Genomic DNA, 461,373 nt, shown 5'->3' with positions numbered 1-461,373 from the left:
TATGTGGGTGCTAAGCTTGCAAGTATTCAATACAAGATGGAAATTCATGATGAGTTTCGGGAAGAGTATGATTACCGCAAGCGTTATCATAAGGTTGAGGAAGTCAGAACTGTAGATAGAAGCAGGGGAGCGAGATAATCGCTCCTGAGCTTTATGGGGAAAGAATAAATGATAAGATTTCAGATTGTGAACAGAAGATGTTATGTTATAATAAGTGTGAATGTGTGAGAATTTATGCTTAACTTGAAGTTTCGTGATTGTATGGGAGGAAAAAGAAATGACTATAGAAGAATTCAGAGAGAATGCTAAGGATGAAGAATATGCACCTGGATGGGATGCCATTGAGGAAGCATTTGCTAAATGTTATCCTGGTCAGGAGCCAAATCATTATGGCTCTAATTTTGAGGCAAGAGCAATGTTTGGCGGTTCGGAATATATTGATGGATATTCAATTTACAAGTCGCCACATGGACACAGGCATATTGTAACATTTGGTATGACAGAGCTTTATGCTGATGAGGAAGCTTTCGGTGGAGAATATAGCCGATGGGGATACGAGATGACTTTTAAGCTGAAAGCTGATAATGCTGATGATTGTATGTGGGCGATAAATTTTCTTGGAAATCTTGGAAGATACACCTATACAAAGGAAAGCTGGTTTGAGCCCGGACATTTTATGTCCAATATGGGAAAATCTATAAAAACAGATGCAGACTCAATGATTACCGCCATCCTAGCAGTGGAGGATACAGAGGTGCCGGGAATTGATACAATATATGGTCGCGTTGATTTCCTGCAATTCGTAGGTATAACCAGTGAAGAGTATGAAATGCTTAAGGCAGATCCGACTAAAGTTAAGCCGCTTGTTGATGCCATGAAAAAGGATAATCCTTATCTTGTGACAGATTTAGGAAGAAAGAAATCTTACCTGGTGTAATTTTGTATATGATAGATCTGCTGTGAAAATGATGTGAATATTATGAAACGTGCAATAGCAGGTCATTTATGAAAAGTTATCGGTAAATGAAAGGGGTACATTATGTCTGCTGATTATGAAAGAAAACTACATAGAGCAGTTGCTCAATTTGTCAAAGAAGCAGATAAAAAATATCCCAACTGGAGCGAAAGAAATGATAACGGGGAATGGGAAATCGGATTAGATAAATTTGATGATATGTATAAGGTTATTCTCGAAATAATAGAATATACATCCTGCGATGAGGCTACGGAGCAAATGCTTGATGATATCTTGTTTGGAATTGCTAGAGATAATGAATGCAGTCGTATTATAGAGGTGTTATTAAAATATCCTGATTGGTATGCTTTACTGTGTGAAAAGGTGCTGTTTACTGAATATATAAATGCAAAGTGGCAGTTTGCAGAGAGTCTAAAGGATTATCATGGCAAGGATGAAATAAAAGATTTGATATTCGATTTTCTACAGGTTGATGATGAATATACACAGCGTATGGCACTAAAATCATTAGCATATATTCATCCGGACAAAGCGGAAGAGTATGCAATAGAATTTTGGTGGAGAGATAAATATAAGGATAATGCTTTTGGGCATGAGTATCAGAAAATAATGGTGCTTCATGTACTGCATATGATTCATTCAACCAAGTTGGAAAAGTACCTGGATTTGGCGGATGAAAGCGAATATTACTATTTGAAGGAAAATGCAAGGGAAATACGCAAGAGTATGGAACATGGGGAAGTGAAATGTCAATAAATATGATTCGAAGCAAATCCAGAGGACAGCAGAGAAAATTTAAGGCAACACCGCACAATTTTTGAAGAATGTGAAGAAGATCAACAGGGAGCAGGCGGCGGAGGTCTGCTTGCCGGAATCTATTATCTCGGCTGTGAAACCGAATTTGATATTTTAAACACATTTTTCGGGGCGATGCACAATAAAGACCGAGAAAAGCTTGAAACTATATTTTCCGATGAATAATTATAGCTCAGAACTGGAGGTAGAACTGGTGAAAAAAAACGCTGTGTTATGTATATTAGTATTATTTATATTAACCGGATGTACGACAAGTGAAATTGAATATGAAACAAGTAGAGATGAAGTTATATATTCTCCTAGTGGTAACTATTCTATAACTCTACGATATGACTATGTAAGTCGTCCATATATTTTTAAAGATGATACATTGGTTTTCGAAACAAATAAACCAGGATATAATGAAACAGTATACTTTAAGGTTGAATGGAAATCCGAAGATGAAATTTTTTTGTATATCGAATCGGATAACGACAAATATAGTAATGAAAAATATTTTATAAAAATTGATTAAAATAATATCTTAGTTAATGTATTAGTCGAACTTGAAAAATACTTGGATCTGGCAGATAAAAGTGAATATTACTATTTGAAGGATAATGCAATCGTGACAAAGTTACCAGAGATAGGATATATGGAAGAGCTTCATAATGAAGATTGGTATGAGAAATCATATATATGGTTTTATGGAGAATGGTTAGGTTCAGAGGAGGCAAATGTGGAATCAAATCTAAAGACTATGGCAATGCGAATAAGAGATTTGTTAAAGGAGAGTAATCATGCTCAATGGAAGGAAGTAGATGATTTTCTGAAACAATATGAGCATATGCATGTGTGTGATGAGAAACTTATACGTAGAATGGTATGTAACTGTCATATTCGGGCATGGGGAGATTTATATATTGCCGGCATTGAATATGGCGACTGGATAAATCTATTAGAGGATTTTTCAGAAGCATTAAAAAACATGTAGACGAAAATGTACTGTGACTAGATGGTTGAAATGAAAGAAAATGAATGCCGGATTATTAAGCTTGGCAGGGATGCGTTGTCTGAATTGATATACGAGTATTTTATAGATAGTTGTAATAGAACTGTCTTAATGTTGGTGTTAAAATACTAAGGAGAAGAAGATGGAAGATATGTTAAATGTTGCAGAAGCAAAAACAAGATTAATTCAGGAGCTGTCGGAGATAACTGGTTTCAAGTATCTTAAAAGTGGTGTGTTAAAGAAGACCGTGAAAGATATTGTGTTTGAAATTTATTTCTTTTCTTCAAAATGGAATGAATCCGGTCAAAGCATCGAGATAAATGCAGAGTTGAGACTTATCTATAAAACGTATGGAAAATTACCAGTCGATAATGTTGTGGCATCTATGAGTTACCAGCCAGAGAATGGATATTGGTATGATATATCAACGGAAAGCAGGTTGCTTGAAACAAGGAATATATTAGAAAAACGATTTCAAGAGACAGCAATGGACTTAGTACATAGATTTGAAAATAATTATCATTCGGCTGTACAATATCTCTTCTTTGAAGGGTTTGAAAAGTATGATGTACATCTTGATTTTATAGCAGAACATTTAGGACAGGAAGCAATTAAGGATAAAGCACATCAAATATATGTTGGACTGTCAGATGAGGTAAAAGAGCAGATTGTTCAATATCAAAATGGAGCAAGGAATAAGAAGTGGATGCTAAATCGGTGTAATTTGAAGTATATTGTGGATAATGATATTTACCTTCAATGAATAGGTTGGCAATAAAAAAGTAGGTGGTGGTTGATAAAGATGTCTGTATTGGATAGAAATGTTGTAGATTTTGGTCATGAAGACGATGACAAAGTTACAGTAAGGGAATTAAGTAGGAGGAATGCGTATGGATATGAATGGAATCTATCAGAAAGATAATAAATTTGAGGGCGAGGAGAGCTTGTATTATGTCCTTGCTGGAAACGGTGGTTCTTCACGTTTGAGCAAGAATGAAAAGTATCATATTATTACATGTTCTGCTGTTGCAATATATGATATAAATGCTGATTGTGTGGTAAAGAAGATAAAGATTATGACATGGCCTATATCAAATCAGGAGTATGAGGCACAGAATGAAAACAGCGAATATTTTAACAGATTTAAAGATGGTGTGATTTATAAGGTTTTGGGAAGATTACAGTATAGTACCTTTGGGGAACTTGCATTTTTGTATGTAAAAGAGGTATTAGAAGAAAATGTATCCGGAACAAAGCTTGATAAAAAGCAGGAAAAATATCTGGCACCGATTGTTTTAGAAGATGATGTTTTGGGGAAATTGGTGTTAGAGAAATCAGAAGGGCTGTTTGAAGGAACGTATCATTTTTTAGGTAATGATATTACGATTTATATTGAGGTAGAGTGGAGCAGTAAAGCAACCTGGAAAAAGCCTTTGGCTGTTGCAAGAGATTTTGTGGAGCATATTGTGTCAAGAGATGAAGCATTTAGAGAATATATTGCAGCTGATGAAGCATTGTATGACGCTGCTTTGGAGTGCTTGGAAGACTATGAAGATGAATGTGAAATCCATTTTTCTACACCGGAAGAATTTGCAAACGCATTAAAAGGACGCATGAAATACATCTTTGTGAATCAAAATGGTTCCTATACTATAGGATATGATGATGGCTATGTATTTGGCGGACATGAGATTGATGTAGATGTGGATTCTAAGGGCAAAATGGTGTGTGCGGATATGAGATAGATAACAGCCTTGGCAATCTGTACAACAATCGGCTTTAGAAAATAACTTGCACAGGAAATTCGCAAAAGTATAGATTGCTTTTTTGAAGCACAGAAATGTCCAAATGGTATTGGAAATCCGTTTATTTGTGTAAGAATTGGTGAGTTTTTTTGAACAGAATAATGATAGGAAGGAGGTAAGTGAGATTATGAACACAATTAACAAGAGTATAAAAGAAACCCTGTTTAGAGCCTATAACACAAGAAACAGAAACAACAAAAATCAGAAACGTTTTGATGTGATATTTGGAACAATATTTTGTTTGTGTATTATTATGACTATAGCTGCATTTGGCTTGATGGGAGCGAACGTAAAAGCAGGAGTTATCATGCTCCTTATAATTCTTTTATGCTTTGGAGCAGCTGTTACATATGCTTTGCTAAGGAAAAGACGTATTATGAAGCTGCTGTTTTCGGTGCCTGTGGGAGCGGAAAATATAGAAAAGATAGATGTTAAACAGGTAGAGATTCTGAATCAACTGTACGAGGAATCTGCACTTACTATTGGAATGGAAGCTATTCCGGATGAAGAATTTTTCAATATTCTGTACAACTGGTTAATCGGCATGAATGCATTGCCGGAAGGCAAACTTAAACTGTATTACCTTACAGGAAAGATGTGGAATCAGCGATTTGCCTGCAAAGTAAATGATGATACGCAGATTTTATGTATCGCCATGGGTGACCTGAACATCAATGCAGAAAATACGGAGCAGTTTTCGTATGAGCATATGGTGTTTGGAAGATATCTGGACGACATAGTTACAGGGGGTTAAATCTATCAATTTGAATATTCATTATTCAGCACCCGATTGGGTGTGGGATAAGTTGTCATAGGTATATTGGAGTGGAAAGGAATTTAAGTATAGAATGAAATTCATAAAAAAGCATCCGTATTTATTTTGGCAATGCATTGGTTTTTTCATATTGGCGGTTGATTGTCTGTATGTTTGGTTTAATTTGGAAAATGAGCAGGAAAGCTATGCATTTATTGTACTTTCAGCAATGCTTGCCTTTGCGATTATAACTCTGTCGCCTTTTGTAATTAAATGCAGGAAAAAAATGAAAGAACCTGCAGAGATAGAAGAATCCTATCGGTACAAATACATCGAAGAATGGTATATACATATATATGGCTCGGCAAAAGGTGTGGCTGTTATTATAACTATGATCGTTTTGTTTATTGGTGGTACGTGTGTCCTGACATACTTCGGTTTACCTTTTTTGGCATTTTTATTGTTTTATGTCGATGTCTGGATTTACTGTCTGTGGAAAAACCACGTGAAGCGCACATTTTACAAAGTACCAGATGGTGCAAAACGGTGTGAGCTTATTTATGTGAATGATATAGCATTTCTTGATTTGCTCGATTCCCAGACTGCACTTTGCTACTTTTCAAAGCCAAGTGACGAGATGCTTGATTTTTTATATAACCGATTTTATAGTGAAACATTAAATCAGAAGCGTCTGCTTATGAATGAACATCTGAAAATTTATGTGGTAAATGGCAGGGTTTTTAATGAAAAGTACGGCATTTCCAAATATGACTTACCGATGTCGGATGAAGAATGTCTGCTTTGTATTTTGCCTGACGAACTGAATCCTGAGGTTATGAGTTGCAAGGAAGTTGCATTAAGAGATTATGAGATTCGTGGGGGTCTGTTTTCTGAGTATGTATAGAACTGTCCTGAGTTGATGTAGTTGTGAAGATGAAGAGGATACAAAAATGAATGATAATTCTGAACATGTTGTTTGGTTGACGATTACGAGCCTCTTTGCTATAATTTATACGGAAGTAAATGACCCGCATTATTGGAATGCAGAATATGATGACAAAGAGAATAGACTTTGCCTTGCTTGGTAAGGGAATTAAGTAGGAGGAATGTTTTATGCCATATTTAATTGGAGTAGTTGTAGTAGTTATTTTTATTGTCGTGGTTTTTATAGTGGCAGGAAAAGACAGTAAAGAACGCAAAGAAATGGTTTCTAAATTAACAGAGGAGCAGAGAAATATTTTAATGTCAACAGAAGTGAATTTTGTTGAGAAAAATGCATGGGTACAAAAAGCAATGGTAGCGAAAATGAAGGATAAAGGAAATAAAATAGACATAAGGCTATTATGGTTTAATGAGGTACTGCAAAATAATGAATATAATACAATTACAATTGCGGATGTAGCAATAACAAAATCGGAACAGGAAGAACACAACGTAAAGGAAGGCGATTTTGTAAAATTCTATTTTGCACCGGAAAAAAGTATAGGCAGGACAAAAATAATATGGGAGTAGGCTTTCATTTATACGAAAGTGAATGCTCCGCATTATTGGAATACAGAATATGATGACAAAGGGAACAGACTTTGTCTTGCTTGGTAAGGGAAAGCTGAAATTCTAAATTTGATGAAGGGGTAAATTATGATTTTTGAAGATGCATTTACAGAAAAACAATCAGAAATAATATCAATGTTTTTAGAGGTTATAGGTGATAATGTAGATACAATATATGTTTTCATTCAATCGGATGAATGGTCAGCAATGGAAACGTGTGCCTTCGGAGTAAAAGGCTCAATACTTGGTAATCTTGAAGCGGGTATATCGGATAAAGATATATTAGAGATATTTGATGTGATAGAGGATGAAATTATACCTGAACTTGAAGATATATGTAAAGAATACGATATGCCTATGCCTCAAGAATTTAGGTATGTATATAATGTTGCTTCCGGTGCATTTGATTCAAATTATAGATATGGGGAAGAATTGAGTGCACTTGAAGATTATAATTCAGGAATAGAAGCTCAGAAGTGGATAGATTCGTTTAAGGTATGATTAAATAAGCACGCATTTATTTGAGGTTGATAAATCGTGGGAAATTGAAAGATACAGAGAAATAAGGTGGTTTGTCCTAAATTGTGATTGTGGGGCAAACCACCTTTCAAATTATTGCGAATCCGTAATCTTTTCCAGGGTTCCAAGAGCCATCTGGTCAAGTGACAGCCATACTGTATCATCCTCAGTTCTCGCACCATCTTCCAGTCTTAAAAGAGCCTGTGCACGAAGCTCCCGTTTTAATAGTGTGCGTGAGGTGGCTTCGGTAGCTTCTTCCTCCGGCACATCAGCATCCGGTTCAGGATAAGTAGTCATTTCCAATTCAATTTCTGCAAGTGCAGCCTGTTCGATGGCTCGTGCCTGTTCCAGTTCATCCATATACATAAGTTCATCAGAGGCTATACTATCTTCGATTTCGACATTTGCGACGCTGCTTCTTTGTGAAAAGTCAGTGTACACTTGATATTTTTTTAAATACATGGCATACTACATAAAGAAGTAGCGACGAATACGACGCAAGTACGAGGTGAAATTATGATAAATAGAGATTTATATCTGCAAAAATTGATTCATAATATGTGGAACGGAGAAATAAAGGTTATTACCGGTATCCGCCGATGCGGCAAATCTGTGCTTCTTTTTGATTTGTTCTATAACTATCTTTTAGAAAAAGGAACAAATGATGAGAATATCATCAAAATTGAACTTGATCAAAGACGATATTATAAGTACAGAAATCCAATAACACTTTGTGAATACGTGGAATCCATTGTTCTTGAAAACAAAAATGAAAAATTCTATCTTTTTGTTGATGAAGTTCAGCTTACCAAAAAGGTAACGGATCATGAAAACGGTGATATTGATGTTACTATTTATGATATGCTGAACGAATTGAAAGCATACAAAAACCTTGATGTGTATGTTACCGGAAGCAACTCTAAAGGACTGTCGAACGATATAGCTACTGAATTTCGTGGAAGAGCAACTCAGATTCACGTGTTCCCAATGTCGTTTGAGGAATATTATTCATTTATTGGCGGAGATGAAAGAAAAGCCTTAGACAGCTACATGCTTTATGGTGGTATGCCAAGGGTTTTGACCATTGCTGATGAAACAGAAAAGAAGGAATACTTGGCATCGTTATACAGTGAACTTTATGTCAAAGATATTGTAGAGAGAAACAGAATAGAGCGTGAAGATATTTTAAATGATATTTTAAACTTTTTGGCATCTCAGATTGGCTCACTTACAAATCCTACGAACATTGCCAACTCTATAACTGGCATCAAGAATGAAAAAATAACCGCATCAATGGTGTCAAACTATGTAAAACATATTATAGATTCATTCCTTATTTCTGAGGCAAAGAGGTTTGATGTTAAGGGTAAAACATATTTCAAGTATCCATACAAGTATTACTATACGGATATAGGACTAAGAAATGTACGTCTTAACTTTAGACAATATGATCCTGGCCACATTATGGAAAACATTATATACAATGATTTGCTGAGACGTGGATATAATGTTGATGTAGGGGTTATATCGGATAGAACAGGTGGCAAAAACTTGCAGAGAGAAATTGACTTTGTTGTAAATCAGGCGGATAAGAAAATATATATTCAATCTGCTTTACGTATGGACAACGAGGAGAAAGAAACGTCGGAGCTTGCATCCCTGATGCTTGCAAAAGATTTCTTTAAGAAAGTAGTTGTCAGGATGGATATATCACACAATTATTATGATGATGACGGAATTTTCCATTGTAATCTGATTGATTTCTTATTAGGTAAAGTGGAACTGTTCTAAAATTAAATATTAGAAATAAAGTATCGGCTCTTAATGGAGTTGGTGCTTTTGAAGTGTCATAGTAGCCGAGAGGCGTTCCCTATTGGGACAGGAATGCTGCAATTTTTTATATCGTATGACAGAAACTATGGTCTGTCCATGCAGGAAAGTGGCTATCCAAATCATACCTATCAGGTTGTGTACCATGAGAAAATAGATGAAAGTATTACCGAGGCGCATATATGAATGACTGTGATATAAGGTGTGATGGATTGCTGCATAAAATTGCAGACGAGCTTGGTATTGCGATCTACGATAATGGACCTGGGGAAGTGTATTTGGGATATAATGCAAAAGGAATTAGAACGATTAAAAATGGATATAAAGGCAAGCAAAAAAGCAGTATATGCATGGGTGGCAGCCATATTGATTTTGATTGCTCTTTTGTTGGTGATAAGCGGTTGCGGTGCCAATAATAGTACAGACGATACAACTGAGGCCATCAGCTTAAATCAGGTTGGGGAATATAGCGGCGCACCATATGTATATTTAAATAATAATATGCCTTATTTTACCGATGAAGAAAAAGAAAATACCAAACCGTTTGAAAATTACAGCAGTCTGGATGATTTAGGCAGATGCGGGGTGGCATTTGCCAATATATACAAGGAACTAATGCCAACAGAAGAACGGGGACCGATCGGACAGATAAAGCCATCCGGCTGGCATACGGTAAAATATAACGGAATCATAGATGGAAATTACCTATATAATCGTTGCCATTTGATCGGCTATCAGCTGACAGGAGAAAATGCGAACGAATTAAATTTGATTACTGGAACAAGATATTTGAATACAGAAGGGATGGAAGGCTTTGAAAATACTGTAGGTGATTATGTTGCGGAAACGGAAAATCACGTTTTATATCGGGTAACTCCGCTTTTTGAGGGAGCGGATCTTGTGGCGAAGGGTGTTGAGATAGAAGCGTGGTCTGTGGAGGATAAAGGCGCAGGAATCTGTTTCAATGTTTTTTGTTATAATGTGCAACCAGGTATTGAAATAGATTATGCGACCGGTGAGAGCCGGATTGCAGACAGCACTTCCAAGCAAGCCAGTTTATTTGCAAGTGATAGTGAGCCCGGAAGAGAAGAAACGAATAACGATGCACAAACGGAAGAAGTAAGAACATACATACTCAACGTGAATACGAAAAAATTTCACCTGCCAACCTGCTCTAGTGTTGATTGTATGTCCGACAAAAATAAAAGAGAAGTAGAAAGTACAATCAATGAAATAAAAGCACAGGGATATACACCGTGCTCACGTTGTTTGGGAAGATAGAAAACTATGAACTACGAAAACATTTTACAATTTAAAGGAACATGGCGTGTGTATCAGGCGCGGGTGCTGGATCGGGCAGAGAATTATGCGCGGGATGGAAAGATCCATATCGTAGCAGCTCCGGGTTCGGGAAAGACTACACTTGGTATTGAGCTGATACGCAGGCTGCAGGGAACGGCACTCGTGCTTGTGCCGACCATTACGATCCGGGAGCAGTGGATCGCACGGATCAAAGAGGCATTTTTGTGTGACGGTGTGGACGCGGAAGCGTATCTGTCACAAAGCCTGAAAAATCCGCGTGCAATCACAGTGACTACATATCAGGCATTGCACAGTGCCATGACGCAGATACAGGATGGAGAAGAGGATTATCAGGGGTTTTCTCTGTTTCAGGTCTTGCAGGATGCAAAGGTAGATACGCTTTGTCTTGACGAATGCCATCATCTGCGAAGCGAGTGGTGGAAATCTCTGGAAAGCTTGAAGGAGAAGCTGATCGATGTAACGACGATTGCGCTTACAGCGACACCGCCATATGATTCGACACCTGCCATGTGGAACCGCTATATCGCGATGTGCGGCGAGATTGATGAGGAGATCACGACACCGGAGCTGGTGAAGGAGGGAAGTCTCTGCCCGCATCAGGATTATGTGTATTTCAATTATCCGACAAAACAGGAAGAAGCGGAAGTGATGCGGTATATGCAGGTACATCCGGACTGTGAGGAGTTAGATCCGGAGATAGAGAAGCATCTGACGAATTCCCTTGGGAAGATCGAAAGCATCCGCCAGATTACACAGCACGAATATGCATCACTTCATGGAAGGCTGCATATGCTGATCCTTACAGATTATATACGGAAGGAACATGAAAAATCAATCGGAAACCGGGAAGCAGATGTGAATCTGCTCGGGGTGTTGCCGCTCTTTGAGAATCTTCGGCGGGATGCGCAGGATATGTGGTCGGACATGCGGCTTGGTGTGTTATGTGGAAGTATCATTGTGATACCCGCCGAGGCGAAGGATGCACTATTAAAAACTGTGGGTGATTCAGGCACGGTGACATTCTCGAAGCTTGGAAGTCTGCCGGAGACTGAGTATGTGAAGGTATCTGCGGTTGGAGACTCACATTTTCTGATACCGGCGGTGACACAGTTGTTTGCAGATGGATATATACAGGTGTTGATCGGTACGAAATCACTGCTTGGCGAAGGCTGGGATTCCCCATGCATCAATTCCCTAATCCTTGCAAGTACGGTTGGCTCGTTTATGCTCAGTAACCAGATGCGTGGCAGAGCCATCCGCACATGGAACAGGGAACCGGATAAGACAAGCAATATCTGGCATCTGGTTTGCTTAAAACCGTGGTATGAGAGTTCGTTCGGGACGAAACCGGAGACGAGCGAGGATTACCGGATGCTCACCAGACGAATGGAACATTTCTTAGGTCTGCACTACACGGAGGATGTGATTGAAAATGGTCTGGCACGTCTGTCAATCATACAGAAACCATTTACAAAGGCGAATGTAGCGAATATGAATGCGACGATGCTCGCCTTATCTAAGGAGCGGAGCCGCTTGCGGGAGCGCTGGAACCGTTCGCTCACAATCTATCCGAAGATGGAGGTCGTGACAGAGGTGAAGGTGCGGGATAAAGCAGTGCCAAGGGCGGCGTTTCATGATGCGGTAGCAAAGATGATATTCTCGATATTCCTGTTGTGTGCTGCGTGGTATATGGCGGCGCAGACAGGTGCGAAAACCGGGAGTGCGTGGTTTGGAACGCTAGCCGGAATATTTACGCTGGCGGGACTGGGGATGCTTTCTTACTGCTTCCCGAAGATGTTTATGCTTGGAAGTCCGTACGAACGGTTGAAGACATTTGGCAGGGGAATCCGGAAAGCACTGGAGAAGCAGAAGCTTTTGGATATGCCAGACAGTACGGTTGTGACGGAGACGCCGGAGGCGTATAAACATGTCGTATATCTGCAGGGCGGAAGCGGGAGAGATGGCGCGCTTTTTTCCCGGTGTGTGAATGAGTTTTTTGCACCGGTTGAGAATCAGAAATACATCTTAGTCAAGCATGGAAGACAAAGAGGCAATGACTGTTTCTTTGCAGTGCCGGATTGTTTTTCGGCGAAGAAGGAACAGGCGGAGCAGTTTACAGAGTGCATGCGCCCATATATCGGTGCATATGATTGTGTTTATACGCGGGCAGGACAGGGGAATGTTTTGCTGCAGGAGGCACAGAAGGCTGCCTATGCGAATCAGGAAGCACGCTGCAGTATGCGGCGGAAGGTAACAGGAAGAAAGTAGAAAGCAGATGAAATGGCAGAAAAATTGAAAAAACACGCATCAAAGCTTATACTTGGAATCCGAGGGGAGGATATCAAATTTGACCCTCAGAATATTGATGTATATAAGGATAATAAGATGCATTTCTTCGATTGCGAGATAGAAGAATTGATTGAATTATAGGAGGACTTTGAATGAATAAATTAAAGAAAGCGGAAGAGTTTGTAAATGTTCATAGAGTCAAAAAAGAACAATTCCCAGCGTTTCATGTAACACCGCCGTGTGGGTGGATGAATGACCCAAATGGTTTTTCTTCTTATCATGGAAAAATTCATTTGTTCTATCAGTTCCATCCATATAATGAGGCGTGGGGACCGATGCATTGGGGACATTCGGAGACAACAGATTTTGTAAAATGGACGGAACTTCCCATCACACTTGCACCAGACCAAAGTTACGATGATGCAGGGTGTTTCTCAGGATCTGCCATTGAGACAGAAAAAGGACATCTGCTTGTATATACCGGTGTGACAGAGCAGGAAGAAAATGGAGTAAAAAACGTATATCAGGACCAATGCCTTGCGATTGGAAACGGAGAAACATATACTAAGCTTGCGCAAAATCCGGTTGTAACAGGAGATATGATGCCGGAACATTTCAGCCGGGAACATTTCCGGGATCCTAAGATCTGGAAAGAGGAAGATGGCTATTATATGGTTGTTGGAAATAAGACGGATGATGGAAAACCGCATGTTGTTTTGTTCCATTCAGAGGACGCAATTAGCTGGGAGTATGTGTCTGTTCTTGCAAAAGACGATACAGGTATGCTTGGAACGATGTGGGAGTGTCCGGATTTCTTCTGCCTGGATGGTGCATATGTATTAATTACATCTCCGCAGAATCTAAGTGCGGATGAAGAATTTCATAATGGAAACAATTCGGTTTATTATATGGGAAGCTATGATAAAAACCAGCATATGTTCCATTATGACGCAGTTTACTCGCTTGATGACGGATTGGATTTTTACGCACCGCAGACGATGCTTGCGGACGATGGAAGAAGAATTATGATTGCATGGATGCAGTCATGGGATTCGAATATCCGTCCCGAAGGTCAGAAATGGTCCGGCATGATGATATTACCGAGGGAACTCAAGGTAAAAGATGGAAAGATTCTGCAAAGCCCGGTGCGTGAAATCGAAAACTATCATAGAAATGGTGTCAGGTATGAGAAGCAGGAAGTACAGGGAACATGCAGATTCGATGGTATTAAAGGACGTGTACTTGATATGACCGTGGAGATTGCCGGTGGCAATTTCAGGGAGTTTACAATCTCGGTCGCACAAAATGAACAGTTCCACACAGACTTTTCTATATTGCAGCATAAAAACAGGATAGAAATTGACCGAACATATTCCGGTATGGTGCGTGACGCGAATGCAATCCGGAGAGTAAAAGTAAAATCACCTTGTAAAAAATGGAAGCTTCGTATAATCTTAGATAAGTATTCAATGGAAGTTTTTCTGAATGATGGACAACAGGTATTCAGTACAACATTTTATACATCGCTCGAAGCGGATCAGATCAGTTTTGCGTGCGATGGAAAAGCCATTGTAAATCTTGAAAAATATGATATCGTTGTGGCGTAGAGTATGCAAGGAGGAACCGATATGAAAAAGTTTGATGTAACAGCACTTGGAGAATTGTTGGTAGATTTTACAGAAAATGGAATGAGTGCGCAGGGAAATCCTTTGCTTGAAGCAAATCCGGGCGGTGCTCCGTGTAATGTACTTTCCATGTTGCAGAATCTTGGAAAAAAGACTGCATTTATTGGGAAAGTAGGAGCAGACATGTTTGGTACAATGTTGACGCAGGCGGTGAAAGACCAGGGAATCAATATAGATAATCTGGTGACAGATGATACTGTGCATACGACGCTTGCGTTTGTACATACTGGTGTGGATGGTGACCGCGACTTTTCTTTTTACCGTAATCCTGGAGCAGATATGATGCTTAGGGAGGAAGAAATCCAGCAGGAGATTTTTGCTGATACAAAGATTTTTCATTTTGGAACGTTGTCAATGACGGATTTACGGATGGAGCAGGTAACGAAACATGCAGTGAAAAAAGCAAAAGAGCAGGGAGCTGTCATTTCCTTTGATCCGAATTTAAGACCGCCATTATGGAAAAAACTTGGAGACGCAGCTGATAAAATGTGGTATGGAATCAGTCAATGTGACATTCTGAAGATTTCGGATGATGAGATATCTTTCTTAACAGGTACTGCAGATATCGATCAGGGAATTGGGAAAATCATGGAGCAATATTGTCCGGCACTGATTTGTGCAACGATGGGAAAAGATGGAAGCAAGGCATATTACAAAGGAAAAAGTGTATATGCGGAACCGTTTTTGCAGAAAAATACGATTGAAACAACCGGTGCTGGCGATACATTTATGGCATGTATCTTAAATACAGTACTTGACAAGGGAATCAATGGATTGTCTGAAAATGATATGTATGAGATGCTCCGGTTTGCAAATGCAGCCGCTTCGATCATCACAACACGTAAGGGTGCTTTAAAGGTGATGCCACAGAATCAGGAAATCAGAGATATGTTACAGGAGGGATAAGTATGCGTGAAATCGGAATTATGCTAAGCTCCATTGAGGATGTGAAGCATTTTGTACAGACAATCACCATGTTTGATGGCGAATTTGAATTAGTCAGCGGAAAATATATTGTGGATGCAAAATATATTGAAAATCTCCGATGATGAGATTACATTTGTTACGGGAAAAGACGCAGTGGAAGGAATATTAAAATATAAGAATGAATTATAGATTGACGATCAGCTACGATGGCACGCGCTATCATGGCTGGGAAAGTAAAAAAGAAGTGGATACGATCGAGGGAAAGTTGGAAGCGGTCTTCGCGAGGATGACGGAACAGGACGTGAAGATTCATGGTGCAGGAAGAACCGATGCAGGTGTGCATGCGATGGGCATGGTTGCAAACGGCTTCTTAGATACCATGCTTACGCCGGAAGAGATCAAAGCCTATGCGAATCATTATCTGCCGGATGATATCTGTGTCATGGATGTAAGCGAGGCAACGGAACGGTTTCATGCGAGGTTAAACGCCAAAGGAAAGGTGTATCAGTATACCTGTTATATCGGGGACGAAAAGCCGGTATTTGACCGGATGTATACATGGGTGTTGCCGGAATGGGTTACGAATGGGACACCTGACCGGATGCCGGATATAGAAGCGATGCAAAAGGCAGCAGGATACCTGATTGGCACGCATGATTTCAAGAGCTTCTGTGGGAATAATAAGATGAAGAAATCCACGGTACGGACAATCTATGATATTACAATCGCAGAGGAGAGAGGATATCTGCGGATGACATTTCATGGAAATGGTTTTTTGCAGAACATGGTCCGGATACTGACCGGGACGCTGTTAGAGGTTGGCTATGGACGGATGCACGCGGAAGATATGGAGACGGTGCTTGCGTCACGGGACAGACAGAAGGCAGGTCCTACAGCACCGCCACATGGACTTACACTTCTGGAAGTGGAATATGGAGTATAGTATTGAGCAAGACGAAAGGAAGGATACGAGATGTCAGGCTATTTGATCAAGGATACAACAAGGGAAGAACGTGAGCAGATTGTAGCAGAATCGCTTGGAAATATTGAGGCAACCTGTGATGGCTGTATGAGCGGCTTAGCGGAGATGTATCAGGATTACATCGATGGGAAGAAGGAACTGCGCGAGATTAATATGGAATTTAATGCCCGCTATGTGAAGGGCGAGGATATGCCACAGCGGAGCCGATGCCCGATGTAAGAAAGAAGATCTATATGAGACAGGGGACACTTTTCAGGACAAAAACAACGTCCCCAAGACCGGTGCAGAGATGTGCCGGTTTTTTCTTGACAAGGAAAAATCAAAGTGATATTATTTTGATATCAAAATAAGATATGCATCGATTCAAAGGGAGGAATTGGTTATGGAAGAGAAAATTTATACTACGAAGCGAAAAGGTATGGCAGTACTGGTGACTGTTTTATTCGTTTATCTGATTGCGATTGCAGGGATTGTATTTGGAGCAGTCAGATATGAGGATTCCGCAGAAACAGGCTATCTGGTACTCATGGTTGTTTCCATCGTTGTGTTATCACTTGGATGGTTTCCACTGATTGGACTTCGGGTGTTGAAGCCACAGGAAGCATTGGTTTTGACGTTGTTCGGGAAGTATGTTGGTACAATCCGGGAAGCTGGTTTTTACTTCGTGAATCCATTTTGTACAGCCATCAATCCGGCAGCAACAACGAAGCTTGCACAGAGTGGGGATATTCAGCAGACAGCAGCGAAGAGTGCATTTTCTATCTCTGCGGATGGTACATCTGTATCGGTCGATGGTTCTACATCAGGAAAGAAGATTTCATTAAAGGCGATGACACTGAGCAATGGCAGACAGAAGATCAACGACTGTCTCGGTAACCCGGTTGAGATCGGAATTGCAGTTATCTGGCGTGTAATGGATACAGCAAAGGCGGTTTTCAATGTCGATAACTATAAGGAATATTTATCCCTGCAGTGTGATAGTGCACTTCGTAATATTGTGCGTGTCTATCCATATGATGTCGCACCGAATGTTGACACAACCGGTGACGGTGTAGCCGATGAAGGTAGCCTGCGAGGATCGGCAGAGGTCGTAGCCGGAAGAATCCGTGATGAGATCCAGAGCAAGGTCAATGAGGCAGGACTTGAGATCGTGGAAGCAAGAATTACATATCTTGCATATGCGCCGGAAATTGCATCCGTGATGTTGCAGCGGCAGCAGGCATCTGCTATTATAGATGCCAGAAAGATGATCGTAGACGGAGCGGTTGGAATGGTAGAAATGGCATTAGAAGAATTAAATAAAAAACAGGTCGTTGACTTGGACGAGGAGCGAAAGGCAGCTATGGTTTCAAATCTCTTGGTAGTTTTGTGCGGCAACCATGATGCGCAGCCAATCGTGAACTCAGGAAGCTTATACTAGATGGCAGCGAAAAAACAGATTCCGCTCCGCTTATCGGAAAAACTGTATGCCGATATTGCCGCATGGGCAGAAGATGACTTTCGATCCGTCAACGGACAGATTGAATATCTCCTATCCGAGTGCGTGAGACAACGGAAGAAAGATGGAAAATATGTCTCTGAGGAGATTGACGTTCCACCGGAACTGGATATCAAATAATATGAGACAGGGGACACTCTCCGGGACAAATAAAATGTCCCCAAAAAGACAGGGGGACACTCTTCATGACAAAAACAACGTCCCCAAGGTAAGGAGGAGTTGAGATGAAAAACCACATTACACTCAAGCAGAAGATTGTTGAGATACTCGCCTATGTTTTGATGTGGGCATCGATTGTGATTGGAATTATATGGTCTGCAAAGCTGCCGAAGGAAGTGGCAACACACTTTGATGCGGCTGGAAATGCAGATGGATATGGATCTCCGTATTCCTTTCTGTTTTTACCAATTATTATGCTGATTAGCTGTGGCATCAGCAGTCTGGTTTTACATTTTATGCCACCCGATCTGTGGAGCATGCCAGTAAAAGTAAAACCGGAACATGCGGTGCGTGTGTACAGAGACGTTGTCTGGATGATGGTGGGGATGGAATTTTGTTTTGGTGTATTTACGCTCTATAGCACGATAACCGCTTATATGCAGAAGATGGATGGCATGCTTGCAGCAACGTTTATATTCCTGGCAGTTTTATTTGGAATTATTATATGGTGTATTGTCGCGTGTGTGCGGCATAACCGGTAGGAAAACAGGAGATGAATCATATGAAGCTATCATTGGCGCATACATTACGGCACTATGATAAAAAGAATATAGGGAAAGATATCTTGGCGGGACTCATCATCATGGCTGTTTCTATTCCGATTTCGATGGGATATGCCCTGATTGCGGGACTCCCTGCGGTGTATGGTCTGTATGGGTCGGTGTTTCCGATTCTGGCGTTTGCGCTTCTTTCAACGTCACCGCAATTCATATTCGGCGTGGATGCGGCTCCGGCAGCACTGATTGGTTCCGCACTTTTAACCTTGCATGTTGAGGCAGGGAGTGAAGAAGCCATGGCGGTTGTTCCGGTGCTTACGTTCTTTGCCGCGGTGTGGCTGCTTGCATTTTCTTTTATGAAGGCGGGAAAGCTCGTCAATTACATATCGGCTCCGGTGATGGGCGGATTTATCACAGGTATCTGCTCGACGATCATTCTTATGCAGGTGCCGAAGATTCTTGGTGGTACGGCAGGAACCGGAGAGCTTTTTGAACTGGCAAAGCATATCGGACAGACCGCAAAGCATGTGAATGTGCCATCCATCCTCTTAGGCGTGGCATCACTTGTAATCCTGCTTGTTGCGAAAAAACTGGTTCCGAAATTCCCGATGGCAGTTGTATTGATGGTTGCGGGTGCCTGCTATACGCGGTTTGGAAATGTGCAGGAGCTTGGAATCCAGACACTCTCAAAGGTGGAGACGGGACTTCCGAAGTGGCAGATGCCGGATTTTTCAGTTGTCTCAATCCGAGAGGCTGTGACAGTCAGCCTGTCGGTTGCAGTTGTAATTATGGCGGAGACGTTGCTCGCAGAGAATAATTTTGCACAGAAAAACGGCTACCGTATCGACGATAATCAGGAAATCTTTGCATTCTCCATCGGAAATTTTCTTGCAGCATTTACCGGGTGCTGTCCGATCAATGGTTCCGTATCCCGTACGGCAATGGGCGAACAATATCAGGGCAGGACACAGCTTACCTCACTTGTGGCAGGACTTTCCATGATCGTGCTTTTGCTGTGTGGAACGGGATTTATTGCCTATTTGCCGGTTCCGGTGCTTACCGCGATTGTGATATCGGCATTGATTGGGGCGACGGAGTTTGATCTGATGGCACGGCTCTGGAAGGTCAGCCGGACGGAATGTATGATCTTTGCCGGCGCATTTTTCGGTGTACTCCTGCTTGGCACGATCAATGGTGTTTTGATCGGTATTTTGCTTTCCTTTGCGGAGGTGATCATCCGGACAGCAAAGCCATCTACCTGCTTTCTTGGGATTCAGCCGGGACATAAGCATTTCCGGGATCTGAAGGAGAGCAGCCAGATCCACGCACTGTCCGGTGTGCTTATTTACCGGTTCAGCAGCAATCTGTTCTTTGCAAATGTGCAGGTGCTGAAAAATGATATTGAGGATCATATAAAACCGGATACGAAAGCTGTAATCCTTGATGCGGGCGGAATCGGAAGTCTGGATATTACTGCGGCAGACTGCCTGAAGCGTCTGCATCAGTTATTAAAAGAAAAGGGCATCCGGTTCTATATGACAGAACATATTTCGGATGTGAACGAACAGTTAAGGAAGCTTGGACTCGGATATCTGATTGAGGAGGGGTGCGTGCGCAGAACCATCCATATCGCATTGAAGGATATGGGAATCAACCGTCCATATCCGCTGGAGGATGGCGTGGATAATGAGGAGCGCAGTGCATCAAGAAAGCGGGCGGATAACCGGGTGCAGGAATTCGTGTGGGCGTTTGGCTCCGATGCGGAAAAACAGATCGAGCGTCAGATTGAAAAGCAGATTGTACAGTTAAAAGAAAGTGGGGATATCGAGGATCTGCTACATGGACGATGGGCGCATATGGAGGAGCTTGACGAAGATGAGTGGCTGGAACACCTGGAGGAACATCTGAAGGAGATTGTCAATATATCCGGTAAGGATGAACATACCCTTGCGATGCAGATTGAGGAACATAGAAAACAGGTGCATGACCGGATTGCAAAGAATCATCCGGAACTTGCAGAACGTTTCAAGGAGCGCAGACATGTACTCGATGTACATCTGAAAGAACGCCATCCAAAGGTATATGAGCTTGTACTGCAGTCGCGCGAGAAGAATGAACGGAATCGCTGAGTACATCTGCGATAGAAGTGAAAATTCCCCGTTTATGATTGCGCAAAACTGATTGAAACAAACAGGTAACTATGCTAGAATATATACAATTATGTGGCGTATAGAGAAATCTATGGCAGACATGAATCTACATGCGAGAATGTCGTTTGTTGCTGCCGACAGCCCGAAAAACAGGAGGATTTATACAACATGGAACAGTATAAAGAGCAGTTTATTGAATTTATGATTGATTGTAACGTATTGAAGTTTGGCGATTTCGTGACAAAGAGCGGAAGAAAGACACCATTTTTTGTGAATACAGGTTTTTACAGAACAGGTTCCCAGTTAGCACGTCTGGGTGAGTATTATGCGGAGGCAATCAAGGACAAGTTCGGCTTTGATTTTGATGTGCTGTTTGGACCGGCATATAAGGGAATCCCGCTTTCCGTAGCTACAACAATGGCGATTGCCAACAAGTATGATGCAGACATCCGTTACTGCTCAAACCGTAAGGAGATCAAGGACCACGGGGATAAGGGAATCCTGCTTGGAAGTCCGATCAACGATGGTGACAAGGTTGTGATCATCGAGGATGTAACAACCGCAGGTACTTCGATCCAGGAGACACTCCCGATCGTGAAGGCGCAGGGCGATGTTGATCTCCTTGGACTCGTTGTATCGGTTGACCGTATGGAGCGTGGTCAGGGCGAGAAGAGTGCACTGATGGAGATCGAAGAAAACTATGGATTAAAGACGACTGCAATCGTAACGATGGCAGAGGTGGTAGAGCATCTGTACAACAAGCCGTACAAGGGAAAGGTCGTGATTGATGACACCTTGAAGGCAGCGATTGACGCATATTATGAGCAGTATGGAGTAAAATAGTTTTATTGCAAGTATGGGAGGTCTAAAGCATGGAGAAGTTATATCATAAGCTCAATACAATCGGAATCAGCAATCTGGTTATGGGAATCGTGACAATTATTGTAGGCGTTGGTGCTGGTGTGACGATGATCGTGAATGGTGCCCGCCTGATTACAGGCAAGAAAGACATCACGTTTTAGTGAGATTGTGAAAAATAAGTGAACTTACGGAATTAGATTGACAGGACTTTTAAGAGTATGGTACAGTTACCATACTCTTTTTTTAACAACAAAATTACATCTTTTTTCATTGACGGTAGACATAGAAGATGGAATCCATCAGATTTCTGCATATGGTAAGGTATGGAGGAATTAATATGTTTATTTCGTTATGTAAAAAAATCAAGCAGCAATTAAAGGCAAAGAAAGCATGGAGACAGGTGCTCGCATATGGGATACTTGCGTTTTTGATCATGCAGTGTTATGTGCTTCCGTTTGCATCGGAAAATACAGAAGCGTGGGAATCTGTCGCGACGATTGGCGATGCGACATGGACAAATGCGCTTCCGCAGGATATACAGGCGGACGCAGAGGAATCTGCATTCACAGAATCGGAAGAGACTGTACAGAGTGTATCTCCGAGTGCGTATTATCAGGCACCGGATACATCCAATGCATTTGTCGCATACGCGATGACGATTCCGAAGGGAAGCGGAAAAAACAGCGATAATATGTGTGCGATTTATGTAGCACAGGCGTTATCTGGTTTTTATGGAGACAAGGCATCGGTACAGGGAAGTACGCTCGTCTCGCAGATCTCGGATACATTGGAAGTAAGTGAGAATTGGGAGCGCGTCTATGCTGATGCAAACTGTTTTCCAAAGGATAAGACGGAGGCGGAATATGATGCAATTTACGACCAGCTGACAAATGCAGGCGATGTCATCTGTTTTGTAAATGGAAAACTGGACGGCTATGTCCATTGCGCAATTTCCGGTGGAGGAACCGCTTTGATCGGACATTTGTACAGCTCTGGCTGGGATTCCCTTCGCGCATGCTATTATCTGGATAACGCGGTGGACGTGCGGAAACAATGCTCCGGAATGATTGTATATCGTCCGAAAGAACGTCTGAAGACTGGAACCTTGCGGATTTGTAAAAGCTATAATGAGGACGTCTACAAGACGAATCCGAAGTTGTATGATGTGGCGGGAGCCAATTATGCAGTGTATGCTAGCTATGAGGATGCGAAACGAAGCCGGAATGTGAAGGGATATTGTTATATTGAGCCGGGGGAAAATGGTGCACTGGCAGAGGATAACGTCTCTTGTTCTGCACGCACAAAGCCGGATGAACAGGGTACGATTGTACAGTTTGCCGAGGGTACATATTATATCCGGGAATGGAATGTGCCAACAAATGGAGGCTGGAAGTTAGATCCGAATATTTATAGTACGAAAATCTATGCAGGAAGACGGACAACCCTTGGCTTGCCAAGAGATGCGGTGGCGAAGCCTCTGGAGCTGAAATCAGAGGGAGATTATTTTGATACGCGTGTGGTTGGACCGGAAGAGGAGTATCTTGGAAAACTCAGACTGACAAAGAAGGTGGAGGAAAATTATGAAGCCTTTCTTTCAGAACACCCGGAGTATAGCTTTGATGGGATTGAATACGCGGTCTATGCTGTTTCCGCAAACGGAAGTAAGGACACCACTAAGCGTGTGGGACTGTTTCGGATGGATAAAAAAGGTACGGGTTTTGTGCAGGAATGTGCGCACGATACAGACTGTGTGGGTGATACAGAAATGCAGCTTCGGATCGGCTGGTATATGATTCAGGAAGAAAAAGCAAACGACTATATGTTGTTAGATGATACGCCAGTCTGGGTACAGATCAAAAAAGATCAGACAACTCCAATGGAGGTTGTTGTAAAAGATGCAGTGAATATTCTTCATTTCCGTGGGGATCTCAGTTTTACAAAAGTGGATGAAAATGGAACCCCGCTTGCAAATATTGCGTTTTCTATTTCGGATACAAAGGGAGAATCCCACATCGTCTGGACAGATGAAAATGGGTATTACTCGACGGCAGCTTCCTATATTCCACATTCGTATCATACGAATCAGGAAGAGGCAGGTGCGGGTATCTGGTTTGGACAGGCAGACGTGGATGATACGAAGGGCGCATTGCCGTATGGAACGTATTACATCGAAGAGGTTCGCTGTGAGGCAAATAAAAATAAGTATCGAAATGCTGAGAAAATCGAAGTATCTATACAGGAGGATGGCGCGCATGTTGAGTTAGGAACGATTACAAATGAGCTATTTCCGCAGATTAAAACGAAGGCAGGCTTTGAAAATCCAATTGTTGATATACGTGCAAAGGGGACACTTGTGCCATGTAAGGATATTGTTTCATTTGAGAATCTGGAGATTGGACACACCTATACCATTTCAGGGGAAGCACGATGGAAAAAGGATGGTACGGTTTTGGAAAAACCATATATGGCAAAGAATGAGCCTGTGACATTTGTCGCGGAAAAGGTAAATATGGATATCGAAGTGAAGTATGAGATTCGGTTTCTGGATGCGCTGTGTGGACAGGAAGTGGTGTTCTATGAGACGGTAAAAGATACGGCATATCCGGGCGAGATCGTTGCTTCACATACAGATCTTTCGGATCTCGCACAGACAATCCGTTTTCCCGAAGAGCCGTCGACCACAACGACCGAAACGACAGAAACGACAGAAACCACCGAAACATCGGAAACATCGGAAACGACTGTTGCCGGGACAAGCACACAGGTGATACCGCCTAAGGAGCAGGCGGTAAAGACCGGAGATGAAGCAAATCTGTTTCTGACGATTCTTGTTCTGTGTACAAGTGCAGTTGGAATCGGAATGGGTTTGATAGGAAGAAAGAGGAGTCATAAACAGAAATAAAAAATGTCCCCATCTGTTTGATGGGGACGCCTTTTTAGTCATGTAAAGTTTTATGTTTGCTTAAAAGCTCAATAAAATCGGTAGAATTTAAAGGCTTGGAGAAGAGATAGCCCTGCAGGGTGTCACAGAACTGGTTCTGCAGAATCTGCAGCTGTTCATTATCCTCCACACCTTCTGCCACAACAGAGATATCCATCTTGTGTGCCAGATCAATGATGGAGTCTGCGATGCAGCGGTCTTTTTCGTTACTGCAGATACCATCGATAAAGGATTTGTCAATCTTTAACGTATCGATTGGAATCTGTGTCAGGTAGTTGAAGGAAGAGTAGCCAGTTCCGAAATCGTCTAAGGCGATGGAACAACCAAGCTCTTTCATCTGATTGATCAGCTTTAAGTTGTGTTCAAACGAATTCATCAGGACACTTTCTGTGATCTCGATTTCGAGATGTTTCAGATCCATACCTGTTTTTTCCGGAATGCTTTTAATGATATCGATCAGATGATCATCCTTTAACTGGGTGGTTGATACATTGACAGATACACGGAGTGGACCGAATCCGCTCTTGATCAGTACCTGATTGAAGTTGCAGGCTTCAATCAATGCCCATTCCCCAAGGATGTTGATAATACCGGTTTCTTCTGCAATCGGAATAAATTCTGCAGGAGAGATAAAACCAACCAGCTCAGACTCAATACGCATCAGCGCTTCATAGCCGGTAACCTGACCGCTTTCCACATTGACCTGTGGCTGGTACTGTAAGTAAATTTCGTTCTTATCAATAACATGAGATAGAATATCTGCAAGATCATTTTTCCGGTTGACATCGTCCTCCATGTAGCTGTCGAAGAAGCGGTAGCTGTTTTTGCCAGAGTTTTTCGCATTGTACATCGCGATGTCTGCGTTCTTGATCAACTCGCTTACCGTCAGACCGTTGTTTGGGAAGACTGCGATACCGACACTCATGGAAACCACAGCGGTTTCATCGTTTAAGATGAATGGATGATGTACGACATTGACAAGCTGGCTTGCAAAGTTTTCCAGATCATCCACGGTATCGAAGCGATTCTTTAAGATCAGGAACTCGTCACCGCCGTTACGTGCCAGAATATCATCGGAAGCGATACAGGAAAGCATCCGGTCGGAGACATCCTTTAACAGAAGGTCACCATAGTCGTGTCCGAGTGTATCGTTGATATTTTTAAAGTTATCTAAGTCGATAAAGAAAATGGCATGCTTGCTGGCACCGACGCTTGCGTCATGGAAGATCTTGTAAGCGTATTTCATGAAAGCAACACGGTTATAAAGTCCGGTTAAGCCATCGTGATAGGCAAGCTGCTCGATATGGGCATAGTTCTTTTTCAGTTCCTGTTCGCTGACCTCTAATGCAGCTTTGGAAGCAGATAATTCCTTGTAGTTGTTGGAGATGATATCCATCATGCTGTTGAACATGCGGGAGAGATCTCCGAATTCATCATCAGAGGCAACATCACATTTGACATCCAGATTACCAGAGGAGGCGTCCGTCATGTTGTCGCGCAGGGTAAAGATTGGTTCTGTGTATTTCGCGGATAAGATCCGGCTCACCCAGATAGCAATCATTAAAATGATGATGAGTGTGATACTCATGGTAATCGGGAGGGTTGCCAATATCTGCTGGTATTGAGTTCCCTGCTGTTTGATCAGATACAGCCAGTTGGAGTCGGAAAGCTTGCAAAATCCATAGATATTTTTGAAGGAGGAAGCTTTCAGATGTCCATAGTCCTTCGCGTTGTCCGCGCCGTTCAGACAATTAAACGCCTGTGTTTCCAGTTCCCGTTGTCCGGTTAGCCCGGTCGAAGTAAAGAGGTAGCCGCCATCATTTGTCATGATGAATGCAGAGCCATCTTCCGGGATAAAGGAGCCGAAATACCGGGAGGTGATATTGGCACGGATCAGACCAACGATCTGGCTTTTAATAATGATCGGGGATACAACATCAATGCTCTCGATTTCATCGAGTGGTGAACACTGTAAGATTTTTGTTTCTGTGATATCCTCGACCGGAATTGCCATATGTTCCTGCCAGTCATCCGTATTGGTGTTGTCAGAACTAGTAATGTAGTATCCGTTTACATCATAGAGATAGTAATTCACGTTGTTGCCGGCATAATCAGAAGCAGTTGCAAACAGATCTGTGACATTCGTATAGTAAGGAGAATCATTTCCAAGCGTAACACCATTGTAATTCTCCAGTACAAGATTCTGGATGTTTGTACCATTTGCAAGTCCCTCTACTTCGGCGATCTGTGAGTTAAGCTGGGACTGGAAGCCCATGCCGTAGTTCTTCGCAAGTTCCACTGTGGACTGTGTTGCAAGATCCATGTATTTTTTATAAGATAAATTGTATGTAAAGATTGTCAGAAATATAAGTGGCAGACACGCCATTAAAACAAGCGACAATCGCAAAGACTTTTGTATAGACATAACCCGTTCACCTCAAAGTAAAGTATGTATCATAAATGTAATAAATATATTATATAGGAAAAGAATAGAATATTCAATCATGAAAGCTCATTTTTTGCATTTGCCCGACAGTTGCTTTTTGGCTGGAGATTGTGTATAATAATCAATAAATTATGACTTCTTGACTGAAGAGAAGAGTTACATGAAGGAGGGGCGTTATGTTTGGAGTTTATTTTGGAAAATATCTCGAAGATGTTGGTGTGTTGACACATGAGCAATATATGGAAATCGTAGAGGCGAGTCGTACAGCACGTGTGAAGATGGGATTGCTTGCAGTCAGCGAAGGACTTATGACGAAGGAACAGGCGGATGAAGTCAATCAGCTGCAGGCGATGAAGGATGCCAGATTCGGAGATATTGCTGTGGAGAAGGGTTATCTGACAGACGAGCAGGTTGGGAAGCTTCTGAAAAAACAGGGTGATTCCTATCTTTTATTCGTACAGGCACTTGTAGAGCGCAAGCTGCTTACTTTGGAGGATATTCAGAAGTATCTGAATCATTATAAAAAGTCAGAGCGATATACAGCACTTGAAATCGATGCGTTGAAGAGTTCGGATATTGACAAGATCATTCAGATCTTTTTAAAGGATAACCAGGTTCCGGCAGCCGTGAAGGATTATCTTGCATTGCTCGCCAGAAATATGGTTCGTTTTGTTGATAACAAGATTCGTTTTGAGCGGATTGAACGAATCCATACATATACAAGTAAATACATTGCCAGCCAGTGCTTTACCGGCGATTACAATTTGTTTATTGGTATCTGTAATGTTGGAACAAAGCCAATTGCAACCGAGTTTGCGAAGGAAGAGTTCGAAGTGATCGATGAGGACAGTCTCGATGCAGTTTGCGAGTTTATCAATGTATGTAACGGATTGTTTGCTTCGAAGGAATCTCTTGAAGGTGTGCATATTGATATGCTTCCTCCAGAGATGTATACCGATATCACAACCATCAGTTCAGAGGGTATGATGTTCCTGCTTCCATGTTATGTGCATGGCGAGCGTGCAGATATTGTGATCTGTATGGAGACAAAGTGGAATATCAGCTAATACAGGAAAGAATAAGATAAATAAGGAGAATGATTGATCATGGCAAATATATTGATTGTAGATGATTCCAGAACATCCCGTAAAATCTTAAGAGGACTTTTGGAAGCAAACGGATATGTAGTTGTTGGTGAGGCGAAAAATGGACAGGAAGGGTATGATATGTACGCACAGTACAAACCAGATCTTGTAACCATGGATATTACAATGCCAGTGATGTCTGGTGTCGATAGCCTGAAGAAAATCAAGGCTGATTTCCCAGACGCAAAGGTTGTTATGGTATCTGCAGCCGGTCAGCAACACAATATGTTAGAGGCAGTACAGAGTGGTGCCGCAGAGTTTATTGCAAAGCCATTTGATGTAGAGACGATTAAGAACGTGTTAAAGACCGTACTCGAAGGTTAAATATAAATAAAAACAAGCATGAAATGGTCGTATATACCCGATACGTATATATGACCATTTGTATTGTTTGAATCAAGTTAATGGAGTCGTTATAAATGATAGAGACAGTTGTATCCGTAGATCTGATGGTGGAAGAAGAACTGAAGGTGAAGAAAAATCATCTGGCACCGGATTTTCCTACGGGAGAAGAAAAGAGAATCTGTATCGTATCCGGATTGTACGGGGATGAGCTGCAGGGACAGTATATCTGCTATGAGGTAATTCGCCGGATCAAGCTGGAGTATGAAAATCTGATCGGAATTGTGGATGTGTATCCGGCATTAAATCCGATGGGACTGGATTCGAAAACAAGAGAGATTCCGGGTTCCGGTATTGACATGAATTCCATATTTCCAGGATCAAAGCTAGGCGCATTGGGGGAATATACGGCGTCCTGCATTTTCGATGATATCAAGGGTGCGGATGTGTGTATTGATCTGCATGCAAGTAACCTGTATGTACATGAGGTACCGCAGGTGCGTATGAATGATGACCGGGTGGATGAACTGATGCCGATCGCTAAATGTCTGAATGTTGACATGATCTGGATTCATCCAAGTAATTCTGTATTAAATGGCAGTCTTGCGTATTCCTTAAATGAAGTTGGCGTGCGCTCGGTTGTGATCGAGTCCGGCGTAGCCTATCGGATCAATCAGCAGTATTGCAATGCAATCGTGGACGGTTTGTTTGCACTGATGAAGGAGATGGAAATCTGGAAGGGAAACACGGTGACTCCAAAGAAGGTTCCGATCACAAACGATAAGGATATCCGGTATATCAATGCAGAGAGCAGTGGTATCTTTATTCCGGGAGTACAGTTATTTGCACAGGTAAAAAAGGGGGACGAGCTTGGAACGGTTGTCAACGTGATCACTGGAGCCGTGGAAGAGGTCGTGTATGCCACAGGAGATGGCATGATCTGTTCATTACGTGATTATCCGGTCATTGAGGAAGGTTCCCTGCTTGCAAGAATCGTGGGAGGAAACGCCTATGAATAAAGAAATTATCTTTTCCATGAACACAGCGTTTCGTGGAGAGTTTAACATTCATGGATATTCATATGGACGCGGAGATAAGGCAGCGTGTATTGTTGGATCTATGCGTGGAAATGAATACCAGCAGTTATATATGTGCTCACTTCTGGCACAGAGACTGGCAGAGATTGAAGCACAGGGGGATGTGGTAGCCGGAAAGGAAATCCTGCTGATCCCGACACTCAATTACAGTTCAATGAACGCAGAAAAGAAAAAATGGATCTCGGATGATTCGGATATCAACCGTTCATTTCCGGGAAATATCGAGGGTACTGCGACAAGCCGGATTGCGGCGACGCTGATGGACCGCGTGAAGGATTATACATACGGTATCCAGTTTGCAAGCTTTTATCTGCAGGGAATCTCGATCCCACATGTGCGGATGATGGAGACCGGTACGGAGAGTACCAGTCTGGCAAATCTGTTCGGAATGCCATATGTATTAACGGGCGATACCCGTTCGTTTGATACAGCGACACTCAATTATAACTGGCAGAAGATGGGAACACAGGCCTTTTCGGTTTATTCTGCGACCACCGATACGTTGGATGGCGAGAGTGCGAAGATGGCAGTCAGTGCAGTGCTCCGGTTCCTGACGCGAATGGGAATCATCCGCTATGAGAGCCATGGAGGATATATCTCAACGACATTAAAAGAGAAAGATCTCGTGTCGGTACGTGCCGATGAGGCGGGATTTTTCCGCTGCATCGTCGGGGTAAATCAGGAGGTAAAACGCGGGCAGGTGCTTGCGGAGATCATTAACCCGATGGATGGTAATATTAAGGCTGAAGTTTTGGCACCGACGGATGGAATTGTATTTTTTGTACAAAATTCTCCACTCGTGTTCCAAAATGTGGTAATATACAAAATTGTAAGACGTATGCACCAGTAAGATGCAGAAAGTAAATTACAAAATTCAGGAGGAAAGTCATGAGCAAGGTTAGACGAATCTATGTAGAAAAGAAAGATGCTTATGCGGTTAAGGCAAAAGACTTAAAGAAGCAGTTCAAGGATTACCTTGGAATCAAAGCTGACAATGTCCGCGTCCTGACACGGTATGACATGGAAGGTGTATCAGAGGATACCTACAACAAAGCGAAGGTTACCATCTTCTCAGAGCCGCCAATCGATGTCGTATATGAAGAATCATTCCCTATGAATGAGAAGGAAAAATGCTTCTCACAGGAATTCCTTCCGGGACAGTTCGATCAGCGTGCGGATTCTGCAGAGCAGTGTGTCAAGCTTCTGAACGAGGAGGAGACACCAGTTATCAAGACAGCTACTACTTATGTGGTAGAAGGTGATGTGACAGAAGAGCAGATGCAGACAATCCGGGAGTATGTTGTAAACCCGGTGGATTCCCGTATCACAGATGAGACAAAGCCGGAGACTTTGGTTACAAACTTTGAGGAACCTGCAGATGTGAAGATCTTCGATGGCTTCAAGGATATGCCAGAGGCAGAATTAAAGGCACTGTATGATTCCCTCGGACTTGCTATGACAATCAAGGATTTTGAGCATATACAGAACTATTTCAAGAACGAAGAACACAGAGATCCATCTATGACAGAGATCCGTGTGCTTGATACATACTGGTCTGACCATTGCCGTCATACAACATTTTCAACAGAGCTTACAAATGTTGCATTCGACGATGGTTATTACAAGGATGTGATCGCCGAGACATATGATCGTTATGTTGGAGCAACAAAGGAAATGTACAAGGGCAGAGACGATAAGTTTGTCTGTCTGATGGATATCGCCCTTATGGCAATGAAGGAACTGAAGAAGGCTGGCAAGCTTGACGATCAGGAAGAGTCAGACGAGATCAATGCATGTTCGATCGTTGTTCCAGTTAAGGTCGATGGAGTCGAAGAAGAGTGGCTGGTAAGCTTTAAGAACGAGACACATAACCATCCAACAGAGATTGAGCCGTTTGGTGGTGCTGCAACTTGTCTGGGTGGTGCAATCCGTGATCCGCTGTCAGGACGTTCTTACGTATATCAGGCAATGCGTGTGACAGGAGCTGCAGATCCGACGGTATCTTTGAAGGATACGATGCATGGTAAGCTCCCACAGAGAAAGATTGTGAAGGTTGCTGCCGAAGGTTACAGCTCCTATGGTAACCAGATTGGACTTGCAACCGGACTTGTAAAGGAAGTATATCATCCAAATTACGTGGCAAAGCGTATGGAAATTGGTGCTGTTATGGGTGCTGCTCCAAGAAGATGTGTGAAGCGTCTGAATTCTGATCCGGGCGATATCATCATCCTGCTCGGTGGACGTACCGGACGTGATGGCTGTGGTGGAGCAACCGGTTCTTCCAAGGCACATACAGAAAGCTCCATCGAGACATGTGGTGCTGAGGTACAGAAGGGTAATGCACCAACGGAGCGTAAGATTCAGCGTCTGTTCCGTCGGGAAGAGGTTGCAAGCTTAATCAAGAAATGTAACGATTTCGGTGCAGGTGGTGTATCTGTTGCAATCGGTGAGCTTGCCGATGGTTTACAGATCGATCTGGATAAGGTTCCAAAGAAATACGCTGGCCTTGACGGCACAGAGCTTGCGATTTCCGAGTCTCAGGAGCGTATGGCAGTCGTTGTTGATCCAAAGGATGTTGACAAGATGATGCAGTACGTCGCTGAGGAGAACTTAGAGGCAGTTGCTGTTGCTGTTGTAACAGAAGAGAAGCGTCTCGTACTTTCATGGAGAGGCAAGGAGATTGTGAATCTGTCCCGTGCATTCCTTGATACAAACGGTGCTCATCAGGAGACAGATGTCAAGGTTGCTATGCCAGATGCATCTGCAAAATATTTTGACGAGAAGAAGGATGCTTCTGATGTGAAGAAGCTCTGGTTAGATACACTTTCTGATCTGAATGTCGCTTCCCAGAAGGGACTTGTGGAGATGTTCGATTCCTCCATCGGTGCAGGTACGGTTACAATGCCATATGGTGGTAAGTACCAGCTCTCCGAGACACAGACGATGATCGCAAAGCTCCCAGTACTGAAGGGAAAGACCGATACGGTTACAATGATGAGCTACGGCTTTGATCCATATCTGTCAAGCTGGAGTCCATATCATGGAGCCATCTATGCGGTACTGACTTCCGTTGCAAAGATTGCTGCAGCCGGTGGTGATGTAAGCAAGGTAAGACTGACATTCCAGGAGTATTTTGAGAGACTTGGTACCGATCCATATCGTTGGGGTCTTCCACTTTCTGCATTGCTTGGTGCATATGATGTACAGATGGGACTTGGACTTCCTTCTATCGGAGGTAAGGATTCCATGTCTGGTTCCTTCAATGATATTGATGTTCCACCAACTCTGGTCAGCTTCGCAGTTGATGTTGCAAGCTATCAGGATGTAGTGACACCAGAATTGAAGAAGGCAGGCAATCAGCTTGTATGCTTCGATATCAAGCGCGATGCTTACGACAAGCCGGATTATCAGGATGCAATGGATAAATACGAGAAGCTGCATCAGGCAATTACAGAGGGTAAGGTTGTATCTGCTTATGCAATCGGCTTTGGCGGTATGATCGAGGCAATCTCAAAGATGGCATTTGGTAATAAGCTTGGTGTAAAACTTGCGAAGACCGTTGATGCAGATGATCTTACAGCGAAGAAATATGGTTCTATCATTCTTGAAGTGGAGAAGGACAATGTGACAGAGCTTGGTATTCCATGTACAGTCATCGGTGAAGTACAGGATACACCAGAGTTCGTATATGGCGATGCTGTGATCACAATGGATGAGGCATTAGATGCATGGACAAAGAAGCTTGAGAAGGTATTCCCGACAGAGTCCGGTGTAGAACAGAATGATAAGATCAACGATACATTGAAGATTGTAGATGGAAAGGTAAGTACAGGACTGTACGATGCCGGTTCGATCTATGTGGCAAAGAATAAAGTAGCAAAACCAAAGGTATTTATTCCAGTATTCCCTGGTACAAACTGCGAATACGATTCAGCCAAGGCATTTGAGAATGCGGGTGCTGAGGTTCAGACAATCGTATTCCGTAATCTGGATGCACAGGGTATCCGTGATTCTGTAGATGCATTTACAAAGGCAATCAGTGAGAGCCAGATTATTATGTTCCCAGGTGGTTTCTCCGCTGGTGATGAGCCGGATGGTTCTGGTAAGTTCATCGCAACTGCATTCCGGAATGCAAAGATCGCAGATGAGGTTATGAAGCTTCTGCATGAGCGTGACGGACTGGCACTTGGTATCTGTAACGGATTCCAGGCACTCATCAAGCTCGGACTTGTTCCTTATGGCGAGATCCGTCCACAGGAGAATGATTCACCGACACTGACAATCAACAGCATCGGCCGTCATCAGTCCAAGATGGTTTACACAAAGGTTGTTACAAACAAGAGCCCATGGTTGCAGAAGGCAAAGCTTGGCAGTGTGTATACCGTGCCAATCTCACATGGTGAGGGACGTTTTGTTGCAAGCAAGGAGTGGACAGAGAAGCTCTTCGCAAATGGACAGGTTGCAACCCAGTATGTTGATATGGATGGAAATCCAACAATGGATGAGTATTACAATGTCAATGGTTCTTACTACGCAATCGAGGGTATCACAAGTCCGGATGGCCGTGTACTTGGTAAGATGGCTCACTCAGAGCGTAAGGGAACAGCAGTGGCAGTCAATATCTACGGAGATCAGGATCAGAAGATCTTTGAGTCCGGTGTTGCTTATTTCTCATAAATAAAGGTTACGATTGCGGCATGGACACATGTCACGGAAAGGGGATGTGTGTTCATGCCACATTTTATTTCTATACAGAATTTACAGGATGCAGGTTTGGATATCTATGCCAGACTTTCAGAGGTACAGCTCCTTCGTTACCGGGAGCCGAAGCCGGGTATCTTTATCGCGGAAAGCCCGATCGTCGTGGAGCGGGCACTTGCTGCCGGATATCGTCCAATTTCTGTCCTGATGGATGAAGCGGGGGTACCAAAACAGCAGGGATTGCTTGAGGTGTGTGGAGAGATTCCGGTCTATACTGCAAGGTTTGATGTACTGACGCAGATTACCGGGTTTAAGCTGACGCGTGGAATGTTATGTGCGATGGAACGAAATGAGCTTCCACAGGCGGACATCTTATGCCGTGATATGTACCGGATTGCAGTGTTAGAAGACGTGATGAACCCGACGAATGTCGGAGCAATCTTTCGGTCTGCTGCGGCACTTGGCATGGATGCAGTGCTTCTGACACATGGATGCGCCGATCCGCTATACCGGAGAGCAATTCGGGTCAGTATGGGTACGGTATTCCAGATTCCGTGGACGTATCTGCCGAAGTCAGAAGAAGATACCGCGCAGGCACTTCATACGCTGGGATTTCCGTGTGTAGCGATGGCTCTGCGGGATGATTCGTGCGAGATCTGTGATCCGCGGTTTGCGAAGCTTGATAAGCTCGCTGTGATCCTTGGAACGGAAGGAGAAGGATTGCGGCAGGAGACGATCACGCACAGCGATTATACGGTGAAGATACCGATGACACATGGTGTGGATTCGCTGAATGTGGCGGCTGCGAGTGCAGTGGCGTTCTGGGAATTGTCGAAAAGAGAAACCGTTTAAGAGCGGTTTCTTTTTATTTATAAAAAAATCAAAAAAGTGATTGACAAATGGTTATATCGTGTTATAATACACTCAAATCCTACTTAACGGGTAGGAATATAGGGAAATAGAAAAACGATAGAAAAATATAAGAAAATCTGGAGGTAGACATTATGAGTAAAGTAATTAAAAGTGCGTTGGAATTGATCGGTAATACACCATTGCTTCAGGCAGACCGTTATGCGAAGAAGGCAGGCGTGACAGATGCAAATCTGTATGTAAAGCTGGAGTACCTGAACCCATCCGGTTCTGTAAAGGATCGTATTGCACTTGCAATGATCGAGGATGCTGAGGAAAAGGGAGAGTTGAAGCCGGGCGCAACAATCATCGAGCCAACATCCGGAAATACAGGTATCGGTATTGCAGCCGTTGCAACCGCAAAGGGCTATCGTGCGATCCTGACATTGCCAGAGACCATGAGTGTAGAGCGTAGAAATCTTCTGAAGGCATATGGCGCAGAGCTTGTGTTGACAGACGGTTCTAAGGGTATGAAAGGTGCCATCGCAAAGGCAGAAGAATTGAAGGAGTCTATCCCGGGTGCAATCATCCTTGGACAGTTTGATAACCCGGCCAACTCTGAGATGCACAAGAAGACAACCGGACCAGAGATCTGGGAGCAGACAGAGGGTAAGGTGGATATCTTCGTAGCCGGTGTTGGTACAGGCGGAACACTGACAGGTGTTGGTGAATATCTGAAGTCTAAGAATCCAGATGTGAAGATTGTAGCAGTAGAGCCTGCAACAAGTGCAGTTCTCTCAACCGGTCAGGCCGGATCCCACAAGATTCAGGGTATCGGAGCCGGATTCGTACCAAAGGTACTGAATACAAAGATCTACGATGAGATCATTACAATCGAGAACGATGATGCATTTGAAGAGGGAAGAGCGTTTGCAAGAGCGGAAGGTGTTCTGGTTGGCATCTCTTCCGGTGCAGCATTGAAAGCTGCAGATATCCTTGCAAAAAGACCAGAGAACAAGGGCAAGACAATCGTTGCATTGCTTCCAGATTCTGGTGACAGATATCTTTCAACTGCATTGTTTGCAGAACAGTAAAAAGAAGAAAATGAACGGATAAAATATAGTTTGTTATCTTGACTTATGTTAGTGCCGATTATATAATTTTTGGTATCTGCGGAAAGCGACGAGACCGAAATTATATAATCGGTTACTTTATGGAGGAACTTGCATGAAAATATCAACAAAGGGAAGGTATGCACTTCGCCTGATGCTGGATCTTGCAGTCTATAACACGGGAGAACCGATCAGTTTAAAAGACGTTGCAAAGAGGCAGAATATATCTGAAAAATATATGGAGCAGATTATTTCTGTATTGAACAAGGCGGGATTTGTGCGCGGAATCCGAGGTGCGCAGGGGGGATATCTGCTTTCGCGTGCACCGAAGGATTATACAGTCGGTATGATCTTACGATTGACGGAAGGCGAGCTTGCCCCGGTTGCCTGTGTTGGACAAAATCCAATTGACTGTGACAGAAGAAGCAGCTGCGTAACGGTTCGTATCTGGGAGAAACTGTACGATGCGATATCGGAAGTCGTAGACAATATTACCTTGCAGGATCTGGTCGATTGGCACAACGAGCAATCAGATCAATACATGATATAATAATTCCGTCATGCAAATAAGCAGCGAGGCTGCTTGCAGACGGAGCTGCTTATTTATATGACGGATAAACAGACATAAGCATGAAGGACGATAGTCCGGAATGCGCATGGCTGTTACGATTTCGGGAGTTCGAAGAACGGAGAAATCGTGATTATTATATGTAATGTATAATGATAATCACGAGTTCGAAGAACGGAGAAATCGTGATTATTATGAATAAGACGGAATCGTGTTCAATGATGCATCGGCATAAAAAAATTATATATGGAATATTGATCATCTGTATGGTGTTTTTTGGTATTTTCGGTTCGGGAAATCTTCTCCGGGATGGAGAACGTACTTCATCGGAACCGGGGGATACGGAAGAAACAGCTACGACACAAGTCCCTGTGATCACAGAGCAGACGGCAGGCGAAGAGACACACACGACTTCAGATGCACAAATGACGGTGCTTGATGTGCGGATACAGGACAAGATCCAGACGATGAGTCTGGAAGAAAAGGTCGGACAGATGTTCTTTGTAAAAAATGATGGACGCTTCGGACCGGATGAGCTAACGCAATATCCGGTTGGGGGCATTATTTTGTTTGCGGGAGATTTGGCTGGGGAGACGGCAGATTCCCTGACGGAGAAGATCCAGTCCTTTCAGGAGGCTTCTGATATCCCTTTGCTAATTGGAACGGACGAAGAAGGCGGTACGGTGACGCGTGTCAGCCGTTACAGTGCACTGGCAGATCACACCTTTGCATCACCGAGATCCATCTATGCGTCGGGCGGTATGGATGCAATCAGAAAGGATACGGAAGAAAAAACAAAGCTGCTTCTATCGTATGGCATCAATGTGAACTTCGCACCAGTCTGTGATCTGTCCGGAGATGCGAGTGATTTTATCTATCCCCGCGCGTTTGGAGATGATCCGCAGGAGACGGCAGAGTACGTCGATACCGTTGTCACGACGATGCGGAAGGCACAGATTGGAACGGTGTTGAAGCATTTCCCGGGGTACGGTAGTAATGGAGACACGCATGTGAACCAGATCGAGGATACGCGAACGTATGAGCAGTTTGTGACGCGGGATTATATACCGTTTGAGGCGGGCGTAAATGCTGGCGCGGACTGTATTTTAGTCAGCCACAATGTAGTTGCAGCAATCGATGATGAATATCCGGCATCGCTATCGGAGAAGGTGCACGAGGAGATACGGAACGTGCTGCAGTTTGATGGTGTGGTAATCACCGATGATCTGATGATGAGTGGCGTATCTGCGGGATATGATCTGGACGAGGCGGCGGTGCAGGCGGTCAAAGCCGGAAATGATATGCTGCTTTCCACGAATTATCAGGAGCAGATTAAAGCCGTCATACAGGCAGTCAGAGATGGAGAAATTGACGAGGCACAGATTGATGCGGCAGTTGCGCGCGTGCTGAAATGGAAGAATCAGTTAGGATTTGAGATATTTTAGGAAATGACAGAAAGGGGTAACGGATGAAGTTAATACATTGTGCGGATATTCATTTGAATTCCTCTCTGTCTACACATCTGGATGGAGATAAGCAGAAGCAGCGGAGAACCGAGATTCTGCATACGTTTCTGCGTATGGTGGACTACGCCGCAGAACAATCGGTCGATGGGATTCTCATCGCCGGAGATCTGTTTGATACGAAGAAGGTTGACCGGGCAACTGGAAACGCGGTGCTGTCTGCAATTACCGGACACCCGGAGATCTTGTTTTTCTATCTGCGTGGAAATCACGATGCAGATGGGTTCCTGCAGTCGTTGGATGAAATCCCGGATAACCTGAAGTTGTTTGGTGATACATGGCGTTACTATGCGTGGGAAGAAGATGGTGCGACAATCGTGATTACCGGTGCGGAAAGCTCTGCACGGAATGCACAGACGTTATATACATCATTAAGGCTTAATCCAAAGCATATTAACCTTGTGATGCTGCATGGGCAGGAGACGCCATACGCAAGTGGGGCAGGACGGGATGCGGAACAGATTCCACTTGCTTTATTACAAAATAAAGGAATCGATTATCTGGCACTCGGACACATCCATACATATAAGCGTGAGCAGCTCGATGCAAGGGGCATCTACGTGTATCCGGGTTGTTTGGAGGGCAGAGGCTTTGATGAATGTGGCATACATGGATTCTGCCTGCTCGAGGTTGATGTGGCACATCATAAGATTCAGGATACATTTGTGCCATTTGCAAGCCGCAGACTGTGGGAGGCATCTGTCGATGTAAGCGTGTGTGCATCCGGAGTGGATATTTTAGATGCTATTAAAGAGACATTACAGGAAATGCAGGTGCAGACTGCCGATCTGGTGAAGGTCTGTCTGACTGGCAGCCTGCCTGTGGGCGTGGAAGTAGATACAGACCTGCTTGCGATGCAGTTGTCACAAATCTATTTCTATGCGAAGGTCGTAGATTATACTGTGCCGGAGATCGACTATGCCGCATATACGTATGATGCGTCGTTAAAGGGTGAATTCGTGCGTCTGGTTCAGGCACAGACTGACCTTTCGGATGAGGAGAAAGCGAAAATCATTCAGACGGGAATATTGGCGCTTGCCGGGGAGGCGTTCATATGAGACTACTGACATGTCATATTGAAAACTTTGGAATGCTTTCGGATTTCTCCTATGATTTTGCAGATGGCTACAATGCTTTTGTGCTGCCGAATGGCGCAGGAAAAAGTACATTTGCAGCATTTATCCGCGTGATGTTCTATGGCTTTGCCGGGGAGACGAAGCGGACGGAACTGGAGAAGGAACGGAAGCGTTATCAGCCGTGGCAGGGCGGCACCTATGGCGGACAGCTTACTTTTACAGCGGATGGGAAATATTATCTGCTGTCGCGTGTCTTCGGGAAGACGGCAAAGGGAGATTCCTTCCGGTTACAGGATGCGAATACGCTGCTTGACAGTACAGATTTCACCGAACAGATCGGACAGGAGTTATTCGGAATCAATGCGGAGTCTTTTATGCGGACCATCTATATCGGACAGGCGGAATGTGCGGCATTTGCAGCGACAGACAGCGTGAGTGCGAAGCTCGGCGATCAGATGGAAGAGACCGAAGATATGGCAAGTTATGACGTGGCAAATAAAAAGCTTGCCGATGCGATCAACCAGATGTCGGATAAACGGAGCACCGGAAAACTTGCGAAGCTTGAACGGGAAGCACACGTGCTTGCACAGGAATTACGGGCAAAAACGGTAGTGCAGGAAGCGTTAGATACGGTTTCAAGCCAGTTGACGGCGGTCAAAGTGCGTTGGAATGCGTGCTTGGCGGGGAAGCTACCGGAGGAAACCGAAGAGAAAGAAGCTGCAAGCCCATCCGGGCAGGAACTGGCAGATACCTTGCAGCAAAGAAGAAATGAAAAAAACGAACAGCGGAAATATAAAGGAATCACAGGTATCGTCTTAGGATTGCTTGTGATTATATATGCGCTGCTTGCGGCAGGCAAAGGGTATCGTATGTTAATCCTTATCTGTGGTGGATTCAGTATGATTGCAGGCGCATGTATGCTGCTTGGGTATGCAATTGGCAGGAAGAAACGCCAGCCAGAGTCAAAACCTGTACAGCCAAAGTCGCTTTCGGAGGAACAGCAGAAACAGCGGGCATCGGAGATGGAGACGCTGTCGAGACAGATCCTGCAATACAGCCGGAGACTTGATGAGTTGGAGAGCGAGTTTGACACACTGACGGAAAAGGAAAGAAAATTGCAATCTCTTAATGAAGAATTGATTACGCTTCGGGAAAAATGTGATATAATACAAAAGACTAAGGCTTTTTTGACACAGGCAAAGGAAAATTACGGTGCACGTTATCAGGAACCGGTTATGGATGCATTCCGGAGGTATTACCGGATGTTATCAGGTGAAGACGGAACAGCGTATGGACTTACGGCGACGTTTGAGATGGAGAGACAGGAGCAGGGAATGTACCGTGATATGGGATATTTCAGCCGGGGATATCAGGATATGACCGGTTTGTGTATGCGTCTTGCATTTGCGGATGCGATGTATCGGGAGAAAAAGCCGTTTCTGATTCTGGATGATCCGTTCGTGAATCTCGATGAGGAAAAAATAGAGCATGGAAAAGCATTTATAAGAGAAATCGCAAAGGAATATCAGGTGATTTATTTTACCTGCCACGAAAGCCGTGCGTGATAAAGGGGTATACTATGTACACATATAATAAAAAAGTTCTTTTTTCAGATGTCGATGCAACAAGACGGATGTCGTTTGGAAGTCTGATGGATGCCATGCAGGATTGTGTCAACATCAATTCCGAATCGGTAGGCAGAGGCATCGACTATATGCTCGCGCATAAGCGGACCTGGTTCGCAATCAGCTGGAATATTGAGATCCGCCGTATACCGAAGATGTTCGAGGAGATAAGCGTGAAGACGTGGGCGTATGAATTTGCGACGTCAATCGGCTATCGTAATGTTATTGTGACGGATGAAAACGGCGAGGATATTGTCTGTGCAGATTCGATGTGGACCCTCATGGATATGGAGACGAAGCATCCGGTACGGATCGAGGAAGAGGATGCGAAGGGATATGAGATCAGACCGCGGTATCCGATGGAAAGATGCGGCAGAAAGATCCGTCTGCCGAAGGAATTCGAAGTTGTTGACACTGTAGTTGTGCCGAAGGCGGACATCGATTACAACGGACATATGAGTAACGCAAAATATATCCTGCTTGCAAATGAGTATGTCGAGGATATCACATGTGTCAACCGGATTCGCGTGGAGTATAAGAGTCAGGCGCGGTACAAGGAAGCACTTGTGATCGAGCGGGCAATACAGGAGATCGAAGCGGAAGCCGGAACGGAAACACATGTGATCATCAAGATGAGCGGCAAAGAAGCGGGTGACGTGAAGGCAGTTGTTGATTACCGGCTGACAGAAGCGTAGGAGTGGCGTACCGCGAATCATAATTTACAAAATACAGGATAAGGCAGTATATGAAATTAGAAAAGAAAAAGATACAAAATCTGATCCGGATTGCAGCGGATGCACGGAAGTTTTCGTATGCACCGTATTCGCACTTTGCAGTTGGGGCGGCACTGCTTGGGGCAGATGCGAAGATATACACCGGATGTAATATTGAGAATGCAGCATTTACACCGGGAAACTGTGCAGAGCGGACAGCAGTGTTTAAGGCTGTGAGTGAAGGCTGCAGGGAATTTACGGCAATCGCGATTGTAGGCGGGAAACTTGACGAAGATGCGCTTGCGCAGACCGGATACACTGCACCATGCGGTGTGTGCAGACAGGTGCTGCGGGAGTTCGTTAATCCGTCCGCATTTGCCGTGATTTTAGCACGCACAATGGAGGCGTATAAGGTATATACATTGGAAGAACTGCTTCCGGAAAGCTTTGGACCGGAGAATTTGAAATAGATGATGGAGGATGAATCGTTTGAGTAAATTAGAGAATCTGACCGCATATACGGTAGTGGAAAAGAAGGAATTGAAGGAAGTCAACGGATACGGGTATATCTTGTCCCATAATAAGACAAAGGCACGGGTGGCTGTGATTGAGAATGATGATACGAACAAAGTATTTACGATTGGGTTTCGGACACCGCCAGCCGACGATACCGGTGTGCCGCATATTACAGAACATTCGGTTCTTTGCGGTTCCAGAAAATTCCCGGTCAAGGATCCGTTTGTGGAGCTTTGCAAGGGCAGTCTGAATACATTCTTAAATGCAATGACTTATTCGGACAAGACAGTATATCCGCTTGCAAGTCTGAACGAGAAGGATTTTCATAATCTGATGCATGTTTATATGGATGCCGTTTTTTATCCGGATATGTATGAGAAGAAAGAGATCATGATGCAGGAGGGCTGGCATTATGAGATCGATGAGGAGACCGGGGAGCTCACGTATAACGGTGTTGTATTTAACGAGATGAAGGGCGTGTATTCTTCTCCGGAACAGCAGCTTTACCGAATTATTGAGAAGTCGCTGCTTCCACATACTGCATATGGCTTTGAATCCGGCGGAGATCCGGAGGCAATCCCGAATCTGACACAGGAGGATTTTATTGCGTTTCATAAGCGGTATTATCATCCGAGCAACAGTTATATCTATCTGTATGGAGATATGGATGCCGCAGAGGAGCTTACATTTATTGATGAGGAATATTTACAGAATTTTGATTATGCGGAGATTGATTCGGCATTGACCGATGAGCCAGCGTTTGAGAAGCCGGTAGAGGTACGGGAATATTATTCCATCGCAGAGAATGAATCCGAGCAGGACAACACTTATCTGACATACAACACAGTTGTTGGAACAAGTGCGGATAAAAAGTTATGTACTGCATTTTCGATTCTTGAATATGCCTTGTTATCGGCACCAGGCGCACCGCTCAAAAAGGCATTGATTGATGCCGGGCTTGGCAAGGATATTCTGTCATCCTTTGATGACGGTATCAAACAGCCGAACTTCTCAATCATTGCAAAGAATGCGAATGCAGAAGATTTAGAACGATTTATACAGGTGCTTGAGGATACGCTTGCTTCCATTGTGGAGCAGGGTATGGATAAGAAATCGCTGCTTGCGGCAATCAATTATTTTGAATTTAAGCATAAGGAAGGAAACTTTGGACGATTCCCGAAGGGATTGATGCTCGGATTAAATGCATTTTCTACATGGCTTTATGATGATGCGGCAGCGCTTGATCTGTTCAGCCTGAACGATGTGTATGATGCGTTGAAGCAGGATGTGGAGACCGGATATTTTGAAGCTCTGATCAAGCAGTATATTTTACAGAATACGCACAAGTCATATTGTCTGCTGATGCCAAAGAAGGGGCTTAATAATGAGATTGTAGAGCGTGAGAAGGCACGGCTTGCGGCATATAAGGAGACACTTTCTGCAGCGGATATCGAGGAGATCCGTGCGAACATGATGCATCTGAAGGAGTACCAGAGCTCCGGTGATGCGGAGGAAGACTTGAAGAAGATTCCGATGCTTGCGATCGATGATATCGAGAAGCATGCCAAGAAAATAAATAACCGTATTCTGGAGATTGAACATGTCAAGGTACTAAGCCATGATATTTTTACAAACGGAATCACGTATCTCAGCCTGAACTTCTGTATGGATGATATCGACTATGATAAGTTTCCGGTAATTGCACTTTTGACGGAGATTTTTAAGTATGTGGATACAGAGCATTTCAGTTACAGTGAGTTATCGAACGAGATCAATCTGTATACTGGTGGCATTGGATTCAGTACAACGGTCACCAATAAGAAAGAATATGGCGGTTATGTTACACATTTTGTCGTCAGTGCAAAGATGTTGGATGCACAGCTCGATAAGGCAATGGAATTGATTGAGGAGATTTTGTTCACCTCGAAGCTTTCGGATAAGAAGCGATTGAAGGAGATTATTGCAGAGACGCGTGCGGCAATGAAAGACGATCTGCTTGCGAACGGACATACAACAGCGGCGGGACGCGCAACGGCATATATTTCTAAAATAGGTGTTGTGAAAGAACTGACAGAGGGTGTAGATTATTATATGTATCTGTCAGATCTGGATGATCATTTTGAAGAACGCTATGAGGGACTGGCTGCTGATCTTCAGGAGACGCTCGGTCAGCTTCTGCGCAGAGATTCCCTGCTCGTGAACTTTACTTCCGATAAGAAGCCGGAGGATACGCTGACTGAGAGTCTGACGGGATTTTCCTGCAAGCTTTCGACAAGACTGGCGTTTGAGAATGTGAAGGAAATTCCGGTAGTAAAAAAGAACGAGGGCTTTAAGACGGCAAGTCAGGTACAGTATGTAGCGACGGCCGGTAATTTCTGTGAACGTGGATATGAGTATACCGGCGCTTTGAATGTATTGCAGTGTATCTTCTCATACGATTATCTGTGGATCAATGTGCGTGTGAAGGGTGGTGCTTATGGCTGTATGTGCAGCTTCAATCGAAGCGGTAACGCATATTTTACATCCTACCGTGATCCAAATCTGCTGGAGACATATGAGATTTATAAGAAGGCACCGGAGTATGTGAGAAGCTTTGAAGCAGATGAACGTGATATGACGAAATATATTATCGGTGCGATCAGCAGGATGGATGCACCGCTTACACCATCCGCAGATGGCAATTTCAGTCTGATCTGTTATCTGATGGGAATTGACGATGCAGACCTGCAGCGGACAAGAGATGAAGTGCTTGGTGCGACACCGGAGGTAATCCGTGGACTTGCCGGATATGTGGAAGCGGCTGTCGATGGAGGTGTAATCTGTGCAATCGGTGATGAAGCGCGGATCGAAGATGCGAAGGATGCATTTACAGAAGTAAAGAGCGTATTTTAGGTAGAACATACAGGGAGAAACATATGGATAACTTATCGACATACAAATCCGGTTTTGTTGCAATCATCGGACGTCCGAATGTGGGAAAGTCCACATTGATGAATCATCTGATTGGACAGAAGATTGCGATTACAAGCAGCAAAGCGCAGACGACGAGGAACCGGATCCAGACAGTATATACGGATGACGAAGGACAGATTGTGTTCCTGGATACACCGGGTATCAACAAGGCGAAAAATAAGCTTGGCGAGTATATGATGAATGTTGCGTACTCCACATTGAATGAGGTGGATATCGTCATGTGGATCGTGGAGCCGACGACATTTATCGGCGCGGGCGAGCGTCATATCATTGATGTGCTAAGTAAGGTAAATACGCCGGTGGTGCTTGTTATCAATAAGACGGATACTGTGGATAAACAGGCAGTTGCAGATGCTATAAACACATACAAAGAGGTACATGATTTTGATGCGATTGTTCCTGTTTCTGCACTGCGCGGACACAATCAGGCGGAGCTTATTAAGACGTTAAAACGGCTGCTTCCGTTTGGACCACAGTTTTACGATGAGGATACGATTACCGATCAGCCGGAACGCCAGATTGTAGCGGAGATGATCCGTGAACAGGCACTCAGGCAGTTGGACAAGGAGATTCCGCATGGCATCGCCGTTGTAATTGACCGGATGAAGGAACGTCCGGATGGCAGCTGCATGGATATTGAGGCAACGATCATCTGTGAGCGGGATTCCCACAAGGGGATTATTATCGGAAAGCAGGGTGCAATGCTAAAAAAGATTGGTACGAAAGCACGGATCAGTATGGAAAATCTGCTGGATATGAAAGTAAATTTAAAGCTATGGGTAAAGGTAAAAAAGGACTGGAGAGACAGCGATACCTTACTTCGTAATTACGGTTATCGGGAGGAAAATTAAGATGAAGATCGGTTTTGACAACCAAAAGTACTTAGAGATGCAGTCACAGCATATACGTGACCGGATCGCACAGTTTGATAATAAATTATATCTGGAGTTTGGCGGCAAGCTGTTTGATGACTATCATGCGTCACGTGTGCTTCCGGGATTTCAGCCGGATTCGAAGCTGCAGATGTTATTACAGTTAAAAGACCAGGCTGAAATCGTGATCGTGATCAGTGCAGAGGATATCGAGAATAACAAGGTACGTGATGATTATGGAATTACATATGATATGGATGTGCTGCGCCTGATCGACGAATTCCAGGCAGTAGGACTGTATGTTGGCAGTGTGTGTCTGACAAAGTATGCCGGGCAGGCATCGGCAGAGCTTTTCCGCAAGAAGCTTGCAGAGCTTGGAATCAAGTCTTACCGTCACTATAAGATTGTTGGATACCCAAGTGATATTGCCCATATCGTGAGTGATGAGGGGTATGGAAAGAATGAATATATCGAGACAGAGCGCCCGCTTGTTGTCATCACGGCACCGGGACCGGGTAGTGGAAAGATGGCGACCTGCCTGTCTCAGCTTTACCATGAATATAAGCGTGGCGTGAAGGCCGGGTATGCAAAGTTTGAGACATTCCCGATCTGGAATCTGCCACTCAAGCATCCGGTCAATCTTGCTTATGAGGCAGCAACAGCGGACTTAAACGATGTCAATATGATCGATCCGTTTCATCTGGAAGCATATGGTGAGACAACCGTTAATTACAACCGCGATATCGAGATATTCCCGGTTGTTGCGACAATGTTTGAACTGATTGCCGGAAGCAGCCCATATAAGTCTCCAACGGATATGGGTGTCAATATGGCTGGAAATTGTATCATTGACGATCAGGTATGCCGCGATGCATCGGCACAGGAGATCATCCGCCGGTATTATCGGTGCCTGTGTGACAGAAAGCGTTACGGACAGTCGAAGGATGACAAGAATAAGTTAGAGCTTTTACTGCGGCAGGCGGGTGTCTCTATGGAGGACCGCCTGGTGGCAAAGAAAGCATTGGCAAGGGAAGAGGAGACCGGGCATCCGGCGATGGCAATCGAGCTTGCAGACGGCACGATCGTAACCGGAAAAACCGGAGATCTGCTCGGTGCATCGGCAGCTGCGATCTTGAATGCGCTTAAAGTACTTGCCGGAATTCCGCATGAAGTACAGTTAGTATCCAAGGAAGCCATCGAGCCGATCCAGCGACTCAAAATCCAATATCTTGGAAGCCACAATCCAAGATTGCATACCGATGAGATTCTGATTGCGCTTTCCACGACGGCGGCACAGGATGAAAAAGCAAAGCTTGCAATTGAGCAGCTCTCAAAATTGAAGAATTGTCAGGCACATTCGACGGTATTGCTTTCATCGGTGGATGAGCAGCTTCTGAAGAAAATAGGTGTCCAGCTTACGTGCTCCCCGAAGTATGAAGAGGAAGACAGAAAATATCACAGACGTTAAAAAATTGATTGTAAATAGAATATGAATCTGATAAAATATGCTTGTTTTTGTAAGAAAAAACAGGCATATTTTTATGCATTTTCGTAGAGAATACGAAAGAAAAATCTGGCCTGCATCCGCCAATGCCATGGATAAGGATGTCAGGAACACAAGGAGGATGAGAGTTTATTGGAAAACAACACTAGTTCAACAAACATTATTGAGCTAAAGCACATCACAAAAACATTTGAGGATGGGTTTGTCGCTGTAGAGGATTTTAACCTTACGGTAAAAAGGGGCGAATTCGTAACGTTTTTAGGGCCTTCGGGCTGTGGTAAAACCACAACACTCCGCATGATTGCGGGCTTTGAAATTCCTACAGAGGGAGAAATACTGCTAGATGGTAAAGAGATTGGAAATCTACCACCAAACAAACGCCCGATCAACACAGTATTTCAACGGTATGCATTGTTTCCACATTTAAACATTTTTGACAATATTGCCTTTGGATTAAAGCTTAAGAAGCTGTCGAAGGACGAGATTAAGCGGAAGGTAAAGAAAGTTCTGGAGATGGTAGACTTAGAAGGGTTTGAGACGCGGAAGGTAGCAACCTTGTCCGGTGGACAGCAGCAGCGAATCGCAATCGCGCGTGCACTGGTCAATGAGCCGCAGATCCTGCTTCTCGATGAGCCGCTCGGTGCGCTCGACTTAAAGATGCGCAAGGAGATGCAGCTTGAACTGAAAAGTATGCATGAAAGACTTGGAATTACCTTTATCTATGTAACACATGACCAGGAGGAGGCACTTACGATGTCGGACAAGATCGTTGTCATGTCCGAAGGACGTATGCAGCAGATCGGAACTCCTGAGGATATATATAATGAGCCGAAAAATGCATTCGTTGCAGACTTTATCGGCGAGAGTAATATTTTTACTGGCATCATGACAGACAAGCTCAAGGTGCGTTTCTGCGGGGCGGAATTTGCCTGTGTGGATGATGTCGAGCATGGACGGCTGGTGGAAGTCGTTGTGCGTCCGGAAGATGTGGAGATCACAACGCCTGAGAATGGTGCAATCACAGGAACGGTTACATCAGTTGTATTCAAGGGTGTCCACTATGAGATCACAGTGGAATCCGGCAAGAATGAGATCGTGATCCAGTCGACAAAAACCGCAGCGGTTGGAAGCCAGGTTGGACTGAATGTGGAACCGGATGGTATTCACATCATGATTCCGGAACACACACTGAATAAGATCGAGAGTGATGTAGACAAGAATTATGAGCTTACAATCTTTGATGGAAAGATCCAGTGTGATCTGACGAAGATCATACCGGGTTCTAAGTTTAACGACGCGCATGAGCTTTTAGATGCACATGGTGACGTGATTGATTATGAGAAACTGAAGGTCGTGCTTGCAATCAAGCCACGGCATATTTCTATGAGCGATAATGAGGAAGAGGGTATCGTCTGCGGACATATCATCAACCTGATCTACAAGGGTGATCATTACAGCTACGTGGTCCGTACGGATATGGATGAAGATTTCATCGTTAACGATGAATACCTGTGGAATATGGATGACTATGTAAGTCTGGTTATTCCGGAGGAGCATATCCAGTTTTCCATCAAGAAATAGAAAAGGAGTGATATTGTATGCGTTCTTCACGTTTTGCAAAGAGCGGACTGGGTATACCTTATGCACTTTTTCTATTGCTGTTTGTAGTAGCCCCATTGTTTGTTCTTTTATATTATGCGTTTACAAACGGACAAGGTCAGTTTACCGTGCAGAATCTGGCGGCATTTTTTACGAGCCCGAATACGATCGGTACACTTGCGTACAGCTTTGCGCTGGCGGTTGTGACGACCTGCGTCTGTGTACTGCTTGCATATCCGATTGCGTATATCTTAGCGCGCAGCAATATGCGGCATAAGAGTGTGATCTTAGTTGCATTTGTGATGCCGATGTGGATCAATTTCACATTGCGTATCACTGCATTAAAAGAGATACTTACGGTGTTAGAGGGAAATCTTGCCCTGCATCCGTTTTTAAATTCTGTCATCGGTATGACGTATGATTTTCTTCCATTCATGATTCTGCCGATGTACACGACGCTGATGAAGTTAGACACGAGTCTGATAGAGGCGGCAGGTGACCTTGGCGCGAATCCGGTACAGACATTTCTGAAGGTGACACTGCCACTTTCCGTGCCTGGCATTATCAGCGGAATCACGATGGTATTTCTGCCATCTATGACAAACTATGTTGTGCTGGATATGCTTTATAACAGCACGTATATTATGGGTAGTCTGATCGGAAGCTATTTTGCATCCTACGACTGGCACAATGGATCCATGATCGCACTGATCCTGCTTTTGATCATATTGATCTTCACCCTCTTTACGAACAAATACTCGGATGAGGACGAGGGAAGAGGAGGTGCACTGATCTGATGAGAAAGACGATTGGAAAACTATTTTTGATTCTTATGCTGCTCGTTATCTATGCACCGATTCTGATTCTGGCGGTATACAGCTTTACGGATTCCGGGAATATCGGTTCGATCCACGGATTTTCTATGCAGAATTATGTGACACTGTTCACAAAGGGCGAGCTTCGGGATATGATCGTCGGGACGGTTCTTCTGGCACTTGTTTCATCTCTGCTTGCTACAATCCTTGGAACGATGGGTGCGATTGGTGCGTTTTATTCGAAGAAACTTGCGAAGAACTTTATTAACACAGCCAACCAGATTCCGGTTGTCAATGCAGATGTTGTAACCGGTTTTTCCATCTGCGTGCTGCTGATCGTTGCATTTGGCATGAATAAGGAAAGCTATGTGCCGCTGCTGATCGGTCATGTAGTGTTATCTGCTCCATTTGTGTATCTGTCTGTGGTTCCGAAATTAAAGCAGATGGATGCAAGTCTGTATGAGGCGGCAATGGATCTTGGTGCGTCTCCGTCGATGGCACTCCGTAAGGTTGTGATCCCGCAGATCATGCCGGGTATCGTATCCGGATTTGCGCTGGCAATCACACTTTCGCTTGATGATTATTTCATCGCAAGCTATACAAAACCGGCAACGTTTAACACGATCAGTACGTATGTTGTCAATGCAACCAAGGGTTCACAGACAGAGATTAAAACTGCACTCTGGGCTCTTTCGACAGTGATCTTCCTGATCGTTATTCTGGCAGTGGTTGTCATGAATGTGGCTGGCAGAAAGACAACCTCTGAAAAAGGAGGTGTCCGCAATGAGAAATAAGATGTTAAAACGTGTGACAGCCGTTGCGGCGGCAACTATGATGACATTTCTGGCGATGGTGCCGGGAACAAAGATCACACACGCACAGGGAAATGACGACGTGATCAAGCTGCGTGTCTGCAACTGGGAGGAATATATCGATCTTGGTGCCTGGGACGAAGAAGAACGCATGGAGCTTGAAAATGGTGCGGAGATCTTCGGTGAGAATTCGATGGTCGATGATTTCACCGAGTGGTATTACGAGACGTACGGCAAGCGCGTGGAGGTTGAGTATTCGTGCTTCGGTACGAACGAGGATCTGTATAACCAGCTGACACTCGGCGATGTGTATGACCTTGTCTGTCCGTCTGATTATATGATCATGAAGCTGATGGCAGAGAAGAAGCTGGTGCCGTTTTCAGAAGATTTTTATGATACGGACAATCCGGATAATTACTATGTGCGCGGGGTATCCGATTATATTAAGGATACGTTTGATGAAAATGAGATCGGCGGTGAGTCGTGGAGTAAATATGCGGCAGGCTATATGTGGGGCGTCACCGGTGTTCTCTACAATCCGGAGAAGATGACAGAAGAGGAAGCATCTACCTGGGATGTGTTTCTAAATGACAAGTTTAAGCGCCAGGTTACAATCAAGGATAATGTCCGGGATTCTTATTTTGCGGCACTTGGTTCTTACAGAAAAGACGAACTAATGGATGAATCGCTCCGCAATGCACCGGATTATCAGGAACGATTGATGCAGATCATGAATGATGTGGATTCCGATACGATTGAGAATGTGGAGGACATCCTGCAGGATATGCAGGGCAATGTTTATTCGTTTGAGACCGACAGCGGTAAAGCAGACATGATCAGCGGAAAGGTCGTTGCAAACTACCAGTGGTCCGGAGATGCTGTCTATGCGATGGATCAGGCAGAAGAGGATGATTTCTATCTGGATTTTGCGGTGCCGGAGGAGTCGACGAACTTGTGGTTTGACGGCTGGGTTATGCTGCAAAGCGGAATCGGACAGGATGCGGAAAAACAGCAGGCCGCTGAGGCATTTGTAAACTTTGTGTCTCGTCCGGATAATGCGGTGCGTAACATGTATTACATTGGTTATACATCGGTGATCAGTGGCGGTGACGATGATACAGTCTATGATTATCTGAAATGGAATTATGAGGCAGAGGATGATGAAGAGGATACAACAGAGTATCCGGTTGGTTTCTTCTTCTGTGGGGATGATTCCAATGAAGATTATATTATGACTGTGCCGGAAGAACAGACGCGCAGACAGTTGTTTGCACAGTATCCGACGCAGGAGGTACTGCAACGGAGTGCAGTCATGCAGTATTTTGATGATACGGCGAATAAGGAAATCAATCAGATGTGGATCAATGTCCGGTGTTATAATATTGAGGATGTGCCGGTACAGATATGGATTTTCGTTGGTGTGGCCATCGTACTTGTGATTTATATTACCATACGTATCCGGATGAGTCATTACCGGGAAAAGAAATAGAGAGATAACAAAAAATGCGTGAGGAAATACAGGTAACGGGTATAATTTTATATGCAACACTTGTGAAGGAGTACGATAAACGGTTGGTCATACTGACCAAGGAACGCGGAAAGATCACAGTGTTTGCAAATGGTGCCAGAAAGGCGGTAAGCCAGCTCCGGGCGGCGAGCCAGAGCTTCGTGATGGGTACTTTTACCGTATTTCCGGGAAGAGATTCCTATACGTTAGTCAAAGCGGAGGTCCGGGAATATTTTTCCGGACTTCCTTTGGATATGGAGAAGTTGTGCTATGCATCGTATGTGTGTGAATTTATGTCATATTATACGAGAGAGGGCTGCTATTGTGTGAATGAGCTCAATCTGCTCTATGTGACACTCAAGGCACTTGAACAGGGAACCGTGGACAATCAGCTGATCCGCTATGCGTTCGAAGTACGGCTGATGGATATCGAAGGACAGGGGATTCATGCATATACATGCGTACGCTGCAATAAGAAGGAACTGAAATATTTCAATGCGAAGGCAGGCGGGCTTCTGTGTGAGGCATGCGGAAAAGAGCTGAAGCTTACACGGACGGTATCCGAGACCCTTATTTATACTCTGCAATATATCCAGTCGGCAGATCTTACGAAGCTGTATGCGTTTCAGTTAAGTGAAGAGGCGATGGCAGAATTAAAGTACGTGGCAGACCGTTTTCGGGAAGCGTATGTTGACCGCGAATTCAAATCACTGGAAATACTATCATCCCTGTAAAAGCCCGACGCATAAAAATGCATGGTGTATGATGAATTTCAAAAATATGGTTGCAATCTGAACCATTAGCCTGTAAAATGTTGTATGTTTCATATGGTGAAGAAAGTCACACCGAAAAATAATAAGAATCCGCACACTCCGGTGCGAGAGGAAGGAAGGTTTACAAAATATGGAAAAGACTTTAGACAAAATCGTAGCACTTGCAAAGAACAGAGGATTTGTATATCCGGGTTCTGAAATCTATGGCGGACTTGCCAATACATGGGATTACGGAAACCTTGGAGTTGAGCTCAAAAACAATGTGAAGAAGGCATGGTGGAAGAAGTTCATTCAGGAGAATCCTTACAACGTAGGTGTGGATTGTGCCATTCTTATGAATCCACAGACATGGGTGGCATCCGGTCACCTGGGTGGATTTGCAGATCCTCTGATGGACTGTAAAGAGTGTCACGAGCGTTTTCGTGCAGATAAATTGATTGAAGATTATATGACTGACAACGGAATCGAGATCGAGGGTTCCATTGACGGCTGGACAAATGAGCAGATGGAACAGTATGTGGAAGAGAAGCATATCTGCTGTCCAAGCTGCGGCAAGCATAACTTTACCGGTATCCGTCAGTTTAACCTGATGTTCAAGACATTCCAGGGTGTAACCGAGGATGCAAAGAATACAGTTTACTTAAGACCGGAGACCGCACAGGGTATCTTTGTAAACTTCAAGAATGTACAGCGTACATCCCGTAAGAAGATTCCTTTTGGTATCGGTCAGATCGGAAAGTCCTTCCGTAACGAGATCACACCGGGTAACTTCACATTCCGTACAAGAGAGTTTGAGCAGATGGAGCTGGAGTTCTTCTGCGAGCCTGGTACAGATATGGAATGGTTCCGTTACTGGAGAGAATTCTGTATTAACTGGCTGAAGGATCTTGGCATCAAGGATGATGAGATGCGTGCACGTGACCATTCTCCGGAGGAGCTTTGCTTCTACAGCAAGGGTACAACGGATATTGAGTTCCTGTTCCCATTTGGCTGGGGCGAGCTGTGGGGAATTGCAGACCGTACCGATTACGATCTGAAACAGCATCAGAATACATCCGGTGAGCCAATGGAATATTTCGATGATGAGAAGAAGGAAAAGTATATTCCATATGTTGTTGAGCCATCATTAGGTGCAGACCGTGTGACACTTGCATTCCTCTGTGCCGCTTATGACGAGGAGAATATCGGAACCGAGGAGAAGCCGGATATGAGAACCGTACTTCATTTCCATCCGGCATTAGCACCGGTTAAGATCGGTGTGCTTCCGCTTTCTAAGAAGCTGAACGAAGGTGCAGAGAAGATCTATGCAGAGCTTGCAAAGACATATAACTGTGAGTTCGATGACAGAGGAAACATCGGTAAGCGTTACAGAAGACAGGATGAGATTGGTACTCCGTTCTGTGTGACTTATGATTTTGAGTCTGAGACAGACGGCGCTGTAACTGTCCGTGATCGTGATACGATGGAGCAGGAGCGTGTGAAGATCGAAGATCTGAAGGCTTACTTCGAGAAGAAATTTGAATACTAAAAGAAGATAAGAGACAGGGATGCTTGTCGGCATCCCTTTTCTTTTAATCAGATTACTTTAATACAGTAAAGCGTTACGCAATAACGCAATGGAGAAACGAAGGGATAAATCGAGCGGGATTTACAATCACCAGACAGAAGAAAAAGGAGAGAGAAAATGGCGATTAAAATTATCATGTTAGTAATATTTTTTGGAGTGATGATCGGTGTCGGCGTCTACTGCCGGAAGCATGCGACCGATGTCAATGGATTTGTATTAGGTGGAAGAAATGTTGGACCATGGCTGACTGCATTTGCATACGGAACTTCATACTTTTCGGCGGTTATCTTCATCGGATATGCTGGACAGTTCGGATGGAAGTTCGGTCTTGCTTCCACATGGATCGGTCTTGGAAATGCATTTATCGGTTCCCTGCTTGCATGGAATGTACTTGGCAGACGGACGAGAACAATGAGCCAGCATTTAGAGAGTAAGACAATGCCGGAATTCTTCGGTGTCCGGTTTGATTCGAAGATGCTTAAGATCTTAGCATCCTTGATTGTATTTGTATTCCTGATTCCGTATACAGCATCGCTTTATAACGGACTTTCAAGATTGTTTGGGATGGCGTTTCATCTGGATTATACGGTCTGCATCGTCGTGATGGCAGTGCTTACCGGAATCTATGTGATCGCAGGCGGTTACATGGCAACAGCCATCAATGATTTTATTCAGGGATGTATCATGATCATCGGAATCATCGCGGTCATTGCATCAGTATTAAAATCAAATGGTGGATTCATGCAGGCAATCGATGCATTGGCACGAGTAGAGGACGCGCAGGCAACATCCACACCGGGTGCATTTGCATCGTTCTTCGGACCGGATCCTTTTGGACTTCTGTGTGTTGTGATCCTGACATCACTTGGCACATGGGGACTTCCTCAGATGGTACAGAAGTTCTATGCGATCAAGGATGAGAAGTCAATCGGAAAAGGAACCTTAATATCCACAATCTTCGCAATCATTGTAGCTGGTGGCTGTTATTTCCTCGGTGGTTTCGGCAGACTGTATGATATCGACATCGCGGCACAGGGCTATGATGCGATTATCCCGGCGATGATCGAGAAGCTGTCTCCGTTTTTGATCGCGGTTGTTGTAATCCTGGTACTTTCTGCATCCATGTCGACATTATCGTCACTGGTGCTCGCATCTTCTTCGACACTGACGCTGGATATGATCCGTGGCACGATCGTGAAGGAGATGACAGAGAAGAAACAGGTATTTATCATGCGTATCTTCATCGTTGTATTTATCGCAATCTCCGCAGTGATCGCGGTTGTACAGTATAAGAGCGGCGTGACATTTATCGCACAGCTTATGGGTATTTCATGGGGCGCGCTTGCAGGCGCATTCCTTGCACCATTTATCTACAGCCTGTACTGGAAGGGCGTGACGAAGGCCGCCGTGCTTGTGAACTTCCTGTTCGGCAGTGGCATCATGGTAGCGAATATGCTTGCAAGAGCATCATTCCCAACCGTGTTGCAGTCGCCGATCAACTGTGGTGCATTTGCAATGCTTGCCGGACTTATCATCGTTCCGGTTGTGAGCCTTATCACACCAAAGCTTTCCGATGAGAAGAAACAGGCGGTATTTTCCTGCTATGAAAAATAAGTTCTAAACAGAGGATTTGCGCATAGGCTATATAGAAACCAAGTTGTACGAGAGGACGGCAACATGAGAACACGACAAACGGCGCTTCGCATGATCGTACTTTCATTTTTACTTGTGGGATGCATGTGTATCTTCGCGGCCTGTGCAAAATCAGAGAAGAAGGCTTCGGCTGCGGGGGTATACCATCTGTATTCCATGGAGTCGGACGGGGACAGCTATTCTCACGACGATATCGTGTCATATGGGCTGGATTCCATGGCACTTACGTTGTATGCGGATGGCACGGCAAGCCTTGGCTTCGGGGAGGAGACAGAGCAGTTTCAATGGAAGGAAGGCATGCTTTATTCGGATGATGAGGAAATTGCTTTTACCGTGGAAAATGGAATGCTCACCGTATCAATGGATACAGAAAGCATGGTTTTCGAGAGGGTGAAAGATGCACCGGAGAAGATGGAAGTCCAGAACCCGGAAGAAACAACCGGCACCCCGACAGACGATACGGAAGTGTCCGGAACAGATTTGCCGCAGCAGTAGATATGAGCAGCCCGGACTGAAAAGAAAATAAAAAAGGCAGTTGATTTCCGCGTAAAATACGTCCGGAAAACCAATTGCCTTTCTTTTTATGTTTTTTTATGGCGATTTTACTAAATATTTATAAAAATGCCTTTATCAATTGTGAAAATTATGTTATAATTTCTTGCAGTGTGATGGGGACGTGCCATAGTCTGCTATCGCAGAAATTTGATTACTTAGGAGGTATATGACAAATGGCAAACAAGTGGGTTTATATGTTTAGCGAAGGCGACATGACCATGCGTAATCTTCTTGGTGGTAAGGGTGCCAACCTTGCAGAGATGACAACAATTGGTCTTCCGGTACCACAGGGATTCACAATTACAACAGAAGCTTGTACACAGTACTATGAGGATGGTCGTAAGATTAATGATGAGATCATGGCTCAGGCTATGAAAGGTGTTAAGAAGATGGAGGAGATCAACGGCAAGAAGTTTGGCGATCTCAAGAATCCATTGCTTGTTTCTGTACGTTCAGGTGCCAGAGCTTCTATGCCTGGTATGATGGATACAATCTTGAACCTCGGTTTGAACGACGAGGTAGTTGCAGCTATGATCGCTGGTAACCCAGATCCAGCATTTGAGCGTTTCGTATATGATTCTTACAGACGTTTCATCCAGATGTTCTCAGACGTTGTTATGGAAGTTGGTAAGAAGTACTTCGAGCAGCTGATCGACAAGATGAAGGAAGAGAAGGGTGTTAAGTTCGACGTTGAGCTTACAGCAGCAGATCTTAAGACTCTTGCAGAGCAGTTCAAGGCTGAGTACAAGAATCAGCTTGGTACAGACTTCCCTTCAGATCCTGTAGAGCAGTTGAAGCTTGCTATCGAGGCAGTATTCCGTTCATGGGATAACCCTCGTGCAAACGTATACAGAAGAGATAACGATATCCCTTATTCATGGGGTACAGCCGTTAACGTAATGCCTATGGTATTCGGTAACCTGAACAACGAGTCTGGTACAGGTGTTGCATTTACTCGTGACCCTGCAACAGGTGAGAAGAAGCTTATGGGTGAGTTCCTTATCAACGCACAGGGCGAGGACGTAGTTGCCGGTGTTCGTACACCAATGCCAATCGCTCAGATGGAGCAGGAATTCCCAGAAGCATATGCAGAGTTCATTCAGGTATGTGAGACACTTGAGAATCACTACCATGATATGCAGGATATGGAGTTCACAGTTGAGAATAAGAAGCTTTACATGCTTCAGTGTAGAAATGGTAAGAGAACAGCTCAGGCAGCTCTTCAGATCGCTTGTGACCTTGTAGATGAGGGACATAAGACAGAGGAAGAAGCAGTTGCTATGATCGATCCTCGTAACCTTGATACACTTCTTCACCCACAGTTTGATGCAGCAGCTCTTAAGGCAGCTACACCTATGGGTAAGGGTCTTGGTGCTTCTCCTGGTGCTGCATGTGGTAAGGTTGTATTTACAGCTGACGATGCAGAGGCATGGGCAGCAAGAGGCGAGAAGGTAGTTCTTGTTCGTCTTGAGACATCTCCAGAAGATATCACAGGTATGAAGTCTGCTCAGGGTATCCTGACAGTTCGTGGTGGTATGACATCTCACGCAGCCGTAGTTGCTCGTGGTATGGGTACATGTTGTGTATCTGGTTGTGGCGACATCATCATGGATGAGGAAAACAAGCAGTTCACACTTGCAGGTAAGACATTTAAGGAAGGTGACTTCATTTCAATCGATGGTACAACAGGTAACATCTATGATGGAGTTATCAAGACAGTTGATGCTTCTATCGCTGGTACATTCGGTAGAGTTATGGCATGGGCTGATAAGTATAGAACATTGAAGGTTAGAACAAATGCTGATACACCGGCAGATGCTAAGAAGGCTCGTGAGCTTGGTGCAGAAGGTATCGGTCTTTGCCGTACAGAGCATATGTTCTTCGATCCAGAGAGAATCGCAGCATTCCGTGAGATGATCTGCTCTGATACAGTAGAAGAGAGAGAAGAAGCTCTGGACAAGATCCTTCCATATCAGCAGAATGACTTCAAGGCACTCTATGAGGCACTTGAAGGAAATCCTGTTACAATCAGATTCTTGGATCCACCTCTTCATGAGTTCGTTCCTACAGAGGATGCTGATATCGAGAAGCTTGCTAAGGCTAAGAATAAGACAGTTGATGAGATCAAGGCTCTTTGCAACTCACTTCATGAGTTCAACCCTATGATGGGTCACAGAGGATGCCGTCTTGCTGTTACTTATCCGGAAATCGCTAAGATGCAGACAAAGGCAGTTATCCGTGCAGCTATCGAAGTTCAGAAGGCACATCCGGATTGGAATGTTGAGCCAGAGATCATGATCCCACTTGTATGTGAGGTTAAGGAGCTTAAGTATGTTAAGAAGACAGTTGTTGAGACTGCTGATGCTGAGATCGCTGCTGCAGGCGTAGATCTGAAGTACGAAGTTGGTACAATGATCGAGATTCCTAGAGCTGCTCTTACAGCTGATGACATCGCTAAGGAAGCTGACTTCTTCTGCTTCGGTACAAACGATCTGACTCAGATGACATTCGGTTTCTCAAGAGATGATGCTGGTAAGTTCCTCAATGCTTACTATGATGCTAAGATCTTCGAGAACGATCCATTTGCTAAGCTTGACCAGACAGGTGTTGGTAAGCTCATGGATATGGCAGTTAAGCTTGGTAAGCCAGTAAATCCAAAGCTTCATATCGGTATCTGTGGTGAGCACGGTGGAGATCCTTCATCTGTTGAGTTCTGCCACAAGATTGGTCTTGATTATGTATCATGTTCACCATTCCGTGTACCTATCGCTAGACTTGCTGCTGCTCAGGCTGCAATCGCTAATAAGTAATACACCGCATATGGTAGACATTTTGATTTGGTAATCAAATAAAAGAATCCCCTATACTTCATAATGGAGTGTAGGGGATTTTTTTGCTTGACTCCATTTTGTGAATGACAAGTATATGTATTTTGTGTATACTTGATATGGTTACAAAAATTGAAATAAAGTAAAAGAACGAAAACAGGGGGGGAGTATAATGCTGGAAGATGAACAGAAGAAAATAATCACATATCACAGAATCTGGTTTGTACGTCTGATTGCAATGATTGTGGCATGTCAGGCATTGAAACAGTTAATTGGTGCATCACCATTGTGGAGAGAAGAATATCCATTTGGGCTTGCTTTTTACACGAAGTATGCCAGACTTTGCAATCTGGATGATTTTGTTAAAGTGTATGGTGCAAATTTCTGGCTAGGACTGAAAGTGTTATTTACCTGCGCATTGGTGTGCTATGTTCTGGCATGGATTATGCAGAAGGTAAATGAAAAAACTTCGGCGCGTCTGGATTTGTTCGCGGATGTGACAATAATTGTAGTTTTGATTGTCGATTTTATAAGCAATCTGTATTGTTTTAAGGCACATGTTTATGCAGAACAAAGTACAGTTTTGTATTTTGTGCGAATAGCAGTGATGATAATTGTTTTGCTTATCCACATATACGAGTATCGACGAAATAAGAATTTGTTTGATAAGGAGAGCAAAGCGGTTCATATATCGTCTCTGGTTGTGGGAATTGCGTTCGTATGTGTGTCCGCATTTTTTGTTGGAAAGAATTTTGTTATTTACAATAATTACAAATCATTCTATGGTGCATATGCGAAAGAAGAACACGGCCCGGATGCAGCATATGAGGATAAAGTAATGAATTACAACGAGCGTGCAGTGGCAAATGGGGATGAACTGTTTTTCTTCCATAAAACTGAGAATGCAATCTGCAAGGTTGGTGAAGAAGGCGACATGTCGACAATCATTACACTCGATGACATCAGGAAGGCATGGATGATGGATGACAGTGAGGAAACCGGCTGGCTCATCCGGTTAGATTATTATGATGGATATGTATATTTTACATATTATTTACAGGATGCTTATTTCTTAAGCCGGATAAATGTGGAAAATGGAAATGTAGATGAACCATATACAGATTCAGCTTTTTATTGCGCAATAAAAGATGGATATCTCTATTATGAGACTCCTGTAGACGATGATTATGAGTATTTTGATGTATATAGGGTAAAAATAGAGAGTCAGATAAATATAGATAAGAAGGAATTATATCTGGGAAAATTTATTGGCCAAGCTTATAGTCGTGCAAAGGATTTTTATGCTGAGATTATCTATGATGATGATAGTTATTATCTGGAAGCTGTCTATAATGAATATGGTGAAAAAAGTATCAGGAAAAATGGAAACAGATATCTGTTATGTACAGATGAGAATGGGATGTATACGTTAAAAAAGTGTGAGAAAACAGACCAGAAACAAGAGTCCGATGAAACACAGTATACGACAATATCGGAACATGTTCTGGAGTATAATTCCTATGGTGATAAACTGTTTTATCTGAAACAGGAAAATGGAAATACAGAATTGATACAGACGGATTTGAATGGCAATAATGAAAAAGTTCTAAAGCGATATGCGGATTGCTATGAATCGGTTGCATATACTGATCCGACCTACATCTTTTCAATTATGGTATGTGAGGACAAGCTTGTTGTCATGTATGAGGATCAGGAGAGCAATCCGAAGTATGATGTGGTTGGGTATTGAGAATTAAATATATATGATTATTTACGGCATAGCTGTGAAACTGGCTGATGGCCTTATGAAAGGCGTGTGGTATGCAAGGGTGAAAAGCCGGAAAACCAGATGGTTTACATGTACACATTTGCTGTCACAAACATGGATTCATTACCAGAGTATCTCATCAAATTTTACTACAAAAGAGGACTGATGGAAAACTTCATAGGAGTCCTTTGCCATTTTATGTTGCAGTGACAGGGGCTCCGTTTCATTTTGAAGAGTTAAGAGAAACGCCGACTATTAAGAGGAGGAAAAAGGATGTTGTATATAGGATCCAGAATACAGGAATATCGTAAGAAAGCCGAACTGAGTCAGGAAGAATTTGCTGATAAGATAGGTGTAAGCAGACAGGCAGTGTCCAAATGGGAGAGAGATAAGGCATATCCGGATCTTGACAGACTTGTGTGTATATGTGAGATACTTGATGTTCAGATGGATGAGCTTATATATGGAGAAGAAAGAAAAAAACAGGGTGAACTGACTCAGGAGAATCTAGCATCAAACAATATAGTGCACATGAAAAATCTTCGAGGCAGGAACCGGTTCATGAGGCTTAAAGTAATATTTGGAATTATGACAGTTATATGTATATTTTCCATTGTTATGATGGCAGTGTTGTTTGTCAGGAATGAGTGGAGCAACCATAAAGATAAAAACGATAATGTACGTGTTGAGAAGGTGTACCAGCAGTATACAAAGGCTGATCTGTGTTATTTTGATGATGATGGAAGAAAGATAATGAATACTGTATGGCTTGATGTGCCTGGAATACGGGATGGAGATTATATACAGTGTTACACAGGAAATGATAATTCAGGATTGTTTTTGAACTACAGCCTGTCGACGCTGATTTTTGTTGCGGTTTTTGTGATTGTAATGATTATCCTTCTGATACTTACAGGATCCGAGATGCAAAGAATAAAGAAAGAGGAAATACTTCAGATAATACTTGAGGATGAAAAAGCGGATGAAGAAATTTAAAAAGGTATTATATGTGATTATATCTGTCGTTATATTTGCAGGTGCAATAGCTGCTGCTTTGGATTTTATGGGCGTAATCAATCTGAAAAACCATGATCAGACAGAAGATGAGACGTTGTACTCTGAACTGTGGCATATCGTATTTAAGGGATATGCTTTTTCCGTAAAACCAGCAGGAATAGCTATTATACATGAAAGTGGCTGTCTCAACATAAGAAGTACCGACGAGTATCTGGTACAGATAGATGTTGAGGATGATTCTGCTGATGATTTTTGGAATGACAGAGACGGACGTGTACAACATATGAAGGAATCCGGCTATACGATGGAACAGTATCCCGAGAAGATTCGTGTGGATGACAGGGAGTATATAAGATATATAGTGAGCATGAAGGAGGAACGTGGCGCTGAATATGACAGTTCATATTTCTGTGTGCTCATTTCAGATGCAGGAGATGATAAACGGTTTCTCACAGTGGTAAGATTTGATGGAACAGATATAGCTGCCATGGATACTGCATCGAGAAATGATATGTATGAAAAGGCCATTGATGAGGCAGCTTGTGTTACTTCCAGTGCAGTTCCTACGGATGAGACAAATGATATGGCAGGCTCATACTGGCAGGCAGATGGGTATTCAGGCACATTCAGTTCAGATGTCGTGAAAGAAGAATATACTGATGCAGAGCTTGTGGACAGCATTGCAAATGAAGATATATATGTATCCTATGAAATTCCAGAGAATTTCATACTTCTAAGAGATGATCAGACTGGGAAATCTTATTATTCTGAGGCTGATAAATCACAGGTGATAGTGTCTGTTATTCCGTATACATGGAAGAGTGCAGCTGATATGGCAGAAGACAGCAACTCTGCCGGGATTTCCAAGGTTACAGCCGAAGGACAGTATGAGGAAAAGGGAAAAATTTACTATTATTATGCCTATTCCATATTGCGTATACGGAACGGCACAAGGAAGACTTCGTATTACTTTAATGCGTATACAGATCTTGAAGATGGCAATATATACAGCATAAATGGATTTGCTGATGATTCTCCGGAGATAATGAACCCTAAGACATATACAAGGTTTATGAGCATCACTGAGGAGTGAGAAAATTAAAAAATATATATTGATTGATAAAAAGTGATAAAAATTGCAAAAATCAATCATTGCTACCACTGGTTGCATGGATGCTACTGATTTAACCTCGACAGATTTCGGGTGATAAGTGATAATAAATCCGAAAACATATTTTTATCAAGGAGGAACATACTATATGAAAAACAGAAGGATGCTGCAGCTGGGACTTGTCACAGTAGTACTTGGAATGTCTCTTGTTGGCTGTGGGACAGACGAGTCGGACAACAAAACAGAGAAGACAGAGGCAACAGAACAGGTAACTGTAACGGAGGAAAATACTACAGGAGAAGATGCTGCTGATATATCGGCAGATGATACGGAGGATATTGCTGATACATATGATGAATCAACGGAGTTTACGCTTCCGGTATATGATGATTTCACATTGGAGCAGGGACTCAGCGAGAAATATGCAGATATGGACAACAGATCATTTGTGTACAATGGTACGAAGCTCATATTAGGAGAATCAACACTCAAGGATCTTATAGATGCAGGTATTCCATTTGATGAGAGTGACCTTAACAACAGTGGCAACAATGTAAATGTAAATTATGAAACTGAGAGGTATCAGGCATCTATCAACGATTATGTAACAATGCAGTTTAAATTTGGTAATTTCACTGACAGCGAGCAGAAGGCTGAGGACTGTGTGCTTTCATATGTGAGATATTCGCACCTCTATGTACCACAGCCGGATTATGATGCTTCCATGAATGCTGAAATCAGTGAATATATGATAGATGGAGCAAAAAAGGTACATTTTTCATTCCCTACTACCCTTACAAAGGATGAGCTGCTGGAAAATAGCAGTGAAAATGCTGAAGAGGATGGGAAAAATGTAAAGTATATGATAGAATCAGAAGTGTATATGGGTGACAGTGGATATGAGTTCGAGTTTAATGATGTAACCGGACAGCTGAAAGAGGTTCGTATAAGCTGGCTTCCATAAGTAATGATTTACTTGTGTATGTTATAAAAAAATAAAGCAATCCCGTTTGGTATATTTTCCAAACGGGATTTTTATGTTATAGTAAAAGGCGAGAATGGGAAGAGGAAAATATATATGAAGAAAGATAAGTTGAAGATAGAGAAGAAGATATTACGATTATCTTTTCTGGGAAGCCTTTTATTTATTATAGCGGAAGGAGTTATGGCGTGGATCACGCATTCGCATTCGCTGCTTACGGACTGTTTGTTTGATGCAGCAGATCTGGTAATGATTGGACCGTTTCTTGTGTTGGTGCCACTTCTGTATAAGCCGGTTACGGAGAAACACCCATATGGGTATTCACAGGTAGAATCGTTATTCCTGCTTGTAAAGTATAGCGTCCTGCTGGCACTCACTTGTAATCTGCTGGTGGAGAACGTAAAGCTGCTCATGCATGGCGGACATGAGGTAAATGCTGGGAAGATTGCGGTGTTTGAGTTCCTTGTCTGCATAGGATGTGCAGCGATGTATCTCATACTGAATCATTACAGTAAGAAATACGAGTCAGAGACGATCAAAGCAGAGCTCTATATGTGGAAGCTGGATGTTGTGAGCAGTCTGGGTGTGGCGGTTGCATTTGTGGTACAGGTGCTGTTGCTTCATACGAAGCTTCATTTCCTGACACCATATATTGATCCGGCAGTAGCGGCAGTGATGGCGATTTTGCTGATCCGGGAGCCGGTCGTTGTGATCTTTCAGAGTATCAAGAATCTGGTTTTGTTTGCACCGGAGGAAGAGGTGTTGAGCCAGATCCGCTCCATCGTAGATAAGCATATGAAGGATTATCCATACGAAGTGACATTCCTTGATGTAATCCAGACGGGACGGAAGATCTGGGTGGAAGTCTATATTGGCAACCAGACAGATGTGATACATATCAGCATCCTGCATCAGGTACGGGATGAGATCAAGCAGGAATTAAAGCACAAATATGATCAGGTATATATCGAGATTATTCCAGATTAGAAGACATCCTTGTGGTTTCGTAAGAAACCATATCAATTCGATGAATTCCGGAAAAAAATAAGACGTATACAATTATGAAATGATTGTATACGTCCTTGTTGATGCATTAGTCGAAATACCCGATATAGTCAACCTTGTAGGATCCGTTTGGAAACAGGTAGTTGTACAGATCAATAAAATAATCATCGGTCATGCTTGCCATGAAATCAACGACAATTTCATTCGGATCCTGACTCAGGTAGTGCTCCATGTATTTATCAATATTAAAATAATGACTATATTGGTTGGCACTTCGGATATAATTAATATGATGTTTGTAAAGGATGGATGATTGGTCCATCCTTTTTGCCTGTGTGAGAAGTGCTTCATACATATCGTGGAACATCGGACGGATATTGTTGTTGTACATATCATTTAACTGCGGATTGTTATATATTGTCTGATAGTTTTCTGTTTTCGCCTTTGAAAAAGTTTCGTATACATCTTTATCCATACTGATATAAGGTTTTCCATAGCTGTGCTCTATGATGCTGACTGTCATATTATTGATAATCTGTGCATTGGTTGTGCCAAGCGTACCGGAAGTAAAGTGGTTATTATTTTCAATCAGACCAATCTTTAATGCGTCCTGCCGGTCCTTGCCAAGATATGCAATAATGTCACTGATCCGCATGATACAGCCCTCCAGTGTGCCGGGAATCTGTCGTTTGTTCGCAGAAGGATCGGTGTAGCAGTCTTCGAGATTGGTATCAAATTCTCCCCATGGATCCGTGGCAGAAAAGCGCTTTGGTTTATATTCCTGCTGCTCAAGCTCACCATTATGGCAGATGACACCGTCTAATACCTGCAGGCTTACATTCCGGAAAATCAGATGATCCAGGACACGTGCACTGTGAATATTATGATTGAACAATCGTCCGGTATGCCCGTTATAAAGTGCATTTAAGAAACGCTCCCCGGCATGTCCGAACGGAGTGTGACCGATATCATGTCCAAGGGAAATCGCTTCAATCAGATCCAGGTTTAAGCCAAGTGTCATGCCGATAGTACGTGCGATACGGGAGACGAGCTGCACATGTAACGCACGCCTGGAGATATCGTCATTTTTATAGCAGGAGATAACCTGCGTTTTATCCGAATATCGGTTATAATAATTGTTGTGCAGGATTTTCTCGACATCCATAACGAAAGCAGGACGCCAGAGATGTGGCTTGTCATGATCGTCAAAACGACGGATGATGGCAGAATCCGGGCAGGCATATGGATTGACCCAGTGATTCGCGCGATCCTGTTCGATACGTTCTGATAAATCTTTGGATAATGTATGGTAACCGTTATTTTTATTTACAGGCATGGGACATTCCTTTCTTATATATGTGTTTTTTAACTGGAAATATCTTAGCATTTTGAAGGGAAAAAGGCAACTGCGGGGCGTATGTATCATGACATAAAATTGTAGAAAAATGGAATTAAAAGATGAAAATAATCCGGTGACATGATATAATGAAGCACGCTGATATGCACAGGTCATCACGTCGGTGTGTGATGAAGTATGATACAATAAGCATTATGGATTAAGATGATATAGGGAGCTATCGTATGGAAACATGGTATTATGAAGTAGTAAGCATAGATGGAGATTATGCAAATCTCAAACGGACGGATATTGAGTCCGATGATCTGAAACTGGTTGCAAGAGCGTTGTTGCCGGAGAATATTGGGGAAGGCTCGAAATTAAAGTATGAATTTCTACAGTATGAGTTGATCGGATGAGAGCAGGAAAGGAATGACAGCATGGAAGAGCAAATAAAAGAAAAACGGGTTGCGGATTCTCTGACAGAACAGTTTCATGAGATTCGTCCGGAACATTTAAATGGCGCAGATGTGATGTTTGGTGGAATACTGATGGGCTGGATTGACGAGGTGGCAGGTCTTACGGCTATGCGGCATTCTGAGGGACATGTGCTCACAGCATCGGTAGATAATCTGACTTTTCTGCGTAGCCTTCGTCAGCATGATATTGTCGTATTGATCGGACGCGTAACCTATGTCGGAAATTCGTCGATGGAAATCCGCGTGGATTCCTATTTAGAGAAGATAGATGGGATGCGTTATCCGGTGAACCGTGCATATCTGACACTGGTTGCATTGGATGAGGATAATAAGCCGCGGCGGGTACCAAGATTGAAATTAGAGACAGTTGTGGAAGAAGCGGAATGGGAGACCGGAAAGAAACGCAGCGAGCTTCGGAAACAGCGAAAGAAGGAAGGCTTTTAGAATAGGAGTTTATCAATGTTAGAAAAAGTAGACGCAGTCAATAGTGTGATCAATAATTTTATCTGGGGCGTCCCGGCGATGATCTGTATTATCGGTGTTGGGTTATATTTGAGCTTTCGTACCCGGTTTTTACAGATACGGAAGTTTCCGTATGCCATGAAGGTGACATTCGGACGAATGTTCAAGAAGAAGGAAGCGGGCGACGGTGCGCTCACACCGTTTCAGGCAGTCTGTACGGCACTTGCGGCAACGGTTGGAACCGGAAATGTAGCCGGAGTAGCCGGAGCTATCGCCATCGGAGGTCCTGGTGCGATTTTCTGGATGTGGATATCTGCACTGCTCGGTATGTGTACGAAGTTTGCAGAGGTTACACTTGCGGTGCATTTTCGCGAGAAAAATAAAGATGGCGATTATGTCGGTGGACCGATGTATTATATTAAGAATGGATTGAAGAAGCACTGGCAATGGCTGGCATATCTGTTCTCTGCATTTGGCGTATTGACGGTATTTGGTACGGGAAATGCAACGCAGGTCAATACGATCACAACGGCGATTGACTCAGCATTGTTTAATTATAATGTAATTTCCGAGAATCAGGTTTCTACCCTGAATCTCATTATCGGAATTGTGCTTGCAATCCTGATTGCGCTCATTCTGCTCGGCGGAATTAAGCGGATCGGACAGGTAACAGAGAAACTGGTACCGTTTATGGCAGTAATGTATATTGTGCTTGCAATCGGAGTTGTGCTGCTGAATGTCAAGAACGTGCCAACGGTATTTGCATCCATCTTTGAAGGCGCATTTAACCCGGCATCTGTGACTGGTGGCGTCGTTGGAAGCTTCTTCATGAGTATGAAGAAAGGTGTTTCCCGTGGTATCTTCTCGAACGAGGCTGGTCTTGGTACCGGTTCAATCGCACATGCATGTGCAGATACAAGAAAACCGGTAAAGCAGGGATTCTTCGGAATCTTCGAAGTATTTGTTGATACGATAGTGATCTGTACATTGACCGCACTTGTAATCTTATGCAGTAAAGTTCCGATTGGATATGGAGAGGCGGCAGGCGCAGAGCTTACAATCAGTGGATTCACTGCGACTTATGGTGGCTGGGTATCCATCTTCACAGCGATTGCAATGTGTTGTTTTGCATTTTCAACAATCATCGGCTGGGGACTTTACGGTGTCCGATGTATTGAATTTCTGTTTGGTACACGGGTAAATAAACCGTTCATGCTTGTGTATTCCCTGGTTGCAATCGTTGGTGCAACGATGAATCTCGGGCTCCTCTGGAGCATCGCGGAGACATTTAATGGTTTGATGGTAATCCCGAACCTGATTGCGGTATTCCTGTTGTCGGGTGTCGTGGTGAAGATGGTAAAAGATTATTTTAATGGTATTGAAACATATTAGTGAAAGATGAGGAGTAAAGTGGATGCAGGATACGTTGAATTGGGCAGTGCTTGGTACCGGCGTGATCGCAAATGAGATGGCACAGGCATTGCAGAAGATGGGAAAATCGTTATATGCAGTTGGAAACCGGACGCATGAGAAGGCGGTTGCATTTGCTGAAAAATATGGTGTTTCCAAAGTATATGATACGATCGATGATATGTTTTTGGATGCGGATGTAGATATCATCTATATTACGAGTCCGCATAATACACATTATGCATTTATGAAGCAGGCGCTGATGTATGGAAAGCATCTGCTTGTTGAAAAATCAATTACGCTTAACAGCAGAGAATTGGATGATATGATCGCGCTTGCGAAAGAAAAAAAGCTTGTGCTTGCAGAAGCAATGACGATCTGGCATATGCCAATCTACAAGAAGCTGTGGGATATCGTGCAAAGTGGTGAGCTTGGAAAGGTGCAGATCATCACGATGAATTTCGGAAGCTTCAAGGAATATGATATGTCTAACCGGTTCTTCAATATGAATCTTGCCGGTGGCGCGATGCTTGATATCGGCGTATATGCATTGTCAATCGTCCGGAGTTTTCTGGACGAACAGCCGGATGAGATCGTGAGCCAGTGGAAGCCTTCTCCGACCGGTTCGGATGAGCAGGCAACAATTCTGCTCAAGAATGCCCAGGGGCAGATGGCAACGGTTGCACTCTCGATGCATTCAAAACAGCCAAAGCGTGCGATGATCAGTCTGGAAAAAGGATATATCGAGATCATGGAATATCCGCGCGCGGATAAGGCAGTCATCGTGGATGCCGAAAGTGGCGCGCAGACGGAGATTACAGCCGGAGATACTGCGGATGCGCTGTACTATGAGATGCAGGATATGGAACAGGCAGTAAAAAGCGGGGATGCATCCGCGATGCAGCTTGCGTATTCCAGGGATGTAATGGAAATCATGACGAAGCTTCGGAAAGACTGGGGCATGAAATATCCGGGTGAAGCGTGGTAGCGTGATTAAAAGGAAGCAGCAAAGGGTAACATAAATCAAAAGATAAGGAGTGAATGAAAATGGCAGAAGTAATTTTAAATAACGATAATTTTAAGGCAGAAGTACTCGATGCAAAGGGACTCGTGCTCGTAGATTTCTGGGCAACATGGTGTGGCCCGTGTAAGATGCTGGCACCAACGGTTTCTGAGATTGCGGACGAGTATGAAGGAAAGGTCAAGGTCTGCAAGCTCGATGTCGATCAGGCGATGGATATTGCGATGTCTTATGGCGTGGCAAGCATCCCGACTTTGATTCTGTTCAAAGATGGCGAGATCGTGAAGAAAAGTGTCGGTGTGGTATCCAAGACTGAGATCGAGGCAATGTGGAGCTAGAACAATCCAAATACAGATTTTAAATCTTATTTCCTGTCCTTTGATGATGGTACAAAATAGACAATATATGATCTGTTTTGTACCATTTTTGCTTAAATTGATAATATTTTATCTATAGAAAATCTCATTTTGCACATACTATCGGAAACAAAATCAGATAGGAGATGTGGAAGATGGAACGGACAGCAACACAGTGTATTACCTATGGATTATACATGTTATCGACGGTGTGGGAGAAAAAAGCAAATGGCTGTATCATTGATACATGTATGCAGATCAGCCACGAGCCGGTACAGATTGCAATTGCGGTTTCCAATCAGAGTTATACATGTGAGTTACTCAAAAAGAGTGGGATATTTGCAGTCAGTATCTTAGATGAGACATGCACCTTCGAGACAATCAAGCATTTTGGATATCAGTCTGGAAGAGATGTTGATAAAATGAAAACACTGGAGCTTCCGGTCAATGAACAGGGAATCCCGTATCTCGGATGGCAGAGCGTGGCGATGCTTGGAGCGACGGTGACAGAGAAGATATCTTGTGGTTCCCATACGTTATTTATCGGAACTGTGATTAAATCAAAGATACTGAGTGAGAAAGCACCGCTCACGTATGCAGAGTATCAGAGAAGAGTGAAGATGTACACATAACAAAGGGGAGTGGCTTTACAGCCATTCCCCTTTTGTCAGGTATTGATTTCGTTCCGCACCGACTGAGATAAATTGTATCTCGTGATCAAGCAGTTTTTCAATCGTTTCTATATATCGTTTTGCATTGTCCGGCAGTTCATCATAAGAACGGCAATGCGAGATATCCTGTTGCCAGCCAGGAACGATATCGATGACAGGCAGGAGATTATCCATATTATCTGTTGGGTCAAAATCCATAATATGTTTCGTGTGCTGCAGGTATTCTGTGATAATCGGAATTTCCTTCATGGAGCTTAATACATCCAGTTTTGTCAGGGCAATCCGGTCTGCGTTCTGACATTGGAGTCCGTAACGGCTGGCAACGGCATCAAAAGGACCAACACGTCTTGGACGTCCGGTTGCAGCACCGTATTCATTGCCGGCACGGCGAAGATCATCTTTCCATGATTCGGACATTGCTTTCTCTGCGGTAAATGGACCGGCACCGACACAGGTCGAGTATGCTTTCAGAACACCGACGACATGGGAGAGCGGAGCACCGGGGATTCCGGCACCGATCGGACCATAGGCTGAGATCGTGGATGAGCTGGATGTATATGGGAATATGCCATAGTCAATATCACGCATGGCACCAAGCTGTGCCTCCAAAAGCACTTTTTTATGGTCTGCTAGGGCATTTCTTAAGAATGCGCCGGTATCGCAGATATATGCGGAGAATGCTGCCGCCTGTTTCTCACACCAGGAGAGCAGTGCCGGATAGGACATTGGCTCCTGATGATAACAGCCGGAAAGCTCCATGTTTTTGGCATCCAGCATCATGTGCAGCCGGTTGTGTATATAGCCCTCGTTCAGATGAAGCAGATCACCAAGCCGGAGCGTTTTCTTTCTATATTTGTCGCTGTAAGCATAGGCGATACCGCGACGTGTGGAACCGAAGGCGGAACCATCCTTTTCCAGCCGGGCTTCTTCTAGTTCATCCTGCACCCGGTGCCAAGGCATAGAGATCGTGGCACGCTTGGAAAGCTTTAGATTTTCTGGTGTGATAGGAATACCTTTTCCTCGCAGAGCCTCGATTTCCTTCGTGAGATGCTCTAAGTCAATGACCATTCCATCCCCTAAAACACATGTGACATCCGGATGCAGAATCCCGGATGGAAGCAGATTTAATACATATTTATCACGACCAACAACGACGGTGTGACCGGCGTTATTTCCGCCTTGATAGCGGACGACGATATCCGCCTGCTCTGCTAATAGATCGATGACACGACCTTTTCCTTCGTCACCCCAGTTGATACCTGTTACGGCTGTAAGCATTTGTTTGTCCTCCTTTGTTTGGTAAGGTAATTTGTGTTATGTGCAGTACCGGAATGTACGGTCAGTCAGAATTCTTGCAAAGATCAGACCGAGTGGAAGTGCAATGATAATCATGATTGCAGATGTAAACCACGAGACCGCTTCGGTAAGAGACATAATGCCAAAGTTATAAATTGCACGATATAAGTAAAGTCCCGGAACCATAATAACGATGGAAGGAACCGTAAGTGAAATTCTTGGATATCCATGATTCTGTTTTATAAAGGATGCAAGAAGTCCTGCTGTCAGTGCCCCAAGAAATGCAGCTACAGCGGCAGGAATTCCACAATGGTCTACGAGCTCCAGACGGAGTGTATTTGCGACAGCACCAATCATTGCAGCCGTACATGCCATTGAAACAGAACTGTTGAACATCAGGGAAAATCCGAATACACCACAGAAGCTTGTAATTATCCGGAGTATAAAATGTACCCATACATTGATATGCATGTCTGCGAAAGACAGTGGCTGCAAATGTAACAGCAAAGCCATGATCCATGCAGACATGGTTGCAACCAAAACGATAATAATGGAATAAGTCAGTCGTTCCAGTCCGGAACGGAGATCCAGCTTTGCAAGGTCAATGCCGCTTGTAATAAATGGAAATCCTGGGATGATAAACAGGATAGAGCATATATAACCCGCTTCGTTCACCGCGGCTACATGGAACAGCATTTCGGCAAGCTTTAGACAGATCGTGTAGATCAGACAGGCAGCCGAGATAGAAGCAGCAATGTTTAGAAATAAGGTAAAATGATGCTTGATCAGTTTTGTTCGTATGATATTGCCAACACCTGCAGCAATAAATGCAAGAATCATTTCCACGGGACCGCCGCCGAGCAGAAATGTAAATGCACAGCAGGCGAGTGCTGCCGCCAGTCCTAATTTGACAGGAGAGTAAAGCGCATGGATTCTCTCGATTTCATCAAGCCTTTTATGGATTTCTTCACCAGTCAGATGGGCTTCGATATTCGGAAAGCTGTCGACGAAACGCTCCATTCGGTAAAGCTTGGATGTGTTTACGCCTGTATTTGCAATACTTAAGGATTGGGACACACAATCATTTCCATCAAAACAGTTAAACTCAATGGACATCAGACCGACATCGACCGTGCATGTTACACCGAGTTCTTTGGAAAGCTTATTCATGGATGTACGGACACGCCATGCTCCGGTTCCACAGGAAAGCAGGATCAGACCGACACGACCGATAACGGAAGCTTTTTCAATCAATCCCGCATCGGAGATAAGCACGTTGCTGTCATCACCGGTATAATCATGCCAGGGGATTTCCATATGATTTTTTTCCATAATATCAACATAGGAAGTTGAGATCGGATCAGTGTTCTTCTTCATATAATATCGCCTCTGCTTTTGTAATATGCCGTTTTAGATTATTCAAAAAAACGGAATTTGGCAGGAAGATTCCAAGCTCGTCAAAATGCTCATTGTGTTCGAGCAGAGTATCCTGTCCGTAAAATACAAATGCCATCGGGAGTTCCTTCTCCAGCTTTACCATCAGATCCCAGACTGCGGAATAGGCTTCTGCTTCGGTTTCTTTTTGCTTGATCGTGTCTGGAAGCTCGCGAATCAGGAGAACGCCGGTGCAGGATTCCAGATTTTTCTGCTTGATGTCCATAGAATCAGATGTATATGCGTGGCTGTACCGATAAGCCTGTGCTAAGAACATATTTTGTGTTGAACCGATTTCTTTGCATACGTTCTGAAAATGATGATATTCTTTCTCATGAACTGTTTTTTTATATTCGGATAACAGATTTCCTTCTGTATCTGTCATGATAATCGGGTTTTGCTTCCCATCTGCATTGAACCGGTATGGAATCAGATAAGAATTCCGCAGCAGATCAAACAGTGTATTCTGACAGATTACCATCAGAAATGCAGACAAATCCCGGTTGTGGTATGCATCAAACAGGACATTGGCAAATGTGGATGCAGAAGGGGAATTATCTGTATCGTCATTCAGCGCGAGAGAATTACAAAAGGTCTCCTGCAGTTTTTCACATGCCCATGGATCATTTAATATTTTCTGGAACAAAACATCTGCATGTTCTTCTCTTGGAAACATCGTTGTATTTTTCATAATATGCACATCCCTTCTTGCTTTTTCTTTTCGGACAGATTATACTATGCATGCAGAAATAAGTAAAAACTATAATTGATATATTGAAGATACTGCTTTGATATATCAGGATGAGGAGAGGCATGAACGTAAATTTTGAATATTACAAAATCTTTTATTATGTGGCAAAATATGAGAATTTTACAAAGGCGGCCCGTGTATTAGGAAACAGCCAGCCGAATATCACACGTGCGATGAATAGCTTAGAACAGCAGATTCATAGTACGTTGTTTGTTAGAACGAACCGAGGTGTGCAGCTGACACCGGAGGGACAGCGCCTGTATACGCATGTATCTGCGGCAATGCTGCAGTTATGGGCGGCAGAGGAGGAGCTGACCGACAGTACGGGACTGACACATGGAAGTATTGCAATCGGCGCGAGTGAAACCGCCTTGAATATCTATCTGCTGGATAAGCTGAAAGAGTTTCATATGAAATATCCGGGTATACGTCTGAAAATCTATAATCACTCAACTCCACAGGCAATCGAGGCAGTGAAAAGTGGAATGATTGATTTTGCGGTCGTGTCAACCCCGGCGGCGGTGGAAGCCCCGCTCAAGGAAATTGTATTGGAGTCTTTTCAGGAGGTATTAGTCGGAGGAAGAACATTCATGGCACTTGGAAGCCAGGAAATATCGCTGTGGGAATTAAAAAATTATCCGCTGATATGTCTTGGACGTGAGACGATGACATTTCAATTTTATAATCAGTTGTTTTTATCATATGGACTGGAACTGTCCCCGGATACGGAGGTTGCAACGACCGATCAGATCCTGCCGCTGGTACGGCATGAACTTGGACTTGCCTTCGTTCCTAAATCGATGGCAAGAGAAGCTATAATGAAAAGAGAAATCGTGCAGATTCCGTTAAAAGAAGAAATTCCGAAACGGGATATCTGTATGGTGTTTGATAACCAACATCCACTCAGCGCTGCCGCAAGACAGCTTAAGAACATGATATTGCAGACAGTGGAGGAAGAGAAAGGGGAGTAAACGATGACACTACAACAGCTAAGATATGCAACGATGGTTGCACAGACCGGAACAATCACAGAAGCAGCGAAGAAGCTGTATATCACGCAGCCAAGCCTGACGAATGCGATTCATGATCTGGAAAAGGAAATGAATATTGTGATCTTCAACCGGACGAACAAAGGCATCACCTTATCCAAGGAGGGGGAGGATTTCCTTGGATATGCACGACAGGTGCTGGAGCAGGCAGATATTCTGGAGGATAAATATAAGAACGGCACAGGTGGAAAGAAGCAGTTTTGTATCTCCACGCAGCATTATTCCTTTGCGGTTAATGCATTTGTTGATCTGATCAAGGAATATGGACAGGATGAATATGATTTCAGCATCCGGGAGACACAGACGTATGAGATTATCGAGGATGTGGCGCGTATGCGGAGTGAGATCGGAATCCTGTTTTTCAATGATTTCAATGAGGTTGTGCTCACGAAGATCCTGAAGTCCTACGATCTGGAGTTTCATCAGCTCTTTGTGGCAAAACCGCATGTTTTTATCAGCCGGAAGCATCCGCTTGCGGAAAATAAAGTCATCACGAACGAAGAACTGCAAAGCTATCCGTATCTGTCATTTGAGCAGGGTGAGCATAATTCGTTTTATTTCTCTGAGGAGATCTTCTCTGAGACGGAACGGAAAAAGAATATCCGTGTGCGTGACCGGGCAACCTTGTTCAATCTTCTGATTGGCTTGAATGGTTACACTGTATGCAGCGGTGTGATCGATAAGAAATTAAATGGCAAAGATATCATTTCCGTGCCACTTGCGGATGAAGGTGATATGCGGATCGGCTATATCACGCACAAGAAAGAAATGCTGAGTCATCTGGCTCAGACGTATCTGACTGCAATAAAGAAATACTTATCCTAGAATAGTTGAAATAGCTTCAAACTATATCAAACACAAAAAAATAGATATTATACAAACCCATTTTGTCCGATTATAATGTGAGCAAATCACAGAACACGGAGGAAATAAAATGAGTATAGGAAAGACACCATTTCGTTATGATTATGTAGGAAGCTTTTTGAGACCGGAGGCGCTTAAGAAAGCAAGATGCCAGTTTGATGAAGGTAAGATTGGATATGAGGAGTTAAAGGTTGTTGAGGAAGCAGCAATCACAGAACTTGTTCAGAAGGTAAAGGCACTTGGATATCATGTAATTACAGATGGAGAGTTCCGTCGTGCAACATGGCATCTGGATTTTATGTGGGGCTTTGATGGCATCGGTCATACACCGACCAAAACAGGACTTCCATTCCATGGAGAGGCCGCAATGGTCGATGATACATATCTGGTAGGCAAGGTTGGATTGTCCGGCAGGCATCCGTTTGTTGAGCATTTCACATTTGTAAAGCAGTTTGAAGATGAAAATACCGTTGCAAAGCAGACAATGCCATCACCGGCACAGTTTCTGGCACAGTTTACAATGCCGTTTAACCGTGTGGAGACAGAGAAGTATTATGTAAATACAGAGGATCTTGTAACAGACATTGCAAATGCATACGGAAAGGTACTTCAGGATCTGTATGACGCAGGTTGCCGGAATGTACAGTTTGATGATTGTACATGGGGCATGATGGCAGATAAGATGGGACATCTGGCATATGGAACGACTGCAGAGGGACTGAAGGAGATTCAGAAAAACCACAAGGATATCAATAATCTGGTTATCGCAAATGCACCGAAGGATATGGTGATCAATACACATGTATGCCGTGGTAATTTCCATTCCACATATGCAAACAGTGGCGCGTATGATCCAGTGGCAGACATCCTGTTTGGAGAAGAGAATGTAAATGCTTACTATCTGGAGTTTGATGATGAGCGTTCTGGTGGATTTGCACCACTTGTGAAGGTAAGCGGCGATAAGAAGGTTGTACTTGGTTTGATCACAACAAAGTCTCCAGTGCTTGAGAATAAGGATCAGGTCATTGCCAGAATCCATGAGGCAGAAAAATACATTCCGCTAGATCGCCTGTATTTAAGCCCACAGTGCGGATTTGCATCCTGCGAGATCGGCAACAAACTGACAGAGGAGGAGCAGTGGGCAAAGCTGAAGCTTGTAAAAGAAGTGGCTGAGGAAGTCTGGGGAAAAGACGCTTAAGTTCATATAGATCATATAGATAGAAGAAAATGCCGGGCTGTCTGTCCCGGCATTTCGTGTTACTTTGTTTAGTTTTTGCTGCTTGTATCTGCGTTGCCTGCAGCAGATGTTTCATTCGGTAGATCCTTATCCTTTCTGTGATCTACCCAGAAGCCCCAGACTCCGGCGAGAATTGCAATTGCAGCCATAATACCAACAAGAATATTCATAAACATAGATTAAGTCCTCCATTTTTCAATTTTTAAGTATGCAAAGAAAACTATGTGCATCCATAGTCTCATGTTTAGTCGTGATTAAACTGAAAAATAGTTGGATTTTTGCCCGTCCTGTGCATGGATATAGCATAGGATCTTCTGTTGACTGATAATTGTTTTCGACAGAATTGGTTCTGAAAAAATAGCATACCGGGAGGAAGAAAGCTCTCGTGTATCTGGAAGTGCTGCAATAAAACGGACAGATGTTTCCGCCTGTGCAGGTCCCTGTTTTACTTCTTTTATATAGGAGGTTCTCGAAGCAAGGAGAAGCTCGCTTGTATTGATCTGTGTATTTGCAGAGATTGGAAGCTCGACACTGCTGACCGTCGACTGGGCGGCAGGTTTTGCCGCATCAAAAAAAGCATCTGCTTCCGTATGGTTAAAGTACAGACCAGAAAACAGAATTACGATGGAAATAATGAAATTAAGCAATCTGCGATATGATTTTTGACAGTTCATATAAGTCCCATCCATTCTTACAAATACATCCAATAATTCTGTAGTTCATCATAGCAGATATGTGATAAAATGTGAAGTATGTAATTGCAGTTGATAGAGGGAAAAATAAACATGGTGAATCATTTTAATAAAAGTAATAGTCAGAAAAAAATCGTCGTGGCGATGGATTCGTTCAAGGGAAGTCTTACGTCATTGGAGGCAGGAAATGCAGTCAGAGACGGAATCTTAGAGCGGTACCCGGACGTTGATGTGCAGATCTTTCCGGTTGCCGATGGCGGCGAAGGCACGGTGGAAGCACTTACCTTCGGAAAGGAGCATGTGCAGACACGGACAATCCCTGTGACCGGACCGGTCGGAACGGAAGTTTCGGCGAGATACACAATCTACGAGCAGGCAGGAGAAAAGACGGCAGTTTTGGAGATGGCGCAGGCAGCCGGGTTACCGCTTGTACCGGAAGAAAGAAGAAATCCGATGCATACAACGACCTATGGAGTTGGCGAGATGATACGTGATGCCATTACATGTGGCTGTCAGAAATTCATCCTTGGAATCGGCGGAAGTGCGACAAATGACGCAGGAATCGGAATGTTGCAGGCACTTGGATTTCATTTTATGGACGAAGCAGGAAGAGAAGTTGGCTATGGCGCGGAAGGGCTGGCGCAGGTGCGGTCGATTACAACAGAGAAAGTAATGCCGGAGCTTGCTTCGTGTACATTCCAGATTGCGTGCGATGTGACGAATCCGCTGGTCGGTGCACAGGGATGCAGTGCCGTCTTCGCGCCACAAAAGGGTGCGGATGCGAAGATGGTACAGGCGATGGATGTGGCGATGAACCGGTATGCCGATATTGTGGAAAATACGTACCGGAAAAATCCTGCTTTGATGGAAAATCAGCTGACCGGTTATGATGAAGCAGACAGGAATGTTGAAAAAAACGACAGGCAGAGTTACGACAAAAACCGCATGACACCCGGTGCCGGTGCGGCTGGAGGTCTAGGGTATGCGTGTCTGATGTTCTTACATGCAGCCTTAAAGCCGGGTATTGACATCGTATTAGATGAGATACAGATCGCGCAGGCAATTCAAACAGCAGACGCAGTTATCACCGGAGAGGGAAGATTCGATGCGCAGACGCTGATGGGGAAGACACCGATCGGCGTAGCGCGGATTGCGAAGTCGTATGAAGTGCCTGTCTATGCATTTGCCGGGTGCTTCGGTGCAGATGTACAAGTGTGTATCGACAGTGGTGTATTTGCCGGGTGCTATGCGGCAAGCGCTGCCAGCACGGAGGAAGAAAAGCGGCTTGCAATGGAGAAAAGACATGCGTATGCGAATTTGAAAGCATGTGTAAAGTCGCATTTTTGCACAGAAAATAATTAACAAAAGCTACACACTTTCTACGGTGCAGGCAGGTATGCCGGTAGAGTGGGTGATTGATGCACCGGAGGGAAGCCAGTTTGCGATTGACCAGATCGGCGAAAGCGGTGGTGGTTGCAATCCGATTCCGATTTCTTCCTCTGATTATACACAGACGGATGATGAAATCCAGATTCCGTATACATATCTGAGCAATTATGAGAGTGCGTTTTCTAATTGGAAATGAGTAAATACAAATAATTCCCCGTAAAAATCTGTAATAATACAAAAATATTGTATTTCGACAATTCATTGGGTATAATTAACATAATTTCTTGAGTGAATAAAAGGATGGGGAGGCAGATAAAATGGCAGATAAAAACACTGCGGATATTGGATTTGAAAAGCAGATTTGGAATGCGGCATGTGTATTAATGGGAAATCTGGACGCATCTGAATATAAAAGTGTAGTATTAGGTCTTATTTTCTTAAAATATATTTCCAATCGATTTGATGAAAAATATAAAGCATTGCTTGCAGAAGGGGATGGATTTGAAGAGGATATTGATGAGTATACATCTGAAGGTATCTTCTTCGTTCCTGCTGATGCAAGATGGAGTGAAATTGCGCGACAGGCACATACACCAGAAATTGGAACAGTGATTGATAATGCTATGCGTGCGATAGAAAAGGAAAATAAACGTCTGAAAGATATATTACCTAAGAATTTTGCACGCCCCAAGTTGGATAAACGTAGATTGGGGGATGTTGTTGACCTCTTCACAAATATCCAGATGATTGAGCATGGAGATGAAAAGGATATACTTGGACGTACATATGAATATTGTCTTTCTATGTTTGCGGAGCAGGAAGGTAAACGTGGTGGAGAATTCTTCACTCCATCCTGTGTTGTAAGGACGCTGGTTGAGGTACTGAAACCTTTTAAAGGACGTGTCTATGATGGCATCATCCTTGAAATGATGCAACCGTTATAAAAGGGCAATAAACAAATCGGAATTTGTATTATTGAATAAAATGGAGATTTTGATATGAAAGACAAGGCAAACAAGGGTTATTGGCAACGACTTGCAAAAATATATGCACCTTTGATGGAGTCAGATAAGAAATTTTATAATGCAATCTGCGGATATATTAGAGATTATCTCAAATCTGATATGAATGTATTAGAATTAGCTTGTGGAACAGGGCAGCTATCTTTCCCATTGTCTGATTGTACTAATAGCTGGACGGCAACCGATTTTTCGGAAAATATGATTAAGCAAGCGAAAAGGAGAGGTACAACAGAAAAACTTAGTTTTTGCGTAGCCGATGCAACGGCACTTTCATATGAGAATGAAAATTTTGATTGTGTAGTAATTTCAAATGCACTGCACATTATGCCAGAGCCTGAAAAAGCAATGCAGGAAATTCGTAGAGTATTAAAAAAAGATGGTATTTTGTACGCACCAACCTTCTTATGGGCAGAGAAAAAATCAAGTGGTTTACGAAAGCGATTGATGTCTATTACAGGATTTAAAGCATATAAAGAATGGAACAAGGAAAATTTTTGTGAGTTTATTACGGATTATGGCTTTACAGTCGTCAAAGTGAATTTGGTGGATGGCGGTTTAGCTCCTGTTGGAGTTTTGATTGCGAAAAAAACTAATTATTAAATTCCAGTTTCTGTTGCTTAAATAATGGGAATATGGCGTAAAGCAAGGGACGCAACTTAAGGTTGCGTAAATGCAAAAGTAGGTTGGTGGAAGGAAAACATAAATTGAGCTATAATATTTCCTCATAAAGATGAGCCAGAGTATGTTTTATTGGAAATTGACAAAGTGACTTTTTGGGGAGAACACACAACAATACTTGGTTGGTATGAAACATTAGAAAATATTGAAAAAGAAATTAGAGAGATAGCGGGAGCCATTAACAATGGCGATGGTGCATATAGTCTTAAATATAATGCGGAGATAGAACTGGGTGGATTCTTTGGCTCGTCCAAGATAAAGAAATAAGAATGTTATTATGAAAAGCCGTATGCGAGAAAGTCGCACGTACGGTTTTGTGCGGGGCTAGTGTCGTGAGGCACTGGTCTACTCGACTGCGGAGGATGATTATGAGTAGCAAGGAAATTTTTATTATGGCAATAATATTGCTTGTTTCATCGCCAGCTTGGTTTTTAGCAGAACATACTGCGCTGGCTATTATATGGCTATGTGCCGGAGTTGCAGACTTAATCATTGCATTAGTAAAACGCAACAAAGAGAAGAAAAGTAAGTAAAATTCAGCTTGTTGAGAGATTGGAAAGAAGCGTAAGCTTTGAATTTTCCAAATTGTTTAATACATTTTTGAACTGAAAAACTTGATTGAAACCGTTGGTTGACAAATTTCCAAGCATAGGTGGTGGTAATGCAACCTAAAATATTGCTATGATTTTGTCAAGTCAAAAGGAAAGGAGAACTGACAATGAATATAGCAGACAGAATACAATATTTACGAAAACAAAAAGGATATTCGCAGGAGGAACTTGCTGATAAGGTTGGCGTATCAAGACAGGCAGTATCAAAATGGGAAAGTGAACAAACCACACCCGATTTAGAAAAAGTAATCGCTATGAGCGAACTTTTTGAAGTCACAACGGATTATATTCTTAAAGGAATAGAACCAGTATCAACAACGAATAGAAAGACTGTTAAGACGTTGTACTTAGGGTTTGTTTTAATATTTGCAACCATAGCAGGAATATGGTCTTTTGCTGCAAACCGATTTGATTATGATGAAATTATTATGATTATTTTAGCAGGCGGCGTAGTTGGTTTAGGAACGGCTCTAATTGTTCAGGTAATCGGCAGTATAGTTTCAAACAAGAAACAATAATAAAAGTGAAACTTTCAGTAATACGCTCTGTTGAAGTGTTGATTTTTCTACGATATACTCCTACAAAAAAAGGAGTGTTTCATTATGGGAAAGGAAATCTATAACATTATCAATGATATGGCAGAGGTATTGAATGCATCGCAGATGCAGAAACTACAGGAAGTGTTGGTTAATCGTTTGTCGGAAAATCGTGTGCCTGATTATTTACAAACTCGTAATGAGGAATTCCTGGATATGTTTCTAACGGCTAAACATTTAGAAGGCTGTTCGGATAAGACGATATGTTATTATAGGTGTAATATCCAGAGAATGTTGGAAACAGTAGATGTTCCGGTTATAAAAATATCTACAGAAATGCTACGAAAGTACCTGTTAGAGTATCAATCGATTAATAATTGTGGAAAGGTTACTATAGATAATGTTCGCAGGAGCCTTTCCACATTTTTTTCATGGTTAGAGGAGGAAGATTATATTATTAAAAGCCCGATGAAGAGAATCCATAAGGTAAAAACGGCGGTTGTGGTTAATCAAAACAATGTGAAGCTATCGCATCGAAAGTATATTTCACGTCAATTGTAATCTGAGATTCCATACCCGCCATCTCAGACTTCTTTAAAAGTTAATAGTAGTAAGTGTAAAGGAAGGGTATGGATTTTCCTTTACAAATTCAAGAGACTGACTGGATTGTTGGTCTCTTTTTTGTTATGCTTTGATTTCTGGCGGCTGGAAAGGAGCTACCATGTCAAAGTTTTTAACATATGAAGATCGATTAGTTATTGCACAACTCCTTCAGGAGAATGTCTCTTTTGGAGTTATAGGAAAGAAGTTAGGCAAGGATCGTACCACGATTGCAAAGGAAATAAAAAAGCATTCCTATGATAAGAAAAGTGGTCGCCCAGGATATCCTTACAATCCATGTAAACATCGCAGTACATGCAAAGCTAAAAAGCTGTGCGGAAACAGTTGTACGCATCAATCAGCGTATAAATGCAGTCTGTGTTCCGAGTGTACATTACATTGTCCGGATTTTGCAGAGGATATCTGTTCCGTTAAAACCAAACCTCCATATGTATGTAATGGTTGCAGCCAGCTTCCCAAATGTACCTTGTTAAAACGCATTTATGACCCGGCAGATGCTCATGAAATGGCACATCAGTCTATTTCGGAATCCAGGACAGGTATTTTATCCAATGAGGATGATATAGCAAGAATCAACGGAATCATCAGCCCCTTGGTTAAAAATGGACAGTCTCTTCATCAGATTTATATAGAGCATGTTGATGAAATCATGTGCAGTGAAAAAACATTGTATAACTATGTTGATGCCCAGCTTTTTGATATCCGTAACATTGATCTGCCTCGTAAAGTAAAGTATCGCCCGCGATACAAACAGCCTGAATTCAAGGTAGACAGAGGATGTCGTATTGGTAGAAGCTATACTGATTTCCAGAAGTTTCTTGAAACAAAGCCGGAGTCTGCTGTTGTACAGATGGATAGTGTTATCGGACGTGTGGGAGGCAAATGCCTGCTTACTATACATTTCGTTGAAACAAGTTTAATGCTTGCATTTCTACGAGATTCAAATACTTCAGCATCTGTCATACAGATTATAAATCTGTTGGATAAAGTCCTTGGAAATGAAGATTTTTCACGGTTGTTTCCGGTTATTCTTACGGATAATGGAAGTGAGTTTTCAAATCCAAAAGCAATTGAAAAACGAGATACGATTCCATGCAGCAGAACGAATGTATTTTACTGCGATCCAAGTGCACCTTACCAAAAGGGAGCCTGTGAAGTGAATCATGAGCTGATACGTCGTATCCTGCCAAAGGGAAGCAGCTTTGATGATTTGACACAGAAGGATATTTTTCTGATGATGGATCATATCAATTCTTATAAAAGAAAAAAGCTGAACAACCGTAGCCCATACGAAACGTTCAGCTTTTATTACGGAGAAGATATACTTAAGAAACTTGGATGTAAACCGGTTGCCGCCGAAAACATCATCTTAAAGCCTAAACTTCTCAAAAAGTAACAGATAAATTTGCAAAGTGCCGCCAGAACAAAGACAGCAGAATGACTTCAAAACAGGGATGGATTCTCCGAATACAAAAATTTCGAGCGGGAATTGATCTCTTATTGTCGTGTGCAAATTTATTGCTGAACGTATTATAACATGTCAATGTACAAATGAAAATCCGGGAAATTCGCTTACAAAACGGGATTTTCGTTTACAAAGTGGGAATCTCGTTTACAAAATGAGATTTTCATTTACAAAGAGGGACTCTTGCGTTACAAACGGGACTCTCATTCTACATTTCACCGAAAGTATATTTCATAGATTGATTTGTAACGCAAAAAGCGTTACAATAAAGAAAAATGGAGGTGTATTCTATGGGAAAAACAGCAACATTAAATTTGAGAGTAAATCCAGATGTAAAAGAAAATGCAGAAAGTGTACTAGAGCAATTAGGGATACCGATGGCTACTGCGATAGATATGTATTTAAAACAAATATCATTAGTAGGAGGAATTCCCTTTTCTGTTGTATTGCCAAAAGCAGCTAGTTCAGTAAATGCAGATATGATGTCTGTTACGCAGATTCATCAAAAGTTAGAAAAAGGATATGCAGATATAGAAAAAGGAAATGTTGAGGATGCAGCTAGTGCTTTTGCGGCATTTAGAGAGAGGCATTAATGAAGCAATATAAAGTAGAGATTACAGAAGAAGCTTTGCAGGATATGGAAGATATATACAATTATATTGCTATAGATTTGCTGGCTTCTGAAAATGCAATGGGACAATATGATCGTATTGCGGATGAAATACTTACATTAGACACTTTCCCGGAACGATTTAGGATTATGGATTCGGAGCCGGAAAAGAGAATGGAGTTGCGTAGAATGCTCGTTGATAATTATTCAGTGATTTACACAATTTGTGACGAAAGAGTAATTGTAACGGATGTTTTATACACGGCATCTGATATAGAAGCACGTTTGAGAGGCGAGATATAAAAGCTCGTGTTTATTTGAAGTTGAAGGAGGAACAAGTATGGAAGGCAAGATGACAAAAATTGAAAAAATAATGGCTATTTGTTCATTGTTAATCCTAATCACTGCGATTATTGTAAGAGGTGTTATAGGAGTTAATGATTCAGGAGTTTTAGTTATTCTCTCTTTTACAGGACTCCTTATGTGGTTAATTTTTCTGATATGTGCTTTTTTTCCATCAGACTGGAGGATGACTGAAAAACAAAAGGCTAAAATCATGAATCGAGTGGAATATCAAAATAAATATAGGAGAACTCTTATTATTATTGACACGATTTTAGCAGTAATTTTTGCTGTTATGATAATGACATTAGGATAGGTGAGAATTTCAGTTTGCAACTCAGTAATAACAAAAGCAGACCGTGTCCATGAGCACAGCAGTAGCTAGTTTTATTGCAGCCAAACGATTAGAAGGATATGGTTGCGGATGATGGTATGTTATATGAGACAACGAAAAAGTAGCAAATCGATGTAGAATGAAGAAAGGTACAAGGGCAGGGGTTATGAACATATGGACAATACTTGGAATCGGTCAGACAGACGATAAGGGTGCAATCAAGCAGGCGTATCGTGAGCGGTTAAAATCTGTGAATCCGGAGGAGGATGCAGATGGTTTCATGGAGCTTCGGAATGCCTATGAGGAGGCGATTGCAAGCTGTGAAAGGCAGGAGGCGTTGCCGGAGGATATGGATGACGAAGCTTCGGAAGGCTTACAGCCGCCGAGGACGGAGCTTACCGATAAATTAGAACAACTATACAACGATTATCCGAACCGTATCCGTGTGGATGCGTGGAGAGAGCTTTTTCGTGAGGATGCATTTGTATCGCTTGACACAGAGGCAGAAGCATTAGAGGAGCTGCTTGTATTCATGATGGGTCATTACCGGATGCCGGATGCGGTTTTTCGTGAGATTGTGGACCGGTTTGATATCGCCCTGCGCAAAGAAGATCTGCTGGTGAAATTCCCGGAGGATTATATTTCTTATATTCTTGGGGTAGCGGCGCGGAAACAGGACGGCTTTGCTTATGAATATCTGACCGGAGATTATACATATGCCGATGATTATATTGAGCAGTATATGAAGATTGAGCGGATGGACAAGCAAGACGAGCCGACACCAGAGAACCGGACAGCACTCCACAAGGAATTAGAACGACTGAAACAACTTCCTCTTACACATCCACATGGTGATGTGCTGGAGATCTATGTGCAGATGCGGGATACGCATTTGCAGGAAAAGGATGTGGAACAACCACTACCAAGGGCGGAAGCAGAGGCTGTATATGAGGCGCTTTTAAGCAGGATCAATGCGAACCTTGAGCGATACCCAAAGGACGAGATGACGCAGTTTATCAAGAGCGAGATGTTGTACCGTCTGGAACGATATGAGGAGGCGAAGCAGACCGCAGAAGAGATTCTTGCGGAGAATCCGGATTATGAAGACGCACAGTATTGCTTAGGGGATATATATTATGCGATGGGGGATCTGGAGAAGGCAAAGGATATCTTCGAGGAGCTGATGCATAACAATTATGGGGATATGGCGTACCTTACCCGGCTGCAGCAGGTAAATGAAGCAATCATTGAGAAATGGAAGCAGGATGTGGCAGAGCATCCGGAAGATCATCAGAAAAAGTTAGATCTGGCATGGTGCTATTATCAGAATCAGCGGGAGCCGGAAGCGTTGGAGGTGTTCGATACATTTGAACCGGAGGGCGATGAGATCTTCTTCTATTGTAATGCGAAGGGCAGATGTTATCTGGCAACCGGACAGACGGAGAAGGCACTACCATTGTTCTTAAAATGGAAGAAGGCAATTGAGGATATACAGCCGGAAGAAGGCGGCTATACAGAGGAACAGAACAAGCGCAGAAAGCGGTATCCGTATGCACATACACTGATCGCAAGCTGTTACTATAACCTGAAAGAGTACGAGAAAGCGAAGGAATATATACAGCTTCCGGTCGAGACGGAGCATGAGGAGCAGATCACCGGACTCATCTTGAATCTCCGGATTCTCTATGAACTGCAGGAGTATGGCAACTGTATGAAGGCGTGCGATGAGATGTTAGAGCATATTGATTATGAATCTATGGTCTATGAGGATGAATACTGGGCACATTGCTACCGGGCAAAATGCTGTTATATGTTAGATTATCTGCAGGAATGTATCTACTCGGCAGAAAAGGCAATACGAATCTATCCATATGGTGTGGAGCCGTATATACAGGAGATACTGACCTTCCAGCAGGCAGAACAGTATGAGGATGCCGAACATGTGATGACGCAGTACCGGGAGTTCCGTCCGGAGAGTGATGCGATGGATTATTATGAAGCGTTAAACCTTCGGGCACAGGAAAAACCGGAGGAAGCGTTGAAACTTTTAGAGAAAGTAGAAGCAAATTATAAGGCGGATGAATCCGATCTGCCGAATTATGAGGATCTGTTGTTAGAGCTGGCAGACCTTTATGATGAAGCAAACCGAAATGAGGATTCAATCGCAATATATAACAAAGTTGTGTCCATCAATCCGAAGAACCCGGACGTATTTGGATATCTGGGATATATGTACCGGAAGGTTCATGAGACGGAGCTTGCAATCAAGGCATATGAGGATCAGATTAAGGTACGGCCACATGCGGCATATTATACGAATCTCGGATTTATCTACTGGGAGCGGCGGGATTACGGGAATGCGTTAGAAAATTTTGAACAGGCACTTGCAATCGCACCGGAGAGGTCAGACCGGGATATACAGAGAAAAACAGAGGTCATCCGCTTCAAAACCCGTGTGCTGCTCTGCTTGAACAGGATTACGGAAGGGTGTCAGATTCTGATGGATGCAATTCAAAAATACGGAGATGATATGGATCCGCAGCTTCGTATCGAGGCAGGTCTCGCACTCACACGAGCAGACCGCTATCCGGAGGCAGAGCAGCTGCTGGAAAGCTATGCGAAGGAAGGAACGGATGAAAATCTGCGGTTTGACTGCGCAAGTCTTCTGATGGAGCTTGCCGGGGAAGAGGACGATACTCTGATGATGGATCAGATGTATCAGCTCGGTATAAAGTTAAAGCCGGATAATACAAGCATTTACAGCAAGTACGGCAGAGTGCTTATCATGAGTGGCAGATATGCGGAAGCGGTCGATGCATACAAAAAGGCGGTTAACTTAAATAAAACCATCAATTATTATGGGGAGCTGCTGGAAGCACTCTATCTGCGGGATGGGGAGATTAAGTCTGAGTATGCAGAGTATTTAAGCAAGGCAGTGATACCGGAGGAAGACCGTAAGGCACCGCGCGATTATATCAAGCTTGCAAGATACTGCCGGGTGATTGGCGATTATGCAGATGCGGAGAAATATTTGAAACAGGCGGTTACGATGAAGCTTTGTTCAAGCTGTGGATACCATGGCTGTGAGGAAGGCTATTATGAGCTTGGAATCCTGTATGAGGTAATGGGAGAGCGGGAGAAGGCTATTGAAGCCTATGAGAAGGCAATCGAGGCACATGGACACTGTTATGTCTATGAGAAACGGCTGCAGGATCTGCTTAAAAATAGTTAAAAGATAGGAATAGCATAGTTTAAATATATCACGCACATGAAATTTGTACTTGTACATTTCGTGTGCGTGTGTTATTATTGCGACGAATTGAATTCATAATATACGGTGCCGTGGAGCTTTTTTTACTTTTGAAAAGCAGACATGTGTTAAAAGGGAAGCAGGTGGAAGTCCTGCACGATCTCGTCACTGTAAGCCGGGAGTATACATTCGATATCGGAAGATAACCACTGGCCGCAAGGCTGGGAAGGGGAATGTGTATGAGGATCGGTAAGTCAGGAAACCTGCCGTGTATTGGTACAGGAAGGATTTCCAGATCACGAGTAATTGGTCGTACCGTTGTAGATTAAGTTCTATGGCCCGTTGCTCCGTCAGTTTGTGATTTCGCTGGCGGCTTTTTTTCTGTGCGTCTGAATTGATTCTTAACAAGTGACTGGATAAAAAACAAAAAGGAAAGAGGTACAGAAAATGAAGAAATCGAAATTAAGCGCAGTATTCCTTACAGCATGTATGGCAGCAACTCTGCTTGCAGGATGTGGAGACAAGAAGACAGAGACAACTGAGGCAACGACGGAAGCAACCACAGAGGCAACTACAGAAGCTGCAACGACAACAGAGGCAACGGTTGCAGATGCAACTGCATCTGAGGCAGAGGACGATGAGAATTATGAGACAGGAGATGCATCATTGGATAACGTTCGTAATCAGGATGAAATTGGCGACAACGAACTGCTTGTTGTAAGCTTTGGTACAAGCTTTAACGACAGCCGTCGTCTGACGATCGGTGCAATCGAGGGTAAGCTTGATGAAGAATTCGGTAAAGATTATTCCGTCAGAAGAGGCTTTACAAGCCAGATCATCATTGATCATGTAAAGAGCAGAGATGGCATTGCCATTGATAATATGACAGAAGCGCTCGACCGCGCGGTGGATAACGGAGTCAAGAATCTTGTAATCCAGCCGACACATCTGATGAATGGTCTGGAATATACAGATGTTGTAAATGAAGTTGGTGATTATGCAGATGCATTCGATCAGGTTGTAATCGGCGATCCGCTTCTTACAAGTGATGAGGATTTCGATGAAGTTGTGAAGGCTATCACAGATGCAACAGCTGAGTATGATGATGGCGAGACAGCCATCTGTTTCATGGGACATGGTACAGAGGCAGACAGCAACGAAGTATACCAGAAGATGCAGGATAAGCTGACAGACGCTGGATTTGAGAACTATTTCGTAGGTACGGTTGAGGCAACTCCTTCTGTGGATGATGTACTTGCAAAGGTACAGGCAGGCGATTACAAGAAGGTTGTTCTTGAGCCTCTGATGATTGTAGCCGGTGACCATGCAAACAACGATATGGCAGGCGATGAGGAAGGCTCCTGGAAGACAACATTCGAGGATGCCGGTTATGATGTAACATGCCTCGTTCGTGGACTTGGTGAGCTTCCAGCAATTCAGGATATCTTTGTTAAGCATGCACAGGCAGCTATTGACAAGTTAAATAAATAATAGAATAAACGCGAGGAATTAATCGTGAAGAAATGGAATGTAGGTCTTGCAGCAGGCGTGGTACTTGCCTGCCTGCTTGCAGGATGCGGAAAAAATGATACAACACAGGAGACAACTGCCGCGGCTACGACAGAAACCGTGACAACAGAGCAGGTGGCTACAGCGGATGCACAGATTGCAACCGGTTCGGATCTGGCATCGGCAAGTGACGTGGTAGAGGATTGGATGGTTCCGATTCCGGCAGAGAATGTCGCAGATGGTGAATATGACATCGAGGTTGATTCAAGCTCTTCAATGTTCAACATTACTGCCTGCAAGCTCACGGTAGCAGACGGCAAGATGACCGCAGTTATGACAATGGGCGGAAAAGGCTATCGGTATCTGTATATGGGTACCAGCAAAGAGGCAGTTGCTGCAGATGAGTCAGAGTATATCCCATATGTAGAGGATACAGATGGTGCGCATACATTTACAGTTCCTGTGGATGCGCTGGATGAGGGCGTTGCATGTGCCGCATTCAGCAACAAAAAAGAAAAATGGTATGAGCGGACGCTGGTGTTCCGTTCCGATTCACTTCCGGCTGATGCCATAGATAATCCGTCGATAAAAACGGCAGAGGATTTAGGAATCGCCGATGGTGAATATACGGTTGAGGTAACCCTGTCCGGAGGCTCCGGCCGTGCTACGGTGGAAAGCCCGACGAAAATCAAGGTGGAAAATGGAATCGCAACTGCAACGATTATCATGAGTTCTTCAAACTATGATTATGTGATTGTCGGTGAGGAGAAGTATCTTCCTGTCAATACGGAAGGAAATTCTACATTTGAGATTCCGGTTACCGGATTTGACTACAATATGCCGATTTCTGCGGATACGACTGCAATGAGTACGCCACATGAGATTGACTATACATTATATTTTGATTCTAAAACAATAAAGTAAGGGTGTTGGATTTGAGACGAGGAAGAAGAATTCTTTTTTTACTCCTGTTCGCCCTGTTGTGTACGTTCCCCTGTGCTTGTGCAACACAGGGGAATGTTGCATATACAGAGGATGCAGGACCAAAAGGGACAATGACAGATGCATCCGCATTGGATGCAGATATCCGGTGGGATGATTTGAAAATAGAAAATAGTATGGATTTAAGCTATGCGACACAGTTTTCTGTGGATTATTATACGGGTGGGTATAAGCTTATTTCCATTTGTGATATCGGTGATTACCTGCTTGTACCGGATGGTAAGAATATACCGGAGGGACTTCCTTCAGATATTACATTGATTGATGGAATACCGAAGCATGCATATCTGGCTGCAACGTCTGGTATGGATTTCATCGTGAAGATTGGTTGTTTGGATCGTCTTTCGTTTTCCGGCACGAAGGAAGATGGCTGGTATATCCCGGAGGCAAAGCAGGCGATGCAGGCACAGACACTTGCCTACGCCGGCAAATACAATGCGCCGGATGTGGAGCAGATGCTTGCCGGGGATTGTGATCTTGCTATCGAGTCGACGATGATCCTGCACAATCCGGAGGTAAAAGAGCAGTTAGAGACTTGTGGAATCCCAGTGATCGTGGAACATTCAAGCTATGAGACAGATCCGCTTGGCAGGCTGGAATGGGTGAAATTCTATGGCGCATTGTTCGATGCGGAGGAAGCCGCAGAGCAGTTGTTTGCGTCAGAGACGGCGAAGACCGCCGACGTTCTGAACGAGGCACCGACCGGAAAGACGGTTGCATTTTTCTACGTGACGACAAACGGTGGCGTCAATGTGCGTAAGTCCGGTGATTATGTATCGAAGATGATTGAACTTGCAGGTGGAACCTGTATTACGTTCGATGACTCGGACGAGGAAAATGCACTTTCGACTATGACGATCCAGATGGAGACATTCTATGAGCAGGCGAAGGATGCAGACTATATCATCTACAACAGCACGATTGACAGTGAGCTTACGAGTGTATCAGAACTTTTGCAGAAGAATGCACTATTTGCGGATTTTAAAGCCGTTAAGGAAGGACATGTGTACGGAACCGGAAAAAATATGTTTCAGGAGACGACCGGATATGGTACGATGATTGCGGATATGCATGCGATATTTACCGGACAGGAAATAAAGAGCGATTATTTTTATAAGCTGACAGAGGAATAAGCGGAATCGTGAAATCGGTGCATGGAACATGTACTATATGAATTGTGAAATGGAATACAGATGAAGACAAAAAAGACGCGAATCATAATTACATATATCGTATTATTTACGCTGCTGCTTGGTGCAATTCTGCTGTCACTTTATATCGGCAGTGTATCGATCGCCCCGCGGCAGGTATTCTCCGTATTAACCGGACACGGAACCGATGCGAAAGCGATGCAGATTATTCTTTCCATCCGTCTGCCGCGTGTGCTTGCGGCAGCAATCTTAGGAGGTGCACTTGCGGTATCGGGATTTTTGCTGCAGACATTTTTTAGAAATCCGATTGCAGGTCCGTTTGTGCTCGGAATCTCTTCCGGGGCGAAGCTGGTTGTTGCACTTGCGATGATCGTAGGTGTCTCACATGGTATTACAATGAGTTCGTGGTTTATGATCGCGATGGCATTGATCGGATCGCTCCTTTCGATGCTTTTCGTATTGGCGGTATCAAAGAAGGTGCAGGAAATGTCTATGCTGGTTGTATGTGGCGTGATGATCGGTTATATCTGCTCGGCAATCACGGATATTGCTGTGACCTTTGCAGATGATTCGAATATCGTGAATCTGCATAACTGGTCGCTTGGAAGCTTCGCCGGAATATCCATGGCGCATGTAAAGATCATGACAATTGTTGTTGTAGTGGCGGTGGCTGGTTCTTTTCTGCTATCTAAGCCGATTGGAGCATACCAGATGGGAGAAAGCTATGCGCAAAATGTCGGTGTATCGATCCGCCCGCTTCGTGTGATGCTGATTTTATTATCCAGCTTATTATCCGCCTGTGTGACGGCATTCGCAGGACCGATTTCGTTTGTCGGAATCGCGGTGCCACACCTTGTAAAGAGTGTAGTAAAAACAACAAAGCCGATCGTGATGATTCCGGTCAGTTTTCTCGGAGGCGGTGTGTTCTGCGTGCTCTGTGATTTGCTGGCACGAACAATCTTTGCTCCGGTCGAGCTTTCCATCAGCTCTGTGACAGCGGTATTTTTAGCACCGGTTGTAATTTACATGATGGTGAAGGAGAGGGGGCGAAGACATGGCTATGCAGAGTGATTATATGGTTACGGAAGAGGCGAGTGTAGGTTATCAGAAGCGGACACTCATAGACCATGTGAATCTCCATGTGAAAAAAGGAGAGATTCTTACCCTGATCGGACCAAACGGCGTGGGCAAATCGACGATTCTGAAAAGTATCATCCGGCAGTTATCCCTGATTGCAGGAACAGTCAGCATTGATGAGAAAGAGTTGTCTTCTTATGCACCGAAGGAGCTGGCGAAGAAGATGGCAATTGTGATGACGGAGCGGATTCACCCGGAGAGATATACCTGTTATGATGTTGTGGCGACCGGTCGGTATCCGTATACCGGGAAGATGGGGATGCTGCAAAAAGAAGATGAAGAAAAAATCGAAGAAGCGATGCGGCAGGTGCAGGTGGAAGCGCTTCGGGATCAGGATTTTGAGAGGATCAGCGATGGACAGCGCCAGCGTGTGATGCTGGCGAGAGCAATCTGCCAGGAGCCGGAGATTTTAGTGCTAGATGAACCAACCTCGTATCTGGATATCCGCTATAAGACGGATTTCCTGTGGCTGTTGCGGTCGCTTGCAAGAAAACGGCAGATGGCAGTTGTGATGTCCCTGCACGAGATTGATCTGGCACAGAAGATCTCAGATCAGGTTGTCTGTGTGAAGGAACATCGTGTCGATCGGGTCGGCACGCCGGAAGAGGTGATGACGACCGAATATATACAGGAACTCTATGCGATGCAGGATGGCGTCTATGATGCGGCGTATGGTAGTGTGGAATTTCCGAAGCCAACCGGGGATGTCCATACCTTTGTGATCGGTGGAGGTGGATACGGAATCCCGCTATACCGGGAACTGCAGCGGCAGGGTATCCCATGTGCAGCGGGGATTTTACCTGTGCATGACCGGGAGTATCCGGTTGCGAAGGCGCTCTGTGAGAAGGTACTGGAAATCCCGGCCTTTACAATGCCGGAGGATACGATGCTTGCGCAGGCAAAGGCATTGATCGATGCCTGTGAGACGGTATATTGTCCATGTATGGAGTTCGGTGTGTGCAATTCGTACAATCAGGAGCTGTATTTTTATGCAAAAAAGCAAAATAAGTTGAAAAATCTTTCAGAATAGACTTTGAAAGCCATCTCTAAAATGCTATAATAACATGAAGTGAGTTTAAAGGTGGAGGAACAGATGGGAGCATCATTAGAAGAAGAGATTAAGAAGAGAAGAACATTTGCGATCATATCCCACCCGGATGCCGGTAAGACGACTCTGACAGAGAAGTTTCTGCTCTATGGAGGTGCGATCAATACAGCCGGTTCGGTAAAGGGAAAAGCAAATTCCAAATACGCAGTTTCCGATTGGATGGAGATTGAGAAGGAGAGAGGTATTTCCGTTACCTCATCCGTGTTGCAGTTTAATTATGACGGATATTGTATCAATATTCTGGATACACCGGGACATCAGGATTTCTCGGAGGATACCTATCGTACTTTGATGGCGGCAGATTCCGCGGTCATGGTAATCGACGCATCAAAGGGTGTAGAGGCGCAGACAATCAAGCTGTTTAAGGTTTGTGTGATGCGCCATATTCCGATTTTTACATTTATCAACAAGATGGATCTTGAAGCAAGAGATTCGTTTGAGCTTTTAGATGAGATCGAGAATGTTCTTGGAATCCGGACATGTCCGATCAACTGGCCAATCGGTGCAGGAAAGCGTTTCAAGGGTGTTTATGACCGGGATACAAAGAAAGTATCGATGTTTCAGGCAGTGTCTGTTGGCGGTGCGAAGTCGGCGGCAGAGACAGATTACGATGTGACAGATCCGGCGCTAAAAGATGCTGTCGGCGATGAACTTTATTCACAGCTGATGGACGAGATCGAGCTTCTGGATGGTGCGAGCGATGAGTTCGATCAGGAGCTGGTGGACAAGGGTGAGTTATCTCCGGTGTTCTTCGGTTCCGCACTGACGACATTCGGTGTGCAGACATTTCTGGAGCATTTCCTGAAGATGACACAGAGCCCGCTTCCACGTATGTCGGATGCAGGTCTGATCGATCCGATCACAGAGCCATTTTCCGGTTTCGTGTTCAAGATTCAGGCGAACATGAACAAGGCACATCATGACCGTATCGCATTTATGCGGATCAGCTCTGGTAAGTTCGATGCGACAAAGGAGGTCTATCATGTGCAGAGTGGCAGAAAGCTTCGACTATCCCAGCCACAGCAGATCATGGCACAGGATCGTAAGGTCATCGACGAGGCGTATGCCGGTGATGTCATTGGTGTATTTGATCCGGGTATTTTCTCCATCGGAGATACGTTATGTACGCCGGGAAAGAAATTCCAGTACGAGGGAATTCCGACGTTTGCACCGGAGCATTTCTGCAGACTGGTGCATCTTGATTCGATGAAGCGTAAGCAATTTATCAAGGGTGTTACACAGATCGCACAGGAAGGTGCGATTCAGATGTTTCAGGATTATACACTTGGAATGTCCGAGATCATTGTCGGCGTGGTTGGTGTGCTGCAGTTTGACGTATTGAAATACAGACTGGAAAATGAATATGGATGTGATATCCGGCTGGAGCCGCTTCCATATAATTATATTCGATGGGTAAAAGATCCTACAACGGATCTGAATAAACTGTCGAGAATCAGCGACTGCAAGAAGGTAAAGGATATGAAGGACAATCCACTTTTGCTGTTTGCAAATGAATGGTCCATCCGCCTGATGCTGGAGCATAACGAGGGACTGGAATTAGAAGAATTCCGCAAGAACTAGAGAATCAATGAATTGTGAATCCGGGGTTTAAAATTGTATCAATATTGGGAGAAGCGTTGATATAAAAGGAGAAGGTAACATGATTTTAATTGACACACAAAAAGAGGAATTTACAAAGTTAAAAGACATTCGTATCTTCGAGAAGCTGGACAACGAGCAGCGTTATAATGGTGACCTGCTTGTCATCGGACTTGGCGGCATGGGCAGTCAGGTTGTCTGCGATATGAAGGGGATGCTGATGGGAGAGATCACACCGGACGATAACATCCAGTATCTGATGGTTGATTCTGATATCCCGGCGATGGAGAATATGATCGAGGCAAGCCGGGACGGTATTGGCTTAAATGCAACCGAGATCATCAGTATCTACCGACCAAATCTGGAGAATCTTCTGGTCAAAGGCATCAAGGAAAATCCGGTACATCCAAACCTTGCAAACTGGATGCGTGAGGATTTCCCACAGATCAACATTGATACGGATGGAGCCAAGGGTAACCGTCAGATTGGACGATTGATGTTTTCCAATGCATATGAGGACATGCGTGTCCTGCTGTTTGATAAGCTTGAGGAGGCACATACCCGTTCGAAGTCAGGCAAGCTCGATATCATTATCGTGTCGGGCGTCGCTGGCGGTACAAGTGGTGGTATCCTAACAGATCTTACCTATAATATCCGAGCCTATATCCGTTCTAAGAAGTGGAATGATGTGCGTGTGGGTGCCTGCCTGCTGATGCCAGATGTACTTTACAGCAAGCGTGAGATCGTATCCAATCCGGATCTGCTTGCAAACTTAAATGCAAATGGCTATGCAACCTTGAAGGAAGTCGATTATTATATGCGGCTTACAAGTAAGGACAAGGATGAACGCTATATATTTGAGAGCACGACACACAAGCTTACAATCCGTGAGAATATATTTGATGCCTGTCTGCTGATATCCGGCAAGAAGGACGAGCAGGGCTATATTCCAGATGGCGTAATATATAGTGATGTGGCATATTTCCTGACGAAGCTCGCTTCTGTCAAGCATGTCGGACAGGGCGGCGATGGCGAGAAGGGCAAATTGCTGCGCGATGTATTTTTCGATATGGATGACCGTGGTTATTACAAGATCATCAACGAATCAGATTATAAGATTCCGATTAAGCAGATTGAGAATATCTGTGAGTATGAGATTTTTGCAGAGGCATATAAGAAACTGCACGAGCTGTCAGAGGACGATCCGCAGGCAAAGGAATCGAGACAGAAAGTGTTTGGAGAGTTAGATGCATTCCTGACTGGAAAACCGGGCGATGAGATCAAACTTTCAGTAAATGGAATCATCCCAATCAAGCAGTTTGAGAAGCCAGTCTATAAGATGATTAAGAAGAATCAGGATGGCTTGCGTGAGAATATGGGGCGTCAGCTTACTTCTATGAAAGACCGTATTCCAATCATGATTAAGTCTCTGAAGAATCATGTACTCGATACATTGAATGCAGAGCTGGAATGGTTTATGCAGAAGAAGGGACCATATGCAGTCATGGATATCATCGGCTGTGGCGGTATCGGAAGCAGTGAGAAAGACCGTGGCATGATCGCAGATATTGACCGGCTTTCCGGACTGATGAAGCAGTATCAGCCAACTGGTGAATACAGCCGTATTATTGAGTCAATCAAGGACATCGTAGCAAAGCGGTTCTTTACGTTCCCATCGGCAAAGCGTGAGACAGAGAATGGTTACTATGATGCATGTATCAAAGAATGTCTGACCTTGCAGCGGAATATGCTGATCGAAGGTATGAGCGATCAGGATATGTTTGGAGATATTACCCGATTCCTGCGGGCAAAGGCAGAGCGACTCGAAGAGTTGTATGCACAGTTTAACGAGGATCTGAAGAATGCTGTGGAGGATCTCGCAGCAAATGGAAAGCGGATTACCGGATTCCTGTTAAAGGATGCAAAGCAGCAGGAGTATCTGCCGTCTGATTACATCACACAGGATCGTGTCGATGAGTTGTACAAGGGTATCGTAAAGTTGCTCGCGGATAATGAATCAAATATTGATAATGGACGTATCGTACCTGTAAAACAGGAGATGGAGCGGGTATATAAGAACATTCTGATCGGTGTCGGTATGTATGCACCAGAGAAGATGATCTCCGTTGCATTTGCAGATAAGCGCCCGACATTGGCAGAGCTTAACATGATGTTTGTGTCTCCGACAAATGAGACGCGTGCAGAGATCATGGATAGGGCTGCAAAGGCATTTGTGGAAGGTGCCAGTGAGAAGACGGCGAAGAAGAAACTGTGTATCTTAAAGCCTGGATTTAAGGTAAATATCACGAATCATAAGTATATTTCCCTTCCGGCGATCATGCCGTTCTTCAGTGAGGCGGTGACAAGGCTTCTGACAGCACCACCGTACAAGGAAGACCGTAACAATATCTCCCTGAATACTGGTGATGTGGCAATCTCTGTGGACGATATGTACATCGGAGTTCCGCTTTCGATGATGGCTTGTATCGACGATATGCGGAAGGCATATGAGGTAGTTCCGGACAGCTATCTCGGATTACATATTGATGAAGTGAATAAAGATATGAAGACGGAGTTTCCGGGCGTTGCATAAGAAAAAAGATGCTGCAAGAAATTGCAGCATCTTTTTTCTTTATTCTATTGATGATTTCTTCGGAAAATATTTTTTGCAGGTGATCACGAACAGGATGATTGCAAGTGCAGTTGCAAGGTAATCCGTGACCGGTTGTGCCAATGCAAGCAGTCTGGCGGAATCCGTTGTTGCGTTGATAATAAACAAGATTGGTAAGTATAAAAGTCCCTGCCGGCTGATTGAAAGAATCAGGGAAGGGAGTGCAGCACCTGTCGACTGGATCGCATTGATAAATACAAATAACTGTCCAAGAATCGGACCAGATAAAATGTAAATACGGGAGAACTGGAATCCAAAATCATAAGCGTCGGCATCTTCCAGAAAGGCACTGACCAATCCATTTGCACCAAAGTAGCAGACGCAGGTCATAATTGCACTTAATATAAATGCAAGTAAAATGGAAAACTTCAATACGGCAAAATACCGTTTCCGGTTTCCGGCACCGAAGCAGTAGCCAAGTAGTGGCTGGATTCCGGTTCCAAGACCGATCAACAGCATGACAACGATCATGTTAACCTTCATGGCGACACCAAGTCCGGCAACTGCCATGTCTCCATAGTGAGCCATCAGATTATTGATGAAAATATTGCTGACACTCATAAGCACGCTGTTTAGTGATGCAGGGATACCAATGGCAAATACGGAACTCGCAATTTTGTCCCCTGCTTTGTAATCCTGTAACCGAATCGATAACTGTGATTTTTTTGACAGAAGATGCGATACATAAAAGACTGCGGATAAAATATTTCCGATGACGGTTGCAATCGCAGCACCGGCAACATTCCAGCCGAGAAGTAAGATCATGACCGGGTCTAATATTACATTTGCCATATTTCCGATGATCATACCGGACATTGCAGTCTTCGCGCGTCCTTCGGAACGGATGATGTTACTGAATGCGTTACTTATGATCAGAAACGGAATTCCAATGGCGACAATCCGGAGATATTGTGTTGCATATTCTACCGTATCTGCACTTGCACCGATTGCTTTGCAGACAGGTTCTGCAAAAATTACAATTAAGATCATGGATATAATTCCTACAGCCAGCCCGGTCCAGAAGCAGAACGCGGAGGCATGCTTTGCGCGTTCTTCCTGACCTTCCCCAAGCATACGGGAGATAAAGGACGTTCCGCCGATACCGAATAACATACCGACGGCCATAAATAACAGGAAAGCTGGGGTTGCGACCGACACAGCAGCAACCATCAGTGCATTTTTTGTCTGTCCAATAAAAAATGTATCAGCGAGATTATAGATCAGAACCATAATCATGCTGATGATCGAAGGGATGACATTGCTTAACACGGCTTTTGGAACCGGAGCATCCCTGAAAATTTCAGTTGTATTCTGTTGCATAATCGTTCTCCTTATTGTTTGTAATCATTTTAATAGACAAATATATATGCTAACATATGAATAAGTGAGATTCAATGAAAAGATCGAATTTGTGCACTTTTTTTCGTGCAAAGTAAAAAAGAAGTGCATTTGTTATGAAAATGTACTATAATGTAAAAGACTGTGAATAACTATAGGTCAGAAAGGCAATGAAATGGCAAAGAAATTTTATGCTGTGAAAAGAGGTGTTCGACCGGGAGTATATGAAACATGGTCTGCCTGCGAACCGCTTGTGAAAGGGTTTCCGGGAGCAATATACAAGAGCTTTCCGACGAGACAGGAGGCGGAGGCATTTGTAGGCAGAGAATGTGTGACGGAAGAATCAAAGCATACCGATGAGAATATGGTATATGCGTTTGTGGATGGTTCTTACAACAGTGCCACACAGGTATATGGGTATGGTGGATTTTTGATGGATCATGGTGAGAGGTATGTCCTGCAGGGACATGGTGATGATCCGGAGATGGCATCCATGCGTAACGTGGCAGGTGAGATACTGGGCGCGATGGCGGCAGTGAAGCTTGCAGTGGAAAAAGGATTACCAGAATTGGCGATTTATTATGATTATCTTGGAATCGAGATGTGGGCAACCGGAGGTTGGAAGCGGAACAAGACCGGAACGATTGCATATTACGACTATATGCTGCAGGTACAGGACAAGATCCGTGTCACATTTATAAAGGTAAAAGGGCATTCCGGTGTGGAAGGCAACGAGGAAGCGGACCGCCTTGCAAAGGAGGCAGTCGGCATCACCGGATAGCGTACGCGAGAGATTAAATTTAAGATAAAGAAAAGTGGAGATGAAAGATGAAATTTCAGATGAGTAATTTATTTCGGAAGAAAGAAGAACCAGTGGAAAATAATGTGGTAGAGACAGAAGCACCGATGGCAGAGGAAGCACCGAAGGCAGAAGCTAAGGTGGCACCGGAGCAGACGGCAGCTACTGCAGAGGAAGAAGTGACAGTTTGTCCAAAATGTAAGCAGGAATTTAAGAAGTCTGCAATCAAGGACAACTACAATGTATGTATCGCATGCGGATACCATTATGTGGTTTCTGCAGAGAAGCGGGTACGGCTGTTGGTGGATCCGGGTACATTCAAGCCACTTCGCTGTAAGGTTGCATTCTCCAATCCATTGGATATGCCGGAGTACGAAGAGAAAATCGAGCGCCTGCAGGAAAAGACAGGACTTGAAGAAGCGGTCTATACCGGTGTTGGTAAGATCGACGGAAATGAAGCAGTCATTGCAGTCATGAGCAGCAAGTTCCTGATGGGAAGTATGGGTATGGCTGTTGGTGAGAAGGTTACAAATGCAGTGGAATATGCAGACAAGAAACATCTTCCACTTATTATATTTACCGCAAGTGGCGGCGCGCGTATGCAGGAGGGTATTTTATCCCTGATGCAGATGGCGAAGACGAGTGCAGCGATTGAGAAGTTCAGTGAGCATGGTGGATTGTACATTTCCTACTTGACACATCCGACAACCGGTGGTGTTACCGCCAGCTTCGCAACATTAGGCGATATTACATTGGCAGAGCCGGATGCTTTGATCGGATTTGCCGGACCGCGTGTAATCGAGCAGACGATCGGACAGAAGCTTCCAGATGGATTCCAGCGTTCGGAGTTCCAGATGGCACATGGCTTTGTCGATCAGATCGTGCCGAGAGATAAGATGCGGGAAGTCATCTCCCATATTTTACGTTTACATGCGAAGAAAGGAAGATAATCATGATTAAAGAGATAGATGAGAGAATTGCGGAAATCGATAAAGAGATTGAAGAGATCATGGCGAGTGATCTGGTAGATGAGGCAAAGGTATATGTCCTGAAGCGGGAACGTCATGACCTGATACATATGTGTAAGAATCTGAACAGCCATGATAAGGTATATCTGGCACGTCACAAGAAGCGTCCGAAGATCACAGAGTATGTTGATGCGATCTTTGATGATTTCTTTGAGCAAAAAGGGGACGCGCTTGGTAAGGAGGATGCAAGTATCTATGGCGGTATTGCAACCTATCATGGAATCCCTGTGACGGTGATCGGACATCGTAAGGGAAACGATCTGGCAGAGAATCTGAAATGTAATTTCGGTATGCCGGGACCGGAGGGTTACCGGAAAGCACTGCGTCTGATGAAGCAGGCAGAGAAGTTCGGCAGACCGATCATTACATTTATTGATACACCGGGTGCATATCCGGGATTGGAAGCAGAGAACAACGGACAGGGTAGTGCCATCGCGGTAAACCTTGCGAAGATGAGTGCTTTGAAGGTGCCTGTAATCGCCGTTGTAACTGGAGAGGGAAGCTCCGGCGGTGCACTTGCCATCGGCGTGGCAAACAGTGTGCTGATGCTTGAGAATGCCGTGTATTCCATCCTTTCACCAGAGGGCTATGCGTCCATTCTGTGGAAGGATTCTTCCCGCAGTGAAGAGGCTGCCGAGATGATGAAGCTGACTGCACAGGATCTGAAGGAGTTCGGTGTGATCGACGATATCATTCCTGAGCCAATCGGCGGTGCACATCTGAATCATAAGGTTGTATTCAAGGCAACTGACCGCGCGATCAAGAAGGAGCTTGACAAATACATCAAGATGAACCCGGATGAAGTTGCAAAGCATCGTTATAAGAAATTCAGAACGATCGATAATAAATACCTGCATGTGATCTAAGATGACTGTGCAGGAAGAGAGTGACAGAGAGTAAGAGGAAAGATAAGATGAAAGAGGGCTTACATATTGTAGGTATGGGGCATTATGCTCCGGAACACGTAGTGACAAATGATGATTTAAGCAAGATTGTAGATACAAATGACGAGTGGATCTCCAGCCGTACCGGTATTCGCAGAAGACATTTTATTACAGAAGAGAAGAATCAGGATATGGCGATTGCCGCAGCGAAGATGGCAATCGAGGATGCAGGCATCGACAAATCTGAGATCGGCGTTGTGATCGTAGCAACGATCCGCCCGGATCATATGACACCTTCGGTGGCATGTATGGTTCAGAAAGAATTGGAGTTTCCACAGGATATTCCGTGTTTCGATATCAATGCAGCCTGCTCCGGATTCATGTATGGTGTACAGATTGCAAGAGGCATGCTGTTACAGAGCGATAAGAAATATGGCGTGGTTATCGGTAGTGAGACATTGTCCAAGATTCTGGATATGAATGACAGAAGTACCTGTATCCTGTTTGGTGATGGTGCAGGTGCCGCAGTCGTAGAGCTTTCTGATACACACCGCTATTTCAGCATCCTTGGTGCAAAGGGCGATGATGTTGTACTGGAATGCAGCAACGAAGATCTGCAGCCACGTCACGTCAGCATGCTTGGCAGTGAAGTGTTCAAGTTTGCGGTAAGTACTGTTCCGAAGACAGTTATGCAGCTTCTGGAGAAGGCTGGTGTGACAGCCGATGATATTGATCTGTATGTCTGCCATCAGGCAAATAAGCGTATCATTGAGTCCGTGGCAAAGAAATGTAAACAGAGCATGGACAAGTTCTATATCAATCTGGATGAGTATGGAAATACAAGTTCTGCAAGTATTCCAATCGCACTTTCTGAGATGAACCAGAAGGGCATAATCAAACCGGGTATGAAGCTTATTTGTGTAGGATTCGGCGGCGGTCTGACATGGGGCGGTGCGTATCTGGAATTCTGATAAATTTGTATCAGATCAATTATTGAAGCTACTGTGCTTATGAGTAGCACAATTATGAAATATAAATTTGGGCATAGTGTGAGGAGGATAAAGATGAGATTAAATGAATTCCTTGGAATCAAGTATCCGATTATTCAGGGTGGAATGGCGAATATCGCACTTGGCGAGTTTGCAGCCGCTGTCAGCAATGCCGGCGGACTGGGACTGATCGCATCCGGCGGATTTGACGCAGAGCGTATCCGTGAGGAGATCAAGAAGTGCCGTGCTTTGACCGATAAGCCATTTGGTGTAAACCTGATGCTGATGAATCCGGATGTCGACAATATCGCAAAGATGTTGGTGGAAGAGAAGGTTGATGTAATCACAACCGGAGCCGGAAGCCCGGAGAAATATGTGGCTGACTGGAAGGCAGTTGGCACAAAGGTTATCCCGGTTGTCAGTGGTGTTGCTCTCGCAAAGCGTATGGAGCGTATGGGTGTGGATGCCCTGATCGCAGAAGGCGGCGAGAGTGGCGGACATGTCGGTGAGATGACAACGATGACACTTGTACCGATGGTTGTCGATGCAGTTAATATCCCGGTTATCGCAGCCGGTGGTATCGCAGACGGCAGAGGGATGGTTGCAGCATTTGCACTTGGCGCAATCGGCGTACAGATCGGAACGGTATTACTTGCCAGTGAAGAATGTCCGATCCATATCAATTACAAAGAAGCAGTCATCAAGGCGAAGGATAACGGTACAGCAGTGACTGGCAGATCCAGTGGTGCTCCGGTGCGGGTAATCAAAAACCAGATGGCACGTGAGTATCTGAAGATGGAAGGCAAGGGTGTTCCAAGAGAAGAGTTAGAGCAGCTTACACTTGGTTCTCTCCGCAAGGCTGTCTTAGATGGCGATACAAAGAACGGTTCTCTGATGGCTGGTCAGGTCTGTGGTCTTGTAAAGGAGATCAAGCCGGTGGCAGAGATCTTGAAGGGCTTGTATGAGGATTCCCTTGCAGAGCTTGCAAAGCTGAACAGTGAGGGCATTTAGATAAGATAAGGCACGCGAATGCGTGACGGCATAAATTGATAGAATAATCATAGATAAGCAGGAGGAAATTATGAAGATCGGTTTTTTATACGCTGGACAGGGTGCACAGCATGTCGGAATGGGAAAAGATCTCTATGAGGCATATCCAGAGTTCCGCGAGGTATTTGACAATGTAAAGCTTGATTTTGACGTGAAGGAATGTTGTTTCGATGGTCCAATCGAGAAGCTTGGACAGACAAGATACACACAGCCATGTATGGTTGCCTTTGCGGTTGGTGTGACAAAGATTCTTGCAGCAAAGGGTATCGTACCGGAGATCGCAGCCGGACTTTCACTCGGTGAGTATTCCGCACTCTATGCGGCAGGTGTATTCGAGGAGCAGCAGGTCATCGACCTTGTTGCATATCGTGGTAAATCCATGGAAGAGGCAGTGACAGGCAGAGACACTGGTATGATCGCAGTTATGAATCTTGACCGTGAGACGATCAAGGCATGCTGTAAGCAGGCAGAGGAAGAATTTGCAGACAGCGAGTTCCATATCGCAGAGGTTGCAAATTATAATACACCAGTTCAGGTGACTGTATCTGGTGATACACCGGTTATCACAAGAGCCGGAGAGCTGATGATGGAGAAGGGCGCAAGAAGAATCGTGCCTGTTGCAGTCAGCGGACCATTCCATACATCTCTGATGAAGCCGGCTGGTGACAAGCTTGCAGAGCGTTTCAAGACCGAGCATTTCGGTGAGATGAAGTTCCCTGTTCTGTTCAATGCAACCGGTAAGGAGCTTGCAGCAGATAAGACAATTCCTCAGATGCTTGAGACACAGGTACAGAGCAGCGTATATTTTGAAGATTCTATCAAGTACATGATCGAGCAGGGCGTTGATACCTTTATCGAGGTTGGTCCGGGTAAGACACTTTCCGGATTCGTAAAGAAGATCGACCGCAGCTTTGCTACTTATTCAGTAGAAGATATCGATTCATTAAATGTATTATTAGAAGCACTTGGAAAGTAAATTTGGAGGGAATCTATGACATTAGAGAATAAAACAGCCATTGTCACAGGCGGAAGCCGTGGAATCGGTCGTGCAATCTGTGTTGCGCTTGCAGAGGCAGGTGCCAATGTCGTAACCTGTTATGCACATGGCGCAGCTGGTGCCGAAGAGACAGTAAAGCTGTGTGAGGCATATGGTGTGAAGGCATCCGCCATTCAGGCAGATGTTGCAAAAAATGAAGATGTACAGGCACTCGTGACAAAGGTAAAGGAAGAGTACGGAAGCATTGATATTCTTGTCAACAATGCAGGTATCACGAAGGATAACCTGATGTTGAAGATGACGGAGGAAGATTTCGAGCAGGTCATTGACACGAACTTAAAGGGTGCATTTCTGTGTATCAAGCATGTATCAAAGATCATGCTCAAGCAGAAGCGTGGACACATTATCAACATCAGCAGCGTGGTCGGTGTCCGTGGAAATGCCGGACAGGTCAATTATGCATCCAGCAAGGCAGGCTTGATCGGTATGACAAAGTCTGTTGCGAAGGAGATCGGTTCCCGTGGCATTACCGTGAATGCGGTGGCACCGGGATTTATTGAGACAGATATGACAGCAAAGCTGCCGGAGGCTGTTGTGGAAGAGAACTTAAAGAGTATTCCGATGAAGAAGCTTGGCAAGGTCGAAGATGTTGCAAATCTTGTCCGTTTTCTGGCAAGTGATGATGCAAGTTATATTACCGGTCAGGTCATCTGTGTAGATGGCGGTATGGCAATGTAGGAGGGAAAAAATGAGCAGAAGAGTTGTGATTACAGGTTTAGGAACTGTAAACCCTTTGGGAAATAACGTAGAGACAACATGGGATAATGTAAAAAAAGGTGTCTGCGGAATTGATGAGATTACAAGAATTGATACGACGAACCATGCAGTGAAGCTTGCCGGAGAGGTAAAGAATCTGGATGTAACAGCTGTAATCGACAAGAAGGATGCCAGACGTATGGACCGCTACGCACAGTATGCAGTTGTTGCAGCTGACGAGGCATTTAAGCAGAGTGGTCTGGACATGGAGAAGGAAGATGCAGAGCGATGTGGAGTCATCTTCTCCAGCGGTATCGGCGGCATGGAAGTCACAGAGAAAAACTACCAGACTGGCGAGAGACGTGGTTTCGACAAGATCTCCCCATTTTATATTCCGATGACAATCGCGAACATGGGTGCTGGAAACATTGCGATCCGTTTTGGCTTCAAGGGCATCTGTTCTTCCGTTGTAACAGCCTGTGCATCCGGTAACAATGCAATCGGAGACAGCTTCCATTATATCCGTGACGGATATGCAGATGTTATGATCTGTGGTGGTTCTGAGGCAGCAATTACCGATATGGCAATCGGTGGATTTACAGCGATGCAGGCATTAAATACAACAACAGACAAGAACCGTGCTTCAATTCCATTTGATAAGGAGCGTGCCGGTTTCGTCATGGGTGAAGGTGCCGGTGCACTTGTATTAGAAGAGTATGAGCATGCGAAGGCGCGAGGTGCGGAAATCCTCGGCGAGGTTGTAGGATACGGTGCAACCTGTGATGCATACCATATCACAGCCCCATGTCCGGATGGAGCAGGTGGAGCAGCCTGTATGGCAATGGCAGTGAAGGATGCAGGTATCAAGCCGGAGCAGGTTGGTTATATCAACGCACATGGTACATCCACACACTTAAATGATGCAGGCGAGACAATGGCGATCAAGACAACATTTGGTGAGCATGCATACAAGCTGATGGTTAGCTCTACAAAGTCTATGACCGGACATCTGCTCGGTGGTAGTGGTTCCGTAGAAGCTGTAATCACAGCACTTGCATTGCATGATGGATTTATTCCTGCAACGATCAACTATCAGGTGCCAGATGAAGAGTGTGATCTGGATATCGTTCCAAATGAAGGAAGAAATGTACAGGTAGAGTATGCGCTTTCCAACTCCCTTGGATTTGGTGGACACAACGCAAGTATTCTGCTGAAGAAGTTTGAAGCGTAGATTGCAGGACGAAGGAGAAGAAGATGGAATTAAATTCAAATCAGATACAGGAGATTTTGCCACATCGTTATCCGTTCCAGTTAGTCGACCGGATCACAGATTTTGAGCCGGGAAAGTGGGCGAAAGGTGTCAAGTGTGTATCCGTGAATGAGATGCAGTTTCTGGGACATTTTCCAACACAGCATGTCATGCCGGGCGTACTCGTGATCGAGGCGCTCGCACAGGTTGGTGCGATTGCAATTTTGTCCGAGGAAGAGCACAAAGGAAAAACTGCGTTTTTCGGTGGCATCAAGAATGCGAGATTTAAAAAGCAGATCACGCCGGGCGATGTAATCGAGATGGAATGCGAGATCATAGACCAGAAGGGACCAATCGGTTCTGGAAAGGCTGTCGCAAAGGTAGATGGAAAAGTTGCTGTAACGGCAGAACTTACATTTGTCGTAGGCGCATAAATCGTGTATAATAATAGGGCTGTCATTGACAGCTCTATTTTTTGAGGAGTTAAACAAATAGATGGATGAGAAGAAATTAACCAATCGAAGCCTTGCTCCGGTGCTTTCTATTGCAGGTTCGGATAGCTCCGGTGGTGCGGGCATACAGGCAGACTTAAAGACGATGCTTGCAAATGACTGCTATGGTATGTCAGCCATCACAGCACTGACTGCGCAAAACACGATGGGAGTTACCGGTATTATGGATGTGACACCGGAATTTCTGCGGAAGCAGATTGATGCAGTGTTTTTGGATATTTCGCCAAAAGCTGTGAAGATTGGCATGGTATCCGATAAAGCCTTGATAAATACAATCGCGGAAGCACTTGAAGACTGGCATGCGGAAAATATAGTCGTAGATCCGGTGATGGTCGCAACAAGCGGAAGCCGGTTGTTAAAGGAAGATGCGATTTCCTGTCTGACAGAGATGCTTCTTCCACTTGCGACACTGATCACGCCGAATATCCCGGAGGCAGAGCTGCTTACGGGAATGACGATTCAGTCCAAAACGGATATGGAACAGGCGGGAAGATGCCTGTATGACAGATTTCATTCCCAGGTGCTGATTAAGGGCGGACATGCGATTGAGGATGCCAGCGATGTATTGGTTGGAACCGAAGTGATCTGGTTCCACGGTTCCCGTATCGACAATCCGAATACACATGGTACCGGATGTACTTTATCCTCTGCGATTGCGTGTGGACTGGCAAAAGGATATTCGGTTGCGCAGAGTATCAGCTATGCCAAAAGTTATCTTAGTGGCGCACTTTCGTCAGGTCTTGATCTCGGCAGAGGGAGTGGGCCAATCGACCATGGATGGCAGATACAGGAAAACGTCAGATCTTTATAACGATTTTTACGGGAAAATGGCGTGAGAGTAAAAGAGAAAAGTCAGGTAAAAATCTGGAGATTAAACAGAAAATGAAGATAAATAAAGAACAGTTACAGGTCTATGCTGTAACAGATAGAAAATCAGTAAATAAGAAACGATACGCAACCCTGATAGATGCGGTGGAAGCGGCAATTAAGGGTGGTGCGACGATCGTGCAGCTGCGGGAAAAAGAGCTTTCCGAAGATGCATTTCTTGCAGAGGCAAAGGAAATCAAAAAGCTGACGGGAAGATATGGCATACCGCTTATCATCAACGATAATGTGGCACTGGCAAAAGTCTGTCACGCAGATGGCGTACACTTAGGACAGGGCGACATGCAGGTGGAAGAAGCGCGTGCTATCCTTGGGGATGCAGCGATCATCGGTGTATCCGCCCACAATGTAGAGGAAGCTCTGCTTGCGGAAAAACAGGGTGCTGATTACCTTGGTTCTGGATCTGTCTTTGTGACGACGACCAAGCAGGATGTAACAGCACTCCCTCTGAAGACGCTGCGGGAGATCTGCCGTGCTGTGCAGATTCCGGTTGTGGCAATCGGGGGTGTCAGTGCGGAGAATATCAATCAGTTAGTTGGTTGCGATGTGGCAGGTGTCGCGGTGGTATCTGCGATCTTTGCGCAGGACGAAATTGAGACAGCGACCGAAGCGCTTAAGGCACAGGTGAAGGATATGCTTGCAAAGACAGAAACGTTTGATGCATTATATCAGAAACTGATGCCACTCTTACAGGGTAAAAAGGGCGTGCTTTTCGATATGGATGGAACACTGATTGACAGTATGCCGATGTGGCGGACACTGGATGTGGAATATATCGGCAGGTACGGCATCCATCCGGACATGGAGTTTCACCATCAGGTGGCGACGATGACACTCATTCAGGCGGCGAACTTCATCAAAGAACAGTTTGACATCCCGAAGACTTCGGAGGAGATCTTCAATGATTTCCAGAATATGGTGATCGAGGAATACCGGAATACGATTCCGCTGAAGCCATATGCCCGCGAGCTTGTAAAGTGGATGAAACGGGATGGCTATAAGGTGGCGGTTGCAACGGCAAACGAGATTCATTTAAGTGAGATGGTACTAGAACGGACCGGGCTTATGGCGGATGTTGATACGATCGTCAGCTGTACGATGGCGGGGGCGAGCAAGGAATCACCGGCCGTATATGAGCTTGCCTGTGCGAATATGCGGATTACTCCAGTGGAATGTGTGATTTTTGAAGACAGCTTACGTGCGATGTATACAGCGAAGAAAGCCGGATTTGTGACGGTTGCGGTTTATGATGATGTGGCAAAGGACAGCTGGGAAGAGATCTGCCGGATTACAGACGAACAGGTGGTGCTTGAATAATGGAGAAAAAGAAAAAAACAGAGATACAGACAAGCTGCGATACATGTGCGTATCTGATCTATGATGAGGAATATGAGGAATACGTCTGTGACGTGAGTATGGACGAGGATGAGATCGCCCGGTTGTACGGGGACAGCCATTATAGTTGTCCGTATTATAAGAACGGCGATGAGTATCGGGTTGTAAGGCATCAGATGTAGGAAAGGAAAAACAGATGAAGAAAAATATAGTATTGATCGGTATGCCGGGAAGTGGAAAAAGCACGATCGGCGTATTGCTCGCAAAAGCAATCAATTATCAGTTTATCGACGGTGATCTGCTGATCCAGCGACAAGAAAAAAAGACATTGGTCGATATTATCAACGAGAAGGGTATCGATGCATTTCTTGCGATTGAGAATCAGGTGCTCCGGGAGATCAACACGGAAGCATCCGTGATTGCGACTGGCGGCAGTGCGATTTTCTCGGAAGAAGCGATGAAGCATTTAGGCGAACAGGGACTGATCGTGTATCTCGATGTAAGCTGTGAGGAGATTATCCGTCGCGTGAATAATATCTCGACGCGTGGTATCGCAATGAAGCCTGGAAAGACATTAGCAGATCTGTACGAGGAGCGCAAACCATATTATGAGAAATATGCGCAGCTCACGATTCCATGTGATGGGAAGACAATGGAGCAGTGCGTACAGGCGATTGCGCTTGCGGTAGACAACCCGGTGCGGATGTGCTAAAATGAGGTTGTATTTTTGATAAATGAAAGCAAAAAAATGATAAAGGAGTTGTGCTTTTATGAAGTTACGTAAGAAATTCAACAAAGTAACGGCATGGATACTGACGTGTATTTTGTTCTTCACGATGGCATTTTCGATTACATCGGAAGCATATGGAGAAGGCTATACACATGCAAAGCAGTTTAAAAACTGTCATATTTATAATGGTATTGATGTATCTACCTGGAACAAACAGATTGACTGGAATGCAGTTAAAGCCTCCGGGATTGATTTTGCATTTATCAAGGTCGGCGGACGAGGCTGGGGTTCAGCAGGAACCTTATACCATGATTCCCGTGCACTGGAGAACCTGAAAGGTGCGAAGGCGGCAGGCATCAAGATAGGAGTTTATTTCTTCTCGCAGGCGATCACAGAGAAGGAAGCCGCAGAGGAAGCACAGTATACGATCAACTATCTTCATACATATGGCATCTCAATCGATCTTCCGATTGCGATGGACTTTGAGTATGCCAGTGATTCTCCGACCGGAGGCAGACTGAGAACGGCGAACCTGACAAGGGAACAGGCGACGAATGTCTGTCTGGCATTCTGCAGCTACGTGGCAACAAGAGGCTATACACCAATGGTGTATGCAAACAAGTCAATGCTTACCAACGATATGAATGCATCTACGATCGCCAGCAGATATCCAATCTGGCTGGCACAGTATAATTCAAGTGCGACTTATACAGGCGCATATTCATACTGGCAGTATACAAGTTCTGGAACGGTTCCGGGCATCGAAGGTCGTGTTGATATGAACTTCTATTATTCAACCGATGGAAGCTTCTCTTCGAAAATCAACATTCCGGTACCAACCGGGGAGACTGCTCCAGCGGATGCAAAAATCGTCTATGCAACACATATTCAGACATATGGCTGGGAAAAAGAGGAAACGTATGATGGTGGTATCAGTGGTACGGTTGGACAGGCAAAACGGCTTGAGGCAATCAAGATTCGGAACAATACCGGCATCGAGGGAAGCGTTGAGTATCAGGTACATTGTCAGTCATTCGGATGGATGGACTGGACGATGGATGGCGATATTGCAGGTCTGACAGGGCTTGCAAAGCGATTAGAGGCAATTCGGATTCGGTTGACGGGACAGCTGGCAGAGCAATACGATGTCTATTACCGTGTACAGTGCCAGACCTATGGCTGGTTAGACTGGGCGAAGAACGGACAGACTGCAGGTTCGACGAATTATGCGAAACGACTCGAAGCAATCCAGATTAAGCTTGTTGAAAAAGGCGGCATGGCACCGGGCAACACTTCAAAGGTGTATGTGTCTCCGTTGATTGGATATAACACACATGTACAGACATACGGCTGGACCGGTACCGTTTTTGATGGTACGACAGGCGGTACAACCGGACATGCAAAACGTTTGGAATCAATTTCTATCACGAACTTGACAGAGACGTCTGGTAATGTCGTATATCGTGTGCATGGACAGACCTATGGCTGGCAGGGCTGGCGTCAGAATGGCGCACAGGCAGGCTCGATTGGACAGGCAAAGCGTCTGGAGGCAATCCAGATCAAGCTGACTGGAACACTGGCAGAGAAATATGATGTGTATTATCGTGTACATTGCCAGACATACGGCTGGATGGGCTGGGCGAAAAATGGCGATCCGGCAGGAACAACCGGACATGCAAAGCGCTTAGAGGCAATCCAGATTGTATTAAGAGCGAAAGGAACTGGTGCACCGGGCGCATCCAGTCAGCCGGCTTATGTCGGTGGTGCGGTGCCACAGTAATTACATAAAATCAGAAAAAAAGGAAATACTACTCCGAAAAAGGAGTAGTATTTTTTATGCTGGAAAATTATGTGCGAACCGACCTTGCCTTGGAGTTAAAGGAAGATATCTCCGAGAAAAATGATATTGCTGGTGTCCGGGTGGAAACCTATGAGGATTCTGAATACGGACTGACCAAGACACACATCCGTGTGCTCGATCAGACAGGGGCAGAGATCCTCGGAAAACCGATCGGAAATTATATAACTTTGGAGAGTCCAAAGCTTTGTTCGGAGGACGAGAATATCCATATGCCATTCGTGCTGGCACTGCATGATGTCCTAAAAGAACTGTTTCATGGGGCAGACCATATTCTTGTAATCGGTCTTGGAAATCGGAATATCACACCGGACGCACTTGGACCAAGTGTTGTCGATCATCTCTATATCACAAGACATCTACTTCGGGAAGGTGTTGTGAAACATTCTATGGAAATCTCTGCACTCTGCCCTGGTGTTATGGCGCAGACTGGAATTGAGACGAGCACGATCATACAATCCCTGTGCAGGGAGATCAATCCAGATGTTGTGATTTGTATCGATGCACTTGCAGCGAGAGAGGCAGAACGGTTAAATACAACGATACAGGTGTGTGATACTGGAATTACACCGGGGGCTGGTGTTGGAAACCGCAGATTATCATTGAATGAAGAGACGCTGGGGGTTCCCGTGATTGCGGTTGGCGTACCGACTGTGATTTCAATGCCAGCAATGATCAGTCATGCGATGGAGGGATTGCTGGAAAAATTACCGGTATCGGTCCTTCGGCAATATGAGAAAGAAATTGTTGAATTTATCCAGACGCCGACGGTATCCTCCATGTTTGTAACACCGAAAAATATTGATGAGCTGATCGGTCGTGTCAGCTTCACAATCTCAGAGGCAATCAACCGTTTTCTAACATAATACCGGTGGCTCTGCATATATTTAAGGTATGGAGAGAAATTGGGTGAAAATTATATTGACGTGTCTGGTCTGTGCATTATGTCTGGGTGTACTGGTACGGCTGGATGTTACAATGCTATCCGGTCAGGCACAGGCGTTCTTCCAAGAGACTGTGGCGCCGGTCCTGCATGTGGATACGACCGGTTCGAAGCTTCGGAATCTGTTTGTTCCGGTGCTTGCGGATTCGGAGGTGGATACGACCGGAAACCGGTGGGATAAGGTCGCCGTTTCGACCGGCATGGATACCGAGACGGCTTTTTCGTGTGAGACCGGAAGCGAAGAAACGGAAACGACGACCGAAGCGGTGACAGTCGCTTCCGATGGAGATGCGGAGACTGCAGAAACTATGGTGCAACCGCTTTCCATCCCAGCGGGTATTACATATTCGATGGAACAGTTAAATAATTATGATTTTCTGGTCGGAAACTGTTATACAATCGATAGTTCTACGAATGTTACCGCGGAGGAGCTGGCTGCGGATACGCTGTTATCAGAGGATCTGCATATTGATCCCGCTTCGGGGGAGTATAAAGTCCTGATTTATCATACACATGGCAGTGAAACGTTTGCGGACAGCCGTCCGGGTGTGATCGAGGATACTGTGATCGGACTGGGGGATGAGCTTACACGCATTCTGGAGGAAGATTATGGCATTCCGGTTTATCATGACCGTACTGTCTATGATGTGGTGGATGGAGTAGAGGATCGAAGCCTGGCGTATGATTATGCAAGTGATGGTATAGATGCAATCTTGCAGCAGTATCCGTCGATTGAGGTGGTATTGGATATTCATCGGGATGGCGTCCGGGAGGATGTGCGGCTTGTACGGGACATCGATGGTGTGCCGACTGCGCAGATCATGTTTTTAAATGGCATGAGCCGGACAAATGAGAATGGGGAGATTGATTATCTGTACAATCCATACCGGCAGGAGAATCTGGCATTCAGTCTGCAGATGCATCTGGCAGGAAAAGAATTGTATGGGGATCTGATGCGTCGCATCTATGTGCGGGGGTACTGTTTTAACTTAAATAAAATGCCGCGTTCATCCCTGATTGAAGTTGGGGCACAGACCAATACGGTTGCTGAGGCGAAAAACGCAATGGTGCCACTTGGCGCAATTCTCTATAAAGTGCTGATTGCACAAGAGTAGGAAAGTGTGGTATACTTTTGACAACTAAGAGCGTACTGATATACGCGGGTCATCATGCGTTTTGTGGTGACAGGAAATCGGAAATTATGAGGTTGTAAAAGTATATGGCACATTTGGATAAAAGTAAAATACGAAATTTCTGTATCATTGCACATATCGATCATGGCAAATCAACATTGGCGGACCGGATCATTGAGAAGACCGGACTACTCACAAGCCGTGAGATGCAGAATCAGGTGTTAGACAATATGGATCTTGAGCGGGAACGAGGCATTACGATCAAGGCACAGGCTGTGCGTATTGTCTACAAGGCAGAGGATGGAGAGGAATATATCTTCAATCTGATCGACACACCGGGACATGTGGATTTTAACTATGAGGTATCCCGGAGTCTGGCAGCCTGTGAGGGTGCAATCCTGATCGTCGATGCGGCGCAGGGAATTGAAGCACAGACACTGGCAAACTGTTATCTGGCAGTGGATCATAATCTGGAGATCATGCCGGTCATCAATAAAATTGACCTGCCATCCGCAGATCCGGATCGTGTTGTAGCGGAGATTGAGGATGTGATCGGAATCGAGGCACACGATGCTCCGCGGATCTCAGCAAAAAATGGTACGAATATCGAGGAAGTTTTAGAGCAGATCGTGACCAAAATACCGGCACCGGAAGGCGATGCAGATGCACCGTTAAAGGCGCTGATCTTTGACAGCTTGTATGATGCCTACAAGGGCGTTATCATTTTCTGTCGTGTATTTGACGGTACAGTGAAAAAAGGAACGAATATCCGTATGATGGCAACCGAAGCAGAGGCAGAGGTTGTACAGGTCGGAATTTTCGGAGCTGGACAGTTTATCCCATGCGATGAACTTTCAGCCGGTATGGTTGGATACATTACTGCCAGTCTGAAGAATGTAAAGGATACGACGGTTGGTGATACCGTCACGGATGCGGACAACCCATGTGCAGAGGCGTTGCCAGGTTATAAGAAAGTAAATCCGATGGTTTACTGTGGATTGTATCCGGCGGATGGTGCGAAATATCCGGATTTGAGAGATGCTTTGGAGAAGTTGCAGTTAAACGATGCATCGTTAAGCTATGAGCCGGAGACTTCCATTGCACTCGGCTTTGGTTTCCGTTGTGGATTCCTTGGTTTGCTTCATTTGGAGATCATTCAGGAGCGTTTAGAGCGCGAATACAATCTGGATCTGGTGACAACAGCACCGGGCGTTATCTACCGTGTGCATAAGACAGACGGTGAGGTAATGGAGCTGACGAATCCATCAAACCTGCCGGACCCTTCGACGATCGAATATATGGAGGAGCCATTTGTCAGTGCAGAGATCATGGTGACAACAGAATATGTCGGTGCGATCATGCAGCTTTGTCAGGAACGACGCGGTGTCTACAAGAGTATGGAATATATGGAGACGACACGTGCGCTCTTAAAATACGATCTGCCATTGAATGAGATCATCTATGATTTCTTTGATGCGTTAAAATCTAGATCGCGCGGATATGCATCATTTGATTATGAGATGAAGGGCTATGTCCGTTCCGATCTTGTCAAGCTGGATATCCTGATCAACAAAGAAGAAGTCGATGCACTTTCCTTTATTCTGCACAAGGATACTGCCTATGAGCGTGGCAGAAAGATGTGTGAGAAGTTAAAAGAGGAGATTCCAAGACAGCTCTTCGAGATTCCAATTCAGGCAGCCATCGGTTCCAAGGTTATTGCCAGAGAGACTGTCAAGGCGATGCGTAAAGATGTGCTTGCAAAATGCTACGGTGGAGATATCTCGCGTAAGAGAAAGCTCCTGGAGAAGCAGAAGGAAGGAAAGAAGCGTATGCGTCAGGTCGGAAACGTAGAGATTCCACAGAAGGCGTTTATGAGTGTACTGAAGTTAGATGAGGAGTAGGAAAACGAATGAAAAAATATGTGAGCTTATATGTTCATATACCGTTTTGCGTCGTAAAATGCAAATACTGTGATTTCCTGTCATTCGATGGGGAGAGTTATGGAACGATGCTTCGCTATGTTGATTGCCTGTGTCAGGAGATCAAGATGTATGCGCCAATCGTTGCAGACTACGGGGTGCGCAGTATCTTTATCGGGGGTGGAACACCGTCCCTGTTAGATGAATCCCTGATCACAAATATAATGGCGTTTATCCGCCGGTATTTTCATGTGGAGAAGAATGCCGAAGTGACAATCGAGGCAAATCCGGGCACGCTGCGCCACCAGAAATTAAATGGTTATAAGGCGGCTGGTATTAACCGGATCAGTATCGGGTTACAGTCCTGCGATGATGATATGCTGAAGAAGCTTGGACGGATTCATAATTTCGATCAGTTTGTGGCAAGCTATAATGCGGCAAGACGTGCAGGATTCCAGAATATTAACATTGATATCATGTCCGGACTTCCGGGGCAGACGATTCATACCTATGTCGATACATTGTCCCGCGTGATCGAGTTTGGTCCGGAGCATATATCTGCGTATTCCTTAAGTATTGAGGAGGGAACTCCGTTTGCAAAAGATCCGCAGATCTTAAATGAGCTTCCACCGGAGATGGTGGATCGCCGGATGTATGAGATTACGAAACAGCTTCTGGCGGCACACGGTTATGACCGTTACGAATTTTCCAATTATGCAAAGCCGGGATATGAGTGCAAGCATAACATGGTTTACTGGACGGGCGGCGAGTATATCGGCTTTGGTATTGGCGCATCCTCGTATTTCCAGGGGAAACGGTTCAACAACATGCGCGATATCTTCAAATATATTGAGCTGATGGAAAACCTGTCTGACAAGTTTGTAGAGACAGATAATATGGAGCTTCTGTATAACGATACGACGCGGACATTGCGTGAGAATGTGACGAATATCTACATAGATGCGCGGATGGAGGAATTCATGTTCCTTGGTCTGCGGATGACCTGTGGCGTGAGCCGGGAGGACTTCAAGGAACGGTTCAATAAAGATATCTATGAGGTATATGGAAGCGTCCTGAATAAATATATCGGAGAAGGCTTCATGGCAAGCGAAGGTGACCGGATCTATCTGACGGATGCCGGGATAGATGTCAGCAATGTGATTCTGGCAGATTTCCTGCTGGATTCTTAATTGAATCGGGAAGAGGAGAGAATCATTTTTCCTTTGGAAGTTTCATTTGCATAGCAATAAAAAAGAAACGATTTTCAATTTGAAAACCGTTTCTTTTTTGTTGCTTTATTTGTTATCGTTTTCTTCCATGTTCTTTCTTGCCGTTGCAAGCATCAGCTTGATACGGTTTACCTGATTGACTTCAGAAGCACCCGGATCATAGTCGATTGCGACGATGTTGGCATCCGGATAAGCATGACGCAGGGATTTGATAACACCCTTACCGACAATGTGGTTTGGCAGACAGGCAAATGGCTGACAGCATACGATGTTGCTGGCACCACTCCTTATAAGCTCGACCATCTCGCCGGTCAGGAACCAGCCTTCACCGGTCTGGTTACCGATGGATACGATCGGACGGGCATATTCTGCCAGCGTCTTGATGTGCACTGGTGGATGGAACCGCTTACTCTTCTTTAAGGCACTGACTACCGGGTGGCGCAGTGCTTCGAGTGCAGCAATACCAAGGTTTCCGTTTCTTGCAGACTTCTTCGTCTTGCCAAGGTATTCATATTTGTAATTGTTGTTGTAGAAGCAGTACTGGAAGAAGTCCAGCAGATCCGGCATAACTGCTTCGGCACCTTCTGCCTCCAAAAGCTCTACTAAGTGGTTGTTGGCAGATGGGAGGAACTTAACAAGAATCTCGCCAACGATACCAACACGCGGTTTCTTTATATTTTCATTCAAAGGCACGTTGTCGAAGTCTTTGACGATATCATGTACCAGTTTACTGAATCCGCGACCGCCATTTTCCATGCAACGGATGGCTGCATGTTCCCATTTGCGGTGCAGCTTATTGACAGATCCCTTTACCTTCTCGTATGGACGAGTCTGGTAGACAACGCGCATGAACAGATCTCCGATTGCGAGCGCCTGCATCGCGCATTTGACCGTCTTCATATTCCATACGAAACCGGAGTTATTCTCAAAGCCCTGTACGGAGAGGGCAATCACCGGAATCTGTGGGTAGCCGGCCTTCGCAAGTGCACGACGGATAAAGCCAACGTAGTTTGTTGCACGGCAGCCACCGCCGGTCTGTGTCATAATAAGTGCCAGTTTATTGATGTCATATTTGCCGGATGTGATGGCATGCATCATCTGACCTACAACGATCAAAGAAGGATAGCAGGCATCGTTGTTTACATATTTTAAGCCGGTATCAATGACTTCTTTTGTTGCATCCGGAAGAATCTCAATATTTAATCCCATATGGCGCATCGCCGGAGCCAATACATTGAAATGAATTGGGGAGAGCTGTGGTACCAATACAGTATAATCCTTCATATCTGTTGTGAATTCTACACGGTTATAATTACTTGGCATCGGACATGGTGTGAAGTTATGCTTTCTTCTGACATTGACTGCACTGATCAGCGAACGGATACGGATACGTGCCGCACCTAAGTTGCTGACTTCATCAATCTTTAATACGGTATAGATTTTACCGGAGTTTGTCAGAATATCGTTGACACAGTCCGTTGTAACAGCGTCCAGACCACAGCCGAAGGAGTTTAATTGGATCAGCTCCAGATTCCTGCTTGACTTGACGTAGTTTGCCGCCTTGTACAGACGGGAGTGGTACATCCACTGATCGGATACGATCAAAGGACGTTCTACTTTGGCAAGATGAGCAACAGAGTCTTCTGTTAAAACAGCGATATCGTACGAGTTAATAAGCTCTGGAAGTCCATGGTTGATCTCCGGATCCAGATGGTATGGACGACCGGCAAGCACGATACCGAGCTTATCGGTCTTCTCCAGATAAGCAATTGTCTCTTCGCCCTTCTTCTGAATGTCCGCTTTGACGGCATCTGCTTCTGCATAAGCAGCCTCAACTGCATCGTTTATTTCTTCCTTTGTGACGTTTGTATATTTCGAGAATTCACGTAGCAGACGATCCTTTAATGCCTCTTTATTATCGAGTGCAAGGAACGGACGGATGTAGGTGACATCCGGTGCGGAAACCTCTTCCATGTTGTTCTTGATATTCTCTGCATAACTTGTGACGATCGGGCAGTTGTAGTGATTGTTTGCGTCCGGTGTCTCGTTGCGCTCGTAAGGGATACAAGGATAGAAGATCGTCTTGATTCCCTGCTTCAACAGCCACATAACATGACCATGTGAGATCTTTGCCGGATAACATTCCGATTCACTTGGAATAGACTCGATACCAAGGGTATAGATGTCTCTTGATGACTTCGGAGAGAGCAGTACCCGGTAGCCGAGTTTCGTCAGGAATGTAAACCAGAACGGATAGTTCTCATACATGTTCAGGACACGTGGAATACCGATGATGCCACGGTACGCTTCACTTTCGGTCAGCGGTTCATAAGAGAACAACCGGTTGAATTTGTATTCAAATAAGTTCGGCATGTTGTGCTGGTTCTTCTTTAATCCAAGACCACGTTCACAACGGTTACCTGTGATGAACTGTCTGCCGCCGGTGAAACGGTTGATTGTAAGGAGACAGTTGTTCGTACATCCCTTACAACGCGCCATCTTTGTCTCGTAGGTGAGTGCTTCCATTGCTTCCTTGGAGAGCATGGTCGTCTGGTCACCTTCCTCGTAACGGTCTCTCGCAATCAGGGCTGCACCGAAGGCTCCCATGATACCGGCGATGTCCGGACGGATTGCTTCCCTGCCGGAGATAAGCTCGAAGCTTCGAAGAACCGCATCGTTATAGAAGGTTCCACCCTGTACGACGATATTTTTGCCAAGTGACTTCGGATCGGTCAGCTTGATTACCTTCAAAAGGGCGTTCTTAATAACAGAATAAGCAAGGCCGGCAGAGATGTCAGCGACGCTTGCGCCTTCCTTCTGTGCCTGCTTTACTTTGGAATTCATAAATACAGTACAACGGCTTCCAAGATCGATCGGGCTTTCTGCGAAAAGTGCGATCTTCGCGAAATCTTTCACATCATAATTTAACGATTTGGCAAATGTCTCGATGAAAGAGCCACAGCCGGAGGAACATGCTTCGTTCAGCATGACATTGTCGACGACTTCATTCTTGATCTTGATACATTTCATATCCTGACCACCGATATCTAAGATACAGTCCACGTCCGGATCAAAAAATGCAGCGGCAGTATAATGAGCGATTGTTTCTACCTCACCATAGTCAAGCATAAGGGCAGACTTAATCAAGGCTTCTCCATATCCGGTAGAGCAGCCGGCTACAATCTCCACGCCTTCCGGGAGCTTTGTATAGATATCTTTCATGGCACGCAGGGTTGTACGAAGCGGACTGCCATCGTTGCTGCTATAAAAATCATAGAGCAGACTGCCATCCTCAGCAACCAGTGCAACCTTGGTTGTTGTGGAACCGGCGTCGACACCGAGGAAACATTTCCCCTTGTAGGTGGCAAGGTCGGAACGTAATACTCTATTTTTCTCCTGCTTTTTGATGAAAGCATCATAGTCTTCCTGCGATGCAAACAGCGGTGGAAGACGGTCTACATCCACAGCAATCTTAAGGTCGGCTGTGAGCTTTCCGCTGATCTCATCCAATGTATAGTGTGTCTCTTCCTTTGCCTGAAGTGCTGCACCGACAGCCGCGAACAGATGCGAATGTCCCGGTGCGATAATATGCTCCGGTGTCAGGTTCAGTGTTCGCACGAACGCTTCCTTGAGCTGGTCGAGGAAGTGGAGAGGACCACCTAAAAATGCTACATTTCCTTTGATTGGCTTACCACAGGCAAGGCCACTGATCGTCTGGTTGACAACCGCCTGGAAGATAGAAGCTGCAAGGTTTGGCTTCGTTGCACCTTCGTTGATGAGCGGCTGGATATCTGTTTTTGCGAATACACCACAACGCGCGGCAATCGGATAGATCGTATCATAGTCTTTCGCGTATGTATTCAGTCCGGAAGCATCGGTCTGGAGCAGGGAAGCCATCTGGTCGATGAAGGAACCGGTACCGCCGGCACATACACCGTTCATACGCTGTTCCACACCGTTTGTAAAATAAATGATCTTGGCATCCTCACCGCCAAGCTCGATGGCAACATCCGTCTGTGGAGCATAGTCAGTCAGAGCCTCCGATACACAGACAACCTCCTGCTCAAACGGAATTCCGATGACCTGTGCCAATGCAAGTCCACCGGAACCGGTGATCGTAGGAGCAACCTCAACATTTCCAAGCTCCTTGCTGGCATGCTCTACAAGCTCCTTTAATGTCTCTTTGATATTCGCAAAGTGACGCTTGTATTCAGAAAATAATATGTTATGTTCTTCGTCGATCACAGCAACCTTGACTGTGGTCGAACCAATATCGATTCCTAATCTCTTCATTTGATAATTACCTCTTTTGCTATTTTACCATTTCATATTTCTGTATTTTTCGACATCTGACATTATATAGGAAAGAATCATGAATTTCAACACAAAAATTGTGAACATTTTCTTCCTATTAAGAATAAAATAATCAGAAATGAGTATGGAGATATGTGCGATGGAGCATGAATGTAAGGGAACCGTGCACAAAGTCGTTGCCGGAGATACGCTGTACAAATTATCAAAGCTTTATGGTGTACGTCTGATTGATATCCTGAAAGAAAATCCATATGTCAATGTCTACAATCTGCAGCCGGGAGATGAAATCTGTATTCCGACAGAGGTGTATGAGGAAGAAGAGAGGCGTTATTATACGGCGAAGGTTGGAGAGACGCTTGGAAGCTTAGTCCGGGAATTTGATACGGATATTGCGGATCTGATGCAGTATAACCGGGAGCTTTACGATCTGCGGGTACCGCTTGGAACGATTATCCGGATCCCGCCGGAGAAAGAAAAACAGTCATAGAAACAGATTGGTGAAAATGGGATAGAAGTGTATGAGAAAAGTGATTGCCACAGACGGAGAATTCGCGCGTGGCGATTGCTTTTTTTATGTATATAGGGTATAATATCGAATTGATATGCAAAGTGAAAGTGAGGAAAATTTAATTTGAGTTTTTTTGCGAAGTTAGAGAAAAAATTTGGTAAATTTGCAATTCGAAATCTCCCGATCAAGATCGCAGTTGTGATGGCAATCTCATATATATTATGGGCGTTTGTACCGACGTTTGCTGTCAAGCTTGTTTTTTCACCATATGCGATTTTGGAACAGCATGAGTTCTGGAGATTGTTTACATGGGTATTTTCACCACCGGGAGATTTGAATTTAGTTGGAATACTGATGATATTTATATTGATTTTGTTTGGACAACAGATCGAACAGGCCATGGGAACATTTATGTTTAACCTTTATATATTTGGTGCATGGTTCTGGAATACGGTCATCATGTTAGGCATCAGTATTTACTATTGTGCAAATGGTTCCATTCTTGGCATGATGGATGTTGGAATATGGGCAATGTATTACTTTGATTATGGATTGTTCTTAGCGTTTGCACTGATGTATTCGGATGCACGTGTGTTGTTTATGTTTTTCATTCCAATCCGTGCTTTCTGGGTCGCAGTTATAGATATGGGATTGATGGCATATGAATTTATGCGGCCAACCACAAGTACGTTGAACCGTGGTTCCATCATTGCGTATCTGGTGAATTTCTTTATATTCTACCTGATTATGGGGCGGGGTGTCGGTATGCGGAGCTCGAACAGCAAGGCGGCAGCGAAACGAAGAAAACGGGATTATGATCGTCGCGTGGAGAATCTCTCTCGACAGGTAAACGGAGAGGCAGACCGGCGTCACAAGGCACAGCAGATGGGATATCCATCGAACATCACGAAGCACAAATGTGCAATCTGTGGAAGAACGGAGCGGGATGGCGATGATCTGGAGTTTCGGTTCTGCTCAAAATGTAACGGAAATTATGAGTATTGTAACGAACATTTATTTACGCATGAGCATGTGAAATAGGAGACTGATATAATGATAGCAACATGTAAGAAATTAGTGACAGATATACAGAGAGACAAAGACTTAGACACGAAGCTTCCGGAATATGCAGAGCTGCTTGGCAGACAGTATAACTGCTATGCAACGGTAAAGGGAAGCATGAATTATTACACGATGAAGGAAGTATGCGATGAGCAGGATGACAAGAACACGGATGTCTGCAAATATTTTGCACTTCTGACAGGCTTGTTAGACCGTCATCTGGTTAAGCGCGAGGCAGTGGACGAAGATTCTATGGAAGCAATCGCACAGCTTCGTAGCAATGTAGAATATAAGATGCATATTCTGACCGCTTACACGGATGCATATGAGATTTATGAGTATGTGTTAAACCGTGTGGAGGCAGCCGTGCGTGATGAGGTGGTACCGGTCGATGCAAAAGGGCTTTCTGAGAAGATGTTTGACTATGTATTTGCAGAGAATGATACCGTTGTGATAAACAGCAAATTACAGCTTCTGATGGCACAGCTTCCGGTTCGCATGACGAAGAACAAGTTTTACGATATCATCAACTCAACACTGAATATCTACGAGGAGGGTGAGACAACCTCTGTGGATGAGTTTGTCGATATGCTGCGCAGTGCCGTGCTTTTGAAGAAACCAAAGGGCTTTGAGACGGAATATCCATTTTTATATCATGTATATACGGATCTGGCTGAGGCTGATTATGCAGCACTTACATTGCCGGAGTTTGAGGATCTGACGAAGCGTCTGAATCAGGCTGCGACGATCATCAACAACGAAGTGTCAGCGTTTATGCTGTTACAGGAAGTCATAAATGATGTGTATACGATCCTACTTACGATTGATGCAGCATATGAGAAGAACGAAGAAGATGTACCGGGGTATGCAGCAGCACTTCGCATTATAAAGGCGTGTGTAAAGGCAGAGACGATCGATCAGTTACCGGATGAGGTGATGGATGAGTTCTTCACGATTGAGGGTGTGCAGGAGCGTGTATATGAATCAATCGTGATATTAGAAGCTGTTTTAGATGAGGTCCGGGTTGGAAAAGCCGAGCAGATTGAAAGCCTTGCACTAACAGAGACATTTGACCGTCTGGATAAGGTAAGCAAGCTGCTTTCTACAAGTTTGTTTATTGATCTTGACAAGGTTTCTGGAAAGACAGAAAACGCAGATCATGCGTATATCACAGCAAAGAAGGAAGCACTTGTAAAGGAACTTGGCGATTTGTTTTCGAGTGTGAAGAGACCGGTTTACCGTAGTATGATGTGTAAGCTTCTTGCTGCAATGCCGATCTTCATGAATACACAGCAGGAGATCCGGGATTATTTTGATTATGTAATTGAGAATTGTAAGGATGACAGCGAACTTATGGCATGTAATAAGCTGATTTCAGAGATGATAGAGGAGTAATCGTGATTTTTGCTGATAAATGTTATACATACAATCTTACAGAGCGAAAACTGGCACGGATCAGGAAAAGGATCAGGCGGCATAAGCCTGTCCGGAATCTGTATGTGATCGTGTTGCCGTTATTGCAGGATGGATTGCTGGAGATTTATCCATATAATCAGTTGTTACAAAAACCATATAGGAAGCTGGATTCCCGGATACGGGTTGTCGGCTTTGCAAGAGGCAAAGAAGTGGCAGAACAGCTCGTATTGCAGATCATACAGGATATGTATGATGAAACCGGGGAAGAATGGAAGGTAGAGGATTTTTTCTTTTGATTGAAGTGAAAGAACCACAGGTAGGAGTAAGGTAAGGAATGCTGCATGTATTGTTACTTATTTTAAAAATAATCGGATGGATCCTCCTTGGTATCATAGGATTGCTTCTCTTGCTTGTGATGCTGATTTTATTTTGCCCGATCCGGTATCAGGCAGATATCTCGTATCAGGGTGGGAAGACATTACAGGCAAAAGCAAAGGTACGGTATCTGATCTTAAGTGTCCGGGTGTTGTATGACCAGAGCCGGGAGAAGGATAAACTGAAACAGGAGATACGGCTGTTATGGTTTAGGCTTGGAAAGAAGAAGGCAGAAGAAGCAGAGCGTGAGGTGGAACATCTCGCTGATGAGGGATTCGACGACGCGTGGGATGATATCGACGTGGATGAGGACGATGATGCAATCTGTGAGAAGCCGGTAAAGCGAAAGGATAGTATAGAAAATAGTTCACAGAAGATAATAAGTGAATCGGAGAAAACGGATGAGTCAGATGGGACTATTACAGAGATTCCGACGATACCACTTCCAGAGACAGACATAAATGAGGATGATATAGAAACAAAGACAGAGGAAGCACCAGAGCATGAAATCTTTGATCTGGACGAACCGGACAATCTGTCGGAAGAAGAAAAGAAGCAATCGGGCAGATTGAAGATATTGTGCCGGAAGGTGTGGGAGAAGATTAAGAAAGTCTGGACATTTGTGATAAATCACACACCAGGAAAGGTCGCAGAGCGTGTGACTGACAAGATCGAGAAAAAGACAGCGACTGCGAAGAAAAAGCTCCGGCGATTGCAGAAGTTCTGGAATCTGTCGTGTACGGTAAAGACACGTGAATATCTGAAAAAATATATTCCGCGGACATTGAAACATATTTTGCCACGCAAGGTAAAGGGCTATGTGCATTACGGCATGGATGAGCCATACAAGACCGGGCAGGTGACCGGATATTTGAGCTTACTGCCGTTTGTATATCAAAAAGGGCTGTCAATGCAGCCGGATTTTGAACAGAAGGTGTTGGAACTGGATGTGAAGCTGAAAGGCCGAATCCGGCTTGGATATCTGCTCCGGATTGTCTTGAATATCAATATCTGGAGGACACTAAAAGTTGCAAAGAAAGTAATGAATCAGTAAGATAATATAGAAATTGGAGGTAATGAGTGATGGCAAATGATTTTAATCAGACAGTTGGTTCTTTATTTCAGGGGATGGATTCCCTGCTTACAACGAAGACAGTTGTTGGCGAGCCAACGAAGGTAGGCGATACAATTATTTTACCATTGGTGGATGTGAATTTTGGTGTAGCTGCCGGTGCATTTGGCAAAAACGGCGGTTCCAACTCTGCTGGAGGCGGAATGGGCGGTAAGATGTCTCCAACTGCGGTACTTGTGATCCAGAACGGACATGCGAAGATGATTCCAGTCAAGCAGGGTGACACGGTAAGCAAGGTGATCGACATGATTCCAGAGGTTGTCGATAAGATTGCAACAGCCATGGGTAAGAAAGCAGATGTGGATATTGACAGCCCAGAAATCAAAGAAGCGATTGATCAGGCAAGTGAGAATAACTAGGATTTGAACGAAATTACGTCTTTTCACTCCGTTTGTCTCATAGTATGTAGTAGAACAAATATGATGAAGAGGCGGCATTGAAGGCATTATTTGGATATTCGATTTTATTTATGGCGATTGGCATGATACTTTCGTATTTTGTCAGTGGGTTTTGCGAGTTTGTTTTAGTGACGGCAATGCTTATCTTAGCGTATGTATTGCTGTGCTTTGATTGTTAACAGGAGGCGCAAGTGGCAGAAGAAAAACAGAAGGCGTTGATTGAACTTCTGAGAGGACATAAGGTATATTTACAGACACATAATTTCCCGGACCCGGATGCGATATCGAGTGCATTTGGCTTGAAGCGATATCTGGAATATTATGGAATTACATCGACCATCTGTTATGTCGGCAGTATTGACCGGTTTAATACAAGAAAGATGATGGATACGTTTGGCATCGAGATTTATTCGTATGATGACATCCCGGACATGCAGGCGGAGGACTATATCGTGCATGTCGATTGTCAGAAACCGAATGCAAATACGACAGATCTTCTGGGCAATGAGGTGGCATGTGTCGATCATCATCCGGTGTTTGTGAAGACAGAGGATTACAAGTTCGAGGATATCCGTATTGTTGGTGCCTGTGCCAGCATTGTTGCGTCGTATTTTCAGACAAGCGGTGTGCCGATGGATGAGGATGTTGCGACCGCACTTGCTTATGGAATCAAGATGGATACGGCAGATTTTGTGCGTGGAACAACCGCGTTTGATATGGATATGATGGCATATCTGTTCGATTATATCAGTACGGAAAAACTGAACAGTATGTATAATTCCACGATAGAATTTCAGGATCTGAAGGCGTATGGTGCGGCAATCGAGCATATCGAAGTGTTTGATTATGTTGGATTCACCTACATTCCATTTGAGTGCCCGAATTCCCTTGTTGCGATCATATCGGATTTTATTTTGTCCTTGGATGTGGTCGATGTGGCCGTTGTCTACTCTATCAATTCGGATGGCATTAAATTCTCTGTGCGCAGTGAGCGGGCAGATGTGGATGCAGGAAAACTAATCTATCAGGCGTTGGATGGAATTGGTTCCGGTGGTGGACATGCTGCGATGGCAGGTGGATTTGTCAGCCATGAAGCACTGAATAAGATCGGCAGAGATTATGACCGGAAATTAAAGGAATTATTTATGAAAACGATTCGTAAGAATAGAGGTGTGTAACATGAACGGGAGTACAGATATGAGTATGGAGCTTCTGATGAACTCCGACAACCCGGAAAAGGTGCTGCAGACGATGCAGCCATTTATAGAATCTATGATGCACTATGAGTGTGCGTTGATGGAGATTGAGACAAAGCTGAAGGTGTTGAATACTGAGTTTGCATCACAGTATAATCGAAATCCGTTTGAGTCAATCCGGTGCAGATTGAAAAAACCACTCAGCATCGTGGAGAAGATGAAACGAAAAGGTCTGGAAATCTCGATAGAAAATATCGAGGAGAACCTGACGGATATCGCAGGTGTACGTGTGATCTGTTCGTTCCCGGAGGATATCTATACGGTATCAGAGCTTTTGACAAAACAGGACGATATCCGGGTTGTATGTGTGAAGGATTACATACGGAATCCAAAGCCAAACGGATACCGAAGTCTGCATCTGATTGTGGAGATTCCGATTTTCTTGTCAAATGAGAAAAAATATATGAAAGTCGAAGTGCAGTTTCGGACAATCGCGATGGATTTCTGGGCGAGTCTTGATCATAAGCTCAAGTATAAGAAGGACAATCTGAAGCATCCGGAGATTATTGCGAAGGAGTTAAAAAAGTGCGCGGATACGATTACGGCGATGGACTACAAGATGCAGGAGATCCGGAGTCTGCTGGAATAACGGAATGATTGTATTTTGATTTACCTGAATAGATAAAAAAACAGGAGGCAGAAAATGGCAAAACAGGTTTGGAAACCGGGAAATATGTTGTATCCGGTACCGGCGGTTATGGTGACAACCGGTGATGGAAATGGAATCGATGACATTATCACGATCGCATGGACGGGAACCATCAATTCCGATCCACCGATGGTATCGATCTCTGTACGAAAGTCAAGATATTCACATGAATTACTTACGAAAAACGGAGAGTTCGTCATCAACTTAGTGACGAAGGATCTGTGCTATGCGATGGATTATTGTGGTGTGAAATCAGGCAGAGATGTAGATAAATTCGCGGAGATGAAGATGACGAAGGGCAAGGCACAGACAGTGTCGGTACCTGTCATTGAAGAAAGCCCGGTCAATATTGAGTGTAAGGTCACACAGGTAATTGAGCTTGGCTCCCATGATATGTTCTTAGCTGAGGTAACAGCCGTACTTGCGGATGAGAAATATATGGATGAGACAGGAAAGTTTGACCTGAATAAGACAGATTTGATTGCATATTCCCACGGACAGTATTTTACGCTTGGTGATTATGTTGGCAAATTCGGATACAGTGTACAGAAAAAGAAATAAGTATTGATAAATAGTGGTACCTATCATAGAAAAGAACATTTGCAACGTTCACAAAAGTTTCAGACTTTGTTCGTTGACAGATGTTCTTTTCTTTTATACTATAAACTTGGTCAGCGCCCTTGGAGAAGAAGGGAGCGAATATGTTTAGTAAAGTAAAAAGCTGTGCGGTTCACGGTGTGGACGGACGGATGATCGATGTGGAGGCAGATGTGAATGATGGTCTGCCTGTATTTACCATGGTTGGATATCTGTCATCGTCTGTCAGGGAGTCATCGGAACGCGTGCGGACTGCGCTTAAGAATTCAGGCTTTCATTTGCCACCGAAGCGCATCACAATCAATTTATCCCCGGCAGATATGAGAAAAGATGGTTCCGGATATGACCTTGCGATTGCAACAGCCGTGCTTCTGTCACTTGGCGTAACAGCGGAATTACCGATGGAACAGACGTTGGTGCTCGGAGAACTGAGCCTGGACGGATCGATAAAAGCGATTCCGGGCGTTCTTCCGATGGTCATCTGTGCCAGAGAAGAAGGTATGACAAGCTGCATTGTTCCAAAAGAAAATGTGCAGGAAGCTGCTTTGGTGCAGGGAATATCGGTTATAGGTGTTTCAAGCCTGAAGGAGACCATGGAATATATTCAGGGAATAAAAGAATATGAGAATACGAATGTCGAGCAACCGGCTGTGGATACATCGGAATATCTGTATGATATTGATTTTTCTGATGTAGTAGGACAGGAAAGCATCAAGCGGGGGATGGAGATTGCTGCGGCAGGATTTCACAATGTGTTGTTGACCGGTGCTGCCGGCGCAGGGAAATCCATGCTCGCGAAGCGTCTGCCGACGATCCTGCCACAGATGAGCTTCGAAGAAAGTCTGGAAGTGACAAAGATATACAGTGTCGGAGGGATGTTACCACCGGAAGGGGGATTGATACACAGACGTCCGTTCCGGGCACCACATCACACAATCTCGGAATATGCACTGATCGGTGGCGGCAGGGTTCCGACACCAGGGGAGGTGAGCTTTGCACATTATGGGGTGCTGTTTCTGGACGAACTTCCGGAATTTTCCAAACCCGTGTTGGAAGTGCTGCGCCAGCCTTTGGAAGACCGTAGAATCCGGATATCGAGAGTGCAGGCGTCGTATGAATTCCCAGCGGATTTTATGTTTGTGGCGGCGATGAATCCTTGTCCGTGTGGAAACTACCCGGATTATCGTAGATGCAGCTGCACGGAACAGCAGATCCGCCGTTATCAAAGCAAGGTAAGCGGACCGTTGCTTGACCGGATCGATATCCGGATGGAGGTTAAAGGCGTAAAGCAGGAGGTGCTTTTCTCCAAACAGAAAACGGAATCTTCAAAGACAATCCGGGCACGGGTGGAACAGGCAAGACAGATGCAGAAGGAACGGTTTGCCGGAACCGGACTGTTGTTTAATTCACAGCTCGATGGAAAGAATCTGGAGGAATATATCACGTTATCGGAGGAAGGAAAAAGGCTGGTGCTTCAGCTTTTTGAAGAACAGGAATTATCTGTGCGAGGTGTGCACCGCGTCTTGAAGCTTGCCCGCACAATCGCGGATCTGGCTGGCAGTGAAGAAATTGAACATGCGCATCTGCAGGAAGCGGCATTTTACCGCAATCAGGATGTATTTGCAAAGGGGGTTCTGTATGGAAACTAGAAGTGAGATGGCAAGGCTTTGGCTATATGGAAATCATGAGATATCATCAAAAGTAAAATATTATCTGATTCTACGGTACGGTACGGCCGAGCAGGCTATGGAGCAATCGGTACCGGAGCTTGAGAAGGAGCTGGCGAAGCAATTTGAACCGGCGGAATATCAGACGCTTTTACTTCGCAAAAATACAAATTATCTGGATGAAGTATACGGACGATTAAAGGAACGAAACATCCGGATCTTATATCCGGGGCATCCGTTATACCCGGAGAAGCTTACAAATATCTACGATAAACCGGAGATTTTATTTGCGCGTGGCAAAATTCGGGAGAGCATCAATTATTATAATCAGTCGGTTGCGATTGTGGGTGCACGCAATGCAGATACATACTGTAAAGAAACGACACGTATCTTTGCGAGGGAGCTTGCGAAGGCGGGAATCCAGATTGTGAGTGGACTGGCCAGGGGTATCGATGGTCAGGCACATCGCGGCTGTCTGGAAGCAGGTGGCTATACGATTGCAGTGCTTGGCTGCGGGATCAATGTCACATATCCGCGCGAGAATATCGAATTATTCGCGCAGATTGAAGAACGGGGATTGATTCTGTCCGAATATTGTCTGGATGTACCGCCGCTTGCGTTTCAGTTCCCACTCAGAAACCGGATCATTAGCGGACTGTCGGATGGTGTTTTAGTATCCTGTGCCAAGAAGAAAAGCGGTTCTCTGATTACAGCAGATCTGGCACTTGATCAGGGAAAACAGGTGTACGCTCTGCCGGGCAGAGTATTAGATGCATTCAGTGAGGGTACAAATCATTTGATCCAGTTGGGCGCCATGTGCGTGACAAGACCGAAGGATATCCTGCTTGATCTGTGGGGAGAGGAACGCCTGAATATGGATGATGTTAGCGGTACTGCATCCGGTAGTGCTGAAAAACAATGTGAAATGCGGGATAACCTGACAGCCTCAGAACGGACCGTATATGACCTTCTAGGCTTGGATCCCGTGCATGTGGATGATGTGATCGCACAGGCAAGACTCGGTGTATCGACGACAATCAGTGTGCTGTATGAACTGGAACGGCGAAACGTGATCAAGCAGCCGTTGCGAGGGTATTATATATGGAGTTTATGAAGAATGATAGCTGTATTTAATATGCTAGATTTATGAAAACGCGCAACACTGTCGCACGTTTTCATAAATTAGTTCTTTTGTATCGCAGAAATATGACATAAGATATGGGTATGCAAAGCTGCCGATATAAGGTATAATAAATGAATTAAGTTTAACAATCGAAGTTTGAAGGAGCGACAATATATGAAGTATTTATAATTCCGTTTTGCCGGACTGAAAAATCAAGTGTAGGAGGATACATGACATGAAATATACGAATAAGCATATAAAAGAAGAATACAAATTAAATCAAATAGGGCGGACAATTGGAATGATCCTCTTAGTGATAGGAATATTATTGGTGGGATTTGGAATGATTCAGACAAAGAGAAAGATGGATTATGTCCGACCATTTGAACTGGTATTACAGGAAGAATCCAATCCTGCGAATCAGACAGCATATATTGATATTATCCGGGTACCGGAGAAGTTGGCGGAAAATAAATATGAAGGATATTACCTTGTAACAACCGCTGAGGAAAGCTATATTGTAGAGATGCAACCGGAACAGTTCGTAGATTTGAAGCAGAGAGTGGAAGAGAACGGTACGGCAAGAGTGGAAGGCATGACGAAAGTTGTGATTGATGAGAATGTAAAAACAATCGTAAGTGCGTATATCAATCACAAATTTATTGCTATACGTATGACGAAGCTTACCTATGGAAAAATACTCAAGGAAGGATATTTTGTGAATCTGGATATCGGCGGCATCTTAATATTGATTGGAATTTCGATGGTATTCATACAGGTGCGTGCGATAAAAAAATACAGACATCCATTGGCAGAGCAGATTGACGAAGAATGTAATCAGCCGGAAGCTCTCTGGTTTAATGATTTTAGAATATATTTGACAAAGAGCTTTCTTGTATCTGTATATGGTGGAAAGTTGACTGCGCTGGATCTGGCAAAGGTACAAATGATAAGACTGTTCGAAACAGGGAAGGGGAGTTTGAGTGTTATCACCTTGGAGGTGACGACAACAGAACAGGAGAAAATAACTGTCAGCGAGAATGAATGGTCATTTTTTACAATGAATGAAGAAGAGATTACTTATCTGACAGATGTATTCGGCAAAAGAAATATTGAATTTGTTTGTGAGATTCAACCGGATGAAGAAATCGATGAAGACGAAGAGTTTTGAAACGGAAAACATGCATAGGAAATATGCAAAGGATAAAAGGAATAAGTTGCTCTTGAACGTATACCAAAAGAACGCACGGGCAATATCCTTTTATAAGAGAGAAGGATTTGAGATTCAGCATAGTGGCTTAGATGAGGCTACCGGAGAAAAGGATTATGTAATGACATGGCAACACAAATAGACGAAGCTTACTGATGGAAATATATAGTTAATAAAGAGAGGTGCATATGCTATGCCAGGTATACTCGTGGTTGAAGATGATGAAAATTTAAATCGTGGAATTACATTTTCACTGAAAAAATCCGGATATGAGGTTTTTTCAGCAGAATCAGTGAAAAAAGCGAAAAGAATTGCAAGTGATAATCATGTGGATGTTACCATTTGTGATGTGAATCTTCCGGATGGGAATGGACTGGAATTGGTAAGGTGGATGAGATGCAATTATAATACATACATTATTTGCCTTACAGCACTAGATCAGGAGATGGATCAGGTTATGGGATATGAAGCAGGGGCAGATGATTATATTACAAAGCCGTTTAGTCTTTCGGTACTTCTTTTGAAAATAGAAGCACATTTCCGTCGCAGACAGGAGAAGACGGAAGCCGGGAAGATGATTTCGGGAGATATCGTATTTATCACAGGAGAAATGAAAGTCATGATAAAGAGTCGTGAAATCAGTCTGACAAAAACGGAGTTGAAAATGCTGACTTTTTTTCTTCAGAATCCGAAACAGATTCTTTCAAAAACACAAATATTGGAAAATGTGTTTGACCTGGAAGGGGATTTTGTGGATGAAAATACAATCGCTGTCAATATCAGAAGACTCCGTGAGAAAATTGAAGACAATCCGGCTGCACCGGTCTATATAAAGAATATCAGAGGTCTTGGGTATATATGGAATCAGGAGGTACGGCGGTGACAAAGAGATATCGCAAGAAGATCACAGTAGTGCTTTCCCTGGTATTGCCTGTCATAGCATTGTTTGCAATATTAAATTGCTTTACTACGTATGTGTTTTATGAAGACTATAAATATAAAATGAATCTTATGACAGACATTGCTGCAAAGGAAGAATTTTCCGGGCTGGATGCTGTTTCGGAATTGCTTAAGGATAAGGATATTGAAACTAACGAACAGGGAAGGCGATTATTGGAGCAATATGGATACTGGGGAAATAAAGGGAATGCATGTTATTCGCAATTCCGGCATCAGGTTATGGTGACCGGTGCTGTAAGCACTGTGATATGCATGCTTTTTTTGACTTTTTTACTTTATTGGAAGAAAAAAGAAGATGCGTGTCATCAGAAAATTTTAGACCAGTTGGAAGAAATTATGATCAGATTCCGTGAAAATAAATTTGATGATTTACTGAAAACGGAAAATCAGGCAGAACTGGAAAAATTGAATGACCAGCTTGAAGCAATCGGACATCATATTCAGTTGCTAAAGGAAGAAGCACGGGAGGAAAAAGAGAGCACGAAAGAAATGGTTTCTGATATCTCTCACCAGTTAAAGACACCGGTTGCAGCTTTGGATACATGTTTTAGTGTGTTGATGCAGAATGACTTAAGTGCCACAGAACAGGAGGAGTTTCGTATCCGTTGTCGGAGTGCTCTGGATGGAGTGGAGACATTATTGCAGTCGCTTCTTGAAATATCCAAGATGGAAACTGGACTGATTCAGATGAATAAGAAAAATCTTCCGCTTATGGATACTGTCATATCTGCTGTGAACCGTACTTATCCAAAAGCGGATGAGAAAGAAATTGAATTCGTTTTTGACTATGCAAAAGAACTGGAAACATGCATGGTTATGCAGGATAAAAGATGGCTTGGTGAAGCTTTTATCAACGTTCTGGATAATGCGGTCAAGTACAGTCCGGGTGGTTCAAAAATATTTATCCGGTTACAAAAAAGAAACGATCTTGTAAGAATGGAAATTGAGGATCAGGGAATTGGTATTCCGCAGAATGAGTATCACAAAATTTTTCAACGATTTTACAGAGGAAGTTCCAGGGAGGTCAGGGAAGAGAATGGCACAGGAATCGGACTTTTTCTATCGAGAGAAATTATCGAAAAACACGGAGGTACGATCATGGTAACCTCCGGCAAAAAGAAAAAAGGAAGTACGTTTGTGATCCAATTACCATATGTTGGTTAAATTTTAATTGGGCAGAAATCTTACAATTCTGTAAGACTTCTGCCCACTTTTTGAAAGTGAAATGAAAGATTATATTGCTACAATCAGCATGTAGGTTGAAAAATGATATATAAACAGGCAAAGAAAGTGTGCTGAAAAGGTACGCTTTACAGAATTGAAAAGGAGGCAACACATGAGTGTGATATTAGAAACCAAGCAGCTTTGTAAGTTTTATGGCGCAGGTGAGAATCAGGTCAAAGCGGTCAATCAGGTGGACATTCAGATTGAACAGGGAGAATTTGTCGCAATTGTTGGAAAGTCAGGTTCCGGTAAAAGTACATTACTTCATATGCTTGGAGGGCTAGACACCCCGACAAAAGGCAGTGTTACTTTAGCAGGGAAAGATTTATACAGGATGAAGGAAGATGCCCTTGCTGTTTTCCGCAGAAGAAAAATCGGATTTGTTTTTCAGGCATTTAATCTGGTTTCATCTATTAATGTCTGGGAAAATATTGTACTGCCACTGGGGCTGGATGGAAGAAAAGTGGATGAAGCGTATGTAAATGATATCATTGCAACTTTGGGAATTGAAAAGAGAATTTACAATCTGCCAAATCAGTTGTCCGGAGGACAGCAACAGAGAGTAGCAATTGCAAGAGCACTGGTGAATCGTCCGGAAATTATATTTGCAGATGAGCCGACAGGAAATCTTGATTCTAAGACCAGTGATGAGGTAATCGCCCTGCTTAAGATGACAGCAAAAAAATATGGACAGACAATTGTAATGATTACCCATGATGACGAAATTGCACAGGTCGCTGATCGTATTCTGGTAATTGAGGATGGACAGGTGGTGGATTTTAGATGAAGACAATAAGCAGGATTGCATATAGCAATGACAAAAAGAACAAGACAAGAAGTATACTGATTATGATGTCCATATGTCTGACTACGATGCTGCTTGTGATTATCAGTACTGTGGGAAATGGAATGATCCGTTTACAGAAAAGTCAGGCGGCAGGCTCATATGGAAGCAATTATGGTTTGTTTGTCGCAGCCGATGCCTCGCAGTTAAAGGAAGTAAGCCGCCGCGCAGAAATAGATGCAATAGGAATTATGTGTACAGAAGGCATAATTAAAGGCAACGAAAACGGTGGTTTTGTCTGCATGGATGAGACTGCAAGAAAAATGCTTCCCTATAATAGGGAATATGAGTTAAAGGAAGGAAAGTATCCGGTGGGAACGCAGGAAATTGCCGCAGGAAGAGCATTTTTTCGTGCAATGGGATATGATGATGTAAAGGTCGGAGATACGGTTACACTGGATTACCGTGCAGGGATGCGGTCAGAATATAAGCCGGAAGAATTTGTTGTCAGCGGAATCCTATATGACCGGGATGAGTATACCATCGAGGCATCTTATGTTGCTTTCGGGTCACAGGAGTTTTACGATGAGCATATCGCAGAGAATGACAGACAGTATAATATTTATTTTTCTTTAAATGATTCTGCAAATGTATCTATGAATAATATTGAACCGGTTATAAAACAGATTGCAGCATCTTGTGGGATCGAAGAAAAAAACGTTATAATCAATGATTTCTATCTGCAATGGGTCTTGCAGCCAAGTTATGAAACGATTGCGGTATGTGGAATGCTGATTCTTGCAATTGTACTTTTCTCTGTTGTGGTCATTTATAATATTTTTCAGGTCGGTATTGTCAACAAGATACAGGAGTATGGAAAAATCAAGGCTCTGGGAGCGACAAAAAAGCAGATGAAACAACTGATCTTCAGAGAGGGCATTTTTTTGACAATTTTTTCAATACCGGTTGGATTGCTTCTTGGCTTTCTGATTGCAAAATACGGTTTTAACTGGCTGGTAGAACAGGGGAACCTTGTATCAACCGGAACTGGTTCTATGGGTGTTCAAAACCAGCAGGTGCCACTGTTTTCCCTGCCTGTTATGCTTCTATGTATTTTCGTATCATTTCTTACCGTTGCTTTGGCGCTGCGTAAACCAATGAAAATTGTTTCACGGATTTCGCCTATCGAAGCAACACGGTATTTAGAAAATGCAGAAACACAAAGAAAAGGAAAACGAAATGGCAGAAAAAATGTTACCGTGTTTTCTATGGCAATGGCAAATGTAACGGGTAATCCCAAAAGAACCATTGGTACCATCCTTACGATGGGGCTTTCCTGCACATTGTTTGTGATTATCTCTAATTATGTGGGAAATATTGACACGGAGCATGAAGCACGTCTTTCCGTTAATCATGGACAATTTGAACTGCAGCTTGACTATTCTGCTGAGTATGATGAAAGATATCCTGAGAATAATCTGGATACGATTCTGACGGATGATCCATTGAATGATTCGCTGATTGAAGAAATCAAAAGCATTCCGGGAGTAACGGATGTCATGACGAGAGAGATTGTCTCTGTAAATCTGAACGGAACAAGATTTCCGGCTACTATTGTGAGTAAAAAGGATTTTGATTTTATGCGTCAAGAAGGGGATATTGGCTCTATGGACTATGAGCAGGCAGTAAAGAATGGTGATATTTTCTTTGGCTGGTCGACGTGGATGGAACAAGATGGATATGCTCCGGGTGAATCCATTGCATTTGACTTTGAAAATGGAAGTGGAACCTATACCTATCAGGGAAAGATTGCAGGATCCTTTGTAAGTGCGGACACTTATCTTGTCATTCCGGAAGGCGTATACCGTTCCATGAATCCGAGCGGAACAGCCTATGGCTATCTGTGGGTGGACTGTGATAAAAAAGATGTGGCATCTGTGGAACAAAATCTGAATACATTAATTTCTAATACTTCGCATATAAAAATGGATACTTATCATGCGCAGTTACAATCTGCAGAATTTGCAGCCCGCATGATGAAGCTTGGCTGTTATCTGTTTATGGCTATTGTAGGACTCATCGGGTTTATGAATATGGCGAATACCATGATCATGAATATTACGACAAAAAAGCAGGAATATGGTATATTACAGGCTGTTGGTATGACAAATAAACAATTAAATTTATGCCTGCAGTTACAGGGACTGATTTTTACGGTTGGCACCATATGTGTAGCACTTGTCGTTGGTCTGCCACTTGGCTATGCACTCTTTGCCTATGCAAAGCATAATGGAATATTTGGAATAAATATCTATCATGTTCCAATCGTACCAATTTTTATTATGATTTTTTTGGTTGGTCTGTTGCAGATTGTGCTTTCCTGCGTTTTAAGCAGTAATCTGAAAAAGGAAACGCTGGTTGAAAGAATAAGGTATCAGGGATAGTAAGTAACCAAGCTGTCACTCGGGCAATGAGTGACAGCTTGGTTTTTTTCTGCTTTTCAGCAGTCAATGCGTCGCATGTAGACAGCACTTGTATAAACATCAATCATCAGTTACAAAATCAGAAGCATTTCAATTAGTTCACCATGTCACTTTTATTTTGTGTTATACTGTTTTATATAATTTTTTTGGTCTCCGAAATTGACCGAGTTCTTTGAGTGAGATACACTTCTTGGATGAAGGGAAGGAAGAAGGAAAAAGTACTTTAGAGGTATTATGGAATGAGTAATAAATTGGTTAAGCACCAAGAAGCAAAAGAAATATTAACTGGAAATCAGAAGAAAATTTTGTTTTGGATTTGTTTCATTATTTTAAGTATAGCTTTCATTACAGTCTGGATAAATATACTTTTGACATCTAAAGCATTTAATACACAAATGGAAGAGATGGTACTGGGAGAAGATTACTATATGGAGGATATTGTGATTACAGGTAAAAGGGCTGAAGATGCTTCGGCTGATACGATATCTCAGAATTATTTCTTCTACTACAACAATGGAAAAGTGAATGATTATCACAAGCGAATGCAAGTACCGGGATTTGTATATTCGGAATATAATGTAGGAGATTCCATAGCTGCATATACCACAGACCATGTTAGTTATTCTTATTACAAGTATGGGATTCTTCCGGATACAGAGTATACAAACAATGAATTAATGAAAGGGGCTGGCGTATTGCTTGGAATTGGAATATTTTTATTGGCTTTGTTTGGGGTATTAAGTAAGAAAATGAATTACAAGAAGTAACCAACTTCCAGTTCGAAGGAGGATAATATATGAAGTATCTATATTTGCATGGACTAGGACAAAATCCAGACAGTTGGAATAGGACAATAAAAGAAACGAAAGTATCGGAAAGTAGTGTCAGTCTGAGTTTATCAGAGATGTTAGAAGGGAAATCTGCTACATATAAGGAGTTATATTCATCATTCTCAGGAGAATGCGACAAGGAGAACGAAGAAATTGTCTTATGTGGGCTTTCTCTGGGAGCTGTTTTGGCACTTAATTATGCGATAGACCACCCGGATAAAGTAAAGGCGCTCGTATTAATTGCAGCACAATATAAAATGCCAAAAGAATTATTGAAAGTTCAGAATATGTTGTTTCACCTTATGCCGAATTCGGCATTCAATAAAATGAGCTTCAAAAAAGCAGATGTTATCAGCCTATGCGGCACGATGGCTGAATTAGATTTCAGTGACTCGCTGCATAAGGTGTCTTGTCCTGTATTGATCGTTTGTGGAGAGAAGGACAAGGCAAACAAAAAAACTTCAAAAGAACTTTGCCATTATTTGAACAATTCTTACTTCCATGAACTTATGAAAACAGGTCATGAAGCAAATATAGAAGCTCCGGAAGAGTTGGCAATCGTGTTGCAGAGATTTTATGCTGGTATCAGATAATTGCTTATACTGACTGCAGAAATGATAATGGAATAAGAAACACAGTGTAAATATCACTGGACAGATTTGTCTGATAGCAAAAATACTGCATTTTCTCGTTTTATGTCGTGTTATATATTTGTTCATTAAGTTAGTCTGTTGATGAAAGGAGGGAATTTTCATGGACCTAAAAAAGATAGGAAGTTTTTTGAAAGAACTTCGGAAAGAGAAAGGAATTACACAAGAAGAACTTGCTGAAATGCTATATGTATCTGGAAGAACCGTATCACGTTGGGAAACAGGAACTAATATGCCGGATATTAGTTTATTAGTTGACATTGCGGAAATTTTTGATGTAAGTATTTCTGAAATCATCAATGGAGAGAGGAAAAACGAGATTATGAAAAAAGAAGTTAAAGAAACCGTATTAAAACTAACTGATTATTCAGAAGCGATGAATCAGAAAATAAAAGGAAGGTTATTGGTACTTACAATTATTGCGATAATAGGAATGATTGCGTTTTTGATTATTGAAATTACAGGACTGGATGCACCTGGAAGTGTCTATGAAAGAGTTGCAGGTGCAGGTCTTGGGTTAGATTGTGGTATGCTAATAGTCCTTGCATTGTATCTTTCTGGACTTTTAGGTAAAATTAAAGCTAAGCGAGGGATGAGAAGAATCTCTAATCAAAAATAATACAGCTTATTTTATAATTAAGTAATGAGAGTGGTAAATTTCTAAAGGAAAACGAGATATAGAAAACTACATAAGAATAATCAACAGGCAGGCGGTCTTATAGCGAGACTTCCTGCTTTTATATTGTATAAATATGATTTCTTTTGCTGTAGCAAATATTGATTAAAATATTGGTAATCATCAAAAATCCCACCAATAACAAGTAGAGGTATAGCAAGGAATTGGGTGAAAATGACAAATAAGAAAAAATTCCCCAATATTGGGAACTGTGAAAATCCTGTGGCAAGATAAAGCTGTTAATAAGAAAGAATTCTCGGAAGAATGTGCTAGAGAACGTGAAATAATGGGGCAGGAATGCATAAAGTGGATAGAAGAAGTGTGGTGAAAATAGAGTAGAAGATGGAACAAAAATAGGATAGAAAAGAATTTAACCTTGCACCTCCACCGAAAATAGTGTATAGTTTGCTTGTTTTTGAATACTAGAAAAGTATTGGAGGAATGGGAAATGGCAAAAAATCTGGTAATTGTCGAGTCACCGGCAAAGGCAAAGACAATTAAAAAATTCCTGGGTGCATCCTATGATGTTATCGCATCGAACGGACATGTACGGGATATGCCGAAAAGCCAGATGGGTATTGATATTGAACATGATTACGAACCGCATTACATCACAATTCGGGGGAAAGGTGAATTATTGGCGCAGCTTCGTAAGGCAGTCAAAAAAGCAGATAAGATCTATCTCGCGACTGACCCTGACCGTGAAGGAGAAGCAATCTCATATCATCTGATTGCAGCCCTGAAACTGGAAGGCAAAAATTATAAGAGAATCACTTTCAATGAGATTACGAAAAATGCAGTCAAATCTTCTATAAAAAATGCCAGGGAAATTGACATGGATCTGGTAGATGCACAACAGGCAAGACGTGTGCTTGACCGTTTGGTTGGATACTCGATCAGCCCGCTTTTGTGGGAGAAGATCAAGAGAGGCTTGAGCGCCGGCCGTGTGCAGTCAGCCGCTTTGAAGCTGATCTGTGACCGGGAAGATGAGATCAATGCATTTATTCCGGAAGAATACTGGAGCTTAGATGCGTATCTGTCAGCGAATCCGGCACTGAAGCCGGTTTGCTTTCATTATGCGAAGGATAAAGTCAAAAAAGAAGAACTTGATCAGGTAAAGAAAGAAATCGACGGAAAGCCATTTACGGTTTCGGAGATAAAGGTAAGCGAGAAGACGAAGAAACAGCCGCTTCCGTTTACAACAAGTACGTTGCAGCAGGAAGCTGGAAAGAAGCTGAATTTCGCAACAAATAAGACGATGCGTATCGCGCAGCAGTTGTATGAAGGCGTGGAAATCAAGGGCATGGGTTCTATCGGTCTGATCACATATCTGCGTACGGATTCAACACGAATCTCTGAGGAAGCTGATAAAAATGCAAAAGAATATATTGCACATCAGTTTGGCGAGAATTATGTCGGTGAGGCAAAGGATGTAAAGACCGGCAAGAAGATTCAGGATGCGCACGAGGCGATCCGTCCAACAAATGTGGAGTTATCTCCGGTGAAATTAAAGGAGCAGCTTCCACGTGACCAGTTCCGTTTATACCAGCTTATCTATAACCGCTTTTTAGCAAGCCGTATGGCACCGGCAGTTTATGAGAACAAGACAGTATATGCCACGGCAGAGGAACATAAGTTTAAGGCTTCTACATCGAAGGTTGTGTTCGATGGATTCATGTCTGTATATTCGTTAGATGAAGAGAAGGAAGAAAAGACAAGACTGACCGGACTGGAAAAAGGTACAACACTTACCTGTGCAGAGCTTGAGGAAAAGCAGCATTTCACACAGCCGCCGGCACATTATACAGAGGCGCTTCTTGTAAAGACGATGGAGGAGCTTGGAATCGGGCGTCCGTCTACGTATGCATCGACGATCACAACGATTTTAAACCGGCGTTATGTGATCCGGGAGAACAAGAATCTGTATGTGACAGAGCTTGGTGCGGCAGTCAATAAAATGATGTCGGATGCATTCCCGGCAATTGTGGATACCGAGTTTACAGCAAATATTGAGTCGCTTCTGGACAGCATTGAGGAAGGAAAATTAGAGTGGAAGGTTGTTATCCGGAATTTCTATCCGGATCTTGCAGAGTCTGTGGAGAAAGCAAAGGAATCGCTGGAATCGGTCAAGATTGCAGATGAGGTATCGGATGTGCCTTGCGATCAGTGTGGACGTATGATGGTAGTCAAATATGGTCCGCATGGAAAGTTCCTTGCGTGCCCGGGATTCCCGGAGTGTCGGAACACAAAGACATACTACGAGAAGATCGGTGTTGCATGCCCGAAATGCGGTAAGGATATTATTTTACGCAAGACGAAAAAGGGCAGACTTTACTATGGCTGTATTGGATATCCAGATTGTGATTTCATGTCCTGGTCGAAGCCGTCGGATAAGAAATGTCCGAAATGTGGCGGTTACATGGTAGAGAAAGGAAATAAACTTCTGTGTGCCTCTGAGACATGCGGTTACACCTGTGAGCGCGAAAAAAAGGAAAACGAGTAAATATTTAGTGGTCAGAAAAGATTTTTGTTGAAGCATACCACAAAATATGGTAGGATAGTTACTGTATGGGAATCTGTACAGTAACTATTTTTTTAGTTTGAAAATAAGGAGGAAGTCGATGATCACATCCGGTATTTATAACTATGTGAATATTTTGGACAAAGCGGCAGATGCTGCGAATCTGCGAAACGAGCTTCTGACGAACAATATTGCGAATGTAAGCACGCCGAATTACAAGCGGAAAGATTTGGATTTTGAGTCGGTTCTGCAGGGAGAACTTGCAGGGGAAAAGAATCTGAGCAAGGCAGTGAAAAAGGCAAATCAGAATCTTGAGACATTGGATGCACAGGTTTACACGGATAATGCATCACTTTCATATCGTCTGGATGGAAACAATGTCGATATCAATACTGAAGAGGCAAGACTGGCGGAAAACCAGATCAAGTATCAGGCTCTGGTTGATCTGATGAATCAGGAGTTTGCCAGATACAATACCGTACTTAGTTCCGGTAATTAATGTGGAAGTATTCTGATGGATATTTCCGTCGGATGACAGATTAGGGAGGTAACAGCGATGGGTGTATTTTCAGCGATGAATGTATCTGCAACCGGCATGACGGCGCAGCAGATGCGAATGGATGTAATTGCACAGAACATTGCGAATGCGAACACCACACGTACAGAGAATGGTGGTGCATACCGCAGAAAGACAGTGGTGTTTGAAGAACAGGATACAACATCCTTTGACCATATGTTAAACGGCTATATGTCAAACTATGAACCAAATGGTGTTAAAGTGACAAAGATCGTGGAAGATCCATCAGATCTGCGTCTTGTATATGAGCCGGACAATCCGGATGCAAATGCAGATGGATATGTGGAATATCCAAATGTGGACACAGTAACCGAAATGACGAATCTGATTGATTCAAGCCGTTCTTATGAAGCAAGCGCAACGGCATTTAATGCTGCGAAAAATATCGCGGCAAAAGGATTGGAATTATTTAATAGCTAATTGGTATCAGGAGATAGATAAATGGCAATTACACCAGTGAGTTTGTTCAGTGATGAATGGACAACCTTAAACAGTATTCAATCTGCAAATTCTGCAAGCTCTGCAGAACGTGCAGATAAAAAAGCGTCCAGCTCGCAGGGTACAGCGTTCGATACGTTTTTAAATGCGGCAGTGGATATGTATAAGGAAGCAGATTCTTTACAGAAATCAGCAGAGTCTGCGGAGATGAGCTATGCACTTGGGTATTCGGACAATATTCATGATGTGGCAGCTGCTGCACGGAAGGCAAGTATTTCCCTGCAGTATACAGTGAAGGTTACAAATGCGGTGGTATCCGCATACAAAGAATTGATGAACATGCAACTATAAATTTATGCATATAGAGTAGGTATCGTATGAGAGAATGGTTTAGTCAGCTACCATCGAAGATAGTTGAGTTTTGGAAAAAGTATACAAAGAGACAGAAGGCGTTATTCTTCTCGGTATTGGCGGCAGTTCTGGTTGCTGTGATCGCATTGGTTGCAATTTTAAACCGGACTTCATATGTGGTATTGTCCACCTTTGAGGATACGGCGACAGCTGCTCAGGCAGCGAATCTGCTGGAAGATAATTCGATTACATACAAGGTCAGTGACGATGCGTTAAAGATTGAGGTTGATGAGAACCAGGTGTCACAGGCACGTCTGCTCCTTGGCGAAAATGGCATTGGAACGAATAATGGACAGTCAGATTATGACAGTCTGTTTAACAATAGCTTCAATACGACAGATTCGGAGAAAAAGCTCAAGGCAAAGCTTTACAAGCAGTCTGAGATGGAACGGGATATTGCATCCATGCAGGGTGTGACGAAGGCTTCAGTTACAATCAATCTGCCGGAAAGCACAAACACGGTTTATGCGAGTGACCAGACTGCTTCAGTCAGCATTATGCTTACCATAAATGGTGACTACAATCAGGAAAGCACAAATGCAATCGTAGAGTATGCGAAAACCTGTGTTGGTAATTCGGATACAAAGGCAATTACAATCGTTGACAACAAGGGCGAATTGTTGTTCTCCGGTCAGAACTCTACCACGAGTGCATCCCCGGTTATCATGGTACAGCAGCAGGTGGAGGAGTATTACAACAGCAAGCTTTGGAACCTGATGGTAAATTCGGGCGTGTATGACGAGGTATCTGTATCGGCAAATCTGGATGTGAATATTTCCCAGCAGGAGATTGAAGATATCAAATATTACTCGAATGACGAGGATGATACCGGTCCGAAATCCTCCCATTATTACTATCTGGCGGAAAATACGGATGGTACCGGTGGCGTGGTTGGTACGGATGCAAATGGTGAGGAAATCACAGATTATAACCTGCTCGATAATGCAAATGCAGGCTCGACTTTGAGCGTTCTGCGTGAAGATTACGAGACGAGCAGTACGACAACCCGTACTGTGACGCCGGTTGGTGATGTCAATATGCAGAATTCCAGCATGGCATTGTATCTGACCCGGTATGAGAACTACTATGAAGATCAGATGAAGGAACAGGGATTGCTGGATGGTACGACGTTTGCGGAGTATCAGGCAGCAAATTCGACACCGACAGAGAATATTAACCCACAGGAAATGGTCGACATGCTTGCCAGTGCAACCGGTATGAAGGCGGCAAATATCTATGTGGTAGAGCGGATCGTTCCAGTCTTTTACCCGGCTGAGACGAAGTCCGTACCGGTACAGAGCATTTTGTCAATCGTACTGGCTGTGATTATTGGTGGATTGTTGTTATTTGTTGTATTCCGCAGCATGAAACCGCATGAGGTTGTCGAGACAGAACCGGAGCTTTCGGTAGAGGCTCTGCTTGCGACAACGAAGGAGAACCAGACTTTGGATGATATTGAGTTTAGTGATAAATCCGCTTCCAAGCAGCAGATTGAGAAATTTGTGGATGAAAACCCGGAAGCAGTGGTGGCATTGTTACGAAATTGGCTAAACGACGATTGGGAGTGATACTATGGCGACAACATTACATTCATCGGATATTACAGGCGTGCAGAAGGCTGCAATTTTGCTGATCGCGCTTGGACCGGAACGTTCCTCTAAGATTTTTCAGCATCTGAAGGATGATGAGATAGAGGCGTTGACATTGGAGATCGCCAATACAAAAAGTGTATCGGCAGAATTAAAGGATGAGGTGCTGGATGAATTCTATGAGGTTTGTCTGGCACAGCAATACATTGCAGAGGGTGGTATTGCTTATGCGAAGGAACTTCTGGACAAGGCACTTGGCGAGGATCGTGCAAGAGATGTCATCGGCAGACTGACCGCATCTTTGCAGGTACGTCCATTTGAGTTCGTACGAAAGGCAGATGCAAGCCAACTTTTAAACTTTATTCAGGACGAGCATCCGCAGACAATCGCGTTGATTCTTGCATATCTTCCGGCATCGCAGGCGGCAGCCGTGGTCAGCGCGCTGGCACCGGAGAAGCAGGCAGACGTTGCAAAGCGTATCGCAATGATGGATCGAACCAGCCCGGATGTAATCAAAGAAGTGGAAAAGATATTGGAGAAGAAACTGGCGTCTCTGGTCAATCAGGATTACACGATTGTCGGTGGTGTGGATTCCATCGTCAATATCCTGAATACGGTCGACCGGAGTACTGAGAAACATATTATGGAAAACCTCGAAATCGAGGAACCGGAATTGGCAGACGAGATCCGCAGAAAGATGTTTGTATTCGAGGATATTCTGCTGCTTGATAACCGTGCAATCCAGACTGTACTCCGTGAGGTGGAGAACAACGAGCTGGCAGTGGCTTTGAAGAATGCAAACGAAGACGTACAGAAGGTGATCTTCGATAACTTGTCATCCCGTCTGGCATCTATGATCAAAGAGGACATGGAGTTTATGGGTCCTGTCCGTCTGAAGGATGTCGAGGATGCACAGCAGAAGATCGTAAATATTATCCGAAAACTGGAGGATGCCGGCGAGATCGTAATTTCCCGTGGTGGAGGTGACGAGATTGTTGTCTAATATTTTTAAATCCGGGATACCAGGCGTGCGTACGGTGTCACAGGAACCGTTTGTGATCGATGTAAACAGCCGTGTGATCGAACCGCCCAAACCGCGTGTGATCCGTCCGAAGAATGATGTACCAGAAGGTTCAGCGGAAGCAGGAGATACTTTCGAGGCAGGCATTACAGAGATGGCTGCGACGATCAATCTGGAAGAGCATAAAGAGCTTTTGGATGACGCGATGGAGAAGGCAAAACTTTTACAGGATGATGCGCGTGAACGGGCACAGAAGATTTTGGAGGATGCCAAGGCGGATGCAGAGGCAATTCGCAAAGCTGCACAGGAAGAGGGTTTTGCAAAAGGGCTCGAAGATGGCAACATGGAAGCGATGCGCCGGGCGGATGAGTATCTGGAGAAGATCAGTCGGGAACGCGATCAGGCACTTGCGCAGGCGCGGGAAGAAATGATGGAGAACATCACAGATACTGAGGAACAGATCGTGGATGTTGCGTGCAAGCTGATCCAGAAGCTGACAGGTATACTGGTTGATGATTATAAGCCAGTGATGATCTACATGATCAATCAGGTGTTAAATGAGGATGAGGATTCCAGAAAGTTCGTCATCCGGGTATCAGAAGAGAATTATACATATATTGCAGATAATGCGGATCGATTGTCCGGAGCTGCGAATCCGGGAATAACCATAGAGATATTCAGCGATACAAAACTACAAAAGGGGCAATGTCAGATCGAGAGTGACACGGGTATCGTGGATCTGTCCATGGACGTGCAGGTGCGGAATTTGATTACCGCTATCAAATTATTATCTACGCAATAAAGGCATAATCGCAGATAGGAATATCTGCGATTCTCTATATATAGCCATAAATGGAGCAATGAAATGTTGAAGAAATTTGACCGAGCAAGATACGATGCACTGTTATATCGTGATTTCAGTGTGCATTACGGAAAAGTAAATAAAGTTGTCGGACTGACAGTAGAATCGGTAGGACCACCGGCAAAGCTGAATGACCTGTGCGAGATCATCTCGAAGGATGGTCTGACAAAGGTCATGGCAGAGGTCGTCGGTTTCCGCGAGAATAAGGTACTACTGATGCCGTATGATTCGGTCGATGGAATCGGACTGGGGGCAACGGTTCGGAATACAGAAGGTGTCCTGCAGGTTCCGGTTGGTGAGGAATTGCTTGGCAAGGTGTTGGATGGCATCGGACGACCGATGGACGGCAGTACGCTCACGACGACGGAGACGTATCCGATTGATGCGCCGCCACCGGATCCACTCAAACGAAAGTTGATTGATGAAGTGCTTCCACTTGGGGTAAAAGCGGTGGATGGACTTTTAACGATCGGAAAAGGACAGCGTATCGGCATCTTTGCTGGTAGTGGTGTTGGAAAAAGTACTTTGCTGGGTATGTTTGCCAGAAATACGAAAGCAGATATTAATGTGATCGCACTGATCGGAGAGCGAGGTCGTGAGGTCGGTGAGTTTATCGAGCGAGATCTGGGGGCGGAAGGTCTGAAGCGTTCTGTGCTTGTAATCGCAACCTCGGATAAACCGGCACTGATCCGTAATAAGGCGGCAAAAACAGCAACCGCAATTGCAGAATATTTCCGGGATCAGGGCAAGGATGTCCTGTTGATGATGGATTCCCTGACCCGTTTTTCGATGGCACAACGGGAGATTGGACTGGCATCTGGAGAGCCTCCGGTTACAAGAGGATATCCGCCATCAGTATATGCGGAGCTTCCAAAGGTATTAGAGCGTGCAGGCAATACGCATCAGGGCTCGATTACCGGACTTTATACGGTGCTTGTCGATGGCGATGATTTCAACGAGCCGATCACCGATACGGCGCGAGGTATCTTAGATGGACACATTGTGCTGTCGCGAAATCTGGCACATAAAAACCATTATCCGGCGATTGATATTATGGCGAGTATCTCGCGATGCATGAGTGCGATTGCATCGAAAGAACATAAGCAGGCGGCTGGCAGATTGAAAAATGTACTCGCAACCTACAACGACGCAGAGGATCTGATCAACATAGGTGCCTACAAATCCGGCTCCAACCCGGAGATTGACTATGCAATCACGAAGATCAATCAGGTCAATGCGTATCTGATGCAGGATGTGGACAGTAAGTTTTTGCTGGAGGATGAGCTGCAGCAGTTGTATGCGATTTTTGAATAAGACAGGATGAAGAAAGTATGGCGAAGTTTATATATCGAATGCAGAATATCTTGAATATCAAATATAAGCTGGAGGAGTCTGCCAAGCAGGAGTACGCCGAAGCAAGGCAGGCACTTGCGGCAGAGGAACAGAAGCTTGATGCATTAAAAAAACGCAAACAGGGATATTATGAAGCGTATCAGGCATCCATACAGGGAAGGCTGGATTTCCTTGAGATTGAAGAAAATGCAAACAGTATGGATATCTTAGATATGATGATCGAGGAGCAGAATGCAGTGATCCGGCAGAAGAGCAAAGAACTGGAACTTGCCAGACAGAAGATGGCACGCGAGATGCAGGAACGGAAAATGCATGAGAAGCTGAAAGAAAAGAAGTTCGATGAATTTAAACAGGAGTTGAATGCGACCGAGAAACGGGAGACCGATGAGGTGGCGGGATATCAGTTTACAAGTGCAAAGAAAGAGGTGGAAGACAATGGCAAAAAATAAGAGAGAAAAAGGAGAAAACTCCGGTAGCAATAAAGGTGTAGGTATCCTGATCGGTGTTTTGATCGTAATTACATGGCTGAGTGTGATGTGTCTGCTCATAAAATGTGATGTAGGTGGATTTGGAAGCCGTGTGCTCCGCCCGGTATTTAAGGATGTTCCGGTAATCAATAAAATATTGCCGGATGCTTCGGATGAGGAAGTTGCGATTGAGAGTGATTATCCATATACGAATCTGGAGGATGCTTTAAAGCATATTGCAGACCAGGATGCAGCGATTGGCAGCAAGGACGCAGAAATCTCCGAATTAAACGACAAAGTGACGGAATTACAGGCGGAAGTCGATCGTCTGACGACCATTGCAAAGGATCAAAGTGACTTTGAAGATGAAAAAAAGAAATTTTATGACGAAATAGTCTATGGAGATTCGGCTCCAGATACCGATACATATAAAGAGTGGTACAATGAGCTTGATGCGGAATCCGCTGCTGAGATCTATCAGCAGGTATTAGAACAGGATCAGGCAGATGACAGTATCAAGAAAATGGCACAGTCGTACGAAGAAATGAATGCGTCGGAAGCTGCAAAGATTTTGGAGACGATGGGCAATGATCTCGATACAGTTGCACTGATCATGAACAATATGGATGCGCAGTCAAGGGGAAAGGTGCTCGCGGCGATGGATCCGGATTTTGCGGCTGCGGTAACGAAGAAACTTTTGCCATAGAGCCATTGTATAACTCCAAATAAGAAAAAAAGGAGGAACGCAAATGATTGTAGGAATTCAATCAGGTGGAATCGGAAAAGTCGATATGAGCCAGACGGGCGGAACCACAGACAAATCAAAGTCGAAGGACAAAGCCTCTGGAACATTTGCAGATCTGATGAATCTGGCAGCAACCAATTCGAATACCACCACGCAGACAGCGAATTCTGCAACGATGAAAAACGATGTAGATGCGGTAAAACAGACAGACACAACGGTTTCTGGCGAGAAAAAACAGTCAGATCTGAACAAGTATACAAGATCAGATGCGAAGACAGAAACAACGCGTACTACCGGTGCAGAAAAAGCAAAGCGAAACGAAGCACCACAGGAAGCAGAAGGCGACGATTTAAAAGCGGAATTACTTTCGAATAAGCTGAAAAAGCTTCTGAATGTGGACGATGAGACATTGCAGAATCTCTTGCAGACAGCGGGACTTACAATGCAGGATCTGCTTGATCCGGCTGTGATGAAGGATTTTATTTTGCAGATCAATGATGCAACATCTGTGGATCTGCTGATTGACGAATCCCTGAATAATCTTATGCAGCAGGCAATGCAGCTTCTGGATGAGGTTTTGAATGTGGTGGATGAGACAGTGATTTCAACAGAAGTGCCAGTTGAGGAACTGCTTCCAGAGGAGTCGGCATCTGCACAGACAGAGCCACAGGAGACGGTTGTGGATGCAGAAAAGCCACAGACAGTGGAAGCAAACGCAGAGACGGTTGCACAGACGACACCGGAGGAGGATGTTACCCGGACATCTGGTAAAAGTGTTGAAACCCAGACTGTTGACACAGAAGTACAGGTGACTGTGCAGACAGAGGATGCCGGAGATTCGGATGCTTCTGCAGATATGATGAAACAGAGTGCAGAGGGTGTGATTTCCAATCTGAATCAGGCGATGGCACAGGCGACAGGCGAAGAGATTGCAGCAACACCGTTTGATACGTCGGTAACACAGACGGATATTGTCCGTCAGGTAGTGGATGAGATCAGAGTGAACTTATCGAAAGATGTCACATCGATGACCTTACAGCTGAATCCGGAACAGCTGGGAAAAGTACAGATTCATGTATCCACGAAAAATGGTGTGATGCAGGCACAGATCATTGCAGAAACAGAGGCGGCAAAGGCAGCCGTGGAGTCAGGGCTGGCAGTTCTGAAGGAAGCTTTTGAAAATCAGGATCTCAAAGTAGATGCCATTGAGGTAATGGTTGGAACACCGGATTATTTCATGGAAGAAAGCGGTGCGGAAGCACAGATGGAACAAAAAGAGCAAAAGTCAGGAAATTCGACTGGCCCGGTTAATTTCACAGGCAATTCAGACGATGATATAATTGAGGATGTGTCTTTGGAGACAGAAATGATGAAGGCACAGGGAAATCAAGTAAATTATATGGCGTGATAAGACCTAAGAAAGGAGGCAGAACATGGCAGTTGATTCAGCAATTAGCAGTATCGCAAACAGCTCAAGCAGTTATTCCGCAACATCCAAGGGAAAGACATCCGGAAGCGATCTGGACAAGGAAGCCTTTTTGAATCTGCTTGTAACACAGATGCAGTATCAGGATCCTTTAAATCCAAGTGATAATACAGAGTATATGTCACAGCTTGCACAGTATTCTGCATTGGAGGCGCAGCTTAATATCAGTGATACACTGGATAAGGGAAACAACCTGAATCTGGTTGGCAAATATGTAATTATGAACACAACTGATTCTTCTGGTAAACAGGCAATGATCAGTGGATTGGTAGAGTATGCGACAGTTAAGGATGGCGATGTGTATCTGTCGGTCAATAACACATATTATCCTGCAGAGGATCTGGATTCTGTGATTGACTACGATTATTATCTGTATTTGAAAAAGCATGCAAACAGTGATGGAACAATCAACAAGGATGATAATACAGGCGACAGCACGAACGGTACGGATAATGTCGGTGGCAAGACAGATGATTTGGATAAAACAGATGCTGCGGACAAGACGAAAGAAGCTTAGGGAATGACAGTTTATGCAGAACAAGGAGGGAATGCATATGCGATCTTTCGATGTCGATTTTCTTTCCATGGGACAGGCTGCGAATCTGTATTTCCAGAATGTGAAGCCGGAAAAAACGACAGAACCAAACAAAGAAGTTGTCAGCTTTCAGGATGTACTAAATGCAAAAGTAGAACAGGAAGTGAAATTTTCCAAGCATGCAAATCAGCGGCTGGAAAACCGGAATATTGAATTGTCTGAGGATCAGCTTGAACGTCTGAATCAGGGTGTTGGACAGGCACGGACAAAGCAGATTCAGGAATCACTCGTGATGATGGACAATCTTGCATTTATCGTAAATGTTAAAAACAATACCGTAGTCACTGCGATGGAGCAGGGAGAAAGCGGACAGGTGTTTACCAATATTGACGGAGCCGTCATTGTATAAGAAAAAGCCGGACCGATAAGGAGGCTTTTGGTTTTCCGAATGACAGAGGAAAAACTAAAACAAGATTATGGAGGTCAAAAATTATGATGAGATCACTTTATTCCGGTGTTGCCGGACTTAAGACACATCAGACAAAAATGGACGTTATCGGTAATAATATCGCGAACGTTAATACAACAGGATTCAAATCTTCATCGGTGTTATTCAGCGATGTTTTATATCAGACAAGTGCCAATGCGACCGGTGCGACAGCTACCACAGGTGGTACAAACGCATCTCAGATCGGTCTTGGTGCCAAGACATCATCCATTCAAACATCAATCACACAGAATGGTAGTGCACAGACAACAAACAATACATATGATATGATGCTTTCCGGTTCTGCGTTCTTTGTAGTCAGCCGTGGTGGAACAAATTATTTTACTAAGGTAGGTTCTTTTGGCGTTGATGGAAGTGGTTGCCTTGTAAACGGAAGTGGATATCAGGTTATGGGATGGCAGGTTGATCCGGATAATCCGAATCAGATCAAGAAGGATACGGTATCGGCACTTTATCCGGAGTCTGAAGATAACAAGGTGTCATCTCCACAGATGACAACCGATGCACATCTGACCGGAAATATTGATATGACAGATCCTGAACTTACATCTGTGGATGGACGCGCAATTTCAGTATCCATCTATGATGCACTTGGTTATAATTATACAGTAAAATTCAAGTTAACGCAGGATCAGAACCAGGCGGATAAGTCTTTGTATAATCTTGAGATTGTGTCCATCAAGGATTCAAATAATATTGAGATAACAGGAACGGACGATCCGACAACGGCTACTGTTGAAGGCGGTTATAAAGCTACAATCGGAGGCGCCAATTCCATTCAGGTTAAATTCGATGCGGGTACAGGTAACTTTGAATATGTTGGAGCAGCGGGACAAAAGAATGCGATGCTTGAGATTAAACCGAATAATCCGAACGAGAAGGGCGATGTGTTCCAGTCTGTAATCAATGGTGAGGCTGTCGATGGAATTGATGTCAATTTCTCGTATCTGACAAGATTTGAATCAAACGGTAAGTCTACAGTAAAGGCAGTACGTGGAGCTGCGGATTCTACCGGAGGCGGTCGCTCCATGGGTAAGTTAAATGATGTCAGCATTGATGAGACAGGTAAGCTTTATGGCGTTTATACGAATGGTGAGACAAAACTGCTTGGACAGATATCTGTTGCAACCTTTGCAAACCCGATGGCGCTTGAAGCACTTGGAAACAGCGTGTACACAACTACACAGAACTCTGGTTACTTTGATGGTATCGGAACATCTGTTGATGAGGATGGTGGAAAAATCTCGCAGGGCGTTTTGGAAATGTCAAATGTTGATTTGTCGGCAGAGTTCACTGATATGATTACAACCCAGAGAGGATTTCAGGCAAATTCAAGAATTATCACAACCTCAGATTCCATGCTTGAAGAGCTTGTAAACCTGAAGCGGTAATTTATAAATAAAAGGGCAGGTATTTTCTACTTTTGACGATGTGAAAAAGTGGAAAATGCCTGCCTTATTTTGTAGACATAAAAATCGAACTGTGCTATAATTAGCCTAATTGTAATGTCGGAAAATGTGTAATCTTTCAGGGAGTACAGAGATATGATTGAAGTAACCAGATTAAAAGGGAAAAAGATGATGATCAATGCCGAACTGATTGAGACGGTGGAGGAGACTCCGGATACTGTGATTACGCTTACAAACGGCAAGAAATTCGTCGTGAGTGAGTCTGCCGAGGAAGTAACCTCACTTGTGATCGGCTATAAGAGAAAAATATTCGCTTTATTCTTAGATAGTGGGAACAAGGCAGAAAATGTATAGGGGATAACAACATGGATTTTACATCAATCATAGGAATGGTGGCTGCATTTGGCTTGATGATTTACGGAATGGTAAATGGTCATGATTTCAGTGTAATTGTAGATAACTTTGTCGATATACCATCTGTATATATTGTATTTGGTGGTGTTTTGGGTTGTGCGTTTGCCGGAAATTCTTTAAAGGGATTTTTATCTGGTTTAAAGTCCATTAGTCTGATTTTCAAGAATCCAAAGTCGGATGAGGCAGGTACAATCAAATCAATTATTGAGCTTTCCAACCTTGCGAGAAGAGAAGGCTTACTTGCATTGGAAGAATCGGCAAATAATTTGGAAGATGAATTTATGAAAAAAGGAATCATGCTGATTGTCGATGGTACGGATCCGGAGCTTGTACGAAGCATTTTGGAAGCAGAACTTGTGAATGTAGATTCCCGGCATCAGGGGAATATTACATTTTGGAAAAATATTGCATCTGCAGGTCCTGCCTGGGGTATGATTGGTACGTTGCTTGGATTGATTAATATGTTGAAGAATCTGTCAGATCCGGATTCCATCGGACCGAATATGTCGGTCGCACTTGTAACAACGTTGTATGGTTCTATCATAGCCAACTGGTTATGTGCGCCGATTGTTGCGAAGCTGTCGCTTCAGAATGAGACTGAAATTAAATTAAAAGAAGTTATGATTGAGGGTATTTTGTCGATTCAGGCAGGTGAGAATCCTCGCGTCATAGAAGAAAAACTGAAGTCATTCCTGGCACCAAAGGATCGTCAGGAATTTGAAGAAGAGGGCGGTGGTCACTAATGGCAAAAAGAAAGCAACAGCCGCCAGACGAAGGATCACCGGCATGGATGTCCACATTCAGTGATCTGATGAACCTGTTACTCTGCTTCTTCATATTACTTTTTGCAAGTTCTACAATGGATGAAGGCAAAATCCAAAAGATTGCCGCATCATTTGATAATCTGTCATTCAGTGTGATCAGCGAAGGAAGTGTTTCGCTTTTGACGGGAGAAATGTTATCTGGAGGTATGACACAGCTTGCAGATACTGACAGTGTGTTGTCGGAAGCAGGCAAGAACATCGACGGAAACACAGGGGACAAGTCAAGCAGTGCATCCCCGACGGATGCGGAGCATCTGTCAGATAACGACCTGCAGGCTGAAGTAGAACGCCGGGGCGAACAACAGTCAGAAGAAATGTATGAGGAAGTCATGCAGATGGCAGAGACCTATGCAATTGATGACCAGATTATCCTTGATTTTAACGATCAGTATGTGGAGCTGGATCTGAATGGTTCGATTCTGTTTGATTCCGGTAATGCGGAGATCAAAGATAATTCCAAGCTGTTTTTGCAGAAGATTGCACAAATCCTTGTCAAGTACAAATACAATGTAATCGAGATTGAGGGACACACGGATAATATCCCAATCTCAAATTCAAAGTATGAAGATAATCGCTCACTTTCCTCAGAACGTGCGCGCAGTGTTTATGAATATGTTGTGTCGCAGGAGCATTTCATAGACAGCAACATCAAGATTGCCGGCTATGGAGACAGCCGTCCGGTTGCGTCAAACGAGACAGAAGAGGGAAGAGCGAAGAATCGTAGAGTTGCGATTAAAATCTACAACAAGCAGAATTCAAATAATTAAGGAGTCAGAAACATGAAGAAAAATCTTATAACCGTTGTTATATTAGCAATTAGTATTATAAACCTTGTGTTTAATATTTTGCTTGTGTTTGTGTTTATGCCTTCCACATCGAAGACAAACAAACTGATTACCGATATTGCAGAGGTTCTTGATATTGAGATCGCTTCGCAGACAAAGGACGACAGTACATTTGATGTTAGCAATCTGGCACATTACCAGTTGGAACAGGGAAATCCAATCAACCTGAAAAATGATGGTTCGGGTGACCTGCATGTTGTACAGTATGGTTTGACAATCAATATGGACAAGACAGCCAGTGATTACTCCAAGGTATCTGCCAACATCGAAGCATCTACCGCGATGATCTACGATATGGCGAGAAACATCATTGGAAGCTATACATATACCGAAGTGATTGACGGAGAGACAACCACGAACAAGATCAAAGAGGAATTGTTGAAACAGCTCAAGGAAACATTTAATACTGAATGTATTTATTCTGTAAGCTTTTACAATTGGGTTGCACAGTAGATTATTGCCAGCAGGAGGTGAGAAAACGTGGCTGACGTACTCTCACAAAACGAAATAGATGCGCTCTTGAAGCAATTATCCACTGGAGAGCTTGATGCGGACGACTTTACAGAGACTAAAAGTGTAAAAGTCAAGGAGTACGATTTTTCAAGACCAGCCAAGTTTTCAAAAGAGCATCTGCGTACATTAGAGATTATATTTGAACATTACGGAAGATTATTGAGTAGTAACCTGCCAGCGTATCTGCGGAAGAATGTGCAGGTTGAGGTAATGAACTCAGAGGCAGTTACATATTCAGAATTTTCCAACGCCTTATCCAATCCGGTATTGCTTGGTGTTGTCAATATGGCACCGTTATCGGGCAATATCATTATCGAGATTGCGACCAATCTTGGATACGCGATTATCGACCGTCTGCTTGGCGGAGTTGGAGAACCGTTAGAGAAGAAAAGAGAATTTTCTGAGATTGAGCTTTCCATCTTGGAAAAAATATTTACCATATTGATCGATCTGTTGCGGGAACCGTGGACAAATGTTGTAGAGATTCATCCATATCTGGAACGAATCGAGACGAATCCGCAGTTTGCACAGATCATTTCGCCGACAGAGATGATTGCGATTGTAACGGTCAACATCAATATCGGCGGAGTTGAGGGTTTGATGAATATCTGTCTGCCATATCTGACACTCGAAGATGTGATGGACAAGCTGAATACCAAATACTGGTTTTCAACGATGCAGGATCGAGACGAGACGAGTTATGCTGATGTTATCGAGACTGCAATCAACCGGGCACTGATCCCGGTATCCGCAGAGCTGGGAAAAAGCTCACTCACCGTTATGGATTTCATTAATCTGCAGGTGGGAGATGTGATCAAGCTGAATCGAAAGATTGAAGACGAGCTTGATATTTATGTGGGCAATATAGTAAAATTTAAAGCGTTGCCCGGATCGTTTAACGATGATTACGCAGTGAAAGTAACTGAAATTATAAGAGAGGAGGAATAACAGAACATGGACGGAATGTTATCTCAGGAAGAGATTAACGCATTGCTTGGGAATATGAATACAGGTTCTTCCTCTACCCAGACAAGTAACGATGCCATACTTTCCGATGAGGAAAAAGATGCGATCGGAGAAATCTCCAATATTTGTATGGGTACGGCGGCAACAACGCTGTACTCACTGGTAAACCAGAAGGTTGTGATCACAACACCGGTTGTTGAGATTACGAACTGGGATAAGCTTACAGCAGAGTACGCAAAACCGTGTGTATTTATCAATATCCTGTATAAAGATGGTATTGATGGAAATAATGTACTGATTTTAAAAGAAGATGATGTAAAGGTCATTACAGATCTGATGATGGGGGGCGATGGATTAAATCCTGCACCAGAGCTGACAGAGCTGCATTTCTCAGCCATCTGTGAGGCGATGAACCAGATGATGGGAAGTTCCGCAACTTCATTATCTTCGATGCTGAATTGTAAGATTGATATCAGCCCACCGGAAGCAGAGCTGGTGGATATGGCTGGCAATATCGATGTTGCAAAGGCCAGTGACTTTTTAGATAAGGATTTTGTGCGTGTCACGTTCCGGATGACGATCGGAGATCTCGTAGACAGCACGATTATGCAGTTATACCCGATTCAGTTCGCAAGAGATCTTTATAAGAAATTTAGCGGGGAATCGGAAGAAAAGGAGGAAACACCACCGCCGGCTCCACAACCGGAACCACAGCCACAACCGGTTCCACAGCCACAGCCGCAGCCGCAACCTGCGACGGGAATGCCGATGGGGCAGCCGATGATGGGACAATCTATGATGCCACAGATGATGCAGCCGGATGTCAATGTACAGAATGTACAGTTCCAGGCATTTAACCCGGTTATGAATCCTGCGTTGCAGCAGGAAAATATTGACTTGATTATGGATGTTCCTTTGGAAGTGTCGGTCGTTTTGGGACGGACGAGAAAATCCATCAAGGAGATTCTGGAGTTTGCACCGGGAACGATCATTGAGTTGGATAAGCTTGCCGGTGAACCGATCGATGTGATGGTAAACCAGAAGCTGGTTGCAAAGGGAGAAGTTGTTGTAATCGAAGAAAGTTTTGGTATCAGAATTACTGAAATAATAAAAGAAAAAATCTAAGTTTTAAGGAGTAATGATATGGCAAAGAGTATACTTATTTGTGATGATGCTGCATTTATGAGAATGATGATCAAGGACATTCTGGTAAAGAATGGATACAACATTGCTGGTGAAGCAGAAAACGGCGTAAAGGCTGTTGAGAAATATCAAGAGACAAAACCGGATTTGGTATTGATGGATATCACAATGCCAGAGATGGATGGTATTCAGGCATTGAAGAAGATTAAGGCAATCGATGCAAACGCAAGTGTTGTAATGTGTTCTGCAATGGGACAGCAGGCGATGGTTATTGAATCCATTCAGTCTGGTGCCAGAGATTTCATTGTAAAGCCATTCCAGCCGGATCGTGTCATTGAAGCAGTGAAAAAGGCAGTGGAATAGTATGTTTTTTGGCGCAATTCTTACGAGTGGTTTTTCTGCTGGCTGGAGTATTGTCAAACTGATATTGATCACGGTCTTAGTTTTGGTTTTAGCATTTTATTCTACGAGACTGATCGCGAAATATCAGAACAATGCATGGTCAGCGAAGAATAATATTCAGTTTATTGAATCTTATCGTGTCGGTGGCAACAAGATGGTTGCCATTGCAAAGATAGGAGAGAAATATTTTGCCTTGGGAATTGGGAAAGAAGAGATTCATGTGATCGCGGAATTAAAGAAAGACGATCTAAAGCTTCCAGATCAGATGGTGGATGCCACAGTCGAAAAGACACCGAAGATGAGCTTCAAAGAAGTTCTGGCGAACATGAAGGGAAACGCAAAAGACGATAACGAAAAGTAGGTATAGAAATGAAATTCAGTAAATTACGAAAATTTTTAGTGCTATTTCTTATACCGCTTGCGTTTGTTGTTATTTTTTCCGGTACAGGTGCTGTTCATGCAACGACTGTGACACCGGATACCGGAGCAGAAGAGGGACAGGTCGACAGTGTGACATCGGATAATAACGATGCGACGACACTTGGTTTATCTTTGAGTACGAACTCAGATGAGACGTCTCTTTCCGGTACACTTCAGATTTTATTGATCATAACAGTAATTTCGTTAGCTCCATCAATTCTGGTTATGGTGACCTCATTTACACGAATCATTATCGTGTTACATTTTGTGCGGACGGCAATCGGTACGCAGAGTTCACCACCTAATAACGTTTTGATAGGGCTCTCGTTATTTTTAACCCTTTTTATTATGAGCCCGGTAATTGCTCAGATAAAGACGGAAGCGTATGATCCGCTGGTAGCTGAAGAGATAACGCAGCAGGAGGCATTGGAACGAGGAATACAGCCGTTGCGGGAGTTTATGCTGAAACAGACACGGCAGGATGATCTGCGTTTGTTTATGGATATCGCAAAGATAGAGCCGGTAGAAAGTGTAGATGAGCTTTCCATCACGATTATTATTCCTGCATTTATCATCAGTGAATTGCGGGCAGCGTTTATCATAGGATTTTTGATTTATGTTCCGTTTATTGTGATTGATATGGTAGTATCTTCTGTGCTTATGTCTATGGGTATGATGATGCTGCCGCCGACGACAATCTCCATGCCGTTCAAGATTCTGCTGTTTATTCTTGCAGATGGATGGAATCTGGTTATCGGACAACTTGTAAATTCGTTTAATTTTTGACAGTAGAGTAACGAGGTGATTGTATGAGTACAGGCGATGTCGTAGCTATCACGGTGGAGGCTGTGTGGCTTGTAATCAAATGTAGTGCGCCGATGTTAATTACATCTTTGGTAATTGGTTTGATCATCAGTATCTTCCAGACAGTGACTTCTATTCAGGAGCAGACGCTGACGTTTGTACCGAAGATGATCTGTGTATTTTTGTCACTCATCATCTGTGGAGACTGGATCTTGAATAACATCCTGTCCTTTATACAGGATTTGTATAGTCGGTTTGGAGAGTTTGTGGGGTAATAAACGATGTCCTTTACGATATCGACGCTGACACTGGAAGCATTTCTGCTAGTGCTTGTCCGTGTCGCTTGTTTTACATCAATTGCACCTATTTTTGGACATAATTCTCTGAATGCGAGAATGAAGATATCCATTGCGTTTTTTGTATCCCTGATCCTGTATCAGGTAGTCGATGTATCCCTACCGGAATATACAAACGTACTTGGGTATACGACGCTTGTGTTAGAAGAAGCACTGGTTGGTCTGTTGCTTGGATTTGTAGCGGGACTTTCAATGAAAGCACTGGCAATCGCAGGAGAATTTATCGACCGGGAAATCGGATTTTCGATGGCAACGACCTTTGATCCGAATCAGGGTATGGTGACGATCACAGGTGAATTATACGATAAGATTGTGTGTCTGGTTATCATGATATCCAATCTGCATTATTATATATTGTCTGCGGCAGCACAGTCGTTTGAACTGGTGCCGGTCGGAAGAATCGTGCTAAGCCCGGATGTGATCTACACATCCCTGATTCAGTTTATCGTGCAGATGTTTATGATTGGATTCCGTATCGCGATGCCAGTATTTTTGGGCGCGACCATGTTGAATGTCATTTTGGGGGTGCTTGCAAAGAGTTCTCCGCAGATGAACATGTTCGCGATTGGTATGCAGTTGAAAGTATTTGTTGGTTTATTTTTGCTTGCTGTTTGTATTATGTTCGTTCCGAACATTGCAAATTATATTATGGAACGTATGCGTGATATGATCCAGACGATATTAGGAGGGTTGTGACGTGTTTTCTCTGGAAGAAAAACGGACACCGCTTTTGCTTGCCTATGATCTGCAGTTGTTTGCAAACGATGAGGGCGGGGAGAAGACGGAAGAACCAACCGCAAAGAAAATCGAAGATTCCCGAAAAGAAGGTCAGGTGGCAAAGAGCAAAGAACTCACATCTGCGGCTATGCTTCTGGCATTTTTTTTGTGCTTGCGGATATTTATGTCGTTTATCGGAGAACGTCTCGTCAATGTATTTCCTTATTTTTGGCGTGATATCGCAAATGAAACAGGAGATGGATTTACGCATGTGCGTGCATGGCAGATCGTGCTTGATACGGTACAGTATATTGCGATTACGATTGCACCGTTTGTTATATTTGCATTTGTGATTGCGTTTTTATCACAGCGAATCCAGATCACGTGGAAGGTGACATCAAAACCGATGGAACCGAAACTTAACAAGCTGAGTCCAATCAGTGGATTTAAGCGTATGTTTTCCAAACAGTCACTGTTCGAGCTGGTGCTGTCAATCTTTAAAATCGTTGTTTTTTCGGCAGTGGCATATTCGGTTGTCAAGGATAATGTCGGAATTTTTGTGACGGCGTATGATCTGACGATACAGGATTGTCTTGGAATCCTGTTTGACATGGTGATGGAGCTTGGCATCAAGATATCGGTGACATATCTGGCACTTGCGCTTGGAGACTGGGTGTTCCAGAAATGGAAACATAAAAAAGACCTGCGTATGACAAAGCAGGAAGTCAAAGATGAGTATAAGAATCAGGAAGGAGATCCAAAGGTCAAGTCACAGCAGCGACAGCGGATGCAGCAGGCGGCACGGCGGAGAATGATGCAGAGCGTGCCGGAGGCGGATGTTGTTATTACGAACCCGACGCATTTTGCCGTTGCCTTAAAATACGATAATACGGTCAGCATGGCTCCGGTTGTCGTAGCCAAGGGTGCCGATTATCTGGCATTTAAGATCAAAGATCTCGCAAAAGAAAATGACATCGAGATTGTCGAAGATAAGCCGCTCGCGCGGATGTTATATGCAAATGTTGAGGTTGGAAATGAGATTCCACCAGAATTGTATCAGGCGGTCGCAGAAGTGCTTGCCTATGTATATAAATTAAAGAATAAAGTAAGTTAGCAAATGAATGAAAATAAGATCACACAGGAAAGGATGGTGATGGTATGAAGAAAAATGATATATTTTTAGGAATCTATCTGCTTGCAGCAGTTGTATTTCTGATTATCCCGATTCCGAGTACCATGCTGGACTGGCTGATCTTATTCAATATCTCCATGTCACTGATCATTGTATTTAACTGTCTGTTTACGAGCGAGACACTGAATATGTCTGGATTTCCGACACTGTTGCTTTTTACGACAGTGTTCCGTATATCCTTAAATGTATCTTCCACACGATTGATCTTGTCGACCGGTAATCCAGGTAAAGTCGTTCAGGTGTTTGGTTCGTTTGTTGGTGGAGGAAACCTCGTCATTGGTGCAATCGTCTTTATCGTGTTGATCATCGTCCAGATGATGGTAATCAACAAAGGTTCCGAGCGAGTATCTGAGGTAACGGCACGATTCACATTGGATGCAATGCCGGGAAAACAGATGGCGATTGATGCGGATCTTTCATCCGGAGCCATTGATGACAAAGAGGCAATCCGCAGGAGAGATAAGATCCAGCAGGAATCCGCATTCTTCGGAGCCATGGATGGTGCGTCAAAGTACGTTAAAGGAGATGCAACCGCAGGTCTGATTATTACTCTGATCAATATCGTGGGTGGTCTGATTATGGGCATGACACAGCAGGGACTTAGCTTTTCCGATGCGATCAGTAAGTACACAATTCTTACGATTGGTGATGGTCTGGTATCCCAGATACCGTCGATGATGATCTCGCTTTCGACAGGTATTCTCGTTACAAAGGCATCGAAGGAGGAGAATATTGGAGATATCCTGATCGGACAGTTATTCAGTATTCCAAAGGTATTGTTGCTCGTTGGTATCACAATGCTTCTGTTCGGTATATTCACACCACTGAATTTCTTCTTCTGCGCGGTCTATGGCGTACTGTTTATCGTGCTTTCCTTCTCCGTCAAGGGCAAGGAAGAGGCACAGGCAATCAAGGAGGAAGTCGAAGAAGAGAAAGTCCAGGCAGAAGAGGTTCGAAGGCACGAAAATGTCAATTCTCTGCTGCAGGTAGATCCTATTGAACTCGAATTTGGATATGGTATAATACCGTTAGCAGATGTCAATCAGGGCGGTGATCTGCTTGACCGTGTCGTTATGATACGACGACAGATCGCACTGGAGCTTGGCGCTGTTGTGCCAATCATCCGTCTGCGTGATAATATCCAGCTTAATCCAAACCAGTATATTATTAAAATCAAGGGAATTCAGGTCAGTGAGGGTGAGATCTTATTTGACCATTATATGGCGATGAATCCAGGGTACGTCGAGGATGAGATTGTTGGTATTCCGACATTAGAGCCGGCATTCCATCTGGAGGCAATGTGGATTACGGAATCCCAGCGGGAACGCGCAGAATCACTTGGCTATACCGTTGTTGATCCACCATCGATCATTGCAACACATCTGACAGAGGTTATCAAGCAGCACCTTGATGAGCTTCTGACGAGACAAGATGTACAGAACCTGATTGATAATATCAAGGACAACAATAAGACACTGGTAGATGAACTTGTACCGAAGCTGCTCAGTGTCGGTGATATCCAGAAGGTATTGCAGAATCTGCTTCGGGAAGGTATCTCCATCCGGGATCTTGTCACGATCTTCGAGACGCTCGCGGATTATGCGGCAACGAGCCGGGATACCGATATTCTGACCGAGTATGTCCGGCAGAGTTTAAAACGTGCGATCTCCAACAAATATTTTGGCGATGGAGAATCCGGCACCGTAGTGACGCTGGATCCACAGATCGAGCAGATGATCATGGGTTCTGTGAAGCAAACCGAACAGGGCGCATTTATCTCATTAGATCCGGCAGTAACGAAGAGCATCTTAAAGGCGACGGAGGACGAGGTCAAGAAGCTGGAGAGCAAGGGCGATGCACCGATTGTTGTTACATCACCGATTGTTCGTATGTATTTTAAGAAATTAACAAGTGACTACTTGAAAGACCTGATTGTTATCTCATATAATGAGATTGATTCGGAAGTGGAATTAAAATCCGTGGGAGTGATAACGATTCATGATAATTAAGAAGTATAAAGCACTAACTGAAAAAGAAGCAATCCTGCTCGCCAAGGAGGATCTGGGACCGGATGCGATTGTAATGAATGTGAAAAAAATCAAGCCGGGAGGAATCATGCGTCTCTTTAAAAAGTCGCGCGTGGAGCTGACGGCAGCGATCGATGATGATATGGAGGAACAGGCGGCGACTACTGCACCAGCAGCGGCTCCATCTGTCAAATCGGATGAACAGACAATTGATCTCAGGCAGGAACGCCGGGGTGAGTCCGCCGAGGAACCGTTCCTGTTTGGCAAGGCGTTTGGAGAGAACAAGGATTCCTACAGCGAGGAAGCACAGAACGCGATTGAGGAGAAAATTAACAGTATCGCGAAGCTTCTCGAACAGCAGATGCAGACACAGAAGTCAGCGGAAGCCTCGATTAAGGAAGCCGCCAATCAGGCGATTTCTTCAGGTGAGGCGACTGTAAAGGCGGAAGAAAAGAAAACGGAACCAGAGCAGTCGGGCAATAAGGTTGTGGATCTTGTAATCAAACAGTTGATGGACAGCGAGGTTTCGGAGGCACATGCAAAGGAAATCATTGACGAGCTGACTGTGAAGGATGATAAACAGCCGATCGACAACATACTGGCAAACGTATACCAGAAGATCGTTCTGAAGCTCGGCGAAATCCAGCCGTTAACTGCCGGTGAGAAGAAACCGAAGGTTGTATTTTTTGTCGGAAATACCGGCGTTGGAAAGACAACCACGATGGCAAAGCTGGCGTCGCTCTGTACGCTGGATATGAAATTAAAATGTGCGATGTTTTCTATCGACACATATCGTATTGCAGCAATTGAGCAGTTAAAGACGTATGCAAATATTTTGTCTGCGCCAATGGAGGTTGTGTATACTCCGGAGGAGATGGCGCAGAGTGTAGAAAAGTTTAAAAACTATGATCTGATCTTAGTTGACACAGCCGGACGCTCCCATAAGAGCGAAGAGCAGAAGGAAGACTTAAAGCAGATCATTGATTCCGTGAAGGAGTACGAGACAGAAGTGTTCCTCGTTGTATCTGCCACGGTAAAATATGCGGATCTGCTTTCCATTGCCAACACGTATGGCGAACTGTTTGATTATAATCTTATTTTCACAAAACTGGATGAGACAAATGGTCTGGGAAGCATATTGAATCTGAAACTGGATACAGGAAAACCGCTTTCTTATGTGACATGGGGACAGAATGTGCCGGATGATATCGGCGTTCTGGATCCACAGATTATTGCTAAGAAATTGTTAGGAGGTGGAAAGTGATGGATCAGGCAACGAAATTACGGGAACGCGTGCAGACCAATCAGGAAATCTCCAATGCAAGGGTAATTGCAATTACAAGTGGAAAGGGCGGTGTCGGCAAGACGACATTGTCAGTCAATATTGCGCTGGAGCTTGCGCGGCGCGGCAAAAAAGTGGTTGTATTTGACGCGGACTTCGGATTGGCAAATGTCGAGGTCATGCTTGGAATCCGCCCACAATATAACTTATTGGATCTGATACATAATAATAAATCTATGACAGAGATCATTACGCAGGGACCGGAAGGAATTGGATTTATCTCCGGTGGTTCGGGGGTGTCCGAGCTTGCGACACTCGATAATGCGAGTATCAAACTTTTGATTTCCGAATTAGTGAAGCTCGACCAGATGTATGATGTTGTGATTATTGATACAGGTGCGGGGATTACGGATTCCGTTATGGAGTTCGTCATGATGAGCCCGGAGGTCGTTCTGGTTGTGACACCGGAACCGACATCCATTACAGATTCTTACTCATTGCTTAAAGTACTGCGTAGAAAGAACAGCTTCAATCCGCTCTATAAGACAATCCATGTTGTAGCCAACCGTGTGGAAAATGAGGCGGAAGGGGCAGAAATCTTCCACAAGATCGATACGGTGTCTTCAAAGTTTTTGAATACAAAGCTTTCATTTCTGGGCGCTGTGCTGCAGGATAAGAATGCTTCCATGGCGGTTATTGAGCAGAAACCACTTGTGCAGGCATATCCGGGAACGACAGCCACAAAGGGAATCTGCCAGCTTGTCAATCGTCTGAGTGACGATACGGTTGAGGAGAGTAAGAAAAAAGAAGGAATTGCACGGGTATTTATTGATTTCTTCCGTTCAAAGAAGAGAATCCGTTAATTGTTAGATATAGACAGCAGAAAAAGGAAAAGATGGTACGTATGAATGGGAATAGCGATAGGTAATAAAATTGAATTGGTGCGACTCGATCAGGTTATTCGTAACGAGCAGAATAAAAAGGTCTATGTGAGCAAAATCTATGATATTCTGGATCAGGATAAATTACAGATTGCGATGCCGATTTTTGAGGGACGGATCGTACCTTTGGATTTAGATGAGCGTTATACGGCATGCTTTTATACAGAGCGTGGCTTGCTGCAATGCAATGTACAGGTAACTTCGCGTTATAAGAGCGGAAATCTGTTTTTCCTTGATATCAAGCTGCTTGGTGCCTTGGAGAAGGTGCAGCGGCGGCAGTTTTACCGGTATGACTGCCTGATCGATGCGCAGATCAGAGTGGTTTCGGATGAAGAATATGATACGGGAATTCCAGATGATATCTCTGTCCCGGAGGATGCCCTGCCGTGGCAGCCGGCACGAATTGTAGATATCAGTGGTGGTGGTCTCAGACTGAACCAGAGAACCAACATTGAGCGCAACGAAGTGGTAAAGGTAAAATTCATGGTCTCTATTGTCGGAGAAATTTTACAGTTTAATTTATTTGCGCGTATATTATCAAGTACACCTGTACGCGAACGTTCGGATATGTTTGAACAGCGTATGGAATTTTTGAAAATAACACAGGACGAGCGTGATAAGATTGTTCGTTTTATTTTTGAAAGTGAAAGAATGGAAATAGCGAATGGAAAACGATCCTAAAAAAATATTACTAATAGATGACTCTGCACTCATGAGAAGAGTCATGTCTGATATAATAAACCATATTGATGGATTTACAGTTGCATATCTTGCGGCGGATGGAGAGGAAGGTTATGCATATCTGTCGAAGCAGAACGATATTGACGTTGTTATGACGGATATCGATATGCCAAAGATGGATGGTCTGACCTTGATCAAAAAGTCGAAGGAAGCAGGTGTTGTTGCTCCATTTATTGTATTCAGTGCAAGAGAGGATTCCTATGCAGTCTTTACAGCACTGGATCTGGGCGCGATTGAGTTTATCCGGAAACCGGAACATATCTTTCAAAAGGATGTGCAGAGGTATGCTGAGAAGATCAAAAAAGCACTCTGTATGGCAGTGGAGGTAAAGGAACGCACTCTGCATAAGGCGGAGGCTGCTTGTACCATGGAGCCGGAAAAACCTGTAATCATCAAAAAAAAGCATAGACAGAAAAACGGAAAAAAACTGGTGGCACTTGTGTGTTCCACTGGTGGACCACGGGCACTGCAGTCTGTGATACCAAAGCTTCCGAAAAATCTTGCTGCACCGGTTGTTTTAGTACAGCATATGCCAGAGGGATTTACGAAGACACTTGCGATGCGATTAAACGAGCAGAGCGCGGTATCTGTGAAGGAGGCTGCAGAGGGCGATGTATTAAAGAATGGTCATGTCTACATTGCCAAGGGTGGAACCCATCTGGCACTGCATGAAACAGCGAAGGGCTGTGAAGTGTTTTTCGATGAGACACCGCCAATCGGGGGCTTGAAACCGTGTGGAAATGTCATGCTTTCAAGTTTAAGTCATGTATCATATGACGAGATCATATGTGTCATTTTAACCGGAATGGGTGCAGATGGAACGAAGGGCACACAGGAACTTGCAAAGCACAAGCCGGTCTATGTGATCGCGCAGGATGAGGCAAGTAGTACCGTATATGGAATGCCGAAGGCAATCCGTGATGCCGGACTTTGTGACTGTGTGTGTGATCTGCAGCAGATTGCGGAAGAGATAACAAAGAAAGTAGGGGTGCAAGAATGGATTTAAGTCAATATCTGGAGATTTTTATTGATGAATCAAAAGAACATTTACAGACACTCAATGATCAGGTGCTGATATTGGAGTCAGAGCCGGAGAACGTTGATACGGTAAATGAGATTTTCAGAGCTGCCCATTCATTAAAGGGAATGGCAGGAACGATGGGATATAAGCGTATGCAGCGCTTGACACATGATATGGAGAATGTGTTCTCTGAGATCCGGAACGGAAAGATGAACGTCAATGCGGATCTGGTTGATATCGTATTCAAATGTCTGGATGCATTAGAGGGATATCTGACCAACATCATTGAAACCTCGGATGAAGGTACGGAGGACAATGATGAGCTGATTGCACAGTTAAATGCTGTTTTGCAGAATGGTCTGGCAGGAAGTGGTGAAGCACAGGCGGCAGCGACAAAAGAAGAGACCAAAGAGGAGAAAAAGCCAGAGGGCGGTGACCGTAGAAAATATCTGTCTATCCCATTGGCTGATTTCGAGAAGAATGCAATCAGTGAGGCGAAGGCACAGGGCATGCATGTATATGCCACAACGGTATATATTCAGGAAACCTGTCTGCTGAAGGCTGCACGTGCATTCCTTGTATTTAAGGGGTTGGAGAACAAGGGCGAGATTATCAAATCCGTACCAAGTGTACAGGATATCGAGGATGAAAAGTTTGACCTTGATTTTTCCATGTTTATCATCTCTGACAAATCGTTGGAGGAAGTAAAGAAAGCAATCGAGAATGTCTCTGAGATCGAGGAGGCAGTAATTGAGGAATATGAACTGAAGGAAGAAGAACCAGCGCAGACAGAGGCAAAGGAAGAAGAAAAAAAGCCAGAGGAGACAGTTGCCAAGGCGGCTGCACCTGAAAAGAAGGAAGAGAAGAAGCCAGCTGGCAAGTCTGGAAAGCCGGTTGTCAATCGTTCGGTGCGTGTCGATATCGAGAAGCTGGATGATCTGATGAATCAGGTGTCCGAGCTTATTATTGCGAAGAATGGACTTGTCTCTGTGACAGGAACCCTTTCCTCCCAGGATCAGTCTTTCAACGAACAGATTGAATACTTAGAGCGTATCACAACGAATCTGCATGAATCGGTTATGAAGGTTCGAATGGTTCCAATCGAGAGCGTAGTGAACCGGTTCCCACGTATGATCCGTGATCTCTCCAAGAAGCTCAACAAGGAGATGGAGTTGATCATGACTGGTGAGGATACCGAACTTGACCGTACGGTTATCGATGAGATTGGTGATCCATTGATGCATATGCTTCGAAATGCCGCCGATCATGGACTGGAGTCCACGATTGACCGTCTGAAGTTAGGAAAGCCACAGGTTGGTACGATTCGTCTGGATGCTTACCAGGATGGAAATAATGTTACCATTGAGGTCAGCGATGATGGTGCGGGCATCGATGTAGAAAAGATCAAGCGCAAGGCACTGGAGAAGGGACAGATCACAGAGGAACAGGCAGAATATATGACAGAAAAAGATGCAATTGATCTGTTGTTTATGCCTGCTTTCTCAACCGCAGAGAAGATCTCCGATGTATCCGGCCGAGGCGTTGGTCTGGATGTTGTAAAGAACAAGATTGAGGGACTTGGCGGTGATGTCGAGGTTGTATCAAAGCTTGGTGAGGGAACAACCTTTATTGTAAGACTGCCTCTGACACTTGCAATCATTCAGGCATTGATGGTAGAGGTATCCGGCGAGAAGTATGCACTCCCATTAAATTCTATTGTGACGGTTGAGGAGATTTTGCCGGAGGATATCCGTTATGTACATACAAAAGAGGTTATCAACCTGCGTGGTTCGGTAATCCCACTTGTACGTCTGAACGAGGTTCTGGATATTGATCCGATTGAAAAGGACGAGGATGCCATCGAGGATGAGGGCGAGATCGTTGTAATTGTAAAGAAGGGTGACAAACAGGCGGGTCTTGTGATCGACAAGCTGCTCGGTCAGCAGGAGATCGTTATCAAGTCACTTGGAAAATACATTCATGTGCCAAAGATGATCAGTGGTGCAACGATTCTTGGAAATGGTGAAGTTGCTTTGATTATTGATTCAAACACATTGGTGTAAGGGAGGTGCACATACATGGATGGAAATGCAGTAGCGAATAGCGCAAAGCAGTATATTATTTTAAAATTTGACAATGAACAGTACGGAATTGATATTACCTATATTGATAATATTGTCCGTCTGCAGAAGATTACAAGAGTTCCGCATGCACAGCCGTACTTCCTTGGCATCATCAATCTGCGTGGTGAGGTTGTTCCGGTTATGAGCCTCAGACGGAAATTTGAATTGCCGGATAAGGAAAATACGAATGCGTCCCGTATCCTGATCCTCAAGGTAGAGGGAAATGCAAAAATAGGTATTTTAGTGGATGAGGTGCGTGAGGTAGTTACCCTGACGGATGACGATATTGAGCAGATTGCAACAGAGAGTGGAGATACACGTACATATCTGACTGGTGTAGGAAAGTATAACGAATCCCTGATCTCACTTTTAAATATTGGTGCGCTGATTGCAGATATTGACAACGAATAAGAAAAGGTGTATGCCATGGAAAAACATACCGAACAGTTATCGGAGCAGGTAAAAGATGCCTTGACAGAGCTTGGAAATATTGGAGCGGGAAATGCGACGACATCACTTTCTGTACTGTTGTCTTCTAAACTCAGCATGAGTGCTCCAACGGTAAAATTATATGATTTTAACGAACTTGAGAATGCACTTGGCGGACCGGAGACATCTGTTGTCGGCGTATTAAGCCGGCTACATGGTTCGTTCAATGCGATGATCTTGTTTGTGCTTGGATTAGACGATGCCAGACATTTGTCCGAGGTGTTGCTTGGACAGACACAGGACTGGCACAGCGAGATGGGAATGTCTGCGATTGGAGAAATCGCGAACATCCTGATCGGTTCGTACGTTGCATCGTTAGAGAACCTGTCCGGGATGGAGCTAAGGTACTCCCAGCCGCAGATCTGTATTGATATGGCAGGCGCGATTCTGAGTGTACCATGTATCGAATATGGCATGGTAAGTGACAAGGCACTGCTGATCAATTCTGGATTTAAAGCAGGCAATCAGGAGATTGATGGATACATCATGTTGATCTCAGAGATGCATTCCTTCGATCAGTTGCTTTTGAAGCTTGGAATTGGAGGTGCAGGCGTTGAATGATGTTATCCGGGTTGGGATAGCAGATATGAACACTTGCATGGCGGGGGATACGATTACAACCATTGGACTTGGGTCCTGTGTAGGGATTGTATTATATGAGCGTACGAAAAATATTGCAGGATTGGTTCACATTATGCTTCCTGACAGTACAAAGATCAGACAGAACCAGAATAAATTAAAATTCGCAGATACCGGAATACAGGCACTGGTGGAGGAACTGGAAAAACAGGGACTCAGCCGGAAGAATATGATTGCCAAGATTGCCGGTGGCGCGAAGATGTTCCAGTTTTCTTCTGATACCGCAATGGGGAATATCGGAGAGAAAAACGTGGAAGCCGTGCGGGAAGTCCTGAAGCAGTATGGAATCAAAATCGTGTCGGAGGATGTTGGATTAAATTATGGACGTACCATTGTATTTGATCCGGTAACCAAAGATTTGACCGTAGTGACTGCCGGAAAGCAGACACACATTATATAGGTTGGAGACGATATAGTTGGAGACGAAAGACAAATATAAAAATGCAAGAGCGTTTATTGTTTTGTTGGCGGCACTTATTACATGGCTGCTCAATATGAAATATGAACGGAGTCTTGTACGCTCTCTGATCATATTGCTGATCGTGATCATCGTATTTTACGTGATTGCGACGATTGCACTAAAGCTGATCGATAAGATCCGCAATATGGAAGAGGTAAAAGAAGTGGATATGGAGGAGGCACCGCCGGAGGAAGAAGGTACGGATGCGCAAAACCACGTATAACGGAAAATAAGGGGTGTTGCTGTACATGGCAATCTTGGATAAAAAAGAACGATTATGGATCGAATATAGTCATTCCAAATCCACAGCCGTTCGGGAAGAACTGATAATGGAATATGTTTCTCTGGTGAAGCTGGTTGCAGGAAGACTTGCCATCTACCTTGGGGCAAACGTGGAATACGATGATCTGGTAAGCTATGGAATATTCGGACTGATTGACGCCATCGATAAATTCGATTATGGAAAAGGCATTAAGTTCGAGACGTATGCAAGCCTTCGTATCCGTGGCTCAATTCTTGACCAGATCCGGAAGATGGACTGGATTCCACGTTCGGTTCGCCAGAAACAAAAATCAATCACGGAGGCGTCCAAGAAGCTCGAAGCATTGAAAGGACCGAATTATTCTGACGCAGATATGGCAAAAGAGCTAGGAATCTCGGAGGAAGAATATGATACATGGATGCAGCAGACGAATGTGACAAACATTTCGTCGCTGGATGATTTTATGGAGCAGGGGAATGACGTGAAGGCACCTGCTTATCACGGTACGGGTGTAAATCCGGAGAACCGGATTTTGAAAGAGGAATTGAAGACACAGTTGACCGAAGCACTTTCGATGCTGACTGAAAAAGAGAAAACTGTGGTACTTTTATATTATTATGAAGATCTTACCTTGAAGGAGATCAGCCGGGTGATGGAAGTGTCCGAATCCCGCATTTCACAGTTACATTCCAAGGCGCTGACGAAGATGCGCCGATGTATGAACGATAATTTTGCACTGATGATGGGTTGAGGAAATGCCTATGAAATATAAAAACTCTTTTTTTAAAATCCGCATCAAAGAGGACGGAACTTATCTGGACGTGTTTCCGCCGAAGGAAGATGGAAAACGATTGGATATCCGCGAGGTCGTTTCTTTTTTAGAACAGAAAGGATTTGCAGGATTTTCGATTGATGCACTGCGTAAAACACTGGATCTGCTGCAGGAGAAACCTCTGCAGATCAAGATCAGTGATACTTGTGCAAAGGCGTTTGATGAGAGTGCAACGATTATCACTGGAAAAGATAACATGATTGCATATATCCGTTTTTATCCGCCGTCAACAGGCGGAAAACTGATGACAGGGCGGGAAATCCGCGCGGAATTAGAACGGGAGAAAATTCTGTACGGGATATTGGAACCGGTCATGGAGAAGCTGAAGACGACGCGTACTTATTGTACGAATATCCCGATCGCGAAGGGCATGGCACCGATGCCGGCGAAAGATACGGTGATTGAATATTTCTTCAACACAAAACCGCTTGCAAAACCGAAAGTATTAGAAGATGGAAGCGTGGATTTCCATGCACTGAATCTTTTTTCAGCGGTAAATGAGGGCGATAAACTTGCGAAGCTGACACCACATGATCCGGGTAAACCAGGAATGAATATCTATGGAAAAACAATTCCGCAGAATCGACCGAAGATCCGGAAATTAAAATATGGACGGAATATTACATTGTCCGAGGATGGTACCTTGCTCACAAGCAACGTCAATGGAAATGTCACGCTGGCGGAAGGCACGGTGTTTGTGTCAGATACCTATAAGGTCGCTGCGGATGTTGATGCATCAACCGGGGATATTGAGTACGAAGGAAATGTAATGGTACCAGGTACGGTGCGAACCGGATTTACGATTCGTGCAAAGGGTGATATCGAGATTAACGGCGTTGTGGAAGGGGCAACCCTGATTGCCGGTGGTAACATTGTGATCAAACGAGGCGTACAGGGCATGGGCAAAGGCAAGCTATGTGCCGGAGGCGATATCTGTGCACAGTTCTTTGAAAGTGCCAATGTATTTGCAGATGGTGATGTGCTTGCAGGTTCTATCCTGCACAGTCATATCCAGTCAGGTGGAAAGGTTGTTATTCACGGCAGAAAAGGCTTTATTGTGGGCGGTGAACTGATCTGCGAGACGTATGTGGAAGCAAACAGTATTGGCAACCGTATGGAGACACAGACGATAGTCAAGGTTGGTGTCAAACCGGAGTTGTATGAACAGACAAAAGCATTGGTCCCACAGGTCATGGATCTGAAGACAGCCATAGAGGAGACAACCTCGTATCTGAATGTCTATAAAGAAAAGTTAAAACGAGGAATCAAGCTGACACCGGAGAACGTAAAGCAGATTAAGACGTATACAGAACGTGCCGAGGAGATGAAAGCAGAATATCAGCAGAAAAATGATACCCTGCAGGAGCTGCGTATCCAGTTGACGATGGGGAAAAAAGGCAGCGTCAAAGTGCTTGGAAATGCGTATCGCGGCGTTATGATTTATATATCCAACCAGTCCTATGCTGTGAAGGATGTGGATAAGCATAGCTGGTATAAAATTGCAGATGGCGTTGTAAAACCGACACCGTTTTAAAAAACGGCTGAAAAAGGAGGAATAGCAATGATTTCACCATTAGTTGCAACACAGGCATCGACACCGATTGCTTCTATTCAGCAGAATGCGGATGCACAGAGTATCCTGCATAGTCAGAATGCATTGCATGAGACGCAGGAGCAGGAACGCGAAGTGCGGGAAACGGTCGTGCAGAAGGAAGAAGCGGCATATTACGAGCAAAGTCCGGATGCAAAGGAAGAGGGAAAAAATAAATATCAAAATCTCTATTCCGGTAAAAAGAAGAAAACAAAAACGGAGGATACGGAAACACATACCGGTATCAACCGCGTAAATATTGATTTAAAAATATGAGATGAGGTAAGAGAAAATGTCAACAACAGTCATTGTTTTAATTGTAATCGGTTTAATCTTTATATTTGTCAGTTTTGCTCTTTCAGAAAAACTTTCTGAGGAAAAAGAGGAAAGCGCAGGGGTAGTGAAGATTCCAAAGGAACTGACACAGGAGCAGAAAGAGAAGATTGATACCCTGATCCGCGATTACATGGATCAACAGGTGGACGGGAAGCTTGCAGATATTGAGACACGTCTGGCAGAGATCGTAAACCAGAAGACGCTTGCACTTGGCGATTATGCAGTGTCTGTCAACGAGGAGATCGACCGCAATCACAAGGAGGTTGTTTTCCTGTATGATATGCTTTCCGACAAGCAGAAGGAGATCATGACTACGGTCAATATGATTGATGAATATAAGAAAGAAATCGCTTTGATGGTGCAGGAACAGGCGGCACAGAACATTGTCAGGGACAGCCAGAATGTACAGACGCCGGTTGCAGAACCAGAGACACAGGAACCGGTACAGCCAGAGGAACAGCCGGAAACGGATGCTGATCTGGACGATGCAATCCGGGATTTAGAGGAGACACCACTTCCAGAGGAAGCAAGAGAAGAACTGGAGAATGTCGACAATAAGGATATGATTTTAGAGATGCACAAGGCGGGACTCAGTATTCTGGAAATCGCAAAGCATCTGGGACTTGGTGTTGGTGAAGTAAAACTGGTAGTAGACTTATATCAAGGAGAGGCAAAGTAATGAAGAGAAAATATTTTGTACGCGGACTTGGCGTTGGTATTTTGTTTGGTGCATTGATTATGTTTGCTGCATATATGACTTCGGGTAAGAATCGCATGAGTGATGAAGATGTAATCAAACGGGCACAGGAGCTTGGCATGGTGAAACAATCGGAGTATGTTTTGGAGTCGGATGTCACATCGCAGGAGACAACGACGGAGGAAATCACGACGGAAGCTACGACCGAGAAGGCGACAACGGAAGCACCAACGACAACTGAGAAGGCAACGACAGAAAAAACAACAACGGAGAAAGCAACCACTGAGGCTTCAACTACAGAAAAGGCGGATACGTCAACGCAGACAACGGTTACAATCTCTAGTGGTATGAGTTCGGAGGCAATCGCTTCGGCACTTGCAAATGCCGGTCTGGTCGATGATGCGTCCAAGTTCAACAGCTTTCTTGTCGCAAACGGATACGATATGAAGCTTGAAACCGGTAATTTTTCTCTTGAAACCGGTATGTCTTATGAGGAGATTGCCAAGATATTGACAACAAAACAGTAAAATCATGGAAATTACCATAGAAAATAAAAAAAGTGCTTGTATGCACTTTTTTTTTATGTTATAATCGGCTTCGTGTGAAAAAACATGTGAGTGAATCGGTGAAAAGGGTGCCATATAACGCGATGGTTTTTCACTAGACAGCTTGACACACGGCTGTAAGAAGCTCACAGAAGAAAATATTTTATAACCCAGGAGGTAAGTTATGAGCGTTATTTCTATGAAACAGTTACTCGAGGCAGGTGTTCACTTTGGACATCAGACAAGAAGATGGAACCCTAAGATGGCTGAGTATATCTATACTGAGCGTAACGGTATCTACATTATCGATCTTCAGAAGTCTGTTGGCAAGGTAGACGAGGCTTACAAGGCAGTTCTTGACTGCGCAGCAAACGGCGGAAAGATTCTTTTCGTTGGTACAAAGAAGCAGGCACAGGATTCTATCAAGGCTGAGGCTGAGAGATGTGGTATGTACTATGTTAACCAGAGATGGTTAGGTGGTATGCTTACAAACTTCGAGACAATCAAGACAAGAATTGCAAAGCTTGAGAAGTACGAAGCAATGGAGCAGGATGGTACATTTGATGTATTACCTAAGAAGGAAGTTATCGAGATCAAGAAGGAGATGGAGAAGCTTCAGAAGAACCTTGGCGGTATCAAGGATATGAAGGACATTCCTGACATGATCTTTATCGTAGATCCTCGCAAAGAGAGAAACTGCGTACATGAGGCACACACACTTGGTATTCCACTTGTTGGTATCGCAGATACAAACTGTGATCCGGAAGAGCTGGATTATGTAATTCCAGGTAACGATGATGCTATCAGAGCTGTAAAACTGATCGTTTCTAAGATGGCAGATGCTGTTATCGAGGCAAACCAGGGTGCAGATGTTGAGTCAGCTGAGGAGGCTGAATCAGCAGAGGCAGACGCAGCAGAAGAGTAAGAAGTATCGGTTTAGGAGGACAAGAAAATGGCAGCTATTACAGCTAGTATGGTAAAAGAGTTAAGAGAGATGTCTGGCGCTGGTATGATGGATTGTAAGAAGGCTCTTACAGAGACTGACGGCGATTTTGACAAGGCAGTAGAGTTCCTTCGTGAGAAAGGACTTGCAACTGCTGTAAAGAAGGCAGGAAGAATCGCTGCAGAGGGTATCGTTATGACAACTGTTGTTGATGGCGGTAAGAAGGCAGCTATGGTTGAAGTAAATGCCGAGACAGACTTCGTTGCTAAGAATGAAGTATTCCAGACATATGTTAAGGAAGTTGTTGATCAGATCGTTTCTACAGACGTTCAGGATGTAGAGGCACTTAAGAATGAGAAGTGGGCACTGGATCCTTCTATGACAGTTGCTGAGAAGCATGCTGCTATGGTTGCTAAGATCGGTGAGAACATGAACATCCGTCGTTTTGCCAAGATCAGCACAGACGGACATATCGTTTCTTATATTCATGCAGGCGGAAAGATCGGTGTATTGGTTGAGGCTGATACAGATGCATCCGGTGAGGCTATTGACGAGTGCATGAAGAATATCGCTATGCAGGTTGCAGCTATGAATCCAAAGTATGTTTCTACAGATGAAGTATCTGAGGAGTACAAGGCTCACGAGCTTGAGATTCTTGTTGCACAGGCAAAGAATGATCCTAAGAATGCAAACAAGCCTGATAATATCATTGAGAAGATGGTTCAGGGACGTCTGAACAAGGAACTCAAGGAAGTTTGTCTGCTTGAGCAGGAGTATGTAAAGGCTGAGAACAAGGAAAGCGTTGCCCAGTACGTTGCAAACGTAGCAAAGGCGAATGGATGCAAGCTTGCAATCAAGAAGTTTGTTCGTTTTGAGACAGGTGAAGGTCTCGAGAAGAAGAACGAGGATTTCGCAGCAGAAGTAGCAGCTCAGATGGCTGGAAACTAAGCAATAAAAAAGATTAATAGAACGCCTGATATACCGCTTTGGCATGTCAGGCGTTTTTGTATTATGGAGATGAAGAATATGAAGAAATACAAGATGCTTATTTTTGACATGGATGGAACGATTCTGTATACGTTGGAGGATTTGAAGAATACAACCAATTATGCGCTTAGCGAGCATGGATTTCCGGAGCGGACATTGGAAGAGGTGCGTCAGTTCGTCGGAAATGGAATCCATAAGCTGATTGAACGTGCGGTTCCAGCCGGAACTTCAGATGCAGACATCGAAGCCGTGTTCACAACATTTGAAATCTATTATAAAGATCATTGCATGGATACGACAAGACCATACGATGGGATCAATGATCTGCTTACAAAGCTTCGTGCACAGGGCTATATGACAGCAGTTGTATCGAATAAAGTGGACTTTGCCGTGCAGGATCTGGTGAAGGATTTCTTTGTCGGACAGTTTGATGTTGCAATCGGTGAACGCGAAGGTGTGCGTAAGAAACCGGCACCGGATTCCGTATATGAGGTATTGAAGGAGTTTGATCTTAAAAAAGATGAGGTAATCTATATCGGCGATTCGGATGTGGATTATGCGACTGCAAAAAATGCTGGTGTAGATTGCATCTTAGTGGAATGGGGTTTCCGTGACCGGGCATTTCTGGAGTCGCTTGGTGCAACTGTCTTTGCGAAGAAGCCAGAGGATATTCTGGATATAGTCGAATAATGTGTGGAATATGTGAAAAGATTATGAATTGTTAGCACTTGGTATTGCTGAGTGCTAATTCGAGTGCTATAATGGCTTATGTTCATTAAAAGTTTTTACAGAAAATGGAAAGGAGCATGGAATGTTACGTATTTTTAAGAATTTCCGAAAACAGGAAGTAGTATTGGCTCTTTTCAGTGTGGTATTTGTAGTGGCACAGGTCTGGCTCGAATTAAAGCTGCCGGATTATATGCGGGAAATTACATCACTGATTACGACACAGGATAGTGCGATGCACGATATCCTGATTGCAGGTGGAAAAATGTTACTTTGTGCGTTTGGCAGTTTATTGGTAACGGTACTGGTAGCTGTCTGTGCATCACGGATTGCTTCGAATTTCAGTGCAATCGTACGTGGAAAGTTATTTGACAAGGTACAGTCTTTTTCAATGGAAGAGATCGGACGGTTTTCAACAGCGAGTCTGATCACGCGTTCTACAAACGATGTGACTCAGGTGCAGATGTTGATTGTAATGGGGCTGTCCATCATGTTGCGGGCACCAATCATGGCGGTGATGGCTATCTTGAAGATTGTTGATAAGAGTTGGCAGTGGACACTCTCCACGGGCGTTGCGGTTGTTGTATTATTGATTGTCGTTATTATCTGCGTCAGCTTATGTATGCCGAAGTTCAAACGCTTACAGAGTCTGACGGATGATATCAATCAAGTAACACGTGAGAATCTGACAGGCTTGAACGTTGTTCGCGCCTATAATGCGGAAGCATATCAGGAGGAGAAGTTTGAGAAGGTCAACAAGGATCTGACAGATACCCATTGGTTTACATCAAAGACTATGGCATTTATGATGCCGACGATTATGATGATCATGAATGGCCTTTCGCTTGCAATATATTGGATTGGCGCGGTTTTGATCAACGATGCACAGGATATGCAGGAAAAATTCACATTATTCTCGGATATGGTTGTATTTTCCTCGTATGCAATGCAGGTTGTCATGTCGTTCATGATGCTGGTTATGATATTTATTATGCTGCCGCGGGCATCGGTTGCAGCGAAGCGTATTTTGGAAGTATTAGATACTGAACCATCCATTGAGGATGGAACGAGAGATACGTTCCCGGTTATGAAAGATGGGGAAGTGGAATTCAAGGATGTCAGCTTCAAATATCCGGACGCAGAGGAATATGTATTAGAGCATATTTCTTTCTCTGCGAAGAAGGGCGAGACAATCGCGTTTATCGGTGCAACCGGATGTGGCAAGAGTACTGCTATCAATCTGATTCCGCGGTTTTATGATGCAACAGAGGGTGAGGTATTCGTCGATGGCGTGAATGTCAAGGAATATACGCAGGAAGCACTGCATAACAAAATTGGATATGTCAGCCAGAAAGCAATCTTGTTCTCCGGAACAATCGCTGACAATGTGGCATATGGCGAAAACGGAAAAGCACCTGCTACACAGGACGACATTGCGATGGCGGTAAAAGTAGCGCAGGCAAGTGAATTTGTTGAGAAGAAGGATCAGGGCTATGACGGGTATGTGGCTCAGGGTGGCTCAAACTTCTCAGGTGGGCAGAAACAGCGTCTGTCGATTGCGCGTGCGATTGCCAGACAGCCGGAGATCCTGATCTTCGATGATTCGTTCTCGGCACTTGACTATAAGACAGATAGAATCCTTCGGGAAGCACTGCGCAAGGAATGTAAGGATGCGACGAAGATCATCGTTGCACAGCGAATCGGTACAATCCGTGATGCGGATAAGATCATCGTGTTAGACGATGGACAGATCGCAGGTATGGGAACGCATGACGAACTTATGAAGAACTGCGAAGTGTACCAGGAAATCGCATATTCTCAGTTATCAAAGGAGGAGCTTGCATAATGGAAAAAGATAATTATGAAGTAGGTCAGAATAATCGTGCTCCAAAGGTTCCTCGTCACGGTCCGGGCAGAGGCATGCGCCCCGGCGAAAAAGCAAAGAACTTCAAAGGTACATGGGCAAAGCTCCTTACGAACTGTAAGAAATACTGGGGTGCCATGATATTCGCGATTATCTGTGCAGGTATTGGAACCGTATTAACATTGATCGGACCGGATAAATTATCCAAGATGACCGATCTTATCACCGAGGGTGTAATGACCGGGATTGATATGGACGGAATCAAACGGATTGGAATCACGCTGATCTGCTTCTATGGATGCAGTGCGTTGTTATCTCTGGTCCAGAACCTGATTATGGGGTATGTAACACAGCAGGTATCAAAGGGACTCCGGAGCAACATCTCAAGGAAGATCAACCGCTTGCCGATGTGGTTTTACAATCAGACATCAACAGGGGATGTATTATCCCGTGTAACAAACGATGTTGATACAATTGCACAATCCTTTAATCAGAGCATGGGAAATCTTGTGACAGCGGTTACGCTGCTTCTTGGTTCTCTCATTATGATGATAAAGACAAATATCATAATGACGGTTGCAGCGATACTTTCAACGCTGCTAGGCTTTGTATTCATGGCTCTGATCATGAGCAAATCCCAGAAATATTTTGCGAGACAACAGATGCATCTGGGGGAAATCAATGGACATGTTGAGGAGATCTATGCCGGACACACAGTTGTGAAGGCGTATAATGGCGAGAAAAAATCAAAGGAAAAGTTCGATAAGATGAATGAAAATCTGCGTGACAGTGCCTTTAAGGCGCAGTGTCTCTCCGGACTTATGATGCCACTCATGACATTCATCGGTAACCTTGGCTATGTGGCGGTCTGTATTGTCGGTGCGCTTCTTGTAATGAATGATAAAATATCATTTGGTGTGATTATTGCGTTTATGATGTATGTACGTTACTTTACACAGCCACTCAGTCAGATCGCACAGGCGATGCAGGCACTGCAGTCTGCGGCTGCTGCCGGTGAACGTGTATTTGAGTTTACCGACGCAGAAGAGATGGAAGATGAGAGCACTAAGACGAAAAAGCTGAACGATGTGAAGGGTGAGGTATCCTTTGAGCATGTCAAGTTTGGCTATAAAGACAGCGATAAGGTTGTCATCCATGATTTTTCAGCTGTAGCAAAACCGGGACAGAAGGTTGCAATTGTCGGACCGACCGGTGCCGGTAAGACAACGATGGTGAATCTTTTAATGCGGTTCCATGAAATCTTAGATGGCGATATAAAAATCGATGGTGTATCCATCAAGGATATGACGCGGGAAGAAGTACACGACCAGTTCTGTATGGTATTACAGGATACATGGCTTTTTGAAGGAACGGTTCGTGAGAATCTCGTATACAGCCAGGAGAATGTACCGGAAGAAAAGATCGAGCAGGCGTGCAAGGCGGTTGGTCTGCACCGCTTTATCCGCAGTCTGCCGAAGGGCTATGACACGGTGTTGAATGATCAGGTTAACCTGTCACAGGGACAGAAGCAGCAGCTAACCATCGCCCGTGCGATGATTGCAGACCGCCCGATGCTGATATTAGATGAGGCGACAAGCTCTGTCGATACGAGAACCGAGCTTATCATCCAGAGAGCCATGGACGAACTGATGAAGGGAAGAACTTCGTTTGTAATCGCACACCGGCTTTCTACAATCAAGAATGCTGATCTGATCCTTGTATTGAAAGATGGCGATATCATCGAGAGCGGTACGCATGAGGAGCTGCTTGCGAAGAAGGGCTTCTATGCGGATCTCTACAACAGCCAGTTCGAGCAGGCGTCATAAAAATAAATTTGGAATCAGGACAAGCGCTCCCTGCATACATTTATGTGAATGTATGCAGGGAGCATTTTTTATGAGAAAGAAAACGACAAGGAGAATCCGACAGTCCATTGTAGCAGGTGTGGTCGGAGTGGCATGTATTTTCGGTTGTGAAAATCTGGAGGTCGCTTTTGCGGAGACAGCGACTGTGACAGATGCGACAGCAGAGGATGCAACGGCAGGAGAGAACGGTGATGATACAGACATCGAGTCTGCGGAAACGATGTTTGTCGGAGATACCGGTGTACAGGCAGATGCGACGGGAACTGATGCAACGGAGATGGAGGCGTATGATGAAATCAGTGGCGTGTCTGTCTTAAATGCGAACACGCAAAAAACACAGGTCAGCAATAAAAAATATGAGGACGAATATCATATTGATTATATCCTGTCGCATTACAGCTATTTCGTACAAAACGATCTGGAGGGCGATTATGTAGCAGATACCGTCGGTGCGATCATGGTAGGAAATAAATTGAACCTGAAAAATACAGTGGGAAAGGTGAAAGCAGCGGCGTCCTATGCGCGATACCTGATCGATCTTGCCGATTATCATGCCGGTTCGTGGAATGATACAACGGGGATTGATACGAATTTTTACTATACAGAAAGCCATATGTCGTACAAAGACTGGCTGACAAACCGTATGGTGAAAGTGGCAGATGATTATATCAATATGGACGAAGCGTTTGGTGTTATTAAACAGGAATCGCAGGCGTTGGAGAAGGCTGGGCAGGCAGGCTATATGGAACAGGGAGACCTGATCATTGACTTTGCAGATTCTAAGACGATCACCGTCAGCGGGACAGATTTCTCAAATGCAAAGCGTGTGATTCTGAAAAATGTAACTGCGGAAGACATTTTCTCAAATGCCTATACAATCTCCATTTCCGGAGACGGGGATTATGCATTGGATACTGGTAAGATTGAAATTGGTGGAACTCCATTGAACAACAATTACTTCTTCAATCTGGCGAAAAACAGACCGGAAGGTGCACAGGGCGGTCAGTATTACAGTGGTGGCTTTGGACTCGTCTGGAACTTCCCGGATGCCAAGAATATTACAGCAAGTTTTCTGACTGGTCATATCATTGCGCCATCTGGAAATGTGTCACTGATCGGCGGCAATCATGAAGGGCAGGTAATCGCACAGAATGTAAATGCGAGTTCGGAATCACATTTTTATCCATACAATGTGGCAACAACCGAGACGACAACCACGGAAGCTACAACCACAGAGACAACGACGACAGAGACAACAACGACAGAGACAACAACGACTGAGAGTACGACAACAGAAATAACAACGACTGAGAGCACGACCACAGAAAGTACAACAACTGAAGTGACAACGACGGAAAGCACGACCACAGAAAATGGAACAACAACTGAGATAGCTACAACGACCGAAACTGCAACGACCCGAGCAACCTTAGTCGTGAACCCAAAGGCAAGCTCGACTTCCACACAGGTGCAGACACCGGTAGTTGTAGCAAGTGATGATACGGTGAAAACTGGAGATTCTATGGCGCTTGGTATCGTGATTACACTGCTGGTAGCGTCAGGTGGAGGACTGCTGTTATTTACAGCACTTCATGAACATAAAAAGAAATAATCTGCATATAAGTAGTTATAAGAGATAACGGATGCGTAAAATATGCAGATTATAAGACGATATCTGGCAGGAATCATCGTGGTAGTCTGTCTGCTTTCTTCTTTATTTTCGATGCAGAGCAGGCAGGTTGCTGTTTATCTGCCTATGCAGGTAAATACGGAGATGGAAAAGCGTGCGTGCTGGATTTCCTATATCGATATGGAATCGGAATTATCCGATAAAAGCGAGGCGGCTTTCCGGGCGAAGGTGCATGCCATGTATGATACCGTGAAAAGATATGGCTTAAATACGGTGATCGTACATGCGCGGGCAATGGGAGATGCCTTTTATCCATCGGACTATTTTCCGTATTCCGAATATATGTCCAAAACCCGGACATATCCAGGCTATGATCCGTATGAGATCATGGTAGCTGTGGCACATGAGGAGGGACTTCGTTTTGAGGCGTGGATCAATCCGTATCGGCTGTCGCTGGGGAAAGAAACGACGGCAAGCTTTGAACATACACCGTTCTATGCGAAATACCAGTCTATGATACTTGAATATCAGGGGCAAAATGGTACATGTCTGGTGTTGAATCCGCAAAGTGCGGAGGCACAGCAGTTAGTCGTAAATCAGGTGGCAGAGATCTTAGAACGCTATCCAGTGGATGGTATTCATTTTGATGATTATTTCTTTGTTGACGGCATGCAGGATACGCTGCCACAGGAAGAAAAAATGCAGGCGGTAAATGCACTTGTCCAGAAAGTATACCAGACGGTCAAACAGAAACGTCCAGACTGTGAGTTCGGAATCAGTCCGGCAGGAAATCCGGATTATGCACGAAGTCAGGGGGCAGATATTGATACGTGGCTTTCACAGGAAGGATATGTGGATTATGTGATGCCGCAGATTTACTGGACGGATCGCTATGTGACAGATGGAAAAGAAGTTCCGATGTTTTCGAACCGGTGCGAGGTATGGCAGACGCTGCATACGAACCCGGAGATTAAGCTGTATGCCGGGCTTGCACTCTACCGGGTGGGGGAAACTTCAGATACCGATCTGGACTGGGCGCTTCGCGAGGATAATCTGGCAACACAATGTGCGCATATCTATGGCATGGGATATGATGGATTTGCGTTGTTCCGATATGCTTATCTGAAGGAGAATGGTACACAGGTGGAACTTCAGAATCTATATAGCTATCTCAAAAAACAGGCGGGTATTCTGACTTCTGAAGTGGATGCTGGTATTGTATATACGGTTCATATGCAGACTTTTGGCTGGCAGGAAGCAAAAATGGACGGCATTGTGGCAGGATATACAAAGCAGGAAAAATCCGTTGAAGCGGTGCGCATCCAGCTTGGCGCATATGTCCCGAAAGGAAATGTCCGGTATGCGGTTGAGACGGCACAGGGACAAAGTGCATGGCGGAAGGACGGCGAACAGGCGGGCAGTGTTGGACAGAAGGAACCGCTGCTTGGAATCCGGATCAATCTCACAGGCGGAATCTCAGATTCCTATGATATTTTGTACCGCGTTTATGTGTCGGCACAGGGCTGGACGGACTGGGGAAAAAATGGCACGTATACTGGAGGCGGTACGATACAGGCATTGCAGGTAAAACTTGTAAAAAAGGCGGAATAGGTACTTGCAAAACAATAAAAACATGTTATAATATATAAGACTTGAATACAGATGACGCAGAGTGGGTTGTAAAAACCCACTCTTTGTTTTTGAAAAGGCAAAAAAGTCAGAAAGGTGGCAGACGTGAAAAAACAGGAAATTGAACAACACTGCACAGAACTTGTGACTCCGATTATCGAAGAGCATGGGTTTGAGCTAGTGGATGTAGAGTACGTAAAGGAAGGCTCTGATTATTATCTGCGTGTGTATGCGGATAAGGAAGGCGGCATCAATATTGATGACTGTGTTCTGATCAGCCGGAGCTTGGAGGAAAAACTGGATGCTGCGGACCGGATGACAGACCCGTATATTTTGGAAGTAAGCTCACCGGGACTTACAAGACCGCTCAAGAAGGACAAGGATTTTAAACGGAATCTTGGCAAAAAGGTAGAGGTAAAACTTTACCGTGCGGTGGATGGCAGTAAGGAATTCGAGGCAATCCTGACAGGATACACTGATACGACGATCACATTGCAGCTCGATCCGGCGGAAGAACCAAAAGAATTTTCAAGAAACGATATTTCTATGATAAGATTGGCATTTGAGTAGAAGAGGAGGATAAAAAAATGTCAGAGATTATTGATGCTTTAAATCAATTAGAGCGCGAAAAAAGTGTCAGCAAGGAACTGGTGATGGAGGCGATTGAAAAATCACTGGTTGCAGCATGTGAGAAAGATTATGGAAAGAATGTACTTGTGGAAGCACATATGGACCGTGAGACTGGTGCGATCACAGTTGTACGCAAGAAGGAAGTTGTAGAGGAAGTCGAGAATGATGAGAATCAGATTTCCCTGACAGAAGCAAAAGCAATGGATGACAAGTACGAGATCGGTGATTTCGTAGAGTATCCACTGGAGTCTATGGACTTTGGACGTATGGCAGCACAGAAGGCAAGAAGCATTATCATCCAGAACATCAAAGAGGGTGAGCGTGATGCGATCTACGAGCGTTTTGCCTGCAAGGAGCATGACATTGTAAACGGTGTGGTACAGCGTTTCGTAGACAATACGATCTATATCAGCCTCGATGAGAAGACAGAGACCAGACTCAAGGAAAATGAGCAGGTAAAATCAGAGCATTACAAGGTTGGCGACCATATTAAGCTGTATGTGGTTGAAGTGAAAAAACCGGAGAAGAAAGAAAACAAGCGTAAGGACGGAAAGGATAAGAAGAACAATACAGGTATTAACATCCACGTATCCCGTACCCATCCAGAGCTTGTAAAGCGTTTGTTTGAAAATGAGATTGAAGAGATCCAGAATGGTGTTGTAGAGATCATGGGTATCTCTAGAGATGCAGGTTCCCGTTCGAAGCTTGCAGTTCGTTCGTTAGATCCAAACGTAGATCCAGTTGGTGCCTGCGTAGGTATGGCAGGTGCGAGAGTCAATACAATCGTCGATGATTTAAAGGGCGAGAAGATCGATGTTATCGCATGGGATGAAGATCCAGAGGTTTATATCAAGAATGCATTAAGCCCATCCGATGTAATCTGGGTACAGGCGTACACAGAAGAGCAGGACGGAAAGCAGAAGAAGTGTGCAAGAGTTGTTGTACCAGACGATCAGCTTTCCCTTGCAATTGGTAAGGAAGGACAGAACGCAAGTCTGGCTGCAAAGCTGACAGGCTATAAGATTGATATCAAGAGTGAGTCACAGGCACGTGATCTGGGTATGATTATAGATGATTATGACGACGATTACGCCGATGACTATGAAGATGAGGAGTAGATAACTTGGCAAAGCAGATACCACTTCGACAGTGTGTAGGCTGTCGGGAGATGAAACCAAAGACAGAGCTTGTCAGAGTCATTAAGACGCCGGAAGATGAGATATGTCTGGACAAGACCGGAAGAAAAAATGGACGTGGTGCTTACATCTGTCTGAATCAGGCGTGCTTGGAGAAAGCAAAGAAAACAAAAGCACTGGAGCGTTCGTTGAAGACGGAAATTCCGGAAGAAATCTACCAGACCATCGCAGAGGAGATGATATAGTTGGCACAAAATCAGAATCGTGCATTGTCTATGCTTTCGATTGCTGCAAAAGCAGGAAAAGTACAGAGCGGCGGATTCCTGACCGAGAAAGCGATTCAGGAGGGCGTTGCATATTTCGTGATCATCGCAGAGGATGCATCGGGCAATACGCAGAAGAAATTCATGGATAAATGCAAGTATTACGAGATTCCGTATACGATTGCGTTTGACAGCACGACGCTCGGCAGACAGATCGGAAAACAGGAGCGGACGGTACTTGCAGTGACAGATGCAGGTCTGGCAAAACAGATTTCTGACAAGTTGGATTAGTTTAAGATTGGAGGTGTAACCCATGAGAGTACACGAGTTTGCAAAACAGTTGACAGCAGAACTTGGAAAAGAAGTAAAAAGCAGTCAGATTATTGATATATTGAGCGGTAAAAAAGAAGGGTTAAAAGCACAGAGCAGCATTGATGATGCAATGATGAAATTTGTGCGGGAGTCTTTGGGCGGAAACAAGCCGGTTGAGGCAAAGAAAGAAGAGCCGAAGAAGGCAGGGCCAAAGAAGGAAGAAGGAAAAAAGGAAGCACCAAAGCAGGAGAACAAGAAGGTGCAGCCAAAGCCAAACAACAATTCCAATTCCGGTAATCAGAATAACCAGAATAAGAAGAACAATAACAATAATAACAACCAGAACCGCAACAACAATCAGGGTAAAAATAATAACAATAACGGAAACAATCAGGGCAGAAATAATAACAATAAGCAGAACAATAATGGAAATAATCAGGGCAAGAATAATAACAACAAGCCTGCAAATGGCAATAACCAGAATGGAGCCAAGCAGGAGAGCCGTGGTACAAATTTCCGGAACGCGGTAAGCAACAACCGTAACACAAGAAATAACAACAATAATAACAACCGGTTTAACAACAATAATAACCGGAACAATAATAACAACAAGAATCATCAGCCAGCACCCAAGAAGCAGGAGCCGGTAGAACCAGTGATCAAGACAATCAAGCTGCCAGAGGTACTGACTGTCGGCGAGCTTGCAAGTAAGATCAAGGTGCCAGTGGCACAGTTGATCAAGAAGATGTTTATGGCAGGTAAGATGTACAATGTAAACTCTGACCTTCCATTTGATGAGGCAGCTGACATTGCACTTGAATACAACTTCATTGCAGAGGAAGAGGAAAAGGTTGATGTGATCGAAGAACTTCTCCGTGAGGAGGAAGAGGACGAGGCAGATATGACTTCCAGACCACCAGTTGTCTGCGTTATGGGACACGTTGATCATGGTAAGACATCCCTGCTCGATGCAATCCGTAATTCTGATGTAACAGCTGGTGAGGCTGGTGGTATTACACAGCATATTGGTGCGTCTGTAGTATCTATCAATGGTCAGAAGATTACATTCCTGGATACACCGGGACATGAGGCATTTACAGCGATGCGTATGCGTGGTGCACAGTCAACAGATATTGCAATCCTTGTAGTTGCAGCCGATGATGGTGTTATGCCACAGACCGTAGAGGCAATCAACCATGCGAAAGCAGCTGGCATCGAGATCATTGTTGCAATCAATAAAATTGATAAGGAAAGTGCGAATATCGACCGTGTAAAGCAGGAGTTGATGGAATACGAGCTCGTACCAGAGGACTGGGGCGGTTCGACAATCTTCTGTCCGGTATCTGCACATACAAAGGAAGGTATTGATAACCTTCTGGAGATGATCATCCTGACCGCTGAGATCCTGGAGCTCAAGGCAAACAAGAACCGGAAGGCACGTGGTATTGTCATCGAGGCACAGCTTGATAAGGGACGTGGTTCTGTTGCAACCATTCTGGTACAGAAGGGTACTTTGCATGTGGGCGACTGTCTGGCAATCGGTGATGTGCATGGTAAGGTGCGTGCGATGTTCGACGATAAGGGGCGCAAGGTGAAGGAGGCGACTCCATCTATGCCAGTTGAGGTACTTGGCTTAAATGGCGTTCCAAATTCTGGAGAGATTGTAATTGCCACAGAAAATGAGAAGGAAGCGCGTACGATTTCCGAGGCATTTATCAACCGTGGCAAGGAAAAACTGATTGCAGATACAAAGCAGCGTATGTCTCTCGATGACCTTTATAACCGGATTCAGGAAGGTAATGTAAAGGATCTGAACCTTATCATCAAGGCAGATGTACAGGGTTCTGTAGAGGCGGTTAAGCAGAGCTTGCTTAAGCTTTCCAACGAGGAAGTGGCAGTTAAATGTATCCACTCCGGTGTTGGTGCAATCAATGAGAGTGATGTAATTCTTGCTTCTGCAAGTAATGCGATCATCATTGGATTTAATATTCGTCCGGACAATCAGGCGAAGGAAGTTGCAGAGCGTGAGAAGGTTGATATCCGTCTGTATCGTGTCATTTACAATGCGATTGAGGATATCGAAAGTGCGATGAAGGGTATGCTTGATCCAATCTTCGAGGAGAAGGTCATCGGTCATGCAGAGGTTCGTCAGACTTACAAGGCTTCTGGTGTTGGTACAATCGCTGGTTCATATGTATTAGATGGTACGATCCAGAGAAACTGCAAAGTTCGTATCAGCCGGGAAGGTGAGCAGATCTTCGAGGGTGAGCTTGCATCTCTGAAGCGTTTCAAGGACGACGTAAAGGAAGTTAAGACAGGATTTGAATGTGGTCTTGTTATGGATGGATTCAATGATATCAAGGAAGGCGATATCATTGAGGCATATATTATGGTTGAGGTACCAAGATAGAAATGAGAAAGACAAGTCATAAATCACAGCGAATCAATGGGGAAGTCCAGAAGGAACTTTCCCGGATCATTCGGATGGAGTTAAAAGATCCACGTATCAATCCCATGACATCGGTAACGGATGTCATGGTGACACAGGATCTGAAATATTGTAAGGCATATATCAGTGTATTAGGCGATGCAGAATCTGGTGCAGAGACGTTAAAGGGCTTAGAGCAGGCGAGTGGATTTATCCGCCGCGAGCTGGCGCGTACGATCAATCTCCGAAATACACCGGAGCTTACGTTTGTATTGGACACATCAATCGAGTATGGAAATTATATGTCTAAGCGTATCGATGAGGTAATCAAAGAGGATCAGAGTAAGCAGAATGAAGAAGAGTGAATTATTAAATCTAATTGAAGATGCAAAGACAATCGGAATATTCGGGCATATCCGCCCGGATGGCGATTGTGTTGGTTCGTGCTTAGGACTGTACAATTATATTCAGGACAACTATGACGCAGAGGTGACCGTGTATCTGGAGAAGATTCCAGATAAGTTTTCGTTCTTAAAGGGCGCGGATGCCATCTGCCATGAACCAGAGTCTCGTGTATTGGATCTTGCAATTTCTCTGGATTGTGGAGACCGCGATCGGCATGGAAGCTTCTATGAGCTTTTCGGTATGGCGAAGAAAAGTGCCTGCCTGGATCATCATAGAAGTAATCAGGGCTTTGGGGATTATTACTATTGTGATGCGGACGCATCTTCTGCAAGTGAAGTATTGTTCCGGCATATTGATCCAGAGAATATCTCGCTTGCCTGTGCAGAGTGTCTGTATCTCGGTATCGTACATGATACCGGCGTGTTCAAGTATTCGGCATGTACAAAGGATACAATGCAGGTAGCCGGTGAATTGCTCGCACATGGCGTGGATGCACAGAAGATTATCGACGATACCTTTTACAGAGTCAGCTACAAGCAGAATCTGCTTATGGGACAGGCGATGGTCAATGCAAAGCTGGCACTGTCCGGACAGGTTGTCTACACATTTGTGACAAAGGAGATGTTCGATACCTTTGGCTGCGGAAAAGAAGAGACAGATGGCATTGTGGATCGTATCCGCGTGATTGACGGTGTGGAGGTCGCGATATTTGTATACCAGCTTGGCGATGCAATGAAGGTCAGCCTGCGTTCTATCCGCAAAGTCAATGTGAGCAAGATTGCAGTTGCCTATGGCGGTGGCGGACATATCCGTGCGGCTGGCTTTGAAGTGACCGGCGATTTTGATACAGTCGTTGCAGATATTATAAAGATGATAGAGGAACAGCTTTGATAGACGGGATTTTAAATGTTTATAAAGAACAGGATTATACATCATTTGATGTCGTGGCAAAGCTTCGCGGCATCTTAAAACAGAAAAAGATCGGACATACCGGGACACTTGATCCAATGGCAGAAGGTGTCCTGTTGGTTTGTCTTGGTAAGGCGACAAAGCTGGTAGATCTTCTGACCGAAGGAGATAAATGCTACCGTGCGACGATGAAGCTTGGCTATGAGACGGATACCGAGGATGTGACCGGTGAGACGACTGCGGAAGGTGATGCAGCAGTGCTCGCGCAGCTGACACAGGCAGACGTGAAACGTGCAATTTTGTCCTTCATTGGCAAGTATGACCAGATACCACCGATGTATTCTGCCATCAAAAAGGATGGAAAAAAATTATACGAATATGCCAGAGCCGGAATCGAGGTCAAACGAGAACCAAGACCGGTTGAGATTTATGCAATCCAGGACATTACGAAGGAAGCGGACGATACTTACAGCTTTGATGTGTATTGTTCGAAAGGCACGTATATCCGGTCGTTGTGCCGGGATATCGGAAGAAAACTTTCTTGTCTGGCTGTGTTGTCCGGTTTACACCGGAAAGAAGTGCATGGATTTTCTGTGACAGATGCATTGACGCTGCAGGAGATCGAGGTACGGCAGGCAGATGGAACCCTGCAGGACGCAATCCTGCCAGTGGATGCACTTTTGAAACAGTATCCGGCATATGAGATTACCGAACAGGCAGAGAATTATCTGAGAAATGGAAACAAGCTTTCTCCTCGGTTTTTCAAAGATATGGGAGAAAGACGGGATACGAGAATCCGGGTGTATCATGCAGGCAAGTTTGTAGCCTTATATGATTACAAAGAGGAAGAACAGATATACAAACCATTTAAAATGTTTTTATGAGGAAACTGACGTGAAGAAACTAGCATACAATGACGTGAATATCGCAGATACTGTTGTGGCATTAGGAAAATTTGAGGGCTTGCACAAGGGACATATGTTGCTTATCAACAAAGTATTGCAGTTGTCCCATGAGGCAGGAAAACAATCGGTCGTATTTTCCATCGACATGCCGGGCACAAAGCGCATCTATACAATTCCAGAGCGGGATCGGCTGTTGGAGGAACTTGGTATAGACTGGAATGTTACTTGTGAATTTACGAAGAAGTTTGCGGCGATGAAGCCGGAGACATTTATCAAGGATGTGTTAGTGGAGCGGCTGCACCCGGAATATGTGGTCGTCGGCAATGATTTTCGGTTTGGCAAAAACCGGCAGGGCGATGTGACGATGCTGCAGGAATATGGAACCCGGTATGGCTTTGAAGTGCTTGCGTTTGAGAAGCTGCGGGAGCAGGGGACAATTATCAGTTCCTCCTATATTCGGGAGCAGATTGAACAGGGGGCAGTGGATGTCGTCCGTGAATATATGGGACGCCCATATAGTATTTCCGGGATTGTCCAGTATGGAAAACAGCTTGGAGCTACAATTGGATTCCCAACAGCCAACTTGATTCCAACGGAAGAAAAATTGTTAGTGCCAAATGGCGTATATGAGACGCGTGTCACAGTGAATAACCAGCATTATCGCGGTGTGACGAACGTGGGAGATAACCCGACCGTGGACGCAGATCATAAAATTAAGGTGGAGACAAATATTCTGGATTTCAATGAAAATCTATATGGAACCTGCCTGAAAATCGAATTTTTACGACAAATTCGAAAAGAAATAAAATTTGATAGCATAGAAGCCTTGAAAAATCAGATCAAATCGGATATACTAGAAGTCGCGCACCAGTAGCTCAGTGGATAGAGCAATGGCCTCCGGAGCCATGTGCGGAGGTTCGATTCCTCTCTGGTGCATTTTTGTATATTGTTGTTCGAAGGAGGACATATGAGTAAGAAGGGTAAAAAAGGAAAGAAAAAGATAGCAGGCCTGATGCTGTTCCTTGGCTGGATGATCTTTATTCTGCTTGCCGTTGTATTCTATTTCTATTTCTTCTCGGATCTGGATCTGAGAATGTTTAACAAAGACAAAGCGACGCAGACGGATGCACAGCAGACGAACCAGACCGGCTTTTCTTACGAGACAAATGCAAATCTGGATATCAATTCCCTGATTATAGAGTATTATGCAGCGTTGGCGGTTTGCGATCAGGACAAGCTGAAGACCTATGTTACAGATCCAAGCCAGTTCGATGATATGACCGTTTATCAGCAGCGTTCCGCTGTGATCAAGGCATATTCAAATGTGAATTGTTACACGATGCCGGGATACACGGAAGATGCGACACTTGTGTATGTAACAAGCAACTTGAGTATGGCGAACATTACAAGTGTTCCTCTGAATATTAATCAGTTCTATGTTGTGAAAACAGCAGATGGATATAAGATTGATAATTCAGCACATTCGCAGGAAGTTACGAATTACATCGAGACACAGAGTCAGTCAACGGATATTCAGAATCTGTACAAAGCAGTACAGGATAACGTAAACAGTTGTATTGCAAATGATGCGGCATTCGCAGAGTTCTACAATACGATCAGTTCCGGACAATAATAAAAAATAAGGGCTGTTGTTCGTCAACAGCCCTATTATTATATCCATGTATTTTACAAGAAATCATCCGCACCATCTTCGTCTTCGTCCTCATCGGCTGCACGGACATCAATGCCACGTGGCGGAACCGGAGTGGAGAATACGATCTGTGTTTCTGTGTTTCCGTATTTCTGGAGTTGCCCGATGAAAGTATCAAGCTCCATTGTGCTAGGGAAGCATACTTTAATCAACATGGAGTATGCACCGGTAACGCAGTTACACTCCAAAACGTTCGGACATGCTTGGATAAACGGGTAGAATTCCGGTTTCCGTTTTGGATCGAGCGCCATGTTTATAAAGGCTGTAATGTGATACCCGAGAGACACTGGGGCAACACTTGCGTGATAGCCGGAGATGATTCCGCTTTTCTCTAAACGCTCAATACGGGCAGAGACAGCGGGGGAGGAAAGAAATACTTTGCTTGCCAGATGCTTCAATGGATATCTGGCATTTTCCTGTAATAAGTGAAGAATTTTTTTATCAATATTATCCATAATATGCCTCCTTTACACTTTTTCTAAAATTTATAAAGCGATTATACAACTGTTAATATAAAAATGCAACTATAAAATTAATAAAATTAAGGGGAATGCCATGTCTAACGAAATTCGATTAAATAAATACTTAAGTGAAGCAGGAATCTGTTCCCGCCGGGAAGCCGACAGGCTGATTGAAGCCGGAAAGGTAACGGTGGATGGAACAATCGCGGATCTTGGAACACGCGTCGGCGATTCTTCAGTTGTTACCTGCAATGGAAAGCCGGTACATCTGCATACGAAAAAGGTGATCTATGCATACAATAAGCCGATCGGACAGGTCTGTACATCGAAGGATGCTGATCCGGACAGTATCTTCCGGTATGTAGAGTTCCCGGAGCGGGTAAACTATGTAGGACGTCTTGATAAGGATTCGACCGGACTTTTGCTTCTTACAAATGACGGAGATCTGGCAAATGAGATCCAGCGCTCCAGAAACAATCATGAAAAGGAATACCATGTGCGAGTCAACACAGATATCACAGAAGATTTTATTAAGAAGATGTCGGAGGGCGTTGAGATTTTAGATACGGTAACGAAACCATGTAAAGTCAAAAAGACCGGAACGAGAAATTTCTCGATCATATTGACACAGGGATTGAACCGGCAGATCCGGCGGATGTGCGATGCATTGCATGTACGGGTTGTGCACTTAAAGCGTGTCCGAATCATGAATATTCGTCTTGGAAGCTTACGACCGGGTGAGTTTCGGACGCTGACGCGGGACGAAGAACAGGAGCTGCGGAGACTGGTGCAGAAGAGATCGTGACAGGAAAAGGAGAAAATGATGGATGCAAAAACAGAGCGTATGAAAGAATTGGTGGAGCTGTTAAATCAGGCTTCCAAAGCATATTATCAGCAGGATACAGAGATCATGTCCAATCTGGAATATGATGCGTTGTATGATGAGCTTGCGGCGTTAGAGCAGGAGACCGGTCTGATCTTATCCAAAAGCCCGACACAGAATGTCGGTTACGAGATCATCAGTGAGCTGCCGAAGGAACGGCATCCGGCCCCAATGTTATCTTTGGACAAGACAAAAAGTGTTGAGGATCTGGCAGCGTGGCTGGGTGATAAAACAGGAGTCATGTCGTGGAAGATGGATGGACTGACGGTTGTATTGACTTACGAGGATGGCGTGCTTGTGAAGGCAGTCACACGTGGAAACGGCGAGATCGGTGAGGTCATCACGAACAATGCGAAGGTATTTGCGAATCTGCCGAACCAGATTGCGTACAAAGGTCCGCTTACGATCCGTGGCGAGGCGGTCATTACCTATACAGATTTTGAGCGTATCAATGCCACGATTCCGGATATTGACAGCAAATATAAAAACCCGAGAAACTTATGCTCCGGCAGTGTGCGGCAGCTCAATAATCAGATCACAGCCGAGCGGAATGTGCATTTCTTTGCGTTTAATATGCTTGATACCGGAGATGCGGAAATCGATGCAACGATGAATTCAAAGTTTGATTTCCTGACTTCACTTGGTTTTGAGGTTGTGGAACACGTCGATGTCACAGCGGCAACGATGCAGGAGATGGTCACACATTTTGCAGAGAAAATCGAGACGAACGATTTCCCATCTGATGGACTCGTGCTTTCGTTTGATGATGTGGAATATGGTAAAAGTCTTGGACGGACAGCGAAATTCCCGCGGGATTCGATCGCATTTAAATGGGCAGACGAGGAAGCGGAGACAACGCTTCGGCATATTGAGTGGAGTCCGTCCCGTACCGGGCTGATCAATCCGGTGGCAGTCTTTGATGCGGTATCGCTCGAAGGAACGTCTGTGAGCCGTGCCAGTGTCCACAATGTGAGCATTGTGAAGCAGTTACAGCTTGGAATCGGTGATACGATCAAGGTGTATAAGGCGAATATGATCATCCCGCAGATCAGTGAGAACCTGACGAAATCCGGTACACTCGAGATTCCGGATACTTGTCCGGCGTGTGGCGGTAAGACAGAGATCCGCGAGGACAATCAGGCACAGACGCTTGTATGTCCGAATCCGGCATGCCCGGCAAAGGCAATCAAGCTATTCACACATTTTGTATCACGAAACGCGATGAACATCGATGGTTTATCTGAGGCAACGCTTCAGAAGTTCTTAGACTGCGGCTTTATTGAAGAGTTGTATGATATCTACCGGATTGACCGCTATGAGACAGAAATCGTGAAATTAGAGGGCTTTGGGCAGAAGTCCTACGACAATATGATGGAGAGCATCGAGGCAAGCCGTACGACACAGCTTGCGCGTGTCCTGTATGGACTTGGAATTTTGAACGTCGGTACCGCCATGGCAAAATCCATCTGCAAATATTTCAAAGATGATGTGGAGGCAATTATCCATGCCGATGCAGCGCAGTTTGCCGAGATTGAGAAGATCGGCGATGTGATCGCAGAGGGCATTGTGGCATATTTCGCAGATCCGAACAATATCCGGGTACTGCGTGAGATCTTGAAGGAAGTGACACTTGTCGTCGAGGAGAATACGGCACCACAGGATCTCGAAGGCAAGACATTTGTCATTACTGGTTCACTCAATCATTTTGCAAACCGGGATGAACTTAAAAAATTGATCGAAGACCGTGGCGGAAAAGTCGCAGGCAGTGTTTCTTCGAAGACCACGTACCTGATCAATAACGATGTATTATCTTCCTCATCGAAGAATAAAAAGGCGAAATCATTGGGAATTCCGATTATTTCCGAGGATGATTTCTTGCAGTTATAAAAAATTCGTGGTATGCTTTAGCTTTAGAGAAGAAAAGAGGTTTTAGAGATGCCGATTAGAATAGACAACGATCTGCCAGTGAAGAAAGTACTGGAACAGGAAAATATATTTGTGATGGACGAACATCGTGCTATGACACAGGATATACGTCCACTTGACATTTTGATTTTAAATCTGATGCCGTTAAAGGAAGATACGGAGTTGCAGCTTCTGCGCAGCCTGTCAAACACACCACTGCAGGTAAATATCTCCTTTATCCGCACGATGTCCTATGAATCAAAGCATGTATCCGAATCACATTTGGAGCGTTTCTACAGTGACTTTGAACATGTAAAGAACAGGAAATGGGATGGTCTGATCATTACCGGAGCACCGGTGGAGAATATGGAGTTTGAGGAAGTGGAGTACTGGGATGAACTGACTGCTATCATGGACTGGTCAGTTACGAATGTTACGTCCACACTGCATATCTGCTGGGGTGCACAGGCGGGACTTTACTATCGTTATGGTGTGAAAAAATACCAGCTTCCAGAGAAGTTTTCCGGTGTGTATAAGCATTATACGTTCCATAAACGGACACCACTGGTACGTGGATTTGATGATTCATTCTTAGTGCCACAGTCCCGTTATACCGGTGTGGATAAACAGGCAATCGTCGATAATCCGCTTCTGGAGATCGTCGCAGAGTCCGATATTACAGGACCATACCTGATTATTGGAGAGGACGGCAAGAACATCTTCGTAACCGGACATCCAGAGTATGATACATTTACACTTGATCAGGAATATAAGCGTGACATCAAGCGTGGATTAAATCCGAACATTCCGGTCAATTATTACCCGGATGATGATCCGGAGCAGAAGCCGATCAAGTCATGGAGATGTCATGCGAATACACTGTATGCAAATTGGCTCAATTATTACGTCTACCAGAGCACCCCTTACGACTGGACGAAGAAGGTTACGAATTAAGGGACGCAAGCTTCGTGATCGTGAGTGCGTTGTGGAGCAGGTAGCCACCGAACATGCCGCATATGTATGCGTGGATGCCAAAATGTGGCACAAAGAAGATAATACATAAGATCCGCACACTGATGCCGAGAATATTGTAGATTAAGTTCTGGGTGGCGTAGCCGATTCCGTTCATAACGCTGGAAAGCGTTGTGGAGAGATAAATAAACGGACATAGAAATCCCATCAGCTGTAGCAGCGTTCCTGCTTCAGCACTTTCAAAGGCAAAGGTACAGATTGTTTTTCCGAAGAGTATATACAGGACACAGGCGAAGCTTCCAAGCATGATGCAGAAAAGAGCACTTGATACAAGTGCTTTTTTTATTGCTTCCGTATCGCGTTTCGCACACGCGTAAGAAATGGATGGAAGCAGCATCGTGGAAAGCGAGTTCGTGATCGTTGCCGGAAAAAGCAGAAATGGGATCACGATACCGGTGATGATACCGTACATTTCCATGCTTGTATCGGCGTTGTTGTAATACTGGAAAAGAAACGTCGGAAGTATGATTGCTTCAAAACTGGAAAATAACGTAAAAATCAGGTTGTTGGAAGTAATTGGAATAATGTCTTTCAGCATTGGAATCATAAGGGATGATTTCTTTTTCACTGAAATGCACATATCTTTATCTGGCAATCTGTTCGCTTGATTCTGCTTTCTTCGGAACAAGATATAACAGCTGACCGCGTAAAATGTGGCGCCCATCTCGCCGATCACAACACCGAGTACAGCCGTTTTGGCGTCAACATGATCCTGCATATAAGAGATGGCAAGAAGGTAGACGGAACCAATCCGTATAATCTGTTCGATCAACTGGCAGCTTCCGGAGAAAACCGGTTTTTCATGTCCGATAAAAAATGCATTGATGCAGGCTTTTATGGCGACAAATGGAACCGCTGGTGAGAGAATGCGCAACAGGATACGGCAGTCGGTATTTTTCAGGATATGCATGGCGATGAAGTCACAGCCAAAGAAAAAGCAGGCAGAGACAAGCAGGCTCAGCACAAAACTCAAAAATCCACCGAAGCAAAGCGCACGGCGAGTATCGGAATATTTTTTCTTGCCAAGCAGATAGGATACATGTTTGGTAATCGTTGTTGCGATTCCCTGACAGCAAAAAGAAATGCCTAAGATGTAAAGTGGAAAAATAAGCTGATAAGTTCCAAGCTCTTTAACACCAATCAGCCGCGTCAGGAATATTCTATTATAAAAGCCGAGACATTTGGTCAGGATGCCGGTTATGGTCAGTATCAGGGTTCCTTTGATGATGGTTCGTTTTGACATGATGCTCATTTCCTGCCGGAGTCTTGGTTTATTATATTGGATAGGGCGATAAAATATGACAGTTTATATGGATCACGCAGCGACGACGAGCACCCATCCGGAAGTGATTCGTGCCATGCAGCCGTATTTTCACGACAAATTTGCGAACCCTTCCGGCATTTACAGTATCGCAAAGGAAAACCGGCAGAAGATAGAAAAATGCCGTCAGATGATCGCGGATACCCTGCATGCGAAAAAGAACGAGATTTATTTCACGGCAGGCGGTTCGGAGGGCGATAACTGGGCGTTAAAAGAGATTGCAGACACATACAGTAAAAAGGGCAGACATATCATCACGACAAAGCTGGAGCATCACGGAATCCTGCATACATGCGAATACCTCGAAAGGCATGGATTCGAGGTCACATATCTGGATGTGGATATATACGGACGTGTGAATCCGGTACAGGTGGAGCGGGCAATCCGGAAGGATACGATTTTAATATCCGTGATGTTTGCAAACAATGAGATTGGAACGATACAGCCGATCGGTGAGATCGGAGCAATCGCCAGACGGCACAATGTATTATTTCATACGGATGCGGTGCAGGCGTATGGACAGATTCCAATTGACGTTGCATGCCTGCAGGTCGATCTGCTTACTGCGAGCGGACACAAATTCCGCGGGCCAAAGGGGACAGGATTTTTGTATGTGCGGGATGGCGTGAAACTGCAAAGTCTGATCCACGGTGGCGCACAGGAGCAGGGACTTCGGGCAGGAACGGAAAATGTCCCCGGTATCGTTGGGCTTGCGACTGCCGCATACATTGCGGATGCCGCGATGGAACAGCGGATGAAGTATGAAATACAGATCCGTGAGTATATGATCGGTGAACTACTTACAACGATTCCGTACAGCCAGTTAAATGGACATCCGGAACAGAGACTCCCGAACAATATCAATATTTCCTTTCAGTTTGTGGATGGTGGGGCATTGCTGGTTATGCTGGATACACTCGGCATCTGTGCCTCTGGTGGATCGGCATGCACATCTGCGTCGAAAGAACCGTCCCATGTGTTAAAGGCAATCGGGCTTTCCGACGAACTGGCGCGTGGCACGATTCGGCTGACGATCGGGGAAGAGACAACAAAAAAGGATGCAGACTATGTGATTGCCTGCATCCGGGAACTCGTCGGGGGACTGCGGGAACAGTCACCTTTTTATGAGGATTACCAGTCGCGTTTTCACGCGGTAGATTAAGGAATCTTATGGAATTCCGGTTTGCGTTCTTTAAATGTCGTATAGTAACGGAAACCATGGGAGAGCAGCAGATCTCTTGCAGCATCAAAGCCGTAGCCGATATGCTCTGCATGATGCGCGTCGCTTCCGACAGTGATAATTTCTCCTCCGGCATCCTTGTACATTTTCAGGATATCTGTATGAGGATGCGGGAAAGAGAGACCACGGTATAAGCTTCCGGTGTTGATCTCGATACCCTGACCACGGGCGACAAGAATCTGAAACAGCTCTTCAAAGATATCTGCATAATCGCGGATATCAAAAAGATCCGCCTTTGTCTTTCCGTAGCGCACGATATAATCAAGGTGTCCACATACATTGAAGTTGTCAAATTCTTTTACACAGGCAAGCAGCGTCTCAAAATAATGCCGGTAGGCAGACAGATCTTCCTTTCCCTCGAAATATTCCGGGTAGTATGGGTCCATGCCGTCGACGACATGCAGGCTGCAGATGATAAAATCCAGTTCCGGGTGTGCCTGCACGAAGGCATTTAATTTTTTCGTTGTCGATGGCATCACGCCAAGTTCCACACCCACGCGAAGATCAAACTCCGGGACAAGCTTCTCAGAAAGAGCGTGGTAAGTGCGATAGTAGGAATCCAGATCTAAATCAAAATCCACATCCGGTTCCTCAGGACGAACCGGGAAATCCATGTCATAATGATCTGTAACGCAGAGGGCAGACAAGCCTTTTTCTTTTGCGGAGGCGATCACTGCCTGCATTGGTTCGTCACAGTCACTGGAAAAATCCGTATGAAAATGATAATCGGGAAATAGCATGGTTTAATCCTCCTGTAAAATATAATGCATAAAATACTATGATTTCACGAAAGCTATGATTGCTAATTATAACGTATAATCTTATAAAATCCAATAAATTTGGAAAATCACGCACTTTTTGAAAAAAATTACAAAAAATAGTCTTGAATTTTACTATAAAAGAAGTTATGATATTTGATGTAAGTTTTTAGATGAATTACTGCAGCCATGCAGTATTTAAATCTTAATAATTAAAACTTAGGAGGATTAAAAAATGGCAGTAAAAGTAGCAATTAATGGTTTTGGACGTATCGGACGTCTTGCATTCAGACAGATGTTTGACGCAGAAGGTTATGAAGTAGTTGCAATCAACGACTTGACAAAGCCTTCTATGCTTGCTCACCTTTTGAAGTATGATTCATCACAGGGTAAGTATCAGTATGCAGATCAGGTTTCTGCTGATGATGAAGCAGGTACAATCACAGTTTGTGGTAAGACACTTAAGATCTATGCTGAGGCAGATGCTAAGAATCTTCCATGGGGAGAGCTTGATGTAGACGTTGTACTTGAGTGTACAGGTTTCTATGTATCAAAGGCTAAGTCACAGGCTCATATCGATGCAGGTGCTAAGAAGGTAGTTATTTCAGCTCCAGCTGGTAACGATCTTCCTACAATCGTATATAGCGTAAACGAGAACACACTTACAGCAGATGACAAGATCATCTCTGCAGCTTCTTGTACAACAAACTGTCTTGCTCCTATGGCTAAGGCACTTAACGATTACGCTCCAATCCAGTCAGGTATCATGTCAACAATCCACGCTTACACAGGTGATCAGATGGTACTTGATGGACCACACAGAAAGGGTGATTTCAGACGTGCTCGTGCAGCAGCTGTAAACATCGTTCCTAACTCAACAGGTGCAGCTAAGGCTATCGGTCTTGTTATCCCAGAGCTTAATGGAAAGCTCATCGGTTCTGCACAGAGAGTTCCTGTACCTACAGGTTCTACAACAATCCTTACAGCAGTTGTTAAGGGTAAGGACGTAACTAAGGAAGGCATCAACGCTGCTATGAAGGCTGCAGCTTCTGAGTCTTATGGTTACAATGAGGAGCAGATCGTATCTTCAGATATCGTTGGTATGAGATATGGTTCACTCTTCGATGCTACACAGACAATGGTAGCTCAGATCGCTGACGATCTTTACGAGGTTCAGGTTGTTTCTTGGTATGATAACGAGAACTCATACACAAGCCAGATGGTTAGAACAATCAAGTACTTCGCTGAGTTGGCTTAATTTCTAGTCAGACTCTCTTAGAGAAGACCTACAAGGGTCCGGTCTTAATTGGACCGGGCCCTTATTTTTATCATTTCAAAATCCAGGAGGAATTTATAATGTCATTAAATAAGAAATCCGTTGATGATATCAACGTAAAGGGACTTCGTGTTCTTTGCAGATGCGACTTTAACGTACCTTTGAAGAACGGCGAGATTACAGACGAGAATCGTCTGGTTGCAGCTCTTCCAACAATCAAGAAGCTGATCGCTGATGGCGGTAAGGTTATCCTTTGCTCTCACCTTGGAAAGGTTAAGACAGAGGAAGACAAGCAGACAAAGACTCTTGCACCAGTTGCAAAGAGACTGACAGAGCTTCTTGGACAGGAAGTAAAGTTTGTACCAAGCTTAGAGGTTGTTGACGATACAGTTCGTGCAGCTGTAGACGCTATGAAGGATGGCGAGGTTATCCTTCTTGAGAATACACGTTTCAGAGCAGAAGAGACAAAGAACGGAGAGGCTTTCTCTAAGGATCTTGCAAGCATCTGTGACGTATTCGTAAACGATGCATTTGGTACAGCACACAGAGCACACTGCTCAAACGTTGGTGTAGCTGCACTTGTTGATACAGCTGTTGTTGGATATCTGATGCAGAAGGAAATCGATTTCCTCGGAAATGCAGTTGAGAATCCTGTAAGACCTTTCGTTGCTATCCTTGGTGGTGCAAAGGTTGCTGATAAGCTGAACGTTATCTCTAACCTTCTTGAGAAGTGCGATACACTCATCATCGGTGGTGGTATGGCTTACACATTCCTCAAGGCTAAGGGATATGAGATCGGTAAGTCACTTGTTGACGAGACAAAGCTTGACTACTGTAAGGAAATGATGGAGAAGGCTGAGAAGCTTGGCAAGAAGCTTCTGCTTCCAGTAGACTCTGTTATGATCGACGATTTCCCTAACCCAATCGATGATCCTACAATCGCTACAACAATCTGTGATGCAGATAAGATGGATGCATCTAAGGAAGGCTGCGATATCGGACCTAAGACAATCGAGCTTTACTCAGAGGCTGTTAAGACAGCTAAGACAGTTGTATGGAACGGACCTATGGGTGTATTCGAGAACCCGGTTCTTGCAACAGGTACAAAGGCAGTTGCAGCAGCACTTGCTGAGACAGACGCTACAACAATCATCGGTGGTGGTGATTCTGCAGCAGCTGTTAACCAGCTTGGCTATGGCGACAAGATGAGCCACATCTCAACAGGTGGTGGAGCTTCACTTGAGTTCTTGGAAGGTAAGGAACTGCCAGGTGTTGCAGCAGCTAACGATAAGTAATTATATTTAAGGAGATAAAAGAAATGGCAAGAAAGAGAATTATTGCAGGTAACTGGAAGATGAACATGACTCCATCAGAGGCTGTAAAGCTTGTTGAGGAGTTAAAGCCATTAGTAGTAAATGATGATGTAGATGTAGTTTACTGTGTACCAGCTATTGACATCGTTCCTGTTGTTGAGGCTGTTAAGGACACAAACGTACAGGTTGGTGCTGAGAACTTCTACATTGAGGACAAGGGTGCTTACACAGGTGAGATCAGTGCACCAATGCTTGTAGATGCAGGTGTGAAGTATGTAATCATTGGACATTCAGAGCGTCGTGAGTACTTCAAGGAAGACGATGCATTCCTGAACAAGAAGGTGAAGAAGGCAATCGCTTCCGGACTTACACCAATCCTTTGCTGTGGTGAGACACTGGAGCAGAGAGAGATGGGTGTAACAATGGATTGGATCAGACTTCAGATCAAGTCTGACCTTGCAGGTGTTGCAGCAGATGATGTTAAGAATCTTGTAATCGCTTACGAGCCAATCTGGGCGATCGGTACAGGTAAGACAGCTACATCTGATCAGGCTGAGGAAGTATGTAAGGGTATCCGTGAACTCATCGCTGAGGTTTATGACACAGATACAGCAGAGGCAGTTCGTATTCAGTACGGCGGTTCTATGAACGCTGGCAATGCGAAGGAGCTTCTTGCAAAGCCAAACATCGATGGTGGTTTGATCGGTGGTGCTTCTCTGAAGGCTGAGTTCGGTCAGGTTGTAAATGCATAATAAGTATTGATATACTTTGGTATTGATGTATAAACAGACTGTCTGTTCACATGTATGTGTGAGCAGGCAGTTTTTTTGTAAATGATTTGTAAATCCTATAATTTGGATGAGAAATCTGAGAATAGATGTGTTAAGATAAGAATATCTGGGAATCGAAATTCCTATTTTGTGGATAAGTAAGGGGAACAGATATGCAGAAGACAAGAATCTTAATTGTAGAAGATGAGACAGCAATTGCGAAGATGATCGCGATGAATCTTCGTGTGGCAAATTACGATGCGGTAATCTATGAAGATGGTGCAGAAGCGGCAAAGGGATTAGAACAGGATCATGCATATGACCTTGCGTTGTTAGATGTGATGGTTCCGGGTATGGATGGATTTACATTGCTTCCAATCGTGCAGGAGTATGGAATTCCGGTTATCTTCCTGACAGCGAAGGATGATCTGGCGTCGAAGATCCAGGGCTTAAAAGGCGGTGCGGAAGATTATATTGTAAAGCCATTCGAAGTACTGGAGCTTCTGGTACGGATTGAGAAGGTGCTTGCCCGTACAAAGCCGGAAGAGCATACATTATCGGTGCTGAATCTGGAGATTGACTTCGAACAGCATACCGTCCGGCAGGATGGCAAAGAAGTATCACTAAAACCGATGGAATTCGAACTACTGGCTGTGCTTGCCAGAAACAAAAACCGCGCGATATCCAGAGAGAATCTGCTTCGCATGGTCTGGGGCGTCGAATATATAGGCGAGACACGTACCGTGGATGTTCATATCGGACAGCTTCGGAAGAAACTGAATCTGGCAGATCATATTAAGACTGTATCAAAGCTCGGATACAGATTGGAGGAGTAAGTTGAAACTTCAAACATGGATTACATGGCTTTGCTGTATGGCAGTTTTAATTGCAACAATCATCGTAGATGTGCTTGTATGGAATGTCGAGCGGAAAAATATAATGAGTGAGGCGACCTCAAATGCCTTAAATGAGATGTATTCTCTTGCGGATGCGTATAATCAGACGTTTGAGCGAAGTCAGTTTACAAGTAACTCGGATGAAGTTATGGATATACAACTACAGTATTTCTTCAAGACAAGATTGGATGAATACACAATCTGTGTCCGCTATCAGGAAATAGATGGAACTTTGGTCAATGATGCCGAGCACGGGTATTTTGTATATAATCATACGGTTCTTTCTCTGGATGATGTTGAGAATAACGATTATAATTCGATTGCGAATGAAACGATTTCCTATGGAACGCTACACTATCAGGATTCCGAATATCTAATCTGTAAATATACGACGAAAAACAGATTAAGCATCTATCATCTGACGTGCATTGATTATGCAAAGGATAAACTTCGAAATCTGACGATGTATATGATTGTAATCACATTTAGTGTTATGGTTGTAATGAGTATCATTGTCGCGTTGATTCTCCGGCATAGTCTTCGTTCACTCAAGGAACTGAACGCGACAGCCGCGGATATTGCGAAGGGAAATTATGACAAGCGTGTGAATGTCAGAGGGAAAAATGAAATTGCGACACTTGGTACGACTTTTAACCAGATGGCGGAAGCTGTCGAGACACGTACAAAGTCATTGGAGGAATCGGAACGGCAGAAGACGCTTTTCATGGGGAATCTGACACATGAGCTGAAAACTCCGCTTGCCGCAATCTCCGGGTATGCGCAGACCTTGCTTACCGTGCGGCTGGATGAGGCGGATGAAGCTGAGGCACTTGGCTATATCGACGAGGAATGCAAGCGGCTTGAACGTTTGTCGAAGAAGATGCTGCGCCTGTTGGAACTTGATACGGAGCAGAAGCTGGAATTGCATGAGATTCCGGTCAGACAGCTCTTTGAACGGACGGGGCGTTTGTGCCGGAAGCTACTAGAGACAAAAGGTGTCACGCTTCAGTATGAGGAACACGGTGAGTGTTTCCTGGCGGAGGAAGATCTGATGACCGAAGTGCTTGTGAATCTCGTGGATAACGCAAATAAGGCAAGCAAGCAGGGAGATACGATCCGGTTGATTGCGAATGATCATCAGATTCTGGTGCAGGATACAGGATGCGGAATTCCGGAAGAGGAGCAAAAGAAGATTCTGGAGCCTTTTTATATGATTGACAAATCGCGCAGCCGGAAGAACGGCGGTGCCGGGCTGGGACTGGCGCTTACGGCATTAATCCTGAAACGGCATGATGTGACATTGGCAATCGAGAGTGAGGAAGGAAAAGGCACGACAATGATTTTGAATTTTCCGGTAGGCTAGTTCGGGTGAGATGGCGATAATATTTTGATATGTCGTACTTGTTGATATGTATGAGCATAATTCTAATATATGATATTGGTAATTGGTTGAATAAATGGCATATTGGGAGGTTTCCTCCGGATATGCCATTTTTTATGAATTTACAATTTGTTTAAATAATGATGAATACTCGATGTGGTATGAAGTGTTAACATAACATCAACATACAGAGAAACATATTTATCATGCTTAAAAGCCAGATAAATATCATTGAAACTCACTAAAACTAATAGTAAGAAGAGCAGAAAGGAATAACAACCATGAGAAAATATAAACGTATTGCAAGTATCTTCGTTGCAGCCACACTTACCGCATCATTATTTGCGGGGTGCCAGAAGAGTCCGGAGAAAGAAATCGTATCGAATAAAGACATGGATAATATGATCGAGCAGGCACAGGATACGCAGTCGTCAACAACCGAGGTTGCGGAGGTTGCCAAGGATTATGATACCTATCAGACTGATATCAAGGATGACAGCCTGCATGTGACAGTCCATGCGGACGCACAGGTAGATATCCCGGATACGAGTCAGTTGTCAATCTTCCGTGTACAGCAGATGCAGTTTGATCAGGCGTTTCTCGATCAGGTACGGACTACTTTATTTGGAGAGCAGACATTGTATGACGGAACCTGCTTGAGTCAGTTGACAAAAGCGGATTATGAGTCCGAGATTCAGGCCGGAAAAGATGACATTGCGGAAATTCAAAACAATAACTTATATTCGGATGATGATAAAGAGGTTATGATACAGGAGCGGCAGTCTAACATTGATGAATGTCAGGCAAAGTATGAGACTGCACCAGAAGCAATCAACTATACCGGCAGTCCATCGGATAATCAGATTCACAGTATTTCAGAGCTTGTATCAAACAATCCATCCAATGAATATTATTCATGGCAGAGTGAATTTGATGGTGCAAATGCCAGTATCTTTTACGGAATCAACGATGCTTCCAATGGTTCATATCAGTCACTGTATCTGCAGAACAATGAGAACTATGGAAATCTGATCCGATATCGAAGCTCAAAACTTGGATATATTAATGTTGGTTCCTCTGTTATGAGTGGTGGAAATTACTCAGATGCAGTACCGGAAGAATATAAGTTTGCAATGGAGGAAGCACACTGGGTATGGCCGGCAGATGAGGATATGCCGATTGACAAAATCAGCGAAGAAAGCGGTATGGCAAAAGAGGATTTCATCGAGAATACGAAAGATGTGACAACGATTTCCGAAGCGGATGCCAGACAGAAGGCAGAAGATCTGTTGCAGTCTTTAGGGATGCATGATTTTACATATTATAGCGGTGGACTTGTCACGGAAGTGACAGAGTATAACAAAATTGAAGCCCTGCGTCAGAGCCTTGGTGGAGCTCCATATCGAACAGTCTATGCTTTCCGGTATCAGCGATGTATCGATGGTGTTTTCGTAAACAACGACGGTGGAAGCAAGATCGTTGATGAATGGCAGGGAGATACTTATAACAAAAAATTATGGTCGACCGAAGATGTAGTAGTCTTCGTAGATGACGATGGCATTGTTGGATTTGATTATCTTGTTCCACTGGAAGTTACCGATACGGTTGTAGAAAAATCAACATTGAAGAACTTTGATGAGGTCAAGGATATCTTTGAACAGATGGCAATTACAATGAATGCGGTGAATTCGGAAGAGGCAAGTGACGGAAATGTAACGATTGATATTGATTCTGTGAAGCTTCGCTATACAAGAATCAGCGAGAAAGACAGCTTTGATACCGGACTTTTGGTTCCGGTCTGGGATTTTATCGGAACAAAAACAGACCAATATGGATATGAGGTTCAAAACGCAGTTATTATGTCCATCAATGCGATTGATGGTTCGGTGATTGACCGAAGTCTTGGGTATTAGAAAACGAAAAAAATGGGATTTATGATGAATGACAAAAGGAATATTGTTCTTTTATCAATCAATGCAATCAATGGAACCGTCATTGATAAAGATCTGGGGTATTAAATGAACAGTTTTGAGACAGACGTGAAACGAGCGATAATTTCAAAAGGATTTCTGGCAGGATTTGTGTTAGAGCTTCTGATCTTGTGGAAGGTAGGCGGTGACTCGGAGTTATTCCGGGTGACCGTTCCTGTCATATCCACGTTTCCATATGCAACTGCATGGCTTGCCGATTATCAGAGCGGGTATATCAAGGCATATCTGCCAAGGTGTGGAAGAACGTCCTATATCTGTGGCAAGTTCCTTGCATGTGGGATTGCAGGCGGATTGGTTGAGATGCTTCCGTGCCTGTTATACCTGCGTTTTGCCAAGAACGCCGCAGCATTAAATCCGTTGCTTATTTTCTTCTCAGCGATGGTGTGGGCGCTGCTTTCCGCGACACTTGCGGCAATTTCGAACAGCCGTTATATCGCGTATGGCGGAAGCTTTGTCATCTACTACATATTGGTGATCCTGCATGATCGGTATTTCGAGGACATCTACTGTCTGTATCCATACGAGTGGATCCAGTTTCAGCATACTTGGATCTTCGATGAGCAGGGCATAGTGATCCTGCTTAGCAGTCTGTCAGCTCTGCTGTTTTTGATCTATTACAATACGGTAAGGAGGTGCATCGAACGTGTATAAACTAAGACAGATACTGCTTACCGCGTTTGCAAATTTCAGAAGATGGAAGAAGAATCCGCAGATCATACTGGCGTTCTGCCTTGCATTTATCGTAAGCTTCCTGCTTTCCGACAAGGTGCTTGTATTCGCGAAGGAGCATGACACGATCCTGCAGATGGCAGAGCCGTTCATCTGGACATTCGGCGATGCACAGTCGGTGCTGATCATCTCGTTACTCTTGCTTTTGTTATTTGCAGATATGCCGAACCTTGGAAATGATGTCCCACTTTTTCTGGTGCGGATTGATCGGAAGGTATGGGTGCTTGGACAGATCCTGTATCTGATACTCGCAACGTTTCTGTTCCTTTGCTTTATCCTGCTTTCTACCTGTATCTTGGCGAGCAGTCAGGCATTTGTAGCAAATATGTGGAGCGATACAGCAGCAGTGCTTGGGTATTCGAACATCGGCTATGAGCTGAATGTGCCGTCGTTCGTGAAAGTGATGGAGTTGAATTTCCCGTATCAGGTGATGTTCCACATATTCGGACTGATGCTTGGGTATTCGATCGTGATGGCAGGAATCATATTATTTTTCAACATGGTGAAGGACAACGGCGGTATGATCGCAGGTATCATCTATTCGGGATTCGGGTTCCTGCTGACACCGGATACACTGTCGGATATCCTGCATATCCCGGCGGTGCAGTCGCGGTATGCAAACATCATATTCGGCTGGATATCACCGCTCAACCATGCGACGTATTACATGCATAGCTTCGGCTATGATAATCTGCCGAAACTATGGGTATCGTATGTATTTTTTGCAGGGGTGGCACTTTTGATATTTATATTGTGTCTGCTCCGGATCCGCAGGTATACGTTCCAGTTTACAGGAACACAGTTACGATAATTACATTATGTAAATTAAATGACATATCACTCATGTTGAATATGGTTCACGGATAGAATAACAAGGAAATGAGGTTCCTAGATAGATGGAAGAAACCAGAAATGAAAACGGACAAGAAAATAGCAATGAAAAAGTGCACGAACGCAAACAGGGAATCGTCGTGGAACATGTCTACAAATCCTTCGGGAAAGAGCATGTGTTAGTCGATGTGAATCTGGAGATTCCACCGGGGAAGATCTACGGCGTGGTTGGAAATAACGGAAGCGGAAAAACCGTGCTGATGAAATGCATCTGCGGGTTTATGCATCCGGACAAGGGGCAGATCCATGTCGGAGGCAGCCGTGTCGGGAAGGAATGTGATTTTCCGGACAAGCTCGGCGTGATTATCGAGACACCGGGATTCCTGCCGGGGATAAGCGGATATAAGAACCTGAAGATCTTAGCAGATCTGAAAGGCAGAATCGGGAAAAATGAGATTATCGAGACATTACAGCACGTCGGCTTAAATCCTAAGATGAAAAAGCCGGTTGCAAAATATTCGCTTGGTATGCGGCAGAGGCTTGGCATCGCACAGGCAATCATGGAGAATCCGGACGTGCTGATCTTGGACGAGCCATTTAACGGACTTGACAAAGCTGGAGTCGCGGAGATGCGGCAGCTCTTATTATCCCTGAAGGAAAGCGGCAAGGCAATCATGCTGGCAAGCCATAATGCACAGGATATCGAGATGCTGTGTGATTATGTACATGAAATGGAGGACTGGAAATGAAACGAAAGCATATAGCGAGGAAAATATTTGCGATGACAATCGCGGCAACGATGTGTATGGGATTATCTCCGGCAGGAAGTGTTCTTGCAGCATCCGATCAGATGGTATCCTATACCGCAGTGCAGGCAGATCCTACCCAGCCGACGACACAGGAGCCCGCAACCACACAGGCAGACACAAACACAAAGGATGACAAGGATACACAGAGCGAGACAGTGACATTGAACATTGACAATGAGAACCAGTACGATGGCATGGAGAAGCCTTATGCACAGGGCTATGTACCGATCAATGCCAACGGCTCGGTCCGCATTGTATTTCCGATACTCAGTGAAGGAGAACTTCGGGGGAACACATTACGGGCGGCGCTTGATCTGGGCGATGCGCAGACAGCACCGTTCGTATTTAAAAACTACGAGAAGGATATCCGGTTGCAGACCGTCAAGGTAAATGCAAACACCAAAGAGGTTTCCGCCTACGTGGCAGATTTCACCGTAGAATTAAAGGGAAAGCGGACAAATGGCTCTTATCCGGTGATTCTGAAGGTCACAGCGAAGGATACAAAGGGCAATGCGGTGGAGCAGGAATTTACCACGTATGTGACAATCAGTGATGGCATCGATCCGGACGCAACGACAGAAGCTGTGGTAGAGCCGGTAGCTGAAGATCTTCCGACTTTTGCACCAAAGGTTATGGTAAAATCCTATAAATATTCAAAATCAGAGATTCAGCCGGGAGATGAAGTAAAGGCAGATATCGTCCTGCTCAACACAAGCAAAGAAAATACAGTGAAGAACATGACTATCGCAGTGACTGCTGATACAGAAAGCTTTACCCTGCTCAGCCAGTCCGACAGCGTCTATATCGAGAAGCTTGCTCCACAGGAGGAGAAAACGATCACATTTTCTTACCGGATCAACGCGAAGACCGCTGCCGGACAATACGATTTAGAGCTCGCCATGGACTATGCGGACGGTGAGGGAAATACATATTCCACTTCCGGCAAGGCGAAGATCACGGTACAGCAGTCCTCTGAGATGCAGTTTGACGATCTAAGCTTTCCAAGTGAGGTAGTCGTGGCGGATGTTGTGGAAGCCAAAGTGCAGGCGATGAACTTAGGCAGAAGTAAGATCTATAATGTACGGGCTGAGATTGCGGCAGATGGATTAAAGCCACAGGGAACGATTTTCATCGGAGATATGGAGGCAGGAACCGCGGCAACCGGAAGCACACAGGTATCTGTCAGCTCACTGTCCGGAAGCAAGCTGTATGGAAATACCGAAGGCACGGTCACTTATTATTACGAGGACGAAAGCGGCAAGGAATATACGGAAGAAGTGACATTTACCACAACGATCAAATCCCCATTTTCGGACCAGAAGGAAGAGACAACACCGGACAATACGAACCAGTGGTGGGTAATCATGGCGGTTGTGATTGGCTGTATCGCGGTTGCTGCAGGTGTGATCATTGTACGGAAGATACACCTTAAGAAGCAGGATGAGGAAGATACGGAATAAATTTTCCGGAGAAATCAGTGTGGAGCAATTAGACAGATTATGAAGATACGAGAGTTTCTGCGCCTGCGCCGACAGCAGGATGCAGTGAAGATTATAATTTTATATGTAATCGCAATCGGAGTCTGCTGTGGATTCCTGATCCGGGATGGCTTGCGCTATGCGCAGATCACCCGGACGAAAGAGGAATTCAAACTGATTGGAAATGATCAGGTGCTTACAGACAGCAAGGTACAGCGGGTGCGCGAGATCGAGGGCGTCACAGATGTAAGCTATGATGTGAGTGATTCCGTCACGGTGTCATATCAGGCGAACACGACATCCTTCGAGGCAGAACTCTTAAGTGAGGCATATATACAGGAGGTCTATGGTATCACACAGGAAGGCTCAACGATGACCTATTATGCGAACAATGCCGCGTATAAGCAGATCTGTCAGAGCCTGTCACAGGATATCGCGCCGATTCAGACAGAGGAGCTTACTGTGACGTATACTTCTTCGACGGAGCAAAGCCAGAATGCAAACCAGCCGACAGATAGTGGCAACGATGCATCACAGGCAGGAGACAGCCGTACCGCGCGGATCGTACAAGCGGATATCGGCGGGGACACACCATTTATCTGTGCGATTGGAGATCCGGTTACACTTAAAGCCTCCGGGAATCTGCGCATCCGGATTGCCAGACAGGATCAAAGCCAGAAGGTACTGACACTTGCCGGGAATCTGTCCTTCTCGAACGATAACGCTATGGAGATCTATCAGGCGCAGGCGAAGCTCGACCAGTTATTTATCCGGGTCAAATTCGAGTTACTGCTGATGCTGGTATGTCTGGTTGCCGTCGTGACGATGAGCAAGTATGCGGTAAGACCACTTGAAAAATAGTGGTCTTTTTTAATTTGATAATTAAATATGAAGTATTTTCCCTTTGTAATACAATTGGTTGTTTATGCAAGGTTATAGGTTGTTTATACAAAGTGCATGGATTTTGTATAACAAACGAAATAAAATATTGATATCGGACTTACGGGGAGAGTACATATAAATGATAACAAATAATAATGAACAAAATAATTATTTAACTACAAAAAGCAAGTTTATAGAAATTGTATGTGAGAAGGAGAAGGTGCTAATCAATTTAAATGAAGTGATGTATATTGAAAGAGATGCAAGAAAGGTTCGTTTTGTGACAAAGGGGAGTGAATATGCATCATATATATCATTAGCTTCTTTAATAAAACGATTACCGTATAATTTTGTCCGATGACATACTGGGTATATTGTAAATATGGACTATGTTGTTTCTATACATTCTAATTATCTTGTCATAAATGATGGTTATAAGATTAGTATTGGGCGTACTTATAAGAGTGCGGTGACAACATGGAAATAAAAGTGTAAGAGAGATGGATGTTTTCACTGAAAGAAAATAAATCTCTCTTTTTTACTGCAATTTAATTGATGCAGTTAAGAATTCATGATAAAATTTTTATACTAATATTTGCGTTTTGAGGAAGAGAAAAATCAAAAGGAAAGGATTTGAGGGGAGAATGAACAAAAATCTAAAAATTGTAATATTTATATTGCTGTTTATTATCGTCTTTCTGCTCGGCATGCTGCTTGGTATGCAGATACAGGGAAAATGGGATAAAGCAGAAACCAACAAGTCTGCATCCGGTTCGGCAGAAGCACAGATTGATGAGGAAACAGGTGAAAATTCAGACAATCAGAATGATGCTTCGACCAATAATCCTGCTACGAACGATACTTCGGATGACTCTGTGAACGAGACAGCAGCCACCAATCACGTGTCTGTAGACCGGGATGTCGACTATGGTGCGATGGATGTGCCGGAACCAACGACTGATGACTGGCTGTTTACCGATGGCAATAAGATCGTGGATGCAGATGGAAACGAAGTGTGGCTGACTGGTATCAACTGGTTTGGCTATAATACAGGGACGAACACATTTGACGGATTATGGGCTTCCGATCTGAATCAGTCGATTCAGGAGATTGCAAACCACGGATTCAATGTGATCCGTGTGCCATTTTCAGCAGAACTGATCTTACAATGGTCGAACGGTGAATATCCGGATGCAAATTTCAACCAGGCGACCAACGATTATCTAGTTGGAATGGACAGCCTGCAGATCTTTGAGTATGTGATCGGGCAATGCCGGGCGAATGGGTTAAAGCTGATCATTGATATCCATTGTGCGGAGACGAATGCGAGCGGACATATGGTGAATCTCTGGTACACGGACCGGATATCCACGGATGATTATCTGTATGCACTTTCGTGGATGGCTGACCGCTACAAGAACGATGATACGATCATTGCCTATGACCTGAAGAATGAGCCGCATGGAAAACCGAACGAGGGCGACGGGGCGGCAATCTGGAACGATTCGAAGTCTGAGAACAACTGGAAATACACGGCAGAGCGTGCCGCAAATGCTGTGCTGTCGAAGAATCCAAATGTACTCGTGCTCGTGGAAGGAACTGAGATCTATCCGGTTGATATCAAGAAGAATGGCAATTATGCATCAACGAATGAGGATGATTATTATTTCAACTGGTGGGGCGGAAACCTGCGCGGTGTCGCAGATTACCCGGTTGACCTTGGCAAATATCAGAACAAGCTTGTATATTCGCCGCACGATTATGGCCCGACTGTATATGAACAGCCTTGGTTTCAGGGCAGTTATACCTATGACAGCCTGATGAAAGACTGCTGGCACGATAACTGGTTTTATATCCATGAGGATAATATTGCACCGCTTCTGATCGGTGAGTGGGGCGGATTTATGACGGAACCGAACATCATCTGGATGACCTATATGCGCGAACTCATACAGAAGAATAGACTGAATCATACCTTCTGGTGCTTCAATGCGAACTCTGGGGATACCGGAGGCATGGTTTTAGATGATTTCACAACATGGGACGAGGAAAAGTATGCATTTGTCAAGGAAGTTCTCTGGAACAACGGTGAGAAGTTCATCGGACTTGATCATGCGATTCCGCTTGGCATCAATGGAATCAGTCTGGGAGAGTACTACAAATAACCTATATGTAAAATTCATTGATTGAACATAAGCCAGGTGTCGATTATAATGGATTGTATGAAGAAAATGATCGGAGGCAGAAATTGAAAAGTTGCGGGCACAGTTACAGCTCGTGCAAGATAAAAAGAACAATTAAAACATTAAGAGGAGGGTTCAAATGAGCAAAAAACGAATGACAAGGAGGGTGTTTGCAGTTGTATTTGCTCTGTTATTCATGATAACAGGGGTGACGATTCCAACGTTGACACCACAGGCAGCAACGGAAATGGATTTATCATCGTATATTACGATGAGTGGAAAAACAGAGGCTGCAAAAGACAATGGCGAAAACAAAGGGATTATGATCTCCGAGCTTATACTGAGTTTGCCAGCGGATATGGATGAAAAATCCGAATGGGAAGCAAAGGGAATTAAGAGTTTGAGCATGAGTCTGTCAGTTTCAAACTTCACTGCGGGTACAACGGGTACGCCGGGAGCTATGATGATGTTCATGTCAAAGGACTGGAAATGGAATCAGGGAAATTATGTAAACTTGACAACATCAGGAACGATGGAAATGAGCATGGATCTCTCAAGTCTGGATTGGGGAAATAGCACAGAAGTTGGTAAAATCGGCGTGCAGTTTACAAACCTGCAGGAAGGTTCTACTGTTACATACCAGATCAATTCTGTGAAGTTCTCGACAGATTCTACCTCATCTGGTGGTTCTGGTGGAAGTTCTGGCGGCTCTGGTACAGTCACAATTCCTGCCGGAAATGTAACAGATTACAATTATTCAGATATTGATTACAACTATGCAAAGCTGCTTCAGTACTCTTTGTATTTTTATGATGCAAATATGTGTGGCGATGAGGTAGGAACAAAGTCTCTGCTTGACTGGAGAGGAAATTGCCACACCTATGATAAGTATTCTTATACAAGAACCGATGGAAGTACTGTTACGGTAGATTTGACTGGCGGATTCCATGACGCGGGCGATCATGTAAAGTTTGGTCTTCCAGAAGCATATGCGGCATTTGTGCTTGGTATGAGCTATAATACGAACAAATCTGCATATGTGGCATCGGGACAGACGAATCATTTGCAGACAATCACGACACATTTTGCGGATTATCTGACTAAATGTGCTGTATTAAACAGTGCAGGAACTTCTGTGGAAGCGTACTGTGTACAGGTTGGAAATGGTGGCGGTGGTTACGATCATGGATATTGGGGAGCGCCGGAAGCTCAGCCACAGAGCAATCGTACGGCATATTTCTCCAGCGATTCTGCACCACATACTGATGTGGTATCATTATCCGCAGCCGCACTTGCCATGCAGTATAAAAACTTTGGCGGCGACAAATATTTAAAGACAGCAGAAATGCTTTTTGCATATGCAAAAAATCACAATAAGTCTGTTGGTACAACGTCTGGTAGCTTTTATGTATCTTCTAACTGGGAAGATGATTATTGTCTGGCAGCGCTGTTGTTGTATCAGATTACCGGAAACACAAGTTATCTGTCTGAATATAATCAGTATAAAAATGCAGATGCAGCTATGAAACCATATTGGCCGCTTGGCTGGGACAATGTCGGTCCGGCAGTGGCTTATTACGATGGGAATTCCAGTAAAATAGCATCGCTTATGGGAATTTCAGATGGCAATAGTACCTATGGTGGCTATCGATGTGTCAGCAATTGGGGTTCTGCCCGTTATAACACATCTATGCAGTACACAGGATTATTGTATGATAAGATGACGTCAATAGAAACATATCGAGGCTGGTCAGAGGGACAGATGAAATATCTGCTTGGTAACAATGCAGCAAAGCAATGTTTTGTCATCGGATATAATGCGTATGGACCAAAATACCCGCATCATAGAGCGGCTTCCGGATATACTGGTAAAGATCAAGGAACAACTGCTCAGAAAAACATGTTAATCGGTGCTTTGGTTGGCGGACAGAAAATCGATGGTTCCTATGTTGATTCTGCAAGCGATTATGTATGTAATGAGGTAGCCATAGATTATAACGCGACTCTGGTTGCTGCTGCGGCTGCAATCTATGAAAAATACACATCCGATACCGAACATCAGTATATAGACAAAAATCTTTCATCTGGTGGCAGTTCCACACCTGATGTACCGAAGGAGGTTGCAGCAACAGGTGTTGCTTTGAATAAAGACACGCTGAGCTTCGAGATCGGAGGAACAAATCCTGTGACAGAGACAACCCTTGTTGCAACTGTATCACCGGATGATGCAACAGATAAGAGCGTGACATGGAGTTCTTCGAACAACAAGGTTGCAACTGTGAATGCTTCTGGTAAGGTAACCGCGGTTGGCGCAGGTTCTGCAACAATCACAGCAAAAGCAAACGGAAGCACATCAGATGTGAAAGCAACCTGTGCAGTTACGGTGTGGAAGACACCAGAGGCTCCAACACAGGCACCAAGCACAAGTGAGACACCGACGACAAATACGATCACGTTAACACCATATGACGACTGTGAGTATCGCATTGCTCCAAATGGAACATGGCAGGATAGCAACGTATTTGAGGGATTAGATCCAGATACAGAATATACATTTGAAATCCGTGTAAAAGCCGATGCAGATAACAACATTCGCACGGGCGAGATTGTAACGATCAAAGTAAAGACCGCACAGGAAGGAGAGAAGATTGTAGAAGTAACAGGGGTTCGGTTTGACAATCAGCCTTCCGAGAAATCTATAACGATCGGAGATGCTGTTTCATGGAGCTTCCCGGCAACGGTTTCCCCTGCCAATGCCACAGATAAGACGATTACATATACCTCTTCCAATCCAGAGGTTGCTAAAATCGATGCGACAACCGGTGTTCTTACGGCGGTTGCACCTGGATATACAGAGATTTCTGTGACAACAAAATCGGGCGGATACAAAGATACTGTTAAGCTTTCCGTGTATAAGAAATATGAAACACCGTCAGCTCCAACACTTGCATCTAAGACAGCTGCTTCTGTCACATTAAACAGTGTTGCTGGCTGCAAATATTCCAAAGATGGCGTGAACTGGCAGAATAGCAATGTATTTACAAGACTTACAGCAAATACAGCTTATACATTTTATGTAAAGAAGGTGGCAAAGGGGTATTGGCTGGAAAGCGATAAGAGCGCAGGACTCACCGTTACCACAGTCAAAGAGACAACCGGTGGTTCGACTGGTGGTAACACTGGAGGAAATACAGGTGGAAATGCCGGCGGCTCCACAGGCGGTAATACTGGAGACTCTACTGACGGAAGTACAGGAGGGAATACTGGTGGTTCCACAGGTGGTAACACCGGAAGCAATACAGGTGGAAATACAGGCACAACTACAACAGCTCCGAATATTACAGTTTCCTACCGTACGCATGTACAGACATTTGGCTGGGAAGGAAAAGAGAACGATATCAAGACATGGAAATCCAATGGTACTATGTCAGGTACAAGCGGAAAGGCAAAGAGACTTGAAGGTATCAATATTGTTGTAAATTCTGCGGAAGCAGGAAAGACAGCCAAGCTCGGTATTCAGTACACGACGCATTGTCAGAGTTACGGCTGGCTGCCTTGGTCTGCAAATGGTGAGATGAACGGAACTGAGGGGGAAGCAAAGAGACTCGAAGCAATCAAGATTCAGCTTACAGGCGCAGATAAGGATAAATATGATGTGTATTACAGAGTGCACGCACAGTCTTACGGATGGCTCGGCTGGGCGAAGAATGGCGCACCATCTGGAACAGCAGGCTATGCAAAACGTCTGGAAGGCATCCAGATTGTAGTTGTAAAGAAGGGTGAATCTGCACCGGGCGCAAACTTCAAGGGTGTGAATGTTACAAAACAGTTAGCAAGCTATATTGCAAAGGCTGGATCTTCACCGGTTGTCGGTAATCCGGCGACATCCAACACGAATCCGTCTGTGGTCGGTGAGAACGCAATCAATGTTGCGTACCGTACACATGTACAGAGCTTCGGCTGGCAGGGCTGGAAGTATAATGGACAGATGAGTGGTACTTCTGGATTAGCAAAGCGTCTCGAAGGTATCAATATCAAGCTAACAAACCAGACATACAGCGGCAGCATTGTCTATACGACACATGTACAGTCTTATGGCTGGCAGGGAAATGAGAACGATCCAAATACATGGAAACGCAATGGCGTTATGTCTGGTACAAGTGGAGAGGCGAAGCGTCTCGAAGCAATCCGTATCGCACTGACTGGCGAGATGGCAGAGCATTATGATGTATATTATCGTGTACATGCACAGAGCTTTGGCTGGCTTGGCTGGGCAAAGAATGGTGAGGCTGCTGGAACCGCAGGTCTTGCAAAACGTCTCGAAGGCATCCAGATTGTTCTTGTGCCAAAGAATGGTAAGGCACCAGCGATGCGCTATCAGGGTATTACCAGTGTGAAAACACAGGCATACATAAAAAAATAAATCAGGGAGAAATCTCTACGATAAAATCTTGAAAAAAAGTGTATAACTGTATATAATCAAACAGGAAATTACAAAGAATAAATTATTATAAATTAAAGGAGATAAACAATGAGTAAGAAACCAGTTGTATTGATGGTACTTGATGGCTATGGCATTACAGACAAGACAGAAGGTAATGCAATTTACATGGCAAACACACCTGTGATGGATAAGCTGATGGCAGAGTGTCCATATGTAAGAGGAAATGCTTCCGGACTTGCAGTTGGACTTCCAGACGGACAGATGGGTAACTCTGAGGTTGGTCATATGAATATTGGCGCCGGAAGAATTATTTATCAGGATCTGACATCGATCACAAAGGCAATCGAGGATGGCGATTTCTTCGAGAACGAAGCAATGCTTGAGGCGATTGAGAACTGCAAGAAGAACAATTCCGACCTTCATCTGTGGGGACTTCTTTCCGATGGCGGTGTACACAGCCACAATACACATCTGTATGGTATCTTAGAGCTTTGCAAGAAGCAGGGCTTTGATCGCGTATATGTACATCCATTCTTAGATGGTAGAGATACACCTCCAGCATCTGGTAAGGATTATGTTGCAGCGCTCGTTGATAAGATGCAGGAGATCGGAGTCGGTAAGGTCGCAAGTATTTCCGGTCGTTACTATGCAATGGATCGTGATAACAACTGGGATCGTGTAGAGAAAGCTTATGCAGCTATGGTATATGGCGAGGGCGTAAAGGCTGCAGATCCAGTACAGGCAGTTGCAGATTCTTATGCAAATGATAAGACAGATGAGTTTGTTCTTCCTACTGTTATCGAGGCAGATGGAAAGCCGGTTGCAACCGTAAAGGCAAACGATTCCGTTATCTTCTTTAACTTCCGTCCAGACCGTGCACGTGAGATCACAAGAGCATTCTGTGCAGATGAGTTTACAGGATTTGAGCGGAAAGGTGGAAAGCTGCCACTAACATATGTATGCTTCAAGGATTACGATGAGTCTATACCGAACAAGATCATCGCTTTCAAGAAGCAGGAGATCAAGAATACACTTGGAGAGTATCTTGCTGCAAATGGTTTGAAGCAGCTTCGTACCGCTGAGACAGAGAAATATGCACATGTTACATTCTTCTTCAACGGTGGTGTTGAAGAGCCAAACAAGGATGAGGACAGAGTACTTGTAAAGTCTCCAGCTGTTGCAACTTACGATCTGCAGCCAGAGATGAGTGCACCGGAAGTATCTGAGAAGCTGAATGCAGCCATCCGTTCCGGTAAGTATGATGTGATTATCATCAATTTTGCAAACCCGGACATGGTAGGACATACTGGTGTGATCCCTGCTGCTGTAAAGGCTGTTGAGACAGTTGACCAGTGTGTAGGAACTGCTGTAGAGGCAATCAAGGAAGTAGATGGCGTGCTCTTTATCTGTGCAGACCACGGAAATGCAGAGCAGATGATTGATTACAAGACAAAGGCACCTCATACGGCACATACAACCAACCCGGTTCCATTTATTCTTGTAAATTACGACGACAGCGTAAAGCTTCGTGAGGGTGGATGCTTAGCTGATATCGCTCCAACATTACTTGAGATCATGGGACTTCCACAGCCGGAAGAGATGACAGGGAAGTCATTGATCGTAAGATAGGAAAGGAATGATACCAACGAAGAAATTCTTAAAATAGTTTAAAGAGTTTGCTTAAAAGGGCAATGTGATGGAACTCGCCATCGCAGTTATTATTGGTGGTGCATTTCAGGGAATAATTACAGCTTTTACGGATGATTTTATCAATCCAATCATCAATAATGAGACCTTTTTCGGTAGACCACTATTGTAAATTATAGATTTTGTATATAGAGTTGTGGTTGCTTACCAATTCTTAGCAGACCATTGGAGCATGTCGGCACTTAATGAGATGCATCGGTAATTTATTACCGACTGCATCGAATTTAGTACCGCTACATGCGGAAGTGAGCGAGAGCACGTCTGCAAAGAATTGAGTAAGCAACCACAACTCGTATAAAAAAAGTATATTTTACAACTATCCACTGAAAAAGGTTTTTCTTATTCTAATATCAGGAGGAAAGAAGATTGAATTTTCTAGAGGAACGCATCTTAAAAGATGGCATAGTAAAAGAAGGAAATGTACTGAAGGTCGACAGCTTTCTGAATCACCAGATGGATGTCCGCCTGTTCGATCAGATTGGCGAGGAGTTCAAGCGCCGATTTGCAGATGAGAAGATCAATAAGATTCTGACAATTGAGGCATCCGGCATCGGCATTGCCTGTATCGTCGCAAGACATTTTGATGTACCGGTTATCTTCGCGAAGAAGTCGAAGAGCATCAACATCGAAGGTGATGTGTATGTGGCAGAGGTAGAATCTTTCACACACAAGTGCAAGAATCAGGTTATCGTATCGAAGAAATTCTTAAACCCTGAGGATAAAGTCCTGATCATCGATGATTTCCTTGCGAACGGCTGTGCCCTGCAGGGACTTATCTCAATCGTGAAATCCGCAGGCGCTGAAGTATCCGGTATCGGAATTGCCATCGAGAAGGGCTTCCAGCCGGGTGGACAGGTAATCCGCAATCTCGGATTCCATCTGGAATCCCTTGCAATTGTGGATAGCATGGATTATACAACGGGTGAAATTAAATTCAGAGAGAATGCATAAGACGAGTAAGACAGAAGCTTCGATTGAAAATATTTACAGATTAGAGGGAAGAGTGCCGGTTGCCAAGGCAATTCCGTTTGGATTACAGCATATTCTGGCGATGTTTGTTGCAAATATCGCTCCAATCATCATTGCAGCGGCAGCTTGCGGATTAAGTGCGAGTGAGAGCGCCGGACTTGGCAGAGATGCGACGACGAAGGAGACATCCGGTTCGATTGCCTGTGACGGTTTTGTCAGCGCATTATCGTCGGTATTTGGCTGTCTGCCGATCACTTCATTTAGCCAGAATGTCGGCTTGGTTGCCATGACGAAGGTCGTAAACCGTTTTACGATTGCAACCGGTGCGGTTATTATGATCTTAGCGGGAATCTTCCCGATCTTCGGCGCTGTGCTTGCAACATTGCCGGATGCGGTACTTGGCGGCTGTACGATCATGATGTTCGGTACGATTGTCGTAAGCGGTATCCAGATGCTTGGCAGATGTGGCTATACACAGAGAAACATTACGATTACAGCACTTTCCTTAAGTATCGGTCTTGGATTTACACAGGTGCCGGAGATTTTCGCAATCTTCCCTCGTATTGTCCAGACGGTATTTGCCGAAAACTGCGTCGCTGTTGTATTTATCGTGGCAATCATTCTGAATCTTGTACTTCCGAAGAACATGGAGGCACATACGATTGAGACAGAAACAGAGACAACTGCAGAATAACATCTGAATTTAATATTGAAATAATCGAAACGTCCTGTGAAAAAACCATTGCAGGACGTTTTTTATATGTAACTTATGTATAAAAAGCTCCGATTCGGAAATAATTAGCTTAGATGTAATAATTTTTGGAGGCTGATTTTGATGGATCGGATAAAATATATACATGCAAGAGAGATACTGGATTCCCGTGGAAATCCAACGGTAGAGGTAGAGGTCGTAACAGAAAATGGTGCGGCGGCGATCGCATCGGTGCCTTCCGGCGCTTCGACCGGAGAATACGAGGCACATGAGCTGCGCGATGATGAGCGGAGATATATGGGAAAAGGCGTGGAGAAGGCAGTGACGAATGTCAATACACGGATCAGTGACCGGCTCGTTGGCGTTGATGTGTTCAATCAGGCGTTGATCGACAAATACCTGACGGAAGCAGATGGAACCGAGAACAAATCGCGATTTGGAGCCAATGCAATTTTAGGAGTGTCACTGGCTGTTGCCCGTGCAGCAGCGAATTCCCTGCGTATGCCATTATATCGTTATATCGGTGGAATCAACGCGAAGAAAATGCCGCTTCCGATGATGAACATATTAAATGGTGGCTGTCATGCAGATAATACTGTGGATCTGCAGGAATTCATGATTGCTCCGGTTGGGGCAGATTCGTTCAAGCATTGCCTGGAAATGAGTGCAGAGATCTACCACACCTTGAAGCGCGTGCTGCATGAAAATGGACTTTCAAACGGTGTAGGAGACGAAGGTGGATTTGCACCAAACCTCGCAACCTCAGCACAAGTACTCGACTATCTGGTGCTTGCGATCAAGGAAGCAGGCTATAAACCATATGAAGATGTGAAGATCGCCATTGATGCAGCAGCAAGTGAGTTGTATGATGAGACAAGCGGGCTATATTATTTCCCTGGAGAAAGCCGGATGGCAGGCAGGGAGATCTATCGTAATTCTGAGGAAATGGTGCAGTATTACGAGGATTTGATAGGGAAATATCCGATTTACTCCATTGAAGATGGACTCGATGAAAATGATATGAAGGGCTGGAAGGTGCTTACATTCCGGCTTGGCGAGAAGGTACAGCTTGTCGGCGATGATCTGTTTGTCACAAATGTTGGGCGCTTAAAGCAGGGAATCGAGGACGGTATTGCAAATGCGATTCTTATCAAGTATAATCAGATTGGAACTTTGACAGAGGCAATGGATGCCATTGAGCTTGCTAAGAAATCCGGTTATAAGACGGTGATTTCTCATCGCTCGGGCGAGACAGAGGATTCTTTCATTGCGGATCTGGCAGTTGCGGTGAATGCTGGACAGATCAAGACGGGTGCCCCGTGTCGTTCTGACCGTACGTCAAAGTACAACCAGCTTCTTCGGATAGAAGAAGAGCTTGGGAAATTAGCCATTTATGGAGATTTTCCTACTGCAAAATAAAATATTGCCATACAAATGCCAAATTTAGCAGATTTTTCTTAAATTATATATTGTATTTACGAAATTCTTATGGTAATATGTTCAAGTATGAGTTAAAATAATAAGGAGGAATTCTCGTGAAGACAGCGTTAATTATAATATTTTTGGTAATATCTGTTATCTTGGCAGTTATCGTTATGATGCAGGAAGGTAAAGGCGGTTTGTCCGGCGCAATCAGCGGCGGTGGCGCAGATAGCTATTGGAGCAAGAACAAAGGAAAATCCAAAGAGTCTGTATTGAAGAAGGTTACAGTCGTTCTTGGTGTTCTGTATTTTGCACTGGCTTTGGTCCTGTCATCAAAATTCATTTAGATTTTACAAGCTGCTTTGATAAAAAGCAGCTTATTTTTTTGGGAGGTGTTACGTTATGGGAGAAAAAAGAGAACGCGTAAAACAGAAGTTATATGATTTTATTTGTGATGAACAGTACAAGCCGATGCGTCTCAAAGACATCCGTTTCCTGCTTCAGGTTAAGGATGCCGATAAAAAACGTGTGGAAGAAGCATTAAACGAACTGGTAGAAGAAGGAAAGATTACTGTTACCCCGAAGGGTAAATATAAGAAACTGGATGATAAATTCTTAGTCGGTGATTATATCGGCAACAAAAAGGGATATGGATTTGTCCGTGTAGAAGGATATAAGGACGATTTCTTTATTCCAGCCAAGTTTTCGATGGGAGCCTTTCACGGGGATCGTGTCATGATTGCACCGGATTCTTATACGAAACAGGGAAAAAGCACCGAGGCAAAGGTTACTCAGATTTTAAAGCGTGGACTTACAACAATTGTTGGAACATATGACAAACAGCAGAACTTTGGCTTTGTGATTCCAGATAACCAGAAGGTAGCTGATGATATCTTTGTTGCAAAGAAGGATTCTATGGGGGCAATGACTGGACACAAGGTTGTATGCAGGATTACCAACTATGGTGCGGATCATAAATCTCCGGAAGGCGAGATTATTGAGATCTTAGGACATGTGAATGATCCAGGCACGGACATACTTTCGGTTGTACGGGCATATGATATACCAGTGGAATATCCGGACAAGGTCATGGATTCCCTGAAAGATATTCCAGATGAAGTGGACGAAGCGGATTTTGTCGGACGTACGGATTTCCGGGCACTTCCAACCGTAACAATTGATGGTGAAGACGCAAAAGACTTGGATGATGCGATTACGTTATCTTTTGAAGATGGTGTCTATACATTGGGTGTACATATTGCGGATGTATCGCATTATGTAAAGGAGAAATCCCCACTTGATAAGGAAGCATTGAAGCGTGGAACAAGCTGCTATCTTGTGGATAGTGTCATCCCGATGCTGCCACACAAATTATCAAATGGTATCTGTTCTTTGAATGCTGGTACAGACCGTCTCACACTTAGCTGTGTGATGAAGTTTGACAAAAAAGGCAAGCTGTTGGATCATACGATCTGTGAGGGTATCCTGCATGTCGATGAACGTATGACTTATACAAATGTTGAGAAGATCTTAGAGCGGAGTGACGAGGAAGTATTGAAACGGTATGAACCTCTCGTGCCAATGTTTGATCTGATGCTGGAGCTTTCCACAATTCTTCGGAAGAACCGCCGAAAACGTGGTTCGATTGATTTTGATGTTGCTGAGACAAAGATTATTGTGGATGAAAACCACAAACCAGTGGAAATCAAGCCATATGACCGGAATCCTGCAACGAAGATCATCGAGGATTTCATGCTGGCTGCCAATGAGACAATCGCAGAAGACTATTTCTGGCAGGAGCTACCGTTTGAATATCGTGTCCATGAGCATCCGGATGAGGAGAAGATCGATATTTTAGCCGCATTCATCAATAATTTTGGACTCTTTATCAAGGCATCCAGAGATGAGACACATCCGAAGGAATTGCAGAAAATCCTTGACCAGATCGAGGGCAAGCCATATGAGGCACTGATCAGCAAGATGATGCTCCGTTCGATGAAGCAGGCACGTTACTCGACTGAGTGCACCGGACATTTTGGCCTGTCGTGCAAGTATTACTGCCATTTTACATCTCCAATCCGCCGGTACCCGGATCTACAGATCCATCGTATCATCAAGGAGAATCTGCACGGTGAACTTTCCGAGAAGCGGATTGAACATTACCGTCACATTCTGCCGACCGTTGCAAATGATAATTCCGTCAAAGAGCGTCGGGCAGAAGAAGCAGAGCGGGATGTCATCAAGTTAAAAGAGATTGAGTATATGTCGGAGCACATCGGGGAAGAATTCGATGGAGTAATCTCTGGCGTTACCTCAAACTACATCTTTGTGGAATTGGATAATACAGTAGAAGGTGCAGTCTCTGTTGCCTATATGTATGATGATTTCTATTATTTCAACGAGCAGGAATATGCGATGGTCGGAGAAAAAACGAAAAAGAAATATCAATTGGGTGACAAAGTGCGCATCAAAGTGTTAAAATGTGATAAAATTAAGAAAACCATTGATTTTTCACTGATTGATGGTAATATAGAAGGAGTTGAAAAAAGTGGCGAAGCAACGAGGGACGAAACTGATAGCCAATAACAAAAAAGCATATCATGATTACTTCATAGAGGACACATACGAGGCTGGCATTGCTTTAGTTGGAACGGAAGTGAAATCTCTCCGTATGGGAAAATGCAGTATCAAAGAGGCGTTTGTCGGATTGGATGGCGATGAGGTATATGTCTATCGCATGAATATATCTCCGTATGAGAAGGGAAATATCTTCAATAAAGATCCACTTCGGACAAGAAAGCTGTTGCTACATCGCTATGAGATCAACAAATTGATCGGACAGCAGAAAATGAAGGGATATACCTTGGTGCCGTTAAAAGTATATTTTAAGGATAGTCTTGTCAAAGTCGAGATTGGATTGGCACGTGGTAAGAAGCTGTACGATAAGCGGGATGATATCGCGAAAAAGGATATGAAACGAGAAGTTGAACGAGACTTCAAGATTCGTAATCTGGGATAAATATGAGAAGTTAAGGTAGGAGAACGTATGAGTCAGGCAAAAGTAGATCGCTATAAGGAAGAGAAGAAGAATCGAAAGAAGATTCAGAAGAAACAAAAAGCAAAACAGGTAGTGGAGATTTTAGTATGTGCCGCTATTTTAGGTGCTCTGGTCGGTTTCCCTCTGGGCAGACATGCATATCAGAAAAACTATGAGACACGCCAGGCAAATAAGACAATCAATGCATCGGTTTACGATTATTGGGCACAACAGTATTGGGCAGCTAATTATACGGGATATGTATTCCCAACAGCAAGCAATAGCGATGCTACTCCAGAAGATGCATCTGCAACAGATGCAGAATAATAGCTTGGTATATACACTTTTAAAGTGGGATATATAGATTTTCGTCAATCAAACCAGGGGTTGTACTGGTTTCGACGGGGGTTTAGAAATTACGGTAGCCATTCGTGGACCAGGACCACGCTAAAACTTGGAAAATAAATATAAACGCAGACGAAAATTACGCGTACGCTGCCTAATTATGGCAGCTGTCAGATCTAGGTTCCCCACAACTTAGAATCCTGGCATCGACTTAGTGGGACACTCCGGGGCTTAAGCTTTGCGGTTTCGGAAAATTCATGAAGCTACCATATAGGAAAGCCTGTTTGTAGGCGTTTTTGTATGGGAAATCCAATATACAAACTGTAATGGGAGAAGCTGTAATGGAAGAGCTTTCGGACAGGGGTTCGATTCCCCTCAGCTCCATCGCTCAATATGAGCAGGGCACCGCCGTCAGGTGGTAAAAAGAAAAGGCACGGAACTAATCTTCCGTGTCTTTCTTTGGTAAACGTGCATGCATAAATTCATAGATATTCTCACATAATTCCTTCTGCATCATAAATGAAATTGTATAGCGTTCCTTCTCTGTGAAAACATTCAGAATATAAAAAATCATGTTTTCGTCCGGAATAACCATCGTCACATGCTTGATCTGATCGAAGTCGTAATGGGTAGTTCCATATTTATGTTCGATCGTAAAGCCGGTGTCATCAAAGATATAGGTTGCTGAAAATGCCTGCTTCCGAAAGGACATCACTACGAGATAGATTCCGTAGGCACCAACAAATGTAACAAACAACGCTGTTAACACCAGGTGTTTGGCGTAGCCATGGATCATTGTAAATGCCTGCAAGGTGGCGACAAGTAGAAACATAAATCCAAGAAAACGATAGGCAAGCCGGTTTGCACGCCGTTTATTAACAGTATATTTATAGCCCTTCATATTAGAAAATCCTTTCTTTTGGTAATCATCTTTTTGAACAGTATTGGAAATACATGGTGTATGATGAATATTCACATATAGATAGTATAGGGGCTTAAAACACTTTATGCAAGTGCATTTTGCATAGATTTAACAATCTTTAACCAAACATTGATAGAATAAAAAGAATGAATGAGGCATATATAAATATTATGGAACAGGAAAAACAGTTACAATTACATATTACAAAAAATGACCGTAAGATTATTACGGATTTTGCAAATTCCTTATCGGATAAGGAATATCAGCTTCGGTGTATGTGGGCGATCCAGATATTAGAATCGAAGCTGACAATGATCAATCTGGAATTGCAGGAGAATCTGCAGCGCGAGGTTGTTGTGCGGTTAACACACCGTATCAAAAGCGCAGAGAGTATCTTTTTGAAGTTGCGCCGCAAAGGGTATACGATCAACTTAGATAACGCGAAAAAGAAATTGAATGATATCGTTGGCGTCCGGGTGACCTGTATATTCCGGGATGATATCTATGCGTTGGTGGATTGTCTGAAGATCCAGCATGATATCAAGATCCTCAAAATCAAGGATTATATCAAAACGCCGAAATCTTCCGGTTATCAGGGGGTACATATGATTCTGTCTGTCCCGATTTATCTGTCGAAAAAGACAGAATGGATGAAGGTGGAACTACAGCTTCGCACGGTTGCCATGGATTCCTGGTCGGTACTCGATTACCAGCTACTCTATAAGAAAGATCTGGTTGATACCGGGGAAATCGTGCAGGAGTTGAAACGATATTCCGATGTGATTGCCGATATGGATACGAATATGATGCGGTTACGGGATAAGATCAAAGAAATTTAAGCGCCAGTTTGGCGCTTTTTCTTTTAGCAGAAATATCGCTTTACATAGATTTAACAATTCTTTACCTTCTGTTGATAGAAGCAAACTCCATATTTCGATATTATTCAAGCTATGAGAGCAATTTTGCTTACGGGAAACGCTTGCAAAACAGCTTTCAAATCGGTTAAAAATGCCCAAAAGAGGAAGGAAGAATTAAAATGAACGAAAGTATGGCGACTGTGTTCGGTTTGCTGGGAGGTTTGGCACTTTTTATATTCGGAATGAATATGATGAGTGAATCGCTCCAGAAGGTAGCCGGAGACAAAATGAAGAAGGTGTTGGGAGTACTTACACGAAATGCCGTGTGCGGAATGTTGGCGGGCGCACTTGTAACGGCAGTTCTGCAGAGTTCCAGTGCGACAACTGTATTGGTAATCGGTTTTGTCAGCGCCGGATTGATGTCCTTAAAGCAGGGTATCTCTGTTATCTTCGGTGCGAACATCGGAACAACGATGACAGCACAGCTGATGGCATTTAAGATCAGTGATTATATTATGCCGATCGTATTTATCGGTTTCCTGATCGCGTTTATTGCGAAGAAAGAAAAGGTGAAGTTTGTCGGACAGACAATCTTCGCCTTCGGTTTGTTGTTTGTTGGTATCGAGATGATGGGCGATGTCATGAAGCCGCTTGCAACAAGCCCGGTATTTATCAATATGATGGAGAAAGTCAGCCATATTCCGGTACTTGGCGTTGGTGTCGGTTTGGTTATGACGCTTGTCGTACAGAGCAGCTCTGCAACGATTGCGGTATTGCAGAGCTTCGCATCACAAGCAGGTCCGGATGGTGCGAGTGTGATCGGATTAGTTGGCGCAATTCCGATTCTGCTCGGCGATAATATCGGTACAACCATTACCGCAATATTGGCAAGTATCGGTCAGTCCAAGGATGCAAAACGCTGTGCGATTGCACATAGCGTGTTTAATATTACCGGTTCCTTTATCTTTATCTGGATCATCAAGCCATTTGCAAAGTTTGTTGAGATGATCTCACCAAAGGGAAATGAACTGGATGTGATATCACGTCAGATTGCAAATGCACATATGAGCTTTAATATCATCAATACTCTGATCTGGCTGCCGCTTCTTCCGGTTATGGTGAAGATTGTTATGTTTATTGTCAGAGATGACAAGGAAGTGTCTATCGAAGATTATAAAGAGAAAAGCTTTCTTGACAAAAATGTGATCAGTCAGCCGATTGCAGCTATGTATCTTGTATCCCAGGAGATCCGCCGTACAGGACGCCTTGTATCAGAAATGATTGGAAATATGAAGGCAACGGTGATGAATAATGATAGCAAAGCGCTTGCCGAGCTAGAAAAAAATGCGAAGCTTGTAACAGAGATTGATGAGAATACTGTCAGCTATATCTCTGGAATGTTCTCGAATGGTTCTCTGACTGAAGAGCAATCATCTACGACTGCGGGACTGTTGTATGTCCTAAATGATATTGCACGTGTCAGCAAGCGGTGTGAGGATGCTTCACCGGTTATACGTGCCAAACTCGAAGGAAAGTATAAATTCTCAAAGGATGCAGTTGAGGAACTTGGAAAAGTAATTGATAACGTAGAAATCATGTATCGGACATCGATTGTCTCACTGGAAAATGGGGATACAAAGACTGCAAGGAAGGTCTTCGATTATCGCAAGGAACTGCGTAATATGGAGAAGAAATTCAACAAGAACCATCTAAAACGTCTGCGCAAGAAAAATTGCAAACCGGAATTTACTTATCCGTTTTCCAATATGCTTCACAGCTTAGAGCGCATCGGCGACAGTTGCAACGGCATGGTGGAAGAAGTGATGGACAATGTCCGTTTCCTGGAATTGGAGGAAGCATAGGAGGAAAATAACATGTTACAAGAAACAATCTATGATAACCGGGAACTTTCCTGGTTAAAGTTCAATAAAAGAGTATTGGAAGAAGCAGTGGATGAGAACAATCCGCTCTGCGAGCGGCTGTCGTTCGTGTCAATCTTCCAGAGTAATCTCGATGAGTTCCTGATGGTACGTGTCGGTTCATTGGACGCTGGAAAAGACAGCAAAGTCCGTGAGAACAAAACAAATTTGACCTGTCAGGAGCAGCTTGACCGTATTATTGTGAAGGAGAATGATCCTGTGATTAAAGCTCGGATCCTTGACGATTTTGAGTGTATGCGCAGGCTTACAAGAGCAACGAGACACATGCATAGATAAACATCATGCTAAGAGTATATAGTTATACAATCCAATTACATACGCTATACAATACTGCGCCATCAGTATTTAGTATAGATTCGAGACTTCCTCTCGACTGACAGTGAATGAACATTACTGTCAAATGAAGCGCCTGTTTACGCCATACACAGGCGCTTTTTTCTTTCTTCGGGAGTGGAATTTGAGACGGATACTGTGAAAAAATCCATTATGCATCTGGGACGATTATGCAAAGACGATGGATTGTCATATGAAAAAGCAGTAGAAAAATATTGGGGTTGACTATCCGGAAAATCTCTGTTAATATATCCATATTCTCTTTAATGCATTAAAGCAGTAACGCAACAGAGAAAGAAAGATGAGGAACAAAGACATGAAAGAATTATCAAATTTACTTGGATTTCGGGAAAGTATCAAGGTGGTAGACGCGACCTTACGTGATGGTGGACTGGTGAATGACTTCTATTTCACAGACGACTTTGTAAAAGCTTTATATCAGGCAAATATCGATGCAGGTGTTGACTATATGGAGATGGGGTATCGTGCATCAAAAAAGGTGTTTGATGAATCGAAGTTCGGTAAATGGAAATTCTGTAGTGATGACCATATCCGCGAGATCGTTGGAGATAACGATACAGACTTAAAGCTTGCAATCATGGCTGATATCGGACGTCATGATAAGAACGATTTCGATGAGAAGGTAAATTCTCCGGTTGATCTGGTTCGCGTGGCAGCGTACATCCATCAGATGCCGGAAGCAATCGACATGGTAGAGGATGCGGCAAAGAAGGGATACGAGACAAGCTGTAATATCATGGCTATCTCGAATTCACAGGAGGAAGACATCAAGGTTGCACTTGATATGCTTGGCAAGACACCAGTGGATGTTATCTACATCGTAGACAGCTTTGGTTCCCTGTATCCGGAGCAGATTGCCCGTATTGCAGATCTGTACCTGAATTTCGCAGCAAAATACAATAAGAAGATCGGTATCCACGCACACAACAACCAGCAGCTTGCATTTGCTAACACGATTGAAGCGTGCGGTGATGGTGTAGACTGGTTAGACGGAACCTACCTGTCCATGGGAAGAGGAGCCGGAAACTGTGCAATGGAGCTATTACTTGGATTCCTGAAGAATCCAAAATACAACGTATACCCGGTATTCAAATTCATTGAAGACCACATGATGAAATTAAAGGATGACGGCATCGTCTGGGGGTACGATCTCCAGTACCTGATGACCGGGCTTTTAAACCAGCATCCTCGTTCTGCAATCGCCTTCACAAAAGAGAATCGCCGCGACTACGCAGAATACTACAAGGAACTGTTAATTTAATTGCATAAGGAACAACAAGAAAATAGTTATTGTTTCTCGAAAGATTGAGAAGTAAAAAGAGCATATAATATACAAAGAATAGTTGTAGTTATTTATGTATATGTTTGAAACTTAGAAGTACTTAATGTTCTGTAATAAATCAGCAATGTTTGAACACGATGTTCAAACAAGCCGCCACTGAGCCACGGATGGCGAATTGGCGGCGATTGCGTACGATAGAAGTTATGTAAATCAGAACATTTAGAACTTCTTGTTTCAATACATCACATAAACAACTACAACTATTTTTATATATGCTCTTTTTACGCACATTTTACAAAACTACGATAACGCACTTTACTTACATTCTGTATATTCTCATTTGTAAGTTAAATCAAAAAGAAAATCTTTAAGAGAAAAAGGAGACAAAGAAAATGAGAAAGTTAAAGAAAGCAATCATTGGAGTTTTAGCATCAGCCATGCTTATGGGAGCAATGACAGGATGTGGTAAAGCAGCAAGTGATGATATCACCGTAATTTCCCGTGAGGATGGTTCCGGTACAAGAGGTGCATTCATCGAGCTGTTCGGTATCGAAGAGAAGGATGCAGACGGAAACAAAATCGATAAGACAATCACAACTGCAGATATCACAAACTCAACATCTGTTATGATGACAAGTGTTGCAGATGATACAGCAGCAATCGGTTACATATCACTTGGTTCTCTGGATGATTCTGTAAAGGCTGTTAAGATTGATGGCGCAGAGGCTTCTGCTGAGAACGTATCAAACGGAAGCTACAAGGTATCCCGTCCATTCAACATCGCAACAAAGGGTACACCAAACGAAGTAACACAGGATTTCATCAACTTCATCTTGAGCGAGGATGGACAGAAGGTTGTTGAAGATGCAGGATATATCAGCCAGGGCAATGCAGGTGCATTCAAGGCTGCAGGCGTAAAGGGTAAGATTAATATTGCAGGTTCATCTTCCGTAACACCGGTTATGGAGAAGCTCAAGGAAGCATATGTTGCAGTCAATCCGGATGTACAGATTGAAGTACAGCAGAGTGATTCTACAACAGGTATGACAAGTGCGGCAGAAGGTGTCTGCGATATCGGTATGGCATCCAGAGAGCTGAAGGACAGCGAGCTTAGTGCAGGTCTTACACCAACAGTGATCGCAATTGATGGTATCGCAGTTGTTGTAAATAAGAACAACGATGTCGATGGTCTTACAAGTGATCAGGTAAAGAGCATCTACACAGGTTCTATCACAAAGTGGTCAGAAGTAAAGTAATAGCTTGATAAAAACTTATCAGAAAGAAAATACGAGGCATACTATGACGAAAGTAAAAGAAAGAACAATGCATATCGTATTCCTGGTGGCTGCCTGTATGTCCATACTGGCAGTCGCCATGATATGTCTGTTCATGTTTGCCAATGGCGTACCAGCCATCCGGCAGATTGGATTTGTGAATTTTATATTTGGTAAAACCTGGATGCCGGGTGCAAATAAATTCGGCATCTTCCCTATGATCATCGGCAGTATCTATGTGACAGCAGGTGCAATCATCATCGGTGTTCCAATCGGACTTTTATGTGCCGTATTCATGGCAAAGTTCTGTCCACCGAAGCTTCATAAGATTATGAAACCGGCTGTGGATCTGCTTGCAGGTATTCCATCTATTGTATATGGATTCTTCGGTCTGGTTGTGATCACGCCGATGATCCGGAATACATTCGGCGGAAGCGGTAAAAACATTCTGACCGCCTGCATCCTGCTTGGAATCATGATTCTGCCAACCATCATCAGTGTATCGGAATCAGCAATCCGCGCGGTTCCGGAAAGCTATTACGAAGGAGCATTGGCACTCGGTGATACGCATGAGAGAAGTGTCTTCAAGGCAGTACTCCCTGCAGCAAAATCCGGAATCCTTGCAGCCATTATTCTTGGAATCGGGCGTGCGATCGGTGAGACAATGGCAGTCATCATGATTGCCGGAAACCATGCAGTTATGCCGGACAGCCTGTTGGCCGGTGTGCGGACACTTACATCGAATATTGTACTGGAACTTGGATATGCAACAGATTTGCACAGAGAAGCATTGATCGCAACCGGTGTGGTTCTGTTCGTATTCATCCTGATTATTAATCTGTTGTTCTCAGTTGTGAAAAAGAAAGGGGCGAAATAGGCATGAGTGAACAAGCTGTAGCAGCAAAGGCAGATATGGAAGCAATCAGGCCGATCAATGTCGTCACCTGGAAGGATAAGCTCGCTGCATACAAAAAACGGCCGCTTTCCATGTTTTTACTGATGGCAGTCACGGTATCTGCAGTCATTACGGTTGGTGTGCTTGGCGCACTTGTCATCTATATTCTGGCAAACGGTATCATGAATCTTTCTCCGGAGCTTTTTGCCTGGAAATATACAACCGAAAATGTATCGATGCTTCCTGCAATTATCAATACATTTCTTATGACAGCGCTTTCCCTGCTCATCGCAGTACCAATCGGTATCTGTTCTGCTATTTATTTGGTAGAATATGCCAAGCGCGGAAATAAACTTGTGAGTATTGTCAGAATCACAACCGAGACATTATCCGGTATCCCTTCCATTGTCTATGGTCTGTTCGGATATCTGATGTTTGTGATCGCATTTGGCTGGGGACTTTCATTCTTCGGTGGTGCGCTTACACTTTCCATTATGGTACTTCCAACCATTATGCGTACGACAGAAGAAGCGCTCTTAAGCGTACCGGATTCTTACCGGGAAGGAAGCTTCGGACTTGGAGCCGGCAGACTGCGGACGATATTTAAGGTTGTACTTCCATCTGCGGTACCCGGTATTTTATCCGGAGTTATCCTGGCAATCGGACGTATCGTCGGCGAGACGGCAGCTTTAATCTTTACATCCGGTACAACTGCCGAGATACCAAAGAGCTTATTTGATTCCGGATGTACACTGGCTGTTCATATGTATAAGCTGCTTTCGGAAGGACTCTACACAAAACAGGCATATGCAACCGCAGTTGTGCTGCTTGTAATGGTTGTCATAATCAATGCAGCATCCGGAAAGCTTGCCAAAAAACTGCAGGCAAAATAAGTACTGGAATTTGGAGGAAAAAATGGGTAATTTTAAAATAAAGGACATGGATTTATATTACAGTGATTTCCATGCGTTAAAAGATATCAACTTGGACATTCCATCGACCAAGATCACTGCATTCATCGGTCCATCCGGCTGTGGAAAATCCACACTCTTAAAAAGCCTGAATCGAATGAATGATCTGGTCGAGGGCTGTAAGATCACAGGTGAGGTAACACTCGATGGCGAAAATATATACAAAGGAATGGATGTCAATACATTGCGCAAGCGCGTCGGCATGGTGTTTCAGAAACCAAATCCGTTTCCGATGAGCATCTACGACAATATTGCATATGGACCGCGTACACACGGAATCCATAAAAAGGCGGAATTAGATGAAATTGTGGAACGTTCCTTAAAGCAGGCTGCTATCTGGGATGAAGTCAAAGACCGTCTGAAGAAAAGCGCGCTCGGTATGTCAGGTGGACAGCAGCAGCGTCTGTGCATTGCGCGTGCACTTGCAGTAGAACCGGATGTGCTTTTGATGGATGAGCCGACATCTGCCCTCGATCCGATTTCCACCTCAAAGATTGAGGATCTGGCAGTTGATCTGAAAGATAAATATACAATCATCATGGTAACACATAATATGCAGCAGGCTGCACGTATCTCAGATAATACAGCATTTTTCCTGCTCGGAGAAGTTGTGGAGTTTGACAATACAGAGAAACTGTTCGCAAATCCAAGTGACAAGCGGACAGAGGATTATATCACAGGAAGGTTTGGTTGATGAATTATGAGAAATGAATACGAGAAGCAATTAGAGAATCTGAATGTCGAACTAATCCGTATGGGTGCACTTTGCGAGAAGGTGATCGCGGGCACTACGAAGGCACTCTTTAGTGGCGATGCCAAATACACATCGAAATCCCATGCAGTCGAAGAAGAGATCGATAAAAGCGAGCATAATATCGAGCATATCTGTATGAGCCTGCTTTTAAAGCAGCAGCCGGTCGCATCGGATTTCCGTTTTGTATCAGCTGCATTAAAGCTTATATCTGATCTCGAACGGATCGGTGATCAATGTGCCGATATTGCGGATATGATCCGTTTCACAACTTCTTATGACTTAAAGGATTTTAAAGACCTTGAAGAAATGTCAGGTGCTGCGAAAGATATGCTGTCAAATGCTGTGGAGGCATATGTCAAAAAAGACAAGGATCTGGCAATCACTGTAATCCAGGCGGATGATAAAGTCGATGCATTATTTGATTCGGTAAAGAAACGTCTCATTAAAGAGATCGGAAAAAAAGCAGAAGATGGCGAATTTTATATAGACATTATCATGATTGCAAAGTATTATGAAAGAATAGGAGACCATGCAACGAATGTTGCGGAATGGGTTTATTATTCAATCACAGGAGAGCATATATAAAATGATTTATGTTTTAGAAGATGACAATAGCATACGTGAATTTGTAGTTTACACATTATGTCACATGGATTTGGAAGCAAAAGGCTTTGAACGTCCATCGGAATTCTGGGCAGGGATGGAAGAAACACTTCCGTCCCTGATTCTGCTTGATATCATGCTGCCGGAGGAGGATGGACTATCTGTCTTGAAAAAGCTCCGGGAACATGCTGATACCAAAGAGGTTCCGGTCATTATGTTAACTGCAAAGGATAGTGAATACGACAAAGTACTGGGGCTTGACAGCGGAGCGGATGATTACGTACCGAAGCCGTTTGGCATTATGGAGTTAGTTGCGAGAATCAAAGCTTTGCTTCGCCGGACAGAAAACCGTGCAGATACGACCGATGACGGTGAGAAGCTTATTGCCGGAAGCATAGCCTTAGATACCAAGCGCCACATTGTTTTAGTGGATGGAGAGCGCATCAATCTTACATTGAAAGAGTTTGAACTTCTGCATCTGTTTATGGAAAACCAGGGACAGGTGTTTACACGTGACCAGCTGCTAAACCGCATCTGGGGATATGAATTCGATGGGGAAAGCCGTACGGTTGATGTCCATATACGAAGCCTCCGGATGAAATTAAAGGAAGCCGGGAATATGATTGAAACGGTCCGCGGTGTCGGCTACAAGATCGGAGATTAAAATGAAAAAGAAGATATTCAAGAATACAATTTTAATCATCTTGCTTTTGGTCGTTCTATGTGGCGTATCCATCATCGGTGTTTTATACAGCTATTTCAACAAACAATACGTTTCCTCCCTGAATCAGGCGGCAGGCTATATTGCGGAGGGGGTGAACCTATCCGGGCTGGATTTTCTCACCGATTTGAATGAGAATGAAAAGCGTATCACATGGGTTGCGGCGGACGGAACAGTTCTTTATGACAACAAAGCCGACCCCCATACGATGGAAAATCACAAAAATCGTACAGAAATCAAACAGGCAATGACGTCTTCGGCAGGCACAAGTGTAAGATATTCGAAGACACTTTCCGAGGAGACAATCTATCATGCCATCCGTATTGCGGACGGAAGTGTAGTCCGTGTCTCCGTAGTCCGTAAATCGGTGCCGGCACTTTTGATGAAGGTGCTGCTTCCGATTATTCTCGTATTACTGCTCGGTGTTGAATTCTCCGCGATTCTTGCCTACCGCTTATCGAAACAGATTACAACACCGTTAGAAGCGATTGACTTAGATCATCCGGATGAATCGACGGTTTATGACGAGCTGTCACCGTTTATCCGTAAAATCCGCATCCAGAACGAGCAGATTCAAAAGGCGATGACACAGCTGCAGGCACAGAAAAATGAGTTTGCACTGATTACGGAAAACATGCAGGAAGGTTTTCTTGTTGTGGATAAAAAGGAAATTGTTCTCTCACACAACCGGAGTATCTCAACCTTATTTGATGTGGATGAATCGGTAGATGGAAAACATGTGTTAGAGATTAACCGGTCGGAAGAGTTTATCGACTGTATCAAGAAGGCGATCCAGGGAATCCACAGCGAGTATATCTGCCCGGTTAAGGGACGTTTTTATAATATCTATGCGAATCCGGTATTCCGGAATAACGAGGTTGCCGGCGCGGTCGTTATCATCACGGATGTCACAGAGAAGGAAGAACGCGAGAATTTGAGACGGGAATTCTCGGCGAACGTATCGCACGAATTAAAGACACCGCTAACTTCCATATCCGGTATTGCAGAAATTATTAAAAATGGAATTGTTGACGAGAAGGATGTCAAAACATTTGCAGGTAAGATCTATGACGAAGCACGTCGGCTGATCCATCTGGTAGAAGATATCATTAAGCTGTCTCAGCTTGATGAGGGAGAGCAGGCAGTAGAAAAGACTCCGATTGATATATATGACCTATCAAGAATCGAAATCCATCATTTGGAGCCGGTAGCAGAGGAACGGCATATCAAAATCAATCTGCAGGGTGAACATATGATGATATCCGGCATACACTCTGTGTTAGAAGAAATGGTATACAATCTGATTGAAAATGCCATTAAATATAACAAAGAGGATGGAACCATAGATGTCATGATCAAAAAGAAAAAACATCGTTGTGAGTTTTGTGTCAAAGATTCCGGCATCGGAATTCCGGCAGACCAGCTTGACCGGATATTCGAACGCTTTTACCGGGTTGATAAGAGCCATTCCAAGGAAATAGGCGGCACGGGACTTGGACTTTCTATTGTAAAGCATGGCGCAAAGCTGCACAATGCGGAGATTAAGATTGAGAGTGCATTAAATGTCGGTACGGAAATAAATTTAATCTTTCCGATATAGGTGTCTTGTCACCTGTCAAAACATGTGCTATACTGCATGTACATTCGGAGCAAAAACGCAGGCGGAATGTCTGCGTTTTTGTTATGGCGACGAGGAAAATGCACGCATTTATGTGGTGCATTTGACGACCGCTAATCAGAGCACGATGCGCAGAGCACATCGTGTCTTTGTATTATGTACAGGTATAAATTCAAAGGAGACAGGAAGATGCGAGAATTACATTACGATGTTGTGATCGTCGGCTGCGGTGTCGGTGGATTATATACAGCATTGAATTTACCGGAAGATAAACAGATTTTGATGCTCTCAAAAGCAGAGCTTGAAACCTGTGATTCGATGCTGGCACAGGGCGGTATCTGCGTGCTGCGGGACGAGGATGACTATGATTCGTATTTTGAGGATACGATGCGTGCCGGTCATTATGAAAACCGCAAGGAAAGTGTCGACATCATGATCCGTGGCAGCCGGGATGTCATCAATGATCTGATCGGATATGGTGTGGAATTTGAGAGAAACGCAGACGGAAGTCTTGCTTATACAAAGGAAGGAGCACATTCTAAGCCGCGCATCTGCTTCCATGAGGATATAACCGGGGAAGAGATTACGACCCGTCTATTATCTGCTGTGAAGCAGTTGAACAATGTTACCATTTTTGAACATACAACCATGACCGATATTATAGAAGATATTAATCATGCCTGTGTGGGTATACTTGCAAAATGTGCGGATGGTGAAGAATTAGAGATCTATGCGGAAAACACAGTATTTGCAACAGGTGGAATCGGCGGACAATACAAGCATTCCACGAACTATCCGATCCTGACCGGCGATGGCTGTGAGATTGCGCGAAAACACGGCGTAGAATTAGAGCATATGGACTATGTACAGATTCATCCAACCTGCTTTTACACGGAGAATCCGGGCAGAAGTTTCCTGATTTCAGAGTCGGCAAGAGGTGAGGGTGCAATTATCTTGAATCACAAGAAAGAGCGTTTCGTCGATGAATTGCAGCCGCGAGATGTTGTTACGAAAGCGATTCAGGCAGAGATGGAAAAAGAGGGCGTGAAATACGAGTTCTTATCCTTTGAGAATGTTCCACGCGAGACAATCCTGAACCATTTCCCTCATATCTATGAGCATTGCATGAAGTATGGCTTTGATATTCTGATGATGCCGATTCCGATCGTTCCAGCACAGCATTACTTCATGGGCGGTATCCACGTAGACAAGTATTCGCTTACAACGATGCCACATCTGTATGCTGTCGGCGAGACAAGCTGCAACGGGGTGCACGGGAAGAACCGCTTAGCCAGCAACAGTTTGCTTGAAAGTTTAGTGTTCGCCAAGCGTGCGGCAAAGCACATGATTGGTGAGCTTGTGTAAAGTTTATAGATCATTGTGCATGATTATTCCATTACGTAGATACATATATTTTATTTTTGAATATGTTCGCATATACAATATGTTTGGAACTTAGAAATTCTTGATGTTCTGTACTATATCAGCAATGATTGAACACGATGTTCAATCAAGCCGCCACTGAGCCATGGATGGCGAATTGGCGGCGGTTGCGTACAGGGTCATAATTTATATCAGAACATCTTAGAATTTCTTAGTTTCAATACATCGTATATGGAACAATTCAAAATAAAATATATGTACTACCAATACCAAAAATCATGTACAATGATCGTGTACATTTAATAAAAAAGGAGATTAGACAGACAAATGAATGAGATTACAATGCAGTTAGTTGCAGATAAGTATATTAAGATGGCTTTGGAGGAGGATATCAACAGTGAAGATATCAGCACGAACGCCGTGATGCCGGAGTATAAGAAGGGCGAGGTTACATTGCTTGCGAAGCAGGACGGAATCATTGCCGGATTGCAGGTATTTAAGCGTGTATTTACGATGTTAGATCCGAATACCGAAGTGATCTTTGCAGAGCAGGATGGAAAGCAGATCAAGGATGGCGATGCCGTGACAAACGGACAGGTGCTTGCAACTGTGGTCGGTGATATCCGTGTGCTGTTGTCCGGTGAGCGTACAGCGCTGAATTACCTGCAGCGCATGAGCGGTATTGCAACCTATACGAACAATGTTGCAGCACTTTTAAAAGGGACAAATACCAAATTGCTTGACACAAGAAAGACAACACCTTGCATGCGTATCTTCGAGAAATATGCGGTTCGTGCCGGCGGCGGAAATAATCACAGATACAATCTGTCGGACGCTGTTATGTTGAAGGATAATCACATTGACGCCGCAGGCGGTGTGGCAAAGGCAGTTCAGATGGCAAGAGATTATGCATCATTTGTCTGCAAAATCGAGGTAGAGACAGAGAATCTGGATATGGTCAGAGAAGCAGTGGAAGCAGGTGCCGATATCATCATGTTTGATAATATGTCCCCGGAGCTGATGGCAGAAGCAATTAAGATCATCGATGGACGTGCCAAGACGGAGTGTTCCGGAAATATCACAAAAGAAAATATCGAGACGATCACAAAGCTTGGTGTCGATTATGTATCGAGTGGGGCGCTGACACATTCCGCTCCAATCTTAGATATCAGTCTGAAACATCTGCATCCAATTGACTAATTATGCTGCAACAATCTATTTCAATCAAGGAGGAAACGCAGATGGAGCAGACAATTTTATCCGGAGATGAACGCAGAGAGAAGCTTCTTGCGTTGTTACTGCGATCTGATGAACCGTTGTCGGGTGGAAAAATCGGGGACATCTATCATGTCAGCCGTCAGGTTGTCGTACAGGATATCGCATTGCTCCGTTCAAAAGGGCATTCAATCGTATCGACGCCACGTGGCTATATGTATGAAAAAGATGCTGGCAACCAAAATTGCAGGCGGATTGTAAAGGTCTGTCACACCGATGATCAGGCAGAAGAAGAATTAAGCACAATCGTTGATTTCGGTGGAATCGTCTTAGATGTTATGGTAAACCACCGCACCTACGGCAAGGTCACAGCACCATTAAATATCAAGAGCCGCCGCGATATCCGTAAGTTCGTGGAAGATCTGAAACAAAGCAAATCGTCCCTTTTATCGAACACAACCTCCGGCTATCATTTTCACACGATTGAAGCCGAGAGCGAAGATATCCTCGATGAAATCGAAGAAGCCCTGAAGGAAAAACACTTCCTCGTCGACTTCCTCGACTACGAAACCACATTCAAACAATAACCCCAAGGTCAAATTTTTGAGGTAATTAACACAGATATTGTACACAAATAAACAATAAAATAAATCAATCCAACGATTATTGTAAAAAGTGATATTTTCAAATAACTGTCAATATGTTACAATAACAATCGTGTATAATTTATAAAATAACGTAAATAGCGAATTGTATCCATTCAATCAAATTGTATATTGTGTTGTCTGTAATTATTAATTTGTTTGCAGACCATTGGAACACGCTGGTACTTAATAAGCGGCAACTTGTTGGCGCGAATTTAGTACCACTGCGTGTGGAAGTGAGCGAGAGCGTGTCTGCAGGCAATTATATAATTACAGACAACACTTAGATAACGTGCAGGATACAATTCGCAAACCACGCAATTAAAATCAGGAGGATAATTACAATGGCAAAAATTCAGATGAAGACTCCACTGGTAGAGATGGACGGAGATGAGATGACACGAATCCTTTGGAAGATTATCAAGGATGAATTGATCTACCCATTTATCGACTTAAAGTCCGAGTATTACGACCTTGGTCTGGAGTACAGAAACGAGACAAACGATAAGGTTACTTTTGATTCTGCATACGCAACACAGAAGTACGGTGTTGCAGTCAAGTGTGCAACAATCACACCAAACGCTGCACGTATGACAGAGTACAACCTGAAGGAAATGTGGAAGAGTCCAAACGGAACGATCCGTGCAATCTTAGACGGAACCGTATTCCGTGCACCAATCGTTGTCAAGGGAATTGAGCCATGTGTAAAGAACTGGAAGAAGCCTATTACAATCGCAAGACATGCCTATGGCGATGTGTATAAGAGCGTAGAGATCGATGTACCGGGTGCTGGTACAGCAGAGCTTGTATTTACAGGCGAGGACGGACAGGTAATCAAGGAGACCATCCACAAGTTTGATGGTCCGGGTGTGATTCAGGGACAGCATAACATCGACAAATCCATCGAGAGCTTTGCAAGAAGCTGCTTTAACTATGCGCTTGATACAAAGCAGACATTGTGGTTTGCAACAAAGGATACAATCTCCAAGAAATACGACCATACATTTAAGGATATCTTTCAGGAGATCTTCGATAACGAATACAAAGAGAAGTTTGACGCCGCAGGCATCGAATATTTCTATACTCTGATTGATGATGCAGTTGCCCGTGTTATGAAGTCTGAGGGTGGATTCATCTGGGCTTGCAAGAACTACGACGGCGATGTTATGAGTGATATGATCTCATCTGCATTTGGTTCTCTTGCCATGATGACATCAGTACTTGTTTCTCCAGATGGAAAATACGAGTACGAGGCAGCACACGGAACTGTTCAGAGACATTACTACAAGCACTTAAAGGGTGAGGAGACATCAACAAACTCTGTTGCAACGATCTTCGCATGGACTGGTGCTTTGAGAAAGCGTGGCGAGCTTGACAATATTCCAGAACTGATGGAATTTGCAGACAAGCTTGAGCAGGCAACGATCAAGACGATCGAAGACGGCAAGATGACAAAGGATCTTGCACTTATTACAACGATGAAGGATGTCACTGTATTAAACAGCGAGAACTTCATCAAAGCAATCCGCGAAACACTTGAGGGAATGTTAGCTTAATGAATATATGGGATGTTCTGAAAATTGAACAGACGAAGGATAAAGACGCATTGAAGAAAGCCTATCGAATGCGTCTTTCTTCTGTCAATCCGGAAGATGATCCGGAAGGGTTTATGGAGCTTCGGAAAGCCTATGAGGAGGCGGTGCACCTTGCCGATCAGACGGAGGAGGAATTCGACGTTGCCATTCAAGATACACCGGAACAGCAAATGCTTGCTTCATTAGAGGCTCTCTATGATGATTATGCCCGTCGTATCAATCCAGACGAATGGCTTGCACTCTTTAATTCCGATTATTTTGTATCGCTCGACACAAGTGAGGATGCATTGTATGGACTGTTGCGGTTCCTGATGAATCATGTGCTGGTTCCGAAAAAGGTATGGAAATGCATCGTCGGATATTTTGATCTTGAAGGGCGCAGAAGCGAGCTTACAGAACAGTTCCCGGAAAATTACCTGGACTATATCACGAACAATGCGACCTATGAGGATATCATCAATTATGAGGCGTTTGAGCATGCAGAGATCATAACCTCCGCAACGATCGATGCCTATATCCGTGATTACATTGAATTAGATCGCATGGTTCGCAGTCAGGAGCTAAAAGATGCCGGAGAAAAAATCCGGCAGATGAAGGAAAAATATTATATTTCCAATGTATATATACATCTGGAAGAGATGCGTATCCGTCTGCAGACCTGCCGGTTGGAGTTTTCAGAATATATTCAGACATCCATGACGGAAGAAGAACGGAAAACACAAGATCTGGATGCATTATACGCCGAGCGGTATGCTTCCGCATTAGCAGCGATCCGCGAGGAAGCGGAAGGACTGTCTGCAAAGTATCCAGATGATATCACTCTGCTTCATTTTTGTGGAGATGTCTGTATCCTGAACAATGATCTGGAACAGGCAGAACAGTATTTCAACCGATCCAAGGAATTGGACCCACAGAATTATCTTATGCGCGCCAAACAGGCAGAACTTGCATTCCGCAAGGGAGATTATAAAGCTGCCAGAGATGGCTATATGGATCTGCTCAAGGAAAATCATTATGATGATTCTGTCCGCATTGGTATGGTGCGTGCCAATCAGATGATGATACAGGAAAATCTGGACAAGTTAAAGAAAAATCCAGATGATATACAGGCAAAGATGGACGTTGGCTGGAGCTATTACCAAAGCTATCAGTTTCAGGAAGCAATCGCCTTTCTGACTAAATTCCAGCCAGAAGGAGATCGGAAATTTGAATACTATAATGTTCTTGGACGTTGTTATCTGGGCGTTCGTGATTATGCGCATGCCAGACAATGTTTTCTTGTCTGGAAGAATCTGATTGAGCAGCTCCCAGAGGAAGATACAAGTGCAGAAACAGAGAAAAAACGCGTCCGGTATCCGTATGTGAATTTCCTGATTGCCGATTGTTATATGAAGACAGAGGATTACGAGAATGCCAGACGTCATCTGGATATCGCATTATCCAAAGATCATGAGGAAATCATCCTTTCATATGAGGCGGATTGTGAACTAAAGTTCCTGACCGGCCAATATACGGATTGTCTACGTGCCTGTGAACACCTGTTAGAACGGGATCCGCACGACTACGTGGCATATCTGTTTAAAGCAAAAGCCTGCAAGGCGATGAATTATATTCAGGAAGCTTATAATGCCTGCGAACAGGCAATCAATCTGTATCCGTATCTGTCTCAGCCTTATGCGTTAGAGGCAAGCTTATTTATCCGCGCACATCAATACGAACAGGCGCAGGATACGATCAAACGTTTTGATGCATTTGAAAATGAAAGTGACAGCATTGATTACTACCGGGCACGGCTTTCCATGTTAGATAACAAGATTGATCCGGCAATCCGGCAGCTCGTAGCAATTGTCAGTCGTTCAGATGGTAAGACAACCGATATGGAGCATTTTGAGGATGTCCATATGCTGTTAGCGCTTTGTTACCGCTACAAGGGCATGTATGATAAAGCGCTTGAACAGTTCGAGCAGGTAAAGAAACAAAACACACAATATCCATTGATTGATATGTATATCGGTTCTTCCTATGCGAAACTTGGGAAAATCGAACAGGCATTGGAGGCATTTGGTACACAGCTTGCAATACAGGCAACCGCGCAGGTTTACAATGAGCGGGCGATCGTATACAGTCTGATGGGCGAATACAAAAAGGCTGTTCGCGATTATCAGGCTGCATTACAGTTAGAACCAGATAATTATTTTGCGTATCTGCGGATTGGGATGATACAGGAGCTGCACAAAAGCTATAAAGTGGCTGCCGATGCATACCGAAAAGCATATGAAGTTTCTGAAACAGACACCGAACAGCACAAAGAGAGCTTGCAGAGTTTAGCACGTGTCTACCAGTGCATGAACTGGTTTCCTGAAAGTCAGCAGCTCTATATCGATTATAAAAAGCAATATGAGTGGAATGCAGATATCGCCTACGATTATGCCGTCCTGCTTGTTCGGATGGATGCGGCAAAGGATGCCATTGCCGAGTTGCTTCCTTTTGTGGATGATTCTGCCTGTGCAAGAAAATTGCTTGATATCTACGGAGATGCCGGCTTCATTGATCTGGCGCATGAGACATTTGAATATATCATAAGCAAAGATCCGGAGAATCACCGGGTGTATGGTGCAATGGGAGATATCTTCCGTGACCATGCCATGTATGCGGACGCAAAGCCGTTATATGAGCGGGCGATTGCGCTTGACACAAACAAGGAAGCCAATTATTATAGTGAATGGCTGGAATGTATGATCCAGCTAAAAGAACTGCGAAGCTTCAAGAAGAACAGTGCGATAGCAAATGCGGCTGCCGCTTATCCAAAGGATCAGATACAAACGCCGCCACAGTATATCAAGATGGCACGTTTTGCACGACTTTCCAGGAACTACAAAGAATGTAAAGACTGGTTAGAACAGGGTCTGCATGCCCGTCGTTGTCGCGGCTGTTTCTATGGTGTCTGTCACCGGATTTTATATGAGAAAGCGTTGCTGTATGAGAAGCAGCGCAATTATGCGATGGCACGCAGTATGTACGAAGAAGCAATCCGTGTCTGTGGACAAAATGCTTTCTATGAGGCATGTCTGAAGCGGATTGAAGATAAAAAATAAGAAATTAGGATTAGAAATGATAGTAGGAATTGATTTAGGAACGACAAACAGTTTAATTGCATATTTTGATGGCGACCATGCAAAGGTCATTCCGAACCGTCTGGGAGAAAATCTGACTCCTTCGGTTGTAAGCGTGGATGAGGAAGGAATTGTCTATGTCGGCAAGACTGCGAAGGAGCGGAAGATGCTGTACCCAGATCAGACCGCGGATGTGTTCAAGCGGAACATGGGCAGCTCGAAGGTGTTTACCCTTGGAACCCGCAAGTTCTCTGCGGAAGAGCTTTCCAGCCTTGTCTTAAAATCTCTGAAAGAAGATGCAGAGCATTATCTTGGCTGCACGATTGAGGAGGCAGTCATCAGCGTACCGGCATATTTTAACGATGCACAGCGAAAAGCAACAAAGAAAGCAGGAGAACTTGCCGGATTTGTGGTAGAACGTATCGTCAGTGAACCAACAGCCGCAGCAATCGCTTATGGTTTGGATAAGAAAAATGCAGACACGAAATTCCTCGTATTTGATTTGGGTGGTGGTACATTTGATGTATCAATCCTAGAGCTTTATCAGAATATTATGGAAGTGCGCGCAGTTGCCGGAGATAATTTCCTTGGCGGAGAAGATTTTACGACAGTATTGGAACAGATGTTTCTCCGGGAACACGAGATTGACGAAGATACTCTTGATCAGAAAACCCGTGCACATATTCACAAGCAGGCAGAGATTTGCAAGCTTGGATTTGCAGATGCAAAAACATCAGTTATGAAATGTAATATCAACGGAGAAGTCGTAGAGAGCGAAATTGATATTGACGATTATGAAAAATCCTGTCAGGTATTGCTTGGACGTATTCGTAAGCCAATCGAGCGAAGCCTGAAGGATGCAAATATCAAGCTCAAAGATATTGAGGAAGTAATTCTGGTTGGTGGTTCGACAAAGCTTTCCATCGTACGCCGGTTTGTGAGCCGCCTGTTTGGACGTCTGCCGAATACAAGTATCAATCCGGACGAGGTGGTTGCTGTGGGCGCGGCGACACAGGCTGCTATGAAAGAACGGAATGAAGCAGTGAAAGAGATTATTTTGACGGATGTCTGTCCATTTACACTTGGAACGGAGGTTGTATCCCGCAGATCCGGAGGTGTGTTTGAGGCTGGACATTATCTGCCATTGATTGAACGAAACTCCGTGATTCCGGTCAGTCATACGGAACGTCTCTATACCGTCAGTGACCGGCAGACACGAATCAAGGTCGATATCCTGCAGGGCGAGAGCCGTCTGGCAGCAAATAACGTCTACCTTGGCAGCATTGAAGTTATGGTTCCACCGGCACCTGCCGGCGAAGAATGCGTCGATGTCACATACACCTATGATGTTAACTCTATCTTAGAGGTGATTGTAAAGGTAATTTCTACAAATGTGGAAAAACGACTTGTGATTAAGAACGAGGAAACCGATCTGACCGATGAAGAAATCGATGCCAGATTCGAGGAGCTTTCTTCCCTGAAGATTCATCCACGGGAACAGGAGGCAAACAAATTATTGCTGCTTCGTGCGGATCGCATGTATGAGGAATCCATCGGAGATACCCGTAAGATTCTCGAACATGAGATTAACCAGTTTGAAGATGTATTAAATAAACAGAATCCATCGGAAATCAGCAGTGCAAGAGAAGCTTTCAAGGAATTCCTTGACAATATGGAAGAAGATTTATTCTAAATATATTAAAGAAAAGGGCTGACGCTTTAAGAGAGCGCCAGCCTTATTATATGTCGTGCATATGCGTGCAAAAGATCTAAGTCCTGCAGGAACGAATCCGTCAGTTCAATAAAAGATTCTTTGTCTTCATAATCCCGTTTGTAGCCAGATAAAATTCCATCATCAATCTGGGAGATGAAATATCCTTTTTTACGCAGATAACAGGTTTCCTTCTTCGCCGGTTCCCGGTAGTTTTTATCCACATAGCTTGCCACACTTTTGTGAACCGCCATATCCTCTGCCGGAAGATAGTAGTAATCCCTGTAATTATCAAAGAAGAACTTCAATTCCTCTGTATAGATCGGGGCATTAATCGTTGCTTCCTTCTGGAATCCAGTGATGATGATATCATTCAATCCGATCGTCAATCGTTTTGGAAGCTGGTATTCCAGCTCCAAAGAGAAAAGTAACCGGTTCTGCCGCACAGACATCTTGCGGACGAGCAGACAGCCAGCTTTGAATTTACAGTAAGCAAGCATGCTTGTGCAGTCCAGAAGTCCTTCGAGATCCTCGTAATTGTGCTGTAACAACAACTGCTTGTTTGTCTTTACCGGAAGCTTTACATATTCCTGATAGACCTTAATCAGATCACCGCCGGAATATTTATCTAACCGATGGATACCAAGAAACCGTTCCACGCTTTTCTGTTTCATATTTTCCATGTGCAGCACATCTTTTAAAAAACGGATCTGCTTATAAATATCAATGCTTTCCATATGGGCGAGTGTATTTTCCATCCCATAAGCCTTTGCCTTTTTTGTGATATACGGAATATCAAATCCATCTCCATTATAGGTAATCACATATTTATAATTCATCGCAAAGGAAAGAAACTGCTCTAAAATATCCGCTTCGGATCTGCCATCCTGATTAAACCACTGGCATATATTCCACTGACGGTTTTTATAGTAAGCACAGCCGATCAGATATAAGGCAGTATGTTCGGCTGTAAATCCGGTCGTTTCAATATCAAAAACAAGCAGATCTTCCGATGTATAAAACTGTTCCAATGTCTGAAATTTACTGCGATGAGCCTCATTTACAACTTTTTCCATAGGTGCCTCCTTTCCGATATCGTCCGATAAATTCGTCTAAATTGGTTTAAATTATAGCATAAATACCATAGAAGTAAAGAAATGCTTGTAATTTTTGGTCAATATGTTATAATTTTAGCTAAAGTATGATGTACGGAGGAGATAGAATGTTACGACCAGACGATATTAGATCAACAGCTTTTAAAAAGGGCTTATTCGGTTACAAAGCCGCAGATGTTGACAGCTTTAAAGACACTGTATTCAGAGCGTACAGCGACCTTTCCAAAGATTATGAGGAAACAAAGGACAAATTTGATAAACTCACAAAGGCAATGGAAGATACCAGACTGAAATTATTTGAACTGGAGAACAAGCTGCAGCAGGCAGAAAATGTATCAACTGATGCCGGAGAAAGTGTAGAGGCAAAGAAGCGTGCAGACCAGATCATCAAGAATGCTGAAGCAACTGCCGCTGATATTATTGCAAAGGCAAAGGCTCAGAGCGAGAAGCTTGAGAGCTCCGCAAAGCCAAAGGCAGAAGCACCAAAGGTTGAGCCAGAACCAGCGAAAGAGTCTGCATCATCCAAGTTCTTCAAGAAAGCAGACGAGGATGTACATACCGCTGCAACAAGCAACGATGATGACGATGAGATCTTTGTTGGGGAAATCGAAGATGCAAGAAAACCAGATCGCATGATGATCGGAGATGGCGAAGAAGAGGACGAAGGCTTCGAATTCTTATAAGATTAAGCCAGATCGGAGTTGTCGTAACAACGACAACTCCTTATTTTTTGACAGGAGAACATTATGTTTGCATATATCAAAGGAACGGTAACCGAGATTGGAACCGATGAGATCATCGTAGAAACCGGTGGAATCGGATTTTCTGTATTTACATCCTCACAGGATTCTGCCAGATTGACAAAAAATCAACAGGCAACGATCTACACCCATTTAAATGTGCGGGAAGATGATATGAGTCTGTTTGGATTTCTGACCAAAGAGGAACGGTCTGTGTTCCGTATGCTGATCAATATCAGCGGAGTGGGACCGAAAAGTGCGCTTTCTATCCTGTCATGCCTGTCGGTCGATGAACTGCGCATGGCTGTGTTATCGGATGATTATAAGGCGATTGCGAAAGCAAACGGAATCGGTCCGAAAACAGCCCAGCGATTAGTTATTGAATTACGTGACAAATTTCATCTGGAAGATGTACTGGGAGAATACGATGAGGCTTCTCCAGCAACATCTGCACCGGAGGATATTGTATCCGAGACAGCGATGGCATTGAGCAGTCTTGGCTATTCCAACGTGGAAGCTTTGCGCGCAATCAAGAAGGTTCCGGACAGCGAATCCATGACCGTAGAACAATTATTAAAGGCTGCATTAAAGCATATTATTTAGACATTGGAGAAAAAGATGGAACGAATCATTCAAGCGGATATTATTCCGGAAGATGATAAAATCGAACAGGGACTGCGACCAAGTCATCTGTCTGAGTATATCGGACAGGAGAAGGCAAAGAAGAATCTTCGTGTCTTCATCGAAGCTGCAAAAAAACGTGGCGAGCCGCTCGATCATGTGCTGTTGTATGGCCCTCCGGGACTCGGTAAAACGACACTGGCATCGATTGTAGCGACTGAGATGGGAGTCAATCTGAAGATCACATCCGGTCCGGCGATTGATAAACCGGGCGATCTGGCTGCAATCTTAAACAATCTGTCCGAAAATGATGTTTTATTTATTGACGAGATTCACCGGCTAAATAAGCAGGTGGAAGAGGTATTGTACCCAGCGATGGAAGATTTTGCAATTGATATTGTGATCGGCAAAGGTGCTGGTGCCCGTTCAATCCGCCTGGATCTTCCAAAATTCACACTGGTTGGTGCAACCACACGCGCTGGAATGCTGACCGCTCCGCTACGTGACCGGTTCGGCGTTGTCAATCGGCTGGAATTCTACAATGTAACCGAGCTGATGCAGATCATTCTCCGGTCTGCGGCCGTGCTTGGTGTCAGCATTGACGACGAGGGGGCGTTGGAGATTGCCAAGCGTTCCCGTGGTACGCCGCGGCTTGCCAACCGTCTGTTGAAGCGGGTACGTGATTTTGCGCAGGTAGAAGGTGACGGTGCGATTGATTACGATGTTGCAAAAACCGCGCTGGATCGTCTGGAGGTAGACTCTATGGGACTGGATAATACCGACCGCAATATCTTAGAGACGATGATCCACAAATTTGGTGGTGGACCGGTTGGTCTGGATACCTTAGCAGCAGCCATCGGTGAAGATTCCGGCACACTGGAAGAGGTATATGAACCATATTTAATAAAAAATGGCTTTATAAATCGGACTCCGCGTGGTAGAATTGTTACGGAACATTGCTACAGACATTTTGGATTGGAAAATCTGATAGAATAACAAAGGAGATTTTGTATTATGGCAAACAAAGTAGATATCCCGGTAGTAATCAATGGGAAAGTATATACATTAAGCGGATATGAAGGGGAAGATTATCTTCAAAATGTTGCGACTTATATCAACGGCAAGATTGCAGAATGCAAGACTTCCGATCAGTATCGTCGGATGAATACCGAATATCAGGGAATCCTGCTTGCTTTGAATATCGCAGATGATTATTTCAAAGCAAAGAATCAGGCGGATTCTATGGTAACTGAGGACAGCAACAAAGAGCAGCAGTTGTATGATCTGCGTCACGAGGTAATCGAGTCCCAGATCAAGCTGGAAAGCTCTGCACGTATGATTGAGGAATACAAAGAGCAGATCAATGCATTACAAAGAAAGATTATTCAGTTAGAGGCAGAGAAAAACCGCAATGAATAACAAACATTCCAAAATTGAAGTACTCGCACCTTGTGGTGACTACGATATTTTAATTGCCGCTGTACATGCAGGCGCAGATGCCTGCTATATTGGCGGCAATTCTTTTGGTGCAAGAGCATATGCGACGAATTTCGACGAAGAAACGATAAAGCAAGCTGTCACCTACGCGCATCTACATGGGGTGAAGGTCTATCTGACCGTCAACACCCTGTTGAAGCAGGAGGAGCTTCCCGCATTATATGAATACATTCAGCCATTTTACGAGATTGGCGGCGACGCTCTGATCATTCAGGATCTTGGCGTTTTTTCTTATGTCCGGGAACAATTTCCCGATATCGCAATCCATTGCAGTACACAAATGAATATTACATCCCGGTATGGCGCAGAATTTATGAAACAGCAGGGTGCCACCCGTGTTGTGACCGCGCGCGAAATGTCTCTAGCTGAAATCCGTGCGATCAAAGAGCATGTCGATATCGAGGTCGAGACATTTGTGCATGGTGCGATGTGTTACTCTTACAGCGGCCAGTGTCTGATGAGCTCCCTTGCGGGGGGCAGAAGCGGCAACCGGGGACGTTGCGCACAGCCATGCCGGAAATGCTATGACAAAAGCTATCTGTTATCCATGAAAGATATGTGCGCCCTGTCGCTGATCCCGAAGTTGATGGATGCCGGGATTGATTCGCTAAAGATCGAAGGCCGGATGAAAAATGCTTACTACGTTGCATCGACGGTGCACGCTTACCGAACGATCGTAGATGATTGTCTGCATGGTAAATTTGACCCGAAAAAAGCAGAGGCACTCACCTTTGAGCTTGCCAATATCTATAACCGTGGTGGATTCTCGGACGGATATTTCTTCCACCACAATGGTGCGGAAATGATATCAAAGGATCGCCCGAACAATCAGGGTGTGGCAATCGGAAGTTTGGAGCGTGTTGAAAAGGGAACGATCACACTCCGTCTATCAGAAGCCGTATACCGGCAGGATGTGTTGGAGCTGACGACAAAAAACGGCGAAGCGGTGGAGATTACATCCTCAAAGGACGGAACTCCCGGACAGCATCTGACTTTGAACTGTCCGAAGACCAAGCTTCTGCAGAAAGAGCAGACCGTCTACCGTACCAAATGCCCGAAGATCTTACAACATGTGCAGGATGATTATATTAACTCTTATAAGAAGCTTCCGATTTCTGTCTCTGTTACAGCCCGAATCGGAGCTCCGCTGACCGCGATTGTAACCTGTGAGCTTGATAACCAGACTTACACTGCAACCTGTACGGATATGCTCGTGGAGAAAAGCAAGCAAGGAGAAACCACAATAGAGACAGTCAAAAAGCCATTGGCACAGCTTGGCAATACGGAATACGAATTAGCATCGTTTACCTGTAATCTGGATACCTGCGCGTTCCTGCCAAATGGTGTGTTAAAGAAGCTCCGCCGTGCATTGCTTGCAGCCTTAGAAGCGGAGATTGCTAAGGCACATACACGTGTCGCCGGAAAACAGCTGTCGTGGGATACCGTGTATGAATCTATGATTACAAAGTCCCCTGCGAATGCATCTGACACCCAGAGTTCGAAGCAGGAGCAGATGATCTTTAGTGCTGTAACACAAGAACAGCTGCGTATCATCTTAGAAGAACTTCCACATGTGGAGTCCCCGGTGACAGGTATCACAATGCCGCTTGCGCTATACAACCAGTGCAGGAATATGATCCCGGATTCCATCCGGCTATACGCGGAGCTGCCGCCTGTAATTCATGACCGGTTCTGCGTCGATTTGCAAGAATCCGGAATCCGTGGTATATATATTAGAAATATAGATGCACTGGCAATTCTTGCCAGTCAGAAGTTGCCAGAAGACTGCGTGATTTTATGTGATGCCAGCCTTTATTGCTACAATCGTCTGGCGCATGCATTTATCCGGCGATTTTTTGCGGACACAGACATTTCATTTCTGACGCCGCGGGAGTTAAAGCTAGAGGAGCTTGACGCACTTGCAGGCGAACCGCTTTGTCTCACATTATATGAGTATCAACCGGTTATGCTGACTGCGAATTGCCTGCAAAAGACAAAATACGGCTGCAAAAAAGAGCCGGTTACCCTGACCGTGACTGACGAGATGGGGAATCGTTTTTTTGCAAGAACCAACTGTGATGACTGCTATAATATCATCTACAACAAGGTTCCTTATTCTATATTGGATAAATATAAAGAGCCTGCTTTTTCCAGACTGCATCCCCGGGGATATCTGGTTCGTTTTACAATCGAAAACGAGCAACAGGTTCGTAGGATTCTGCAGATATTATCTGGAAAGTCCTATGATTCCTATGAAAAAACAGGCGGACATTTATATCGAGGTGTATTGTAATGATCAACATTATTTGTGAAGTATCAAAGTATCTCGTTTTGCTTTTCATGGTACTTTATACCGTCAAATGTTTTTCGGTGCTATCATCGAAAAACGAAGAGCAGAAGCGTAAAAAACTAAACAAACAAATCGGATATGTATTTGTAATCCATTTCTTATGTTACCTGATCCTGTATCTGCGGCTGGGGCAGTTGAAGATCCTGATCTTTTATGTGGCACAGATTTTTGTCGCCATCTTGTATATGGTGCTTTACCACAGCATCTACAAGGATTCGTCCAGATTGCTGACAAACAATGCATCGTTTTTGCTGTTAATCGGCTATATTATGCTTACGCGTCTGAATTTTAACTTGGCCGTGAAGCAGTTCATCTTTGCCACCGTCGGTCTGATCATAACTGCATTTATTCCATATATCATGTTGAAATGGAAGAAGATGAAGGATTGCGGCGTGTTGTATGGCGTGATTGGTCTGTTGTTCCTGCTCACAGTATTTATTCCGGGGCTCGGAAGTGAGAAATACGGTTCGAGAAACTGGATCAACCTCGGGCATCTGTCCGTACAGCCAATGGAGTTTGTAAAGATATTATTTGTATTCTTTGTAGCATCCATGCTTGTAAAGGCAAGCACGTTCAAAGAGCTTTTTGTAAATGCGCTGATCTCCGCAGCATTTATGGGTGTGCTTGTGTTAGAGAAAGACTTAGGTGCGGCAGTGATCTTCTACATAACCTATGTTTTGATGGTGTATGTTGCAACTTCCCGTCCAGTTTTTCTGGTCGGTGGAATCTCGCTTGGTGCAGGTGCCGTCATGCTAGGCTATGCACTGTTTAAAAATTCGCTGTTCCAGCATGTTATGGTGCGAGTCCATGCATGGCAAAATCCGTTTGCAGATATCGACGGAGGCGGTTATCAGCTGTCCCAGTCGCTTTTCGCAATCGGAACGGGCGGATATGCAGGTTCTGGACTGACACAGGGAGCGGCTGGAAGTATTCCGGTCAGCGAAAGCGATTTTATCTTTTCAGCAATCTGCGAGGAACTGGGTGTAATCTTCGGACTTGCAATGATCCTTGTAATCGTGAGCATCTTCCTTTCCTTTGCCAATGTGGCAATGAAATGTAAGGAGCCATTTTATAAATATGTCGCACTTGGATTTTCAAGCATCTATATTGTGCAGTGCTTCTTAAATCTCGGTGGTGTGACAAAATTCATTCCTTCCACAGGTGTGACACTTCCACTAGTCAGTTATGGTGTCAGTTCGGTATTAAGTACCCTCATTATATTTGCGATTGTGCAGGGGGTATATGTAATAAGTAGTAGTGAGGCAGTGAAGTATGAAAGAGAAAAAGAAAAAGCAAGACAGAAGCTCCGCGAACAGGAGTCAGCCGTTAACACCGGAAGAAGAACTGATCGCGAAAGAAAAACAACGAATTAAAAAGAACAAGATCAAGAATCGTCCGATCGTTGTAATCACCTATCTGATGGTGACAGTGTTTGTCGGCATGATTGCGTATGTGATCTATTTCATGCAGTTCAAGGCTGAAACTGTGATTGCAAACTCCCGGAATGTCCGGCAGGATTCCTTTGCCAAGACGGTAGAACGGGGCGATATCATCACGAGTGATGGTGTTGTGATTGCGACAAGCGAAACGGACGAGGCTGGAAATACGAACCGTTCTTATCCGTACAGCAACATGTTTTCCCATCTGGTTGGCTATGATGAATACGGAAAAGCAGGACTGGAGCTTGCCGGAAATTTCTATATGCTACGGTCGCACATCAACATCTTTGAACGTGTTTACCGCGAATTAAAAGAGGAGAAAAACCGTGGCGACAATGTTATCACGACCGTAAATTATGATCTTCAGGCAGCCGCGTACAATGCACTCGGAAGCTGTAAGGGTGCCGTGATTGCAATCGAGCCATCCACCGGAAAGATTTTATGTATGGTATCAAAACCAGACTATGATCCAAACGATATTGAAAATGTCTGGAGCTATCTGCAGACGGAGGAGGGATCGGAGAGTACGATTCTGTTAAATCGTGCAACACAGGGACTCTATGCACCGGGGTCCACCTTCAAGGTGGTATCCCTGCTGGAATTCATGCGTGAAAATCCAACAACCTACAACAGCTATCAGTTCCACTGTGATGGCAATTCCATCTTCTCCGGCGTCGGAATCCGATGCAGCAACAACAAGGCACACGGTGATCTGTCGTTAGCAGATGCACTTGCTTATTCGTGCAACGTCAGCTTTGCAACAATCGGAGAGACTTTAGATAAAGGTTCCTATCGTTCCACAGCCGAAGAGCTGTTGTTTAACAAAGATTTACCATACGATGGCACCTATAACTCATCACAGTTTCGGATTACAGCGGACTCGCCGGACGATGCGATTCCACAGACAGTGATCGGACAGGGCGATACGAAGATCACGCCGCTTCACAATGCGATGATCATGTCCGCGATTGCAAACGACGGCGTCCTGATGAAGCCGTACACGATCGACTCGATTGAAAACGACGATGGTGCCAAGGTAAAGACATTTCGTTCTAAGGAAGCAGGCACACTGATGACCGCAGATGAAGCAAACATCCTGACGGACTATATGAAAGGTGTCTGTGAATATGGTACCGGTTCCGGGTATTTTTCCGGACTTTCTTACTCGGTTGCCGGAAAGACTGGTACAGCAGAATTTGACAACGAAGGAAACTGCAATTCCTGGTTTGTCGGCTTTTCTGATCCGGATGATCCGGACATTGTCGTCTGCGCAATTACTGAACAGTCCAACGTGACTGGTGTGACAGGTGCATGGGTTGCCAGACAGGTGTTTGATGCATATTACAGAAAATAGTTTACCTTGCGACATACCACAGAATCTGCTATAATAAATTTAATTTTGGGACACACCAATGGAAAAAGCAGGAGGAATTGCAATGATTGAAGCAACAAGCTGTGGTGGTGTGGTAATCTTTCGAGGAAAAATCCTGTTGTTGTATAAGAATTACAGGAATAAATACGAAGGCTGGGTTCTGCCGAAGGGAACAGTTGAAGAGGGCGAACAGCACAATGAAACTGCACTTCGGGAAGTGAAAGAAGAAACCGGCGTGAGCGCTCAGATTATCAAATACGTTGGAAAAAGCAACTATACGTTTAACACCTCTTATGATGTCGTTAACAAGGATGTACACTGGTATCTGATGATGGCGGACAGCTATTACAGCAAGCCACAACGGGAAGAATATTTTATGGATTCCGGATATTACAAATATCACGAGGCGTACCATCTGTTAAAATTTCCGAACGAAAAACAGATATTGGATCAGGCGTACGAGGAATATACTGCTTTGAAGCAGAATAATCTGTGGGGAAGCAAAAAATATTTTTAATGAGCTATGAAAAAGAAAAAACGTATCGTATATAATTTATGTCTGGCTGTATTGATCTGTATTTTCCTTGGTTCTGCGGGGTATCTTGCCTATTATTTCCTGCAGAGCAAGAAAAGTGAAGATCAGTTTCAGGAGCTGGAGGCTATGATTGACGCTCCGGTCAACGAAGAGGAGATTGTCTACGTGGCAACAGATGGCGATGCAGAACCGGGATTAGAATTTGTGAATATCGATGGAACTCGCGTCCAGAAATCTTTTGCTTCCCTCTATCGGGAGAATCATGATTTTATCGGCTGGCTGTCCATCGAGGATACGAACATTGATTATCCGGTTATGCAGACACCAGAAGAGGAAGAGTATTATATCCATCGGGATTTTTACGGCGAATACAGCAGTGCAGGTACGTTGTTTGTTGATCTTGAAAGCAATGTGCAGAAGCCTTCCGACAACATCTTGATCTACGGACATAATATGAAAACTGGAAAGATGTTTCATGACTTATTAAAATATGAGAATGAATCATTTTATAAAAATCACAAATACATTCAGTTTGATACCATTTACGGAAATGGCACTTACGAAGTGATTGCCGCCTTCCGTACCCACATACTGACAGAAAAGGAAGATGGGTTCCGTTATTATCAGTTCTTTAACGCGGAGGATAAATCCGCATTTAACCAGTATGTATCCGGCTGCAAAGCATTGACCGGATATACGATTGACACGGATGCTTCTTACGGTGATTCGCTGCTTACTTTATCGACCTGCGCCTATCATACAGACAACGGAAGATTTGTTGTAGTTGCGAAGAAACTGACCCCTTAATTCTATGAAAACAGGCGAACAGAAACTGTATTTTATTATTGACAAGTAAAATGTTCTATGATATAGTATCAACTGTTCCGCCGGTGTGTCGGAATTGGCAGACGAGGCAGACTCAAAATCTGTTGATGGCAACATCGTGCGGGTTCAAGTCCCGCCACCGGCATTGAATGTAAAATGCGAGAGTCCTTAAAATTTAAGGATTCCCGCATTTTTTGTTACTAAAAACATGGTAGGTGTACAAAAAGTGTGCACAAATATCAAGTATCATCCAAGCCGGATCATTTCTTTTCGCAACCGACGAATGATCTTCTTCTCCAGTCTGGAGATGTACGACTGTGAGATTCCAAGCAGATCTGCAACCTCCTTTTGCGTCATTTCCTCATCATCATGGCCAATCCCATATCGAAGCTCGATGATCGTGCGCTCCCGGTCACTTAAAATGTCCATTGCCTGTTCCAACAGGTTCAAATCGACTTCATCTTCGATATCCTTGTACACCAGATCTTCCTCCGTGCCAAGAATATCGGAGAGCAGCAGCTCATTTCCATCCCAGTCCACATTCAGTGGTTCATCGATGGAAACCTCGGTTTTGATACGGGAATTGCGGCGTAGATGCATCAAAATTTCATTTTCGATGCAACGGCTGGCATACGTTGCCAGTTTGATATTTTTGTCCGACTTAAAGGTATTGATTGCTTTGATCAGTCCGATCGTACCGATTGAGATCAGATCCTCCACGCCGACACCCGTGTTATCGAATTTCTTTGCAATGTAAACGACCAGACGCAGATTATGCTCGATCAACGTCTGTCTTGCCTCTAAAACATCATCATCCAGATGCGTCAAGAGCAAGTTTTCCTCCTCTGAGGAGAGTGGTGCCGGAAGAATCTCCGCGCCTCCGATATAATGCACTTCATTTTTTGGAAATAAGAGATAATTCGCTATGCTCTTGATATTGAAACGGATCATATTGTTGCTGACGATGCTAATCATGTTGGTTCCTCCTTCTTAGGTTGTAATTTTTCATGCAGTAATACGTCATATCGGTTTTCAAAGAAGATTTCCCGGCTGATTCCAGCTGTGACCGCATAGAATGTTGTGCGCGATTGCGTATACACCAGCTTTGGAATCGTAATTGCCGGCATCAGGGAAAACCGGTTTCCTATGGTATGGTAAGGAATCGGAAAAAACGTGATTTCTCCGGTTTCGTTCATTTGTAAGTACGGAAATTGTCCGGTTTTATGATACTGTTCGAGTTGTGCGTAGCTTTGCTCAGACAGAAGATTTTTCAATAAACGATAGTTTATAAGAATTGCCGGTTGTTTTGTATAGGGATTTTGAAGCCGATTTCCAGTATCCACAAATGCATTGGCAGGGAGTGTCCTTGCAGGAAACACAAGTTCTACTGCATATGCGTGGGCTTGCATCTGCTTTCGGTCATATATCCGCCGGGCAATCCGGCATACCAATACCGAAGCGATACATGTCAGATAAAATCCGGGGGTCCGAAACGCTGTGCCGTCCGCTATGTAAAATAATTGCAGCATTCCAGCCAACCATATACAACCAGCAAGCACGACCAGTATCATTTTCCACATTGGAATCGGATATGGCACGTGTTTTGTAAGAAAATATGTCATAAAAAAGTAGCTTGTGGCATATAATACATAATAGAGAGTACATAAAGATATCGTTATCAAAAAAATACCTGTCGATAAAGCTGCCATAAAAATCGTCCACATACATGTGCGGAGGATTTTTATGGACTGCCCAAGTATCGTCTGTATCATGCAGAGCAGCGTCACATTCACAAGACAGTGATACAGAAACAATACATCGGCGTAGACAACATAGGTCATGTTCACCTCCTTTGATCATTCCTCCGTATTATATATAATTCCGCATGAAATAAATGTCATAATTCGTATTCTGATTTCGTAAAATTCCAAGCATTTTCGACATCGCCATTCGACCAAATACAAGCAATAGGAGAGAATTATGGATAAATCTGTCTATTCTACCGAGAAAATCAGCACCGGGCTGGCAGTGTCCTTGGAGACAGACCAAAGTTCCACGCGGCAGTTTAACATTTTGATCCGGTATCTTGGTGCATTTGATTCCTTACAGGAAATCGCTGTTTTTCCAATAGTTCCGTTATTGAACCATTTTGCAGTCGGAACAGCCTCCAAAGAAGAGATTCTTCGTCTGACATATATGCCAGAGGTTTTATACATCGACCTGACACGGCAGATGGAGTACGAGCAGGCAGTACAGGCAGAAAACCGGATTGCTGCATGCTTTCCGATGTATGACGAACAGGAAAGCGTTTTGCGCGGCAATGGCATCCTGATTGGAATCGTAGATTCCGGACTGGAGTTTACGCATCCTGCATTGATTGCCCAAGACGGCAAAAGCCGGATCATTGCTTATTGGGATCAATCACAGACTGGTATTCCACCGGAGCCCTATGGATTTGGTACAGAATATTCTGCGAACCAGATTCAATCTGTTGTTTCAGAAGGCACGGATCGCCGCTATGATACAAGTGGACATGGAACCGCAGTCGCAAGTATCCTGACGGCATTCAGTACCGGAGCTTCTCTGATTGGCGTAGCCTCCCGTCCAAATACCGCCGCATTTTTGTGTGCAGTCGATTATATTGTCCGATATGCCATGCAACAGCGCCTTCCACTTGTTTTAAATCTGAGCTATGGAAATAATTACGGCGATCACTATGGAAATTCAATCGTAGAGCAGTATCTGGATGCCCTGCGCGCAAACGGAAAAGTCACAATCGTAACCGGGATGGGCAACGAGGGGAACACCGGGCGACACCGTTACATCGGAGGAAATACTGCACAAACCGTTGGAATCCTTGTCGGAGATGGACTTCTTACCTTCTCTTTACAACTGTGGTTTGCACCTGCGACCGCCTTTCTTTTTCGCATACAGGCTCCAGCTGGGCAGGCAACCACCTACATACCTTCCCAAAATGCCGGAGAATTTTATTCTTTCGTACTTGCCACAACACAGATTTCTATACAGATCGGGCAGGCAACACCTTTTAACCCAAGAAGAGAGATCTTTATTGTTTTTCGTGGAACGGTAATTCCGTATGGATATTGGAGTCTTTCCATCCAACCGTATTTTGATCAGCCCTATCAGATTGATGCATGGCTCCCGGTTGCCTCATCCACACAGGCAACTGTAGAATTCGAGGTTCCAACAACTGACCTTTCCCTGACAATTCCAGCATCTGCCTCAAACGTGATCAGCGTTGGTGCCTATAACGGGGCAAGGCTCAGCGTGGCACCATTTTCAGGAAAGGGAAGTACATCTATCCAAAAGCCGGAGCTTGTCGCACCGGGTGTCGATATTCTCGCCGCCAATGCCAGCGGCGGATACCGTCTTTTTAGTGGCACCTCCTTTGCGACACCGTTTGTTGCCTCTGCCGCAGCCAATCTGATGCAATGGGGCATTACCGATGGAAACGATTCTTTCCTGTACGGTGCGCGGGTAAAAGCCTATCTGATCAACGCGGCACGCGCCTTACCTGGCAGCAATCAGATTCCAAATCCTTCCGAGGGGTGGGGAAGATTATGCGCCAACGCCAGCGTCCCAAGAGGCAATCCATCGATTCTGCCCTAGATTTCCGGTGTCGACGATTCCCGGAATCTGTGCTATGATAGATTTCAGTGTAATGAAATGAAAAACAGAAGAAAAGTGAGGGCGTTTCGATGACAGAAACAACCGCAGAAAAAAAGCATATTACAATCGGTATATTAGCCCATGTCGATGCCGGAAAAACAACGCTTTCGGAAGAACTCCTCTATGAGACCGGCGTCCGGAAACAGGCAGGCAGAGTCGATAACGGTGATACCTTACTCGACCATGACGAGATGGAGCGAAGCCGTGGTATTACAATCTTTTCCAAGCAGGCAGAGCTTTCCACCGCTGAAACAGATATTACCCTGCTAGATACACCCGGGCACGTGGATTTTACCGCTGAGATGGAGCGTACCTTACAGGTACTTGACTATGCCATCCTTGTGATCAGTGCCTCTGACCGGATTCAGGCGCATACAAAGACAGTCTGGCGATTATTAAACGAATATCGAATTCCAGTATTTTTATTTGTCAATAAAATGGATCAGCCTGACAATCTCCAGTCGGAGATTTTGACTGAATTACAGGATTTTTCTGATAAAATCGTCGCATTTTCCTGCTATGAGCAGGGTACCGTCGATATACCGGAGGATTTCTATGAATCCATTGCGATGGCATCGGAGGATGAAACGATTTTAAATACCTATATGGAACAGGGAACGCTTTCTGATGCCTGTATCCAGACTATGATCCGCCACCGGCAGATCGTACCATGTTACTTTGGAAGTGCATTAAAAGGAATTGGTGTGGATACGCTCTTAAACGGTCTGGATACTTATACAACAGATGCTTACCAGAATCTAACCGAAGCACCGTTTGGTGCCCGCGTCTATAAGATTACCCGCGATGAAAAGGGAAACCGGCTCGCCCATATCAAAGTGATGCAGGGAACCTTATCTGTCCGGGATACCGTCGGAGAAGAGAAGGTTACACAGATCCGTATCTATAATGGGGAACATTATCAGACCGTTCCAACTGTAACCGCAGGACATATCTGCAGTATTACGGGGCTGGAAACCGCACAGGCAGGGGACGGCATCGGCGATTACAGTGATAACCCGATGGCGTGCATCGAGCCGGTGATTTCCTATACGATCACCTTTGACGAAGCTGTCAGCACACGTTTGATGTATACAAAAATAAAAGATCTCGATGAAGAACTTCCAGAGCTGCATCTGTCATGGAACGAACCGACTGAAACAATCCAGATCATGCTGATGGGCCCGGTTCAGATTGAGATTCTGACACAACTGATCAAAAACCGCTGTGGTGTTGTGCCAACTTTTGACAGCGGTAAGATCCTGTATAAAGAAACGATCGCCCAGCCGGTGATCGGTGTCGGACATTTTGAACCACTGCGTCATTATGCAGAGGCACATATCCGTATTGAACCGGCAGAACGTGGAAGCGGCGTGGATGCATCCCTTGACTGCAGCGAAGATATCCTTGCCAAAAACTGGCAGCGTCTGGTCTATACCCATCTGCTGGAACGGACGCACCGTGGCACAAAGATCGGTGCACCCTTAACGGATGTACATTTCACTGTAATAAACGGACGTGCCCACACGAAACATACCGAGGGCGGAGATTTCCGTCAGGCAACATACCGTGCAGTGCGGCAGGGGCTGATGGAAGCTGGTACGATCATTTTAGAACCGGAATATGATTTTACATTGGAAATACCTGCTTCGATGATTGGACACGCCATGACAGACCTGCAGTCTATGTATGCGGTCATGGATGCACCGGAACAGCTTGGCGACCGTGCAATCATACGCGGACACGGACCGGTTGCAACGTTGCGGGATTACCAGCTTCATGTACGCGCATTTACGAAAGGGCAGGGCGAGTTTCAGGTAAGCTTCCGCGGATACATGCCGTGTCACAACGAGGAAGAGGTCATACAGACCCATCCATATGATCCAGAAGCGGATTTACGCAACCCGACATCCTCTGTATTCTGCGCACATGGTTCCGGTTTCCTTGTCCCGTGGGATCAGGTAAAGGCATATATGCACGTCAGTGATGCAACGGACACTGAGCAGGAACAGGCAGAATATACCGTTCACAGCCGGGAAAACTTTGATTATTCGATTGGATTAGACGAGATCGATGCGATTTTGTCCGGGCAGACTGCAAACCAAAATGCGAAAAAACAGATCTATAAAAAGAAGATCGTGCGGCACACAGAGACTTACACCGGAAAAGCATCCAAGGTAATCGTCACGCCAAAAGAAAAGCGCCTGATCGTAGATGGCTACAATGTTATTTTTGCATGGGAATCCCTGACGGAGCTTGCAAAAACGAATCTCGATGCGGCAAAGGATAAGCTCATTTCCCTGTTATCAAATTACCAGGGGATCACCGGTGTCAAAACCCTGCTTGTCTTTGATGGCTATAAGGTAAAGGGCAATCATGGCAGTACGACCGTGCAGGAGGATATCGAAATCGTGCACACAAAGGAAAACCAGACTGCCGATCAGTTTATCGAAGCCTATACACATGAAAATGAAGGACAATACCAGATGACCGTTGCCACTTCAGATGGTCTGATCCAGACGATCACACGCGGTGCCGGCTGTCAGATCATTTCCTCCAGAGAGCTATATTCTGCGATGGAAGCAGCTGCAAAAGAGCTGCGGGAAATGTACGATATCAAATAGAGCATAACTGTACCTGTAAATCAACAATTTATGGGTGCAGTTATTTGTATTTATAGGAAATCTATGCTATAATTTGAGTAATTATGACTAGAATAGATATAGTTTGACATAACAGGAGGTTTCAATGAGAGAATATACAACACAGATGGATGCAGCCAGAAAGGGCATTATCACTCCGGAACTTACAAAAGTTGCTGAAAAAGAACATATGCGGGAGGATGAATTACTCCCACTTGTAGCAGAGGGAAAAGTTGTCATTCCTGCAAATAAATTACACACCTGTCTGAATCCAGAAGGAATCGGGTCCATGCTTCAGACGAAGATCAACGTCAATCTCGGCATCTCCAGAGATTGCAAGGATTACGATATTGAGATGAAGAAAGTCATGGAAGCTGTCAATCTCGGTGCACACGCCATTATGGATCTGTCTTCCCACGGAAATACAGAACCGTTCCGTAAGAAGCTGATTGCTGAATGTCCGGTTATGGTTGGTACCGTACCAATCTATGATTCAGTGATTCATTACCAACGCGATCTTGCTACACTGACCGCGAAGGATTTTATTGATGTGGTACGTCTGCACGCAGAAAATGGTGTGGATTTCGTAACACTGCACTGTGGCATCACAAGAAAGACGATTGACCAGATCAAGAAGCATAAACGGAAGATGAACATTGTATCCCGTGGTGGCTCCCTCGTCTTTGCATGGATGACAATGACCGGAGAAGAGAATCCATTTTACGAATATTACGATGAAATCTTAGATATCTGTGCGGAATACGATGTAACCGTTTCCCTTGGAGACGCCTGTCGTCCGGGCTGTCTTGCCGACGCAACCGATGTCTGCCAGATTGAAGAGCTTGTACGACTCGGTGAACTTACCAAGCGTGCGTGGGAGAAGAATGTACAGGTTATGGTCGAGGGACCGGGACATGTACCAATGGATCAGATTGCAGCCAACATGAAGGTGCAGCAGACGATCTGTATGGGTGCTCCATTCTATGTACTTGGTCCTCTGGTAACGGATATTGCACCGGGCTATGACCATATTACTGCCGCTATCGGTGGTGCGATCGCCGCACAGGCAGGTGCCGCGTTCTTATGCTATGTAACACCGGCAGAGCATCTGGCATTGCCGAATGTCGACGATGTCAAGCAGGGAATCATCGCATCGAAGATTGCCGCACATGCAGCCGATATCGCGAAGGGCGTGCGCGGAGCACGTGATATCGATGATAAAATGGCAGATGCCCGTCGCGTATTAGACTGGGACAAGCAGTGGGAATGCGCTTTAGATCCCGAAACTGCCAAAGCCATCCGGGCAGACAGAAGCCCGGAGCATGAAGATACATGTTCGATGTGTGGAAAGTTCTGTGCTGTACGAAGCATGAATAAAGCGTTAGCAGGAGAATACATTGACATCTTATAAAAAATGGGAGGGTACTTATGGAAAAAAACGAAGTTTGGGAAAACATAAAGAAATATGCAAAAGTATTTTTTCAGGGTGTAGGATTATTTTTTGCATATGTCTTTCACTACATTGCGGTATTTGCGAAGTTTGTCTATAAGCATTTGAAAAAGCTGTTCAAAAAGCTTTACCGGATTATCCGCAGACATATCCGCAGAGTGAAAAAACATATGAAAGCCGGTGATTACAGTTTACTGTTTTATACCGTGCTTGGGGTTGTGATTTTTATTGTATTGCTGGTTTTACTGATTCACGGAATCTCTGGCAAGAAGAAGACTCCCAACGCTACAACGACGGAGGCAGCCAGCGAAGCTTCCACTACGGAAGAAGTTGATCCACAGGCTGTTCTACGCGAGCAGGCAACGTATATCTACCAGAACAATCCAGATTACCTGATGCTTGTCAACGATACAAACCCGATTCCGGATGGATATACCTTTGAACAACATACTCTGAACAGTGGTTATATCGTAGATGAACGCATCTACAACGATCTGCTTGCAATGCTGGAAGCATGTAACGCTGCCGGAAGTGAGTATACGATCAAGGGTGGCTATATCAGCGCCGATACCGAAGGCAGTGGGGAATATGCAACCGGTCTTGCATTCGATGTAACAGCGCATGATGTTGCAGAGTTAGACCCTGCTGTTGTATCACAGCTTCCAACAAACCAGTGGCTGATGCAGAATTGTTCTTCCTTCGGCTTCATCGTCCGTTATCCAGAAGGTAAGGAAAGCATTACCGGACATAATTTTGAGCCATGGCATTTCCGCTATGTCGGAAGAGATGCGGCTGTCTTTATGACGACGAACAACCTGACATTAGAAGAGTTCTACACTTTGGTAAATGGTGGTTCCGTATCCACAGCCACAGCAACCTCTGCCACACCAGCAGTTGATCCAACCGCTGTGACAGCCGAAGATCCTAGTGCAACAACAGAAGCTACAACGGAAGCAACAACCGAAAATCCGCTGGATATTTTAAATTAGAAATAGAAAGATAGAAAGTATATGAGTAAACCAGATAAACATATGAAAAAAGGACCATACGAACGGGAAATGGCGCGCCGCAGACGGGAACGAAAGCGACGCATCCGTCGTTTCCACCTGATCTGTCTTGGCGTTATGCTCCTTGCATTTATTATTGTGTGTGTAAATATATTTTCGCACAAAAAGAGCATTCGCAAGGAAGCGGTTTCTCTCTATGAAGCGGGAAACTATCAGGAAGCTTTGGACAAATTCAAGGAAGCTTATGCGGAGAAACAATGGTTTTCAGACTCCATCAATGTAGATATTCTGCTATATGAGGCAGACTGCATGATGCAGCTCCAGTTGTTCTCCGATGCGGAGCTGACCTATCTGGATATCCAGAAAAAATACCCGGCTTCCAAGTATGACAAGGAACAGCTTTCCTATCTGTCCGACCTGTCTCATGCGCTTGGCAATTATCAGCGCGGAGATTATGTTTCAACTGTCGCGACTTTCACAAAGGCAGTGGAAAACGGACATAAGGATATCAGTATCTATGCAGCCATCTGTTATGAAAACCAGAAAAGCTATGATAAGATGAAAGAATATCTGGATATCTACGCGAACTATCATGGAATCGATGCATATGTGAATTATAAATATGCATCCTATTATTATGACACCAAAGACTATAATCAGGCATTAACCTATCTTGCACAGGGAGAATCCGCAGGAGACAGTGACTATCTGCAGGAAATCTTATATGCAGAGATCATGTGCTATAAAGAGCTACAAAACTATACCGAAGCATTTTCACGTGCCACTTCCTATATTGCCAAATATCCGGAAGATCAGAAGGGACAGGATTTATACGCCTATCTGGATACCCGTGTGAATGTAAATGAAGTTCCTGTCAATGATCGTTACCACCTGTATTCAGAACCAGAGAATTCCAGCGCAGTAGAGTAACAATAATTTATTTATGTAAACTAAAAGGACATTCTATGTACGAAAATAAAGAAGAAATTGAAAAAGTCATTCTGTTTGCGGTTGATTTAGACAACGGCGAACAGGTTCCAGCCAATCTGGATGAATTGGAAGAACTGGTAGCAACCGCCGGTGCTGAGACACTTGGACGCATGATCCAAAACAAAGATTCCATCGAGAAAGCAACCTATCTCGGAAGCGGAAAAGTCGAGGAGCTTCGAGATATGGTGGAGCGTCTTGGTGCGACGGGTGTCGTGTGCGATGATGAATTATCGCCGATCCAGATGAAGAATCTGGAGCAGGAATTGGACACAAAGGTCATGGACCGGACGATGATAATCTTAGATATCTTCGCGAAACACGCAACAACACGGGAGGGTAAGCTTCAGGTAGAACTCGCACAGCTCAAATACCGCAGCAACCGTCTGATCGGTATGGGACAGGTAATGTCCCGTCTTGGTGGTGGTATCGGTACGAGAGGTCCCGGTGAGAAGAAGCTCGAGGTCGACCGCCGTCTGATCCGTGAACGGATTTCAAAGCTGTCTGCTGACCTGAAAGACGATATTGCGCACCGCGAGGTAATGCGCAAACAGCGTCTGAACAGCCATATACCGATCGTATCGATCGTTGGATATACGAATGCAGGCAAGTCAACCTTGCTGAATCATATGACACAGGCGGGTGTCTTAGAGGAGGATAAGCTGTTTGCAACCCTTGATCCGACCTCCCGGAACTACAAGCTCCCGAATGGACAGGAGATCATCCTGACGGATACGGTTGGTTTTATCCGCAAGCTGCCACATCATCTGATTGATGCATTCCGTTCAACATTAGAAGAAGCAAAGTTTGCCGATATTATCCTCCATGTCGTTGATATCTCGAACCCACAGGCAGATCTGCATATCCTGACTGTATATGATACATTGCGTGAGTTAGGCGTAAAGGATAAGCCGGTTGTCACATTATTTAACAAGATAGACAAAGTGGACGAACTCCCGGCTGTCAAAGATTTTCAGGCAGATCATACGTTATATATCTCTGCCAAGCAGGAGACCGGATTCGAGAAGATCACGGATATTCTCGCAGAAATTATCAACCAGAGCCGCATTTACATTGAACAGACGATTCCATACGCCAAAGCAGGCGTGATCCAGCAGATCCGCAAATCCGGTAATCTGTTAGAAGAGGAATATCGCGAGGACGGCATCTTCGTCCGTGCGTATGTCGATGCAGGCACGAAAGGGCTACTATAACATGGAATTACCAATTACCTTTGAACAGAATATGCGAACACTTCTTCAGGACGATTACGACTCGTATGCCGCCTGCCTTGATCAGCCAATGTATCACGGCATCCGCATCAACACGATGAAGATATCTGTGGAAGAATTTCTGAAGATCAATCCATTTCATCTGCGCCCGATTCCATGGTGCGAGAATGGATTTTATTACGACGAGACACTGGATAAGCCATCCAAGCACCCATATTATTTTGCAGGGCTTTACTATATTCAGGAGCCTTCTGCCATGACACCGGCGAATGTACTGCCTGTGGAGGCAGGAGACCGGGTGCTCGATATCTGCGCTGCACCGGGCGGCAAATCAACCGAGCTTGCGGCGAAATTACACGGAACCGGCTTGCTTGTATCGAACGATATCAGTGCTTCGCGCGCGAAGGCATTGCTGAAGAACTTAGAGGTTTTCGGCGCAGAAAATGCGCTGATTATCAGCGAAGCACCTTACAAATTAGCCGAACGCTTCCACGAATATTTTGATAAGATCTTAATCGATGCGCCGTGCTCCGGAGAGGGCATGTTCCGCAAATCCGTATCGATGATCACCGCATGGGAGAATAACGGCAATCAGTTATTTGCCGATCTGCAACGAAGCATCTTAGATCAGGTTGTCACAATGCTCAAACCGGGCGGCATGCTGCTTTATTCCACCTGTACATTTGCACCCCTTGAAAATGAGCAGTCCATCGAATATCTGCTTTCATTGGATGATCGTCTGGAACTGGTGGATTTCCACCCTTACGAAGGTTTTGACCACGGGCATCCGGAATGGGGGAATACTGGAAATGAGACGCTGACACGCTGTGCCAGACTCTGGCCACATAAGATCGAGGGCGAGGGACATTTTGTATGCCTTGTCAAGAAGCAGGGCGAGCGGGATAACCGCGCCAATTATGGCGATTATCCGGTCAAGCGCGCAAAGCTGCCGGATTCCGTCACCGAATTTTTATCACATACGACGCACGAATTTCATCCGGAACGGTTTGAAATCTCAGGCGATAAACTATACTACATACCAGAAAGCTTCCCAACAGTCCGCGGACTCCGGATCTTACGGTGTGGCTTGTATGTCGGCGAGATCAAGAAGAACCGCTTCGAACCGAGCCAGTCACTGGCGATGGCTCTCACGAAGGATGAATTTGATAACTGTCTGGATCTGTCCGCTGACGATACAAAGGTCATCAAATACTTAAAAGGCGAGACGATTGATTTCGATGATACATCTGTCAAAAATGGTTATGTGTTAGTCTGCGTCGATGGATACCCTCTTGGCTTTGGCAAAGCAAGCCAAGGAGTTTTGAAGAACAAGTATTTACCTGGATGGAGGTTGATGTCATGAAGATAGCAGTAATTACAGGTGCCTCTTCCGGTTTGGGAAGAGAGTTCGCCAAACAGATCAATCAGCATTTTGTCACACTTGACGAGGTCTGGCTGATCGCACGAAGAGAAGAACGATTGAATGAATTAAAGGAATCCCTGCATGGTGTCCATGTACGGACAATTCCGATTGATCTGTGCGACCGGGATGCCGTTGGGACTTACGAGGAAATGCTGCAGAAATTCCATCCACAGATCCGCGTGCTTGTGAATGCTGCCGGATATGGAAAGATGGGCTATGTCGAGCAGATCTCCGAGGAAGATTTGGCGGGCGAGATCCGGTTGAACTGTGAATCCCTGACACGTATGACGAAGATTTCCCTTCCATACATGGCGAAGCGGTCAAATATCATTAATATCGCAAGCTCCGCTGCTTTTATGCCGCAGCCAAACTTCGCAGTCTATGCTGCAAGTAAGTCCTATGTGCTCTCATTTTCAAGAGCTCTGCATCAGGAATTGAAGAAGCATGGGATCGTTGTAACCGCTGTCTGTCCGGGGCCGGTAAACACCGAGTTTTTTGATATCGCAGAAAGCTATACGAAGACCAAAGGATATAAGGTTATCCTGCGTGCCAATGCAGGCAAAGTCGTTACACTTGCCATAAAGGATGCAATGAAAGGAAAGACCGTATCGACGTATGGGGTTGTCATGAAAGCATTCCGAGTTGTGACAAAGATTATTCCGCATGGCTTAATTGTTCCATTCATACACTAAACAGCTTGATATATCTAAAATAAAGGACAGACTTATTGCAATGAAAAAGAAAGAAAAAGGCCAGTATGGCTATATTGATTATTACAAAAAAGGAAAGCTGCTTGTGACGTTGATCCTTGCAATTATGATTGCTTCGATCATTCTTTCCATGCTGCTTGCATTTGGTGACACCGGACGTATCGGTATTGTATTTGCGATACTCCTTGTTCTGCCGTTTGCAAAGTTTCTGATTGCCTATATTATGTGTGCGAAGTTCCAGACGATGCCACAGGATGTTTATAACGTGGTACACGGGCAGACCGATGAGACGGACATGATCTACGATCTCGTAATCACGCAGACCGAGGGAATGCATTACTACGATGCGGTCTGTGTCAGAAACGGAAGTGTGTACGCGCTTGTGTTAGATAAACACTTCAAGGAAGAGAAGAAGGAATACGAGACATTCATGCAGCAGGCACTTGCAAACAGCAAGTACAAATACATTGTTCATCTGTACACGGATGTAGATACCTTTGCGAAGAAAATCCACGGCATCGGTGAGCCGAACGATAAAACGAAACTGATTGATAAATACATGCGGGAGCAGATACTGACGTTCTGTGTGTAGCAAGGAGGAACCCAGGTATGCAGGAGCTTACCATCACGGACTTGGAAGCCGGACAGCGCTTAAATAAATACATGATGAAATACCTGAATCAGGCACCTTCTTCCTTTATCTACAAGATGCTCCGCAAGAAAAACATCACCAGAAACGGCAAGAAAGCATCCGGTGATGAAATCTTAGAATGCGGTGATGTTATTAAAGTATTTCTGGCAGATGAGACGATTGAAAAATTCCGTGTTGTAAATACCGGGAATCCACACTTTGATCGTGGATCCAAACAACATAATAGCGTGAAATCCGCAGATTCGACAACATCCGATGGTTCAGCGCAGGCCTCCAGACAGAAACCGGGAATCACGCTGCAGATCCTCTATCAGGATCCGGATATCTTAGCGGTTCATAAGCCTGTCGGTGTCTTATCACAGAAAGCAAAAAAGGATGATTATTCTATCAACGAAGCAATCGTTGATTACTGCCTTTCCATGCGGATTCTAAGCGAGAAACAGCTAGAGACATTTCATCCGTCGATCAGCAACCGCTTAGACCGGAACACCTCCGGCATTATCCTTGCCGGAATCTCGTTGAAGGGCAGTCAGATGTTAGCCCGCATATTAAAGGGGCATACATGTGAAAAATATTACTACACGATCGTAGCCGGAGAGATGAAACAGCGCATCCATGAGAAAGCCTATATCGTAAAGGATACAAAGAAGAATCAGTCTAAGATACAGAAACTCGAAAGTCCCGGTGCGTCAATGATCGAGACTGCATTTACACCGCTTTGCGTAAAAAATGGCTTTACCTTGTTGCAGGTACAGCTTTTTACCGGAAAATCGCATCAGATCCGTGCGCATCTGCAATCACTCGGCTATCCGATGGCAGGCGATACGAAATACGGCAATCCGGCGGTAAACCGGAAGCTTCGCGAGCGATACCATCTGAACCATCAGTTACTCCACGCAGGCAGACTTGTATTACCGGATATCCCGGAAATCACAGATCCGTTGCCGGCAGAATTTCAGAAAGTAGCGGATGGGCTGGGGTTGAAACTGCCGGCAAATCACTAAATATCATGGATCAACGGAGATAAAGTCCATACGTATTAACATTTCATAATATAGCACAACAAATAGAAAGCACAACAACATGCCAACATGGAATTCCAGAGGATTACGCGGTTCCACCTTAGAGGAACTCGTCAATCTGACCAATGAATTATATACAGAGAAAAACTTAGCGCTCATGCAGAAGATTCCGACACCAATCACGCCTGTCAAGATTGATTCGGAAAGCGGGCAGATCAAGCTTGCTTATTTCGAGAAGGATTCCACCGTCGACTATATCGGGGTGGTACAGGGCGTTCCGGTCTGCTTCGATGCAAAGGAGTGCGCGACAGATACATTTCCACTCCGGAATATCCATGAACACCAGATTCATTTCATGCGGCAATTTGAGAAGCAGCGGGGCATAAGCTTCTTGCTTGTGATGTTTACTGCACGCAATGAATTTTACTACCTGCGGCTGTGTGAGTTAGAAACCTATCTTGCCCGGGCCGAGCAGGGACATGCAAAGAATTTTAAGTACGAGGAATTAAATCCCGCCTATTTTATAAAGTCACAATCCGGGGCACCGATTCATTATCTGAAGGGGTTGCAGCTGGATTTGCAGGAAAGAGAGGATTAAACGATGTATCAATATTACCGTATAGCGGCCGCAGTTCCGGACATGCGTGTTGCGGATACTGCTTATAATGTCGACCAGATGCTTCAAAAAGTGGAAGAAGCAAAACAAAAAGGCGTCAATCTGATTACATTCCCGGAGCTGTCTGTCACCGGATATACCTGCGGGGATTTATTCCTGCAGCAGACACTGCTTACAGAAAGCAAAAAAGAAGCTGCCCGTTTTGTACAGACGACCGCAGATTGTGATATGGTTGTTGTATTCGGTATGCCGCTTTCGATTGCAAATGCGCTCTATAATGTCGCTGTGACCGCATACCGCGGACATATCTACGGCATCACCGTCAAGACATTTCTTCCGAATTACAACGAATTCTATGAGAAACGCTGGTTTTCTTCTGCACGGGAATTATCAACAGATCATATCTATGCCTCTGAATTACTTGGCTCTGAGGAGTGTGATTATGCTATTCCGCTCGGCAATAACCTGATCTATCATCTGCCGGATGCGTTCTGCTTTGGTGCAGAAATCTGCGAGGACTTATGGGCACCAATCCCCCCATCTGCATTTATGGCAATGAGCGGGGCAGAGCTGATTTTAAACCTTTCCGCAAGCAACGATACGATTGGAAAGCGTGAATACCGCGAGAAGCTTGTAAAAGAGAAATCAACCTCTCTGATGTGCACCTATCTCTATGCGAGCGCCGGAGCAAACGAGAGTACAACCGACCTGATTTTCTCCGGTCACTGCATGATCTGCGAGGGCGGAAAGATGCTTGCCGAAAACAGCAGGATTGCGGAAAATAACTATCTGCTTGTCGCAGATATTGACATCGAACGGATTCAGGCAGACCGCCTGAAAGGAAAGACTTATCAGGACTGTGCGGGCACCTATGGCAGCGCGGTTTCGATGCGTCAGATCCTGATTCCGGTATCCGAAGCTTTTGAAAGCGACGGAAGTCTTCGCAGCGTCAACCCACACCCATTTACACCGGGCGATACAAAGAGACGTCAGAAGCGTTGTATGGATATCTTCCATATGCAGATCGGCGGACTTGCCAAGCGGCTTTCCATCTGTGGCGGAAAGATGGTGATCGGTGTGTCCGGTGGTATGGATTCCACCTTGTCACTGCTTGTGGCTGCACAGACCTTGAAGAAGATGGGGCTGCCTGCTACGAATCTGACCGGAATCACGATGCCAGCCTTCGGCACGACGAACCGCACATACCAAAATTCCCTAACCCTGATGCAGACACTCGGCATCACCGTGAAGGAAATCCCAATCAAGGATGCATGTATAACACATTATGCGGACATCGGACATGATATGGAGATCAAAGACATTACTTATGAGAATGTGCAGGCACGCGAGCGGACACAGGTGCTGATGGACTATGCGAATAAAATCGGTGCCATCGTCGTCGGAACCGGAGATCTGTCAGAGCTTGCCCTTGGCTGGTGTACCTATAACGCCGATCAGATGAGCATGTACGGCGTCAATGCCAGCATCCCGAAGACACTTGTCAAATGGATGATTGCCAGCGTGATCGAATGTAACATCTTCCCGGACAGCACGGAAGTCTTGAAGGATATCATCGATACCCCAATCAGTCCGGAGCTTCTTCCACCGGATGAACACGGCAACATCGTGCAAAAGACCGAAGATTCGGTCGGTCCTTACGTGCTGCATGATTTCTTCCTGTACTATGTCATGCGTTTTGGATACAGCCCAGAGAAGATTTTTCATCTGGCAAAACGTGCATTTGCAGGAATCTATGATGCTGCAACCATCTTAAAATGGATGAAAATGTTCTATCGCCGTTTCTTCGCCCAGCAGTTTAAGCGGAGCTGTATGCCGGATGGCGTGAAGGTCGGTAGTGTATGCTTATCCCCACGTGGCGACTGGCGTATGCCAAGCGACGCATCCGTGCAGATCTGGATGCGGCAGTTAGAGAAACTCGCAGATTAAGAATTTATTTTCGTACTACATGCAACCTTTTGCCGGGTTGTGAAGTGTTATATATAGTAAAGGTAGTAAAGGATTGGGAGAAATTGTAATATGGATTTGGAGACAATAGCGCTTATTGCCATGGGAGGATGCTTATTTCTGTGGCTTGTTGTGAATTTCATCATCACGCTTCATAATGTCCTCAAAGCAAAAGCTGCGGGGCTTACCGTACAGGTACAATGTGAAAAATGCGGAACGATATATGAAGTAACCGGAAAAGAGGCAACACGCCCGGCTATGATAAAATATAAGAAGAGCAGTCGTACCCATATATCAAACGGTGCTTTTGTAAATACGCAAAAGTACAGCCATTATGCAAAGAAATTTTATTGTCCTTGCTGTGATAAGAAGACTTACGGCAAGGTACTTGATATTCAGGAACTACAATATGAGGGACAGGATAGTACAATAAAAGAACTCGGAAAAGGCTTTTTGCGTATGGTCATTGGCTGCACGATTATCCTGATTCTTGCTCAAATCCCATTCCAGATCGGGAAGAAACAGAGGGAACGTGAAGTGCAGCAGATGAAGGAGCAGCAATATGAAGATCTTAAGAACAAAGCAGATAATCGAAATTAAAAATGTACGGCATTTAAAATTTGTACGATATATTCTGACTTTGTGTTTTCTGCTTTTTATAGTTGTGGGCATAACCGGCTGCACAAAAGAGTATACCGCGGACGATATCAAATCATATGCCAAAGAAACGTTATCCATAAGAAGAGTTACTGTGTATATAATCCCCCATGAATATAAAGATGAGGATGGATACACGGATATTTTATGGACTGTGAAAGATAAGAAAAACAACATTACATTCCATGTATTGGATAACACCTTCTATGGCGTGGAAAGCGTAGCCAATATGCTGTTGGATGATTATGACGACTGTGTATTTGCCGCGTATGCAGATAAGCTTCCAACTGATATTTTATCTTATGAAATAACAGAAAACGACCAAACGCATCTGACAAATGCCGAAATCGTTGCTGAATATACAAACGAGACAGAACTTAACGCATGCCTTTGCGCTTTGCAGGATGTATATACATTCTATGAAGAAAAAGGGTTTGATGATCTAGTTATTGGATATACATTACATTATCAACCACCAGAAAACAACATGGATGCGGAACCGGATACCGAAGGAAAAGAATACACCGGTGTTCTTTCCGATATTCCAACTTTATCTGAATTCAAATAATATAACTAATGAATACAAAAACGCGCAGTACAAACTGCGCGTTTTTTACAATAAGTCTGTTCAACTACCTTCCTAGATAAAAGTCGAACATTTATTCGAAAAAGTATTGACAAAAGAACAGATGTTCTGTATAATTCAATCATCGAACAGATGTTCATCAGATGAAACAGCAACAGGGAGGAAACAGATATGAAACATAAATTAATTTTTGGACTTAGTCTTGTACTTATCATTTGTATAATATTTGGTGTCAACAACAAAAAGCAGAACCCGGAAGCAGCAACATCCAATCAGAAATATTATGCCTGCATCACGATTGATGAAGGCGAAACACTCTGGACAATTGCAGAAGAGCATTATTCCGAAGAATATAACAGTTATCAGGAATACATCGATGAAGTCAAGTTTATTAACAACCTGACCGATGATACGATTTATCGTGGAGCCAAGCTGGTAATTCCTTACTACGCAGCCCCATTATAAATAAATTCCATACCATACCTTATTTGAAGCCGGAACGTAAAACCTTCCGGCTTTTTTCAATAAATTTCCTGCCATATCGGTTGAAAGTTAAACCGATTTCTTATATAATAATTTAATTGTGGGATTGGAATACATACACCCACAAATTATATAAGAAAGAGGAAATACAAATGAACAGCGTGTCAATTCCAACTATGGAGCCGGATAGACAATACTATTTCATGAACCAGTGCAAAACACTTGTACTTGAGAAAAAGGCAGCATTGAATCGACCACTTACCTACAACATCCAGACCTTTGGATGTCAGATGAATTCCCACGACTCAGAGAAGCTCAAAGGCATCATGGATGAGATCGGATATGAAGAAGTGGACGACGAGGCAGCTGACTTTGTAATCTTTAATACATGTACGATTCGCGAGAATGCGAATCAGAAATTATACGGACATCTCGGCCACGTCAAGACATTAAAGAACAAAAACAAAGACATGATCGTGTGTCTGTGTGGCTGCATGATGCAGGAGCCACATGTCATTGAGACATTGAAACAGAAGTATAAATTCGTAAATATTATCTTCGGCACACATAACATCTACAAATTAGCAGAGCTTATTTACAGCTATTTAGAGACAGGCAAGCAGACAATCGAAGTCTTAGATGAGACAAAACAGACCGTCGAACAGCTTCCTAGAAAGCGGAAATATACATTTAAGTCCGGCGTCAATATCATGTACGGATGCAACAATTTCTGTACGTACTGTATCGTGCCATATGTACGCGGACGTGAACAGAGCCGCAAGAAAGAAGAGATTCTGGCAGAGGTAGAAGCACTTGCCAAGCAGGGAATTTCCGAAGTTATGCTGCTTGGTCAGAATGTAAATTCCTATGGCAATATCTATGATTACAAGGACGGAAAGATTGTTGAAGTGGACGAGAAAGATCGTGTAACATTTCCACAGCTGCTTACGGAAGTGTGCAAAATTGACGGCATCAAGCGTGTACGCTTCATGACCAGTCATCCGAAAGATCTGTCAGATGAGCTGATTGAGGTAATGGCAGAAGAGCCGAAGATCTGCAAGCATCTGCATCTGCCTGTACAATCAGGTTCCACTAACATATTAACACGCATGAACCGTCGCTATACGAAGGAACAGTACCTTGCGTTAGTTGACCGGATTCGTGCCAAGATGCCGAACATCTCCCTGACAACCGATATCATCGTCGGATTTCCGGGTGAGACAGAAGAAGATTTCGAGGATACACTGGATATTATCCGTAAAGTAAAATATGATCAGGCGTTTACATTTATCTACTCCAAGCGCACCGGAACACCGGCTGCAACAATGGATAATCAGGTGCCGGAAGATGTCATCAAGGAACGTTTTAACCGTCTTCTGACATTAGTCAACGAGATTTCGAATGCACAGATCAAGCGGTTTGCTGATCAGGTAAAGCCTGTGCTTGTGGAGGAAGTAAATCATCACGATGCATCACTTGTAACCGGACGAACCGAAGAGAATGTAACGGTACATTTTCCGGGAACTGCCGATATGATCGGAACGACTGTCGATGTAAAGCTGACAGACTGTAAGGGATTTTACTTCATGGGTGAAAGGATTGGGTGATTGGCGTGGCAAAGCTATCTCCTATGATGGAGCAATATGTTGCAACTAAAGAAAAATATAAAGACTGTATTTTATTTTACCGTCTCGGTGATTTCTATGAGATGTTCTTTGATGATGCAATCTTAGCATCCAAGGAACTTGAAATTACACTAACCGGAAAAGACTGCGGTATGGAAGAGCGGGCACCGATGTGTGGGATTCCATTTCATGCAGCAGATACTTATATCAATCAGCTTGTAAAAAAAGGCTACAAGGTAGCAATCGGCGAGCAGGTCGAAGATCCCAAGCTTGCCAAAGGACTTGTAAAGCGTGAGGTCATACGGATTGTAACACCGGGTACCAATTTGTCTTCCGAAAGTCTGGAAGAGTCCAAGAACAATTACCTGATGTGTATTTCCTATGTTGGGAAAAACTATGGTATCTCCGTTACGGATCTGTCAACTGGTGTATTTAAGACCTGCCAGATACAACAGGCAGAAAAGGTCGTTGATGAGATCAATAAATTCCAGCCATCCGAGGTATTATATCAGGCTGGCGTAGAACAGGTAGAGGAGATTCACGCCGTATGTGAGCGGTTGCAGGTATCTCATACCGAAGCACCGGACTATTATTTTAACTTAGAAACAGACGAAGAAACATTAAAGCGTCAGTTTCACATCAACAGTATCGAGGGACTCGGGTTAAAGGACAGCCCGGCTTGTGTTGCTTCCTGTGGTGCATTGATGCAGTATCTGCATGAAACACAGATGAGTTCCCTGTCACATATCAACCATATCGAGACGTATTCTGTGGATTCCTTTATGATTTTGGATTCCGCAACCAGACGGAATCTGGAACTTACTGAAACCTTGCGGGATAAGCAGAAGCGTGGTTCTCTGCTTTGGGTACTCGATAAGACAAAAACTGCAATGGGTGCCAGAAAACTGCGTGAATTTGTCGAACAGCCACTCTTATATAAGGATGCGATTGAAAAACGTCTGGATGCAATCGAAGCGATCAACAAAGAGCTGATCGTTCGGGAAGAACTGCGCGAATATTTGAATACGATTTACGATCTGGAGCGTCTACTGACACGAATCGCACTGAAGACTGCCAATCCAAGGGATTTACTCGCTTTCAAGACATCCATTCAATATCTGCCGGATATTTATAATCTGCTCCGTGAGCTTCCTTGTGAACGTATCAATGAAATTTACGAGGATTACGATAGTCTGGAAGATCTGTATGATCTGCTCGAACAGGCAATCGTGGAAGAACCTCCGGTTTCTATCAAGGAAGGTGGTATCTTCAAACAGGGATACCGCGACGAGATTGACGAGCTGCGTCTGGCAAAAACCGAATGTAAGACATGGCTGGCGGATCTGGAGTCAAAAGAACGGGAAAAAACAGGAATTAAAGGTCTGAAAATCAAATATAACAAGGTCTTTGACTATTATTTTGAGGTGACAAATTCATTCAAATCCTTAGTTCCAGATTATTTCATCCGCAAACAGACGCTGGTAAACGCCGAACGTTTTACGACAGATGAATTAAATACTCTTTCTGGCAAGATTCTTGGCGCAGAGGATAAGCTATATGCGCTCGAATACGACTGCTATGTGGAATTAAGAGAAAAACTTGCCGCAGCCCTTGTCCGTGTACAAAAGATGGCTGGATACATTGCAGAATTAGACGCCCTTTGTTCTCTTGCATATGTCGCTGACAAGAACAATTATGTCCGTCCATCCTTAAATACCGATGGCGTGATTGATATCAAAGGCGGCAGACATCCGGTTGTTGAGAAAATGCTTGCAAACGACAGCTTCGTGGAAAATGATACTTACCTGAATAATGCCGAAAGCCGTATCTCGATCATTACCGGACCTAATATGGCAGGTAAATCCACCTATATGCGTCAGACTGCATTGATCACGCTGATGGCCCAGATTGGTTCCTTTGTCCCTGCAGAGTCGGCGAATATTGGACTCTGTGACCGGATATTTACCCGTGTCGGTGCATCGGACGACCTCGCAAGCGGACAATCAACATTTATGATCGAAATGAATGAAGTTGCAAATATCCTACGCAACGCAACGAAAGACAGCCTTCTTATCTTAGATGAGATCGGACGTGGTACATCCACTTTCGACGGTCTTTCGATTGCATGGGCAGTTGTTGAATACATTGCCGATCCAAACATATTAGGCGCAAAGACATTATTTGCAACGCATTATCATGAGCTGACAGAATTAGAAGGAAAGCTTTCCTCCGTCAATAATTTCTGTATTGCTGTACAGGAAGAGGGCGACGACATTGTGTTCCTCCGCAAGATTATCAAGGGTGGTGCAGACCAGAGTTATGGTATACAGGTAGCCAGACTTGCCGGTGTGCCAGAACCAGTTTTGAAACGGGCACGCGAAATCTGCAATGAGCTGATTGACTCCGATATCACAACGAAGGTAAAAGATATCGACATCAAGCCGGCACTTTCTGAGCAACCAAAGAAAAAAGAGACAAGATCTTCGGACTATGAACAGCTTTCTCTGTTTTCTTCCCCTGTGGAGATGACGATTGCCAACGAGTTAAAAACGATGGATCTGAATAATATGACACCGATCAAGGCAATGTTATACTTGCAGGAATTACAGGAACGTCTGAAACAGCAGTAACCGATGCCATTGTTTATGAACAACTATGAGGGTACATAACATATGATTAGAGTATTAGATAAAGCGACCATCGATAAAATTGCAGCCGGCGAAGTTATTGAACGTCCATCCTCTGTCGTAAAGGAGCTTTTGGAAAATGCCATTGATGCTGGCTCCACCGCAGTGACCGTTGAGATTAAGGACGGCGGAACTTCCTTTATCCGCGTGACCGATAACGGTTGCGGCATTCCAAAGGAAGAAGTGCGCATGGCATATATGCGTCATGCAACAAGTAAGATTGAACATGCGGAAGACTTAAATTCCATCCTGTCGCTTGGTTTCCGTGGTGAGGCACTTTCTACGATTGCAGCCGTCTCACAGACGGAAATGATCACAAAAACCGCGACCGACCTGACTGGAATCAAATATGTCATCCACGGTGGAAAGGAAATCGAATACAAAGATGTCGGTGTGCCAAACGGCACCACGATTGTTGTTCGGAATTTGTTTTTCAATACACCGGCACGTAAGAAGTTTTTGAAGTCTGCCATGACAGAAGGTTCCTATATTTTTGACCTTTTGACGCGAATTGCACTGTCACATCCGGAAATATCCTTTAAACTGATTGCAAACGGACAGACACGTATTGATACTTCCGGAAACGGAAAGCTGAAGGATACAATCTATCAGTTATACGGCAGAGATATCACTGCCAATCTGATTCCAATTGATTACACTGACGGTGATATTCATCTGTCTGGATTTATCGGCAAGCCTTTTATCGCAAGAGGAAACCGTGGACTTGAAAATTATTTTATCAATCACCGGTACATTAAAAGCAACGTCGTAAACCGCGCGATTGAAGAAGGTTACCGTACCTTTGTAATGCAGCACAAATTTCCATTTACCGTGCTGTATCTGGATCTGCCACAGGAAAAATGCGATGTCAATGTCCATCCGACCAAGATGGAATTCAAATATGATAACGAGAAGAAGCTGTTTGAGGTCTGTTGTACAGCCGTAAAGCTGGCTCTGACCCACAAGGAGATCATACCGAAAGAGGGAGAAAAACCAATTGCCTCCCCTGTGATTTCCCACCCGGAGCAAAAACCCGCAGAGCCTTTTGAGGTGAGACGGGCACAGTCACAGACAATTCCACAGAAAAACGTCCGTGCCGGAAGCTACAGTCCGACTTACAAGATTCTGGAATCTCTTCGGAAAGCAGAAGAGCAGGAAGCTGCCAAGAATGGGACACCGCTCCCGAACATCGCTGATATGGTTGCCGACGATGGCGTTGTATATGCACCATCTGCACAAGCACCGCAGCCGAACAAATCAACCACTTCAGCTCAGCCAATACAGCAGCAGGGCGGTTCAACAACTGCTCAGGCAGTACGGCAGGGCAATTACGCAGCAACCGCGTCTCAGACTGTGCAACAGAATAGTACAACGTCTCAGCCAGACAATTCTGAGCCAACACAGGTCCAGCCAGCGGAACCATCCAACAAGCCGGATCTGTCTAAAATGGACAAAAATTCAGCAGCCTACAAATACACGGTTGGCAAGCAGGAAACGCTCTTTGACGATGATTTTCTGACGGAAAAAGCGCGGCTTTCGCACCGTGTGATCGGTCAGGTATTTGAGACATACTGGCTGATTGAATACAATGACAATCTTTATATCATGGATCAGCATGCCGCACATGAGAAGGTAAAATACGAAGAACTGATGGAAAACCTCAAGAATAAACAGGTGTTTTCCCAGCAGCTCTTACCGCCTATGGTAATTACCGTTACCTATGCAGAGCGGCAGGCAATCTTAGATAACTTTGATTTGTTTATGAAAATTGGCTATGATATCGAGGAATTTGGCGGCAATGAATTCAAGATCAACGCAATTCCATCCAACCTTTTTGGTCTGCATGGACGGGATATGTTCTTAGAGTTTGTCGGCTCCCTGATTCAGAATTCCGGTTACATGTCGAATGATATTTTTGTCAAGAAATTATCTACTATGGCATGTAAAGCGGCAGTAAAGGGAAATATGAAGTTATCCTTTCAGGAAATTGATGCCTTGGTTGACAAGCTGCTCAGTCTGGAAAACCCATATACGTGTCCACACGGCAGACCAACCATCATCTCTATGAGTAAGACCGAACTGGAAAAGAAATTCCACCGTATCGTTTCATAATCCTTGCGGACGAACACACAAAATGAAACAATACCTACATCAATTATGACAAATACAGAAAAAAAGAACAATTTAATCATACTGACCGGCCCAACCGCAGTCGGAAAGACAGCGCTTTCCTTAAAGCTTGCAAACAATGTAGGCGGAGAGATCGTATCCGCCGATTCCATTCAGGTGTACAAACATTTTGATATCGGTTCAGCGAAGATTCCACCAGAAGAAATGCAGGGCATCCCGCATCATCTGATTGATATCTTAGAACCAAAGGACAGTTTTAATGTTATGGAATTCAAGAAATATGCAGAAGAAGCGATGGCTGGTATCTATGAGCGCGGACATATCCCGATCATCACTGGAGGAACGGGATTTTATATTCAAGCTCTTTTATATGATATTTCCTTTGATGAAGAAACCGAGGATGGCTACCGAAAAGAATTAGAAACCCTTGGAGACGAAAAGGGAAACGATTGTCTGCACACGATGCTTGCAGAATGTGATCCGGAATCCGCCGCAGCAATCCATGCCAATAACCGGCAACGTGTGATCCGGGCATTGGAATATTTCCATCAGACTGGAAAGAAATTTTCGACACACAATGAGATCGAGCGTGAGAAGACGTCTCCATATAACTTTGCATATTTTGTGCTGACAAGAAACCGTGCAGCCTTGTATGAGACAATCGAGCAGCGCATTGACGAAATGCTTGCCTCCGGGCTTGTGGAAGAAGTTCGTTCTTTAGTCGACACCTACCATTTAACCACAGAGGATACAAGCATGCAGGGGATTGGATATAAAGAAATCCTTGGATATCTGAACGGCGAATACGATCTTCCAGAAGCCATCCGGATATTAAAACGCGACACCAGACACTTTGCAAAGCGTCAGCTTACCTGGTTTCGGCGGGAACGGGACGTAATCTGGCTCGACAAGGATATCTTAAACGCAGACCAGAAGCTGGAAGATGCAATCATGACGCATCTTGCAGAGAAAAATATACGATAATTTTGCAATGATCAATTACAGGAGAATATTATGAGTGCAACCGATGAAATTAAAAACTATTATTTAAGTCTTGGCATCAAGGAATCGGTCTACGATTTCTGCGAAGCAACCGAACAGGCATTGCTTCCAAGATTTCAGGAGATCGACCGCATTGCAGAACAAAACCAGATTAAGGTAATCTCTGCTATGCAGAAAGCTGGATTTTCAGAGTCCCATTTGAATGGTACGACCGGATACGGCTACAACGACCGCGGAAGAGAAGCAGTCGAAGAGATTTACGCCCATGTATTTCACACCGAGGACGCATTGGTACGTCAGCAGATTACCTGTGGTACCCATGCACTATCCATTGCCCTGTCCGCAAATTTGCGTCCGGGCGATGAAATCTTGTCCCCGGTTGGAAAAGTGTATGATACTTTAGAGGGAGTTATTGGTATCCGGGAATCCAAGGGATCTCTTGCCGAATTCGGCATTACATTCCGCAAAGTTGATTTATTGCCAGATGGCAGTTTTGACTATGATAACATTAAGAAAAACATCAACGAGAAGACAAAGCTGATCGAGATCCAGCGTTCCAAGGGATACGATGTACGTCCAACCCTTTCAGTCGAACAGATTGGTGAACTGATTGCATTTGTGAAATCCATCAAGCCAGACGTGATCTGTATGGTTGATAACTGCTACGGCGAATTCGTTGAGACAATTGAGCCATCCGATGTCGGTGCAGATATGGTTGTCGGTTCCCTGATTAAGAATCCGGGTGGCGGACTTGCTCCAATCGGCGGATATATCTGCGGTAAGAAAGAATATATTGAAAACTGCGCGTACCGTCTTACAACACCAGGACTTGGAAAGGAAGTCGGTGCATCTTTGAACGCAACCCGTCCAATCGCACAGGGACTGTTTTTAGCACCAACTGTAACTGCAGCTGCATTAAAAGGCGCCATCTTTGCCGCTAATGTCTATGAACGCCTGCATTTTAAATCTGTTCCGAATGCCACAGAACCTCGTTATGATATCATTCAGGCAGTAGAATTTGGAAAACCGGAATATATCCAGGCATTCTGTGAAGGAATTCAGGCGGCTGCACCGGTTGACAGCTTTGTAACTCCAATCCCATGGGATATGCCAGGTTACGACAGTCAGGTCATTATGGCTGCCGGTGCATTTGTATCCGGTGCATCCATTGAACTTTCTGCCGATGCTCCAATGAAAGAGCCATATGCCGTATATTTTCAGGGTGGACTGACCTATCCCCATGCAAAGTTTGGTATCATGATGTCCCTTGAAAAAATGGTAGAAAAAGGACTTGTAGTATGTTAGACTAGGCGATGATAAGCCTCGCACCCGGAGAGGTGGAAGGAGTGCTTATGCATATATTAGTCAAAGATTTAGCTGTCTGCGAACGCCCTTACGAAAAGGCAGAGCGGTATGGTGTTTCCGCACTTTCGGATGCGGAACTGTTATCCCTGATCATGCGAACCGGCACCAAAGAGGCCAGCGTGCTGGATCTGGCAAATCAGGTATTAAATGCACACGATACGCAAAAAGGATTACTTGGATTGCAGTTTTTGCTGCCACAGGAGCTGACGAAAATCCCTGGTATCGGGAAGGTCAAAGCCATCCAGCTACTTGCACTGGCAGAGATATCCAAACGGATGAATCTCGAACAATTGCAAAAAAAACTGGAATTTCATACTCCTGACACAATTGGAGCGTATTATAGGGAGAAGTGCAGATTTTTATCCGTTGAAAAAACTTTTTTATTGTTACTTACAAATGCGCATACTTTAATCAAGGAAGTGGAGTTATCCTCTGGCACGGTCAATCAGACTTACCTGTCACCACGCGAGATATTTATTCACGCGCTGCGCTATGAGGCAGTGCATATCGTGCTGGTACATAACCACCCATCCGGTCGCGTTACACCAAGTGAGGCAGACATCCAATCGACGCTTCGCATCCGCGATGCAGGGCAGTTGCTTGGAATTCAGGTATCTGACCATATCATCGTCGCTGGAGATCATTATTTAAGTATGCTGGAAAGAGGCATTTTATGAGATTTGATCGAAGAAAAGATATCCATCCAAAATATCTGTTACTTACATTTACGATTATCGGCATCGTGCTGATCGTATTGTCATATGCAGCTGCACCAAAGGTCGCAGGCATCAGGCGCTTTACAAGCAAGCTGATCACGCCAATTCAGAAAGGAATCAATGAGATCGGTCTGTGGACGGATTCAAAAATGAAGAATCTGAACGAAATCAAAACACTGACCGACGAAAACGAAGCTCTGCAAGCAGAGCTTGCATCCTGTAAGCAGGAGATCACAAACTATCAGAATAAAATGCTGGAACTGCAGGAATTGCGGGATCTGTATGATCTGGATGAATCCTATCCTGATTATGAGATGACGGCTGCCCATGTATTTGCAAAAGATTCCACTTCGTGGTTTTCTACATTCTATATTGACAAGGGAACCAAACAGGGACTTTTTAAGGGTGCTAATGTCTTGTGTGGCGATGGCGTCGCAGGCATCATCACGGAATGCTTTGATGATTACGCCAAAGTACGTGCAGTCATCGATGACAATTCCAATATCAGTGCGAAGGTCATGCCTGCAAATGCACTCTGTACTGTCGAGGGAGATCTGAACCTCTATGATAGCGGTTATCTGCTTGTTGAAAATATTGATAAGGACGCCAATGTATCAATCGGAGATAAGGTTGTAACCTCGCCGATTTCAGACCTGTATCATTCCGGTCTGATCATCGGCTATGTGGCAAAGACCTCTTATGACACAAACAACCTGACAATGACTGCCTATATTACACCCGCAGTTGATTTTTCAAACATCACAGATGTGCTTGTCATTACGGCAGAAAAAAAGACCGTCTCCCACGAGTAAGCAAATGTAAGGGAAGCAGCAAATTATGAAACATAAACTGAAACGAATCATAACTTTGGCAATTCTGATTGTCATAAATTTTGTATTACAATCGACGGTGTTTGGATTTCACAGTTTAAGTGTGATCACACCGAATCTTCTTCTGATCCTCACAATGTCCTTTGGACTGATGCGCGGCAGAAAAGAAGGTCTGCTGGTCGGTGCATGCAGCGGTCTGCTGGTGGATATATTTTTCTCCAGCATCCTCGGGCCCTATATGCTTTTGTACATGTTTATTGGTTATATTAACGGATTCTTCCACAAAAACTACATGATTGAAGATGTATTACTGCCTTTGATCGTAATTATTGTGGATGATTTTCTGTTTAACACGATTATCTATATTGTCAGTTTCTTATTAAAGAATAAAACGAATTACGGTGTATACCTTCTGCATGTGATTCTGCCGGAGATTTTATGTACCGCTTTGTTAACGGTGATCATTTACAAGCTCTATGTAAAGATCAACAAACGTTTAAAGGAAGATGAGTAATCTATGTTACGTGAGATATTACAATCAATTAAAGAGATTATTGTCGACTATGTAAAAAGCCGTCTGTTTCCGGTTACAGTTGTCGTCCTTGTACTTTTCTCGATTCTGGTACATCAGCTTTTTGTGTTGCAGATCAAAGAGGGAGAAGAGCATATGGAGAATTTCGTCTACAAGTCAAAGAAGACTTTGACGATTGATTCCGTGCGTGGAAATATTTACGACTGCAATGGAAACCTGCTCGCCTACAATGAGCTTTCTTACTCGGTTGTTTTCAGTAATGACAACGCACAGACAACGATGGCAAAGAACCTGAAGATCAGCGAGAATGAATTGAAAAACCAGATTGTCGACGAGACAATCTCCATATTAGAGAAAAACGGCGACTCCCTGACATTGGATTTCCCGATCAAGCTTGATGCAAATGGGAACTTCCAGTTTACAGTCAAAGACCAGCAGTTGAAAAATTTCCTGAAGGATGTCTATGCAAAAACCGATTATGATTCCATGCCTGACGAACAGAAAAATGCAACTGCGGACGATATCATGGAATATCTGAATACCAAAGTATTTGATGTTTCAGATTCTTATAGCAAAGAAGCAGATTTAAAGATTGTCGGCGTACGTTACAAGTTGTGGATGAACCGCTATCAGCAGTATGTTCCGGTTACCATCGCTTATGACATCAGTGAGACAAGCAATGCAGCGATTACAGAGCATGCAGATGAGCTTCCTGGCATGTCTGTCTCCGTCAAATCCCTGCGCCGCTACAACGACGCCAAATATTTCGCCCATGTCATCGGCTATATCGGTGCCATTTCCGATGAGGAAATGAAAGAAAAAAATGCAGAGCTTTCAGATGAGGAGCAGTATACAAACGAAGAAATGATCGGAAAAACCGGTATTGAGCAGTATTGTGAGTCCTATCTGCGCGGTACAAATGGCCTTGAGACGATGTATGTCGATAACCTTGGTAAAGTTATTGACACTGTTGAATCCAAACCCGCAACAGCCGGAAACGATGTCTATCTGACTCTGGATTTAAATCTGCAGAAATACTGTTATGATACGCTGGAAGATGAGATTACCTCGATCATTTTATCGTATCTGACACCCGCCTATAACGTAATTGCCAAGGAAAATGCCAGCATCGCAATCTCTGATGTTTATTTTGGATTGTTTAATAACAACATCCTGTCACAGGATGATATGCGCGCAGAAGATGCAACGGATACTGAAAAAGCAACGATTCAGGCAATCGATGCCCAGAGACAGGCAACCCTTGACAATCTGGATACTATTTTGACATCTACCTTCACGCCGCTTTCTGAGCTGGATGAGAACTATCAGCATTACATGGAATATATCTGTGAGGTTTTGAGCGACAACAATATTTTCCATACCTCCATGATTGACAAAGACGATCAGGAGTTTATCGACTATACAAACAATGTAACGTCTCTGGAACATTATCTGAAATATGCAATCAGCCAGGAGGCGATCGACCTGTCCGCTTTGAAGGTTGAAAGCGATTATTATGATAATGACGAGATTTATAACGCATTATGCGATTATATTATTGAATATTTAAGTACAGACAGTGAATTCGACAAACTCGTGATCAAAGTTATGCTACAATCCGGAATGATAACCGGAGATGCAGTTGTACAGCTTCTGTATGATCAGGGAATTTTGAACGTCGACGGTGACACCGAGTATCAGGAATACCTCGCTGGAAATTACGGTGCCTATGACTTTATGCGTAAAAAAATCCAGAATCAGGAGATTACGCCTGCCATGCTGGCACTGGATATCTGTTCCGGTTCAGCGATCGTGACTGACGTCAACACTGGAGATGTCAAAGCATATGTCAGCTATCCAAGCTACGATAACAACTATCTGACCAACGAGGTAGATACCGCTTATTATAATCAGCTGTTAGCCGATAAGACAACGCCTCTATACAACCGTGCCAGCCAGCAGCGTACCGCGCCAGGTTCCACCTACAAACCGCTTGTTGCGATTGCAGGACTCACGGAGGGAGTAATTGACACCGGATCGATTTACTTCTGTAACGGACTTTTTGAAAAGATCACACCGTCTCCAAAATGTTGGGGCAACAGTGCACACGGAGGATTGAATGTCGTGGGTGGTATTCAGCATTCCTGCAACCTGTTCTTTTACAACCTCGGATATGATCTGGCGATTAAAGATGGCTCCTATAACGATGCCTACGGTGTTGAACGGATTCAGAAATACGCAGAGCTGTTCGGCCTTGGAGACAAATCTGGTCTGGAGCTTCCGGAAATCGAGCCGCATATCTCTGATAACGACTCCGTTCGAAGCGCCATTGGACAGGCAAAAAACATCTATGCACCCGTCCAGTTATCCCGCTATGTGACAACCATTGCCAACAGCGGAACCTGTTATAACCTCACATTGATCGATAAAGTAACCGACTACGAGGGAAATGTCATTTTGGACAATCATGCAGAAGTGAAAAATCAGGTGCAGCTTGCCAGCTCCACGTGGGACGCCGTCCATCAGGGTATGCGAAACGTGGTTGCGTATTCGGCTGGTTCCGACGAATTGATCAACCGGATCAATGTTCATGTCGCCGGAAAAACCGGAACCGCGCAGGAGAGTGAAGACAAGCCGGATCACGCGTTATTTGTATCCTACGCACCATATGAAAGTCCGGAAGTATCCGTAACCTGTGTTATCCAAAATGGTTATTCCTCCGCCAATGCCAGAGAATTGGCTGGATTCATCTATGCATACATGTATGATCCAGATAAATTAGTTGGTGCCGAAATGAGCGGCAACGCAACGCCGTCCCAAGATTAGTCAAAGAGAGGTGGAGTATGATTAGTCCCGTTATGATGAAAGGTAACAAAGCGGGGATTCGACTGATTATATCGCCGGATGCTACCATAAGTCAGGTGGTTACCTGTCTTTCTGATAAGCTTCAAACAACCGGAAGATATTATGCGAACATCAAACCGATTACCGTTACCTTTGAAGGTAAGGATCTGACAGAGGACGAAAAACAGCAAATCATCGATACACTAAACGACAAAGGCATTCGCATCGGACGCAGACCGCGTTCCATCGAAAAGCCTAAGAAGAAATCAATTTACTCCGATAAAAACGGTCTATTTTATATAGGCAACTTAAAGAACGGACAATCCATACAGGCAGCCGCCAGCATCGTGATTGTCGGAGATGTGGAATCAGGTGCCAGCGTTGAATCCGAGGGCAATATCATTATCATCGGAGCACTCCACGGTGCTGCAACCTCCGGGTGCAAAGGGAAACCTGATACGTTCGTATATAGCCTGAAATAGACTGGAGGATTTATCATGAGTGAAGTGATCGTTGTTACATCAGGAAAAGGCGGTGTCGGAAAGACTACGACAACCGCAAATATAGGATACGCCCTTGCCAGACATGGATTTGAAGTTCTGCTGATTGATACCGATATCGGACTTCGGAATCTGGATGTTGTCATGGGGCTTGAAAACAGAATTGTTTATAATCTGGTCGATGTCGTAGAAGGAAATTGCCGCCATCAACAGGCAATCATCCGTGACAAGCAGTGTGATACGCTATCTCTGCTCCCGGCAGCCCAGACGCGCGACAAAAGCGCCGTCTCTCCAGAGCAGATGATCAAACTCATCAATCAGCTCAAGCCAGATTATGATTACATAATTATCGATTGTCCGGCAGGCATCGAACAGGGATTTAAAAATGCTATTGCTGCTGCAAAACGTGCGATCGTCGTGACCACACCAGAGGTTTCTGCTATCCGGGATGCTGACCGCATCATTGGAATCTTAAATGCAAACGAGATACCACGGATTGACCTTGTAGTAAACCGAGTACGACAGGATATGGTCAAGCGGGGCGAGATGATGTCTGTAGAAGACGTTGTAGAAATCCTTGGGGTCAACCATATCGGAAGCGTCTACGACGATGAGAATATCGTCATCGCAAGTAACCGTGGAACACCGATTGCAACAAAAAACTGTGTTGCAGGACGTGCCTACGACCACATTGCCATGCGGATCTGCGGGCAGGATCTCGCAAAAGAAGAAAAAAGGAGCCGCTTGTTCGGCTGGTTAAAGAAGAAGGATAAAGATGTTCACAAGATTCAGTCTCAGAGACTATAATTTCAAATTACTGATTACCGTCATCATTGCCATGATCTGTGGCGTTGTCATGATCAACAGTGCAGACAGTTCATTCACGCCCAAACAGACCATCGGTATTGGGCTTGGCGTTATCATTATGATTTTTGTCTCTCTATTAAATTACGACTTTGTGTGCCGGTTTTACCGTGTGTTTTTCATCATTAACGCGGTTATATTACTTTCCGTTATCTTTTTTGGTGTGGAAGTCAATTATGCAAAACGATGGATCATGATTGGCGGAAGCGGAGGTATTCAGTTCCAGCCATCCGAATTTTCCAAGATCCTTATGATCTTATTTACTGCAACCTTTCTGGATAAACTGAAAGAAGATAATAAAATCAATACACTTAAAGGACTTTGCCTGTTTGTGCTTCTGATTGGATTATCCCTGGCACTGATCGCAGTAGAACCGGATCTGTCCACGACTCTGTGTCTGGCTATGGTTCTTGTCACAATGTTATATCTGTCTGGATTAAGCTATAAGATTATCGGAATTGCACTGCTGGTATTTGTTCCACTTGCTGGAAGCTTTCTGTGGTATATTCAGAGGCCAAACCAACACTTGCTGCGTGATTACCAGGTGAACCGAATCCTGCAGTTTATCTATCCAGGGCAGTACGGCTCCGACTATACACAGCAGAATAACTCCGTTATGGCAATCGGTTCCGGACAGCTTACTGGAAAAGGCTTAAACACTTCAACCATCGCCACAGTAAAGGATGCAAATTTCATTTCGGAGCAGCAGACAGACTTCATTTTTTCTGTCATCGGCGAAGAACTTGGTTTCGTTGGAAGTGTAATAATTATTGCAATTCTACTGTTAATAGTGTTACAATGTATCCATGTAGCGAGAAATGCAAAAGATACAAAAGGCATGCTGATTGCAGCCGGAATGGGCTGTCTGATCGCATACCAGACATTCATCAATGTCGGTGTTGCAACCGGTGTTATACCAAACACCGGACTACCGCTTCCGTTTATCAGCTACGGGCTCAGTTCCCTGATTAGTATCTCGATTGGAATCGGAGTCGTGCTAAATGTCAGTATGCAAAAAACAAGCTACTAGGGAAGACTATAATGTTACTTAAGGAGAACCGTACATGAACATCGGTTTAATCGCACATGATGCGAAGAAAAAATTAATGCAGAATTTCTGTATCGCTTATCGGGGGATTATGTCTCATCATGAACTTTATGCAACCGGAACGACAGGACGTATGATTGAAGAGGTTACCAATCTGACTGTCCACAAGTTCCTCGCCGGGCATACCGGAGGAGAGCAGCAGCTCGGTGCCATGATTGAGAGCAATGATCTGGACATGATGATATTTTTACGCGATCCACAGACCAAGAAGAGCCACGATGTAGATATCAATAACATCTTTTCGCTTTGTGATATTCACAATATTCCACTTGCAACCAATCTTGCAACCGCGGAATTGCTGATCAAAGCGTTGGATCGTGGTGACTTAGATTGGCGAGAACTGTTTAAGCACTAAAAAACTATGCGAAGTAAATATTTAACTAGAAATTTAATAATACTTGTACTGTTGGTATTGTTTGTATCTATTGTCTGTATTATCAACAATCACGTAAAGGCAGCGTATCCTGATGTTGATTCCGCTACTTACGTGATCGACCACCTGGTTCATCAATCGGACAATGTTGATTTCCATCAGGAGGACACGATTGTTTATCGTGACGACCGTACCCAGGCGGATTTGTTTCCCGAAGACTATTACGCTCTTTTAATCAATGAATCCGACCAGACGGTACTTGCCGCCAAAAATGTACATCAACGTATGTATCCGGCAAGTATGACGAAGATGATGACTGCAATTGTTGTGGCTGATGCCATTGAAGCCGGAACCATTTCACTCGATGATATGGTTGAGATCACACAAAACTATGATCTGACAGCAGAAGATGTTGCCCCCAGCCAGTTGCATCGTGGATATACCATTTCCGTAAAAGACCTGTTGTATGGGCTGATGTTAGAATCCAACAATTATTATGCCCTGTATCTGGCAGAGTATGTGGGTGGGGATATCCAAAGCTTCTGTGACCGTATGAATCAGAAAGCCCTGGAGCTCGGAGCTACAAACACTCATTTTATGAATCCACACGGACTGGACGATCCAAATCACTATTCGACCGCATATGACATGTACCTCATTGTAAAAGAAGTCCACAATCATCAGATCCTACGGGATATTGATGGTTTTGATACATATACTTATACGTTTTATGATTCCAATGGCGCAGCAATTGATACCGAAAGCACCGCAACAAATTTATTTGTTACGGGAGAAGTGTCTCTGCCAGCGACCTTCCATCTGGAATCCTGGAAAACAGGAACGACCGATGGAGCTGGTAACTGTCTTGCCATGTATCTGACCAAGGACGGTAAGGACTATGTAGTTGTCGCATCATCCGGCAATTCCAAAGCGGACTTATACAATTCTATTATACGTTTATTATGTTTAACAGACTAAGGAGGACATGAGATGCTGGAACTAATTATTGGAGCAAAAGGAAACGGTAAAACACGCAAAATGGTGGAAAGAGCGAACAACGAAAGCAAGCGTACTAGCGGTTCTATCATTTACATTGATAAGAGCAACAAGCATATGTATGAACTTTCTAATGTCATCCGGCTCGTCAATCTGCACGAGTACGATATTCAATCCCCAGATGCCTTTATGGGCTTTATTCAGGGACTGATTTCTTCCAACCATAATGTAACTCACATCTTTTTGGATAACTTCATGATGATGTGTAACATCGAGGCAGATGCACTTGGCGCTGCATTGAAAGAGATTGATAAGATTTCCGAAAAATACAATGTTACATTTGTCATCAGTACTGCCGTGGAAGAATCCATGTTGCCAGCAGAATATGCAGCCAATGTTGTCTGTAAACTGTAAAATACACACAATCAGGTGAGGATATGAAACAACCAAACCGTATTATACAACTGAATAAAGAGATACGTGCAAACGCTGCAACCATAGTTATTGCAGCGGTTTTGCTGTATGTCGTAATCAGCGTCGTATCTTCGCTCAGCAAAGAATCCGTTACGATTTATCAGGTCAGCAAAGGTGATGTCAGCAATGATATTACCTTACAGGGACTTGCAATCCGTGACGAGGTTATCGTAAACACACAGAAATCCGGTTATCTCTGTTACTATATCACCGATGGAGAAAAAGTAAAAAAGAACTCTACTGTATGTACCATTGATGAGACCGGAGAGATCTATAATACTGAAAATAATTCTGACAGCAATTACAACGCACTGTTGTCAAGTAATGACTATGCAAGCATCCGTTCCCTGATATCTTCTTACAAGTTATCATACAGCGATGTAACCTTTTACAACGCGTACAGCTTCGAGACAAGCGCTAACAACAAGGTATTCGAGCTGACAAACGAAGTACTGATGCAGCAGGCAGGCTCCTCTGGACGCGGACTGTCTTCGGTCAGTGCCCCAGACAGCGGGCTTGTAACATATTACATTGACGGATATGAGAATTATCAGATTTCTGAAAAGATCAAAGCTTCCGATTTTGATAAAGCCGGATACGATAAAAAGGCGATGAAATCCGGGGATTATGCAGAAGCCGGTTCCACTATCGTGAAGATCATCCCATCCGAACAGTGGAACATCGTTGCGCCGATCTCACAGGATCAGCTTGCAGAATTGGACGGGCAGTCATATGTGAAGTTCCGTATCAACAATTCGAACTTTACGATTACGATGCCTTTTACAATTATTGAAGGTTCCGATGGCTCTTATATCAACATTGCCATCGATAAATATATGTCAAATTATCTGTCCGAGCGTTTCGTGACTGTGGAACTGATTCAGTCCGATGAGAGTGGTCTGAAAATTCCTTCGTCTGCACTTGTAGAAAAGCAGGTCTATCGGATTCCGCTCAGCTATCTGTCTGCAGGCAGTAACCAAAGTAACGAGAACCGTCTCAACCTGCAGCGGACCGATGACAATGGGAACAAAACTATACAGCAGATGCAGCCAAAGATTTATAAGACAGACGAGAAATACGCCTATGTTGATCCAGAAGGCTTTGAGGATTCTGACATTCTGGTCAATATTACCTCGAATGCTACGATTGCAGCATCGTTGTTAGAATTATATCCACTGACCGGTGTTTATTTTGCCAATCAGGGTATTGCAGAATTCCGCCGGGTAACTGTGATTAAAACAATCGACGAATTTGTTCTGATTGAAAGTGGCGAAGAGCTAAAAGCCTACGATAACATCGTGCTGGATGCACAAAGTGTCACAGAAAATCAGCTTATATATTAAAAATTAGAAAGGTCTTGATCAAGATGCTATACGAAAATTATGAACAGGTAGTTGCAAATGTCAAAAAAGCGTGTGAACGCTCCGGCCGAAATTTTCAGGATATTACGATCATTGCAGTCAGCAAAACCAAACCATTATCCGATGTAGAGGAATTACTTTCACATGGTGTGATGGAATTTGGTGAGAACAAAGTGCAGGAGATGGTTGATAAATACGAACATGTATCCAAACCGGTTCACTGGCACTTAATCGGACATCTGCAGACAAACAAAGTAAAATATATTGTAGATAAGGCATGTCTGATCCACAGTGTGGATTCGGTGCATCTGGCAAAAGAAATTGAGAAGGAGGCTGCTAAAAAAGGGGTAGTTGCAAAGGTTCTTCTCGAAGTCAACATTGCACAGGAAGAAACAAAATTTGGAATCCGGGAGGATGAGGTTTACGCTTTGATTGACGCGATCAAGGATATGCCGCATGTTCATGTTATGGGACTCATGACGATCGCTCCATTTGTGGAAAATCCAGAAGAAAATCGTGTTTATTTCCGTAAAATGCACCAATTATCGCTTGACATAAAATCCAAATGCATTGATAATATTGATATGAGTGTTTTATCAATGGGAATGACCAATGATTATGAAATCGCCGTCGAGGAGGGCGCGACTATGATTCGTGTCGGAACCGCCATTTTCGGTGCGCGAAATTATAATATTTAATTAAGGAGAATAAGGTTATGGCAAAGGATGCAGGTAAAAAGAGTTTTCTTGATTTTTTCAAAGTCAAAAATATAGATGATGATGAAGATGAGTTCGATGACGATCTGTTTGACGACGATGATTATGATGACGATGACGACGATGATTATGAAGATGTAAAACCACGTGCATCGAAATCAAAACCATCTTTCAGCAAGCCAGCTGCACGTTCCGCTTCCAAATACGAAGCAGCTACACAGCAGGCATCGACTACACATCGGAGTACTGCAGGCAGTTCATCCAGTGGCAAACTGGTTGATTTCAAGGACTCCCAGAAGTCTTACAGCAGAAGCTCAGATTTCCGCAACCGTAGTGAAGTATTTGTAATTAAACCACAGGAGACAGATGAGGCACAGTCCGTCATTGATTTCCTTCGTGCAAACAAAACAATCGTGATAAATATTGAGGGCTTGGATGTCGCAGTCGCACAGCGAATCATCGACTATGTTGGCGGTGCATGCTATGCAATGGGAGGCTCTTTGAATGTGGTATCTTCCAACATATTTATTGCAACACCTCAGGATATCGAAGTATCCGGAGATTTGAGAGAGGAATTGGTTGGTCAGGATGCCCTGACACCATACGTACAGTACTAAACGAATAGGGGGGTTGGAAAGTTGCTTACACCAGTTGATATTCAACAGAAGAAATTTCATGTCGGTTTGGGTTACGACAAGAAAGATGTAAACACATTTTTTGACAGTGTTTCAGAAAGCTATGAATCCTTGTATCGTTCAAATGCGGAGTTAAAAGAGAAGGTCTCCATATTAAACGATACATTACAGAATTATCGTTCCAAAGAATCACATCTTGAGAAAAGCTTGAAGCGTGCGGAAAAAGACACCGTAGAGACTATCTCCAATGCAACAAAGGAAGCAAAGGAGATTATTCGTGATGCCAAAATTCAGGCAAACAACATTGTGTCTGACGCAGAGAAACGTCTGGAGCGTCTGGAAGATGAGATTGCATTATTAGAAGCAAAATACACCGCTTACAAATCTAATTTCTGTTCGTTACTGAAAAAGCAGTTTGAGTTCTTAGGCGAGCAGGATTTTGATCCATCCTCTATGATTGATGATCGTGCATGGACACTCATGGGTGGAGAGGAGAAACAGGCTTCCGCCTCTGCAGGTGACGGGTTTGGTGCCTACACCGGAGATCCTCAGTTGCGCGATGAATCTACATTGGGTGGATTTAATGGTGGATTTGGCAGTGGCGATACAACCAGCACAAGCGCTGTATATACACAATCTTTAAGTGCCGGAGAGAATTTTGTTGATCCTTTTAAGCCAAAGGAGCAAAAGGATTATAATCCATTTGACGCAAAGGGAAAAGGTTCAGAAGAGAAAAAATCTTCCTTGAAGGTTGCCAATTCCGCGGAAGAACGTAAAAAAATGAAGCGGGCAACTGTCGGAAGCTCCGAAGCTGCAGCAGCAGTTCAAAAAGCAAGGGAAGCCGCTGCTCAGGCAGCCAAAGCGCCGAAGCCGGAACCAAAACCAGAACCAAAACGGGAAGCGCGTCCAGAACCAGAACGTGCTCCAGAGCCGGAAGCAAAACCGGAGCCGACACCGGAACCAGCTCCAGAAAGAAAGCTGGAACCGGAAGTAAAACCAGAGCCAGTTCCAAAAGAGCCAGATATTGATGAGATTCCAACGATTTCTCATTTATCAGTGTCCGACGATGATACAGATACAGAAGAATCTGCAGAGAGCATCGAAGGCGAAGTAGAAGCAAAAAAGAACAACGGACCAGCGTTGATCGGAGAAGGCGAAGACGATGATGCCGAGACCGACGATGATGGATTTGAGTTCATCTAATCAAATATCGTATTACATACAGAAAGAAGAGTTACCATGAAGAATTTAACTGTCCATCTTGATGATAAGCCAATCTACGATATCGTATATGAAAAGAGCTTTGATGCACTTCCCAGTATGATAAAAGAACTTGGCTACAGTAACCGTAAAATCTGTGTGGTATCCGAAAGTCATGTAGCATCCTTGTATTTGGATGCTATATTGCATTCTATCAAAGATGCCTGCACATATACAACATCCTTTGTCTTTCCAGAAGGAGAGGCAAGCAAGAATCTGAATGTTGTCAGAGACCTGTACACCCATCTGATTGAAGAAAAATTCGATCGAAACGATGTACTGATCGCCCTCGGCGGCGGTGTGGTCGGTGATCTGACCGGATATGCGGCCGCAACCTATCTGCGCGGTATCGACTTTATCCAAATTCCAACCAGCCTGTTATCACAGGTTGATTCCAGCATCGGCGGAAAAACCGGTGTGGACTTTGACTCCTACAAGAACATGGTCGGCGCCTTTCATATGCCGAAACTGGTGTATATGAACCTGTCTGTGTTAAAGACATTATCGAACCGCCAGTTTTGTTCGGGTATGGGCGAGATCATCAAGCATGGTCTGATCAAGAATGCCAATTATTTTATATGGTTGAAGGAAAACGAAGCACAGATTGCAGCGCTTGATCTTCCTACCGTTGGAGAGATGATCTACGAAAGCAACGTCGTAAAGAAAAATGTCGTTGAAAACGATCCGACCGAAAAGGGAGAGCGTGCACTGTTGAATTTTGGACATACTCTCGGTCATGCCATCGAAAAATACATGAATTTTGAATTTTTGCATGGAGAATGCGTGCTGATCGGATGTGCACTTGCCAGTATCATTTCCTACAAAAAAGGGAATATTACACAGGCAGAGCTGCGAGATATCCTACACAGCATGAAACCGTACCATGTACCAAAGCTGCCAGCCGACGCGAATTTTGCAACAATCGTATCCTATACGAAAAACGACAAGAAAGCCATCGGTGGAAAAATCAAATTTATTTTGTTAGAGACGATCGGACACGCGTATATCGACATGGATGTAAGCGAGGAAGATATGCTTCTGGCACTCAAAGAATTACAGGAAAGATATCAGGATGAATACTAAAAATAAAATCAAAATCTATATAATACCGATTCTTTGTATCGGTTTGCTTGTTGCATTCGATCAGATCACAAAATTCATCGTACGCACATCCTTTGCGTTATATGAATCACATCCACTGATCAAGAATGTATTTCATTTGACATATATTCAGAATACCGGAATCGCATGGGGCATGTTCAAAAACGGCAGAATAATCTTCCTGATTCTGACCGTTCTTGTGTTGCTTGTCTGTGCAGGTATTTACGCAAAAATTCCAGAGAACAGGCGCTTTACCCCAATTCGTGTCTGTCTGGTGTTCCTTGTATCTGGCGCAATCGGAAATATGATTGACCGTATTTCTTTACATTATGTAGTGGATTTCTTTGATTTCCGGCTGATCAATTTTCCGATTTTTAATGTCGCGGATATCTATGTGACCGTGAGTATGATCGTGTTGATCTTACTGTGTGCATTTTACTATCACGACCACGAAATTGATGTGTTATTCTCAAAATCAAAAAAAGACTAAGATATTACAATATGGAAACTTACGAATTTACAATCGACGCAGCTTCCACAGACATCGGCACGCGACTGGACAAATATCTGACTGAACAGATACCTGACCAATCGCGTTCGTATATCCAGAAGCTGTTAGACGATAATTTCATAACTGTAAATGGCAAATCTGCTAAATCCAATTACAAGCTCCGGGCAGGCGATACGATCACAGTAGAGATCCCGGAAGCAGAAGAATTAGACATCGAACCGGAGAATATTCCACTCGATATCGTCTATGAGGATGATGATATCATTGTCATCAACAAACCGAAGGGCATGGTTGTGCATCCGGCACCGGGACATACAAGCGGAACACTCGTCAATGCCCTGATGTACCATTGTAAGGATTCCTTATCCTCCATCAATGGGGTATTACGACCGGGAATCGTTCACCGGATTGATATGGATACGACCGGACTTTTAGTTGCCTGCAAGAGCGATCAGGCGCATCGTGTATTGTCCGATAAGTTCAAGGTACATGATATTCACCGTGTCTACACAGCGATCGTCTACAATCAGTTTGCCACAGATGAGGGAACGATTAACAAACCGATTACCAGACACAAAACCGACCGCAAGAAAATGGCAATCGATCCAAACGGCAGACATGCCGTCACACATTACCGTGTGATTGAACGGCTAAAGCAGAACTTCTCCCTCGTGGAATGCGAGCTTGAAACCGGACGGACACACCAGATCCGTGTCCATATGGCAAGCATCAATCATCCATTGCTTGGGGATGAGGTGTATGGGCCGAAGCAGAAGCCTTTTGCCACACAGGGACAGGTATTACACGCAGGGGTACTCGGGTTCGACCACCCAATCACCGGAGAATATATGGAATGGCATGCAGACCTTCCAGACTATTTTCAGGAGATTTTGAAGCGGCTTCGATAAACGGACTTTTTTGGCGCTTATAGGATATAAGAAGGGATTTTTATGAACACAATTATCCGGTAACGATTTATAATTTATAAAAAATTTTTCTTGACCTAAAGCTAAGTTTAGGTTGTATAGTAAACACAGAAAGGATGAATAAAGATAGTATTCATCCTTTTTGTGCGAGAAATAATAAGAAAATTTCAGGAGGAACAAACGTTATGTACATTGAGAAAATCAACGGTCCAGAGGATGTGAAGAAGCTTTCAAACAACGAACTTACAAGCTTAGCGGCGGAGATGCGTCAGGTGCTCTTGAAGCGTGCGAGCATCCACGGCGGACATTTCGGTCCAAACTTCGGTATGGTAGAAGCAACGATTGCTTTGCACTATGTATTTGAATCTCCGAAGGATAAATTTGTGTTTGATGTATCTCATCAGACCTACCCACACAAGATGCTTACTGGCAGAAAGGATGCGTATCTTTACGAAGAGCATTACAACGATGTATCCGGCTACAGCAACCCGGAGGAAAGTGACCATGACCATTTTGTGATTGGTCATACATCTACCTCTATCAGCCTGGCTTGCGGTCTTGCAAAGGGACGTGATGTGCGGGGTGAGAGCGGAAATGTGATTGCAATCATCGGCGATGGATCCTTGAGTGGTGGCGAAGCATTAGAGGGACTTGATTTTGCATCTGAGCTGCAGAGCAACCTGATCATTGTCGTGAACGATAACGATATGTCGATCGCAGAAAATCACGGTGGCCTCTACCAGAACTTAAAGCTCCTGCGCGAGACAAACGGACAGGCAGAATGTAACCTTTTTAAGGCGATGGGACTTGACTATGTGTATGTTCATGAGGGGAATGATATTCCGGCGTTAATCAAGGCGTTTGAAGGCGTCAAGGACAGCGTAAAACCAGTTGTGGTACACATTCGTACCTTGAAAGGAAAAGGCTACAAGCTCGCCGAAACACACAAGGAAGAGTGGCACTGGCATCTGCCGTTCGATATCGAGACCGGCGAGGTAATCGCAGATTTTGGTGGTGAGGATTATTCCAGCGTTACCTGTGACTACCTGATGAAGAAAATGAAAGAAGATCCAAGTGTTGTGACCATCACATCTGCCACACCGACGGTAATGGGCTTCACGGAAGATAAGCGAAAGGAAGCGGGCAGACAATTCGTGGATGTCGGAATCGCCGAGGAAACAGCTGTGGCACTCGCCTCCGGTATTGCGAAAAGCGGTGGCAAACCGGTCTACGGCGTATACAGCACATTTATCCAGAGAACCTATGACCAGCTGGCGCAGGATCTGTGTGTAAACGGCAATCCGGCAACGATCCTGACATTTTCTGCGTCCATCTATGGTATGAACGATGTCACACACCTCGGCATCTACGACATCCCTATGATGGCAAATATCCCAGGACTTGTCTACCTCGCACCAACGACAAAGGAAGAGTACCTTGCCATGTTAGACTGGAGCATCGCCCAGACAGAGCATCCGGTTGCCATCCGCGTACCAGGTGGCGCATTTGTCTCTGACGGTAAGGCTGTCACAAAGGACTTCTCGAAGCTGAATAAGTACGAGATCACGAAGCAGGGCAGCAAGGTTGCAATCATCGGTCTTGGTTCATTCTACGGACTTGGTGTAGAAGCAGCCGAAGCACTGAAAGAATCAACTGGCATCGAAGCAACCATCATCAATCCATATTATATTACCGGTCTTGATGAGGCTATGCTCGAAGACCTGAAGGCAAACCACGATGTGGTTATCACACTCGAAGATGGCATCTTGGACGGTGGTTTCGGTGAGAAGATCACCCGGTTCTACGGAGCTTCTGATATGAAGGTATTGAACTTCGGTATCAAGAAGGAATTCCTCGACCGTTACGATGTAAATGACGTATTAAAGGACAATCATCTGACTGTGGAACAGATTGTGGATGATGTGAAGAAGTGTCTGTAATGTAAATAACGATACACACGGAAAGAGATAATTATTTCTATTGGAATGATTATCTCTTTTTTATTTCATTGCACCAGCAAGAAAAATGGCTTATAATTAAATTATTATTGATTCTGAAGCAGAAAAGCAAGCAAGAAAAACACATATAAATGGAGAACAACATGGCAGATATCATCAGAAAACATATCATATTTCACGGAAGCGTACAGGGTGTTGGCTTCCGGTATTATTCCGAACACAAAGCAAACCAGTTGCGCCTTACCGGCTGGGTAAAGAATCTCTATAACGGAGATGTCGAAATGGAGGTGCAAGGGGCAGAATCAGCCATTGATGAGCTGATCGCATTCCTCGCCGGACGTCGATTTGTCCAGATTACAGGGATGGATGTCAAGAAACTGGATGTGGTGGAAGAGGAGCGGAGTTTTGGGATTGATTAAATTACCAAGAATTCAAAATCTATATTCAAATTGATTATTTCAAAACAATAATATTGTTTCAGAAAGGAGCATACACATGGAAAAAATAATTACATTTTTAGAAAATATTTCATTGTCAATTCCAATATTGTTTTCAGTGTTATTTTTCTATCTTATATTTAAAACTGATAAAAACGAATCAAAAACAAACAGCAAAAAAATGTCTTATGAAAAAAACAGTATCTATTACAAAGACAAATATTCTAATATAACTATCGGTTATTTTGTTTTTGCTGCTACAGTTTTAATTTCGATTATTACCACTTACTTTATCAAATCATTTGATTCTAATAAACTTAATAATCTATATAGCAACTGTTTAACTCTAACAGGTATTACTATTTCCGTTTTAATTTTTATTATAATTTTTAATAAAAAACAGTATATTTTGTTTACTATAAAAGAAATACTAGAATATTATAAAATACCATTATTTGTAATCCTATTGTTTATTTCAACAATTGAAATTTTTATCTTTAATATTTTTTTATTTCCAAAATACGATTATATTATATTATCGGGAATTTTAATGAATTGTTTTAGCAATTTTTATATATTATATATTCTTTTTTCAATTATATTATTTGATAAAAAAGATTTTACATTACTTGCACAATTACATCGACTATTTTTTCTTAATGATGTTGAAATAAATATGATCAATAAAGAATCATGGAAATTTCAATTTATTAGGGAGAATTTTAATACAATAAACAAAAAATATATAAGCTTATGTAAACATAAAAGTATCTACTCAATTAAGGAAATTATTTATTCAAATAACTTAGGTGATTACTCTGAAGAAAAATATAAGAAAGCTAAATTATATTGCTATTTTTATTTATTAGGTATGTATGTTTATTCTTTATCTTTTATAGCTTTAAGGTATAGATTTAATGAGTTTTTCATATTAATGTTGTTATTTCTTATTATTACAATTGTAATTATTGAATATACAACCAAGGATAGAAAAAATGCCTTAATAAAATTGGGGTGCAAAGAATGGGTATATATTATAGACGAGAAAAAGGTTATAAGTGTTTTTCTAAATAATAAAAATATCAATTACAAAAAAGGCTACATACATGCATTAAATAATATAAACGCCTTTTTTTACATTTGGATTTATCTAATAAAAGGGAAAAAACAAATTATCAATTCTATGCTAAATACAATGATTGATGATATTCAAAATTTAGATAAAGAAAAGCAAACTTTGACAACTTACTTTCCAATATTTACTATAGGTTTTTTTCTGTATGATGTTGATTACAAAAATAAAAGACTTAAGAGTATTTATAACCAACTTTCATCAAATAATGATTTTGAGCAAGATATTTTTAATAAAATGATATCAAATCAATTATTTTATTTATCAAAAGGCAAAAGAACAGATAATATAAAAAAATATATTAATTGGTTAACAAAAAAGGCTTAATATAATATCAAATAGACATATACGATAAATAGCTGTTTAAAGAAAGGAATTTTATTCATGCACACCTTTACCATCGGTGCCATCGTGCGCCACTTCAAAAGAGAATATATCACCGATCCGCAATCAGCCGAATATCTCTACAAGATATTGGCATTTGCATCCCACACGGAGACAGGAGAGAAGCTTGTGATCTATCAGGCACTTTATCCTCCATACAAAACGTGTGCGCGTCCATATGACATGTTTATAAGCGAAGTGGATCATGTGAAATACCCTGATATCAAGCAGAAATATCGTTTTGAAGTAATTGAAACTGACCTTTTTCCACAAGCATGATAGGGTATATAATGACTCAATCTCTCACAAAGGAGCCCCACCATGAAACTTTTCCACAAAAAATCACACACCACCTATAACCCAGTCGAGAAAACTCCTGTCATCAAATGCAGCATCTGCACCGGTGAGCAGGTTGCTGGATTTCAGGATAATTCCACCAAAGCATTTGAGGACATTATGCTGATACAAGATGCATCAGATCTTGCACATTTCCGGGAAATGTATGGTATAATCGGAGATATCAGAAAGATTTATTAATCAGCCGTTTATTTATACTGAAGCACGATAAATTCACGAAAGAGGTTCCGATTATGTCATATATAACAACTTACACTGGAAAACATTTTGATCCGGTCAATCCAGATGCATCCTTTCTTTGCATCGAAGATATCGCGCATGCATTGTCGCTTTTGTGCCGCGGAAATGGGCACGTACAGACCTTTTTCTCAGTTGGACAGCATTGCATTGCCTGCGCGAAAGAAGCGCAGGCTCGCGGGCTATCGGCACGTCTGGTTCTTGCGTGTCTGATTCATGATGCAAGTGAATGTTATATGTCGGATGTTCCTCGTCCATTCAAGCAGACCTTGCCGGAATATAACCTGCTGGAAGATCAATTGCTTGATATGATTTATACGCATTTTCTTGGAAGTACATTAGATAATGCTGAACAGGAAATTCTGAAGGATATCGATAATGCAATGCTATGGTACGACCTTACATATCTGTTACACGAGAAACTGCCTTTACCGAAACCACAGGTTTATGATGAACCAGATTATACAGTCCGACCATTTACAGACGTAGAAGAGGAGTATTTACAGATCTATCGAACTTTTATCCAGAAACTTCATTAATATCTTATAAACACACCAAACTTCTGAAAAATAGCAAGAGCCGCCTATCATAATTAGATAAGCGGCCCTGATTATTCTTTACCACTTTTTCTTCCGGTTAATATCGTAGATGCCCCAGTTACACTCAGAGGCAGCCGGAGAGGACGGATCCTTCCAGAGCTCATCGAACGCTTCAAAGACGAAGCCAACGATTTCTTCGGATTTCCGGTAATGAATCAATTCCAATCATACACTGGAGCGGAAGCTTCTCCTCACGAATTACCTGCAGAGCAGTAATAGCATGCGCATTTGGCTCATACATACGGATATAACCATAGCCGTCCGCTACAAGCAGATGCAGATCTTCGGAGATCTGTTCTTTCGATGGCATTTCTCCGGTCGGACATTGACCTTCCCGGTAACCGGAATAACAGATTGCTTTTTTGTACGGTAATTTCTTCTCAAATGTTTTTCCCATGTTTTATTCTCCTTTGTTTGATTGTATATAGTTTCTTTATTATCCTGATTAAATACAAGTATCTTAACATACATTTTCCCGGAAAGAATATCATAGTATGGAACTGTTTTTTACATTTGAAATAAATGGCACATTCCCACGATAAATAATAAATATACAGGTGGAATAGCAGAAGTCCCTCCATATTTTTGCTCATAAATTTATGCGCAAAACTCAGGTTTTACGAAATTATCTATTGATTTATTACCAGAGTAGTGGTATCCTAGAAATATAGAGAAATCAACGCTTTACAGGCATTGGGAGGTTTTTATCGTATGGCTGATATTACTTATCATGAACAGGAAGAACAACACAATCTGGATTTGATTCGGAATGTGTGCAATGATCTTCCGGACTACGTCAAGCGGTTCGTCCGTGGTGTCCAACAGACAACGTCGCCGCGAACCAGATTAGGCTATGTACGTGACATCAAAATATTTTTCGAATATATATGTGAGGTCTATACCGAACATCCTTGTGATACGCCAAAGGATGTCTCTCTTGACGTCCTGTCGTCCATAGATACATTTTTCATCGAGGACTATCTGGATTACCTCCAAAAATACGAAAAGAACGGCCGTATCTACACAAACGGTAAATCTGCACTCAAACGCAAGCTCTGTGCCCTGAGTGTCCTCTTTAATTACCTGTATAAGCACGATATGCTACAGGAAAATATATTTGATAAGGTGGATCGTCCCAAACTGCCGGAAAAGGCAATTACACGTATGGATGCGGACGAAACGGCGAATTTCCTCGATACGGTTGAATATGGCACCAATCTGACTGACCGCCAGCTCAAATTTCACGAGAAATCCAAGGTACGTGACTTAGCAATCATGACGCTCATGTTATCCACGGGCATCCGTATCTCCGAATGTGTCGGTCTGGATCTGAACGATGTGGATTTTAAGAATACATGCATCCGTGTAACCCGAAAAGGTGGAAAGGAAGCAATCGTCTATTTCAGCGACGAGGCGGTTGAACCTTTACAGGAATATATAGAGGAACGCAAGAAACTCACGCCTGCCAAAGGCTCAGAAAATGCACTCTTCCTCTCCTCCCACCACAGTCGAATCAATGTTCGAACGATACAGAACATGGTGAAGAAATATTCACAGATTGCGGTCCCTCTGAAGCATATTACGCCACACAAGCTTCGTAGCACCTATGGTACCGCATTATATCAGGAAACCTCCGATATTTATCTGGTTGCCGATGTCTTAGGCCATTCTGACGTAAATACAACCAGAAAGCACTACGCGGACATGGATGATTACCGCAAGCGCCGCGCCAGAAATACCGTACAGCTCCGGGAACATAATACAGTCCCAGACACCAAATCTAAAAAATAGCCATATTGAAAATACCATCAACTTTTACTCAGCTGATGGTATTTTTCATTCATTTTATTTATTCAGATACTTACCTATCGTATGAATCACTTTATTCATTTCCAATGGCTTTGCCAGATGATCGTTCATTCCGGCATTCTTCACTGCCTGTACATCCTCTACAAATGCATTGGCAGTCATGGCTATGATTGGAATTGTCTTCGCGTCCTCACGTGCAAGTGCACGAATCTTCTGGGTTGCCTCGATACCATTCATCACCGGCATCATCACATCCATGAGAATCACATCATAGGTTCCCACAGGTGTATTCTGAAACTCACGAACTGCTGCATCGCCATTCATAACCGTTGTTACCTGTGCACCAGAATCGGTAAGCAGGTATTTTGCAATATCCAGATTCAGTTCATTATCTTCTACAAGCAGGATTTTGACATTATCCAGAGATACCTGCTCCTCATTTTCATTCTCATTGTTTGCGACCTCAGATTCCGGGGCAATCTCAAATGGAATGGTAACTGTAAATGTCGTACCGACACCAACTTCACTCCGTACCTCGATCTTTCCATGCATGCGGTCGATCAGGCTCTTTACGATCGGCATACCAAGCCCGGTTCCCTGATACAAGCTCATCTCGTTGTAATGCTCCTGTGAGAAAAGCTCAAACAGATGACGCATATACTTCTCGGACATACCGATTCCGGTATCCGTGACTGTACAGCGGTATACTGCCCGTTCCGCTTCCATCTCTACAAATTCCGCGCTGCAATGCACACTGCCACCCGGAACATTGTATTTCACTGCGTTATCCAAAATATTCAGTAATATCTGACGCACATGCAATGGACTGCCATATACATATGGATGGATCATGCTGTCCTTACAGTCACCATGCACCAGCGTGATACCGGCTTCTGCAGCTTTCATCGCTGTAATCGTAAGGATCTCATCTGCCAGTTCTGTAATATCAAATGCCTCGTGTGCAAGCTCGATCCGGCTCGAATCAATCTTGCTAAGCTCCAATATATCATTGATTAACGACAACAGATGGTTCGCTGCAATCTTTTCCTTCGCACGGTTTTGGCGCAACAGCTCCACATCGTCCGGATGACGCTCACCAATCTCCAGCAACCCGATAATACCATTTAATGGAGTCCGGATATCGTGGGACATGCGCGACAGGAAGGTCGTCTTCGCTGCATTCGCACGTTTTGCCTCCTGCAGAGCAATCTCAGCCGCCTGCATATTCTCTGTGACATCCTGATGATACCCCCACAGACGGGTTCCTGCCGTGTAATTCTCATCCAGAGAACCGCCACATCGTGTGTAGATACGTCCCTTCTTCGGATGAATCCATGCATAGGTATTCTCTGATTTGCCCTGTTCGATCATCTCCTTGACACTTGCCTGCACGGAATCAATGGCAGAATCCACGATTCGCTTGTACCAGCGTTCGTAACATTCCTCCGGTGTCATATCCTCGTAAAATCCAGTGATCTCTCTTGCCACGTCATCGAAATACATTCTCGGCTCTTTGTCCTCATCCATTTCGATCGCCCAGAGTCCAATTTTCGCATTGGTCAAGATTTCGGACAGATCCTTCTGGAAATCCATATCGTTGTGTTTCCGCGTTTTATCATTCAGCGCCATGTTTGTCGTTCCTCTTGTCGTGATTATTTACATTATTTTACAAAAAAATATCCTTTATCATCATATCTGATAAAGGATATTTTTTCAAGATATTTCAAGCCTTTTCTACTTTATCTTATCTATGTAATCAATGATGAAATCGACAGTATCGTCTTCACTCATCAGACTACTATTGATAAATATATCATAGCTTTCCAGTGCACCCCATTTTTTTGAAGTGTAATAGTTATAATACGATGCACGCGCCTTATCTTCCTTTACAATCTGCGCCTTTGCTTTATCCGGAGTCAGATTAAAACGCTCGGAAACATTCTTAATACGTTCCTCCAATGGCGCATGTATAAAGATGCGAACCAGATTCGTATTGTGACGCAATGCGTAGTCCGCACAACGACCTACAAATACTGATGGTCCTTTATCTGCAAGTTTCTTAATCGTATCATATGTTGCCTGAAATGCCTGTTGGTTCAGATTTGTCTGATAGCCTGCACTTGTAAATCCATAGCTATATGGATCTGAAACAAGCGAATACAGAAAACTTCTCGTTGGTTTCTCATCCAGCGATTTCAGGAATTCCTCGCTCAACCCGCTTTCCTTAGCCGTCTCATTGATCAGTTCCTTGTCATAGAAGTTTGCGGAAATCTTTTCAGCAAGCTTTCTACCAATGTTACGACCATTACTGCCAAACTGTCTACCAATCGTGATAATTGTCTTTGCCATAGATAAGCCCCCTTTACACGCCTTGTACAAGTCACTTTTGACTTACTCTGATTATACATTTTTTTGTGCAAATTGTCAAAATATTTTATAAATTTTCGTACTTTTTAGCTATATTGTTGAACTTTTCAATGTTAGAATTCACACGATTCTCCATCGTTTTATATGTATAGTTCACACGCAGCTGCATCATGATATCGTTATAGTCATTCTGTGCCAGCACCGGCTCCATCCGGATATACAGATCATCCGGGTGGAATTTCGTCTTCAATGCACGAAGTGCATCCTTCTCGCCAAGCATCTGCCGGAACTCCTTCGCACGTCCGGTAAAATTCAATGTACCATCGATCAGATCCCCCAAATCATGGCTTGGATAGATTGTGATAAACTGAGCATCCAGCCATTTCTCCGTATTCAGAACCTTTCCTGCACGCATACCGATCACGATAAACTGACGGATTCCAAGATCATACAGCGGCTGAATCGGCTCATTGTCTAACAATCCCCCATCCCGGTACTTCTTCCCGTCGATTTCCACTGCCTCATACATAACAGGAAGTGCCGTAGACGCAAGCAGGATCTTCCGGATCGTATCCGCGTCATAGTCTTCGAGTCTGCGGTATTCTACCTGTTCCGGCTGCTGTGTCTCATTTAAGCGGCTGATTGATACATAGATATCACGGAAATCCGCTTTGATCTTCTCCATATCAATATATTTCTCGAACATCGCAAGCATTTCATTCCGTGAGAAATACATACGCTTTTCAGCAAGCATGTTCAGGTCGATATCAAAGACCGTATCCATATCGATCTCATTCCACGCCTGATACATCCGCTCCATATCGTTCATCGAATATAACATTGCATTGACTGCACCGATTGATGCACCCGATATCGCCGTCACATCCTCGAGCAATCCCTGTTCCTGTAACACCTTCAATACACCAACCTGATATGCACCCTTGCCGCCGCCACCGGCAAGCACCAGTCCAATTCCTTTTCCTTCACCCATATACACGTCCTCCATTTGCTACTTTTTCCAACCCATTTTCCAATCTATATCAATATTAGTTTACATAATACAATTATTGTTTACTATTATATAATACAACCTCTGGTTTGATGTCCGTTTCCTCGGTCATAATCGAATCTACGATCTGAATCGCATACCCGACCGCTGCAGTATGACAATCCGGATGTGCCGCCAGATACCGGTCATAATACCCGCCGCCATAGCCGATCCGGTCACAGCTTCTCGTGAAGACTGCCCCCGGCATCACGATCAGACAGGTGCCACCGGTCTTTTCCGGTTCTAACTGTACCATGCTGTCCGGTTCTAATATATGATATGCGCCCTCGACAAGCGCAGTCTGTTCATTATATGCGTAAAAATCCATGGTATTCCCGTTGACACGCGGCAGATAGATTTGCTTTCCATCCGCTCGGAATTCCGGGATATATTGAAATAAATCGACTTCTTTTTGAATCGGCACATAGAGACACAGTACCGATGCTTCTTTATACACCTCAAGCGCGCGCAGCTTCTCATAGATTTCCTGCGCAGCCTGCTTCTGATATGCTTCAGAAAGATTCCTGCGCTTTGCAAGAATCCCCTTCCGAAGTGCTTTCTTTGATTCTGAAATTGTCATGTAAACCATTCCTTTATCTACTTTAAGCGGATCTGGATATACTCACTCCGCTTATTCTTCGGTATATCCTTCACATGTGTGATACTTCCATCAGCTTCCTTGATATCAATATTATCAAGCTGTGTTTTCAGGTTGCGCTTCACACTTGCGATATATGCCTTACGGAGAGCTGCCTGCTCTGCAAGCTCTGCTTCTGTCAGTCCCTCCACGGTCTTACTTTTTCTTGCCAATTCGTTAATTCTCTGGATATCTGCTTCGTTCATGCGATATTCTCCATTTCTATTCTTATTTCTGGTATCCTTTATGCACGATGAAATCAACCGTATCAAAATCGTCATTCTCATGTGCTAAGAACAGGGTACCCACTGATTTTCCTTCCATCAGATCATAGATCTGTGTCAGATTCTCGGCGTCCATGATTGCCATATCCGCTCCGGAATCTGTTGCGATCCGCGCAGCCGCAATCTTCGTGGACATGCCACCCGTACCATAGTTTGTCACGGCATCCTTCGCCATATTCTTCATCGTATCATCAATCGTCTCTACCAGTGTCAGCTTCTTTGCTTCCGGATTCTTATGTGGATCATCCGTATAGAATCCATCAATATCCGTAAGCAGAATCAGAAGGTCTGCCTTGATCAGATGCGCCACGATCGCAGACATTGTATCATTGTCACCAAACTCGATTTCCTCTGTTGCCACGGTATCGTTCTCATTGACAACCGGAATGACACCCTGCTGTAACAGCTCATTTAATGTATTCTCGGCGTTTCTGCGGCGCTCCGGATCTGTGATCGCGTCAAAGGTCAGAAGAACCTGTGCAGCCATATGGTTATACTCCATGAAAAGCTTCTGGTAGATCATCATAAGCTGTCCCTGTCCGATCGCAGCACACGCCTGCTTCAGGGATACCGTCTTCGGCTTATGGCGCAGTCCCAGCATCTCAAATCCAACACCAATTGCACCGGACGATACTAATATTACGTCCTTCCCCTGATTCTTCAGGTCACAGATAATGCGCACCAGTGTCTCTAACTTCCGGTAATCCGCCCCGCCGGTTTCTTCATGTATGATAGAAGACGAACCGATCTTTAATACGATTCGTTGTTTATCCTTCAATGCTTCTCTGATTCGTTTCTCGTCCACGTCTTTTTCCCTCTTTATACTATGTTATTGATATATGCAGCAACCGCCTCTGCCACCTTGATTCCATCCACAGCCGCGGATGTGATACCACCTGCATACCCTGCGCCCTCTCCACAAGGAAACAGACCTGCATAGTCACTTCGATAGGTCTCATCACGCACGATGCGCACCGGTGACGATGTCCGGGATTCTATACCGGATAACACGGCATCCCCGGATGAAAAGCCTTTTAATTTGCGGTCATAGTCCAAAATCCCTTCAATTATAGCATCATTTATATAGGCTGGCAAACACTTATTGAGGTTTGCAAACTGATAGCCTCCACGGATGTTTGGCTTCACACTTCCAAATCCAGTTGAGACACGATTCGCCTTATAATCCGCAAATAGCTGCACCGGAATCTTACCATTTCCAGCCTCGTAGGCGAGGTGCTCATATTTCTTCTGGAATTCCACACCGGCAAGCACGCCGTAGTCAGCGAATCCATCCGCCGCAAAATCCTCCGGTGTGACATTTACAACGATCGCTGAATTCGCGTTTTCCTCATCTCTTCCGTGGTTGCTCATACCATTTACCACACTCTGTCCTTCGCCGGACGATGCATTAACGACGAATCCACCCGGACACATACAGAAGCTATATACACTGCGCCCCTTGGTTGAACGGTATGTCATCTTATAATCTGCAGCCGGAAGCAGCTTCGCCTGCCCGCTCGTGCCGTACTGGCTCGCATTGACCATCGCCTGTGAATGCTCGATCCGGAGTCCCATTGCAAATGATTTTGCCTCCATCGTGACACCGGCCGCCTGCAACATAGCAAATGTGTCTCTTGCGCTGTGTCCGATCGCCAGAATACAGGCAGATGTCTCCACTACGATCGTCTGCTCGTTCTGCAGATCTTTAATCGTAAGCGACAGACATGTATCGGATCTATGGGAGATCGCGGTAAGCTGATGGGAGAAATGAATCTCTCCGCCAAAGGATCGAATCTCCTCCCGCATTTCCTTCATCACATGCTTTAATACATCCGTCCCGATATGCGGTTTGTTCAGATAGCCAATCTCCTCTGACGCTCCAAACCGTATAAAATCATCAATAACCGCCTGAATCCGTCCATATTTGTCCTTGATTCCGGTATTTAACTTTCCGTCCGAGAAGGTTCCGGCACCGCCCTCGCCGAAGGATACATTGGAATTCGCACAGATCGGTGTCTCTCCCTGCCAGAAGCCTTCAACATCCCTTGTCCGTTCTTCCACACACTTTCCACGCTCATATACAATCGGTCTGTATCCGGCACATGCTAATTGTAACGCCGCAAAATATCCCGCCGGACCAGCGCCAATGATAACTGGGCGATATATGGACACGTCCGTTTTCTCGTTACAATCGTCTCTGCATCGATGCGGAAATGTATATTTCTCATCTTTAGTTAACATAATATTTTTATTGTCTATTATGTTGCGAGGAAAATCCTGTGATCGTTCAAATTCCACATCAACCGTATAGATATGAAGCAGATTTCCCTTGTCTCTCGCATCTAAGGATTTCCGAACGATCTGATATGTATACGGATGATTCGTCCTGAGCGTCTTCTGTATTTTCTTTTTTAAAGCGCTTGTTTCGTCTTTTTGTACTGGTATCTTAATCTGGTTAATTCTTATCATGACATGCTCTCCCTGCGCGTAATCCTGTAAGTAACGCAAACGTCAGATTATATCCGCCGCAATCTCCATCAATGTCCAACATTTCTCCCGTCGCATACATTCCGGGATGTCCCAGACATTCCATCGTCTCTGGCTGAATCTCAGTCAGTCGGATTCCACCTGCGGTTACCTGCGCCTGTTCATAGTTTTTCAATGCACGGACATGAAATGGATATCGTCTGCAAAGATAATAAATCTTATGTAACTGGGCTTCTGTTAACTCTGTAAGCGCCTGCTTTGGCTGTTCACACGCGGTCTCCAAAATATACATGGCAAGCTTATCCGGCAAATACGCATTCAGATATCCATACAGACTCCGGTTCACATCTCTGCTTCCCTGCACAAATGCATTCTCTTCTATCTCCGGTAAAAAATCCACATACAGCTTAACACTTGATTCTTCTGATAAGATTCTGCCAAGTTCCGAAGATAAATTGAATATCATAATCCCGGATAAACCATACTCGGTAATCTGTAATTCACCGGACTGTTTCCATTCCGTGTTACCTTCTTCAAACCATGCCGAACATGCCACTCGAACGCCTTTTACCGCCTCAGTATTTTCCTCTGTCATAACAGCACATAAAGCCGGTCTTTGCGGCTCCTGTTTTACACCGAGCTTCTCTGCCAGTCTTGCGCCTTCCGCGCAGCCGCCAAGCGATGGATATGATCGTCCACCACATGCAAGTATCACCTTCCTGGCAATAATCTCCGTATTACACTGAATATGATATCCATCCTTTTTTATCCGAATATCTGTCACCGTTTCCGACAGATACGTGGTTACCTGCAATGCCTTTATTCGGTCTAAAAGTGCCCATACAACCGCTGATGCCTGCATTGATATCGGATAATAATATCCATCGATACATCTTGTATATACACCAATAGAATGCAAAAATGCAAACATTTCATGCAATGGTTGCTCGCCCAGACAGGTATGCAGAAATTTCTGATACGTTTCTGAAGACGAATGATAATGACCATCCTTCATATCTGTATTTGCCAGATTGCATCGACCATTGCCTGTGGCATATAATTTCTTGCCCAGTTTTTTATTTTTATCAATGATACAGACGGTGTTTCCGCCCTCTGCAGCCGCGATTGCTGCAGCCATTCCGGCTGCACCACCGCCAACTACACATACATCATACTGTGTTTTCATTGTTTTCCTCACTGTAAGTTTATTCTAGGTTGATAATGATTCCAGATATCGATACAGTTCCTTTTTCGAATCAAAATGCACATTTTTTAAGAGATCCTGATATACACTCGGATGTAATTTCTGCAAGACCGCCGCATCAATATCAGTATATTCATACACCTGTTGCGTATCTGCCTCGTACACTATCACACGTCCACTCTGAATCCCTACCAAAAATCCATTGTCTTTCCATTCTGTGTCAATGGAAATGGAATCCGCTGCAAGTTCCAGCTTCTGTCCCTCTTTTTCCTGCATACGTTGTTTAAAATATTCATTTGCAAGCAAAAAGCATAACGAAAAAATCCCTACAAATAATAGTACATATAAAAATAATTTCTTCATGGCACCAACTCCTTGAAGAAATTATTTCCATATTTGTATTTAATTATTCAAAGATAATCTTATCCTGCTTTGTCTCATCAAATACTGTTACAAATGTCTTTCCCGGATTCATCTTCAACTGCTTGCCATCAGCGGTATAGTACTTTACAACTCCATTATCCTTTCTCCATGAAATTGCTTCATACTCACCATCTGTAATATAATATCCGGTTCCAGTCTTATCCCAATCGATATTCTGTAAACCATCGCCAAGATCTGTATACTGAACGAACATAACAATCAGGTTCTTGTAGCGAAGCTGCTCATTTGTCTGATCATCAATCTGCTCTGTTCCATACTGGAAACGATAGTACAGTTTCTCATCGGCATTGTACTCATACCATCTTGTACTGCTGTCATTGTATGCAGTTGTCACTTTGTTTGCTGTCTGACCACTGCCAAGCGCTGTCTCTTCTACATTGAATGCAAACGCCTTAGATTTCTCACCCAGATACTCGGTACTGTAACCAGCTGCCGCAATACCTTCCTTCAGCTTTTCGCTGTTTGTATAACAGTTGTGTGGTGCAACCCTTGACTCATCACGATAAAAAGTTGTGGAATCATACAGACCATTCAGGTTATTTAATCCTGTATCCTTAATCCATGATTCCGCATAGACAGACCATCCTACATGTGCATAAATACCGCCAAGCATATTTGCCATCTGTACATAATAATGTCTGGCACTACGAACTGGTCCCAGCTTTTCCAGATTGGAATAATCCTTAAATACACACATATATCGGGTAATACCACCCTCAACAAGCATCTCATATGTGATATCTGCCTGTGAGATACCTGATTGTGGCATTGCATCTACAATGTTATTGATCATGATACAAAGTGGTCTCTGATTAGAAAGACTCTCGTCAATCCACTCACCCGAAAACTCATTGATCACATAGCCTTCCTTTGTCGGTGCAAATTCAATATCTGCATCCGACATCGTTGCAGCCGCTTCGGTCGTAATAGTTGCCTGCTCGGTATCCTCCTCTTTCTTTTTTCCACATCCTGCCAGGCAAGATACGGTAAGTGCAGTTGTCAGTGCAAAAATAGACAACTTCTTTAACTTATTCTTCTTCATTGTCTCTCGTATATCCTTTCTTTGTTAATATTTCCTCTTGTAGTTTTTCCATATGCAGACGTTCTGAATCATCAATATGATCATATCCTGCCAGATGCAACATACTATGTGCCGTTAAAAACGCAACTTCACGTCGTCTCGTATGACCATATTCCTCCGCCTGCTCAGCAATCCGATCTACATTTAAAATGATATCTCCAAGCATCAGCTCTCCGGTGTCCTGATTGAAATAATCAAGTGGACTGTTCTCACAGAAATCAAATTCACCCGGCACTTCATACTCTATCATCGGAAACGATAAAACATCCGTCGGTGCATCGATATCCCGGTATTCTTTATTGATTGCCTGAATCCCTGCATGATCTGTAAAGATTACATTCACCTCACATTCATATGGACATTTCAGAAAATCCAGAGACGCCTCTATGATATCCTCTACAATGTCCTGATAATGTGCAGGAATTTCTGTATCCAATTCATTCTCAAAAAATACGCTCAATGTATCTCTCCTTTATTGCCTGTTACATTTTATCCCAAATGTATCAGATAATCAAGTTTTATCTTGTACAATTTAATGTTTATTCTGCGTCTGTTTTTTTTCCCGGCTATGTCGGTTTTCATATTCCTCATACGCATTGACGATTCGCTGCACAAGCGGATGCCGAACAACATCCTCACTTGTAAACCGTATCACAGAGATCTCATCAATATTATGCAGGACACGAAGTGCCACTTCCAGACCTGACTGCGCATCCTTCGGCAGATCCTTCTGGGATAGATCTCCGGTAATAATTGCTTTGGAACCAAATCCGATACGCGTCAGGAACATTTTCATCTGCGCCGGCGTCGTATTCTGTGCTTCATCCAGCACGATATAGGCGTTGTCCAAAGTTCGTCCACGCATATACGCAAGCGGTGCTACTTCAATCAGTCCTTTTTCCATATTTTTCAGGAATGCTTCCGCGCCCATAATCTCATATAACGCATCATACAATGGGCGTAAATATGGATCCACCTTGCTTTGCAGATCCCCTGGCAGAAATCCAAGCTTCTCTCCAGCTTCAATCGCCGGTCTTGTCAGGATAATCCGGTTCACTTCATTATTCTTAAATGCTGTGATTGCCTTCGCCATCGCCAGATATGTTTTTCCGGTTCCTGCTGGACCAACACCAAACACGATCATATCCTTGTCAATGGCTTCCACATATTTTTTCTGTCCCAATGTTTTCGCCTTAACCGGCTTTCCATTTGTTGTATGACAGATAATATTCGAATCTGCTGCAAGCGTCGATACGGCTTCTTCCTCGCCAGTTCTTGACAATGATATCGCATAATTCACATTCTGATCAGTAATCTCTTCCCCTTTATCTGCCAGAGCAACTAACTGTTCAATTACTGAAACTGCCCGTTTCACGCTGCCCTCCGAGCCTGTGATACGCAGCTTATCATCCCGTAAAACCACCGCTACATGATATGCCTTTTCCAGATTCTTGATATTGCGGTCGAACTGTCCGAACACCAGCTGAATCTGATCTGCAGGCACTGTAATTGTCTCATAATATGCACTCATAACTGTTCCTATTCCTCATTTTTCTGAATCGTCTCTTCCGGGATTACAAATGTCTCCGGCGCACCAATGATTTCCCTTACAACCAGTATTCCCGATGCAAGACATTCTCCATCTTTACACTCTATTGTAACATTATTTTCTAGTATTTCCACCCCTTTTTTCTTGAGGTCTGCAATATAAGTCTGCAACAGCTGTTCCTGCTTTTTGCGTGCCTCTTCCTCAGTATAAGTCTTTGTCTCATAAATCGGCTGATAATACTTTGTGACAGTCACAGAAAATGGCAGATAATATGCTTTTCCTATATGAAACGTATGCGTGGTGGATACCTGTTCATAACCGTCTACCAACTTTGGCTGATGCAGCGTTTTCACCGAATTTCCAAGCTGGATCGTTATTCCTGTCTTTTTCTTTTTCCCCTGTCTTTTCTGTGTATAATCAAGTGGAAATGCCTGTTGATACTGATACTTCGTCTGCGCATATACAATACCATCTGCCGCCACATAATTCGTCTCGATCAATTCTTCATATTCATTATAGATGTTTACAACTCCAGTAATCAACACATCCCCTTTTTTTACTTCATCGCCAGGATTAACCAGCTTTGTTCCGCTCTTGGCAAGCAGATCAAGCACAATGCCGTCCTTGACTGCCACTATATTGCACGGTGTATCAAACGTCGTTACTTCTTCCTTTTCTACCGTTTCCACAAATCGGACAACCAACCTGGTTCCCTCTACATCACAAGTGATCCATGCGATCTGGTCATACTGCATCCGCAATGTTTTTTCCAGTTCAGCAATCGAAATTGCCGCCCGTTTTGTCCCAATCGGCACGAGTGAATCACTGATATACGTCACGATTTCCTCCTCTGTATAGATAGATGTTCCCTCCACATCTATATGCCAGATAAAAAGAGATGAATAAAAAACGATCCCGGCGCACACCATCAGACTGACAACAAACGCCACCCGCTTCTTATACTTTCGTAAAAATGGATACAAGCCTGTCTCTGTTACAATACTACAGCTAACCTGACATTTCTCCTGCAGCTTCTGGACAGTCTTCCATGCTTTGTACGAGATTGTTGCAAATACCCCGGTCTTATCCATGATTACATCCGTAAACAAAATATCATTATGCTTACAGATGTTCAAAAAGCGTTCTACTTCCCAACCGGTTATATGAATGACACAGCGGTATGCACAAATATCCGACCATTTACGCATGCTTCTCTGCCTCCTCCACCTTCCATCGCACAGCCGCAATATCACCACGAACCGTGATCTCCGCTTCATCGAACGATGCAATCCGAAGTGCATTTCCTTCAATGACGAGCATATTTTTCTTACATCGAAGCAGGACCTGCGTTGTGTCAAAGCTGACAATCTGTCTATACCCATCCACATGTACACATGTCTGATCGTAAAAATGCACCTGCGTCATATTCCATCTCCGAACAGCTTTTATTTCCAATATATGCTTGTGGCGCTCTCATTATGATGTATCCAAAAATTTACACAATAAAAAAGGTGCTACTAAAATAGTAACACCTTAATGTCTGTATTATTTGAACTTGCGCTTTCTAGCTGCCTCAGACTTCTTCTTACGCTTTACGCTTGGCTTCTCGTAATGCTCTCTCTTACGAATCTCCTGCTGAATACCGGCTTTCGCACAGTTTCTCTTGAATCTACGAAGAGCGCTATCTAAAGTCTCATTCTCTTTTACGATTACGTTTGACATACTTCTCTCACCCTCCCTCCAGTTGTAAAATATCTCGTGTTTGTGCGTTTCATAAACAACTGTTTGGGTATTTACCAAATTGCACAAGTTAGATTATAACACATAAATCAAATTCGTCAACCAAAAATTGAAATTTATTGTCACGAATTTACATTTTTTCTTATTTCACTTCATCTCTGCTTGAGAAGATGTGATCGATCAAGCCATATTCAAGTGCCTGATCCGCCGTCATCCAATTGTTACGATCGGTATCCCGCTCGATTTCTTCCATGGACTTACCTGTATTCGCACTTAAAATACGATTTAAACGTTCCTTTGTACGAAGGATATTATCCGTTGCAATCTTCATATCCGTTGCCTGATTGTGTCCTGGAAGTCCACCCAATGGCTGATGGATCATAATCTCGGAATTTGGAAGCGCAATTCTCTTTCCCTTTGTACCACCAGCAAGAAGGAATGCACCCATGCTGGCTGCCATACCAACACAGATCGTTGATACGTCACACTTGATATAGTTCATTGTATCGTAGATACCAAAGCCGGCAGATACAGATCCGCCCGGGCTGTTGATATAGAGGCTGATATCCTTGGAAGGATCCTCAGACTCCAGAAACAGAAGCTGTGCGATAACCAGACTTGCAGTTGTATCGTTTACTTCATCTGCCAGAAAGATAATTCTCTCCTTTAACAATCTTGAATAAATATCGTAAGCGCGCTCGCCTCGGCTCGTCTGCTCTACGACGGTAGGTACTAATGCCATATTATGTTCCTCACTTTCTATTTATGTCAAAAATCTATGAAAGCTGTGCTTCAGCTTCCTTTACACCAGCATCCAATGCATCCTTGATGCCTGCCGGGTTCTTACCACCTGCCTGTGCCATGTTTGGACGGCCACCACCGCCACCACCGACCATCGGTGCAATCTTCTTGATAATATTTCCAGCATGCGCGCCAGCCTTCACTGCATCATCCGTTGCCATCACAATCAGGTTTACCTTATCTCCCATGTCGGAAGCTAAGATGACTACGCCAGATGCAATCTTTGTCTTCATCTCATCACCGAGATTACGGAGTGCATTCATATCAACACCACTGACAGATACCGGAAGTACCTTGTAATCTCCAACAGAAACAACGTCAGACAATACATCGCCAACAGCCGCCTTTGCCATCTTATCTTTGAGCTTCTGGTTCTCAGACTGTAACTGCTTGATCTCTGCAAGCATGCCTTCGATCTTCTCTACAAGGTTAGCAGGCTCTGCCTTTGCAGCAGCACTTGCCTGTTTCAATGTATTCTCTAAGTTATGATAATATGCAAATGCACCGCGGGAAGTAAGTGCCTCAATACGACGAACACCCGCTGCAACACCCGCCTCTGACACGATCTTGAATGTTGCGATCACGCCTGTCTTTTCTACATGTGTACCACCACAAAGCTCGATAGAGAAATCGCCCATATTGACAACTCGTACCGTCTCGCCATACTTCTCACCAAAGAGTGCCATTGCCCCTGTCTTCTTTGCTTCCTCCAGGCTCATAACCTTTGTTACAACCGGAAGATCCTCAGCGATTTTCTCATTGACAATAGCCTCTACCTGCTCAATTTCTTCCTTGCTGAGTGCCTGATTATGTGTAAAGTCAAACCGGAGACGATCCTGATCTACATAGGAACCTGCCTGCTCGACATGTCCACCGAGAACCATCTTCAATGCCTTCTGTAGCAAATGTGTTGCTGAATGGTTCATACAGGTATGCAGACGCTTATCTGCATCGACAGAAAGCTTTGCAGTATCATGAAGCTTGATCTCACCATTTTCTACATATCCAATATGTGCGATCTTACCACCGACAACCTTGATCGTATCTTTGACGATGAACTTACCAGTTGCTGTCTCGATCACACCGGCATCGCCGCACTGACCACCCATAGTCGCATAAAATGGTGTCTCTTTGACAAGAATGGAACCATTTTCACCTTCGGAAAGGCTGTCTACGACTGCATCTTCGCCTGCGATTGCCACGATCTCAGATTCGTGTGTCAATCTGTCATAACCAACAAACTCGGTTGTGATTGCAACATCAATCTGCTCATAAACTGTCGCATCGGCACCCATATAGTTGGTTGTCTTTCTTGCTTTTCTTGCACGCTCGCGCTGTTCCTGCATACAAGCCTTGAAGCCTTCCTCATCTGCAGCAAATCCGGACTCTTCCAGAATTTCGACAGTCAGATCAAGAGGGAATCCATAAGTATCATACAGCTTAAATGCATGCTCGCCAGAAAGAGTTTTCTCTCCCTTTGCCTTCATATCTTCTACATAACCGTTCAAGATAGAAAGTCCCTGATCAATCGTCTTGTTGAAGTTTTCTTCCTCTGTATTTAACGTTGCAAAAATATGCTCCTGCTTTTCAGCAAGTTCCGGATAAGCATCCTTGGATACTTCGATTACTGTCTTGGAAAGCTCTGCTAAGAAAGCTCCCTTGATACCAAGCAGTCTGCCATGTCTTGCTGCACGGCGAAGCAGACGGCGAAGCACATATCCTCGTCCTTCATTTGACGGCAGAATACCATCGGATGTCATAAATGTAACCGAACGGATATGGTCAGTGATAACACGGATGCTGACGTCTGTATTTGCGTCTTCTTCGTATGTAACACCTGCCATCTCGCAGACCTTGTCACGAAGTGCCTTGATCGTGTCTACATCAAAGATAGAATCTACGTCCTGTACGACAACTGCCAGACGCTCGAGTCCCATACCTGTATCAATATTCTTCTGCTCAAGCTCTGTATAGTTGTTGTGTCCATCGTTATCAAACTGGGTAAATACGTTGTTCCATACTTCCATATAACGGTCACAGTCACAACCGACTGTACAACCCGGCTTGCCGCAGCCATACTTTTCTCCACGGTCATAATAAACCTCTGAACATGGACCACAAGGGCCTGCACCATGCTCCCAGAAATTGTCTTCCTTGCCAAAACGGAAGATACGGTCTTTGTCTACGCCGATTTCCTTGTTCCAGATATCGAACGCCTCATCATCTTCAAGATAAACCGATGGATACAGACGGTTCTTATCGAGTCCGACAACCTCAGTCAAAAACTCCCATGTCCAATGAATTGCATCGTGCTTGAAGTAATCACCAAATGAGAAGTTACCAAGCATCTCAAAGAATGTACCATGTCTGGCTGTCTTACCTACATTCTCAATATCACCGGTACGAATACATTTCTGACAGGTTGTCACACGTCTGCGTGGTGGAATCTCCTGTCCTGTAAAATAAGGCTTTAACGGTGCCATACCAGAGTTGATCAAAAGCAGGCTGTTGTCATTGTGTGGGATCAGCGAAAAGCTGTTCATCTTCAAATGTCCCTTGCTCTCAAAAAACTCCAAAAACATCTTACGCAATTCATTCACGCCGTAATTTTTCACGTCAAATTTCCTCCTGATTTTTCACATCTTTATTCTTACGGATTTTCTTTCCTACCATAATTCCAAGACCTGCACATACAAGCATTGACAGGAACTTAATCACATAAACCAGCAACTCACTCCATACATGTATCATAGTTTACCCTCCACTTAGTCATCTTTCAACATATTTTTGAAAAAGCAGCTTCGGCTTCCTGTATGGCAGGCAGCTCCTATCTGCTCCACACGTGCAAGAATCGTATCATTGTCACAGTCAAGATACAGACTCTTCACATATTGATAATGTCCACTTGTCTCGCCTTTTAACCACAGGCTCTGTCTGCTCCGGCTAAAATATGTCATAAGCCCGGTCTCTAACGTTTTATTATAAGATGCTTCATTCATATATGCAAGCATCAGTACATCTCCAGTCACGTCATCCTGTACGATTGCCGGAATCAGTCCCGCTTCATTTAACTTAAATTCCGAAAAGGGAATCGCAGCTGTAAGCGGCTTGTAGCCAATTTTCTTGTCTTCCATTGTCGTTTTATCCTCCTGCATGCGCTTATAAGCTTCCTTTTGTCGAAAGCACCTGTCCGGAAAGCCGGCTGTCATACTGTGTTGCCTCATCCAGTGCCTTTGCAAATGCCTTAAACGCCGCCTCAATGATATGATGGTCATTGGAACCAGCAAGCTGTTTGATATGCAGATTCATCATAGCTGAATAGGAAACAGCATAGAAGAATTCCTTTACCATCTGTGTATCAAAATATCCAACCTGTGGTGTGGAAAGATCCAGATCATACACCAGATATGGACGACCGGACAGATCTAATGCGGAAAGCACCAGTGTCTCATCCATCGGAAGCATGAAAGAACCAAACCGCTTGATTCCCTGCTTATCACCGACCGCCTTTGCAATCGCCTGTCCAAGCACGATTCCGGTATCCTCGATTGTATGGTGGCTGTCCACGAATAAATCCCCGGTCACCTTGCAATTCAGATCAAAAAATCCGTGTTTTGCAAAGCTGATCAGCATATGATCAAAAAATCCAATTCCTGTATCTACCTTTGCATAACCGCTTCCATCCAGATTTAATTCCATCTGGATATCCGTCTCATTTGTCTTTCTTGATACAACACCTACACGATTTGCCATATGCGATACCCCCTGTTATTTTTCAAAACGAACTTTGATTGAATTTGCATGTGCAGTCAGATACTCTGCCTCTGCAAAATCAATGATATCCTCATGAACGGCTTCCAGTGCTTCTCTGGAATAGTAAATAATGCTGGATTTCTTAATAAAGTCATCTACCGAAAGTGGTGAGAAGAACTTTGCAGTTCCGTTCGTCGGAAGCACGTGATTTGGTCCGGCAAAATAATCGCCAAGTGGCTCGGAAGAATAACTTCCAAGGAAGATGGCTCCCGCATTCTGAATCCGTGTCATCGTATCGAACGGATTCGCTGTGACAACCTCCAGGTGCTCACTTGCGATCTCATTGACCGTATCAATCGCATCCTGCATCGTATCCGCAACCAGAATATATCCATAATTATCCAGAGATTTCTGAATGATATCTTTTCTGGATAATTCCTTTACAAATCCATCGACTTCCTCGCTGACCTTCTTTGCGAGTTCCTCGGAAGTCGTAACAAGAATGGCAGATGCCATCTCATCATGTTCTGCCTGGGAAAGCAGATCTGCCGCTACATATCTTGCATTAGCAGTCTCATCAGCAAGTACCATGATTTCACTTGGACCGGCAACCGAATCGATGCTGACATGTCCGAATACACAACGCTTTGCGAGTGCGACAAAGATATTTCCAGGTCCTACGATCTTATCTACCTTCGGAATGGATTCGGTTCCATAGGCAAGTGCAGCAATCGCCTGTGCGCCGCCAGCCTTGTAGACCTCATCCACGCCGGCTTCCTTTGCCGCAACCAGAGTTGTCGGATACACCTTTCCCTCTGCGTTACAAGGCGTTGTCATTACGATCTTGCCTACTCCCGCAACCTTGGCAGGGATAACATTCATAAGCACGGAAGATGGATATGCAGCTTTACCGCCCGGTACATACACACCAACCTTTGCAAGTGGTGTTACCTTCTGTCCAAGCAGTGTTCCGTTGTTTTCAGAATCAAACCAGCTGTACTGCTTCTGTTTCTCGTGGTATGTGCGGATGTTCACAATTGCCTTGCGGATTGTCTCCAGAAGCTTCGCATCCACCTGTGTATACGCTTCTTCGATTTCTGCCTCTGTCACACGTACATTATCCGCATTGATCTTCGCATGATCGAATTTCTCTGTATATTCAAATAATGCAGTATCCCGTCTGCTGTGGATGTCATTGACGATATTCTTCACTGTTTCCTCATAGCTCCCATAATTATCCGGGCTACGCTTCAGGAGATTCGTCAAAATATCCTTCTTTGTATCTTCTGTCAACTTAACAATACGCATCTTAAAAGCCTCCTTATGTACTACATATACTTACTGCACTATTTCTAGTGAATAATCTCATTTAAATCATTTAACAGCTTCCGGATTCTCTCATGCTCCATCTTGAGACTCACCTGATTGACAACCACGCGCGCAGAAAGCGGACAGATTTCCTCCAAGACTTCCAGTCCATTTTCCCGCAATGTCGAACCAGTCTCCACGATATCTACAATCACCTCAGACAGATCCACAAGCGGTGCCAGCTCCACCGAACCATTTAGCTTGATAATCTCAACCGTCTGGTTTTTCTTCTCACTAAAATAATTCTTTGCAATATTCGGATATTTACTCGCTACACGGATAATTTCATTTTTGGAAAGCAGTTCCCGAGCAGATGCCGGTCCGCAAACGCACATCCGGCACCTGCCAAAACCAAGATCCATAACCTCATACAGGTTACGGCCTTCCTCCATGATCGTATCCTTTCCAACCACGCCGATATCCGCAGCACCATACTCCACATAGGTTGGTACATCCGATGCCTTTGCTAAGAAAAAACGGATTTTGTGCTCCTCATTTGTAAAAATCAATTTTCTTGTATCCGGGTCCTTTGCCTCTTCACAGGTGATGCCCATCTGTTCAAACATCGCGAGTGTCTTCTTGGCAAGACGTCCCTTTGCCAGTGCAAATGTTAAATAACGCATAGTCTCTCCTTAATATTCTGTAATCTTGTCCGCAGCCTCAAAGTAACACAATTTTGCAAAATGCATCTTATGTGCATAATCAATATATTCCTGCAGATCATGTCGTCTGGACATCCGGACAAGCTCTACCTTCTGATCTTCCGCACGCAGCTTACATGCATACGCGATTGCTTCCTTCTGGTCTTCCTCCTTGTACAGGACAAGTACATTGGAATAATCAAGTGCAACGTCAATCTTATTTCTGGCGATCGCACTCATCAGATCATCGACATAAATCGCGAATCCAACGGACGGAGCCTTCTTGCCGAACTTCTCCATCAGGCTGTTGTATCGTCCACCCTTGACGATTGCATCACCGGTTCCGTATGTATAACCGCGGAACACGATTCCGGTATAATAATTAAAGCGGTTGATCATGGACAGATCAAAGCTCACATATTTTTCATATCCATAGCTTGTAAGTGCGGTATATACCTTCCGCATACGGGCAATCGCTTCTAATGAAGCTGCATTTGTCACAAGCTTTTCTGCATGGTCAAGCATATCCAGCCCGCCAAACAGACTCTCGAAGCTCTTCAGTGCCGTCTTGCGTTCTTCTGGAATTTCCAGTGTATTCACAAACTCTGTGAGTCCAAAGAAATTCTTTGAATGAATGTATTCCTTGATGCGCTGTTCTGTCTCATCATCCAGACCAGCCTCTTCAATCATGCCCTTGAAGAACTCCACTTCACCGATCTCAATCTGGAACTCCTTTAAACCCGCTGCAAGCAGACAATGAATCACACAGGCAATAATCTCCGCATCGGCAGCAGAACTGTCATCGTTAATCAATTCTCCACCAATCTGTGTAAACTCAGAAAGCTTTCCCTGATGCTGGTGTGTATTTAAAAATGTATTTCCTGCATAACACAGGCGGATCGGAAGCTGTTCTTCCGGATAATACTTTGCCACGCTCCGGGCAATACTCGGTGTGATATCCGGGCGTAACACCAAAGTGTTATTGTTGCGGTCAAAGAATTTATACATTTCGTTCGAAGCCGCAGACCCCTTATCCATATTGAAAATATCAAAATATTCAAAGCTTGGTGTATCAATATCCTGATAACTGTAAAGTTCTAACACATGATGAATCTGTGAAATTACTTTCTTTTTCTTCTTACACTCGGCATCATAGATATCCCGGACGCCTTCGGGTGTATGTAATAACTTTTCGTTCAAAACCAGCTCTCCTTTTATATCTCATTTCTAACGACATACAAAGTCTAGGATATTATACTCCATTTCTATCGAAAATTCAAAGTTTTTCCAATGTTTTTTCGTTCAGGCAGAAAAGTAGAACATTTGTTTGCATTTTTTTATATTCTATGCTATCATAAATACAGTTTTTAAATCAAAAGAAAGGGGATATGTTATGGCGAATCGAAAACTGACTGATAAGCAGCGGGAAATTCTGGAATATCTGAAGGAATGCATCTTACAAAAAGGGTATCCACCTGCCGTACGCGAGATCTGCGAGGCAGTTCATTTAAAATCAACCTCTTCGGTTCATGCACATCTGGAATCATTGGAGGAAAAAGGATATATCCGCAAAGATCCAACAAAACCGCGTGCGATTGAAATCTTAGATGATGAGTTTAATCTTGCAAGAAGAGAAGTCATCAATGTACCGATTGTTGGTACTGTCACCTGTGGCGAACCAATTCTTGCAGAGCAGAACATTCAGGGCTACTTTCCAATCCCACCGGAATATCTGCATGCAAATGGCAAGAATACATTCATGCTGAAGGTCAAAGGCGACAGCATGATCAATGCCGGCATCTTCGATGGCGATTTAGTTATGTGTGAGGAAGCACAGACAGCAAGAAACGCGGAAATGGTCGTTGCTCTGATTGATGATTCAGCAACTGTAAAAACTTACTACAAAGAAGCCGGTTACTACCGGTTACAACCAGAAAATGACACGATGGACCCAATCATCGTTCAGGACGGAGAACTCCAGATTCTCGGAAAGGTCATCGGATTGTTCCGTACGTTCTAGGAATGGTCGCCCGTATACAATCAATATTGGTCACACTACATAAAAAAGACAGATTCTAACTTTGAGGTGGCACCTCAAAATATGGAATCTGTCTTTTTTTCATGCATCAGATTAACTGAATATAAAATCGCAGTAGATACCCTGCTTATCTTCCTTACATGTAATGAACCGGTACCGTACACATCTGCCCTCGTTAAAGCGTACATAAAAGGACGAATACGGACTTGCAATCTTCCCCTGCAATTCATGAAAAACTGCCGCCGCGCGATCCACAGAAAACGACTCTAATTTCATGTCAATCGCAAATTGTTTGAAATGTTCTGTGACCGAAAAACTCTTAATCTCTTTTATACTATTCACAATGTCACAAAGTCTTTGCTGCAGTTCCGGTCCCGTTTGTAGCTGAACCTTGCTCATGTATGCATTCATGATCTTATACATAGCAGGTACTCCATTTCTCTTTAGTATTTTTGCTTATCCGGTATACGGTTATGTATCTCTTTGAACTCATCAAAATGCTGGATGAATAATTTGACAACCTTCGGATCGAAACTCTTGCCCGATAAACGTATAATCTCATCAAATGTATCTTCCAACGACCAGCCCTTCTTATAGTAACGGTCAGAGGTCAGTGCATCAAATACGTCACATACCGCCATCAAACGGCTGATATAGGCAATCTCTTCACCCTTCATACCGAGATATCCGGTACCATCCCAGCGCTCATGATGTTCCTTTGCCAGAATACACGCCAGATGCATCAGTTCACCCGGGCATTTCTCCAGAAGTGCCTCACCGTATAAGACATGGTTCTTCATAATCTGGTATTCTTCATCTGTCAGCTTATCCGGTTTATCAAGTATTTCTTCACTGATCATCAGCTTACCGATATCGTGCATCATGGATGCTGTCGATACCATCTCCACATATTCATCATCAAATCCAGACGCTTTCGCCAATACCCGCATATAGGCGGCAACTCGCTTGATATGCTCTCCGGTGAACTTCGATTTACTCTCACTAATCTCGGCGAACGAGAAGATAAGGCCTGTCTGGTTATCCTGCATCGTAACTGCCATATTGATTGCAGAGTTGATCATCATGGAATTTCGCTGTACGATGAAATATGCTGCAACGGAAAGCCCGAATACAACCACGATCTGTGGAACGACATAAGACATCATAACCTCTTCAAATGACTCACATGGAAATCCGATAAATACATCCGAAAACCGGAATGCAAAATAATTCGAACCAACAATGCCGCACGACATCAGAAGCGACGCAAACAGCACCAACGTCTGATTGTAATAAAGCGATGCCAGAAGGATCGGGAATAACATAATCGGATATGCATACGTCGATAAAAGTGTCAGCATCAGTGTCGCAATCAGACAGACACAAATAATAACGATATGCTTCGTCACAGGTGCATGATCAAATTTTAATATGTTGATGATCAGCGTTGGAATCAACGCAATAAAAATTGCAGACGCAAAGAATACGATCAGTACAGATTCATCCATATCCGTACCAAAATAACAATAAACAAATGCAAGCGCAAGAATCGCCACGATCACACGCATACATCTGGCAGAAATCTGATTAACTTTACTGTAATTATCCTGGATCAGTTTTTCCTTATTATTCAAATTAATACTCCCCCAGTCGTAAAAGCTCTCCATCCCTCCAAATATTATCTAAATCATAGAAGGATCTCTCTTTTTCTGAAAATACATGAATAATTATATCATAATAATCCAGTAAAATCCATCCTCCATTTGCATATCCTTCCCGATTTTTCATTTCGGCTCCGGCTTCCCGCATCGCATGCTCCACATTGTTGCACATTGCCTGCACCTGATTACGGTTGGAACCATCTGCAATTACGAGATAATCACACATAGAAGAAATCTCGGATATCCGAATAACACGAATATCATTGCCCTTCTTATCATCAAGTGCCTTTACAATTGTTCGAAGATATTTATTTTCACTCATACCCTGTCTCCTTACAGTTCCATGTTATGCACAACATAAAAATCATAGGTCTTCTGTGTCATATAATCCATCTCAGCGGTCGTCCGGTTCAGATAATCAAGTGTATTCTTCAATATATGGATCACGCACGCATCCAGATCCGTAAATGCCTCTTTGCGGATTTCCTCCATCTCCGGGAGCATCTTCCGGTTCGGTTCAATATAATCGGCGACAAAGATAATCTTATCCATCAGTGTCATGTTCGGGCGTCCGGTTGTATGATATGTGATCGCATCTAAGATCACCTGATCAACCACATCGTATTTGTACCGTGCATAATACGCGCCAAGCTTCGCATGCAGCATATCCGGATTCTTCTCCTCATATTTGCTGACCGGAAGTCCGTGCTTTCTCGCTTTCTCGAGCTTCGTCTTCGTCGGCAGTCCTTTCGCACAGTCATGCAGCAGTCCTGCTATACGCGCCTTTTCCACATCTTCTCCATGCACCATTGCCAGACAGGCAGCCGTATACTCGACACCAAAAGAATGTGTCAGTCTGGTCGCACTGATCTTGCCCTTCAATCTTGTTATCATTTTGTCTCTTGTCATCATATCTGTCTTCTCCCAGCTTCCTGCTTATAAAGTGCATGTGCTTCTATATACTGTAATACATCGTCCGGTACAAGTCCCTGTATAGATTCTCTCTTAGCAATCCGCGCCCGTATCTCACTTGATGAAACCGGAACCGGCGGCATCGCCACATAGGATATGTGAAACGCCGGATACTTCGTACAAAACCTGCGGATATATGTCTCGATCGTATCCCGTTGTTCCCCTCTTGCAACAACCAGAATCTCACACAGATTCGCCAGTCGTTCAAATTCATACCACTTGTGTAGCTGAAACAGCGAATCATCGCCGATCACAAATTCGATTGTAAGCTTCGGATACAGCTTCTTTAACCGGGTAAATGTATCCACGGTATATGTGTATCCATCCCATTTTAATTCAAAGTCACTGACCGAAATCTTCGGGATCTGTGCCATCGCCAGCCGGAGCATATCCATCCGCATGCTTCCATCCACAATCGCAGCTTCCTCCTTGTATGCCGGAATATGATTCGGCATACAGACAAGCTGATCTACTTCCGGACGTGCCTTTAAAACCGCCTGCGCAATCGCCACGTGACCGGCATGTACCGGATTAAATGTTCCTCCGAGAATCGCGATTGTATGAAATTGTTCGAATCTCACATCTGCCATCTTATTCCGGGAGAACGATTTTCGGATCTTTCTTTCTCTTCTTATACAACACGATCTTCTTGCCGATGACCTGTACAACCTGGCTGTGTGTACGCTCTGCCATCACAGCCGCGATTTCCTTCGGATCATCGAGGCAGTTCTTCAGAACACCAATTTTCACCAGCTCACGCTTTTCTAATGCTTCACTGACTGCTGTGCAGACCTCCGGTGTAAGGCTTGACTTTCCGATATTCATGATCGTATCGGCATTCATTGCCAGACTCTTCAGATAAGCTCTCTGCTTACTTGTCATATTCTTTCCTCTTTCCTTTTAATGATTTAACGATAATAATCAAACTCCAGACCATACAATCTTACGGTGTCTCCCTCTTCGATACCAAGATCTTCGAGCATCTGTAAGATTCCATTGTCCTTTAAGAATCTCTGGAAGAACGCAAAGCCCTTCTCAGACTCCAGATTCGTATAACCAAGCATCTTCTCGATCCGAGGACCTTCCACAAGGAATACATGCTCCTCTTCCTCAGACTTTGTCACCTCAAATGGCAGCTCCGGATCATCCATGAACTCTACATCCATCTCCGGTGCAAACTCAATTACCTCATCCGGTGCTTCCTTCACTAATTTATTTACATACCACAGCAGTTCTTCGACACCCTTGCCGGACACTGCTGATATCGGGAATACTTTGATTCCCTTTGGTTCATATTCGTCCTTCAATAACTGGATCACAGTCTCGTAATCCTCACCGTACAGCGCATCACACTTATTTGCGGCAATTACCATCGGCCGGCTTGCCAGCTCTTCATTGTACTGACGCAGTTCCTTGTTGATTGCTTCGATATCCACGATCGGATCTCTGCCCTCCGTCGATGCCGCATCAACAATGTGGATCAGCACCTTTGTACGCTCGATGTGACGTAAGAATTCAATTCCCAGTCCAACACCTTCCGATGCACCTTCAATAATACCCGGAATGTCCGCGATTACAAATCCCTGCTTTTCTCCAAGATCGACCACACCGAGATTCGGATTGAGTGTTGTGAAATGATAGTTTGCAATCTTCGGTTTTGCATTTGTCACACGGGACAGGAATGTGGATTTACCAACATTCGGGAATCCAACTAATCCAACATCTGCGATCATCTTAAGCTCTAAGGTTACCCAGAGCTCTTTCGCCGGTTTTCCCGGCTGTGCATACTTTGGTGCCTGCATGACCGATGTCACATACTGACGGTTTCCTTTGCCGCCTCTGCCGCCTTTCAGCAGCGTTACCGGTTCGGTCTTATTCGACATATCCAATATTACTTTTCCGGTTTCTGCATCCTTTACGACGGTACCTGCCGGAACCTTCAGGATAATATCCTTTCCGTTAGCACCATGGCAGTTTCTTTTTCCGCCTTCTTCTCCATCCTGTGCCACATATTTACGCACATGACGGAAATCCGTAAGCGTATTTAATCCGGGATCTACCACGAAGATAACATCGCCGCCATCGCCGCCGTCGCCGCCGTCCGGACCGCCATCCGGCACATATAATTCCCGGCGAAATGACACATGTCCGTCGCCGCCTTTTCCTGATCTTATAAATATTTTCGCTCTATCTGCAAACATGGGACGCCCTCCCTCATAAATACGATTACCAAATTAACTCATAAATCCAGAAAAAGCCGGGATATAACTCCCGGCTCTTCTAGTGCTTTCTTACTCAGCTGACTCTACAGGGTATACAGAAGCCTGCTTCTTATCTCTACCCTTTCTCTCGAAACGTAAAACACCATCTACAAGTGCAAATAATGTGTCGTCTCCGCCGATACCAACGTTCACACCAGGATGAATCTTAGTTCCACGCTGTCTGAATAAAATATTACCAGCCTTTACAAACTGTCCGTCTGCTCTCTTGGCGCCGAGTCTCTTAGACTCTGAATCTCTACCGTTCTTAGTAGAACCAACACCCTTCTTATGAGCAAAGAACTGTAAATCCATTCTTAACATAGTCGTTACACCTCCTTGTAGTGTACTTGCAAATACTTCTTTCCGTATTCCTTCTCGATATTGGAAAGCCCCATATCCAAGGCACGGATCAATAATTGTCCTTGTTCATCGCTGTCCGATGAAAATTTGAATTTTATGCTTCCGGATGAATCCTGCTCGCATGCACACACATTCTCTGTGAGTGCATCCACCGCATTCACGGTATTGATGACAAGCGCTGATACCGAAGCACAGATAATATCTTTGCCTGCGTTCTCATAGCCTGCATGTCCGCTTACCGAAAATCCACGGTAAGTCTTATCCGAATACATATAAAACACTGCCTGTATCATAGTTTCAATTAAGCGTTGATTGCTTCAATCTTAACCTGAGTAAACGGCTGTCTGTGACCCTGCTTCTTATGATAGCCAGTCTTTCTCTTGTACTTGTAAACAACAACCTTCTTACCCTTACCTTCGCCAAGAACAGTTGCCTTTACAGAAGCGCTCTTGCAAGCATCTCCACAAAGTACATCTTTGTCAGTATTCACTGCAACTACGTCGAATGATACCTCTGAGCCTTCCTCAGCATTAAGCTTCTCTACCTTAATGATATCTCCTTCAGCTACCTTGTACTGCTTTCCGCCTGTTGCTATAATTGCGTACATATGGTTTCCTCCTATTATCATTACTCGCCAGTTTCGGTGCTGCATGATTGCAGACTTGTACCCCACTGTGCGGCACACTCGTATATATTAGCATCTGATTGTATGCTTGTCAACACAAAAAATATAATATTTTGTAATTTTTTATGTTAACCTATTTGATTTCTGAAAATACCTCGTGCAATGCACGTTTTCCTTTTTGTCTTGTCAGCTCGACAAGTCCAAGCTTCGTCATATCCACCACAGTTGTCCGGACCGGATCAGTGCGTACATATTCTGCCAGATTCTTCATAAGCTCATGATTATGACTTTCTTCCTTCATGTTGATGAAATCAATCATCACAATTCCGGAAATATTACGCAGCCGGAGCTGCCTTGCAATCTCCTTTGCCGCTTCGATGTTAATCTTCAGGAACTGCTCCTCCGCATTTTTCCCTTTGATTGACTTGCCGCTATTGACATCGATCACCGTCATGGCTTCCGTCGGCTCGATTACCAGATATGCCCCGGACTTTAAGTATGCGCGCTTCGAAAGCGTCTTCTCAAGCAGACTTGCAAGCGAATACCGAAGCGTAAGTGTATATTCGTCCGTATAGAGTGGGATCTCCGAGATTGCTTCCGTCACCTCTGGAATATCGGTCACGATCTCCACATCCTGCAATGCATGCATCCGCCGGATATCTTTGATATATTCGACCTCCGTGTGGTACAGGCAGGTATATTGTGTTGCATACTCGGACTTCTTCATAATCGAATAAAGCAGTCGTGCCTGTCCTTCGATTTCCCGCGTAATCGCAGCATCCTCCGCATGCTCTGCCTGCGTCCGGATAATTCCACCAAGTGTAAGCTTTTTTATCCGCTCGATCTCTGCCACATTTCCTTCTGCCAAATAGAACTGCGCATCCTGCTCTGCTATAAGCAGGTTCTGCATCAAAGTCTTTAATTCCTTTTTTCTTGCACTATCTGTAATCTTGGAAGAAACTCCGACAGGTGCAAAAAGCGTCGTTACCGCGTAATCTCCCTGCAGGGAAATATCTGTCGTCACCGCATAACGTTTTGTCTTGATCTTATCACGCACGACCTGCACCGTCACGAGATCACCGACCTTTAATTTCTCCCCGTGGTAATCATCCATCGACAGATAACAACTCTCGCCCTTTTTGATATCCACGAACGCCGCATTGATGTTCGGCGATAGATTCGAGACTCGCGCCCGGTAGACATTTCCAAGGATACTGTCCGCCTCATAACACCGGATCTCCATCGCTTTTCCATCCTCGAACAGGATTCCAAGCTTCTTCTTATTCCATTCTGTAAATACAAACTGCTTCATACTCTCTTATCTGCTTCCCACATCATATGTCACCACGCATCAGCGTGCTTCATTATATCCTGCGGCACATCCATTAAAATCTCGTTCCACTTGCGGAAAGCGGCTGTAACTCCTCTTTCTCGCCCATGTATGTCTCCAGCCGGTGAATCCGGTAATCATACCGGTTAAACGGTACACCCGCTTCGTTACACATCGCCTCTACGACAAGCTCCGGCTTTAAGTTATCCTTGCTTCCGGATGCAAGCAGCATATAGACGCCATCCTTGTATTCTTTGATTTCATAGATGAGTGGACGGATATCCGTCAGTTCCTCTTTGGACTTCGTCTTCTTGACGATCTCAACCTTGTCTTTCTCTGCAAATGCAGGCAGCGCCTGTAAAAGCTGCGGTATTGTATCGTTCTCACATTCCTCGTTTTTGTAGATATAATAGTCAGACGCGGTCACGATTGCCATCGACGGCTTCGCATTGTCCGGAAGCTCGATGATATCCAATACCTGAATCTCCGGTGGCATCGTCGCATTCAGGCGCGCCATCATATCTTCGGTCGTTGTCACGCTCTCAAACTCTCCATCGAAATATTCCCCCTCCGATGTCATGCCAAGCGGCATCGGTGCCGCAAAGGAGATCATCTGGTGAGGCGAAAAGCCCTTCGAATATGAGACATCCAGCTTCGCCCGCCGGATCGCCTTCTGGAAGAACCGCATAATATCGAGATGTCCAATGAAACGAAGACTTCCAAGCTTGGTGTATTTAATTCTTAGCTTCAAAGCAGACACCTCCTCCATATGTGGCAGAACCACAGCCAGAACACTGCATCCGGCAGTTTCCGGTCGTTTTTCCCTCCTGTGCCTTATGCCACTCCTGTAACAGGAACCCGCGGCTCACACCGACGTCTAAATGCTCCCACGGGAACACTTCGTCATCCGGTCTTTTTCTCGCTGTATAAAATTCGATATCGACATGATGGTTTGCAAACGCATTTTCATACCGCTGCATATCAAAATACTCTGTCCACGCATCGAAGATGCCACCCTGTTCATACACATCTAAGATTGCCGCACCCAGTCTACGGTCACCTCTTGCAAGCACACCCTCTAAAATTGAGATTCCTGCATCGTGATACGAAAACTTCAGACTCTTCTGGTTTCGCTGTGCCCGGAAGGAGTCCTTCACATATCTTGCCCGGCGGGTAAATTCATCCGGTAGGATCATCGGTGCCCACTGGAACGGTGTAAATGGCTTCGGTACAAAATACGATGCCGATGCGTTGATCATGACACGGCCATTTCGTTTTTCCTTTGGTACATTGTCAAAATATACCTCTGAGATACGCTCTGCCAGATCCGCGATACCATACAGATCCTCATCAGTCTCCGTCGGAAGTCCGAGCATGAAATAAAGCTTGACCTTATCCCAGCCACCAAGGAACGCCTGTCTGCTTCCCTCTAACAGATTCTCGTCTGTAATTCCCTTGTTGATAACATCCCGCAGACGCTGGGTACCTGCCTCCGACGCAAATGTCAGGGAGGACTTCTTGATATCCTGCACCTTACTCATGACATCGAGAGAAAATGCATCGATACGAAGTGATGGCAATGACACGTTTACATGATCGGTATCCCGCAATGTAATCAGATAATTCAGCAGCACATCGAGATTCTCGTAATCACTCGAGCTAAGCGAGCTTAACGAAATCTCTTCGTAGCCGGTATTATCCAGCATCGTCCGCGCGTATTTTTTGAGCATTTCCACATTCTTCTGTCTCGTCGGACGATAGATCATTCCCGCCTGACAGAACCGACAGCCACGGATACAGCCACGCATGATTTCCAGACACACACGATCCTGTGTTGCCCGGATATACGGTACAACCGGCTTCATCGGGTATGATACATTCTCAAAATCAACGACGACCTGACGTTTTACCTTTGCTGGGACATCCTCATATTTCGGTACGACCTTCTCGATCGTTCCATCTTCCTGATACGAAACCTCATACATCGATGGCACATAAATACCCGGAATCGAAGATGCTCTCCGCAGGAAATCCTCCCGGCTCATGTCCGAATGTTTATACTGTTTGTACAGATCAAGCAATGCATCGTAGCTTGTCTCGCCCTCTCCGATATAGAAGATATCGAAGAAATCCGCCATCGGCTCCGGATTCACTGTACAAGGTCCGCCACCAATCACGATCGGATGCTCCTTCGTACGATCCTTCGCAAGCAATGGAATGCCTGCTAAATCAATGACCTGTAATATATTGGTGTAACACATCTCGTACTGGATCGTAATTGCAAGCCAGTCAAATTCCGAGATTGCCGTCTGTGTCTCCAACGAAAAAAGCGGAATGTGCTCCTTCCGCATGATCGCATCCAAGTCCGGCCATGGGCTGTACACACGCTCACAGTACACGTCCTCTCTGCGGTTAAACATGTCATACAAGATCTGAATTCCCAGATATGACATGCCGATCTCATAAACATCCGGAAAGCACATGGCGATCCGGACGTCTACCTCACTTAAGTTCTTGCGAACCATATTTACTTCATTTCCGATATAACGGGCCGGCTTTTCAATCTGCATCAAAACCCGTTCCGGAAGTGCTAATCTTTGTTCCATTCAATCTGACCTTTATTATTTATATTAGTTCTTAAAGCTGTGGATCGGTGCCGGGATTCTTCCCCCACGATTGATAAATGCATCGCAGGAATACTGGTTCACCGGCATGATTGGAGCATAGCCAAGCAGTCCACCAAACTCTGCCTTATCGCCAACTGTCTTTCCGATTACAGGAATGATACGGACAGCTGTTGTCTTCTGGTTTACCATACCAAGCGCCATCTCATCTGCGATAATACCGGAGATTGTCGTTGCCTTCGTATCGCCAGGGATTGCAAGCATATCCAGACCGACGGAGCAGACACAAGTCATTGCCTCAAGCTTCTCGATTGTAAGAGCACCTGCCTCAACCGCATCGATCATACGCTGATCCTCACTGACCGGAATAAATGCACCGGAAAGTCCACCGACATACGAGGATGCCATAACGCCACCCTTCTTCACCTGATCATTGAGCATGGCAAGTGCCGCAGTTGTACCTGGTGCACCGGAAAATTCCAGACCAATCTCCTCAAGGATTTCACCGACACTATCTCCGACTGCAGGTGTTGGAGCAAGCGAAAGATCGATAATGCCAAACGGCACTCCCAATCTCGCAGATGCTTCCTTCGCTACAAGCTGTCCAACTCTTGTGATCTTAAATGCAGTCTTCTTGATTGTCTCACAAAGCACCTCGAAATTCTCACCGCGCACTGCCTCAAGTGCTGCCTTTACAACACCCGGACCACTAACACCAACGTTAATGATGCAATCTGCCTCTGTCACACCATGGAATGCACCTGCCATAAACGGATTGTCATCCGGCGCATTACAGAACACAACAAACTTTGCACAGCCGATGGAATCCTGATCCTTCGTAAGCTCTGCTGTCTCCAATACAATTTCACCGATCAGCTTGACTGCATCCATATTGATACCGGTCTTTGTGGAACCGGTATTGACAGAAGAACAAACCTTTCCAGTTACTGCCAATGCCTTTGGGATAGAACGGATCAAAAGCTCATCAGCCTTTGTCATACTCTTCGAAACAAGAGCAGAATATCCACCGATAAAGTTAACGCCTACCTTATCTGCTGCACGATCAAGCGTCTTTGCGATTTCCACGAAATCATCGCTTGTCTTACATACACTGCCACCTACAAGTGCGATCGGTGTAACAGATATACGCTTATTTACGATTGGAATACCATATTTCTTAGAGATTTCCTCACCTGTATAAACCAGATCCTTTGCCTTCATTGTGATCTTGTTATAGATATTATCACAGGTTTCCTTGAGTGTACCGCCCACACAGTCAAGCAGGCTGATACCCATTGTGATCGTACGGACATCCAGATTCATCCGGGAGATCATTGCATTGGTTTCAATTACTTCATTTATGCTAATCATTTGCTTTCCTCCATCCAATTACAGTCTGTGCATCATGTCAAAGATTTCTTCCTGCTGTGCCTTGATCTGCACACCAAGTTCCTCTCCGATACCTGCAAGATCCTCCGCAATCTGGTCATGATCCTTGGATGCAGCTTCAGCATTGACAACCATCATCATATTGAAATAGCCATCTACGATCGTCTGGGCAATATCAAGGATGTTGATATTGTTCTCGGCAAGGTATACACACACTTTTGCAATAATACCGACTCTGTCTTTTCCTACTACCGTGATAATTGTTTTCTTCATCTTACTCTTCCTCCGTGTATTGAAAATATACTTAAATATCAAGCAGCGCACTGTGTGTATCTCTGTTTGCCACCTGCAAATGAAAATCCCGCACATCGTCTGTGAACGGATTTCCTTCTAACTCCGCCGCAACTGCCGCATAGGCAAGCTCCGGTAAGTTATTTTCCTTTGACAAATGTCCAAGAAAAATAGTTTTTATATGATCATTGAGCACATCACGGATCAGTTTCCCGCCCGCTTCGTTGCACAAATGTCCATAACTGCTTAAGATCCGCTGCTTGGTCGAATACGGATATGGTCCAACCTGCAGCATACGGATATCATGATTTGCCTCCACCAAAAGCGCATCCGCGTCTTTGAGTGCCTGTATCATATAACCATCATATCCTCCCATATCGGTCGCAACGGCAATCTTCCTGCCATCACACAGCAGGCTGTAGCAGACTGGATCGGCCGCATCATGCCACGTACTGTGTGCCAGGATCTCAATATTGCCGACCATAAATGGTTCATCCGGCTGAATACTATGGAACAACCCATAGTCAAGCGTTCCAAGGCTCGTTGTGTATTTGATTTCTTCTATTGTCGCTTCTGTCGCATAGATTGGAATGCCATACGCTCTTGATATTACACCGAGACCACGTATATGGTCAATATGTTCATGCGTAATCACGATGCCGTTGATGTCTGCAAACGTCCGGTCTACGTCCTGTAACGCATCCAGTATTTTTTTCTTGCTGACACCGACATCGACTAATATCCCTGTATTTTCACTGCCAACGTATGTACAGTTTCCACTGCTTCCACTGGCAATCGTCATCATCTTCATAGTTTATCTCGCAATTCCCTCACTCTCCGGGAATAACACTTTCTTCATTTTTTCTTTTAGAAATGTGGAATCCTTCCATCGTCCCAGCTTCTTTGTGCGCTGCATCATTGCCTCGCCAAACAGCTTCTCCATGAACTTCACAAGGTTCGGTGTGCCGACCGCCCGGATCTTCACTTTATCCCCTTCAAACTGCAGATCGATCACCTTGTTTGCGACCTCTTCAAGATAGTAAAGCCGGATCTTCAGTCCAAATTCTTTCTCCGTTCGATCCATCAGCTCACAGCCCGCTGCAACCGGAAGTTTCTTTCCACCGATATCTAAGATCTGATAGATATATGGATGTGCCGACAGATACCCGACGCGGATATGATACACCTTTTTTCCATCCCGCACATGCAGTACCAGGTATTCCTTTTTGTACGAGATGCCCAGCTGCTCGATGCCTGTCATATACAGAGAATAAAACATCTGATTCGCATTTGGCAGGATACTTGATGCATAATCGGTCACATCGTAGGTTCTGCCTGTATATGGCTTCACCACACGTTCTATATAGGCTGCATACGCCGGATCAAGCTGCTTTGCATTCTTTTGATACCGTTTTTCTGCAATATAGTTTTTCAGAGTATCACCGATCGTGGCAAACGGCTTACGGATGAAATTTTCCTCATCCGCTGCAAACTTACAGATTCTTGCAACCAGATGTCCCTCCGGAAATACTTCATAACCGCCTGCAGTACAGGCGATCACCAGATTCTTTCTCTGGTTGATATAGACATTCTGTCCAAATACACCGTTGAACAGCCATGCACCATCCTTTAAGCACCAGATCTGATATCCGTACCCTTTCGTGAGCGTTGTATCCTCGAATTCCACATGTGTCTGTGTTGATTCGCGGATCCACGCCCGGCTTAAAAGCTGGATGTGTTTTCCATCCCGGATGATCGCACCATCATTTAAGTAAAGCTCACCAAGCTTTACCATATCCTGCAGGGAAAGCTTCATGCCCCAGCCACCGCGTTCAATGCCCTTCGGGCAGCAGTCCCATGTGATATTATGGATACCAAGCGGGCGAAACAGACGTGACTTCAAATAGGCAAGCATAGAACATCCCGCCCGTCTCGTCACGATTGCTGCAAGCATATAGGTATTTAAGCTATTATACGTGAAATCCGTCCCCGGTGCAAAGCTTACATCACTGCCAATAAATGATTTTCGCCAGTCCTCCGCGAAATACGAGCTTACCTCATCGAATTTCACACCTGCAGTCATCGTAAGCAGATGCTTCACCGTGACTTCCTTCATTGCCTTCTTCGTGAAAAGTCCGGTGTATTCCGGGAAGATATCTACCAGCTTCTCATCAAGCGATAACAGCCCTTCTTCCATCGCAAGTCCGACCGCCATGGATGTCACCGACTTGCACATGGAAAATGATACATGCCGGTATCCTGCGCCATAAGGCGGTACATAATGCTCCGCCACAAGCTTTCCATCCTTTAAGATTGCAATTCCGGCGAGTCCAACCTTTTTATCTTCGGACAATGACCGGATAAAATCATGTGTGCTCGGCAGATTGATATCTGCCACCAATGGATTACAGACCTTTTTATTCTCTGCTGTATACGCAGGCACAAACTCTTTGCTGTCATTTCCATGATAGATTGGAAGATTTGATTTCTTCGTCGTTACCATATCATAGAAAGAATCCAGTAATTTTAATTTCAGACTGTGTTGTTCCATCGGCAATCCCCCATTTTATTTATGTAAGTCTTACAAAGCTGCAGGCATCAATCAGACTATCCTGAAAGCCCTCTGTCTGTGTCAGATCAATCACCTGAAGCTTCTCCCGATATACTTCAAAATCACGACTCAATGGTCCGTGGATCAGAAGATCTGTAGCACCGGCAAGCGATGCATTTCCAACCACTTCCAGCTTATCCATGAAATCCTGTGGCAGCATACCAAGATCAATAGCATCCCGCGCATTCAAATAAAAGCCAAAACCACCGGCAATATATACCTTGTCAATATCTCTTGCATGCAGACCTGCTGTTTTAAGCAGACATTTGATTCCGGCATACACCGCCGCCTTTGCAAGCATGATAGACTGTAATATCTCCGAGTTGATATGGATTCCGTGAATCACGATTCCACTGTCTAAGAATTCCTCCGCCAGCGTTCCGTTTGCGTGAATCTTCTCCAGTCTTCTGCCAAGCGCGATTGCTTCAAGCAGACTGTTGCCATACGCATGCTGTTTTCTCGCACATCCCTCAAATGCTGGTCCACAGGCAGTACTCGTCGCCAAATACCGCTCTCCATCTTTTAGAACCATCTCACCGTTTGTACCAAGATCTAAGAACATGTAACGTTCTGGCACTTCTGTATTCCGACTTTTCTCGATATGCATCACACCCGCGATGACATCTCCGCCAAGAAACGCACTGCTACATCCAGATAAGAACACATTACAGTCTTCTTCTATAATCTCAGGATATTCTTCTTCGACAACCGCCATCTGTTCTTTCGTAAATAATTCCTGTCCTGGCACGATTACACTGCCATGTAGCGTCGTTGGAAATGGAGCTTCTCCCATATCTGAAATATCGTACCCAAGCAGGATGGAAATCATCGTTGTATTTCCTGTGATTGCAACAGCATCCAGCTTCACAAGCTCATGCTCCCGCTCGGTATGTTCCACCTGTTTTTTAGTATCTTCAAGCATTTCCTGCAGCAGTTCCACGATCGCAGCGACCGTCTGATCGCGCATTTTCACAAGAAAGCTTATATCCCGTTTCACAGTTAAGATTCGATTTATCACGTCGCTGCCATACAGACGCTGGGGATTCTTCGTACTCCGCTGTGCAAGTACGTCTTTGTCCTCCGCATCGATCAGACAGCTATCAATCATGGTAGAACCAAGGTCTACCGCCATATATATGTGTCGCATATTAGAAGATCGCCTTCGGTTTCTTCTCGATTGGGCGATATCCCTGCTCGGAAAGTACGCGCAGGATCTGCTCCTTGTGCTCCGGTCCAAATGCTTCAATCGTAATCACAAGTTCCACAGCAGAATTACGGTTGATTGTTACGAACTGGTTATGCTCAAGCTTGATGATATTTCCGTTTTCTCCGGCAATCACACCTGCCACACGCTGCAGCTCGCCCGGCTTATCTGGAAGCAATACAGATACCGTGAAGATACGGCTTCTTGCAATTAAACCGTGCTGTACAACTGATGAGAATGTGATCACATCCATATTACCACCACTCAAGATACTGACAACCTTCTGTCCCTTTGGCTCGAGATGCTTCAGCGCTGCAACGGTAAGCAGCCCACTGTTTTCTACAAGCATTTTATGATTCTCTAACATATCAAGAAATGCTACGATCAGTTCGCTATCCTCAACCGTAATAATATCATCCAGATTTTCCTTCAGATATGGGAAGATCTTTGTTCCCGGTGTCTTAACGGCAGTACCATCTGCGATCGTATCTACCTTTGGCAGTGTCGTTACCTTGTCATTGGCAAGGGATGCCTTTAAGCAGGCTGCTCCTGCTGGCTCTACACCGATTACCTTGATGTTTGGATTGAGCATCTTGGCAAGCGTCGATACACCTGTGGCAAGTCCGCCACCACCGACTGGCACTAAGATAATATCTACAAACGGAAGATCCTTTAAGATCTCCATCGCAACGGTACTCTGTCCGGTTGCGACATCCAAATCATCAAATGGATGGATAAAGGTATATCCCTTTTCCTCCGCAAGCTTCAATGCATACTGGCAGGCATCATCATAGACATCGCCATACAGTACAACCTCAGCACCATACGACTTCGTACGATTTACCTTGATGAGTGGTGTGGATGTTGGCATAACGATCGTTGCCTTCACACCATATGCCTTTGCTGCATACGCAACACCCTGTGCATGGTTTCCAGCAGACGCTGTGATAAGTCCCTTCTTGCGGTCTGCATCGGACAACGTGCTGATCTTGTAATAAGCACCACGAATCTTGTAGGCGCCTGTTACCTGCATGTTCTCCGGTTTCAAATATACTTTATTACCACAGGACTGTGAGAAAAACTCACTCTCGATCAGTCCGGTTGGCTTTGTCACTTTCTTCACGATCTCATATGCCTGCTCGAATTTCTCGAGTGTCAGCTTCTGTTCTGTCTGCGCTTTTTCTGCCATATTTTTATCCTTCTTTCCTGTAAGTTTCTTTTATGCAAAACCCTGTTTAATTCATATCAAACAGGTCATCATCTTTCGGAATATTCTCGATATTCTCATCGACGAGAATCTCCACATCCGAACGCATATCAAAATCTGCGAACAATGCATTCACATAGCTGTTCGGATCAAACTTCTGCAGATCGTCAATCTGCTCGCCGATACCAATGTATTTGACCGGAACATTGAGTTCTGACTGGATTGCAATCGCAATACCGCCCTTCGCTGTTCCGTCCAGCTTCGTAATGATAATACCATTGATCTCGGTCACGGAGCTGAACTGTCTTGCCTGCTCTAATGCATTCTGTCCCGTCGTGCCATCTAACACGATCAGTGACTCCACATTTGCTTCCGGATACTCTCTTGTAATAATGCGACGCATCTTCGCAAGCTCATCCATCAAGTTCTTCTTGTTGTGCAGACGTCCAGCTGTATCGATCAGCAGGATATCTGTATTCCGGCTTTTTGCTGCCGCAACTGCATCGTAGACAACCGCCGACGGATCTGCGCCCTCATTCTGTGCGATAATATCTACACCGGCACGGTTCGCCCATGTCTTTAACTGGTCAATTGCCGCTGCACGGAATGTATCTGCCGCCGCCATCAGCACCTTCTTGCCTCGTGCCTTGTACTGTGCTGCCAGCTTTCCGATCGAAGTTGTCTTTCCAACACCGTTGACACCGATTACCAGCACAACTGTTTTCTTATTCTCAAAATCGTAGGCTGTCTCATCCACCTGCATCTGATCCCGTATAATATTGATTACCAGATCCCGGCATGCCTGTGCTTCCTTGATATGTTCTTCCTTGACACGTGCTTTCAGATCTTCTACGATCCGTTCCGTCGTCTCATAACCCATATCGGACATAACGAGTGTCTCTTCCAGCTCATCGTAAAAATCATCATCTAACTCGCTTGCCTTGAACAAGTTGTTGAAGCTATCTGAAATGCTGTTACGTGTCTTTGTAAGCCCTTCCTTTAATCTTGCAAAGAAGCCCTTTTTCTGTGGAGCTGGAGCTTCTCCTGGCTCATCCGCTGGTATCTCAGCCGGAATCTCTGTATCAACTGTCTCCGAAGGAACCTCAGATATCTCTTTCTCTGTCTCCACTTCTTCTGCTTCTGCAACAGTTTCCTGTGTCTGCACTTCCTGCAGTTCCTCTTCTGTAGTTTCCCCTTTTTTCTTCTTGGTAAACCAACCCATATCTTACACCTCCTTAATCATCCAATTCATTCTCTATCATATTCACCGATACAAGTGTCGAAACGCCCTTTTCCTGCATTGTGATACCATACAGGATATCTGCGGCTTCCATCGTACCTTTACGGTGTGTAATGACGATAAACTGTGTGTCCTTTGTCAGCTTGGACAGATATTTGGCAAATCGCTTGACATTCGAATCATCGAGTGCCGCCTCAATCTCATCCAGCAGACAGAATGGTGACGGTTTTAAACTCTGGATTGCAAAAAGCAAAGAAATCGCCGTCAAACTCTTCTCTCCACCGGAAAGCTGCATCATATTCTGCAATTTCTTTCCTGGCGGCTGTGCGATGATCTTGATTCCTGTTTCGAGCAGATCTTCCTCATCAACAAGCTCAAGGTCAGCCTTACCACCACCGAACAGCTCCTTAAATACTTTCGAGAACATCACACGGATCTCCTTGAATTTCTCCGCAAACTGTTCCCGCATTGCCCGGTCAAGCTCTGCAATAATATTTACAAGATTTGCCTCTGCCTTGCAGATATCATCATGCTGTCCCTTTAAGAACTCGTATCGCTCGGATACCTGCTTGTAATCCTCGATGGCATTGACATTGACATCGCCGAGCTGTTTGATCTTATTTTTCACTGCAGAAATCTCGCGCTTGAGTGATGAGATATCATCGAATCCGGCATCCTTATAGTCAAGTGCCAGATTATAAGTCAGCTCGTATTCTTCCCACATATAATTATTCAGACTTTCCGCCTGTTCGGACAACTTCTCAATCGATGCATTGATCTTGAATGCCGATTTGTCCAGTCCATTGATCTGCTCCGACAATTCCTCACGTTTATGGAAAAATTCTTTGTGACTCTCATTCAAAGCATCTTTACCTGAAATGAGTTCTTCCAGTTTCTTCTCCTTAATCGCGATCATACGGATATTCTCATCGAACTGCTGTTTTAAGCTGTCTGTCCGCTTTGTGAGCGTCGTAACCTCTTCGTTTCCATTGTTCCGCTTTAGATTCAGCGTCTGCAGGTTCTCCTTTGCTACCTGTTCCTCCGTCTTGATACGATGGATATTCTGCATCAGGAACTCATATTGCTGCTGTACGGTATTGAACTCCAGATTCAGCTTGTTAATTGAATCTGAAGCACCCTGCAGCCTACCTTTTTCCTCAGTCACTGCCTGTTCAAGCTTCGCAATCTCCGCTTCCAGCTCGTGAATGGCTTCCTCCTGCTTCTGGTTGTTATCCTTTAATTCCTGCTTGTTTGCATTGATCTCGTCGATCTGCGCTGCAAGCTCACCATTCTCGCGATTGATGCTTGCAAATCCGCGTTCTACCTCAGCCAGCTTTGCCTGTACCTGTTCAAGGTTCAGGGTATATGTATTCATACGGATGTTCATATTCTGGATCTCCGTATTTAATTCGTCACGGATACCTTTTTGTTTCTCACGGTCTTCCGTCAGGAATGTAATCTGCTTCTTATGTTCTTCCAGCTTCACGGAAAGCTTCTCGATCTGTTCATCAATTTCCTCAAGCTCTCGCTTTCGTCCAAGCAGATTTGATGTATTCTTAAATGCACCACCGGTCAGCGCACCGCCCGGATTGATCAGTTCTCCCTCGAGCGTCACGATACGCAGACTCTGTTTATACTTCTTTGCAAGCGCCATCGCATGGTTGATGTGATCGACAACTACGATTCGTCCAAGCAGATGTCCGATAATCGACTGGAATTTCTTATCATATCCAACCAATTCGGATGCGGTACCAACAACGCCCGGTTCCCGCTTTACATCGTTACTCACCCCGGAGCGATCGACGATTGACTGAATCGGCAGGAATGTTGCACGTCCAAACCGGTTCTGCTTCAAATACGCGATCATACTCTTGGCTGTTGCATCATCCTCTGTGACAATGTTCTGGATACTTCCGCCAAGTGCCGTCTCAATAGCTGTCTCATACCGCTTATCTACCTGTATGATATCTGCCACAACGCCGACGATCTTCGGATTCTTCGTCTTCTGCTCCATGACACGGCGAATACTGTTTCCGTATCCCTCGTAACGTTCCGTCAGATTGCGCAACGCTTCCTTCTTGGATTTCAGGCTGACGATCTGGTTACTCGTCTCCGTGACGCCACGCCGGTTTTCTTCAAGCTTCTGGCTGTGATCCGTGATCAGGTTCTGAACAGCCGTAAACTGTCCATTTTTTTCCTGCAATTCACTTTCTAACTCTTTGATTCCAGAGGTAAGCTGTACTTCCTCCGTCTTTGCTTTTTCTTCCTCGCTCGTATATTCCAGCAGCCGTTTCTTAAGCTCTGTCTTACGAAGGTTGATGTTTTCCAGCATCGTATCGTATCTGCCGACCTTTGCCTTTAACGTACCGCCTTCATTCAAATACTCGATAATATCTGCTTTGGCATCCTCAATTGCCTGTTCCTTCGCGGTAATATCCTGTTCCAGATCCTGATACTGTTTTTTTGCCTCATCAAGCACATCATCTGCCTGATCCAGCTTCTCATCCAACTGGGATTTCTCCTCATACAATCCGGTAAGATCCGCTTTGTGCTTTTCCAGATTCTTCGTCTCTTTCTCAATCTGTTCGAGCAGCCCCGCATCACTTTGCTGATATGAGAGAATCTGCTGGTTGATAACGTTCATCTCGCCTTCTAACCGCTGATTGCTGAGCTTCTTCTCATGAATCTCATTTTTCGATGTATCAATCTTCTCGTTATAGGATTCCAATTGCTGCTCAATGCGTTCATATTCATCCTTCGCTGCCTCGAATTCATCCTTCAGACGTGACGCATCTGTCTCCACAATGGATAGCTTCTCCTCGTAGGATTCCAGCTTTACCTGTGTATCATTGACATCTAAGAGAAATGCATTGATATCCAGCTTCTTCAACTCGTCCTTGAAGATCAGATACTTCCGTGCCGTCTCCGACTGTTCCTTCAAAGGACCAACCTGTTTTTCCAGTTCCCCGAGAATATCCTTCACACGGGAAAGATTTGCCCGCTCGTTCTCCAGTGACTTTTCTGTTGCTGCCTTATTCTTCTTATATTTAACAATTCCTGCCGCCTCATCGAACAGCTCCCGGCGTTCCTCCGGCTTTCCTGACAGAATCCGCTCGATCTGTCCCTGTCCGATAATCGAATATCCCTCTTTACCGATACCAGTATCGAAGAATAGGGAATTGACATCCTTCAAACGGCTGACAACACCATTGATCAGATACTCACTCTCACCAGAACGATACACACGTCTGGCAACCGTTACCTCATTATAATCAATCGGCAGGCTGTGATCGCTGTTATCAAGTGTGATTGCCACATATGCCGAGCCCTGCGGTTTTCGAAGCTCTGTACCAGAGAAAATAACATCCTCCATCTTGGAACCACGTAACTGCTTCGCACTCTGCTCACCAAGTACCCAGCGCACGGCATCGCCGACATTACTCTTACCAGAACCGTTCGGTCCAACGATACCTGTAATACCATTGTTGAATTTGAAAATTATTTTATTTGCAAAGGACTTAAATCCATATATTTCTATGCTTTTTAAATACATACGTTACCTTACCTTTTTCCAGTTGGCTGATGTAGCAGCTCCAATGTCTCAAACGCTGCATACTGCTCTGCTGTTTTCTTTGAATGCGCCACCTTCCGCGCCATCTCCTTGCCGTCTAACACGACGCGCACGGTAAACTGCTTGTTGTGGTCAGGACCTTCCTCCGCCAACAATTCATATTGCAGGTTGATCTTATGCTTCTGCACATATTCCTGCAACTTGGACTTTGCATCATGGAAGCGCTGTTTATGTTCGATATCCTGCAGTAGAAACCGCTCCACATATGCGGTTGCACATTCCATACCACCATCCAGATAGATTGCGCCAAGCACAGACTCAAACATATCACACAAAATCGAATCCCGGTTAGCTCCGCCCGTCTGTCTCTCTCCCTTACTGAACCGGGCAAACTCACCAAACCGCAAATCCCGCGAAATCTTGGACAACGTGAACTCACAGACAAGACTTGAACGAAGCTTCGACAAATCGCCCTCTGGCATCGTCTGATAATTTTCAAACAGATACTTACTCACGATAAATTCCAGAATCGCATCACCTAAAAACTCATATCGCTCATACGACATATAGCGTCCGACCATCTTTTCATTGACGAAGGACTTGTGCGTGATTGCTGTCTCCAAATGTTTGATATCCTGAAAGGTATATCCAATCAGTGCTTCCAGCTCACTGAGTGATCCTTCATGTTCCATGTTAGTTCTCCCCTTTGTTTTCTTCCTCTACAAATGTACGAATAATCTGATTTGTAACATCTTTTTTCACAAAGTTACGGCACTGTTCGATGGCAGAGCGTACCTCTGTATCCTTGCTGTTGCCATGAATCTTTACTACCAGACCTTTTAAGCCAAGCAATGGTGCTCCACCCTTATCATCCGCCATATACCGCTTAAAGGTTTTCTTAATCGGTTTGTAGATCAATGCACCACCGATCTTCGTCTTGACACTGCTCTTTAACGTATCTTTGATCTCTGCCATAAACATTTTACCAAGTCCCTCAAAGAATTTGAGCAGAACATTTCCAACAAACGCCTCACAGACTAATACATCTGCCGGACCGTTTGGGATATCACGGGATTCTACACTACCGATAAAGTTGATGTCCTTACACTCACGCAGCAGCGGAATCGTGGATTTCACAAGTTCGTTTCCCTTTTCATCCTCCGCACCGATATTGATGATACCAACACGAGGGTTCTCGATACCCTCGATATTCTTCATATAGATAGAACCCATCTTTGCAAACTGTACCAGATTCTCTGGCTTTGCATCCACATTTGCGCCACAGTCGATCAGTAACGACGAGCCGTACCGATGTGGAATGAGTGGAGCCAGCGGGGTTCGCTTAACCCCCTTTGCACGTCCAACCAGAAACTGTCCGCCAGCCAGCAGCGCACCAGAATTACCGCCAGAAATACAAGCCGCCGCTCTTCCTTCCTTGACAGCATTTAACGCCAATACCATAGATGAATTCTTCTTTCTACGGATAGCATCCACCGGCGCATCATGACAGGTAATCTCCTCGGTTGCATCGACTACCTCAATCCGCGTCTTATCACATCCGTACTGGTCAATATACGTTTTTAATTCCTCTTCTTTACCGGTTACGATAAAGGAAAGGTCGTCATACAGATCCATCGCCTCCGCAATGCCCTGTACAAAATATGCACTTCCATTATCCGTACCCATTGTATCAATTGCTATTACAATCTTTTCCATTCTTTATCCGAACCCTTCCTTGTTATACAACATGATAGACCACATAATCCTATATATTATAGTTGTATCCCTTTCTTTCGTCAAGAAATCAAGGCACAAAAAAAGACTTTTCAACGAGAACCTCTCGATGAAAAGTCTTTTTTTCATTTCAGTGAATTACTCAGCAGAGATGATTTCTTTCTTATTATAGGAACCGCAAGCCTTGCATACTCTGTGTGGCATCATAAGCGCTCCACACTTGCTGCACTTTACCAAGCCAGGAACTGTCATCTTCCAGTTTGCTCTACGCTTGTCACGTCTTGCTTTTGAACTTTTATTCTTAGGACAAATGGACATCCTTACACCTCCTTCAAGAATACACTTAAAATCACACTTTGCTTATTATACAAACAAATCTATCTGATGTCAACGGTATTTTTCATTTTTTGATAAAATATTTATTTTGCAAGTGCAACAGTCTCTCTTGCGATTGCAAGCTCCTCGTTTGTCGGTACGACATACACTGGCACCTTAGAATTCTCTGTTGAGATCTTTACCTCTTCTCCACGGAGCTTATTTGCTTCATCATCAATCTCCACACCCAGATATCCGAGATGGCTACATGTATCTTTTCTTACCTTTGGATCATTCTCACCGACACCGGCTGTAAATACGATTGCATCGACACCGTTCATCGCTGCTACATAACCGCCGATAAACTTTGCTGCCTGATAGGTAAATACATTCATTGCAATCTCACAGCGCTTGTCGCCCTCAGCGATTCCCTTGTTCAAATCCCGGAAGTCACTGGACTTTCCTGAGATACCATAAACACCGGACTCCTTGTTGAGCATACTGATGATCTCTGTGAGTGTCTTTCCTTCTTTGTTCGCAATATATTCGATGATTGCTGGATCAATATTTCCACTTCTGGTTCCCATTGTGATACCTTCGAGTGGCGTAAGTCCCATTGTCGTATCAATTGACTTTCCGCCCTCAACTGCACAGATGCTCGCGCCACCACCAAGATGACATACGATAATCTTTGTATCCTTGATATCCTTTCCAAGCAATTCAGCGGTACGCTTGGATACAAAGCTGTGGCTCGTTCCGTGGAAGCCGTAACGACGAACCTTGTATTTCTCATAATACTCATATGGAATACCATATGTATATGCATAATCTGGCATAGTCTGATGGAATGCAGTATCAAACACTGCAACCTGTGGAACACCCGGCATCAATTCCTGACATGCACGGATACCGATCAGATTGGCTGGATTGTGAAGTGGTGCTAAATCACAGCACTCCTCAATCGCTGCAAGTACTTCGTCATTGATCAGAACCGCAGAAGAAAACTTCTCCCCGCCATGTACCACACGATGACCAACCGCTGCAATCTCATCCAGATTTTTGATTGCACCAAGCTTCTCATCTAACAGATACTGCAGTACAAGCTTTACTGCTGCGCTATGATCCGGCATCGGTGCCTCAATCTGTATCTTTTCCTTACCAGTTGCCTGATGTGTCAGTGAACCATCTAATTTGATTCTTTCACAGATTCCCTTTGCAAGTACCTGTTCTGTGTCCGAGTCAATCAACTGGTACTTAAGGGAAGAACTACCACAATTAATTACTAATACCTTCATATTCTCACGCTTTCTCTTACTATTCTATTTCTGGTCAAGTGCCTGTGCCTGAACCGCTGTAATCGCAACAACACCGACGATATCATCTGCTGAACATCCTCTGGACAGATCGTTGACCGGCTTTGCAATACCCTGTGTAATCGGACCATATGCATCTGCCTTTGCGAGACGCTGTACAAGCTTGTATCCAATATTTCCAGCATCCAGATCCGGGAAGATCAATACGTTTGCCTTTCCGGCTACGTCGCTGCCCGGTGCCTTGGAAGCAGCTACTTCCGGCACAATTGCCGCATCACTCTGCAATTCACCATCACACTTCAGGTTCGGACATTCTTCATTGACAATCCTACATGCCTCGATCACCTTATCGATCTCTGGATGATGTGCACTTCCCTTTGTTGAATGGGATAACATTGCCACAATTGGTTCTGCCTCTACCAGAAGTTCAAATGACTTTGCAGAGCTCTCTGCGATTGCTGCAAGCTCTCTCGCATCCGGGAACTGATTTAATCCTGCATCTGAGAAAATGAATGTTCCATGCTCACCCATCTCACAGTTTGGTACTACAACTAAGAAGAATGCAGATACCAGCTTTGTATCCGGTGCAGTCTTTAAGATCTGCAATGCTGCACGCAATACATTTGCAGAAGAATTCACTGCTCCTGCAACCATTCCGTCTGCATCGCCTGCCTTTACCATGATACAGCCAAAATACAGGACGTTTGTTAAAAGCAGTTCCTTTGCTTCTTCCGGCGTCATACCTTTCTTCTTACGAAGTTCTACCAAAATGGATACATAATCGTTTAACTTGTCGCAGTCATATGGATCTACGAATTTCGCGCCTGTCAGATCCAGTCCATCTGCTTTCTTTATAATCGTCTGTTTGTCACCAACTAAGATTATGTCGGCAATTCCTTCCTGCAAAATCTTATGCGCCGCCTCTAATGTACGCATATCTGCAGTTTCCGGTAATACAATTGTTTTCTTGTTTTGTTTTGCTCTTTTTTTAATTGAATCAATAAATGCCACTGCTCTTCTCCTCTGCTTTTATAGTTTCAACTCATATCTTTCTACATTATAAACAAATCAAGGTTTGTATACAACCAAAAATCTGTAAATAAATGTCTTTTTTCACGTACAATTTTAATCTTTATTTGAGAATCTCAAGACTGCATATCATCCACCGCCGGATTGTCCACCACCAGTCTGCCACGACCATGTTTTTTGCCATAATACATCGACTTATCCGCACGGTTTACAAGGATATTGGTATCCCTACAGATCGTCGGATATGCAGACAGGCCAATACATACATTGACTGGAATTTCCTTGTCATCATACTGCACGATTGTCGTCTGGATCTCTTTATGCATTTCCTCTAAGATCGGCAATGCCTGCGTTTCATCGTAGCCCGGCAATACAAGCAGGAATTCCTCGCCTCCATACCGGCAGGCAAATCCCCCATGTGCCCTTGCAAATTTATCGTCAATGGATGCCACCATCTTGATGACCTTATCACCGGCAAGATGTCCATATGTATCATTGATATTCTTGAACTTATCAATATCAAACAGTGCCACAGATAACGGCTGTTGTTTCTTCGTCGCTTCCTCTGCCGCCGCTGCAAACAACTGTCCGAAATAAACACGGTTGTAAATCTGTGTCAGACCATCCTTGCGCGCCATATCCTGTGTCTGTAAATAAAGCTTTGTACTCTTGACAGATACATTATATTCCACCAAGCAGGTTTCATAGTACGAGATTCCCTTATCGAAAAAATTCTCCTCATTGGATGCGATCAGCATCATACCATACTGCTTGTTGTCGTTGATCATCGCAAGCTTCACCAGACTCTTGATATTTGTCTCACCAATAAAACGCAGCTCCTTTAATTCATCCCCGACCAGCAGCTCCGTCGTCTTCCGGCTCTCGGCAAAATCCGAATAAATCTTCTCAAAATCCTTGCGCAGACGGCGTTCCATTGAAGCATAATCCGTCTTGATAATACAGATTCCACGATTGTCCGAATTAACCGCTCCATCCATATACACCGCACAGAGCTTTGGATTCTTTACGTCCATGATTGCATCGACGATCACATTGATATTCTTGTTGATATCAAACGAAGACGCCATATAACGCATGATTTCCGTCTGGGACTCGATTTCCCGGTTTGCCTGTTCCAGATCATTCACGACCCGTGCCAGCTCAATCTTCTGGTAATTCACACGTTCATTTACATTCTTTACCTTTTCCTGATACTCTTCGAGCTTTGCATTCTTATCCTGTATATCATTCCGTTCCAACACAAGCTGGGTATAATACGCCTCATGTGCATCGTTTGAATATTCGAGAAGTTCCGTCACAAACAACAGTGTCACGACAAAGATTGCAAGCACCAGCACATAACAGAACCAGAATGTCTCTCTCCGGAACTGCAATGACAGGCACAGATTGATAAACATCGGTATAAGCAACATCATCTTGCGGACTAAAATCGTTCCCTTGTCATAGTGTGAACCAAGAATAATGAATTCCAATGCAAGCAGGAACAAAATCATAAACATACCGACAAGCAGCACGCCCTCGTACGGAACAAATGATACGAAAATACTGTATGTAGTAATCTCAATCAACCGGAAAGTCGTCAAAAACTTCATATTCTTAAACACGCCCATGTGATAAAATACACTGTCAAGCAGTGCAAACACAAACACAACAGTTGCAAATGTCACGCAGACCGGCGTGTTGTCGGTGAACTTCATGACGCGTGACAACACGGTGAGCAAAACCATAAATACATAAAAGATCTTATGATATACTGTGTAATTCTTAATGAGATTTTCCGTAATATCCTGCATGTCTAGTTCTCCCAATAAATATCGATCACAGCCCCTTCATCGATCGGCTGTATAAATTCTGCATGTATGCCATTTACATTTGTAACAAGGCGCTTTCCACGCATCGTAGAAAGATCAAACGGATATACATCCAGAATATCCACAAATGTATAGCTCTGTTTTCCTGTCAAAGTGACAGGTGTTTTATTGACTACAACCGTGATTGCCCGGCTTACAGCTGGTGCTGGCTGTGGCTGCGGTGTCACATTCTGCTCCGCCTCTGTTTTACTTGTATCTTCCGTCACAGGTTCTGTGACCGCTGCTTCGTCTGCAACTTCCACGATCTCATCGTCCGGAATAATCGTTTCTTCCTTCCGGGTGACAAATTCTACTTCAAAATTCTCATAAATCTTCTCATCTTCATCGGCAATCTGATGGTTGACATACGCATAAAAATCCGTCGTCAGATCCATAAATGTGCGCAACTGTCCCACGGTATAATAATTCCGCATACAGACATCATCCCCATCCTGAATCTGATACATGGACGATGCAAATTCACCATTCACGGTTGCAAATTTCGGACAGGATACTTCGTTTCCATTCACCTTAAAGGTCAGCATGCCCGCATATTCCGGAAGTGTCGATAATTCAATCTCCGCAGATTTGCCCTTTGTAGACGGCTGAATCCGGATGTTATCGTTCGCCTCAATCACTGCGTTCATACCAGCGGTCTTTCCGTTCTGGGTGATCACCGCAGCTTCCCCGCTGTACCCACGCACGATCCGTGTCTTTTCATTTATCTTAAATGTGATATCATCGCCGCGCTTCGGGAAGATATCTTCGTTTGGAATACCGTACTGTACTGCCGCATCAAAGATTGTCAGCTTATCATTGTTATACAGCTTCACACGTTCGCCATTTACGTTGACAAAGATGAAGTTATTCTTCTGATCAAAGAAGTTCAAACAGATACCGATTGGTGTCACATAGAGCGGATCTTTCTTGATCCCCTCTACCTGAAAATCAATCGTATTCATCACTTCTTCGCCACGCAGAGCTACACGTTCTGCCGGAAGGTCAAGATCCTCTGCCAGTGTATCTGTAAATCCAGGCAGTTTTCCACCACCGCCGACTACAAACACCGCGCTGACGCTTGTTCCACCATTTAACTCAATGATTTTATCCGCGATCTTCTTCGAGATTCCTTCTTTTACTTCCTCCGTCGTCTGATAGATTTCCTCCGGAGTAATCTTATGGGAGATTCCCATAATATCTTTATATGTAACTGATTTCCGACGCGCACTGACCGTCTTTAACTTCTCTGCCGTCTGGAAATCAATCAGATATTTCTTTACCAGTGCCTCGGTCAGCTCGTCTCCGGCTGCCGGGATCATACCATACGCAATCACGCTTCCATCTTTTGTGATACAGATATCGGACGTTCCGGCTCCGATATCAATCAGTGCAATATTCAAAAGGCGGTACTGCTCTGGAATCGCTACCGTCATCGCCGCGATTGGCTCCAATGTAAGATTCGTCACATACAATCCAGCCTGCTCCACAGCCGCATACAGACTGTCCACAACCTCTTCCGGGAGAAATGTTGCAAGCACATCGGCCGCAATCTTCGTTCCCTTGTGTCCTTCCAGATTCGTGATCTCGTAATTGTTCAGGAAATATTTCACAACGGTATAGCCGACACAGAAATATTTCGTTGTCTCATGACTCTCGTTTAATTCCTGCAGAATCTCATTGTGCGCCTGCTCCACGCCGATCAGATCGATCGAATGGATATATTCCTGTGTAATAACTGTATTCTCAGAGAATTCATACTCCCCGTGTCCGATCGCAGTTTTTAAGACACGGCCAGCCGCCGCAATGCATACATCATGCAATTTGCGCCCGCCTAACTGTTTCTCTAACTGCTGTTTTACCTCGACAATATCCTGACTGACCTTCGCGATATCATGGATCTGTCCGTCGATCATCGAACGGGTATCATGGTATTTGACAGCCATCGCAACTACATGAAACCGCTCCTGTTCTCTGTATCCGACTGTACCGACGATACTCCGCGTACCGATGTCCAGTCCAAATATTAAAGGTTCCGGATATTTCACTGTTGCCACGCCTGTTCCCTCCTGAAATTAGTCTGTTTTCCCATGATTAGTTAAAATTATAGCATCTCCAAGTAAGATATTCAACCTATCTTTTAGTTGTTTTGATGAATTTTCATAGTCTAATTGATTATTTATAGTGAAATCTGCATATTTTCTATAATATGATTCCGGTTCCTGACTGCGGAACATCGCACGGCAGCGTTCCTCGGTATAGCCGCGCTGTTTCATCAATCGTTTGATCCGCGTCTCCTCATCGACATAGATATACCAGATTTCATTGCAGATCTCCTTATATCCATCCTGAATCAGAAGTGCCGCCTCAATCACATAAATCTTCATGCCTTGCTTCCGCTTCTCCTCGATATCATTCCGAATCCAGGATTTTACTGCCGGATGGGTAAGTGCATTCAACTGCGCAAGCTTGCCTTTGTCAGCAAACACGATCTGTGCAAACTTCGCCCGGTCGATTGCATATGGTTCCTCTGCCTGCAAAATCTCCGTGCCAAACGCTTCCACAACCGCCTGATATACTGTCTGTCCCGGCTCCATCAGCGTATGGGCAAGCTTATCGGTCTCCACAATATACGCTCCATACAGACTGGACAGATCATATAATATTTTACTTTTCCCGGAGCCAACACCCCCGGTAATTCCTAATATCAGCATTCTGAATCTCCTACGACTTTTGTGTTGTACTGCCATTTATCTCCTGCCTGCGCAGACGTAGATTTACTTCGCATCATACCAGCTGTTTCCAACATTTGCATCTACAAGAAGTGGTACAGAAAGCTCTGCTGCATGCATCATTTCTTCCACAAGCAGCTTCTGTACGATCTCTACCTCTTCCTTCTTTGTCTCGATGATCAGCTCATCGTGGATCTGAAGTACAAGCTTTGACTGCAAATGTTCTTCTTTGAGCCGACGATTCACACGAACCATTGCAATCTTGATAATATCCGCCGCAGTTCCTTGTACCGGGGCGTTCATTGCCGCACGCTCGCCAAAACTCCGTGTCATAAAGTTCGAGGAAGCAAGCTCTGGAATCGGGCGTCTCCGTCCAAACATCGTGACCGTATAGCCGTTTTTCTTCGCATCTTCCACCGTTCGGTCTAAAAATTCCTTAACCTTGCCATAGGTTGCAAAATATTTCTCGATATAGCCCTCCGCTTCCTTTCTGGAGATATCGAGATCCTGTCCTAAACCAAAGGAGCTGATGCCGTAAACAATTCCAAAATTTACCGCCTTTGCTTTCCGGCGAAGGGTACTGTCCACCTGATCGAGTGGCACATCGAATACCTGTGATGCCGTAATTGCATGGATATCCTCATCCGCCTGATATGCCGCAATCAAAGCCGCATCCCCGGACATATGTGCGAGCACACGCAGCTCAATCTGGGAATAATCAGCATCAACAAACACCGAGCCTTCCTCCGGAATAAAGACCTTACGGATTTCTCTGCCAAGCGGCATACGCGTCGGAATGTTCTGCAGATTCGGATCTGCCGAACTGATACGTCCCGTCACAGTTACCGTCTGATGGAACTTGCCATGAATTCTTCCATCTGCCCGGATATAACCAGCCAATCCCTCTGCATAGGTGGAATTAAGCTTCGTAAGCTGACGGTATTCTAAGATCCTCGGTATGATCGGATGTGCATTTGTAAGCTTCTCTAACACCTCTGCACTCGTCGAATATCCGGTCTTTGTTTTCTTTCCATTTTTTAATCCCAGCTTTTCGAACAAGATTTCGCCAAGCTTCTTCGGAGAATTGATGTTAAATTCTTCCCCCGCCATTGCATGAATCTCTGCGGTAAGCTCCTCGATCCGTGTACGGAGCTTTTTCCCATACTGATGCAATGCCTCTCCATCGACGCGGATACCATTTTTCTCCATCTCATATAATGCATACAGACAAGGAAGCTCCATCTCATCATAGAGTGATTCCATTCCTGTCTCTTTTAATTTCTCTCGCAAAACTGACTTTATCTTATATGGCACAATCGCCTGATATGCCATCCATTTTTGTACTTTTTCGTCTTCAAAGGAGAAATATCCTAGCTTCTCCTTGCCAAGCATTTCCTTGTCTGACGGCAGCGTCACGTCCAGATACACCTTTGCAAGCGTATCGTATTCATATTCCGACTGATTTGGCTGTAACAGATATGCCGCAAGTCCAGCGTCAAATACTGCATCTTCCTCATGAAAATTCAAAAATGAAAGCAGCTTTTTCACGTGCATACATGCTAACTGTACCTGATAATCCCGGCTCAACGCAAGGAGATTGTCTGCAACCATCGCCTCCGTGATAAACATCATAAACCGAATCAGATAAACATGCTCCAAATCCATACAGACCGCAACACCAAGTGCTTCTCCATCCTGCGTGATCCACGCAAAGGAAACTTCCTTCGCCTTTTGCAGCTTTGCAAGCAGGGCGTTGTAGCCGTCAATCTCATCGATCAATACTGTCTCGAAGGTCAGTTCTTCCTTCTTCTCAACCGAGAACCGCTTATAAAAGCTCTTTAACTCCAGATCCTCAAATAACGTATATGCCTCTGCATTAAACGGATCGTTATACGTTGCCTCTGAAAACTCAAATGGAATCGGGCAGTCCAGCTTGATCGTTGCAAGCGTCTTGGACAGATATGCCAGATCTTTGTTCTCAATCAGATTCTGCTTCATCTTGCTTGCCTTCATGCTGTCCACAGCCGCATAGACACCATCTAAGTCACCATACTCCGCAAGTAGCTTTGCCGCAGTCTTCTCACCAATTCCCGGCACACCTGGAATATTATCCGAAGTATCGCCCATCAGACCTTTCATATCTATGAAAATCAACGGTGTTACTCCATAGGTTTCCACCACATTTTTTGCATAATAATCCTCGACCTCAGTCTTACCATGCTTTGTCTTCGGGATGCGTACGAGCACGGTATCTGTCGCAAGCTGCAACAGGTCACGATCACCAGATAGAATCGTAACGGCAAAGCCTTCGCGCTCCCCCTTCTTTGATAGTGTACCGATCAGATCATCCGCCTCAAAGCCTTCCTGTTCCACGATTCGGATGTGCATTGCCTGCAGGATCTCCTTGATTCTCGGCATCTGCTCATGCAATTCCTCCGGCATACCCTTTCGCGTTCCCTTGTACGCCTCATACATCTCATGACGAAATGTTTTCTTCTTTAAATCAAAAGCAACACAAATATGTGTTGCCTGTTCTTCCTCGATTACCTTCAAGATTATATTTAAAAAACCATAAATCGCGTTGGTATGTCTCCCGTCATTCGTTGTCATATCCGGGATTCCGTAAAACGCACGATTCATGATGCTGTTTCCGTCAATCAGTAATAATTTATTCATCGCTCTCCGTCTCCTCACTTTCCGGGTGGGTTAATTGATATTCACGTAGTTTTTCATAAAAGGTTGATTCCTTCGGTTTCTGTGCAATCTGCACTTCCTGTACAATATCATTTAAGCAAACGGACATCTCCGAACCAAATGTATCGTAAAAATAAGTATCCCCCTGTGCTTCCAGTTTCATCCGCTGTTCGATATTATATACCTTATCCAGACATTGATTGTATACAAAAAACAAAAATACGACTGCCACTCCAAACACAAGTCCAAATGTGGAGAACTTGAAACGTTTCGCCTGCTTTACACGGTGTTCCAGACGATTCAGTTCATTTTCCAGATCCTTTGCAAAATTCTGTGACAGTTCCTGGTTGTTATCGACCTGATGCATGCCAACGATCAACGTATAGTAAATCTCCAGCTCTTCCCTGCAATTCTTGCAGTACCGCATATGCTTTACAAAATCCGGGATCACATCGTCCGGAAGTTTCTTCTCTATGAATGCCATAATATTTGATTGTGCTTCCAAACATGTCATAACCTACACCACCTGTCATAATCTCTGCCAAAAACAAAGAACCTAGATCGAAACGGATCTAGGTTCTTCAAAATGTGTATCTTAGTTATCGATCAGCTTTCCTTCACCATTCCAGCTATATAACTTACGAATCTCCTCGCCAACCTTCTCTGATGGATGCTCAGAAGCAAGTTTTCTAAGAGCCTTGAAGTGAGCCTGTCCACCTGCGGAAGACATATCAAGCAGGAAGTCTTTTGCGAATGTACCATCCTGGATATCTTTCAGGATCTTCTTCATTGTCTTCTTTGTCTCTTCTGTTACAATCTTAGGACCTGTGATGTAATCACCATACTCAGCTGTATTCGAAATAGAATATCTCATGCCTGCAAAACCTGACTGGTAAATCAGATCTACGATCAGCTTCATCTCGTGGATACACTCGAAGTATGCATTTCTTGGATCATAACCAGCTTCGCAAAGAGTCTCGAAACCAGCCTGCATAAGTGCACATACACCACCACAAAGAACTGCCTGCTCACCAAAGAGGTCTGTCTCTGTCTCTGTTCTGAATGTTGTCTCAAGAATTCCGGCTCTTGCTCCACCGATACCAAGACCGTAAGCAAGTGCAAGATCCTGTGCCTTACCTGTTGCATCCTGATATACAGCGATCAGACAAGGTGTACCCTTACCAGCCTGGTACTCAGAACGAACTGTGTGACCAGGTGCCTTCGGTGCGATCATTGTTACATCGACATCCTTAGGTGGAATAATCTGGTTAAAGTGAATATTGAAACCATGTGCGAACATAAGCATGTTGCCCGGCTCAAGGTTCGGCTCAATATCGTTCTTGTAAAGGCCTGCCTGCAACTCATCGTTGATCAGAATCATGATGATATCTGCACGCTTTGCTGCTTCTGCAGATGTATATACTTCAAATCCCTGTGCCTCAGCCTTAGCCCATGACTTGCTTCCCTCGTAAAGACCGATGATGACGTGGCATCCGCTGTCCTTTAAGTTCAAAGCATGTGCATGTCCCTGGCTACCATAGCCGATGATTGCAATTGTCTTGCCATCTAACAGTGACAGATTACAATCTTCCTGATAAAAAATCTTTGCTGACATTATCATATCCTCCTGATTTTGTAAAAAATATTTATCGTTACTACTTAATCGTAAGTAATGACCTTAGTTTCCGCTTACAGCGCCTCTTGTAAGACCTGTCAAGCCTGTACGTACCATCTCGGAAATCTCAAACCCATCCAGAAGCGAGATAAATGCTTCAATCTTGTTGACATTTCCTGTAATCTCTATCATAACGGAATCCGTTGATACATCAACAACCTTTGCACGGAATACATCCGTCAGGGAAATAATCTGCTGTCTCTCTTCGAGACTTGCCTTAATCTTGACAAGCAGAAGTTCACGGCATACAGACTCTCCATCCTTCAGTTCTGTAATCTCGCAGACATCCTCCAGTTTCAGAAGCTGTTTCTTGATCTGGCTTAAAATACGATCATCGCCGCTCACGGCTACCGTCATGCGGGAATATCTTGGATTCTCTGTCACGCCAACTGATAAGCTGTCAATATTATATCCTCTACGGCTAAACATTCCGGACACACGGCTCAGTACACCGGATGTATTATCTACCAAAAGGGATAAGACCATTTTTTTCATAAAATGTTCCACCTTTCTCCTATTATTCGTCAAAAATTATTATCTGCTATTTTAACCCTTTGTTACTTGTCTGTCAATAGTTTGTCAACAAGCTTTACCGCCTCGTTTGCATCCTTGGAGTAACCGTCTGCCCCGATCTCATCTGCAAAATTCTGCGATACAACGGCACCTCCGATGATGACCTTATAAGGAAGGTTATTTGCACGCACATATTCAACGGCATCCTTCATCCGCATCATCGTCGTTGTCATAAGCGCAGATAATCCGATGATATCGGCATGCTCTTCCTTCGCTGCCGCAATGATCTTGTCAAGCGGCACATCCTTGCCTAAATCCACAACCTTGTAGCCGTAGTTTTTCAGCATCAGGACAACAAGGTTTTTACCGATATCGTGGATATCACCCTCGACCGTCGCCATAATGACTGTACCCTTCGGCTTGGCATTCTCTTCGATATGAAGCAGCGGCGTGATGTATTCGATTGCAAGATCCATCGCTGTCGCACCCGCAATGAGCTGTGGCAGGAAATATTTCTTCTGTTCAAACAACTCGCCAACCTTGTTGACTGCCGGAATCAGATCCTCATCAATGATTGTCTGCGGATCTTTGCCCGACTCTAATTCCTTCTTTACATTCTCCACGATACTGCCTTTGTTGCCCTTTACAACATCGTGATAAACACGGCTTCCTTCTTCGGACACACCTGCCACATTCTTGGCAGCCGTCTGTTCGGTCTGGGATAAAGCGACTACATTTTCCACATAAATATTATCCGAATCCTCCTTGGCAAGCAGCAGATCTGCCGCAAGGCTCGCATTCACAAGCATTGCCTGTCCCGGATTACAGATTGCCATGGTCAAGCCGTTTGCGATCGCCATCGTCAGAAATGCGGTATTGACGTTGATTCGCTCTGGCAGTCCGAAGGAAATATTGGACAGACCACAGATCGTCGGAATCTGCAGTTCATTCTTACAATAGGCAATCGTATCGAGTGTTTCAAGTGCCGCCATCCGGTTTGCACCAACCGTTGCAACCAGACCATCGATGATCAGGGAATCGCGTGACAAGCCTTCCTCGTCCGCGATTTCTAGCAACCGGCGGATAATCTCTTTCTTCTCATCAAGATTCTCCGGCAAGCCCTTGTCCGAAAGCGGAAGGAGTATCGCCATCGCACCATATTTCTTTGCAATCCGCATAAGCGGGCGGCATTTCTTCTCTTCTAATGAAATCGAGTTAATAAGCGCACGTCCCGGATAGATACGGAGTGCTGCTTCGATAATCTCGACATGACTCGAATCAATACAGAGCGGAAGATTCGTCACAGAAATCACTTCATAGACAGCACGCTTCATCATTTCCAGCTCGTCAATGCCGTTCATACCCATATTGATATCGAGAATCTTTGCCCCACGTTCCGTCTGTTCTTCTGCCATCTGTACAACCAGATCCATGTTCCCTGCACGGAGCATCTCCTGCAGTTTTTTCTTTCCGGTCGGGTTGATACGCTCCCCGACGACTAAGAAATTGCCATCGAGATGGATTTCCTGTACTGCACTCTCACTGGATAATACACGGGTACAAACTGGTTTCGTTGCCTCCGGCTCCACGGAGCGGACAACCTTCTTCAGCATCTCGATATGCTTCGGTGTCGAACCACAACAGCCACCCACGGCTCTCGCTCCGGCTTCCACCAAAGCGCGTCCATACTCAGCAAACGTCTCCGGTGTCATTGTATATTTCGTCTCGCCATCGATCAGCTCCGGCATACCATTGTTTGGCTTCGCAAATACCGGAATCGATGCGTACCGCACCATACGCTTGATCAGTGCTTCCATCTCCTTCGGTCCTGTTGAGCAGTTGATACCGACCGCATCGACGCCAAGCGACTGCAGCACGATCACAGACGCCTCCGGTGTCGAGCCGAACAACGTCTTTCCATCGCTGTTAAAGGTCATGCTGACCATGATCGGCAGATCACAGACCTCTTTAATGGCGATCACGCATGCACGCGCCTCCGCAAGGCTCATCATCGTCTCTACAAAGAACAGATCGACACCTGCCTCCACGAGGATCTGTGCCTGTTCCTTATATACATCCACCAGTTCCTCAAACGCCAGATCACCGACCGGCTGAAGCTGTCTGCCAGTCATCGTCATATCACCCGCGATAAATCCACGATGATTCTCCTGTGCGATTGCCGTCCGTGTCAGGTCAACCAACTGCATGTTCATCTCGCGAATCTTATCCTCGAGATGATATTCGGCAAGCTTGATCCGGTTCGCCGTAAAGGTCGGCGCAAGCAGAATATTCGTTCCTGCCTGAATATATGCGCGCTGCAATTTGATCAGGTGCTGAGGATGCTCCAGAATCCATTTCTCCGGGCATACACCAACCGGCATGCCTGCCTGCATCAGGTTACTTCCGGTTGCACCATCTAACATAACAATTCGTTCTTCAAATAATCTGTGAAAAATCTTTCTATCCATAATTTTGTCTTATCCTATTTCTGTAATAAATTTGTATATCAGTGTCTGGAAATCTTCTGCAATCTTATTCGCAGTTTCCTGCACTTCCTTATGGTTTAATTCTCCGGTGCTCATACCTGCCGCCATATTCGTGACACATGATACACCAACGATCTTCATACCAGTATGCCGTGCTGCCATCGCCTCACACGCGGTACTCATACCAACCAGATCTGCACCAAGTGTCCGGTACATGCGGATCTCCGCCGGTGTCTCATAGTTTGGTCCGGTCGCCTGCAGATAAATGCCTTCTTCCAGAGTAATTCCCTGCGTCTTCGCCACTGAATCCAACTTTTTTCCAAGCTCTACGTCGTACACATGACTCATATCCGGGAACCTCGTACCAAGTGCTTCCATATTTGCTCCAATCAATGGGGATGGCACAAACGACGTAATCTGATCCGTGATCCGTACCAGCGTCCCCGGCTTGTACGACGGATTCATGCCGCCTGCCGCATTCGTAAGAATTAAAATCTCCGCGCCAAGCATGTGCATCACACGCACTGGCATCACAACCTCCTGCATCGAATATCCTTCGTAATAATGCACACGTCCCTTCATGATCAGCACCGGGCAATCCCCGACTTTTCCAAGCAGGAAACATCCAGCATGCCCTGCCACTGTCGATACCGGGAAATGTGGGATTTCACCATATGGGATCTTCGCATCAATCGTCAGACGATCTGCAAAATCGCCCAGTCCCGAGCCAAGCACGAGCGCTACCTTCGGTGTATATGGCAGACGTGCCTGCACATAAGAAGCTGCCGCCTGCAGCTCCTCGTAAGTTATCTCTTTTTTCATTCCGTATCCTCCTGCAAATTGAACTATTTATTTACAAAAGTGACTTCATCTCTCCAATAGCATACGATTGGCATGCCCGCTTCGACATACTCATATAACTCGCCTGCTTTTGATGGCGGCAGATTTACACAGCCATGGGAACCGCTGTAGGTATAGATTTCTCCACCGAATTTTCCACGCCAGTTCGCATCGTGCAGACCGATACCACCATTGAACGGCATCCAGTATGTGACCGGTGTCTCATAGTCCTCACCAATCAGTGTCGCATGCATCTTCTTATAGGTAAGACCATACAGACCGCCTGGTGTCTTGTGTCCCGGTGTCTGCCCAGATACACAATCACTGTCCCATTTCAATCTGCCATTTTGATAATAATATACATGCTGGTTTGTCAGATCAACCTCCACATAGGTCGAACCGATATCATTCTGCGCACACAGTGCATAGCCACGGCGCTTACATGCTGGTTCCTTCGTGAAGCTTTTCTTCTTTGACAGAAGATCGTACAACTCCTCCGCCTCTGTCTCCGCGTCGATCACCCAGCCATAATACCCGCCATGCACGAGAATCGTCTTCTTATCATGCGTCGTAAATTCACGGTCAGTATCCGCAGTTGTGAATTTCTCCTTAAATTTTTCGACATACGCTTCCACATTACTTCTGCTGATCTGGATACTTCCATCTGAACTGACATATGCCATCTTCGTAAGTTCTTCCTTTGAAATGGTATATGTATACGAACCAAAATCATACACGGCTTCGATATCGACAAATGCATCTGCGTCTTCCTTTGTTTTCAGAATGGACTCCGAATCCGCCAGAATATGTGCTGGAATATAACACTCTTCGGCTTCCACATCCAGTGTAGTATCATAATTTTTCAGAGCATTTATTACCTTCTCATATAACTTTGCCGTGTCAAGCTTCGTTCCCGTCTCCTCTGGAATGACCTTTGCCTCGCCATCCTCCAAAACAACCTTCGCGTCCTTTGATTCTGTCATGGAAGCTCGATCCAGTGCCGGTGATGTCTGCAGGCAGGCTTCCAACTTTTCTCTGTCACAGTTTACTGTATAATCAATCTTATAATCATAACTGTGAAAGCTGTTTACAAACCAAAGAAACGGTGAATGTTTCTTTAACAGTGTATCCACTGAATCCGTCAGTGCAACATCAGAATCCGCATCCCCCAGTACGAAAGTAAAATCACTGTCCTTGAACTTGATATCCAGTGTGTATTTCCGTGCATCCGAAAGCAGCATATCCTCCACAGACTGTACGGATTTTCCTGCTACATTCCTGCCGTTGATCGTCGTATTTACTCCAAAGCGGTGCATATGGAAAATCACGCCACCGATATAGACCGCCAGCAGCGTTGCAACAACCGCAATCGTCACCGTGCGGATGATCCGTTTCTTTCTGCGCTGCCGATACACCGAAGGATCAATAAATGGCTCCTGCACATAGAGACTCACGGGCTTATCGTCTGTTTCTTTCGTTTCTTCCAGCTTCTTGTCGTCCTCTGATTTCTCCGAATCCTCCGCTTTCTCCATCTCGTCTGATACTTCCGTCTCTTTGACTTCTTCCGTATTCGTTATTTCTTCTCTATCCTTTTTTCCCCTGCTCATAGTTACGTCCTTTTTATTTAGTATACAGATTTCTGTTTCTGTATCATATCCCATAGACCGCATGATTGCAACCAAATGCGGAAAATTTACATCTTATTTACATCAATTACGACCATCTCCGGTGGGTTGTTGATCCGGATGTGGATCGAATGCATGCCACATCCTGCAGTCACAACCATCTTCGTCTTGATATCCGCGCTCTCATACACCCCATAGTCATACTTCGGAAATGGGTGTAACCGAGGTGAGATCACGCCGCCAATCCCCGGTATCCGTATCATGCCGCCATGATTATGCCCGGACACAATCAAGTCTGGATGCAGTGTACAATATGACCGAAAATAATCCGGATTGTGTGCAAGCAGCACATTGCAGTGATCCGGCTGCATCTTCCCAAGCATGCTGGTAAGCACATCTTCCCGTAGCGGTTTCTTGATCAGCCGCTTATAATACGCCCGGGGCAGATCCAAGCCATACAGGCAGACATTCCAAGGCTCTAAAAATTCATGTGCATTTACCAGCATATGCAGATGATGTGCACCTTTGAGATGCTGGCTGTATTCCTGCCAGATACCATCGGTCTCCCGCACGCATTCAAGCAATCCGCGCTCATGATTTCCATAGGAATAATAAACCGGTGCAATTTCAGTCATCTTCCGGATCGTGTCCGCTGTCACCCTGTTATTCTTCCGTTCGCTCTTCCGACAGACGATCATGTCGCCAGGCAGTAAAATAATATCCGGCTGCTCCGTGTCAATCGCGGTAAGCAGATCCGTGTTCTCAAGACCATATACCTGATTGTGCAGATCAGCGATCATCACAATGCGTAATGGTTTCCGGACTTTCTGACTGATAAAATTGTAACGCACTATCTGAAAATTCACACTCATGGCTTTATTATACCCTATCTTCAGTTATTTCGCCATAAATATTCTTCCTGCAATCTCCGATAAGCTGTATTTTAAGTCAAGCTTCGGCACCGACCGCTCTGCATACAGGATCACTTCGCTGATACACGTTCCGTTGCAGGAATACTGCACAACACCGACCGCACCCCCTTCCTGTATCGGTGCTTTCAGATTTTCGTAGGCGATCACCTGTTTTTCAATCTGATCCGGGTTCGTCGCTACAAGCGTGATCGTGTGCTGTTCCACCGGCTTTACCGTCACCGATTTGCAGGTACCCTTCTGCACCGGGATCTGCAGATCCTCCGGCACGACTTCGGTATCCACATATGGACGGCACCGTGCGAATCCGTAATCAAGCAGCTTCATTGCCTCACTGTTCCGGATCTCCTTCGTCTCCGCTCCCATCACAACTGCGATCAACGTCACGCCATCCCGCGTCGCCGTCGCAGACATACAGTATTTCGCCTGCGATGTATATCCGGTTTTCAGTCCGTTTGCCCCTGTGTAGAGATTCAGGAATTTGTTCGTATTCGCAAGATCAAACTGTGATTCGCCCCGTCTGGTCTTATGTGTGATGGAATCCATCCAGATCGTCGAATATGTAAGGATATCCGGATGATAAAGCAAAAGCTGTCTGGACATAATCGCGATATCCCGCGCCGACGTCAGATGTGTCTCAACCTCCAGCCCGCATGCATTGTCAAAATGCGTATGCTCCATACCAAGCTCCTTCGCCCGCTCGTTCATCTTCTGGACAAACGCTGCCTCCGAACCTGCCAGATGCTCTGCCATCGCCACTGCCGCATCGTTACCGGAGGCCACCTCGATGCATTTGATCATATCCTGCACCGTCTGTTCCTCGCCTGCCTCGAAGAAGCATTGTGAGCCGCCCATCGACGCCGCGTGCTCAGTCACGACAACCGTATCGTCCAGCGCGATATCTCCGCGTTCTAACGCCTCGAAGATCAAAAGCAATGTCATGACCTTCGTCACCGATGCCGGGCGCAGCATCTCATCCGCATTCTTCTCATAAAGTACCGTCCCGCTCTCCAGCTCCATCAAAAGCACCGATTTCGACTGGATTGCAAGCGCATCATTTTCGCCTGCCGGTGCGGTTGTTTCCACAACCGCCTCCGCATCTCCGTCTGTCGCCTCATCGACCGGTGCGTCAGCCCGCACTGTCACAAAACTCCCAAGCACCAGTGCCAAGTTCATAATTGCCAATATTATTTTCTTCATTTCCACTCCTTTTACACTTTCCGTCCGCCTCTAATTTGTACATTATACGAAACAACCTTGCAGAAAATGAATATAATAAGAAAAAGTGTGAAGGAGCATCTGTATGTGTGGCATTGCGGGCTACTTTAACCCAGACCAGAACTATGCGGAAAATCCCAAGCAAAACTTTCATACACTGTCCCGTATGATCAATACGATGAACCACCGCGGGCCGGACACCTACGGTCATACCATCATAAATTCGTGCTGCCTTGCGCACACACGCCTGTCTATCATTGATCTCGAAAATGGCAGACAGCCCATGTCTTATACGAAGGACGGAAACACCTACTATATTGTATATAACGGCGAGATCTACAACTACAAGGAAGTAAAGAAAACACTGCTCCGGAAAAACTATACCTTTGAAACAAACTCCGATACGGAAGTCATCATCGCTGCGTTCTGTCATTACGGACCGGGCTTTGTCAAAGAATTAAACGGTATCTTCGCAATCGCCATCTACGACAGCATGCGAAATACACTCTACCTCTACCGTGACCGCTTCGGTGTCAAACCGCTTTATTATACGAAGACCGGCGATACACTCGTGTTCGCCTCGAGGATTGATACATTGTTTGAATACCCGCGCGTGCGTCCATGCATCGACATGAACAGCTTCAACGAGATCTTCTCCCTCGGACCGGCGAAGACGTACGGCAAAGGTGTATTCTCCGGGATCAAAGAGATTAAACCCGGCGAATATCTGACCTACTCGCCACAGTATATGACATCCCGGCTATACTACCGGATTGAGAGCCACCCGCACACCGACAGCTACGAGGAAACGGTAGAGAAAACCTCATACCTGCTTGAAGACAGTATCCGTATGCAGATGATATCCGATGTTCCGATCTCCACCCTGCTTTCCGGCGGCGTCGACTCCTCGTATGTATCCGCCGTCTGCAGCCATTTCCTGCCGGAGGATATACCTCTTACGACGTACTCCTTCGATTACACTGACAATGCCGTTTATTTTCAGGCGAACAGCTTCCAGCCGAGTGAAGACCGCCCTTACGTTGATATCATGAAGGACTATCTGCACTCGGATCATATCTACCTGACGTGTTCCTACACGCAGCTTGCCGATCTGCTCGAGGCATCCGTCGACAGCCGGTGTCTGCCAACGATGGCAGATGTCGATTCGTCGCTGTTGTATTTCTGTGGGGAGGTTGCGAAGCATCACAAGGTCACGTTGACCGGTGAATGTGCCGATGAGATCTTCGGTGGCTATCCATGGTTTCACCGTGACGCCATGCTGCAATCGAACACCTTCCCGTGGACGATGGATATCTCCTTCCGCAAATCCCTGCTCCACCCGGAATTTGCCGCCAGCATGCAGATGGAAAAATATATCGCCAAGGCATACCGCACGACGCTCTCTGAGGTCGATATCCTGCCGGAGGAATCACCGCTCGATACGAAGAAACGGCAGATTGCCTATCTGAATATCCGCTGGTTCATGCAGACGCTGCTTGACCGCATGGACCGCACATCCATGCAACACGGACTCGAAGCCAGAGTTCCATTCGCCGATTACCGCGTCGTCGACTATGTATTCAATGTTCCGTGGTCGATCAAAGCCAAGGACGGCGTCCCGAAGAGTCTGCTCCGTGCCTGCGCCGCCAAATACCTGCCGGACACGATCATGAACCGTCCGAAAAGTCCTTACCCGAAGACCTATCACCCGGAATACGAACGTGTGCTTGCGAACCGCCTGCGCGAAGTCGTCACCGACACCGCATCGCCGCTCCGGAGCTATCTGAATATCCCTGCGGTGCTAAAGTTCCTCGACGAGCCAAAGGAATATGGAAAACCTTGGTTCGGTCAGCTCATGGCCGGACCACAGATGATCGCCTACCTGCTCCAGGTCGACTACTGGATGCGGAAATATATGTTATAACCCATTACATGAAAAAAGCAGAGGTTGGAGCGATTCACTCCTTCCTCTGCGTTCTTTTCGTGATTGCATCGCATCGTTCCTGTATCAGCTTCTCAAACCGTTCTTTTAGGTGTTCCGGAAGTAACGATGCTTCACACATTGCAACAAACTTCTGCCGTTGCTCTATCACCGCATCCAGCATCTTCTCTGCAGACACTCTGGATATTCCACATGCATCTGCATAAACTAAAAAGTCTTTTCGATGTAGATTCCGTTTCTTTCCATTCATTGCAAGTGCAAACTGTTCCTTATCTTCCGGCATGATTACATTCACCGGAAGTAGATCATACGCGGGTGACAAACTATATGTGCCAGTGCCCTCTCCAGTCTCAATCAACGAGAAATTTTTCAAATGCATATCCGAATTTCCAGCCACAAAGCAAAACACCAGTCTCATAAATAATTCTGCCATATCCAAACCTTTTCGACAGGAATACCGCTCTATGATTTTTGCACACCGCTCATAAGACCCCTTGTATTTATCCTGTGTCAGACGCAAATCAAGCTGACAGAAATCTTCCATCGCAAGCATCTTCGTATGTTCACCATCCTCCACCCGGTCAACGCGTCGCGTAATGTATGCCAGATCTCCATCCCCCCTCATCAGAGCATGCGGAACCGTAGAAATCCCGATTGTATCTGCCATTGTCATAACCAGTTGTTCTGCCTCTGGCAATGCTTCGAACTGCTCTACCTGTGGTTTCAGAATATATCCCGTCGGATAATTCACAAGTGTGAGACGTGGTTTATTTTTTTCTGACAGCAAATGTAACGATAATTTCTTTTGTACCCCCGGAACCGTAAAACCTTTTTGAATTGATTCCATTACAATTGTCGTCAATGTCTGCTCTGCGATATCAATTTCCGGTATCGTATCCGTACCAAAAAAATGCTTTATGCAGGATGCATGCCAACCCGATTCCGTTTCCTTCTTCAATGGTTTTCCACAACATAAACAATTCATACACGTTCCTCCCTTATGGTGACATTTCCAATTGCATCCTTACATGCAACCAGCAAAAGTCCAAACCGATCTTTTAAATCAATCTTCCAATTCCGGCTTACAACACCAAGCAGCCAGCCCTCTGGAATCAATCCATCGAAAAAAGGAAACATTGTTTTCGACTCATACACCTCGTCCGTCAAAGGCAACGTCAATGAAACAGCACTCGCTTGCGCATCTTTCAAATATGTCTGATCGTAGGAAAATGAATATCCTTCATCTGTTTCCAGTAACGTTCCTGCAAATACATTCCGCACATATACATATGCCGTTCGAAAAATCGTATCCATACCTAATCAACCTGCCTTCCCGGAACTGCCTCCATTCCAAACATTCCAAGTGCGATGTTTACCTTGTCCATGCGCACTGTTTCTTTTCCCTGCTCCAATTCACGTACAAAACGCAAACCAAGACCTGCCCGCATGGCAAATTGCTCCTGCGTCAGTCCCGCTGCTTTACGATTCTTTTTTATAAATTCTGCAATCTGATTCATACGATCACCGCCTGTCTTTTTTAGAGCATTTTACACCTTATCGGGTATAAATGCAATGTTTTGTATGTAAAATACACCCGATAAGGTATATTTTATGCTAATTCTCTTTGAATTATACCTTATCGGGTGTAAAAATATTATTTCTTAATATATGTCTGCTTATTCGTCGTTACAACACCACCGTAATTGTTCGCCGGTGCAGCACCGCCCTTCGGTACAAGTACGATCTGGATACCTTCGAGACGCTTGCTGAGTCCTGCGGTTCCGGCAGCTTCGCCGTTCTTCGTCCAGGCAAGCCAGCCGTAGGTCTGTGCATGGACGCGGTAGTATACGTCGTAATGCTCTGCCATCTCGCCGGTCAGTGCGATACGAATTGCTTCAAGACGCTTCGCACGTCCGCTTGTTCCTGCCATCTGACCATCACGGAACCATGTATTCACATTGTTCTCATTGCCCTGCCATCCGATGGATTGTACATGTGTCGTATAGACAATGCTTCCGCTGTATGGCTTGTTCGTTAATTTGATGTTGATGCCTTCGAGTCTCTTTGCCTTGCCGCTTGTTCCGCTCATCACGCCATTGTACTTCCAGCCTTGCCAGCCAAAGGACTGTATGTGTGTACGATATTCTACATTTACATTGTTCTCACCTGCAACAACCGGATTCGCATTTGCTGTGGATGATGCGATATATGCTTCTCCACGGGCAGATTGGATATTTCCGATTGCATGATCGAAGCTTTCACCCTTCTTCACAATCACGATCTGGATTGCCTCGAGTCTCTTCGCAAGACCTGCCGTTCCTGCCGGTGCGCCATTGGCTGCCCACGCAAGCCAGCCGTAAGATTGTGCGTGTACACGATAGTATACATCATACTTCTCTTTATCTACGCCTGTGAGCTGAATCTTAATTGCTTCGAGTCTCTTTGCCTCGCCCTCGGTTCCGTTCATCTCGCCATTTGCGGACCATGGTAACCATCCATAGCTCTGACAATGCGTCGTATACCGGATGCCGAGATTGCTGTTGCCTGCAACCGAAATCTCGATGCTTTCGAGCCGCTTCGCCCTGCCGGAAGTTCCACTCATCGTGCCGTTCGTCACAATGCCCTGCCAGCCGATGGACTGTACATGTGTACGGTAAGAAACCGTAACATCCGGTGTCACAACCGGTGCCGGGGTAGGTGTAGGCGTTGGTTCCGGCTTCGGTTCTGGAGTTGGTTCTGGGACTTTCTCAATCGTCTCAGTAGCAAGAGGCAAATTACAGGTCGTGCCGTCATCACTGATCTTCATGTCTTTTGCATTTACTGTCTGTCCATTTACAAGAATAGACAATCCATCATTTTCAGAAGCAAAAAAATTCTCATTGCATGTTTCCAGCTTGATGCTATGCCTGTAAGTTTTCCCGCCTTCAAAGGCAGTTATCTTCTTATCCTCTGCAAGCTTTGCATTTTCACGCTCATCGGAATACCAAAATCTCACCGGTTTGAAACTACCATCCCTTTGCTCCTGCATTTCCTCCCAATACTCATATGCAATCCTATAATCATCCGCATTCTCACCAGACAATGCTGCAGTTGCCTTCGGTGTTTCTCCCGCCTCATGCTGAAGCGTTACATCAGCTATTTCAATCTGCTTAATTTCTTTTGGTATTGTGATACTTTTCACATTCACAGCATCAATGACTACATAGTCCTCTCCAATCTTTTTATTTGTAATCAGAAAGGATTCTCCGTTAATAATGACCGGTGTTTGTTCCGTAAAACTAACGTCCCAACTCTTACAAGTAATCGTTACCGAATAAAAATATGTCTTTCCGGCTTCAAATTTTTTTAACAACTGACTCTCATCCTTCGGATTCTCAGAATTATAGGAGGAACACCACTTCACCTTATTCCCGTTCTCATCCAGCTCACTCCATTGTTCACTTGAAATATTATATTTTTCAGAATCCTCCTCTGAAACCTTCGCCGTGAATGCCGGGACATCTCCGTCATGAAACTTCAAGGTTGCTCCGGTAATCTTCGCTTTATCATACATCAGTGTACCGTTCTTATATTCCCTATATTTTACCCGTCTTGTATCTCCAAGGTTAAATACACCATTTTCCTTGATGTATTCTGTTGCATCGCTGCCGTCCATATTCGGACTGATACTAACAGATGCTTTTGTACTTTGACAAGTAAAATCCCCACCACCTTTTATTGTGGTCATGGTATCACTCCGCAGGATCACTGAAAAATCTGTATGCCCATACCCCCGGTAAATATAATTCGCCCCTCCCGAATACAAGGAAATTGCATTTTTAACATCCACACCTTCAGGAGCAAGCTTACTATCTGCTGTAATCGTAAGTCTGGCCTCCTCATCACACGGTGTAACATAAATTGTTGCATAAATTCCATACATAGAACCGGTAACGCTACAATCTCCATTAATCCGTAGATACATCTTGGTTTCCTGTTCCGGATTGTAAATACCTGCATTGGAGGAATCCTCTGTACCGCCTTTTGCTTTAATATTTACATTTACCAGATTCACGTATATTGACGATGCAGGATCTCCATATTTTCCCACCGTATTGATCAATACATTTGCTTCCTGCTCCGCACAGGCTGTGATGGTACCATTCACCTCATTATAGTTCCAGTAAGACGCTTTCTCTATGGAAACCGTCAATTTATTTCCTCCGATATATATAGTCTGAGTCTCTTCGTCTGCTGCAAATGCAGTCATTGATTTCATTGAAAATATCATACCAAGGACAAACATGGCGCTTAAAATCCATCTGGTAATATGTTTTCGTTTTTTCATTCCCTCTCTTTTTCGCATATGATCCCTCTCTTTCTTATCTCAGTTAACGATAATCATCATTTTTGCATGATGGTCGAATGCACCTCATAAAATGCACGCATATTTCTTGTCTCCATAACAAAAAAGCACGCTACTCTGATAGTAACATGCTTTTTTTGTAACATATTTTACTTGTTGTGACAACCTTTCTGGGACGAAATGCATTTTTCTGGGACGAACGGTTCCAAATCAACCATTTTTTATAATAATACCGGCTGGATCTGCTCCTTTGCCAGTGCATATTCTACCGTCTCTGCAATCTTTGTCATATCCGCCACGCAGGAATTCGGCTTTTTTACCGCATCGTCCTGTCCAAACGGAACGAAATAGATATGCTTCATCACCATGAGCTTTCCGATATTCTGCAGATTGATGCCAAGCGCATCGTTCGTGGAAATAGCAATGATCACGGGACGCCCGTTCCGAAGGTGCGACTTCGCCGCCATCAAAACCGGAGTATCCGTGATTCCATTTGCAAGCTTTGCTGCTGTGTTTCCCGTGCAGGGTGCGATCACAAGGGCATCGAACAGCTTCTTCGGTCCGACCGGTTCTGCGCCCTGTATCGTGTGAATCGCGCTTCTTCCTGTGATTGTCTCAATCTCTTTCACAAAGGACTTCGCCTCCGCAAACCGCGTATCCAGTTCATAGGCATGCTGTGAAAAAATCGGCGTGATACTCGCCGCCTCATCCCGTAGAAGCTCTATCTGTTTTTTTATCTTTTCGAACGTACAAAATGATCCGGTAATCGCAAATCCCAGATGACAGTCTGACCGCATACCTTATGGCTCCTTTTTGTTAGTCCGAAGGAGTCTCCGTGGCAAGCGCATGCTCGTAGATGCCGGAAGCAATCACAGTTCCTGCTTCCTTTGGATACAGCTTTCCGGGGATACCCAGATAGATGTCTGCCCGGATGCCGTGTGCCTTACAATACGCAAAATCCGTTCCGCCCGGGCTTGAAGCTATATCATAGATGAGAATCGACGGGGAAAACCATTGCAGATGCCCGGCGTCTAAGACCATTGCCGGTATCGTGTTGAACACATAGCTGTATTTATCATAGGTGTAATGATCCCACTGTGCAAGATTCCGGTATCCATATGCCTGCTGTTCGATCTTAGGTTTAAGTTCCTTCCGTCTGACTGCAACATCCACATGTGCCCCGGCTTTTGCCAGTGCATCTGCGATTGCTTTTCCGCAATGCCCATATCCAAGTACAAGACAGTGGCTTTCCAAGAGCACGGCATCTCTTCCGGCGATCGACAGGATTCCCTGTGCGGTGAGCTGCGCATTCTCTGTCACAAGTGTTTCAAGCTGCAGATATGGATGACAGGTAACACCTTTTTCCTGCAGCTTCTGCTGACTTGCCGTTGACAGCAGACCGTGATATAAGATCTGGTCGTCTGTCACATACGCACATAACGCGTCCTCCTCTGCCTCCGAAAGCTTCGGTGCGGTGATCACACACGCATCCGCAACCGGTTCTTCCGGGTTCTCATATACATCATATCCAAGATGATAAAAATATCCGGCGACACTCTCCATCCGCGGATCGTGTCCGAAAACAATGATATTCCGCATACGCTGTCACATCCTCCTTACGATACTCTATTATATGCATACTGCTTGGGAAAGGTCTCTTGCTTCTCAATAAAAAAATGCATCGAATACCGTTCCAATATAATAAGAAAAATCCTTTTTGTCTACTGTTTGTGCTGCATACACCGGATATCCGGCAAGCCGGGTGTCCCCGATGGATACCTGCAGGGTGCCGACCGTGTCGCCCCGTGCAACCGGTGCAGCCAGTCCGCTTTCCGGTACAAACCGCTGCTGTACCGTCTCCGAGTCTGAAAGCAAAACGGTAAACTTCCCCTCACATGTACCGGAAATGGTCGGTTCCAAGCCATCTGAGACCGGAATAGCAGGAATCTGTACCCCTGCAAGTTTGATTTCCCGGTATTCATAGTTTGCATCGCCATATGCAAGCAAGGCTCTCGTATCTGCCCATTTGTAATGCCGGTTATGAGGCCAGCCACACGCGAGCAGTGCAACGATAAAATGTTTCTCTCCGACATTTACCGCCGCCACATAACAATACCCGGCATTCCCGGTGAATCCCGTTTTCCCGGCGAGCACGCCATCCATCCGGTCGAGCAGTGCATTCTTATTATATACCGTAAACTGCCGTGTACCGTCACAGCTTGCAAATGTATACTGCCGTGTCTGGCAGATTGCCTGAAACGCTTCTTTCTGTTCCGACTGCGTAACGCAATACCGCATGAGCTGTGCCAGATCACGAGCGGTCGTATGGTGTACGCCGCCCGCATCCTCGGCGTCTAATCCGTTCGGTGTGATAAAATATGTATCATGCAGTCCGATTTCCGCCGCCTTCCGGTTCATCATCTGCGCAAATGCCTCCACGCTTCCCCCGACCTGTTCTGCCACTGCACATGCGCTGTCATTGTGGCTCTCTAACATCATGGAATACAGAAGATCTTGCAGCACATACCGGTCACCGGCATGAAGCCCTAACCGTACCTCCGGCATCTTTGCCGCGTAACTGCTCACAGTCACAACATCATCCGGATTTCCATATTCAAGCGCGAGAATCAGTGTCATGATCTTTGTCGTGCTAGCCATAGGAAGCGCCTCATCCGGTGCCCTTCCGTATAATACCCGCCCGGTATCCGCATCCATCAGCACTGCCGCCTTCGCATACAACTTCGGTTCCTCCGCCGCAGAAGACGGAACCGGACACCCACAGATCACAACGATCATAACGAGTAGATATACAATATAGTTCTTCATGCTGTTCCTTTCTTATCAAGCTTCTCAGACATCTACTCCATTATATGGATAATTGTGACGAGTTAGACTTTCTAATTGAAATCGTTTCCGAAATCCTGTAAAATAAATAGAAGAATTTTCGACGAAGGATGACGCGTATGGCAACACTTTTTACATCTGAATTAGAGGAAGGTATGGTTACACTGACCGACACCTACTCCAACAGTGGCAAGCTGATCGTACCGAAGGATACGGTGCTTACGAAGAGTATTATCCAGATGCTTTCTGGCAATGATGTTGTATTTGTTGATATCTCTGATATCGTGGAACCTATTGTTGAATCACAGGAAAACGATCTCTCCTCTGCGCTTGACACTGAGAAAATAAAAGAAAAACCACAATACAAAAAATTCGTCCATCGTTATGAGAAAAGCATCTCCGAAATGGGCGATCATTTAAACGATATTGTCTACAAGAATGCTCCGATTGACGTGGATATGATGCTTCAGAACACCATGACGACGATGAAAGCGTTAAATGACTCCCCTCTCAGCATCTTCACAATGCTTTCAACCATGAAAAACTATGATGATTCGACCTTTAACCATTCATTAAACGTCGCGCTCATCTGCAATATCTTCGCTGACTGGCTGAATCTGTCCGAAGATGACAAGAAACTCATCACCGCCTGCGGTCTGTTCCATGATGTAGGCAAGCTGCTGATTCCGGATGCGATATTGAAGAAGCCGGGCAGGCTCACGAAGGACGAGTTCGACATTATCAAAACCCATCCGGTCAAAGGGTATCAGCTGTTACAGAAGAACAAGCTCGATCCGCATATCCAGTATGCCGCCCTGATGCACCACGAGAAATGCGATGGCTCCGGCTACCCGATTGGCTTAAAAGGCAACCAGATTGACTGGTGTGCCCAGATCGTCACGATTGCAGACATCTACGAGGCTATGACAGCAAAACGCGTCTATCGCGGACCAATCAGTCCATTTAAAGTCATCAACATGTTCGAGGAAGACGGACTAAAAAAATACAATCCAAAATACCTGCTTACTTTCTTAGAACACGTGGTAAACAGCTATATGAATTGTAAAGTCCGTTTAAGCAACGGTGAGGAAGGTGACATTGTCTTTATCAACAAAGTCCGTCTCTCCAAACCGATGGTAAAAACAAAGAATAATTTTATCGATTTGTCGAAACAGACTGATATTAACATCGACAGTATATTATAAATGGGTATCTGCAAACAGATACCCATTTTTCTATCTCTCTTTATACTTCTACTTTGATATTTACTTCGTCCATTGCCTCCTGACGGAATCGTTCGATCTTGTCCGGGGTGATAGATGGAAGCTCGTCCATCGAAGAAACACCGAAACATCTTAAGAAATCCTCGGTTGTTCCAAACAGGATTGGTCGACCGACCGCATCCAGTCTTCCGACTTCGGTAATCAGATTGTATTCTACCAGACGATTGATTGCATGCACGCATGATACACCACGGATTGCTTCGATCTCCTGTCTTGTGACCGGCTGCTTATATGCCACGATGGAAAGTGTCTCCATCAGTGAATCCGTCAGACTATGCTTCTTCGGGATATTCACCAGACTGGATAAAATATCATAATATTCATTTTTCGTACAGAGCTGATATGCATTCTCCAGCTTAACAATCTTGATGCCGCGATCCTCTTCCTCGTAACGCACCATCATATCGTCCAGAATCTTCTGTACTGTCTTTCCGTCTATCTGCAGCACATCTGCCAGATCCTTCAGCTCAACTGCATCGCCCATGGAAAAAAGGATTGCCTCAATGGCAGCCTCTGTCTTTTTTACGCTTTCTTCCATCTATGTATCTTCCTCTCACTTTCCATCTCTTTGTCTCTATGCTTCCAGCGAATCGATAATGATATCTCCAAACAGCTCATCCTGCCGGATCGTGATATCGCCAACCTTCATCAGCTCTAAGATTGCCATAAAGGTTACGATGATATTAATCTTCGTCGCCTGAATCTCCAGCAGTGTCTTGAAATTAATACCCTTTAGTCCTCGGATGCTCGCCCGGATATCGTCCATCTTATCTTCGATCCGCACTTCGTCCTTCTCGATCGTTCCGAATTTACTACGCACCGGATCAACACGGTCAACCGTACGCTTCATCACCTGGGTAAATATCTCATTTAACTTCGCGAGTGTCACATCTCCGATCACCTCTGCCGGATCAATCTCCTCTTTGTATTCGAGGACTTCCTTCGGAATCGTCGCCGGCTTATAATAGTTCTTTCCGGCATCGAGGTTCATATCCTTCAGCTCGAGCGATGCGTATTTGTACATCTTGTATTCCAACAGACGACGCACAAGCTCGGCACGCGGATCCTCCTCTTCTTCCTCTTCCTTCTCCTCGCGTGGCAGTAACATCTTCGCCTTAATAGAAATCAATGTCGCTGCCATCACGAGAAATTCACTCATCACGTCCAGATTTTCCTCCTGCATACGATTCAGGTAATCCAGATACTGCTCGGTAATCTCGACGATTGGAATATCAAATATATTAAATTTGTTCTTATCGATCAGATGCAGCAGCAGGTCAAGCGGACCTTCAAACTGATTGATCTTGAATTCTAATTTTTCGTCCATACCCGGCTATTCTATCATCTTTTAGATAATAATGCAAACCATTCCGCCGTTCGAATCGTTGACGATTTTCTCCATCGTATCCTGTAATTTCTGCTGGCTTTCCTGCGTGATCTTGTTGACCTTCGCCGAAAGTCCATCCTCCACAAGCTGGCGCACCGTCTTACCAAATATATTCACGTCCCAGATATCGTCCTGCTTCTCCCCATCCTGATGGATATATGCGATCAGATCTTTCGCCTGTTCCTCGGAGCCGACGATCGGTGCAATCTCAGTCGTGATATTCGCCTTGATCAGATGGATGGACGGTGCCTGCGCCGTCAATTTCACGCCGAACTTGTTTCCGGACTTGATGATCTCCGGTTCACCCAGCCGGATATCGCCTGCATCTGGTGTTACCGAGCCATAGCCGGTCTTAAACGACTGCATCAGCGCAGTACTTACCTTCGCACACTGGGACTTTGTTGCAGCAAGCGACTTGACTGCTTTCATGAAATCGTATTCGTTCTGGATCGGTTCACCCATGATCTCAGAAAGCATTGCATAGTAATATTCCGGTTTTAATACAAGACGGATCTCGACAGAGCCATCTGCCAGGTTGAGTGCCTGCATCTCGATGGACTGCAGATATTCATCCTCGACAAACGCATAGTTCGTCGCATCCTTCATCAGATACATCTGACTAAAGATCTGGTTTGTCTTCTCCACGATTTTCTGTTTGATTGCATCCTTCATATCGAGTGCTTCCACCCATTTTGGGATATCAAACTTCACGCAGGTCACCGGGAAATCCAACAACAGTGCTTCAAAAATATGTACGACATCGGCTTTCCGCAGCTGGTCACAGTTGATCGGCAATACCCCGACACCATACTCTGCTTCCATCTGCTGTGCAAGCTCCAGTGTCTCCGGGCTGGCTGGCTTTCTCGTATTTAAGATCACGATAAACGGCTTGCCGAGCGTCTTTAACTCCTGAATCGTCTGTGTCTCCGGCTGTATGTACGCACTTCGGTCAAGCTCCGAGATTGTATCGTCACAGGTGACAACGATGCCGACGGTCGAATGGTCGTAGATGACCTTCTTTGTTCCAATCTCTGCCGCCTTTGTAAACGGGATATCATAGTCAAACCACGGTGTCTTCACAAGCCGTTCCTTGCCGTCCTCCTCGTGTCCCTCTGCGCCCTGTACCATGTATCCGACACAGTCAATCATGCGGCATTTGAAATGTACCCCATCCTCAAACAGCACTTCAACCGCTTCCTTCGGGATAAACTTTGGCTCGGTCGTCATCACGGTTTTTCCGGCAGCCGACTGAGGCAGCTCATCCATGGCACGCTTCCGATTATTATCATCCGCAATCGCCGGAAGCACCATCAGCTCCATAAATCGCTTGATAAAGGTCGATTTTCCTGTCCGCACCGGACCGACCACACCGATATAGATCTCGCCATTGGTTCGTGTTTCTATATCCTTATAAATGTTCATCCAAGCACTAGCCTCCTATATTCCTACCTGACTATGTTCAATAACTCAATATAATATATGTCCGGCTACATGATTTATTCCAAAAAAATAGAAGCCGTCCTCTGACAGCTTCTATTTCACTTCTTTATTGATATATGTCTCTAGGCCTGCTCATTGTCCCATGCAAGTCTTGTCGATTCAGAAGTACGGTTTCTGGTGAGTAGCATCTTCATACCCTCTTCTGCGTTTAAATCCTCAAACAACAACCGATTGACGACCGACACGATCGGCATCTCCACACCATATTTCTGGCTGAGTTTGTAAGCTGCCTTTGCAGAATACACGCCCTCAACAACCATCTGTACTTCATCCATTGCTTCCTTATAGGTCTTACCCTGTCCCATCAGGAATCCTGCCTTCCGGTTCCGGCTATGCTTGGATTCACAGGTCACGATCAGATCTCCAATTCCGGAAAGACCTGCAAATGTCTCAAGCTCACCGCCCATCGCAGTTCCAAGACGGATGATTTCCGCTATACCACGTGTGATGATCGCAGCCTTTGCATTGTCACCACAGCCAAGTCCATCGCCGACACCTGCCGCAAGCGCGATAACATTTTTCAGTGCCCCGCCAAGCTCAATACCGATCACATCCGGGCTCGCGTACACACGGAAGTAATCGTTCATAAATGCATCCTGGATCATAAGCGCGGTCTTCTCATCCTTCGCACCGGCAACCACGGTTGTCGGCATACGCTTTCCAACTTCCTCTGCATGGCTTGGACCGGATAAGACGCCAACCTTGCACTGTGGAATCTCTTCGTGTATTACCTCTGTCAGAGTCTTGAGGGATTCATCCTCAATTCCCTTCGATACATTTACAATTGTCTGTGCCCCTGTTATGTAAGGTGCGACACGTTTCGCCGTGCTTCTGATAAATGGCGATGGAACGACCATCACGAGAAGCTCTGCATCCTTGCACACCTCCTGCTCATCTGTCGTAAAACGCACCGAATCCGGCAGCTTCACGCCAGGCAGCTTCGTCAGATGTTCCCGTTTCGTGTCAAGCATCTCAATTTCCTTTTCGTCCACAGACCACACAGTAATATCATGTCCATTGTCTGATAACAGTACCGTCAACGCTGTACCCCAGCTTCCGGCACCCAATATACCGATCTTCATACGTTAACCCCCTTTATGAAACCGCTTTTTTCGCGCCTAATTTATTTTCCTCATGATGCAACAGCCGCACGATGTTCGCATGATGCCGCACGATCGCCATTCCGCAGATCACGGCTACCACGATCACGCTCTCCACCATCGCATGATACGATGGTGCACTCGCCAGATCAAAGCCGTATTTCCCATGGAATGCGAAGATCGCATACTCGATACAGAACATCGTCACGATGGTGATGGAACCAAGGGAGACATATCTGGTAATCGCTACGATCACAATAAACGCAATCAGACAACTGACGATAATCACAGGATCTAAGAAACCAACGATAATCCCAGCGGTTGTCGCAATTCCCTTTCCTCCCTTAAAATGCAGATAACAAGGGAAGTTATGTCCAAGCACTGTGCCAAGTCCGGCATAGGCAAGATACAGATACACCTCGTTTGGATACAAATGTCCGATCACAACATGCACGATCGCACTGATGATGATTGCCTTGAACAGATCGCCGATAAATACGATCAGTCCGGCTTTCTTTCCGAGTACCCGGAGGGCATTCGTTGTTCCAGCGTTGCCGCTTCCATGCTCTCTAATATCAATGCCTTTCATTCTTCCATAGATATACGATGTCTGAAGCAGTCCAAATGCATAGCCTGCCACCAGACAGATCACTCTCGCTAGTATCATGATTATTTTTCTTTCCTCTCCCGTATAATGAACTTCAGCGGCGTTCCCTTAAATCCAAACGCCTCCCGTATTTTATTCTCGATGTATCTCGTATAAGAAAAATGCATCAGTTCTTTATCATTGACAAAGATGACAAACGTCGGCGGCTTCACAGAAACCTGTGTGATATAGTAAAGTCTCAGGCGTTTACCCTTGTCTGAAGGTGGCTGGTTCAAAGCAACTGCCTCTGCCATGATCTCATTTAAGACACCAGTTGCCACACGAAGCGAATGGTTCTCGATAACCATGTCAATCGTCTCAAAAAGCTTCGGCAGACGCTGACCGGTCTCCGCAGAGATAAAGAGCAGTTCCGCATACGGCATATACGAAAGCTTCTCACGCACATCCTCGGTGAACTTCTTCATTGTCTTGTCATTCTTCTCGATTGCATCCCATTTATTGACGGCGATAATCATACCCTTGCCGCGCTCATGGGCGATACCTGCGATCTTCGTATCCTGATCGGTAATTCCCTCCGTTGCATCAATGACGAGCACTGCCACATTGCATCGCTCGACCGCTGATACGGTACGGATGATACTGTACCGCTCAATCTCTTCCTTGATCTTATTCTTCCGGCGCAGTCCCGCCGTATCAATAAACACATATTCTGTGCCATTCCGCTTGATCGTTGTATCGATCGCGTCACGCGTCGTACCGGCAATGTTCGATACAATCACACGATCCTCGCCGAGTAGCTTGTTGATGATGGATGATTTACCAACGTTTGGCTTTCCGATGATTGCAATACGTGGGCGCTCATCCTCCTCTTCCTTCAGTGCATTCTCGCCGAAATGCTTGACCACCTCGTCGAGCATATCGCCAAGTCCAAGCTGGGATGCCGCTGAGATCGGCTGTGGATCACCCAGTCCCAGATTGTAAAACTCGTATACATCCGGCATAAACTTCTCGAAGCTGTCCACTTTATTGACAACCAGCACGATTGGTTTCTTCGAACGGCGTAACATATCTGCAACCTTTCCGTCCGCATCGACAAGTCCCTGACGGACATCTGTCACAAATAGAATCACATCTGCGGTTTCAATCGCGATCTCCGCCTGCTCCCGCATACTCTTCAATATAATATCGTTGGATTCCGGCTCGATACCGCCCGTATCCACAATCGTAAAATTATAATTTAACCATGTCACATCGGCATAGATTCGATCTCTTGTAACACCTGGTGTATCCTGTACGATCGAGATACGATCGCCCGCCAGCGTGTTAAACAATGTAGATTTACCGACATTTGGTCTGCCGACAATGGCAACAACCGGTCTACTCATGTTCGTTCTCCATTTCTATCATTCTGTTAAATAATCCCACACCGCTTGATTGTACAATAATCACCGGTACTTGTAAAGCGTTTTGCAATTCCTCAACCGTCATATCATCGAGAAAAATCGGCTCATCCGCCTTCACAATCTGGCTTGGAAGGAATAACGCCTCTCCCAGATCCTTGCCCTGTAACTGCTTCACGATATCCTGTCCGGTCAGAAGTCCTGTCACCGTGATCTTCTCGCCGAAGAAATCATTCCGGATTGGGAAAACCTGCAGATCAAGCCCCGGTGCCGCCTGCTTGTATATCTCTGCAACCTGACAGACATAGTCATAGGCGATCAGTCCGGTTATCGTCGAGACCTTCCGTTTCCCAGCCCACGGCTTTCCGTCATGATCTTCGAGGTAGATATCCACGGCATCCTGTGCCTCTGTTAAAAACAGCCGCGTCATGCCAACACCATTTTCCAGCTGGATATAGCCGTCATAGCGGTCTTCCCCCGGCATATCATAACCTGCTGTGATATACCACTCATCACTCGCATGCACGAAATGCTCGCCAAACTTCTCCATCGCCTGCTGTTGGAAGCCCTCGATAATCGAGATGACTTCCCTCGCATCCTCCTTCGTGAAGCTCTCCAGCTGACAGAGCCCATCCCGGTACTTGGACAGTCCGACCGGTACGACCGACAGACTCTCGATCGTCGGTGCATAAGCGAGCAGATCCCCGATCGTCCGGCGCAATTCATCGCCATCGTTTAGCCCCTTGCAGAGCACAACCTGTGCATTCATCGGAATATCTGCATCGTAGAGCATCTGGATATAGTCCATGACCTTCCCGGCGAACCGGTTGTGCAGCATCTGACACCGGAGCTCCGGGTTCGTCGTATGCACGGAGATGTTGATTGGCGCTAACTTATAGTCGATGATTCTCTGGATATCCTTCTCCTTCATGTTCGTGAGCGTCACGTAATTTCCCTGCAAGAAAGACAGACGCGTATCGTCATCCTTGAAATAGATCGTCTCACGCATGCCCGGCGGATTCTGATCGATAAAACAAAATACGCACTTGTTGAAGCAGCTCCGGTATTCGTCCATCAGAGACTCCCCGAACTCCATGCCGAGATCTTCGTCGTAGTCTTTCTCGACCTCTAACAACCATTCCTCACCGTTCGCTTTCTCGATCAGCACTTCGAGGTATTCGTCGTTCACGATAAAGTCGTAGTCAAATATATCTTCAATTTCTTTGTCATTGATGGCAAGCAGAAAATCGCCTTCCTCGATTCCGAGTTCCTCCGCAATTCCACCTTCATCAACCTTTGTTATTTTATGTCGTTTCATATCTGTGTCCTAAATTTCTGTATTAAATGGATTGTATATTTCAATCCCGGCATTCCTCTGTTGATTCGCATAGCATAATCACGCCACCCAGATTGCCGCGTCTGCCACCGGATGCCCGATGGGAGAATAACAGTTCCGGATTGCAGCAAGTGCAGATATCCGGCAACGCAATATGCTCCGGCAACACACCTGCATCCGTAAAATTATAATAGCACGCCTGATGTAAATCAAGCTGATATTTACCATTTCCCTTGTCTTCTAATAGTATCTTCCGTTGTTCCTCTGTATATACGCCGCACGCATCTGCCACATCCTTGCTTACCTCGTAGCAGGCTTTGCAGATGGATGGTCCGATCGCGCAGATGATATCCTCCGGCTTAGAACCATAGAGTTCCTGCATCTTCTGTACGACTACCATACCGATACGCCCAACGGTGCCGCGCCATCCGGAATGTGCCGTCGCAATCACGCGCTGCACTGGATCGTACAGAAACAGCGGTACGCAGTCTGCATAGAACGTCATAAGCGGAATTCCAACCTCCTGCGTGATGAGTCCGTCAATCTCCGAGAAATCACGTTCCCGCACGATACCCTTTCCACAGTCGTCCTTCGTCACGATCCGCAGATTCGTCTTATGTACCTGATCCGAGAACACGAGCTTCGTGTAATCGTACCCGCACGCCTGCGCAAACCGTCTGTGATTCTCCATCACAGACGCTTCCTCATCGCCACGGGTAAAGCTCAGGTTCATACTTCCCAGATATCCCTTGCTCACACCGCCCAGTCGCGTCGAAAACCCGACCACGAGCTCCGGATATGCGTCAAATATTTTATACCGCAGCACCGGAACCGGGACGGATACACCCTCCACCTTCGCATTCTCGAAATACGTGTTGCGTTCCCGTAAGAAATGCAGATGTTCCTCTGCCCGCGTCACAAGTGCCTCTGGATTTATTTTCAGATCAAACTGTACTGGTTTCATTTATCTGTTCCTGTCTCTTCCTGTTTATTCTTATTGATTCCTGTTTTACGCTATCCTTTTCTATCATGCTTAAGCTTACCTTGTCATCACAAAATCAAACGCATTCTCAACATGCGTGATGGAATCTCCATTGATACCGATCACATCGAACCGGATCGGTGTATTTTCAATGCTTATTTTCTTCTGATTCAGGTAAAAAAGCGCAGTCTTCGAGATTTGCCGTATCTTCGCACGTGTGACTGCCTCTAAGGCATCCCCGCTTCTGCCATTCGCCCGGTATTTGACCTCAATGAACACGATACACATGCTGTCCCGCGCTATCAGGTCGATCTCGCCCTGCCGTACCCGGTAATTCTTCTCAATGATGAAATACCCTTTCTTCTTCAGGTATTCCGCGGCAAGCTTCTCCTTCTCCGTCCCGACCTGCCTTTTATTGTACGATCGTTTCTCCATAGCTATCCCCACTTATCTATTTCCCAAGCTTCGCGCGCAGCTTATCCATCCGGTCGACATAGACTAAGATCTCTGCCACGACGCCATACAGCTCCGGTGGGATACATTCACCGATATCCAGGTTCAACAGAGTGTTCGTAAGGTCGGTGTCCTTATAGAGCGGCACATCACTCTTCTTCGCCGTGTCAATGATGCGTTCCGCAATCACACCTTTTCCGGACGCAACAACCTGCGGTGCCTCATTTCCCGGCTCATAGACTAAGGCAACTGCCTTTTTCTTATCATCTTTTTTCTTTGTCTCTACATTAAAATTCTGTGCCATCTATTTTCCCTCTGTTTCATCCAATCCATGTCTCACACGTTTTTTCTACAGATTCCTGCACTTTGTACATTGCATTTTTCAGTTACATCCGCACATCAAACGAATACCGCTTCACGCTCTTCTCGATGTCGTCGCCGAACATCTCCTTTACCACGGCATTTTTCTCGGTATCCGGGTGCAACGTCGGCTCCCGCATGATTACCTCATTTGTCAGGGAATACCCATTCTCCGCAATCGCCTGTTCGAGCTGTGTCATATGTGCATCAATGATCTTCGCACTTTCCTCGTCTTCCACATAAAACTTCGTGTGAACTATCGTCCCGCGCAAAGACACATGCACATCTGTCGGTCCTAAATATTCCATATCCAGATGTAGCAGGGCGCTGACATCTTCCTTTTTCTCCTGCATTCTTTTTTTGTTCACATAGACGAACAGATCCGCATTTCTATCTCCGCCTTCCATACGCATCGGAATCTGCGCATATGGAAACAAATTACTTAAGTTCTGCAGGAAATCAATCCGCTCCTGCATGCCCTTCGCAGATTCGGACAAATGTTCTCCGGATGAGCCTGTATGGCTGCTCATCTGCTGCATCAGGCGGTCCATCTTCTCATAGATTCCTTTATACAGATCGGAGACCTCCTGTGGGTTCTGCATCTTCTCCGGATTCAGCGTGAACTTCTCTTTCACAGCTGCCGCTAACAACTCCTTCATGCCGTCCGATGTGAAAAACTCCTTCATTGTTTCGGCATTGATCATTGATTTATCCGCGGCGCCCGCCACAAGTGCCTGCAGATGATTCGCAAGCTGCATCGTCGTATCTGACTTTGCAAGTACCGTCTGTATCGTCTGTGCATCAAAATGCATATCCTGTAACTGCTTCGTAAGTCCGGTAAGCTGTTCTTCAGTCATGCCGAACTTCTCCGCATAGGTTGTCAGCTGCTCCGCGGATAATACAGGTGGATTGCCCGTCATGTCTGTGGCTTGCAGCTGGTCACCAGCGCTTACTGCTCCTTGCGCAAACAGCACATCACCTGTCGTCTGCTCTAACTCCTGCAGCATCGCGTCTGCATCGAGTACCGGAAGATCCTGTGCATCGGACAACACCTGCAGCATCTCCCGCATACTGTCCGGCTCGGACATATACGCCGTAAGTTCCTCGGTCATCCCGGACAACGCCTGCATCATCGCATGCTGGTTCGTCTGATACTGCTCGAAGCCTGCAATCGTCTGCTCCGTCACCGGAAGCTGCATCTTGTTCATGGATACAAGCGTCTGGATCGGCGTATCCGGGTATTTATATGCCTGCTGCAGTACCTTCTGCATGCTGGCACGATCGACCGGCATATTCTCATTTAACAGTGTCTCAGCGATCTGATAGTTCTTGTCCGACGGCGAGAGCTGGTTCTTTTCGAGCAGATCAAAGATCGTCTGATCCTTCATCGCCTGCATATCCGACGCAAGCGGCTGAATCATCACCGTGTTTTCGGAATTCTCCTTTACGAGAAACGCAATCGTATCACCCATATTGAGGTTCACCGCTTCCACCATCCGCGCCTGCAACATCATATTTCCATCCATCTGAATCGTCACCTGCGAACCATTCACATCGACGATCCGCCCCGTAAAGGTCTGCCCCTCCTGTGCCTGTGCCAGCGCAGCATTGCCAGACGCCGTCTGCGTATTGTTTGCAGCTACGTTTTCCGGTCTGGCATTTCCTATCGTACCGGTCTGATACCGATTGAATTGAAGATTTCCGTTATCTATATTCATACATATTCCTTAATATACGTTCTTCGATGGATCTCGCAAGGTCCAAGCTTATCAAGACCGGCATAATGCTTCGCACTGCCATAGCCCATGTTGCTTGCAAAATCATAGCCTGGATACACCTTATCATATTCTACCATCATACGGTCTCTTGTCACCTTTGCAACGATACTTGCCGCCGCAATACTTGCAGACAGCGTATCTCCCTTGATGATCGGCACCTGCTTGATATCGACCTCCGGGATACGCACCGCATCATTTAATAAAATATCCGGCTGTACCTTCAGATTCGCGATTGCCATGCGCATAGCCTCGTAAGTTGCCTGTAAGATGTTGATCTCGTCAATCCGTTTCTCTGAGACAACACCAATACCATAAGCAACTGCTTTCTCCCGGATAATATCGTATAAGATCTCCCGTTTCTTTCTTGGCACCTGCTTGGAATCATTCAGATGCAGAAGCATCTCATCCTCCGGCAGTATCACCGCACATGCCACAACCGGACCCGCAAGTGGTCCTCTGCCGACTTCATCTATCCCACATATATATCGGCTTCCCATCGCATGATACTTACGTTCAAACGCAAGCATTTTCTCGGAACGGACATATTCTGCCTCTAACTGCACCAGCTTCTTTTTCGTCTGCTCCACAAGTGTCTGCACCCCGCTTCGAGCATCGGTGCCATAGGTATGTATAAACTGCTGCAGCATCGGCTCATCATCTGGATCGAGTGCCTGATACGCCGCCTTGATCTCCTGTATCTTCATCGTTTCCTACTCCTTTGTTAAATGCAAAATAAGGACTGTGCATATACACAGTCCTATATTGTTATTTAATCAGTCCAAAGCTCTTAAATGGATAGATTCGCAGGACAACCTTCCCGACGATATCCTCCCGGCTGACATTTCCGACATCCGACCATCGGCTATCGATACTGTTGTTCCGGTTATCTCCAAGCACAAAGTACTCGTCCGAACCAAGATAAACATCCGAACCAGCTCGTCCATTGTTCAATATTGTCTCTTTGCCGTAATTCTCCTTGAGCAACTTGCCGTTAATATAGATATTTCCGTTCTGATCGATACGGACTGTCTCACCCGGCAGACCGATGATACGCTTGACATAAGTCGTGTTCTCATCATAGTTAAAGATCACGACATCAAACCGCTTCGGATCCCCAAATGTATACGACAGTTTATCTACCCACAGATTATCTTTATCCTCCAGTGTCGGATTCATCGAAGAACCATCGACCTTGGAACGACAACCTACAAAGTTCAGGATAAAATAACAGATCAGAACAACGATTCCGATATAGATGATCAGACTCAGAAGCTCCTTCACGATATTAACTTCTTCCGGTTTCTGTGTCTTTTTCTTCTTGCTTTTTCTCTTCTTTTTCTTTTTTAAGATCGGATTTCCTTCTGCGTCATATGCTTCAATCTCCGCAGCTTCCTCTTCCGCCTTTTTCTCGATATCCTCTGCCGTTTCTGTCTCCGGCTTTTTGTCCTCGGATGTTTTTGTTTCCTCTGTCACCGCTTCTGCAGCTTCCGTCTCTACGACATCCGCATTCTTTTTCTTCTTCATCATCTATAAACTCCCTATTCCGGTATCTCCTCCAACGTCATACGTCCCAGTCTGCCGCTTCGAAAATCATCGAATAAAATCGCCGCAGCCTTGTCAAGATCCGGTTCATTTCCTTTTAACAAACATAATCTTGCAACCGCAATCTGCTTCAATATCTCAAAATTCTCAGAATTCTGTATATCAATATCTATATTATACCTGTCTGTCAGAGCATTACAATAATTTATTTTTAAAAAATCTATGAATTTTAAGGCAAGCTCGCTTTTCGTCAGGATTTCATCGTTGATGGAACCGATATACGCCAACCGCAGGCCAACCTCCTGATCATCAAATTTTGGCCACAGAATACCAGGTGTATCAAGAAGCTCCACATCCTTGCCAATGCGAATCCACTGCTTTCCTTTCGTAACACCCGGCTTATTTCCGACCTTCGTGCACGATTTCTTCGCATAGGAATTGATAAATGTAGACTTGCCGACATTCGGAATTCCAACGATCATTGCACGGATTGGGCGGTTGATAATACCACGCTTCCGGTCACGCGCGATCTTCTCCTTACACGCTTCCCGGATCGTATCAGATACCGGCTTCATACCAGAATTCTTCCGGGAGTCCATACTGAGCACGAAGAATCCCTTCGCTTTAAAATACTCTTCCCATTTCGCGGTCTTTCTCGCATCTGCCATATCTGCTTTATTTAGAATCACCATGCGTGACTTGTTCGCAGCAAGATTATCAATATCCGGATTCTTGCTGGATAATGGTGCTCTTGCATCCAGCAGCTCGATCACAATATCAATCAGCTTTATATCTTCCTGCATCATACGCTTGGCTTTCGTCATATGTCCCGGATACCATTGAATATTCATCACTTATTTTACCTTTCCTTTATCGCTGCGCGGGAGAAGGATTGATACGACCTTTCCCTTTATCTCTGTCTTTGCTATATTTCCAACATTCGTATAACGGCTGTCCTCACTGTTATTCACATTGTCGCCCATCACGAAATACTCACTGTCCCCCAGTGTGATCTCATCCTCCGCCACACCGCTAATCTGAATCGTCATTGTAAATGGGACATCGCTGCGTCGTTCTCCATTGATATAGATATCGCCATTTGAGATACGGATCGTCTCGCCCGGTAGACCAACGACACGCTTGATGTCATAATATCCATCGCCATCCACGCGCGAATACGCAATCACATCATACCGCTTCACATCAGATACTTTATATACGATTTTATTGACCAGCACAACCTGTGAATCTGCCAGCGTCGGATTCATCGACGGTCCCACTACCGTCACCGTCTGAAATCCAAACGTCACAATCGCATATCCGACAATCACGGCAACAAACACAAGCAGTATCCAACGCCAAAATGAACGGAAAAACCGTTTGATCTTGGAATTTCGTTTTGATACATATCTCGATAGATTATGCTTATCGTAATAACTTTTTTGTCCTCTACGTCTCAATGCAATCCTCCAGAAAGATACTTCTCTTCATAATAGGAAACCCCCAGATTGAAATGAATCTGGGGGCAAGTTTCCATTGTCTCTGCAAGTATTACTTTACAAGTTCCTTAACCTTAGCCTTCTTACCAACACGATCACGTAAGTAGTTAAGTTTTGCACGTCTTACTTTACCTCTACGAATAACCTCGATCTTCTCGATCGTTGGGCTATGCAGTGGCCAAGTCTTCTCAACGCCAACGCCATTTGAATTCTTACGAACTGTGAATGTCTCACGGTTGCTTCCGCCCTGTCTCTTCAGTACAGTACCTTCAAATGCCTGAACTCTTTCTCTGTTACCCTCTTTAATCTTAGCGTATACCTTAATAGTATCACCTACGTTAAAGTCTGTAACATCCTGCTTCAACTGTGCTGTCTCAATGTTCTTGATGATTTCATTTGCACTTAATGCCATTTGTGTGACCTCCTAAATAATTTAGACGTTCTTAATGCGCATCTGCACCAGAGGACCATCCCTTTTTTCACAACCACATAACTATATCATAGGATAATTGTTCGCGCAAGTTATATTTTCATTTTTTTATAAAAAAATGTACGCAACGACTCAAATCCCAGTTCTTTTGCATGCAAGATCTGTTCCGTGCTGCCAATAAACAGGATTCCATCATCCGCAAGGGCACCGTGGAAATTCTCATATACCTGATCTTTCGCCTCGTCCGTGAAATAAATGACGACATTCCGGCAGACGATCATATGGATATGCTGGAAATACCGGTCCTTGAGCAGATTGTGCTTCTTGAATTCCACGCATTTCTTGATTTCCGGGCTGATTGCATAATGACTGTCATCCACCTTCTTGAAATGCTTGTCTAAGTATTTCTTCGGCAGATCGGACAGGCTCTTCGCCGGATAGACGCCCTCTTTTGCAAAGGCAAGTACATCCTCATCCAGATCGGTCGCAATGATACGGATCTTCGACAACGGAATATACTCTGACAGAATCATGGCGATCGTATATGGCTCGTCACCCGTGGAACATGCCGCACTCCAGATCGTTAAAGTATCTCCATATTTTTTTCGCAGATACGGAATGATCTCCTGATCAAAATTCATCCACTGCTGTGGATTCCGATAAAACTGAGACACATTAATCGTCAGATAACTAACAAAGGTACGAAGTAGACCTTCGTCCTGCTTCATACCTTTGTAAAAACTTTCAAATCCGTCAAACCCTTTGCGGGCGATCAGAGATTCTATTCTTCTTTTCATCTGGCGTTCTTTATAAAGGTCTAAGTTGATATCGGTCAGTTTATACACATCCCGCTTAAACTCTTCATATTGATATGCCATGCCTACTCCTCTTCAGAAGCCTCCTGTGCATCATCTAAGGCACGAATGCTCAGGCTGATCTTCTTCTCAGCAGCCTTGAAATCTACAACCTTTGCTGTGATCTCCTGACCTACCTTCAGAACATCCTCTGGCTTCTCTACACGCTCCTTAGAAATCTGGGAAACATGAAGGAGTCCATCTACACCTGGCTCAAGCTCTACGAATGCACCAAAGCTTGCAAAACGTACAACCTTACCTGTTACAACATTGCCGATTGCATACTTGTCAGCAGCCTTTACCCAAGGATTCTCATCCTCGAACTTCATGCTGAGGGCAATCTTCTCACCGTTGATATCCTTGATGAATGTCTTAACAACGTCGCCAACCTTAACAACGCTGCTTGGATCATTGACTCTGCCCCATGACATCTCAGAGATGTGAAGGAGTCCGTCTGCTCCGCCAAGATCGATGAATGCACCGAAAGATGTTACGTTCTTAACTGTTCCTTCTACTACATCGCCAACCTTGATATTCTCAAATAACTTCTTAGCAAGCTCTGCCTTCTTAGCAACAAGAAGCTGCTTTCTGTTACCGATCACTCTACGCTTCTTAGGGTTGAACTCTGTCAATACGAATTCAACATCCTGATCCTGATACTTTGTGAGATCCTTCTCAAATGTATCAGATACGAGGCTTGCAGGAATGAATACCTTGCACTCATTTACAACGACATTCAAACCGCCGTCAACAACCTGTGTTACCTTACCTGTAAGAACTTCACCGTTGTTGTATGCTTCCTCTAACTTGTCATAAGACTCATCTGCAGCAACTCTCTTGTATGAGAGGAGAACCTGTCCCTCGCCGTCGTTTGTCTTAATAACCTTAACCTTGATTGGATCTCCAACCTTTACAACAGTTGTAAGATCTAAGTTTGGAGTACTTGAGTACTCATTTCTGGTAACGATACCGTCAGCCTTGTACTGGATATCTACGATGATTTCCTCTGGCTTAACAGCGATAACCTTTCCTTCAACTACGCTTCCAACCCGAATCTTGTTACCATTCTCTTCGGACTGCTTCAACAATTCTTCAAAACTTAATTCTGACATACTGTCATGAACCTCCTTAATAATATAATTTGGGGTAGATGCCCCAGCTGTAATACCTACCCTCTTAGCGGATTCAATAACAGTTAAATCCAAGTCAACGAGTGTCTGAATATAGTAAGTATTTTCGCATTCTCTGCGACAGATCTCATACAGCTTCTGTGTATTCGAACTGCTCTTACCACCAATCACTATCATGGTATCAACATCAGCTGCAAGCGCTCTTGCTTCTCTCTGTCGTTCCTCGGTAGCATTACATATGGTATTATAAACAATGACATTATATCCTTTATTTCTAAAAAATTCAACTATATCTTTAAATTTTACGTCATTAAATGTCGTTTGCGCGACAATATACACATTTTTATCAAGAAAATCAAGCTTTTTTTTTGCCTGTTCCACGGAATTAACGATAATTGGCTCCCGGACACACCAGCCGCGGATGCCACATACTTCCGGATGATTTTCGTCTCCGACAATCACCACACAATGTCCCTGCTCAGTTTCCTCCTGTACAATACGGTGAATTTTTTTCACGAACGGACACGTTGCATCGACGATTTCAAACCCAAGCTGTTCCAGCTTTTTATAGGCATCCCGCCCGATGCCATGTGATCGGATCACGATTTCTTTTGCATCGTCCTCTCTGCCGTCATGGGCAAGCATGGCATCAATATCTTCTTCCGAAAGCACATGCACACCCTTTCGTTCCAGATCAGAAACAACCTCCTCATTATGAATGATCGGACCATAGGTATAAACCTTTTTTGCATTTCCGACCTGATCGTAGACGAGATTCACCGCCCGCTTGACGCCGAAACAAAAGCCTGCAGATTTTGCAATCTTTATCTCTCTCATAAATGCAGATCTCCTATCCTTTTCCTACTGTGGAATCCTGCGAATGATCTCTGCCACAACTTCGTCAATCGTAAGCGCGGAAGAATCCAGATAATACGCATCCTCCGCCTGCGTAAGCGGTGCAATCTCCCGGTGCATATCCTGATAATCTCTTGCCTCGATATCACGCTTGATTTCTTCCAGATCCGCCGGCATATGTTTCTCCACAAGTTCCTTGTACCGTCTGTCGGCTCTTGTATCCACCGATGCAGTCAGATAGATTTTCAGTTCCGCATTTGGCAATACAAATGTACCGATATCTCTGCCATCCATCACGACATCCTGTGTGGCTGCAAGATTTCTCTGCAGGTCTAACAGCTTATCACGGACTGCCTGCTTGGTTGCCACCTTCGATGCCATGTTGCCGACTGCCTCCTGGCGGATCTTCTTCGATACATTTTTACCATTCAGATATACCTGCTGTTCGCCAGCCTCATATTTAATCTCAACCTGAATCGCTGCGAGTGCCTCAAGCACAGCGGCTGCATTCTCTGCATCAACACCCTCATTCATAAAATACAGACCGATTGCTCGATACATCGCACCGGTATCCACATAGATATAGCCTTTTTCCTTTGCTACCCGACGTGCGATTGTGCTTTTTCCGGCGCCTGCCGGTCCATCAATTGCAATATTCATATTCTTTGTTCCTCCAAATAGATTTCTATATTATTCTGAAAGCAGCACCGTTGCAGCAGTCGCCCATGCAATCTGCAAATTAAATCCGCCAGTCAGTGCATCAACATCCAGCACCTCGCCGATAAAATAAAGTCCCGGAATCTGTTTTGCTTCCATCGTCTTCGGATTGATCTCCTTCACGCTCACGCCACCTCTGGTGATGATTGCTTCCTCATAGCCGCGCGTGCCTACCACATGCAGCGTAAGCTTCTTCATACAAGCAATGAGTCGTTCCCGTTCTTCCTTCGTTACAGCGTTCACCTGCTTAAACGGATCAATCTCCGCAAGCTCTATCATAACTGGAATCAGCTTCTTTGGCAACAGTTCATCGAGTGCATTGCGCACCTGTTTGTTCTTCGCCGCGTCGAAATCCCGCAGGATACGTGCGTCAAGCTGTTCTATTGTAAGTGCCGGTTTCAGGTCGATTTCTACCCAGATTGGTTCCCCTTTCGCTTTGCCTGTATACGCCGATGCGGAAAGCACAAGTGGTCCGCTGATACCGAAATGCGTAAACAGCATCTCGCCTTGCTCCTGATACAAAAGCTTGTCTTTATTTTTCTTTTTTGTATAGCACGACAATGTGACGTTCCGAAGCGAAAGTCCCATCAGATCCCGACAGAAATCCTCCTCGATTTCAAATGGCACAAGCGATGGCTGGCATTCTGTCACCTGCAGTCCAAGATCTCTGGCAAACTGTAAGCCATCTCCAGTCGAACCGGTTCGCTCATAGGAAAGTCCTCCAGTAGCCACAATCACCGCATCAAAATGTTCCTGCTTTTGCAGTCCCTTCTCGTCCTTCACGCAAATGCCTGTCACACGCATCTGATTCTGCATCCGGTCATGCACCGGTTCCGTCAGGATTCTCGTTACCGTATGGTGCAGACGAACCGTTACCTTTCGCTTATTTAACGCCTGCTCGAGCGTTTTTATCACATCCGAAGAATGATCCGATGCCGGGAATACCCGGTTTCCGCGTTCAGTCTTTAATTCCAGTCCATTTTGCTCAAAAAACTGCATCACATCCTGTGCATTACAATTATAAAATGCACTATACAAAAACTTTGGATTTGTCACCACATGTTTCATCAGCTCTTCCACTTCACAATTGTTTGTCAGATTGCATCTGCCTTTTCCTGTGATGAACAGCTTCTTGCCAAGTTTTTCATTTTTTTCATATATTGTCACGGAGTGCCCTGCCTGTGCAAGCATAACTGCTGCATACATACCGGCAGCGCCTCCACCTATGATAGCTGCTCGCATTATCTCTCAAACCTCTTCAAATCCGACTTTTTCATGATAATCAGCAACGGCTCGTCCGCCTTTAATGGCGTATCCGGATCCATAGCGATATTGAATTCATCATTCTGGATCACAGCGACAACATTGATTTTATATTCTTTTCTAAGATTCAGCTCCCGCAGATTCTTACCAACCCACTCCGCACGTGGAAGAATCTCCACAAGGCTCGTGCTGTCCGACAGGTCAAAATAATCGACAAGATGTTCTGAGATCAGTTTGTGCGACAGACGGATTCCGGATTCTTTCTCCGGAAAAACAACCTGGTCTGCGCCAACCCGCTTCAGGATTTTCTCCATCATCTCATCCTTTGCCTTTGCAATTACCTTTGGCACGCCAAGTTCCTTTGCAGACATCACGCACATAATGCTGGAATCTAAGCTGTCAGCCATCGCCACAACTACCGCATCCATGTTCGAGATACCTGCCTCTCTTAGTGCATCCATATCACAGACATCCAGACTCATGGCACAAGTCACACTGTCCGCAATCTCATTTATAATTTCTGGATTTCCATCGATTGCAAGCACATCCGCGCCGTTTTTATACAATTCTGTTGCAATGCTTTTCCCATACCGTCCAAGACCGATAACCGCGATCGATTTATTCATATATTTCATTCCTCCTACCCTACAATAATTTCCGCATCCGCATATTTTACAGAGTTGTGGTTTGTCGCACGCTGTCCGAAGAACATGAACATCGTGATTGGTCCCACTCTGCCAAGATACATACATACTATGATAATCACTTTTCCAATCACATTCAGCCCCGGAGTCACGTCCCGTGACAACCCGACTGTTGCGATTGCACTTGTCACTTCGAAGACACCATCCGACAGGGAAAGTGGATTTGTCGCCAGAAGCAGAACAGAAAACAAAATCAATGTGCCAAAACCGATAACTGTCACAGCCAGCGACCGACGGACGATAGATGTCGGGATTGTTTTTTTAAATGCGACCGTCTCTTTGCGTCCCTGTACTACAGCCAAAACTGCAAACACAAGTGTCGCAGCCGTCATCGTCTTGATGCCACCGGCAGTTCCGACCGGCGAACCACCAACAAACATGATTACACAACTCACAAGTACCGTCGGCTCTGTCAATCCTTTCTGGCTGATTGATGCAAATCCAGCTGTTCGGAGTGTCACAGACTGAAAAAATGCATTGAGCATTTTCTTTCCAAGTGACATATTTCCGAGCGTGAGCGGGTTGTTACATTCAAATAGAAATGTGACAACCATGCCGGATAAAATCAATGCAAATGTCATCATCAATATGATTTTTGTATGTGTATTGAATCGACGCCAGATATCACGGGCCGGTATCTTTTTTGCACGCACGTTTGAAAGCACATCTACCACATCCCACCAGACAACGAATCCAAGTCCACCACAGATGATCAGAAACGACGACGTGAGCAGTACAAGCGGGGAATCCGCATACGTCATCAGACTGTCCGGTCCAATGATATCGATTCCTGCATTGCAAAACGCTGAAATCGCATTGAATACAGAATACCAGATTCCATGAGCCACACCAAACTGTGGGATAAACGCAAACATATATAAGACCGCGCCTAACATCTCCACAATCACAGTTCCTTTGATCACTCGTTTTATAAATACAACCATGCCCTGCATCGTACTTAATCCAAAAGCATCCTGAATCATCATACGATTGCGCAAGGAGAATTTTCGATTCATAAGCAGCATAACAAATGACGTCAATGCCACAATCCCAAGTCCCCCGAGCTGTATCAGCGCGAGAATTACAATCTTACCAAATAATGTCCAATACGAAAAGGTCGGAACAACTACAAGCCCCGTCACGCAGACGGAGGTTGTCGCAGTAAATAACGCCGTCAGAAAATCGGATTTTCCCGACACCGTCGCAACCGGAAGCGTCAGCAAAACCGCGCCGGTCAGAATCGCAAGCAGAAAGCCAAGCAATATCTTTGATGTCGTCCGCATCTGCCGCCTTAATTTCTTTTCATTTTTTTCCGCTACATCCATATTTTTTCTCCACACTTATATCTTTTATTGCAGGTAATTGCGAAACACGTAATTGTATATCGCAATTACCTGCTCTATATTATGAAAGAATAAGGCGGAGAAAAAGCTCTCCGCCTTTTGATATCTTTTATCCTGGCTTATTATACCGGATATGTCTTATTCTCTGTATTTGCTGCTGTTACATCCACACCTGTCTGCTGCGCTTCTCTGTACTTGAAGAATTCTGTTGCAACCTGTGGGAACAATGCATAAGAAAGAACATCCTCATCCTGCTGCTTGTACTGCGCCATTTCCTTCTCGAACTTAGCGAGAGATGGCTCTAAGTCATCTGCCGGACGATATGTGATAGGCTCCTTCATTCCAAGGCTGTCAAGTGCCTTCTTCTGGATCTCTGCATTTACAGGTACCGTAGTTCTACCGTACTTACCAACGAGCATATCCTTTGCCTCTTTTGTAAGCGTCTTGTAACGCTCACCCATAACGACGTTCAATACAGCCTGTGTACCAACGATCTGTGAAGATGGTGTAACAAGTGGAATCTCACCAAAGTCCTTACGAACACGTGGAATCTCTTCCAATACTTCGTCGTACTTATCCTCTGCATGCATTTCCTTCAACTGGGATACCATGTTGGAAAGCATACCACCTGGTACCTGGTAAAGCAGAGTCTTGATGTTAACGCCCATTACCTTTGGACTAAGCAGTCCGGACTCCAGCCACTGCTCACGGAGTGGACGGAAGTAATCAGCGATCTCAGCAAGAAGGTTCTGATCGAATCCAGGATCGAACTCTGTACCCTCGAATGCCTTTGCCATAACCTCTGTTGCAGGCTGTGATGTACCCATAGCAAGTGGCGACATTGCTGTATCAATAATGTCACATCCAGCTTCGACTGCCTTCATGTATGTCATGGAAGCGACACCAGATGTGTAATGTGTATGAAGCTGAATTGGAAGCTTTGTACCTTCCTTCAAAGCCTTTACAAGCTTCGTAGCCTCGTTTGGTACAAGAAGTCCGGCCATATCCTTGATACAGATAGAATCTGCACCCATCTCCTCGATCTGTCTTGCCATGTTCTTCCAGTAATCCATTGTATAAGCATCACCAAGTGTGTATGAAAGTGCAACCTGTGCATGTCCATTTTCCTTGTTTGCTGCCTTTACAGCTGTCTCAAGGTTACGGATATCATTCAGACAGTCAAAGATACGAATGATATCAATACCGTTTGCGATACTCTTCTGTACGAAGTACTCTACAACATCATCCGAATATGGGCTGTATCCAAGGATATTCTGTCCACGGAACAGCATCTGAAGCTTTGTATTCTTGAATCCGTCACGGAGCTTACGAAGTCTGTCCCACGGATCCTCTTTCAGGAAACGGAGACAAGCGTCGAATGTGGCACCACCCCAGCACTCTACGGAATGGTAACCAACTTTATCCATTTTATCAATAATTGGCAACATCTGCTCTGTTGTCATACGAGTTGCAATCAAAGACTGGTGTGCATCTCTCAGCACAGTTTCGGTAATCTTTACCGGTTTCTTTTCTTCTGCCATTAGTCTGACCTCCTAAATTCTCTATACTATACACCAAAGATTGCGAGGAATGTTCCGGCTGCAACCGCAGTACCGATAACACCTGCAACGTTTGGTCCCATGGCGTTCATCAAAAGGAAGTTTGTAGGATCTGCCTCTGCGCCAACCTTCTGTGATACACGTGCTGCCATAGGAACGGCAGATACACCCGCAGAACCGATCAGCGGATTTACCTTACCGTGCGTTACCTTGCACATAATCTTACCGAACAATACACCTGCCGCTGTACCAAACGCAAATGCGATCAGACCAAGCAATACAATTTTCAATGTACTTGTCTTCAGGAATGCTTCTGCACTTGTCGATGCACCTACGGATGTACCAAGCAGGATAACAACGATGTACATCATTGCATTACTTGCTGTCTCTGTTAACTGCTTAACAACACCACTCTCACGGAACAGGTTACCGAGCATCAGCATACCAACCAGCGGAGCTGTTGTAGGAAGAATCAATACAACAACTAATGTAACGATGATTGGGAACAGGATCTTCTCCATCTTTGATACTGGACGGAGCTGAGCCATCTTAATCTTTCTCTCCTTCTCTGTTGTAAGGAGCTTCATGATAGGTGGCTGGATAACCGGTACCAGTGACATATAAGAATATGCGGCAACTGCAATCGGTCCCATCAGAGTTCCACCCATTCCAAGCTTACCAGCCAGGAAGATAGATGTAGGGCCATCGGCACCACCGATGATAGAGATTGCTGCTGCTTCCTTTCCGTTGAATCCCATCAGGAATGCAAGGAAGTATGCAGCATAAATACCAAACTGAGCGGCTGCACCAAGCAGGAAGCTCTTCGGGTTCGCAATCAGCGGACCGAAGTCTGTCATGGCACCAACACCCATGAAGATGAGGGAAGGCAAAATACTCCACTCATCCAACAAATAGAAATAATGTAACAATCCACCATCAGCAATGATATCCGGGAACATGTTAACCAGGAACATACCGAAGGAGATTGGAACCAAAAGCAACGGCTCGAAGCCTTTCACGATTGCAAGATACATGAACACACATGCAATGAGAATCATTACATAGTGCTTCCATGTCAGGGTTGCAAATCCTGTCTGGAGAGCCAGATTTTTAAATACATCTGCAAAACTACTCACTTATGTTTACCTCCTGTTATTGTAGGAACCAGTTACTTACGAACTCTGATTAGTTCAAAGTAGCCAATACGTCGCCCGCCTCTACTGCATCACCTGCAGAAACGTTGATGCTTGCAACTGTTCCGTCTTCTGGAGCTACCACATCATTTTCCATCTTCATAGCCTCAAGGATCAGGATCACATCACCCTTCTTTACGGCTGTACCAACGCCTGCCTTTACGTTCAGGATCTTACCTGGCATTGGAGCTGCAACCTCGATAGAGCCTGCTGCGGCTGGAGCTGCTGGAGCTGCCGGAGCTGGTGCTGCGGCTGCAACTGGTGCTGGAGCTGCTACGGCTGCCGGAGCTGCACCTGCGCCTAATTCTTCTACTGCTACATCATAAGCTGTACCATTTACAGTGATTCTATAATTCTTCATGTTAATTTCCTCCTAATATATCAATTATTTTCTTGCACGACGAATCGAACGTACAACGAGTTTATCTTTACTTACTGCACCATTGCCTGCCTGTCCCTCAGCAGCATAAATAGCGGCTGTGATAACGGCTACAAGCTCTGCATCGTTCATCAGATTGCCTGCGGCTGGTGCCGGTGTAGCAGCCTTTGCTGGTGCTGCCGGCTTGCTCTCTTCCTTCTTGAGATCTTCGATCTTCGGCTTCTTTGCGAAAAGTGCCGGAAGGAATTTGAACAGTGAAATAATAAATGAGATGAAAATCAAAACTACAAATACAGTACCCATACCGAGCAATGTATTCATACCTGCCTGCTTCATCAGCTCTGCCTTAGAGTATACGGCTGAAACAACCATTTCCTCTGGAAGATACTGATATACGCCCTGCATCTCATTGTCGATGCCCTGCTGTACAACATCGTCTACACTTGAATAGTAACTGCCATACTGGGAGAAGAACTCCTCTTCTGAGCCATAGTACATCGCAATTTCCTGACGGACTGCATCTGCATTGTATGTCTGCTTTGCCTGATCCAGCTTGATGTAGTAATCTGGATTCTCAACAAACTTTACAGTTACTTCCACATCTCTGTTTGCTGCCTTGTTTGTAACAGTTACCGATACAGAGTCTGCGGCATTCTCAATCTTGTAATTGACATCATTTAAATCCATGCCAACACCGTTGATATAAGGAGAGAAATCCTGGAATTCTCCAACCTTATCGGTCTCCTGTGCCTGCTTGATACCCTTTACTGCGGACTGCTCGAATTCGGTTCCATCCTGAATATAATAATCAGCATATTCATCGCTCACGTTCTGATACTGGTTGAACAGATACATCGTGTCGATGACGATCTGGCTGTCATCATAGTCAAACGGCTTTTCAACCTCATTGCTGCAGGCAGTCAAGGAAAACATCATAGCTAACATGGAAATCAGAATTAATAATTTTTTCTTCATTTCATTGTCACCTTTCCTTATACTGCTCCGTGCTTCTTATATGGTCTTTCCTCGTTCTTTGTGCTAAGCATATCAAACGCAGCGATCACACGCTTTCTTGTTGCATCCGGCTCGATAATATCATCGATATATCCACGCTTTGCTGCTGCAAGTGCGCTTGACTGAAGCTCTGTATAAGCTTTCTTCTTCTCTGCAATGAATGCAACCTTATCAGCTGCCTCTGCAATTTCCTTCTCGTACATGATCTTGACAGCCATCTCTGGATCCATCGTACCAATCTTTGCACATGGCCATGCGTATACCATATCTGCGCCGATTGCCTTGGAGTTCATGATCGTGTAAGCAGTTCCAAACGCATCGCCCATCACAACGGTTACCTTAGGTACTGTTGCATCTGCAAATGCGTATGTGAGCTTGGCTGCTGCATCTGCGATTGTTCTCTCGTTTGATACAGTTGCTACAAATCCCTTTGCATTTACAAGTGTCAGTACAGGGATGTTGAATGCGTCACAGAACTTCACGAAGTCTGCTGCGATATAAGCACCGCTTGTAGAGAGAAGTTCTCCACCGTCAGCTGCCTGGTTGGCTACACAACCAACTGTCGCACCGTTCAACTTGATCAGTCCAAGAACCATGTCCTTTGCATAATCTTTCTTCACTTCTACGAATACATTGTTATCTGCGATGTTCTGAAGGACAGCTCTTGCATCCTTTGCAAATCCATCGAGATTTGGAATGATACGGTTCAGATCGTCTGTACAATCGGACTCTGCATCTTCCATGTTGTTGTCAGGGAGCATATCCACAAGGCTTCTGATGTTTGCAAGTGTTGTTGCATCATCCTCGAATACACCATCTACGAGAGAAGAATTCTCGCTAAGGTAAGCGGCAGATGCTGTATCAAGCTTTGCCTGATAGTTTCCATCCAGTGCATTTGGGCTGTTTACGAATAACTTTCCGCCCTCTGCTGTCATAAATGTAAAGTCTGTAAGTGTTGGAATAAGCGCTGCTCCACCACCGCATGTTCCAAAAATTGCAGTAATCTGTGGGATTACTCCTGACGCAAGTGTCTGCTTCAGATAAACCTCGCCGAATGCATTAAGTGCATCGGTTGCCTCCTGCAAACGAAGTCCCGCACAATCGATCAAACCGACTACCGGTGCGCCTACCTTCATAGCCATGTCATAAATCTTCGCAATCTTCTTTGCGTGCATCTCACCGATTGCACCACCAAGAACGGTTGCATCCTGGCTGTATACATACACCAGTTTTCCATTGATGACACCATATCCAGTAATAACACCGTCTTTTGGAGTATCATTTTCCTGCATGTTGAAGTCCGTATTTCTAGCTGTTACATATGCACCAACTTCAACAAAGCTCGCTTCGTCAAGCAAAGAAGAAATTCTGTCACTTGCTGACAATGTAAGTTTGTTACTCATTTTAAGCCCTCCACTTTTATTTATTATGGGTTTTCTGATTAGAAACCCAATTTCTTCCGATTGTAATTGTAAATCTTTTTCCGCCTGAAATCAAGTCAAAATCACATTCTTTGTCACAGTTTTGCAATAAAAAAGAAAAATCTGCAAAAAGCCTTAAACATTTATGTTCCATCCGCTTTTTACAGATTTTTAAAGCCACTCTTATTTTGTTTCAGAAAGCACGTTTTTATTCTTTACCAGATAGTCGATCAGGGAAATGATCGTCAGTGCCAGCGCCAGATAGATCAGTACATTCTCAATGATATGTACCGTGCTTCCACCGAAGTCGCAAATCAGTAAGATTACCATGAACATCTGGCAGACCGTCTTGATCTTGCCCCACCATCCGGCAGCGATCACAATGCCGTTATCCGATGCAACCAGACGAAAACCGCTGATGATAAACTCTCTTGCAATAATCACAATTACAACCCACGCCGGAATCCGGTCCAGATCGATCAGCGCGATCATGGCTGAACAGACAAGCAGCTTGTCCGCAAGTGGATCCATGAACTTGCCAAAGTCCGTAATCAGGTTATACTTTCGTGCGATTTTTCCATCCAGCATATCCGTGAGACTTGCCAGACAGAATAACGCAAGTGCAATCCATTTTCCTCCCGGAATGCCAGGCACCATCAGGGCTACTAAGAAAAATGGTATCATGATCATTCTAAGTATCGTTAATTTATTCGGCAGATTCATCGACAATCCCTCCTATCATATCATATGGTCCTACCTCATTGATCCGGACATCTACAATCTGTCCGGACATCAGTTCATAATCACAGTTCACAAACACCAGCCCGTCCACGCCCGGTGCATCCCGGTATGTCCGTCCGACATAGACATCATCGTCAGAAGAATATCCTTCGATGATGACCTGCATGATCATCCCGACAAATGTCTCGTTTTTATCCAATGAGATCTCCTGCTGCAGCTCCATGATCTCATTACGCCACTGCTCCGCTGTCTCTTCATCGATCTGGTTCTCAAATGTTGCTGCCGGTGTTCCATCTTCTCTGGAATACGTAAATACACCAACCCTGTCAAGCTCCTGTTCATCTAAGAATGCCATCAGTGCCTCATGCTCTTCCTGTGTCTCGCCAGGAAATCCTGCAATCAGGGAAGTACGGATTGCGATATCCGGGGCTGCTTCCCGCAGCTTTCCAATCACCGCTTCGATGCTTGCACGATCTGTCCTTCTTCCCATCCGCTTTAAGATTGCATCCTCGCTGTGTTGCATCGGCATATCAATATAATGCAGAAGCTTCGGTTCCTCCTTGAAGCAGTCGATCAGTTCGTCGTAGATTTCCTCCGGATAGCAGTACATCAGGCGGATCCATTTAATTCCCTCAATCTTCGCCAGTTCATGAACTAACACATGCAGCCGTTTCTCCCCGTACAGATCTTTACCATAACAGGTTGTCTCCTGTGCGACAAGCACCAGCTCCTCGATGCCCTGCGATGCCATATATTCTGCTTCCTTTAAAAGCTGGTCCATCGGCACACTCCGGTAATGTCCGCGGATATGTGGGATGACACAGTAGGTACAGAACTTGTCGCAGCCTTCTGCAATCTTTAAGTATCCCATAAATGTACCCGATGTGATGACCTTGTTTGATTCTGTGATTGTTGCCAGACGGTCGATATCGTCATAGACACTGATTTCTTCTGCATCCTCGATACCATCACGCGCCTTCAGCTCCTCGATCACATCTAAAATCTTATCGAAGCTGCTCGTTCCAAGACATGCATCGATCTCCGGGATCTCGTCAAAGATCTCATCCTTGAAACGCTGTGCCATACATCCGGTCACAATCAGGTATTTTAAGTTCTGCTGTTTGAGCTTCGCCATCTCCAATACTGTATTTACACTTTCCTCCATCGCATCCTTGATGAAACTGCATGTATTTACGATGATTGCATCGGCTTCCTGCTCGTCGTTCGTAATATTGTAATTGTGCTTTGCGAGCAGGCCAAGCATTGCCTCGCTGTCGCAAAGGTTCTTGTCACAGCCAAGTGACACCATCAATATGTTCATATATTTCTTATTCCTCACGCTCTGCGGCTTCCACGCAGTTATTCATCAGCATCGCAATCGTCATCGGTCCTACGCCGCCCGGAACTGGTGTGATGGCACCAGCCACCGGTTCCACCGATGCAAAATCAACATCACCGCATAATTTGTTGTTGGCATCTCTGTGGATACCAACATCGATCACTGTCGCACCGTCCTTCACATACGATGCGTCGATCATCTTCGGCTTTCCGATCGCAACGATCAGGATATCTGCCTCTTTACAGATTTCCTTTAAGTTCTTCGTTCTCGAATGGCAGATTGTTACGGTTGCATTCTCACGCAACATCAGAAGTGCCATCGGCTTGCCTACGATATTGCTTCTGCCGATCACAACGCAGTGCTTTCCTTCGATGTCAATCTCGGAACGCTTCAGAAGCTGGATAATTCCCGCTGGTGTACATGATACGAATCCCGGTCTGCCAATACACAGGCTGCCAACGCTCTCCGGATGGAATCCATCCACATCCTTCTTCGGAGAGATCGCATTGATGATCTTCTCTTCATTGATGTGCTTTGGAACCGGAAGCTGCACTAAGATTCCGTGCACGCCGTCATCCTCGTTTAAATCCTTGATAATAGAGAGAAGTTCTTCCTCGGTTGTCTCCTCCGGAAGTTCAAACGCACGTGACTCGATGCCGATATACGCGCATGCCTTCTTCTTATTTCCAACATATACAGAAGATGCCGGATCGTTTCCGACCTGAATGACTGCCAGGCAGATATTTTTGCCCTGTGCCTTCAACGCGGAAACCTTCTCTTTTAACTCATCCTTGATCTGCTGGGAGATTTCTTTTCCGTTAATCAATTTTGCCATTGTTATAATCCGCCTTTCTTTTCAACATTGTACACGGTTCCATATGCCGTGTACCATGCATCTGAATTCATAAATATACGATGTATTGAAACTAAGTAGTTCTAGATGCTCCAATATACATACCAAACTCATACGCAACCGCCACCAATTCGCCATCCATGGCTCAGTGGTGGCTTGTTTGAACTTCCTGTTCAAACATTGCTGTACACAGATGGAGCATCAAAAACTTCTAAGTTTCAAACATATGTATATTTAGAATTCAGATGCATGGTACATATACATATGGAATCGTATACAAATTGGTACTTCTTAGAATAAACCGTGTGTTACACCTTCATCATCCACGAAGATACGCTCTGCGGCTGGAACTTTAGGAAGTCCCGGCATCGTCATGATCGCACCTGTGATTGCTACGACAAATCCAGCTCCGGCACTTACATATACTTCACGGATATTGACTGTAAATCCAGTCGGTCTGCCAAGCTTCTTCGCATCATCGGAAAGGGAATACTGGTTCTTCGCCATGCAGACTGGCATATTTGCAAATCCCATCTCCTCGATCTTTGCGATCGCACGATCTGCCTCTGCAGAATAGGTTACGCCATCTGCGCCATAAATCTTCTTTGCGATTGTCTCAATCTTCTCCTTGATAGAGAGATTATCTTCATATAATACCTTGAAGTGGCTTTCCTTTGTCTCAAGTGTGTTGAGCACGGCATTTGCAAGCTCAATACCACCTTCGCCGCCTTTCTCCCATACATTTGCGAGGGCGAAATCACAGCCACGCTTCTCACAGAACTCACGTACAAATGCAAGCTCTGCATCTGTATCGGATACGAAACGGTTCAGCGTTACAACTACCGGCACACCGTAGAGCTGTAAGTTCTCGATATGCTTCTCTAAGTTCACGATACCCTTTTCCAATGCTTCTAAGTTTTCCTCGCCAAGGTCTGCCTTTGCCACGCCACCGTTATATTTCAGTGCACGTACCGTTGCTACAAGCACAACTGCATCCGGCTTCAATCCAGTCATACGACACTTGATATCGAAAAATTTCTCTGCTCCGAGATCCGCACCGAAACCTGCCTCTGTGATGACATAATCTGCAATTTTAAGTGCGGTCTGTGTTGCACGGACAGAGTTACAGCCATGTGCGATATTCGCAAATGGACCACCGTGTACAAGTGCTGGTGTATGCTCTAATGTCTGGATCAGATTTGGTTTGATCGCATCCTTCAAAAGCGCTGTCATCGCACCGACACACTTGAGCTCACCAGCTGTAACAGGCTCATTATCTACATTATAAGCAACGATAATTCTTGAAAGACGCTCCTGCAGATCCCTGATATCTGTTGCCAGACAGAGGATTGCCATGATCTCTGAAGCAACTGTGATAACGAATCCATCCTGACGCATCACGCCGTCGCCCTTCTTACCCATACCAACGATAATGTTACGAAGCACACGGTCGTTCATATCCAGACAACGCTTAAATACGATACGCTTCGGATCGATGCGGAGTGTATTTCCCTGATGCATATGGTTATCCATCACGGCTGCAAGCAGGTTATTTGCAGATGTGATTGCATGGAAATCACCTGTAAAATGCAAGTTTAAGTCTTCCATTGGTACGACCTGGGCATATCCGCCGCCGGCTGCTCCACCTTTGATACCAAAACATGGTCCAAGAGATGGCTCACGCAGTGCAATGACCGCCTTCTTTCCAAGCTTGCACATTGCCTGACCAAGTCCTACGGTTACTGTTGTCTTTCCCTCTCCTGCCGGAGTCGGGTTGATTGCTGTTACCAGAATCAATTTACCATTCTCATTATTCTTTACAGACTGCATGTACTCATCGGAAATCTTCGCCTTGTACTTACCGTACATCTCGATATCATCCTCCGACATACCAAGCTTTGCTGCCACGTTCTTAATTGGTTCCATCTCTGCCTGCTGTGCGATTTCAATGTCTGTTAACATACTCTTTTGTCCTCCTGACTCCCTTATAAATATTCCTCTACATAATTTTCAAATTCTTCCATGCTCATAAGCACCTTCCGTGGCTTCGTCCCCTCTTCCGGACCGACCACACCAGCTTCGGAAAGCTGATCCATAATACGTGCTGCACGGTTAAATCCGATTTTATATACTCTTTGTAACATACCGATGGACGCCTTATCTTTTCCGATAATAAACTTTCCGGCATCTACAAAGTAGTCATCATATTCCGGTTCTGCAGACGATGCACCACCGCCAGAACCACCGACCTTTGTGTTCGCAATCTCCTTTGAGATTGATTCATCGTAGGTCACTTCGCCGCTTTCCTCCTTCAGGAAGTCCACGACATCTGCGATCTCATCATCCGACAGGAATGCACCCTGTACACGTACCGGCTTCGGATAGCCCGTCGGATAGAATAACATATCACCTTTACCAAGCAATTTTTCGGCACCATTCATATCGAGGATCGTTCTCGAGTCGACACCCGAGGATACGGTCATCGCGATTCTGGATGGCACATTTGCCTTGATCAGACCGGTAATGACATCCACAGATGGTCTCTGCGTTGCGATTACCAGATGGATACCTGCCGCACGTGCAAGCTGGGACAGACGCACGATAGCATCCTCCACTTCGCCGTGTGCTACCATCATCAGATCAGCAAGCTCGTCGACAATAATCACGATCTGTGGCAGCTTCTTCAAGTCTTCGTTACCCTCTTCCGAGCCTGTCACTGCCTTTACCTTTTCGTTATAGCCCTGCAGATTCCGCACATTATACTGTGCAAATAACTGGTAACGATTTGTCATTTCAAGTACCGCCCAGTTCAGAGCGCCTGCCGCCTTCTTCGGATCGGTCACAACCGGAATCAGCATATGTGGGATTCCATTGTAGATACTCAGCTCTACCTGCTTTGGATCAACCATAATCAGCTTCACGTCATCCGGCTTTGCCTTATATAAGATACTCATGATCAATGTATTGATACAGACCGATTTACCGGAACCAGTCGCACCTGCGATCAGCAAATGCGGCATCTTCGCGATATCTGCCACAACCACCTGTCCGCTGATATCCTTACCAACTGCAAATGCAATGTTGGACGGGAACTTCTGGAAGTTGTCTGATTCAAGCAGATCGCGGAAAAATACAGGCTGGCTCTCCTTGTTCGGCACCTCAATACCTACTGCCGGCTTGCCCGGAATCGGTGCTTCGATACGGATATCTGCCGCCGCTAAATTCAGTTTGATATCATCCGCCAAGTTCGTGATCTTCGATACCTTCACGCCCTGCTCCGGCTGTAACTCATACCGGGTAACAGATGGACCGCAGCTGTAATCCGTCACTGTGACATTGACGCCGAAGTTTTCGAGTGTGCTCTTTAACTTCATCGCGGTCTCACGGACGGACGCTTCATTTGACTTTGTCCCCTTTCCTCTGCCACTCTTCAAGAGCTTCAACGGTGGGAATTTGTATTCCTTGATTGGTTTTTGTTCACTGTTTTCCTGAATTGTCTCTGCAATCTGGTCACGTTCCGAAAGCATCTCCTGCTCGGATTCCTTCGTCTTCTTGCGCTTTCTCGTCGCCGCTTCGGTCACTGGAGCCTCGTCCGCATCTGGCACGGAAACATCTGCGGTGTCCATCTGTTTTTCTGCTGCACGCGACGTTCTCTTCGTATGTACCGGGTCCAATGTATCCGCAGCCGTCTCATCATAAGCAGAAATATCAGTACCTGTCTGTGCGTTTTCCTCCTGCCACATCTGATCTGTGATTGTCGTTTCCTCCTGTGCGGCTCCGTTTGCATAATCTGGGCGGTCAAAGAAATCCACCGTCTCTTTCTTCGGTGTATCCGGCACAGGTGGGATATCCGCTTTCGCACTGCGAAGTTCTGTCACACCGCCTTTTTTCTTTTTCAGCAGCGACAAATCTACATACCCCTCTGAGACATCCTTGGCATCCTGCAAGGTCAGATTCGGATTGAACAGATCTTCATGTGGAAGCGGTTTTAACTCATGAACCTCTTCCCCCTCGACCTTCTTATTTTTGACTTTCTTCTTTTTCTTCTTCACTGGTACAGCCGGCTTCTCCTGCTCCACCTTGATATTATCCAATTTTGTTCTGCGCTTTGCCTCAAGTGCTGCCTCTGGATCAATCGCTTCCTCGTCATCATCCTCATACAGCGCATTGTAACGATTCTTGAACTGTGCAGACCGCTCCTTTGCAAAATCGATCAGCGACACATTCATTACGACGATGATTCCAATGATGATCAAAAGTGCAATCACAATGATCGCGCCCGGTTTTCCAATCAGATTGTACAGTACAACGAGCAATCCACCTAAGATAAATCCGCCGCCCTTCTTTTCCTGTGCCCCCTGATCATACAGAAGCTTCGCCGTCATATGATCGGCACCAGCCGTAAGCTGGAAGATAAATGCTGCTGCAACAATAAACAGTCCTACACAGAGTACGCGGTTTACGACTGCTTTTTTTGCACCGTTTGAAAGCAGAAATGCCTCTGTCAAAAAGATGTATAACGGAAGCACATATTCCACAACACCAAACAGTCCAAACATAAACTTCGCAAAGAAATTGCCTACAACGCCGCACCAGCCAAAGTTGCTGATAAAGAAAAATGTACAAACTGCCAGACAGATAAACAGATGGATTTCATTCTTCCGTGCCTGTTCCTGCGCCAGCTGTGCTTTTGTCTTTCTTCCTCCTGTACGGGAAGCGGACGCCTGTCTGGACGACTGCGAAGATCTTGCTTTCTGTGGTGATCTTGCCGTCGATGTCGAACGGCTGGCAGTCGTTTTACTTCTCGTATTCGATTGTGGACCTTTATTATATGTACTGTTGTTTCCCGTTGCCACGGTATGCACTCCTTCTCTTTTCCCTCATTCTCCGATTATGACAGACATTTTTCTAAATGTAATCACCCATATGGCAGTCCGTATCCATATACAAACCGCCACACGGGTATATTTATGTCAGTTTAAATGCTCATACTGCTCTATTTTACTATTTTTCTTTGCATTTATCAAGTCATATAAACAATTCATTGCGGTATGGATGCCGCCCACCCGGTCGATGATTCCTACCTCGACTGCCTGCCTGCCAACTAACACCGAACCAATGTCTTTCGTCAGTTCTTTCGTATTGAACATGATCTCCCTCAGTTCCTCTTCCTTGATGGAACAATGATTCGACGTAAATTCAATGATCCGATCCTGCATCCGCTCAATATATTCGTAATTCTGCGTCACACCAAGCACGGTTCCATTCATCCGGATCGGATGCACGACCATCGTTGCCGACGGCACAATAAACGTCACATCCCCGGATACTGCCAACGGCACGCCAATTGAATGTCCGCCGCCAAGCACAAGACATACCTTCGGCTTGCTTAAGGATGCAATCATCTCTGCAATAGCGAGCCCTGCCTCGACATCACCGCCCACGGTATTTAAGAGTACCATCAGTCCGTCGATGCCCTCGTCGTCCTCCACGGCAGCAAGCTGTGGCAGGATATGCTCATATTTGCTTGTCTTCGAGGACGAACCAAGATTCTCATGCCCCTCGATTTCTCCTATTATATTCAACAAATGAATTCGGTGATGATACCGGTTTTTCGACAAAGTAATCTGTCCGTAGTCAGTGATCAGACTCCCCTGCTTTTGCTGGTTGTCCATCCCGCTTTCTTCCTGTTTCTGCCGGCTATCCATATGAAACGCCTGTTCCTTCCCTGTTTCTCCCTGTCTCTCCAATGTTTCCTACCTCCGTTCACAAAATTTTCTCATAGATATTATGTACATTTTGTTTGACTTTTATAAATACGGAAACTATAATAGCAACGCAAAGTAGCTTATTTATTTTTTCTATAAATTACGGAGGTTTGATAAATGGAAACACAAAGCAAAGACAAAGTATATGTCATCGGACATAAAAATCCGGACACTGACTCCATCTGTTCTTCCATTTGCTATGCTTATCTGAAGCGGCAGATTACCGGCGATGATTATGTCCCGATGCGCGCTGGCGAGATAAACGCAGAAACCAAATATGTATTAAATGCATTTTCCGCGGCTGTGCCGGAATATATGGAAAATGTCTCCACACAGGTAAAAGACGTGGAATACCGCCATATCGATGGCGTTGACGGAGAGATTTCCATCAAAAATGCATGGGAAATCTTAAGCGAATCCGGTGCAACCACGCTTCCATCGGTAAACGAAAATGGCAATTTAGTCGGACTGATCACCGTTCGCGACATCGCCATGACTTATATGGAAGTGTACGACAACCGTGTCATCGCATCCGCGCACACACCATACAAGAATATTATCAACACCCTCTCTGCTGATCTGATCGTCGGCGATGAGAAGGATTATGTGCATACCGGAAAGGTGCTGATCTCCGCCGCCAACCCGGACATGATGGAAAACTACATTGAGCAGGGCGACATTGTCATCCTTGGTAACCGTTACGAGTCACAGCTTTGCGCAATTGAGATGGATGCACAGTGCATCATCATCTGTGACGGTGCGGTCGTATCGAAAACAATCACGAAGCTCGCTGAGGATCACAACTGCTCGATCATCCGTACCCCATATGATACTTATACCGCAGCGCGTCTGATCAACCAGAGTATCCCAATCCGTTACTTTATGAAGAAGGATAACCTGATCACCTTCTCGACTGAGGATTATATCCGGGATATCCGTACCGTTATGGCGGGTAAACGCCACCAGTACTATCCTGTCCTGAATGAATATGGAAAATACGTAGGACTGATCTCCCAGCGAAATTATTTGAATGCGAATCCAAAAAAGGTCATCTTAGTTGACCACAACGAGCATGCACAGGCAGTCGACGGTATCGAAGAAGTCCAGCTTCTGGAAATCATCGATCACCATAGACTGGGCGGCTTGCAGACGATGAATCCGGTTTATTTCCGCAACCAGCCACTTGGCTGTACAGCAACGATCATCTATCAGATGTTTGAAGAAAACCATGTTGAAATCCCGAAGCAGATTGCCGGACTGTTATGTTCTGCAATCATCTCGGATACCTTGATGTTCCGCTCACCGACCTGCACACAGATGGATGAGCATACATGCCGGAAGCTTGCAAAGATCGCAAACATCGATATCGAAGCATATGCGATTGCCATGTTCAACGCCGGAAGCAAGCTGATGAACGAGACGGACGAGGAAATCTTCTATCAGGATTACAAGGTATTCTCCTCAGAGAACTTAAAGTTCGGCATCGGACAGATCACTGCGTTCAACTCTACGATGTTAGATGCGGTCAAGCCACGGATTCTCAAATACATGGAAAGCATCTACAACCAGAGCGAAGCCGATATGTTATTCTTCATGCTGACGAATATCTTCAAAGAAAGCACCGAGCTTTTATACTATGGCAAAAACTCCGAAGAACTGCTTGAAAAAGCGTTCAAGCTCGATGAAGTATCCGGCGGCAGCATCAACCTGCCGGGCGTTGTCTCCAGGAAGAAGCAGATCTTACCGATGATCGTAAGTGCTTCGAATAATATGTAGGATATGTAATCAGCAAATGCCTATAACGCAAAAAGAGACATTCCCAAACAGCTCAGATAGGGAATGCCTCTTTTTTATATTAATATATTTTATTATACGCAGACTGCAATTATACCATCTGCACCAACCAGACATCACTCTTCACCATAAAGAATCCAATCGTCGCTTTGATTAATTCCGTCGCCTGCACGAAAAAATACACACTCACAATTCCAAGTCCCGTAAAATGCGCAAGCACGTACGCACAAGGAACAACAATGACCCATGTGAACACGGAATCAAACAGGAATGTAACCAATGTCTTACCGCCTGATCGTAAGGTAAAGTAGAAGGTATGGCTCATGGAACAAATCGGCATCAAAAGCGCAGATATACTCATGAACGCTGTAGCAAGCTTCTTGATTTCATCGGTTGTATTGTAGATATGCGGAAAAAACCTGCCAACTACAAACATTACCGCCGCGACAAGTATACAGCAAAATACACTGAACACGATCATCTTATTATCCGCATCCTTCGCCTGTTCCAGCTCGCCGGCTCCCAGATACTGTCCTACAATGATGCTGATACATGCACCAAGCTGAATATACACAATATTAAACAAATTCGTGATCGTCGTTGCGATGTTTAGTCCGGCAACCACCTCGAGTCCGCGCACCGAATAGCACTGCGTCACTGCTGTCATCCCCGCCGCCCAGAGAAGTTCATTCAACATAAGTGGAAATCCTTTGATCAAAATTGCTTTGAATTCGCCCATTGGCATGCCAAATCCCCGGTATGCACCAGCCAGATACTTGTTCTTTTCTTTATGGGAATGTGCCCAGATTACAATAATTGCAGCTTCTATATAACGCGCCAGTATCGTTGCGAGCGCTGCACCCATAACGCCAAGCTTCGGAAATGGCCCAATTCCAAATATCAACAGATAATCTAACACTGCATTGCTTCCAACTGCCACGAAGCTTGCAACCATCGGTACAAATGTCTGCCCGGTTTCCTTGATGTTTGTCGCATACGACTGTGTAACCGCAAAAGGAACCAAGCCGATCAGCATGATGGACAGATACTGTTTTCCATACCGTAACGCAACATCTGTCGCACCGGTTCCGGCCGTATCCGTAAGATATAAGGATATGAGATTCTCACCATTCGTAATAAATAACGTAATTGCAAGAATCGTCACAAACATCGTTGCATACAGTTTGAATCGGAATGAGTACATGTGACCTTCATGGTTTCCTTTTCCGAAATACTGTGCGCCAAAAATACTTGCTGCCGATGCCGCACCAAAAATTGCCAAATTATATACAAAAATCAACTGATTCACAATCGCTACACCGGACATTTGTTCAGTTCCAAGCTGTCCAACCATGATATTATCCAAAAAGCTGACCAAATTCGTAATCGCATTCTGTAAGATCATCGGCAAAGCAAGCATCAGATATCGCTTATAAAAGGCACGATCGCCAATAAATTTTTTGATTTGAAAAGACCGTTTCGTATTCATGTGTCATTCACCTCACTTTTCACACACGCCCTGCATGTTTCACAATCAAATCCAAAAATCTCCCGCATGATAGTTCCGCACGCATATATCAATTCTGTTATATATATATAGAAAAATATGGTGGGTACAGAATCTACCCACCATATCACATAGTTTCTTCTATATTTTGCGTACGTTTGTCTTAGCACTTACATTGTAAGGATAATCTCATTGATATCAGCCAGCTCGCTTGCTGCAATATAGTTATCGCTCATTTCTTTGCCATTTACGACAAGACTCTTGTAACCGCTCTCTGCGCCATTCGGATTCTTCACAACGATATGAAGCTTCTTTCCACGGAAGTCCTTGTTGATCTCGAATTCCTTCCAGTCAGATGGAACCGATGGTGCGATACGAAGTCCATCGAAGTCCGGACGCATACCAAGGATACCCTCAACACATCCAACCATAACGGTCGATGCTGTACCGGTCAGCCAGTGTACATGTGCTCTACCCTCGAATGGGCTGTCAGAGCTCTCTGTAAACTGTCCGTGGCAATATGGCTCCAGCTTTCTGATCTCTGCCTTGTCATTCATGGATGCAGGTGAGCTTTCTGTGAAATACTCAAATGCACGGTTTCCATGTCCCATCAGGGATTCTGCCAGAATAATCCAACCCTGTGGCTGTGAGAAGATACCGCCATTTTCCTTTGTGGATGGATTGAACAGAAGCATCAACGCTCCCTCAAACGCATGATCTACATAGGATGGCGCCATCAGACGTACGCCATATGGTGTATTCAATTCTCTATGTACAGACTCCAGTGCTTTCTCTGCCTGATCCTTTGTGGCAAGACCACTGATAACTGCCCATGACTGTGGATTCAGCCACATGTTTGCTTCCGGATCATGCTTGGAACCGATGATCATGCCGTCTTCCTTGTATCCACGGATATAGCGGTCATCTTCCCAGCACTTTGTCTGGATAATATCGCCAAGTTCCTTCTGGATCTTATCCAGATATGCGATATATTCTGTATCATTTTTCTGCTCTGCAAAGATGCGGAGTACGCTCATCGCATAGTAAAGCTGCATTGCAACAAATGTTGACTCGCCCTGCTTGCCAAGACGTAAGCAGTCATTCCAGTCTGCATGCAGACCTGCCGGCATACGATTGTTTCCAAGGTGATTCATAGAGAAATCAATCGCACGCTTCAAATGCTCATACACCGTACCCTCTCCGCCATTTGCGAACAGGATTACTTCATCGATAAAGTCTGTATTTCCAGACTCCGCAATATACTTATAAACTGTTGGGAACAACCACAATGCATCATCTGCACGATAAGCCGGATGTCCGGTTGCACGTACATAAGACTCATCATCTGGTGTATCCTCATGACCTGCATTGTGATCAAACTTTACAAGTGGAAGTCCACCACCATTGTCTACCTGTGCAGACAACATGAAACGGATCTTGTCCAACGCCATCTCTGGTGCCAAATGGATTACGCCCTGAATATCCTGTACCGTATCACGGTATCCGTATCCATTTCGAAGTCCACAGTAGGAGAACGATGCGGCTCTTGACCAGATAAATGTCATGAAGCACTGATATGCATTCCATGTATTGATCATCGCATTGAATGACTCGCTTGGTGTCTTTACCTGGAAATGATTCAGCTTTCCATGCCAGTATTCCTTCAACTCTGCCAGCTCAGCTTCACTCTGTGCATGCACATCTGCATAGCTGTTCATCACTGCTTCTGTCTCTGCATCATTCTTCATGCCGAGTACAAATGCAAGCTCCTTGCTCTCGCCCGGTGCGAGTGTGATCTTTGTCTCCAAAGCGCCACAGGCATTACCATTATAATTCAGACAGTTTCCGCAATCACCGTTTTCTACGCCGACTGGATTGCCATAGCCATGATATCTGCCAAGGAACGCTTCCTTATCTCCGGCATAGCTTGCAACCTCTGCTCCAGCCAGACCAAAGAATCTTGTAAATGCAACACTTCCGTTGATAGCTGCACCCTTATTCACGTTCTCATTGATCACCTGCTTAATGCGGTTTCCCATGAAATATGTTCTTGTGATAAAGAGTGTATACTGCAGATTGACCTGATCCTGCTCATAGTTGTTATCATTTGTAAATTCACAGTAACCAAAGACTGACAGGTTACGAGGCTTGTCAGAATCGTTCGTAACCTTCAGCTTCCATACCTCATGCGTCTTATCAAGTGGTACATAGTAAAGTACAGAGCTCTTGATGCCTGCATATTCTGCATTCATATACGTATAGCCTGTACCATGGTGACACTCACTCTTGTAGCTGTCTAAATCTTTTCCAACTGGCTGCCATGAGGCTGACCAGTAATCTTTGCTGTCATTGTCACGCAGATAAATGTATCTGCCCGGCTGGTCAAAGCTGTTGAAGATATAACGAAGAATTCTTCCGTTTGCACCAGACTTTACAAAGCTGTATCCACCGGCATTGTTGGAAATGATTGCGCCGTATTCCGGAGAACCAAGGTAGTTCGCCCAAGGTGCCGGAGTATCCGGTCTGTCAATCACATATTCCTTATTTGCCTCATCAAAGTATCCGTATCTCATGAGGTACCCTCCTAATTTATAGTTCTACTACTCAGCGTCCTTCAGGCTCAGGCTGATCTTACCCATACGGTCAACCTCAAGAACCTTAACCTTGACTACATCGCCGATATTTACGACATCCTCTACCTTCTCTACGCGGTGATCTGCCAGCTTAGAGATATGAATCAGTCCATCCTTGTTTGGTGACAGCTCTACGAATGCACCGAAGTTCATGATACGAACAACCTTACCTTCGTAAGTCTTACCAACTTCGATTGGATCTACGATAGAACGGATGATCTTCAATGCCTTGTCCATACCTGCCTGCTCAACACCGCAGATAAATACATTTCCATCATCATCGATATCGATCTTAACGCCTGTCTCCTCGATGATTGCGTTAATTGTCTTTCCTCTCTGTCCAATGATCTCACCGATCTTCTCCGGATCAACCTTTGTCTGGATGATCTTCGGAGCAAGCTCGCCAACGTGATCTCTTGGAGCTGCGATAGCCGGCTTCATACATGTATCCATGATGAAGAGTCTTGCCTCACGACATCTTGCGATTGCGCCCTCTACGATTGGACGTGTCAGACCATGAATCTTGATATCCATCTGGATTGCTGTGATACCTTCGGTTGTACCTGTTACCTTGAAATCCATGTCGCCGAAGAAATCTTCGAGTCCCTGAATATCTGTCAACAGTACATAATCATCATCTGTCTCACCAGTTACAAGGCCGCAGGAAATACCTGCTACCATCTTCTTGATTGGAACACCGGCAGCCATCAGTGACATACAAGATGCACATGTGGAAGCCATAGATGTTGAACCGTTTGACTCAAATGTCTCAGATACGGAACGGATTGCATATGGGAACTCGTCCTCACTTGGAAGTACAGGAACAAGTGCACGCTCAGCAAGTGCGCCATGTCCGATCTCACGACGTCCTGGTCCTCTGGATGGCTTTGTCTCACCAACAGAGTATGATGGGAAGTTGTAATGATGCATATATCTCTTCGTTGTAACATTTGTGTCAAGGCCATCCAACTTCTGAGCCTCAGAAAGCGGAGCCAGTGTTACAACGTTACAAATCTGTGTCTGTCCTCTTGTGAACATAGCAGAGCCATGGACTCTAGGAATGATATCAACCTCAGCAGCCAGTGGACGGATCTGTGTGATCTGTCTGCCATCCGGACGCTTATGATCCTTCAGAATCATCTTACGAACTGTCTTCTTCTGATACTGGTAAACAGCCTCATCAAGAACTGCCAGCCAGTCTTCCTTATCTGCAAATGCCTCTTCAAGCTTCTCCTTGATCTGGCGGATGTTCTCCTCACGCACCTGCTTCTCGTCTGTGAAGACTGCCTCTTCCATTGCTGCAGGTGGAACAAGCTCCTTGATTGCCTCAAACAGTTCTTCCGGAACTGCACAGCTTGTATAAGAATGCTTTGGCTTACCACACTCAGCTACGATCTTATCGATAAATGCGATTACTTTCTGGTTTAACTCATGGGCTGCATAAATAGCCTCGATCATCTTCGCCTCCGGCACTTCGTTCGCACCAGCCTCGATCATGATAACCTTATCTCTTGTAGATGCAACCGTAAGCTTCAGATCTGACTCCAGATTCTGTGTAGAATTTGGATTGAAGATCAGCTCGCCATTGATCATACCAACCTGTGTAGTTGCACATGGACCATCAAACGGGATATCAGAAATTGCTGTTGCAATCGCTGAACCAAGCATAGCCGTAAGCTCTGGAGAACACTCCGGATCTACTGACATAACCATGTTATTGAGTGTAACATCATTTCTGTAATCCTTTGGGAATAATGGTCTCATCGGACGGTCGATAACACGGGATGTAAGGATTGCGTTCTCGCTTGCCTTACCCTCACGCTTATTGAATCCTCCAGGGATTTTTCCTACCGAATACATCTTCTCCTCATACTCAACTGAAAGTGGGAAGAAATCGATACCATCTCTTGGTTTTTCTGATGCAGTTGCTGTAGAAAGTACAACTGTATCTCCGTAGTGCATCAAAGCTGCACCGTTTGCCTGCTTTGCAACTCTGCCTACATCGACACGCAAGGTTCTTCCGGCAAGTTCCATCTCAAACTTCTTGTACATAATAAATTCTCCTTGAAATATTTTTTCCTGCAATCAGACTCCGAAACGACTGAAAACGCCACTTTCTGTTTTATTGTTTTTATCGCACTGCCAGTGTCAGAAAATGATTTTTTCAGTTGTCTCGGTTTTGTCTTCATGCAATCTTTTAGATTATACCATCTATTTTCTTTTGCTTCAAGATGGGAATGGATGAAATGTGGGATTTTTTGTTTGTGATTTTTGCTTGGAGGCTGTTTCGCTTGGTACTGTCTGCTTGCTGTGGGTTTTTCCGCTTACTTTTCTACTTTCACGCCCACGCTATGGGTTTTCCCGCTTATTTTCCTACTTTCACGCCCAGTTTCCGCTCCCCGACATATCGATTAGCTTCCGGGATGGGCTTTTCTGCTTGCTTTTCACACCCTACGCCCACGCCATGGATTTCCACGCTTACTTTTCTGCTCCCACGCCCAGTTTCCGCTCCGGGACATATCGATTAGCTTCCGGGGTGGGCTTTTCTGCTTGCTTTTCTTCTCCTACGCCCACACTATGGGTTTCCCCGCCTACTTTTCTGCTTCCGCGCCCAGTTTCCGCTCCGCGACATATCGATTAGCTTCCGGGGTGGGCTTTTCTGCTTGCTTTTCACACCCTACGCCCACGCCATGGGTTTCCACGCTTACTTTTCTGCTCCCACGCCCAGTTTCCGCTCCGGGACATATCGATTAGCTTCCGGGGTGGGCTTTTCTGCTTGCTTTTCACACCCTACGCCCATGCCGTGGGTTTTTCCGCCTACTTTTCTGCTCCCACGCCCAAATCAATAGATTCATAAAAAGGAATTATGAATTTTCTGTGATAAAATCATGTATTCCATTTACGCAGCAACTTATATATGCTACATTAAGAACAACTCATTTATCGAGTTTTTAGCGCATAGTTTTTCATACAGAAAATCTGTTTTACAACTCAGAACAACTCAGATTTTACTTACCCACGTAGTTTACATTTTAGCGTGTTGCCTAACGGCTTCATGTGTTTTCGCATTATGATGGTCTGTACTATTACAGTCGTTGCAATGTCAATTATTGAAAGAGGTGTATATCATTTTTATACAGAATATTCTTGAACAGCAAAAACAATTAAATAAAAGCATCGAAAACTATAAAAAGCTTATCAATAAATTCCCCTCTGGAAAACTACAATGTTTCAAGAACGGAAAGCATATCAAATCATACAAAGTGAATGGCAATCTGAAAAAATACATTCCCACCAAAGAATCTGCCACTATTGAGAAATTAGCTTTGAAGAAATATTATGAAAGCTGTCTGGATGATTGCATCAAAGAAAAAGAGCTTCTTGATCGATTCATTCAAGATATTCAGGCTTTGCCGAATACATCTCAGAAGCTTCTGGCGACAGATTCAAATTATCACACATTTTTAGCTAAGGCACTGATTCCTGATGCATGGGCAGGCGTCTCCTATGAGCAAAATCCTTATAAGCGCGAAGATCTTATTCACAACACGTTTTCCGGAATGAAAGTACGCTCAAAGTCGGAGGAAATCATAGCAAATATTTTGTTCACAAACCATATTCCGTTTCGATATGAAGCGCCACTCACACTAAACGGATCAACCATGTATCCTGATTTTACAATCAAAAATCCAAAAAATAATTCCTATACTTATTGGGAGCATTTGGGGTTGATGGATAAAAAGGAATACAAAGATCATGCCATGGAGAAAATCAGTACATATTGTGACCACAATATCATTCCGGATGTTAATCTCATTCTAACTTACGAGACACAAAAGCATCCGTTAGATTCCAGTTGGGTGCAACAATTGGTGATGCGGAATTTCATGTAGAGTAGAGCTTGATTAAAATCCAGCTTGCCTTTTTGTTATAAATAAGTTCACCCCGGAAACCTTTTTCAAGTTTCCTGGGTGGGTGTCCCGCTTTTTCTCTTTCCACGCCCACAGCGTGGGCTTTTCCGTTTTCTGTCCCGCCCCCACGCTCAGAACATAAGAGACCCATATTCTTCACAAACCATTTTTATAAAATCAAAAAACATAGCGACTTTTATGAACACTCTCCATATATTTCAGTCATCTCCTTTAGTTTTAAAAAGAAAATGACTGAACCTTTATCTATTATGGAAAAACGCCCCGGATATCTCCAGAGCGTTTAAATTCATTTTTACTTAACCGTTATTTCCTTACCTGCTAAAGCTGCATACTCAGCAGCTGTTGCATCCCATGAAGCTGTATTATTGGTTGTATTATATACATAATAAATTGTTTTATCTCCCTGCGTATACTCTACTCCTCGTACAGTGTATTCTTCATGCTTGTTTGTTACACCTTCTGCAGATTTCCCAAGTTTAATTTTTACATTTGTAGAAGGTACATCTGCTGTATTATTAATTTGATCCTGAAATGCCTTCAATGTTGTTGCATCCATAGCTGACAAATCAGTTCCTTTTGCATAAGCACTTGAACACTCTGTCTGCGCAGCTGTCAATACCGTCTTTCCATTCAATACAATCTGCTGTCCCTTTGCTCTGTCAATATAACCAAGCAATGCTGGTACGAGGATTGCTGCCAAAATTGCGAGAATTACGATAACAACAATCAGCTCTACCAAAGTAAAACCTTTGTTTTCTTTCATCTTTTTCATAATCATTTCCTCCTTAGTCTTTTTGTTTTTTGATATGAAAAATCTTTATAAAGTATAGCAAAATTTGCTATCAGTATCAACTTTTTCCCTTTTTTTCGAGGGATTTTCTCATGGTAATTTTTACCATTTATGCCACATCTAGTTGCTCAACAGCCTTTTACAAATACTGATCGAGCTCTGCGACATCGTTTGAATATTTGTAAGCCATCTGGCGGTTAATCATACCGTTCTGAACCAAACGGGACAAATCACCATTTAATGTATGCATACCTACGGATGAACCGGACTGCATCAGAGAACCGAGCTGATGACATTTATTCTCACGGATCTGGTTGCAAACTGCATCCGTACCAACTAAGATTTCTGTCGCTACAACTCGTCCATTTCCACGTGCATTCGGAATCAGACACTGTGTGATTACACCATTTAACACGCTGGCAAGCTGTGTCCGTACCTGATTCTGCATGCCTGCTGGACAGGCGTCAATGATTCGATCAATCGTCTGTGCCGCACCAGTCGTATGCAGGGTGGACATAACCAGATGTCCGGTCTCTGCCGCAGTCAGTGCTGCTGAGATTGTCTCGTAATCACGCATCTCTCCTACCAGAATAATATCCGGGTCTTCACGAAGTGCACTTCGAAGTGCCGATGCAAAGTTTGTGACATCTCTTCCAACCTCTCTCTGGTGAATAAGTGCCATCTTTCTGTCGTATACATACTCGACCGGATCTTCAATCGTAATAATATGTTCCGGACGATTCTCGTTGATATAATCAATCATGGAAGCAAGTGTGGTTGATTTACCAGAACCGGTTGGTCCTGTCACAAGAATCATACCACGCGGCTTATCTGCCAGCTCCCGAAGCACGCTTGGAAGTCCAAGCATCTCCATCGACGGAATCGAGGAATTAAGCAGTCGGATTGTTGCCGCCATCTTGCCATCCTGCTTGAACACATTCACACGCTGACGGTTGCCATCCGGGGTACGAATTGCAAAATCCGCATCTATGCCTCGCTCAAGATTCTCCCGCTGTTCATCGGTCAAAAGCTCTGCGAGCATCGCGATGATTTCTCCGTCGCTTGGATTGGTCGGTGCATTCTGCAAGCGACCATTGATTCGATACATAAGTGGCATACCAACTGTGATATGAATATCCGAGCATCCCATCGAACGTGCTTCCATAATCATCTGATCTATCATCATATATATCGACCTCCTCTCGTATTATTTAATCTTTTTATTATGTTTTTTTATCATAATTTTTACTTGTTTTTTCTTCTACTTGCTGTCAGCTTCCGGCATGGGTTTTTTCTGCCTGCTTTTCTCTTCAAAAACACATACCGTGTGTTTTCTGACTTCAATTCTCGCTTTTATACACACTTTTCCCTTCTCTACACGCCAATCAGCTTCCGGTTTGTGTTTTTCTGCTTGCTTTCCCTTCAAAAAACACATGCCGCGTGTTTTCCGACTTCAATTCTCGCTTTTATACACACTTTTCCCTTCTCTACATGCCAATCAGCTTCCGGTTTGTGTTTTTCTGCCTGCTTTCTAAATATGTGCTTTAAACATATATTTTTTCCGCTCTCATCCTACTCATAATAAGACACGCGCAACAGTTCATCTACAGTCGTCGTACCATTTTCCACGAGTTCGAGTGCACTCTTCTTCAAGGTACTCATGCCCTGCTCCTGTACAGCATAATCTTTGATTTCCTCGACCGAAGCGCCCTTCGTGATCATTTCACGCACCTTCTTATCGATCATCAGGATTTCATGGATAGAAATACGTCCCTTGTAGCCCGTGTTGTTGCACTGTCTGCAGCCTTTGGCATGCTTGATCTGAGGGAAATGTACGCCTGCGATTGCTTCCTCCTGCTCGGTCATCGGTCCCCATTCACCACAGAACGGGCAGACTTTACGCACGAGTCGCTGTGCCACGATACCAACCAAAGAGCTGGCGATCATGTATGGCTCGACGCCCATATCCGCCAGTCGGACAACGGAAGAAGCCGCATCGTTCGTATGTAGAGTCGAAAGTACCAGATGTCCGGTGATTGCGGCACGGACAGAAATCGATGCGGTCTCTGCATCACGCGTCTCACCGACCATGATGATATCCGGGTCCTGACGAAGCAAGGCACGAAGTCCTACCTCGAAGGTCAGTCCTGCGGTATTATTTACCTGCATCTGATTGAGCTTTGGCACATTTTTCTCGACCGGATCTTCGATCGTCGAGATATTTACACTACGTTTTGCAAGTTCTTCCAGAATCATATACAGTGTCGTTGATTTACCGGAACCCGTCGGTCCGGTCAGATAAATGATTCCGTTTGGTGACTGCAGCATCCGCATTACGAGTTTATAGTTCCGGTCAGTCATACCGAACGTTCCCATATGGTCGATCGAACCTGCCGATGCAAGAAGTCTCAAAACCGCTTTCTCGCCAAATACGGTTGGAATGACAGATACACGAACATTCAGGTTCACACCTTCAATGTTGATACGGAAATGTCCATCCTGCGGGATTCTTCGCTCTGCGATATCAAGATCACCAAGGATTTTGATACGTGCCAGCAGGGAATTGTGAATGTTCTTCTGCAGCGTCATGAAGTCGCAGATAACACCATCCATACGCATTCGCACGCTTGTATGGTTCTCAAATGGCTCGATATGGATATCAGATGCATTTGAGTTATAAGCACGGACAAGCAGGCTGTTAAACAGGTTGATGATTGGCGTATCATCGTCGCCCTCTTCTACGCTGATCTCCATAACCTCACTCGTCTGTGTTGTATTCGCCGATGCTTTCTGTGCTGCCTGTCTTGCAGATACCTCTGAATAATAATACTGAATGGAATTTTCGAGCGGTGCCTTCTCACACAGAGAAATATGAACTTCCCGTCCGACAATCTGGCGGATATCCTCAATTCCATAGAAGTTCAGCGGATCGTCCACAAGGAGATAATACATCGTATCCTCTACCTTGTATCCCATCATGTTATATTTCTCGGCAAGAACACGCGGAATCATCTCCACCGCTTTCACATCCACAGACAGATCCGAAATATTGACAACCTCATAATTCAGACGCTTTCCAAGCGCCTCTAACATCTGTTTCTCTGTGATAAAGCCAAGTGCAATCAATGCGGCACCAAGACGGACACCTTTGTTTTCCTTCTGGTAGGCAACCGCCTGATTGATCTGATCTTCGTTGATGTATCCAAGTTCCTGCAATACATCACCGATTCGGATATTTTTATTACTGCGCATTTCCATCGTCCGGCACCTCCTCGTACATATAGATCTCAAGCGTCAATGTCAAAACACGCTCAGTCTTGATATCGTACTCACCTTCTTCGGTCAGGTTCGTGATACTCCGCTCCTCAGACCATGAATAGTTGCACACACGGATTTTCTTATCGCTGTTTGAGAGATCTTCGATCAGCTGAAGCAGATCACTCTCTTTTCCGCCTAGACGAAGTGTCACCGTCGCATTATAAATACCTGTTGTTACCTCATCATCAAATGCCGGAAGCGCACTCGTTTCGCTGTCCGTCGACATACCGCCACTCTCCTCAGCCGCTTCGATTTCAGAGCGTTCCGCTTTCGCGCCCTGTGGTGCTTCAGTCGTATCCGTTTCCTCCTGTGCTGCGAGCATTGCCGCACGCTTCGAATATACATATGGCTCCAAAGCCGTTTCTTCCTGTGGCATCTGGATAGCCAGATCATAGGCTGACAAGTTATATCCTAACACAAGCTCAGTAAAATACTTATCAATCTCTGCACTTTCCATCATTGGGAAGAATGATTCTCGTACTCCCTGTATCTCATTTGAAAACCGCTCGTTATCTGCCTCCATCATCGGCACCTGCGTAAGCTTCAGCTCATTTTCTTCCTGTGTTTCCTTCTGTGTCGCAATCTCTTTGTTCGTATTCACGATACCCTTTACAACCGGGTAAATACCCCAGTAACCAATGCAGACTACGATCACGAATATAGAAAGCATGATCAGGAGGTTTTTGTCTTTTTGTGTCATTTCTAACTTCATAACGATTCCCTCCTTATTCTGCATCGCCGACATCCGGCAAATTTGTTTCTGTTGTCTCTGGCTGTGCATCTGTATCGGTATGTCTGCCTGCGGACTCCGCCAGTGTACAGGTCACATGGATATCCCACAGCTCATCGGATTCCACATAAGAATATCCGGTATAATCAACATTGCTGAATATATCCACGCCGCACAAATTGCGGATGAATTTGTTGATATTATCTACCGTATCGGCACGCGCTGTCATCGTCAGCACGCCCAGATCCGCATCGAAAGAATCAAAGGTCACGGTTACAAGCCCCTGCGCGCAATCATCGACCACACTCATCACCTCACGGTTACAGACCGGATACGTGTATAGATTCTGATTCACTCCTGCAATCGCATTGTATTGATTGCTCAGATAGGATGTTTGCTCCAAAAGTACATCATACCGTGCAACCTCCATAATCGTTGCCGGAGACTCATTGTACTCCTTCAGCTTCTGCAATTCCTGTTTTTTTAGTGTGCGCACCGTAATACACACGGCAAGTCCCACAAGCATCACAGCAAGACTGATCAGAATTGCAAGAAATCCCTTTCCAACTCCGCCACCTTCTGTTTCCTTCTTTTTTCCGGCATGATAGCCGTCTAAGAAATTCTGCTTGCCGGCATTTCCCGTAACAAGACCGCTGATCGGGTGGAAATGTGCCTGTACATCCAGACCATTGGTTGCAACATGTGTATCTGCAAATACCTCCACACGCGCGTAAATATCAAGCTGGGAAATTGCATTCTGATATAATGGCAGATCCTGTGGATTCACACCCGCAAGTAAAACTGCCTCAATCGGATAATCCAGCTGGTTTGCCTGCATGAACTGACGGATCTGGCTGACGGAACGCGCGATATCCTGCGCATAGTCCTCGGTTCCCTGATCATGGAAGCAGCGGGTACTGTTGAAGTAATAAAAAGCCCCATTTACCCAGAGAATCGTCGTAATCGTCATGCGGTCTGCAATCTGCAGAACGAATGTCTTGTACTGCTGCGCCGCTGTCAATGCTGTCAGACGGATCAGACTACTCTCTCCGGAATAAACTGCCTTTACCTTCACGCCAATCTCTGTAAAGATGTCCACATAATCTTTGATGAAATCGGTTGTGATAATCTCGGCGTAGATTTTCTTTGTTGCCTTATTCTGTACGATTGGAAAATATCCGCAGATATAATCCTCTCCCTGTTTGATATCTGTAAATTCGCGGTTAATAAACTCTTCCGTCTTCTTCGGATTGAGCAGAGGCATCTCAATATTCTTACCGATAAATTTCGTTGAATTGATGACCAAGATCACATCCTTCGTCGGCAGATTATGCGTCGTCCAGAAGTTCTGCATGAAACTCACGAATGCATCCGCATCCATGATCATACCATTGATGATGCAGCCGTCCGGTGCATCTTCCGTATAACAATCCGCGACAGAAATCTTTCGATTTCCGGGAGTACCGGTGATCACTTGTATCTGTTGGTTTGCCAGATAAATGACTGTACTCATATGTATGTTCTCCTTCCATAGTAGATTTCATCCTGTACTGTAATACCCGGATTCAATACATTGCTTCTGGGGCATATTTAGTACGAATTCGCAATCGTCGCATACGAGCCGTAAATCGGCTGAATTACGGAAATAATAACAAATCCAACGACTGCCGCCATCACGACGATCATCGCAGGCTCTAAGTAAGAAACCAGCTTATTCATCGCAACCTCAGAATCATATTCCATCTGATTTGCAATCGATACAAGCATCGTATCGAGCGCACCTGTCTCCTCGCCGACTGCGACCGAAGAAGACAATTTCTTTGTAAATCCATCGACACGGTCCAGACTTTCACTCAGATTCATACCCGCACGGACATCTGCGATTACCTGGTCGAACTGTCTTTCAATATAAGAATTACCAATCGTATTTCTTGCGATCTGCAGGCAGTTGATAATCGAGATACCTGCGGAATATAAGCTCGACAAGGTTCTTGCGAAACGCGCCGTATAGATAACACGGCGGAGCTTGCCGATGACCGGAAGCTTCAGTTCGAGCTTATCCTTCGCATACCGGATTCCGGGTATTGCACACAGAACCCGGAAGAAAATATATAATACAACAGCCGCAATAATTAAGACATACCACTTATTTTTCACAAAATTACTGATTCCAAGCAGGATCGTCGTGGATGTCGGAAGTGTATCCATCTGTGAGAACAAATCCTTAAACTGCGGAATGACATAGCCCATAATGATTGCCACTACAACCACGATCAATACGCACAGAATCTTCGGATACGTCATCGAGCTTTTGACCTTCTGATTCAACCGGTATTCTTTCTCATAATGCACTGACATCTGCAGCGCAATCTTATCCATGCTTCCGCTGCTCTCCGCACTCTTGATCATGTTAATAAAGAGCGGTGGAAATGCATCGCCACTCGCAAGCATCGCCTCAGAGAGCGGTACGCCGGAACGCACCTGCTTCGAAAGTCCCACGTATACCTCACGTTCCTTCGGCTTGATGGACTCATCCTCAGAGATGATACGAAGTGCTTTCACGAGTGTGACACCCGCACCAAGCAGTTCGCCGATATTCTTTGCGAAATCAGAAATCGCATTGGACTTCAGCCGTTTCGTATTATTCTTGTCCGCCTGTGCCTTCGCCTGTATCAGATATTTTTTTTCTTGTTTCAAGCGCTCATGCAGATCAAGCTCATCCGCAGCCTGCATCGTACCGGAAATCATCTTTCCGTTCTCATCCTGCGCTCTGTATTTGTAAGTGACCAAGGACGTTTCCTCCTTTTTATCTCAAGTTCAGACACTGCCTGCAAATCCACAGGCAAAAACTTATTTCCGGTTTGTAATTAGAAAGTCCATCTCACAATACGGATTTTCTTTTCTTGTGTCTATCACTTTCATGTTTTTTCTTTTAATATGTTGAAGTCATCATACTCTTCACATAATCAATATAGGTCGAAATCATCGTGTCTCCCAGATTCTGCGTCAGCGAAACAAGTACGCCAAACGCCAGAAATGGTCCAAATGCAAACTGCTCTTTTCTGCCCTTCTTTTTCTTGACAAGCAGATATATCGCATACGCGCCACCGACAATGATGCCGACGAAGAATGCAGCAACTACACCCTTCCAACCAAGCAGGAATCCGGCTGCAAACATCATTTTCACGTCGCCGCCGCCAAAGCCGTTGAATAACATCAGAATAAACATCGGCACGCTGATCGCAAACAGTCCAATCACACGCTCTATGATCGTTGGTCCCGGCAACACCCAGATAGCAGGGATACCAAGCAACAGCAAAATCACATTCAACTGTGGCGGAATCTCCTGCGTGTCCGCATCAATCATCGTGATCACCATCAGATCACAGATCACAAGGAAGAACAGCAACGCGGATAGATGAATTCCGTACATTGCAACAGAAAATACTGCAAATGCACCACCGACCAGCTCGATAATAAGCGGACGTTTCGGCAATACAGAACCACAATATCTGCAGCGGTTTTGATAACGAATCCGGGAAAAGATCGGAATGACATCTTTCCATGTCTGCTCGTGGTCGCACTGCTTACAGTGGGAATGACGGATCGTCAGCTTCTCCTTCTTCGGAAGCCGTTCAATGACCAGATTCAGATAAGAAAACACAGTCACTCCCATCAAAAATACCAATATGTATATCATTGCATATAAAAAATAATTCATGTTCTACTCCTTTTACTCTGTTTTACAGTTGATCTGTGTGTCGGAATTCGCATCTAAATTATAACACTGAATATATTCCGTGTATGTAAAATCACCATACCGCGAGCTATGCAGTGTCAGACTCATATAAATAATATTGTCTGCATAATCTCCCTTCGGCTGTGTAAACTTCAACTCCTTGATGGAATACCCCATATACGCTTTCTGGTCAAATACCCAGTCAGTACTCTTCACTTCGCCACTTGCAACCACCACCGGATAATAATGCACAACCAGATATCCTTCTTCATTCACGCCAATATAGACATGACTGCCCTGCGCATCGGTAAACTCGATCTTATTATACCCTGTCGTTTCATTCTGTCCACCGAGCGTCGCATCTGTCGACAGCTGCATGACATATGGTAATGTGACCTCGTTCGTTGTTCCATCCTCATTTTTTACCTCCGTTGTGATTGTCGCATCCCGCGCACCCTCGATCTCACCGCGGATCTTCGAAGCAATGATGGATGATACCTGCATACCATTTGCAGTGCCCTTCGCAGTATAATAGACACTCACCGTATTCGCGATCACCTTGCTCGCCGCAATCATAAAAAGCCCGATAAGCATAAAGGTCACGATCATTTCCACCAGCGTGAGTCCCTGATTCTTATTATGAAATTTTCGAAAAAGCTGCTTCAGTTTTTTCATTTCAATAACTGACTCCTCTTATTCTCCTGCTTCTTCACTTTTATGTATCACCCGGAACACCGTCAGATCGGCACGATCACTATAATAACGGTGCAGCTTTGCTTCTATCGCAAAGCTCGTTGCCTGTGGCATATTCTGTGAATCTGTCTTATTTGTGTCCACCGTCAGTGTGATGCCTGTATCTGCTAATGTCTCAAACACGGTATCCGTCCGATACATTTCCTCGTTCAGGATACGCTGTTCCTCCTGCATATCCTTGCTTTTCTTGACCAATTCTCCGGATACGCCAAGCAGATGTACCATACACTCTGCCAGAACCATCACAAGAATCACGAATCCAACGATCACTTCCACCATCGTCGAACCTGCATTATTCATTTGTCGCACGATTTTTCTTCTCTTCATGTTACTCACGCTCCAGGAAACTCCAGCTCCAATGCTCACTTTTCAGAATATCATTTTTCGATGGATTTACCGTATCATCTCCAGTATCCACACCAATTTCTGCGTCCTCATAATCCATACAGGACAAATTATACTTTGACAACATGGATGCTGTCTGGTCACCCTTCGTACAGGTTACTTTGACACAAAGGACAACATCGTTTTTCGATATCTGATAACTGCCATCGTTCTCCCAATAGATACAGACTGAAATATCATCCGCCATCGCTGCATATTTTGTCGTATCTCCGCCTGTCGCTGCGAGAGTAAAATACCGGTACGCCGCTTTCTCCCCATGATCAGTCGAACTCTCCGATTCATAATACGGCCAGTTGCCCTGACACACATTATATCGAAGATACTGCCACAGCAGATTTTTTTCATCCGTCACATCTTGCTTCTGCATATCAAAACTTGTATATGCCGGCGTCGTCAGTTCTTTCTCTATTTCAATACTGATCGTCTTCGAAAGCTCCCGGCATTGGTTCTGTGTCACCCGGCGCACCGAAGACGAAAACAATGCATAGCTTACAAGCAGCAAAGATAAGCAGAACACAACGACAACCATACTGACAACAATCGCCACGATCATTGCAGAACCGCGATTTTCTTCTTTATGAAATTGTCTGAGCTTTCTTTTTCTCTGCATGTACCTGTAATTTATCTTTCTACTATTTTGATATTCCGGTAATTGTCAGCGTCTGTGGCTGTGTCCACTCGGCAAGTCCATCTTCCGAAATTGCCGCAAATCGGATCTGCACATCTTTCACATCCTCGGTAAACCATGTGTCCTTCTCCAGTATAAAGCTTGCGCTTGTCTGGTCTGCGGTATAATAAACGGACTGTACTAATGTACCCTCTGCATCAAATCCCAGCACCTGTACGAGCATCGGTTGCTCAATTGCCACTGTATAATTCACAACTTCTTTCTGTGTCGTACCACTTCCAACTGTCACCGTTGTTCCTGCAAGCTTCGGAAGCTCTGTCTTTGCAGCTTCCTTTTTCACAGTTCCAGTCCAGATCACCATATCCATCTCCTCGGCTTCCGTGATTGCGCTGGCATCTGTTGTCGTTGCATCATCAACCGGAATCAGTTTCCACATTGCGACATCCGAGCTTTCAAAGGCATCCAGATGTGCCTCGCCGACAACTGCCTGTACTGCAACGAACGTCGTTGTATCTGGAAGTAACACAGAAATCTGATTTTTTTCTGCAACCACCTTTGCGCAGATTGCAGTCGTTGTATCCTCCAGCCGTACATTTACGGCATAGCTTACGCTTATTGGTTTTTCTTCCGTCAGAATACCTGCAAACTCCGTGTATGGATTTGCTTCACACAGGCTTTCTCTGCGGATCTTTGCGTTGCTTCCTGCATAGTATACATAATATTTATCGGTCTTTGGCTGTACATACATCACGCCATATGCCCCGCTTGCATCCTTGATCTGCACCTCGTAATAATCGGCGCCATCCTGTACCTCGAACCGATATGCCCGTGACTCATACGTTCCAACCAGATCTTCATCCTGTACTGGTGCTGTCAATGTCCATTTTGTTCCATCGTAATACTGCAGGACACGCACATCGTCTGCCAAACGCTTGACATCCGGTGTTTCAAGCTTCTGGACAGTCTGTATTTCCTCGGTTGTTGCTTCTGTCGTAGAATCCTGTGTATCCGCATCCGTCACAGCATTCTCTGTCTCATCTGGCTGTCCCATCGTTCCAGCCATTGTCTCTGCTTCCTTTTTACCTTCTGAAGCATCCATAACGACCTGTTTCTCTTCTGCTCCATTCGATGCAAGCTGTGTAGTCTTCGAATACTTTGTTCCATTTACTGTACAATCTGCATATTGAATATTGCTCTCGATATCAGCATCTGCATATCCAACCATCGCATCTACACTTGTCCCCCCCGTCACGGCTCCATCACTTGTACAGCTATTAAACTTCACGCCCCTGTAGCGCAGGTATCCAATCATACCACCCGTGCACCATGTTCCGGTAACCGTACCGTAATTGTTGCACTTTGTAAATGTCATCGCATCACTGGTCTGATTCTCCATCTGTCCAACAATGCCACCAACCGCGATATTTCCGGTCGCAGTCGTCTTAACTTCTGCATAATTCGTAAGGTACTCCAGATTCTCGCCAGACATCGAATGTCCGATAATGCCACCCACAGCCGTATTTTCCCCTGCTGCTTTTGCTGTCACATACCATTTACCCGCTGTGATAATCTGTTCTGTCTGTGTGCCCTTTACAATGGCCCCCTTCTGGTTACATCCGACAATACCACCAGTATAACCAAGATAGTTGTCAATCGTTGTATTACCAGTTGCCTCTGCTTTATTATCCGTTGAGGAAATCGTTCCATAATTTGTACCGACGATACCTCCGACATTCGTTGTTGCCATATCATAGGTTGCTGTACCTGCCATGCCACCATGCACGTTTGTTTCTTTGCTTCCAACAGTGCTTGCCTTGACCGTAGAATTAAAACCATTTTCACCAACGATTCCACCGACATGTGCCGTTATATTATTTCCGACACCGGATATACTTCCTGTAAATCTACATTCCGTTATCTGTGCTGCATCCACATCCCCTGTTTTTTCTGATGCAATACCACTCACACCGACAATACCGCCGTAGCTTGCAATGGATGTACCAAGTTTACCTACAATCGCCGCATCTACAGTACACTGATTGACTGTACCCTTGTTCTCACCGACAATACCACCTGCAACTTCTTTCGCTGTGATGGTTCCATAATTATTGCTTGTCAGAATCTTATTATTCGACTTGCGGCTCGCGCTGATCATACCACCTGCGTATCCAGTCTTTGCCGTTACAGCAGCCCGGTTCTTCGCATTCTCGATACGTAAAAATGTGTTTGCATCATCGTATCCAACAAGTCCGCCAACATAAGTATCTGCTGTCACGCTTCCACCGCCAACAGTACCTGTCACATACATCTGCACTTCGCTTGTATCAACCTTTGCATTACATACCGCATTGATTACGGCAACTTCTGATGCCTGATTTAAGGTCAGTTTTCTTACATTCTCCGCTGTCGTTCTTGCATAGGTTGTGTCCGTACTGTTTACAAGCATCGTGTATCCGATGTAGCCACCAGTAAATGCACTGCCTGTAATTGTGCCGGAGAAGTTCGCCATATCCGCAGAAGTTTGAATGCGGGCGTACTGGATATCTTCGGTTTGCTGTTGTAATTTCGTTGTATAGAAAATCAATTTTGCATTTTCCAATATTCGATTATATGTTTCTGGAGCTCCAATAATATATACACTTACACCTGCTCCACCACCATTATTTAATTTTGTATGCTTATTTAATCTACTATTATCTGCATAACACTTGAACTCTAAGTACCGATATGTTGTATTATCCTCTATTCTTTGCTTTATCTCATAACTTGCTCCTGAATAATTCAAAGATTCCAAATACAATTGATCACTTTCTTCCAAAGGAAGTTCTATTGACCAGTCAAAAATATCATCATCACTTGCGTTCTCGATTTTCAAGAGTTTAATCTGATAAGCACTACCTGTATTTATCCATTGATTTTTATTGCCATCCCAGTAACCCGTCGTTGCTTGCCCATTTATTTCAAAAGGATAGGTACTATCATTCAAACCAACTGTATGCTTGTTTTTCTCAGTAATGTTGATATTGCCTGGCTTAATCGTTGTCTTATTTCCATCACCGCCACCATAAAAAAGTTCAATATCTGTGATATCGAAAGAATAAAGTTCCTCATAATTTATAAATGAAAGCTGAAATGATTTTTGTCCGCAAGTCTGTCCAGCCGCAATATTCGGATGCCACTGATCTGGTTTTATAATATAAATCGTCTCTGTTTCAGAAGATTCGTCATCTTTTGTTACTGATACATTATTAAATTGTTCCCCTGTAACAGCGCCCTTTTTAAAATGCATTTTTAAATACCAGTTTGTCATTTCCTGATCACTATCATTTACAACGTTAAAATCATATTGCGCTGTCGGAGCGTTCGCATTTCCCCATAAATTAGTCCTTTGCAATGTTACATAACAAAGTTTCGTTGTATTACCCGCGGAAGAATCCGTTGCCGTATCGGTAGATCCACTCTGTCCAGGCTCCGTAATCATGTTCTGGTTATACCCATTCGTATTGATGATGTTCGCGCCAATCACACCACCGACAAAATATTTGCCGCTGATGTTCTGTGTGCTTACATATAATTGTTTCGCACTTCCGTCTGCCTTCTGCAACATCAAAATCGACGCATTGCAGCCGGCAAGTCCGCCGACATAGCTTCCTTTATCTGTATCTCCATTTATACTTCCAGCCGTCACAGCGTAGTTTGTAACTTCCGCGCCACTGTCATTATAACCAACGATACCACCAACATAGTTTTTACCGACGATGCGTACATTGTTATCTTTTCTTGCTTCTGCTTTGATCACACCATGATTGTAACCAGTGATTCCTCCAACATAATCAGCTGCATGGGAAACCGGATATTCCCCAGCAACAGTCACTGCACCCGATGTATCAAGATTTTCAAGCAGAGAACCTGTATTATAACCACTGATACCTCCTGCATACATACCGGTTGCATAGACAACGCCTGTATTCTGCCAGTTTGACACCGTATTTTTCGTATTCACAGCATCCGATACCACGACTGGCTTTGCTCCATTTTCAACTAACGACAGTGTATCGTTACTGCTATTTCCTGTCTCTTCCTGTGTCTTTGCCAGATCAATATCTGCATTCGCGCCAATCACACCACCGACATAGGAACAGCCAATGACATAGTTGTCATTTCTGCCATTTGTATTCGTATCGTCCGTACCCGAAAGCTCCGCAGGACCAGTTGCATAACCGACGATACCGCCGACATAATCATGTCCAAATACATAGCTGCACTTGCCGTTATCCAATTCTGCACGCACACCTTCAAGCGTACTAAAATAACTGTAACCGGTAATACCACCGACATACGTTCCAGCCACCTTGTCCGCATAAGTTGCAAATGCCGTTCCATCCTGATTTCCAAGGAATGCCTGTAAATCTTTTCTCGAATAAAACGGTGTACTGTTGCTGTTTTTGATTGTAATATTTACAAGGGCTGATGTATCATCTGTATGATTTGCCGCATACTCGTTTACACAGCTTCCCGCTATACCACCGATGAATTTACTGTCCTTTTTATCTTCGCCATCCTTCACGACCGCATATACGGCACCTGTATTCTCACAATCTTCCAATGTGATGGCAGTTGACCGATTCTTCTCTGTCCGAAGCTCGCCGACAACACCTCCCACATGTGAAAGTCCGGTTACCTTTGCAGCATTGGAAAGCTCCTTCCATGTGACTGCAGACACAACCGAATCCGAATCCGCAATCAGTGTTCCGGTAATACCACCGACATAAGACTTTCCTTTTACAAAACTGGCTGTTTCTGCGTCTACATCATCATTTACGACTTCGAGATTTTCTAAGATTCCCGCCGTCTCTCCAGTCAGATTCTTACCATACACCGTGATTCCGGCAAAAGAGCCAACATAATCGCCCGGAGACGTTATCTGTACTTCATCCAGTTTCAGATTTCCGATAGTTCCATAATTCGTGGCAAATAAACCAACCGGCTTTTTCTCATCATCCGCTTTACCAGTATCCGTGTCTGTATACAACCTACACAGGGCATTTCCTGCCTGAGACATAGTAAGTCCCTTGATCGTATACGACTCACCATCTGTATTCTTACCATCCAGAGAATCTTCCGCACGAAGCTGCTTCATCGAGATAAAGGATTCTGCCAGACTTTCTGTCGCATCATTTAAATTGATATTGATATCATTTCCATTTGTATTATAAAACGCCCCTGACGCCACAAATTTCGTCCAATCGATATCTTCCGACAACTGGAAGTGACAGGCTAACGTTTTCTTTGTATCCTGCTCATAATGCGCACTGCTCAGGCGCAGTTCATCCACAGACTTCTCAGTATTCGCTGTAATATCTGTCACGTAACGCATATTATAAAGATGTCTTGCATTTGCAATCGAATAATTGTAATTTACAACCTTCTTTGTGGCATCCGTATTGTTATTTTCCTCGGCAAAATAAACATACGACTGGTTACTCTGCCGCTCTGTTGTTGTATCATATGCAGCACCATACCCCTTGATCGAGCATTTGATCTTATTTGCATCCAGACCAAACCGATGGAATGTATAGGTTGACTTGAACTTAAAGTTTGCATTGGCAACCTTATCTGCTTTCAATGTGTCCCGTAAAATTGACAAATTCATCTCATAGCTGGCAGATGTCGCCTGAAAATCCGCTGCATCCAATACGACACGGATCGTTCCATCCGTATCGCTCCATGCAAGGACTGGGAACTCCCCAAGCTCCTGCGCACTCCAAGTTCCAGTCTCATCTTTCACATACCGTGTGATTGCACAGTTCTGTGCCTGCCGGTTTGCATAATTCTTGATCTTTGCTCCGTTTAATGTGAACTTCATAACCGGAACACCATCTGCCATATTCTCACTGGTACAGAAATCAGAATCTACATCATAGACGGTAATGTCATAATTCATCTTCTGTGCGGCATTTGCCGGCTTGCTGACCTTGAATGACAGATTTAATGTATCTTCATTATTTAATTTCACTTCGTCAATGGATGGCTTTTCCTTTGTACCCTTCAGCGCCGTCGACAATGTATCCACACCATAGTACCCGATCATACGGTCTTTCCGGTAAGAATCATACCGGGTGGCAATGTTAACCGAACCCCGAAGGGAATCATTGTCATTATCATACTCGAAAATTTCTACCTCATCTCCATTTGACTTGGCAGAATAAAGGACAGAAAATACCTGTCCATCCTCTAAGGAAAACTCGACGCAGATCGCGTCATTTAAGATAGACGTATCATACAGATACCCCTGTAAAAGCTGATATACGATTGGTGCCGTCGGGCTTGTCGTATTTTTTCCTGCCGCATACAGACTATAATCGTCCTTATTTGCACGCACAGAAATAAGCGTACCCTTATTTACCGTTACCCAAACGGAATCATCACTGTACGCCTGTCCTTCTTCGTAATATATCGAATCCAGCTTCACCTCGGCTGGACTAAAATTTTTCGTCTGCTTTGCAAAATCTTCTAAGGTTCCATTTGCATTATATTCCGACAACTGATTCTGCGCTGCCAAAAACATGGTCTCTGCATATTCATTCGCCTGGTTAAAGTCTGACCAGTCCTGCCATGCCATAAGTCCCATGACTGATATTGTGAGCAATATCGACAGCAACATCATCGTCACGATCATCTCAACAAGCGTGAAACCCCGATTGGATCTGCATCGTCTCTTTTGTGTCGATCTCATATTTATCACCTACTGTATAACACTATTCGCTTTATTATACAAATATATCGGAAAAAAGGCAAACTTTATCCAGTGATTTTTTTTGCATATTTTTGCCATTTCGGTGAAATTTGTGTGATATCTTACATAAATAGCTCCAGTATATACACAATCGCACACGAAACAAGCGACACCACAAACATGCTTGTCCTGCGCCATGCAAGGATCAGCGCCACGACGAATCCGATGCCTGCTGCCACCATACTGTTGCTCGCCGTGAGGATCGCCGGGAATGTCATAACCGCGAGCGTCACATATGGCACATAGAACAGAAACGACCGCACCGTCTTGTTCTTGATCTCTTTCTTGATCAATGTGAGTGGCAGAACACGGATCAGATACGTGACTGCTGCCATCACAAGAATGTACAGATAAATATTATGCTTCATGGTTCGCCTCCTCTTCTTCCTTCTCCTCATCCGGAAGCGGGAACAGCACGGCTGCCACCCCGGAGATCACAACAGTCAGAATAATCACCTTCATACCGGAAGAAATATTCTTGATCACCGGTATCTTCGTGAAAAGGAAGCTCGCCGCCATCGCGATGATCACAAGTCCGCGGATCACCTTATTGTCTCTGGCAGGCGGGATAATGATTGCCAAGAACATACCATATAATGCAACGGAAAGCGCACTAACCACGCCGCCCGGCAGTACATTGCCAAGCACCACGCCGAGACAGGTGCCAATCGTCCATGCCGGAATCGCGATTGACATCGCGCCATACATATAGCATGGGTTCAATTTACCCTTTCTCGCAACCGAGATGCCGAAGATCTCATCGGTCACACCAAATCCAATAAAAAAGCGGTGTATGATTGAAAACTTCGGATCAAGCTTCTGTGTCAGTGCACACGACATCAACATATAACGTAAGTTTATGACGAGCTGCATCAGTGCAAGCTCTGCATACCCTACGCCGCCGGCAATGGCTGTGATTGCCGCAAATTCTCCCGCCGATGTCGTATTCGTCAGACTCATAATTGTCGCCGGAAGTGCATGCACCCCCGCATTTCTAGCCGCAATACCAAGTGTAAATGCGACCGCAAGGTATCCAAGTGCGATTGGAATTGCATCCCGCATTCCATCGCAGTAATTTTTTCGATTTATATTTTCTGCTCCACTCATTTTATCTCATCCATCACTTCTTCTAAAGTTCCGTGGTCTGTCCGCACACGGATATGGCAGGCACGCGCATAGACGGGTCCCCGCTCTTTCATCATCGCCTGGATCTTCGCATACGGATCGTCGCACTGCAACAGCGGACGGTTCGTGCAATGCTTTACCCGCGCATAGGTCGTATCTGCATCTGCCATCAGATAATATACTGTTCCGACTTCTTTCAATAGATCACTGTTCTCCTTGCGAAGCGGCAGTCCACCGCCCGTCGCGATCACGCAATGTGTCTTCTCCCGAAGTTTCCGGATGACATCCGTCTCCAAAGCGCGGAAATATGCCTCTCCCTTCTTCTCGAAGATGTCCGGAATCGTCATTCCCTCCTGTGCCTCTATATAAAGGTCGGTATCAATAAATTCATATCCAAGTTTCTTGGCAAGTGCCTTTCCAACGGTTGTCTTCCCGGCACCCATATAACCGATCAGGACAATGTTATCGCCGCGTTTCTTCCCATAGATCGCATCCTGCAGCGCCAGATACACCTTATCCGTCAGCGCCTCAGAGACTTTCAGATTATTCCACAATTCATATGCAAGAATGCCCTGATAGAGTAACATCTTCAAGCCATTTACCGCTGGCACGCCAAGCTTCGCCATCTCCTTTAAGAATGGCGTCTGTGCCGGATTGTAGATCAGATCCACGCCTGCCTTCGCCATCGCATAGAACGCATCGCCAAAATCAAACGGCATTCCGTCACCCTCATGCAGCCCGACCGAAGTACACTGGATCATCAGATATTTTCCATCCGGAATACTCTGATAATCCTCCGAAGCCACCGCCTGCACCACCGTCTTTTCTGTAAATGCATTCATGTCATCCGCGATTGCCTGCGCACGCGCAAATGTCCGGTTTACAATATACACCTGCTTTGCGCCGTAGCTGACACACATATACGCGACCGCACGTGCGGCACCACCTGCGCCAAGCATGATAACTGTCTCATCCTTTAATGCAATTCCTTCTGTCTCTAACGCTTTCGCCAGTCCCGGCATATCCGTGTTGTAGCCCTTATAGCCGCCCTCCACACGGACAAGTGTATTAACCGCGCCGATCGTCTTCGCGGCGATATCCACATTCACGAGACTCTCCATCACGTGCTGCTTGTGCGGCACGGTAATATTCAGTCCAAGCACGCCCTCGTCATACGCCAGCTTCACACAACGGGACAAATCCTCGTCCTTCACGCAGAATGGCACATACCGCTCTGACAGCCCCAGTGCATCGCTGAGCGTGTCATGGATGACCGGTGACAATGTATGTTTGATCGGATTTCCGAAGATTCCAAGCAGATGCTCTGCAGCGACATCCTCGTAACCCTGTATCGCATATTTCATGATTTCCATCGCTATTTTCCCCTGTTTCGTCTATAATTGTCTATAATCAGACATTTTCCTCAAATATAATACCATAAAAGTGAAAACCTGCAACCATTTAGATACATTTCTGATACATTTGTATCCTATAATATAAACAGTTCTTACACGCAGGTCCGACAATCGACAGGGATGCTGCACGAAAAACTAAGAGGGGGAATTTCATATGAGACGCAAAACCATATTCTCAAAAATGGTGATCAGCGCACTTCTGCTTTCTGCCTTATCCGGATGTGGAAAGAAAGCGGACGTCGATTATATTCAGGAAAACGATTCCAGACAGGATGCCGTTTCCGCATCCGACCTACATCTGAACTATTCCGTATCGAACGGACGCACGACCGTCAATGTTGACGCCGATGTGAACACCAGTCTGTCCACACAGTCTGCACCGGTTGCGACCGCCGTCCGGTGCGACTATACAAATGAAGATATCACACGTATTGCGGCTGCAATCTTCGATGAGGGAAGCTATAAATTATTCCTGCCATACAGCCATCAGTCAAAGGAAGATATCACTGCTGCCTGTGATGCGTTTGCAGAGACTTTCGCTACTTACGCGGATAAATCGGAGATTCCATATAATCTGTTGGCGGAATGCTCCTACGCACAAAGTGCGAAAGCAAGCGGTGTCTTTGATCCCATCGAGACAGATGGAACGATTCAATACTATCCGACCGTCAAGGAATTTTGCAACTACTGTAATATCCGTGGCACGATAGACGGAAAGGACTATCAGCTTTCCTTCGTCCAGACGCGCAAGCACTGCATGCTTGTGTTGCACAAAGATTATAACGAAGAGCTTACCTATGGCTTGTTTAACCAATTATCCCCGATCCGTCCGGATATGCTCGAAACGCTTGCCGGCAGCGACAACATCTGCTCGTATTCCACAGAAGGTGCCTCAACACTTGTCACCGATACACTCTCCCGAATGGGGATTAATGATTATGTAGTTACCGACGTATTTCCGACGCAGACCATCCGGACTGTCTACGATATTGACGACACTTATCAGGTATCAGCAAACTACAACAAAGAACCGGAAATATCCTATGATTCCTATCTGGTCTATGGTGGACGCAGCTTAGACGCACTTACACCTGTCTACACCACTGCAAACTTTCAGCCAGAACTGACGGATTATGAAAGTATGGATCAGGACGAAAACGGAACGATCTCCAATTATGAGGATTATACCTTCTATGGCTATGAATTCATCACCGCCAATGTCGGAAATGACGGCTTGAATTATCTGATTGTCTCCAATCCTATGAAGATTGAAACCATCGACGTCGATATGGCGAACACACTGGATTTCTCCCAGATTGATACGATTGCACAGGACTACATCAACAAACACACCTTTGATGAGACGGTGTATGACATAACAGATATCCGGTACGGACTGATCCGGGTATCCAACGAAGAGGATGATTCCTACCAGTTGCTCCCGGCATGGTATTATCTTGCAGAAGGAAGCGAGGAAAGCAAACCCTATTATTTCCCATCTGCCTACGTCATCATCAACGCCATCGACGGAAGTATCTACAATGACGAACTTGGCTACATCTATCAGCATAGAAACAAATCAGATTAACAGGAGGAAGATCTTATGAAGAAACGAATTGCAGGCATTCTCATATCCATCCTTGCATTATCCGCCCTGTCCGGGTGTGGAAAAGAGAAAGATATCTCATACGTGGATGAACCGGCAACGACAAGCGATGCTGCCACCGCTTCGGTTCTGCACCGGAATTATGAGGTCACAGACGGACTCCTGACATTTACGGTGGATGCCGATGTCGATACCAGTTTATCGGCACAAAGTTCCCCTGTGGTAAAAGTCTCCCGAAACGACTACACCAAGGATGATATGAAGCGGATTGCAGATGCCATCTTCGATGCTGGAAGCTACGCATTATTCCTGCCCTATGTCCTGCGCCCGGATGAGGAGGTCAAAAGTGCGTGTGCCGATATGCAGGAGAAAATCGCACAATATAACGACAGCGCAGACATTCCATACTCTTTGCTGCAGGAATACTATATCGCCCAGCAATGTATGGAGAATGACAACGTGGTCACCCCGATTCATACGGATGGTTCCCTGAAATGGTATCGTTTCACCTCCTCCGAAAATACGGATATTTATACAAATTTCTGCGTCATCAAAGGAACGATCAGCCAGAAGCCTTACTATCTGTCGTTTATACAGACGGATGTGTACTGTACAATGCTGCTCCACACGATCTACGAACCATATATCCAGTATCCGCAATACTACGACACCTACGCAAACCCTCTTTATGAGAATGAATCGTACTCCGATGAGTGTCAGTATTCTAAGGAAGAATCAAAAGCAATGGTGCTTGATACGCTTCAGACTATGGGAATCTCCGATTACACGATCACAGATGTACAGAAGGCGCAGACCATAAAGCCCGATTACGAGATAACGAAAGATGGGGAAATCATAGCCAGCGATTCTTCAAACGATGGATATTCCTATGATTCCTATCTGCTCTATGGCGGCAGAAATGTGGACGGTATCGCTCCTGTTCATACGGATTTCAATTTCTCCCGCGAACTAGTCTCCGGGACAATCGGTGAAAACAGCAGCTCCAACGATTCTTACACGAATGCCAGATATGGATACGAAGCCATCTTCGCGAATGTCGGAAATGATGGTATCAACTATCTGGTTATCCAGAATCCGATGAAAGTAGAGGAAGTCTTAGAGACAAATGCACAACTGCTCTCTTTCGATCAGATTGACGCAATCGCCAAAGATTACATCTCGAAGTTCGATGGGACGACTTTACCATTTTCTGCGGATAACACCTACAAAATCAAGGAGATTCAATATGGATTGATCCGGTTATTTGACGAAGAATCTGATTCCTATATGTATATTCCTGCGTGGTATTACATGATCGATGGGGAATCTCTTTCTTCCCCATTTTGTACATTTTCCCCATACGTCATAATCAGTGCCATCGACGGAAGCATCTATCATGATTATAACGGAAACATCAACTAAAGCGAAAGGAGAACGCATATGAAGAAACTATCCTGGATTTTAATTATTACACTTCTTGCATCCTGTCTCTCTGCCTGCGGCAGGAAAGAGACTGTCATCTATCAGGGAGATACTGCATCTACGTCTGATGCCACAGATGACCCTATCCGAAATCTTGACTACACCGTTCCGGGGGACAAAGGGACTCTGACTGTACAGGCACAGGTGGATACCTCGCTTGCTGAGAAAAATGCACCAGTTGCGTCCTTATCCCGCGCAGATTTCACGGACGCAGACATCCAGACGTATGCAGACCTGCTCTTCGATGAGGGAAGTTATTCGCTCTTTATGCCATATGAGTTCCGTTCGATAGAGGATTTATCTGCCGCCTGTAGCGCCTGGGAAGATACATTCAAAAGTTATGAGGATTTCTCGACAATCCCGGAATATATGATTGCAGAATACTACGACGCTACAGATACGCTTTCAGGCAAACAGCATGATACCGACGCGGCAAAGCGTGTCGTAGAAACCGACGGTGAAATCAAATGGTATAACAATTCCTATAGCGAAAGGGATGCTATCGGACAATTTATATCGAACCAATTCTGTATTATAGACGGAACCATTTCCAAAGAGCACTATTATCTGGCATTTTTAAATCCACTCTATTCTGTCGTATGGTATTATACAAACAGTACTGTACTGATGCTATCGATTTTTCTACCAGTAACACCTATAAGGCGTATCCGATTTCTTCCGCTTACGTTGAGCAAAATGGGGAAAACAGCTGTTCCCTCTCCCTCACAGAAGCGGAGCAGATTACAGAAAAATATATGCAGACACTGAAGATTACTGATTATACAATTGTGCAAACACTGGATGCTATACGGCATCCTCAACATTATACGATCAATGCTTCCTTTGCCGTAGAACCTCCGGCAGAAGAAACAGAACCTGCCACAGACTCCTATCTGTTCTATGCCAGCCGAAGCCTGAATAATCTTTCTACCTTATATACATCTGAGACATTTTCAACAACCCTGACGGATTATTCCAATGCCAAATATGACTCCAATGGTGGTTTTATATTCTCCGCGGACGAATCCAATACATTTTACGGTTTTGAATCTCTGACCGCCAGCATAGACAGCAACGGACTTTCCTACCTGATCTGGAACAATCCAATGCAGGCAGACACCATAGAAGCAAAAACTTCTCCAACCCTGTCATTTGATCAGATTGATGCCATTGCAAAGGCACAGATTGATTTCATGAGCATATGGAACAGCAGTCCTTTCGATCCCCTTTCCATAGCTGATTGCGAATACACGGTAACGAGTATCGAGTATGGTCTGATCCGGATTTCTGATTCCAAGCACAAATCCTACTCGCTCGTTCCTGCATGGTTTTACATGCTTAAACCGGATGAATCCGGTATCCTTTACAAATCCAGTTATGTAATTATCAATGCGATTGATGGCAGCATCTATAACCCATTTATTGGCACACTGGAACCAACCGACAACAACCAGACAAATAAATAAGAATCATAAAAAAAGGGATTGCATATGCAATCCCTTTTGTAGTGTGTGTGATTTTAAGTTTATTTACTAATTTGTTGTTATTACTTTCTAAGACCAAGCTGCTCGATAAGTGTTCTGTAACGCTCGATATCCTTGCTCTTAAGGTATGCGAGAAGGTTTCTTCTCTGACCAACCATCTTAAGAAGACCTCTTCTTGAGTGGTGATCCTTTGGATGTACCTTGAAGTGCTCATTCAGGTCGTTGATTCTTGCTGTAAGGAGTGCAACCTGCACTTCTGGTGAACCTGTATCACCTGCTGTACGAGCATACTTCTCAATGATCTCTTTCTTCTGATCTGCTGTAATCATGCTTTTTTCCTCCATTTTCTTATTTTGTCCAGTCGCTGAGTTATGGTCGGAGTGATCCTATAACCAAGTGACGGCATTTGATATCTTACCACAAGACCTTCATCTTGTAAAGCACTATTTTACTTATAAGTTCCACCCTTGATATAGCCCTCGGCTTTCTCGCTTCCATGTGTGAATTTGTAGCCGATTCCTAACCATTCACTGTTGGTTTTACCAAAATATCGAAGTGGATCTGTCCAATTGTTATCTGCATTCTGTGGATCGAAGTTGTACCAGATTCCGTTGATCTTGATGACACACCAGTAATGCTCACCATACGAGTTATCTGCACGTAATGTCTCGCCTCCGACACGATACGCCTCAAAGCCGAGTGCTCTTGCAAATACAACCATCGCCGAACCATAATTGATACAGGTTCCGTAACGTTGCCCATTCACGCCGCAAATAATTGTCTTTGCAAAGCTGACAACCTGTCGATCCCGATTATTAGAATACGAAACATTAGTGTTGTTCCATGATCCTGTGAAGCCATCATACTTATAAAATGAATTATCTATAATCCACTTATAACATGCCAGAAGCTTGTCATAATTATCCATTTCAGGCTTTACGACCTGTGCCAATACTTCCTGCACTTTTGTATCAATTGCCGTATCTCTGGTTATGGTTGGAACCAGCACAGCCTCGCTCAGAACCTTGCGCAGATTCTCGCTGGTCGCCTTGTCGTTTGCTTCCTTCTCAGCTTCTTCCTGCCGTTTTCTTTCTTCTTCCTTTTCCTTCTCGATCTGCTTTGCAATCGCAGCATCGACATACGGATATCTCGTCTCGCCCGGTGCAGTCTCGCCCTTTTCTACGAGCACGATCTCGATCGCCTCCAGACGCTTTGCAAGCCCCGACGTTCCGGAAGCCTCTCCATTACATGCCCAGTCAAGCCATCCATACGTCTGACTATGTACACGGTAATACACATCGAACTTCTCTGCCATCTCTCCAGTCAGCTTGATCTTGATCGCTTCAAGACGCTTCGCCTGTCCGGATGTACCTGCCTGCATATCATTCGTTACCCAGTTCATCCAGCCGTAGGTCTGACAATGAACGGAATAGGTAATACCACCCGTACAGCTTGTATTTGGTACATCAATCCTGATTGCCTCCAGACGTTTGCCCTCACCGGTTGTTCCAGACTGCTTACCATCTACTACATAATCCAGCCATCCATGTGTCTGTACATGTGTCGTATACTTGAGGTCTGCATCATCGGCGCCATTTTTACGAACGAGCTTGATCTGGATTGCTTCAAGACGCTTCGCCTGTCCGGTCGTTCCACACTCAGTACCATTCTTTACCCAGTCTGTCCAGCCGTAAGTCTGTCTGTGTACACGATATACAACGTCATACACCTCAGCAAGCTGTCCGGTCAGACGGATCTTGATTGCTTCGAGACGTTTTGCCTCTCCGGTCGTTCCACATTCCTCGCTGTCCTTCTTTGTTCCGATGCTCCAACCATAGGTCTGCACATGTGTCTCGTATTCCACGCTACCGGAAAGCTCGGACTTCACCCAGATCTTGATAGACTCCAGACGTTTCGCCTGTCCAGATGTACCGGTTACCTCGCCGTTTTTAGCAACGCCAAGTCCCCAGCCATACGTCTGACAATGTACTGCATAATAAATATCTGCATCTGTACTTGCCGCTTTCGCTGTGCCCGCTGTATTCCCTGTCTGTACCAGTCCAAGCACCATCACACATATCAGTATTCTCGCTAAAATCTTTTTCATCTGCTATTCCTCTTCTTTGTTTTGTAACAATTTTGTAACATTATCGCACATATATAGGAAAAAATCAACAGGCTCTTCCTATTTTTCACAAAAAGATGTATAATCCCTTCAAATGTATATACAATATGAAAGGATTATATTACCATGGCTGGTTCAATATACGGAAAATTATTTACAGTCACTA

423 protein-coding genes, 2 tRNA genes, 1 other RNA gene, 6 pseudogenes and 1 riboswitch (1 of these 433 running past the window's edge) are annotated in these 461,373 nt (G+C 44.4%); of the genes and pseudogenes, 294 read left to right on the top strand and 138 right to left on the bottom strand.

Going from position 1 to position 461,373, the window contains the following annotated elements; all coding sequences use genetic code 11:
* The first annotated feature begins 277 nt into the window (after positions 1-277).
* The 10 genes from H9Q76_RS08150 (at position 278) to H9Q76_RS08105 (ending at position 7,394) form a co-directional block, all read left to right on the top strand.
* Entirely contained in the window at positions 278-937 is a 660-nt protein-coding gene (locus H9Q76_RS08150; RefSeq protein ID WP_249320923.1) for a suppressor of fused domain protein, read from the top strand.
* Between the two features lie 102 nt (positions 938-1,039).
* Positions 1,040-1,732 (top strand): hypothetical protein, encoded by a 693-nt coding sequence (locus H9Q76_RS08145; protein WP_249320922.1) that lies wholly within the window; start codon positions 1,040-1,042, stop codon positions 1,730-1,732.
* A 253-nt stretch (positions 1,733-1,985) separates the two neighbouring features.
* On the top strand, positions 1,986-2,306 hold the full coding sequence (locus H9Q76_RS08140; RefSeq protein ID WP_249320921.1) for a hypothetical protein: 321 nt from the start codon (positions 1,986-1,988) through the stop codon (positions 2,304-2,306).
* Between the two features lie 93 nt (positions 2,307-2,399).
* The gene (locus H9Q76_RS08135) at positions 2,400-2,765 is read left to right on the top strand and encodes a hypothetical protein (RefSeq protein WP_249320920.1); all 366 of its coding nucleotides are present in this window, start codon (positions 2,400-2,402) and stop codon (positions 2,763-2,765) included.
* Positions 2,766-2,925: 160 nt separating this feature from the next.
* Positions 2,926-3,546, top strand: a complete 621-nt coding sequence (locus H9Q76_RS08130) for a hypothetical protein (RefSeq protein WP_249320919.1) — start codon at positions 2,926-2,928, stop codon at positions 3,544-3,546.
* A 127-nt stretch (positions 3,547-3,673) separates the two neighbouring features.
* Positions 3,674-4,528 (top strand): DUF2262 domain-containing protein, encoded by an 855-nt coding sequence (locus H9Q76_RS08125; RefSeq protein ID WP_181985567.1) that lies wholly within the window; start codon positions 3,674-3,676, stop codon positions 4,526-4,528.
* 436 nt (positions 4,529-4,964) lie between these two features.
* A complete protein-coding gene (locus H9Q76_RS08120) occupies positions 4,965-5,342 on the top strand; it encodes a hypothetical protein (protein ID WP_249320918.1) in 378 nt (125 codons plus the stop codon).
* A gap of 286 nt (positions 5,343-5,628) precedes the next feature.
* On the top strand, positions 5,629-6,246 hold the full coding sequence (locus H9Q76_RS08115; protein ID WP_147341779.1) for a hypothetical protein: 618 nt from the start codon (positions 5,629-5,631) through the stop codon (positions 6,244-6,246).
* Positions 6,247-6,455: 209 nt separating this feature from the next.
* Positions 6,456-6,854, top strand: coding sequence for a hypothetical protein (locus tag H9Q76_RS08110; protein ID WP_249320917.1), 399 nt, complete (start codon positions 6,456-6,458; stop codon positions 6,852-6,854).
* A gap of 126 nt (positions 6,855-6,980) precedes the next feature.
* Positions 6,981-7,394: a hypothetical protein gene (locus H9Q76_RS08105; protein WP_117781012.1), complete on the top strand. Its 414-nt coding sequence runs from the start codon at positions 6,981-6,983 to the stop codon at positions 7,392-7,394.
* A 111-nt stretch (positions 7,395-7,505) separates the two neighbouring features.
* Here H9Q76_RS08105 and H9Q76_RS08100 read toward each other — a convergent pair whose 3' ends face one another.
* Positions 7,506-7,778 carry a hypothetical protein gene (locus tag H9Q76_RS08100; RefSeq protein WP_147341780.1) on the bottom strand — a complete coding sequence of 91 codons (273 nt, stop codon included), beginning with the start codon at positions 7,776-7,778 and terminating at the stop codon, positions 7,506-7,508.
* A 150-nt stretch (positions 7,779-7,928) separates the two neighbouring features.
* Between H9Q76_RS08100 and H9Q76_RS08095 the strand changes: the two genes are divergently transcribed.
* The 17 genes from H9Q76_RS08095 (at position 7,929) to H9Q76_RS08015 (ending at position 24,575) form a co-directional block, all read left to right on the top strand.
* Positions 7,929-9,203, top strand: a complete 1,275-nt coding sequence (locus tag H9Q76_RS08095) for an ATP-binding protein (RefSeq protein WP_117781014.1) — start codon at positions 7,929-7,931, stop codon at positions 9,201-9,203.
* 48 nt (positions 9,204-9,251) lie between these two features.
* Positions 9,252-9,428 carry a DUF1963 domain-containing protein gene (locus H9Q76_RS08090; protein ID WP_181985491.1) on the top strand — a complete coding sequence of 59 codons (177 nt, stop codon included), beginning with the start codon at positions 9,252-9,254 and terminating at the stop codon, positions 9,426-9,428.
* 129 nt (positions 9,429-9,557) lie between these two features.
* A complete protein-coding gene (locus H9Q76_RS08085) occupies positions 9,558-10,523 on the top strand; it encodes a DNA/RNA non-specific endonuclease (RefSeq protein ID WP_249320916.1) in 966 nt (321 codons plus the stop codon).
* Between the two features lie 6 nt (positions 10,524-10,529).
* Complete coding sequence (locus H9Q76_RS08080; RefSeq protein ID WP_249320915.1) at positions 10,530-12,833, top strand: DEAD/DEAH box helicase; 2,304 nt, start codon at positions 10,530-10,532, stop codon at positions 12,831-12,833.
* 12 nt (positions 12,834-12,845) lie between these two features.
* Positions 12,846-12,995 carry a hypothetical protein gene (locus H9Q76_RS08075; RefSeq protein WP_021985110.1) on the top strand — a complete coding sequence of 50 codons (150 nt, stop codon included), beginning with the start codon at positions 12,846-12,848 and terminating at the stop codon, positions 12,993-12,995.
* Between the two features lie 11 nt (positions 12,996-13,006).
* Positions 13,007-14,461: a glycoside hydrolase family 32 protein gene (locus H9Q76_RS08070; protein ID WP_249320914.1), complete on the top strand. Its 1,455-nt coding sequence runs from the start codon at positions 13,007-13,009 to the stop codon at positions 14,459-14,461.
* A 21-nt stretch (positions 14,462-14,482) separates the two neighbouring features.
* Complete coding sequence (locus H9Q76_RS08065; RefSeq protein WP_117781019.1) at positions 14,483-15,445, top strand: carbohydrate kinase family protein; 963 nt, start codon at positions 14,483-14,485, stop codon at positions 15,443-15,445.
* Between the two features lie 2 nt (positions 15,446-15,447).
* On the top strand, positions 15,448-15,588 hold the full coding sequence (locus H9Q76_RS08060) for a hypothetical protein (RefSeq protein ID WP_182439195.1): 141 nt from the start codon (positions 15,448-15,450) through the stop codon (positions 15,586-15,588).
* 50 nt (positions 15,589-15,638) lie between these two features.
* Positions 15,639-16,409 carry a tRNA pseudouridine(38-40) synthase TruA gene (gene truA / locus H9Q76_RS08055; protein ID WP_408646522.1) on the top strand — a complete coding sequence of 257 codons (771 nt, stop codon included), beginning with the start codon at positions 15,639-15,641 and terminating at the stop codon, positions 16,407-16,409.
* A 30-nt stretch (positions 16,410-16,439) separates the two neighbouring features.
* Positions 16,440-16,667 (top strand): hypothetical protein, encoded by a 228-nt coding sequence (locus tag H9Q76_RS08050; RefSeq protein ID WP_021985105.1) that lies wholly within the window; start codon positions 16,440-16,442, stop codon positions 16,665-16,667.
* A 163-nt stretch (positions 16,668-16,830) separates the two neighbouring features.
* A complete protein-coding gene (locus H9Q76_RS08045; RefSeq protein WP_249320912.1) occupies positions 16,831-17,868 on the top strand; it encodes an SPFH domain-containing protein in 1,038 nt (345 codons plus the stop codon).
* Positions 17,869-18,066: a hypothetical protein gene (locus H9Q76_RS08040; RefSeq protein WP_021985103.1), complete on the top strand. Its 198-nt coding sequence runs from the start codon at positions 17,869-17,871 to the stop codon at positions 18,064-18,066.
* A gap of 104 nt (positions 18,067-18,170) precedes the next feature.
* The gene (locus H9Q76_RS08035; protein WP_118373396.1) at positions 18,171-18,647 is read left to right on the top strand and encodes a DUF1648 domain-containing protein; all 477 of its coding nucleotides are present in this window, start codon (positions 18,171-18,173) and stop codon (positions 18,645-18,647) included.
* A 20-nt stretch (positions 18,648-18,667) separates the two neighbouring features.
* On the top strand, positions 18,668-20,791 hold the full coding sequence (locus tag H9Q76_RS08030) for a SulP family inorganic anion transporter (RefSeq protein ID WP_249320911.1): 2,124 nt from the start codon (positions 18,668-18,670) through the stop codon (positions 20,789-20,791).
* Positions 20,792-20,980: 189 nt separating this feature from the next.
* On the top strand, positions 20,981-21,655 hold the full coding sequence (pyrE, locus tag H9Q76_RS08025) for an orotate phosphoribosyltransferase (RefSeq protein ID WP_249320910.1): 675 nt from the start codon (positions 20,981-20,983) through the stop codon (positions 21,653-21,655).
* 29 nt (positions 21,656-21,684) lie between these two features.
* Positions 21,685-21,834 (top strand): hypothetical protein, encoded by a 150-nt coding sequence (locus tag H9Q76_RS08020; RefSeq protein WP_249320909.1) that lies wholly within the window; start codon positions 21,685-21,687, stop codon positions 21,832-21,834.
* A 176-nt stretch (positions 21,835-22,010) separates the two neighbouring features.
* A complete protein-coding gene (locus tag H9Q76_RS08015; RefSeq protein ID WP_118670639.1) occupies positions 22,011-24,575 on the top strand; it encodes a SpaA isopeptide-forming pilin-related protein in 2,565 nt (854 codons plus the stop codon).
* Between the two features lie 34 nt (positions 24,576-24,609).
* Here H9Q76_RS08015 and H9Q76_RS08010 read toward each other — a convergent pair whose 3' ends face one another.
* Entirely contained in the window at positions 24,610-27,039 is a 2,430-nt protein-coding gene (locus tag H9Q76_RS08010; RefSeq protein WP_021985095.1) for a bifunctional diguanylate cyclase/phosphodiesterase, read from the bottom strand.
* A 197-nt stretch (positions 27,040-27,236) separates the two neighbouring features.
* Here H9Q76_RS08010 and H9Q76_RS08005 point away from each other — a divergent pair, with 197 nt between their 5' ends.
* The 31 genes and pseudogenes from H9Q76_RS08005 to H9Q76_RS07855 all read left to right on the top strand — a co-directional run bounded on the left by H9Q76_RS08005 (position 27,237) and on the right by H9Q76_RS07855 (position 65,650).
* Positions 27,237-28,127: a chemotaxis protein CheX gene (locus tag H9Q76_RS08005; RefSeq protein ID WP_117781025.1), complete on the top strand. Its 891-nt coding sequence runs from the start codon at positions 27,237-27,239 to the stop codon at positions 28,125-28,127.
* 39 nt (positions 28,128-28,166) lie between these two features.
* On the top strand, positions 28,167-28,529 hold the full coding sequence (locus tag H9Q76_RS08000; protein WP_021985093.1) for a response regulator: 363 nt from the start codon (positions 28,167-28,169) through the stop codon (positions 28,527-28,529).
* 95 nt (positions 28,530-28,624) lie between these two features.
* Positions 28,625-29,566 carry a M14 family metallopeptidase gene (locus tag H9Q76_RS07995; RefSeq protein ID WP_249320908.1) on the top strand — a complete coding sequence of 314 codons (942 nt, stop codon included), beginning with the start codon at positions 28,625-28,627 and terminating at the stop codon, positions 29,564-29,566.
* A complete protein-coding gene (locus tag H9Q76_RS07990) occupies positions 29,559-30,494 on the top strand; it encodes a M14 family metallopeptidase (RefSeq protein WP_021985091.1) in 936 nt (311 codons plus the stop codon). Before H9Q76_RS07995 ends, H9Q76_RS07990 begins: the two co-directional genes overlap by 8 nt.
* A 38-nt stretch (positions 30,495-30,532) precedes the next feature.
* Positions 30,533-34,321 carry a phosphoribosylformylglycinamidine synthase gene (locus tag H9Q76_RS07985; RefSeq protein WP_249320907.1) on the top strand — a complete coding sequence of 1,263 codons (3,789 nt, stop codon included), beginning with the start codon at positions 30,533-30,535 and terminating at the stop codon, positions 34,319-34,321.
* A gap of 54 nt (positions 34,322-34,375) precedes the next feature.
* Positions 34,376-35,197, top strand: coding sequence for a TrmH family RNA methyltransferase (locus H9Q76_RS07980; protein WP_249320906.1), 822 nt, complete (start codon positions 34,376-34,378; stop codon positions 35,195-35,197).
* Positions 35,198-35,349: 152 nt separating this feature from the next.
* Positions 35,350-36,288: a cysteine synthase A gene (cysK, locus tag H9Q76_RS07975; RefSeq protein WP_021985088.1), complete on the top strand. Its 939-nt coding sequence runs from the start codon at positions 35,350-35,352 to the stop codon at positions 36,286-36,288.
* Between the two features lie 133 nt (positions 36,289-36,421).
* Entirely contained in the window at positions 36,422-36,856 is a 435-nt protein-coding gene (locus H9Q76_RS07970; RefSeq protein WP_021985087.1) for an RrF2 family transcriptional regulator, read from the top strand.
* A 212-nt stretch (positions 36,857-37,068) separates the two neighbouring features.
* Positions 37,069-38,319 (top strand): glycoside hydrolase family 3 protein, encoded by a 1,251-nt coding sequence (locus tag H9Q76_RS07965; RefSeq protein ID WP_249320905.1) that lies wholly within the window; start codon positions 37,069-37,071, stop codon positions 38,317-38,319.
* A 23-nt stretch (positions 38,320-38,342) separates the two neighbouring features.
* The gene (locus H9Q76_RS07960) at positions 38,343-39,455 is read left to right on the top strand and encodes a metallophosphoesterase family protein (protein ID WP_118670645.1); all 1,113 of its coding nucleotides are present in this window, start codon (positions 38,343-38,345) and stop codon (positions 39,453-39,455) included.
* Positions 39,452-41,038, top strand: a complete 1,587-nt coding sequence (locus H9Q76_RS07955; protein WP_249320904.1) for an ATP-binding protein — start codon at positions 39,452-39,454, stop codon at positions 41,036-41,038. The genes H9Q76_RS07960 and H9Q76_RS07955 overlap by 4 nt, the downstream gene beginning before the upstream one ends.
* A 14-nt stretch (positions 41,039-41,052) precedes the next feature.
* Positions 41,053-41,793, top strand: a complete 741-nt coding sequence (locus H9Q76_RS07950; protein WP_249320903.1) for an acyl-[acyl-carrier-protein] thioesterase — start codon at positions 41,053-41,055, stop codon at positions 41,791-41,793.
* A gap of 50 nt (positions 41,794-41,843) precedes the next feature.
* The gene (locus H9Q76_RS07945; protein WP_249320902.1) at positions 41,844-42,281 is read left to right on the top strand and encodes a cytidine deaminase; all 438 of its coding nucleotides are present in this window, start codon (positions 41,844-41,846) and stop codon (positions 42,279-42,281) included.
* 10 nt (positions 42,282-42,291) lie between these two features.
* A complete protein-coding gene (locus H9Q76_RS07940) occupies positions 42,292-45,219 on the top strand; it encodes an insulinase family protein (protein WP_249320901.1) in 2,928 nt (975 codons plus the stop codon).
* Positions 45,220-45,242: 23 nt separating this feature from the next.
* Positions 45,243-46,151 (top strand): GTPase Era, encoded by a 909-nt coding sequence (gene era / locus H9Q76_RS07935; RefSeq protein WP_118544904.1) that lies wholly within the window; start codon positions 45,243-45,245, stop codon positions 46,149-46,151.
* Position 46,152: 1 nt separating this feature from the next.
* On the top strand, positions 46,153-47,640 hold the full coding sequence (locus tag H9Q76_RS07930; protein ID WP_021985080.1) for a DUF1846 domain-containing protein: 1,488 nt from the start codon (positions 46,153-46,155) through the stop codon (positions 47,638-47,640).
* A 168-nt stretch (positions 47,641-47,808) separates the two neighbouring features.
* Positions 47,809-49,257: an ABC transporter ATP-binding protein gene (locus H9Q76_RS07925; RefSeq protein WP_117781032.1), complete on the top strand. Its 1,449-nt coding sequence runs from the start codon at positions 47,809-47,811 to the stop codon at positions 49,255-49,257.
* Between the two features lie 17 nt (positions 49,258-49,274).
* The gene (locus H9Q76_RS07920; protein WP_021985078.1) at positions 49,275-50,072 is read left to right on the top strand and encodes an ABC transporter permease; all 798 of its coding nucleotides are present in this window, start codon (positions 49,275-49,277) and stop codon (positions 50,070-50,072) included.
* Positions 50,072-50,884 carry an ABC transporter permease gene (locus H9Q76_RS07915; protein WP_118544905.1) on the top strand — a complete coding sequence of 271 codons (813 nt, stop codon included), beginning with the start codon at positions 50,072-50,074 and terminating at the stop codon, positions 50,882-50,884. Before H9Q76_RS07920 ends, H9Q76_RS07915 begins: the two co-directional genes overlap by 1 nt.
* On the top strand, positions 50,874-52,391 hold the full coding sequence (locus H9Q76_RS07910) for an extracellular solute-binding protein (RefSeq protein WP_330594624.1): 1,518 nt from the start codon (positions 50,874-50,876) through the stop codon (positions 52,389-52,391). Before H9Q76_RS07915 ends, H9Q76_RS07910 begins: the two co-directional genes overlap by 11 nt.
* A 14-nt stretch (positions 52,392-52,405) precedes the next feature.
* The gene (gene recO, locus H9Q76_RS07905) at positions 52,406-53,143 is read left to right on the top strand and encodes a DNA repair protein RecO (protein ID WP_196019704.1); all 738 of its coding nucleotides are present in this window, start codon (positions 52,406-52,408) and stop codon (positions 53,141-53,143) included.
* A 169-nt stretch (positions 53,144-53,312) separates the two neighbouring features.
* Positions 53,313-54,710, top strand: coding sequence for a glycine--tRNA ligase (locus tag H9Q76_RS07900; protein WP_021985074.1), 1,398 nt, complete (start codon positions 53,313-53,315; stop codon positions 54,708-54,710).
* A gap of 156 nt (positions 54,711-54,866) precedes the next feature.
* On the top strand, positions 54,867-56,363 hold the full coding sequence (locus tag H9Q76_RS07895; RefSeq protein WP_195540905.1) for a sodium:solute symporter family protein: 1,497 nt from the start codon (positions 54,867-54,869) through the stop codon (positions 56,361-56,363).
* 63 nt (positions 56,364-56,426) lie between these two features.
* Complete coding sequence (locus H9Q76_RS07890; RefSeq protein ID WP_118373383.1) at positions 56,427-56,897, top strand: hypothetical protein; 471 nt, start codon at positions 56,427-56,429, stop codon at positions 56,895-56,897.
* Positions 56,898-57,130: 233 nt separating this feature from the next.
* Positions 57,131-59,767 (top strand): pyruvate, phosphate dikinase, encoded by a 2,637-nt coding sequence (gene ppdK, locus H9Q76_RS07885; protein WP_249320900.1) that lies wholly within the window; start codon positions 57,131-57,133, stop codon positions 59,765-59,767.
* 190 nt (positions 59,768-59,957) lie between these two features.
* On the top strand, positions 59,958-61,535 hold the full coding sequence (locus tag H9Q76_RS07880; RefSeq protein WP_249320899.1) for a DUF5050 domain-containing protein: 1,578 nt from the start codon (positions 59,958-59,960) through the stop codon (positions 61,533-61,535).
* Positions 61,536-61,583: 48 nt separating this feature from the next.
* A pseudogene (locus tag H9Q76_RS07875) lies at positions 61,584-61,733 on the top strand (transposase); the annotation flags it as partial.
* Between the two features lie 93 nt (positions 61,734-61,826).
* The gene (locus H9Q76_RS07870) at positions 61,827-62,549 is read left to right on the top strand and encodes a helix-turn-helix domain-containing protein (protein ID WP_021985069.1); all 723 of its coding nucleotides are present in this window, start codon (positions 61,827-61,829) and stop codon (positions 62,547-62,549) included.
* The gene (locus H9Q76_RS07865; protein WP_249320898.1) at positions 62,536-63,663 is read left to right on the top strand and encodes a hypothetical protein; all 1,128 of its coding nucleotides are present in this window, start codon (positions 62,536-62,538) and stop codon (positions 63,661-63,663) included. The genes H9Q76_RS07870 and H9Q76_RS07865 overlap by 14 nt, the downstream gene beginning before the upstream one ends.
* Positions 63,664-63,829: 166 nt before the next feature.
* Entirely contained in the window at positions 63,830-64,645 is an 816-nt protein-coding gene (locus H9Q76_RS07860; protein ID WP_117781038.1) for a hypothetical protein, read from the top strand.
* 114 nt (positions 64,646-64,759) lie between these two features.
* Entirely contained in the window at positions 64,760-65,650 is an 891-nt protein-coding gene (locus H9Q76_RS07855; protein ID WP_249320897.1) for a cation diffusion facilitator family transporter, read from the top strand.
* Between the two features lie 106 nt (positions 65,651-65,756).
* On the opposite strand, the gene H9Q76_RS07850 is transcribed toward H9Q76_RS07855, so the two are convergent.
* Positions 65,757-67,004, bottom strand: a complete 1,248-nt coding sequence (locus H9Q76_RS07850; protein ID WP_021985065.1) for a deoxyguanosinetriphosphate triphosphohydrolase family protein — start codon at positions 67,002-67,004, stop codon at positions 65,757-65,759.
* A 245-nt stretch (positions 67,005-67,249) separates the two neighbouring features.
* Between H9Q76_RS07850 and H9Q76_RS07845 the strand changes: the two genes are divergently transcribed.
* The 6 genes from H9Q76_RS07845 to H9Q76_RS07820 all read left to right on the top strand — a co-directional run bounded on the left by H9Q76_RS07845 (position 67,250) and on the right by H9Q76_RS07820 (position 71,364).
* The gene (locus H9Q76_RS07845; protein WP_021985064.1) at positions 67,250-67,423 is read left to right on the top strand and encodes a hypothetical protein; all 174 of its coding nucleotides are present in this window, start codon (positions 67,250-67,252) and stop codon (positions 67,421-67,423) included.
* Between the two features lie 21 nt (positions 67,424-67,444).
* Positions 67,445-67,927 carry an acyl-CoA thioesterase gene (locus H9Q76_RS07840; protein ID WP_227573512.1) on the top strand — a complete coding sequence of 161 codons (483 nt, stop codon included), beginning with the start codon at positions 67,445-67,447 and terminating at the stop codon, positions 67,925-67,927.
* 15 nt (positions 67,928-67,942) lie between these two features.
* Complete coding sequence (locus H9Q76_RS07835) at positions 67,943-69,337, top strand: alanine/glycine:cation symporter family protein (protein ID WP_118373381.1); 1,395 nt, start codon at positions 67,943-67,945, stop codon at positions 69,335-69,337.
* A gap of 22 nt (positions 69,338-69,359) precedes the next feature.
* Positions 69,360-70,343: a Gfo/Idh/MocA family protein gene (locus H9Q76_RS07830; RefSeq protein WP_227573513.1), complete on the top strand. Its 984-nt coding sequence runs from the start codon at positions 69,360-69,362 to the stop codon at positions 70,341-70,343.
* A gap of 59 nt (positions 70,344-70,402) precedes the next feature.
* Positions 70,403-70,714, top strand: coding sequence for a thioredoxin (gene trxA, locus H9Q76_RS07825; protein ID WP_118373380.1), 312 nt, complete (start codon positions 70,403-70,405; stop codon positions 70,712-70,714).
* Positions 70,715-70,887: 173 nt separating this feature from the next.
* Complete coding sequence (locus H9Q76_RS07820; protein ID WP_021985056.1) at positions 70,888-71,364, top strand: flavin reductase family protein; 477 nt, start codon at positions 70,888-70,890, stop codon at positions 71,362-71,364.
* 15 nt (positions 71,365-71,379) lie between these two features.
* On the opposite strand, the gene H9Q76_RS07815 is transcribed toward H9Q76_RS07820, so the two are convergent.
* From H9Q76_RS07815 to H9Q76_RS07805, 3 genes are read right to left on the bottom strand one after another with little or no spacing between them, the layout of a single operon-like run.
* Positions 71,380-72,681 (bottom strand): adenylosuccinate synthase, encoded by a 1,302-nt coding sequence (locus H9Q76_RS07815; protein ID WP_117781045.1) that lies wholly within the window; start codon positions 72,679-72,681, stop codon positions 71,380-71,382.
* Positions 72,682-72,717: 36 nt separating this feature from the next.
* Positions 72,718-74,076, bottom strand: a complete 1,359-nt coding sequence (locus tag H9Q76_RS07810; protein ID WP_118373378.1) for a threonine/serine exporter family protein — start codon at positions 74,074-74,076, stop codon at positions 72,718-72,720.
* Complete coding sequence (locus H9Q76_RS07805; RefSeq protein ID WP_118373377.1) at positions 74,060-74,824, bottom strand: DUF4866 domain-containing protein; 765 nt, start codon at positions 74,822-74,824, stop codon at positions 74,060-74,062. Before H9Q76_RS07805 ends, H9Q76_RS07810 begins: the two co-directional genes overlap by 17 nt.
* 122 nt (positions 74,825-74,946) lie before the next feature.
* On the opposite strand from H9Q76_RS07805, the gene H9Q76_RS07800 reads away from it, so the two are divergent.
* The 3 genes from H9Q76_RS07800 (at position 74,947) to H9Q76_RS07790 (ending at position 77,995) form a co-directional block, all read left to right on the top strand.
* Positions 74,947-75,855: a LysR family transcriptional regulator gene (locus H9Q76_RS07800; RefSeq protein WP_227573517.1), complete on the top strand. Its 909-nt coding sequence runs from the start codon at positions 74,947-74,949 to the stop codon at positions 75,853-75,855.
* 3 nt (positions 75,856-75,858) lie between these two features.
* A complete protein-coding gene (locus H9Q76_RS07795) occupies positions 75,859-76,758 on the top strand; it encodes a LysR family transcriptional regulator (RefSeq protein WP_227573518.1) in 900 nt (299 codons plus the stop codon).
* Between the two features lie 109 nt (positions 76,759-76,867).
* Entirely contained in the window at positions 76,868-77,995 is a 1,128-nt protein-coding gene (locus H9Q76_RS07790; protein ID WP_227573519.1) for a 5-methyltetrahydropteroyltriglutamate--homocysteine S-methyltransferase, read from the top strand.
* Between the two features lie 68 nt (positions 77,996-78,063).
* Here the strand turns inward: H9Q76_RS07790 and H9Q76_RS07785 are convergent, their stop codons facing one another.
* A complete protein-coding gene (locus tag H9Q76_RS07785) occupies positions 78,064-78,210 on the bottom strand; it encodes a hypothetical protein (RefSeq protein ID WP_227573520.1) in 147 nt (48 codons plus the stop codon).
* 78 nt (positions 78,211-78,288) lie between these two features.
* Complete coding sequence (locus H9Q76_RS07780) at positions 78,289-78,708, bottom strand: hypothetical protein (protein WP_227573521.1); 420 nt, start codon at positions 78,706-78,708, stop codon at positions 78,289-78,291.
* A 111-nt stretch (positions 78,709-78,819) separates the two neighbouring features.
* On the opposite strand from H9Q76_RS07780, the gene H9Q76_RS07775 reads away from it, so the two are divergent.
* The 20 genes and pseudogenes from H9Q76_RS07775 (at position 78,820) to H9Q76_RS07680 (ending at position 99,683) form a co-directional block, all read left to right on the top strand.
* Positions 78,820-80,088, top strand: coding sequence for a glycerate kinase family protein (locus H9Q76_RS07775; RefSeq protein WP_227573522.1), 1,269 nt, complete (start codon positions 78,820-78,822; stop codon positions 80,086-80,088).
* Positions 80,089-80,122: 34 nt separating this feature from the next.
* Positions 80,123-80,311 carry a Fe-S-containing protein gene (locus tag H9Q76_RS07770; protein ID WP_021985048.1) on the top strand — a complete coding sequence of 63 codons (189 nt, stop codon included), beginning with the start codon at positions 80,123-80,125 and terminating at the stop codon, positions 80,309-80,311.
* 121 nt (positions 80,312-80,432) lie between these two features.
* Positions 80,433-81,026 (top strand): annotated as a pseudogene (locus H9Q76_RS07765) (type I restriction-modification system subunit M N-terminal domain-containing protein); the annotation flags it as partial.
* An 87-nt stretch (positions 81,027-81,113) separates the two neighbouring features.
* Positions 81,114-81,737, top strand: coding sequence for a class I SAM-dependent methyltransferase (locus H9Q76_RS07760; protein ID WP_012740435.1), 624 nt, complete (start codon positions 81,114-81,116; stop codon positions 81,735-81,737).
* Between the two features lie 150 nt (positions 81,738-81,887).
* Positions 81,888-82,082 (top strand): hypothetical protein, encoded by a 195-nt coding sequence (locus tag H9Q76_RS07755; protein WP_177980690.1) that lies wholly within the window; start codon positions 81,888-81,890, stop codon positions 82,080-82,082.
* 101 nt (positions 82,083-82,183) lie between these two features.
* Positions 82,184-82,348: a hypothetical protein gene (locus H9Q76_RS07750; protein ID WP_177980689.1), complete on the top strand. Its 165-nt coding sequence runs from the start codon at positions 82,184-82,186 to the stop codon at positions 82,346-82,348.
* 185 nt (positions 82,349-82,533) lie between these two features.
* Positions 82,534-82,944 carry a helix-turn-helix domain-containing protein gene (locus H9Q76_RS07745; protein ID WP_177980688.1) on the top strand — a complete coding sequence of 137 codons (411 nt, stop codon included), beginning with the start codon at positions 82,534-82,536 and terminating at the stop codon, positions 82,942-82,944.
* A gap of 84 nt (positions 82,945-83,028) precedes the next feature.
* On the top strand, positions 83,029-83,523 hold the full coding sequence (locus H9Q76_RS07740) for a phage integrase N-terminal SAM-like domain-containing protein (protein ID WP_249320896.1): 495 nt from the start codon (positions 83,029-83,031) through the stop codon (positions 83,521-83,523).
* Between the two features lie 160 nt (positions 83,524-83,683).
* A complete protein-coding gene (locus tag H9Q76_RS07735) occupies positions 83,684-84,979 on the top strand; it encodes an IS30 family transposase (protein WP_118546369.1) in 1,296 nt (431 codons plus the stop codon).
* A gap of 359 nt (positions 84,980-85,338) precedes the next feature.
* On the top strand, positions 85,339-85,641 hold the full coding sequence (locus H9Q76_RS07730; RefSeq protein WP_177981672.1) for a type II toxin-antitoxin system RelB/DinJ family antitoxin: 303 nt from the start codon (positions 85,339-85,341) through the stop codon (positions 85,639-85,641).
* Positions 85,641-85,961, top strand: coding sequence for a type II toxin-antitoxin system RelE/ParE family toxin (locus H9Q76_RS07725; protein ID WP_021984425.1), 321 nt, complete (start codon positions 85,641-85,643; stop codon positions 85,959-85,961). Before H9Q76_RS07730 ends, H9Q76_RS07725 begins: the two co-directional genes overlap by 1 nt.
* 37 nt (positions 85,962-85,998) lie before the next feature.
* Positions 85,999-86,316 (top strand): hypothetical protein, encoded by a 318-nt coding sequence (locus H9Q76_RS07720; RefSeq protein WP_021984426.1) that lies wholly within the window; start codon positions 85,999-86,001, stop codon positions 86,314-86,316.
* Between the two features lie 184 nt (positions 86,317-86,500).
* Positions 86,501-89,566 carry a tetratricopeptide repeat protein gene (locus H9Q76_RS07715; RefSeq protein ID WP_249320895.1) on the top strand — a complete coding sequence of 1,022 codons (3,066 nt, stop codon included), beginning with the start codon at positions 86,501-86,503 and terminating at the stop codon, positions 89,564-89,566.
* Positions 89,567-89,652: 86 nt separating this feature from the next.
* Positions 89,653-89,869, top strand: a riboswitch (cobalamin riboswitch).
* Positions 89,870-90,031: 162 nt separating this feature from the next.
* Entirely contained in the window at positions 90,032-91,075 is a 1,044-nt protein-coding gene (locus tag H9Q76_RS07710; protein ID WP_118734189.1) for a sirohydrochlorin cobaltochelatase, read from the top strand.
* A gap of 24 nt (positions 91,076-91,099) precedes the next feature.
* On the top strand, positions 91,100-92,017 hold the full coding sequence (locus H9Q76_RS07705; protein WP_249320894.1) for a hypothetical protein: 918 nt from the start codon (positions 91,100-91,102) through the stop codon (positions 92,015-92,017).
* 131 nt (positions 92,018-92,148) lie between these two features.
* On the top strand, positions 92,149-93,228 hold the full coding sequence (locus H9Q76_RS07700; protein WP_249320893.1) for an ABC transporter substrate-binding protein: 1,080 nt from the start codon (positions 92,149-92,151) through the stop codon (positions 93,226-93,228).
* A gap of 60 nt (positions 93,229-93,288) precedes the next feature.
* On the top strand, positions 93,289-94,317 hold the full coding sequence (locus tag H9Q76_RS07695) for a FecCD family ABC transporter permease (RefSeq protein ID WP_249320892.1): 1,029 nt from the start codon (positions 93,289-93,291) through the stop codon (positions 94,315-94,317).
* Positions 94,301-95,413 (top strand): ABC transporter ATP-binding protein, encoded by a 1,113-nt coding sequence (locus H9Q76_RS07690; protein WP_249320891.1) that lies wholly within the window; start codon positions 94,301-94,303, stop codon positions 95,411-95,413. Before H9Q76_RS07695 ends, H9Q76_RS07690 begins: the two co-directional genes overlap by 17 nt.
* 63 nt (positions 95,414-95,476) lie before the next feature.
* Entirely contained in the window at positions 95,477-97,072 is a 1,596-nt protein-coding gene (locus tag H9Q76_RS07685) for a peptide chain release factor 3 (protein WP_249320890.1), read from the top strand.
* A gap of 79 nt (positions 97,073-97,151) precedes the next feature.
* Positions 97,152-99,683, top strand: a complete 2,532-nt coding sequence (locus H9Q76_RS07680; protein ID WP_196019746.1) for a tubulin-like doman-containing protein — start codon at positions 97,152-97,154, stop codon at positions 99,681-99,683.
* Between the two features lie 39 nt (positions 99,684-99,722).
* Here H9Q76_RS07680 and H9Q76_RS07675 read toward each other — a convergent pair whose 3' ends face one another.
* Positions 99,723-101,081: an MATE family efflux transporter gene (locus H9Q76_RS07675; RefSeq protein ID WP_249320889.1), complete on the bottom strand. Its 1,359-nt coding sequence runs from the start codon at positions 101,079-101,081 to the stop codon at positions 99,723-99,725.
* A gap of 193 nt (positions 101,082-101,274) precedes the next feature.
* On the opposite strand from H9Q76_RS07675, the gene H9Q76_RS07670 reads away from it, so the two are divergent.
* The 18 genes from H9Q76_RS07670 (at position 101,275) to hemW (ending at position 119,356) form a co-directional block, all read left to right on the top strand.
* On the top strand, positions 101,275-101,880 hold the full coding sequence (locus tag H9Q76_RS07670; protein ID WP_118670667.1) for a ribonuclease H1 domain-containing protein: 606 nt from the start codon (positions 101,275-101,277) through the stop codon (positions 101,878-101,880).
* Positions 101,881-101,927: 47 nt separating this feature from the next.
* Positions 101,928-102,848: an acetyl-CoA carboxylase, carboxyltransferase subunit beta gene (gene accD, locus H9Q76_RS07665; protein ID WP_249320888.1), complete on the top strand. Its 921-nt coding sequence runs from the start codon at positions 101,928-101,930 to the stop codon at positions 102,846-102,848.
* Positions 102,849-102,850: 2 nt separating this feature from the next.
* On the top strand, positions 102,851-103,792 hold the full coding sequence (locus tag H9Q76_RS07660; protein WP_021984438.1) for an acetyl-CoA carboxylase carboxyltransferase subunit alpha: 942 nt from the start codon (positions 102,851-102,853) through the stop codon (positions 103,790-103,792).
* Positions 103,793-103,839: 47 nt separating this feature from the next.
* Positions 103,840-104,781: a beta-ketoacyl-ACP synthase III gene (locus tag H9Q76_RS07655; protein ID WP_117781375.1), complete on the top strand. Its 942-nt coding sequence runs from the start codon at positions 103,840-103,842 to the stop codon at positions 104,779-104,781.
* Positions 104,782-104,874: 93 nt separating this feature from the next.
* Positions 104,875-105,810: a DUF561 domain-containing protein gene (locus H9Q76_RS07650; protein WP_021984440.1), complete on the top strand. Its 936-nt coding sequence runs from the start codon at positions 104,875-104,877 to the stop codon at positions 105,808-105,810.
* A gap of 70 nt (positions 105,811-105,880) precedes the next feature.
* Positions 105,881-106,825, top strand: coding sequence for an ACP S-malonyltransferase (gene fabD, locus H9Q76_RS07645; RefSeq protein ID WP_117781376.1), 945 nt, complete (start codon positions 105,881-105,883; stop codon positions 106,823-106,825).
* Positions 106,826-106,840: 15 nt separating this feature from the next.
* Positions 106,841-107,584, top strand: coding sequence for a 3-oxoacyl-[acyl-carrier-protein] reductase (gene fabG, locus H9Q76_RS07640; RefSeq protein WP_117781377.1), 744 nt, complete (start codon positions 106,841-106,843; stop codon positions 107,582-107,584).
* A gap of 10 nt (positions 107,585-107,594) precedes the next feature.
* On the top strand, positions 107,595-108,833 hold the full coding sequence (fabF, locus tag H9Q76_RS07635; protein WP_249320887.1) for a beta-ketoacyl-ACP synthase II: 1,239 nt from the start codon (positions 107,595-107,597) through the stop codon (positions 108,831-108,833).
* 23 nt (positions 108,834-108,856) lie between these two features.
* Positions 108,857-109,285: a 3-hydroxyacyl-ACP dehydratase FabZ gene (fabZ, locus tag H9Q76_RS07630; protein ID WP_118373356.1), complete on the top strand. Its 429-nt coding sequence runs from the start codon at positions 108,857-108,859 to the stop codon at positions 109,283-109,285.
* A gap of 61 nt (positions 109,286-109,346) precedes the next feature.
* Entirely contained in the window at positions 109,347-110,174 is an 828-nt protein-coding gene (gene thiD / locus H9Q76_RS07625; protein WP_118373355.1) for a bifunctional hydroxymethylpyrimidine kinase/phosphomethylpyrimidine kinase, read from the top strand.
* A gap of 71 nt (positions 110,175-110,245) precedes the next feature.
* On the top strand, positions 110,246-111,565 hold the full coding sequence (gene thiE / locus H9Q76_RS13830) for a thiamine phosphate synthase (RefSeq protein WP_147352522.1): 1,320 nt from the start codon (positions 110,246-110,248) through the stop codon (positions 111,563-111,565).
* Positions 111,565-111,765, top strand: coding sequence for a DUF6472 family protein (locus H9Q76_RS07610; protein WP_021984447.1), 201 nt, complete (start codon positions 111,565-111,567; stop codon positions 111,763-111,765). The genes thiE and H9Q76_RS07610 overlap by 1 nt, the downstream gene beginning before the upstream one ends.
* Positions 111,766-111,779: 14 nt before the next feature.
* Complete coding sequence (locus H9Q76_RS07605) at positions 111,780-112,295, top strand: shikimate kinase (protein WP_021984448.1); 516 nt, start codon at positions 111,780-111,782, stop codon at positions 112,293-112,295.
* Between the two features lie 58 nt (positions 112,296-112,353).
* Positions 112,354-114,093 (top strand): GH25 family lysozyme, encoded by a 1,740-nt coding sequence (locus tag H9Q76_RS07600; protein ID WP_118373353.1) that lies wholly within the window; start codon positions 112,354-112,356, stop codon positions 114,091-114,093.
* 56 nt (positions 114,094-114,149) lie between these two features.
* Positions 114,150-115,037: a GPR endopeptidase gene (gpr, locus tag H9Q76_RS07595; protein WP_243022981.1), complete on the top strand. Its 888-nt coding sequence runs from the start codon at positions 114,150-114,152 to the stop codon at positions 115,035-115,037.
* Between the two features lie 43 nt (positions 115,038-115,080).
* Positions 115,081-116,229 carry a stage II sporulation protein P gene (locus H9Q76_RS07590; RefSeq protein WP_182428769.1) on the top strand — a complete coding sequence of 383 codons (1,149 nt, stop codon included), beginning with the start codon at positions 115,081-115,083 and terminating at the stop codon, positions 116,227-116,229.
* Positions 116,230-116,333: 104 nt separating this feature from the next.
* Positions 116,334-118,148, top strand: coding sequence for a translation elongation factor 4 (gene lepA, locus H9Q76_RS07585; protein ID WP_021984452.1), 1,815 nt, complete (start codon positions 116,334-116,336; stop codon positions 118,146-118,148).
* Between the two features lie 8 nt (positions 118,149-118,156).
* Entirely contained in the window at positions 118,157-119,356 is a 1,200-nt protein-coding gene (gene hemW, locus H9Q76_RS07580) for a radical SAM family heme chaperone HemW (RefSeq protein WP_118373351.1), read from the top strand.
* 105 nt (positions 119,357-119,461) lie between these two features.
* Here the strand turns inward: hemW and H9Q76_RS07575 are convergent, their stop codons facing one another.
* Entirely contained in the window at positions 119,462-123,688 is a 4,227-nt protein-coding gene (locus tag H9Q76_RS07575) for a 2-hydroxyacyl-CoA dehydratase (protein ID WP_118373350.1), read from the bottom strand.
* A gap of 160 nt (positions 123,689-123,848) precedes the next feature.
* Between H9Q76_RS07575 and H9Q76_RS07570 the strand changes: the two genes are divergently transcribed.
* The 80 genes from H9Q76_RS07570 to H9Q76_RS07175 all read left to right on the top strand — a co-directional run bounded on the left by H9Q76_RS07570 (position 123,849) and on the right by H9Q76_RS07175 (position 197,478).
* Positions 123,849-124,196, top strand: a complete 348-nt coding sequence (locus H9Q76_RS07570; RefSeq protein ID WP_182428768.1) for a LysM peptidoglycan-binding domain-containing protein — start codon at positions 123,849-123,851, stop codon at positions 124,194-124,196.
* A 144-nt stretch (positions 124,197-124,340) separates the two neighbouring features.
* Complete coding sequence (locus H9Q76_RS07565; RefSeq protein ID WP_118373348.1) at positions 124,341-125,258, top strand: hypothetical protein; 918 nt, start codon at positions 124,341-124,343, stop codon at positions 125,256-125,258.
* A 12-nt stretch (positions 125,259-125,270) separates the two neighbouring features.
* The gene (locus H9Q76_RS07560) at positions 125,271-126,674 is read left to right on the top strand and encodes a hypothetical protein (RefSeq protein ID WP_249320886.1); all 1,404 of its coding nucleotides are present in this window, start codon (positions 125,271-125,273) and stop codon (positions 126,672-126,674) included.
* Positions 126,675-126,676: 2 nt separating this feature from the next.
* Positions 126,677-126,991: a hypothetical protein gene (locus H9Q76_RS07555; protein WP_118373346.1), complete on the top strand. Its 315-nt coding sequence runs from the start codon at positions 126,677-126,679 to the stop codon at positions 126,989-126,991.
* A 38-nt stretch (positions 126,992-127,029) separates the two neighbouring features.
* Positions 127,030-128,124 (top strand): hypothetical protein, encoded by a 1,095-nt coding sequence (locus tag H9Q76_RS07550; protein WP_118373345.1) that lies wholly within the window; start codon positions 127,030-127,032, stop codon positions 128,122-128,124.
* Positions 128,125-128,153: 29 nt separating this feature from the next.
* Entirely contained in the window at positions 128,154-128,561 is a 408-nt protein-coding gene (locus H9Q76_RS07545) for a GerW family sporulation protein (RefSeq protein ID WP_021984460.1), read from the top strand.
* A gap of 77 nt (positions 128,562-128,638) precedes the next feature.
* Positions 128,639-128,779 carry a hypothetical protein gene (locus H9Q76_RS07540; RefSeq protein WP_178017149.1) on the top strand — a complete coding sequence of 47 codons (141 nt, stop codon included), beginning with the start codon at positions 128,639-128,641 and terminating at the stop codon, positions 128,777-128,779.
* Between the two features lie 12 nt (positions 128,780-128,791).
* The gene (locus H9Q76_RS07535) at positions 128,792-129,778 is read left to right on the top strand and encodes a DHH family phosphoesterase (protein ID WP_021984461.1); all 987 of its coding nucleotides are present in this window, start codon (positions 128,792-128,794) and stop codon (positions 129,776-129,778) included.
* Position 129,779: 1 nt separating this feature from the next.
* Positions 129,780-130,445: a GTP pyrophosphokinase gene (locus H9Q76_RS07530; RefSeq protein WP_021984462.1), complete on the top strand. Its 666-nt coding sequence runs from the start codon at positions 129,780-129,782 to the stop codon at positions 130,443-130,445.
* A 54-nt stretch (positions 130,446-130,499) separates the two neighbouring features.
* Complete coding sequence (locus H9Q76_RS07525; RefSeq protein ID WP_117781389.1) at positions 130,500-131,066, top strand: flavin reductase family protein; 567 nt, start codon at positions 130,500-130,502, stop codon at positions 131,064-131,066.
* Positions 131,067-131,206: 140 nt separating this feature from the next.
* Positions 131,207-132,751: a YifB family Mg chelatase-like AAA ATPase gene (locus tag H9Q76_RS07520; RefSeq protein ID WP_118373344.1), complete on the top strand. Its 1,545-nt coding sequence runs from the start codon at positions 131,207-131,209 to the stop codon at positions 132,749-132,751.
* Positions 132,741-133,883 carry a DNA-processing protein DprA gene (gene dprA / locus H9Q76_RS07515; protein WP_182428767.1) on the top strand — a complete coding sequence of 381 codons (1,143 nt, stop codon included), beginning with the start codon at positions 132,741-132,743 and terminating at the stop codon, positions 133,881-133,883. Before H9Q76_RS07520 ends, dprA begins: the two co-directional genes overlap by 11 nt.
* A 244-nt stretch (positions 133,884-134,127) precedes the next feature.
* The gene (locus H9Q76_RS07510) at positions 134,128-135,063 is read left to right on the top strand and encodes a hypothetical protein (protein ID WP_021984466.1); all 936 of its coding nucleotides are present in this window, start codon (positions 134,128-134,130) and stop codon (positions 135,061-135,063) included.
* The gene (locus H9Q76_RS07505) at positions 135,044-135,244 is read left to right on the top strand and encodes a GNAT family protein (protein ID WP_243022980.1); all 201 of its coding nucleotides are present in this window, start codon (positions 135,044-135,046) and stop codon (positions 135,242-135,244) included. Before H9Q76_RS07510 ends, H9Q76_RS07505 begins: the two co-directional genes overlap by 20 nt.
* Before the next feature lie 51 nt (positions 135,245-135,295).
* Complete coding sequence (locus tag H9Q76_RS07500; RefSeq protein WP_118373342.1) at positions 135,296-135,985, top strand: response regulator transcription factor; 690 nt, start codon at positions 135,296-135,298, stop codon at positions 135,983-135,985.
* Positions 135,961-137,226: a sensor histidine kinase gene (locus tag H9Q76_RS14035; RefSeq protein ID WP_118373341.1), complete on the top strand. Its 1,266-nt coding sequence runs from the start codon at positions 135,961-135,963 to the stop codon at positions 137,224-137,226. The genes H9Q76_RS07500 and H9Q76_RS14035 overlap by 25 nt, the downstream gene beginning before the upstream one ends.
* A 172-nt stretch (positions 137,227-137,398) precedes the next feature.
* The gene (locus tag H9Q76_RS07490) at positions 137,399-138,073 is read left to right on the top strand and encodes an ABC transporter ATP-binding protein (RefSeq protein ID WP_118371786.1); all 675 of its coding nucleotides are present in this window, start codon (positions 137,399-137,401) and stop codon (positions 138,071-138,073) included.
* On the top strand, positions 138,070-140,514 hold the full coding sequence (locus tag H9Q76_RS07485; RefSeq protein WP_249320885.1) for an ABC transporter permease: 2,445 nt from the start codon (positions 138,070-138,072) through the stop codon (positions 140,512-140,514). Before H9Q76_RS07490 ends, H9Q76_RS07485 begins: the two co-directional genes overlap by 4 nt.
* A 278-nt stretch (positions 140,515-140,792) precedes the next feature.
* A complete protein-coding gene (locus H9Q76_RS07480; RefSeq protein ID WP_249320884.1) occupies positions 140,793-141,320 on the top strand; it encodes a hypothetical protein in 528 nt (175 codons plus the stop codon).
* Between the two features lie 29 nt (positions 141,321-141,349).
* Complete coding sequence (locus H9Q76_RS07475) at positions 141,350-141,976, top strand: alpha/beta fold hydrolase (protein WP_249320883.1); 627 nt, start codon at positions 141,350-141,352, stop codon at positions 141,974-141,976.
* Between the two features lie 160 nt (positions 141,977-142,136).
* Positions 142,137-142,652 carry a helix-turn-helix domain-containing protein gene (locus H9Q76_RS07470; RefSeq protein ID WP_249320882.1) on the top strand — a complete coding sequence of 172 codons (516 nt, stop codon included), beginning with the start codon at positions 142,137-142,139 and terminating at the stop codon, positions 142,650-142,652.
* Positions 142,653-143,157: 505 nt separating this feature from the next.
* Positions 143,158-145,212, top strand: a complete 2,055-nt coding sequence (gene topA, locus H9Q76_RS07465; protein ID WP_117781256.1) for a type I DNA topoisomerase — start codon at positions 143,158-143,160, stop codon at positions 145,210-145,212.
* 118 nt (positions 145,213-145,330) lie between these two features.
* The gene (flgB, locus tag H9Q76_RS07460; protein ID WP_021985357.1) at positions 145,331-145,729 is read left to right on the top strand and encodes a flagellar basal body rod protein FlgB; all 399 of its coding nucleotides are present in this window, start codon (positions 145,331-145,333) and stop codon (positions 145,727-145,729) included.
* Between the two features lie 57 nt (positions 145,730-145,786).
* Entirely contained in the window at positions 145,787-146,227 is a 441-nt protein-coding gene (gene flgC / locus H9Q76_RS07455) for a flagellar basal body rod protein FlgC (RefSeq protein WP_021985358.1), read from the top strand.
* Between the two features lie 21 nt (positions 146,228-146,248).
* A complete protein-coding gene (gene fliE / locus H9Q76_RS07450; protein ID WP_021985359.1) occupies positions 146,249-146,596 on the top strand; it encodes a flagellar hook-basal body complex protein FliE in 348 nt (115 codons plus the stop codon).
* A gap of 26 nt (positions 146,597-146,622) precedes the next feature.
* A complete protein-coding gene (locus H9Q76_RS07445; RefSeq protein ID WP_021985360.1) occupies positions 146,623-148,224 on the top strand; it encodes a flagellar M-ring protein FliF C-terminal domain-containing protein in 1,602 nt (533 codons plus the stop codon).
* 4 nt (positions 148,225-148,228) lie between these two features.
* Positions 148,229-149,248: a flagellar motor switch protein FliG gene (fliG, locus tag H9Q76_RS07440; RefSeq protein ID WP_021985361.1), complete on the top strand. Its 1,020-nt coding sequence runs from the start codon at positions 148,229-148,231 to the stop codon at positions 149,246-149,248.
* Positions 149,241-150,068, top strand: coding sequence for a FliH/SctL family protein (locus tag H9Q76_RS07435; protein ID WP_147352519.1), 828 nt, complete (start codon positions 149,241-149,243; stop codon positions 150,066-150,068). The genes fliG and H9Q76_RS07435 overlap by 8 nt, the downstream gene beginning before the upstream one ends.
* Before the next feature lie 63 nt (positions 150,069-150,131).
* On the top strand, positions 150,132-151,442 hold the full coding sequence (gene fliI / locus H9Q76_RS07430; protein ID WP_021985363.1) for a flagellar protein export ATPase FliI: 1,311 nt from the start codon (positions 150,132-150,134) through the stop codon (positions 151,440-151,442).
* Positions 151,443-151,459: 17 nt separating this feature from the next.
* Entirely contained in the window at positions 151,460-151,930 is a 471-nt protein-coding gene (fliJ, locus tag H9Q76_RS07425) for a flagellar export protein FliJ (protein WP_021985364.1), read from the top strand.
* Positions 151,917-152,654 carry a MotE family protein gene (locus H9Q76_RS07420; RefSeq protein ID WP_021985365.1) on the top strand — a complete coding sequence of 246 codons (738 nt, stop codon included), beginning with the start codon at positions 151,917-151,919 and terminating at the stop codon, positions 152,652-152,654. Before fliJ ends, H9Q76_RS07420 begins: the two co-directional genes overlap by 14 nt.
* 43 nt (positions 152,655-152,697) lie before the next feature.
* Positions 152,698-154,101 (top strand): flagellar hook-length control protein FliK, encoded by a 1,404-nt coding sequence (locus H9Q76_RS07415; protein WP_249320881.1) that lies wholly within the window; start codon positions 152,698-152,700, stop codon positions 154,099-154,101.
* A 25-nt stretch (positions 154,102-154,126) separates the two neighbouring features.
* Complete coding sequence (locus H9Q76_RS07410; protein WP_118373333.1) at positions 154,127-154,696, top strand: flagellar hook capping FlgD N-terminal domain-containing protein; 570 nt, start codon at positions 154,127-154,129, stop codon at positions 154,694-154,696.
* Positions 154,697-154,733: 37 nt separating this feature from the next.
* Positions 154,734-155,123 (top strand): TIGR02530 family flagellar biosynthesis protein, encoded by a 390-nt coding sequence (locus H9Q76_RS07405; protein ID WP_118373332.1) that lies wholly within the window; start codon positions 154,734-154,736, stop codon positions 155,121-155,123.
* Positions 155,124-155,206: 83 nt separating this feature from the next.
* Positions 155,207-156,613, top strand: coding sequence for a flagellar hook protein FlgE (locus H9Q76_RS07400; RefSeq protein ID WP_118734163.1), 1,407 nt, complete (start codon positions 155,207-155,209; stop codon positions 156,611-156,613).
* Positions 156,614-156,766: 153 nt separating this feature from the next.
* Positions 156,767-156,985 carry a flagellar FlbD family protein gene (locus H9Q76_RS07395; RefSeq protein WP_021985370.1) on the top strand — a complete coding sequence of 73 codons (219 nt, stop codon included), beginning with the start codon at positions 156,767-156,769 and terminating at the stop codon, positions 156,983-156,985.
* An 11-nt stretch (positions 156,986-156,996) separates the two neighbouring features.
* Positions 156,997-157,788: a motility protein A gene (locus H9Q76_RS07390; protein WP_021985371.1), complete on the top strand. Its 792-nt coding sequence runs from the start codon at positions 156,997-156,999 to the stop codon at positions 157,786-157,788.
* Positions 157,788-158,636, top strand: a complete 849-nt coding sequence (locus H9Q76_RS07385; RefSeq protein WP_021985372.1) for an OmpA/MotB family protein — start codon at positions 157,788-157,790, stop codon at positions 158,634-158,636. Before H9Q76_RS07390 ends, H9Q76_RS07385 begins: the two co-directional genes overlap by 1 nt.
* Positions 158,637-158,648: 12 nt before the next feature.
* On the top strand, positions 158,649-159,167 hold the full coding sequence (locus H9Q76_RS07380; protein ID WP_021985373.1) for a flagellar basal body-associated FliL family protein: 519 nt from the start codon (positions 158,649-158,651) through the stop codon (positions 159,165-159,167).
* 27 nt (positions 159,168-159,194) lie between these two features.
* Entirely contained in the window at positions 159,195-160,175 is a 981-nt protein-coding gene (gene fliM, locus H9Q76_RS07375) for a flagellar motor switch protein FliM (protein ID WP_021985374.1), read from the top strand.
* 6 nt (positions 160,176-160,181) lie between these two features.
* On the top strand, positions 160,182-161,318 hold the full coding sequence (gene fliY / locus H9Q76_RS07370; RefSeq protein ID WP_117781249.1) for a flagellar motor switch phosphatase FliY: 1,137 nt from the start codon (positions 160,182-160,184) through the stop codon (positions 161,316-161,318).
* Between the two features lie 18 nt (positions 161,319-161,336).
* Positions 161,337-161,699, top strand: coding sequence for a response regulator (locus tag H9Q76_RS07365; RefSeq protein WP_021985376.1), 363 nt, complete (start codon positions 161,337-161,339; stop codon positions 161,697-161,699).
* Between the two features lies 1 nt (position 161,700).
* Positions 161,701-162,099, top strand: coding sequence for a flagellar biosynthetic protein FliO (locus H9Q76_RS07360; protein WP_021985377.1), 399 nt, complete (start codon positions 161,701-161,703; stop codon positions 162,097-162,099).
* A gap of 8 nt (positions 162,100-162,107) precedes the next feature.
* Positions 162,108-162,944 (top strand): flagellar type III secretion system pore protein FliP, encoded by an 837-nt coding sequence (gene fliP / locus H9Q76_RS07355; protein WP_021985378.1) that lies wholly within the window; start codon positions 162,108-162,110, stop codon positions 162,942-162,944.
* Between the two features lie 23 nt (positions 162,945-162,967).
* Entirely contained in the window at positions 162,968-163,237 is a 270-nt protein-coding gene (fliQ, locus tag H9Q76_RS07350; RefSeq protein ID WP_021985379.1) for a flagellar biosynthesis protein FliQ, read from the top strand.
* 6 nt (positions 163,238-163,243) lie between these two features.
* The gene (fliR, locus tag H9Q76_RS07345) at positions 163,244-164,014 is read left to right on the top strand and encodes a flagellar biosynthetic protein FliR (protein ID WP_021985380.1); all 771 of its coding nucleotides are present in this window, start codon (positions 163,244-163,246) and stop codon (positions 164,012-164,014) included.
* Between the two features lies 1 nt (position 164,015).
* Positions 164,016-165,149, top strand: a complete 1,134-nt coding sequence (gene flhB / locus H9Q76_RS07340) for a flagellar biosynthesis protein FlhB (RefSeq protein ID WP_021985381.1) — start codon at positions 164,016-164,018, stop codon at positions 165,147-165,149.
* A gap of 44 nt (positions 165,150-165,193) precedes the next feature.
* Complete coding sequence (flhA, locus tag H9Q76_RS07335) at positions 165,194-167,236, top strand: flagellar biosynthesis protein FlhA (RefSeq protein WP_249320880.1); 2,043 nt, start codon at positions 165,194-165,196, stop codon at positions 167,234-167,236.
* Complete coding sequence (flhF, locus tag H9Q76_RS07330) at positions 167,226-168,518, top strand: flagellar biosynthesis protein FlhF (protein WP_021985383.1); 1,293 nt, start codon at positions 167,226-167,228, stop codon at positions 168,516-168,518. The genes flhA and flhF overlap by 11 nt, the downstream gene beginning before the upstream one ends.
* Positions 168,518-169,399 (top strand): MinD/ParA family protein, encoded by an 882-nt coding sequence (locus tag H9Q76_RS07325; protein WP_021985384.1) that lies wholly within the window; start codon positions 168,518-168,520, stop codon positions 169,397-169,399. The genes flhF and H9Q76_RS07325 overlap by 1 nt, the downstream gene beginning before the upstream one ends.
* Positions 169,400-169,444: 45 nt before the next feature.
* Positions 169,445-170,158 (top strand): flagellar brake protein, encoded by a 714-nt coding sequence (locus tag H9Q76_RS07320; protein WP_021985385.1) that lies wholly within the window; start codon positions 169,445-169,447, stop codon positions 170,156-170,158.
* A gap of 43 nt (positions 170,159-170,201) precedes the next feature.
* On the top strand, positions 170,202-171,224 hold the full coding sequence (gene cheB, locus H9Q76_RS07315) for a chemotaxis-specific protein-glutamate methyltransferase CheB (RefSeq protein ID WP_242995487.1): 1,023 nt from the start codon (positions 170,202-170,204) through the stop codon (positions 171,222-171,224).
* Positions 171,215-173,302: a chemotaxis protein CheA gene (locus H9Q76_RS07310; protein ID WP_021985387.1), complete on the top strand. Its 2,088-nt coding sequence runs from the start codon at positions 171,215-171,217 to the stop codon at positions 173,300-173,302. The genes cheB and H9Q76_RS07310 overlap by 10 nt, the downstream gene beginning before the upstream one ends.
* 15 nt (positions 173,303-173,317) lie before the next feature.
* Positions 173,318-173,773, top strand: a complete 456-nt coding sequence (locus H9Q76_RS07305; protein ID WP_021985388.1) for a chemotaxis protein CheW — start codon at positions 173,318-173,320, stop codon at positions 173,771-173,773.
* Between the two features lie 15 nt (positions 173,774-173,788).
* Positions 173,789-174,412, top strand: coding sequence for a chemotaxis protein CheC (locus tag H9Q76_RS07300; RefSeq protein ID WP_021985389.1), 624 nt, complete (start codon positions 173,789-173,791; stop codon positions 174,410-174,412).
* Positions 174,405-174,890 carry a chemotaxis protein CheD gene (locus H9Q76_RS07295; RefSeq protein WP_021985390.1) on the top strand — a complete coding sequence of 162 codons (486 nt, stop codon included), beginning with the start codon at positions 174,405-174,407 and terminating at the stop codon, positions 174,888-174,890. Before H9Q76_RS07300 ends, H9Q76_RS07295 begins: the two co-directional genes overlap by 8 nt.
* 16 nt (positions 174,891-174,906) lie before the next feature.
* A complete protein-coding gene (locus H9Q76_RS07290) occupies positions 174,907-175,173 on the top strand; it encodes a hypothetical protein (protein ID WP_021985391.1) in 267 nt (88 codons plus the stop codon).
* A 25-nt stretch (positions 175,174-175,198) separates the two neighbouring features.
* Positions 175,199-175,963 (top strand): FliA/WhiG family RNA polymerase sigma factor, encoded by a 765-nt coding sequence (locus tag H9Q76_RS07285; protein WP_117781246.1) that lies wholly within the window; start codon positions 175,199-175,201, stop codon positions 175,961-175,963.
* A gap of 10 nt (positions 175,964-175,973) precedes the next feature.
* On the top strand, positions 175,974-177,578 hold the full coding sequence (locus tag H9Q76_RS07280; protein WP_021985393.1) for a DUF342 domain-containing protein: 1,605 nt from the start codon (positions 175,974-175,976) through the stop codon (positions 177,576-177,578).
* A 27-nt stretch (positions 177,579-177,605) separates the two neighbouring features.
* A complete protein-coding gene (locus H9Q76_RS07275) occupies positions 177,606-177,911 on the top strand; it encodes a hypothetical protein (protein ID WP_021985394.1) in 306 nt (101 codons plus the stop codon).
* A gap of 16 nt (positions 177,912-177,927) precedes the next feature.
* Positions 177,928-178,650 carry a DUF6115 domain-containing protein gene (locus H9Q76_RS07270; protein WP_021985395.1) on the top strand — a complete coding sequence of 241 codons (723 nt, stop codon included), beginning with the start codon at positions 177,928-177,930 and terminating at the stop codon, positions 178,648-178,650.
* A complete protein-coding gene (locus H9Q76_RS07265) occupies positions 178,650-179,195 on the top strand; it encodes an endolytic transglycosylase MltG (protein WP_021985396.1) in 546 nt (181 codons plus the stop codon). The genes H9Q76_RS07270 and H9Q76_RS07265 overlap by 1 nt, the downstream gene beginning before the upstream one ends.
* Before the next feature lie 202 nt (positions 179,196-179,397).
* Positions 179,398-180,138, top strand: coding sequence for a 30S ribosomal protein S2 (rpsB, locus tag H9Q76_RS07260; protein ID WP_021985397.1), 741 nt, complete (start codon positions 179,398-179,400; stop codon positions 180,136-180,138).
* Between the two features lie 27 nt (positions 180,139-180,165).
* On the top strand, positions 180,166-181,104 hold the full coding sequence (gene tsf / locus H9Q76_RS07255) for a translation elongation factor Ts (protein ID WP_118373327.1): 939 nt from the start codon (positions 180,166-180,168) through the stop codon (positions 181,102-181,104).
* Positions 181,105-181,182: 78 nt separating this feature from the next.
* Entirely contained in the window at positions 181,183-181,833 is a 651-nt protein-coding gene (locus tag H9Q76_RS07250; RefSeq protein ID WP_021985399.1) for an HAD family hydrolase, read from the top strand.
* Positions 181,834-181,954: 121 nt separating this feature from the next.
* On the top strand, positions 181,955-183,715 hold the full coding sequence (locus H9Q76_RS07245; RefSeq protein ID WP_118544952.1) for an ABC transporter ATP-binding protein: 1,761 nt from the start codon (positions 181,955-181,957) through the stop codon (positions 183,713-183,715).
* Positions 183,715-185,559 (top strand): ABC transporter ATP-binding protein, encoded by a 1,845-nt coding sequence (locus tag H9Q76_RS07240; RefSeq protein WP_177980872.1) that lies wholly within the window; start codon positions 183,715-183,717, stop codon positions 185,557-185,559. Before H9Q76_RS07245 ends, H9Q76_RS07240 begins: the two co-directional genes overlap by 1 nt.
* A 70-nt stretch (positions 185,560-185,629) precedes the next feature.
* The gene (locus H9Q76_RS07235) at positions 185,630-187,210 is read left to right on the top strand and encodes a collagen-binding domain-containing protein (protein WP_249320879.1); all 1,581 of its coding nucleotides are present in this window, start codon (positions 185,630-185,632) and stop codon (positions 187,208-187,210) included.
* A gap of 42 nt (positions 187,211-187,252) precedes the next feature.
* Entirely contained in the window at positions 187,253-188,839 is a 1,587-nt protein-coding gene (locus tag H9Q76_RS07230; RefSeq protein ID WP_227572765.1) for a family 10 glycosylhydrolase, read from the top strand.
* A gap of 123 nt (positions 188,840-188,962) precedes the next feature.
* On the top strand, positions 188,963-189,427 hold the full coding sequence (locus tag H9Q76_RS07225) for a ribosome maturation factor RimP (RefSeq protein ID WP_021985404.1): 465 nt from the start codon (positions 188,963-188,965) through the stop codon (positions 189,425-189,427).
* Between the two features lie 17 nt (positions 189,428-189,444).
* Positions 189,445-190,605 carry a transcription termination factor NusA gene (nusA, locus tag H9Q76_RS07220; RefSeq protein ID WP_021985405.1) on the top strand — a complete coding sequence of 387 codons (1,161 nt, stop codon included), beginning with the start codon at positions 189,445-189,447 and terminating at the stop codon, positions 190,603-190,605.
* A gap of 50 nt (positions 190,606-190,655) precedes the next feature.
* Positions 190,656-190,868 (top strand): RNase P modulator RnpM, encoded by a 213-nt coding sequence (gene rnpM / locus H9Q76_RS07215; protein WP_242995490.1) that lies wholly within the window; start codon positions 190,656-190,658, stop codon positions 190,866-190,868.
* A complete protein-coding gene (locus H9Q76_RS07210) occupies positions 190,869-191,177 on the top strand; it encodes a L7Ae/L30e/S12e/Gadd45 family ribosomal protein (RefSeq protein WP_227572767.1) in 309 nt (102 codons plus the stop codon).
* 22 nt (positions 191,178-191,199) lie between these two features.
* Positions 191,200-193,608, top strand: a complete 2,409-nt coding sequence (infB, locus tag H9Q76_RS07205) for a translation initiation factor IF-2 (protein WP_021985407.1) — start codon at positions 191,200-191,202, stop codon at positions 193,606-193,608.
* A 2-nt stretch (positions 193,609-193,610) separates the two neighbouring features.
* Positions 193,611-193,991 (top strand): 30S ribosome-binding factor RbfA, encoded by a 381-nt coding sequence (rbfA, locus tag H9Q76_RS07200; RefSeq protein ID WP_021985408.1) that lies wholly within the window; start codon positions 193,611-193,613, stop codon positions 193,989-193,991.
* Complete coding sequence (locus H9Q76_RS07195; protein ID WP_021985409.1) at positions 193,978-194,922, top strand: DHH family phosphoesterase; 945 nt, start codon at positions 193,978-193,980, stop codon at positions 194,920-194,922. The genes rbfA and H9Q76_RS07195 overlap by 14 nt, the downstream gene beginning before the upstream one ends.
* Complete coding sequence (gene truB / locus H9Q76_RS07190) at positions 194,919-195,824, top strand: tRNA pseudouridine(55) synthase TruB (RefSeq protein WP_195540654.1); 906 nt, start codon at positions 194,919-194,921, stop codon at positions 195,822-195,824. Before H9Q76_RS07195 ends, truB begins: the two co-directional genes overlap by 4 nt.
* Before the next feature lie 10 nt (positions 195,825-195,834).
* Entirely contained in the window at positions 195,835-196,719 is an 885-nt protein-coding gene (locus H9Q76_RS07185) for a bifunctional riboflavin kinase/FAD synthetase (protein ID WP_181985482.1), read from the top strand.
* Positions 196,710-196,781, top strand: a tRNA-Arg gene (locus tag H9Q76_RS07180). The genes H9Q76_RS07185 and H9Q76_RS07180 overlap by 10 nt, the downstream gene beginning before the upstream one ends.
* 31 nt (positions 196,782-196,812) lie before the next feature.
* Positions 196,813-197,478 (top strand): hypothetical protein, encoded by a 666-nt coding sequence (locus H9Q76_RS07175; RefSeq protein WP_021985412.1) that lies wholly within the window; start codon positions 196,813-196,815, stop codon positions 197,476-197,478.
* A 53-nt stretch (positions 197,479-197,531) separates the two neighbouring features.
* Here H9Q76_RS07175 and H9Q76_RS07170 read toward each other — a convergent pair whose 3' ends face one another.
* Positions 197,532-198,011: an Lrp/AsnC family transcriptional regulator gene (locus H9Q76_RS07170; RefSeq protein ID WP_021985413.1), complete on the bottom strand. Its 480-nt coding sequence runs from the start codon at positions 198,009-198,011 to the stop codon at positions 197,532-197,534.
* A 100-nt stretch (positions 198,012-198,111) separates the two neighbouring features.
* Here H9Q76_RS07170 and H9Q76_RS07165 point away from each other — a divergent pair, with 100 nt between their 5' ends.
* The 3 genes from H9Q76_RS07165 to metA are packed head-to-tail and all read left to right on the top strand — an operon-like array spanning position 198,112 to position 201,759.
* Positions 198,112-198,822, top strand: coding sequence for a pseudouridine synthase (locus tag H9Q76_RS07165; protein WP_249320878.1), 711 nt, complete (start codon positions 198,112-198,114; stop codon positions 198,820-198,822).
* 18 nt (positions 198,823-198,840) lie between these two features.
* Positions 198,841-200,787 carry an NAD-dependent DNA ligase LigA gene (gene ligA / locus H9Q76_RS07160; protein ID WP_021985415.1) on the top strand — a complete coding sequence of 649 codons (1,947 nt, stop codon included), beginning with the start codon at positions 198,841-198,843 and terminating at the stop codon, positions 200,785-200,787.
* Positions 200,788-200,835: 48 nt separating this feature from the next.
* Positions 200,836-201,759 (top strand): homoserine O-acetyltransferase MetA, encoded by a 924-nt coding sequence (gene metA / locus H9Q76_RS07155; protein ID WP_021985416.1) that lies wholly within the window; start codon positions 200,836-200,838, stop codon positions 201,757-201,759.
* On the opposite strand, the gene H9Q76_RS07150 is transcribed toward metA, so the two are convergent.
* The gene (locus H9Q76_RS07150; protein WP_021985417.1) at positions 201,749-203,080 is read right to left on the bottom strand and encodes an oligosaccharide flippase family protein; all 1,332 of its coding nucleotides are present in this window, start codon (positions 203,078-203,080) and stop codon (positions 201,749-201,751) included. The genes metA and H9Q76_RS07150 overlap by 11 nt on opposite strands.
* Positions 203,081-203,135: 55 nt before the next feature.
* Here H9Q76_RS07150 and H9Q76_RS07145 point away from each other — a divergent pair, with 55 nt between their 5' ends.
* Positions 203,136-204,320 (top strand): cysteine desulfurase family protein, encoded by a 1,185-nt coding sequence (locus H9Q76_RS07145; protein WP_249320877.1) that lies wholly within the window; start codon positions 203,136-203,138, stop codon positions 204,318-204,320.
* On the opposite strand, the gene H9Q76_RS07140 is transcribed toward H9Q76_RS07145, so the two are convergent.
* Positions 204,317-205,138 (bottom strand): histidinol-phosphatase HisJ family protein, encoded by an 822-nt coding sequence (locus H9Q76_RS07140; RefSeq protein ID WP_249320876.1) that lies wholly within the window; start codon positions 205,136-205,138, stop codon positions 204,317-204,319. The genes H9Q76_RS07145 and H9Q76_RS07140 overlap by 4 nt on opposite strands.
* 253 nt (positions 205,139-205,391) lie before the next feature.
* Between H9Q76_RS07140 and gap the strand changes: the two genes are divergently transcribed.
* The 24 genes and pseudogenes from gap to ssrA all read left to right on the top strand — a co-directional run bounded on the left by gap (position 205,392) and on the right by ssrA (position 232,718).
* The gene (gene gap, locus H9Q76_RS07135; RefSeq protein ID WP_021985420.1) at positions 205,392-206,414 is read left to right on the top strand and encodes a type I glyceraldehyde-3-phosphate dehydrogenase; all 1,023 of its coding nucleotides are present in this window, start codon (positions 205,392-205,394) and stop codon (positions 206,412-206,414) included.
* Between the two features lie 98 nt (positions 206,415-206,512).
* A complete protein-coding gene (locus tag H9Q76_RS07130; protein ID WP_021985421.1) occupies positions 206,513-207,727 on the top strand; it encodes a phosphoglycerate kinase in 1,215 nt (404 codons plus the stop codon).
* A 23-nt stretch (positions 207,728-207,750) separates the two neighbouring features.
* The gene (tpiA, locus tag H9Q76_RS07125; RefSeq protein ID WP_118670692.1) at positions 207,751-208,497 is read left to right on the top strand and encodes a triose-phosphate isomerase; all 747 of its coding nucleotides are present in this window, start codon (positions 207,751-207,753) and stop codon (positions 208,495-208,497) included.
* A gap of 191 nt (positions 208,498-208,688) precedes the next feature.
* Positions 208,689-209,351 carry a response regulator transcription factor gene (locus H9Q76_RS07120; RefSeq protein WP_249320875.1) on the top strand — a complete coding sequence of 221 codons (663 nt, stop codon included), beginning with the start codon at positions 208,689-208,691 and terminating at the stop codon, positions 209,349-209,351.
* 1 nt (position 209,352) lies between these two features.
* Positions 209,353-210,774, top strand: coding sequence for a sensor histidine kinase (locus H9Q76_RS07115; protein ID WP_118544960.1), 1,422 nt, complete (start codon positions 209,353-209,355; stop codon positions 210,772-210,774).
* Between the two features lie 299 nt (positions 210,775-211,073).
* Complete coding sequence (locus H9Q76_RS07110) at positions 211,074-212,705, top strand: DUF6034 family protein (protein ID WP_021985426.1); 1,632 nt, start codon at positions 211,074-211,076, stop codon at positions 212,703-212,705.
* Between the two features lie 105 nt (positions 212,706-212,810).
* Positions 212,811-213,434 (top strand): hypothetical protein, encoded by a 624-nt coding sequence (locus H9Q76_RS07105; protein WP_249320874.1) that lies wholly within the window; start codon positions 212,811-212,813, stop codon positions 213,432-213,434.
* Positions 213,427-214,323 (top strand): hypothetical protein, encoded by an 897-nt coding sequence (locus tag H9Q76_RS07100; protein WP_021985428.1) that lies wholly within the window; start codon positions 213,427-213,429, stop codon positions 214,321-214,323. Before H9Q76_RS07105 ends, H9Q76_RS07100 begins: the two co-directional genes overlap by 8 nt.
* A gap of 85 nt (positions 214,324-214,408) precedes the next feature.
* Positions 214,409-215,092 (top strand): ABC transporter ATP-binding protein, encoded by a 684-nt coding sequence (locus tag H9Q76_RS07095; RefSeq protein WP_249320873.1) that lies wholly within the window; start codon positions 214,409-214,411, stop codon positions 215,090-215,092.
* Positions 215,089-216,612: a COG1361 S-layer family protein gene (locus H9Q76_RS07090; RefSeq protein WP_249320872.1), complete on the top strand. Its 1,524-nt coding sequence runs from the start codon at positions 215,089-215,091 to the stop codon at positions 216,610-216,612. The genes H9Q76_RS07095 and H9Q76_RS07090 overlap by 4 nt, the downstream gene beginning before the upstream one ends.
* A 39-nt stretch (positions 216,613-216,651) precedes the next feature.
* On the top strand, positions 216,652-217,491 hold the full coding sequence (locus H9Q76_RS07085; RefSeq protein ID WP_117781718.1) for a hypothetical protein: 840 nt from the start codon (positions 216,652-216,654) through the stop codon (positions 217,489-217,491).
* Between the two features lie 160 nt (positions 217,492-217,651).
* Positions 217,652-217,873 carry a LytTR family transcriptional regulator DNA-binding domain-containing protein gene (locus H9Q76_RS07080; RefSeq protein WP_249320871.1) on the top strand — a complete coding sequence of 74 codons (222 nt, stop codon included), beginning with the start codon at positions 217,652-217,654 and terminating at the stop codon, positions 217,871-217,873.
* 283 nt (positions 217,874-218,156) lie between these two features.
* Entirely contained in the window at positions 218,157-219,677 is a 1,521-nt protein-coding gene (locus tag H9Q76_RS07075; protein WP_249320870.1) for a glycoside hydrolase family 5 protein, read from the top strand.
* A 157-nt stretch (positions 219,678-219,834) separates the two neighbouring features.
* On the top strand, positions 219,835-224,118 hold the full coding sequence (locus tag H9Q76_RS07070) for a glycoside hydrolase family 9 protein (protein ID WP_249320869.1): 4,284 nt from the start codon (positions 219,835-219,837) through the stop codon (positions 224,116-224,118).
* Between the two features lie 108 nt (positions 224,119-224,226).
* Positions 224,227-225,768 carry a 2,3-bisphosphoglycerate-independent phosphoglycerate mutase gene (gpmI, locus tag H9Q76_RS07065; RefSeq protein WP_021985435.1) on the top strand — a complete coding sequence of 514 codons (1,542 nt, stop codon included), beginning with the start codon at positions 224,227-224,229 and terminating at the stop codon, positions 225,766-225,768.
* 67 nt (positions 225,769-225,835) lie between these two features.
* Entirely contained in the window at positions 225,836-225,958 is a 123-nt protein-coding gene (locus H9Q76_RS13880) for an MscL family protein (RefSeq protein WP_334298696.1), read from the top strand.
* A gap of 254 nt (positions 225,959-226,212) precedes the next feature.
* Positions 226,213-226,797: a xanthine phosphoribosyltransferase gene (locus H9Q76_RS07055; protein WP_021985436.1), complete on the top strand. Its 585-nt coding sequence runs from the start codon at positions 226,213-226,215 to the stop codon at positions 226,795-226,797.
* Positions 226,798-226,885: 88 nt separating this feature from the next.
* Positions 226,886-227,509 (top strand): annotated as a pseudogene (locus H9Q76_RS07050) (solute carrier family 23 protein); the annotation flags it as partial.
* Positions 227,510-227,650: 141 nt separating this feature from the next.
* Complete coding sequence (gene eno, locus H9Q76_RS07045) at positions 227,651-228,946, top strand: phosphopyruvate hydratase (protein ID WP_021985438.1); 1,296 nt, start codon at positions 227,651-227,653, stop codon at positions 228,944-228,946.
* Positions 228,947-229,062: 116 nt separating this feature from the next.
* Complete coding sequence (gene secG / locus H9Q76_RS07040; RefSeq protein WP_249320868.1) at positions 229,063-229,296, top strand: preprotein translocase subunit SecG; 234 nt, start codon at positions 229,063-229,065, stop codon at positions 229,294-229,296.
* Positions 229,297-229,351: 55 nt separating this feature from the next.
* On the top strand, positions 229,352-231,535 hold the full coding sequence (gene rnr, locus H9Q76_RS07035; protein ID WP_249320867.1) for a ribonuclease R: 2,184 nt from the start codon (positions 229,352-229,354) through the stop codon (positions 231,533-231,535).
* On the top strand, positions 231,498-231,968 hold the full coding sequence (gene smpB / locus H9Q76_RS07030) for an SsrA-binding protein SmpB (RefSeq protein WP_021985441.1): 471 nt from the start codon (positions 231,498-231,500) through the stop codon (positions 231,966-231,968). Before rnr ends, smpB begins: the two co-directional genes overlap by 38 nt.
* 27 nt (positions 231,969-231,995) lie before the next feature.
* Entirely contained in the window at positions 231,996-232,313 is a 318-nt protein-coding gene (locus tag H9Q76_RS07025; protein WP_021985442.1) for a hypothetical protein, read from the top strand.
* Positions 232,314-232,369: 56 nt separating this feature from the next.
* Positions 232,370-232,718: a transfer-messenger RNA gene (gene ssrA / locus H9Q76_RS07020) on the top strand.
* A gap of 52 nt (positions 232,719-232,770) precedes the next feature.
* Here ssrA and H9Q76_RS07015 read toward each other — a convergent pair.
* Complete coding sequence (locus H9Q76_RS07015; RefSeq protein ID WP_021985443.1) at positions 232,771-233,232, bottom strand: hypothetical protein; 462 nt, start codon at positions 233,230-233,232, stop codon at positions 232,771-232,773.
* 191 nt (positions 233,233-233,423) lie between these two features.
* Between H9Q76_RS07015 and H9Q76_RS07010 the strand changes: the two genes are divergently transcribed.
* The 17 genes and pseudogenes from H9Q76_RS07010 to H9Q76_RS06930 all read left to right on the top strand — a co-directional run bounded on the left by H9Q76_RS07010 (position 233,424) and on the right by H9Q76_RS06930 (position 254,165).
* A complete protein-coding gene (locus H9Q76_RS07010; RefSeq protein ID WP_021985444.1) occupies positions 233,424-234,092 on the top strand; it encodes a GTP pyrophosphokinase in 669 nt (222 codons plus the stop codon).
* A gap of 197 nt (positions 234,093-234,289) precedes the next feature.
* On the top strand, positions 234,290-235,972 hold the full coding sequence (locus H9Q76_RS07005) for a Na/Pi cotransporter family protein (RefSeq protein ID WP_249320866.1): 1,683 nt from the start codon (positions 234,290-234,292) through the stop codon (positions 235,970-235,972).
* Between the two features lie 12 nt (positions 235,973-235,984).
* Positions 235,985-236,230, top strand: a pseudogene (locus tag H9Q76_RS07000) (polyphosphate kinase 1); the annotation flags it as partial.
* Between the two features lie 469 nt (positions 236,231-236,699).
* Positions 236,700-237,665 carry an aldolase catalytic domain-containing protein gene (locus tag H9Q76_RS06995; RefSeq protein WP_118373301.1) on the top strand — a complete coding sequence of 322 codons (966 nt, stop codon included), beginning with the start codon at positions 236,700-236,702 and terminating at the stop codon, positions 237,663-237,665.
* A 413-nt stretch (positions 237,666-238,078) separates the two neighbouring features.
* Positions 238,079-238,942, top strand: coding sequence for a substrate-binding domain-containing protein (locus H9Q76_RS06990; RefSeq protein ID WP_249320865.1), 864 nt, complete (start codon positions 238,079-238,081; stop codon positions 238,940-238,942).
* Between the two features lie 43 nt (positions 238,943-238,985).
* Positions 238,986-239,837 carry a phosphate ABC transporter permease subunit PstC gene (gene pstC, locus H9Q76_RS06985; RefSeq protein WP_021985450.1) on the top strand — a complete coding sequence of 284 codons (852 nt, stop codon included), beginning with the start codon at positions 238,986-238,988 and terminating at the stop codon, positions 239,835-239,837.
* Positions 239,838-239,872: 35 nt separating this feature from the next.
* Entirely contained in the window at positions 239,873-240,748 is an 876-nt protein-coding gene (gene pstA, locus H9Q76_RS06980) for a phosphate ABC transporter permease PstA (protein WP_117780947.1), read from the top strand.
* A 22-nt stretch (positions 240,749-240,770) separates the two neighbouring features.
* Entirely contained in the window at positions 240,771-241,520 is a 750-nt protein-coding gene (gene pstB / locus H9Q76_RS06975) for a phosphate ABC transporter ATP-binding protein PstB (RefSeq protein WP_021985452.1), read from the top strand.
* Positions 241,521-241,526: 6 nt separating this feature from the next.
* On the top strand, positions 241,527-242,165 hold the full coding sequence (gene phoU, locus H9Q76_RS06970; protein WP_021985453.1) for a phosphate signaling complex protein PhoU: 639 nt from the start codon (positions 241,527-241,529) through the stop codon (positions 242,163-242,165).
* 1 nt (position 242,166) lies between these two features.
* A complete protein-coding gene (locus tag H9Q76_RS06965; protein ID WP_117780931.1) occupies positions 242,167-242,847 on the top strand; it encodes a response regulator transcription factor in 681 nt (226 codons plus the stop codon).
* A gap of 1 nt (position 242,848) precedes the next feature.
* Complete coding sequence (locus H9Q76_RS06960; protein WP_249320864.1) at positions 242,849-244,504, top strand: sensor histidine kinase; 1,656 nt, start codon at positions 242,849-242,851, stop codon at positions 244,502-244,504.
* Positions 244,505-244,711: 207 nt separating this feature from the next.
* Positions 244,712-245,887 (top strand): L-aspartate oxidase, encoded by a 1,176-nt coding sequence (locus H9Q76_RS06955; protein WP_249320863.1) that lies wholly within the window; start codon positions 244,712-244,714, stop codon positions 245,885-245,887.
* Positions 245,888-246,232: 345 nt separating this feature from the next.
* Positions 246,233-247,105, top strand: coding sequence for a carboxylating nicotinate-nucleotide diphosphorylase (gene nadC / locus H9Q76_RS06950; protein WP_249320862.1), 873 nt, complete (start codon positions 246,233-246,235; stop codon positions 247,103-247,105).
* A gap of 41 nt (positions 247,106-247,146) precedes the next feature.
* Positions 247,147-247,707, top strand: coding sequence for a transcription repressor NadR (locus H9Q76_RS06945; protein ID WP_117780928.1), 561 nt, complete (start codon positions 247,147-247,149; stop codon positions 247,705-247,707).
* A 401-nt stretch (positions 247,708-248,108) separates the two neighbouring features.
* Positions 248,109-249,320, top strand: coding sequence for an NADP-dependent isocitrate dehydrogenase (locus tag H9Q76_RS06940; protein WP_021985465.1), 1,212 nt, complete (start codon positions 248,109-248,111; stop codon positions 249,318-249,320).
* A complete protein-coding gene (locus H9Q76_RS06935; protein ID WP_249320861.1) occupies positions 249,320-252,454 on the top strand; it encodes a tetratricopeptide repeat protein in 3,135 nt (1,044 codons plus the stop codon). The genes H9Q76_RS06940 and H9Q76_RS06935 overlap by 1 nt, the downstream gene beginning before the upstream one ends.
* Before the next feature lie 16 nt (positions 252,455-252,470).
* Complete coding sequence (locus H9Q76_RS06930) at positions 252,471-254,165, top strand: molecular chaperone HscC (RefSeq protein ID WP_021985467.1); 1,695 nt, start codon at positions 252,471-252,473, stop codon at positions 254,163-254,165.
* 26 nt (positions 254,166-254,191) lie between these two features.
* Here the strand turns inward: H9Q76_RS06930 and H9Q76_RS06925 are convergent, their stop codons facing one another.
* Positions 254,192-255,259, bottom strand: a complete 1,068-nt coding sequence (locus tag H9Q76_RS06925) for a ribonuclease H-like domain-containing protein (protein WP_021985468.1) — start codon at positions 255,257-255,259, stop codon at positions 254,192-254,194.
* 146 nt (positions 255,260-255,405) lie between these two features.
* On the opposite strand from H9Q76_RS06925, the gene H9Q76_RS06920 reads away from it, so the two are divergent.
* The 10 genes from H9Q76_RS06920 (at position 255,406) to H9Q76_RS06875 (ending at position 264,822) form a co-directional block, all read left to right on the top strand.
* Complete coding sequence (locus H9Q76_RS06920; protein WP_021985469.1) at positions 255,406-255,981, top strand: DivIVA domain-containing protein; 576 nt, start codon at positions 255,406-255,408, stop codon at positions 255,979-255,981.
* A 63-nt stretch (positions 255,982-256,044) separates the two neighbouring features.
* Positions 256,045-256,641, top strand: a complete 597-nt coding sequence (gene ruvA, locus H9Q76_RS06915; protein ID WP_021985470.1) for a Holliday junction branch migration protein RuvA — start codon at positions 256,045-256,047, stop codon at positions 256,639-256,641.
* A 15-nt stretch (positions 256,642-256,656) separates the two neighbouring features.
* Complete coding sequence (gene ruvB / locus H9Q76_RS06910) at positions 256,657-257,655, top strand: Holliday junction branch migration DNA helicase RuvB (protein ID WP_021985471.1); 999 nt, start codon at positions 256,657-256,659, stop codon at positions 257,653-257,655.
* Positions 257,656-257,673: 18 nt separating this feature from the next.
* Positions 257,674-258,078, top strand: coding sequence for a cell division protein ZapA (locus tag H9Q76_RS06905; RefSeq protein ID WP_021985472.1), 405 nt, complete (start codon positions 257,674-257,676; stop codon positions 258,076-258,078).
* Positions 258,071-260,449 (top strand): peptidase U32 family protein, encoded by a 2,379-nt coding sequence (locus H9Q76_RS06900; RefSeq protein ID WP_118544972.1) that lies wholly within the window; start codon positions 258,071-258,073, stop codon positions 260,447-260,449. Before H9Q76_RS06905 ends, H9Q76_RS06900 begins: the two co-directional genes overlap by 8 nt.
* The gene (locus tag H9Q76_RS06895; RefSeq protein ID WP_021985474.1) at positions 260,449-261,879 is read left to right on the top strand and encodes an FtsW/RodA/SpoVE family cell cycle protein; all 1,431 of its coding nucleotides are present in this window, start codon (positions 260,449-260,451) and stop codon (positions 261,877-261,879) included. The genes H9Q76_RS06900 and H9Q76_RS06895 overlap by 1 nt, the downstream gene beginning before the upstream one ends.
* Entirely contained in the window at positions 261,779-263,299 is a 1,521-nt protein-coding gene (locus H9Q76_RS06890) for a peptidoglycan D,D-transpeptidase FtsI family protein (protein ID WP_118544973.1), read from the top strand. The genes H9Q76_RS06895 and H9Q76_RS06890 overlap by 101 nt, the downstream gene beginning before the upstream one ends.
* Positions 263,300-263,381: 82 nt before the next feature.
* Entirely contained in the window at positions 263,382-263,834 is a 453-nt protein-coding gene (locus H9Q76_RS06885; protein ID WP_021985476.1) for an NUDIX hydrolase, read from the top strand.
* A 6-nt stretch (positions 263,835-263,840) separates the two neighbouring features.
* On the top strand, positions 263,841-264,659 hold the full coding sequence (locus tag H9Q76_RS06880) for a class B sortase (RefSeq protein ID WP_118544974.1): 819 nt from the start codon (positions 263,841-263,843) through the stop codon (positions 264,657-264,659).
* 79 nt (positions 264,660-264,738) lie between these two features.
* Positions 264,739-264,822: transfer RNA gene (locus H9Q76_RS06875), tRNA-Leu, on the top strand.
* 101 nt (positions 264,823-264,923) lie between these two features.
* On the opposite strand, the gene sigE is transcribed toward H9Q76_RS06875, so the two are convergent.
* Complete coding sequence (sigE, locus tag H9Q76_RS06870; RefSeq protein WP_118373283.1) at positions 264,924-265,652, bottom strand: RNA polymerase sporulation sigma factor SigE; 729 nt, start codon at positions 265,650-265,652, stop codon at positions 264,924-264,926.
* The gene (locus H9Q76_RS06865) at positions 265,649-266,518 is read right to left on the bottom strand and encodes a sigma-E processing peptidase SpoIIGA (protein WP_249320860.1); all 870 of its coding nucleotides are present in this window, start codon (positions 266,516-266,518) and stop codon (positions 265,649-265,651) included. The genes sigE and H9Q76_RS06865 overlap by 4 nt, the downstream gene beginning before the upstream one ends.
* Before the next feature lie 139 nt (positions 266,519-266,657).
* Here H9Q76_RS06865 and H9Q76_RS06860 point away from each other — a divergent pair, with 139 nt between their 5' ends.
* The 43 genes and pseudogenes from H9Q76_RS06860 to H9Q76_RS06650 all read left to right on the top strand — a co-directional run bounded on the left by H9Q76_RS06860 (position 266,658) and on the right by H9Q76_RS06650 (position 313,396).
* Complete coding sequence (locus H9Q76_RS06860) at positions 266,658-268,307, top strand: S8 family serine peptidase (protein WP_249320859.1); 1,650 nt, start codon at positions 266,658-266,660, stop codon at positions 268,305-268,307.
* A gap of 89 nt (positions 268,308-268,396) precedes the next feature.
* Positions 268,397-270,988 (top strand): translation factor GTPase family protein, encoded by a 2,592-nt coding sequence (locus H9Q76_RS06855; protein WP_249321873.1) that lies wholly within the window; start codon positions 268,397-268,399, stop codon positions 270,986-270,988.
* Positions 270,989-271,112: 124 nt separating this feature from the next.
* Positions 271,113-272,417 (top strand): phosphomethylpyrimidine synthase ThiC, encoded by a 1,305-nt coding sequence (thiC, locus tag H9Q76_RS06850; protein ID WP_021985482.1) that lies wholly within the window; start codon positions 271,113-271,115, stop codon positions 272,415-272,417.
* Between the two features lie 17 nt (positions 272,418-272,434).
* Positions 272,435-273,445 (top strand): M15 family metallopeptidase, encoded by a 1,011-nt coding sequence (locus H9Q76_RS06845; RefSeq protein ID WP_249321872.1) that lies wholly within the window; start codon positions 272,435-272,437, stop codon positions 273,443-273,445.
* A gap of 21 nt (positions 273,446-273,466) precedes the next feature.
* Positions 273,467-274,393, top strand: a complete 927-nt coding sequence (locus H9Q76_RS06840; protein ID WP_021985484.1) for a tetratricopeptide repeat protein — start codon at positions 273,467-273,469, stop codon at positions 274,391-274,393.
* A gap of 35 nt (positions 274,394-274,428) precedes the next feature.
* Complete coding sequence (gene hflX / locus H9Q76_RS06835) at positions 274,429-275,664, top strand: GTPase HflX (protein ID WP_118544981.1); 1,236 nt, start codon at positions 274,429-274,431, stop codon at positions 275,662-275,664.
* A 1-nt stretch (position 275,665) separates the two neighbouring features.
* The gene (locus H9Q76_RS06830) at positions 275,666-277,045 is read left to right on the top strand and encodes an RsmF rRNA methyltransferase first C-terminal domain-containing protein (RefSeq protein WP_249321871.1); all 1,380 of its coding nucleotides are present in this window, start codon (positions 275,666-275,668) and stop codon (positions 277,043-277,045) included.
* Positions 277,042-277,797: an SDR family NAD(P)-dependent oxidoreductase gene (locus tag H9Q76_RS06825; RefSeq protein WP_117780918.1), complete on the top strand. Its 756-nt coding sequence runs from the start codon at positions 277,042-277,044 to the stop codon at positions 277,795-277,797. Before H9Q76_RS06830 ends, H9Q76_RS06825 begins: the two co-directional genes overlap by 4 nt.
* 40 nt (positions 277,798-277,837) lie before the next feature.
* A complete protein-coding gene (locus H9Q76_RS06820) occupies positions 277,838-278,407 on the top strand; it encodes a hypothetical protein (protein WP_117780917.1) in 570 nt (189 codons plus the stop codon).
* Positions 278,408-278,424: 17 nt separating this feature from the next.
* Positions 278,425-279,471 carry an RluA family pseudouridine synthase gene (locus H9Q76_RS06815; protein WP_249321870.1) on the top strand — a complete coding sequence of 349 codons (1,047 nt, stop codon included), beginning with the start codon at positions 278,425-278,427 and terminating at the stop codon, positions 279,469-279,471.
* A gap of 79 nt (positions 279,472-279,550) precedes the next feature.
* Positions 279,551-280,087 (top strand): Holliday junction resolvase RecU, encoded by a 537-nt coding sequence (locus H9Q76_RS06810; RefSeq protein ID WP_021985490.1) that lies wholly within the window; start codon positions 279,551-279,553, stop codon positions 280,085-280,087.
* Positions 280,088-280,090: 3 nt separating this feature from the next.
* Positions 280,091-282,052: an NAD(+) synthase gene (locus H9Q76_RS06805; protein WP_118670717.1), complete on the top strand. Its 1,962-nt coding sequence runs from the start codon at positions 280,091-280,093 to the stop codon at positions 282,050-282,052.
* A gap of 90 nt (positions 282,053-282,142) precedes the next feature.
* Positions 282,143-282,670, top strand: coding sequence for a hypothetical protein (locus H9Q76_RS06800; protein WP_249321869.1), 528 nt, complete (start codon positions 282,143-282,145; stop codon positions 282,668-282,670).
* A gap of 151 nt (positions 282,671-282,821) precedes the next feature.
* Positions 282,822-283,295 carry a hypothetical protein gene (locus tag H9Q76_RS06795; protein WP_249321868.1) on the top strand — a complete coding sequence of 158 codons (474 nt, stop codon included), beginning with the start codon at positions 282,822-282,824 and terminating at the stop codon, positions 283,293-283,295.
* 189 nt (positions 283,296-283,484) lie between these two features.
* Positions 283,485-283,778: a cell division suppressor protein YneA gene (gene yneA, locus H9Q76_RS06790; RefSeq protein WP_118670720.1), complete on the top strand. Its 294-nt coding sequence runs from the start codon at positions 283,485-283,487 to the stop codon at positions 283,776-283,778.
* 170 nt (positions 283,779-283,948) lie between these two features.
* Complete coding sequence (miaB, locus tag H9Q76_RS06785; protein WP_249321867.1) at positions 283,949-285,403, top strand: tRNA (N6-isopentenyl adenosine(37)-C2)-methylthiotransferase MiaB; 1,455 nt, start codon at positions 283,949-283,951, stop codon at positions 285,401-285,403.
* 23 nt (positions 285,404-285,426) lie between these two features.
* Positions 285,427-288,051 carry a DNA mismatch repair protein MutS gene (gene mutS / locus H9Q76_RS06780; RefSeq protein WP_249321890.1) on the top strand — a complete coding sequence of 875 codons (2,625 nt, stop codon included), beginning with the start codon at positions 285,427-285,429 and terminating at the stop codon, positions 288,049-288,051.
* 42 nt (positions 288,052-288,093) lie between these two features.
* Positions 288,094-290,220, top strand: coding sequence for a DNA mismatch repair endonuclease MutL (gene mutL / locus H9Q76_RS06775; protein ID WP_021985497.1), 2,127 nt, complete (start codon positions 288,094-288,096; stop codon positions 290,218-290,220).
* Between the two features lie 45 nt (positions 290,221-290,265).
* On the top strand, positions 290,266-291,222 hold the full coding sequence (gene miaA, locus H9Q76_RS06770; protein WP_021985498.1) for a tRNA (adenosine(37)-N6)-dimethylallyltransferase MiaA: 957 nt from the start codon (positions 290,266-290,268) through the stop codon (positions 291,220-291,222).
* A 30-nt stretch (positions 291,223-291,252) separates the two neighbouring features.
* Positions 291,253-292,545: a methionine gamma-lyase family protein gene (locus H9Q76_RS06765; RefSeq protein ID WP_021985499.1), complete on the top strand. Its 1,293-nt coding sequence runs from the start codon at positions 291,253-291,255 to the stop codon at positions 292,543-292,545.
* Positions 292,546-292,592: 47 nt separating this feature from the next.
* Positions 292,593-293,282: a RadC family protein gene (gene radC, locus H9Q76_RS06760; protein ID WP_021985500.1), complete on the top strand. Its 690-nt coding sequence runs from the start codon at positions 292,593-292,595 to the stop codon at positions 293,280-293,282.
* On the top strand, positions 293,279-294,133 hold the full coding sequence (gene mreC, locus H9Q76_RS06755; protein ID WP_242995424.1) for a rod shape-determining protein MreC: 855 nt from the start codon (positions 293,279-293,281) through the stop codon (positions 294,131-294,133). The genes radC and mreC overlap by 4 nt, the downstream gene beginning before the upstream one ends.
* Positions 294,134-294,158: 25 nt before the next feature.
* Complete coding sequence (mreD, locus tag H9Q76_RS06750) at positions 294,159-294,665, top strand: rod shape-determining protein MreD (RefSeq protein ID WP_021985502.1); 507 nt, start codon at positions 294,159-294,161, stop codon at positions 294,663-294,665.
* A 3-nt stretch (positions 294,666-294,668) separates the two neighbouring features.
* Complete coding sequence (locus tag H9Q76_RS06745) at positions 294,669-297,509, top strand: penicillin-binding transpeptidase domain-containing protein (RefSeq protein ID WP_021985503.1); 2,841 nt, start codon at positions 294,669-294,671, stop codon at positions 297,507-297,509.
* Positions 297,510-297,526: 17 nt separating this feature from the next.
* Entirely contained in the window at positions 297,527-298,009 is a 483-nt protein-coding gene (locus tag H9Q76_RS06740; RefSeq protein ID WP_021985504.1) for a septum site-determining protein MinC, read from the top strand.
* A gap of 15 nt (positions 298,010-298,024) precedes the next feature.
* Positions 298,025-298,834 carry a septum site-determining protein MinD gene (minD, locus tag H9Q76_RS06735; RefSeq protein ID WP_021985505.1) on the top strand — a complete coding sequence of 270 codons (810 nt, stop codon included), beginning with the start codon at positions 298,025-298,027 and terminating at the stop codon, positions 298,832-298,834.
* Positions 298,803-299,921, top strand: coding sequence for an FtsW/RodA/SpoVE family cell cycle protein (locus H9Q76_RS06730; protein WP_021985506.1), 1,119 nt, complete (start codon positions 298,803-298,805; stop codon positions 299,919-299,921). Before minD ends, H9Q76_RS06730 begins: the two co-directional genes overlap by 32 nt.
* 34 nt (positions 299,922-299,955) lie before the next feature.
* Positions 299,956-300,354, top strand: coding sequence for a methylglyoxal synthase (locus tag H9Q76_RS06725; protein WP_021985507.1), 399 nt, complete (start codon positions 299,956-299,958; stop codon positions 300,352-300,354).
* A 6-nt stretch (positions 300,355-300,360) separates the two neighbouring features.
* On the top strand, positions 300,361-301,350 hold the full coding sequence (locus H9Q76_RS06720) for a D-alanyl-D-alanine carboxypeptidase family protein (RefSeq protein WP_021985508.1): 990 nt from the start codon (positions 300,361-300,363) through the stop codon (positions 301,348-301,350).
* Between the two features lie 12 nt (positions 301,351-301,362).
* On the top strand, positions 301,363-301,782 hold the full coding sequence (locus tag H9Q76_RS06715; protein ID WP_021985509.1) for a hypothetical protein: 420 nt from the start codon (positions 301,363-301,365) through the stop codon (positions 301,780-301,782).
* A 23-nt stretch (positions 301,783-301,805) separates the two neighbouring features.
* Positions 301,806-303,185: an HlyD family efflux transporter periplasmic adaptor subunit gene (locus tag H9Q76_RS06710; RefSeq protein ID WP_117780907.1), complete on the top strand. Its 1,380-nt coding sequence runs from the start codon at positions 301,806-301,808 to the stop codon at positions 303,183-303,185.
* Positions 303,186-303,208: 23 nt separating this feature from the next.
* Positions 303,209-303,901 carry a YggS family pyridoxal phosphate-dependent enzyme gene (locus tag H9Q76_RS06705; RefSeq protein ID WP_021985511.1) on the top strand — a complete coding sequence of 231 codons (693 nt, stop codon included), beginning with the start codon at positions 303,209-303,211 and terminating at the stop codon, positions 303,899-303,901.
* 17 nt (positions 303,902-303,918) lie between these two features.
* On the top strand, positions 303,919-304,536 hold the full coding sequence (locus H9Q76_RS06700) for a cell division protein SepF (protein ID WP_021985512.1): 618 nt from the start codon (positions 303,919-303,921) through the stop codon (positions 304,534-304,536).
* Positions 304,537-304,557: 21 nt separating this feature from the next.
* The gene (locus tag H9Q76_RS06695; protein WP_118734123.1) at positions 304,558-305,757 is read left to right on the top strand and encodes a DivIVA domain-containing protein; all 1,200 of its coding nucleotides are present in this window, start codon (positions 304,558-304,560) and stop codon (positions 305,755-305,757) included.
* A 36-nt stretch (positions 305,758-305,793) separates the two neighbouring features.
* Positions 305,794-306,897: a 3-dehydroquinate synthase gene (gene aroB, locus H9Q76_RS06690; protein WP_249321866.1), complete on the top strand. Its 1,104-nt coding sequence runs from the start codon at positions 305,794-305,796 to the stop codon at positions 306,895-306,897.
* The gene (gene lspA, locus H9Q76_RS06685; RefSeq protein ID WP_021985515.1) at positions 306,887-307,405 is read left to right on the top strand and encodes a signal peptidase II; all 519 of its coding nucleotides are present in this window, start codon (positions 306,887-306,889) and stop codon (positions 307,403-307,405) included. The genes aroB and lspA overlap by 11 nt, the downstream gene beginning before the upstream one ends.
* Before the next feature lie 11 nt (positions 307,406-307,416).
* The gene (locus H9Q76_RS06680; protein WP_021985516.1) at positions 307,417-308,334 is read left to right on the top strand and encodes an RluA family pseudouridine synthase; all 918 of its coding nucleotides are present in this window, start codon (positions 307,417-307,419) and stop codon (positions 308,332-308,334) included.
* A gap of 203 nt (positions 308,335-308,537) precedes the next feature.
* Positions 308,538-310,292 carry a 1-deoxy-D-xylulose-5-phosphate synthase gene (locus H9Q76_RS06675; protein ID WP_249321865.1) on the top strand — a complete coding sequence of 585 codons (1,755 nt, stop codon included), beginning with the start codon at positions 308,538-308,540 and terminating at the stop codon, positions 310,290-310,292.
* 161 nt (positions 310,293-310,453) lie between these two features.
* Positions 310,454-310,729, top strand: a complete 276-nt coding sequence (locus tag H9Q76_RS06670; protein ID WP_118734122.1) for an acylphosphatase — start codon at positions 310,454-310,456, stop codon at positions 310,727-310,729.
* A 76-nt stretch (positions 310,730-310,805) separates the two neighbouring features.
* A complete protein-coding gene (locus tag H9Q76_RS06665; RefSeq protein ID WP_118734121.1) occupies positions 310,806-312,206 on the top strand; it encodes a hypothetical protein in 1,401 nt (466 codons plus the stop codon).
* A gap of 75 nt (positions 312,207-312,281) precedes the next feature.
* Positions 312,282-312,542: pseudogene (locus tag H9Q76_RS06660) on the top strand (DUF1653 domain-containing protein); the annotation flags it as partial.
* A gap of 42 nt (positions 312,543-312,584) precedes the next feature.
* Positions 312,585-312,800 (top strand): aspartate dehydrogenase, encoded by a 216-nt coding sequence (locus H9Q76_RS06655; RefSeq protein WP_249321864.1) that lies wholly within the window; start codon positions 312,585-312,587, stop codon positions 312,798-312,800.
* A gap of 53 nt (positions 312,801-312,853) precedes the next feature.
* Positions 312,854-313,396 carry an HD domain-containing protein gene (locus H9Q76_RS06650; RefSeq protein ID WP_330594816.1) on the top strand — a complete coding sequence of 181 codons (543 nt, stop codon included), beginning with the start codon at positions 312,854-312,856 and terminating at the stop codon, positions 313,394-313,396.
* Positions 313,397-313,568: 172 nt separating this feature from the next.
* Here H9Q76_RS06650 and H9Q76_RS06645 read toward each other — a convergent pair whose 3' ends face one another.
* Positions 313,569-313,853: a hypothetical protein gene (locus tag H9Q76_RS06645; protein WP_249321863.1), complete on the bottom strand. Its 285-nt coding sequence runs from the start codon at positions 313,851-313,853 to the stop codon at positions 313,569-313,571.
* A gap of 314 nt (positions 313,854-314,167) precedes the next feature.
* Between H9Q76_RS06645 and H9Q76_RS06640 the strand changes: the two genes are divergently transcribed.
* Entirely contained in the window at positions 314,168-315,247 is a 1,080-nt protein-coding gene (locus tag H9Q76_RS06640; RefSeq protein WP_117780150.1) for a tyrosine-type recombinase/integrase, read from the top strand.
* 54 nt (positions 315,248-315,301) lie between these two features.
* On the opposite strand, the gene H9Q76_RS06635 is transcribed toward H9Q76_RS06640, so the two are convergent.
* From H9Q76_RS06635 to hisZ, 23 genes and pseudogenes are all read right to left on the bottom strand, one after another.
* Positions 315,302-316,894 carry a hybrid sensor histidine kinase/response regulator gene (locus H9Q76_RS06635; protein WP_249321862.1) on the bottom strand — a complete coding sequence of 531 codons (1,593 nt, stop codon included), beginning with the start codon at positions 316,892-316,894 and terminating at the stop codon, positions 315,302-315,304.
* Between the two features lie 105 nt (positions 316,895-316,999).
* Positions 317,000-317,614, bottom strand: coding sequence for a cytidylate kinase-like family protein (locus tag H9Q76_RS06630; protein ID WP_021985529.1), 615 nt, complete (start codon positions 317,612-317,614; stop codon positions 317,000-317,002).
* Positions 317,615-317,699: 85 nt separating this feature from the next.
* On the bottom strand, positions 317,700-318,623 hold the full coding sequence (locus H9Q76_RS06625; protein WP_021985530.1) for a patatin-like phospholipase family protein: 924 nt from the start codon (positions 318,621-318,623) through the stop codon (positions 317,700-317,702).
* Positions 318,624-318,696: 73 nt separating this feature from the next.
* Positions 318,697-319,260, bottom strand: coding sequence for a 5-formyltetrahydrofolate cyclo-ligase (locus H9Q76_RS06620; protein WP_021985531.1), 564 nt, complete (start codon positions 319,258-319,260; stop codon positions 318,697-318,699).
* A gap of 17 nt (positions 319,261-319,277) precedes the next feature.
* Positions 319,278-319,523, bottom strand: a complete 246-nt coding sequence (locus H9Q76_RS06615) for a DUF896 domain-containing protein (RefSeq protein ID WP_021985532.1) — start codon at positions 319,521-319,523, stop codon at positions 319,278-319,280.
* A gap of 22 nt (positions 319,524-319,545) precedes the next feature.
* Complete coding sequence (gene proB / locus H9Q76_RS06610) at positions 319,546-320,406, bottom strand: glutamate 5-kinase (protein ID WP_021985533.1); 861 nt, start codon at positions 320,404-320,406, stop codon at positions 319,546-319,548.
* 14 nt (positions 320,407-320,420) lie between these two features.
* A complete protein-coding gene (locus tag H9Q76_RS06605) occupies positions 320,421-322,070 on the bottom strand; it encodes an NAD(P)/FAD-dependent oxidoreductase (RefSeq protein WP_249321861.1) in 1,650 nt (549 codons plus the stop codon).
* Positions 322,057-323,274 carry an aminoacetone oxidase family FAD-binding enzyme gene (locus H9Q76_RS06600; protein WP_249321860.1) on the bottom strand — a complete coding sequence of 406 codons (1,218 nt, stop codon included), beginning with the start codon at positions 323,272-323,274 and terminating at the stop codon, positions 322,057-322,059. The genes H9Q76_RS06605 and H9Q76_RS06600 overlap by 14 nt, the downstream gene beginning before the upstream one ends.
* Positions 323,275-323,298: 24 nt before the next feature.
* The gene (locus tag H9Q76_RS06595) at positions 323,299-323,655 is read right to left on the bottom strand and encodes a hypothetical protein (RefSeq protein WP_021985536.1); all 357 of its coding nucleotides are present in this window, start codon (positions 323,653-323,655) and stop codon (positions 323,299-323,301) included.
* Positions 323,656-323,698: 43 nt separating this feature from the next.
* The gene (locus tag H9Q76_RS06590) at positions 323,699-324,778 is read right to left on the bottom strand and encodes a DUF3048 domain-containing protein (RefSeq protein ID WP_249321859.1); all 1,080 of its coding nucleotides are present in this window, start codon (positions 324,776-324,778) and stop codon (positions 323,699-323,701) included.
* The gene (gene ybeY / locus H9Q76_RS06585; RefSeq protein ID WP_021985538.1) at positions 324,765-325,277 is read right to left on the bottom strand and encodes an rRNA maturation RNase YbeY; all 513 of its coding nucleotides are present in this window, start codon (positions 325,275-325,277) and stop codon (positions 324,765-324,767) included. Before ybeY ends, H9Q76_RS06590 begins: the two co-directional genes overlap by 14 nt.
* Before the next feature lie 72 nt (positions 325,278-325,349).
* On the bottom strand, positions 325,350-326,348 hold the full coding sequence (locus H9Q76_RS06580) for a PhoH family protein (RefSeq protein WP_118545013.1): 999 nt from the start codon (positions 326,346-326,348) through the stop codon (positions 325,350-325,352).
* An 8-nt stretch (positions 326,349-326,356) separates the two neighbouring features.
* On the bottom strand, positions 326,357-327,574 hold the full coding sequence (locus tag H9Q76_RS06575) for a sporulation protein YqfD (protein WP_021985540.1): 1,218 nt from the start codon (positions 327,572-327,574) through the stop codon (positions 326,357-326,359).
* On the bottom strand, positions 327,567-327,791 hold the full coding sequence (locus H9Q76_RS06570) for a YabP/YqfC family sporulation protein (protein WP_249321858.1): 225 nt from the start codon (positions 327,789-327,791) through the stop codon (positions 327,567-327,569). Before H9Q76_RS06570 ends, H9Q76_RS06575 begins: the two co-directional genes overlap by 8 nt.
* Before the next feature lie 120 nt (positions 327,792-327,911).
* Positions 327,912-328,088: a 30S ribosomal protein S21 gene (rpsU, locus tag H9Q76_RS06565; RefSeq protein WP_021985542.1), complete on the bottom strand. Its 177-nt coding sequence runs from the start codon at positions 328,086-328,088 to the stop codon at positions 327,912-327,914.
* Between the two features lie 160 nt (positions 328,089-328,248).
* On the bottom strand, positions 328,249-328,848 hold the full coding sequence (gene clpP / locus H9Q76_RS06560; RefSeq protein ID WP_021985543.1) for an ATP-dependent Clp endopeptidase proteolytic subunit ClpP: 600 nt from the start codon (positions 328,846-328,848) through the stop codon (positions 328,249-328,251).
* A gap of 34 nt (positions 328,849-328,882) precedes the next feature.
* Complete coding sequence (gene alaS, locus H9Q76_RS06555; RefSeq protein WP_283243541.1) at positions 328,883-331,522, bottom strand: alanine--tRNA ligase; 2,640 nt, start codon at positions 331,520-331,522, stop codon at positions 328,883-328,885.
* Position 331,523: 1 nt separating this feature from the next.
* Positions 331,524-331,658 (bottom strand): hypothetical protein, encoded by a 135-nt coding sequence (locus tag H9Q76_RS13775; RefSeq protein WP_021985545.1) that lies wholly within the window; start codon positions 331,656-331,658, stop codon positions 331,524-331,526.
* 14 nt (positions 331,659-331,672) lie between these two features.
* A pseudogene (gene hisI, locus H9Q76_RS06550) lies at positions 331,673-331,987 on the bottom strand (phosphoribosyl-AMP cyclohydrolase); the annotation flags it as partial.
* Between the two features lie 79 nt (positions 331,988-332,066).
* Positions 332,067-332,660: an imidazoleglycerol-phosphate dehydratase HisB gene (hisB, locus tag H9Q76_RS06545; RefSeq protein WP_021985547.1), complete on the bottom strand. Its 594-nt coding sequence runs from the start codon at positions 332,658-332,660 to the stop codon at positions 332,067-332,069.
* A gap of 15 nt (positions 332,661-332,675) precedes the next feature.
* Positions 332,676-333,968: a histidinol dehydrogenase gene (hisD, locus tag H9Q76_RS06540; RefSeq protein WP_117780159.1), complete on the bottom strand. Its 1,293-nt coding sequence runs from the start codon at positions 333,966-333,968 to the stop codon at positions 332,676-332,678.
* Between the two features lie 44 nt (positions 333,969-334,012).
* Complete coding sequence (gene hisG, locus H9Q76_RS06535) at positions 334,013-334,651, bottom strand: ATP phosphoribosyltransferase (protein ID WP_227572816.1); 639 nt, start codon at positions 334,649-334,651, stop codon at positions 334,013-334,015.
* A 9-nt stretch (positions 334,652-334,660) separates the two neighbouring features.
* Positions 334,661-335,869, bottom strand: a complete 1,209-nt coding sequence (hisZ, locus tag H9Q76_RS06530) for an ATP phosphoribosyltransferase regulatory subunit (RefSeq protein WP_021985550.1) — start codon at positions 335,867-335,869, stop codon at positions 334,661-334,663.
* Positions 335,870-336,062: 193 nt separating this feature from the next.
* On the opposite strand from hisZ, the gene lexA reads away from it, so the two are divergent.
* Positions 336,063-336,689, top strand: coding sequence for a transcriptional repressor LexA (gene lexA / locus H9Q76_RS06525; protein WP_021985551.1), 627 nt, complete (start codon positions 336,063-336,065; stop codon positions 336,687-336,689).
* A 111-nt stretch (positions 336,690-336,800) separates the two neighbouring features.
* Here the strand turns inward: lexA and H9Q76_RS06520 are convergent, their stop codons facing one another.
* The 38 genes from H9Q76_RS06520 to H9Q76_RS06335 all read right to left on the bottom strand — a co-directional run bounded on the left by H9Q76_RS06520 (position 336,801) and on the right by H9Q76_RS06335 (position 379,006).
* Positions 336,801-337,130 carry a hypothetical protein gene (locus H9Q76_RS06520; protein WP_021985552.1) on the bottom strand — a complete coding sequence of 110 codons (330 nt, stop codon included), beginning with the start codon at positions 337,128-337,130 and terminating at the stop codon, positions 336,801-336,803.
* Positions 337,131-337,150: 20 nt separating this feature from the next.
* Positions 337,151-338,341 (bottom strand): HD-GYP domain-containing protein, encoded by a 1,191-nt coding sequence (locus H9Q76_RS06515; RefSeq protein ID WP_021985553.1) that lies wholly within the window; start codon positions 338,339-338,341, stop codon positions 337,151-337,153.
* 1 nt (position 338,342) lies between these two features.
* Positions 338,343-338,690, bottom strand: coding sequence for a ribosome silencing factor (gene rsfS, locus H9Q76_RS06510; RefSeq protein WP_021985554.1), 348 nt, complete (start codon positions 338,688-338,690; stop codon positions 338,343-338,345).
* An 11-nt stretch (positions 338,691-338,701) separates the two neighbouring features.
* On the bottom strand, positions 338,702-339,280 hold the full coding sequence (yqeK, locus tag H9Q76_RS06505) for a bis(5'-nucleosyl)-tetraphosphatase (symmetrical) YqeK (protein WP_021985555.1): 579 nt from the start codon (positions 339,278-339,280) through the stop codon (positions 338,702-338,704).
* Positions 339,277-339,921 (bottom strand): nicotinate (nicotinamide) nucleotide adenylyltransferase, encoded by a 645-nt coding sequence (gene nadD, locus H9Q76_RS06500; RefSeq protein WP_182428786.1) that lies wholly within the window; start codon positions 339,919-339,921, stop codon positions 339,277-339,279. The genes yqeK and nadD overlap by 4 nt, the downstream gene beginning before the upstream one ends.
* Positions 339,922-339,931: 10 nt before the next feature.
* On the bottom strand, positions 339,932-340,222 hold the full coding sequence (locus H9Q76_RS06495; protein ID WP_021985557.1) for a YhbY family RNA-binding protein: 291 nt from the start codon (positions 340,220-340,222) through the stop codon (positions 339,932-339,934).
* A 26-nt stretch (positions 340,223-340,248) separates the two neighbouring features.
* Positions 340,249-341,541: a GTPase ObgE gene (gene obgE, locus H9Q76_RS06490; RefSeq protein ID WP_021985558.1), complete on the bottom strand. Its 1,293-nt coding sequence runs from the start codon at positions 341,539-341,541 to the stop codon at positions 340,249-340,251.
* 90 nt (positions 341,542-341,631) lie between these two features.
* Positions 341,632-341,922 carry a 50S ribosomal protein L27 gene (rpmA, locus tag H9Q76_RS06485; RefSeq protein WP_117780163.1) on the bottom strand — a complete coding sequence of 97 codons (291 nt, stop codon included), beginning with the start codon at positions 341,920-341,922 and terminating at the stop codon, positions 341,632-341,634.
* A 5-nt stretch (positions 341,923-341,927) separates the two neighbouring features.
* On the bottom strand, positions 341,928-342,233 hold the full coding sequence (locus tag H9Q76_RS06480) for a ribosomal-processing cysteine protease Prp (RefSeq protein ID WP_021985560.1): 306 nt from the start codon (positions 342,231-342,233) through the stop codon (positions 341,928-341,930).
* A 29-nt stretch (positions 342,234-342,262) separates the two neighbouring features.
* Positions 342,263-342,568, bottom strand: a complete 306-nt coding sequence (rplU, locus tag H9Q76_RS06475; protein ID WP_021985561.1) for a 50S ribosomal protein L21 — start codon at positions 342,566-342,568, stop codon at positions 342,263-342,265.
* A 151-nt stretch (positions 342,569-342,719) separates the two neighbouring features.
* Positions 342,720-343,898 (bottom strand): ribonuclease E/G, encoded by a 1,179-nt coding sequence (locus H9Q76_RS06470; RefSeq protein WP_021985562.1) that lies wholly within the window; start codon positions 343,896-343,898, stop codon positions 342,720-342,722.
* 73 nt (positions 343,899-343,971) lie between these two features.
* Entirely contained in the window at positions 343,972-344,676 is a 705-nt protein-coding gene (locus H9Q76_RS06465; protein WP_227572925.1) for a TIGR03936 family radical SAM-associated protein, read from the bottom strand.
* On the bottom strand, positions 344,651-346,522 hold the full coding sequence (locus H9Q76_RS06460) for a TIGR03960 family B12-binding radical SAM protein (RefSeq protein ID WP_021985564.1): 1,872 nt from the start codon (positions 346,520-346,522) through the stop codon (positions 344,651-344,653). Before H9Q76_RS06460 ends, H9Q76_RS06465 begins: the two co-directional genes overlap by 26 nt.
* 24 nt (positions 346,523-346,546) lie before the next feature.
* Positions 346,547-347,911 (bottom strand): PFL family protein, encoded by a 1,365-nt coding sequence (locus H9Q76_RS06455; RefSeq protein WP_021985565.1) that lies wholly within the window; start codon positions 347,909-347,911, stop codon positions 346,547-346,549.
* Positions 347,912-347,929: 18 nt separating this feature from the next.
* The gene (locus H9Q76_RS06450; RefSeq protein WP_021985566.1) at positions 347,930-348,202 is read right to left on the bottom strand and encodes an ACT domain-containing protein; all 273 of its coding nucleotides are present in this window, start codon (positions 348,200-348,202) and stop codon (positions 347,930-347,932) included.
* A gap of 31 nt (positions 348,203-348,233) precedes the next feature.
* A complete protein-coding gene (locus tag H9Q76_RS06445; protein ID WP_021985567.1) occupies positions 348,234-349,031 on the bottom strand; it encodes an MBL fold metallo-hydrolase in 798 nt (265 codons plus the stop codon).
* 3 nt (positions 349,032-349,034) lie between these two features.
* On the bottom strand, positions 349,035-350,771 hold the full coding sequence (locus H9Q76_RS06440; protein ID WP_021985568.1) for a serine hydrolase domain-containing protein: 1,737 nt from the start codon (positions 350,769-350,771) through the stop codon (positions 349,035-349,037).
* A gap of 19 nt (positions 350,772-350,790) precedes the next feature.
* Positions 350,791-351,978, bottom strand: a complete 1,188-nt coding sequence (locus H9Q76_RS06435) for an ASKHA domain-containing protein (RefSeq protein WP_021985569.1) — start codon at positions 351,976-351,978, stop codon at positions 350,791-350,793.
* A gap of 1 nt (position 351,979) precedes the next feature.
* A complete protein-coding gene (gene ilvA / locus H9Q76_RS06430; protein WP_021985570.1) occupies positions 351,980-353,224 on the bottom strand; it encodes a threonine ammonia-lyase in 1,245 nt (414 codons plus the stop codon).
* A gap of 46 nt (positions 353,225-353,270) precedes the next feature.
* Positions 353,271-354,464 carry a signal recognition particle-docking protein FtsY gene (gene ftsY / locus H9Q76_RS06425; protein WP_021985571.1) on the bottom strand — a complete coding sequence of 398 codons (1,194 nt, stop codon included), beginning with the start codon at positions 354,462-354,464 and terminating at the stop codon, positions 353,271-353,273.
* A 13-nt stretch (positions 354,465-354,477) separates the two neighbouring features.
* On the bottom strand, positions 354,478-358,035 hold the full coding sequence (gene smc, locus H9Q76_RS06420) for a chromosome segregation protein SMC (protein ID WP_249321857.1): 3,558 nt from the start codon (positions 358,033-358,035) through the stop codon (positions 354,478-354,480).
* Positions 358,036-358,043: 8 nt separating this feature from the next.
* Positions 358,044-358,745: a ribonuclease III gene (gene rnc / locus H9Q76_RS06415; protein WP_021985573.1), complete on the bottom strand. Its 702-nt coding sequence runs from the start codon at positions 358,743-358,745 to the stop codon at positions 358,044-358,046.
* A gap of 1 nt (position 358,746) precedes the next feature.
* The gene (gene plsX / locus H9Q76_RS06410) at positions 358,747-359,769 is read right to left on the bottom strand and encodes a phosphate acyltransferase PlsX (RefSeq protein WP_021985574.1); all 1,023 of its coding nucleotides are present in this window, start codon (positions 359,767-359,769) and stop codon (positions 358,747-358,749) included.
* A gap of 156 nt (positions 359,770-359,925) precedes the next feature.
* The gene (rpmF, locus tag H9Q76_RS06405; RefSeq protein WP_021985575.1) at positions 359,926-360,105 is read right to left on the bottom strand and encodes a 50S ribosomal protein L32; all 180 of its coding nucleotides are present in this window, start codon (positions 360,103-360,105) and stop codon (positions 359,926-359,928) included.
* Between the two features lie 101 nt (positions 360,106-360,206).
* Positions 360,207-361,397 carry an acetate/propionate family kinase gene (locus H9Q76_RS06400; protein WP_117780172.1) on the bottom strand — a complete coding sequence of 397 codons (1,191 nt, stop codon included), beginning with the start codon at positions 361,395-361,397 and terminating at the stop codon, positions 360,207-360,209.
* Positions 361,398-361,421: 24 nt separating this feature from the next.
* Complete coding sequence (pta, locus tag H9Q76_RS06395; protein WP_021985577.1) at positions 361,422-362,426, bottom strand: phosphate acetyltransferase; 1,005 nt, start codon at positions 362,424-362,426, stop codon at positions 361,422-361,424.
* A 134-nt stretch (positions 362,427-362,560) separates the two neighbouring features.
* The gene (locus H9Q76_RS06390; protein WP_118373568.1) at positions 362,561-364,258 is read right to left on the bottom strand and encodes a diguanylate cyclase; all 1,698 of its coding nucleotides are present in this window, start codon (positions 364,256-364,258) and stop codon (positions 362,561-362,563) included.
* A gap of 2 nt (positions 364,259-364,260) precedes the next feature.
* Positions 364,261-366,369, bottom strand: coding sequence for a cell division FtsA domain-containing protein (locus H9Q76_RS06385; protein WP_242995318.1), 2,109 nt, complete (start codon positions 366,367-366,369; stop codon positions 364,261-364,263).
* A gap of 18 nt (positions 366,370-366,387) precedes the next feature.
* Positions 366,388-367,026 (bottom strand): dephospho-CoA kinase, encoded by a 639-nt coding sequence (gene coaE, locus H9Q76_RS06380; protein WP_249321856.1) that lies wholly within the window; start codon positions 367,024-367,026, stop codon positions 366,388-366,390.
* Between the two features lie 63 nt (positions 367,027-367,089).
* The gene (gene polA, locus H9Q76_RS06375) at positions 367,090-369,720 is read right to left on the bottom strand and encodes a DNA polymerase I (protein WP_249321855.1); all 2,631 of its coding nucleotides are present in this window, start codon (positions 369,718-369,720) and stop codon (positions 367,090-367,092) included.
* The gene (locus H9Q76_RS06370) at positions 369,713-370,252 is read right to left on the bottom strand and encodes a hypothetical protein (protein WP_021985582.1); all 540 of its coding nucleotides are present in this window, start codon (positions 370,250-370,252) and stop codon (positions 369,713-369,715) included. The genes polA and H9Q76_RS06370 overlap by 8 nt, the downstream gene beginning before the upstream one ends.
* Before the next feature lie 81 nt (positions 370,253-370,333).
* Positions 370,334-371,353, bottom strand: coding sequence for a ketol-acid reductoisomerase (gene ilvC / locus H9Q76_RS06365; RefSeq protein WP_021985583.1), 1,020 nt, complete (start codon positions 371,351-371,353; stop codon positions 370,334-370,336).
* Positions 371,354-371,416: 63 nt separating this feature from the next.
* Positions 371,417-371,908: an acetolactate synthase small subunit gene (gene ilvN / locus H9Q76_RS06360; RefSeq protein WP_117780176.1), complete on the bottom strand. Its 492-nt coding sequence runs from the start codon at positions 371,906-371,908 to the stop codon at positions 371,417-371,419.
* 62 nt (positions 371,909-371,970) lie between these two features.
* Positions 371,971-374,394, bottom strand: a complete 2,424-nt coding sequence (locus H9Q76_RS06355; protein ID WP_249321854.1) for a homocysteine S-methyltransferase family protein — start codon at positions 374,392-374,394, stop codon at positions 371,971-371,973.
* A 9-nt stretch (positions 374,395-374,403) separates the two neighbouring features.
* Complete coding sequence (locus H9Q76_RS06350) at positions 374,404-375,234, bottom strand: purine-nucleoside phosphorylase (protein WP_249321853.1); 831 nt, start codon at positions 375,232-375,234, stop codon at positions 374,404-374,406.
* A 23-nt stretch (positions 375,235-375,257) separates the two neighbouring features.
* Positions 375,258-376,859, bottom strand: coding sequence for a L,D-transpeptidase family protein (locus tag H9Q76_RS06345; RefSeq protein WP_249321852.1), 1,602 nt, complete (start codon positions 376,857-376,859; stop codon positions 375,258-375,260).
* A gap of 86 nt (positions 376,860-376,945) precedes the next feature.
* On the bottom strand, positions 376,946-377,749 hold the full coding sequence (locus H9Q76_RS06340) for a metallophosphoesterase (protein ID WP_249321851.1): 804 nt from the start codon (positions 377,747-377,749) through the stop codon (positions 376,946-376,948).
* Positions 377,750-377,773: 24 nt separating this feature from the next.
* Complete coding sequence (locus H9Q76_RS06335) at positions 377,774-379,006, bottom strand: D-alanyl-D-alanine carboxypeptidase family protein (RefSeq protein WP_249321850.1); 1,233 nt, start codon at positions 379,004-379,006, stop codon at positions 377,774-377,776.
* 103 nt (positions 379,007-379,109) lie between these two features.
* Between H9Q76_RS06335 and asnB the strand changes: the two genes are divergently transcribed.
* Positions 379,110-380,948, top strand: a complete 1,839-nt coding sequence (gene asnB, locus H9Q76_RS06330; protein ID WP_249321849.1) for an asparagine synthase (glutamine-hydrolyzing) — start codon at positions 379,110-379,112, stop codon at positions 380,946-380,948.
* Positions 380,949-380,982: 34 nt separating this feature from the next.
* Here asnB and H9Q76_RS06325 read toward each other — a convergent pair whose 3' ends face one another.
* The 7 genes from H9Q76_RS06325 to H9Q76_RS06295 all read right to left on the bottom strand — a co-directional run bounded on the left by H9Q76_RS06325 (position 380,983) and on the right by H9Q76_RS06295 (position 388,137).
* Complete coding sequence (locus tag H9Q76_RS06325) at positions 380,983-381,951, bottom strand: type II toxin-antitoxin system HipA family toxin (RefSeq protein ID WP_249321848.1); 969 nt, start codon at positions 381,949-381,951, stop codon at positions 380,983-380,985.
* Positions 381,948-382,280, bottom strand: coding sequence for a HipA N-terminal domain-containing protein (locus tag H9Q76_RS06320; RefSeq protein ID WP_249321847.1), 333 nt, complete (start codon positions 382,278-382,280; stop codon positions 381,948-381,950). Before H9Q76_RS06320 ends, H9Q76_RS06325 begins: the two co-directional genes overlap by 4 nt.
* A 2-nt stretch (positions 382,281-382,282) precedes the next feature.
* A complete protein-coding gene (locus H9Q76_RS06315; protein ID WP_118670754.1) occupies positions 382,283-382,483 on the bottom strand; it encodes a type II toxin-antitoxin system Y4mF family antitoxin in 201 nt (66 codons plus the stop codon).
* 137 nt (positions 382,484-382,620) lie between these two features.
* Positions 382,621-385,311: a hypothetical protein gene (locus H9Q76_RS06310; RefSeq protein WP_249321846.1), complete on the bottom strand. Its 2,691-nt coding sequence runs from the start codon at positions 385,309-385,311 to the stop codon at positions 382,621-382,623.
* 221 nt (positions 385,312-385,532) lie between these two features.
* Positions 385,533-386,108, bottom strand: a complete 576-nt coding sequence (locus H9Q76_RS06305; protein WP_021985592.1) for a dipicolinate synthase subunit B — start codon at positions 386,106-386,108, stop codon at positions 385,533-385,535.
* Between the two features lie 19 nt (positions 386,109-386,127).
* The gene (locus H9Q76_RS06300) at positions 386,128-386,910 is read right to left on the bottom strand and encodes a hypothetical protein (RefSeq protein ID WP_249321845.1); all 783 of its coding nucleotides are present in this window, start codon (positions 386,908-386,910) and stop codon (positions 386,128-386,130) included.
* Between the two features lie 66 nt (positions 386,911-386,976).
* Positions 386,977-388,137 (bottom strand): D-alanyl-D-alanine carboxypeptidase family protein, encoded by a 1,161-nt coding sequence (locus tag H9Q76_RS06295; RefSeq protein WP_249321844.1) that lies wholly within the window; start codon positions 388,135-388,137, stop codon positions 386,977-386,979.
* 137 nt (positions 388,138-388,274) lie between these two features.
* Between H9Q76_RS06295 and H9Q76_RS06290 the strand changes: the two genes are divergently transcribed.
* Positions 388,275-389,360, top strand: coding sequence for an HD-GYP domain-containing protein (locus H9Q76_RS06290; protein ID WP_181985472.1), 1,086 nt, complete (start codon positions 388,275-388,277; stop codon positions 389,358-389,360).
* Positions 389,361-389,400: 40 nt separating this feature from the next.
* On the opposite strand, the gene scpB is transcribed toward H9Q76_RS06290, so the two are convergent.
* The 33 genes from scpB to H9Q76_RS06125 form a co-directional block, all read right to left on the bottom strand.
* A complete protein-coding gene (scpB, locus tag H9Q76_RS06285; protein WP_021985596.1) occupies positions 389,401-389,976 on the bottom strand; it encodes an SMC-Scp complex subunit ScpB in 576 nt (191 codons plus the stop codon).
* Between the two features lie 36 nt (positions 389,977-390,012).
* A complete protein-coding gene (locus H9Q76_RS06280) occupies positions 390,013-390,765 on the bottom strand; it encodes a segregation and condensation protein A (RefSeq protein WP_021985597.1) in 753 nt (250 codons plus the stop codon).
* A gap of 21 nt (positions 390,766-390,786) precedes the next feature.
* Entirely contained in the window at positions 390,787-392,247 is a 1,461-nt protein-coding gene (gene spoIVA / locus H9Q76_RS06275) for a stage IV sporulation protein A (protein ID WP_021985598.1), read from the bottom strand.
* Positions 392,248-392,387: 140 nt separating this feature from the next.
* Positions 392,388-393,407, bottom strand: coding sequence for an NAD(P)H-dependent glycerol-3-phosphate dehydrogenase (locus H9Q76_RS06270; protein ID WP_021985599.1), 1,020 nt, complete (start codon positions 393,405-393,407; stop codon positions 392,388-392,390).
* 13 nt (positions 393,408-393,420) lie between these two features.
* Positions 393,421-394,092, bottom strand: a complete 672-nt coding sequence (gene plsY, locus H9Q76_RS06265) for a glycerol-3-phosphate 1-O-acyltransferase PlsY (protein WP_021985600.1) — start codon at positions 394,090-394,092, stop codon at positions 393,421-393,423.
* A 2-nt stretch (positions 394,093-394,094) separates the two neighbouring features.
* The gene (gene der / locus H9Q76_RS06260) at positions 394,095-395,417 is read right to left on the bottom strand and encodes a ribosome biogenesis GTPase Der (RefSeq protein WP_021985601.1); all 1,323 of its coding nucleotides are present in this window, start codon (positions 395,415-395,417) and stop codon (positions 394,095-394,097) included.
* Positions 395,410-396,750: a DUF512 domain-containing protein gene (locus H9Q76_RS06255; RefSeq protein WP_021985602.1), complete on the bottom strand. Its 1,341-nt coding sequence runs from the start codon at positions 396,748-396,750 to the stop codon at positions 395,410-395,412. Before H9Q76_RS06255 ends, der begins: the two co-directional genes overlap by 8 nt.
* 40 nt (positions 396,751-396,790) lie before the next feature.
* Positions 396,791-397,732, bottom strand: a complete 942-nt coding sequence (gene pgeF, locus H9Q76_RS06250; RefSeq protein ID WP_021985603.1) for a peptidoglycan editing factor PgeF — start codon at positions 397,730-397,732, stop codon at positions 396,791-396,793.
* 75 nt (positions 397,733-397,807) lie between these two features.
* Positions 397,808-398,185: a YraN family protein gene (locus H9Q76_RS06245; RefSeq protein ID WP_117780188.1), complete on the bottom strand. Its 378-nt coding sequence runs from the start codon at positions 398,183-398,185 to the stop codon at positions 397,808-397,810.
* 16 nt (positions 398,186-398,201) lie between these two features.
* Complete coding sequence (locus H9Q76_RS06240; protein WP_021985605.1) at positions 398,202-398,507, bottom strand: EscU/YscU/HrcU family type III secretion system export apparatus switch protein; 306 nt, start codon at positions 398,505-398,507, stop codon at positions 398,202-398,204.
* 82 nt (positions 398,508-398,589) lie between these two features.
* Complete coding sequence (gene fliK / locus H9Q76_RS06235) at positions 398,590-400,281, bottom strand: flagellar hook-length control protein FliK (protein WP_249321843.1); 1,692 nt, start codon at positions 400,279-400,281, stop codon at positions 398,590-398,592.
* A complete protein-coding gene (locus H9Q76_RS06230) occupies positions 400,278-401,045 on the bottom strand; it encodes a ribonuclease HII (protein WP_249321842.1) in 768 nt (255 codons plus the stop codon). The genes fliK and H9Q76_RS06230 overlap by 4 nt, the downstream gene beginning before the upstream one ends.
* A 61-nt stretch (positions 401,046-401,106) precedes the next feature.
* Entirely contained in the window at positions 401,107-401,868 is a 762-nt protein-coding gene (gene lepB, locus H9Q76_RS06225) for a signal peptidase I (RefSeq protein WP_330594807.1), read from the bottom strand.
* An 11-nt stretch (positions 401,869-401,879) separates the two neighbouring features.
* Positions 401,880-402,734, bottom strand: a complete 855-nt coding sequence (ylqF, locus tag H9Q76_RS06220; RefSeq protein ID WP_117780239.1) for a ribosome biogenesis GTPase YlqF — start codon at positions 402,732-402,734, stop codon at positions 401,880-401,882.
* Between the two features lie 3 nt (positions 402,735-402,737).
* Positions 402,738-403,343 (bottom strand): signal peptidase I, encoded by a 606-nt coding sequence (gene lepB / locus H9Q76_RS06215; RefSeq protein ID WP_021985610.1) that lies wholly within the window; start codon positions 403,341-403,343, stop codon positions 402,738-402,740.
* Positions 403,344-403,434: 91 nt separating this feature from the next.
* Positions 403,435-403,794 carry a 50S ribosomal protein L19 gene (rplS, locus tag H9Q76_RS06210; protein WP_021985611.1) on the bottom strand — a complete coding sequence of 120 codons (360 nt, stop codon included), beginning with the start codon at positions 403,792-403,794 and terminating at the stop codon, positions 403,435-403,437.
* Positions 403,795-403,904: 110 nt separating this feature from the next.
* Complete coding sequence (locus H9Q76_RS06205) at positions 403,905-404,690, bottom strand: CheR family methyltransferase (protein ID WP_118545035.1); 786 nt, start codon at positions 404,688-404,690, stop codon at positions 403,905-403,907.
* Positions 404,691-404,692: 2 nt separating this feature from the next.
* Positions 404,693-406,633 (bottom strand): bifunctional 4-hydroxy-3-methylbut-2-enyl diphosphate reductase/30S ribosomal protein S1, encoded by a 1,941-nt coding sequence (locus H9Q76_RS06200; RefSeq protein WP_021985613.1) that lies wholly within the window; start codon positions 406,631-406,633, stop codon positions 404,693-404,695.
* A 24-nt stretch (positions 406,634-406,657) separates the two neighbouring features.
* Complete coding sequence (gene cmk / locus H9Q76_RS06195; protein WP_118373583.1) at positions 406,658-407,311, bottom strand: (d)CMP kinase; 654 nt, start codon at positions 407,309-407,311, stop codon at positions 406,658-406,660.
* A gap of 30 nt (positions 407,312-407,341) precedes the next feature.
* Complete coding sequence (locus H9Q76_RS06190; RefSeq protein ID WP_249321841.1) at positions 407,342-408,610, bottom strand: BaiN/RdsA family NAD(P)/FAD-dependent oxidoreductase; 1,269 nt, start codon at positions 408,608-408,610, stop codon at positions 407,342-407,344.
* The gene (locus tag H9Q76_RS06185) at positions 408,610-409,257 is read right to left on the bottom strand and encodes a potassium channel family protein (RefSeq protein ID WP_181985471.1); all 648 of its coding nucleotides are present in this window, start codon (positions 409,255-409,257) and stop codon (positions 408,610-408,612) included. Before H9Q76_RS06185 ends, H9Q76_RS06190 begins: the two co-directional genes overlap by 1 nt.
* Positions 409,258-409,271: 14 nt before the next feature.
* Positions 409,272-410,660 carry a TrkH family potassium uptake protein gene (locus H9Q76_RS06180; RefSeq protein WP_117780196.1) on the bottom strand — a complete coding sequence of 463 codons (1,389 nt, stop codon included), beginning with the start codon at positions 410,658-410,660 and terminating at the stop codon, positions 409,272-409,274.
* Between the two features lie 140 nt (positions 410,661-410,800).
* A complete protein-coding gene (locus H9Q76_RS06175; protein ID WP_021985618.1) occupies positions 410,801-412,219 on the bottom strand; it encodes an oxaloacetate decarboxylase subunit alpha in 1,419 nt (472 codons plus the stop codon).
* 26 nt (positions 412,220-412,245) lie between these two features.
* On the bottom strand, positions 412,246-413,373 hold the full coding sequence (locus H9Q76_RS06170; protein ID WP_117780197.1) for a sodium ion-translocating decarboxylase subunit beta: 1,128 nt from the start codon (positions 413,371-413,373) through the stop codon (positions 412,246-412,248).
* A gap of 49 nt (positions 413,374-413,422) precedes the next feature.
* Positions 413,423-413,791 carry a biotin/lipoyl-containing protein gene (locus H9Q76_RS06165; protein ID WP_021985620.1) on the bottom strand — a complete coding sequence of 123 codons (369 nt, stop codon included), beginning with the start codon at positions 413,789-413,791 and terminating at the stop codon, positions 413,423-413,425.
* A gap of 24 nt (positions 413,792-413,815) precedes the next feature.
* On the bottom strand, positions 413,816-414,784 hold the full coding sequence (locus H9Q76_RS06160; protein ID WP_227572830.1) for an OadG family protein: 969 nt from the start codon (positions 414,782-414,784) through the stop codon (positions 413,816-413,818).
* Positions 414,785-414,801: 17 nt separating this feature from the next.
* Positions 414,802-416,226 (bottom strand): acyl-CoA carboxylase subunit beta, encoded by a 1,425-nt coding sequence (locus H9Q76_RS06155; RefSeq protein WP_021985622.1) that lies wholly within the window; start codon positions 416,224-416,226, stop codon positions 414,802-414,804.
* 201 nt (positions 416,227-416,427) lie between these two features.
* Positions 416,428-416,967, bottom strand: coding sequence for a CDP-diacylglycerol--glycerol-3-phosphate 3-phosphatidyltransferase (gene pgsA, locus H9Q76_RS06150; RefSeq protein ID WP_021985623.1), 540 nt, complete (start codon positions 416,965-416,967; stop codon positions 416,428-416,430).
* The gene (gene rimO / locus H9Q76_RS06145) at positions 416,951-418,306 is read right to left on the bottom strand and encodes a 30S ribosomal protein S12 methylthiotransferase RimO (RefSeq protein WP_249321840.1); all 1,356 of its coding nucleotides are present in this window, start codon (positions 418,304-418,306) and stop codon (positions 416,951-416,953) included. The genes pgsA and rimO overlap by 17 nt, the downstream gene beginning before the upstream one ends.
* 7 nt (positions 418,307-418,313) lie before the next feature.
* Positions 418,314-419,159: a bifunctional methylenetetrahydrofolate dehydrogenase/methenyltetrahydrofolate cyclohydrolase FolD gene (folD, locus tag H9Q76_RS06140; RefSeq protein ID WP_021985625.1), complete on the bottom strand. Its 846-nt coding sequence runs from the start codon at positions 419,157-419,159 to the stop codon at positions 418,314-418,316.
* A gap of 309 nt (positions 419,160-419,468) precedes the next feature.
* On the bottom strand, positions 419,469-421,139 hold the full coding sequence (locus H9Q76_RS06135; RefSeq protein WP_195540736.1) for a formate--tetrahydrofolate ligase: 1,671 nt from the start codon (positions 421,137-421,139) through the stop codon (positions 419,469-419,471).
* A gap of 23 nt (positions 421,140-421,162) precedes the next feature.
* Positions 421,163-424,033 (bottom strand): DNA translocase FtsK, encoded by a 2,871-nt coding sequence (locus tag H9Q76_RS06130; RefSeq protein WP_249321839.1) that lies wholly within the window; start codon positions 424,031-424,033, stop codon positions 421,163-421,165.
* Between the two features lie 117 nt (positions 424,034-424,150).
* On the bottom strand, positions 424,151-424,885 hold the full coding sequence (locus tag H9Q76_RS06125) for a ClpP family protease (RefSeq protein ID WP_147341753.1): 735 nt from the start codon (positions 424,883-424,885) through the stop codon (positions 424,151-424,153).
* Positions 424,886-425,062: 177 nt separating this feature from the next.
* Here H9Q76_RS06125 and H9Q76_RS06120 point away from each other — a divergent pair, with 177 nt between their 5' ends.
* Positions 425,063-426,721, top strand: coding sequence for a putative manganese-dependent inorganic diphosphatase (locus tag H9Q76_RS06120; protein WP_021985629.1), 1,659 nt, complete (start codon positions 425,063-425,065; stop codon positions 426,719-426,721).
* A 109-nt stretch (positions 426,722-426,830) separates the two neighbouring features.
* Here H9Q76_RS06120 and H9Q76_RS06115 read toward each other — a convergent pair whose 3' ends face one another.
* The 3 genes from H9Q76_RS06115 to H9Q76_RS06105 all read right to left on the bottom strand — a co-directional run bounded on the left by H9Q76_RS06115 (position 426,831) and on the right by H9Q76_RS06105 (position 432,931).
* Positions 426,831-428,228, bottom strand: coding sequence for an MATE family efflux transporter (locus H9Q76_RS06115; RefSeq protein ID WP_117780202.1), 1,398 nt, complete (start codon positions 428,226-428,228; stop codon positions 426,831-426,833).
* Positions 428,229-428,416: 188 nt separating this feature from the next.
* A complete protein-coding gene (locus tag H9Q76_RS06110; RefSeq protein WP_021985631.1) occupies positions 428,417-430,819 on the bottom strand; it encodes a GH36-type glycosyl hydrolase domain-containing protein in 2,403 nt (800 codons plus the stop codon).
* A gap of 27 nt (positions 430,820-430,846) precedes the next feature.
* On the bottom strand, positions 430,847-432,931 hold the full coding sequence (locus H9Q76_RS06105) for a polyribonucleotide nucleotidyltransferase (protein WP_118373590.1): 2,085 nt from the start codon (positions 432,929-432,931) through the stop codon (positions 430,847-430,849).
* 1,058 nt (positions 432,932-433,989) lie between these two features.
* Between H9Q76_RS06105 and H9Q76_RS06100 the strand changes: the two genes are divergently transcribed.
* Positions 433,990-434,772, top strand: coding sequence for a hypothetical protein (locus H9Q76_RS06100; RefSeq protein ID WP_117780204.1), 783 nt, complete (start codon positions 433,990-433,992; stop codon positions 434,770-434,772).
* Positions 434,773-435,103: 331 nt separating this feature from the next.
* On the opposite strand, the gene H9Q76_RS06095 is transcribed toward H9Q76_RS06100, so the two are convergent.
* From H9Q76_RS06095 to aroE, 14 genes are all read right to left on the bottom strand, one after another.
* On the bottom strand, positions 435,104-435,583 hold the full coding sequence (locus tag H9Q76_RS06095) for a type II secretion system protein (protein ID WP_021985634.1): 480 nt from the start codon (positions 435,581-435,583) through the stop codon (positions 435,104-435,106).
* 157 nt (positions 435,584-435,740) lie between these two features.
* Positions 435,741-436,787, bottom strand: a complete 1,047-nt coding sequence (locus H9Q76_RS06090) for a type IV pilus twitching motility protein PilT (protein ID WP_021985635.1) — start codon at positions 436,785-436,787, stop codon at positions 435,741-435,743.
* Positions 436,788-437,173: 386 nt separating this feature from the next.
* Complete coding sequence (locus tag H9Q76_RS06085) at positions 437,174-438,859, bottom strand: GspE/PulE family protein (protein WP_021986027.1); 1,686 nt, start codon at positions 438,857-438,859, stop codon at positions 437,174-437,176.
* Positions 438,843-439,631, bottom strand: coding sequence for a hypothetical protein (locus H9Q76_RS06080; protein WP_021986028.1), 789 nt, complete (start codon positions 439,629-439,631; stop codon positions 438,843-438,845). Before H9Q76_RS06080 ends, H9Q76_RS06085 begins: the two co-directional genes overlap by 17 nt.
* A gap of 13 nt (positions 439,632-439,644) precedes the next feature.
* Positions 439,645-441,162 carry a type IV pilus biogenesis protein PilM gene (locus tag H9Q76_RS06075; protein WP_249321838.1) on the bottom strand — a complete coding sequence of 506 codons (1,518 nt, stop codon included), beginning with the start codon at positions 441,160-441,162 and terminating at the stop codon, positions 439,645-439,647.
* 77 nt (positions 441,163-441,239) lie between these two features.
* Positions 441,240-442,439: a type II secretion system F family protein gene (locus H9Q76_RS06070; protein WP_117780209.1), complete on the bottom strand. Its 1,200-nt coding sequence runs from the start codon at positions 442,437-442,439 to the stop codon at positions 441,240-441,242.
* A 142-nt stretch (positions 442,440-442,581) separates the two neighbouring features.
* Entirely contained in the window at positions 442,582-443,370 is a 789-nt protein-coding gene (locus H9Q76_RS06065) for a prepilin peptidase (RefSeq protein WP_249321837.1), read from the bottom strand.
* A 12-nt stretch (positions 443,371-443,382) separates the two neighbouring features.
* Positions 443,383-444,063 (bottom strand): PilW family protein, encoded by a 681-nt coding sequence (locus tag H9Q76_RS06060; protein WP_021986032.1) that lies wholly within the window; start codon positions 444,061-444,063, stop codon positions 443,383-443,385.
* A gap of 18 nt (positions 444,064-444,081) precedes the next feature.
* On the bottom strand, positions 444,082-444,468 hold the full coding sequence (locus tag H9Q76_RS06055) for a hypothetical protein (protein ID WP_117780212.1): 387 nt from the start codon (positions 444,466-444,468) through the stop codon (positions 444,082-444,084).
* A 1-nt stretch (position 444,469) separates the two neighbouring features.
* Entirely contained in the window at positions 444,470-445,156 is a 687-nt protein-coding gene (locus tag H9Q76_RS06050; RefSeq protein ID WP_249321836.1) for a hypothetical protein, read from the bottom strand.
* Positions 445,157-445,178: 22 nt separating this feature from the next.
* Positions 445,179-451,910, bottom strand: a complete 6,732-nt coding sequence (locus H9Q76_RS06045; protein WP_249321835.1) for a type II secretion system protein — start codon at positions 451,908-451,910, stop codon at positions 445,179-445,181.
* A gap of 122 nt (positions 451,911-452,032) precedes the next feature.
* Positions 452,033-452,338, bottom strand: a complete 306-nt coding sequence (locus H9Q76_RS06040; RefSeq protein ID WP_021986036.1) for an AzlD domain-containing protein — start codon at positions 452,336-452,338, stop codon at positions 452,033-452,035.
* On the bottom strand, positions 452,328-453,077 hold the full coding sequence (locus H9Q76_RS06035; RefSeq protein WP_249321834.1) for an AzlC family ABC transporter permease: 750 nt from the start codon (positions 453,075-453,077) through the stop codon (positions 452,328-452,330). The genes H9Q76_RS06040 and H9Q76_RS06035 overlap by 11 nt, the downstream gene beginning before the upstream one ends.
* On the bottom strand, positions 453,074-454,468 hold the full coding sequence (aroE, locus tag H9Q76_RS06030) for a shikimate dehydrogenase (protein ID WP_249321833.1): 1,395 nt from the start codon (positions 454,466-454,468) through the stop codon (positions 453,074-453,076). Before aroE ends, H9Q76_RS06035 begins: the two co-directional genes overlap by 4 nt.
* A 196-nt stretch (positions 454,469-454,664) precedes the next feature.
* On the opposite strand from aroE, the gene H9Q76_RS06025 reads away from it, so the two are divergent.
* From H9Q76_RS06025 to H9Q76_RS06010, 4 genes are read left to right on the top strand one after another with little or no spacing between them, the layout of a single operon-like run.
* A complete protein-coding gene (locus H9Q76_RS06025) occupies positions 454,665-456,098 on the top strand; it encodes a DUF6034 family protein (RefSeq protein ID WP_249321832.1) in 1,434 nt (477 codons plus the stop codon).
* A gap of 15 nt (positions 456,099-456,113) precedes the next feature.
* Positions 456,114-457,538, top strand: a complete 1,425-nt coding sequence (locus H9Q76_RS06020; RefSeq protein ID WP_249321831.1) for a DUF6034 family protein — start codon at positions 456,114-456,116, stop codon at positions 457,536-457,538.
* Positions 457,539-457,556: 18 nt separating this feature from the next.
* The gene (locus tag H9Q76_RS06015) at positions 457,557-458,366 is read left to right on the top strand and encodes a hypothetical protein (protein ID WP_249321830.1); all 810 of its coding nucleotides are present in this window, start codon (positions 457,557-457,559) and stop codon (positions 458,364-458,366) included.
* The gene (locus tag H9Q76_RS06010) at positions 458,270-459,064 is read left to right on the top strand and encodes a DUF6034 family protein (protein ID WP_243032587.1); all 795 of its coding nucleotides are present in this window, start codon (positions 458,270-458,272) and stop codon (positions 459,062-459,064) included. Before H9Q76_RS06015 ends, H9Q76_RS06010 begins: the two co-directional genes overlap by 97 nt.
* Positions 459,065-459,144: 80 nt before the next feature.
* On the opposite strand, the gene rpsO is transcribed toward H9Q76_RS06010, so the two are convergent.
* Positions 459,145-459,411, bottom strand: a complete 267-nt coding sequence (gene rpsO, locus H9Q76_RS06005; RefSeq protein ID WP_021986042.1) for a 30S ribosomal protein S15 — start codon at positions 459,409-459,411, stop codon at positions 459,145-459,147.
* 119 nt (positions 459,412-459,530) lie between these two features.
* Positions 459,531-461,189 carry a transglutaminase domain-containing protein gene (locus H9Q76_RS06000; protein ID WP_118734084.1) on the bottom strand — a complete coding sequence of 553 codons (1,659 nt, stop codon included), beginning with the start codon at positions 461,187-461,189 and terminating at the stop codon, positions 459,531-459,533.
* A gap of 144 nt (positions 461,190-461,333) precedes the next feature.
* Between H9Q76_RS06000 and aroC the strand changes: the two genes are divergently transcribed.
* Positions 461,334-461,373, top strand: partial view of a chorismate synthase gene (gene aroC / locus H9Q76_RS05995; RefSeq protein ID WP_249321829.1) — the 5' end (the start) only. It continues 1,061 nt past the right edge of the window; only the first 40 of its 1,101 coding nucleotides appear in the window; it begins with the start codon at positions 461,334-461,336; the stop codon falls past the right edge of the window.

The organism is Wujia chipingensis (assembly GCF_014337155.1).
In the GTDB taxonomy this organism is placed as follows: Bacteria; Bacillota; Clostridia; order Lachnospirales; family Lachnospiraceae; genus Coprococcus_C; species Coprococcus_C hominis.
This window is presented reverse-complemented; position numbering and strand designations above follow the sequence as displayed.

Bases quoted from the DNA above. Each gene is read 5' to 3' on its own strand.
- H9Q76_RS08150 (WP_249320923.1), top strand. From the start codon at position 278: ATGACTATAGAAGAATTCAGAGAGAATGCTAAGGATGAAGAATATGCA.
- H9Q76_RS08145 (WP_249320922.1), top strand. From the start codon at position 1,040: ATGTCTGCTGATTATGAAAGAAAACTACATAGAGCAGTTGCTCAATTT.
- H9Q76_RS08130 (WP_249320919.1), top strand. From the start codon at position 2,926: ATGGAAGATATGTTAAATGTTGCAGAAGCAAAAACAAGATTAATTCAG.
- H9Q76_RS08125 (WP_181985567.1), top strand. From the start codon at position 3,674: ATGGATATGAATGGAATCTATCAGAAAGATAATAAATTTGAGGGCGAG.
- H9Q76_RS08120 (WP_249320918.1), top strand. From the start codon at position 4,965: ATGAAGCTGCTGTTTTCGGTGCCTGTGGGAGCGGAAAATATAGAAAAG.
- H9Q76_RS08115 (WP_147341779.1), top strand. From the start codon at position 5,629: ATGAAAGAACCTGCAGAGATAGAAGAATCCTATCGGTACAAATACATC.
- H9Q76_RS08110 (WP_249320917.1), top strand. From the start codon at position 6,456: ATGCCATATTTAATTGGAGTAGTTGTAGTAGTTATTTTTATTGTCGTG.
- H9Q76_RS08105 (WP_117781012.1), top strand. From the start codon at position 6,981: ATGATTTTTGAAGATGCATTTACAGAAAAACAATCAGAAATAATATCA.
- H9Q76_RS08100 (WP_147341780.1), bottom strand. From the start codon at position 7,778: ATGTATATGGATGAACTGGAACAGGCACGAGCCATCGAACAGGCTGCA.
- H9Q76_RS08095 (WP_117781014.1), top strand. From the start codon at position 7,929: ATGATAAATAGAGATTTATATCTGCAAAAATTGATTCATAATATGTGG.
- H9Q76_RS08085 (WP_249320916.1), top strand. From the start codon at position 9,558: ATGGATATAAAGGCAAGCAAAAAAGCAGTATATGCATGGGTGGCAGCC.
- H9Q76_RS08080 (WP_249320915.1), top strand. From the start codon at position 10,530: ATGAACTACGAAAACATTTTACAATTTAAAGGAACATGGCGTGTGTAT.
- H9Q76_RS08075 (WP_021985110.1), top strand. From the start codon at position 12,846: ATGGCAGAAAAATTGAAAAAACACGCATCAAAGCTTATACTTGGAATC.
- H9Q76_RS08070 (WP_249320914.1), top strand. From the start codon at position 13,007: ATGAATAAATTAAAGAAAGCGGAAGAGTTTGTAAATGTTCATAGAGTC.
- H9Q76_RS08065 (WP_117781019.1), top strand. From the start codon at position 14,483: ATGAAAAAGTTTGATGTAACAGCACTTGGAGAATTGTTGGTAGATTTT.
- H9Q76_RS08060 (WP_182439195.1), top strand. From the start codon at position 15,448: ATGCGTGAAATCGGAATTATGCTAAGCTCCATTGAGGATGTGAAGCAT.
- H9Q76_RS08050 (WP_021985105.1), top strand. From the start codon at position 16,440: ATGTCAGGCTATTTGATCAAGGATACAACAAGGGAAGAACGTGAGCAG.
- H9Q76_RS08045 (WP_249320912.1), top strand. From the start codon at position 16,831: ATGGAAGAGAAAATTTATACTACGAAGCGAAAAGGTATGGCAGTACTG.
- H9Q76_RS08040 (WP_021985103.1), top strand. From the start codon at position 17,869: ATGGCAGCGAAAAAACAGATTCCGCTCCGCTTATCGGAAAAACTGTAT.
- H9Q76_RS08035 (WP_118373396.1), top strand. From the start codon at position 18,171: ATGAAAAACCACATTACACTCAAGCAGAAGATTGTTGAGATACTCGCC.
- H9Q76_RS08030 (WP_249320911.1), top strand. From the start codon at position 18,668: ATGAAGCTATCATTGGCGCATACATTACGGCACTATGATAAAAAGAAT.
- pyrE (WP_249320910.1), top strand. From the start codon at position 20,981: ATGGAACAGTATAAAGAGCAGTTTATTGAATTTATGATTGATTGTAAC.
- H9Q76_RS08020 (WP_249320909.1), top strand. From the start codon at position 21,685: ATGGAGAAGTTATATCATAAGCTCAATACAATCGGAATCAGCAATCTG.
- H9Q76_RS08015 (WP_118670639.1), top strand. From the start codon at position 22,011: ATGTTTATTTCGTTATGTAAAAAAATCAAGCAGCAATTAAAGGCAAAG.
- H9Q76_RS08010 (WP_021985095.1), bottom strand. From the start codon at position 27,039: ATGTCTATACAAAAGTCTTTGCGATTGTCGCTTGTTTTAATGGCGTGT.
- H9Q76_RS08005 (WP_117781025.1), top strand. From the start codon at position 27,237: ATGTTTGGAGTTTATTTTGGAAAATATCTCGAAGATGTTGGTGTGTTG.
- H9Q76_RS08000 (WP_021985093.1), top strand. From the start codon at position 28,167: ATGGCAAATATATTGATTGTAGATGATTCCAGAACATCCCGTAAAATC.
- H9Q76_RS07995 (WP_249320908.1), top strand. From the start codon at position 28,625: ATGATAGAGACAGTTGTATCCGTAGATCTGATGGTGGAAGAAGAACTG.
- H9Q76_RS07990 (WP_021985091.1), top strand. From the start codon at position 29,559: ATGAATAAAGAAATTATCTTTTCCATGAACACAGCGTTTCGTGGAGAG.
- H9Q76_RS07985 (WP_249320907.1), top strand. From the start codon at position 30,533: ATGAGCAAGGTTAGACGAATCTATGTAGAAAAGAAAGATGCTTATGCG.
- H9Q76_RS07980 (WP_249320906.1), top strand. From the start codon at position 34,376: ATGCCACATTTTATTTCTATACAGAATTTACAGGATGCAGGTTTGGAT.
- cysK (WP_021985088.1), top strand. From the start codon at position 35,350: ATGAGTAAAGTAATTAAAAGTGCGTTGGAATTGATCGGTAATACACCA.
- H9Q76_RS07970 (WP_021985087.1), top strand. From the start codon at position 36,422: ATGAAAATATCAACAAAGGGAAGGTATGCACTTCGCCTGATGCTGGAT.
- H9Q76_RS07965 (WP_249320905.1), top strand. From the start codon at position 37,069: ATGAATAAGACGGAATCGTGTTCAATGATGCATCGGCATAAAAAAATT.
- H9Q76_RS07960 (WP_118670645.1), top strand. From the start codon at position 38,343: ATGAAGTTAATACATTGTGCGGATATTCATTTGAATTCCTCTCTGTCT.
- H9Q76_RS07955 (WP_249320904.1), top strand. From the start codon at position 39,452: ATGAGACTACTGACATGTCATATTGAAAACTTTGGAATGCTTTCGGAT.
- H9Q76_RS07950 (WP_249320903.1), top strand. From the start codon at position 41,053: ATGTACACATATAATAAAAAAGTTCTTTTTTCAGATGTCGATGCAACA.
- H9Q76_RS07945 (WP_249320902.1), top strand. From the start codon at position 41,844: ATGAAATTAGAAAAGAAAAAGATACAAAATCTGATCCGGATTGCAGCG.
- H9Q76_RS07940 (WP_249320901.1), top strand. From the start codon at position 42,292: ATGAATCGTTTGAGTAAATTAGAGAATCTGACCGCATATACGGTAGTG.
- era (WP_118544904.1), top strand. From the start codon at position 45,243: ATGGATAACTTATCGACATACAAATCCGGTTTTGTTGCAATCATCGGA.
- H9Q76_RS07930 (WP_021985080.1), top strand. From the start codon at position 46,153: ATGAAGATCGGTTTTGACAACCAAAAGTACTTAGAGATGCAGTCACAG.
- H9Q76_RS07920 (WP_021985078.1), top strand. From the start codon at position 49,275: ATGCGTTCTTCACGTTTTGCAAAGAGCGGACTGGGTATACCTTATGCA.
- H9Q76_RS07915 (WP_118544905.1), top strand. From the start codon at position 50,072: ATGAGAAAGACGATTGGAAAACTATTTTTGATTCTTATGCTGCTCGTT.
- H9Q76_RS07910 (WP_330594624.1), top strand. From the start codon at position 50,874: ATGAGAAATAAGATGTTAAAACGTGTGACAGCCGTTGCGGCGGCAACT.
- recO (WP_196019704.1), top strand. From the start codon at position 52,406: ATGCGTGAGGAAATACAGGTAACGGGTATAATTTTATATGCAACACTT.
- H9Q76_RS07900 (WP_021985074.1), top strand. From the start codon at position 53,313: ATGGAAAAGACTTTAGACAAAATCGTAGCACTTGCAAAGAACAGAGGA.
- H9Q76_RS07895 (WP_195540905.1), top strand. From the start codon at position 54,867: ATGGCGATTAAAATTATCATGTTAGTAATATTTTTTGGAGTGATGATC.
- H9Q76_RS07890 (WP_118373383.1), top strand. From the start codon at position 56,427: ATGAGAACACGACAAACGGCGCTTCGCATGATCGTACTTTCATTTTTA.
- ppdK (WP_249320900.1), top strand. From the start codon at position 57,131: ATGGCAAACAAGTGGGTTTATATGTTTAGCGAAGGCGACATGACCATG.
- H9Q76_RS07880 (WP_249320899.1), top strand. From the start codon at position 59,958: ATGCTGGAAGATGAACAGAAGAAAATAATCACATATCACAGAATCTGG.
- H9Q76_RS07870 (WP_021985069.1), top strand. From the start codon at position 61,827: ATGTTGTATATAGGATCCAGAATACAGGAATATCGTAAGAAAGCCGAA.
- H9Q76_RS07865 (WP_249320898.1), top strand. From the start codon at position 62,536: ATGAAGAAATTTAAAAAGGTATTATATGTGATTATATCTGTCGTTATA.
- H9Q76_RS07860 (WP_117781038.1), top strand. From the start codon at position 63,830: ATGAAAAACAGAAGGATGCTGCAGCTGGGACTTGTCACAGTAGTACTT.
- H9Q76_RS07855 (WP_249320897.1), top strand. From the start codon at position 64,760: ATGAAGAAAGATAAGTTGAAGATAGAGAAGAAGATATTACGATTATCT.
- H9Q76_RS07850 (WP_021985065.1), bottom strand. From the start codon at position 67,004: ATGCCTGTAAATAAAAATAACGGTTACCATACATTATCCAAAGATTTA.
- H9Q76_RS07845 (WP_021985064.1), top strand. From the start codon at position 67,250: ATGGAAACATGGTATTATGAAGTAGTAAGCATAGATGGAGATTATGCA.
- H9Q76_RS07840 (WP_227573512.1), top strand. From the start codon at position 67,445: ATGGAAGAGCAAATAAAAGAAAAACGGGTTGCGGATTCTCTGACAGAA.
- H9Q76_RS07835 (WP_118373381.1), top strand. From the start codon at position 67,943: ATGTTAGAAAAAGTAGACGCAGTCAATAGTGTGATCAATAATTTTATC.
- H9Q76_RS07830 (WP_227573513.1), top strand. From the start codon at position 69,360: ATGCAGGATACGTTGAATTGGGCAGTGCTTGGTACCGGCGTGATCGCA.
- trxA (WP_118373380.1), top strand. From the start codon at position 70,403: ATGGCAGAAGTAATTTTAAATAACGATAATTTTAAGGCAGAAGTACTC.
- H9Q76_RS07820 (WP_021985056.1), top strand. From the start codon at position 70,888: ATGGAACGGACAGCAACACAGTGTATTACCTATGGATTATACATGTTA.
- H9Q76_RS07815 (WP_117781045.1), bottom strand. From the start codon at position 72,681: ATGCTTACAGCCGTAACAGGTATCAACTGGGGTGACGAAGGAAAAGGT.
- H9Q76_RS07810 (WP_118373378.1), bottom strand. From the start codon at position 74,076: ATGAAGAAGAACACTGATCCGATCTCAACTTCCTATGTTGATATTATG.
- H9Q76_RS07805 (WP_118373377.1), bottom strand. From the start codon at position 74,824: ATGAAAAATACAACGATGTTTCCAAGAGAAGAACATGCAGATGTTTTG.
- H9Q76_RS07800 (WP_227573517.1), top strand. From the start codon at position 74,947: ATGAACGTAAATTTTGAATATTACAAAATCTTTTATTATGTGGCAAAA.
- H9Q76_RS07795 (WP_227573518.1), top strand. From the start codon at position 75,859: ATGACACTACAACAGCTAAGATATGCAACGATGGTTGCACAGACCGGA.
- H9Q76_RS07790 (WP_227573519.1), top strand. From the start codon at position 76,868: ATGAGTATAGGAAAGACACCATTTCGTTATGATTATGTAGGAAGCTTT.
- H9Q76_RS07785 (WP_227573520.1), bottom strand. From the start codon at position 78,210: ATGTTTATGAATATTCTTGTTGGTATTATGGCTGCAATTGCAATTCTC.
- H9Q76_RS07780 (WP_227573521.1), bottom strand. From the start codon at position 78,708: ATGAACTGTCAAAAATCATATCGCAGATTGCTTAATTTCATTATTTCC.
- H9Q76_RS07775 (WP_227573522.1), top strand. From the start codon at position 78,820: ATGGTGAATCATTTTAATAAAAGTAATAGTCAGAAAAAAATCGTCGTG.
- H9Q76_RS07770 (WP_021985048.1), top strand. From the start codon at position 80,123: ATGCCGGTAGAGTGGGTGATTGATGCACCGGAGGGAAGCCAGTTTGCG.
- H9Q76_RS07760 (WP_012740435.1), top strand. From the start codon at position 81,114: ATGAAAGACAAGGCAAACAAGGGTTATTGGCAACGACTTGCAAAAATA.
- H9Q76_RS07750 (WP_177980689.1), top strand. From the start codon at position 82,184: ATGAGTAGCAAGGAAATTTTTATTATGGCAATAATATTGCTTGTTTCA.
- H9Q76_RS07745 (WP_177980688.1), top strand. From the start codon at position 82,534: ATGAATATAGCAGACAGAATACAATATTTACGAAAACAAAAAGGATAT.
- H9Q76_RS07740 (WP_249320896.1), top strand. From the start codon at position 83,029: ATGGGAAAGGAAATCTATAACATTATCAATGATATGGCAGAGGTATTG.
- H9Q76_RS07735 (WP_118546369.1), top strand. From the start codon at position 83,684: ATGTCAAAGTTTTTAACATATGAAGATCGATTAGTTATTGCACAACTC.
- H9Q76_RS07730 (WP_177981672.1), top strand. From the start codon at position 85,339: ATGGGAAAAACAGCAACATTAAATTTGAGAGTAAATCCAGATGTAAAA.
- H9Q76_RS07725 (WP_021984425.1), top strand. From the start codon at position 85,641: ATGAAGCAATATAAAGTAGAGATTACAGAAGAAGCTTTGCAGGATATG.
- H9Q76_RS07720 (WP_021984426.1), top strand. From the start codon at position 85,999: ATGGAAGGCAAGATGACAAAAATTGAAAAAATAATGGCTATTTGTTCA.
- H9Q76_RS07715 (WP_249320895.1), top strand. From the start codon at position 86,501: ATGAACATATGGACAATACTTGGAATCGGTCAGACAGACGATAAGGGT.
- H9Q76_RS07710 (WP_118734189.1), top strand. From the start codon at position 90,032: ATGAAGAAATCGAAATTAAGCGCAGTATTCCTTACAGCATGTATGGCA.
- H9Q76_RS07700 (WP_249320893.1), top strand. From the start codon at position 92,149: ATGACAGATGCATCCGCATTGGATGCAGATATCCGGTGGGATGATTTG.
- H9Q76_RS07695 (WP_249320892.1), top strand. From the start codon at position 93,289: ATGAAGACAAAAAAGACGCGAATCATAATTACATATATCGTATTATTT.
- H9Q76_RS07690 (WP_249320891.1), top strand. From the start codon at position 94,301: ATGGCTATGCAGAGTGATTATATGGTTACGGAAGAGGCGAGTGTAGGT.
- H9Q76_RS07685 (WP_249320890.1), top strand. From the start codon at position 95,477: ATGGGAGCATCATTAGAAGAAGAGATTAAGAAGAGAAGAACATTTGCG.
- H9Q76_RS07680 (WP_196019746.1), top strand. From the start codon at position 97,152: ATGATTTTAATTGACACACAAAAAGAGGAATTTACAAAGTTAAAAGAC.
- H9Q76_RS07675 (WP_249320889.1), bottom strand. From the start codon at position 101,081: ATGCAACAGAATACAACTGAAATTTTCAGGGATGCTCCGGTTCCAAAA.
- H9Q76_RS07670 (WP_118670667.1), top strand. From the start codon at position 101,275: ATGGCAAAGAAATTTTATGCTGTGAAAAGAGGTGTTCGACCGGGAGTA.
- accD (WP_249320888.1), top strand. From the start codon at position 101,928: ATGAAATTTCAGATGAGTAATTTATTTCGGAAGAAAGAAGAACCAGTG.
- H9Q76_RS07660 (WP_021984438.1), top strand. From the start codon at position 102,851: ATGATTAAAGAGATAGATGAGAGAATTGCGGAAATCGATAAAGAGATT.
- H9Q76_RS07655 (WP_117781375.1), top strand. From the start codon at position 103,840: ATGAAAGAGGGCTTACATATTGTAGGTATGGGGCATTATGCTCCGGAA.
- H9Q76_RS07650 (WP_021984440.1), top strand. From the start codon at position 104,875: ATGAGATTAAATGAATTCCTTGGAATCAAGTATCCGATTATTCAGGGT.
- fabD (WP_117781376.1), top strand. From the start codon at position 105,881: ATGAAGATCGGTTTTTTATACGCTGGACAGGGTGCACAGCATGTCGGA.
- fabG (WP_117781377.1), top strand. From the start codon at position 106,841: ATGACATTAGAGAATAAAACAGCCATTGTCACAGGCGGAAGCCGTGGA.
- fabF (WP_249320887.1), top strand. From the start codon at position 107,595: ATGAGCAGAAGAGTTGTGATTACAGGTTTAGGAACTGTAAACCCTTTG.
- fabZ (WP_118373356.1), top strand. From the start codon at position 108,857: ATGGAATTAAATTCAAATCAGATACAGGAGATTTTGCCACATCGTTAT.
- thiD (WP_118373355.1), top strand. From the start codon at position 109,347: ATGGATGAGAAGAAATTAACCAATCGAAGCCTTGCTCCGGTGCTTTCT.
- thiE (WP_147352522.1), top strand. From the start codon at position 110,246: ATGAAGATAAATAAAGAACAGTTACAGGTCTATGCTGTAACAGATAGA.
- H9Q76_RS07610 (WP_021984447.1), top strand. From the start codon at position 111,565: ATGGAGAAAAAGAAAAAAACAGAGATACAGACAAGCTGCGATACATGT.
- H9Q76_RS07605 (WP_021984448.1), top strand. From the start codon at position 111,780: ATGAAGAAAAATATAGTATTGATCGGTATGCCGGGAAGTGGAAAAAGC.
- H9Q76_RS07600 (WP_118373353.1), top strand. From the start codon at position 112,354: ATGAAGTTACGTAAGAAATTCAACAAAGTAACGGCATGGATACTGACG.
- gpr (WP_243022981.1), top strand. From the start codon at position 114,150: ATGCTGGAAAATTATGTGCGAACCGACCTTGCCTTGGAGTTAAAGGAA.
- lepA (WP_021984452.1), top strand. From the start codon at position 116,334: ATGGCACATTTGGATAAAAGTAAAATACGAAATTTCTGTATCATTGCA.
- hemW (WP_118373351.1), top strand. From the start codon at position 118,157: ATGAAAAAATATGTGAGCTTATATGTTCATATACCGTTTTGCGTCGTA.
- H9Q76_RS07575 (WP_118373350.1), bottom strand. From the start codon at position 123,688: ATGAAGAGATTAGGAATCGATATTGGTTCGACCACAGTCAAGGTTGCT.
- H9Q76_RS07570 (WP_182428768.1), top strand. From the start codon at position 123,849: ATGGAGCATGAATGTAAGGGAACCGTGCACAAAGTCGTTGCCGGAGAT.
- H9Q76_RS07560 (WP_249320886.1), top strand. From the start codon at position 125,271: ATGATAGCAACATGTAAGAAATTAGTGACAGATATACAGAGAGACAAA.
- H9Q76_RS07550 (WP_118373345.1), top strand. From the start codon at position 127,030: ATGCTGCATGTATTGTTACTTATTTTAAAAATAATCGGATGGATCCTC.
- H9Q76_RS07545 (WP_021984460.1), top strand. From the start codon at position 128,154: ATGGCAAATGATTTTAATCAGACAGTTGGTTCTTTATTTCAGGGGATG.
- H9Q76_RS07530 (WP_021984462.1), top strand. From the start codon at position 129,780: ATGAACGGGAGTACAGATATGAGTATGGAGCTTCTGATGAACTCCGAC.
- H9Q76_RS07525 (WP_117781389.1), top strand. From the start codon at position 130,500: ATGGCAAAACAGGTTTGGAAACCGGGAAATATGTTGTATCCGGTACCG.
- H9Q76_RS07520 (WP_118373344.1), top strand. From the start codon at position 131,207: ATGTTTAGTAAAGTAAAAAGCTGTGCGGTTCACGGTGTGGACGGACGG.
- dprA (WP_182428767.1), top strand. From the start codon at position 132,741: ATGGAAACTAGAAGTGAGATGGCAAGGCTTTGGCTATATGGAAATCAT.
- H9Q76_RS07510 (WP_021984466.1), top strand. From the start codon at position 134,128: ATGAAATATACGAATAAGCATATAAAAGAAGAATACAAATTAAATCAA.
- H9Q76_RS07505 (WP_243022980.1), top strand. From the start codon at position 135,044: ATGAAGACGAAGAGTTTTGAAACGGAAAACATGCATAGGAAATATGCA.
- H9Q76_RS07500 (WP_118373342.1), top strand. From the start codon at position 135,296: ATGCCAGGTATACTCGTGGTTGAAGATGATGAAAATTTAAATCGTGGA.
- H9Q76_RS14035 (WP_118373341.1), top strand. From the start codon at position 135,961: ATGGAATCAGGAGGTACGGCGGTGACAAAGAGATATCGCAAGAAGATC.
- H9Q76_RS07490 (WP_118371786.1), top strand. From the start codon at position 137,399: ATGAGTGTGATATTAGAAACCAAGCAGCTTTGTAAGTTTTATGGCGCA.
- H9Q76_RS07485 (WP_249320885.1), top strand. From the start codon at position 138,070: ATGAAGACAATAAGCAGGATTGCATATAGCAATGACAAAAAGAACAAG.
- H9Q76_RS07480 (WP_249320884.1), top strand. From the start codon at position 140,793: ATGAGTAATAAATTGGTTAAGCACCAAGAAGCAAAAGAAATATTAACT.
- H9Q76_RS07475 (WP_249320883.1), top strand. From the start codon at position 141,350: ATGAAGTATCTATATTTGCATGGACTAGGACAAAATCCAGACAGTTGG.
- H9Q76_RS07470 (WP_249320882.1), top strand. From the start codon at position 142,137: ATGGACCTAAAAAAGATAGGAAGTTTTTTGAAAGAACTTCGGAAAGAG.
- topA (WP_117781256.1), top strand. From the start codon at position 143,158: ATGGCAAAAAATCTGGTAATTGTCGAGTCACCGGCAAAGGCAAAGACA.
- flgB (WP_021985357.1), top strand. From the start codon at position 145,331: ATGATCACATCCGGTATTTATAACTATGTGAATATTTTGGACAAAGCG.
- flgC (WP_021985358.1), top strand. From the start codon at position 145,787: ATGGGTGTATTTTCAGCGATGAATGTATCTGCAACCGGCATGACGGCG.
- fliE (WP_021985359.1), top strand. From the start codon at position 146,249: ATGGCAATTACACCAGTGAGTTTGTTCAGTGATGAATGGACAACCTTA.
- H9Q76_RS07445 (WP_021985360.1), top strand. From the start codon at position 146,623: ATGAGAGAATGGTTTAGTCAGCTACCATCGAAGATAGTTGAGTTTTGG.
- fliG (WP_021985361.1), top strand. From the start codon at position 148,229: ATGGCGACAACATTACATTCATCGGATATTACAGGCGTGCAGAAGGCT.
- fliI (WP_021985363.1), top strand. From the start codon at position 150,132: ATGTTGAAGAAATTTGACCGAGCAAGATACGATGCACTGTTATATCGT.
- fliJ (WP_021985364.1), top strand. From the start codon at position 151,460: ATGGCGAAGTTTATATATCGAATGCAGAATATCTTGAATATCAAATAT.
- H9Q76_RS07420 (WP_021985365.1), top strand. From the start codon at position 151,917: ATGGCAAAAAATAAGAGAGAAAAAGGAGAAAACTCCGGTAGCAATAAA.
- H9Q76_RS07415 (WP_249320881.1), top strand. From the start codon at position 152,698: ATGATTGTAGGAATTCAATCAGGTGGAATCGGAAAAGTCGATATGAGC.
- H9Q76_RS07410 (WP_118373333.1), top strand. From the start codon at position 154,127: ATGGCAGTTGATTCAGCAATTAGCAGTATCGCAAACAGCTCAAGCAGT.
- H9Q76_RS07405 (WP_118373332.1), top strand. From the start codon at position 154,734: ATGCGATCTTTCGATGTCGATTTTCTTTCCATGGGACAGGCTGCGAAT.
- H9Q76_RS07400 (WP_118734163.1), top strand. From the start codon at position 155,207: ATGATGAGATCACTTTATTCCGGTGTTGCCGGACTTAAGACACATCAG.
- H9Q76_RS07395 (WP_021985370.1), top strand. From the start codon at position 156,767: ATGATTGAAGTAACCAGATTAAAAGGGAAAAAGATGATGATCAATGCC.
- H9Q76_RS07390 (WP_021985371.1), top strand. From the start codon at position 156,997: ATGGATTTTACATCAATCATAGGAATGGTGGCTGCATTTGGCTTGATG.
- H9Q76_RS07385 (WP_021985372.1), top strand. From the start codon at position 157,788: ATGGCAAAAAGAAAGCAACAGCCGCCAGACGAAGGATCACCGGCATGG.
- H9Q76_RS07380 (WP_021985373.1), top strand. From the start codon at position 158,649: ATGAAGAAAAATCTTATAACCGTTGTTATATTAGCAATTAGTATTATA.
- fliY (WP_117781249.1), top strand. From the start codon at position 160,182: ATGGACGGAATGTTATCTCAGGAAGAGATTAACGCATTGCTTGGGAAT.
- H9Q76_RS07365 (WP_021985376.1), top strand. From the start codon at position 161,337: ATGGCAAAGAGTATACTTATTTGTGATGATGCTGCATTTATGAGAATG.
- H9Q76_RS07360 (WP_021985377.1), top strand. From the start codon at position 161,701: ATGTTTTTTGGCGCAATTCTTACGAGTGGTTTTTCTGCTGGCTGGAGT.
- fliP (WP_021985378.1), top strand. From the start codon at position 162,108: ATGAAATTCAGTAAATTACGAAAATTTTTAGTGCTATTTCTTATACCG.
- fliQ (WP_021985379.1), top strand. From the start codon at position 162,968: ATGAGTACAGGCGATGTCGTAGCTATCACGGTGGAGGCTGTGTGGCTT.
- fliR (WP_021985380.1), top strand. From the start codon at position 163,244: ATGTCCTTTACGATATCGACGCTGACACTGGAAGCATTTCTGCTAGTG.
- flhA (WP_249320880.1), top strand. From the start codon at position 165,194: ATGAAGAAAAATGATATATTTTTAGGAATCTATCTGCTTGCAGCAGTT.
- flhF (WP_021985383.1), top strand. From the start codon at position 167,226: ATGATAATTAAGAAGTATAAAGCACTAACTGAAAAAGAAGCAATCCTG.
- H9Q76_RS07325 (WP_021985384.1), top strand. From the start codon at position 168,518: ATGGATCAGGCAACGAAATTACGGGAACGCGTGCAGACCAATCAGGAA.
- H9Q76_RS07320 (WP_021985385.1), top strand. From the start codon at position 169,445: ATGGGAATAGCGATAGGTAATAAAATTGAATTGGTGCGACTCGATCAG.
- cheB (WP_242995487.1), top strand. From the start codon at position 170,202: ATGTCTGATATAATAAACCATATTGATGGATTTACAGTTGCATATCTT.
- H9Q76_RS07310 (WP_021985387.1), top strand. From the start codon at position 171,215: ATGGATTTAAGTCAATATCTGGAGATTTTTATTGATGAATCAAAAGAA.
- H9Q76_RS07305 (WP_021985388.1), top strand. From the start codon at position 173,318: ATGGATGGAAATGCAGTAGCGAATAGCGCAAAGCAGTATATTATTTTA.
- H9Q76_RS07300 (WP_021985389.1), top strand. From the start codon at position 173,789: ATGGAAAAACATACCGAACAGTTATCGGAGCAGGTAAAAGATGCCTTG.
- H9Q76_RS07285 (WP_117781246.1), top strand. From the start codon at position 175,199: ATGGCAATCTTGGATAAAAAAGAACGATTATGGATCGAATATAGTCAT.
- H9Q76_RS07280 (WP_021985393.1), top strand. From the start codon at position 175,974: ATGAAATATAAAAACTCTTTTTTTAAAATCCGCATCAAAGAGGACGGA.
- H9Q76_RS07275 (WP_021985394.1), top strand. From the start codon at position 177,606: ATGATTTCACCATTAGTTGCAACACAGGCATCGACACCGATTGCTTCT.
- H9Q76_RS07270 (WP_021985395.1), top strand. From the start codon at position 177,928: ATGTCAACAACAGTCATTGTTTTAATTGTAATCGGTTTAATCTTTATA.
- H9Q76_RS07265 (WP_021985396.1), top strand. From the start codon at position 178,650: ATGAAGAGAAAATATTTTGTACGCGGACTTGGCGTTGGTATTTTGTTT.
- rpsB (WP_021985397.1), top strand. From the start codon at position 179,398: ATGAGCGTTATTTCTATGAAACAGTTACTCGAGGCAGGTGTTCACTTT.
- tsf (WP_118373327.1), top strand. From the start codon at position 180,166: ATGGCAGCTATTACAGCTAGTATGGTAAAAGAGTTAAGAGAGATGTCT.
- H9Q76_RS07250 (WP_021985399.1), top strand. From the start codon at position 181,183: ATGAAGAAATACAAGATGCTTATTTTTGACATGGATGGAACGATTCTG.
- H9Q76_RS07245 (WP_118544952.1), top strand. From the start codon at position 181,955: ATGTTACGTATTTTTAAGAATTTCCGAAAACAGGAAGTAGTATTGGCT.
- H9Q76_RS07240 (WP_177980872.1), top strand. From the start codon at position 183,715: ATGGAAAAAGATAATTATGAAGTAGGTCAGAATAATCGTGCTCCAAAG.
- H9Q76_RS07235 (WP_249320879.1), top strand. From the start codon at position 185,630: ATGAGAAAGAAAACGACAAGGAGAATCCGACAGTCCATTGTAGCAGGT.
- H9Q76_RS07230 (WP_227572765.1), top strand. From the start codon at position 187,253: ATGCAGATTATAAGACGATATCTGGCAGGAATCATCGTGGTAGTCTGT.
- nusA (WP_021985405.1), top strand. From the start codon at position 189,445: ATGTCAGAGATTATTGATGCTTTAAATCAATTAGAGCGCGAAAAAAGT.
- rnpM (WP_242995490.1), top strand. From the start codon at position 190,656: ATGAAACCAAAGACAGAGCTTGTCAGAGTCATTAAGACGCCGGAAGAT.
- infB (WP_021985407.1), top strand. From the start codon at position 191,200: ATGAGAGTACACGAGTTTGCAAAACAGTTGACAGCAGAACTTGGAAAA.
- rbfA (WP_021985408.1), top strand. From the start codon at position 193,611: ATGAGAAAGACAAGTCATAAATCACAGCGAATCAATGGGGAAGTCCAG.
- H9Q76_RS07195 (WP_021985409.1), top strand. From the start codon at position 193,978: ATGAAGAAGAGTGAATTATTAAATCTAATTGAAGATGCAAAGACAATC.
- H9Q76_RS07175 (WP_021985412.1), top strand. From the start codon at position 196,813: ATGAGTAAGAAGGGTAAAAAAGGAAAGAAAAAGATAGCAGGCCTGATG.
- H9Q76_RS07170 (WP_021985413.1), bottom strand. From the start codon at position 198,011: ATGGATAATATTGATAAAAAAATTCTTCACTTATTACAGGAAAATGCC.
- H9Q76_RS07165 (WP_249320878.1), top strand. From the start codon at position 198,112: ATGTCTAACGAAATTCGATTAAATAAATACTTAAGTGAAGCAGGAATC.
- ligA (WP_021985415.1), top strand. From the start codon at position 198,841: ATGGATGCAAAAACAGAGCGTATGAAAGAATTGGTGGAGCTGTTAAAT.
- metA (WP_021985416.1), top strand. From the start codon at position 200,836: ATGCCGATTAGAATAGACAACGATCTGCCAGTGAAGAAAGTACTGGAA.
- H9Q76_RS07150 (WP_021985417.1), bottom strand. From the start codon at position 203,080: ATGTCAAAACGAACCATCATCAAAGGAACCCTGATACTGACCATAACC.
- H9Q76_RS07145 (WP_249320877.1), top strand. From the start codon at position 203,136: ATGACAGTTTATATGGATCACGCAGCGACGACGAGCACCCATCCGGAA.
- H9Q76_RS07140 (WP_249320876.1), bottom strand. From the start codon at position 205,138: ATGCTATTTCCCGATTATCATTTTCATACGGATTTTTCCAGTGACTGT.
- gap (WP_021985420.1), top strand. From the start codon at position 205,392: ATGGCAGTAAAAGTAGCAATTAATGGTTTTGGACGTATCGGACGTCTT.
- H9Q76_RS07130 (WP_021985421.1), top strand. From the start codon at position 206,513: ATGTCATTAAATAAGAAATCCGTTGATGATATCAACGTAAAGGGACTT.
- tpiA (WP_118670692.1), top strand. From the start codon at position 207,751: ATGGCAAGAAAGAGAATTATTGCAGGTAACTGGAAGATGAACATGACT.
- H9Q76_RS07120 (WP_249320875.1), top strand. From the start codon at position 208,689: ATGCAGAAGACAAGAATCTTAATTGTAGAAGATGAGACAGCAATTGCG.
- H9Q76_RS07110 (WP_021985426.1), top strand. From the start codon at position 211,074: ATGAGAAAATATAAACGTATTGCAAGTATCTTCGTTGCAGCCACACTT.
- H9Q76_RS07105 (WP_249320874.1), top strand. From the start codon at position 212,811: ATGAACAGTTTTGAGACAGACGTGAAACGAGCGATAATTTCAAAAGGA.
- H9Q76_RS07095 (WP_249320873.1), top strand. From the start codon at position 214,409: ATGGAAGAAACCAGAAATGAAAACGGACAAGAAAATAGCAATGAAAAA.
- H9Q76_RS07090 (WP_249320872.1), top strand. From the start codon at position 215,089: ATGAAACGAAAGCATATAGCGAGGAAAATATTTGCGATGACAATCGCG.
- H9Q76_RS07085 (WP_117781718.1), top strand. From the start codon at position 216,652: ATGAAGATACGAGAGTTTCTGCGCCTGCGCCGACAGCAGGATGCAGTG.
- H9Q76_RS07080 (WP_249320871.1), top strand. From the start codon at position 217,652: ATGATAACAAATAATAATGAACAAAATAATTATTTAACTACAAAAAGC.
- H9Q76_RS07075 (WP_249320870.1), top strand. From the start codon at position 218,157: ATGAACAAAAATCTAAAAATTGTAATATTTATATTGCTGTTTATTATC.
- H9Q76_RS07070 (WP_249320869.1), top strand. From the start codon at position 219,835: ATGAGCAAAAAACGAATGACAAGGAGGGTGTTTGCAGTTGTATTTGCT.
- gpmI (WP_021985435.1), top strand. From the start codon at position 224,227: ATGAGTAAGAAACCAGTTGTATTGATGGTACTTGATGGCTATGGCATT.
- H9Q76_RS13880 (WP_334298696.1), top strand. From the start codon at position 225,836: ATGGAACTCGCCATCGCAGTTATTATTGGTGGTGCATTTCAGGGAATA.
- eno (WP_021985438.1), top strand. From the start codon at position 227,651: ATGGATCGGATAAAATATATACATGCAAGAGAGATACTGGATTCCCGT.
- rnr (WP_249320867.1), top strand. From the start codon at position 229,352: ATGGGAGAAAAAAGAGAACGCGTAAAACAGAAGTTATATGATTTTATT.
- H9Q76_RS07025 (WP_021985442.1), top strand. From the start codon at position 231,996: ATGAGTCAGGCAAAAGTAGATCGCTATAAGGAAGAGAAGAAGAATCGA.
- H9Q76_RS07015 (WP_021985443.1), bottom strand. From the start codon at position 233,232: ATGAAGGGCTATAAATATACTGTTAATAAACGGCGTGCAAACCGGCTT.
- H9Q76_RS07010 (WP_021985444.1), top strand. From the start codon at position 233,424: ATGGAACAGGAAAAACAGTTACAATTACATATTACAAAAAATGACCGT.
- H9Q76_RS07005 (WP_249320866.1), top strand. From the start codon at position 234,290: ATGAACGAAAGTATGGCGACTGTGTTCGGTTTGCTGGGAGGTTTGGCA.
- H9Q76_RS06995 (WP_118373301.1), top strand. From the start codon at position 236,700: ATGAAAGAATTATCAAATTTACTTGGATTTCGGGAAAGTATCAAGGTG.
- H9Q76_RS06990 (WP_249320865.1), top strand. From the start codon at position 238,079: ATGAGAAAGTTAAAGAAAGCAATCATTGGAGTTTTAGCATCAGCCATG.
- pstC (WP_021985450.1), top strand. From the start codon at position 238,986: ATGACGAAAGTAAAAGAAAGAACAATGCATATCGTATTCCTGGTGGCT.
- pstA (WP_117780947.1), top strand. From the start codon at position 239,873: ATGGAAGCAATCAGGCCGATCAATGTCGTCACCTGGAAGGATAAGCTC.
- pstB (WP_021985452.1), top strand. From the start codon at position 240,771: ATGGGTAATTTTAAAATAAAGGACATGGATTTATATTACAGTGATTTC.
- phoU (WP_021985453.1), top strand. From the start codon at position 241,527: ATGAGAAATGAATACGAGAAGCAATTAGAGAATCTGAATGTCGAACTA.
- H9Q76_RS06965 (WP_117780931.1), top strand. From the start codon at position 242,167: ATGATTTATGTTTTAGAAGATGACAATAGCATACGTGAATTTGTAGTT.
- H9Q76_RS06960 (WP_249320864.1), top strand. From the start codon at position 242,849: ATGAAAAAGAAGATATTCAAGAATACAATTTTAATCATCTTGCTTTTG.
- H9Q76_RS06955 (WP_249320863.1), top strand. From the start codon at position 244,712: ATGCGAGAATTACATTACGATGTTGTGATCGTCGGCTGCGGTGTCGGT.
- nadC (WP_249320862.1), top strand. From the start codon at position 246,233: ATGAATGAGATTACAATGCAGTTAGTTGCAGATAAGTATATTAAGATG.
- H9Q76_RS06945 (WP_117780928.1), top strand. From the start codon at position 247,147: ATGGAGCAGACAATTTTATCCGGAGATGAACGCAGAGAGAAGCTTCTT.
- H9Q76_RS06940 (WP_021985465.1), top strand. From the start codon at position 248,109: ATGGCAAAAATTCAGATGAAGACTCCACTGGTAGAGATGGACGGAGAT.
- H9Q76_RS06935 (WP_249320861.1), top strand. From the start codon at position 249,320: ATGAATATATGGGATGTTCTGAAAATTGAACAGACGAAGGATAAAGAC.
- H9Q76_RS06930 (WP_021985467.1), top strand. From the start codon at position 252,471: ATGATAGTAGGAATTGATTTAGGAACGACAAACAGTTTAATTGCATAT.
- H9Q76_RS06925 (WP_021985468.1), bottom strand. From the start codon at position 255,259: ATGGAAAAAGTTGTAAATGAGGCTCATCGCAGTAAATTTCAGACATTG.
- H9Q76_RS06920 (WP_021985469.1), top strand. From the start codon at position 255,406: ATGTTACGACCAGACGATATTAGATCAACAGCTTTTAAAAAGGGCTTA.
- ruvA (WP_021985470.1), top strand. From the start codon at position 256,045: ATGTTTGCATATATCAAAGGAACGGTAACCGAGATTGGAACCGATGAG.
- ruvB (WP_021985471.1), top strand. From the start codon at position 256,657: ATGGAACGAATCATTCAAGCGGATATTATTCCGGAAGATGATAAAATC.
- H9Q76_RS06905 (WP_021985472.1), top strand. From the start codon at position 257,674: ATGGCAAACAAAGTAGATATCCCGGTAGTAATCAATGGGAAAGTATAT.
- H9Q76_RS06900 (WP_118544972.1), top strand. From the start codon at position 258,071: ATGAATAACAAACATTCCAAAATTGAAGTACTCGCACCTTGTGGTGAC.
- H9Q76_RS06895 (WP_021985474.1), top strand. From the start codon at position 260,449: ATGATCAACATTATTTGTGAAGTATCAAAGTATCTCGTTTTGCTTTTC.
- H9Q76_RS06890 (WP_118544973.1), top strand. From the start codon at position 261,779: ATGAAAGAGAAAAAGAAAAAGCAAGACAGAAGCTCCGCGAACAGGAGT.
- H9Q76_RS06885 (WP_021985476.1), top strand. From the start codon at position 263,382: ATGATTGAAGCAACAAGCTGTGGTGGTGTGGTAATCTTTCGAGGAAAA.
- H9Q76_RS06880 (WP_118544974.1), top strand. From the start codon at position 263,841: ATGAAAAAGAAAAAACGTATCGTATATAATTTATGTCTGGCTGTATTG.
- sigE (WP_118373283.1), bottom strand. From the start codon at position 265,652: ATGATTAGCATCGTCAGCAACAATATGATCCGTTTCAATATCAAGAGC.
- H9Q76_RS06865 (WP_249320860.1), bottom strand. From the start codon at position 266,518: ATGACCTATGTTGTCTACGCCGATGTATTGTTTCTGTATCACTGTCTT.
- H9Q76_RS06860 (WP_249320859.1), top strand. From the start codon at position 266,658: ATGGATAAATCTGTCTATTCTACCGAGAAAATCAGCACCGGGCTGGCA.
- H9Q76_RS06855 (WP_249321873.1), top strand. From the start codon at position 268,397: ATGACAGAAACAACCGCAGAAAAAAAGCATATTACAATCGGTATATTA.
- thiC (WP_021985482.1), top strand. From the start codon at position 271,113: ATGAGAGAATATACAACACAGATGGATGCAGCCAGAAAGGGCATTATC.
- H9Q76_RS06845 (WP_249321872.1), top strand. From the start codon at position 272,435: ATGGAAAAAAACGAAGTTTGGGAAAACATAAAGAAATATGCAAAAGTA.
- H9Q76_RS06840 (WP_021985484.1), top strand. From the start codon at position 273,467: ATGAGTAAACCAGATAAACATATGAAAAAAGGACCATACGAACGGGAA.
- hflX (WP_118544981.1), top strand. From the start codon at position 274,429: ATGTACGAAAATAAAGAAGAAATTGAAAAAGTCATTCTGTTTGCGGTT.
- H9Q76_RS06830 (WP_249321871.1), top strand. From the start codon at position 275,666: ATGGAATTACCAATTACCTTTGAACAGAATATGCGAACACTTCTTCAG.
- H9Q76_RS06825 (WP_117780918.1), top strand. From the start codon at position 277,042: ATGAAGATAGCAGTAATTACAGGTGCCTCTTCCGGTTTGGGAAGAGAG.
- H9Q76_RS06820 (WP_117780917.1), top strand. From the start codon at position 277,838: ATGAAAAAGAAAGAAAAAGGCCAGTATGGCTATATTGATTATTACAAA.
- H9Q76_RS06815 (WP_249321870.1), top strand. From the start codon at position 278,425: ATGCAGGAGCTTACCATCACGGACTTGGAAGCCGGACAGCGCTTAAAT.
- H9Q76_RS06810 (WP_021985490.1), top strand. From the start codon at position 279,551: ATGCCAACATGGAATTCCAGAGGATTACGCGGTTCCACCTTAGAGGAA.
- H9Q76_RS06805 (WP_118670717.1), top strand. From the start codon at position 280,091: ATGTATCAATATTACCGTATAGCGGCCGCAGTTCCGGACATGCGTGTT.
- H9Q76_RS06800 (WP_249321869.1), top strand. From the start codon at position 282,143: ATGGATTTGGAGACAATAGCGCTTATTGCCATGGGAGGATGCTTATTT.
- yneA (WP_118670720.1), top strand. From the start codon at position 283,485: ATGAAACATAAATTAATTTTTGGACTTAGTCTTGTACTTATCATTTGT.
- miaB (WP_249321867.1), top strand. From the start codon at position 283,949: ATGAACAGCGTGTCAATTCCAACTATGGAGCCGGATAGACAATACTAT.
- mutS (WP_249321890.1), top strand. From the start codon at position 285,427: ATGATGGAGCAATATGTTGCAACTAAAGAAAAATATAAAGACTGTATT.
- mutL (WP_021985497.1), top strand. From the start codon at position 288,094: ATGATTAGAGTATTAGATAAAGCGACCATCGATAAAATTGCAGCCGGC.
- miaA (WP_021985498.1), top strand. From the start codon at position 290,266: ATGACAAATACAGAAAAAAAGAACAATTTAATCATACTGACCGGCCCA.
- H9Q76_RS06765 (WP_021985499.1), top strand. From the start codon at position 291,253: ATGAGTGCAACCGATGAAATTAAAAACTATTATTTAAGTCTTGGCATC.
- radC (WP_021985500.1), top strand. From the start codon at position 292,593: ATGCATATATTAGTCAAAGATTTAGCTGTCTGCGAACGCCCTTACGAA.
- mreC (WP_242995424.1), top strand. From the start codon at position 293,279: ATGAGATTTGATCGAAGAAAAGATATCCATCCAAAATATCTGTTACTT.
- mreD (WP_021985502.1), top strand. From the start codon at position 294,159: ATGAAACATAAACTGAAACGAATCATAACTTTGGCAATTCTGATTGTC.
- H9Q76_RS06745 (WP_021985503.1), top strand. From the start codon at position 294,669: ATGTTACGTGAGATATTACAATCAATTAAAGAGATTATTGTCGACTAT.
- H9Q76_RS06740 (WP_021985504.1), top strand. From the start codon at position 297,527: ATGATTAGTCCCGTTATGATGAAAGGTAACAAAGCGGGGATTCGACTG.
- minD (WP_021985505.1), top strand. From the start codon at position 298,025: ATGAGTGAAGTGATCGTTGTTACATCAGGAAAAGGCGGTGTCGGAAAG.
- H9Q76_RS06730 (WP_021985506.1), top strand. From the start codon at position 298,803: ATGTTCACAAGATTCAGTCTCAGAGACTATAATTTCAAATTACTGATT.
- H9Q76_RS06725 (WP_021985507.1), top strand. From the start codon at position 299,956: ATGAACATCGGTTTAATCGCACATGATGCGAAGAAAAAATTAATGCAG.
- H9Q76_RS06720 (WP_021985508.1), top strand. From the start codon at position 300,361: ATGCGAAGTAAATATTTAACTAGAAATTTAATAATACTTGTACTGTTG.
- H9Q76_RS06715 (WP_021985509.1), top strand. From the start codon at position 301,363: ATGCTGGAACTAATTATTGGAGCAAAAGGAAACGGTAAAACACGCAAA.
- H9Q76_RS06710 (WP_117780907.1), top strand. From the start codon at position 301,806: ATGAAACAACCAAACCGTATTATACAACTGAATAAAGAGATACGTGCA.
- H9Q76_RS06705 (WP_021985511.1), top strand. From the start codon at position 303,209: ATGCTATACGAAAATTATGAACAGGTAGTTGCAAATGTCAAAAAAGCG.
- H9Q76_RS06700 (WP_021985512.1), top strand. From the start codon at position 303,919: ATGGCAAAGGATGCAGGTAAAAAGAGTTTTCTTGATTTTTTCAAAGTC.
- aroB (WP_249321866.1), top strand. From the start codon at position 305,794: ATGAAGAATTTAACTGTCCATCTTGATGATAAGCCAATCTACGATATC.
- lspA (WP_021985515.1), top strand. From the start codon at position 306,887: ATGAATACTAAAAATAAAATCAAAATCTATATAATACCGATTCTTTGT.
- H9Q76_RS06680 (WP_021985516.1), top strand. From the start codon at position 307,417: ATGGAAACTTACGAATTTACAATCGACGCAGCTTCCACAGACATCGGC.
- H9Q76_RS06675 (WP_249321865.1), top strand. From the start codon at position 308,538: ATGTACATTGAGAAAATCAACGGTCCAGAGGATGTGAAGAAGCTTTCA.
- H9Q76_RS06670 (WP_118734122.1), top strand. From the start codon at position 310,454: ATGGCAGATATCATCAGAAAACATATCATATTTCACGGAAGCGTACAG.
- H9Q76_RS06665 (WP_118734121.1), top strand. From the start codon at position 310,806: ATGGAAAAAATAATTACATTTTTAGAAAATATTTCATTGTCAATTCCA.
- H9Q76_RS06655 (WP_249321864.1), top strand. From the start codon at position 312,585: ATGAAACTTTTCCACAAAAAATCACACACCACCTATAACCCAGTCGAG.
- H9Q76_RS06650 (WP_330594816.1), top strand. From the start codon at position 312,854: ATGTCATATATAACAACTTACACTGGAAAACATTTTGATCCGGTCAAT.
- H9Q76_RS06645 (WP_249321863.1), bottom strand. From the start codon at position 313,853: ATGGGAAAAACATTTGAGAAGAAATTACCGTACAAAAAAGCAATCTGT.
- H9Q76_RS06640 (WP_117780150.1), top strand. From the start codon at position 314,168: ATGGCTGATATTACTTATCATGAACAGGAAGAACAACACAATCTGGAT.
- H9Q76_RS06635 (WP_249321862.1), bottom strand. From the start codon at position 316,894: ATGGCGCTGAATGATAAAACGCGGAAACACAACGATATGGATTTCCAG.
- H9Q76_RS06630 (WP_021985529.1), bottom strand. From the start codon at position 317,614: ATGGCAAAGACAATTATCACGATTGGTAGACAGTTTGGCAGTAATGGT.
- H9Q76_RS06625 (WP_021985530.1), bottom strand. From the start codon at position 318,623: ATGGGTGAAGGAAAAGGAATTGGACTGGTGCTTGCCGGTGGCGGCGGC.
- H9Q76_RS06620 (WP_021985531.1), bottom strand. From the start codon at position 319,260: ATGACAATTTCAGAATCAAAGAAAGCACTTCGGAAGGGGATTCTTGCA.
- H9Q76_RS06615 (WP_021985532.1), bottom strand. From the start codon at position 319,523: ATGAACGAAGCAGATATCCAGAGAATTAACGAATTGGCAAGAAAAAGT.
- H9Q76_RS06605 (WP_249321861.1), bottom strand. From the start codon at position 322,070: ATGATAAGAATTAACCAGATTAAGATACCAGTACAAAAAGACGAAACA.
- H9Q76_RS06600 (WP_249321860.1), bottom strand. From the start codon at position 323,274: ATGAAAACACAGTATGATGTATGTGTAGTTGGCGGTGGTGCAGCCGGA.
- H9Q76_RS06595 (WP_021985536.1), bottom strand. From the start codon at position 323,655: ATGAAGAAATTATTTTTATATGTACTATTATTTGTAGGGATTTTTTCG.
- H9Q76_RS06590 (WP_249321859.1), bottom strand. From the start codon at position 324,778: ATGAAGAAGAATAAGTTAAAGAAGTTGTCTATTTTTGCACTGACAACT.
- H9Q76_RS06580 (WP_118545013.1), bottom strand. From the start codon at position 326,348: ATGAGTGCATATTATGAGACAATTACAGTGCCTGCAGATCAGATTCAG.
- H9Q76_RS06575 (WP_021985540.1), bottom strand. From the start codon at position 327,574: ATGCGTAAATGGTCGGATATTTGTGCATACCGCTGTGTCATTCATATA.
- H9Q76_RS06570 (WP_249321858.1), bottom strand. From the start codon at position 327,791: ATGACGCAGGTGCATTTTTACGATCAGACATGTGTACATGTGGATGGG.
- rpsU (WP_021985542.1), bottom strand. From the start codon at position 328,088: ATGTCAAACGTAATCGTAAAAGAGAATGAGACTTTAGATAGCGCTCTT.
- clpP (WP_021985543.1), bottom strand. From the start codon at position 328,848: ATGGCATTAGTACCTACCGTCGTAGAGCAGACGAGCCGAGGCGAGCGC.
- H9Q76_RS13775 (WP_021985545.1), bottom strand. From the start codon at position 331,658: ATGATACATGTATGGAGTGAGTTGCTGGTTTATGTGATTAAGTTCCTG.
- hisB (WP_021985547.1), bottom strand. From the start codon at position 332,660: ATGGCAAATCGTGTAGGTGTTGTATCAAGAAAGACAAATGAGACGGAT.
- hisD (WP_117780159.1), bottom strand. From the start codon at position 333,968: ATGCGTATTGTTAAGTTGACAGAAGATACAAAGAAGGATATTTTGACG.
- hisG (WP_227572816.1), bottom strand. From the start codon at position 334,651: ATGCGTTATTTAACATTTGCACTGGCAAAGGGACGTCTTGCCAAGAAG.
- lexA (WP_021985551.1), top strand. From the start codon at position 336,063: ATGGCGAATCGAAAACTGACTGATAAGCAGCGGGAAATTCTGGAATAT.
- H9Q76_RS06520 (WP_021985552.1), bottom strand. From the start codon at position 337,130: ATGTATAAGATCATGAATGCATACATGAGCAAGGTTCAGCTACAAACG.
- rsfS (WP_021985554.1), bottom strand. From the start codon at position 338,690: ATGAGTGAAAATAAATATCTTCGAACAATTGTAAAGGCACTTGATGAT.
- yqeK (WP_021985555.1), bottom strand. From the start codon at position 339,280: ATGATGACAAGAGACAAAATGATAACAAGATTGAAGGGCAAGATCAGT.
- H9Q76_RS06495 (WP_021985557.1), bottom strand. From the start codon at position 340,222: ATGACAAGTAAGCAGAGAGCTTATCTGAAGAGTCTGGCAATGAATGCC.
- obgE (WP_021985558.1), bottom strand. From the start codon at position 341,541: ATGTTTGCAGATAGAGCGAAAATATTTATAAGATCAGGAAAAGGCGGC.
- rpmA (WP_117780163.1), bottom strand. From the start codon at position 341,922: ATGTTAAGAATGGATTTACAGTTCTTTGCTCATAAGAAGGGTGTTGGT.
- H9Q76_RS06480 (WP_021985560.1), bottom strand. From the start codon at position 342,233: ATGTATTCGGATAAGACTTACCGTGGATTTTCGGTAAGCGGACATGCA.
- rplU (WP_021985561.1), bottom strand. From the start codon at position 342,568: ATGTACGCAATTATAGCAACAGGCGGAAAGCAGTACAAGGTAGCTGAA.
- H9Q76_RS06470 (WP_021985562.1), bottom strand. From the start codon at position 343,898: ATGAAGCAGTTTGTATTTACAGAATGGAATAAGAAGAAGCTTGGAATC.
- H9Q76_RS06460 (WP_021985564.1), bottom strand. From the start codon at position 346,522: ATGGAACAAAGATTAGCACTTCCGGAACGGGTTTTGATGCAGATTGAA.
- H9Q76_RS06455 (WP_021985565.1), bottom strand. From the start codon at position 347,911: ATGATTAGCATAAATGAAGTAATTGAAACCAATGCAATGATCTCCCGG.
- H9Q76_RS06450 (WP_021985566.1), bottom strand. From the start codon at position 348,202: ATGAAGAAAACAATTATCACGGTAGTAGGAAAAGACAGAGTCGGTATT.
- H9Q76_RS06445 (WP_021985567.1), bottom strand. From the start codon at position 349,031: ATGAAGATGATGACGATTGCCAGTGGAAGCAGTGGAAACTGTACATAC.
- H9Q76_RS06440 (WP_021985568.1), bottom strand. From the start codon at position 350,771: ATGGAACAACACAGTCTGAAATTAAAATTACTGGATTCTTTCTATGAT.
- H9Q76_RS06435 (WP_021985569.1), bottom strand. From the start codon at position 351,978: ATGCGACACATATATATGGCGGTAGACCTTGGTTCTACCATGATTGAT.
- ilvA (WP_021985570.1), bottom strand. From the start codon at position 353,224: ATGGCAGAAAAAGCGCAGACAGAACAGAAGCTGACACTCGAGAAATTC.
- ftsY (WP_021985571.1), bottom strand. From the start codon at position 354,464: ATGGGTTGGTTTACCAAGAAGAAAAAAGGGGAAACTACAGAAGAGGAA.
- smc (WP_249321857.1), bottom strand. From the start codon at position 358,035: ATGTATTTAAAAAGCATAGAAATATATGGATTTAAGTCCTTTGCAAAT.
- rnc (WP_021985573.1), bottom strand. From the start codon at position 358,745: ATGGAACATGAAGGATCACTCAGTGAGCTGGAAGCACTGATTGGATAT.
- plsX (WP_021985574.1), bottom strand. From the start codon at position 359,769: ATGGAAAAGATTGTAATAGCAATTGATACAATGGGTACGGATAATGGA.
- rpmF (WP_021985575.1), bottom strand. From the start codon at position 360,105: ATGTCCATTTGTCCTAAGAATAAAAGTTCAAAAGCAAGACGTGACAAG.
- H9Q76_RS06400 (WP_117780172.1), bottom strand. From the start codon at position 361,397: ATGAAGGTATTAGTAATTAATTGTGGTAGTTCTTCCCTTAAGTACCAG.
- H9Q76_RS06390 (WP_118373568.1), bottom strand. From the start codon at position 364,258: ATGCAGGATATTACGGAAAATCTCATTAAGAATTACACAGTATATCAT.
- coaE (WP_249321856.1), bottom strand. From the start codon at position 367,026: ATGCTGATATTAGGAATTACCGGGGGTGTTGGCTCCGGGAAAAGTAAA.
- polA (WP_249321855.1), bottom strand. From the start codon at position 369,720: ATGAATAAATTATTACTGATTGACGGAAACAGCATCATGAATCGTGCG.
- H9Q76_RS06370 (WP_021985582.1), bottom strand. From the start codon at position 370,252: ATGACATGTTTGGAAGCACAATCAAATATTATGGCATTCATAGAGAAG.
- ilvC (WP_021985583.1), bottom strand. From the start codon at position 371,353: ATGTCAGCAAAGATTTTTTATCAGGAAGATTGTAATCTGTCACTGTTA.
- ilvN (WP_117780176.1), bottom strand. From the start codon at position 371,908: ATGAAAAAAATGGTCTTATCCCTTTTGGTAGATAATACATCCGGTGTA.
- H9Q76_RS06355 (WP_249321854.1), bottom strand. From the start codon at position 374,394: ATGGATAGAAAGATTTTTCACAGATTATTTGAAGAACGAATTGTTATG.
- H9Q76_RS06350 (WP_249321853.1), bottom strand. From the start codon at position 375,234: ATGAAAAAAGAGATAACTTACGAGGAGCTGCAGGCGGCAGCTTCTTAT.
- H9Q76_RS06345 (WP_249321852.1), bottom strand. From the start codon at position 376,859: ATGAGCAGGGGAAAAAAGGATAGAGAAGAAATAACGAATACGGAAGAA.
- H9Q76_RS06340 (WP_249321851.1), bottom strand. From the start codon at position 377,749: ATGAGTGTGAATTTTCAGATAGTGCGTTACAATTTTATCAGTCAGAAA.
- H9Q76_RS06335 (WP_249321850.1), bottom strand. From the start codon at position 379,006: ATGAAGAAAATAATATTGGCAATTATGAACTTGGCACTGGTGCTTGGG.
- asnB (WP_249321849.1), top strand. From the start codon at position 379,110: ATGTGTGGCATTGCGGGCTACTTTAACCCAGACCAGAACTATGCGGAA.
- H9Q76_RS06325 (WP_249321848.1), bottom strand. From the start codon at position 381,951: ATGAATTGTTTATGTTGTGGAAAACCATTGAAGAAGGAAACGGAATCG.
- H9Q76_RS06320 (WP_249321847.1), bottom strand. From the start codon at position 382,280: ATGGATACGATTTTTCGAACGGCATATGTATATGTGCGGAATGTATTT.
- H9Q76_RS06315 (WP_118670754.1), bottom strand. From the start codon at position 382,483: ATGAATCAGATTGCAGAATTTATAAAAAAGAATCGTAAAGCAGCGGGA.
- H9Q76_RS06310 (WP_249321846.1), bottom strand. From the start codon at position 385,311: ATGCGAAAAAGAGAGGGAATGAAAAAACGAAAACATATTACCAGATGG.
- H9Q76_RS06305 (WP_021985592.1), bottom strand. From the start codon at position 386,108: ATGCGGTCAGACTGTCATCTGGGATTTGCGATTACCGGATCATTTTGT.
- H9Q76_RS06300 (WP_249321845.1), bottom strand. From the start codon at position 386,910: ATGCGGAATATCATTGTTTTCGGACACGATCCGCGGATGGAGAGTGTC.
- H9Q76_RS06295 (WP_249321844.1), bottom strand. From the start codon at position 388,137: ATGAAGAACTATATTGTATATCTACTCGTTATGATCGTTGTGATCTGT.
- H9Q76_RS06290 (WP_181985472.1), top strand. From the start codon at position 388,275: ATGGCAACACTTTTTACATCTGAATTAGAGGAAGGTATGGTTACACTG.
- scpB (WP_021985596.1), bottom strand. From the start codon at position 389,976: ATGGAAGAAAGCGTAAAAAAGACAGAGGCTGCCATTGAGGCAATCCTT.
- H9Q76_RS06280 (WP_021985597.1), bottom strand. From the start codon at position 390,765: ATGGACGAAAAATTAGAATTCAAGATCAATCAGTTTGAAGGTCCGCTT.
- spoIVA (WP_021985598.1), bottom strand. From the start codon at position 392,247: ATGAACATTTATAAGGATATAGAAACACGAACCAATGGCGAGATCTAT.
- H9Q76_RS06270 (WP_021985599.1), bottom strand. From the start codon at position 393,407: ATGAAGATCGGTATATTGGGTGCCGGAAGCTGGGGTACAGCGTTGACG.
- plsY (WP_021985600.1), bottom strand. From the start codon at position 394,092: ATGATACTAGCGAGAGTGATCTGTCTGGTGGCAGGCTATGCATTTGGA.
- der (WP_021985601.1), bottom strand. From the start codon at position 395,417: ATGAGTAGACCGGTTGTTGCCATTGTCGGCAGACCAAATGTCGGTAAA.
- H9Q76_RS06255 (WP_021985602.1), bottom strand. From the start codon at position 396,750: ATGAAACGACATAAAATAACAAAGGTTGATGAAGGTGGAATTGCGGAG.
- pgeF (WP_021985603.1), bottom strand. From the start codon at position 397,732: ATGAAACCAGTACAGTTTGATCTGAAAATAAATCCAGAGGCACTTGTG.
- H9Q76_RS06245 (WP_117780188.1), bottom strand. From the start codon at position 398,185: ATGGAGAAACGATCGTACAATAAAAGGCAGGTCGGGACGGAGAAGGAG.
- H9Q76_RS06240 (WP_021985605.1), bottom strand. From the start codon at position 398,507: ATGGCACAGAATTTTAATGTAGAGACAAAGAAAAAAGATGATAAGAAA.
- fliK (WP_249321843.1), bottom strand. From the start codon at position 400,281: ATGAATATAGATAACGGAAATCTTCAATTCAATCGGTATCAGACCGGT.
- H9Q76_RS06230 (WP_249321842.1), bottom strand. From the start codon at position 401,045: ATGAAGATACAGGAGATCAAGGCGGCGTATCAGGCACTCGATCCAGAT.
- lepB (WP_330594807.1), bottom strand. From the start codon at position 401,868: ATGATGAAGAAGAAAAAGAATGCGGATGTCGTAGAGACGGAAGCTGCA.
- ylqF (WP_117780239.1), bottom strand. From the start codon at position 402,734: ATGAATATTCAATGGTATCCGGGACATATGACGAAAGCCAAGCGTATG.
- rplS (WP_021985611.1), bottom strand. From the start codon at position 403,794: ATGGCATTAAGTGCAAATGAAATCATCAAGAACATTGAGACAGCACAG.
- H9Q76_RS06205 (WP_118545035.1), bottom strand. From the start codon at position 404,690: ATGGCATATCAATATGAAGAGTTTAAGCGGGATGTGTATAAACTGACC.
- H9Q76_RS06200 (WP_021985613.1), bottom strand. From the start codon at position 406,633: ATGAGAGAGATAAAGATTGCAAAATCTGCAGGCTTTTGTTTCGGCGTC.
- cmk (WP_118373583.1), bottom strand. From the start codon at position 407,311: ATGAATATTGCAATTGATGGACCGGCAGGCGCCGGAAAAAGCACAATC.
- H9Q76_RS06190 (WP_249321841.1), bottom strand. From the start codon at position 408,610: ATGCGAGCAGCTATCATAGGTGGAGGCGCTGCCGGTATGTATGCAGCA.
- H9Q76_RS06185 (WP_181985471.1), bottom strand. From the start codon at position 409,257: ATGAATAAATCGATCGCGGTTATCGGTCTTGGACGGTATGGGAAAAGC.
- H9Q76_RS06180 (WP_117780196.1), bottom strand. From the start codon at position 410,660: ATGGATGTAGCGGAAAAAAATGAAAAGAAATTAAGGCGGCAGATGCGG.
- H9Q76_RS06175 (WP_021985618.1), bottom strand. From the start codon at position 412,219: ATGGCAGAAGAAAAGAAACCGGTAAAGATTACCGAAACTGTGCTGAGA.
- H9Q76_RS06165 (WP_021985620.1), bottom strand. From the start codon at position 413,791: ATGAAGAATTATAGAATCACTGTAAATGGTACAGCTTATGATGTAGCA.
- H9Q76_RS06160 (WP_227572830.1), bottom strand. From the start codon at position 414,784: ATGAAGAAAAAATTATTAATTCTGATTTCCATGTTAGCTATGATGTTT.
- H9Q76_RS06155 (WP_021985622.1), bottom strand. From the start codon at position 416,226: ATGAGTAACAAACTTACATTGTCAGCAAGTGACAGAATTTCTTCTTTG.
- pgsA (WP_021985623.1), bottom strand. From the start codon at position 416,967: ATGAATCTGCCGAATAAATTAACGATACTTAGAATGATCATGATACCA.
- rimO (WP_249321840.1), bottom strand. From the start codon at position 418,306: ATGAACATATTGATGGTGTCACTTGGCTGTGACAAGAACCTTTGCGAC.
- folD (WP_021985625.1), bottom strand. From the start codon at position 419,159: ATGGCAAAATTGATTAACGGAAAAGAAATCTCCCAGCAGATCAAGGAT.
- H9Q76_RS06135 (WP_195540736.1), bottom strand. From the start codon at position 421,139: ATGTTAACAGACATTGAAATCGCACAGCAGGCAGAGATGGAACCAATT.
- H9Q76_RS06125 (WP_147341753.1), bottom strand. From the start codon at position 424,885: ATGGATAGCCGGCAGAAACAGGAAGAAAGCGGGATGGACAACCAGCAA.
- H9Q76_RS06120 (WP_021985629.1), top strand. From the start codon at position 425,063: ATGGAAACACAAAGCAAAGACAAAGTATATGTCATCGGACATAAAAAT.
- H9Q76_RS06115 (WP_117780202.1), bottom strand. From the start codon at position 428,228: ATGAATACGAAACGGTCTTTTCAAATCAAAAAATTTATTGGCGATCGT.
- H9Q76_RS06110 (WP_021985631.1), bottom strand. From the start codon at position 430,819: ATGAGATACGGATACTTTGATGAGGCAAATAAGGAATATGTGATTGAC.
- H9Q76_RS06105 (WP_118373590.1), bottom strand. From the start codon at position 432,931: ATGTACAAGAAGTTTGAGATGGAACTTGCCGGAAGAACCTTGCGTGTC.
- H9Q76_RS06095 (WP_021985634.1), bottom strand. From the start codon at position 435,583: ATGAAAAAGATGAAAGAAAACAAAGGTTTTACTTTGGTAGAGCTGATT.
- H9Q76_RS06090 (WP_021985635.1), bottom strand. From the start codon at position 436,787: ATGATGATAGATCAGATGATTATGGAAGCACGTTCGATGGGATGCTCG.
- H9Q76_RS06085 (WP_021986027.1), bottom strand. From the start codon at position 438,859: ATGGAAATGCGCAGTAATAAAAATATCCGAATCGGTGATGTATTGCAG.
- H9Q76_RS06080 (WP_021986028.1), bottom strand. From the start codon at position 439,631: ATGAAGTTAGAAATGACACAAAAAGACAAAAACCTCCTGATCATGCTT.
- H9Q76_RS06075 (WP_249321838.1), bottom strand. From the start codon at position 441,162: ATGAGTACAGTCATTTATCTGGCAAACCAACAGATACAAGTGATCACC.
- H9Q76_RS06065 (WP_249321837.1), bottom strand. From the start codon at position 443,370: ATGAATTATTTTTTATATGCAATGATATACATATTGGTATTTTTGATG.
- H9Q76_RS06060 (WP_021986032.1), bottom strand. From the start codon at position 444,063: ATGAAAAAACTGAAGCAGCTTTTTCGAAAATTTCATAATAAGAATCAG.
- H9Q76_RS06055 (WP_117780212.1), bottom strand. From the start codon at position 444,468: ATGAAGAGAAGAAAAATCGTGCGACAAATGAATAATGCAGGTTCGACG.
- H9Q76_RS06050 (WP_249321836.1), bottom strand. From the start codon at position 445,156: ATGCAGAGAAAAAGAAAGCTCAGACAATTTCATAAAGAAGAAAATCGC.
- H9Q76_RS06045 (WP_249321835.1), bottom strand. From the start codon at position 451,910: ATGAGATCGACACAAAAGAGACGATGCAGATCCAATCGGGGTTTCACG.
- H9Q76_RS06040 (WP_021986036.1), bottom strand. From the start codon at position 452,338: ATGAAGCATAATATTTATCTGTACATTCTTGTGATGGCAGCAGTCACG.
- H9Q76_RS06035 (WP_249321834.1), bottom strand. From the start codon at position 453,077: ATGAGTGGAGCAGAAAATATAAATCGAAAAAATTACTGCGATGGAATG.
- aroE (WP_249321833.1), bottom strand. From the start codon at position 454,468: ATGGAAATCATGAAATATGCGATACAGGGTTACGAGGATGTCGCTGCA.
- H9Q76_RS06025 (WP_249321832.1), top strand. From the start codon at position 454,665: ATGAGACGCAAAACCATATTCTCAAAAATGGTGATCAGCGCACTTCTG.
- H9Q76_RS06020 (WP_249321831.1), top strand. From the start codon at position 456,114: ATGAAGAAACGAATTGCAGGCATTCTCATATCCATCCTTGCATTATCC.
- H9Q76_RS06015 (WP_249321830.1), top strand. From the start codon at position 457,557: ATGAAGAAACTATCCTGGATTTTAATTATTACACTTCTTGCATCCTGT.
- rpsO (WP_021986042.1), bottom strand. From the start codon at position 459,411: ATGATTACAGCAGATCAGAAGAAAGAGATCATTGAGAAGTATGCTCGT.
- H9Q76_RS06000 (WP_118734084.1), bottom strand. From the start codon at position 461,189: ATGAAAAAGATTTTAGCGAGAATACTGATATGTGTGATGGTGCTTGGA.